425 protein-coding genes, 1 tRNA gene and 10 pseudogenes (2 of these 436 only partly in view) are annotated in these 448453 nt (G+C 62.3%); 197 read left to right on the forward strand and 239 right to left on the reverse strand.

Annotation, left to right across the window (positions count from 1 at the left end):
• Positions 1-122, forward strand: partial view of a DMT family transporter gene (locus tag ABCR88_RS12365; protein WP_225368796.1) — the final stretch only. The gene continues 304 nt to the left of window position 1, outside the view; only the last 122 of its 426 coding nucleotides appear in the window; its start codon lies beyond the left edge, outside the window; it ends in the stop codon at positions 120-122.
• 2 nt (positions 123-124) lie between these two features.
• Positions 125-577, forward strand: coding sequence for a DMT family transporter (locus ABCR88_RS12370; RefSeq protein ID WP_011060563.1), 453 nt, complete (start codon positions 125-127; stop codon positions 575-577).
• 7 nt (positions 578-584) lie between these two features.
• Here ABCR88_RS12370 and ABCR88_RS12375 read toward each other — a convergent pair whose 3' ends face one another.
• Genes ABCR88_RS12375 through glcD form a run of 4 tightly spaced genes read right to left on the reverse strand, consistent with a single transcriptional unit; the run spans position 585 to position 4800 of the window.
• Entirely contained in the window at positions 585-992 is a 408-nt protein-coding gene (locus ABCR88_RS12375; protein ID WP_011060564.1) for a heme-binding protein, read from the reverse strand.
• A gap of 23 nt (positions 993-1015) precedes the next feature.
• Complete coding sequence (glcF, locus tag ABCR88_RS12380; protein WP_350404657.1) at positions 1016-2233, reverse strand: glycolate oxidase subunit GlcF; 1218 nt, start codon at positions 2231-2233, stop codon at positions 1016-1018.
• A 3-nt stretch (positions 2234-2236) separates the two neighbouring features.
• Complete coding sequence (gene glcE / locus ABCR88_RS12385) at positions 2237-3301, reverse strand: glycolate oxidase subunit GlcE (protein WP_350023912.1); 1065 nt, start codon at positions 3299-3301, stop codon at positions 2237-2239.
• Positions 3301-4800 (reverse strand): glycolate oxidase subunit GlcD, encoded by a 1500-nt coding sequence (gene glcD / locus ABCR88_RS12390; protein WP_276494917.1) that lies wholly within the window; start codon positions 4798-4800, stop codon positions 3301-3303. The genes glcE and glcD overlap by 1 nt, the downstream gene beginning before the upstream one ends.
• A 231-nt stretch (positions 4801-5031) precedes the next feature.
• Here glcD and glcC point away from each other — a divergent pair, with 231 nt between their 5' ends.
• Positions 5032-5799 (forward strand): transcriptional regulator GlcC, encoded by a 768-nt coding sequence (gene glcC / locus ABCR88_RS12395; protein ID WP_011060568.1) that lies wholly within the window; start codon positions 5032-5034, stop codon positions 5797-5799.
• A gap of 132 nt (positions 5800-5931) precedes the next feature.
• Entirely contained in the window at positions 5932-6102 is a 171-nt protein-coding gene (locus tag ABCR88_RS12400) for a metallothionein (RefSeq protein ID WP_053157581.1), read from the forward strand.
• Between the two features lie 49 nt (positions 6103-6151).
• Here the strand turns inward: ABCR88_RS12400 and ABCR88_RS12405 are convergent, their stop codons facing one another.
• Positions 6152-6379: a DUF6555 family protein gene (locus tag ABCR88_RS12405; protein WP_011060569.1), complete on the reverse strand. Its 228-nt coding sequence runs from the start codon at positions 6377-6379 to the stop codon at positions 6152-6154.
• A gap of 224 nt (positions 6380-6603) precedes the next feature.
• Between ABCR88_RS12405 and ABCR88_RS12410 the strand changes: the two genes are divergently transcribed.
• From ABCR88_RS12410 to ABCR88_RS12420, 3 genes are all read left to right on the forward strand, one after another.
• Positions 6604-7377: a helix-turn-helix transcriptional regulator gene (locus tag ABCR88_RS12410; RefSeq protein ID WP_041117284.1), complete on the forward strand. Its 774-nt coding sequence runs from the start codon at positions 6604-6606 to the stop codon at positions 7375-7377.
• 229 nt (positions 7378-7606) lie between these two features.
• Entirely contained in the window at positions 7607-7780 is a 174-nt protein-coding gene (locus ABCR88_RS12415) for a DUF1427 family protein (RefSeq protein ID WP_015635062.1), read from the forward strand.
• 41 nt (positions 7781-7821) lie between these two features.
• Positions 7822-8778, forward strand: coding sequence for a zinc-binding alcohol dehydrogenase family protein (locus ABCR88_RS12420; RefSeq protein ID WP_053157584.1), 957 nt, complete (start codon positions 7822-7824; stop codon positions 8776-8778).
• Between the two features lie 105 nt (positions 8779-8883).
• Here the strand turns inward: ABCR88_RS12420 and ABCR88_RS12425 are convergent, their stop codons facing one another.
• Both ABCR88_RS12425 and ABCR88_RS12430 read right to left on the reverse strand, forming a co-directional pair.
• Positions 8884-9912: a purine nucleoside permease gene (locus ABCR88_RS12425; protein WP_350404658.1), complete on the reverse strand. Its 1029-nt coding sequence runs from the start codon at positions 9910-9912 to the stop codon at positions 8884-8886.
• A gap of 87 nt (positions 9913-9999) precedes the next feature.
• Positions 10000-10956 carry a nucleoside-specific channel-forming protein Tsx gene (locus ABCR88_RS12430; protein WP_350023915.1) on the reverse strand — a complete coding sequence of 319 codons (957 nt, stop codon included), beginning with the start codon at positions 10954-10956 and terminating at the stop codon, positions 10000-10002.
• A 298-nt stretch (positions 10957-11254) separates the two neighbouring features.
• Between ABCR88_RS12430 and ABCR88_RS12435 the strand changes: the two genes are divergently transcribed.
• The 3 genes from ABCR88_RS12435 to mnmH are packed head-to-tail and all read left to right on the forward strand — an operon-like array spanning position 11255 to position 13798.
• Positions 11255-11620, forward strand: a complete 366-nt coding sequence (locus tag ABCR88_RS12435; protein WP_350404659.1) for a nuclear transport factor 2 family protein — start codon at positions 11255-11257, stop codon at positions 11618-11620.
• Positions 11621-11663: 43 nt separating this feature from the next.
• Positions 11664-12698 (forward strand): selenide, water dikinase SelD, encoded by a 1035-nt coding sequence (gene selD / locus ABCR88_RS12440; RefSeq protein WP_350023917.1) that lies wholly within the window; start codon positions 11664-11666, stop codon positions 12696-12698.
• The gene (gene mnmH, locus ABCR88_RS12445) at positions 12698-13798 is read left to right on the forward strand and encodes a tRNA 2-selenouridine(34) synthase MnmH (protein WP_350023918.1); all 1101 of its coding nucleotides are present in this window, start codon (positions 12698-12700) and stop codon (positions 13796-13798) included. The genes selD and mnmH overlap by 1 nt, the downstream gene beginning before the upstream one ends.
• Before the next feature lie 52 nt (positions 13799-13850).
• Here the strand turns inward: mnmH and ABCR88_RS12450 are convergent, their stop codons facing one another.
• From ABCR88_RS12450 to ABCR88_RS12470, 5 genes are all read right to left on the reverse strand, one after another.
• The gene (locus tag ABCR88_RS12450) at positions 13851-14192 is read right to left on the reverse strand and encodes a hypothetical protein (RefSeq protein ID WP_350023919.1); all 342 of its coding nucleotides are present in this window, start codon (positions 14190-14192) and stop codon (positions 13851-13853) included.
• 460 nt (positions 14193-14652) lie between these two features.
• Positions 14653-14994, reverse strand: coding sequence for a type II toxin-antitoxin system HicB family antitoxin (locus ABCR88_RS12455; protein ID WP_350404660.1), 342 nt, complete (start codon positions 14992-14994; stop codon positions 14653-14655).
• A complete protein-coding gene (locus ABCR88_RS12460; protein WP_019094202.1) occupies positions 14991-15242 on the reverse strand; it encodes a type II toxin-antitoxin system HicA family toxin in 252 nt (83 codons plus the stop codon). Before ABCR88_RS12460 ends, ABCR88_RS12455 begins: the two co-directional genes overlap by 4 nt.
• A gap of 87 nt (positions 15243-15329) precedes the next feature.
• Positions 15330-16385: a permease gene (locus ABCR88_RS12465; protein ID WP_350023921.1), complete on the reverse strand. Its 1056-nt coding sequence runs from the start codon at positions 16383-16385 to the stop codon at positions 15330-15332.
• Between the two features lie 107 nt (positions 16386-16492).
• The gene (locus tag ABCR88_RS12470) at positions 16493-17269 is read right to left on the reverse strand and encodes an IclR family transcriptional regulator (RefSeq protein WP_350023922.1); all 777 of its coding nucleotides are present in this window, start codon (positions 17267-17269) and stop codon (positions 16493-16495) included.
• A 171-nt stretch (positions 17270-17440) separates the two neighbouring features.
• Between ABCR88_RS12470 and ABCR88_RS12475 the strand changes: the two genes are divergently transcribed.
• The 4 genes from ABCR88_RS12475 to ABCR88_RS12490 are packed head-to-tail and all read left to right on the forward strand — an operon-like array spanning position 17441 to position 20957.
• Positions 17441-18211 (forward strand): ABC transporter substrate-binding protein, encoded by a 771-nt coding sequence (locus tag ABCR88_RS12475; RefSeq protein ID WP_337153463.1) that lies wholly within the window; start codon positions 17441-17443, stop codon positions 18209-18211.
• 60 nt (positions 18212-18271) lie between these two features.
• Complete coding sequence (locus tag ABCR88_RS12480) at positions 18272-18928, forward strand: amino acid ABC transporter permease (protein WP_011060581.1); 657 nt, start codon at positions 18272-18274, stop codon at positions 18926-18928.
• Complete coding sequence (locus tag ABCR88_RS12485) at positions 18925-19671, forward strand: amino acid ABC transporter ATP-binding protein (protein ID WP_011060582.1); 747 nt, start codon at positions 18925-18927, stop codon at positions 19669-19671. Before ABCR88_RS12480 ends, ABCR88_RS12485 begins: the two co-directional genes overlap by 4 nt.
• Positions 19668-20957, forward strand: a complete 1290-nt coding sequence (locus tag ABCR88_RS12490; RefSeq protein WP_350404661.1) for an FAD-binding oxidoreductase — start codon at positions 19668-19670, stop codon at positions 20955-20957. Before ABCR88_RS12485 ends, ABCR88_RS12490 begins: the two co-directional genes overlap by 4 nt.
• Here the strand turns inward: ABCR88_RS12490 and ABCR88_RS12495 are convergent, their stop codons facing one another.
• The gene (locus ABCR88_RS12495; protein ID WP_169894142.1) at positions 20958-21632 is read right to left on the reverse strand and encodes a histidine phosphatase family protein; all 675 of its coding nucleotides are present in this window, start codon (positions 21630-21632) and stop codon (positions 20958-20960) included.
• 227 nt (positions 21633-21859) lie between these two features.
• On the opposite strand from ABCR88_RS12495, the gene ABCR88_RS12500 reads away from it, so the two are divergent.
• From ABCR88_RS12500 to ABCR88_RS12530, 7 genes are all read left to right on the forward strand, one after another.
• The gene (locus tag ABCR88_RS12500) at positions 21860-22564 is read left to right on the forward strand and encodes a glutathione binding-like protein (protein WP_011060585.1); all 705 of its coding nucleotides are present in this window, start codon (positions 21860-21862) and stop codon (positions 22562-22564) included.
• Positions 22565-22781: 217 nt separating this feature from the next.
• Positions 22782-23684 (forward strand): PhzF family phenazine biosynthesis protein, encoded by a 903-nt coding sequence (locus ABCR88_RS12505; protein ID WP_350404663.1) that lies wholly within the window; start codon positions 22782-22784, stop codon positions 23682-23684.
• Complete coding sequence (locus ABCR88_RS12510; protein WP_325985846.1) at positions 23681-24277, forward strand: hypothetical protein; 597 nt, start codon at positions 23681-23683, stop codon at positions 24275-24277. Before ABCR88_RS12505 ends, ABCR88_RS12510 begins: the two co-directional genes overlap by 4 nt.
• Positions 24278-24563: 286 nt before the next feature.
• Entirely contained in the window at positions 24564-25538 is a 975-nt protein-coding gene (hemB, locus tag ABCR88_RS12515; RefSeq protein ID WP_015635078.1) for a porphobilinogen synthase, read from the forward strand.
• Between the two features lie 110 nt (positions 25539-25648).
• Positions 25649-26170 carry a sigma-70 family RNA polymerase sigma factor gene (locus ABCR88_RS12520; RefSeq protein ID WP_015635079.1) on the forward strand — a complete coding sequence of 174 codons (522 nt, stop codon included), beginning with the start codon at positions 25649-25651 and terminating at the stop codon, positions 26168-26170.
• On the forward strand, positions 26167-27138 hold the full coding sequence (locus ABCR88_RS12525) for a FecR family protein (protein WP_350023927.1): 972 nt from the start codon (positions 26167-26169) through the stop codon (positions 27136-27138). The genes ABCR88_RS12520 and ABCR88_RS12525 overlap by 4 nt, the downstream gene beginning before the upstream one ends.
• Before the next feature lie 102 nt (positions 27139-27240).
• The gene (locus tag ABCR88_RS12530; protein ID WP_350404665.1) at positions 27241-29715 is read left to right on the forward strand and encodes a TonB-dependent siderophore receptor; all 2475 of its coding nucleotides are present in this window, start codon (positions 27241-27243) and stop codon (positions 29713-29715) included.
• A 39-nt stretch (positions 29716-29754) separates the two neighbouring features.
• Here the strand turns inward: ABCR88_RS12530 and ABCR88_RS12535 are convergent, their stop codons facing one another.
• Positions 29755-30660, reverse strand: coding sequence for a LysR family transcriptional regulator (locus tag ABCR88_RS12535; RefSeq protein WP_350404666.1), 906 nt, complete (start codon positions 30658-30660; stop codon positions 29755-29757).
• Positions 30661-30821: 161 nt separating this feature from the next.
• On the opposite strand from ABCR88_RS12535, the gene ABCR88_RS12540 reads away from it, so the two are divergent.
• Entirely contained in the window at positions 30822-31679 is an 858-nt protein-coding gene (locus tag ABCR88_RS12540) for an SDR family NAD(P)-dependent oxidoreductase (protein WP_015635082.1), read from the forward strand.
• Here ABCR88_RS12540 and ABCR88_RS12545 read toward each other — a convergent pair.
• Complete coding sequence (locus ABCR88_RS12545) at positions 31666-33216, reverse strand: FAD-dependent oxidoreductase (protein ID WP_169894140.1); 1551 nt, start codon at positions 33214-33216, stop codon at positions 31666-31668. The genes ABCR88_RS12540 and ABCR88_RS12545 overlap by 14 nt on opposite strands.
• 51 nt (positions 33217-33267) lie before the next feature.
• Positions 33268-33882, reverse strand: coding sequence for a LysE family translocator (locus ABCR88_RS12550; protein ID WP_011060595.1), 615 nt, complete (start codon positions 33880-33882; stop codon positions 33268-33270).
• Between the two features lie 332 nt (positions 33883-34214).
• Here ABCR88_RS12550 and ABCR88_RS12555 point away from each other — a divergent pair, with 332 nt between their 5' ends.
• Entirely contained in the window at positions 34215-35306 is a 1092-nt protein-coding gene (locus ABCR88_RS12555) for a DUF1615 domain-containing protein (RefSeq protein WP_041117316.1), read from the forward strand.
• Positions 35307-35722: 416 nt separating this feature from the next.
• Positions 35723-36265: an ATP phosphoribosyltransferase regulatory subunit gene (locus ABCR88_RS12560; protein ID WP_041117318.1), complete on the forward strand. Its 543-nt coding sequence runs from the start codon at positions 35723-35725 to the stop codon at positions 36263-36265.
• Positions 36266-36368: 103 nt separating this feature from the next.
• Here ABCR88_RS12560 and ABCR88_RS12565 read toward each other — a convergent pair whose 3' ends face one another.
• Positions 36369-37166, reverse strand: a complete 798-nt coding sequence (locus ABCR88_RS12565; RefSeq protein ID WP_169894150.1) for a DUF4349 domain-containing protein — start codon at positions 37164-37166, stop codon at positions 36369-36371.
• Between the two features lie 197 nt (positions 37167-37363).
• On the opposite strand from ABCR88_RS12565, the gene ABCR88_RS12570 reads away from it, so the two are divergent.
• Positions 37364-37783, forward strand: a complete 420-nt coding sequence (locus ABCR88_RS12570) for a PaaI family thioesterase (protein WP_262213408.1) — start codon at positions 37364-37366, stop codon at positions 37781-37783.
• 116 nt (positions 37784-37899) lie between these two features.
• Here ABCR88_RS12570 and rtcR read toward each other — a convergent pair whose 3' ends face one another.
• On the reverse strand, positions 37900-39492 hold the full coding sequence (rtcR, locus tag ABCR88_RS12575) for an RNA repair transcriptional activator RtcR (RefSeq protein ID WP_350404667.1): 1593 nt from the start codon (positions 39490-39492) through the stop codon (positions 37900-37902).
• A gap of 204 nt (positions 39493-39696) precedes the next feature.
• On the opposite strand from rtcR, the gene ABCR88_RS12580 reads away from it, so the two are divergent.
• From ABCR88_RS12580 to ABCR88_RS12625, 10 genes are all read left to right on the forward strand, one after another.
• Positions 39697-41241 (forward strand): RNA-binding protein, encoded by a 1545-nt coding sequence (locus tag ABCR88_RS12580; protein WP_053157624.1) that lies wholly within the window; start codon positions 39697-39699, stop codon positions 41239-41241.
• A gap of 772 nt (positions 41242-42013) precedes the next feature.
• Entirely contained in the window at positions 42014-43240 is a 1227-nt protein-coding gene (locus tag ABCR88_RS12585) for an RtcB family protein (protein WP_350023932.1), read from the forward strand.
• 4 nt (positions 43241-43244) lie between these two features.
• Positions 43245-44588: a hypothetical protein gene (locus ABCR88_RS12590; RefSeq protein WP_015635089.1), complete on the forward strand. Its 1344-nt coding sequence runs from the start codon at positions 43245-43247 to the stop codon at positions 44586-44588.
• Positions 44589-44604: 16 nt separating this feature from the next.
• On the forward strand, positions 44605-45234 hold the full coding sequence (locus ABCR88_RS12595; RefSeq protein ID WP_350023933.1) for a hypothetical protein: 630 nt from the start codon (positions 44605-44607) through the stop codon (positions 45232-45234).
• 15 nt (positions 45235-45249) lie between these two features.
• Positions 45250-46038 carry a nucleotidyltransferase domain-containing protein gene (locus ABCR88_RS12600; protein WP_350023934.1) on the forward strand — a complete coding sequence of 263 codons (789 nt, stop codon included), beginning with the start codon at positions 45250-45252 and terminating at the stop codon, positions 46036-46038.
• An 8-nt stretch (positions 46039-46046) separates the two neighbouring features.
• On the forward strand, positions 46047-47075 hold the full coding sequence (gene rtcA, locus ABCR88_RS12605) for an RNA 3'-terminal phosphate cyclase (protein WP_350404668.1): 1029 nt from the start codon (positions 46047-46049) through the stop codon (positions 47073-47075).
• Between the two features lie 151 nt (positions 47076-47226).
• Positions 47227-48339: a site-2 protease family protein gene (locus tag ABCR88_RS12610; protein ID WP_350404669.1), complete on the forward strand. Its 1113-nt coding sequence runs from the start codon at positions 47227-47229 to the stop codon at positions 48337-48339.
• Between the two features lie 212 nt (positions 48340-48551).
• On the forward strand, positions 48552-48845 hold the full coding sequence (locus tag ABCR88_RS12615) for a DUF3144 domain-containing protein (protein WP_047285710.1): 294 nt from the start codon (positions 48552-48554) through the stop codon (positions 48843-48845).
• Positions 48846-49169: 324 nt separating this feature from the next.
• Complete coding sequence (locus ABCR88_RS12620) at positions 49170-49586, forward strand: hypothetical protein (RefSeq protein ID WP_346636367.1); 417 nt, start codon at positions 49170-49172, stop codon at positions 49584-49586.
• Between the two features lie 255 nt (positions 49587-49841).
• Complete coding sequence (locus ABCR88_RS12625; protein WP_350404670.1) at positions 49842-51884, forward strand: methyl-accepting chemotaxis protein; 2043 nt, start codon at positions 49842-49844, stop codon at positions 51882-51884.
• A 72-nt stretch (positions 51885-51956) separates the two neighbouring features.
• Here the strand turns inward: ABCR88_RS12625 and ABCR88_RS12630 are convergent, their stop codons facing one another.
• Together ABCR88_RS12630 and ABCR88_RS12635 are read right to left on the reverse strand one after the other, a co-directional pair.
• The gene (locus ABCR88_RS12630; RefSeq protein WP_041117341.1) at positions 51957-52406 is read right to left on the reverse strand and encodes a hypothetical protein; all 450 of its coding nucleotides are present in this window, start codon (positions 52404-52406) and stop codon (positions 51957-51959) included.
• Positions 52407-52433: 27 nt separating this feature from the next.
• Positions 52434-53351 (reverse strand): LysR family transcriptional regulator, encoded by a 918-nt coding sequence (locus ABCR88_RS12635; RefSeq protein WP_350404671.1) that lies wholly within the window; start codon positions 53349-53351, stop codon positions 52434-52436.
• A 127-nt stretch (positions 53352-53478) separates the two neighbouring features.
• Between ABCR88_RS12635 and ABCR88_RS12640 the strand changes: the two genes are divergently transcribed.
• Positions 53479-54912, forward strand: a complete 1434-nt coding sequence (locus ABCR88_RS12640) for an MFS transporter (RefSeq protein ID WP_350023938.1) — start codon at positions 53479-53481, stop codon at positions 54910-54912.
• A gap of 36 nt (positions 54913-54948) precedes the next feature.
• Positions 54949-55152 (forward strand): hypothetical protein, encoded by a 204-nt coding sequence (locus tag ABCR88_RS12645; RefSeq protein WP_081002099.1) that lies wholly within the window; start codon positions 54949-54951, stop codon positions 55150-55152.
• 15 nt (positions 55153-55167) lie between these two features.
• On the opposite strand, the gene lysA is transcribed toward ABCR88_RS12645, so the two are convergent.
• Entirely contained in the window at positions 55168-56400 is a 1233-nt protein-coding gene (gene lysA, locus ABCR88_RS12650) for a diaminopimelate decarboxylase (RefSeq protein ID WP_350023939.1), read from the reverse strand.
• Positions 56401-56529: 129 nt separating this feature from the next.
• Here lysA and ABCR88_RS12655 point away from each other — a divergent pair, with 129 nt between their 5' ends.
• Together ABCR88_RS12655 and ABCR88_RS12660 are read left to right on the forward strand one after the other, a co-directional pair.
• Positions 56530-57474, forward strand: a complete 945-nt coding sequence (locus ABCR88_RS12655; RefSeq protein WP_015635101.1) for a LysR family transcriptional regulator — start codon at positions 56530-56532, stop codon at positions 57472-57474.
• Positions 57475-57667: 193 nt separating this feature from the next.
• Complete coding sequence (locus ABCR88_RS12660; protein WP_015635102.1) at positions 57668-57970, forward strand: hypothetical protein; 303 nt, start codon at positions 57668-57670, stop codon at positions 57968-57970.
• Positions 57971-58150: 180 nt separating this feature from the next.
• Here ABCR88_RS12660 and ABCR88_RS12665 read toward each other — a convergent pair whose 3' ends face one another.
• Genes ABCR88_RS12665 through ABCR88_RS12675 form a run of 3 tightly spaced genes read right to left on the reverse strand, consistent with a single transcriptional unit; the run spans position 58151 to position 60735 of the window.
• Positions 58151-59329 (reverse strand): acetyl-CoA C-acetyltransferase, encoded by a 1179-nt coding sequence (locus tag ABCR88_RS12665; protein WP_350023940.1) that lies wholly within the window; start codon positions 59327-59329, stop codon positions 58151-58153.
• 11 nt (positions 59330-59340) lie between these two features.
• Complete coding sequence (locus ABCR88_RS12670) at positions 59341-60000, reverse strand: 3-oxoacid CoA-transferase subunit B (RefSeq protein ID WP_011060620.1); 660 nt, start codon at positions 59998-60000, stop codon at positions 59341-59343.
• A gap of 36 nt (positions 60001-60036) precedes the next feature.
• The gene (locus tag ABCR88_RS12675) at positions 60037-60735 is read right to left on the reverse strand and encodes a CoA transferase subunit A (protein ID WP_011060621.1); all 699 of its coding nucleotides are present in this window, start codon (positions 60733-60735) and stop codon (positions 60037-60039) included.
• Between the two features lie 152 nt (positions 60736-60887).
• On the opposite strand from ABCR88_RS12675, the gene ABCR88_RS12680 reads away from it, so the two are divergent.
• On the forward strand, positions 60888-61790 hold the full coding sequence (locus tag ABCR88_RS12680; RefSeq protein ID WP_015635104.1) for a LysR family transcriptional regulator: 903 nt from the start codon (positions 60888-60890) through the stop codon (positions 61788-61790).
• A gap of 3 nt (positions 61791-61793) precedes the next feature.
• Here the strand turns inward: ABCR88_RS12680 and ABCR88_RS12685 are convergent, their stop codons facing one another.
• Both ABCR88_RS12685 and ABCR88_RS12690 read right to left on the reverse strand, forming a co-directional pair.
• Entirely contained in the window at positions 61794-62636 is an 843-nt protein-coding gene (locus ABCR88_RS12685; protein ID WP_152686107.1) for an NAD-dependent protein deacetylase, read from the reverse strand.
• 83 nt (positions 62637-62719) lie between these two features.
• On the reverse strand, positions 62720-63685 hold the full coding sequence (locus tag ABCR88_RS12690; RefSeq protein ID WP_350404673.1) for an AraC family transcriptional regulator: 966 nt from the start codon (positions 63683-63685) through the stop codon (positions 62720-62722).
• A 159-nt stretch (positions 63686-63844) separates the two neighbouring features.
• Here ABCR88_RS12690 and ABCR88_RS12695 point away from each other — a divergent pair, with 159 nt between their 5' ends.
• A complete protein-coding gene (locus tag ABCR88_RS12695; protein WP_350404674.1) occupies positions 63845-65056 on the forward strand; it encodes an MFS transporter in 1212 nt (403 codons plus the stop codon).
• On the opposite strand, the gene ABCR88_RS12700 is transcribed toward ABCR88_RS12695, so the two are convergent.
• The 3 genes from ABCR88_RS12700 to ABCR88_RS12710 form a co-directional block, all read right to left on the reverse strand.
• Complete coding sequence (locus ABCR88_RS12700; protein WP_350023943.1) at positions 65046-66677, reverse strand: methyl-accepting chemotaxis protein; 1632 nt, start codon at positions 66675-66677, stop codon at positions 65046-65048. The two genes, ABCR88_RS12695 and ABCR88_RS12700, sit on opposite strands and share 11 nt — an antisense overlap.
• Before the next feature lie 212 nt (positions 66678-66889).
• A complete protein-coding gene (locus ABCR88_RS12705) occupies positions 66890-69115 on the reverse strand; it encodes an LTA synthase family protein (RefSeq protein WP_350404675.1) in 2226 nt (741 codons plus the stop codon).
• A gap of 277 nt (positions 69116-69392) precedes the next feature.
• Positions 69393-70463 carry an AbrB family transcriptional regulator gene (locus ABCR88_RS12710; protein ID WP_041117358.1) on the reverse strand — a complete coding sequence of 357 codons (1071 nt, stop codon included), beginning with the start codon at positions 70461-70463 and terminating at the stop codon, positions 69393-69395.
• Positions 70464-70597: 134 nt separating this feature from the next.
• Between ABCR88_RS12710 and ABCR88_RS12715 the strand changes: the two genes are divergently transcribed.
• A complete protein-coding gene (locus tag ABCR88_RS12715) occupies positions 70598-71509 on the forward strand; it encodes a LysR family transcriptional regulator (RefSeq protein ID WP_011060629.1) in 912 nt (303 codons plus the stop codon).
• 24 nt (positions 71510-71533) lie between these two features.
• On the opposite strand, the gene ABCR88_RS12720 is transcribed toward ABCR88_RS12715, so the two are convergent.
• The 8 genes from ABCR88_RS12720 to ABCR88_RS12755 form a co-directional block, all read right to left on the reverse strand.
• On the reverse strand, positions 71534-71974 hold the full coding sequence (locus ABCR88_RS12720) for a CBS domain-containing protein (RefSeq protein WP_011060630.1): 441 nt from the start codon (positions 71972-71974) through the stop codon (positions 71534-71536).
• 169 nt (positions 71975-72143) lie between these two features.
• Positions 72144-73313 (reverse strand): N-methyl-L-tryptophan oxidase, encoded by a 1170-nt coding sequence (gene solA / locus ABCR88_RS12725; RefSeq protein WP_350023945.1) that lies wholly within the window; start codon positions 73311-73313, stop codon positions 72144-72146.
• A gap of 24 nt (positions 73314-73337) precedes the next feature.
• Positions 73338-73862 (reverse strand): DUF2867 domain-containing protein, encoded by a 525-nt coding sequence (locus ABCR88_RS12730; protein WP_169893625.1) that lies wholly within the window; start codon positions 73860-73862, stop codon positions 73338-73340.
• A gap of 348 nt (positions 73863-74210) precedes the next feature.
• On the reverse strand, positions 74211-75308 hold the full coding sequence (locus ABCR88_RS12735) for a polyamine ABC transporter substrate-binding protein (protein WP_350023946.1): 1098 nt from the start codon (positions 75306-75308) through the stop codon (positions 74211-74213).
• Between the two features lie 139 nt (positions 75309-75447).
• On the reverse strand, positions 75448-76344 hold the full coding sequence (locus tag ABCR88_RS12740; protein ID WP_350023947.1) for an ABC transporter permease subunit: 897 nt from the start codon (positions 76342-76344) through the stop codon (positions 75448-75450).
• Entirely contained in the window at positions 76341-77222 is an 882-nt protein-coding gene (locus ABCR88_RS12745; protein WP_162865010.1) for an ABC transporter permease subunit, read from the reverse strand. Before ABCR88_RS12745 ends, ABCR88_RS12740 begins: the two co-directional genes overlap by 4 nt.
• Before the next feature lie 44 nt (positions 77223-77266).
• Positions 77267-78409 (reverse strand): polyamine ABC transporter ATP-binding protein, encoded by a 1143-nt coding sequence (gene potA, locus ABCR88_RS12750; RefSeq protein ID WP_123473159.1) that lies wholly within the window; start codon positions 78407-78409, stop codon positions 77267-77269.
• Between the two features lie 232 nt (positions 78410-78641).
• Entirely contained in the window at positions 78642-79397 is a 756-nt protein-coding gene (locus ABCR88_RS12755) for a gamma-glutamyl-gamma-aminobutyrate hydrolase family protein (protein WP_236186936.1), read from the reverse strand.
• Between the two features lie 266 nt (positions 79398-79663).
• On the opposite strand from ABCR88_RS12755, the gene ABCR88_RS12760 reads away from it, so the two are divergent.
• From ABCR88_RS12760 to ABCR88_RS12780, 5 genes are all read left to right on the forward strand, one after another.
• Positions 79664-81040, forward strand: coding sequence for a glutamine synthetase family protein (locus tag ABCR88_RS12760; protein WP_011060639.1), 1377 nt, complete (start codon positions 79664-79666; stop codon positions 81038-81040).
• 33 nt (positions 81041-81073) lie between these two features.
• Positions 81074-82564, forward strand: coding sequence for an aldehyde dehydrogenase (locus tag ABCR88_RS12765; protein WP_236186935.1), 1491 nt, complete (start codon positions 81074-81076; stop codon positions 82562-82564).
• Positions 82565-82619: 55 nt separating this feature from the next.
• The gene (locus tag ABCR88_RS12770; RefSeq protein WP_065363688.1) at positions 82620-83900 is read left to right on the forward strand and encodes an FAD-binding oxidoreductase; all 1281 of its coding nucleotides are present in this window, start codon (positions 82620-82622) and stop codon (positions 83898-83900) included.
• 269 nt (positions 83901-84169) lie between these two features.
• Positions 84170-84718 carry a cupin domain-containing protein gene (locus ABCR88_RS12775; protein WP_011060642.1) on the forward strand — a complete coding sequence of 183 codons (549 nt, stop codon included), beginning with the start codon at positions 84170-84172 and terminating at the stop codon, positions 84716-84718.
• 139 nt (positions 84719-84857) lie between these two features.
• The gene (locus tag ABCR88_RS12780; RefSeq protein ID WP_041117377.1) at positions 84858-85517 is read left to right on the forward strand and encodes a carbonic anhydrase; all 660 of its coding nucleotides are present in this window, start codon (positions 84858-84860) and stop codon (positions 85515-85517) included.
• A gap of 95 nt (positions 85518-85612) precedes the next feature.
• On the opposite strand, the gene ABCR88_RS12785 is transcribed toward ABCR88_RS12780, so the two are convergent.
• On the reverse strand, positions 85613-87133 hold the full coding sequence (locus ABCR88_RS12785; RefSeq protein WP_350404677.1) for a 2OG-Fe(II) oxygenase: 1521 nt from the start codon (positions 87131-87133) through the stop codon (positions 85613-85615).
• Positions 87134-87238: 105 nt separating this feature from the next.
• Here ABCR88_RS12785 and ABCR88_RS12790 point away from each other — a divergent pair, with 105 nt between their 5' ends.
• From ABCR88_RS12790 to ABCR88_RS12805, 4 genes are all read left to right on the forward strand, one after another.
• The gene (locus ABCR88_RS12790) at positions 87239-87847 is read left to right on the forward strand and encodes a TetR family transcriptional regulator (protein ID WP_041117381.1); all 609 of its coding nucleotides are present in this window, start codon (positions 87239-87241) and stop codon (positions 87845-87847) included.
• Complete coding sequence (locus ABCR88_RS12795; protein ID WP_350404678.1) at positions 87844-88530, forward strand: hypothetical protein; 687 nt, start codon at positions 87844-87846, stop codon at positions 88528-88530. Before ABCR88_RS12790 ends, ABCR88_RS12795 begins: the two co-directional genes overlap by 4 nt.
• A gap of 110 nt (positions 88531-88640) precedes the next feature.
• On the forward strand, positions 88641-89051 hold the full coding sequence (locus tag ABCR88_RS12800) for a VOC family protein (RefSeq protein WP_350402793.1): 411 nt from the start codon (positions 88641-88643) through the stop codon (positions 89049-89051).
• An 87-nt stretch (positions 89052-89138) separates the two neighbouring features.
• Positions 89139-90512, forward strand: coding sequence for an IS1182 family transposase (locus ABCR88_RS12805; protein ID WP_350402792.1), 1374 nt, complete (start codon positions 89139-89141; stop codon positions 90510-90512).
• A 331-nt stretch (positions 90513-90843) separates the two neighbouring features.
• On the opposite strand, the gene ABCR88_RS12810 is transcribed toward ABCR88_RS12805, so the two are convergent.
• Positions 90844-91773: a LysR family transcriptional regulator gene (locus ABCR88_RS12810; RefSeq protein ID WP_015635927.1), complete on the reverse strand. Its 930-nt coding sequence runs from the start codon at positions 91771-91773 to the stop codon at positions 90844-90846.
• Between the two features lie 278 nt (positions 91774-92051).
• Between ABCR88_RS12810 and ABCR88_RS12815 the strand changes: the two genes are divergently transcribed.
• The 3 genes from ABCR88_RS12815 to ABCR88_RS12825 all read left to right on the forward strand — a co-directional run bounded on the left by ABCR88_RS12815 (position 92052) and on the right by ABCR88_RS12825 (position 94956).
• On the forward strand, positions 92052-93488 hold the full coding sequence (locus ABCR88_RS12815; protein WP_325984825.1) for a cytosine permease: 1437 nt from the start codon (positions 92052-92054) through the stop codon (positions 93486-93488).
• A 39-nt stretch (positions 93489-93527) separates the two neighbouring features.
• Positions 93528-94505 (forward strand): carbon-nitrogen hydrolase family protein, encoded by a 978-nt coding sequence (locus ABCR88_RS12820; protein WP_325984824.1) that lies wholly within the window; start codon positions 93528-93530, stop codon positions 94503-94505.
• Positions 94506-94572: 67 nt separating this feature from the next.
• Entirely contained in the window at positions 94573-94956 is a 384-nt protein-coding gene (locus ABCR88_RS12825) for a hypothetical protein (RefSeq protein ID WP_011061741.1), read from the forward strand.
• A 145-nt stretch (positions 94957-95101) separates the two neighbouring features.
• On the opposite strand, the gene ABCR88_RS12830 is transcribed toward ABCR88_RS12825, so the two are convergent.
• Entirely contained in the window at positions 95102-96064 is a 963-nt protein-coding gene (locus ABCR88_RS12830) for a GNAT family N-acetyltransferase (protein WP_350404679.1), read from the reverse strand.
• 289 nt (positions 96065-96353) lie between these two features.
• Positions 96354-96836: a hypothetical protein gene (locus ABCR88_RS12835; protein WP_325984822.1), complete on the reverse strand. Its 483-nt coding sequence runs from the start codon at positions 96834-96836 to the stop codon at positions 96354-96356.
• 289 nt (positions 96837-97125) lie between these two features.
• Here ABCR88_RS12835 and ABCR88_RS12840 point away from each other — a divergent pair, with 289 nt between their 5' ends.
• Positions 97126-97485, forward strand: a complete 360-nt coding sequence (locus ABCR88_RS12840) for a hypothetical protein (protein WP_041118633.1) — start codon at positions 97126-97128, stop codon at positions 97483-97485.
• 217 nt (positions 97486-97702) lie between these two features.
• Here ABCR88_RS12840 and ABCR88_RS12845 read toward each other — a convergent pair whose 3' ends face one another.
• Entirely contained in the window at positions 97703-98083 is a 381-nt protein-coding gene (locus tag ABCR88_RS12845) for a hypothetical protein (RefSeq protein WP_041118632.1), read from the reverse strand.
• A 154-nt stretch (positions 98084-98237) separates the two neighbouring features.
• Positions 98238-99284: a hypothetical protein gene (locus ABCR88_RS12850; protein ID WP_041118631.1), complete on the reverse strand. Its 1047-nt coding sequence runs from the start codon at positions 99282-99284 to the stop codon at positions 98238-98240.
• Positions 99285-99499: 215 nt separating this feature from the next.
• Between ABCR88_RS12850 and ABCR88_RS12855 the strand changes: the two are divergent.
• Positions 99500-99886, forward strand: a pseudogene (locus ABCR88_RS12855) (DUF1214 domain-containing protein); the annotation flags it as partial.
• A gap of 260 nt (positions 99887-100146) precedes the next feature.
• Here ABCR88_RS12855 and ABCR88_RS12860 read toward each other — a convergent pair.
• The 6 genes from ABCR88_RS12860 to ABCR88_RS12885 all read right to left on the reverse strand — a co-directional run bounded on the left by ABCR88_RS12860 (position 100147) and on the right by ABCR88_RS12885 (position 104594).
• Positions 100147-101196 carry a hypothetical protein gene (locus ABCR88_RS12860; RefSeq protein WP_041118629.1) on the reverse strand — a complete coding sequence of 350 codons (1050 nt, stop codon included), beginning with the start codon at positions 101194-101196 and terminating at the stop codon, positions 100147-100149.
• A gap of 7 nt (positions 101197-101203) precedes the next feature.
• Positions 101204-101890, reverse strand: coding sequence for a class I SAM-dependent methyltransferase (locus ABCR88_RS12865; protein WP_011061728.1), 687 nt, complete (start codon positions 101888-101890; stop codon positions 101204-101206).
• Between the two features lie 520 nt (positions 101891-102410).
• Entirely contained in the window at positions 102411-102806 is a 396-nt protein-coding gene (locus ABCR88_RS12870; protein ID WP_011061727.1) for a hypothetical protein, read from the reverse strand.
• A 25-nt stretch (positions 102807-102831) separates the two neighbouring features.
• Entirely contained in the window at positions 102832-103395 is a 564-nt protein-coding gene (locus tag ABCR88_RS12875; protein ID WP_011061726.1) for a hypothetical protein, read from the reverse strand.
• Between the two features lie 443 nt (positions 103396-103838).
• Positions 103839-104000 carry a DUF2986 domain-containing protein gene (locus tag ABCR88_RS12880; protein ID WP_070100297.1) on the reverse strand — a complete coding sequence of 54 codons (162 nt, stop codon included), beginning with the start codon at positions 103998-104000 and terminating at the stop codon, positions 103839-103841.
• Between the two features lie 120 nt (positions 104001-104120).
• Positions 104121-104594 carry a hypothetical protein gene (locus ABCR88_RS12885; RefSeq protein WP_015635918.1) on the reverse strand — a complete coding sequence of 158 codons (474 nt, stop codon included), beginning with the start codon at positions 104592-104594 and terminating at the stop codon, positions 104121-104123.
• 291 nt (positions 104595-104885) lie between these two features.
• Between ABCR88_RS12885 and ABCR88_RS12890 the strand changes: the two genes are divergently transcribed.
• Both ABCR88_RS12890 and ABCR88_RS12895 read left to right on the forward strand, forming a co-directional pair.
• On the forward strand, positions 104886-105026 hold the full coding sequence (locus ABCR88_RS12890) for a hypothetical protein (protein WP_155494418.1): 141 nt from the start codon (positions 104886-104888) through the stop codon (positions 105024-105026).
• Between the two features lie 61 nt (positions 105027-105087).
• Positions 105088-105225, forward strand: a complete 138-nt coding sequence (locus ABCR88_RS12895) for a hypothetical protein (RefSeq protein WP_011061723.1) — start codon at positions 105088-105090, stop codon at positions 105223-105225.
• Between the two features lie 90 nt (positions 105226-105315).
• Here the strand turns inward: ABCR88_RS12895 and ABCR88_RS12900 are convergent, their stop codons facing one another.
• Positions 105316-105789: a hypothetical protein gene (locus ABCR88_RS12900; RefSeq protein WP_041118628.1), complete on the reverse strand. Its 474-nt coding sequence runs from the start codon at positions 105787-105789 to the stop codon at positions 105316-105318.
• Positions 105790-106016: 227 nt separating this feature from the next.
• Between ABCR88_RS12900 and ABCR88_RS12905 the strand changes: the two genes are divergently transcribed.
• Positions 106017-106985 carry a pyridoxal-phosphate dependent enzyme gene (locus tag ABCR88_RS12905; RefSeq protein ID WP_041118627.1) on the forward strand — a complete coding sequence of 323 codons (969 nt, stop codon included), beginning with the start codon at positions 106017-106019 and terminating at the stop codon, positions 106983-106985.
• Between the two features lie 133 nt (positions 106986-107118).
• On the opposite strand, the gene ABCR88_RS12910 is transcribed toward ABCR88_RS12905, so the two are convergent.
• The gene (locus ABCR88_RS12910; protein ID WP_015635915.1) at positions 107119-107760 is read right to left on the reverse strand and encodes a hypothetical protein; all 642 of its coding nucleotides are present in this window, start codon (positions 107758-107760) and stop codon (positions 107119-107121) included.
• A 105-nt stretch (positions 107761-107865) separates the two neighbouring features.
• Positions 107866-108111, reverse strand: a complete 246-nt coding sequence (locus tag ABCR88_RS12915) for a hypothetical protein (RefSeq protein WP_041118626.1) — start codon at positions 108109-108111, stop codon at positions 107866-107868.
• A gap of 196 nt (positions 108112-108307) precedes the next feature.
• Between ABCR88_RS12915 and ABCR88_RS12920 the strand changes: the two genes are divergently transcribed.
• The 3 genes from ABCR88_RS12920 (at position 108308) to ABCR88_RS12930 (ending at position 109714) form a co-directional block, all read left to right on the forward strand.
• Entirely contained in the window at positions 108308-108811 is a 504-nt protein-coding gene (locus ABCR88_RS12920) for a hypothetical protein (RefSeq protein ID WP_041120670.1), read from the forward strand.
• 69 nt (positions 108812-108880) lie between these two features.
• A complete protein-coding gene (locus ABCR88_RS12925; protein WP_041118625.1) occupies positions 108881-109114 on the forward strand; it encodes a YceK/YidQ family lipoprotein in 234 nt (77 codons plus the stop codon).
• A 132-nt stretch (positions 109115-109246) separates the two neighbouring features.
• Positions 109247-109714 carry an anti-virulence regulator CigR family protein gene (locus ABCR88_RS12930; RefSeq protein WP_093403564.1) on the forward strand — a complete coding sequence of 156 codons (468 nt, stop codon included), beginning with the start codon at positions 109247-109249 and terminating at the stop codon, positions 109712-109714.
• A 64-nt stretch (positions 109715-109778) separates the two neighbouring features.
• On the opposite strand, the gene fabF is transcribed toward ABCR88_RS12930, so the two are convergent.
• Positions 109779-111047, reverse strand: a complete 1269-nt coding sequence (gene fabF, locus ABCR88_RS12935; RefSeq protein ID WP_325984821.1) for a beta-ketoacyl-ACP synthase II — start codon at positions 111045-111047, stop codon at positions 109779-109781.
• 116 nt (positions 111048-111163) lie between these two features.
• Between fabF and ABCR88_RS12940 the strand changes: the two genes are divergently transcribed.
• The gene (locus tag ABCR88_RS12940; RefSeq protein WP_123473498.1) at positions 111164-111649 is read left to right on the forward strand and encodes a helix-turn-helix domain-containing protein; all 486 of its coding nucleotides are present in this window, start codon (positions 111164-111166) and stop codon (positions 111647-111649) included.
• Positions 111650-111774: 125 nt separating this feature from the next.
• Here ABCR88_RS12940 and ABCR88_RS12945 read toward each other — a convergent pair whose 3' ends face one another.
• From ABCR88_RS12945 to ABCR88_RS12955, 3 genes are all read right to left on the reverse strand, one after another.
• Positions 111775-112509 carry an HAD family hydrolase gene (locus tag ABCR88_RS12945; RefSeq protein WP_325984820.1) on the reverse strand — a complete coding sequence of 245 codons (735 nt, stop codon included), beginning with the start codon at positions 112507-112509 and terminating at the stop codon, positions 111775-111777.
• Between the two features lie 95 nt (positions 112510-112604).
• On the reverse strand, positions 112605-113141 hold the full coding sequence (locus ABCR88_RS12950; protein ID WP_325984819.1) for a hypothetical protein: 537 nt from the start codon (positions 113139-113141) through the stop codon (positions 112605-112607).
• Between the two features lie 54 nt (positions 113142-113195).
• Positions 113196-113837, reverse strand: a complete 642-nt coding sequence (locus ABCR88_RS12955; RefSeq protein WP_350404681.1) for a TetR/AcrR family transcriptional regulator — start codon at positions 113835-113837, stop codon at positions 113196-113198.
• A gap of 93 nt (positions 113838-113930) precedes the next feature.
• Here ABCR88_RS12955 and ABCR88_RS12960 point away from each other — a divergent pair, with 93 nt between their 5' ends.
• Entirely contained in the window at positions 113931-114539 is a 609-nt protein-coding gene (locus ABCR88_RS12960; RefSeq protein WP_232643179.1) for an NAD(P)H-dependent oxidoreductase, read from the forward strand.
• Between the two features lie 608 nt (positions 114540-115147).
• On the opposite strand, the gene ABCR88_RS12965 is transcribed toward ABCR88_RS12960, so the two are convergent.
• Complete coding sequence (locus ABCR88_RS12965; RefSeq protein WP_325984816.1) at positions 115148-115636, reverse strand: ATP-binding protein; 489 nt, start codon at positions 115634-115636, stop codon at positions 115148-115150.
• A 352-nt stretch (positions 115637-115988) separates the two neighbouring features.
• Between ABCR88_RS12965 and ABCR88_RS12970 the strand changes: the two genes are divergently transcribed.
• The 3 genes from ABCR88_RS12970 to ABCR88_RS12980 all read left to right on the forward strand — a co-directional run bounded on the left by ABCR88_RS12970 (position 115989) and on the right by ABCR88_RS12980 (position 117163).
• Positions 115989-116252 carry a DUF1652 domain-containing protein gene (locus ABCR88_RS12970; protein WP_015635907.1) on the forward strand — a complete coding sequence of 88 codons (264 nt, stop codon included), beginning with the start codon at positions 115989-115991 and terminating at the stop codon, positions 116250-116252.
• 267 nt (positions 116253-116519) lie between these two features.
• Positions 116520-116720: a hypothetical protein gene (locus ABCR88_RS12975; protein ID WP_325984815.1), complete on the forward strand. Its 201-nt coding sequence runs from the start codon at positions 116520-116522 to the stop codon at positions 116718-116720.
• Between the two features lie 356 nt (positions 116721-117076).
• Positions 117077-117163 (forward strand) — tRNA-Leu (locus ABCR88_RS12980).
• A 79-nt stretch (positions 117164-117242) separates the two neighbouring features.
• Here the strand turns inward: ABCR88_RS12980 and ABCR88_RS12985 are convergent.
• Positions 117243-117473, reverse strand: a pseudogene (locus ABCR88_RS12985) (integrase); the annotation flags it as partial.
• 480 nt (positions 117474-117953) lie between these two features.
• Here ABCR88_RS12985 and ABCR88_RS12990 point away from each other — a divergent pair.
• The 3 genes and pseudogenes from ABCR88_RS12990 to ABCR88_RS13000 all read left to right on the forward strand — a co-directional run.
• Positions 117954-118209 (forward strand): annotated as a pseudogene (locus ABCR88_RS12990) (hypothetical protein); the annotation flags it as partial.
• Between the two features lie 54 nt (positions 118210-118263).
• Positions 118264-118584, forward strand: coding sequence for a hypothetical protein (locus ABCR88_RS12995; RefSeq protein WP_041118554.1), 321 nt, complete (start codon positions 118264-118266; stop codon positions 118582-118584).
• A gap of 497 nt (positions 118585-119081) precedes the next feature.
• Positions 119082-119465 carry a cytochrome c gene (locus ABCR88_RS13000; RefSeq protein ID WP_080774197.1) on the forward strand — a complete coding sequence of 128 codons (384 nt, stop codon included), beginning with the start codon at positions 119082-119084 and terminating at the stop codon, positions 119463-119465.
• An 84-nt stretch (positions 119466-119549) separates the two neighbouring features.
• On the opposite strand, the gene ABCR88_RS13005 is transcribed toward ABCR88_RS13000, so the two are convergent.
• Positions 119550-120485, reverse strand: a complete 936-nt coding sequence (locus tag ABCR88_RS13005; protein WP_232512049.1) for a hypothetical protein — start codon at positions 120483-120485, stop codon at positions 119550-119552.
• Positions 120486-120702: 217 nt separating this feature from the next.
• Between ABCR88_RS13005 and ABCR88_RS13010 the strand changes: the two genes are divergently transcribed.
• Positions 120703-121302 carry a GNAT family N-acetyltransferase gene (locus ABCR88_RS13010; protein WP_041118553.1) on the forward strand — a complete coding sequence of 200 codons (600 nt, stop codon included), beginning with the start codon at positions 120703-120705 and terminating at the stop codon, positions 121300-121302.
• A gap of 59 nt (positions 121303-121361) precedes the next feature.
• On the opposite strand, the pseudogene ABCR88_RS13015 reads toward ABCR88_RS13010, so the two are convergent.
• Positions 121362-121532 (reverse strand): annotated as a pseudogene (locus ABCR88_RS13015) (polysaccharide lyase family 7 protein); the annotation flags it as partial.
• Between the two features lie 272 nt (positions 121533-121804).
• Between ABCR88_RS13015 and ABCR88_RS13020 the strand changes: the two are divergent.
• Positions 121805-122191, forward strand: coding sequence for an MliC family protein (locus ABCR88_RS13020; RefSeq protein WP_019094152.1), 387 nt, complete (start codon positions 121805-121807; stop codon positions 122189-122191).
• Between the two features lie 194 nt (positions 122192-122385).
• On the opposite strand, the gene ABCR88_RS13025 is transcribed toward ABCR88_RS13020, so the two are convergent.
• Positions 122386-122670, reverse strand: coding sequence for a hypothetical protein (locus ABCR88_RS13025; protein WP_015635899.1), 285 nt, complete (start codon positions 122668-122670; stop codon positions 122386-122388).
• Positions 122671-122849: 179 nt separating this feature from the next.
• Between ABCR88_RS13025 and ABCR88_RS13030 the strand changes: the two genes are divergently transcribed.
• Positions 122850-123008, forward strand: coding sequence for a hypothetical protein (locus ABCR88_RS13030; RefSeq protein ID WP_011061701.1), 159 nt, complete (start codon positions 122850-122852; stop codon positions 123006-123008).
• 123 nt (positions 123009-123131) lie between these two features.
• Positions 123132-123452 carry a YbjQ family protein gene (locus ABCR88_RS13035; protein WP_011061700.1) on the forward strand — a complete coding sequence of 107 codons (321 nt, stop codon included), beginning with the start codon at positions 123132-123134 and terminating at the stop codon, positions 123450-123452.
• Between the two features lie 20 nt (positions 123453-123472).
• Here ABCR88_RS13035 and ABCR88_RS13040 read toward each other — a convergent pair whose 3' ends face one another.
• The 7 genes from ABCR88_RS13040 to ABCR88_RS13070 form a co-directional block, all read right to left on the reverse strand.
• Positions 123473-123865, reverse strand: a complete 393-nt coding sequence (locus ABCR88_RS13040; protein WP_011061699.1) for a VOC family protein — start codon at positions 123863-123865, stop codon at positions 123473-123475.
• 88 nt (positions 123866-123953) lie between these two features.
• Complete coding sequence (locus ABCR88_RS13045) at positions 123954-125594, reverse strand: ATP-binding cassette domain-containing protein (RefSeq protein WP_337152918.1); 1641 nt, start codon at positions 125592-125594, stop codon at positions 123954-123956.
• Positions 125595-125772: 178 nt separating this feature from the next.
• Positions 125773-126810, reverse strand: coding sequence for a DNA topoisomerase IB (locus ABCR88_RS13050; protein WP_015635896.1), 1038 nt, complete (start codon positions 126808-126810; stop codon positions 125773-125775).
• 80 nt (positions 126811-126890) lie between these two features.
• Positions 126891-127973: a molybdenum ABC transporter ATP-binding protein gene (gene modC, locus ABCR88_RS13055; RefSeq protein WP_041118550.1), complete on the reverse strand. Its 1083-nt coding sequence runs from the start codon at positions 127971-127973 to the stop codon at positions 126891-126893.
• Positions 127974-127977: 4 nt separating this feature from the next.
• The gene (modB, locus tag ABCR88_RS13060; protein ID WP_015635894.1) at positions 127978-128658 is read right to left on the reverse strand and encodes a molybdate ABC transporter permease subunit; all 681 of its coding nucleotides are present in this window, start codon (positions 128656-128658) and stop codon (positions 127978-127980) included.
• Positions 128659-129426 (reverse strand): molybdate ABC transporter substrate-binding protein, encoded by a 768-nt coding sequence (modA, locus tag ABCR88_RS13065; RefSeq protein ID WP_236187233.1) that lies wholly within the window; start codon positions 129424-129426, stop codon positions 128659-128661.
• 173 nt (positions 129427-129599) lie between these two features.
• The gene (locus ABCR88_RS13070; protein ID WP_325984812.1) at positions 129600-130664 is read right to left on the reverse strand and encodes a nitronate monooxygenase family protein; all 1065 of its coding nucleotides are present in this window, start codon (positions 130662-130664) and stop codon (positions 129600-129602) included.
• A 214-nt stretch (positions 130665-130878) separates the two neighbouring features.
• Here ABCR88_RS13070 and ABCR88_RS13075 point away from each other — a divergent pair, with 214 nt between their 5' ends.
• Positions 130879-131367 (forward strand): GyrI-like domain-containing protein, encoded by a 489-nt coding sequence (locus ABCR88_RS13075; RefSeq protein WP_011061692.1) that lies wholly within the window; start codon positions 130879-130881, stop codon positions 131365-131367.
• Here ABCR88_RS13075 and ada read toward each other — a convergent pair.
• From ada to ABCR88_RS13100, 5 genes are all read right to left on the reverse strand, one after another.
• A complete protein-coding gene (gene ada / locus ABCR88_RS13080) occupies positions 131319-132404 on the reverse strand; it encodes a bifunctional DNA-binding transcriptional regulator/O6-methylguanine-DNA methyltransferase Ada (protein WP_350404682.1) in 1086 nt (361 codons plus the stop codon). The two genes, ABCR88_RS13075 and ada, sit on opposite strands and share 49 nt — an antisense overlap.
• An 85-nt stretch (positions 132405-132489) precedes the next feature.
• A complete protein-coding gene (alkB, locus tag ABCR88_RS13085) occupies positions 132490-133170 on the reverse strand; it encodes a DNA oxidative demethylase AlkB (protein ID WP_350404683.1) in 681 nt (226 codons plus the stop codon).
• A complete protein-coding gene (locus ABCR88_RS13090; protein ID WP_350022801.1) occupies positions 133160-133876 on the reverse strand; it encodes a 2OG-Fe(II) oxygenase in 717 nt (238 codons plus the stop codon). Before ABCR88_RS13090 ends, alkB begins: the two co-directional genes overlap by 11 nt.
• Before the next feature lie 103 nt (positions 133877-133979).
• Positions 133980-134150, reverse strand: a complete 171-nt coding sequence (locus ABCR88_RS13095; protein ID WP_350022800.1) for a hypothetical protein — start codon at positions 134148-134150, stop codon at positions 133980-133982.
• A gap of 29 nt (positions 134151-134179) precedes the next feature.
• On the reverse strand, positions 134180-134482 hold the full coding sequence (locus ABCR88_RS13100) for a DUF1883 domain-containing protein (RefSeq protein ID WP_011061687.1): 303 nt from the start codon (positions 134480-134482) through the stop codon (positions 134180-134182).
• Positions 134483-134693: 211 nt separating this feature from the next.
• On the opposite strand from ABCR88_RS13100, the gene ABCR88_RS13105 reads away from it, so the two are divergent.
• The 4 genes from ABCR88_RS13105 (at position 134694) to ABCR88_RS13120 (ending at position 137210) form a co-directional block, all read left to right on the forward strand.
• Positions 134694-135044 (forward strand): hypothetical protein, encoded by a 351-nt coding sequence (locus ABCR88_RS13105; protein WP_041118543.1) that lies wholly within the window; start codon positions 134694-134696, stop codon positions 135042-135044.
• 298 nt (positions 135045-135342) lie between these two features.
• Complete coding sequence (locus ABCR88_RS13110; protein WP_041118542.1) at positions 135343-135993, forward strand: c-type cytochrome; 651 nt, start codon at positions 135343-135345, stop codon at positions 135991-135993.
• Positions 135990-136910: a c-type cytochrome gene (locus tag ABCR88_RS13115; protein WP_350404685.1), complete on the forward strand. Its 921-nt coding sequence runs from the start codon at positions 135990-135992 to the stop codon at positions 136908-136910. The genes ABCR88_RS13110 and ABCR88_RS13115 overlap by 4 nt, the downstream gene beginning before the upstream one ends.
• A gap of 69 nt (positions 136911-136979) precedes the next feature.
• The gene (locus ABCR88_RS13120) at positions 136980-137210 is read left to right on the forward strand and encodes a hypothetical protein (protein WP_011061683.1); all 231 of its coding nucleotides are present in this window, start codon (positions 136980-136982) and stop codon (positions 137208-137210) included.
• A 14-nt stretch (positions 137211-137224) separates the two neighbouring features.
• On the opposite strand, the gene ABCR88_RS13125 is transcribed toward ABCR88_RS13120, so the two are convergent.
• Positions 137225-137506: a hypothetical protein gene (locus ABCR88_RS13125; protein ID WP_011061682.1), complete on the reverse strand. Its 282-nt coding sequence runs from the start codon at positions 137504-137506 to the stop codon at positions 137225-137227.
• 464 nt (positions 137507-137970) lie between these two features.
• Between ABCR88_RS13125 and galU the strand changes: the two genes are divergently transcribed.
• Positions 137971-138810 (forward strand): UTP--glucose-1-phosphate uridylyltransferase GalU, encoded by an 840-nt coding sequence (gene galU / locus ABCR88_RS13130; protein ID WP_011061681.1) that lies wholly within the window; start codon positions 137971-137973, stop codon positions 138808-138810.
• A 130-nt stretch (positions 138811-138940) separates the two neighbouring features.
• Entirely contained in the window at positions 138941-140299 is a 1359-nt protein-coding gene (gene gorA, locus ABCR88_RS13135) for a glutathione-disulfide reductase (RefSeq protein WP_041118540.1), read from the forward strand.
• Here the strand turns inward: gorA and ABCR88_RS13140 are convergent, their stop codons facing one another.
• On the reverse strand, positions 140300-141307 hold the full coding sequence (locus ABCR88_RS13140) for a DNA-binding protein (protein WP_011061679.1): 1008 nt from the start codon (positions 141305-141307) through the stop codon (positions 140300-140302).
• 180 nt (positions 141308-141487) lie between these two features.
• Between ABCR88_RS13140 and ABCR88_RS13145 the strand changes: the two genes are divergently transcribed.
• From ABCR88_RS13145 to ahpF, 3 genes are all read left to right on the forward strand, one after another.
• Positions 141488-142426: a site-specific integrase gene (locus ABCR88_RS13145; RefSeq protein WP_011061678.1), complete on the forward strand. Its 939-nt coding sequence runs from the start codon at positions 141488-141490 to the stop codon at positions 142424-142426.
• A gap of 151 nt (positions 142427-142577) precedes the next feature.
• Complete coding sequence (ahpC, locus tag ABCR88_RS13150; RefSeq protein ID WP_011061677.1) at positions 142578-143141, forward strand: alkyl hydroperoxide reductase subunit C; 564 nt, start codon at positions 142578-142580, stop codon at positions 143139-143141.
• A gap of 124 nt (positions 143142-143265) precedes the next feature.
• The gene (ahpF, locus tag ABCR88_RS13155; RefSeq protein ID WP_350404686.1) at positions 143266-144831 is read left to right on the forward strand and encodes an alkyl hydroperoxide reductase subunit F; all 1566 of its coding nucleotides are present in this window, start codon (positions 143266-143268) and stop codon (positions 144829-144831) included.
• Between the two features lie 172 nt (positions 144832-145003).
• Here ahpF and gloA read toward each other — a convergent pair whose 3' ends face one another.
• Complete coding sequence (gene gloA / locus ABCR88_RS13160) at positions 145004-145525, reverse strand: lactoylglutathione lyase (protein ID WP_011061675.1); 522 nt, start codon at positions 145523-145525, stop codon at positions 145004-145006.
• Positions 145526-145723: 198 nt separating this feature from the next.
• Here gloA and ABCR88_RS13165 point away from each other — a divergent pair, with 198 nt between their 5' ends.
• On the forward strand, positions 145724-146251 hold the full coding sequence (locus ABCR88_RS13165; RefSeq protein ID WP_350404687.1) for a DUF4946 domain-containing protein: 528 nt from the start codon (positions 145724-145726) through the stop codon (positions 146249-146251).
• Between the two features lie 228 nt (positions 146252-146479).
• Here ABCR88_RS13165 and ABCR88_RS13170 read toward each other — a convergent pair whose 3' ends face one another.
• The 3 genes from ABCR88_RS13170 to ABCR88_RS13180 all read right to left on the reverse strand — a co-directional run bounded on the left by ABCR88_RS13170 (position 146480) and on the right by ABCR88_RS13180 (position 149590).
• Positions 146480-146845, reverse strand: a complete 366-nt coding sequence (locus ABCR88_RS13170; protein ID WP_015635884.1) for a histone-like nucleoid-structuring protein, MvaT/MvaU family — start codon at positions 146843-146845, stop codon at positions 146480-146482.
• Between the two features lie 243 nt (positions 146846-147088).
• Positions 147089-148627 carry an EAL domain-containing protein gene (locus ABCR88_RS13175; protein WP_015635883.1) on the reverse strand — a complete coding sequence of 513 codons (1539 nt, stop codon included), beginning with the start codon at positions 148625-148627 and terminating at the stop codon, positions 147089-147091.
• 90 nt (positions 148628-148717) lie between these two features.
• Positions 148718-149590 (reverse strand): LysR family transcriptional regulator, encoded by an 873-nt coding sequence (locus ABCR88_RS13180; RefSeq protein WP_041118536.1) that lies wholly within the window; start codon positions 149588-149590, stop codon positions 148718-148720.
• 85 nt (positions 149591-149675) lie between these two features.
• Between ABCR88_RS13180 and ABCR88_RS13185 the strand changes: the two genes are divergently transcribed.
• The 3 genes from ABCR88_RS13185 to hpaR all read left to right on the forward strand — a co-directional run bounded on the left by ABCR88_RS13185 (position 149676) and on the right by hpaR (position 152511).
• Positions 149676-150632 (forward strand): EamA family transporter, encoded by a 957-nt coding sequence (locus tag ABCR88_RS13185; protein WP_337152938.1) that lies wholly within the window; start codon positions 149676-149678, stop codon positions 150630-150632.
• Between the two features lie 251 nt (positions 150633-150883).
• Entirely contained in the window at positions 150884-151960 is a 1077-nt protein-coding gene (hppD, locus tag ABCR88_RS13190) for a 4-hydroxyphenylpyruvate dioxygenase (RefSeq protein WP_011061669.1), read from the forward strand.
• Positions 151961-152088: 128 nt separating this feature from the next.
• Positions 152089-152511 (forward strand): homoprotocatechuate degradation operon regulator HpaR, encoded by a 423-nt coding sequence (gene hpaR, locus ABCR88_RS13195; RefSeq protein WP_232643152.1) that lies wholly within the window; start codon positions 152089-152091, stop codon positions 152509-152511.
• Positions 152512-152559: 48 nt separating this feature from the next.
• Here hpaR and rarD read toward each other — a convergent pair whose 3' ends face one another.
• From rarD to ABCR88_RS13210, 3 genes are all read right to left on the reverse strand, one after another.
• On the reverse strand, positions 152560-153441 hold the full coding sequence (gene rarD, locus ABCR88_RS13200) for an EamA family transporter RarD (RefSeq protein WP_015635880.1): 882 nt from the start codon (positions 153439-153441) through the stop codon (positions 152560-152562).
• A 204-nt stretch (positions 153442-153645) separates the two neighbouring features.
• The gene (locus ABCR88_RS13205) at positions 153646-154659 is read right to left on the reverse strand and encodes an aldo/keto reductase (RefSeq protein ID WP_315869217.1); all 1014 of its coding nucleotides are present in this window, start codon (positions 154657-154659) and stop codon (positions 153646-153648) included.
• Between the two features lie 227 nt (positions 154660-154886).
• Entirely contained in the window at positions 154887-155786 is a 900-nt protein-coding gene (locus ABCR88_RS13210) for a LysR family transcriptional regulator (protein ID WP_350404689.1), read from the reverse strand.
• A 100-nt stretch (positions 155787-155886) separates the two neighbouring features.
• Between ABCR88_RS13210 and ABCR88_RS13215 the strand changes: the two genes are divergently transcribed.
• Together ABCR88_RS13215 and ABCR88_RS13220 are read left to right on the forward strand one after the other, a co-directional pair.
• Entirely contained in the window at positions 155887-156618 is a 732-nt protein-coding gene (locus tag ABCR88_RS13215; protein ID WP_041118532.1) for an SDR family oxidoreductase, read from the forward strand.
• Positions 156615-157025, forward strand: a complete 411-nt coding sequence (locus ABCR88_RS13220; RefSeq protein WP_041118531.1) for a hypothetical protein — start codon at positions 156615-156617, stop codon at positions 157023-157025. Before ABCR88_RS13215 ends, ABCR88_RS13220 begins: the two co-directional genes overlap by 4 nt.
• A 78-nt stretch (positions 157026-157103) precedes the next feature.
• Here ABCR88_RS13220 and ABCR88_RS13225 read toward each other — a convergent pair whose 3' ends face one another.
• A complete protein-coding gene (locus ABCR88_RS13225) occupies positions 157104-158414 on the reverse strand; it encodes an MFS transporter (protein WP_337152941.1) in 1311 nt (436 codons plus the stop codon).
• 191 nt (positions 158415-158605) lie between these two features.
• Here ABCR88_RS13225 and ABCR88_RS13230 point away from each other — a divergent pair, with 191 nt between their 5' ends.
• Together ABCR88_RS13230 and ABCR88_RS13235 are read left to right on the forward strand one after the other, a co-directional pair.
• Positions 158606-159736 carry a sugar diacid recognition domain-containing protein gene (locus ABCR88_RS13230; protein ID WP_041118530.1) on the forward strand — a complete coding sequence of 377 codons (1131 nt, stop codon included), beginning with the start codon at positions 158606-158608 and terminating at the stop codon, positions 159734-159736.
• Between the two features lie 256 nt (positions 159737-159992).
• The gene (locus tag ABCR88_RS13235; RefSeq protein ID WP_350404691.1) at positions 159993-161132 is read left to right on the forward strand and encodes a glycerate kinase; all 1140 of its coding nucleotides are present in this window, start codon (positions 159993-159995) and stop codon (positions 161130-161132) included.
• Between the two features lie 99 nt (positions 161133-161231).
• On the opposite strand, the gene hpaI is transcribed toward ABCR88_RS13235, so the two are convergent.
• The 8 genes from hpaI to ABCR88_RS13275 all read right to left on the reverse strand — a co-directional run bounded on the left by hpaI (position 161232) and on the right by ABCR88_RS13275 (position 168590).
• Entirely contained in the window at positions 161232-162032 is an 801-nt protein-coding gene (gene hpaI / locus ABCR88_RS13240; protein WP_041118528.1) for a 4-hydroxy-2-oxoheptanedioate aldolase, read from the reverse strand.
• A 10-nt stretch (positions 162033-162042) separates the two neighbouring features.
• Positions 162043-162846: a 2-oxo-hept-4-ene-1,7-dioate hydratase gene (gene hpaH / locus ABCR88_RS13245; protein ID WP_015635875.1), complete on the reverse strand. Its 804-nt coding sequence runs from the start codon at positions 162844-162846 to the stop codon at positions 162043-162045.
• Positions 162847-162848: 2 nt separating this feature from the next.
• On the reverse strand, positions 162849-164156 hold the full coding sequence (locus ABCR88_RS13250; protein WP_350404692.1) for an MFS transporter: 1308 nt from the start codon (positions 164154-164156) through the stop codon (positions 162849-162851).
• A 136-nt stretch (positions 164157-164292) separates the two neighbouring features.
• Entirely contained in the window at positions 164293-164682 is a 390-nt protein-coding gene (locus ABCR88_RS13255) for a 5-carboxymethyl-2-hydroxymuconate Delta-isomerase (protein WP_011061656.1), read from the reverse strand.
• Between the two features lie 65 nt (positions 164683-164747).
• Positions 164748-165605: a 3,4-dihydroxyphenylacetate 2,3-dioxygenase gene (gene hpaD / locus ABCR88_RS13260; RefSeq protein ID WP_350404693.1), complete on the reverse strand. Its 858-nt coding sequence runs from the start codon at positions 165603-165605 to the stop codon at positions 164748-164750.
• A gap of 54 nt (positions 165606-165659) precedes the next feature.
• A complete protein-coding gene (gene hpaE, locus ABCR88_RS13265) occupies positions 165660-167120 on the reverse strand; it encodes a 5-carboxymethyl-2-hydroxymuconate semialdehyde dehydrogenase (protein ID WP_350404694.1) in 1461 nt (486 codons plus the stop codon).
• On the reverse strand, positions 167121-167921 hold the full coding sequence (locus tag ABCR88_RS13270) for a fumarylacetoacetate hydrolase family protein (RefSeq protein ID WP_350404695.1): 801 nt from the start codon (positions 167919-167921) through the stop codon (positions 167121-167123).
• A gap of 9 nt (positions 167922-167930) precedes the next feature.
• On the reverse strand, positions 167931-168590 hold the full coding sequence (locus tag ABCR88_RS13275) for a fumarylacetoacetate hydrolase family protein (protein WP_350404696.1): 660 nt from the start codon (positions 168588-168590) through the stop codon (positions 167931-167933).
• Between the two features lie 198 nt (positions 168591-168788).
• Here ABCR88_RS13275 and hpaA point away from each other — a divergent pair, with 198 nt between their 5' ends.
• Positions 168789-169718: a 4-hydroxyphenylacetate catabolism regulatory protein HpaA gene (gene hpaA / locus ABCR88_RS13280; protein WP_011061651.1), complete on the forward strand. Its 930-nt coding sequence runs from the start codon at positions 168789-168791 to the stop codon at positions 169716-169718.
• A gap of 114 nt (positions 169719-169832) precedes the next feature.
• Positions 169833-170924, forward strand: a complete 1092-nt coding sequence (locus tag ABCR88_RS13285; RefSeq protein ID WP_350404697.1) for a DUF1176 domain-containing protein — start codon at positions 169833-169835, stop codon at positions 170922-170924.
• Between the two features lie 9 nt (positions 170925-170933).
• Here ABCR88_RS13285 and ABCR88_RS13290 read toward each other — a convergent pair whose 3' ends face one another.
• From ABCR88_RS13290 to ABCR88_RS13310, 5 genes are read right to left on the reverse strand one after another with little or no spacing between them, the layout of a single operon-like run.
• Complete coding sequence (locus ABCR88_RS13290) at positions 170934-172595, reverse strand: GMC family oxidoreductase N-terminal domain-containing protein (protein WP_350022791.1); 1662 nt, start codon at positions 172593-172595, stop codon at positions 170934-170936.
• A 35-nt stretch (positions 172596-172630) separates the two neighbouring features.
• A complete protein-coding gene (locus ABCR88_RS13295; RefSeq protein WP_232643138.1) occupies positions 172631-173932 on the reverse strand; it encodes a carbohydrate porin in 1302 nt (433 codons plus the stop codon).
• A gap of 56 nt (positions 173933-173988) precedes the next feature.
• Positions 173989-175053 carry a 2,3-butanediol dehydrogenase gene (locus tag ABCR88_RS13300; RefSeq protein ID WP_350024137.1) on the reverse strand — a complete coding sequence of 355 codons (1065 nt, stop codon included), beginning with the start codon at positions 175051-175053 and terminating at the stop codon, positions 173989-173991.
• A complete protein-coding gene (locus tag ABCR88_RS13305) occupies positions 175053-176333 on the reverse strand; it encodes an MFS transporter (RefSeq protein ID WP_350022790.1) in 1281 nt (426 codons plus the stop codon). The genes ABCR88_RS13300 and ABCR88_RS13305 overlap by 1 nt, the downstream gene beginning before the upstream one ends.
• Positions 176334-176367: 34 nt before the next feature.
• Positions 176368-176901, reverse strand: coding sequence for a 2,4'-dihydroxyacetophenone dioxygenase family protein (locus tag ABCR88_RS13310; protein WP_019095476.1), 534 nt, complete (start codon positions 176899-176901; stop codon positions 176368-176370).
• Between the two features lie 326 nt (positions 176902-177227).
• On the opposite strand from ABCR88_RS13310, the gene ABCR88_RS13315 reads away from it, so the two are divergent.
• The gene (locus ABCR88_RS13315) at positions 177228-178274 is read left to right on the forward strand and encodes a helix-turn-helix domain-containing protein (protein WP_350022789.1); all 1047 of its coding nucleotides are present in this window, start codon (positions 177228-177230) and stop codon (positions 178272-178274) included.
• 168 nt (positions 178275-178442) lie between these two features.
• Here ABCR88_RS13315 and ABCR88_RS13320 read toward each other — a convergent pair whose 3' ends face one another.
• From ABCR88_RS13320 to hpaB, 6 genes are all read right to left on the reverse strand, one after another.
• Positions 178443-179564 carry a class II histone deacetylase gene (locus ABCR88_RS13320; protein WP_026020252.1) on the reverse strand — a complete coding sequence of 374 codons (1122 nt, stop codon included), beginning with the start codon at positions 179562-179564 and terminating at the stop codon, positions 178443-178445.
• 89 nt (positions 179565-179653) lie between these two features.
• Complete coding sequence (locus ABCR88_RS13325) at positions 179654-180817, reverse strand: MFS transporter (RefSeq protein WP_350022788.1); 1164 nt, start codon at positions 180815-180817, stop codon at positions 179654-179656.
• 24 nt (positions 180818-180841) lie between these two features.
• The gene (locus ABCR88_RS13330) at positions 180842-181714 is read right to left on the reverse strand and encodes a transporter (RefSeq protein WP_350022787.1); all 873 of its coding nucleotides are present in this window, start codon (positions 181712-181714) and stop codon (positions 180842-180844) included.
• A 135-nt stretch (positions 181715-181849) separates the two neighbouring features.
• Positions 181850-182827: a helix-turn-helix transcriptional regulator gene (locus ABCR88_RS13335; RefSeq protein WP_350022786.1), complete on the reverse strand. Its 978-nt coding sequence runs from the start codon at positions 182825-182827 to the stop codon at positions 181850-181852.
• Between the two features lie 203 nt (positions 182828-183030).
• Positions 183031-183543, reverse strand: coding sequence for a 4-hydroxyphenylacetate 3-monooxygenase, reductase component (gene hpaC / locus ABCR88_RS13340; protein ID WP_011061639.1), 513 nt, complete (start codon positions 183541-183543; stop codon positions 183031-183033).
• Positions 183544-183730: 187 nt separating this feature from the next.
• Positions 183731-185293: a 4-hydroxyphenylacetate 3-monooxygenase, oxygenase component gene (hpaB, locus tag ABCR88_RS13345; RefSeq protein ID WP_015635861.1), complete on the reverse strand. Its 1563-nt coding sequence runs from the start codon at positions 185291-185293 to the stop codon at positions 183731-183733.
• A 380-nt stretch (positions 185294-185673) separates the two neighbouring features.
• Between hpaB and ABCR88_RS13350 the strand changes: the two genes are divergently transcribed.
• Positions 185674-187299 (forward strand): methyl-accepting chemotaxis protein, encoded by a 1626-nt coding sequence (locus ABCR88_RS13350; RefSeq protein ID WP_053158907.1) that lies wholly within the window; start codon positions 185674-185676, stop codon positions 187297-187299.
• Between the two features lie 84 nt (positions 187300-187383).
• Positions 187384-188562 carry an aminotransferase class I/II-fold pyridoxal phosphate-dependent enzyme gene (locus tag ABCR88_RS13355; protein ID WP_350022785.1) on the forward strand — a complete coding sequence of 393 codons (1179 nt, stop codon included), beginning with the start codon at positions 187384-187386 and terminating at the stop codon, positions 188560-188562.
• A gap of 323 nt (positions 188563-188885) precedes the next feature.
• Here the strand turns inward: ABCR88_RS13355 and ABCR88_RS13360 are convergent, their stop codons facing one another.
• The 7 genes from ABCR88_RS13360 to ABCR88_RS13390 form a co-directional block, all read right to left on the reverse strand.
• Positions 188886-189671, reverse strand: a complete 786-nt coding sequence (locus ABCR88_RS13360; protein WP_350404701.1) for a hypothetical protein — start codon at positions 189669-189671, stop codon at positions 188886-188888.
• Positions 189672-189747: 76 nt separating this feature from the next.
• The gene (locus ABCR88_RS13365) at positions 189748-190098 is read right to left on the reverse strand and encodes a DUF2493 domain-containing protein (RefSeq protein ID WP_232643132.1); all 351 of its coding nucleotides are present in this window, start codon (positions 190096-190098) and stop codon (positions 189748-189750) included.
• The gene (locus tag ABCR88_RS13370) at positions 190086-191789 is read right to left on the reverse strand and encodes a Na/Pi cotransporter family protein (RefSeq protein ID WP_350404702.1); all 1704 of its coding nucleotides are present in this window, start codon (positions 191787-191789) and stop codon (positions 190086-190088) included. Before ABCR88_RS13370 ends, ABCR88_RS13365 begins: the two co-directional genes overlap by 13 nt.
• 28 nt (positions 191790-191817) lie before the next feature.
• Positions 191818-192018, reverse strand: a complete 201-nt coding sequence (locus tag ABCR88_RS13375) for a hypothetical protein (protein ID WP_019095481.1) — start codon at positions 192016-192018, stop codon at positions 191818-191820.
• A gap of 124 nt (positions 192019-192142) precedes the next feature.
• Positions 192143-194854 carry a magnesium-translocating P-type ATPase gene (gene mgtA, locus ABCR88_RS13380; protein ID WP_325984784.1) on the reverse strand — a complete coding sequence of 904 codons (2712 nt, stop codon included), beginning with the start codon at positions 194852-194854 and terminating at the stop codon, positions 192143-192145.
• 283 nt (positions 194855-195137) lie between these two features.
• Positions 195138-195428 (reverse strand): hypothetical protein, encoded by a 291-nt coding sequence (locus ABCR88_RS13385; protein ID WP_011061630.1) that lies wholly within the window; start codon positions 195426-195428, stop codon positions 195138-195140.
• Positions 195429-195838: 410 nt separating this feature from the next.
• On the reverse strand, positions 195839-196189 hold the full coding sequence (locus tag ABCR88_RS13390) for a hypothetical protein (protein ID WP_011061629.1): 351 nt from the start codon (positions 196187-196189) through the stop codon (positions 195839-195841).
• 546 nt (positions 196190-196735) lie between these two features.
• On the opposite strand from ABCR88_RS13390, the gene ltnD reads away from it, so the two are divergent.
• The 6 genes from ltnD to ABCR88_RS13420 all read left to right on the forward strand — a co-directional run bounded on the left by ltnD (position 196736) and on the right by ABCR88_RS13420 (position 203161).
• A complete protein-coding gene (ltnD, locus tag ABCR88_RS13395; RefSeq protein ID WP_011061628.1) occupies positions 196736-197641 on the forward strand; it encodes an L-threonate dehydrogenase in 906 nt (301 codons plus the stop codon).
• A gap of 10 nt (positions 197642-197651) precedes the next feature.
• Complete coding sequence (gene otnK / locus ABCR88_RS13400) at positions 197652-198944, forward strand: 3-oxo-tetronate kinase (protein ID WP_350404703.1); 1293 nt, start codon at positions 197652-197654, stop codon at positions 198942-198944.
• Positions 198941-199579: an aldolase gene (locus tag ABCR88_RS13405; protein ID WP_123473477.1), complete on the forward strand. Its 639-nt coding sequence runs from the start codon at positions 198941-198943 to the stop codon at positions 199577-199579. Before otnK ends, ABCR88_RS13405 begins: the two co-directional genes overlap by 4 nt.
• Positions 199580-199757: 178 nt before the next feature.
• Entirely contained in the window at positions 199758-201221 is a 1464-nt protein-coding gene (locus ABCR88_RS13410; RefSeq protein ID WP_011061625.1) for a GntP family transporter, read from the forward strand.
• A 21-nt stretch (positions 201222-201242) separates the two neighbouring features.
• Positions 201243-202025, forward strand: coding sequence for a 2-oxo-tetronate isomerase (otnI, locus tag ABCR88_RS13415; protein ID WP_350404704.1), 783 nt, complete (start codon positions 201243-201245; stop codon positions 202023-202025).
• Between the two features lie 68 nt (positions 202026-202093).
• On the forward strand, positions 202094-203161 hold the full coding sequence (locus ABCR88_RS13420) for an alpha/beta fold hydrolase (protein ID WP_350022780.1): 1068 nt from the start codon (positions 202094-202096) through the stop codon (positions 203159-203161).
• Positions 203162-203237: 76 nt separating this feature from the next.
• Here the strand turns inward: ABCR88_RS13420 and ABCR88_RS13425 are convergent, their stop codons facing one another.
• The 4 genes from ABCR88_RS13425 to ABCR88_RS13440 form a co-directional block, all read right to left on the reverse strand.
• Positions 203238-204050, reverse strand: coding sequence for a DeoR/GlpR family DNA-binding transcription regulator (locus ABCR88_RS13425; protein ID WP_015635853.1), 813 nt, complete (start codon positions 204048-204050; stop codon positions 203238-203240).
• A 116-nt stretch (positions 204051-204166) separates the two neighbouring features.
• Entirely contained in the window at positions 204167-204436 is a 270-nt protein-coding gene (locus ABCR88_RS13430; RefSeq protein WP_011061621.1) for a hypothetical protein, read from the reverse strand.
• A 23-nt stretch (positions 204437-204459) separates the two neighbouring features.
• The gene (locus ABCR88_RS13435) at positions 204460-205053 is read right to left on the reverse strand and encodes a hypothetical protein (protein WP_236187206.1); all 594 of its coding nucleotides are present in this window, start codon (positions 205051-205053) and stop codon (positions 204460-204462) included.
• 7 nt (positions 205054-205060) lie between these two features.
• Entirely contained in the window at positions 205061-205798 is a 738-nt protein-coding gene (locus ABCR88_RS13440) for a transporter substrate-binding domain-containing protein (RefSeq protein ID WP_350404706.1), read from the reverse strand.
• 186 nt (positions 205799-205984) lie between these two features.
• On the opposite strand from ABCR88_RS13440, the gene ABCR88_RS13445 reads away from it, so the two are divergent.
• The 7 genes from ABCR88_RS13445 (at position 205985) to ABCR88_RS13475 (ending at position 214443) form a co-directional block, all read left to right on the forward strand.
• Positions 205985-207016: a lysozyme inhibitor LprI family protein gene (locus tag ABCR88_RS13445; RefSeq protein ID WP_350404707.1), complete on the forward strand. Its 1032-nt coding sequence runs from the start codon at positions 205985-205987 to the stop codon at positions 207014-207016.
• Positions 207017-207292: 276 nt separating this feature from the next.
• Positions 207293-208489 carry an enoyl-ACP reductase FabV gene (fabV, locus tag ABCR88_RS13450; protein ID WP_232643122.1) on the forward strand — a complete coding sequence of 399 codons (1197 nt, stop codon included), beginning with the start codon at positions 207293-207295 and terminating at the stop codon, positions 208487-208489.
• Positions 208490-208666: 177 nt separating this feature from the next.
• Positions 208667-209365, forward strand: coding sequence for an AzlC family ABC transporter permease (locus ABCR88_RS13455; protein ID WP_011061616.1), 699 nt, complete (start codon positions 208667-208669; stop codon positions 209363-209365).
• Positions 209365-209676, forward strand: a complete 312-nt coding sequence (locus ABCR88_RS13460; protein ID WP_011061615.1) for an AzlD domain-containing protein — start codon at positions 209365-209367, stop codon at positions 209674-209676. Before ABCR88_RS13455 ends, ABCR88_RS13460 begins: the two co-directional genes overlap by 1 nt.
• 67 nt (positions 209677-209743) lie before the next feature.
• The gene (locus tag ABCR88_RS13465) at positions 209744-210733 is read left to right on the forward strand and encodes an SMI1/KNR4 family protein (RefSeq protein WP_350404708.1); all 990 of its coding nucleotides are present in this window, start codon (positions 209744-209746) and stop codon (positions 210731-210733) included.
• Positions 210730-211683 carry a GDP-mannose pyrophosphatase NudK gene (gene nudK / locus ABCR88_RS13470; RefSeq protein WP_236184819.1) on the forward strand — a complete coding sequence of 318 codons (954 nt, stop codon included), beginning with the start codon at positions 210730-210732 and terminating at the stop codon, positions 211681-211683. Before ABCR88_RS13465 ends, nudK begins: the two co-directional genes overlap by 4 nt.
• Before the next feature lie 192 nt (positions 211684-211875).
• Positions 211876-214443 carry an EAL domain-containing protein gene (locus ABCR88_RS13475; protein WP_350404709.1) on the forward strand — a complete coding sequence of 856 codons (2568 nt, stop codon included), beginning with the start codon at positions 211876-211878 and terminating at the stop codon, positions 214441-214443.
• 9 nt (positions 214444-214452) lie between these two features.
• On the opposite strand, the gene ABCR88_RS13480 is transcribed toward ABCR88_RS13475, so the two are convergent.
• The 5 genes from ABCR88_RS13480 to ABCR88_RS13500 are packed head-to-tail and all read right to left on the reverse strand — an operon-like array spanning position 214453 to position 222040.
• Entirely contained in the window at positions 214453-215865 is a 1413-nt protein-coding gene (locus ABCR88_RS13480; RefSeq protein WP_011061611.1) for a DUF2252 domain-containing protein, read from the reverse strand.
• A 44-nt stretch (positions 215866-215909) separates the two neighbouring features.
• A complete protein-coding gene (locus ABCR88_RS13485) occupies positions 215910-217328 on the reverse strand; it encodes an ATP-binding protein (protein ID WP_350404710.1) in 1419 nt (472 codons plus the stop codon).
• Positions 217328-219133: a DAHL domain-containing protein gene (locus tag ABCR88_RS13490; protein ID WP_350404711.1), complete on the reverse strand. Its 1806-nt coding sequence runs from the start codon at positions 219131-219133 to the stop codon at positions 217328-217330. The genes ABCR88_RS13485 and ABCR88_RS13490 overlap by 1 nt, the downstream gene beginning before the upstream one ends.
• Positions 219130-220125 carry a cytochrome c peroxidase gene (locus ABCR88_RS13495; RefSeq protein ID WP_350404712.1) on the reverse strand — a complete coding sequence of 332 codons (996 nt, stop codon included), beginning with the start codon at positions 220123-220125 and terminating at the stop codon, positions 219130-219132. The genes ABCR88_RS13490 and ABCR88_RS13495 overlap by 4 nt, the downstream gene beginning before the upstream one ends.
• A complete protein-coding gene (locus tag ABCR88_RS13500; RefSeq protein WP_350404713.1) occupies positions 220115-222040 on the reverse strand; it encodes an EAL domain-containing protein in 1926 nt (641 codons plus the stop codon). Before ABCR88_RS13500 ends, ABCR88_RS13495 begins: the two co-directional genes overlap by 11 nt.
• 201 nt (positions 222041-222241) lie before the next feature.
• Here ABCR88_RS13500 and ABCR88_RS13505 point away from each other — a divergent pair, with 201 nt between their 5' ends.
• The 3 genes from ABCR88_RS13505 (at position 222242) to ABCR88_RS13515 (ending at position 224853) form a co-directional block, all read left to right on the forward strand.
• Complete coding sequence (locus tag ABCR88_RS13505) at positions 222242-223573, forward strand: HD domain-containing phosphohydrolase (RefSeq protein ID WP_232643114.1); 1332 nt, start codon at positions 222242-222244, stop codon at positions 223571-223573.
• A gap of 314 nt (positions 223574-223887) precedes the next feature.
• Complete coding sequence (locus tag ABCR88_RS13510) at positions 223888-224025, forward strand: hypothetical protein (RefSeq protein WP_232643113.1); 138 nt, start codon at positions 223888-223890, stop codon at positions 224023-224025.
• Between the two features lie 171 nt (positions 224026-224196).
• On the forward strand, positions 224197-224853 hold the full coding sequence (locus ABCR88_RS13515) for a ribonuclease T2 (RefSeq protein WP_232643112.1): 657 nt from the start codon (positions 224197-224199) through the stop codon (positions 224851-224853).
• 114 nt (positions 224854-224967) lie between these two features.
• On the opposite strand, the gene dapA is transcribed toward ABCR88_RS13515, so the two are convergent.
• Complete coding sequence (dapA, locus tag ABCR88_RS13520; protein ID WP_011061603.1) at positions 224968-225816, reverse strand: 4-hydroxy-tetrahydrodipicolinate synthase; 849 nt, start codon at positions 225814-225816, stop codon at positions 224968-224970.
• 343 nt (positions 225817-226159) lie between these two features.
• On the reverse strand, positions 226160-226699 hold the full coding sequence (locus ABCR88_RS13525) for a GNAT family N-acetyltransferase (protein ID WP_053151926.1): 540 nt from the start codon (positions 226697-226699) through the stop codon (positions 226160-226162).
• Positions 226700-227047: 348 nt separating this feature from the next.
• On the opposite strand from ABCR88_RS13525, the gene ABCR88_RS13530 reads away from it, so the two are divergent.
• Both ABCR88_RS13530 and ABCR88_RS13535 read left to right on the forward strand, forming a co-directional pair.
• Positions 227048-228613 carry a methyl-accepting chemotaxis protein gene (locus ABCR88_RS13530; RefSeq protein ID WP_015635835.1) on the forward strand — a complete coding sequence of 522 codons (1566 nt, stop codon included), beginning with the start codon at positions 227048-227050 and terminating at the stop codon, positions 228611-228613.
• Between the two features lie 143 nt (positions 228614-228756).
• Positions 228757-229341, forward strand: coding sequence for a LysE family translocator (locus tag ABCR88_RS13535; protein WP_015635834.1), 585 nt, complete (start codon positions 228757-228759; stop codon positions 229339-229341).
• 13 nt (positions 229342-229354) lie between these two features.
• Here ABCR88_RS13535 and ABCR88_RS13540 read toward each other — a convergent pair whose 3' ends face one another.
• From ABCR88_RS13540 to ABCR88_RS13560, 5 genes are all read right to left on the reverse strand, one after another.
• Positions 229355-230233 (reverse strand): AraC family transcriptional regulator, encoded by an 879-nt coding sequence (locus ABCR88_RS13540; RefSeq protein WP_015635833.1) that lies wholly within the window; start codon positions 230231-230233, stop codon positions 229355-229357.
• Positions 230234-230258: 25 nt separating this feature from the next.
• Positions 230259-230762 carry a VOC family protein gene (locus ABCR88_RS13545; RefSeq protein ID WP_015635832.1) on the reverse strand — a complete coding sequence of 168 codons (504 nt, stop codon included), beginning with the start codon at positions 230760-230762 and terminating at the stop codon, positions 230259-230261.
• 85 nt (positions 230763-230847) lie between these two features.
• Positions 230848-233322, reverse strand: coding sequence for a TonB-dependent siderophore receptor (locus ABCR88_RS13550; protein WP_350404715.1), 2475 nt, complete (start codon positions 233320-233322; stop codon positions 230848-230850).
• A gap of 99 nt (positions 233323-233421) precedes the next feature.
• Positions 233422-234399, reverse strand: coding sequence for a FecR domain-containing protein (locus ABCR88_RS13555; protein ID WP_350404716.1), 978 nt, complete (start codon positions 234397-234399; stop codon positions 233422-233424).
• 3 nt (positions 234400-234402) lie between these two features.
• Positions 234403-234936 carry a sigma-70 family RNA polymerase sigma factor gene (locus tag ABCR88_RS13560; protein WP_011061595.1) on the reverse strand — a complete coding sequence of 178 codons (534 nt, stop codon included), beginning with the start codon at positions 234934-234936 and terminating at the stop codon, positions 234403-234405.
• Positions 234937-235260: 324 nt separating this feature from the next.
• On the opposite strand from ABCR88_RS13560, the gene ABCR88_RS13565 reads away from it, so the two are divergent.
• Positions 235261-237348, forward strand: coding sequence for an EAL domain-containing protein (locus tag ABCR88_RS13565; RefSeq protein WP_350404717.1), 2088 nt, complete (start codon positions 235261-235263; stop codon positions 237346-237348).
• A 10-nt stretch (positions 237349-237358) separates the two neighbouring features.
• Here ABCR88_RS13565 and ABCR88_RS13570 read toward each other — a convergent pair whose 3' ends face one another.
• Entirely contained in the window at positions 237359-239803 is a 2445-nt protein-coding gene (locus ABCR88_RS13570; protein ID WP_350404718.1) for a hypothetical protein, read from the reverse strand.
• Positions 239804-240138: 335 nt separating this feature from the next.
• Here ABCR88_RS13570 and ABCR88_RS13575 point away from each other — a divergent pair, with 335 nt between their 5' ends.
• From ABCR88_RS13575 to ABCR88_RS13585, 3 genes are all read left to right on the forward strand, one after another.
• The gene (locus tag ABCR88_RS13575) at positions 240139-240396 is read left to right on the forward strand and encodes a hypothetical protein (protein WP_041118491.1); all 258 of its coding nucleotides are present in this window, start codon (positions 240139-240141) and stop codon (positions 240394-240396) included.
• A complete protein-coding gene (locus ABCR88_RS13580) occupies positions 240383-241555 on the forward strand; it encodes an NnrS family protein (RefSeq protein ID WP_350404719.1) in 1173 nt (390 codons plus the stop codon). Before ABCR88_RS13575 ends, ABCR88_RS13580 begins: the two co-directional genes overlap by 14 nt.
• Positions 241556-241653: 98 nt before the next feature.
• Positions 241654-242622 (forward strand): sensor domain-containing diguanylate cyclase, encoded by a 969-nt coding sequence (locus ABCR88_RS13585; RefSeq protein ID WP_125062371.1) that lies wholly within the window; start codon positions 241654-241656, stop codon positions 242620-242622.
• A gap of 63 nt (positions 242623-242685) precedes the next feature.
• Here ABCR88_RS13585 and ABCR88_RS13590 read toward each other — a convergent pair whose 3' ends face one another.
• From ABCR88_RS13590 to gloB, 9 genes are all read right to left on the reverse strand, one after another.
• The gene (locus ABCR88_RS13590; RefSeq protein ID WP_350404720.1) at positions 242686-243561 is read right to left on the reverse strand and encodes a hypothetical protein; all 876 of its coding nucleotides are present in this window, start codon (positions 243559-243561) and stop codon (positions 242686-242688) included.
• A gap of 70 nt (positions 243562-243631) precedes the next feature.
• Positions 243632-244426, reverse strand: coding sequence for an enoyl-ACP reductase FabI (gene fabI / locus ABCR88_RS13595; RefSeq protein WP_015635823.1), 795 nt, complete (start codon positions 244424-244426; stop codon positions 243632-243634).
• Positions 244427-244448: 22 nt separating this feature from the next.
• Entirely contained in the window at positions 244449-246059 is a 1611-nt protein-coding gene (locus tag ABCR88_RS13600) for an ABC transporter ATP-binding protein (RefSeq protein WP_011061587.1), read from the reverse strand.
• Position 246060: 1 nt separating this feature from the next.
• On the reverse strand, positions 246061-247080 hold the full coding sequence (locus tag ABCR88_RS13605; RefSeq protein WP_011061586.1) for an ABC transporter permease: 1020 nt from the start codon (positions 247078-247080) through the stop codon (positions 246061-246063).
• Between the two features lies 1 nt (position 247081).
• Entirely contained in the window at positions 247082-248155 is a 1074-nt protein-coding gene (locus ABCR88_RS13610; protein ID WP_011061585.1) for a microcin C ABC transporter permease YejB, read from the reverse strand.
• A gap of 2 nt (positions 248156-248157) precedes the next feature.
• On the reverse strand, positions 248158-250011 hold the full coding sequence (locus ABCR88_RS13615) for an extracellular solute-binding protein (RefSeq protein ID WP_077934212.1): 1854 nt from the start codon (positions 250009-250011) through the stop codon (positions 248158-248160).
• Entirely contained in the window at positions 250008-251837 is a 1830-nt protein-coding gene (locus tag ABCR88_RS13620; protein ID WP_350404721.1) for an extracellular solute-binding protein, read from the reverse strand. Before ABCR88_RS13620 ends, ABCR88_RS13615 begins: the two co-directional genes overlap by 4 nt.
• A 171-nt stretch (positions 251838-252008) precedes the next feature.
• Positions 252009-253436 carry a LysM peptidoglycan-binding domain-containing protein gene (locus ABCR88_RS13625; RefSeq protein ID WP_015635820.1) on the reverse strand — a complete coding sequence of 476 codons (1428 nt, stop codon included), beginning with the start codon at positions 253434-253436 and terminating at the stop codon, positions 252009-252011.
• 99 nt (positions 253437-253535) lie between these two features.
• On the reverse strand, positions 253536-254303 hold the full coding sequence (gloB, locus tag ABCR88_RS13630) for a hydroxyacylglutathione hydrolase (RefSeq protein ID WP_041120658.1): 768 nt from the start codon (positions 254301-254303) through the stop codon (positions 253536-253538).
• Between the two features lie 65 nt (positions 254304-254368).
• Between gloB and ABCR88_RS13635 the strand changes: the two genes are divergently transcribed.
• On the forward strand, positions 254369-255127 hold the full coding sequence (locus tag ABCR88_RS13635) for a methyltransferase domain-containing protein (RefSeq protein ID WP_011061580.1): 759 nt from the start codon (positions 254369-254371) through the stop codon (positions 255125-255127).
• 109 nt (positions 255128-255236) lie between these two features.
• A complete protein-coding gene (rnhA, locus tag ABCR88_RS13640) occupies positions 255237-255689 on the forward strand; it encodes a ribonuclease HI (RefSeq protein WP_011061579.1) in 453 nt (150 codons plus the stop codon).
• A 16-nt stretch (positions 255690-255705) separates the two neighbouring features.
• Here rnhA and ABCR88_RS13645 read toward each other — a convergent pair whose 3' ends face one another.
• Positions 255706-256656, reverse strand: coding sequence for a glycerophosphodiester phosphodiesterase family protein (locus ABCR88_RS13645; RefSeq protein WP_236184781.1), 951 nt, complete (start codon positions 256654-256656; stop codon positions 255706-255708).
• A gap of 146 nt (positions 256657-256802) precedes the next feature.
• Positions 256803-257126 carry a DUF2388 domain-containing protein gene (locus tag ABCR88_RS13650; RefSeq protein ID WP_350404723.1) on the reverse strand — a complete coding sequence of 108 codons (324 nt, stop codon included), beginning with the start codon at positions 257124-257126 and terminating at the stop codon, positions 256803-256805.
• Positions 257127-257322: 196 nt separating this feature from the next.
• Here ABCR88_RS13650 and dnaQ point away from each other — a divergent pair, with 196 nt between their 5' ends.
• From dnaQ to ABCR88_RS13665, 3 genes are all read left to right on the forward strand, one after another.
• Entirely contained in the window at positions 257323-258072 is a 750-nt protein-coding gene (gene dnaQ / locus ABCR88_RS13655) for a DNA polymerase III subunit epsilon (protein WP_350022767.1), read from the forward strand.
• Positions 258073-258333: 261 nt separating this feature from the next.
• Positions 258334-260589, forward strand: a complete 2256-nt coding sequence (locus tag ABCR88_RS13660; protein WP_041118482.1) for an arginine/lysine/ornithine decarboxylase — start codon at positions 258334-258336, stop codon at positions 260587-260589.
• A 14-nt stretch (positions 260590-260603) separates the two neighbouring features.
• The gene (locus tag ABCR88_RS13665; RefSeq protein WP_325984745.1) at positions 260604-261191 is read left to right on the forward strand and encodes a GNAT family N-acetyltransferase; all 588 of its coding nucleotides are present in this window, start codon (positions 260604-260606) and stop codon (positions 261189-261191) included.
• Here the strand turns inward: ABCR88_RS13665 and ABCR88_RS13670 are convergent.
• Complete coding sequence (locus ABCR88_RS13670) at positions 261188-262081, reverse strand: LysR family transcriptional regulator (protein WP_011061573.1); 894 nt, start codon at positions 262079-262081, stop codon at positions 261188-261190. The two genes, ABCR88_RS13665 and ABCR88_RS13670, sit on opposite strands and share 4 nt — an antisense overlap.
• 93 nt (positions 262082-262174) lie before the next feature.
• The gene (locus tag ABCR88_RS13675) at positions 262175-262411 is read right to left on the reverse strand and encodes a hypothetical protein (RefSeq protein ID WP_011061572.1); all 237 of its coding nucleotides are present in this window, start codon (positions 262409-262411) and stop codon (positions 262175-262177) included.
• A gap of 228 nt (positions 262412-262639) precedes the next feature.
• Between ABCR88_RS13675 and ABCR88_RS13680 the strand changes: the two genes are divergently transcribed.
• Both ABCR88_RS13680 and ABCR88_RS13685 read left to right on the forward strand, forming a co-directional pair.
• Positions 262640-263197: an NAD(P)H-dependent oxidoreductase gene (locus ABCR88_RS13680; RefSeq protein ID WP_041118477.1), complete on the forward strand. Its 558-nt coding sequence runs from the start codon at positions 262640-262642 to the stop codon at positions 263195-263197.
• Between the two features lie 113 nt (positions 263198-263310).
• The gene (locus ABCR88_RS13685; RefSeq protein ID WP_350022766.1) at positions 263311-264597 is read left to right on the forward strand and encodes an arsenic transporter; all 1287 of its coding nucleotides are present in this window, start codon (positions 263311-263313) and stop codon (positions 264595-264597) included.
• 87 nt (positions 264598-264684) lie between these two features.
• On the opposite strand, the gene ABCR88_RS13690 is transcribed toward ABCR88_RS13685, so the two are convergent.
• Positions 264685-265638 carry a DUF1853 family protein gene (locus ABCR88_RS13690; protein WP_350022765.1) on the reverse strand — a complete coding sequence of 318 codons (954 nt, stop codon included), beginning with the start codon at positions 265636-265638 and terminating at the stop codon, positions 264685-264687.
• Between the two features lie 162 nt (positions 265639-265800).
• Between ABCR88_RS13690 and ABCR88_RS13695 the strand changes: the two genes are divergently transcribed.
• The 12 genes from ABCR88_RS13695 to ABCR88_RS13750 all read left to right on the forward strand — a co-directional run bounded on the left by ABCR88_RS13695 (position 265801) and on the right by ABCR88_RS13750 (position 279682).
• A complete protein-coding gene (locus ABCR88_RS13695) occupies positions 265801-266691 on the forward strand; it encodes an NAD(+) kinase (RefSeq protein ID WP_007920913.1) in 891 nt (296 codons plus the stop codon).
• Positions 266688-267662 (forward strand): metallophosphoesterase, encoded by a 975-nt coding sequence (locus ABCR88_RS13700; RefSeq protein ID WP_169891843.1) that lies wholly within the window; start codon positions 266688-266690, stop codon positions 267660-267662. Before ABCR88_RS13695 ends, ABCR88_RS13700 begins: the two co-directional genes overlap by 4 nt.
• On the forward strand, positions 267659-268525 hold the full coding sequence (locus ABCR88_RS13705; protein WP_350404727.1) for a rhomboid family intramembrane serine protease: 867 nt from the start codon (positions 267659-267661) through the stop codon (positions 268523-268525). The genes ABCR88_RS13700 and ABCR88_RS13705 overlap by 4 nt, the downstream gene beginning before the upstream one ends.
• Positions 268526-268540: 15 nt before the next feature.
• Complete coding sequence (locus ABCR88_RS13710) at positions 268541-268801, forward strand: DUF1315 family protein (protein ID WP_011061566.1); 261 nt, start codon at positions 268541-268543, stop codon at positions 268799-268801.
• Positions 268798-269628, forward strand: a complete 831-nt coding sequence (locus ABCR88_RS13715; RefSeq protein ID WP_019092921.1) for a DUF2797 domain-containing protein — start codon at positions 268798-268800, stop codon at positions 269626-269628. The genes ABCR88_RS13710 and ABCR88_RS13715 overlap by 4 nt, the downstream gene beginning before the upstream one ends.
• Positions 269629-269640: 12 nt before the next feature.
• Positions 269641-272298 (forward strand): aminopeptidase N, encoded by a 2658-nt coding sequence (pepN, locus tag ABCR88_RS13720; RefSeq protein WP_236184768.1) that lies wholly within the window; start codon positions 269641-269643, stop codon positions 272296-272298.
• Positions 272299-272478: 180 nt separating this feature from the next.
• Positions 272479-273933 (forward strand): DUF2971 domain-containing protein, encoded by a 1455-nt coding sequence (locus tag ABCR88_RS13725; protein ID WP_041118461.1) that lies wholly within the window; start codon positions 272479-272481, stop codon positions 273931-273933.
• Between the two features lie 283 nt (positions 273934-274216).
• Complete coding sequence (locus ABCR88_RS13730; RefSeq protein WP_041118459.1) at positions 274217-275266, forward strand: YCF48-related protein; 1050 nt, start codon at positions 274217-274219, stop codon at positions 275264-275266.
• A gap of 32 nt (positions 275267-275298) precedes the next feature.
• Positions 275299-277674, forward strand: coding sequence for an RND family transporter (locus ABCR88_RS13735; protein ID WP_041118457.1), 2376 nt, complete (start codon positions 275299-275301; stop codon positions 277672-277674).
• 214 nt (positions 277675-277888) lie between these two features.
• Complete coding sequence (locus ABCR88_RS13740) at positions 277889-278182, forward strand: DUF5629 family protein (protein WP_015635805.1); 294 nt, start codon at positions 277889-277891, stop codon at positions 278180-278182.
• Positions 278169-279347: a lactonase family protein gene (locus tag ABCR88_RS13745; protein WP_019094608.1), complete on the forward strand. Its 1179-nt coding sequence runs from the start codon at positions 278169-278171 to the stop codon at positions 279345-279347. The genes ABCR88_RS13740 and ABCR88_RS13745 overlap by 14 nt, the downstream gene beginning before the upstream one ends.
• A 155-nt stretch (positions 279348-279502) precedes the next feature.
• Positions 279503-279682, forward strand: coding sequence for a hypothetical protein (locus ABCR88_RS13750; protein ID WP_320334933.1), 180 nt, complete (start codon positions 279503-279505; stop codon positions 279680-279682).
• A gap of 184 nt (positions 279683-279866) precedes the next feature.
• On the opposite strand, the pseudogene ABCR88_RS13755 reads toward ABCR88_RS13750, so the two are convergent.
• Together ABCR88_RS13755 and ABCR88_RS13760 are read right to left on the reverse strand one after the other, a co-directional pair.
• Positions 279867-280405, reverse strand: a pseudogene (locus ABCR88_RS13755) (AAA family ATPase).
• Between the two features lie 115 nt (positions 280406-280520).
• Positions 280521-281429 (reverse strand): LysR family transcriptional regulator, encoded by a 909-nt coding sequence (locus ABCR88_RS13760; protein ID WP_236184759.1) that lies wholly within the window; start codon positions 281427-281429, stop codon positions 280521-280523.
• Positions 281430-281553: 124 nt separating this feature from the next.
• On the opposite strand from ABCR88_RS13760, the gene ABCR88_RS13765 reads away from it, so the two are divergent.
• Together ABCR88_RS13765 and ABCR88_RS13770 are read left to right on the forward strand one after the other, a co-directional pair.
• Positions 281554-281991, forward strand: coding sequence for a DUF6196 family protein (locus tag ABCR88_RS13765; protein WP_350404728.1), 438 nt, complete (start codon positions 281554-281556; stop codon positions 281989-281991).
• 282 nt (positions 281992-282273) lie between these two features.
• Positions 282274-282399: a hypothetical protein gene (locus ABCR88_RS13770; RefSeq protein WP_258230278.1), complete on the forward strand. Its 126-nt coding sequence runs from the start codon at positions 282274-282276 to the stop codon at positions 282397-282399.
• A gap of 68 nt (positions 282400-282467) precedes the next feature.
• On the opposite strand, the gene ABCR88_RS13775 is transcribed toward ABCR88_RS13770, so the two are convergent.
• Together ABCR88_RS13775 and ABCR88_RS13780 are read right to left on the reverse strand one after the other, a co-directional pair.
• Positions 282468-285566, reverse strand: a complete 3099-nt coding sequence (locus tag ABCR88_RS13775; protein ID WP_232644646.1) for an efflux RND transporter permease subunit — start codon at positions 285564-285566, stop codon at positions 282468-282470.
• Between the two features lie 9 nt (positions 285567-285575).
• Positions 285576-286730 carry an efflux RND transporter periplasmic adaptor subunit gene (locus ABCR88_RS13780; RefSeq protein WP_011061553.1) on the reverse strand — a complete coding sequence of 385 codons (1155 nt, stop codon included), beginning with the start codon at positions 286728-286730 and terminating at the stop codon, positions 285576-285578.
• A gap of 202 nt (positions 286731-286932) precedes the next feature.
• On the opposite strand from ABCR88_RS13780, the gene ABCR88_RS13785 reads away from it, so the two are divergent.
• From ABCR88_RS13785 to nudC, 5 genes are all read left to right on the forward strand, one after another.
• Complete coding sequence (locus tag ABCR88_RS13785; RefSeq protein WP_011061552.1) at positions 286933-287634, forward strand: response regulator transcription factor; 702 nt, start codon at positions 286933-286935, stop codon at positions 287632-287634.
• Positions 287635-287638: 4 nt separating this feature from the next.
• Positions 287639-288943, forward strand: coding sequence for an ATP-binding protein (locus ABCR88_RS13790; RefSeq protein ID WP_011061551.1), 1305 nt, complete (start codon positions 287639-287641; stop codon positions 288941-288943).
• Positions 288944-289133: 190 nt separating this feature from the next.
• Positions 289134-289910 (forward strand): class I SAM-dependent methyltransferase, encoded by a 777-nt coding sequence (locus ABCR88_RS13795; RefSeq protein ID WP_015635798.1) that lies wholly within the window; start codon positions 289134-289136, stop codon positions 289908-289910.
• Between the two features lie 215 nt (positions 289911-290125).
• Positions 290126-290938: a crotonase/enoyl-CoA hydratase family protein gene (locus ABCR88_RS13800; RefSeq protein WP_015635797.1), complete on the forward strand. Its 813-nt coding sequence runs from the start codon at positions 290126-290128 to the stop codon at positions 290936-290938.
• 6 nt (positions 290939-290944) lie between these two features.
• A complete protein-coding gene (nudC, locus tag ABCR88_RS13805; protein ID WP_011061549.1) occupies positions 290945-291775 on the forward strand; it encodes an NAD(+) diphosphatase in 831 nt (276 codons plus the stop codon).
• Here the strand turns inward: nudC and ABCR88_RS13810 are convergent.
• Together ABCR88_RS13810 and ABCR88_RS13815 are read right to left on the reverse strand one after the other, a co-directional pair.
• Positions 291743-292522, reverse strand: a complete 780-nt coding sequence (locus tag ABCR88_RS13810) for a TSUP family transporter (RefSeq protein WP_011061548.1) — start codon at positions 292520-292522, stop codon at positions 291743-291745. The two genes, nudC and ABCR88_RS13810, sit on opposite strands and share 33 nt — an antisense overlap.
• A gap of 288 nt (positions 292523-292810) precedes the next feature.
• Complete coding sequence (locus tag ABCR88_RS13815) at positions 292811-294046, reverse strand: acyl-CoA dehydrogenase family protein (RefSeq protein ID WP_041118451.1); 1236 nt, start codon at positions 294044-294046, stop codon at positions 292811-292813.
• Positions 294047-294380: 334 nt separating this feature from the next.
• Between ABCR88_RS13815 and sfnG the strand changes: the two genes are divergently transcribed.
• Positions 294381-295475, forward strand: coding sequence for a dimethylsulfone monooxygenase SfnG (gene sfnG, locus ABCR88_RS13820; RefSeq protein ID WP_041118449.1), 1095 nt, complete (start codon positions 294381-294383; stop codon positions 295473-295475).
• Positions 295476-295680: 205 nt separating this feature from the next.
• Here sfnG and ABCR88_RS13825 read toward each other — a convergent pair whose 3' ends face one another.
• Together ABCR88_RS13825 and ABCR88_RS13830 are read right to left on the reverse strand one after the other, a co-directional pair.
• Entirely contained in the window at positions 295681-296160 is a 480-nt protein-coding gene (locus ABCR88_RS13825; RefSeq protein WP_011061545.1) for a nuclear transport factor 2 family protein, read from the reverse strand.
• A 58-nt stretch (positions 296161-296218) separates the two neighbouring features.
• Complete coding sequence (locus ABCR88_RS13830) at positions 296219-296782, reverse strand: TetR/AcrR family transcriptional regulator (RefSeq protein ID WP_041118446.1); 564 nt, start codon at positions 296780-296782, stop codon at positions 296219-296221.
• Positions 296783-297057: 275 nt separating this feature from the next.
• Between ABCR88_RS13830 and pssA the strand changes: the two genes are divergently transcribed.
• Positions 297058-298401, forward strand: coding sequence for a CDP-diacylglycerol--serine O-phosphatidyltransferase (gene pssA / locus ABCR88_RS13835; protein WP_350404730.1), 1344 nt, complete (start codon positions 297058-297060; stop codon positions 298399-298401).
• Positions 298402-298613: 212 nt separating this feature from the next.
• Here the strand turns inward: pssA and ABCR88_RS13840 are convergent, their stop codons facing one another.
• From ABCR88_RS13840 to ABCR88_RS13875, 8 genes are all read right to left on the reverse strand, one after another.
• Positions 298614-299819, reverse strand: a complete 1206-nt coding sequence (locus tag ABCR88_RS13840) for an MFS transporter (protein ID WP_011061542.1) — start codon at positions 299817-299819, stop codon at positions 298614-298616.
• Between the two features lie 184 nt (positions 299820-300003).
• Complete coding sequence (efeO, locus tag ABCR88_RS13845; RefSeq protein WP_011061541.1) at positions 300004-300828, reverse strand: iron uptake system protein EfeO; 825 nt, start codon at positions 300826-300828, stop codon at positions 300004-300006.
• 35 nt (positions 300829-300863) lie between these two features.
• Entirely contained in the window at positions 300864-302174 is a 1311-nt protein-coding gene (efeB, locus tag ABCR88_RS13850) for an iron uptake transporter deferrochelatase/peroxidase subunit (protein WP_350404732.1), read from the reverse strand.
• A gap of 15 nt (positions 302175-302189) precedes the next feature.
• Entirely contained in the window at positions 302190-303389 is a 1200-nt protein-coding gene (gene efeO, locus ABCR88_RS13855; RefSeq protein WP_350022758.1) for an iron uptake system protein EfeO, read from the reverse strand.
• A gap of 8 nt (positions 303390-303397) precedes the next feature.
• Positions 303398-304246 carry an iron uptake transporter permease EfeU gene (gene efeU, locus ABCR88_RS13860; protein WP_053151868.1) on the reverse strand — a complete coding sequence of 283 codons (849 nt, stop codon included), beginning with the start codon at positions 304244-304246 and terminating at the stop codon, positions 303398-303400.
• A 390-nt stretch (positions 304247-304636) separates the two neighbouring features.
• Positions 304637-305542 carry an AraC family transcriptional regulator gene (locus ABCR88_RS13865; protein WP_041118438.1) on the reverse strand — a complete coding sequence of 302 codons (906 nt, stop codon included), beginning with the start codon at positions 305540-305542 and terminating at the stop codon, positions 304637-304639.
• Between the two features lie 149 nt (positions 305543-305691).
• Positions 305692-306990, reverse strand: coding sequence for a glycosyltransferase (locus tag ABCR88_RS13870; protein ID WP_350404733.1), 1299 nt, complete (start codon positions 306988-306990; stop codon positions 305692-305694).
• Between the two features lie 83 nt (positions 306991-307073).
• On the reverse strand, positions 307074-307433 hold the full coding sequence (locus tag ABCR88_RS13875; RefSeq protein WP_232644658.1) for a response regulator: 360 nt from the start codon (positions 307431-307433) through the stop codon (positions 307074-307076).
• A 256-nt stretch (positions 307434-307689) separates the two neighbouring features.
• On the opposite strand from ABCR88_RS13875, the gene ABCR88_RS13880 reads away from it, so the two are divergent.
• From ABCR88_RS13880 to ABCR88_RS13900, 5 genes are all read left to right on the forward strand, one after another.
• Positions 307690-311184, forward strand: a complete 3495-nt coding sequence (locus ABCR88_RS13880; RefSeq protein ID WP_350404734.1) for a response regulator — start codon at positions 307690-307692, stop codon at positions 311182-311184.
• Positions 311184-311999, forward strand: coding sequence for a protein-glutamate O-methyltransferase CheR (locus tag ABCR88_RS13885; protein ID WP_041118432.1), 816 nt, complete (start codon positions 311184-311186; stop codon positions 311997-311999). Before ABCR88_RS13880 ends, ABCR88_RS13885 begins: the two co-directional genes overlap by 1 nt.
• Positions 311996-312604: a chemotaxis protein CheB gene (locus ABCR88_RS13890; RefSeq protein WP_011061532.1), complete on the forward strand. Its 609-nt coding sequence runs from the start codon at positions 311996-311998 to the stop codon at positions 312602-312604. The genes ABCR88_RS13885 and ABCR88_RS13890 overlap by 4 nt, the downstream gene beginning before the upstream one ends.
• On the forward strand, positions 312594-313775 hold the full coding sequence (locus tag ABCR88_RS13895; RefSeq protein ID WP_041118430.1) for a hybrid sensor histidine kinase/response regulator: 1182 nt from the start codon (positions 312594-312596) through the stop codon (positions 313773-313775). Before ABCR88_RS13890 ends, ABCR88_RS13895 begins: the two co-directional genes overlap by 11 nt.
• Positions 313776-313875: 100 nt before the next feature.
• The gene (locus tag ABCR88_RS13900; protein WP_011061530.1) at positions 313876-314253 is read left to right on the forward strand and encodes a response regulator; all 378 of its coding nucleotides are present in this window, start codon (positions 313876-313878) and stop codon (positions 314251-314253) included.
• 10 nt (positions 314254-314263) lie between these two features.
• Here ABCR88_RS13900 and ABCR88_RS13905 read toward each other — a convergent pair whose 3' ends face one another.
• The 11 genes from ABCR88_RS13905 to fdnG all read right to left on the reverse strand — a co-directional run bounded on the left by ABCR88_RS13905 (position 314264) and on the right by fdnG (position 331724).
• Positions 314264-315934 (reverse strand): ATP-binding protein, encoded by a 1671-nt coding sequence (locus ABCR88_RS13905; protein ID WP_236184730.1) that lies wholly within the window; start codon positions 315932-315934, stop codon positions 314264-314266.
• Entirely contained in the window at positions 315931-317433 is a 1503-nt protein-coding gene (locus tag ABCR88_RS13910; protein WP_041118426.1) for an ATPase domain-containing protein, read from the reverse strand. The genes ABCR88_RS13905 and ABCR88_RS13910 overlap by 4 nt, the downstream gene beginning before the upstream one ends.
• 197 nt (positions 317434-317630) lie before the next feature.
• Entirely contained in the window at positions 317631-318686 is a 1056-nt protein-coding gene (locus ABCR88_RS13915) for a tetratricopeptide repeat protein (RefSeq protein ID WP_350022755.1), read from the reverse strand.
• Positions 318687-318760: 74 nt separating this feature from the next.
• On the reverse strand, positions 318761-319660 hold the full coding sequence (locus tag ABCR88_RS13920; protein WP_350022754.1) for a bestrophin family protein: 900 nt from the start codon (positions 319658-319660) through the stop codon (positions 318761-318763).
• 323 nt (positions 319661-319983) lie between these two features.
• The gene (locus tag ABCR88_RS13925) at positions 319984-321405 is read right to left on the reverse strand and encodes a TolC family protein (RefSeq protein ID WP_053158765.1); all 1422 of its coding nucleotides are present in this window, start codon (positions 321403-321405) and stop codon (positions 319984-319986) included.
• On the reverse strand, positions 321402-324581 hold the full coding sequence (locus ABCR88_RS13930; RefSeq protein ID WP_011061524.1) for an efflux RND transporter permease subunit: 3180 nt from the start codon (positions 324579-324581) through the stop codon (positions 321402-321404). Before ABCR88_RS13930 ends, ABCR88_RS13925 begins: the two co-directional genes overlap by 4 nt.
• A gap of 15 nt (positions 324582-324596) precedes the next feature.
• Positions 324597-325844: a multidrug efflux RND transporter periplasmic adaptor subunit MexE gene (mexE, locus tag ABCR88_RS13935; protein ID WP_011061523.1), complete on the reverse strand. Its 1248-nt coding sequence runs from the start codon at positions 325842-325844 to the stop codon at positions 324597-324599.
• Positions 325845-326235: 391 nt separating this feature from the next.
• Positions 326236-327150, reverse strand: coding sequence for a formate dehydrogenase accessory protein FdhE (fdhE, locus tag ABCR88_RS13940; protein WP_350404736.1), 915 nt, complete (start codon positions 327148-327150; stop codon positions 326236-326238).
• On the reverse strand, positions 327147-327779 hold the full coding sequence (locus ABCR88_RS13945) for a formate dehydrogenase subunit gamma (RefSeq protein WP_015635778.1): 633 nt from the start codon (positions 327777-327779) through the stop codon (positions 327147-327149). The genes fdhE and ABCR88_RS13945 overlap by 4 nt, the downstream gene beginning before the upstream one ends.
• On the reverse strand, positions 327779-328654 hold the full coding sequence (fdxH, locus tag ABCR88_RS13950; protein ID WP_269472982.1) for a formate dehydrogenase subunit beta: 876 nt from the start codon (positions 328652-328654) through the stop codon (positions 327779-327781). Before fdxH ends, ABCR88_RS13945 begins: the two co-directional genes overlap by 1 nt.
• Positions 328655-328673: 19 nt before the next feature.
• The gene (gene fdnG / locus ABCR88_RS13955; RefSeq protein WP_350404738.1) at positions 328674-331724 is read right to left on the reverse strand and encodes a formate dehydrogenase-N subunit alpha; all 3051 of its coding nucleotides are present in this window, start codon (positions 331722-331724) and stop codon (positions 328674-328676) included.
• 850 nt (positions 331725-332574) lie between these two features.
• Here fdnG and ABCR88_RS13960 point away from each other — a divergent pair.
• From ABCR88_RS13960 to ABCR88_RS13975, 4 genes are all read left to right on the forward strand, one after another.
• Positions 332575-332715 carry a DUF4113 domain-containing protein gene (locus ABCR88_RS13960; protein WP_236188322.1) on the forward strand — a complete coding sequence of 47 codons (141 nt, stop codon included), beginning with the start codon at positions 332575-332577 and terminating at the stop codon, positions 332713-332715.
• A gap of 99 nt (positions 332716-332814) precedes the next feature.
• Complete coding sequence (locus ABCR88_RS13965; RefSeq protein WP_096134201.1) at positions 332815-334137, forward strand: hypothetical protein; 1323 nt, start codon at positions 332815-332817, stop codon at positions 334135-334137.
• Positions 334138-334782: 645 nt separating this feature from the next.
• The gene (locus ABCR88_RS13970; RefSeq protein ID WP_236188321.1) at positions 334783-337722 is read left to right on the forward strand and encodes a DEAD/DEAH box helicase family protein; all 2940 of its coding nucleotides are present in this window, start codon (positions 334783-334785) and stop codon (positions 337720-337722) included.
• Between the two features lie 117 nt (positions 337723-337839).
• Complete coding sequence (locus tag ABCR88_RS13975) at positions 337840-338964, forward strand: DUF4062 domain-containing protein (RefSeq protein WP_236188320.1); 1125 nt, start codon at positions 337840-337842, stop codon at positions 338962-338964.
• A 796-nt stretch (positions 338965-339760) separates the two neighbouring features.
• Here the strand turns inward: ABCR88_RS13975 and ABCR88_RS13980 are convergent.
• The 7 genes and pseudogenes from ABCR88_RS13980 to mobH form a co-directional block, all read right to left on the reverse strand.
• A complete protein-coding gene (locus ABCR88_RS13980; protein WP_350404741.1) occupies positions 339761-342568 on the reverse strand; it encodes a DEAD/DEAH box helicase in 2808 nt (935 codons plus the stop codon).
• Positions 342565-343335, reverse strand: coding sequence for a hypothetical protein (locus tag ABCR88_RS13985; RefSeq protein ID WP_192874387.1), 771 nt, complete (start codon positions 343333-343335; stop codon positions 342565-342567). The genes ABCR88_RS13980 and ABCR88_RS13985 overlap by 4 nt, the downstream gene beginning before the upstream one ends.
• A gap of 199 nt (positions 343336-343534) precedes the next feature.
• Positions 343535-343651 (reverse strand): annotated as a pseudogene (locus tag ABCR88_RS13990) (integrase); the annotation flags it as partial.
• A 23-nt stretch (positions 343652-343674) separates the two neighbouring features.
• Positions 343675-344886 carry a phospholipase D family protein gene (locus ABCR88_RS13995; RefSeq protein WP_096134206.1) on the reverse strand — a complete coding sequence of 404 codons (1212 nt, stop codon included), beginning with the start codon at positions 344884-344886 and terminating at the stop codon, positions 343675-343677.
• Between the two features lie 55 nt (positions 344887-344941).
• A complete protein-coding gene (locus ABCR88_RS14000) occupies positions 344942-348118 on the reverse strand; it encodes a UvrD-helicase domain-containing protein (protein WP_236188319.1) in 3177 nt (1058 codons plus the stop codon).
• Entirely contained in the window at positions 348115-350733 is a 2619-nt protein-coding gene (locus ABCR88_RS14005; protein WP_236188312.1) for a PD-(D/E)XK nuclease family protein, read from the reverse strand. Before ABCR88_RS14005 ends, ABCR88_RS14000 begins: the two co-directional genes overlap by 4 nt.
• A 602-nt stretch (positions 350734-351335) precedes the next feature.
• Entirely contained in the window at positions 351336-353063 is a 1728-nt protein-coding gene (mobH, locus tag ABCR88_RS14010; protein WP_236188311.1) for a MobH family relaxase, read from the reverse strand.
• Positions 353064-353285: 222 nt separating this feature from the next.
• Between mobH and ABCR88_RS14015 the strand changes: the two genes are divergently transcribed.
• Positions 353286-353483 carry a hypothetical protein gene (locus ABCR88_RS14015; RefSeq protein WP_007901093.1) on the forward strand — a complete coding sequence of 66 codons (198 nt, stop codon included), beginning with the start codon at positions 353286-353288 and terminating at the stop codon, positions 353481-353483.
• A gap of 131 nt (positions 353484-353614) precedes the next feature.
• Here the strand turns inward: ABCR88_RS14015 and ABCR88_RS14020 are convergent, their stop codons facing one another.
• The gene (locus tag ABCR88_RS14020) at positions 353615-354574 is read right to left on the reverse strand and encodes a zincin-like metallopeptidase domain-containing protein (protein WP_236184624.1); all 960 of its coding nucleotides are present in this window, start codon (positions 354572-354574) and stop codon (positions 353615-353617) included.
• 132 nt (positions 354575-354706) lie between these two features.
• Positions 354707-355036, reverse strand: coding sequence for a hypothetical protein (locus ABCR88_RS14025; protein ID WP_236184622.1), 330 nt, complete (start codon positions 355034-355036; stop codon positions 354707-354709).
• A gap of 440 nt (positions 355037-355476) precedes the next feature.
• Between ABCR88_RS14025 and ABCR88_RS14030 the strand changes: the two genes are divergently transcribed.
• From ABCR88_RS14030 to ABCR88_RS14040, 3 genes are all read left to right on the forward strand, one after another.
• On the forward strand, positions 355477-356208 hold the full coding sequence (locus ABCR88_RS14030) for a hypothetical protein (protein WP_236184620.1): 732 nt from the start codon (positions 355477-355479) through the stop codon (positions 356206-356208).
• Positions 356208-356798 (forward strand): hypothetical protein, encoded by a 591-nt coding sequence (locus ABCR88_RS14035; RefSeq protein WP_126589252.1) that lies wholly within the window; start codon positions 356208-356210, stop codon positions 356796-356798. The genes ABCR88_RS14030 and ABCR88_RS14035 overlap by 1 nt, the downstream gene beginning before the upstream one ends.
• Positions 356799-356977: 179 nt before the next feature.
• The gene (locus tag ABCR88_RS14040) at positions 356978-357361 is read left to right on the forward strand and encodes a DUF3742 family protein (RefSeq protein WP_126589253.1); all 384 of its coding nucleotides are present in this window, start codon (positions 356978-356980) and stop codon (positions 357359-357361) included.
• A gap of 9 nt (positions 357362-357370) precedes the next feature.
• Here ABCR88_RS14040 and ABCR88_RS14045 read toward each other — a convergent pair whose 3' ends face one another.
• The 5 genes from ABCR88_RS14045 to ABCR88_RS14065 all read right to left on the reverse strand — a co-directional run bounded on the left by ABCR88_RS14045 (position 357371) and on the right by ABCR88_RS14065 (position 361945).
• Positions 357371-358915 (reverse strand): conjugal transfer protein TraG N-terminal domain-containing protein, encoded by a 1545-nt coding sequence (locus ABCR88_RS14045; protein ID WP_236188309.1) that lies wholly within the window; start codon positions 358913-358915, stop codon positions 357371-357373.
• A 10-nt stretch (positions 358916-358925) separates the two neighbouring features.
• A complete protein-coding gene (locus ABCR88_RS14050; protein ID WP_236188308.1) occupies positions 358926-359234 on the reverse strand; it encodes a hypothetical protein in 309 nt (102 codons plus the stop codon).
• A 3-nt stretch (positions 359235-359237) separates the two neighbouring features.
• On the reverse strand, positions 359238-360620 hold the full coding sequence (locus ABCR88_RS14055) for an integrating conjugative element protein (RefSeq protein WP_236188307.1): 1383 nt from the start codon (positions 360618-360620) through the stop codon (positions 359238-359240).
• Positions 360617-361573, reverse strand: coding sequence for a TIGR03756 family integrating conjugative element protein (locus ABCR88_RS14060; RefSeq protein WP_236188306.1), 957 nt, complete (start codon positions 361571-361573; stop codon positions 360617-360619). Before ABCR88_RS14060 ends, ABCR88_RS14055 begins: the two co-directional genes overlap by 4 nt.
• A gap of 117 nt (positions 361574-361690) precedes the next feature.
• The gene (locus tag ABCR88_RS14065; RefSeq protein ID WP_236188305.1) at positions 361691-361945 is read right to left on the reverse strand and encodes a helix-turn-helix transcriptional regulator; all 255 of its coding nucleotides are present in this window, start codon (positions 361943-361945) and stop codon (positions 361691-361693) included.
• A gap of 169 nt (positions 361946-362114) precedes the next feature.
• Here ABCR88_RS14065 and ABCR88_RS14070 point away from each other — a divergent pair, with 169 nt between their 5' ends.
• Entirely contained in the window at positions 362115-362372 is a 258-nt protein-coding gene (locus ABCR88_RS14070) for a LasR-specific antiactivator QslA (protein ID WP_069551349.1), read from the forward strand.
• 41 nt (positions 362373-362413) lie between these two features.
• Here the strand turns inward: ABCR88_RS14070 and ABCR88_RS14075 are convergent, their stop codons facing one another.
• From ABCR88_RS14075 to ABCR88_RS14115, 9 genes are read right to left on the reverse strand one after another with little or no spacing between them, the layout of a single operon-like run.
• Positions 362414-365167: a conjugative transfer ATPase gene (locus ABCR88_RS14075; RefSeq protein WP_236188303.1), complete on the reverse strand. Its 2754-nt coding sequence runs from the start codon at positions 365165-365167 to the stop codon at positions 362414-362416.
• Positions 365167-365583, reverse strand: coding sequence for a TIGR03751 family conjugal transfer lipoprotein (locus ABCR88_RS14080; protein WP_122513570.1), 417 nt, complete (start codon positions 365581-365583; stop codon positions 365167-365169). The genes ABCR88_RS14075 and ABCR88_RS14080 overlap by 1 nt, the downstream gene beginning before the upstream one ends.
• A complete protein-coding gene (locus ABCR88_RS14085) occupies positions 365546-367063 on the reverse strand; it encodes a TIGR03752 family integrating conjugative element protein (RefSeq protein WP_236188300.1) in 1518 nt (505 codons plus the stop codon). The genes ABCR88_RS14080 and ABCR88_RS14085 overlap by 38 nt, the downstream gene beginning before the upstream one ends.
• Positions 367053-367865, reverse strand: coding sequence for a TIGR03749 family integrating conjugative element protein (locus ABCR88_RS14090; RefSeq protein WP_236188299.1), 813 nt, complete (start codon positions 367863-367865; stop codon positions 367053-367055). The genes ABCR88_RS14085 and ABCR88_RS14090 overlap by 11 nt, the downstream gene beginning before the upstream one ends.
• Entirely contained in the window at positions 367862-368503 is a 642-nt protein-coding gene (locus tag ABCR88_RS14095; RefSeq protein WP_236188298.1) for a PFL_4703 family integrating conjugative element protein, read from the reverse strand. Before ABCR88_RS14095 ends, ABCR88_RS14090 begins: the two co-directional genes overlap by 4 nt.
• The gene (locus ABCR88_RS14100; protein ID WP_236188296.1) at positions 368500-368913 is read right to left on the reverse strand and encodes a TIGR03750 family conjugal transfer protein; all 414 of its coding nucleotides are present in this window, start codon (positions 368911-368913) and stop codon (positions 368500-368502) included. The genes ABCR88_RS14095 and ABCR88_RS14100 overlap by 4 nt, the downstream gene beginning before the upstream one ends.
• A gap of 7 nt (positions 368914-368920) precedes the next feature.
• On the reverse strand, positions 368921-369292 hold the full coding sequence (locus tag ABCR88_RS14105) for a TIGR03745 family integrating conjugative element membrane protein (protein ID WP_003174125.1): 372 nt from the start codon (positions 369290-369292) through the stop codon (positions 368921-368923).
• 17 nt (positions 369293-369309) lie between these two features.
• Complete coding sequence (locus ABCR88_RS14110) at positions 369310-369543, reverse strand: TIGR03758 family integrating conjugative element protein (protein WP_003174124.1); 234 nt, start codon at positions 369541-369543, stop codon at positions 369310-369312.
• On the reverse strand, positions 369540-369875 hold the full coding sequence (locus ABCR88_RS14115) for an RAQPRD family integrative conjugative element protein (protein WP_236184596.1): 336 nt from the start codon (positions 369873-369875) through the stop codon (positions 369540-369542). Before ABCR88_RS14115 ends, ABCR88_RS14110 begins: the two co-directional genes overlap by 4 nt.
• A gap of 303 nt (positions 369876-370178) precedes the next feature.
• On the opposite strand from ABCR88_RS14115, the gene ABCR88_RS14120 reads away from it, so the two are divergent.
• Positions 370179-370547, forward strand: a complete 369-nt coding sequence (locus tag ABCR88_RS14120) for a histone-like nucleoid-structuring protein, MvaT/MvaU family (RefSeq protein ID WP_236184594.1) — start codon at positions 370179-370181, stop codon at positions 370545-370547.
• 270 nt (positions 370548-370817) lie between these two features.
• On the opposite strand, the gene ABCR88_RS14125 is transcribed toward ABCR88_RS14120, so the two are convergent.
• The 11 genes from ABCR88_RS14125 to ABCR88_RS14175 form a co-directional block, all read right to left on the reverse strand.
• The gene (locus ABCR88_RS14125; protein ID WP_236188289.1) at positions 370818-371549 is read right to left on the reverse strand and encodes a TIGR03747 family integrating conjugative element membrane protein; all 732 of its coding nucleotides are present in this window, start codon (positions 371547-371549) and stop codon (positions 370818-370820) included.
• Positions 371550-371639: 90 nt separating this feature from the next.
• A complete protein-coding gene (gene traD, locus ABCR88_RS14130; RefSeq protein WP_236188287.1) occupies positions 371640-373745 on the reverse strand; it encodes a type IV conjugative transfer system coupling protein TraD in 2106 nt (701 codons plus the stop codon).
• A gap of 9 nt (positions 373746-373754) precedes the next feature.
• The gene (locus ABCR88_RS14135) at positions 373755-374270 is read right to left on the reverse strand and encodes an integrating conjugative element protein (protein WP_236188281.1); all 516 of its coding nucleotides are present in this window, start codon (positions 374268-374270) and stop codon (positions 373755-373757) included.
• Complete coding sequence (locus tag ABCR88_RS14140; protein WP_236188280.1) at positions 374267-374815, reverse strand: lytic transglycosylase; 549 nt, start codon at positions 374813-374815, stop codon at positions 374267-374269. Before ABCR88_RS14140 ends, ABCR88_RS14135 begins: the two co-directional genes overlap by 4 nt.
• On the reverse strand, positions 374797-375516 hold the full coding sequence (locus ABCR88_RS14145; protein ID WP_236188279.1) for a TIGR03759 family integrating conjugative element protein: 720 nt from the start codon (positions 375514-375516) through the stop codon (positions 374797-374799). Before ABCR88_RS14145 ends, ABCR88_RS14140 begins: the two co-directional genes overlap by 19 nt.
• A gap of 9 nt (positions 375517-375525) precedes the next feature.
• A complete protein-coding gene (locus ABCR88_RS14150) occupies positions 375526-376197 on the reverse strand; it encodes a tropomyosin (protein ID WP_236184578.1) in 672 nt (223 codons plus the stop codon).
• Entirely contained in the window at positions 376194-376736 is a 543-nt protein-coding gene (locus ABCR88_RS14155; RefSeq protein WP_236184576.1) for a PilL N-terminal domain-containing protein, read from the reverse strand. The genes ABCR88_RS14150 and ABCR88_RS14155 overlap by 4 nt, the downstream gene beginning before the upstream one ends.
• An 88-nt stretch (positions 376737-376824) precedes the next feature.
• Positions 376825-377589 carry an ABC transporter substrate-binding protein gene (locus ABCR88_RS14160; RefSeq protein ID WP_236188278.1) on the reverse strand — a complete coding sequence of 255 codons (765 nt, stop codon included), beginning with the start codon at positions 377587-377589 and terminating at the stop codon, positions 376825-376827.
• A gap of 52 nt (positions 377590-377641) precedes the next feature.
• Positions 377642-378136 carry a DNA repair protein RadC gene (radC, locus tag ABCR88_RS14165; RefSeq protein ID WP_236188277.1) on the reverse strand — a complete coding sequence of 165 codons (495 nt, stop codon included), beginning with the start codon at positions 378134-378136 and terminating at the stop codon, positions 377642-377644.
• A gap of 97 nt (positions 378137-378233) precedes the next feature.
• Positions 378234-378491, reverse strand: coding sequence for a hypothetical protein (locus tag ABCR88_RS14170; protein ID WP_236188270.1), 258 nt, complete (start codon positions 378489-378491; stop codon positions 378234-378236).
• Positions 378492-378561: 70 nt separating this feature from the next.
• A complete protein-coding gene (locus tag ABCR88_RS14175) occupies positions 378562-379143 on the reverse strand; it encodes an STY4534 family ICE replication protein (protein ID WP_305415657.1) in 582 nt (193 codons plus the stop codon).
• Between the two features lie 709 nt (positions 379144-379852).
• On the opposite strand from ABCR88_RS14175, the pseudogene ABCR88_RS14180 reads away from it, so the two are divergent.
• Positions 379853-380118 (forward strand): annotated as a pseudogene (locus tag ABCR88_RS14180) (DUF3363 domain-containing protein); the annotation flags it as partial.
• On the opposite strand, the gene ABCR88_RS14185 reads toward ABCR88_RS14180, so the two are convergent.
• A complete protein-coding gene (locus ABCR88_RS14185; RefSeq protein WP_236184566.1) occupies positions 380108-381070 on the reverse strand; it encodes a LysR substrate-binding domain-containing protein in 963 nt (320 codons plus the stop codon). The pseudogene ABCR88_RS14180 and the gene ABCR88_RS14185 overlap by 11 nt on opposite strands.
• 98 nt (positions 381071-381168) lie before the next feature.
• Between ABCR88_RS14185 and ABCR88_RS14190 the strand changes: the two genes are divergently transcribed.
• Genes ABCR88_RS14190 through ABCR88_RS14200 form a run of 3 tightly spaced genes read left to right on the forward strand, consistent with a single transcriptional unit; the run spans position 381169 to position 382906 of the window.
• Entirely contained in the window at positions 381169-381726 is a 558-nt protein-coding gene (locus ABCR88_RS14190) for a sugar ABC transporter (RefSeq protein ID WP_236188268.1), read from the forward strand.
• Entirely contained in the window at positions 381719-382045 is a 327-nt protein-coding gene (locus ABCR88_RS14195; RefSeq protein WP_236188267.1) for a hypothetical protein, read from the forward strand. Before ABCR88_RS14190 ends, ABCR88_RS14195 begins: the two co-directional genes overlap by 8 nt.
• Before the next feature lie 21 nt (positions 382046-382066).
• On the forward strand, positions 382067-382906 hold the full coding sequence (locus ABCR88_RS14200) for an MBL fold metallo-hydrolase (protein WP_236188266.1): 840 nt from the start codon (positions 382067-382069) through the stop codon (positions 382904-382906).
• Between the two features lie 45 nt (positions 382907-382951).
• Here the strand turns inward: ABCR88_RS14200 and ABCR88_RS14205 are convergent, their stop codons facing one another.
• Positions 382952-383860 (reverse strand): LysR family transcriptional regulator, encoded by a 909-nt coding sequence (locus tag ABCR88_RS14205; protein ID WP_236188265.1) that lies wholly within the window; start codon positions 383858-383860, stop codon positions 382952-382954.
• A 154-nt stretch (positions 383861-384014) separates the two neighbouring features.
• Between ABCR88_RS14205 and ABCR88_RS14210 the strand changes: the two genes are divergently transcribed.
• From ABCR88_RS14210 to ABCR88_RS14230, 5 genes and pseudogenes are all read left to right on the forward strand, one after another.
• Positions 384015-384719 carry a type 1 glutamine amidotransferase domain-containing protein gene (locus ABCR88_RS14210; protein WP_236188263.1) on the forward strand — a complete coding sequence of 235 codons (705 nt, stop codon included), beginning with the start codon at positions 384015-384017 and terminating at the stop codon, positions 384717-384719.
• 15 nt (positions 384720-384734) lie between these two features.
• Positions 384735-385916, forward strand: a complete 1182-nt coding sequence (locus ABCR88_RS14215; RefSeq protein WP_350404746.1) for an MFS transporter — start codon at positions 384735-384737, stop codon at positions 385914-385916.
• Positions 385917-385923: 7 nt separating this feature from the next.
• Positions 385924-386379: pseudogene (locus tag ABCR88_RS14220) on the forward strand (LysR family transcriptional regulator); the annotation flags it as partial.
• A gap of 1 nt (position 386380) precedes the next feature.
• Positions 386381-386788 (forward strand): annotated as a pseudogene (locus tag ABCR88_RS14225) (TrbI/VirB10 family protein); the annotation flags it as partial.
• Positions 386785-386904, forward strand: a pseudogene (locus ABCR88_RS14230) (DUF2274 domain-containing protein); the annotation flags it as partial. The pseudogenes ABCR88_RS14225 and ABCR88_RS14230, both read left to right, overlap by 4 nt.
• A gap of 821 nt (positions 386905-387725) precedes the next feature.
• Here the strand turns inward: ABCR88_RS14230 and ABCR88_RS14235 are convergent.
• Positions 387726-388067 (reverse strand): helix-turn-helix transcriptional regulator, encoded by a 342-nt coding sequence (locus tag ABCR88_RS14235; protein ID WP_027912505.1) that lies wholly within the window; start codon positions 388065-388067, stop codon positions 387726-387728.
• A 208-nt stretch (positions 388068-388275) separates the two neighbouring features.
• Between ABCR88_RS14235 and ABCR88_RS14240 the strand changes: the two genes are divergently transcribed.
• Entirely contained in the window at positions 388276-388533 is a 258-nt protein-coding gene (locus tag ABCR88_RS14240) for a hypothetical protein (protein WP_236184551.1), read from the forward strand.
• Between the two features lie 38 nt (positions 388534-388571).
• On the opposite strand, the gene ABCR88_RS14245 is transcribed toward ABCR88_RS14240, so the two are convergent.
• From ABCR88_RS14245 to ABCR88_RS14305, 13 genes are all read right to left on the reverse strand, one after another.
• Positions 388572-390539 carry a DNA topoisomerase III gene (locus ABCR88_RS14245; protein WP_236188261.1) on the reverse strand — a complete coding sequence of 656 codons (1968 nt, stop codon included), beginning with the start codon at positions 390537-390539 and terminating at the stop codon, positions 388572-388574.
• Between the two features lie 221 nt (positions 390540-390760).
• Positions 390761-391231, reverse strand: a complete 471-nt coding sequence (locus tag ABCR88_RS14250; protein ID WP_236188259.1) for a single-stranded DNA-binding protein — start codon at positions 391229-391231, stop codon at positions 390761-390763.
• A complete protein-coding gene (locus ABCR88_RS14255; protein WP_236188258.1) occupies positions 391228-391746 on the reverse strand; it encodes a DUF3158 family protein in 519 nt (172 codons plus the stop codon). Before ABCR88_RS14255 ends, ABCR88_RS14250 begins: the two co-directional genes overlap by 4 nt.
• On the reverse strand, positions 391734-392498 hold the full coding sequence (locus ABCR88_RS14260; RefSeq protein WP_236188254.1) for a PFL_4669 family integrating conjugative element protein: 765 nt from the start codon (positions 392496-392498) through the stop codon (positions 391734-391736). Before ABCR88_RS14260 ends, ABCR88_RS14255 begins: the two co-directional genes overlap by 13 nt.
• Positions 392499-392642: 144 nt before the next feature.
• Positions 392643-393830, reverse strand: coding sequence for an STY4528 family pathogenicity island replication protein (locus ABCR88_RS14265; RefSeq protein ID WP_236188249.1), 1188 nt, complete (start codon positions 393828-393830; stop codon positions 392643-392645).
• Positions 393827-394375 carry a DUF2857 domain-containing protein gene (locus ABCR88_RS14270; protein ID WP_108538419.1) on the reverse strand — a complete coding sequence of 183 codons (549 nt, stop codon included), beginning with the start codon at positions 394373-394375 and terminating at the stop codon, positions 393827-393829. Before ABCR88_RS14270 ends, ABCR88_RS14265 begins: the two co-directional genes overlap by 4 nt.
• Positions 394372-395955 carry a ParB family protein gene (locus ABCR88_RS14275; protein ID WP_236188242.1) on the reverse strand — a complete coding sequence of 528 codons (1584 nt, stop codon included), beginning with the start codon at positions 395953-395955 and terminating at the stop codon, positions 394372-394374. The genes ABCR88_RS14270 and ABCR88_RS14275 overlap by 4 nt, the downstream gene beginning before the upstream one ends.
• Before the next feature lie 14 nt (positions 395956-395969).
• Entirely contained in the window at positions 395970-396179 is a 210-nt protein-coding gene (locus tag ABCR88_RS14280) for a hypothetical protein (RefSeq protein WP_236184527.1), read from the reverse strand.
• An 80-nt stretch (positions 396180-396259) separates the two neighbouring features.
• Entirely contained in the window at positions 396260-397105 is an 846-nt protein-coding gene (locus ABCR88_RS14285) for a ParA family protein (protein WP_236188241.1), read from the reverse strand.
• A gap of 5 nt (positions 397106-397110) precedes the next feature.
• Entirely contained in the window at positions 397111-397335 is a 225-nt protein-coding gene (locus ABCR88_RS14290) for an AlpA family phage regulatory protein (RefSeq protein ID WP_108538423.1), read from the reverse strand.
• A 115-nt stretch (positions 397336-397450) separates the two neighbouring features.
• The gene (locus ABCR88_RS14295) at positions 397451-398200 is read right to left on the reverse strand and encodes a hypothetical protein (RefSeq protein WP_350404751.1); all 750 of its coding nucleotides are present in this window, start codon (positions 398198-398200) and stop codon (positions 397451-397453) included.
• A 185-nt stretch (positions 398201-398385) separates the two neighbouring features.
• Entirely contained in the window at positions 398386-399159 is a 774-nt protein-coding gene (locus ABCR88_RS14300; RefSeq protein WP_236178619.1) for an SDR family oxidoreductase, read from the reverse strand.
• Between the two features lie 60 nt (positions 399160-399219).
• Positions 399220-400101 carry an alpha/beta fold hydrolase gene (locus tag ABCR88_RS14305; RefSeq protein ID WP_350404753.1) on the reverse strand — a complete coding sequence of 294 codons (882 nt, stop codon included), beginning with the start codon at positions 400099-400101 and terminating at the stop codon, positions 399220-399222.
• An 82-nt stretch (positions 400102-400183) separates the two neighbouring features.
• Between ABCR88_RS14305 and ABCR88_RS14310 the strand changes: the two genes are divergently transcribed.
• Positions 400184-400807 carry a TetR/AcrR family transcriptional regulator gene (locus ABCR88_RS14310; RefSeq protein WP_236178621.1) on the forward strand — a complete coding sequence of 208 codons (624 nt, stop codon included), beginning with the start codon at positions 400184-400186 and terminating at the stop codon, positions 400805-400807.
• 25 nt (positions 400808-400832) lie between these two features.
• Here ABCR88_RS14310 and ABCR88_RS14315 read toward each other — a convergent pair whose 3' ends face one another.
• Positions 400833-400985 (reverse strand): helix-turn-helix domain-containing protein, encoded by a 153-nt coding sequence (locus ABCR88_RS14315; protein ID WP_236178622.1) that lies wholly within the window; start codon positions 400983-400985, stop codon positions 400833-400835.
• Positions 400986-401149: 164 nt separating this feature from the next.
• Here ABCR88_RS14315 and ABCR88_RS14320 point away from each other — a divergent pair, with 164 nt between their 5' ends.
• Positions 401150-401770, forward strand: coding sequence for a hypothetical protein (locus ABCR88_RS14320; protein ID WP_236188239.1), 621 nt, complete (start codon positions 401150-401152; stop codon positions 401768-401770).
• Positions 401771-402324: 554 nt separating this feature from the next.
• Here ABCR88_RS14320 and ABCR88_RS14325 read toward each other — a convergent pair.
• The 4 genes from ABCR88_RS14325 to ABCR88_RS14340 form a co-directional block, all read right to left on the reverse strand.
• Positions 402325-402849, reverse strand: a complete 525-nt coding sequence (locus ABCR88_RS14325) for an AraC family transcriptional regulator (protein ID WP_236178624.1) — start codon at positions 402847-402849, stop codon at positions 402325-402327.
• A gap of 59 nt (positions 402850-402908) precedes the next feature.
• A complete protein-coding gene (locus tag ABCR88_RS14330; RefSeq protein ID WP_236188238.1) occupies positions 402909-403883 on the reverse strand; it encodes a LysR family transcriptional regulator in 975 nt (324 codons plus the stop codon).
• 90 nt (positions 403884-403973) lie between these two features.
• Positions 403974-405233 carry a Zn-dependent hydrolase gene (locus ABCR88_RS14335; RefSeq protein ID WP_236188237.1) on the reverse strand — a complete coding sequence of 420 codons (1260 nt, stop codon included), beginning with the start codon at positions 405231-405233 and terminating at the stop codon, positions 403974-403976.
• 1 nt (position 405234) lies between these two features.
• Complete coding sequence (locus tag ABCR88_RS14340) at positions 405235-406605, reverse strand: amidohydrolase family protein (RefSeq protein ID WP_236188235.1); 1371 nt, start codon at positions 406603-406605, stop codon at positions 405235-405237.
• Positions 406606-406802: 197 nt separating this feature from the next.
• Here ABCR88_RS14340 and ABCR88_RS14345 point away from each other — a divergent pair, with 197 nt between their 5' ends.
• From ABCR88_RS14345 to ABCR88_RS14385, 9 genes are all read left to right on the forward strand, one after another.
• Positions 406803-408494, forward strand: coding sequence for a urocanate hydratase (locus ABCR88_RS14345; RefSeq protein ID WP_236188232.1), 1692 nt, complete (start codon positions 406803-406805; stop codon positions 408492-408494).
• A gap of 11 nt (positions 408495-408505) precedes the next feature.
• A complete protein-coding gene (locus tag ABCR88_RS14350; protein WP_236188229.1) occupies positions 408506-410020 on the forward strand; it encodes an amidohydrolase family protein in 1515 nt (504 codons plus the stop codon).
• 45 nt (positions 410021-410065) lie between these two features.
• Complete coding sequence (hutH, locus tag ABCR88_RS14355) at positions 410066-411592, forward strand: histidine ammonia-lyase (protein ID WP_236188226.1); 1527 nt, start codon at positions 410066-410068, stop codon at positions 411590-411592.
• Between the two features lie 100 nt (positions 411593-411692).
• The gene (locus tag ABCR88_RS14360) at positions 411693-412466 is read left to right on the forward strand and encodes an ABC transporter substrate-binding protein (protein ID WP_069787705.1); all 774 of its coding nucleotides are present in this window, start codon (positions 411693-411695) and stop codon (positions 412464-412466) included.
• 91 nt (positions 412467-412557) lie between these two features.
• Complete coding sequence (locus ABCR88_RS14365) at positions 412558-413247, forward strand: ABC transporter permease subunit (RefSeq protein WP_069787704.1); 690 nt, start codon at positions 412558-412560, stop codon at positions 413245-413247.
• A complete protein-coding gene (gene hisM, locus ABCR88_RS14370; protein ID WP_152746380.1) occupies positions 413244-414008 on the forward strand; it encodes a histidine ABC transporter permease HisM in 765 nt (254 codons plus the stop codon). Before ABCR88_RS14365 ends, hisM begins: the two co-directional genes overlap by 4 nt.
• Positions 414005-414763, forward strand: coding sequence for an ATP-binding cassette domain-containing protein (locus tag ABCR88_RS14375; RefSeq protein ID WP_152746381.1), 759 nt, complete (start codon positions 414005-414007; stop codon positions 414761-414763). The genes hisM and ABCR88_RS14375 overlap by 4 nt, the downstream gene beginning before the upstream one ends.
• 28 nt (positions 414764-414791) lie before the next feature.
• Positions 414792-415991 carry a M20 aminoacylase family protein gene (locus ABCR88_RS14380; protein WP_152746382.1) on the forward strand — a complete coding sequence of 400 codons (1200 nt, stop codon included), beginning with the start codon at positions 414792-414794 and terminating at the stop codon, positions 415989-415991.
• 69 nt (positions 415992-416060) lie between these two features.
• A complete protein-coding gene (locus ABCR88_RS14385) occupies positions 416061-416453 on the forward strand; it encodes an ACT domain-containing protein (RefSeq protein WP_236184493.1) in 393 nt (130 codons plus the stop codon).
• A 215-nt stretch (positions 416454-416668) separates the two neighbouring features.
• Here ABCR88_RS14385 and ABCR88_RS14390 read toward each other — a convergent pair whose 3' ends face one another.
• From ABCR88_RS14390 to ABCR88_RS14400, 3 genes are all read right to left on the reverse strand, one after another.
• Entirely contained in the window at positions 416669-417490 is an 822-nt protein-coding gene (locus ABCR88_RS14390) for an AraC family transcriptional regulator (protein ID WP_236188225.1), read from the reverse strand.
• On the reverse strand, positions 417490-418038 hold the full coding sequence (locus tag ABCR88_RS14395; RefSeq protein WP_236188223.1) for a YbhB/YbcL family Raf kinase inhibitor-like protein: 549 nt from the start codon (positions 418036-418038) through the stop codon (positions 417490-417492). Before ABCR88_RS14395 ends, ABCR88_RS14390 begins: the two co-directional genes overlap by 1 nt.
• An 89-nt stretch (positions 418039-418127) precedes the next feature.
• Entirely contained in the window at positions 418128-418823 is a 696-nt protein-coding gene (locus tag ABCR88_RS14400; protein ID WP_236188216.1) for an FCD domain-containing protein, read from the reverse strand.
• Positions 418824-418996: 173 nt separating this feature from the next.
• Here ABCR88_RS14400 and ABCR88_RS14405 point away from each other — a divergent pair, with 173 nt between their 5' ends.
• Positions 418997-419842, forward strand: coding sequence for a fumarylacetoacetate hydrolase family protein (locus ABCR88_RS14405; RefSeq protein WP_236188211.1), 846 nt, complete (start codon positions 418997-418999; stop codon positions 419840-419842).
• Positions 419843-419898: 56 nt separating this feature from the next.
• On the opposite strand, the gene ABCR88_RS14410 is transcribed toward ABCR88_RS14405, so the two are convergent.
• From ABCR88_RS14410 to ABCR88_RS14430, 5 genes are all read right to left on the reverse strand, one after another.
• Positions 419899-421527, reverse strand: coding sequence for a methyl-accepting chemotaxis protein (locus tag ABCR88_RS14410; protein ID WP_236188210.1), 1629 nt, complete (start codon positions 421525-421527; stop codon positions 419899-419901).
• A 240-nt stretch (positions 421528-421767) separates the two neighbouring features.
• Positions 421768-422499, reverse strand: a complete 732-nt coding sequence (locus ABCR88_RS14415) for an SDR family oxidoreductase (protein ID WP_236184476.1) — start codon at positions 422497-422499, stop codon at positions 421768-421770.
• 45 nt (positions 422500-422544) lie between these two features.
• A complete protein-coding gene (locus ABCR88_RS14420; protein ID WP_236188208.1) occupies positions 422545-423813 on the reverse strand; it encodes a carbohydrate porin in 1269 nt (422 codons plus the stop codon).
• A gap of 61 nt (positions 423814-423874) precedes the next feature.
• Entirely contained in the window at positions 423875-425116 is a 1242-nt protein-coding gene (locus tag ABCR88_RS14425) for an MFS transporter (protein WP_236188199.1), read from the reverse strand.
• 23 nt (positions 425117-425139) lie between these two features.
• Positions 425140-425673, reverse strand: coding sequence for a 2,4'-dihydroxyacetophenone dioxygenase family protein (locus tag ABCR88_RS14430; RefSeq protein WP_154973797.1), 534 nt, complete (start codon positions 425671-425673; stop codon positions 425140-425142).
• Positions 425674-425917: 244 nt separating this feature from the next.
• Between ABCR88_RS14430 and ABCR88_RS14435 the strand changes: the two genes are divergently transcribed.
• A complete protein-coding gene (locus ABCR88_RS14435; RefSeq protein ID WP_236188426.1) occupies positions 425918-426889 on the forward strand; it encodes an AraC family transcriptional regulator in 972 nt (323 codons plus the stop codon).
• 17 nt (positions 426890-426906) lie between these two features.
• On the opposite strand, the gene ABCR88_RS14440 is transcribed toward ABCR88_RS14435, so the two are convergent.
• Entirely contained in the window at positions 426907-427548 is a 642-nt protein-coding gene (locus ABCR88_RS14440; RefSeq protein ID WP_236188196.1) for a response regulator transcription factor, read from the reverse strand.
• 30 nt (positions 427549-427578) lie between these two features.
• Positions 427579-428946, reverse strand: coding sequence for a cache domain-containing protein (locus ABCR88_RS14445; RefSeq protein WP_236188194.1), 1368 nt, complete (start codon positions 428944-428946; stop codon positions 427579-427581).
• 157 nt (positions 428947-429103) lie between these two features.
• Between ABCR88_RS14445 and ABCR88_RS14450 the strand changes: the two genes are divergently transcribed.
• The 8 genes from ABCR88_RS14450 to ABCR88_RS14485 all read left to right on the forward strand — a co-directional run bounded on the left by ABCR88_RS14450 (position 429104) and on the right by ABCR88_RS14485 (position 435459).
• Positions 429104-431161: a carbon starvation CstA family protein gene (locus ABCR88_RS14450; protein WP_236188187.1), complete on the forward strand. Its 2058-nt coding sequence runs from the start codon at positions 429104-429106 to the stop codon at positions 431159-431161.
• A gap of 12 nt (positions 431162-431173) precedes the next feature.
• Positions 431174-431374, forward strand: a complete 201-nt coding sequence (locus ABCR88_RS14455) for a YbdD/YjiX family protein (protein WP_069787685.1) — start codon at positions 431174-431176, stop codon at positions 431372-431374.
• 120 nt (positions 431375-431494) lie between these two features.
• Complete coding sequence (locus tag ABCR88_RS14460) at positions 431495-432070, forward strand: TetR/AcrR family transcriptional regulator (protein WP_069787684.1); 576 nt, start codon at positions 431495-431497, stop codon at positions 432068-432070.
• Positions 432071-432250: 180 nt separating this feature from the next.
• Positions 432251-432805: an OsmC family protein gene (locus ABCR88_RS14465; protein WP_069787683.1), complete on the forward strand. Its 555-nt coding sequence runs from the start codon at positions 432251-432253 to the stop codon at positions 432803-432805.
• 94 nt (positions 432806-432899) lie between these two features.
• Positions 432900-433673, forward strand: coding sequence for an SDR family oxidoreductase (locus ABCR88_RS14470; protein WP_236184469.1), 774 nt, complete (start codon positions 432900-432902; stop codon positions 433671-433673).
• Between the two features lie 101 nt (positions 433674-433774).
• On the forward strand, positions 433775-434353 hold the full coding sequence (locus tag ABCR88_RS14475) for a TetR/AcrR family transcriptional regulator (protein WP_236188185.1): 579 nt from the start codon (positions 433775-433777) through the stop codon (positions 434351-434353).
• A 14-nt stretch (positions 434354-434367) separates the two neighbouring features.
• On the forward strand, positions 434368-435066 hold the full coding sequence (locus tag ABCR88_RS14480) for a DsbA family oxidoreductase (protein WP_236188181.1): 699 nt from the start codon (positions 434368-434370) through the stop codon (positions 435064-435066).
• A 63-nt stretch (positions 435067-435129) separates the two neighbouring features.
• Positions 435130-435459: a thioredoxin family protein gene (locus tag ABCR88_RS14485; RefSeq protein ID WP_179028428.1), complete on the forward strand. Its 330-nt coding sequence runs from the start codon at positions 435130-435132 to the stop codon at positions 435457-435459.
• Between the two features lie 18 nt (positions 435460-435477).
• On the opposite strand, the gene kefC is transcribed toward ABCR88_RS14485, so the two are convergent.
• From kefC to metC, 6 genes are all read right to left on the reverse strand, one after another.
• On the reverse strand, positions 435478-437319 hold the full coding sequence (kefC, locus tag ABCR88_RS14490; protein WP_236188179.1) for a glutathione-regulated potassium-efflux system protein KefC: 1842 nt from the start codon (positions 437317-437319) through the stop codon (positions 435478-435480).
• A gap of 1 nt (position 437320) precedes the next feature.
• Positions 437321-437842, reverse strand: coding sequence for a glutathione-regulated potassium-efflux system oxidoreductase KefF (gene kefF, locus ABCR88_RS14495; RefSeq protein ID WP_069787677.1), 522 nt, complete (start codon positions 437840-437842; stop codon positions 437321-437323).
• A 109-nt stretch (positions 437843-437951) separates the two neighbouring features.
• The gene (locus tag ABCR88_RS14500) at positions 437952-438170 is read right to left on the reverse strand and encodes a 4-oxalocrotonate tautomerase family protein (protein WP_069787676.1); all 219 of its coding nucleotides are present in this window, start codon (positions 438168-438170) and stop codon (positions 437952-437954) included.
• A 48-nt stretch (positions 438171-438218) separates the two neighbouring features.
• Positions 438219-439325 carry an alkene reductase gene (locus ABCR88_RS14505; protein ID WP_069787675.1) on the reverse strand — a complete coding sequence of 369 codons (1107 nt, stop codon included), beginning with the start codon at positions 439323-439325 and terminating at the stop codon, positions 438219-438221.
• 42 nt (positions 439326-439367) lie between these two features.
• Positions 439368-439700, reverse strand: a complete 333-nt coding sequence (locus ABCR88_RS14510; RefSeq protein WP_236188176.1) for a carboxymuconolactone decarboxylase family protein — start codon at positions 439698-439700, stop codon at positions 439368-439370.
• A gap of 1011 nt (positions 439701-440711) precedes the next feature.
• A complete protein-coding gene (gene metC / locus ABCR88_RS14515; protein ID WP_236188175.1) occupies positions 440712-441881 on the reverse strand; it encodes a cystathionine beta-lyase in 1170 nt (389 codons plus the stop codon).
• Between the two features lie 371 nt (positions 441882-442252).
• On the opposite strand from metC, the gene ABCR88_RS14520 reads away from it, so the two are divergent.
• The 4 genes from ABCR88_RS14520 to ABCR88_RS14535 all read left to right on the forward strand — a co-directional run bounded on the left by ABCR88_RS14520 (position 442253) and on the right by ABCR88_RS14535 (position 446651).
• The gene (locus tag ABCR88_RS14520; protein ID WP_236184450.1) at positions 442253-443734 is read left to right on the forward strand and encodes an amino acid permease; all 1482 of its coding nucleotides are present in this window, start codon (positions 442253-442255) and stop codon (positions 443732-443734) included.
• Between the two features lie 108 nt (positions 443735-443842).
• The gene (locus ABCR88_RS14525) at positions 443843-444415 is read left to right on the forward strand and encodes a TetR/AcrR family transcriptional regulator (protein WP_236188173.1); all 573 of its coding nucleotides are present in this window, start codon (positions 443843-443845) and stop codon (positions 444413-444415) included.
• A 590-nt stretch (positions 444416-445005) separates the two neighbouring features.
• Positions 445006-445671: a c-type cytochrome gene (locus tag ABCR88_RS14530; RefSeq protein ID WP_236188171.1), complete on the forward strand. Its 666-nt coding sequence runs from the start codon at positions 445006-445008 to the stop codon at positions 445669-445671.
• Complete coding sequence (locus tag ABCR88_RS14535; protein ID WP_236188169.1) at positions 445668-446651, forward strand: c-type cytochrome; 984 nt, start codon at positions 445668-445670, stop codon at positions 446649-446651. The genes ABCR88_RS14530 and ABCR88_RS14535 overlap by 4 nt, the downstream gene beginning before the upstream one ends.
• 351 nt (positions 446652-447002) lie before the next feature.
• On the opposite strand, the gene ABCR88_RS14540 is transcribed toward ABCR88_RS14535, so the two are convergent.
• A protein-coding gene (locus ABCR88_RS14540) for a c-type cytochrome (RefSeq protein WP_236188167.1) crosses the window boundary here: on the reverse strand, positions 447003-448453 show its 3' portion. Its footprint extends 574 nt past the window's final position; the window shows 1451 of its 2025 coding nt (coding positions 575-2025); its start codon lies off the right edge, out of view; the stop codon is at positions 447003-447005.

A 448453-nucleotide genomic window follows, 5' to 3' on the forward strand; every position in this document is an offset into this window, starting at 1 on the left:
GCAAAAGCGTGCTGATCGACCATTTCGGCTGGTTCGGCAGCGCCCGCAAGCCGGTCAATGCCGAACGCTGGCTGGCCCTGGCGCTGATTGTGCTGGCCCTAATTCTGATTGCCCGAGGTTGAAGATGAATCTGTTTCTATTGCTGGTTGTGGTGGTGGCCGCCGGTGCGGTGCTGAGTGTGCAGGCGGCGATCAATGGCCGCCTGGGGGAAAGCGTCGGTGTGTTGCGCAGCAGCCTGCTGACCTTTGCCGTGGGTGCCCTGATCACCGGGCTGCTGATCGTGTTTTTCCAGCCGCCCCAGGCCATGAGCCTGCTGCAGGCGCCGAAATGGCAACTGACCGGCGCGTTGTTCGGCGTGGTCTACATGCTGGTGATGGTGGGGGCCGTGCCCCGGGTCGGCACTGCGGTGGCCACGGTGGCGGTGATTCTCGGGCAGTTGGGCATGGGCATGCTGATCGACAACTTCGGCTGGTTCGGCAACCCGGCCATCGAGCTGTCGCCCAGCCGCCTGCTGGCGATGCTGTGCCTGGCCCTGGCCCTGTTGTTCATGTACCGCAGCAGCGTGCGCCGCGCCTGAATCCGCTTCAATCGCCCTCCAGGCACGCGGCGCCAGCCAGTGCCACCTGGGCGTCTTCACCGGACTTGACCCCGGAAACCCCCACCGCGCCGACCACCTGGCCGCCGACGCGGATCGGCACGCCGCCTTCCAGGGAGGTGAGCAGCGGCGCCGAGAGAAAGGCGCTGCGCCCGCCATTGACCATGTCCTCGTAGGCCTTGGTTTCGCGCCGGCCGAGGGCCGCGGTGCGGGCCTTTTCGGTGGCGATATAGGCACTGATCGGCGCGCAGCCGTCGAGGCGCTCCAGAGCCAGGGGATGGCCGCCGTCGTCGACCACGGCGATGCTCACCGCCCACCGGTGGCGTTGGGCCTCGGCGCGGGCGGCGGCGAGGATGCGGCGGGCTTCGTCTTGACCCAGTACGGCTTTGTGCTGCATGGCGAGCTCCAGGGGCGTGAGGTTCAGGGCAGGGCGGCTTCCAGCACTTCGATCCAGTGCCGTACCGGGGTCCGGCCGGCGCTGTCGAGGTGGCTCTGGCAGCCGATATTGGCGGTGGCAATGAGGTCCGGCTGGCCGCTTTCCAGGGCCCGCAGCTTGTCGTCCCGCAGTTGCCGCGCCAGCGCCGGCTGGGTCAGCGAATAGGTGCCCGCCGAACCGCAGCACAGGTGGCTGTCGGGCACCGCGGTGAGGTGAAAACCCAGGCGTTGCAGCAGGCTTTCCACGGCGCCGCCGAGCTTCTGCGCGTGCTGCAGGGTGCAGGGGCAGTGGAAGGCCAGGCGCTGGTCGCTGTGGGCGCCGAGCTGTTCCAGGGGTTCGTCCCGCAGCACTTCCACCAGGTCCCGGGCCAGGGCACTGACGCGCTGGGCCTTGCTGCGGTAGGCCGGGTCATGGGCCAGCAGGTGCTGGTAATCCTTGATGAAGGCGCCGCAGCCGCTGGCGGTCTGGACGATGGCTTCGGCCCCCAGTTGCAGGTGCGGCCACCAGGCGTCGATATTGCGCCGGGCGCGCTGCAGACCGGCTTGCTGGGCATCCAGGTGATAGTCCACTGCGCCGCAGCAGCCGGCCTCGCTGACCGGTTGCACGCTGATGCCCAGGCGATCCAGGACCCGCGCTGCGGCGGCGTTGGTATTGGGTGACAGCCCCGGCTGCACGCAGCCTTCGAGCAGCAGCACGCGCCGTGCATGGCGCAGGGGCGGACGCGGTTTGGCGGTGGGCACCTGGCGCGGTAGCTTGTCCTGCAGGGCCTGGGGCAGCAGCGGGCGCAGGCGGCTACCGCCATGGATCAGGGCCTTGAACAGCTGCGGGTTGGCGCTCAGCGCCCGCAGGCCGCGGCGCAACAATTGCTGGCCGGCGGGCCGGGGCAGGGCGGCATCCACCGCGGCGCGGCCGATGTCCAGCAGGTTGTGGTAGTCGACCCCGGAAGGGCAGGTGCTTTCGCAGTTGCGGCACGACAGGCAGCGGTCCAGGTGCTGCTGCGTCTGGGCGGTGGCCGGGGCGCCTTCGAGCACCTGCTTGATCAGGTAGATGCGCCCCCGCGGGCCGTCCAGCTCATCGCCCTGCAACTGGTAGGTGGGGCAGGTGGCGTTGCAGAAGCCGCAATGCACGCAACTGCGCAGGATGCGCTCGGCTTCGGCGGCCCGGGGCAGTTGCCGGGCCTCGGGGCTGAGGGTGGTCTGCATGGTCTAGAGCTCCGCGTAGAGTCGGCCGGGGTTGAAGATCCCTTGCGGGTCCAGCTTGGCCTTGAGGCGCTGGTGGTAGTGCAGCAGGGGCGGCGCCAGGGGCTGGAACGGGCTGTCCAGCAGGCCGTGGCTGTAGCAGCTGGCGTGGCCGCCAACGGCGCTGACAACGGCGCGGATGTCGGCGGCCGTGGCATCGGTCTTCAGCCAGCGCTGGGCGCCGCCCCAGTCCAGCAGTTGTTCGCCGGGCAGGGGCAGCAGCGGCGTGTTGTGCGGCACCGACAGGCGCCACAGCGGCAGGCCGGGGTTGAAAAAATCCAGTTGCTGCTCGTTGAGCTGGCTCCAGTAGCCCGGGTCCAGGGGCTCGCCGCCGAGCCGGTCATGGGCCGCCGCCACCGAGCCTTCACCGCCCTCCAGGCGCAGGTGCAGGCGTTCGCCGTCATGGCAGGCGGCGCTGATGGGCAAGGGCTGCTGGCCCCATTCGGCAAGCTGGGCGAGGGCCCGCTGGCGGTCCATTTCCAGGCTCAGGCTCAGGCATTGCCGGGGCTTGGGCAGGACCTTCAGCGAGACCTCGGTGACCAGCCCCAGGCAGCCGTAGCTGCCGGCCATCAGCCGCGACAGGTCATAGCCGGCGACGTTCTTCATCACCTCGCCGCCAAACCGCAGGTGCTGGCCGCTGCCGCTGATGACCCGGGTGCCGAGGACGAAATCGCGCACCGCCCCGGCCCAGGGCCGGCGCGGCCCGGACAGGCCGCTGGCGAGCATGCCGCCCAGGGTCGCGCCCGCGCCGAAGGACGGCGGTTCGCAGGGCAGCATCTGCCCGGCGGCGTCCAGGGTGGCGTGCAGCTCGGCGAGCGGCGTACCGGCCCGGGCGCTGATCACCAGCTCCGTGGGGTCGTAGCTGACGATGCCGCGATGGCTGCGGGTATCGAGTATTTCCCCGGCACTCTCGCGGCCGAGAAAGGCCTTGCTGTTGGAACCCTGGATGCGCAGCGCGGTGTTGCTCGCCAAGGCATCGCGCACTTGTTCCAGCAAGGTCTCGGCGGCGTCGAAATCGCTGGCCACGTTCATCAGAATCGCTCCAGTTCGGGGAAGGGCAGTTGCCCGTGGTGGATGTGCATGGCGCCAAATTCGGCGCAGCGGTGCAGGGTCGGGATGTTCTTCCCCGGGTTGAGCAGGCCGCTGGGGTCGAAGGCCGCCTTGATGGCGTGGAACAGGGTCAGCTCGTGGTGGTTGAACTGGGCGCACATCTGGTTGATTTTCTCCCGGCCCACCCCGTGTTCGCCGGTGATGCTGCCGCCCACTGCCACGCACAGTTCGAGGATCTTGCCCCCCAGGGCCTCGGCCCGCTCAAGCTCGCCGGGCTGGTTGGCGTCGAACAGGATCAAGGGGTGCATGTTGCCGTCGCCGGCATGGAACACGTTGGCCACCCGCAGCTGGTGTTCGTCGGCCAGGCGGGCGATGCCCCGCAGCACCCCCGGCAGCTCGCGGCGGGGAATGGTGCCGTCCATGCAGTAGTAGTCCGGGGACAAGCGCCCCACCGCCGGGAAGGCGTTCTTGCGCCCGGCCCAGAAACGCACGCGCTCGGCCTCGTCCCGGGCCAGGCGCACCTCGCTGGCGCCGGCCTGTTCCAGCACCTGGCGCACCCGCTCGCAATCGTCGTGGACATCGGCTTCCACGCCGTCCAGCTCGCACAGCAGGATGGCCTCGGCGTCCACCGGGTAGCCGGCATGGATGAAGTCCTCGGCGGCGCGGATCGCCAGGTTGTCCATCATCTCCAGGCCGCCGGGGATGATGCCCGCGGCAATGATGTCGGCCACGGCGCGGCCGGCGGCTTCCACCGAGTCGAAGGCCGCCAGCAGCACCTTGGCGATCTGCGGCTTGGGCAGCAGCTTGACCGTGACTTCGGTGATCACCCCCAGCAGGCCTTCGGAGCCGGTGAACAGCGCCAGCAGGTCGAAGCCCGGCGCGTCCAGGGCCTCGCTGCCCAGGGTCAGGGGCTGGCCTTCGACGCTGAGCATCTGGACCTTGAGCAGGTTGTGCACGGTCAGGCCGTATTTCAGACAATGCACGCCGCCGGCGTTTTCCGCGACATTGCCGCCAATCGAACAGGCGATCTGCGAAGAGGGGTCGGGGGCGTAGTACAGGCCCCAAGGCGCGGCGGCCTGGGAGATCGCCAGGTTGCGCACCCCGGGCTGGAGCCGGGCGCAACGGGCGGCGGGGTCGATCTGGAGGATTTCCTTGAAGCGCGCCATCACCAGCAGCAGGCCCTTTTCCAGGGGCAGGGCGCCACCGGACAGGCCCGTGCCGGCGCCCCGGGCCACCACCGGCACCCGATGGGCGTGGCAGATCTGCAGGATGCGCTGCACCTGGTCCAGGTGCCGGGGCAGGGCCACCAGCATCGGCGTGCTGCGGTAGGCGCTCAGGCCATCGCATTCGTAGGGTTTGAGCTGTTGCTCCTGGTCCAGCAGCTCCAGCTCCGGTAGCTGCTGGCGCAGGGCCTGGATCAGGGCCTGGCGGTCGACGTCGGGCAGGGCGCCATCGAGGCGTTCGTCGTAGAGAATCGTCATGGCGGCTAAGGACCTTGTGTGGTTTTTATCAGGTCGCGAATGCTGTACGGCTGCCTTGCATGATTGGCCCGGCGGGCTTTAGTGTCCATGTGCGTTGGCAGTGGTCGAACCACTTTGTTTTCCAGGGCAGGCCGGGCTTTTTCCAAAAAATCAGTTTTTTCAAACGCTTGGCGGGCACGCAGGAATAGCCGGACAAATGGCACAGGGCTGGTCATACCAGTGGGAGGAAGCATGCAGGACACGCAAGCGGGGCGTCGGCCCCAGGTGGCGGACCTGGTCTGCGCACGGATCGAGCGGCTGATCGTCGACGGGGTATTCAAGACCGGCCAGTTGCTGCCCTCGGAACGGCGCCTGACGGCCAAACTCGGGGTTTCGCGCACGGCCCTGCGCGAGGGCCTGAAACTGCTGCGGGCGCGGGGCATCATCGACACTCGACAGGGCCGCGGCTCCCAGGTGGCGCAACTGTCGGCTCCGGCGGCGCAGTCGCCGCTGATGCATCTGTTCAGCTCCCAGCCCCGCACCCTCTACGACCTGCTGGAAGTGCGCAGCCTGCTTGAAGGCGAGTCGGCGCGGCTGGCGGCCCTGCGCGGCACCGAAGCGGATTTCGTGCTGATCGAGCGCGCCTACCAGGCCCTGCTGCAGGCCCATGAACAGGCCCTGGAGCCCGCCGCCCTGGCGCGCCTGGACCACGCCTTTCACCTGGCGATCTGCGAGGCCTCGCACAACCCGGTGCTGGTACAGACCCTGGGCTCGCTCACCGACCTGCTGCTGAATTCGGTGTTCGCCTCGGTCAACAACCTCTATCACCGCCCGGCGCCCAAGCGCCAGATCGACCGCCAGCATGCGCGGCTGTACAACGCAGTCACCGGGCGCCTGCCGGAACAGGCGCGCAAGGCGGCGGTGGCGCATATCCAGGGCATTGCCCGCAACCTCAGGGACATCGAGGACGAAGAACAGCGGCTGGTGCGCGCTACCTTGCGTTTGCAGGGCTGGGAGTGAGGGGCCGACCATCAGTCGCGTGCGCCCTGGCCGGGCGGTGCCTTGGCCTAACCTGTGGGGACTCGGCCCGAGCGGGGCGCTCGGTGAAGCACCCGCCCAAAGGCCCGAGCCTTGAACCCTAGGAGCCATGCCATGTCCACGCAAACCTGTGCCTGCCCGGCCTGCACCTGCAAGCTGGGCGCCCATGCCATCGTCCGTCACGGCAAGCACTACTGCTGCCAGGCGTGCGCCGACCATCACGCCCACGGCGAGCCTTGCGCTTGCACCGAAGGCTGCAAATGCGCCAAGGGCGCCCACGGCTGAGAGGGGATCGGCGGGTGGGGCCGTGCGGCTCCACCCGCGTTGCTGCGTCCTAGACCGAAGGGCGCCAGGTGACGTTTTCGATACCGAACTTTTCGGCCATGGGCTTGCTGGTCTTCTTCACCCGTTCGCGGCCGAAACGTCCTATCCGACCCACTCCAGCGTCGCAACTGGCCCAGTGCCAGGCCTCGGCGTTGTCCATCTTTTCCTGGCGGATGATGAAGGACTTGGGGGCGCCGTGGAGGGTGTATTCGATGACGAAAAGTTTTGCGTTGTTCATAAAGCCTTTGTTCCTCCCTGTGATCTTTTAGTGATCCTGGCGCGGCGGAAAAATTCACTCTGATTGTCCGCCCGGGCTACCGACGGTCATGGGCCGCCAGCCGCTCTATCCGAATGGATTCCCGAGCGGCGCCCAGGCCTTCATCCGGATGGGCACGGCAGCGGTTGGCGGCGCCCCGGGCGGCTGGTTACCATGGGCGCCCGCCGACCTGCCGCGACCTTGCCATGGCCCTAGCCGCACCCCCCGACCTCAGCGACCCCGCGATCCCGGTGCAACCCCTGGCCCGCACCTATCCGCGGGGCTTGTTCATCGAGCCCCATGAACACGATTGGGGCCAGTTGCTCTACGCCATGAGCGGGGTGATGTGGGTCGAGACGCCCCATGAAGCCCTGGTGGTGCCGCCCCAGCGCGCGGTGTGGTTGCCGCCGGGGGTGAGCCACGGGATTCGCGTGGTCAGCGACCTGCAGATGCGCAACATCTACCTGCGCCCGTCCCTGGCGGCGACCCTGGACCCCAGCGTCCAGGTGCTGCAGGTGGACAACTTGCTGCGCGAATTGATCGTGCGCCTGGTGGAACTCGACCCGCCGCAGCCGGAGTACTACGAGGCGCTGGTGGGGCTGGCCCTGCTGGAACTGCGCCGGGCTCGCCGCTCGCAATTGAAGATAGCCCTGCCGGACGCCTCCGACCGGCGCCTGGGCAGCCTGTGCCAGGCGGTGATGGCGGCGCCGTCCCTGGCCATCTCCTTTGAACAGCACGCCGATGCGGCGGGGGCCAGCGTGCGCACCCTGGCGCGGCTGTTCAAGGAGCAGTTGGGCGTGGGCTTTGCCGAATGGCGGCGCCAGGTGCAACTGGCCACCGCTGCCGCGGAGCTGATCCAGGGTGTACCGGTGAGCCGCATTGCCCGAGAGCTGGGTTATTCCCCCAGCAGCTTCAGCGACATGTTCCGCCGGGAACTGGGGGTCGCGCCTTCCCAGTACGCCAGCGCCAGCCAGGTGTAGCCGCTGCCACAGGCTCGGGCCGCGTTCGGACGAACGGCTCCGCAGGAGACGTGAAGATCCGGAGAGCGCCGGATGTGCATCAGGCGGACGCCAGCCAAGCGACCGCCAGGGTTTCGGCCTTGGCCGAAATCCTGAAGCACTTGGCCGATGCCGCGGGACCGTGCCACCTAGACTGTGCCGCACACGCCACTTCACCCCGGCATGAGCCGCACGGCCTCTGGAGCGCAGCATGAACTACCTGATTTCCCTGGCCGCCGGCCTGTTGGTCGGCCTGCTTTACGGCGCCTTGCAGGTGCGTTCTCCGGCGCCGCCGGCAATTGCCCTGGTTGGCCTCTTGGGCATGCTCGGCGGTGAGCAGTTGTGGCCCCTGGGGCGCCAGTTGCTCGGCAGCTGGCTGTCCTGAACACGCATTTTTCCTTTCTCCCCCGACTCATGGAACCGACGATGAAAGCACTGCAATTTTCCGCCACCGGCGACCTCGCGGCCCTGCACGTAGTGGACCTGCCCACCCCGGTACCGGGTGCTGGCCAGGTGCTGGTGCGCATCAAGGCCGCGGGCCTCAACCCCAGTGATGTGAAGAACGTCCTCGGGCGCTTTCCCTACACCACACTGCCGCGGGTGCCCGGGCGGGACTTTGCCGGGGTGGTGGAGCAGGGGCCGGCGCAACTGCTGGGCCAGGAAGTCTGGGGCACCGGCAAGGAGCTGGGCTTCTTCGCCGACGGCAGCCATGCCCAGTACGTGGTGCTGTCCGCCCAGGGCGTGGCCCGCAAGCCACGGCACCTGAGCTTTGCCCAGGCCGCAAGCCTCGGGGTGCCCTACACCACAGCCTGGGATGCCCTGGAGCGCAGTGGCGTAGCCCGTGGCACCCGGCTGCTGGTTATCGGCGGCGGCGCGGTGGCCTCGGCGGCCCTGGCCCTGGCCAAGGTGCGCGGGGCCCGGGTGCTGGCGGCGGCGCGCCGGGTGGAGCAGGTCCAGGCGCTTGAAGCCCAGGGCTACCCGACCTTGCACCTGCAACAGCCGGAAACCCTGGCGGCCCAGGTGGCCGAAGTCTATGCCGGCGGTGCCGAGGTGATCTTCGACACCACCGGCTTCTGGCTGCCGGCCTCGGTGCCGGCCCTGGCCACCTTTGGCCGCATCGCCATCATCGCCGCCCCGGTGGACGGCCATGTGCAACTGCCGGCCCTGGCGCTGTACCGCAAGGGTGGCTCGGTGGTGGGGATCAACTCGCTGTTGTATGGCGTAGAGGCGTGCGCGGCGATGCTGGAGCAGTTCGGTCGCTATTTCGATGAAGGCCTGCTGCCGCTGCCGGAAGGCCTGGTGGAATCGCCGCTGGAGCGGGGGCTGGAGCGTTATGCCGAAGTGAACCAGGGGCGCGGCGAAAAAATCATCCTCATCCCCTGAGCGCAGCGGCCATCCCTGCGTAGGAGCCCGCTTGCTGGCGAAGAGGGCCTTGAGACCTCCATCGCCGGCAAGCGGTACGCCGCCTGGCCGCTCCCGGGAGAGAAATCAGGTCTCGGGCACGCCCTTTTCCCAGGCCGACCAGTTGCCGAGGATGTCCTGCACCAGGGGGTTGCCCGCCCGGTAGAGGTTTTCCAGGGCCGGGACAAAGCCGCCCTGGTCGGCGTACTTGAGCAGGTTGTCCACTTCGCTGGCCCCCGGGGCCGGGCGGTCGAAGTCGGAACCGGCGCGCACCACCGCCAGGCGCTGGATGTCCAGTAGGCCCTCGCGGCTGGCCCGCAGCAAGGCTTCGTAGGTGGAGTTGTCTTCCTGCTGGGTGGTGCAATAGGTGCCTTTGTTGTCGGTCAGCAAGCGGGTCCAGACTTCAGCCCGTTCGCTCAGGCGGGTGCCGGAAAACCAGGTATTGCCCGCCAGGGTGTCGCAACGGGTCACCACCGGTGGCTGGTTGGCCGGGGCCTTGGGGTATTTCAGGCGCCAGGCCGCCGACTCCTTGCTCTCGCTCAGGGCCACGTTGCGGCTCAGGGCGAAGGCCTTGGCCTGGAGCTTGGGGTTCAGCTCGAAGACTTCGGTCTTGTAGTCCAGGGGCGGTTTTTCGTTCGGCCCCTTGGTGTTGATCCCCAGGTAGCCGTTGGGCCAGCCCTCGGGCGCATCCCGGGAGTCGATTTCCCACTGGGTGCCGAACTCCACCAGGTAATGGGCCCAGGCGGCGGTGCCGATGGTGCCGTGCTGGGGGCTGATGCCGGCGATCCCGGCAATCAGGAAATAGCTCTTGCGCAGGTCGAATTTGGGCGACAGGGCCAGGGCCAGGGTCGACGCCGCGGCATTGGTCTGGCCCATGCCCGTGGTCAACAGGCACACCTCCCGGTCGTTGCAGCGAATCACCGGATACTCCGCCGCCAGCCCCGGCACGCGGATCTCGCGCTTGAGCTCCAGGCGCTCGATCCAGTGCTGCGCTTCCGGCGCGAACATGCTGATCAGCACCACCTTGGGCTTGATCGGTGCCTCACTGGCCCAGGCGCCGCTAGCCACCAGTGCACTCAAGCCCATTGCCCACGAAACCTTTTGAATCCCACGCATACAACCTCCATGACTGCCGTTAATTGGCGCTTATCCTGCCTGATCCAGGTTGCAACTCAGCGCAACCTGTTCCGTCTTGGCACTGCTCTAGAACTGATAGCCCACCCCCGCGTAATAGCCCCAGCCATTGGAGCGGGCGCGAAATTCGCCGTCGCCGAAATTCAGCACGCTGCCGTCTTCCCAGTTGCCGCCGTTGTGGAAGTAGCGGCCCACCAGAGTGAAGCGCAGGTGGGTGAAGGAATAGAGCAGCACGTTGGTGGCCACCGTGGCGTTGGCGGTGCGGGCCGGGTTGTCCTTGTGCAGGTCGGAGCCGAAATCGAAGTTGGTGAAGCCGATGTAGGTCAGCGAGGCACCGTTGCTGAAGCTGTCGATGGGCACGATGTATTTCAGCTGGGCGCGGTAGCCGTCCCAGGAGTATTCGTTGCTGGCGCCGTAGTTTTCCCACTGGTAGCGGCCGTAGAAGTTGGCCGAGAGGTTGACCCGCGAATGGGTGTCGATGTCGGTGCCCAGGCCGCTGTAGAGGGTGTTGGCGCGGTTGGCGGTGCGGCTGCCGTGGTCGTAGATCCAGTCGAAGGCCACATACCACTCCTTGAACGGGCCGATGGCCAGGCTGCGGCCGGCCAGATAGTCGATGGAGATTCGCGGCTCGTGCTCCATGAACAGCGGCGAGCCGTGGTCCCAGATGCCCTTGTCGTGGCTGTTGCCGATGTCGAGGATCTTCGGCAGGTCGATGTAGCCGTACAGCTCGAAGGGGCCCTTGCGCCCGAAGTATTCGTATTCCAGGTAGATGTCGTCTGCCGGGCGCGGGCCGAAACTGATGTCCTTGCTGCCGATGAGCATCAGGTCCTGGTTGTACCAGTCGGAGAGGTAGGCGCCCTGTTTGGCCGGTTGCACATCGGTGCTCAGGCTTTCGCCCTGGGCCGAGTCGTCCGCCGGGGCGGCGGGGGGCTGGGCGAAGGCGCTGGGTAGACCCGTAACGCCGGCCAGCCACAACGAAACAGCCAGGGTACGGCAGGACGCATGGCGTCGCAGAGGGTTGAGCATGGAAAGTCCCTGTTCTTGCAGTGTGAAGTCCCTTGTGCTCGACACTTCGAAAGAAGGCGGCGAACACCCACAAAATTACAACTCGCAAACGTTTGCATATGGCGTACCAACTTGAAACAGCGGCTTGCGACAAAGGCGTGAATGGCCGCTGGATTGGCGCTTGGGACGGGGTGCGTGCCGATGGCGGGGAGGGCCGGGCGCTGCATGCCTGTGCAATGCCCGGCCCCCAGGCCCGGCGCTGGTGCAGGCGCGCAATGCTAGAGTGCGCCACTTACCCGCCACCACCTCGGGAGTGACCATGGAGCTGTCCGACCATCTGCTGATGCTTGAACGCCAGTTGCAACAGGCCGAAGTGCGTGCCGATCGCCAGGCGCTGGAGGCCTTGCTGGCCGATAACTTTCTTGAGTTCGGCGCCAGCGGTGGGCGCTGGGACAAGGCTCAGGTGCTGGCCAGCCTGCCGCAGCAGGTGTTCATCGAACGGCGCATCAGCGAGTTCGCCGTGCAGTGCCTGGGGGCCGACCTGGCCCAGGTCACCTACCTGTGCCATAACGCCGCAGTGCCCGGGCGGGCGGCCAGCAGTGCCTGGCGCAGCTCGCTATGGCGCTGCCAGGAGGGGCGCTGGCAGATGCTGTTCCATCAGGGCACGCCGCGGCCAAGTGCCTGAGGGCTCTGCTAGAATCCCGGTCCCAGACTTGACGAGGTGCCCCATGAGCGAGCCGATTCGCCTGACCCAGTACAGCCACGGAGCCGGTTGCGGCTGCAAGATTTCCCCCCAGGTACTGGAGGTGATCCTGGCCGGCAGCGGGGCGCAGAACCTCGACCCCAAGCTCTGGGTCGGCAATGCCTCGCGCGATGACGCGGCGGTGTACGCCATCGATGAAGAGCGCGGCGTGGTCTCCACCACCGACTTCTTCATGCCCATCGTCGACGACCCCTTCGACTTCGGCCGCATCGCCGCCACCAACGCCATCAGCGACATCTACGCCATGGGCGGCGACCCGCTGATGGCCATCGCCATTCTTGGCTGGCCGGTGAACGTGCTGGCCCCGGAAATCGCCCGGGAAGTGATCCGCGGCGGCCGCGCGGTGTGCGACGCGGCGGGCATTCCCCTGGCGGGCGGCCATTCCATCGACGCACCGGAGCCGATCTTCGGCCTGGCGGTCACCGGGCTGGTGGAAAAGCGCTTCATGAAACGCAACGACACCGCCACCGCCGGTTGCCTGCTGTACCTGACCAAGCCCCTGGGGATCGGCGTGCTCACCACCGCCGAGAAAAAGGGCAAGCTGCGCAGCGAGGACATCGGCCTGGCCCGCGACTGGATGTGCACCCTGAACAAGCCCGGCAGCCTTTTCGGCAAGCTCGAAGGGGTGACCGCGATGACCGACGTCACCGGTTTCGGCCTGCTCGGGCACCTGGTGGAAATGGCCGATGGCAGTGGCCTGACCGCGCGCATTCACTACGACCGCGTACCGCGCCTGCCGGGGGTCGAGTACTACCTGGACCAGGGCTGCGTGCCCGGTGGCACCTTGCGCAACTACAGCAGCTACGCCGACAAGGTCGGGCGGGTGCAGGAACTGCACAAGCGCGTGCTTTGCGACCCGCAGACCAGTGGCGGGCTGCTGGTGGCGGTGACCCCGCAAGGCAATGCCGAGTTCCTCGCCCTGGCGGCGGAGCTGGGCCTGGAACTGGCGCCCATCGGTGAACTGGTGGAGCGACAGAGCCACGCGGTCGAGGTGTTCTGATGTCTCTGGACTGCACCGACTACCGCGAGATCTTCCTCAATGACCGGCCGATGATGGACACCCGAGCGCCGATCGAATTCACCAAGGGCGCCTTTCCCGGGGTGCTCAACTTGCCCCTGATGACCGACCAGGAGCGCCAACGGGTCGGCACCTGCTACAAGCAGCAAGGGCAGCAGGCGGCGATTGTCCTGGGGCATCAGTTGGTGTCTGGCGCGATCAAGGAACAGCGCATCCAGGCCTGGGCGGATTTTGCCCGGGCCCATCCCGACGGCCTGCTGTACTGCTTTCGCGGTGGGCTGCGCTCGCAGATCGTCCAGCAGTGGCTCAGGGAAGCGGGTATTGACTACCCGCGGGTTGGTGGCGGTTACAAGGCCATGCGTAGCTTCCTTCTGGACACCACCGAACAGGCCCTGCAGCAGTGCGATTTTGTCCTGTTGGGGGGCATGACCGGCACCGGCAAGACCCAAGTGCTGGGCCAGCTGGACAACGCCCTGGACCTGGAAGGCCACGCCAACCACCGCGGCTCCAGCTTCGGCCGCCGCGCCACCGGGCAGCCAAGCAACATCGACTTCGAAAACCGCCTGGCGGTGGACCTGCTGAAAAAGCGTGAGCGCGGCGTGCAGAGCTTTGTCCTGGAAGACGAAAACCGCATGATCGGCAGCTGCGCCTTGCCGCTGCCGCTGTACCAGAGCATGCAGGGCCTGCCTATGGTCTGGCTGGAAGACCGCCTCGACAGCCGGGTACAGCGCATCCTTGACGATTACGTGGTCAACCTCAGCGCTGAGTTCGTGGCCGTGCATGGCGAAGAAGGGTTTGCCCTGTTTGCCGAACGCCTGCTGGAAAGCCTGAACAAGATCCACAAGCGCCTCGGTGGCGAGCGTCACCAGCGCCTGTTCCTGCTGATGGAAGCCGCGCTGGCGGAACAGGCCCGCAGCGGCGACGTGGAACGGCACCGGGCCTGGATCGAAGGCCTGCTCGGCGAATACTACGACCCGATGTACGCCTTCCAGCGCGAGAGCAAGGGCGCGCGGATCGAGTTCAGCGGCGACCACGGCGCAGTGCTCGATTACCTGCGCCAGCGCCAGTCGCCCTCGCGCTAGCGCTCAATGATCCGCGCGCTCGCAGCACCTGAGCGCGCGGTGTGCGCGGGCGTCAGCCGGCAGGGCGTGGACGGTCGAGCAAGGCCTCGACCACGGCCCGGGCCATTTCCACGGAATGCACCATGGACCAGATCAGGCCGCGTTCGATGCCGCTGGCGCGCTCGGTGATTTCATCGGACACCTCCTCGGCGCACTTGAGCAGCAGGGCGACGTGCCTCAAGGCCTGTTCGGCGTTGACCCCGGCTTGCACGCTGAACAGGGTATTGCCCAGGGCATCGCGCAGGCCGAACGGGCGTGCCTGGGTAGGTTTCAGTGCGCTGAGCAGGTTGGCGTTGGCGCGATCCAGTTCGGGGTCGCGCAGTGTGCGGGGTGGATCGGGGACGAGCTTTTTCATTGGGGTACCTACGACTCTAAGGTTAAGTAGAGCCGCCGGTCTCGCTTCCACACGAGAGGGTGGCAGCCGTGCGTGGGTGTGGAAGACCGGGGAGTCTTTTGGTACCCAAAACCCGGCGCACCCGAAGGTGCCCCACGCATGGCCGCCATAACACGTATCCGCAGGCGCAAAGCGTCGGCAGGCGCGTTGAAGCGTTGGACCTATGACCCTTCCGGACTTCCACATCCGAGTCGCTGATTGTGCAGCGACCGGGGGAGACTGCCTGACGAACACCAAGGGCACAAGCCGCTCAAAGGCGTTGGCGATTCTCTCGGACAAGCCTTACAAAACAAAGCGAAAACTCTGGTTTTGGGAGCGGCATTCCCTGACCAATGTGTATTAAGACGATGCGGCGGGGCGTGTGGAAATTTTCATTGGAGGCCAGCATTCAACGAGCGCCTTGGCTTCCACGAGACACCAATCAGCCGTGATGTTGCAGGTATTCGTTCAGGGCCTGACGAGTCAGATCGTTCAACGATACATTCTGCCGGGTGGCGGCCACGGCAGCCGCTAGATGAAGGTCGTGGCCTACCCGAACGTTGAACGAGCCTTTGCAAGGGATTTCGGGCGCTGTGCCCGATTGCTTACAGGTATCCAGATAGTCGTCTACTGCCTCTTTGAAGGCCGCTTCGAGTTCAGCCACGGTCTGCCCTTCATAGCTAACCAAGGCCCTTATGAACTGAAGTTTGCCAAAGAGGCAATTGTCCTCAGTACTGACCTCGATAGAGCCGTAATAGCCCCTGTGCTGCAGTAGGTTGTTCACGGTATGAGACCTCCCGATTTCAGTTGCTCGATCACTTGGCGGCGTATGTAGGCCTTCAGCTCATTACCGGGGTGCGGTTTGTGCAGGTTGATCATTGCGCCTGGATCGCCATTGTCGAATTTTACCCGGCTGCCCGAGCCCTCCAACGGTGTGTAGCCCAGGCGCTTTAGCAGAGTGACCAGTTCCTGCCAGGAAAAGGTCCCCCGGTCGTTGAGTAACTTGGCGAGAAGCTTATCGTTCTTGGACACGGCATCCTCTTTTTTTTGCGACTAAATTTAGTTGCATAATTCAAGGGTGTCAATGTGAGTCACTTATAAGCTTCGACCACCAGGGCTCTACAACAACACCGCACCAATCAACCCGCAGACAATCCCCACCAGCATGGTCAGCACGGCCACGGTCACCAGTACCCGGGCATCGAAATCCTTACGCAGCATCAGCAGCGACGGCAGGCTGATGCTCGGCAGGGTCATCAGCAGGGCCACCGCCGGCCCGGTGCCCAGGCCCAGGGTCATCATGGTCTGGACGATGGGAATCTCCGCTGCTGTGGGGATCACGAACAGGGTCCCGGCAATCGCCAGCGGCACCAGCCACCACAGGCTGTCACCCATGGCACCGTCGATATGCGGAAACAGCCAGACCCGCGCCGCGCCCAGCACCAGTACCGCCAGTACGTAGATCGGAATGGTGCTCCAGAACAGTTGCCACAGGGTCTTGCCCCAGCGGCTGAGGAACGGCTGGTCGTTCACCGTGCTGGCTTCCACCACCGCATCCACCGCGGCTTCGGGCAGTTGCTCGGGGCCGGCGACCCGCTGCGCCACCAGGGACACGCCCAGCACCAGGACAATGCCCGCCACCAGGCGCAGGGCGGAAAAGCCCCAGCCCAGGACAAAGCCCATGAACACCAGGGTCGCCGGGTTGAGCACCGGGTTGGCGATCCAGAACGCCAGGGCCGCACCCACCGAAACCTTCTGCCGGCGCAGGCCAGCAGCCACCGGCGCGGCGCAGCAGGAACACATCATGCCCGGAAGGGCGAACAGCCCGCCGCGCAGGGTCGAGCCGAAGCCGGCGCGGCCGAACAGGCGCAGCAGCCAATCCCGGGGAATCAGCACCTGCAGCAGGGAACCCAGGATCACCGCCAGCACCGCAGCCTTCCAGATGGCCAGGAAGTACACCTGGGAATAGGCCAGGGCGGCGCTCCAGGGCGAGCTCTGCTGATCGTTGAGGATCGAGGCGCCGATGCTGTGGCTGTCGGCGGCGACAAAGGCCTTGAGGTAGTAGGGCGACCACTTCACGTAATACAGGCCGATGGCGGCGATCAGCAGGAACAGCAAGGGTTTCCACCAGAGCGCCCAGCCTTGGGCCGGGCGGGTGGGGGTGAGGTTGGACATGAAGGGAATTCCACACAAAGACAATAGGCGCGAATTGTAGCCGCTGGCGCCTCCCTAAGCTGCAAGTCTCAAGCGGCAAGCCTCAAGCCTCACCGCACGCTTGCCGCTTAGAGCGTGCGAATCGAGGTGCGGATGGCCCGGGCACATTCGATCACCGAGGGGGCGAGCTTGCGTTCGGCTTCTTCCAGGGTCCAGCGGCTGCTGGGCACCACCACGTGCACCGCGGCCACCGGCAAGCCCTTGCCGTCGAGGATGGGCGCGGCTATCGCCATGTCGCCCAGGAACAGTTCTTCCGGGTTCAGGGCATAGCCGCGGCGCTGGGTGGCGTCGATCTCGCGCTGGATCTCGTCCAGATCGGTGCGGGTGTGCCGGGTATGAGCCTTGCGCTCGCTGGCTTCGAGGATCTGCAAGGCCTCGGCGGCGGGCAGGGCGCTGAGGTAGGCGCGGCCCGAGCCGGTGCAGTACATCGGGATACGACTGCCGATGGGCATGTGGATGGGGATGAACTTGGGCGCCACGAATCGCGCTACATAGACCATGTCCAGGCCATCGGGCTCGGTGAGGTTGGTGGTTTCCCCGGTGACCTGGGCCAGCTCGGCGAGGAAGGGGTTGGCCACGTCCACCAGGGTGTCGGCGGCCAGGTAGTTGTAGCCGATCTCCATCACCCGCGGGGTCAGCTGGAAGCGCTTGGTCTGCGGGTGCTTACGCACGTAGCCCAGCTGTTCCAGGGTGTGGATCATGCGCTGCGCCGAGCTTTTGTTGATGTCGGCGGCCGTGGCGATTTCCGCCAGGTTCATGGTCCGTTGCGCGGCGTTGAAGGCCCGCAGCACCGCCAGGCCCTTCTCCAGTGACTGGTTGAAAAGGGAGTTGTTGTTATCGCTCATGACCAGTCCTTTCAGGTTATTTTGCGTTTTGAATATCGATATTCGATATTTATAAATCTCTTTACGATTTTTGTAAATTGTTTATAGTCGGTCTCATGCCTCCTGCCTTCCACAACAGAGGCTATCCATCACGGACTTCAAACAATAAAACCGTCCAATGGGAGATTCGCCATGCACACCCGCACTCGCGTCCTTGCACCCGCTGTTTTCGCATTCTGTTGCGCCCTTGGCCTGGGCCTTTCGGCGTCGGCCCAGGCCGAGCCGCTGTACAAGGTCGGGGCCACCGCCACCGGCATTCCCTTCACCTTCCTTGACGTCAAGAGCCAGAGCATCGAGGGCATGATGATCGATGCCGCCCGGGCCGTGGGCAAGGCCGGCGGTTTCGCCGTGGACATCCAGCAGACCACCTTCGCCGCACTGATCCCCTCACTGACCTCGAACAAGATCGACATCATTTCCGCTGCCATGCTGCGCACGCCGGTGCGCGAGAAAGTGGTGCAGTACTCCGACCCGGTGTTCAGCTACGGCGAGGGCCTGATCGTCAAGGCCGACGACGCCAACGACTACCGCCGCATGGAGGACCTGGCCGGGGAAACCGTCGGCGCCCAGGTCGGCACGGTGTTTATCGACGAGTTGAACAAGCGCGGGATCTTCAAGGAAGTGCGCGGCTACGACTCGATTCCCGATCTGATGCGCGACCTGGCCCTGGGGCGGATCAAGGCCGGTTTCGCCGACCGGCCGATCCTCGCCTACCAACTGGCCCAGGGCACCCAGAACAAGGTGCGGCTGGTCAAGGGCTACCAGCCGGTGGTCATGGGCGATGTCTGCCTGATCGTGCGCAAGGGCGATGCCCAGACCCTGGCCGAGGTCAATCGCGGGATCGCCGCGATCAAGGCCGACGGCACCCTGGAGCGCATCATCGAGCACTGGAAGCTCAACTGATCCAGTCGCGGCCCGGCGCCTGGCCCGGGTCCCTTTCCTGCTGATTAAACGGGTCTCTCCATGTTTCTCCAGAACGCTCTGGACTTCCTGCCCATTCTGTTGAAAGGCGCAGTGGTCACCCTGCAGGTCACCGTTGGCTCCTTCGTGCTCAGCTCGCTGATCGGCCTGGTCTTCGCCTTGATGATGGTGTCCAAGGTGCGCTCGGTGGCGTTGTTCGCCATCGGCGTGGTCAACGTCATTCGCGGGCTGCCGATCATCGTCCAGCTGTTTTACATCTACTTCGTGCTGCCGGATTTCGGCATCCAGCTCACCGCCATGCAGGCCGGGGTGATCGGCCTGGGCATCGCCTACTCGGCGTACCAGGCGGAAAACTTCCGCGCCGGTATCCAGGCCATCCACCAGGGGCAGATCGAGGCCGCCGAATCCATCGGCATGCGCGGGCCGATGATCATGCGCCGGGTGGTGCTGCCCCAGGCCCTGCGCATCGCCTTGCCGCCCTATGGCAACACCCTGGTGATGATGCTCAAGGACTCGTCCCTGGTGTCCACCATCACCGTGGCCGAGATGACCCGGGCCGGGCAGCTGATCGCTTCCTCGACCTTCGAGAACATGACCGTCTACACCCTGGTGGCCTTGCTCTACCTGGCCCTGAGCCTGCCGCTGTCCTTTGCCCTGCGCCGCCTGGAAGCGCGCATCAGCACCCGGAGAAAGCCATGATCCAGATCAAGGGCGTACACAAGAGCTTTGGCAACGTGGCGGTGCTCGAAGGCATCGACCTACAGGTGCACAGCGGTGAAGTGGTGTGCCTGATCGGGCCCTCGGGGTCCGGCAAGTCGACCCTGCTGCGCTGCATCAACGGCCTGGAAAGCTACGAGCAGGGCGACATCCTGGTGAGCGGGGCGCGGGTCGACCGGCAGGCCAAGAGCATCCATGAACTGCGTACCCGGGTGGCCATGGTGTTCCAGCGCTTCAACCTGTTTCCCCATCGCACGGCCTTGCAGAACGTCACCGAGGGGCCGATCTACGTCAAGAAACAGGACCCCCGGCAAGCACGCCTGCGGGCCGAGGCGCTGCTGGAAAAGGTCGGCCTGGCCCATCGCATGCACGCCTACCCGGACGAGCTCTCCGGCGGCCAGCAGCAACGGGTGGCCATTGCCCGGGCACTGGCCATGGACCCGGAGGCGATTCTCTTCGACGAACCGACTTCGGCGCTGGACCCGGAACTGGTGGGCGAGGTGCTGGCGGTGATGCGCAAGCTGGCCGACGAGGGCATGACCATGATCGTGGTCACCCATGAAATGGGCTTTGCCCAGGACGTGGCAGACCAGGTGTGCTTCCTCCACAGCGGGCGCATCGTCGAGGCCGGCCCGGCCCGAACCGTGCTCAGTACCCCGAGCCACCCGCGCACCCAGGACTTCCTGCGGCGCTTGCTCAACCAGGGCGCGGAGGTGCAGGCATGAGCGCATCCGAGCCCCTGCGCATGCCGCCCTCGCTGTGGGCGGCCACGGCCATGCCGGCCGAGCACACCCCGGCACTGGCCGAGGACCGGGAGGTCGATGTGGCGATTGTCGGCGCCGGCTACACCGGGTTGGTGAGCGCCCTGCGCCTGGCCCAGAGCGGTGCCAGCGTCTGTGTGCTGGATGCCGGCGAGCCCGGCTGGGGCGCCTCCGGGCGCAACGGTGGGCAGGTGATCCCCGGGCTCAAGTTCGACCCCGAGCAACTGCTGGCCAAGTTCGGCCCGGTACAGGGCGAGGCGCTGGTCGATGCCGTGGGTGGCGCGGCCGATGAAGTGTTCGAGCTGATCAAGGAACACGGCATTCGCTGCGACGCCACCCGCAAGGGCTGGATCCAGCCGGCGTTTTCCGGCGCGGCGATGCACACCCTGGAGCAGCGCGCCGAGCAGTGGCGCCAGCGCGGCGTAGCCGTGGAGTTGCTGGACAAGGCAGCGGTGAGCCAGCGCATCGGCAGCCCGCAGTACCTGGGCGGCTGGGTCGACCCGCGGGCCGGCAGCCTGCACCCGCTGAACTACGCCCGGGGCCTGGCCCGGGTGGCGATGGGGCTGGGGGCGAGCATTCACGGCCAGAGCCGGGTCCGGCAGCTGCAGCGCGATGGCGGGCGCTGGACCCTGGAAACCGACTGTGGTGCGCGGGTACGCGCCCCGAAGGTACTGCTGGCCACCAATGGCTACACCGACGACTTGTGGCCGGGGTTGCGCCAAACGGTGATCGCCGCCAACAGTTTCATCATCGCCACCCGGCCGCTGCCTGCCGAGCTGCGCCAAAGCATCCTGCCGGGCGGCGAGGTGTGTTCCGATGCCCGGCGCCTGCTGCTGTATTTCAAGCAGGACGCCCAGGGGCGCCTGCTGCTGGGTGGGCGCGGGCCGTTTTCCGAGCCGCGCCGGGATGCCGACTGGAACCACCTGGAGCGTTCGTTGCTGAACCTGTTTCCGCAATTGGCGGGGGTCCCCATCGAGTATCGCTGGAGCGGGCGCGTGGCCCTGACCCCGAGTTTTCTGCCGCAGTTGCACGAGCCGGCGCCGGGGCTGTCGATCCTGCTGGGCTACAACGGGCGCGGCATTGCCTTGTCGACCCTGCTGGGCAGGCACCTGGCGGCGCGGCTGACGGGAGCGGGGCAGGGTTTTCCTTTCCCGGTCACGCCGTTGCGGCCGATTCCGCTGCACGGCCTGCAACGCCTCTACCTGGGGGCGGGGATTGCCTGGTACCGGTTGCTCGACGCCCTGGGCTGATCAGCTCGGGCAATCCTGCTCGCCGCCGTCCAGGCCCTGTTTGTAGCTCTGGCTGTGCAGGCTGGCCTTGCCGTTGCGCCAGGTCAGGGTCAGCACGTACAGCGAGTCGAAGTCGCTGGAGGCCCAGTCTTCGGTGATCGGCTGCCGTTCGCCCACGGCTTCTTCGGCGACCTTGTTGATCAGCTCCGGCAGGTAGCCGTGGGACCAGGCGGTGTAGATGATCGAGTTGTGGTAGCGGTCATGCAGCAGCTCGTCCGCCAGGTCGCTGGTGTCATTGGCGGCAAAATCGATGTTCACCGGCAGGCCGAGCTTGATGGCGCTGGGGCTGATGGTCATCAGCGGGCGGATGTAGCTGTAGGAGTTGTCCAGCTCGCCTTCCTCGACGTTGCGCGTGGGGTCGGCGGCGAACACGTACTGCGCCTTGCCGAATTTCTCCGGCAGCAGCGAGGCCAGGTCGATGGCCCGGTTCAGGCCCTGGCAGTTGAGCTGCCCGAGGCCGCCGGCGGGCTTTTCCGCGTGGCGCAGGAACACCAGGGTCTGGGTGCCGTCCACCGGTTGCGCGCGGCTGGCGCTGGATTCCAGGGACAGGCACAGGGCGCCGCCCAGCAACAGGGCCGGCAACGGCAGGTAGCGGCGGTGCTTGAAGTGGCGGGCAAGGCGGCGGGGCAGGTTCATGGTGCGGTCATTCTTCAAGTGCGATGCGTGAGGCTGACAAACCCGTGTTCCCTGTCGTTGCTCATGGCCTGATCAGGCCGCTGCTTATGAGTCCCTGAACGGCTTTTGGTTCGATTGCAGGCAGCTTAAGCGCTGCATGTTGCCGATTTAAGAAAACCCGGCGGATAATTCCCCGCCGTTGCCCATCCGTGGCGCCGCCCCCCTTTGATTGAGACTGGAAGCCTGTCATGAGCGATCTTTCCGCCTTTGCCGTCACCCAGAAATGGCCTGCGCAATTCCCTGAGTGGATTCAGTTGTATTCCTTGCCGACCCCCAACGGGGTCAAGGTCTCGATCATGCTCGAAGAGATCGGCCTGCCCTATGAGGCGCACCGGGTCAGCTTCGAGACCCAGGACCAGATGACCCCGGAGTTCCTCAGTGTCAGCCCGAACAACAAGATCCCGGCGATTCTCGACCCCCACGGCCCGGGGGACCAGCCGCTGGCGCTGTTCGAGTCGGGGGCGATCCTGATCTACCTGGCGGACAAGAGCGGGCAACTGCTGGCCCAGGAGTCGGCGGCGCGTTATGAAACCATCCAGTGGCTGATGTTCCAGATGGGCGGCATCGGCCCGATGTTCGGGCAGGTGGGGTTCTTCAACAAGTTTGCCGGCAGGGAGTACGAGGACAAGCGGCCGCTGGAGCGCTATGTGAATGAGGCCAAGCGTCTGCTGGGGGTGCTGGACAAGCACCTGGGAGGGCGCGAGTGGATCATGGGCGAGCGCTATACCATTGCCGATATCGCGACCTTTCCGTGGATTCGCAATCTGATCGGGTTCTATGAGGCGGGTGAATTGGTGGGCATCGACAACTTCCCCGAGGTCAAGCGAGTGCTGGCCAAATTCGTGGCGCGCCCGGCGGTGATCCGCGGGTTGGAGATTCCCAAGGTTTCTTGACGCACGCACGCCCTGTAGCCGCTGCCGCAGGCTGCGCACGAGCGCGCAGCGGTGGCGGCGATCCCAAGAATGCCAGGGGTGTGTCTGGGGGCGCCCAGTCAGGGCCTGGGTACCGAACGCAGCCCGCTCTTTCGCAGCCTCGCCCTGGCTCGGCAGCGGCTACAGCCAACGTTGTGCCTCATAACGCTGGGCCTTATTAAGAAACAGGAATTTTTGCATGCCCCCCTTAAGTTTCAAGCAAGTCGATGTCTTCAGCTCGACTCCCCTCAAAGGCAACCCCTTGGCCGTGGTATTCAACGCCGACGAGCTCAGCACCGAGCGCATGGCCACCTTCGCCAACTGGACCAACCTCAGCGAAACCACCTTTCTGCTCCAGCCCCGCGATCCCCGGGCCGACTACCGCCTGCGGATCTTCACCACCACCCAGGAATTGCCCTTCGCCGGTCACCCGACCCTGGGCAGTTGCCACGCCTGGCTCGAAGCCGGCGGCGTGCCCCGGGGCGAGGAGATCATCCAGGAGTGCGAAGTGGGCCTGGTGCGCATCCGCCGCCAGGGCGATCAGTTGGCCTTTCTCGCGCCGCCGCTGCTCAAGGCCGGCCCGGTGGATCCCCAGGTGCTGGAGCAGGTGTGCCGTGGCCTGAACCTTACGCCCGGGGACATCGTGCAGGCGCAGTGGGTCGACAACGGCGCCGGCTGGCTGGCGGTGATGCTCGGCGAACGCCAGCAGGTGCTGGACCTGCAACCGGACTACCCGGCGCTGATCGGTCTGGCGGTCGGGGTGATCGCGCCCTGTGACCCCGAGCGTGATGACAGCGACGCGCAGTTCGAGGTACGGGCCTTTATCGCCGGTGATGGCATGCCCGAAGACCCGGCCACCGGCAGCCTCAATGCCGGCATCGCCCAGTGGTTGCTGGGCGCCGGGCTGGCACCGGCGCGCTACCGCGTCAGCCAGGGCCTGAGCATGGGCCGGGCAGGGCGGATTGACGTGGAACAGATCGGCGATGAAATCTGGATCGGCGGCACGGTGCGCACCTGCATTGATGGACACCTGCGGCTTCTCCAAGCCAGTGAGCAAACGTGCGGGAATACACCTTCGCCCACTGGACCGAGGCATCCATGAGCGCGCTGGCACCTGGCGATTTTGCAGGCACCGCCACGCACAGGCCGGCACGGCGCTTGTGCGCCTGGGCCCAGGTTGTGTCCTGGAAGGGCTGGATGCTGCGGGCAGGCCTGCTGGGTTTGCTGGCGCTTGATCCACTGCTTTGCATTGCACAAACCACGGCGGTCAAACAACCGCCCGGCCCGGCAACCTTGCCTGGTAATACACCGGGGAGCGAATCCGCGGCATCCGCCAGCGTGGCGCCCACGCCAGGGGGCAAGGGCGTGGCGGTGAATGCCACGTGCAACCTGCCGGTCAAGCCATCGGCCGGCAAAGTCGTGGAGATATATTGGACCCAGGGCCCGGAAAATCGTCGCGTTGTGGGCCGCGAGGCTGACCATTACGTCGATCTCAATCTGATCGTTCGAACTGTGGGTTACCGGCCTGGCGAGTGCATCGAAGCGACGATTCAGTCCGAAAACGCTGCCGATGAAATTGCCGACAGGATCAAGAAAATCGTGCTCAGGGGAAAGGTTGACGATACCGGCATGGCCTACTTCAAAACGCCTCTGAAGGACTACACCCTCAATTTGCAGGGCAGTGAGCCGCCGTAGTGTGCACACCCGTGCGGGAGCCAGGAGCTGCTGCAAGCGGCCAACCGCCGGATTTGTCGCACGCAGGTTTTTCAATGGCGGCTGCCGCTGTTGCGTCAGATGGTCGCAGGCTGGCCGCGTCGAGTGGCCGATACCCCCTGGATCGCGGGGCCTTAAGGGCATTGTTACGGCTTGGGCAAGACTCTCTTGAGCTGTGCGGGTTTGTACCGGGGCGGCGGTGGGCATAAGCTTTCAGCCTTTTTTCGCCATAGCTCGTGTTGTTTCGCGCTCAGCCTTAGGAAAAATCATGTCCAGCCAGTTCCCAGAAGCCCGTCCGCGTCGCCTGCGTCGCTCCGAACAACTGCGCAGCCTGTTCCAGGAAACCGAATTCACCCTCAACGACCTGGTGCTGCCGATATTCGTCGAGGAGGAAATCGACGATTTCGTGCCGATCAAGAGCATGCCCGGGGTGATGCGCATTCCCGAATCCAGGCTGGCCGGCGAGATCGAGCGTTACGCCCGCGCCGGGATCAAGTCGGTGATGACCTTCGGCGTCTCCCACCACCTGGACTGCGACGGCAGCGACACCTGGAAGGAAAACGGCCTGGTGTCGCGCATGTCGCGCATCGCCAAGGATGCGGTGCCGGAGATGATCGTGATGTCCGACACCTGCTTCTGCGAATACACCGATCACGGCCACTGTGGCGTGATGCATGGCCATGAAGTGGACAACGACCAGACCCTGCTCAACCTCGGCAAGCAGGCGGTGGCTGCGGCCCGTGCCGGCGCCGATGTGATCGCGCCGTCGGCGGCCATGGACGGTCAGGTCCAGGCCATCCGCCGCGCCCTGGATGCCGCCGGCTTCACCCAGACGCCGATCATGGCCTATTCCACCAAGTTCGCCTCGGCGCTCTATGGCCCGTTCCGTGAAGCCGGCGGCAGCGCGCTCAAGGGCGATCGCAAGAGCTACCAGATGAACCCGATGAACCGCCGCGAAGCGGTGCGCGAGTCCTTGCTGGACGAGCAGGAAGGCGCCGACTCGCTGATGGTCAAGCCCGCCGGGGCCTACCTGGACATCATCCGCGACATCCGCGAGGCCTCGCGCCTGCCGGTGGCGGCGTACCAGGTCAGCGGCGAGTACGCGATGATCAAGTTCGGCGCCCAGGCCGGCGCCATCGACGAGCAGCGAGTGGTGCGCGAAACCCTGGGTTCGATCAAGCGCGCCGGCGCCGATCTGATCTTCACCTACTTCGCCATGGACCTGGCCCTGGCCGGGATCTGATCAGGCCCCGCAGTACTGCCACGAACGTCGCCCGGCGTTCGTGGCTATTGCCAAGACTTCCGCCTCTACATGACAATGCGATTCATTATCAAATATGAATCCTTACTGTCATGCCCGCCGACGACTTATCCCTGCGCTGTGCCGTCACCGACCTCTACACCCATCACCATGGCTGGCTGCAGGGCTGGTTGCGCCAGCGCCTGGGCAACGCCTTCGATGCCGCCGACCTGGCCCAGGACACCTTCGTGCGGGTGCTCAAGGCGCGCAACGCAGTGGAGATCCGTGAGCCGCGGCCCTACCTGTCGCGCATTGCCCGGGGCCTGCTGATCGATCTGTTTCGCCGGCGTTCCCTGGAGCAGGCCTACCTCGAAGCCCTGGCCCTGGTGCCCGAAGGCGAGCACCCGTCGCCGGAGGAGCAGAGCGTGCTGTTCCAGGCGCTGATGGAAATCGACCGGCTGCTGGATGGCCTGGGGCCCAAGGTGAAACAGGCTTTCCTGCTGTCCCAGTGCGACGGCCTGACCTACGAGCAGATCGCCGAGCGCCTGCAGATTTCCGTGCGCAGCGTGAGCAACTACATGGCCAAGGCCATGGAGCATTGCTGCCTGATGCAGATGCGGATGCAGCTGTCATGAGTTTCGCCGGCCTGCAACTGAGCGTCGGCGAGCGCCAGGCCATCAGCGGCGCGGCACGCTGGTACGCGCAATTGCGCTCCGGCAGCGCCAGCGAGCAGGAGCAGGCCGCCTGGCGCGAATGGCTGGCCGCCGACCCCTTGCACCGCCAGGCGTGGGAGCGCATGCAGCAACTGGGCGAACAGATGTCGGCGCTGCCCGGCGGCCTGGCCGGTTCCACCTTGCGCGGGGCAGGGCGCTCGCGCCGCGAGCTGATGCGCAACCTGGTGGTGCTGGCCTCGGCCGGTTCCCTGGGCTGGCTGGGCTGGCGCAGCGACAGTGCCCAGCAACTGCTGGCCGATTATCGGACCCAGATCGGCGAGCGCCGGCAAGTGCGCCTGGCGGACGGCACTTCGCTGCTGCTCAACACCAACACCTCGATCAACGTGCAGTTCGACAGCCAGCAACGCAAGGTGCAGCTGTTGTGGGGCGAGATGCTGGTCAGCACCGCTGCCGATCCCTTGCAGCGGCCGTTCCGGGTCTTCACCCGGGACGCCGAGGTGCTGGCCCTGGGCACTCGCTTCGTGCTGCGCAGCGATGAGCGCGAGGAGCAGGTGGCGGTGCTGGAGCACGCGGTTCAGGTCAGCCTGGGCGCAGGCCTTGCGCCGCGTCGGGTCGAGGCCGGCCAGCAACTGGCGTTCAGCGCCGGGGGCTTTGCCGCGCTGCGGCCCAACGATGCCGCTATGGGTGCCTGGCGCCAGGGCAGCATCATCGCCATCGACCGGCCCCTGGGGGAATTGCTGGCCGACCTGTCGCGCTACCGCCGCGGGGTTGTGCAGTGCGATCCGCAGATTGCCGGGCTGAAGATCTCCGGGGCCTTCCCCATCGATGACACCGACCGCGCCCTGGCGGCGCTGGAAAGCGGTTTCTCCCTGCAGATCAAGCGCTACACCCGTTACTGGGTACGGGTTTCCGATAGCCGCGTGGGTTGAATCCGCGGGGCGAAAAAAAATTCAAGGGTCTTTGCATGTTTGCCCCTTCTGGTCCGGCTTATCCCCCAGTGGATTCATTTTCGTTAGCGGGGAAGGCAAAGCATGTCTGATGTTCACAAGTCGAAGTTGGCCCAGGCGATCAAGATCGGGCTTTGGGGCGCACTGGCGGTCTACGGTGCGGCACTGCTGCCGTTGACCGCAGTGGCGGCCAGCGAACAGACCGCGGTGCGCCGCTTCGATATTGCCGCCGGTGACCTGACCGAGGTGCTCAGCCGTTACGCCAGCGCTGCCGGCGCGGCAATTTCCTTCGATGCCCGGCAGACCGCCGGCCTGCGTTCGGCGGGGCTCAAGGGTGAATACGGGGTACAGGAAGGCTTTGCGCGGATTCTCGCCGGCAGCGGCTGGCAGGCCGAGCCCCAGAGCAACGGCAGCTTCGTGCTGCGCCCCGTGCCCCAGGGCAGCGGCGCTCTGGAGCTGGGCACCACCCAGGTGCAGGGGCAGGAGCTGGGGGCCACCACCGAGTACTCCGGTTCCTACACCACCGGCGCGGTCACCATCGGCAAGGGCCAGCACTCGCTCAAGGAAACCCCGCAGTCGGTGACCGTGATCACCCGCAAGATGCTCGATGACCAGAACCTCAACACCATTGACCAGGTGATGGAGAAGACCCCGGGCATCACCCTTTACGACTCGCCCATGGGCGGCAAGTATTTCTACTCCCGGGGCTTTCGCATGACCGGCCAGTACCAGTACGACGGCGTGCCCCTGGACATGGGTAGCAGCTACGTGCAGGCCGACAGCTTCAGCAGCGACATGGCCTTCTACGACCGGGTGGAGATCCTGCGCGGCGCTGCCGGCATGCTCAAGGGCGCGGGCGGCACTGCCGGCTCGGTGAACTTCGTGCGCAAGCGCGGCCAGGCCACGCCGCACACCGAACTGACGATGTCCGCCGGCAGCTGGGACAACTACCGGGCCCAGGTGGACACCGGCGGGCCATTGAACGATGCCGGTACCGTCCGCGGCCGGGCGGTGGTGACCCAGCAGACCCGGCAGTACTTCTACGACCTGGGCGAGCGCAAGGACCAGGTCTACTACGGCGCCCTGGATTTCGACCTCAGCGACGCCACCACCCTGGGCCTGGGCATGGCCTATGAAGACGTCGACTCGCGCCCGTGCTGGGGCGGCCTGCCGCGCTACAGCGACGGCAGCGACCTCAAGCTGGGCCGTTCCACCTGCCTGAACACCGCCTGGAACAACTCGCGCAGCAAGCGCGCGACCTATTTCGCCGACCTGCGCCAGCAACTCAACGACGACTGGGCGCTGAAGGTGGCCGGGGTCTACACCCGCAATACCCAGGATATCGAGTACGCCTTCCCCAGCGGTTCGGTGCCGGTGGGGGCCAGCCGTTCCAGCACCCTGATGCTGGGCAGCATCTACGACTACGACCAGGTGGACTACGGCTTCGATGCCTATGTCGACGGGCACTTCCAGGCCTTTGGCCAGGAGCACGAGCTGACCTTCGGCGCCAACGCCAGCCGCTCGATCAAGGACGACTTCTACGCCGTGGCCGGCTTGCCCCAGCGGCAGAATGTGCTGGACCCCGATCACCACCTGCCCAAGCCCGATGACAGCTACTACCAAAGCAACTCCACCCGGGGCGGCCCCACTGATCTGCGAATCCAGCAGCAAGGGTTGTATTCCACTGTGCGCCTGAAGCTGGCCGACCCGCTGACCCTGGTCATGGGCAGCCGGGTCAGTTGGTACAAGTCGCAGAACGATTCGGTGGCCTACTGGCGCGATACGCGCACGCCCAGCAGTGCCCGATCCAAGGAAACCGGCGAGGTCACGCCGTTCGCCGGGGTGCTGTACGACCTCAATGACAACCTCACGGCCTACGCCAGCTACTCCAGCATCTTCACCCCCCAGGGCAGCTATCGGACCCTGGACGGCGCCTCCCTCAAGCCGCTGGTGGGCAAGAGCTACGAGCTGGGGATCAAGGGTGAGTGGTTCGATGGCCGCCTCAACAGCGCCTTCAGCCTGTTCCGCACCATCCAGCAGGACGCGCAGCAGGACGACCCGGCCTGCCCGGACAGCACCTGCTCGCTGAACTCGGGCAAGGTCCGCGCCCAGGGCTTTGAAGCGGAACTCAGCGGTGAGGTGATCGAGCGCCTGCAACTGCTGGCCGGCTACACCTACACCCAGACCAAGACCCTGGAGGACGCCAACAGCGCCAACAACGGCTTGCCGTTCACCACCTATGTGCCGCGCCACCTGCTGCGGGTCTGGGGCGACTACCAGCTGGGCGGTGCCCTGGAGCGCTTCACCGTGGGGGCCGGGGTTAACGCCCAGAGTGACAACTACCGAGTCTCGCCCACCAGCGGCAACCACATCCGCCAGGCCGGCTATGCGATCTGGAACGGCCGCATCGGTTACCGCATCGACGACACCTGGTCCCTGGCGCTGAACGGCAACAACCTGCTGGACAAGCGCTACTACACCACCATCGGCACCGAAGGCTTCGGCAATTTCTACGGTGACCCGCGCAACCTCACCCTGTCGGTCAAGGCCGACTTCTAAGGCCCGGTGGCGGCCGCGCAGGCCTTCTGCACGGCCGCTTCAGGCCCCGGGCCCGGCGTCGAGCAAGACCATAAAACGCTGCAGCTGTGGCGAAGGGTTGTCCCGGTGCCAGTTCATGTACAGCCCGATGCTTGGCCCGGGCTGCGTGCCCATGGCCCGCAGCGGGCGGTAGGCGACGCTGCCCTGCAGCACCGCATCGGCCATCGAGCGGGGCACCAGGGCCACGCCGAAACCGCAGCCCACCAGGCCCAGCTGGGTCTGGACCCGGGCCACTTCCTGGACCACCTTCGGGGTGAACCCGGCCGCGCTGCACAGCGCCATCAACTGGTTGTGGTAGCCGCTGCCCAGGGCCTGGGGCGTGAACACGAAGTCGTCGTTGGCCAGCTCCCGCAGGTCCACCTCTGGCGCCTGGGCCTGGGGGTGGTCGTGGGGCAGGGCGATGACGATCGGCTCATCGAGGATCAGGCGCGAGGCTATCTGCCCTTCGGGCAGCGGCAGCTCACGCATGAACGCCAGGTCGATGTCGCCGCCGAGCAAGCCCTTGAGCTGCTCGGCCGAAGGCAGTTCCCGCAGTTCCAGGCGCACCTCGGGCAAGGCCTGGCGAAAGCCCCGCAGGCTGGCGAGCAAGCTCGGGTAGCCGGCCAGTGACAGGCTACTGACGCGCAGGCTGCCGGCCAGGCCCTGGGCAATATGGCGCGCCTGCTCGATGCCCTGTTCCAGGGTAGCCAGGGTGCGCCGGGCGCTGTGCAGGAAATCCACCCCGGCCGGGGTCAGGGCCACGCCTCGACGATTGCGCCGCAGCAGGCTGAAACCGAGTTTTTCCTCCAGGCGGGCGATGGCCTGGCTCAGGGGCGGCTGGGCCATGTGCAGGCGCGTGGCGGCCTTGTGAAAGTGCAGTTCTTCGGCGACGGCGATGAACTGGCGCAACAGGCGCGTTTCGATCATGGCGATGCTTCCTGGCTGGGGGCTTTGGGACTGTAAACCCCAAGGCTCATGGTTTCACAGCGAATTCATTGATATCAAAAACCTCTCACAGAACCTGGAATTTAGTATTAAGTCGCTGATTTTCATGCTGTTACCCTGGGATTCACACAGGAGGGAAGAGCATGGATTTCAGCGGCAGAACGGCGATTGTCACCGGCGCCGGGCGCGGCCTGGGCTTGAGTTATGCACGGGCTCTGGCCCGTCGTGGTGCCCAGGTGGTGATCAGCGATTGCGGAAGTGACGGCAGCGGCAGTGGGGCGGATGACAGTGTCGCCCATGATGCGGTGCGGGCCTTGCGGGCCAGCGGTGCCAGGGCGCTGGCCGACACCGCCGACCTGGGCACCGAGGCCGGTTGCCAGGGGCTGGTGCAGCGCACCCTGGAGGCCTTTGGCAGCCTGGATATCCTGATTCACAACGCCGGCTGGGTTGGCTACCAGGCACTGGAGCAGACCGACGCCGGGTTTCTCGAGCGCATGCTGGGGATCAACCTGTATGCGCCCATCTGGCTGGCCAGGCATGCCTGGCCCCATCTGCGGCAGTCCGCCGCACCGCGGCTGCTGTTGACCACCTCCGACCGTGCGCTGTACCCGGAATATGCCCAGCCGGGGCTGCTGGCCTACTGCGCGGGCAAGATGGCCCAGGTCGGGATCATGAATGCCCTGGGCCAGGAAGGGGCGGAGCACGGGATCCGGGTCAACGCGGTGTCGCCGGTGGCCAAGACCCGCATGTGGGGCGTCAGCGAGGAGCCGCCGGAACTCAAGCCGGACTGGGTGACGCCGGGGGTGCTTTTTCTGGTCAGCGAGCAGTGCCAGGACAGCGGCTACATCCTGCGGGCCAGCAATGGCCAGTTCAGTGCCTGGCGCCCCCAGGAGGCCCCCGGTGTGGATTACCCCCGGGACCTGAAGCGGATCGCGGCGGCCACGCCGGAGCAGTTCGCCCGGCGCTGGGGGCAGATCAAGCAGCCTTTCATCGGGGCTTGAGGGAGGGGGCGGCGCTCTGCGGGGAGATCTCCCGTTCGCGGAAGTAGCGCTCCAGCACGCGCGGGTCGGCCGAGCGCTCGGCCAGGGCCACGTAGGTGTCCGGGCGCAGCAGGTAGAAGGCGTTGCGCGCCAGCCCCGCGGCGGCATGGGCCGGGCGCCAGTCGAAGGTGCGCAACGGCACCTGGTGCGCGGTGCACCAGTCGCGTAGGGCGTCACTGGTGACGCCGTAGACATGCACCTGCCAGCCCAGGTACTCCAGGCTGTCGAAGTTGTCGTGTTCACCATCGCGCACCCAGGGCAGGCGGTCGCCGCCGTGCACCTGGCCGACGCCGCCGGCGCTCAGGGGCATGCCGCGGTAGTTCAGGGTGATCTGCGACACGGTACGGAAGAGAAACTCCCGGGCGCTGTCGAAGGCGGCGATCTTCGGCAGCAGCAGGGGCGCCAGGCGGGTGCGCGCCAGGTAGGCCACCGGGCCGTCGGCGGTGGCGAAGCTGAACACCCGGTCGGTGGTGGCCACCAGGCGCCGGGCGAACTCCATGCGTTCGGTGGCGTAGGTTTCCAGCAGGCGCTCGGCACTCTTGCCGCTCAGTACCGCTGCCAGTTTCCAGGCCAGGTTGATGGCGTCGCCGATCCCGGTGTTCATGCCCTGGCCGCCGGCCGGGCTGTGCACGTGGGCGGCGTCCCCGAGGAGGAACACCCGGCCGGTGCGAAACTGCTCGGCCACCCGGTGATGCACCTTGTAGGTGGAGAACCAGTTGACCTGGGCCACCTCGACCTTGAGCTGGCGCATGGCGCGCTGGCTGACATCCTCGAAGCGCAGGTTCTCCGGGTGCTCGGCACGCTCGTCGCGCACCGTGCCGATCAGCCGTGCGCGGCCGCTCTGGGCCAGGGGGAACACCGCGAGAAAGTCGGCGTCGTCCAGGTCCACGTGTAACTGGCCGTCGATGCTCGGGCCGCTGGCCTGCACATCCGCGACGTAGAACACCTGCTGGTAGGTGCCGCCAGGAAAGCTGGTGCCCAGGGTCTTGCGCACCGTGGAGCGGGCGCCGTCGCAGCCGGCCAGGTAGAAGGCCTGGCAGTGTTCTTCGCGCCCGTCGGGGCCGCGCAGGCGGGCGTTGATCAGGTGGCCGTGGTCGGTGAAGGCCAGCAGCTCGGTGTTGCGTTCGACCTCCACCCCCTGCAGCGCCAGGCGTTCGATCAGCAGTTGCTCGTGTTCGTCCTGAGGAAAGATCTGCAGGAAGGGGTAGGGCGTCAGGTCTTCGCCGATGGCGTTGAACGGCAGGTGGGCGGCGCGCTCGCCCTTGACCCAGAGGTTCACCGCCGGCACATGGTGGCCGCGCTCGACAATGGCCCGGGTCAGGTCCAGCTGGCGGTACAGCTCAAGGGTTCGCGCCTGCACCGCCAGGGCCCGGGAGGTAGTGCCCGGGCCCGGGGTCTTGTCGATGATCCGCACCTTGACCCCCTGCCGGCGCAGCCAGAGCGCCAGGACCAGGCCGGTGGGGCCGGCGCCGATGATCAGTACGTCGCTGCAATTCATGGGCTTGCCCTCGGTAGACGATCAAGGTCATGCAGGCGGCTGCCGCCGGGCTCAGCGCTGGGCGAAGGCCAGGTTCAGGCCGAGCCCGGCGAAGCTTGCGGCAAAGCTGCGGCGCAGCCAGTTCTGCACCTGGGGCGATTCGATCACCGCGGTGCGGAACAGGTTGGCCAGCAGACCATAGAGCACGAACACGAAGAAGGTCATGGCCATGAACACGCCGCTCAGGAGCAGCATCTGCGGGATCGGGTCGCTGCCGTCATGGGCGATGAACTGGGGCAGGAAGGCCAGGAAGAAGAGGGTCAGCTTGGGGTTGAGGATATTCAGCAGGCAGGCCTTGAGCATCAGCGCGCCGGGGCCATGGCTGACGGCGTTGCTGTCCACGGCGAAGGCCGAGCGGTCGCGCCAGGTGGCGTAGGCCAGGTACAGCAGGTAGGCGACGCCGGCGAACTTCAGGCCCTGGAAGGCCAGGGCGCTGGAGTGCAGGATGGCCGACAGGCCGAGGATCGAGGCCAGCAGGTGCGGGACAATCCCGGCGGTGCAGCCGATGGCGGTGAACAGGCTGGCGCGCTTGCCGGCCACCAGGGCGGTGGAAATGGTCAGGATCACGCCGCTGCCGGGAATCAGCACGACGATCAGGCTGGTGATCAGGAAATCCAGGGTCAACATCCGGGCATCACTCCATTGAGGGCAGGCGCAGGTTCAGGGCTGGGCGCCACACCTAAGTCGGGGGTCATCAAAATACACCCAGCCACACCGCCAATAGAAGGATTCTAGCCTGTAGCCGCTGCTGAGCCCGCGAAGCTGCGCAAAGGTCCGCAGGACCTTGCCTGGCAATCTCCCGCCGATCCCGCAGAGGCCTCAGGATCGCAGCGTCTGCTGCGCAGCCTGCGGCAGCGGCTACAAGGGCCGCGGCGGGAACAGCGCTCGCATTCCTTGGTCGAACGCCCCAGCCGCTGCTTTACTTGCACGGCCCTCGCCCAGCCATCTCGCGGAGCCCCATGATTTCCTCTCGTCTTCTCAGTTGCTTCCTGGGCCTGTCGCTGCTGGCCGGTTGCGCCAGCCAGCGCGGCCCCCAGGCACCAACACTGACCCCCGAACAGACCCAGGCCCGGATCCTGCGCCTGCTACCGGCCCAGGTGGCGGACCGCCCGGGCTGGGCCCGGGACATCCAGGTGGCCTTCAGCGCCCAGGGCCTTGAACCGAGCCAGAGCAACCTGTGCGCGGTGCTGGCGGTGACCGAGCAGGAATCCACCTTCCAGGTCGACCCGACGGTGCCGGGCCTGGGGCGCATTGCCCGGCAAGAGATCGACCGCCGCGCGGCCAAGGTGCATGTGCCGGCGCTGCTGGTCAGTGCCGCCCTGCAAGTGCGCGGCCCGGACGGCCAGTCCTACAGCCAGCGCCTGGCCAGTGCCCGCAGCGAGAAGGAATTGAGTGCGATCTTCGATGACTTCATCGGCATGGTGCCCCTGGGCAAGACCCTGTTCGGCGGCTTCAACCCGGTGCACACCGGTGGGCCGATGCAGGTCAGCATCGAGTTCGCCCAGCAGCATGCCCAGGGCTATCCCTACCCGGTGCAGGACTCCATCCGTCATGAGGTCTTCAGCCGCCGCGGCGGCCTGTATTTCGGCATCGCCCACCTGTTGGGCTACCCGGTGGACTACCCGCAGCCGTTGTACCGTTTCGCCGATTTCAACGCCGGCTGGTACGCCAGCCGCAACGCGGCGTTCCAGAGCGCGGTGAGCCGTGCCAGCGGGATCAGGCTGGCGCTGGATGGCGACCTGATCCGCTACGGCTCGGTCATGCCCGGCAGCACCGAACTGGCGGTGCGCACCCTGGGCAAGCAGCTGGGGCTGCGTAACCCGCAGATCCGCGCCCAGCTGGAGAAGGGCGACCGCCAGGACTTCGAAGAAACCGAGCTGTACCGTCAGGTGTTCGCCCTGGCCGATCGCATGGCGGGCAAGCCCGTACCGCGCCAGCAACTGCCCGGCATCGAACTCAAGAGCCCGAAGATCACCCGCCAACTGACCACTGCCTGGTTCGCCAAACGGGTGGACGAACGCTACCAGCGCTGCCTGCAACGCCCGCTGTAGAGGAGCTGGCTTGCCAGCGAAGGCGGCCGCCAGGGCGATGCAGGGCCTCTTCGCCGGCAAGCCGGCTTCCACAGGGGGCACTGTTGTGCGGGGAGCAGGTGCTTGCTTGTCAGGCCCGGGGGCGGCGTGGCAGGATGCGCCATGAATTTTTTCCAGCTCGTCTCCCGCCCTCATCACCATCGACCTCATCTCCGGGGCCGTGGTCGCTTGTGCGCGTCGAGCCGTCAGTCATCGAGCAATCGCGATCACTGACCTTCGATGAAAAAAAACCAAGGCGCCCCACAAGGCGCCTTTTTTATTGCCTGTCAAAAAACCAGAGGAATGACCCATGACCATGTTACGTGGCACTCGAATGATCACCGGCGAACAAGCCGCCACCCTGCGCACCCTGGAAGGACGCTTCCGGAGCTGGCTTCATCGAAGCGGGCGCTGAAGAAGTCATTGTCCCGGCGCTGTGGGGCCAGGACACCTTTATCGAGAAGGCCGGAGGCAGCGAAGTCATCGGCCAGATGTGGGCCTTCAACGACAAGGCCGGGCGGCCTTGCTGCCTGATCCCGGAAGCCACCGCGCTGTTCCAGGAAACCGCCGGCGAGCTGCTGGCGGGGCGCGAGCAGGCGGCCTTCTTCTACGTTGCCCGCTGCTATCGCTACGAGCGCCCGCAAGCCGGGCGGTATCGAGAGTTCACCCAGTTGGGCCTGGAGATTCTCGGCCCCGATCCGCAGCGCGCCCTGGAGCAGGCGCGGGCGCTGTGCGTGGGCTTTCTCGACGCCTTGGGCCTGGAATACCAGCTCAACCTCGGGGTCAAGCGCGGCCTGACCTACTACCTCAATGGCGAGGGTTTCGAAGTGCGCTGCCCGCGCCTGGGGGCGCAGCAGCAAGTGGTGGGGGCAGGCGCCTATCGCCAGGGTGCCGGCTTCGGCATTGGCCTGGAGCGCCTGCAACTGGCGCTGCAAGCCTGACCGCCTGCGTGCGGTAGGAGCTGGCTTGCCAGCGAAGGCGTTCGCCAGGGCGGTGCAAGGCTTGCGGGCCTCTTCGCCGGCAAGGCGGCTCCTACGGGTGGGGTCAGGGGCGCCGGCGTACGAATTTGCGCCACAGCCAGACCCACAGCAGCACCAGGGGGAAGGCCAGGATCACGAAGGGCAGCACATAGCTGCCTTTCTCCAGGGCCTCGGCGGTGCCGTCGGCCAGGTTATCCAGCAGGTTGCTGAAGGCGCGCTTGAGGCTGGATTCGCGCTGGACGCCGTCGCTGGGCAGGAACTTCAGGGTCAGGAGGTTGGTGTCCAGGCGGCGTTGCTGGCCGGCGGCGGTCTGGGCCAGGGCCTGCAGGTCGTTCTCGATGCCGGCCTGTTCCCGGCTCAGGGCAATCAGGTCGCTGACGCTGATGTCCTTGCGCGCCGCCAGTTCGTCCAGGCGCTGCTGCTGGGCCTTGAGCCGCTGCTGCTGGCGCTGCACATCAGCCACGGCATCGGCCAGGTCTTCGGCGCTGGTGATGCGCTCGCCCAGTTCCGCGCCCTGGGAGGCCTGCTGGACGATGGGCTCCACACCGTCCGGAACTATTCGCAGCGTCACCTGGGCGCGGTACTTGCCCTGTTCCAGGCGCAGGATATTGCACGGGCCGAACTGGGCCTTCTCGCAGGCTTCGCGGGTTTGCGCCAGGCGCGGACCGATCTGCGCGGCTGGCAGCGACAGGCTCAGTTCATGCTCATAGGCCAATTGCGCGCCGGCCTTGCCCTGGGCCCCGCCCAAGGCCACGGCGCTGCTGTTGCGGTCGCCGGGAGAGCAGGCGCCGAGGGCCAGGGCGCCGAACAGGGCCAGGGCCAGTCGACGGAATTTTGCAGGGTGATCGTCCTGATGCTGCATGGGGGCTCCTTGAGGGATGAATCGGCGACAGGGTCGCAGGTGCGCATCTTACCGTCGTTCGGGGAAAGACCACGATCCCGGCTTGGCTTATCGGCGACAATTTTCCTGGCTGATGCTGATAGGCGCGGCGCGGGTTCAGGACTACACCTGTGGCAGCCCGGGACGACGGTGTTTCGGCGCAGATCAAGGAGTGCGTCATGCGCGAGTCGGATATCCCGCCAGGCTTTGCCCCTTTGCCCCGCAGCAGCCCGTTGCTGGAACTGGTCGGCCCGGTCTACGGCTGCGGCAGTGGCAGCGAACTGCGCGTCGGCCTGCGGGCCGATGCCCGGCACGCCAACGGCCGGGGCACGGTGCATGGCGGCATCATCGCCACCCTGGCAGACATCGGCATGGGCTACGCCATGGCGTTTTCCAGCGATCCGCCCTTGCCGTTGATCACCGCCAGCATGACCCTCGACTACCTGGGGGCGGTGCAGGTCGGGGAATGGATCGAGGTGCACCTGGAGCATGCCAAGCGTGGCCGGCAGATGGCCTTTGCCACCGTGGTGCTGCGGGTCGGCGAACGGGAAGTGGCCCGGGCCAGCGGCGTCTTCGCCGTCCCAGCCGCAGCCCTGTAGCCGCTGCTGAGCCCGCGAAGCTGCGCAAAGGTCCGCAGGACCTTGCCTGGCGATCTCCCGCCGATCGCGCAGAGGCCCCAGGATCGCGGCGTCTGCTGCACAGCCTGCGGCAGCGGCTACAGCTGTTTCCAATCCAGGCCGAAACGCGCCAGGTATTTGCGCAGGCGGTCGGCGTCGTTGGGGTTGGCCTTGCCCAGGCGTGACACGCCGAACAGCCGGCGCCCCGCCTCCGACAGGCTGTCGGCGCGGCGGCACTCGGCAATCACAGCCTTGAGTTGCAGGCGGTCGAACAGGTCCAGCTGCACATCGTCGCCCAGCAGTTTCTGCAGTTCGTCCTCTTGGTTCTCCTGCCCCCAGGCGTGGCGCAGGCGCTGGATCTCTTCCTCGGCCTGGGCCTGGTCGATGCGCCCGCTGTCGGCCAGGGTGGCCATGCGGGTGATGGACGCCGAAAGCTCGCGGAAGTTTCCCAGCCACGCCGCTTCGCTGGAGCTGGCAAAGGCCAGGTAGCGTCGCCGCGCTTCAAGGTTGAAGCGCACCAGCTGCCCTTGTTCCCGGGCGTGACGCTCCAGCTCGAAATCGATGTTCGGTTCGATGTCTTCGCGGCGCCCCGCCAGCCCCGGCAGGTTGAAGGTCCAGAGGTTGATCCGCGCATACAGGTCTTCGCGGAACAGGCCCTGGGCCACCCGGCCACGCAGGTCGCGGTGGGTGCCGGCGATGATCAGGAAATCGCTCTGCACCTCCTGGTCCGAACCCATGGGAAAGAAGCGCTTCTCCTCGATGGCCTTGAGTAGCATGGCCTGTTCGTCTAGCCCCAGTTCACCGATCTCGTCGAGAAACAGCATGCCGCCATCCGCCGCCCGCAGCAGGCCTTCGCGGGCATTCTGGGCGCCGGTGAAGGCTCCCTTGATATGGCCGAACAGTGCCGACATGGCACCGTCGCCGCGCAGGGTGGCGCAGTTGACCTCGACAAAACGCCCCTGCACCTGATGCCGTCCGCGCTTGAGTTCATAGATGCGCCGGGCCAGGAACGACTTGCCGGCACCGGTTGGGCCGATCAGCAGCATCGGCGCCTTGGAGCGCACCGCGACCCGCTCGATCTGCTCGATGGAGCGGTTGAATGCCGGGTTGCGGGTGGCGATCCCGGACTTGAGGAAGGCCAGGCCTTCCAGGCGCTTGTGGGCGAAGCGTGAGGCGATGCGGTCATAGCGCGACAGGTCGAGGTCGATCAGTGCATGGGTGCCAGTGGCGTGTTCGTCGGGGTCGCGACGCCGGGCCGGCGAGGTCTGGATCAGCCGGGCAGGGAGGTAGCGCGCCTCGGTCAGCAGGAACCAGCAGATCTGCGCCACGTGGGTGCCGGTGGTGATGTGCACCAGGTAGTCCTCGCGCTCGGTGTCGAACGGGTAGGCGCTGGTTAAGTCGTGCAGGGCGCCGTACACCTCCTCGAAATCCCAGGGATTGTTCAGGCCCATGGGGTGCAGGCGCACCTCGGTTTCCGGCGACACCTGGCGCACGTCGTTGGCCACCCGTTCGGCCAGGCTGACATCCCGCGCGTCCAGGCCATGGATCAGTTCCAGGCGGTTGATCAGCACATCCTGCTGCTGGCACAGACCGACCGTGGGCCGCCAATGGCTCCAGCGGTTGGCACCCTTGCCGACACGATCGAGGGTGGAACCGACAAAACCTATGGCGACCGTGGGCTTGTTCGACATGTTTATACCTGGAGATAAAAAACGATAAGTAAAGATATAAAATTATCGAGGTGTTTGTCTTGCCGGATACGTGATGAAAAAGTGATAAAAAATAAAAACGTTATAAATCAATGAGTTGAAAAATAATTTGGTGGAAAATCAAAACCTGGCACAGCGGCTGCAATATCTCTGGCAACGAACAAGACAACAGAGCGAGACGCCAAGATGGCCAACTTCCAGCTGTTCAACACCCAACAGGCAAAAGCGCCAGCGAGCACCACCCTGAACGCTTCCAAGGCCGGGGCCTATGCCTACAACGCCAAGCATCGCCTGGCCCAGCTGGCGGTTACCGGTTGCTTGAACTCGACCTTCTACACCTCGCCTGAAGGCCAGCTGGAAGCGGTGCTGCAACTGGTGAGCGAGCTGGACAGCCGCTTCGTCGCCCAGGCCGCCCGTTACGCTCGCCAGCAAGGCCATATGAAGGACATGCCGGCGCTGCTGCTGGCGGCGCTGACCGCGCAACGTTCGGCCCTGGTGCCGGAGCTGTTCGCCCAGGTGGTGGACAACGGCAAGATGCTGCGCAACTTCGTGCAGATCCTGCGCAGCGGCGTGACCGGGCGCAAATCCCTGGGTTCGCAGCCCAAGCGCCTGGTGCAGAACTGGTTGAACAGCGCCACCGAGCGCCAGCTGTTGCAGGCCTCGATCGGCAACCAGCCGTCCCTGGCGGACGTGGTGAAGATGGTTCACCCCAAGCCAGGCGAGGCCTGGCGTGAAGCCTTCTTTGCCTGGTTGATCGGCAAGCCGGTGGATGTGCAGGCGCTGCCTGAGCTGACCCGGGACCTGCTGGCGTTTCGCAGCGGAGCGACCCGGGAAGTGCCCCAGGTGCCGTTCCAGTTGCTCGGCAACGAGACACTGAGCGCCGAACAATGGGCCGGGCAGGCCCGCAACATGGGCTGGCAGGGGCTGCGCATGAACCTCAATACCCTGGCGCGCCACGGCGCGTTCCAGGTGCCGGGTTGCACCGAGTACGTGGCGGCGCGGCTGGCGGATGCGGGGGAGGTGGCCAAGGCCCGGGTCTATCCGTACCAGTTGCTGGCGGCCTACCGCATGGCCGGTGACGAGGTGCCGCAGGCGGTCCGCGAGGCGCTGCAGGATGCCCTGGAGCTGTCCCTGGCCAACGTGCCGGCGCTGGCGGGCAACGTGGTGGTCTGCCCGGATGTCTCGGGCTCGATGCACAGCCCGGTCACTGGCTATCGACAGGGCGCCACCACCGCGGTGCGCTGCATCGATGTGGCGGCACTGGTGGCGGCCGCGGTGTTGCGCAAGCAGCCGGCGGCGCGGGTCATGCCGTTCGAGCGTGGAGTGGTGAACATCCACCTCAACCCGCGGGACAGCGTGATGAGCAATGCGCAGAAGCTGGCAAACATCGGCGGAGGGGGGACCAACTGCTCGGCGCCCCTGGCGCAGCTGGCCAACGCCAAGAGCCGCGTGGACACGCTGATCCTGGTCTCGGACAACGAGTCGTGGATCGATGCGCGGCGCCACGGCGCCACGGAAACGATGCGCCAGTGGGAGCGGATCCGGGCCATCAACCCGCAGGCGAAGCTGGTGTGCATCGACATGCAGCCCGGGGCCACGACCCAGGCACCGGACCGCGAGGACATCCTCAACGTCGGCGGCTTCAGTGACGCGGTGTTCGATGTGATCGAGCAGTTCACTGCGGGCAATTACGGTGCGCAGCACTGGGTAAAGGCGATCGAGGCGATGTAACGCTGATCGGTAGAGGATGAAACACACCGTGCGCCGGCCAGCCGGCGCACACCACAGATTTTTTGCTCATTGGCCCTGAATGCCGCTGTGACTACATCCAAAGGCGTCTCAGCAACTCTTGTCAGGGCCGGTGACGGCACGAATGCCAGTGGCTGTACATATTGGTTAAGCCGGTTCGAATCCGGCGATCAGTCACTTCTTTTGTCGTGCCACCTTTTTTGCAGTTTTTGCGACGAATGCTGATGGAACTACATCCAAGGTTCGAGATGCGGGTTCGATTCCCGCCGGTGCCGGAAAACGGCGCCGTGGTTCAATGGTCAGAACGCGAGTGCACCGTTTCATCGACTCCTTGTCGTCGCATCTTTTCCCCCCGCCTCGGCGGGATGGCAGCGAATGCCACGGGTACTACATCGTGTCGCGGGTTCGAACCCCGCCAGCCGAAAGGCTGTAGCTCAGTAGGTAGAGCAAATGTGCCTGTTCCCTTGTCGCTGCCCGCAGGCCCGGCCTGCACCGATTGACCCGGCGAATGCCGGTGGAACTACAGGACAGCGAGGTCGCGGGTTCGAGTCCCGTTCACCGCAAGGTGCTAGCTCAGAGGCAGAGCGCGCTGCATGTTCCACCTCCACTTGTCGCCGTCTGCACCGAACACCGCAACTCCGTAGGAGCTGGCTTGCCAGCGAAGAGACCCCCGAGATGGTCTTCTGCGCCCCGGCTCCTGCGCACCCTATTGAACAAGGCCGAATCACCGGCCACAGGAAAAAGAGTCAACGACATGGAACAAAAGACCTACCAACTGCTGGAAGTCGCCAACGGCAAGCCGATCAAGATGTGGACCCAGGGCGTGCCGGTGGAAAACGAAGCCCGCCAGCAATTGATGAACACCGCGAAGATGCCGTTCATCTTCAAGCACCTGGCGGTGATGCCCGACGTGCACCTGGGTAAGGGTTCGACCATCGGTAGCGTGATCCCCACGGTGGGCGCGATCATCCCGGCTGCGGTCGGGGTGGATATCGGCTGCGGAATGATCGCCGCCCGTACTTCGCTGACCGCCTCCGACCTGCCGGATAACCTGGCCGGGCTGCGCAGCGCCATCGAGGCGGCGGTGCCTCACGGTCGTACCTCGCCCCGTAGCGGTCGCGATAAGGGCGCCTGGGGCGACGTGCCACAGCAGACCGATCAAGCCTGGGCTGCGCTGCATCCGCGCTTCAAGGCGATCACCGATAAGTACCCGGCCCTGGCCAACAGTAACAACCGCCAGCACCTGGGAACCCTCGGCGGGGGTAACCACTTCATCGAGGTCTGCCTGGATGAGGCCAACCGGGTCTGGTTCATGCTCCACAGCGGTTCCCGTGGCGTAGGTAACGCCATCGGCAACCTGTTCATTCACCTGGCCCAGGCCGATATGCGCCAGCACATCGCCAACCTGCCGGACCGCGACCTGGCCTATTTCGAGGAAGGCAGCCAGCACTTCAAGGATTACGTGGAGGCGGTGGCCTGGGCCCAGGATTTCGCCCGGCAGAACCGTGAGCTGATGATGCAACTGGTGATCCAGGCCACCCGCAAGGTGATCAGCAAGCCCTTCGAGGTGGCGCTGGAGGCAGTCAACTGCCACCACAACTACGTGCAGAAGGAGCGCCACTTCGGTGAAGAGGTGCTGGTGACCCGCAAGGGGGCGGTGTCGGCGAAGAAGGGCGAGCTGGGGATCATTCCGGGTTCGATGGGAGCCAAGAGCTTCATTGTCCGCGGATTGGGTAACGAGGAGGCGTTCTGCTCCTGCAGCCACGGCGCGGGGCGTACCATGAGTCGCACCAAGGCCAAGAACACCTTCACCCTGGCCGACCAGATCCGCGCGACCGCCCATGTGGAGTGCCGTAAGGACGAAGCGGTGATCGATGAAATCCCGATGGCCTACAAGGACATCGACCAAGTGATGCACGCCCAGCGCGAGCTGGTGGAAGTGCTGCACACCCTGCGTCAGGTGGTGTGCGTTAAGGGGTAGAACAATGGACGACATGGATGCATTGATAGCAACCCCGCCCGGCTGGCAGTACCAGCTGAGCGACTACGAAGCCCGCCGCGTGCGGGAGGTGATGGACGAGTTGGACAGGCACAGCGCCTGGCTGGAGCTGAGCCGCTTTGGCAACGGTTTCGTGCGTCAGGCTGCGGTGCGCGGGCTGGCCGCGCAGCCTTCGGCAGAGGCCCTGGTGGCTTTGCTGGAGCGCCTCAACGACTGGGTGCCCCAGGTTCGCCAGGAGGCCGCCGCGGCGGTCGAGGCCTATTGGGTGCCGGAGCATGCCGGGCTGCTGTTGCAGACCCTGGCACCGCTGCTGGCCCTGGCCGGCAAGCAGCGCGCCGACCACGGCGCGACCCTGGAGCGGGCCAGCGCCGTGTTGCAACTGGCCCAGGTGCGCGACCAGGTGCAAGGGGCCTTTGGCACTTGCCGGGGCAAGGCTGCGCGCTTTGTCTTCGAGCTGTTGCTCAAGGGCGTCGAGGACCGCCCGGCACTGCTGGCCATGGCGCTGCGCCACCCGGAGGTCAGCGTGCGGCAGATGGCGGTGGACGCCTGCGCCGAACTGCCCGATGAGCAGGCGCTGCCCTTGCTGGAAGAGGTGATGCGCAGCTGCGGCGCCAGTGTGCGGGTCAAGGCCCTGCGGCTGCTGCTGTCGCGCCTGGCCGATTGTCGCGAGTATCTGGCGCAGGCCCTGCTCGACCCTTCGGGGGCCTTGCGTTGCCTGGCCCACTGGGCCGCGCCGCGCCATGGGCTGGACCCGCGGGCAGTGCTGCTGGCCCGCTTGCAGCAGCCGGCCCCGGGCAACAAGCGCCAGTGGCTGGGGCTACTGGGGTTGGTCAGGGAGCTGCAGGAGCCACAGGCCGATGCCATGGTGCGCCAGGCCCTGGCTTCGCCGGCGCTGAGCGTGCGCCTGCAGGCCCTGCAAACCCTGGGCGAACGTGGCATGGCCGAGCAACTGGCGGCCCTGGACGATGCCTCGGACAAGGTCTTCGACTGCGCCCTGGGCCTGTTGCGCCAGCAGCCTTGGGCGGTATTCGACGAAGCCCTGGAGCAGCGTCTGGACCAGCATTGGCACGATCTGCCCAAGGCGCGACGCTGGGCCATGCTGGCCCTCAAACCGGGCTGGCGTCAGTTGGAGTACCTGCTGTGGCGCCTGGGGCAGGGCGGCAGTGACGCCGCCTATTGGCGCGAGGCCCTGGCGCGCTGGTGCGACAGCCGCTACGGGATGTTCGACCCGGTGACCCCCAAGCCCCTGCGCGAGGCCATGGTGCAACGCTTGCAGGCGATGGAAGCCGCCGGGGAATTACCCGCCGGTTCGGTCCAGCGGCTGTTGTGAGGAAAGGAGAACCGCCATGTTGACCCCGGTTGAAGATGAGCACAGCCAGGCGCTGCGCCAACAGCTGGAAGCGGCGTTTTGCGTGTTCGATTTTGTGCGGCTGGCGGTGGAGCCGGGTGTCGAGGTGAATCAGGCCTTGCATCGCCAGGGCTTGCAGCACCTGTATCAGCACCTGATGGCCAGGCGCCGTGAGGCCTGGAAAAAGCTGCGCCAGGACCCGCGCTACGCCGACGTGGGTGAACCGCAGATGCGCTGGGAACCGGAGCGGGCACTGCCTGAGCGGCTCAGCCCGCAGCAGGTCCGGCAACTGGTTTGCGAAGACCCGGAGCAGCAGGACTGGGCCTTGTACCGGGCGTTTTGCCAGCCACCGTACGGGCTGCGTTTCCCGGGTGGGGCCGAGCAGGCCCGGCAGGTGTACGGCCAATGGCTGGACCTGCTGGGGCTCAATCTCCAGCAGCAGCCCCAGGTGATCAACTGGGTGGGCGACCTGGAGCTGGATTGTCAGGCCCCGGCCATGGGCCCGCATCTGCTGCCCTGGAGTGAGTATTTCGACGAAGGCCTGGAATGGTGGGGCGTCTGGTGCCTGACGGTGTGGAACCCCGAGCGCCGGACCCTGAGTGTGCTGGCCGCCAGCGCCACGGATTGAACAAGGAAAAGGATCATGGAACATCTGGAGCGCCATCCCCTGAGCAGCGCCATGCGCGAACGGGTATTGGCCGAGCTGGCGCGGATCGAGCGCGAGCGCAATGTGCAGGTGCTGTACGCCTGCGAATCCGGCAGTCGGGCCTGGGGCTTTGCCTCTACCGACAGCGATTACGATGTGCGTTTCGTCTATGTGGAAAAGCCCGAATGGTTCATCCAGGTGGATGCCGGGCGCGACGTGATCGAGCGGCCCCTGGACGACGAGCTGGACATCAGCGGCTGGGAACTGCGCAAGACCCTGGGGCTGTTGCGCAAGTCCAACCCGACCCTGCTGGAATGGCTGGATTCGCCCCTGGTGTACCGCAGCGAACCGACCGCCGCCGAGCGCCTGCGGGAGCTGGCCGAGGCGTTCTACAGCCCGCCGGCGGCGCGCAACCATTATCTGTCGATGGCCAGGAAGAACTTTCGCGGTTACCTGCAAGGCGAAAGCGTGCGTTTCAAGAAGTACTTCTACGTCCTGCGGCCATTGCTGGCGGTGCGCTGGATCGACCAGGGGCGCGGCCGACCGCCGATGACCTTCGCCGACCTGCTGACCACCGTCGACCATCAGCCACTGCTGGACGAGGTGGCCGAGCTGCTGGTTTTGAAACGCTGCGCCGACGAGTCCGCCTACGGACCGCGACGCCCGGCACTGCACGCCTTTATCGCCGCCGAGCTGGAACGCCCGGTGCCGAAACTGGTGCGTACCCATGAAGACAACGCGTTGCTGGACGCTTACCTGCGGGAAACGGTCCGGCACTACGCCTGAGGAATGTGATGAAACAGGATGTAATCGAACTGGACGGCGCCATCGGCGGCGGCCAGGTACTGCGCAGCGCCCTGAGCCTGTCGATGCTCACCGGCAAGACCCTGCGTATCCATAATATTCGCGCCCGGCGCAGCCGCCCGGGGCTGTTGCGCCAGCACCTGACCGCGGTGCTGGCGGCGGCCCAGGTATGTGGCGCCAGAACCACTGGGGCCGAGCTTGGCTCCCAGGTCCTGAGCTTCGAGCCGGGGCCGATCCGCGGCGGCGACTACCGCTTCGCCATCGGCACCGCCGGCAGTTGCACCCTGGTGCTGCAGACCCTGCTGCCGGCCTTGCTGCGGGCGCCGCAGCCGAGCCGCGTGAGCATCAGCGGCGGCACCCACAACCCCCTGGCGCCGCCGGTGGATTTCCTCCAGCAGGCCTGGCTGCCGCAACTGCGGCGCATGGGCGGGCGGGTGGAACTGCAGCTGCTGCGCCATGGTTTTGTCCCGGCCGGCGGTGGCGAGCTGGAGGCCTTTATCCAGCCTTCGGAGCTGCAACCCTTGCATCTTCAAGAGCGCGGAGCATTGCTCGGCAGTCGAGCCTGGGCCTTGAGCGCGGGCCTGCCGGAGCATGTGGCGGAACGCGAGTTGCGCCGGGTGCACGATCGCCTGCAACTGCCTCGCGAGCAGCTCACCCCGGTGCTGCTGGATGAAGAGTACGGCCCGGGCAATGTGCTGCTGCTGGAGTTCGCCTTCGAGCACCTGACCGAGCTGTTTTGCGGTTTCGGCCAGAACAGCCTGCGGGCGGAGAAGGTCGCCGACGGCGCCATCGATCAGGCCCGGGACTGGCTGGACTCCGGTGCCGCAGTGGCGGAACACCTGGCCGATCAACTGTTGCTGCCCATGGCCCTGGCCGGTGGCGGCAGCTTCACCACGCCGTGCATGACCGAGCATCTGGAGAGCAACATGCGGGTGATCGAAGCGTTCCTGCCGGTACGTATCGAATCGCGTTTGCTGAGCGAGCAACGGCTGCGCGTGGAGTGTCACGCTCTGGTTTGACCTGTGTAGAGTGCTGCGGCCATCCGGACGTTCTCGCCCTGCTGCAGCGCAGGCGGCTCTGAGGATGATGCAGGGCTCAAGGACCTCTTCGCCGGCAAGCCGGCTCCTACAGTTTGTGCAACGGTTGGTTTGACTCTCAGGGAAGTACGCAATGGATGGCAACGCCTGGCTCAAGGCCTTGAACAAACTGCTGACGATGGTGCAGCGCGTGGTGTTGCTCAGTGGCTGGTTTCTCGCCGCTCTGGTGCTGGGGCTCACCATCAAGTCCGGGTTGCAGCCCTTTCTGGCCATGTTCCTGGCCTCGTTGCTGGTGATCATCAGCGTGCTGGTGCATGAAAGCGGGCATTACCTGGGCGCCCGCTGGTGTGGGATGCCGGTGTTGCAGGTACGGATTGCTGCCGTGGAGCTGCAGGTGCTGCGCCGCGGCTGGCGCCTACGGTGGTCGCCGCAGCTCAAGCGCAATCGCCTGGGGGGCTACGTGATGGCCGCAAGCAATCCGCAACGGCCGTTGCGTGGTCAGTGGATGGTGGTGGCGCTGAGCGGGCCGCTGCTGAACCTGTTGGTGGGCGGTGCGGCCCTGGGGCTGGGGTTGCACTGGCAAGGGGTGCCCGGCGCCATTGCCCTGGCCTTTGCCGTCATCAATCTGGTGATGGGGGTGGGCAACCTGCTGCCGGCCTGGCGGGTATCACCCAGCGACGGCATGCTCTTGCTGAGTTGGTATGTGCATCGCGACGATCAACGTCCGGAACTGGCCCAGGCGCGCCTGCTGGCCTTGACCGTGTCTGGTGTCCCCAGCGCGCAGCTGCCGGCCCAGGACCTTGAACGTCTGGCCCGGGGCGCCATGCCAGAACCCCTGGTCGCTTTCGGCTACCGGCTCAACGCAAGGCAGGACCAGGGCGACTGGCCCGGGGTGCTGCAAATGGAGCAGGAGCTGGATGAGCTGCTTGAAGCCCGGGCCGGGGAGCTCACGGGGATGAGCGTTGTGATCGAGTTGTTGCGCGGCGAACTGGTCTTCAGCCGTGCCTATCTGCAGCGCGACGCCAGCGTCCTGAAGAACGCACCGATGGGAGCCGATGTCGACTGGTATGCGCCTTGGCTGCGGCCGCGCTGCCTGGCTTTGCAGGCGATCCTTGAGGGTGATCGACAACAGGGCGAGGCGTATATGCAGCAAGCACTGCAGGCGGCGCAGAACTGCGTGGTGCTCTCTCAAGGCCAGAGCGAAGCCCTGCTGGCCGAGCACCTGCGGGCCCTGCCGAAGCCATAGCCCGGCCGTTGCGCCGGCTGTTCGTGAGAGTCAGGGGAGCCCCGGGCTTGCCAGCGAAGGCGTCCCTGAGGAGGGCGCCGGGCTGACCGGCCTCTTCGCCGGCGGGCCGGTTTCTGCCGGGGTGATGCAGTGGGCGAAAGTGATCGGTATGCGCACGCAAAACTCTTATACTCCGGCGCTTTATTTTCCCTACCCAGCAAGAGGAACACCCCGTGGCCAACGAACCGGATCAGGATTTCTTCAACCGCGCCGACGCCATCATCGAGTTGACCAATTCTCACATTGCCGACAGCAGCCGGGGCAAGGCCAGCGCTTCGCTGATGTACGCCAACGCGCGTTTCAGCGCCTGGGTCAGCGCCTGCGGTTGCCGCAATGCCGAGGAACTGGCGGCGTCCAAGCAGCAGGCGGTGGACTATTTCCTTGAGGAGTTCCGTCTGATGCTGGAGGAGAACCTCACCGATTACGTTGAGAACTACTCGCGCTACATGAACGCCAATCCGGATTGAAAACAGTCGCCGCGGTCTTGCCCAGGCCGCTTTCGTGAGTCGGTCGGGCAGTCGCTTGCTGCCCCGTTGCAACCCGGGCACTTATCGCCTCGGGTTGTCTGCCGCGCACCTTGCATAGCCCTTTGATCTGAGCGTTCCAGGACCGTGGCAACCGTTGGTCCTGTTGTCTTGCGGCCATCCCGAGCGCCGCCAGGGGCTCAACTACACTGCGCCTGCGGCAAGCCTTGCCGGTCGTCATACCTCCTTCTCAGGGAGGCCGACGGCCCGGTGGTTTCAGGCCCCGCGACCCACAGGAACACACCTAATCAGCAAGGAGTGCCAACCATGATCGTCATTCCACAACGTGTCATTGAAAACGGTAGTGTCATCTCGCTGCGCGGCGACTCGGGCAACTATATGTCGCGGATGGGCGCGACCGGGCTTGAGCTTTCCAAGGGCTCCATCGACCAATACTGCAAGTTCCGGGTGGTGCTGGTGCAAATCGGCACCGACAAGAAACTCGCGCTGCAGGGCGACACAGGCAAGTTCATGTCGCGCATGGGGGCGACGGGGCTGGAGTTGTCCAAGGACAGCATCGATCAGTATTGCCAATTCGCCTATGCCATCGATACCGCCAGCGGGCAGATTTCCCTGCGCGGCGACAACGGCAAGTGGATGTCGCGGATGGGCGAGACAGGGCTCGAGTTGTCCAAGGACGGGATCGACCGGTTCAGCCAGTTCATGCTGGTCCTGGAAGGTTGATGCCCGGGTGATCGAGTAGCTCCCAGGCGCCGGCCGGGGCAAGACGGTGACGGTCTTTCGCAGGTGCGAGCATTCGTCCACCGATTGAACCCGTGGTGCAGGGCCGGACACGCTCTGTCGAGCGTCAGTGCTGTCATCAGCGCCGTTGTCGAGCCGGTCGCGGGTATTCACACACACACACATACTGGTCACAGAAAACGTGACCGGCGTCACTCTTTTCTCAAGTGATCCATGACCCTGGTCGATAAGCTCTGAATGCCTATTGATATGGAGTTCGTCATGGCCTTGCTACCGGTTCGTCTGTCTCATCGTTTGACCCTCGGCAGTGTGCTGCTGTTGCTGTTCACGGCGTTGGCGGTATTTGCCGTGATGACCCTGCGGGGGCAGCCCAGAGTGGTGGAGGCGAGCTCGGCGTTGATCGAACAGACCGGCAGTGCCATCGTCCGGCAACTGGCCTTGCAGTTGGCCGGGATCGAAGGGGTGACCGCCAGCATGGCCCATCTGGTGGAGGGGCTGCCCAAGGAGCAGGCGCTGGTCATGGCCACCTTGCCCAAGGTGATCGACCACGAAGGCGACAAGGCGATTGCCGGTGGCGGTATCTGGCCGCAACCCAATGCCTTCGAGGCGGGCGTCGAGCGCCGCAGTTTCTTCTGGGCCCGCAGCGATGCCGGGCCCCTGGCGTTTTCCGATGACTACAACGCTGCCGGCAGCGCCGGCTATCACCACGAAGCCTGGTACACCGGCGCGCGCAACAGTGCGCCGGGGCGTTGCCTGTGGTCCGAGGCCTATCAGGACCCGGTGACCCAGGTGCCGATGACCACCTGCAGCGTGCCCTATCGTCAGGACGGCAGCTTCGCCGGGGTCGCCACCATCGACCTGCGCCTGGATGACCTGGCGCGCTTCCTCAAGGAGCAGGGCTCGGTCACCGGTGGCTATGCCTTTGCCCTGGATCAGGCCGGCAATGTCCTGTATTTCCCCGATGCCCAGGCCAGCGCTGGCGGGCAGATGCTCAGCTTCGAGGCCTTGAGCAAACAGCAACCCTGGCTGGGTCCGGTGGCTGAGGCCTTGAGCAAGACGGCGGGCAGTCCCGGTCAGGTGCGCAGCCTGGATCTGGCGGAAGATGGCCGGCTGCAGGAAGCGGCGCGGGTCAGCCTGTTCAGCATGCCCGGCAGTGGCTGGACCATTGGCCTGGTGACCCCGGAGCAGAAGGTCACCGGCCTGGCCCGGGCCATGACCACCGAGATCCTGGTGTTTCTCTTGCCGTTGCTGGCCCTGCTGCTGTTCTTCGCCTGGCTGGGCGGGCACAAGCTGATTGCCCAGTTGGAAGAAACCACCCAGCAGATCGACGCCCTGGGGCGTGGCCAGGCCACTGACAACGCCGAGCTGCACGTAGCCCGGGCCGACGAGATCGGCGCCTTGCGCGCCGCGGTGAACCGCTATGCCGGGCAGTTGCGGCAAATGCTGCAGAAGATCGCCAGCGAAGCCCGGCAGTTGCAGAACGAAGCCGCGCGCCTGGGTCAACTCAGCAGCACCCTGGCCCAGCGTGCCGAGCAGCAGCGCCAGGAGAACACCCAGTTGGCCACGGCCATCACCGAGATGTCCTCCAGTGCCCTGGAAGTGGCGCAGAACACCAACAACTGCGCCGACACCGCGCGCCAGTCCCTGGTGGTGGTGCAGGAGGGCCAGCACAAGGTTGATGCCAACAGCCAGTCGATCCAGCAGTTGTCCGCGGAAATGGCCGAGGCGGCGGCAGTGATCCAGCGCCTGGAGCAGGACAGCCAGCAGGTCGGCGCGGTGCTGGATGTGATCAAGGCGATCTCCGAGCAGACCAACCTGCTGGCGCTGAACGCCGCCATCGAAGCGGCCCGGGCCGGGGAGCAGGGCCGGGGCTTTGCCGTGGTGGCGGACGAAGTGCGGACCCTGGCCGGCCGCACCCAGACCTCGGCCAACGAGATCAGCGGCATGATCAACGACTTGCAGCAGGCCTCGCGTCAGGCGGTGCAGGCGATCCAGGCCGGCGAAACACGAACCCGCCAGGCGGTGGGCGAGGCGTCCGGTGCATCGGATGCGCTGTCCAGCACGGTGACCAGCTTCGACGATATTTCCCAGCGGGCGCAGCAGATTGCCGTAGCGGCCCAGCAGCAGAGCCACGTGACCCAGGAGATCAACGAACTGGCGGTGCGCATCCACGGCATCAGCGAGGACAACGCCCGGGACGCCCAGGCCCTGGACAAGGTCAGCGAGGCCATGCAGGCCCTGTCCGGGCGCTTGTCGAACCTCAGCCAGGGCCACCACTGAGGCATTGCCTGCCCGGGCCGTCGGTGGCCCGGGCGGGTTTCAGTCCCCCCGGGCCGCATTCGCCGGCCCGTTTCAGACCTGGCTGTACATCATCAGCTTGAAGTTCAGCAACAGCCCCAACGACACCCAGCCGAGCCCCAGCAGGCCATTGATCAACGGCTTGCCGGGAGCCACGCGCGTGGCCAGGAAGCGGGCGATGGCGGCGCCGATCAGCGCGCCGGGAAAGTCGAACAGATAGAACAGCCAGCCCAAGGCGCCTTCCGGGGAACTGATCCACAGGCAGAACAGTTGCAGGTGCGCGGCCAGGGCCAGGGCCACGCCGGTGAACAGCGCCGGCGTGGGCCGGGTGCACAGCAGCAGGCCGAGAATCAGCCCCTGGGGCAGCCAGTAGGCGGCGAAGTTCTCCCAGAAATAATCTATCGGTTGCCAGGCCCGGACGATTGCCAGGGACAGCCCCCAGAGCAACGCGGCGGCAGCGGGCAGGTGATTCAGGGAGAGCAGGCGCAGGGAGCTGGAAGACATGCAGGATCTCGCTAATGAAGTTGTGGATCAGCCGGGCTGATGGCCGGGGAGGGCGCTCTGGCTGCACAGCTCATGCACCACCTGGCGCAACCAGCGATGGGCCGGGTCGGCCTCCATGCGCGGGTGCCAGAGCAGGGAGATGGTCATCTCCGGCAGGGGCACCGGCAGGCTGAAACCGTGCAGGCCGTGCCGCAGGTTGCTGGTGTGGCGCTCGGGCACCATGGCGATCAGGTCCGAACCCCGGGCCAGGGCCAGGGCGGCGGAAAAACCGCTGACCAGGGTGACGATCTGTCGTTCCAGGCCCAGGGCTTTCAGGGCCTCGTCCATGCGCCCATGAGCATGGCCCTGGTGGGCGGCGAGGATATGTTCGCCAGCCACGTAGGCATCCAGGCTTACCGGCCCCCGGCTCAAGGGGTGGCCGGCGCGGACCACGCCGATAAAGCGATCGCGAAACAGCGCCCGGGTGCGCAACTCGGGGCTGGTGTCGGCGTCGATCACCGCGGTTTCCAGGTCGACGCTGGCATCGCGCAGGGGCTGGCTGTCGCGGTCCAGCTTGGGTACGAAATGCACCCGCACCCCGGGCGCTTCAGCCCGCAGGCGACTGACCAGCGCCGGGCCGAAATTCTCGACGAAACCATCACGGCTGCGCAGCGTGAAGGTGCGCTGCAGGCGGCCAAGGTCGATCTGCTCGGCCGGGCGCAGAGCGGCCTGGGCGTCTGCCACCAGTTGGCCGATGCGCTGGCGCAGCTCCAGGGCCCGAGGGGTGGGCACCAGGCCGCGCCCGGCGCGCACCAGCAGCGGGTCGCCGGTGGCCTGGCGCAGGCGGGCCAGCGCCCGGCTCATGGCCGAGGGGCTCAGATGCAGGCGCTGGGCAGCCCGCGCCACGCTGCCTTCGGCCAGCAGTACGTCCAGGGTCAGCAGCAGGTTCAGATCGGGAGTCGACATCGGCGCAATTTAGCACGCAGGCAGCTGGCATGGCGTTGAATGCATCAATTAACTGCAAAGGCTGCGCCTTCCGCCTGGTCACGGCTGGCCCTAGGCTGGCGGGCATCACCTTGCCGGAGCCTGTGCGATGCCCATTCCCGAGTCCGAAGCCGCCCCCCAGGAAGCCCTGGCGCCCCGTGCGCGCTGGGCCCTGGCCAGCCTGTCGCTGGCGATGCTGATGCCGTCCCTGGACACCAGCATCGCCAATGCCGCGCTGCCGAGCCTGGCCCAGACCCTTGAGGCGTCGTTCCAGCAGGTGCAATGGATTGTCCTGGCCTACCTGCTGGCCATTACCACCCTGATCGCCAGCGTCGGGCGCCTGGGGGACCAGTGGGGCCGGCGCCGGGCGCTGCTGGCGGGGATCGCCCTGTTCACCCTGGCCTCGCTGTGCTGCGGCCTGGCCCCTGGCCTGGGCTGGCTGCTGGCGGCCCGCACGCTGCAAGGCCTGGGGGCGGCGGTAATGCTGGCCCTGAGCATGGCCCTGGTGGGTGACGCGCTGCCCAAGGCCCGCACCGGGGCCGCGATGGGCTGGCTGGGCAGTATGTCGGCCCTGGGCACCACCCTGGGCCCGGCCCTCGGCGGCCTGTTACTGGCCAGCGTCGGCTGGCGCTGGATGTTCCTGGTCAATGTGCCCCTGGGGTTGGTGGCGCTGTTACTGGCCTGGCGTTGCCTGCCACCGGACCGGCCTGTGGCATCGGCCAGTGCCTTCGATGTGCCGGGCAGCCTGCTGCTGGCCTTGAGCCTGGGCGCCTATGCCCTGGCCCTGACCCTGGGGCACAACTTGCTGGCGCCGTTGAACCTGGGCCTGCTGGTGGCCAGCGTGGTCGGGGTCGCGCTCTTGGTGCGTGTCGAGCGCCGGGCCGCCGCGCCGCTGTTCCAGCCGGCCCTGCTGCGCCGCCCACAACTGCGCAGCAGCCTGTGGCTGAGTCTGCTGGTGTCGACAGTGATCATGACCACCCTGGTGGTGGGGCCGTTCTACCTGGCCCGAGGGCTGGGGTTGGGGAGCCTGGCAGTGGGCCTGAGCCTGTCCCTGGGGCCGCTGGTGGCGACCCTGTGCGGCGCCCCCGCCGGGCGTCTGGTGGACCGTTATGGTGCCCGGCCGCTGTCCCGGCTCGGCCTGCTGGGGTTGTGTGGCGGCCTGGGCCTGCTGGCGCTGCTGCCCCGGAGCCTGGGGCTGGCAGGCTACCTGCTGCCGCTGGCCCTGGCCACCGCCAGCTACGCGCTGTTCCAGACGGCCAACAACAGCCTGGTGATGCGTGATGTGGCGCCGCAGCAGCGTGGGCTGACGGCGGGGTTGCTGAGCCTGTCGCGCAACCTCGGGCTGATCAGTGGCGCGGCGGCCATGGGCGCACTGTTCGCCTGGGGCTCGGGGCCGCAGGCCGGCGTCGAGGCAGTGTCCCGCGGCATGCACTGGACCTTTGGCGTGGCGGCGCTGCTGATGCTGCTGGCCTTGCTCAGCGCCGGGCGCAACCGGCTGTCCGAGGAGGCCGGCGCGGCTTGTCGGCCGGCTTGCCCCGACTAAGCTTGGCTGGCACACCCCACCAAGGAGCTGGTAACCGTGAGCACACTTCGCACCCCGTCCCTGGGCCCGATCGTCGGGCATACCACCGATACCTCCTGCCGCTTGTGGATTGCCGCCTCGGATGCCCTGGACGAGAAGGGCGTGGCCGAGGACATCCGCACCATCGCGAGCAATCGAGCATCGACCGGCTGCTCTTGCAGGGGATCACCTCGCTTCACTGACGGGCATTACTCTGGGTAGGTACTACATGCCCAATTACAGCCCCAGTTCCAGCGCCAGCAGGTCCGCCAGTGGCTGGCGGCGGCGGATCAGTTTCGGCTGGCCGTGCTCGAACAGCACCTCCGGCAGCAGCGGGCGGCTGTTGTAGTTGGAGGACATGCTGGCGCCATAGGCGCCGGTGTCGTGCAGTACCAGCAGGTCGCCGACCCGGGCCTGGGGCAGGGGGCGCGGGGTCAGGCATTCGTCGTCCTGGGTGAAGATGTCGCCGGACTCGCACAGCGGGCCGCCGACCACGGTCAGCTGTTGCGGGCGCTCCACCGGGTGGCCGGCGGCGTCCAGCAGGCTCATGCCGTGGTAGGCGCCGTACATGGCCGGGCGCATCAGGTCGTTGAACCCGGTGTCCACCAGTACGAAGTGATGCTGGCCGGCGGTCTTCACCACCCGCACTTCGCTGACCAGGCAGCCGGCCTCGGCCACCAGGAAGCGCCCCGGTTCGATCTCCATGCGCACGCCGTGGCCCAGGTAGGCCTCGATCTCCTGGCGCGCCACTTTCCAGGCATTGGCGTAACGCTGCACGTCCACCGGGGTGTCGCCCTCGCGGTAGGGGGTGGACAGGCCGCCGCCGATGGAGAAGGCCTCGAGGTCGTGGTCCAGGGATTTCACCGCCGCCACCATGGCTGCGCCCACCTGTTCCAGGTGGTCGTAGTCGACCCCGGAACCGATGTGCATGTGCAGGCCCACCAGGTGCAGGCCATGCTGGCGGATCACCGCCAGGGCTTCGCTCATCTGGTCGTGCCAGATGCCGTGCTTGCTGTTTTCGCCACCGGTGTTGGTCTTGCGGCTGTGGCCGTGGCCGAAGCCCGGGTTGATCCGCAGCCAGACCCGGTGCCCCGGGGATTTCTCCCCCAACTGGCGGAGCATGTCGATGGAGCCGGCGTTGACTTCCACTTGCAGTTCCACCACCCGGGCCAGGGTGGCCTCGTCGAACAGGTCGCAGGTGAAGACGATGCCGGCATCCACCGGGCTGAAGCCGGCCAGCAGGGCGCGTTCGATTTCCCCCAGGGACACCGCATCGACCCGTACCCCGGCTTCGCGGATCAGGCGCAGCAGGTGCAGGTTGGACGCGGCCTTCTGGGCGTAGCGCACCACGTCGAACGCCTGCAACTGGGCGATGCGCGCCTGGATGGTGGCGGCGTCATAGCACCACAGTGGAGTGCCGTACTGGCGGGCGGCGGCGACAAGTTGAGCGGGGGAAAATGGAATGGCCATGGCGAATGCAATCTGTGATCAGTGGGAATGGAGGCAGCATGCCCGTTGGCGGCTATTCAAGAAAATATCTATTCTTTGCCAAGATATTCATATCTGATATGAGGTGGTTGATTAAGCGAGTTTCCCGCCATGGACATCTCCCTGCGGCACATCGAAGTGTTCCGCGCCATCATGCAGGCCGGCAGCGTCACCGGCGCTGCGCGCCTGCTGTTTACTTCGCAGCCCACCGTGAGTCGCGAGCTGGCCCGCCTGGAAACGCTTTCCGGCTTGCGCCTGTTCGATCGTGAAGGCGGGCGCCTGCTGCCCACGGCCCAGGCCCTGCTGTTGCTGGAGGAAGTCGAGCGGGCCTATGTGGGGCTGGAGCGGATCAACAGCGTGGCCCAGTCGATCCGCCGTTTCGAGCACGGCCAGTTGAGCCTGAGCTGCCTGCCGCTGTTCTCCCAGACCCTGCTGCCGCCGGTGTGCAAGCAGTTCCAGGCGCAGCACCCGGGCATCGGCCTGAGCATCACCGCCCAGGAATCGCCGCTGTTGGAAGAGGCCCTCAGTGCCCAGCGCCATGACCTGGGCCTGACCGAAAGCGAGCACCTGCCCCGGGGCACCCAGGGCGAACTGCTGTTCTGCGCCGACATGGTCTGCATCCTCGCGGACGACCATCCGCTGCTGGCCAGGCCACGGCTGGCGCTTGCGGATTTTCGCGGCCAGGACTTCATCAACCTCTCGGGCCTGGATATCTACCGCCAGACCCTGGATGAGCATTTTCGCCAGGCCGGGGTGGATCGCCGGATAGTGGTGGAAACCACCAACGCGGCTTCGGTGTGCGCCATGGTGCGCCAGCGGCTCGGGGTGGCGATCATCAATCCCTTGAGTGCCATGGAAGAGGCCGGGCGCGGCCTGGCGATCCGTCCGTTGCAGCTGTCGGTGCCCTATCGGGTGATGCTGATCCGCCCGGATTACCGGCCCTCGTCGAGTTTTGTCGAGGGTTTCAGTGAAGCCCTGCGCACCCAGGCCAAGGCACTGCAAGAGCAGGTCGGGCGGATAGTGCAGGGAGGGCAAGGGGTGAATCGCTCAGGCTGATGGGGGGCGTGGCCCAGTGTTCAGCTGGTTGGTGAAGAGGGCGCGTTGGCGTTTCAGGGAAACATGTCCCTCTCGTATGGCGGCAGACAGTTACCGAGGATAGCCCTGCGGTCGGCTGATCTTGTGGCCAGCCTCCGGTGCAGGCCCGGACCGTAGCGACTCAATCCCCTGACCAGTTCTGGAGTCAAATAAAATGCCTATTGCCATTCATGCACGCAACAACACCGCCGCTGCGCAGCAAGTCGCCATCAGGAATACCGCCCAGGGCAACAACCTGGCCAACGTCAACATACCTGCCCAAGGCAACGTGGTTCTTTATGTCCTGCAAGCGGATGCCAGTGCCGACCTGTATCTGATCTGCAATGCCAATGCTGCCCAGGCTGCCCAGTTGAGCGTCGTCTACCAGGGCCATAGCAGTGTGGTTCAAGACAGCGACTGGGCCCGCCAATGGACGGTCGATGGTGCCGTGGATGGCGTACAGCTGGACCTGGCGTAGCGGGAAAAACTCGCTGGCAAAGACCCTCCTGCGCACGTCTTGCCCGTAGGAGCCAGCTTGCTGGCGAAGGCGATCCTGCGCACGCCTTGCCTGTAGGAGCCAGCTTGCTGGCGAAGGCGCTCTCACGGGCGCCTTCGCTGGCAAGCCAGCTCCTACAAGGAGGGCGGTTTTGCGCGGAGGTTAGCGCTCGATCGCCAGGGCCACGCCCTGGCCGCCGCCGATGCACAGGGTCGCCAGGCCCTTTTTGGCATCACGCTTGATCATTTCATGCAGCAGGGTCACCAGCACCCGGCAGCCCGATGCACCAATCGGGTGGCCGATGGCGATCGCACCGCCGTTGACGTTGACCTTGCTGGCGTCCCATTCCAGCTCCTTGGTCACCGACAGCGACTGCGCGGCGAAGGCTTCGTTGGCTTCGATCAGGTCCAGTTGGTCCAGGGTCCAGCCGGCCTTGTCCAGGCAGCGGCGGGTGGCCGAGACCGGGCCGATACCCATGATCGCCGGGTCGACGCCGGCGTTGGCGTAGGCGGCAATTTTTGCCAGCACCGGCAGGCCCAGGGCCCGGGCCTTGCTGGCGCTCATCAGCATCACCGCGGCAGCGCCGTCGTTCAGCGCCGAGGCGTTGCCGGCGGTGACGCTGCCGTCTTTCTTGAACGCCGGCTTGAGCTTGGCCAGGGCTTCGGCGGTGGTGCCGGGGCGTGGCTGCTCGTCGGTGGCGAAGGTCAGCGGCTCGCCCTTGCGCTGGGGAATCTGGATCGGGGTGATCTCGTCGACAAAGCGCCCGGCCTCGATGGCTGCTGCGGCTTTGTGCTGGGAGGCGGCGGCGAAGGCGTCCTGGGCTTCACGGCTGATGCCGTATTTCTCCACCAGGTTCTCGGCGGTGATGCCCATGTGGTAGTCGTTGAAAGCGTCCCACAGGCCGTCGCTGATCATGGAGTCGACCATCTGGCTGTGGCCCATGCGCAGGCCGGTGCGGGCGCCGGGCAGCACGTAGTTGGACAGGCTCATGTTTTCCTGGCCGCCGGCGATGATCACCTCGGCATCGCCGCAGCGGATGGCCTGGGCGCCCAGGTGCAGGGCCTTGAGGCCCGAGCCGCAGACCTTGTTCAGGGTCATGGCGGGTACGGCATGGGGCAGGCCGGCCTTGATCGCGGCCTGGCGGGCGGGGTTCTGCCCGGCGCCGGCGGTGAGTACCTGGCCCATGATCACTTCGTCGACCTGGGCCGGGTCGATGCCGGTCTGGGCCAGCAATTGGCGGATGACCGCGGCGCCCAGGTCAACGGCGGGAATGCCCGCCAGGGAGCCCTGGAAACTGCCCACGGCGGTGCGGGTGGCGGCAACGATTACGACGTCTTGCATGATGGGGCTCCTCAGGCGAACTGCATTTCAGGCACGTGGTCCGGCACGATCAGCTTGCCGGCGGTCTTGCTGACGATTTCCTCGACGCTGACCCCGGGGGCGCGCTCCTTGAGGATGAAGGCGCCGTTCTCGATCTCCAGGTAGGCCAGATCGGTGAGCACGCGCTTGATGCACTGGGCGCCGGTCAGCGGCAGGCTGCAGCGGCTGAGCAGTTTGGATTCGCCGTCTTTGGAGGCGTGGGTCATGGTGACGATGATGTTCTCGGCACCGGCCACCAGGTCCATGGCGCCGCCCATGCCCTTGACCAGCTTGCCGGGGATCATCCAGGAGGCGATGTTGCCTTGCACGTCCACTTCGAAGGCGCCGAGCACGGTGAGGTCGATATGGCCGCCGCGGATCATCGCGAAGGATTCGGCGGACGAGAAGATCGAGGCACCGATGCGCGCGGTCACCGTCTGTTTGCCGGCGTTGATCATGTCGGCGTCGACTTCGTCCTCGGTGGGGAAGGCGCCCATGCCCAGGAGGCCGTTTTCCGACTGCAGCATGACTTCCATGCCGTCGGGGATGTAGTTGGCCACCAGGGTCGGGATGCCGATGCCGAGGTTGACGTAGAAGCCGTCCTGCAGTTCGCGGGCGACGCGCTGAGCCATTTGTTCGCGGGTAAGAGCCATGTTTGTTGTCCTTTTAGTCGGGCTGGGGAAGGGCGATCACTTGCGCACGGTGCGCTGTTCGATGCGCTTCTCGAAGGTGCCGCAGATGACCCGGTCGACGTAGATGCCGGGGGTGTGGATCTGCGTTGGGTCCAGCTCGCCCGGTTCGACGATTTCTTCCACTTCGACCACGGTGATCTTGCCGGCGGTGGCCGCCAGGGGATTGAAGTTCTGCGCGGTGTGGCGGTAGACCACGTTGCCGAAGTGGTCGGCCTTCCAGCCCTTGACGATGGCGAAGTCACCGGTGATGGACTCTTCCATCAGGTAGGTGCGGCCCTTGAATTCGCGGGTCTCCTTGCCGTCGGCGACCGGGGTGCCGACGCCGGTGGCGGTGAAGAAGGCCGGGATCCCGGCGCCGCCGGCGCGCATTTTTTCCGCCAGGGTGCCCTGGGGGGTCAGTACCACTTCGATCTCGCCGCTGAGCAACTGCTTCTCGAACAGAGCGTTTTCACCCACGTAGGAAGCGATCACCTTGCTGATCTGACGGTCTTCCAGGAGCACGCCCAGGCCGAAACCGTCGACCCCGCAGTTGTTGGACACCACGGTCAGGTCGCGGGTACCGCGGCGCTTGATCTCGGCGATCAGGTTTTCGGGGATACCGCACAGGCCGAAGCCGCCGGCGATCACGGTCATGCCGTCTTGCAGACCTTCCAGGGCTTCCTCGTAGGACGCCACGCGCTTGTCGAAACCTGCCATTTGCACCTTCCTCTTTCTTGTTCGTTGGCGGCTGGCCAGCCGTTTGCGGGCCAGTGTTGCGCTGCGGGATTGATTTGTTAAGTTGATTTTTAAGGTTGATTGATTGAAAAAGCAGCATAATCCAGGGAGGCTTACACCCAAGAGAATGGCAGATGACGGTTAAACAGATACGGGCATTTCTGGCCGTGGCCCACAGTTTGAGCTTTGCCCTGGCCTGCGAACGGCTGCACCTGTCGCAGTCGGCCCTGAGCCTGACGATCAAGGCGCTGGAGGAAGGCCTGGGGGGGCGCCTGTTCACGCGCAATACGCGCAATGTGGCCCTGACCCCGGAAGGCGAGGCCCTGCTGCCCCTGGCGCGGCGTCTGATCGCCGACTGGGACAACGCCGAGGACGAACTGCGCCAGCGTTTCACCCTGCAGCGAGGCCGGGTGACCCTGGCGGCGATGCCGTCCTTTGCCGGCAACCTGCTGCCGCCGATCCTCAAGCACTTTCGGGCCCGCTATCCCCAGGTCAACGTCACGGTCAACGACGTGGTCAATGAGCAGGTGCTGGAGATGGTCCGTGATCGCGAGGTGGAGCTGGGGGTGGCGTTCGAGCCCCAGGACAGCACCTCGCTGGTGTTCACCCCGCTGTACATCGACCGCTTTGTCGCCGTGGTGCCCCGGGATTCGCCCCTGGCCCGGCGCAGCGAGATCGACTGGCAGGCGCTGTTGCAGGAGCCCTTCATCACCTTGCAGCGGCCGTCCACGGTGCGGGTGATGCTTGAAGATCACCTGCGGGCACGGGGCGTGCAACTGCCGGTGGAGTTTGAAAGCCACCAGTTGGCGACCGTGGGGCGCATGGTCGCCAGCGGCCTGGGGGTGAGTGCGGTGCCGGCGCTGTGCGCCCAGCAGATGCGCGAGCTGGGCGGGCACTGCCTGACCCTGCACGATCCGGTGGTGGAGCGGGCCATTGGTGTACTGACCAAGCCGGGGGACGAGCTGTCCACCGCGGCCCAGGCGCTGTTCGACATCCTGCGCGAGGAAAACCTCGGCCAGCGCCTGGCGCTACTCTGAGGCTCAACGCAGCAGGCGTTCGGCCAACTGGGGCAGCAACAGGTCACAGGGCTCGCTGAGCTTGAGGTCCAGCAGCTCGTCGGCGCGGGTCCTGCCGAAGTTGATGGCCAGCAGCGGCTTGCCTTGCTCGGCCACGGCGCGGCACAGGCGGAACGCCGAATAGGCCATCAGCGACGAACCCACCACCAGCAGGCCTGCGGCTTCGTGCACGGCGCTCAAGGCCCGGGCCGCGGTGGCCGCGGCCACGTTCTCGCCGAAGAACACCACATCGGGTTTCAATCGCGAGCCATTGCAGTAGGGGCAATGGGGCACCTGGAAGCGTTCCTCGAAGGCCGGGTCCAGCAGGGTGTCGCCGTCCGGCGCCTGCACCGCGTCAACGCCGGCCAGGTAAGGATTGTGCGCCTCCAGTTGCTGCTGGATGGCCTCCCGCTGGCTGCGCTGGCCGCAGTCCAGGCACAAGACCCGCTGCAGGCTGCCGTGGAGCTCGATGACCTCCAAGCTGCCGGCCTCGTCGTGCAGGGCATCGACATTCTGAGTGATCACCCCGGCGATCCGGCCTGCGGCCTGCAATTGCGTCAACGCCTGGTGCGCGGCATTCGGCCGGGCCTGGCGAATGCGCGGCCAGCCGAGCATGGCCCGGGCCCAGTAGCGGCGACGGGCTTCGGGCTGGGCGAGGAATTCCTGGTACATCATCGGCTGGCGGCCACGGCGCATGCCCTCGCTGTCGCGGTAGTCGGGGATCCCCGACGGGGTGCTGATACCAGCGCCGGTGAGGACCATGAACGGCTTGCCGTGCATGGCGGCGGCGAGTTGTTCGAGCAGCGGGGCAGTGGGGCGATCGATCATGGGCTGCGCTCGTTTCCAGTGGCCAGGGACGCTTACCAGAAATAGACGCAAAGCCCTCGCGGCGCCAGTGTTTTACCCAAGATTCAGCGCCGGGGGCTGAACACCGACTTGGGTGATTTGCCAAAGAACCGGGTAAAGGCCGCGCTGAAGTTGCCGGGAAAGCGGTAGCCCACCTGATACGCCGCCTGGGCCACCTGACACCCGCCTTCCAGCAGGCGGTGGGCATGGCCCATGCGGATTTCCAGGAGCATGCGCTGCGGCGTGGTGTGGTAGTGCTCGCGCAGGCCCTGCTTGAGCTTGAACTCGTTGAGACCCACAGCGGCGCACAGGTAGGCCACGGTCAAGGGCTGGTGCATCTGTTCGAACATCAGGTCGCGCACCCGCTGCAGCCGTTCAAGATCGGCGGCCTTCAGGCGCCGGCCCGGGACGGCAGGGGCGGGTGCCAGGGCCTGCAATTGCAAGGACAGCAGGCTCAGGGCGTGGATATGCAGCTCCAGCGTCGGTGGCTGTTGCAGGCGCCAGGCTTGGGCCAGTGCACTGAGATGGCCGGCACTGGCCCGGGAAGTGGGCCCGCAGGCCAGCAGTTGCAAGGCGTCCTGGCCCAGCAACTGGCGAGCTCGGGCGGCGCCCAGGTACTGCTGGAGCAGGGCTTCGCCCACCAGCAGGCGCAGTTGCTCTACCGTTTCATTGGCGCCGTAACGGCGTTCGCCTCGGCTGGCCTGGAAGGCGGTGACGGTGGTGTGTCCGGCGCGAAACGCCAGGCTCGAACCCTGGGTATCCAGGTAGCCCGAGGTGCCTTGCAGGGCACAGGTGATCACCAGCAAACGGCCTGCGTGGCAACTGCTGGCCTCCTCGATCAAGGGGCGATTGGGGTGATAGCGCGAGTGCACCAGGGTCAGGCCCTGAGCCAAGGGCAGGCTCTCGAAATGGCAATCGCCCAGGGCCTGGGGCAACTGCTGGCGTGACCCGCCGCCCGGGGCCTGGCTGTGCTCGCGTGGTGCGTGGCACGGCAAGCGATAGGACTGGGAAGAACCGGGTGCAACGGCCATGTTCGCGCTCCTGCAATGGATGTTCTGCGTTTGCCATGGGAATGGATCCGTTTCCCATATGAACACGCATGATAAGCATTCTCGCTAAAAAGTAAGCTGTTTCCCAAGCAGGGGCGAGCCTCGCAATCTTGCGGCGCCCCACCTGTAAAGGAGCAAGCAATGAACCCGCAGAACTTGAAATCCGCCGGTCCCCGGGGGCTCTGGCTGCGCACGGTGCTGGTGTGTGCCATGGGCCTGCCGATGCTGATCTTCTACGCCATCGGCACCCTCGGGCCCTTGCTGATCGCTGATCTTGGGGTGGCGCCCCACTGGCTGGGCTGGCTGGTGATGAGCGCTTTTGGCCTGGCGGCATTGCTGTCTTTGTGGGCGGGGCCGCTGGTGAACCGGCTCGGCACTCGACGGGCCCTGGCCTTGCTGTTCTGGGCGACCCTGGCGGGGTATGGCCTGCTGGTCAGCCTGCCGGGATTTGCCGGGGTGCTGCTGGCCCTGGCGATCTGCGGAGTGGCCCAGGCCTTGGCCAACCCGGTGACCAATCTGCTGGTGTCCGAGTGTGTCGAGGCTCGTAGCAAGGCCGCGGTGGTGGGGCTGAAACAGTCTGGGGTGCAGCTGTCCGCGCTGATCGCCGGCCTGTTGCTGCCGCCTCTGGCCGGGTCTCTGGGTTGGCGCGCGGCTCTGGCCAGCCTGCTCCTGCCGACCTTGCTGCTGGCCCTGTGGGGGCCAAAGGTGGCGCCGGGCAGCGCAGCGGGCAAGACCATGAGCCTGAAGATTCCCCGGCCGAATTCACGGCTGGCGCTGCTGCTGAGCGTGCAGTTGTGTGTCGGCCTGGTGCTTTCGTCCTTCGTGACCTTTCTTGGGGTATTCGCGGCTCGCCAAGGGGTGGCGGTCGGCGAGACCGGAGCCATGGTCGCTGGGTTCGGGGTCATGGGCATCCTGGCCCGGACCTTGTTGACGCCACTGGCGGCACGTATGACCGAGGATTCCTGGTTGCTGCTGACGTTATTGCTCCTGGCCAGCCTGGCCCTGGCGGTGACTGCCCAGGCCACGCCCCAGGCGCACTGGCCCTTGTGGTTCGGCGCCCTGGGCATGGGCTTGACCGCCGTGGCCACCAATGCCATCGCTATGAGCATGCTGCTGCGCGATCCGGCCTTTGGCAGCCCAGCCTCGGCCTCGGGCCTACTTTCGGCGGGCTTCTTCGCCGGGTTCGCCCTCGGGCCGGTACTGTTCGGTACCGTGCAACAGGGCGCGGCGGGTTTTGCCAGCGCCTGGCTGATGCTGATTGCGGTCCTGCTGCTGGGGGCGGGGCTGAGCCTGATGCTGGTGCGTGCCCGAGCCCGAGCCCGAGCCCTTCAGCCGGCCAGCCCTACAGCCTGAACACGTTCACCTGCTGTTCCAGGTTCTGCGCCAGTTGCTGCAGGGAACGAGCGGTCTCGGTGGTTTCCTCCACGGCCTGGCTGTTCTGCTGGGACATCTGGGCAATGCGCTCGACGTTGCGCGCCACATCCTGGCTGGCGGCGGTCTGTTCCCGCAGGGCCAGGGAGATCTGGTCCACCACCCGCACCACATTGCCGGAGGAGGTGCGGATATTGACGATGGCCTCGCCGGCCTGCTGGGCCTGTTCGACGCCGCTTTTCACCTGATTGACTCCGACGTCCATGCTGCTCACCGCTTCCCGGGTGCCCAGCTGGATCTTGTCGACCATCTCGGTGATCTCCTGGGTCGAATTGGCCGTGCGCTGGGCCAGCAGGCGCACTTCATCGGCGACCACGGCAAAGCCACGGCCTTGCTCGCCGGCCCGGGCGGCCTCGATGGCCGCATTGAGGGCCAGCAGGTTGGTCTGCTCGGCAATGCCCTTGATCACACTGACAATGCTGGAGATCTGTTCGGCATGCTGGCCCAGTTCACCGATCTGGGTGGCCGAAGCCTGCACGGTCTCGGCGATCAGGCGCATGCTGCCCAGGGTGTCCTGGATCACGCTGCCGCCTTCCTCGGACTGGCGCCCGGATTCGCTGGACAGGGCATGAGCGTCCCCGGCGTTGTCCGCCACATGGTTGATGCTCACCGTCAGTTCTTCCACCGTGGCGGCCATGGATGAGGCCGAGTGGGACTGTTCCTGGGCCGATGCCGAGAGCTGCAGCGAGGCACTGGAAATGCTCTGGGAGGCGCTCACCAGTTGCTCGGCTCCCAGCTTGATCTGGCTGATCATCGACCGCAGGCGCTCCTGCATGGCGGCGAAAGCCTGCTGCAGCTCGCTGACTTCATCGCGCCCCTGGGTGCTGATGCGGTTGTCCAGGTGGCCGGCGGCGATGGCCTCGGCCACTTCCACGGACTGGCGGATGCGTCCCACCAGGTTGCTCGACAGCGACCAGGCAACGAGCATGGCCAGCAGTGCCGCCAGCATGCCGCCGCCGAGCAGGATCGCCAGGGCCGAAGCCTTGGCGTTGTCCATGGCCTGGCTGCGGGCGTCCTGCAGGCTTTTTTCCGCTTCGCGCAACTCGCTGTTGAGCTGGCGCATGGCGTCCATCTTGGCCTTGTCGCGGCCGGCGCTGATCTGCTCGGCCATGGCGGTGGCCGGCTGAGTCCCGGCATTGATCGCCCGGCGCAGGGCCAGGTTGCCCTGGATGTCCTCGCGCAGCCACTGGTCGTGCAGGGCCTTGAGTCGCTCCAGGCGCGCCTGCTGCTCGGGGTTGTCGGCGGTGCTGCTCTTGATCCGGGCGTAGTAGTCGGTAAAGGCTTTTTCGCCTTGTTCCAGAGGTTCGAGGAAGCTGTCGCGACCGGTCAGGGCATAACCGCGCATGCCGGTCTCGATATTGATCAGGCTGCGCAAGAGGGCGTCGGACTGGTTCAGCACTTCATGGCTGTGGATGGTGCTTTTGACGCTGCTGCTGACTTGATCGAAGCCGCGCAGGGCCGCCAGCACCAGCAGCAGGAGGATCAGCAGGACGACGCCGAAACCGGCATAGAGCTTTTGCGAAATGCTCAGATTGGAAAACATAGGAAGGACCGCTCCTAAACCGTTGACTGAATGCTTCACAGGGGCGTGCCTTGATGAGGCAGCGTGATAGCTCAATGATGTTTAAATGACATCAACGGTCCGACTTTTCCTGTACAAAAAAAGTTTCATGTACAGGAAAATATTTTTGCGGGGCATGCAGAAGGGCGCGCCGAGCATCGCCCCAAGGGGGGCGGCTCGGCGTGCGGCAGGGGTCAGCTGGAGTGGGCGTTGCTGTCTTCTTCGGGGTCGACGCTTTCGGTCTGCCCCGGCAACTCGGTGATCACGCTGAAGTCGCTGACTTCCACCGCCCCCAGGCCATAGCCCAGCAGGTGGAAGGAGAAGGCCTTGCGGGTTTCCGGGTTGTCGAAGCTGAAGTCCATCTGCAACGGCTGGTCGGGTGTGACCAGCATTTCTTCCGGCAGGCCCAGGGGCACGTCCTGTTCCAGCTCCTTGCCCTTGAGCAGGATGTAGGCGTTTTGCTGCGGGTCGGCGGAGCGCACGGTGAAGCGCACCCGGGTCTGGGAGCCCTTGGGCATTTCCAGGTACTGGGCGCCGATCAGGTTGTCGGCCCAGTCGTCCTTGATCTGTGCCTGCAGCGGGATGATCGCCGGGCTGCCGAACTGGTAGTGCTGGTTCAGCGGCGACTGCAGCAGGCTGCGGTCCAGGTTCGCCGCACGCGCGCTGATCTGCCGGGCCCGCAGGCCGCCGTACTGGCCTTGCAGGCTGGCGCTGTCGGCGATGAAACCGGGGCTGGCGTAGTAGCGGCAGCGCTGTTGGAAGTCGCACTCGGTGAAGGTGCCCTGGCCATCGTGGTAGCGCAGCTTGCCGTTGGTGTAGGACATGATTTCCCGGCCTTGGGCATAGTCGCGCAACAGCGAGCGGCCGCTGAGGCTGGCGGGCACCGGCAGGCCGAAGTAGTCCAGCACCGAGGCGCTGAGGTCGACGTGGCCGTAGGTGCCGGACTTGAGATGGGGCAGCAGGTCCTGGTCCGGGGCGAGCATCAGGTTGAAGCCCCAGGACGAAGCCAGGCGCACGCCGTCGATGCCGTGGGACTCATCGGAGGTAATGATCACCAGGGTGTCCTTGAGCACGCCCTTGCGCTCCAGGCCCGTGAGGAACTGGTCGATGGCGTCGTCCAGGTAGCCCACGGCGGCCTGCTTCGGCGTCTCATAGCGCTCCAGGTAGTCCTCGGGCGCCGAGTAGGGCTGGTGGGTGCCGACGGTCAGCAGGGTGAGCATCCACGGCTTCTTGTTCTTCTTCAGCTGGTCGACATAGCCCAGGGCGCCTTCGAAGAAGGCCTTGTCGTCCTTGCCCCAGGGGAACTCCAGGTAGTTGTCGTTCTTGAACCACTCCAGGCCGTGGGTCGAATCGAAGCCGATGTGCGGCATGATCTTGTCCTTGGCCATGAAGCGCAGGCCGGCGCCCTGCAGGTAGTGGGTGTTGAAGCCGAACTTGTGCATCTGCGCCGGCAGGCAGGCCTGGTTGCGCTGGCTCTGGGTGAGCATCTCGACGCCCTTGGGGGTGCCGTTGTCGAGCTTGTCGTAGTCGCCGCAGAGCATGGCGTACAGGCCGCGGATGGTCTGGTGGCTGTGCAGCACGTAGTCCGGGGTGTTCATGCCACGCTCGGCCCAGGCGCTGAGCTTGGGCATCAGGTCTTCCTGGTAGCGGCTGTTCAGGGCTTCGCGGTTGGTGCGGATATAGGCACCGGGAATGCCTTCGAGGGTGATCAGCAGCACGTTGCGCGCGCGGCCAGCGCTGGGCAACAGCGGCTGGCCTTCCAGGTCCAGGCGGGTGAGCCCGGCCATGGGCGGTGGGACATCGGCGACGTCGCCTTGCAGCCAGGCCTCCACCTGCATCTGCGCCTGGCCGGTGGCGGTGGCCAGGGCCTGGTGGGGCAGATTGAACAGTTGCCACTGGTCGGCTTCGCTGGGCTTGAGGTACTGGATGCCGCCGTGGGCCACCAGCAACAGCACCGGCAGGCTCCAGCTATGGCGTGGCAGGGCCGGGGGGCGCACCCCGCGGTGGGCGCGCTGGACCACCAGCCACAGCACCAGCCCCAGCAACAGCGCCAGGCCCAGGTCCGGGTGGGTCAGGCCGCCGCCGGTGGAGTTGCCGACAAACTGCGGGTCCACCAAGTAGTGCAGGTCGGCGAGGTTGGGCATGCGCCCCACGGCGCTTACCAGCTCGGCGCTGACCAGGGTCAGCAGGGCCCAGACCAGCAGCACCGGCAGCGCCAGCCACCAGGGCCGGCGGTACAGGAGTACGGTCAGCAGGCTGGCGCTGGCCAGGTCCGACAGATAGCCCAGCGGGTTGGACCAGCCCAGGGCCAGGCGCGCGCCCATGGGCAGCAGCAACAGCAGGCCGAACAGGGCGCACAGGGGTGCAAGAGGGTGTTGTAGGCAACGACGGATCAACTTCACAAATAACCTGCCTGTCATCAAATCTTCACGCAAATGTGCGCGATCTTAACAAGAGCTGACGGCAAGACGTTTCTTAATCGTCAAGGAAAGACCTGGGGGCGGGCTTTGCGAATCGCCCTCACGAGACTGTGGAAACCGTGCAAAGCCCCAGCTTATAAGGCTGGCGGCGAGCAGGGGCAGGTTTCAAACCGCTTGGATTTACTATTTCAGGTTGTTAAAAAATGCGCCTTGGGTGCTGATGCCGATCAATCAAGGGCAAGCGCTGTAGGTGGGGCAGGGGAGCTTGCTCCGGCACCTATCGCGACCACTTGATGATCAGCCGGGCGAAAAACGCGCCGCTGACAATCACCGCGAACAGGCGCAGGGTCTGCATCGCCAGCACCAGGCCGACATCCGAATGGGTGTCCACCGCGATGATCGCCATGGCGTCCAGGCCGCCGGGGCTGGTGGCCAGGTAGACCGAGAGAAAGTCCTTGCCCATCCACAGGGCCAGCCCCCAGGCAGAGAGGGCACAGAGGGCGATCAGCAGCAGGGCGCCGCCGATCATCGCCGGCAGGTGGCCGAACACATAGCTCAGGGTCGGGCGGTCGAAGCGCAGGCCGATATAGCCGCCGATGGCGCCGTAGGCGCAGGCCAGCAGCCAGGACGGCAGGCTGATCTGCAACAGCCCGCTGACTTGCAGCGCGCCGCCCAGCAGCAGCGGCACCAGCAGGGCCCCGGCAGGCACCCGTGAACCCAGGAGCACACCGCAGACGATCGCCACGATGCTCAGGCCAACATTCGGCAGGCTCATGCCGTGCAGGGCCATCTGGCTGGCGTGGGCCTCGCTGCCGCTGGCCGGAGCGCCGATCCAGTGGCTGACGAGGGCCCCGACCATCACCACGCACACCACCCGCACGTACTGCATGGTGGCCACCACCCGTGAGTCGGCGCCGAACTCGTCGGCCATCGACACCATGGCCGAGGCCGCACCGGGCGCCGTGCCCCAGGCCGCGGTGCTGGCGGCAATCCCACCGAAGCGCACCAGCACCAGGCCCACCAGGGCGCTGAGGCTGACGGTGAGCAGGGTGGCCACCAGCATCACGTGCCAGGACTGGAGCATGGCCGTGAGCACGGCGAGGGTCATGGAGTGGGCGGCGAGCATGCCCACCGAGCCCTGGCCCAGGCGAAACGCCAGGCGCGGCACGCGGATGCTGGCACCGCACACGCCAAACAGGATCGCCGTGAGCATCGGCCCGAGAAACTGCCCGGCGGGAATCTCCAGGTACTTGAGCAACTGGCCGCTGATGCCGGCCAGCAACAGCCAGGCCGGCCATTGCAGCGCCTGGGGCCAGGTATTCAGGGATAGACGAAGCGATGGCGACAAGGGACGACTCTCCAAGACGCTGGCCACTCCTGTTGCGGGAGCGGTAAAACCTGCGCCGGAGCAAATTATTGATAGCGCGATTGATCAAGTCCAGTTTCTAATTGTGATCAACTAATAACTATTGTTGATCGATCATGGACCTGCGCGACCTGACCTATTTCGACACCATCGCCGAGCTCGGCCACCTGGGCCGGGCGGCGCAGAAGCTCAACCGCAGCCAGCCGGCGCTGACCAAGAGCATCCAGCGCCTGGAGGAATCCTTCGGCACCAAGCTGTTCGAGCGTGAAGGCCGCGGTATCAAGCTCACCGCCGTGGGTGAGTTGCTGCAGCGGCGCAGCCGGCAACTGCAGCAGAACATCGCCGAGACCCATCGCGAGGTGCGGGACTTCGCCAGCGGCGTGCTCGGCAACATCCGCCTGGGCTGTGCCGCCAGCATGGCCGAACACCTGCTGCCGCAGATGACCGCCACCTTGCTGGAGCGGGCTCCGGACATCACCTTGAACCTGGTGATCGGCCAGGACGACCTGTTGCGCGAGTCCCTGCGCTCCGGGCGCCTGGACATGGTCATCTGCCCGATGTTCGAAGGCGACCCGCACCTGAGCCACCACACCCTGTTCGAAGACCGGGCGGTGGTGGTGGCCAGCCGCGACCACCCGATATTCGCCACGCCCATGCGCCTGCGCGACTTGTGCGCCTACCGCTGGGTGCTACCGGGCACCCGGGTGTCGGCGCGACGCTGGATCGACAACGTGTTCCAGAGCCATGAATTGCCGCTGCCCTCGGTGCAGATAGAGACCAACACCATCTCCCTGTTGCCGCGGCTGATCGCCAAGACCGGGCTGCTGAGTTTTCTAGCCCGGGAAACCCTGGACGACTTCAAGGGCATCGCCCACCTGCGGGAAGTGCCCCTGGCGCAAACCTGCATGCGCCGCAGCATCGTGGTGCTGGTACGCGCCGAAGGCTACCTGTCGCCCGCAGCCCAGGCCCTGCTGGATCTGCTCAAGAGCGATGGGCGGCAATTCTTCACGGCGGGTGACGCCCTGTGAGCCAGGGCGGCGCAGGGCCTGGGGTCATTCGCCGCGGATGTACTGCTCCAGCTGGCGGATCAGGTCGGCCTGTTCGGCGATTGCTTCCTTGACCAGGTCGCCGATGGACAGCAGGCCCAGCAACTGGCCGTTTTCCACCACCGGCAGGTGGCGCAGGTGGCTGTCGGTCATGATGTTCATGCAGGTGTCCACGCTCTGGTGCGAGTCCACGGTGATTACCGGCGAGCTCATGATCGCGCTGACCGGGGTGCCCACCGAGGAGCGCCCGTGGAGCACCAGCTTGCGCGCGTAGTCGCGCTCGCTGATGACCCCGACCACCACGCCATTCTCCAGCACCGGCAAGGCGCCGACGTTTTTCTCGGCCATCACCATCAGCGCCTCCAGGACCATCTGGTGCGGGGCGATGGTGTGCACTTGCTGGTTGTGCTTGGCCTTGAGTTTCAGCAGTTCTGCGACGCTCTTCATGGGGCGCTCCGGTTGTTCTACGTGGGGCGGCGATGCGCCGCCCTGAGGGGTTTCTAAAGAATCGTAGAGACTCGGCCAACCAGCAAGGCTGAAAACGGCAGATAAACGGCGAAAAACGTCACCCCGAGGATTTTTTTTCACCACGGCCCCGATAAAGGGGCCGTTGCCTTCAGTTGAAGCGGTGCAGAGAAAAACTGCTCAGGTCGATTTCGCTGCAACCGTCCACGTGCTGCTGGGCCAGGGCTTCGCCAATCGCCGCCGAATGCTTGAAGCCATGGCCGGAACAGGCGCTGACCACGGTGACATTGGCCAGGCGCGGGTGGCGGTCGATGATGAACCCCGAATCCGGGGTCACGGTGTAGGCACAGACGCTGGCCTTCACCAACTCGGGGGCCAGCCCGGCGATATGGGGGGCGATCAGTTTGTGGAACAGGCGCTGGGCGTCGGCGCTGCTGGGCTGGCGGTCGAGGCTGTCCGGCTGGCTGCTGGCGCTGTACTGCTCGGTGGCGATCTTCACGCTGCCTTCGCCGGGAATCGGCGGGAAGCCGTAGCAGGCGTCCACGTCATCGGCGCTGTGGAGAATGAAGCTCGGGGAGCGGGCCGGGTAGCGCTCGGGCTCATCCAGGCGGAACCAGTACAGCTGCTGGCGGCACACCTGCAACAGCGAATCGAAGGGCGCCCCCAGCAACTGCGCCGACCACATGCCGGCGCTGACGATGACCTGTCGGGCAAACAGCCGCGAGCCGTCGCTGATGATGTGCACCCCGTCATCCTGGGCGTCCAGCTCCAGCACTGTCTGGCCGGTGATCAGGGTTGCCCCCAGTTGCCGGGCCCGGGTCAGTTGCGCATCGATGCAGCGTTCCGGGCGGACAAAGCCGCCGCCGGGTTCGAAGTAGCCCCGGGCGCTGTCATCCAGCGGGGCGAACTGCGGGAAGCGCCGGCGGATCTCGGCGGCGTCCAGCTCCTGGTGCTCGATGCCATAGCGCCGGGCCAGCTCGATGCTGTTGTCGGTGAAGTCCCGGGCCTCTGCCGGGCGCTGTGGGTCGGTGCTGGCGGTCATCACCAGCACCCCGCATTGCTCGAACAACTGCACATCCAGCTCCGCCTCCAGTTCGCGCCAGATCTGCTGCGAGCGGATCGCCAGGGGTACGTAGGCCGCGCCTTCGCCCACCGCCTGGCGGGTGATGCGGGTGTCGCCGTGGCTGGAACCCAGGTCGTGGGGCGGGGCGAAGCGGTCGATGCCCGCCACCTTCACCCCGCGCTTGGCCAGTTGATAGAGAGTGGCGGCGCCCATGGCGCCCAGGCCTACGACTACAATATCGAAATCCGGTGTGTGCACGGCAAGATCCTTGGGATGGAAGGCTCAGCAGTTATTGATAGTGGCCAGGGTCATGGGCGCGATGATCCGGTGGAACGGCGCCACCGGCAGCATGTACAGGCGCCCCAGGCGGTTGTGCGGGTGGACCACGGTGGACAGCACCACCGGGCGCCGGCCCTCGGCGTCCAGCGGCTGGCGGTTGAGCGACAGGTGCACGTCCAAGTGCTTGTCGCGGTCCACCACCAGCACCTCGTCGGGGCTCTGGGAAATCAGGGTGAAGATACCCACCCGGTCGCCGGGCTGGTAATCCTCGTCGGGGCGCGACAGGTCGATGCGGGTCAGGCGCCCCAGGTCCTTGAGGCCGAACAGCTGCACCACGCGGTTGCGCAGGCCCATCAGGCGGTCGATCCAGGCCGGGGTCTGGCTCATCAGGCACAGCAGATGACGCATGGCGCTGCGCTCGGGGTCCTCGGCCAGGGTGCGGCGGCAGTCGATGAAGGTGGCACCGGGGGCCAGGGCCGCGATGCTGGAGTCATGGGGCAACGGGCAAGGGTGTACGGCAGACTTCATCGGTGCAGCTCCCTGAAAGTTGGCGGCCTTGGCTTCATGCCGATCAGTCACGCCAGAAGTCGCAAAAAATACCACTTCCTGAGGCGAGGAACAGCCTGTGGCAGCGACAGGGGCCGCGGGCCCCTCTGCTGTCTTCAGGATCGCTGCGTTTGCTGCATCGGTATGCCGCCCAAACCATTCGCGCCTGCGCCAGCGGCTGCAGGGAACGCAAAAAAGGCGCCCGAAGGCGCCAAGGATTCACCTCAACCGAGGGAGCCGGGTGAAGCCGTTCGCAGGAGTGTCGCGGTGGTAAGGCGCGACGTGAACGGAAAAAGGCGAGCGGTGCCCGCCAGCGGCGGGCAGCTTGAGTCATTTGCCCAGCTTGATCCTTGTCCAGCCGCGGTTCATCACGCGCTGGATGGCGATCGGCTGGTCCGGTACTGCGTAGAGGGTGGCCAGTACGGCCTGGGGCGGGTAGGACGCCGGGTCGTTGCGGATCGCTTCGTCCACCAGCGGCGTGGCCGCCGCGTTGGCGTTGCTGTAGCCCAGGCTGTTGGTGACCTCGGCGATGATGTCCGCGCGCATCAGGAAATTCATGAACAGGTAGGCGTTGTCGACGTTGGTGGCGTCCTTGGGGATGGCCATCATGTCGTAGAAGCTGCCGGCGCCTTCCTTGGGAATGCTGAACGCGACCTTCTCCTTGTTGCCGGCCTCTTCGGCGCGGGAACGGGCCTGCAGCACGTCGCCGGAGTAACCCACGGCCACGCAGATGTTGCCGTTGGCCAGGTCCGAGATGTACTTGGAGGAGTGGAAGTAGGTCACTGAAGGACGGATCTTCATGAACAGGGCTTCGGCTTCGAGGATCTGTGCCTTGTCCTTGCTGGTTACCGGGTAGCCCAGATAGTGCAGGGCGGCGGGGAGCATCTCGGTGGGCGAGTCGAGGAAGCTGATGCCGCAGGCCTTGAGCTTCTCGCCGTTCTCCGGCTTGAACAGCAGGTCCCAGGAGTTGGTCGGGGCATCGCTGCCCAGGGCCGCCTTGACCTTGTCCGGGTTGTAGCCGATGCCGATCGAACCCCACATGTAGGGGAAGGCATGGGCGTTGTCCGGGTCGCTGGCGGAGGCGTTTTTCAGCAGCACCGGGTTGAGGTTCTTCCAGTTGGGCAAGCGGGACTTGTCCAGTTCCTGGTAGACCCCGGCCTTGATCTGCTTGGCCAGGAAGCTGTTGGACGGCACCACGATGTCGTAGCCGGACTTGCCGGTGAGCAGGCGCGCTTCCAGGGTTTCGTTGCTGTCGAAGACGTCGTAGGTGACGTGGATGCCGGTCTCGGCCTCGAACTTCTTCAGGGTGTCCGGGGCGATGTAGTCCGACCAGTTGTAGACGCGCAGCACTTTGTCGTTGGCTTGAGCGCCGGTAACCATTGCGCCCATCAAGGACAGTGAGAGCAGAGTCCTGCCAAGCATTTTCATCACTACAACTCCATTTCTTATTGTGCAGATTGCTGCGTGTGTAACTCGGGGGTTCGGGGTGAGCCTTTTTCGCCAGCAAGCTGGCTCCTACAGGTGTGGGTTATCCGTAGGAGCCAGCTTGCTGGCGAAGAGACGATGGCTAGGCCGTCACCGGTGCTCGTACCACAGGTTTTTTTGCCGCCGGTGGCTGCCAGGATTCGTTGGCGGTGTATTCCATGGCCTCCTGGATCGCCCGCTTGCGGGCGGCTTCGGCGCGACGGCCGAAGTACCAGACCAGGAAGGTCACCAGGGACACCGCCAGCAGGATCAGGCTGGCCACGGCGTTGATCTCCGGTTTGACCCCCAGGCGCACCGCCGAGAACACTTCCATCGGCAAGGTGGTGGAGCCCGGGCCGGAAACGAAGCTGGCCAGCACCAGGTCATCCAGGGACAGGGCAAAGGACATCATGCCGCCGGCCGCCAGTGACGGCGCGATCATCGGGATGGTGATCAGGAAGAACACCTTGAACGGTCGCGCTCCCAGGTCCATGGCCGCTTCTTCGATGGACAGGTCCAGCTCCCGCAGGCGCGCGGAGACTACCACGGCTACATAGGCTGCGCAGAATGTGGTGTGGGCGATCCAGATGGTGACGATGCCGCGCTCCATGGGCCAGCCGATCAATTGCGCCATGGCCACGAACAGCAGCAGCAAGGACAGGCCGGTGATCACTTCCGGCATCACCAGCGGCGCGGTGACCAGGCCGCCGAACAGGGTGCGGCCCTTGAAACGGGTGACCCGGGTCAGCACGAAGGCCGCCAGGGTGCCCAGGGCCACCGCGGCAATGGCGGTGTAGCAGGCGATCTCCAGGGAGCGCATTACCGAGCCCATCAGTTGCTGGTTGTCCAGCAGGCCGACGTACCACTTGATCGACCAGCCGCCCCACACCGTCACCAGCTTGGAGGCGTTGAACGAGTAGATCACCAGGATCAGCATCGGCAGGTAGATGAACAGCAGGCCCAGCACCAGCATCAGTTTGGAAAATTCGAAGCGTTTCATGCCCGTGCCTCCATCTCTTTGGCCTGGCTGCGGTTGAACAGCAAGATCGGGATAATCAGGATCGCCAGCATCACCACCGCCAGGGCGGAGGCCACCGGCCAGTCACGGTTGTTGAAGAATTCCTGCCACAGCACGCGGCCGATCATCAGGGTTTCCGGGCCGCCCAGCAGTTCCGGAATCACGAACTCACCCACCACCGGGATGAACACCAGCATGCAGCCGGCAATGATGCCGTTCTTGGCCAGGGGCACGGTGATTTTCCAGAAGTTGTTGAAGTTGCTCGAACCCAGGTCCGACGCGGCTTCCAGCAGGCTCTGGTCATGCTTGACCAGGTTGGCGTACAGCGGCAGCACCATGAACGGCAGGTAGGCGTAGACCACGCCTATATAGACGGCGGTGTTGGTGTTGAGGATTTCCAGGGGCTGGCTGATCAGCCCGGTCCACATCAGGAAGCTGTTGAGCAGGCCGTTGTTGCTGAGGATGCCCATCCAGGCGTAGACGCGGATCAGGATCGCGGTCCAGGTCGGCATCATGATCAGCAGCAGCAAGACGTTCTGCGCCTCCTTGCTGGCCTTGGAGATGGCATAGGCCATGGGGAAACCCACCACCAGGCACATCAGGGTGCTCAGCAGGGCTACCTTCAGCGAACCCAGGTAGGCCGAGAAATACAGCTCGTCGCCGGCCAGCATGGCGTAGTTGCCGAGGTTCAGCAGCAGCTGGAATTTCTGTTCGGCGTAGCTGTAGATCTCCGAGTAGGGCGGAATCGCCAGGGCCGCTTCCGAGAAGCTGATCTTCATCACCAGGAAGAACGGCAGCATGAAGAACAGGAACAGCCAGAGGAAAGGAATGCCGATCACCAGCTTGCGACCGCTGGGCAGCATACGGAACAGCTTCTGATTGAAAGTGCTCATGGTCGATGTACTCATGCTCGCAGTACCACGCCGCTGTCGTCTTCCCACCAGACGTAGACTTCGTCATCCCAGGTCGGCCGCGAGCCACGGCGCTCGGCGTTGGCCATGAACGACTGGACGATCTTGCCGCCAGGCAGCTCGACGTAGAACACCGAGTGACCGCCCAGGTAGGCGATGTCATGCACCTTGCCCTTGGACCAGTTGTAGCGGGCGTCGGGCTTGAGGGTGGTGACCAGCATCTTTTCCGGGCGGATGGCGTAGGTCACCGACTTGTCCTGCACCGAGGTGCTGACCCCGTGGCCGACGTAGATCTGCTGCGCAAGGTCCGCGCAGTCGATGATGGCGTAGCCTTCCAGGTCTTCGGTAACGGTGCCGTCGAAGGCGTTGACGTTGCCGATGAATTCGCACACCAGGCGGCTCACCGGCGCTTCGTAGATGTCCACCGGGCTGCCGGTCTGGGCGATCCAGCCCAGGTGCATGATGGCGATGCGCTGGGCCATGGTCATGGCCTCTTCCTGGTCGTGGGTCACCATCACGCAGGTCACGCCCACGCGCTCGATGATCTCCACCAGTTCCAGTTGCATCTGCGAGCGCAGCTTCTTGTCCAGGGCGCCCATGGGTTCGTCCAGCAAGAGCAGCTTGGGGCGCTTGGCCAGGGAGCGGGCCAGGGCCACGCGCTGGCGCTGGCCACCGGAGAGCTGGTGCGGCTTGCGCTTGGCGTACTGGGTCATGTGCACCAGCTTGAGCATTTCCTCGACCCGGGCGTCGATCTCGCTGGCCGGCAGGCGGTCCTGCTTGAGGCCGAAGGCGATGTTCTGGGCCACGGTCATGTGGGGGAACAGGGCGTAGGACTGGAACATCATGTTGATCGGCCGCTCGTAGGGCGGCATGTCGGTGATGTCCACGCCATCCAGCAGGATGCGGCCTTCGGTGGGGCGTTCGAAGCCGGCGAGCATGCGCAGCAGGGTGGATTTGCCGGAGCCGGAACCGCCCAGCAGGGCAAAGATCTCGCCTTGGTGGATCTCCAGGGACACATCGTCCACGGCCACGGTTTCATCGAACTTCTTGGTCACGCGGTCGATCTTGACCAGGACCTTCTGCGGGCTCGGAGTGCCTTCGAGGGCCTTGCGGTAAGTGCTGGAGGCGTTTGCCATGTGAAACTCCCAACAGGTGTCAGCAGCCCGATCAATTCGGCCGGGCCTAAAGGTTGATTGCCAGCCCGCAGTGAGTGCGGGCTGATTCGGCGCTGCCTCCCTGGCGGCCTGACGCTATTTGTTGTTGTGGTCTTGCCGTGTGTTGCTCACGCTGGACGACGGGCGCGCACAGGCGCGCTCGCCGCGGGGCAGGGCGTGATGAATCGTCTGGGTTGTGGCCGCGGCCGGTGGTTCAGCGCCGTTGTGCGGCCCGTTGCCGGCAGGCGTCGCCAAAGGCCTGGAAGATCCGCAGGTAGGCCGGGTTCGACAGCACCTGCCATTCCGGGTGCCACTGCACGCCGAAGGCGAAGGCCTTGCTGTGTTCCACCGACACCGCCTCGATCAGGCCGTCCGGGGCCACGGCCTCGACCCGCAGGCCGGGGGCCAGGCGGTCGACGCCCTGGCTGTGGATCGAGTTGACCTGGATTTCGCCGGTAAGGCCCATGGCCTCGAACACACCGCCGGGCTGGATCGCCACCGGGTGCGCCGGGGCGTACTGCACTTCGATGCGCGGATCGTCGGCTTCGCGGTGGTCCATGTAGCCCGGCAGTTCATGCACCTTCTGGTGCAGGCTGCCGCCGAAGGCCACGTTCATTTCCTGGAAACCGCGGCAGATGCCGAGCACCGGCACGCCGGCGGCAATCGCCGCACGCAGTAGGGGCAGGGTGGTGGCATCACGCTGCGGGTCGTGGGCGGTGCCCGGCTCGCTGGGAGTGCCTTGGTAATGGAAGGGTTCGACATTGGATGGCGAGCCGGTAAACAGCAGCCCATCCACTTGCCGCAGCAGATCGTCGATGTCGATCAGATCCGCCAGGGAAGGAATGATCAGGGGCAGGCCCTCGGCCGCGACGCTGACAGCACGCAAGTACTTGTCGCCGCTGACGTGGTAGGGGTGCAGGCCGATCTCTTTGACGCACGCAGTAACGCCGATCAATGGCTTGAATGCCATTTTTATCACCTCGAAATTCACGCTGGAACGAGTTTTTCCAGAGCTTATCCTCGTTGATTTTAATTAACAACTTTCATGTAAAAAATTCTAAACATTATCTGCTTGAAACCCGCAGGCGGCGCGGATTGCGCGGCGTACCGGCCTTTAGTGAGGCAAAATAATTGACGAATGGTGGCTGTTGTTCGCTATTGACTCCGGTTTTTCTTTCGGGTTGACTGCTGGCGTGTCACAGCAGTGAACATAATAATTAACACAATAGGTGCATCATGTCGGTCCCCCCGCGTGCCATTCAACTCAATGAAGCCAATGCCTTCCTGAAAAAACACCCCGAGGTTCTCTACGTCGATCTGCTGATTGCAGACATGAACGGTGTGGTGCGTGGCAAGCGCATCGAGCGCACCGCGCTGCACAAGGTCTACGAGAAGGGCATCAACCTGCCGGCCTCGCTGTTTGCCCTGGATATCAACGGCTCCACGGTGGAAAGCACCGGCCTGGGCCTGGACATCGGCGATGCCGACCGCATCTGCTACCCGATCCCCGGCACCCTGAGCGTCGAGCCCTGGCAGAAGCGCCCCACCGCGCAACTGCTGATGACCATGCACGAGATCGAAGGCCAGCCGTTCTTCGCCGACCCCCGCGAAGTGCTGCGCCAGGTGGTGAGCAAGTTCGATGAGATGGGCCTGACCATCTGCGCGGCCTTTGAACTGGAGTTCTACCTGATCGACCAGGACAACGTGAACGGCCGTCCGCAGTCGCCCCGTTCGCCGATCTCCGGCAAGCGTCCGCATTCCACCCAGGTCTACCTGATCGACGACCTCGACGAGTACGTCGACTGCCTGCAAGACATCCTCGAAGGCGCGAAAGAGCAGGGCATTCCGGCCGACGCCATCGTCAAAGAAAGCGCCCCGGCGCAGTTCGAAGTCAACCTGCACCACGTCAGCGACCCGATCAAGGCCTGTGACTACGCAGTACTGCTCAAGCGCCTGGTAAAGAACATCGCCTACGACCATGAAATGGACACCACCTTCATGGCCAAGCCTTATCCGGGCCAGGCGGGCAACGGCCTGCATGTGCACATCTCGATCCTCGACAAACAGGGCAACAACATCTTCGCCAGCGAAGACCCAGAGACCAACGAAGCCCTGCGCCATGCCATCGGCGGCGTGCTCGACACCCTGCCGCAGCAGATGGCCTTCCTGTGCCCCAACGTCAACTCCTATCGCCGTTTCGGTGCGCAGTTCTACGTGCCGAACTCGCCGACCTGGGGCATCGACAACCGCACCGTGGCCGTGCGCGTACCCACCGGTTCTGCCGATGCGGTGCGCATCGAGCACCGGGTGGCTGGCGCCGACGCCAACCCTTACCTGCTGATGGCTTCGGTGCTGGCGGGCATTCACCACGGCCTGACCAACAAGATCGACCCGGGCGCGCCGGTTGAAGGCAACTCCTACGAGCAGAACGAACAAAGCCTGCCCACCAACCTACGGGACGCCCTGCGCGTACTGGACGACAGCGAAGTGATGGCCAAGTACATCGACCCGATGTACATCGACGTGTTCGTGGCCTGTAAGGAAAGCGAGCTGGCGGAGTTCGAAAACTCCATCTCCGACCTGGAATACAACTGGTACCTGCACACGGTCTGATGACCGTGTCACTGCCTGCGTTGAGTATTTGCCATGACTAAATCCCGCAGCGACTGGGAGCAGCACTTCCAGTCCCTCAGCCTCGAAGGCCGTGCCTTTATCGACGGCCAGTACTGCGCCGCCGCCAGCGGTGCCACCTTTGAATGCCTGAGCCCGGTGGACGGACGCTTTTTGGCCAACGTTGCCAGCACCGATCAGGCCGATGCCGATCGTGCGGTGGCGGTGGCGCGCCAGGCGTTCAACAGTGGCGTCTGGTCGGGCAAGGCCCCGGCCGAGCGCAAGCGCATCCTGATTCGCTTTGCCGAACTGATCCTTGAGCACCAGGAAGAACTGGCGCTCCTGGAAACCCTGGACATGGGCAAGCCGATTGGCGACTCCATGGCTATCGACATTCCGGCCACGGCCAACGCCATCCGCTGGAACGCCGAAGCCATCGACAAGCTCTACGACGAAGTGGCGGCCACCCCTCACGACCAGCTGGGCCTGGTGACCCGGGAACCGGCGGGCGTGGTAGCGGCCATCGTGCCGTGGAATTTCCCGCTGATCATGGCCAGCTGGAAATTCGCCCCGGCCCTGGCGGCGGGCAACTCGTTCATTCTCAAACCGTCGGAAAAGTCGCCGCTGACCGCGATCCGCATTGCCCAGCTGGCCCTGGACGCCGGCATCCCCAAAGGCGTGTTCAACGTCCTGCCGGGCTACGGCCACACCGTCGGCAAGGCCCTGGCCCTGCACATGGATGTGGACGTGCTGGCCTTCACCGGCTCCACCGCCGTGGGCAAGCAACTGCTGGTGTATGCCGGCGAGAGCAACATGAAGCGGGTGTGGCTGGAAGCCGGTGGCAAGAGCCCCAACGTGGTGTTTGCCGATGCCCCAGACCTGCGCGCAGCGGCTGAAGCGGCTGCTGCGGCCATCGCCTTCAACCAGGGCGAAGTCTGCACCGCCGGCTCGCGCCTGCTGGTGCAGCGCTCGATCCGCGAGCAGTTCATCCCGCTGCTGGTGGAGGCCCTCAAGGGTTGGAAGCCGGGCCATGCCCTCGATCCCGAAACCCGGGTCGGCGCGGTAGTGGACCAGCGTCAACTGGAGAACGTGCTGCGCTACATCGAGATCGGCAAGGAGCAGGGCGGGCAACTGCTGGCCGGCGGTGTCCGCACCCTGGAAAGCACTGGCGGCCTGTATGTCGAGCCGACGATCTTCGACGGCGTGACCAACGCTATGACCATCGCCCGGGAAGAAATCTTCGGCCCGGTGCTGTCGGTCATCAGTTTCGATACCGAAGAAGAAGCGCTGCAGATCGCCAACGACAGCATCTTCGGCCTGGCGGCCGGGGTCTGGACCGCCAACCTCAGTCGCGCCCACCGTTTTGCCCGCGGCCTGCGGGCCGGCAGTGTGTGGGTCAACCAGTACGACGGCGGCGACATGACCGCGCCGTTCGGCGGCTTCAAACAGTCCGGCAATGGCCGCGACAAGTCGTTGCACGCCTTCGACAAATACACCGAGCTCAAAGCGACCTGGATCAAGCTCTAACTCTTATAACAACAGCGGCGGCGGGCCTGGGCCCGTACCCGCTGGGGAATTTCTCATGCAAACCTACGTGAACAGCTACTACGCGGCGACCCGCAATCAGACCACCGACTACCCGCAACTCGACGAGTTGGTGGAGTGCGACGTCTGCGTGATCGGCGCCGGCTACACCGGCCTGTCCTCGGCCTTGTTCCTGGCGGAAGCGGGCTATAGCGTCACCGTGCTGGAAGCGGCCAAGGTCGGCTTCGGCGCCAGCGGGCGCAACGGCGGGCAACTGGTCAACTCCTACAGCCGCGACGTGGACGTGATCGAAGAACGCTACGGCGAAAAAAGCGCCGAAGTGCTCGGCAGCATGATCTTCGAAGGCGCCGACATCATTCGCCAGCGCATCCAGCATTACGACATCCAGTGCGACTACCGCCCCGGTGGCATCTTCGCCGCCCTGAACAACAAGCAGCTCAAGGGCCTGGCGGAACAGAAACGCAACTGGGAGCGCCTGGGCAATAACAACCTGAAGATGCTCGACAAGGCGCAGATCGACCGCGAAGTCGGCACCAAGAACTACATCGGCGGCCTGCTGGACATGCAGGGCGGCCACATCCACCCGCTGAACCTGGCCCTGGGCGAAGCCAGCGCCATCATCGGCCTGGGGGGCAAGATCTTCGAACAATCGGCGGCGGTGGAAATCACCTACGGCGAACCCAACGTGGTGCGTACCGCCAAAGGCGTGGTGCGGGCCAAGTACCTGCTGATCGCCGGCAACGCCTACCTGCAGCAAGACCTCGACCCCCGCGTGACCCGCAAGAGCATGCCCTGCGGTTCGCAGATCGTGGTTACCGAGCAGTTGCCGGAACAACTGGCCCGCAGCCTGATCGCCAACAACTACTGTGTGGAAGACTGCAACTACCTGCTGGACTACTTCCGCCTGACCGGCGACAACCGCCTGCTGTACGGCGGCGGCGTGGTCTACGGCGCCCGGGAGCCGGACGACATCGAGCAACTGATCCGGCCGAAGATCCTCAAGACCTTCCCCCAGCTCAAGGACGTGAAGATCGACTACCGCTGGACCGGCAATTTCCTGCTGACCATGTCGCGCATGCCGCAATTCGGCCGTATCGAAAAGAACGCCTACTACATGCAGGGCTACAGCGGCCACGGCGTCACCTGTTCGCACCTGGCGGGCAAGCTGATTGCCGAAATGATCCGCGGCGACGCCGAACGCTTCAACGCCTTCGCCTCCCTGCCGCACATGCCGATGATCGGCGGGCGCACCTTCCAGGCCCCGTTGACCGCCATGGGCGCCGCGTACTACGCCCTGCGCGACCGCTTCGGCATCTGACGCCACCTCGCTCCTACAGCCTCCCACTCCTGTAGGAGCGAGCTTGCTCGCGAAGCTCCGGCCCTTGACCCGCCCCGGAAAAAGCCTCGCAAAGCCCCGGAAAACCGACACCCCATCACCCAGCCTTCACGCCCATCGCCAGTCTTTACAGCTTGCCTGTCAAACATGTTTAAATAGCCGCCTTTTCAGGCTCCAGGGCAGCCAAATCGCGACGTTCGCGACCCAACCGCCGCAAAAATACCCTTAAGTACTTCTCACATAAGGCTGTTATGGACACGGGCACCCGACTCAAACTCGTTCGCGAAAGCTACAAACTCTCCCAGCGCGAGCTGGCCCGTCGTAGCGGCGTCACCAATGCCACCATCTCCCTGATCGAACAGAACCGCGTCAGCCCCTCCGTCAGCTCCCTGAAAAAGCTGCTGGAAGGCATCCCCATGTCCCTGGCCGACTTCTTCACCTTCGACCAACCGCCCCGTGAGCACCAATACGTGTTCCGCGCCAACGAACAGCCGGACCTGGGCCGCGACGGCCTGCGCCTGTTGATGATCGGCGCCCCGGTGGCCAACCGGCAGATGCGCTTTCTGCGCGAGCAATACGCCCCCGGCGCCAGCTCCGGCGAAGAAGCCATCGTGCATGCCGAAGGCGAGGAGTGCGGCCTGGTGACCCGCGGCACCGTGGAGTTGACCGTGGACGGGCAAGTCAGCGTGCTCAACCCGGGGGATGGCTATTACTTCCCCACCACCTTGCCCCATAGCTTTCGCAACATTGGCCAGGATGAGGCGGAAATCATCAGCGCCAACACCCCGGCGAACTTCTAATGCGAGGATTTCGGCTCGATGTTCATCATTGATCGAATAGAGCGAATGCGCGCGACGTTTGCAATAATGGGGACCACTGCGGCGCGATGGCATAACGAGTGCTCGTGCCAACATCCGGCATGCGGGTTTGGAGGAATTAATGCGTGACATCATTGACGGCTTTCTGCGCTTTCAGCGCGAGGTCTATCCGCAACGCGTCGAGCTTTTCAAGCAGCTCGCGACAGAACAAAACCCGAAGGCGTTGTTCGTTACGTGCTCGGACAGTCGTGTTGTGCCCGAGCTTCTGACGCAGCGCGAACCGGGCGAACTATTCGTAATTCGCAACGCGGGCAACATTGTGCCGTCGTATGGCCCTGAGCCGGGCGGCGTTTCCGCCACCGTCGAATATGCAGTCGCCGTGCTCGGTGTACAGGACATTGTCATCTGCGGCCACTCGGATTGCGGAGCGATGGGCGCGATTTCGCGCTGTACGTGCCTGGATCATCTTCCGGCGGTTGCCAACTGGCTACGCCACGCAGATGCGGCGAAAGCGATTAACGCGGCGCATGAGTTCGACACGCCTCGCGCGAAGCTCGACGGCCTCGTGCGCGAAAATGTGATCGCACAGCTGGCGAATCTGCGTACGCATCCATCGGTGGCACTCGCGCTCGAGCAGGGGCGCATGAATTTGCACGGTTGGGTCTATGACATCGAGGCGGGCTGCATCGATGCGCTGGATGGCGCGACACGACATTTCGTGCCACTTGCCGACTCGCCGAGCACTGTTGCGATTGCTGCGCGAAACGGCAGACAGATGTAAGGGCGACAAACACGTCAAGGTGACGAGGCTGTTTGCCGAATGCGTTCGCCTCAACGAGTAAGGTCCGCGACGTGGCCTGGCCGCTGTTGCCCTCCTCAGCGCTGGATCGGGTCGCCATGCACCCTTATCTGGCCGTCATACCCACAGCTGATCCAGCGACCGGCGCGGGCGGGGAGCACATCGGTTGCAAAGTTGTCGTGTGACCCGATGATCGCCCCCTGGTGTGATGCCAGATTCCACCGGCTAACGTGTCCATCCTCGCCGCATGTCAGCAGCCCCTGTCGCGCCTCGAAGCGCACGCGCCGCACAGGCCCGTCATGGGCGGCAAGGCAATCCAGAAGCGCCAGCATCGGGTCGACGGCTAGCAGGTGCACGGTGCCGTCAAAATCACCCGCAGCCAAGATGACGCTGCCATCGGCGTCGATCCAGCTCGCCAGCGTCCTCAGGGGGCGGCCCAGATCGAGCACTTGTACGCAGTCCCGCTCCTCGGGTTGCCACAGCCTGACGGTTCCGTCCTCTGATGCGCTGGCGAAACCGCCGTTGCCCATAGGCGCGATCGCCCAGACCCAGCAGGCGTGGGCCTGACGCCTGTCCGTAGCACCTGTCGCCAGGTTCCAGACTGTCACGCGACCGTCAGCAGCCCCGGTTGCGAAGCGGCCAGCGCCTAACCTTGCCGAGGACAGGACGGCCGAATCCGATGTGCCGACCAACCTTGACTTGCCGGTCGCCAAGGACCAATGGCGGATCGTACGGTCCCGCGAGTGAGAAACAAGCTCGCCAGGCGCCACGTCCACCAGACCCAGAATGGACTGTGTATGTCCGTCAAGCTGGCCCAGGCACCGGCCCTCGCGATCCCACAGCCGAATGGTTGCGTCACGCCCGGCGCTTGCAAAGCCCCTGTCGCCAAGGTCGGCAAGCGCCCATACGTACCCGCGGTGGCCCGGCTGGAAGGGGCCGTCGACTTGCAAGGATTGCTGTGGCTCGTACATCAGGTCACTGCGCATGACGTACTTTTGGCCAGCGTCCACTAAGGCGCCGGCGTGCCAGAGTGTGTGGTCGAATACGATCAGGCTGCCCTTTCGCGGGCGCAGCCTGAGCGTGGAATCCCGGTTCGACATGGCTGCGGACCGTCCCTCGAAGAACACGGTCTCTCCGCCGCTGAATGCATCGTCGTTAAGATAAATCATGAAGGTCAGGCGTGACTGTTGGCGCTGGCGATGGTGTACACCATCCTGATGGGCGCGGAACTGGGTGCCGGGCCGGTAGCGGCAGAAGCGCAGCCGCTCATTGATGCCAGCCAGATGCCAGCCGTCCTCATCGATCACCGTCCCGAGCCTCGGCATCCGCCAGGCGCAGTGTTTCAAGCGTTCGAATAGCCGCCCGGCCAGAGCGGGGTCGTCTGCCACGATCCGGTCATTATCGCGGTAGGAGGACGGATAGTCAGACCCTGCGCTGGCGAACCCGCACTGCTCCGTGGCTTCTATCAACGCTTCGCACTCGCTGGCCGAAAGAAACTCGTGGACCAGGACACAACGCACCTTGTCACCCAGCGGTAGCTCGACCGAGGCCGACGGAGCAGTGGCCCCCGCCATCAGTTTTTCAGCGAAGGAATTCATCGTGATCTCCAAAATTGGTCTGATAACCAATATTTGGAAAGCTAGGGTGTGGCGGAGTCGATGTCAATGCTAAGCTGGTCGTGCAACCAATATTGGAAAGGTGACATGGCACGGCGCTCGAACACTGATGAAAGACGCGGCCAGATCGTGGCGGCACTCCAGGCCGTCATGGCCAAGGCCGGCTACGCAGGCGCAACCGTAGCGGCCATCGCCCGGCACGCGGAACTAGCGCCTGGCCTCGTGCATTACCACTTCAAGGACAAGCGCGAGATCTTGGTGGCACTGGTCGACTCACTGGCCGGCTACGCCCTTCAGCGCTACGAGTCCCGGGCCGCTGAGGCCCAGACGGCGGAGCAAAGGCTTCAGGCCTACATAGCAGCACACCTGGCCTACGGTTCGGACGCACAGCCCGATGCGGTGGCGGCCTGGGTGATGATCGGCGAGCAGTCGGCCCACGACCCCGATGTGCGCGAGGTCTATCAGGCTGTGCTAGCGGCGCAGATGAAGCTTCTCAAGGGCCTGCTCCGACAGCGGTTCGCTGAACGCGGACGCCGCGCCCGAGGGCTCGATGCGCTGGTGGCGGGCATTACCTGCTTTATCCAGGGGGCGTTCACGCTGTCCACCACGGCGCGGCCATTGCTGCCGACGGCCTTCGCCGCACCGACGTTGAGCGCCTGGGTCGAGCGTTACATTGATGGGGAGGAGGAGCGATGAGGGGAACACCTGAAGGGCGCAGCCTCTTCCCGGTCGGCGCGCACAGCGCCCCCGAGGTGCCTGACGGTGTGGATTTCGCCGCCTGGGCGCGCGTCTGGGCGGAGCTTGGCGTCGGATGCCCGGCGCGAGCAACCTATGAAGAGCTCCTTCGACGCTACCGCGAGCCCCATCGGGCATATCACAACTGCCAGCATTTGCAGGAATGTCTCCAGGTGCGCCGGCTCATCAACGCTGCTTGCCACGCCCCCGCTGAAGTCGACCTCGCACTCTGGTTTCATGACGCCATATATGACCCCCTTCGCAGCGACAACGAGCTGCGCAGTGCGCAATGGCTGGACGACGTGGCACGCGATAGCGGCCTGGGGGATGAAATCCGGCGCAGGCTTTACGGCCTGATCATGGTGACGCGACACGACGGCGCTTCTGCGTCGGCAGACGAGGCCGTGTTGGTGGACACGGATCTGGCGATTCTTGGGGCATCGGCCGCGCGGTTTGAGGAGTACGACCGCCAAGTCCGTCGCGAGTACCGATATGTGCCGCTGTTTGTCTACCGCCGAAAGCGGCGCCAGGTCCTGGAGGGCTTCCTGGCACGCGGACGCATCTATACGACCGGCCCATTCTTCGATGCATTCGAACAGCAAGCGCGCGCTAATCTTGTACGCGCCATCAACCGCCTTGACTGAGGAGCGCTCCCAGGTTGCCTTGGTGAGCGGCGGCAATCGGCCGATTGTGTTGAAAAAATCGACGTTGGTATGCTCACCCCCTCTCATCGACTTGTTTTGGATAGGTGCTCATGTTGACTGGCTTGAATCACCTTACGTTGGCGACTGCGAACCTTCCTCGCAGTATCGAATTTTATGTGGGGCTACTCGGTTTTAGGCTGGCTGCTCGCTGGGAAACGGGGGCCTATCTTACCCTTGGCTATCTCTGGCTTTGTTTGTCTTTCGATGAGAACTATGCATCGGAAAAACACCCTGATTACACTCACTATGCGTTTTCGGTGGGGCAGGACGATTTTGAAGGAGTAACTGTTTGCTTGCGGTTACGGAACGTTATCGAGTGGAAAACCAATTCGAGCGAGGGTGACTCGTTTTATTTCTCAGACCCCGACGGGCACCGACTGGAAGTGCATGTCGGCAGTCTGGCTTCGCGGCTTGAGCAATGTCGGCGCCATCCATACGCAGGTATGGAGTTCTTTGACTGACAGTTTTCGATCGATTTATTGAGCAAGTAGCTCTCCTACCGGGCTTGCGGCAAAATATACACATCGGCCAGCGGGAGCGTACGCAGCATGATGGGACAGTTATCGAGTGGGCAGGATCGACTGTTTTACTCGTTCAACCTTGAAGATCACATCCCAGCAAATCATCTTCTGCGCAGCATTGATCGGTGTCTCTATCTGGGCGACCTGCGCCATTATCTCACCGATTTCTATAGCCCGATTGGGCGCCCTTCAATTGATCCTGAACTGATGATTCGCATGCTGGTCGTGGGTTACTGCTATGGCATTCGCTCCGAGCGGCGGTTGTGCGAAGAGGCCCATTTGAACCTGGCGTATCGCTGGTTCTGCCGGTTGAGCCTTGAGGATGAAGTCCCCAATCACTCGACGTTTTCCAAGAATCGACACGGCCGTTTCCGGGACAGCGGTTTGTTTCGGTGGCTGTTTAATGAGGTGCTGCGTCGCTGCATGGACGCAGGTCTGGTCAAGGGCGAAGGCTTTGCAGTGGACGCCAGCATCATCAAGGCGGACGCGAGTCGGCAGCGTGGTGTACCAGGCGATGGAGAGGTCAACTGGAGCGATCCAACGCTCAGTACGCGTGCCGTACGTGAATACCTCGAAGCACTTGATGAAGAGGCGCTGGCTGAAGCACCTCCCAAGCGCTTATCGCTGACTGATCCTCTAGCCCGATGGACGGCTGCTCCGGGTGGCCCCGCCTTCTTTGCATACTCCACGAACTACATGATCGACACTGAGCATGGCGTGATCATGGATGTGGAACCAACACCTGCCAATCGAACGGCCGAGGTCGAAAGTACCAAGACGATGATTGATCGGGTCGAAGAACAATTCGACATTAAGCCAGATCGCCTCATCGGCGACACTGCTTACGGTACGGCGCCGATGCTGGCCTGGATGGTGGAGGAAAAAGACATCGAGCCGCATGTGCCGGTGTGGGACAAAACCGAGCGCAAGAACGACAGTTTTTCGAGCACCGATTTCCACTGGAATGAAGAGGCTGAGGAATACCGCTGCCCGGCCGGCAACCCATTGCGCAGCGAATGGCGAGCCTTCAAAAATGAGCGTTCACACGTCACCAAAGCCAACACCATCATCTTCCGATCCAGACAGACCGACTGCGCTACGTGTCCGATGAAAGCCAAGTGCTGCCCGAACACTGCGTTTCGCAAGATCGCCCGCAGCGTCCATGAAGCTGCTCGCGATGTGGCTCGGCGCATTGCAGCAACACCGGCGTATCAGCGCTCTCGCCACGAACGTAAAAAGGTCGAAATGTTGTTTGCCCACCTCAAGCGCATCCTGAAATTGGATCGCTTGCGACTACGTGGCATGAGTGGCGCGACGGATGAATTCACGCTGGCCGCTGCGGTGCAGAACCTGCGACGGCTGGCCAAATTTTCATCTCAAGGGCCACCAGTCACGGGATAGGTGCGCCTGCACCAAGCAAAAAACCTCAAAATAACCCAATAACAGAGCAGCAAAGGTCACCGAAGGTCCGAAAAACCACTCAATGTGGTGAGTAGGTTCTCCAGTGGTGGTCGAGCCTGAATTCAGGCGATCTGAAAATCCGACTTTTTCAACAGAATCGGCTAAAAGCAGCCGATCACAACGTACCGCTTTGCGGGGACTTTTTACTATTCTGTAGTCCTCCACTTAAGTGGAGGAAATAATCATGAGCGGATGAAGGGCGCTGTATTCGACAGCCATTTGCCTAGGGTATGGAAAAGTGCTTTCGACGGACGGGTTTGTTTGTCATTTTTCAAACTTGCGTGCTCGACTTCAATGTCACCGAGTGCTTTGCGGCCTGCAATGCTTGCATCAGCTTGGCCAGTGACTCTGTCGGGACTTGCCCTTGTCGGGTGATGCTATGAAATGCTGCGTTATACCTCAGCCGCTGCGGTGCAATTACACGCAACATGCCACGTGCTACCCAGATATCGGCGTAGTGGGTCGGTAGGTAGCCGATGCAGGTGCCGGAAGCAATCAGTGTGGCAATGGCTTCCATGGAGAAAGCGCTTACCGAGTTGCCGAAGCGCAATTTGTGCGGCCGGCGGCTTTCGAGCATGTAGCCACGGTCTACGTAATCTGCGGCACCGATCTCCTCGTCCGTAAAATGCTCGTCGGGACGTGCAAAGAAAGGATGACCACGCCCGCAATACAGGTTTTGTTCTTCCTCGAACAACGCTTGGTAATGCAGGCCTGAGAGCTGGTGGTTAAAACAACCGATGGCGAGGTGCAGACGCCCTTCGAGCACAGCTTGCTCAAGCTCGTCAGCACGCATTACTTGCAGGTCGATGCGGGTACTGGGCGAAACCAGGCGAAAGGAAGCGAGGGCCTGCGGCAGCGGTGCCTGGTCGAGTGAAAGCAGGTTATCGACGCTGCCTATCTGCAAGAACTCTGGATACTTTTCGTTAAGCATGACTACCCGCCGATGAAAGCGGTCGATATCAGCATACAGTTCCTGCGCCGCCGCATAAGTTTGGGCGCCTTGTTCGGAAAGTTGAAAGCCGCTCTTGCCACGACGGCAGAGGGAGTAGCCGAGGCGAATTTCCAGATCTCGCACCAATGTGCTCAAGCGAGGCAGGCTGGTATTTAAGCGTACCTGCGCGGCAGTGAAGCCTCCAGCCTCGACGATGGTGCAAAAGATGCGCAGTTTGCGCAGATCCACGTCTGAGAGATTAGTGAGCATCAAAACCTCCGATGCAGAGACACAAACGCTATAGGGACAGCCCTTATACCAGCAAATTTACCTTGCGAATCAATGCGATTGAACCGCACCGAAAGAGGCCGTTTTTTAGTTGCGATTTCGAGTAAGTCAGGTTCCGTACTGCAGGATTTACCAGCCATTTTTTTCTTCCGATACTCGCGGTGCTGCTGGTCGGCAGTGTTGCGGCGAGGGGAGCCACTGCCGCGGCCCACACAAGCAAAACTTCACCCAGAACAAAAATAACGATTACGGAGTGCGGTATGGCAACTCAACGAAGTAGCGGATCGAGCAGGCCCGCCATTGAAGCTCGCTCAATCGATTATGTGCCTCGTGCAGAGCGGCACGGTAAGGTCTGGCACCAAGGCCCGTTCTGGTTTACCGGCAACTTTGTGTTTCTCACCATGATGGTCGGTTTTGTTGGGCCAAGCATGGGGCTCAGCATAATGTGGAGTGTACTGGCGATTGCAATAGGTGCTGGCTTTGGCACCGTGTTCATGGCCTTGCACGCCAACCAGGGCCCGAAGATGGGCTTGCCGCAGATGATTCAGTCTCGTGCGCAATTCGGTAGCCGGGGTGCCATTGTGCCGTTTGCGGCGACCATCTTTGTTTACATCGGTTTTATAGTATTCGGCGTCATTTTGGTCACTCAGGCCATACAGCTGGTTCTGCCGGGCTCGACGTGGTTTTGGTACCCCACGTTAATTGCGATCAGCATCGTGATTGCACTGGTGGGATATGACCTGCTGCACTTTGTGCAACGTTGGCTCACGTATCTGCTAATTGCCGTGTTTGGCATCGTGACATTGATGGCTGTTACTGCACTGCCAGCGGCAGCTCCAATACCGGTGAGCTCGGGTTGGAACACCACTGCGTTTCTCGTGCAGTTGTCACTTGCTGCGGGGTACAACATCAGCTATTCGGTGTATGTCTCCGATTATTCGCGCTACCTGCCTCAAGACTCGTCCAGCCCCAGGCTGATCTTCTGGACGTACTTGGGCGCGACTGCTTCGGCGATATGGCTGATGTCGCTGGGGGCGGTGTTGTCCAGCTATATACCGGGCGCCGATGGCATCGTTTCGCTGGTGCAAACCGGTAATTATTTCTTCCCTGGCTTTGGCATATTCGTCGCGTTAGTGGGGGCCGTCGCGCAGTTGTCGGTCACCGGCATAAATAGCTATGGCGCCATGCTAACTGGAATCAGCGCGGTGGACGGCTTCCGGCCAGTACGCCCCGGTGTCCGCGTGAGAGTGATCGGCCTGAGTGTAGTGGGCCTGCTGTCACTGGTGATCGCTTTGGCGCTACCGGATGCCTATATGGCCAGCTTCAATGGCTTTGTACTGCTCATGCTGTACTTCCTCATCCCATGGACGGCGGTCAATCTCGTCGACTTTTATGCGATTCGCAAAGGCGAATACGCCATCGCCGAAATATTCAATCCGCACGGCGTATATGGCCGCTGGGCCTGGCGGGGTGTACTGGCCTATCTGGTTGGTTTTGTTGCAATGGTGCCGTTCTTCTCTCTTCCGTTTTTCGTTGGCCCGGTAGCTGCGGCACTGGGCGGTGCGGATATCGCATTCATCCCCGGCTTGTTGATTTCCGGCGGCCTGTATTTCGGGTTGGCGCGCAACCTCGAACGCTCATCGGAGATCGCAGCGCAACGCCAAAGTCAGCTCGTGCTTGAAGGTATTGCCGGCTGAACACTCACCGATAAACGACCATCAGAAAAAGGTTTTTAGATGATCAGCAAATGCGAAAAAACAGTCGCTATTGTGCAAATGCCTGCGGCTCTTCTTGATCGAGCCGAATCGATGCGCCTGGCAGCCGAACATATCAAGAGTGCTGCGCTCAAGGAGGCGCAACTCGTGGTATTCCCGGAAACGTGGTTGAGCTGTTACCCCGCATGGATATTTGGAATGGCGGGCTGGGACGATGCGCAAGCCAAGTTCTGGTACGCCAAGCTACTGGCGGACAGCCCGGTTATTGGCCAGCCTGACGACATGGACGATGACCTTGCGGTGCTTCGCGAGGCTGCGCGTGTTAACGCAGTCACCGTGGTGATGGGTATGAACGAGCGCTCTCGGCGCCACGGCGGCTCGCTCTACAACTCTCTAGTCACTATTGGCCCGGAGGGGACCATTTTAAATGTGCACCGCAAACTGACGCCCACCCATACCGAACGCACGGTATGGGCCAACGGTGATGCCGCAGGTCTACGGGTGGTCGATACCGCGGTTGGTCGCGTGGGAGGGCTGGTGTGCTGGGAGCACTGGCACCCGCTGGCGCGCCAGGCCCTGCATGCACAAGACGAACAGATTCATGTGGCGGCATGGCCGGACATGACGGAAATGCACCATGTTGCTGCCCGTTCCTATGCGTTCGAAGGGCGCTGTTTTGTGCTTTGCGCTGGCCAGTACCTGAACGTTGCTGATGTGCCAGCCGAGTTACTGACGGCTTACCGCCTTGGGGTTGGCGGCAACGGACTGGAGGAGCGTTTACTGTTCAATGGTGGATCTGGTGTGATCGCTCCAGATGGTTCCTGGGTGACGGCACCGCTCTTTGGGGAACCTGGAATTGTCCTGGCAACCATCGACCTTGCGCAGATCGATGCCCAGCACCATGACCTCGATGTGGCAGGTCATTACTTGCGCCCGGATGTCTTCGAGCTCTTGATTGATCGACGCGTACGTACCGGTTTAACGCTGCGCGACGACTGAGTATCTCCTCAACCCTATATTCCGGGTGGCCGTGCATAGGCCGGCCCGGAATCATTAAGGCTAACTCATGGTTCATGTACTTTTGGCTACAGCGCTCTTATCCATCATGTTGGGTGCACTCTCCGGCTTTGCCGTTCTGGCTTCCGTCGACTACCCAGCCAAGCTCCGTGCCCTAGGTGTGGTCAACCCGATGCGCGTGCGGCAGGCGCATCTGGACTGGATCATCATGGGGACGGTGATGGCGGTCACCGCGCTTGCCAATCCTCAGCTTCCCGACTGGGTCGTTGCGTTGGTGATGTTTGGTGGCGTGGTCAATCCGCTAACGTTTGTGCCCATGGCGTTCTCCACTACGGTGGAGACCACCAAGGCATTTCAATGGGTGTCTTTTGTGTCGTTTGTTTCGTTGAGTGTGGGACTGATCGCGGCGGCGGCTTATTTTATCTTTGGTTGAGTCATCAACATCGATAGCCGGCTAGACCTGTTCTACCGCCTCCTGCTTTTGACCAAAGCAACGGGCCGCTCAGGCACGAAAAGCGCGGCACTCTCCTTTGGGGAGTCCTCGCGCTTGATGGTCGAACGCCAAGCAAAGGGCGCACTTACAGGTGGAAATCCCCCGCAGCCTCCGGCTGGTAAAGCACTTTCCTGATTTCAATCCGGCGGGTGCGATCAGAGATTCGCCAGTCGATGGTGTCCCCCTCCTGATAGCCAAGGATGGCGGCGCCTATATCGGAATACACCGAATGCTTCCCTGCGGTGCTGTCCGCGTCTTCAGGGTAGACCAAGGCCACTTCGATCTCTTCGTCGTCCAGTTGCAGCAAGGCCCTGGAGTTCATCGTGATGACGTTGCGCGCCACCTGCTGCGGCTTGACGACAATGGCTCGCTCAAGCTCATGTTCGAGTTCAACAATCGTCGGGCCTTGCTCGAACACGATCAGGCTCTCGAGCCTGGCCTTGTCGATTTCAGTGATGTAGATCTCAGTGGAGTCGACAACGGTACCTTCGCGCAAGAACTGGAGATAGCGCTCGGCCGTCATGGAAAATGATTTCAATGTCGGCGTTTCGCTTTCAAGCACAAAGCCGCTGCGCTGAAAGGCTTTCAGCGAGCGCGTGTTGTCCGGGTGGATCTTGGCGATGAGCTTCTCGGCCCGCATGTCGAGGAAGGCCAGTTTCATGCCTTCGCGAATGGTGCGTGCGCCCAGGTTCCGGCCCCATTTGTCGCTGTCTCCGATGACCAGGACTATCTCGCAATTGGAGCCGGTCTTGACCAGACGGACAAAGCCCACCGGAGCGTCATGCCGGTCATAGGCCATGAAGAACCGGCCGTCCCGGTTGAATAGATGGGTCAGGATCGGCAATTGAGTCCGATCGATGACTTGCTCGATGGAGCGGGAGACGTGACGCGAATCGCTCAAATAGCAGGTAACGCGCTCATCCTCCAACCAATCCATCAATGTCAGCGCGTGCGCCCGAGTAATTTCAGGGCACAGTGTAATGAAAGGCTTGTTCATCTTGACCACACTTGTCTGTAAAGAATGGAAGCCTTTCATGGCTATGGTCATGACGGTTCTTCGGCAACCGCGCATTTTAAGATATACCGCGAGGAATGGCGAACATCCCGGCGTGTTCGAGGAAACCATCGTTCTGCCCCAGCATCCGGTCCAGAGGTTCGCCGCAGGCTGCTCCATCAAATGTATGTGGATGTCGTGGCATGACCGGGCGTAACAGTTTCAGTGCTTTGGATCATGTGGCCGAACCCGCCTTTGGGGAGGTTTCGAGAGTTTCGGCCCGCCAGGGCCCGTCTGGCGGCGTTTCAGCGCAGTGAATCTAAAGATGCCTGGCCGGGCCAATCTATTCGTGAAGCGTGTATTTCCCGTTGGCTGCAATAAAACCTTGAAAACTTCTAATAAAGGCTTTTCTTGTGCCAGGTAGTATTTTTTTTAGAGTCAGAAAATAAAGATAGATAGGCGTCGCGTCCCCAGTACCTTCCTCTATCCAGCACTCTTCTGTTGCAAAGCAAAAAAGTACACAGCGTATGAGGTTCGCAAAGTCTTCATCTGATTTACGGTGCTGTTGCTCTACCGTCCAGAGTTCTAGTACAAGCCTTCTCCGGAGATCCCCATCGCTTTCTATAGGTTCTCGCTGGATGCTTTTTTCGATATATGGAATCAGCACTTTCAACTTAGGGGTGGAAATGCTAGCAAGTACACCGCCGTCGATCAGACTGAGCAAATAGCGTGCGTACTGACGTGTTATTTCACTGAAAGGCACGCTCGCTTCAAGTAACGCCTGTTCAAGGTAATCGAACTCTTGAACCTCCAGGCTATCAATCATCATACAGCTCCATCTTTTACTCTTATCGTGCAGCAGCAATCGGCCGAAAGCGGTCAGTGCAGATTCAGGTAGGGGTTCGAGGTCCTATTCTCCCTACCCTGGTTGCATTTGGCGAGCTGGGTGTTATGGGGGGGCGAGGCCCTGGGCTGGTAAGCAGATAGCTAAGAACAACTACTCATCACAGATGGCAATGACCCGCAGATGGCCGCCCCTGCGCATCGTGCAGCTCGGGCGCCGTCGATGTTGGTTAGAATGGCGTGTTGAAGTCTATCGCTCGCAAGGAAACCCAATGAGCACTGAAAAGCCAGAGCCTTTGCTCATCCTTCAAAGGTTTTTAGATAATGTTTATGTGAAGGCTTCGAAAAGCCAGAATGTTTTACTCAAAAGAAACCATGGTCACTACACATACGCGAATGGAATACTCTTCGTCTACGTGACGATCTTCCCTAAAGAGGTTGAGCTTGTTTTTGAAAGCAAGCAGGTAGGTAACGGGGTTTTTAGTATTGTTTTGGATATGTGCATGTCCAGTGGAGAAGTACTGGCTGGCAACCTGCTGTCTCTGAATGGGAGATGCGAGGAGATTAGCACGGCATTGACCTCGCAAGAAGACTGGGTGTTGGCCCTATTGTTAAAGTGCTTGGGCAACTGAGTCTTTTTCCAGAGCGTAGACACCGCAGGCGTTCCGGTTTGCCGGTTCGCGTGCGCCGAGTTTATGCGGTGACCGCTTCTGGCGGTGGATTCAACCGGTCGATGCAACAGATTGGCTAAATCGTTCGACGGGTGTTTCGTAGTCTAGTGTTTTCCGAGGGCAGCTATTTAGCTGCCTTGCAACTTCGTAAGTCGATACCTCGCAACCCCACGGCTCATTATCTGGGCGAGAAGATCACCTTGACCGGATTGTCGTGTTTGTAGGTTGCCGATGATGGCCCGTAGTCGACGTTGAAGCCTGGCAGCCAGGCCCTGAGTTCAGTATCTGAAATCCATTCGAGCTGGAGCTGGCTTGCGGCCGCATTGGCGTCGAACTGAGCCAAGGCTTGCTCCGCAGATTGGCAGGCTGCCGATACGCCGGATTCCAGTACCGAGACCTGGAGCTTCTCGCTCCATGTGATGGATCCGCTTTGAGGGCACTGGCGTACTTGCACGTGATATTTCCCGCTGGGTGAAGGCAGGTCGTAGACAATTTTGTTGGGGCCGCATGCGGCCAGCAAGGCGGACAAGAAAATCAGGGCGGGGACACGTCTATTCATCGCAGTATTCCAATTGCCAGGAGGGGCAAGTGGGCAGTCGGCTCCATCGGCGTGGCAGGGCCTGCACCGGGGGCGTGCCGAATTCAGGCAAACAGGCCCCCGAGCGCATGCTCAACACGGTATTCGATGAGACGGCCATACCCTCGGACTTGTCTTACTTGGCCAGTGACAACGGCACGCCCCAGATGGGATCTTCCATGCCTTGCTTGCCCAGCGGCGTGATTTGCATGGGCTGGAGCCTGGACAGCAACTGCCGGTGCTTCTCGCTCAGGTTGCGCTGCTCGATGAGATTCTGCGTAAAGCTCATGGGCGCCGGCCAGGTGTAGACGGTCAGGTTGTCGAGAGGGCACTCGATTTTCTTCGGGTCGATCGCCCGGCACTTCGACTGCTGGTACTTGTAGCCAGGGGTCTTCAGGTGCATGCGTGGGGCCAGCAGCAATTGGCCGCCCTGGATGGTGAAACTGGCAAGCGCCTTGTCGACCGGCAGGCGCGCCTGGACCTTGATCGCGGGAACGTCGCGAGAATCGGTCTGCTGGTAATAGCCGCCCGGGGAGCCCGCCGTCGTCTGGGTATATTGCTGTTCACCCCAGCTCACGCAGGCACCCGAAGCCCTGAGCACGGCGGTACAGACAGTTTCGGTCTTGGTCTCGCTGCCATAGGTAGCGTCCTTCCAAACCTCTTCCCTGTAGTACTCGCGATACAGCTCGGGGGACAGGTAGGCAGTCCCGTTGGCGCCATGGCCCGAACCGGGTGGGCCGCTGCGGGCGCCGACCTGGTCGAGCAAGCCGTGGATCTGGTAGTCGTCGCCGCCGGTCAGCAAGTATTTGCCCGGTGGCAGGATGTGCACCTCGAAGGCCTTGAACAGATAGGTTTCGCCAGGCGGCCTCTGCAGCGCGTTGGTCTGGAACTTGCGGCCGAAGGTCACCTTCGGATCCTTCTCGTATTCCCAGATCACCGTCGGCGTCCATTGAGTCATGGTCAGCGCATCGCTCAGCGACTTGTGCGGCATCACGTCCGCCACCAGTACCACCGCCATGTTCGCCTTGAGTGCTGCGTCCACCTGATCCAACAGCTGCGCGTAGCGCGGATCGTCCATGCTGCCGTAGGCACCCGAATCGAGATCGGAGACGCAACCGGAGGAGAGGGAAAGAGCGAGGAGCAACGCGACGGGTAGGGCAGAGCGCTGCCGGAACAGTTTCATGTATCAATCCTTGATGGGCGTTGGCAGGGGATGTTGAACAGCAATATTAATGGTTTGAGGGTAGAGCGCAATATTTAGGAAGGCCGGTCCGATGGCATGCGCAAAGAGCAAGAATACGCTGTGATTCACCTCACATATCGAACTCTGAACGCTGTGCGAATTCGACTTCGCAGGCCCATAACGACCTGCGCAGGTAGAGGCAGGGAGGGGACGACATGAACATGGTCGGTGCCGGTGCCAAGTATCCCGCGACCACCCGTGATGCCGACGGCAAGTTCCTCGACGGTGCCCAGACCTACAAGCTCAACCTGCCGGCAAATGTACCCGCGGCGTTGTTCTGGTCGGTGACCGCCTACGACAACCTGACCGCCTCGGGCCTGGACAACGGCCAGCCGTTGCCGTCTCTCAGTCAGATGGATAAGCCGGTGCAGAACAGCGACGGCTCTACCGACATCTACTTTGGCCCGAAATCTCCGGGTGAGGGCAAGAACTGGATCAAGACCGTACCGGACAAGGGCTTCCTAGTGATCGTGCGGCTTTACGGGCCCAAGCAGGCATTCTTTGACCAGAGCTGGAAACCGAGTGATTTGCTCAAGCAGTGATGAGTGTGCTCGTGTCGTGCCCCATAAGACGGCCAATGCGAACAACGCTTTTCGAATGATAGCCGGTGAGCAGTACGTTGAACCCTCTGCGCGATAGCGTTGAGCATTCATTAATAGCCGTCAGGTATGTCTGAATCAGGCTAAATGGTGCCCACTTCAATAGGTGGACACCATTGCCCTGAGCGTTGGGATCAGGTCGGACGATTACAGCCATAGTGACTGTCGACCCGTGGATGATTTGCACAGAGCGGGGAGTTCGCTCACAGCCCCTTTATATTGATTGTCACCTGTAATCCCAGTGGGCCAGGCCTATCGCAGATCAATGTCATTCTTTCGATGGGATGACGCTCCAGCAATTTAAGCAGTTGCGTCGGGCGCAGACCTACTCGCACATGTGCCAGCAACTCGCGAGTGTGCTGAGACAGCGCTTGTAGCAGGGTGGCGGGATCATCAACCTGCAGATGCAGCCATTTGCGCGGCGCCGCGATATCCGGCAAATCGAAGCCGTCGACGCCTGTCTGGAACAGCTCCCCACCCTCGCTGTGAACGGAGGACGCAGCAGGTGAAATACCCAGGCCCTGCAGTAGCAATTTAAGCCTGGCAGCCTCGCCGGCAATGTCTGCGGCATTCATGGCAGAGAATGCGTAATTGACGCGCTTGCTCGGGGACTGCAATACGGCTTGCTCAAGAAAGGCCGTACGCTTGGGTGCGATCTCCCAAACCAGGGTGTTTTCAGTTTCGCAAGGCTGCATGGACTGCCTTTGAGCGGCAGCCTGATAAAACGGATGCTCACTCAGGGGCTGCATGACCTCGGACAGCCGAGTGGCCAACCCGGTATCAAGAAAGCTCAGATACGCCTCGAAGGTCTGGTTGGACTTCGCGTCAGGCCAGCACCCGCAAAAAGCCCTGAGTGCGTCACGGGCTGCCGAGTCGAATGTCTGCGGCAGGATCATCGTCCCCAGATCCCGGGATCGCCCGCTGTCGCTCAACAGCGCGGCGTAGTCCATCAGCAACTCGCCCTGGTCGACCCATTGAATACCGTGGTCACGGCCACGGCGTTGCCACAGACTGCGTTGCTGCTCATCGTGAGAAAACAGCAGGGCCGTCGTCTGTCCCGGAATGCATTGCGCCAGGAAGTCTTCAGTGGTCATCAGTTGAATGCCATCAACGGCATCAATCAGTACCTTGTCGTGCACCAACGCCACCGGTTCCCAAGGGAAGTCCCGATCCTGCAACGCGCGCTTGAAGGGCACTGATCGCGGCGTACTGTAATCCCAACCGATAAAGTAGAGTTTCTTGCGAACAGTCATGCCGGGCTCACTGTGGTTTCTGGAAGTAAAAAGTTTGCGTATCGCCGATACGGCCTGCGGTCAAAGCACCGCTATGGGGGCTGTAGTAATTGCCCGAGACCACCTTTCCGCTACTTGGATTGACCAACGTGCAGTCGGCCCCCAGCCAGGTCATCAGGGTCAGGCCATGCCGTTCGCCCAAGCTCAGGAACTCTTCCACGGTGTAGTGCTTGTAGTGCCACGCGTAGGGGTTTTTGCTCAGGTCCACAACCTGTGAGTTGGGTGCGGAGATAATCAATCGGCCGCCGGGCTTCAATGCATGGACCATCAGCCCAAAGAACGCTTCGCCCTGCTCGACGTGCTCAATGGACTCGATCGACACAATGAAATCAAAGTGGTTGGCTGGCAGTGAAAACGGAAAAAATTTCTGGCTGAACAGTACGTTCAAATCGACATAATTGCGGTTAGCCAGGTCAATGGACTCGGCCGAGCCGTCGATGCCGTGCATGAAGCAGGGCAGGGATTGCGCCAGCAGATGAGTGCCATAGCCATTGCCACAAAAGATATCGGCGCCCAGCAGCGGCCCCGGCAGGTCGGCGAGGACCTCGCGTGCGAATTCATAGCGAGCGATGGCATCGGGCGGGAGTGCATCCGGGTGCAATGCGGTGAGTCGTTCACCACTGTCCAACCTAAAATCTCTATCAAGCAATCCCATAAATACCTCGGCACTAAATGCCCGGACTCCAGGCACCGTGAATAAATGATTAGTACGTGAACACCCTGGGGCCTAGGGGGCTCAACTTGTCATAAAAACTGTTGCCAGGTAACTGTCGCCCACGTACAGCTCCCAACAATCATTTGCAGTGTTCGCCCGCTACCGTGCCGGGCAAGGCGACACTGGCCAAGCCAACCTTGGGTCTTGCGAGCCTCCCCTGCGCTGTCCGGGGGTGACTGCAGATTGATCAGCCGGTAGCCCGCCATTTGAACCTGCGGGAGTAGCTCGTGGCAGCGTAATTCGCCGCCCTGCCATCGAGCACGACCCCTACACGTTTTTCGGCAGGCGGATAGTGCTGTAGCAGTGGCGACAGGTCAAATTTGGAATGGTTGTTCGATGCCACGCGAGCTATACCGCCTAGTAGATCGGCTGGTGCCGCCGCTATGGAGGTTGGCCATGGGCTAGGAGCAGACCCCTGGCCCCGCGTGGCTCTGGCCACCCGGGTCGAGGTCGTGGAGGGTCAGGCTTCTGGCTTGAGCTTTATGCCGGCACATCGGCCTCGAGTCAGCAGGTAGTCCACTTGCCTGGCGCGGTTGATGGCGACGCGGATTTCGCAGCTGGCTGAGTTGGTCACGTCGCCCCAGTATTCAGCGTGTACCAGTTGGCCGTTCTGTGGGCCGGTGTAGGTGCCGAGCGCTTCGCGTGAGGTGTACGAGGTGTCGCGTTTATAGATCAGTACCACCCAGTCCTTTTCGGGGGCGGTGGCGACTTGGTTGGGGACGCCAAAGTGCTCGATCGCCTCGCCAACCGGGCGGTTCTTCCAGTAGTTGCGGGCCTGGGCTTCGGGCAGGGTCGGAATGGCCGAGCATCCGCTGAGCAGGATGGCGGCTATTCCCAGTGCGAGCAGTCTTTTCATCGCACGTTCTCCATAAATAGTGCGTTCATTTGGCGGGCATCTGATCGAATGCCTGGTCGACGATCTTCAGGATGGCCGTCTTGGTGTGCTCGTGATTCATTAACTGGAACAGCCCCGGAGCGGCCGAAATCATCTGCGAGGTAGGCATCTTGCCGAGCGGATACATCTGCTTCGCCTGGCGCTGCTCCGGATGACAGAGGAAGTCCCGGGTCTGAGCTATCCAGGGCTCGGGCTGCTTTTGCCATTGAGTGGAAACCTTCTTCGGGCGCAAGTCGTTGAAGAACTTGCTGTAGTTCTGCGCGCCGTTCAGGCGCACCCGGTTCTTCGCGCAGTCGACTTCGACGTCATACGCGGTCATCGTTGGCTTGCCGCCTTCTTCGTAGAGCTGATAGACGCCCAGCGAACGGACACCGCCCTTGCGCAGGAAGATGTTGGAAGGTTCACCGTCGACGATGAAGGCTTCGTTCTTGTTGAGGCTGCCCTGGTGATGAATCATCCAGAAGTCGCCGGCCGGGGCACTTTCCGCTTGTGCAGCCAGCGGGCTGCACAGCAGCAAGGCGGGCAGCCAGGGTCTGAGGGAGGTGAGCATAGGGCAACAATCCTTTGCTGTTGTGGGCACCTGGAGGCGGTGCTTGCGGGTGAAGAAAAATCAACTCAGTCCGTTGGCAAGACGGTGAGTGGCCAAGCTCAGGGGCTGTATCGGGCGATGGGCAGGGCGGACTCTGGTGAGTGGCTGCCATGACCAGAGGGCGCTCCTCGAGTTTTTTTGTTCGTGGCAGCAGGTGGGCCGCTCAAGGGTAGAAATATAGGTGCGCCGGGCGTCGTGGGTCGATTAGGGCAAATGTGCTAATGGCGTATTGCTGCTATCGAGCAGGGCCGCGGAAACTACGGCGGGCAGCTATCCCAGGGCAGGCCGCAGGAGGTCGATGGAGCGCTCAGGCCCGAGGGGGCAGGGTGAATTCAGGTAAAGACCAGGGCCGCTAAGGGAGGGGGCAGTGTGCTACGGCGGCCAAGGCTGTTGAGGGGGCTGGATCAGCTTTCGGGTGCGATGACCGGGTCTTGAACGGCTTCAGCCGCCAGCTTCAAGCGATCGGCCTTGCTGATGTAGGTGCACTTCTTCTTCGGTGCCAGTTTGGCGCTGGCCTTCCTGGCGTTGGCCTTCAGCAGTTGGTTGATTTTCTTGCGGCGATTCATGTGTGCGACTCGGCGGGTAAGTTGCCGAATGATATCAGCTAAGGGGTGCGGGCCGGCCACCCGGGGTGAACCCTGGTTGCACAAGAGTGGGTGGCGGCCCTGTTTAGCTGGATCACCCGATCACTTCTTGCTGTTGCAGTCGATTACGCTGGCATCGGTGATGATGTTCTGGCTATCGGTGTACAGGGTGATGCTGCAGAAGTAATCGAGCACTGTCCGGTTTTCCTCATACCCGGTCTTGCGATAGACCGCTTCGCTCCCCACCGGCATCATACCGCCGACTCCGCCTCCGCCAATGCCTACCCAGGTCTCCTTCTGGCCGACGTACTCAACGCCGGTCTGCACGAAGACCTTCTCTGGCGTGGTATGGGTCTGCACCCGGTTCCACAGGTAGAAACCTCCACTGCCGTAGGAAGAAGGCCCCATGCCCTGGTCGGGCCTGCCGAACAGTTGAAACGCATTCTTGGCCGGCTGCCCCACCAGTTTCTGGGCGGCGATCTCGACGTCGTTGGGTTCGGTCTTGGCTGTTGGGATGGCACAGGCGCTGATGGTCAGAACCGTGAGGGCAAGGCATACGAGCTTGAGTGAAGGCATGACACAGATTCCTTGTGTTCCTGGATTTTCGGCAAAAGATAATCTGAAAAATATCGGCATGGCCAGCGCAAGATTGTGCTGAAGAGCCGCCGTGCGCTGATTTGCGCCGGCCATACAGGCGCGACAACACGCCACACTGGCGCAATCGCCGGCAGTGGTCTTTGCTGTCTCGGGCCCGGCGGCAGGGCGCGCGGACTGAGCCTGCGTCATGCCATACAGGGGGCCTGTGTCCGCCTCTGGTGACGGAGCAGGGCACAGAACACTATCGAGGTCTCGACCAAGGAGGTCAGGTTGAAAAGGAAAATGCTGGCGGCTTCGCTGCTGCTGTGGATGTTTTCGCTGACGGTGCAAGCCGACTGCGCGGTGCTGGGGCCGGGAGAGGATCCGTGCGCTGGCCCGGTGCTCGGGCCTACGGTCTGCGAATGCCCTTGATGAATGTCCGTGCCCTCGTCAGGGGGCATGGGTGACTGGATGACTGACCAGGAGGTCGCAAATGAAAAAAGTGATGTTGGCGGTATTGCTGCTGTGGGGCTTCACCCTGACGGCCCAGGCTTCTTGCCCGGTGTTCGGCCCGTCCGAAGATCCGTGCAGCGGCCCGGTATTCGGTCCGTCCACCTGCGAATGCCCTTGAGCTAGTTGCCAATGGCAGGCCCGGCCCAGGTCGGGCCTGCTTCTGCCTTGGGCCTGATCGGCAGGTGCCGAAGCGCCTGTGGCCGGTTCTTCAAAGATGGGCAATCAGCTGCTGCCGATAGCCGTTTTCATCGGCTGGGGCGGGGTATCGGGTTTCATCGATCAGCGCGCGCAACTGCTGTGAATGGCTGGACTGCCTGAAGGCGACCTGGCACTCGGCAGCATCAAAAAAGCCTCGCAGATGAGGCAGGGCCAAGGGCAGCAGCAGAGGTTCTATCTTCAACGAAATACTGACGATATCCAGTTGGTCGGTGGGGTCTCGGTAGAGATCGATGACCAGCAGGCTTGCACTTTCGGTACCCGGATAAATGTGGACGTCGCCAGCGCCAACCGGGGTTTCGTCGAAGTAGCTGGTGTACAGCTTGCGAATGTCGAGAGCGATTCCCAAGGTGTTCAATGCCGCTGCCAGATCGGCGTTGGGAACAGGCTCGTCCTGCGCCCAGGAGACGAAGTCAGGCATGGAAACACAGATGTCGAACTCGTTGGCGCAGATGATGGGCGTCACAGGGAAGGCTTCCTGGTGGTGGAGGGCCGGTAGCCTACCATTGGGCGACGCTGTTTTTGCAGCGATGATCCATGAGCTGCTCCAGGTTGCTCATCGGCTGTCCGTATCTCTTGAATAGGTGGCGCATTCCCCGGTTTGTCCTGTAGCGTTCATCGCGGCTGGCGAAGCTGGCCAGGCACGGACGTTGGGAGTCCTGCACACATTCAGACCAAGGATATTGGCCCCAGATGACTCAGCTGATTGATTTCAAATCCATCGTTGCAGCAGCGCAGCGGATAGATGGATCGGTAGTTCGTACGCCGACGGTGGAAAGCTCAATGCTGGCAGGCATGGTTGAACGACCTGTCTTTCTCAAGCTTGAAAACCTGCAGGCCGGTGGTTCATTCAAGGCCCGCGGGGTACTCAACAAGTTCTCGGCGTTGCAGGAGGGGCTGGGCGATAGCCACTTCGTCGCCGTCAGTGGGGGTAACTTCGGCATTGCCATCGGCGAGGCGGCCAAGCGCTTCGGCGCCAGGGTGACGGTGATCATGCCCCAGAGCGCGCCGTCTTCGTCGGTCGAACGCATTCGCGCCTCCGGCAGTACGGTCATTGTCGAGCCGGATGTGCACGCCGCCTTTGCCCGGGCAAAGGCCCTGGAGGCAGAGGGCTATGTGGTGATCGACGATTGCGCCGACACGCTGATTGCCGAGGGGCATGGAACACTGGCCCTTGAGTTCATTGCCGACTGCCCGTCCCTGACCGACGTGTTTGTCGCGGTCGGCGGCGGGGCGATGCTGGCGGGGGTGGCCACGGCCTTGAAGGCAATCAAGCCCGGGATCCGGGTTTGGGGCGTAGAGACCGCCGGCGCACACTCCATGAGCCAGGCCTTGCAGGCGGGCAGGCCGGTGGATATCGACGTCAGTTCGATCGTCTCCACCCTTGGCGTTCCGATCATCGACGAGCTGATGTTTGCCCACGCTCGCCACTATGTCGAAGACATGGTTGTGGTCCCTGACGAAGAGGCGATCAAGGGCATGCTGTCCTTTGCGCAAGGGGCAAGGCAATGGGTTGAGCTGGCTTCTGGCGCGCTTGTGCCCGCGGTCATTGCCACCGCGCCCAGGCTGCCTGCCGACGCGGTTATTGGCCTTGTCGTCTGTGGTGGGAACATATCCCTTCAAGACATGACGAAATGGGCTTCCTACGCGGGAATTTCCTGAACATTCCCAGGGTGATGTCTGTAACAGGTCGCTCGCTATCGAAAGCGAGTGCTGGCTGACGTACGCGCTCCGGCGCTGAGAGGGGGGAGCAGCCCTCTCAGCGCACCAGGTTGGCCAGCCAGCCGTGCAGGTCCTACTTCACATCGCCATTGTAGAAAACGTGCTGTACGTCTTCTTTCTTGACGATCAGCTTGTTGCCATCGGCCAGGCTTTCGACCAGCTCCGAGCAGTTGTTGATTTCCATCTTGCCGGTCACCGATTCCGAGGCACTGTCAAAGGTGAAGGCGTAGGTGGTGGCGGGGCAGCTGGCGCCACCTTCTCCGGTGGAGACCACCAGCAGATACTTGCCACCGAAGGCATAGGCTTTCTCGACGGCGACGTATCCTGTGAGGTCCGGGTCTTCAACCACGTAGTCCATCACGTTGACGACACCGGCGCGGGATACATAGTTGATGGCCGAACCGCCCATTTCGCGGGTGCTGGTGGTGAATACGCCACCGATGTCGTCGCCGCTGATGATCAGCGGTACGTAGCTGACCCGGGGCGCTTCGGGGGCCGGTTGGGTGGCGACTGTCGGGGCGGGGCGCTCGCCGAGGGCAGGAGCCGCCTGTGGCGATACACACTTGCCGGTCTCGCAGATCCGATCACCCTTGCAATCGGTGTCCTTGAAGCACTGGGCGGCAGCGCCTGCCTGGCCGGTTGCCACCGGCTCGGGTTTCTTGTCGCATCCAACCAGGGCCAGCGCTGCAAGTGAGAGGGCGTAAACAAGCTTCATGTTGATCTGTCCTTAATCAAGAGGGGGGGGCCGGCGGGCAATGTAAAGGGTTTGCTCAGGCGTTGCCAGGAAACCTCAGCCCGGCCATCCCCTGTTGGCGGCTTGTCAGCAAAGGCTGTCGGCCGCACTGAGCATGGGGAGGACCGGGAGGCTCATATCGCGGATGGCCGATTCAAGCTTGTCCTGGTAGATGCTCAGGATGGAGTAATCCAGTTTCTGGGTGATGTTCGCGCCGCTTGCGCAATTTTGCAGCAGTTCTTCCAGTGCGCCGGCAACCAGGTCCGCGGTGACCTGCAAGACGTTCAAGCCGAAGCGGCTATCGACAATGACCAGATTCGTTAAGTCGTACATACAGCCCCTGCGGTCACTGTGATGAAGAGTAATGGCTATGAGCCACTAGCAGTTTAACTAAACCGTCGGTGGGCTGTCACGGGGAGAAAAGGGGGGAGTTGCGCCGGCGAGCGGGTTTTTTATACAGCGATTTTCCAGCGCTCAGGGGCCGCTCTGTGTACCATTCTGGTCCGCCTAGAAACCAGATTTGATCTGCATGCTGATTTTGACAAAGGGTGAGCACCAGGGCTTGAGGATAGGGCCACGCTGGCCGTCTTCAGAGGTCTCGATAGATGCCCGGGTCTTCGCCCAACTGCTTGAGGTCCAGTCGAGACTGCCTCGCTCCGTGCAACTGCTGGTAACCCGGGGTTACGAACCCAAGAGCAGTTGCCTGGGGTTTTTCAGAACCCTGTCGCGCTGGCTGGGCATCCGGCTTTTCTGCCTGTGTTACCCGCGGCGAAAGCAGGAGCTGGAGGATATTTTCGGCTCCAATGGCCATGACGTGGACGGCACTCATGTCGACGTGTCCATCGTCCTCGATGGCAAGCGCTTGCGCTTTCTGCCCTTGGGTGTGTTTACCTCGCCGGCCCGCCAGGAACAGCGCAAGGCGCGTTACTCGGCGGTAGTGGAGGAGGTCAAGGCCACCCTGGGGCAGTGCGGTTTTCAGATTCATCGCAACCCTACCGAAAGCCTGCAGATCCATTGCGACTACAAGGCTTGATCTCGATCTCTGAAGCGTTGGTCATGCAGCACCCATGGTGCTTGCCGATGCAAGTAATAAGGACGTTACGTGTTGCGAAGTCTGTTGTGGCTGGTGCTGACCCTGGGGCTGAGCGGGTGCACGGCATTGATGACCCGAACCACTCCCTACACCTGTCCCTATATCGGCGTGCGCATGGACTGGGCCCTGGCAAAGGAAAACAACGGCGTGCTCTGGCCGTTTCTGGCGCTGGATGCGCCGTTTTCCGGGGTGGTGGATACGCTGATGTTCCCCTTTGAATACCAGTACAGTTGCAGCCTTTGATTCTCGAGGTTCAGCTGGGCTGAACGGGCAGGTGAGTGGGCGGGCCGATCCGTGCTCAGGCGCGGGGGCGACCCCAGGATAGAAAGGCCGTCTAGAGTTGATTCTGGCAATCGCTGCCTGAGGAGAACCACCATGCACACATCGCGTCCGCTTGTTACCGTTCTTGCCTGCCTGTTCCTGGCTGCGGCTTCCCCCCTGGTACTGGCCGATCCGGGCGGGGGCAAGGGGCAAGGCCATTCCAAGCAGGGTGCCCAGGATGATCGTGGCCAGGGCAACCGGGAGGGCCACGGCAAGGGCAAGAAACCTGCTGCTGACGATTGGAGCCATGGCCCGAGCATCGATCGTGGCAACGTGCTCGGCATCTTGGGTGGGCACCGTGATTACTGGAGCCCGGGACCGGCGTTACCTCCCGGTATCCAGAAGAATCTGGCCCGTGGCAAGCCCCTTCCACCAGGCATCGCCAAGAAGCTGGACAGTCGGCTGCTCGGACAACTGCCACGCTATGAGGGGTATGAGTGGCGGCAGGCCGGTACGGACCTGATCCTGGTGGCCATTGCCAGCGGGGTCATCTACGAAGTGCTGAATGACGTGTTGAACTGATGGGGCTGCCGGGGTTTCAGCCAATCGCAACTCAAACCCCGGCAGGGAGCCCTGGCCCGAAGGGCTATTCCCAGCGCTTGAACAGCACGCTGGCATTCACCCCGCCAAAGCCGAAGCCATTGGACAGTGCGTATTGCATGGCCAGTTGGCGAGCCTGCCCCCTGACCAGGTCCAGCCCTGCGGCGGCGCTGTCCGGGTTTTCCAGGTTGAGGGTGGCCGGGGCGATCTGATCGCGCAGGGCGAGGATGGTGAAGATCGCCTCGATTCCTCCAGCCGCACCCAGCAGGTGGCCAGTGGCGGATTTGGTGGCGCTGATGGCCAGCCCACTGTCGGTGCCGAACACCGTTCTGATAGCAGCCAGCTCGCCTTTGTCACCCACGGGGGTGGAGGTGGCGTGGGCATTGAGGTGCTGCACCTGGGATGCCTGGATACCGGCCTGTCGCAGGGCCTGCTGCATGGCGCGACGGGCGCCGTCGCCGTCTTCCGGGCCGGCCGTCATGTGGTAGGCGTCGGCGCTGGTGCCGTAGCCCACCAGCTCGGCGATGGGCCGGGCGCCGCGGGCCAGAGCATGTTCCAGTTCCTCGATGACCAGCAGGCCGGCGCCTTCACCCATGACAAAACCATCCCGAGCCTGGTCGAACGGACGGGAAGCGCGTTCCGGGGTGTCGTTGAATTCGCTGGACAAGGCGCGGGCTGCGGCGAAGCCGCCCAGGCTGACCCGGTGGATGGCCGCCTCTGCACCGCCACACACAGCGATGTCGATTTCCCCGGCGCGGATCATCCGCGCGGCATCGCCAATCGCCTGGACCCCGGCGGCACAGGCGGTCACCGGCGCGCCCAGGGGGCCCTTGAGACCATGGCGGATCGACACGTGCCCGGCGGCCATGTTGCTCAGGAACGAGGGAATGGTGAACGGCGACAGGCGTCGCGGGCCCTTGCTGTCGGTGGTGCGTACCGCTTCGGCGATGGCCGGGAAGCCGCCCACCCCGGAGGCGATGATGGTGGCCGTGCGCTCCTGGGCCTCTGCGGTATCCGGCTTCCAGCCGGCCTGGGTCAGGGCTTCTTCGGCCGCGGCCAGGGCGAAGAGGATGAAGCGATCCATCTTGCGCTGTTCCTTGGGGGCCAGCAGTTGGTCCGGGTCGAAGCCGGCCTCCGGGTCCTGGAGCGAGTCGGGCACCTGGCCGCCGATGGTGGTCGACAGCTCGCCGATGAGTTCTTCCGGTAACGAGCGGATGCCGGACTGGCCTGCCAGCAGGCGCCGCCATACCTGTTCGACTCCACACCCCAGTGGCGTGATTGCGCCCATGCCGGTGACTACGATGCGTTTGCTCATGCGGATCCTGCTCCTTCAGCGTACGTGATTGGGGAACAACGAAACGTGGACGATACTATCATCATGAAAGTAACATCCGAATCCATAATTACCGAGGTGCAGTGCAGGAGCCAGCCATGCAACGAAAGAGTCTGATTGACGCCGAGTGTCCGATTGCCCGAGGCCTGGAGCGGGTGGGGGAGTGGTGGAGCATCTTGATAATGCGCGATGCCTTGCATGGCTTGCGGCGCTTCGACGAGTTTGCCCGCAGCCTGGAGATCGCCCCGAACATGCTGACCCGGCGTCTCAATTCCCTGGTGGAGGATGGGTTGCTCGTGCGTGAGGCCTACAGCCAGCGCCCTCTGCGCTATCAATATGTGCCCACGGCCAAGGGCGAGGACTTTCGCGTGGTGCTCATGGCTTTCGTGGCCTGGGGCAATCGTCACTACGCTCCCGAAGGTGAGAGCGTGCAACTTGTCGAGCGTGAAACCGGGCTTGCGGTACAGCCAGTGATGGCGGAGGTCGCCAGCGGCCGGTTGGTGGCATTGCAGGCGTGCACGGTGCAAGCGGGGCCCGCGGCCAGTGCCAGCATGCGCCAGCGCCTGGGGGCTACGGCTGACTGAGCCCTGGCGCCTGGTTCGATGCTGCGGGTGCGGCGGGTTGCTGTGCGGCGGCCAGGTTCTGGGGTATCCAGCAGATTCTGGCTGGTGGCTGCCAGGGCGTTATCGTCCGCAGGCTGGCCGGCGTCTCAGCGTGCTCGCTGCCCGCGCCGCCAGGAAGGGTGAAAGTGCCGCCAGTGGGCGTCCTGGGCTGCAGCCAGCAGCTCACGGTCGCCGCGGGTATCGCCCCAGGCCCGGAGCCGATACTGGCTCAGCGGACCGTAGACGCTTTCCAGGCGCAGGACCTTGTTCTGGCAACGGCAATTGTTGCCGGTGATACGCCCGCTCAGTATGCCGTCGACCACCTCCAGTTCGGTGCCGATCAAGCTGATCCCCAGGCGTGTGGCGAAAGGTTGCAGGACCAGGGCCGGGGAGGCAGAGCACAGGGTTACCAGGGCGCCTGAGCGCAGCTCCTGGGCCACCGCCTGCAGGCCCGCCGGGCGCATCAGTCGGTTCCAGGCCTGCTGGCAGAAAGCTTCTGCCCGCTGCTGGAGCCAGGCGGCCTCGACGCCTGTGAGGAAGGTGCTGATCAGTTGCGCCTTGAGCTGGTCGCGATCGACCCGGCGCACCAGGAACCTCAGGCTGGGCAGGGCCAGGCCGAGTATCCGCCGGTTGAACTGGCGGTGGCCGAAGGCAAACCTGAGAAAGGGTACGAAGCTGTCATGGCGGGTCAGGGTGCCGTCGAAATCGAACACCGAGAGCACCTGGCTGGCATCGGGGTTGATCCCGATGGTGTCCGGGGCAAGCGCCTGGGCTACGGATTGTGGGGCCTGGGATGGCAAGCCCGTGGGGGCGAGGGGGCCGGTTGGCGGGTGGGGCGGCATGGGTGTTCTCATTGATGGCGGCCGTGGATACGCGGCCGGTTTTGCCTGGGATCGCTGCAGTCTACGCGTTCCGAGTGGAGGCTTCTGCTACAGGTCTACAGACGCAGCATGGGAAGGGGGTTCCAGGGACGGGTCAACAGCCGTCTGGCGGACAATTGAACCAGGCGCAGATGAAAGCCGGCATCGGGAAATGCGGCAAACACTCGACGCCGATCCTGGCGCGATAGACCGAAGCTCAGCATGCCCAGGGAGACATCAATCCAGTCGGCGCGGCGGAAGCCTTCCACCAGGCTACCCGGCAGCGCGGCAGTAGGGGTGATCTTGTGGTGCAGTTCAATCATTGGCAGCACCTCGGCTGCCCATTCCGGCCTGCCGATTTCCTCCAGATAGGCTTCGGCCAGGTCTAACGAGGGTGGCAGGTAGTCGAAGGTCCCGGCGGTCCAGATCCCCAGATCATGAAAGGCTCCGGCAATGGAGAGTTTCTGCAACTGCAGGGCATCAGTGCCTGTAAGCAGGTGGCAGAAGTTGATGACCCGGTACACATGGTTGCGATAGCCGGTGAAATCCTTGCCCAGCTCTCCGCGATAGCGTTGCAGCAGTTCGTCCAGCAGTTCCAGTTGGGCCAATAGCATTGCAGCGTCCTTGCGGTACCCCTTCGGGGGGTGTTTTCAAGAGTCGGTTCACAATTAACGGGAAGCGCCGGATGCCGGCGTGCGTTGCCTGGCGCGGGCTCTTTCGACCATGGCTACGATGGTGTCGCAGAGCTCTTCCTGGGCTTGGCCGAAGCTGATCTCTCCCAGTGTGGCGGCATGGGACAGCGCTTTAGCGGCGCCGAGCATGGCCCGCAGGCCCGCGGTGCCTATCACGGCGCCGTTCGCGAAGGGCTCAAGGGCACCTCGACAGGTTTCCAGGAAGGTGGCCTCGTATTCACGCTTGGTCTGTTCCAGCTCCGGCGAGCTGGCCAGGGCGGCGATCACCCCAGGGATTTCGCGGCCCTGGCGTTGCACACAATCCATATAGGACGCGGCAATCTCATCGGCGCGAGCCGCCAGCGTGGGGCTGGCAGTCTCCAGCGCCTGCTCCATGAGTGCGGTCTGACGCTGATCGTAGTCCTGGTAGAGGGCCGCCAGGAGTACCGCCCGAGTGTCGAAATGATCGTAGACCACGGGTTTGGTGACACCGGCCTGTTCTGCCAGGTGCCCCAGTGTCAGGGCCTCGGTGCCTTGTTTGCGAACTATCTGCCAGGCCACGCCCATCAACTGCTGCAGGCGCTGTTCCCGTGTCAGGCGACGGCGCGGTGAGGCATCGGTGTTCTGGCGGCTTGACATGCTTATATACCAAAGGTAGGTTATTGGCCGTAACTTACTAAAAGTATATAAATCCTCTGCAATCAGCGCAATGCGCTTGTGGGAGTAGTCGCCATGCACGCACTTCTTGTCTTTGCCCATCACGACCCCAGGTCCCTGACCCACAGCCTTGCCCGGCAGATTGCCGAAGGCCTGGCCGAGTCTGCGGAGCACTCCTTCGAGCTTGCCGATCTCTGGAGCGAAGGCTTCGAGCCGCGCTTCGGCGCTGCAGATATTGCGGTACACAGAACCCAGGTCACCCCTCCTGTGGACGTTCTCGCCGAGCAGGCCCGGATCGATCGCGCTGATGCTCTGGTACTGGTCTATCCGGTCTACTGGTGGTCCATGCCAGCGCTGCTCAAGGGGTGGATCGACCGGGTGTTCAGCAATGGCTGGGCGTTTGATTTCCAGGCCGATGCCAGGTTGGTGAAAAAGCTGGGGCGCCTTCGGGTGCATCTGGTAGGGGTGGCTGGGGCTGATGCCGGTACCTATGAGCGTCACCGCTACCTCGAAGCGATGCAGGCTCAGATTGATCACGGGATCTTCGATTACTGCGGGGCCAGTGTGCTGACGTCGCAGTTGCTGTACGAGTCGGAGTCCGGCGCCCAAGCCGCCAATCTGCAAAGGGCCCGGGCTATCGGACAGGCCTTGTTCAGCGCCCACAGGCCCGCCGAGCCGGCGTAAGGCTTTGCCAGGCATATCCAGAGGGGCAGGGGGGAAGGGGGGGCGGGCGGTGGTCGCGGACGGAGGTCGGGCTGGCTCTAGCCCCAGCAGCACCAGGCGAAGGTCGTCAGGCAGAGCAGCAAGGGCAGGGCATCAAGAAATTCATTCATACCGGAACATTCCATTCGGAAGGGTGCCGGCAATTTAAGGTGGCTGCTGTTATCTGTCTGTTGCGATTCTGTGAATTTTCAACGCTATTTTGTTGAATGCTTCACGAAGCATTGCAGGTGCGTGGCTGGCACCTTTTTTTCGCGGCTCCGACACTGATAGAGGCCTTCCAGAAACCTGTCCTGAAATCCAAAGACTCAAAAAAAGTGTGGATATTTAATGACTTAGGTGATTTTATTTGTGGTTTTTTTCTCAAAATATGTTGTTACAGAATGTACGATTCCGTTACTATAGCCCTGCGTTCACCTACCACGGTTTATGCATTTTTAGCCCCAAGTGTCCATCAGCTACTTGGGCTTTTTTTTGCCTGGAATTTGTCACGGGCCGCTTTTTCCCATGAGCTGGATGCACAGGATTCACGATCGGGCACCTGGCTCACCCGACCGTGACTGCCGATACACCTAGTGCCGGACGATGTGCAGCCCTTCCTCCTCCTGAGGCGGCACGAAGTAGCGGCTAATCCGTTCGAACTGCTCGTCGCTGGCGGCAAACGGGTGATCGCCCAGACGATTGCGCTCGCGCAGCCTTACCTTGCACTGGGCTTCATCCACATCCAGTACATGCAATTGATGAGGGGTGCCGGCCTGGTCCGCCAGCGCTCGCAGCCAGGTTCGCTGGGCGACGGTATTGGCGGGAAAGTCCAGGACGACACAGGTTCCAGCGCGCAACATGGCGATCACCAGCGGTTCCAGCACACTTGCCAGGCGCTGGGCGTGGAGCAGGTAGTCGGCAATCGAATGAATCTGCTCCGGATACAGGCCTGCCAGCCACTGGTCTTCAGAGATCAGGACGCTGCTGTGCGCCTCTACCAGCTGCCTGGCCAGGGTGGACTTGCCCGAGGCGATCTTGCCGCACAGTAAATGCAGTACGGCGGGTGATGAGTGCTTCATGGTTTTCTCCTGGGGTAGTTGCCTCAGAAGAGTGGTGGTCAACCCCGCCTCCGAGGCGGGTTTTTGACAGCCTGGACGGCCGCTAGCCCACCTTGCTGATGAAGGGGGTAATAATCGCTGCGAGGCCAGGCCGGGGGATCGGGTTCATGTTGTGGAAACTACAGAGTCGCCACGAAAAAAAACAGCCCGGCCATGCACAAGCCTTCATCATTTCGAAGCGCTGAGGCATTGCGCAGGCATTCGATAACTGCGGGGGAGTTAACATTTCTCTGTGTTTTTTCTGATACACAAAAGCGTATACAGGCCTATCCTGAACGGGCGAACCTCACCTCCCCCATACAGGCGAGAAGCCATGCTCTCTACCAGCGAGCTTTGCCACATATTGGAGTCCGGCTTTCTCCCGCTGTCCTGCGCCTGCGCCCTGAACCCCAACGGCTCCCTGACCATCAAGATCTACGATGCAGAGTCGGGCCGGGTGGACTTGCTGCTCACCGGTGTCTCCACTGCCGAACTCACCAGCGTGCGCGACATCTCCAATCTGATTGGCGAGCTGCGTACCGAATTGCGGGCAGGGCGCCGAGCCTTTGCCGGGGCCTTCACCCACTACGCCGGCTGAGGGGCGGGGAGGTGCGTATTGCTGACAGTTGAACATGTCATTGCGAGGGCATAGCGTTACAGCGTTCGCCCAGTATCTATGACTCTTTACCGGTTCATGGATGGCGAGGTCATCTGTACTGGGCGAACTCCACAGGCGCTTGAGGTACGTCTTTCTGGTTATAGCTGTTAACCTCCCTCGCCATTTTCACCCAAGGGTGCGCAACTCGGGCGGTACCCGAGGCTTTCTGCACCTGGCTTGGTCTTTACCCATTCAAGGAAGGTCTTCATGAACATCGGCAATACGCCTCCCGCCAACTACAGCTACGCCCAACTCTCGAAAGTACTGGAACACAATCGCTCGGTTGCTCAAGTCAAAGGTCCCGAGGCGCCTGTGGAGCAGGAGTTCGCGGCGCATCTGGAGGCCGAGCAGGCGGTCGCCAAGGACGACGCGCTTAAGCTCTCCTTGAGTTTTTCCGCGCTAGCTTGAGGGCTGCCCGGGGAGGAAGCTCTTCCTGGACATTGCTGGCAGGAGCTTCGTCCGAGGCTGTCACTTCAGGATAAGTCTTTAAAAATCAGTTGGTTGGCTTATGGCGCCATGTTAGTCTTGCCGCCGCTGAGGGAATTGGCGAGAGGCCGTGCGGCCCCTGGTTGAACCTCGGGATGACGCTGTAGATCTCTGATTTACCGTGTTTTTTTACCCTCGACAGCGAGTCGGGAACCGGGCTTTTTTGCCGGCTTCGACCTTGCTTCACAAGGACTGGATGTATATATTCCACTCCCTGCTTCAAGCACTGGACGGCCTGATGCCGATTGAATGTTCCAGTGCCGCGTTATCGCGCTACCGCCCGAATGGCGAAACTGGTAGACGCATGGGACTTAAAATCCCCCGCTCGTAAGGGCGTGCCGGTTCGATTCCGGCTTCGGGCACCATCTATTTCAAGGGCTTGCACGGTTTTATGAGTGAGCCTAACTCTGAATCAATTCGTAACTTCAAATACTGCTCCGCAGTTTACTTTGTGGGTGAGACCTTCTTGCCTTTACGGGTGCGCGCGTACTGTTCGGGTCATCACTACGGTGGTATCTCCAAGTTGATCTTTGGCTTGCATGATATTGTCGCTCGATTCAGCGTTGTCTTTGCCAGCCTTGGCGCGCAAAACGCGCATCTTGAGTAGGCTTTTTCAACTCCAGTGGCCGTTCTGGCCATATGAAACCTCCTGCGTAACATCGCCTCCGTCATCGGGGGGCATCTTCTGCCACGATCAGTTTCGATACGCACTTGGAAGTGGCACCGGGCGTATGCGCAGTTGTGGCTCGTGGTGATCTTCCATGCAGGTGCAGCCTCTTGTGCTGGCGGCAAACTAATGGGTCGTTTAGAAGGGTGAAGGTGTTCTGGTACGTTCACTTCCAAAACGGGAGGACTAAATGAGCTGGAAGCGTTTTAAGGTGGCGATCCTGTATGTCGGTGCTGCCCTCATGGTCGTGCAGGCCGGGCGACATTTGGCCGATGGTGCTACAAAGCTCGATAACGTGGGGCCCGCAATCATTGCCTTGGGGATCGCCTACTACTTGATCAGGCGAGCAAGAGCGTGTGCCGGATAGCATGGCGGCAACTTGATCTTGATTGATAGATCACACTGTCACTCGTTGTCGAGTAGGCGGGTAATTCAACTCAGCGCTCGAATACTTGGCATGCTCTTGCGGCAGAGAAGGGCTTGCGCCCCTCACGGTCACCCGTCGCGCTCGTAAGACCGCCGAAGTGCAGGTGCCATTTAGCGAAACCATTTGTATCTGCCCTTACGTGCTCGCCAGTTATGACCGCGATGGCCATTTTAGTGTCGTGTGCGAGGCACAAGGAGTTCGTCTATCGATTGGCCGAGGGCGCTTCTCTGGAAGGCATGGAGTTTCATAGGGTGCTGATTGTTCAAACTGCTCCTCAGGTCGCCAAATTCTGCAATTCGGTAGGGCCGGGATCGTGACGGGGTTGCTGAATTTAGGTAACTTGGCGTTTTCCATTCATGGATGACGGATTCATGCCAATCACCAAGCGTATTGCAAAAATCTCTCTGAGCATCTCCCTGCTGGGCCTCGTAGGCGCTAGCCCATTTTCCCTGGCGGACGACACCACTCCGGTCAGCGAGTTGCTGCGTAGCGGCTATGAAGTCAAGGCGGCCTACCAGGCGCCAGCACGGGTCGGCCTGGTGCACTTTCTGATCTTGCAAAAAGGTTCGTCGGCGTTCCAGTGCGTGACCTATGGCGCCGAAATAAAACCACGTTTCCATGACTACTCCAACACCTACTCTTGCGCTCAAGTTCAGGACCTGATTCCCACCCAGCCTAACCTCCGACAGTAATCCTCCAACGCGTTCACGGTTCCATTGCCCCTCCAGTCCTTATGACTGGGGCTGGTGGAGTCTGCTGCTGGGGAGTACCGGCTCGAAGGTGCCGAGATCAAGGTTCGCGGAGCGGTTTAAGCCTATGGAGGAGCACCTTCGAGAAGTCCCCAGTAGTACTTAACGGATGTATTCGTCTGTTGGACGCTACAAGCCAGGCATCGATTGCTCCAGGCCGCGTGTGCGATGCGGAGGCTGTTCTTCCTGGCGCGGGTCTGGGTCTTTCTGTGCAGGAGAGATAGAGCGCCGCACAGATAGCGCTGATTGCATACACAGTTTTTTGGGGGGTATTTTCCCACTCCGCGGGTGCATAGGAAATGCGGAACTGCGTTTGAGCTGAAGTTCACCTCTGGCAAACACACGCCTGTTGCTGACCAACACTCTCGGTTCAGATGTGACCCAGAGCGTTGCTGCGCCGCCTCCGGGATCTGATTTCTACAACAAGGCCAGATGCAAAAATGAAAATAAAAGCATTGCTCATCGCTTCGCTGGGGGGGCTCTTGCTGATTCAAGCAACGCTTTCCTTTGCGGACAACACCAATGGCAAGAGTCTCTATGTGCAACGATGTGCCATGTGTCACGGCGCCGATATCAAGGGAACTGGGCCACTGGCCAATAAGAGCAATCCTCCTACACCTGATCTGACGACCCCTGCTTTCAAAAAACGACTCAATGAGTATCCGGGTGTGATTGTGTCGTCGGTAATACTGCGTCCCAATGGAGACTTGATTCCCAGAACTTTGCGGGAGAACGGTGTGAAGGTGCCCCCGCATGCTTGGAGCGTTAAGGATTTTCGCGATTTGAATCAATACATGAGTGACGTGATTTCAAAGACTCGATGAGTTCTTTATAGACGTTGGCATAGCGTTCCAAGAGCCACTTGCTCCGAGACGGTGGCCAATCAATCTTGGTTTTAGTCTTGAGGCTCATCGCTGCCCCGGGTCGGGCTGCACCAGGTGCTGCCAGGGAAATACCTGCCGGGCGAAATTCTTCACGTAACCGCCAGTGGCGGCCTGGATCACCATGATCGGCAGTTTGGGTCGCTGGCGCTGCAGGGCTTCGAGTTGTTCCAGGCTCAGGCAGGTATTGCGCAAGCGCAGCGCCCGCAATGGGTCGCACGCGTGGCTGGCAAACAATCTTTCATAGCTGGCAAAAGACGTGATGGCGTGCTCCTCGCGGTCTTCTGCCCAGCTTTGCTGAAGTGCGCTGGACTCACTGAAATCCAGGCTGCTCAACCGCGGCAGGTTGCTGGAGCCTGCGAGGTTGTCGATAAAACCCTGGGTGTCGAAATGGGCGCCGATACGCAGTTGCGCAAGGTGTGGCAGGTCGACCTGGAAGAAGTCCGCGTTGGGGGCATTGGGCAGGGTCAGTTCGCTGAGGTACGGGGTCTTTGCTACCCAGCGGGCGATTTCACCGGCTTCTTCCATGATGGTGCCGGCCTTCTGGATCAACGAAGCGTTATGGTCCTGAGGTTCGGTGGGGCGAATCGTCAATGACCTGAGGCGGGGAAATTGCACCGCACTGTCCAGCAAGGGGCTGAACTCCCACTCGCGGGTACCGTTCGCGCCTTCATCGGCACCGGAAAACAGCAGCGAGCTGAGGGTGTCCGCCACGCTCTGCTCTGCCAGGCATTCCAGGGTCCAGGCAAAGGGCTCGTCCCATAGCTCGCCGTAGTACTCCAGATGCAGGCCGTCACGCATCGGCGCCAGGGCCAGGTAGTTGTAGTCGCTGGCCCACAATGGGCCGGCCGGGTCTTCGCCAGTGTCGTCGTGCTCGGCGGCCTGCTCCCGAGTGAACTCATGGATGCGTTGCTGCAGGGCCAGCAGCCGCTGGTAGCCAGGGGAAGACAAGGGATTGGACATGGGGTGGATTCCGCGGGTAACGCAGGCACGGGCCTGCTGGATAAACGCTGGGCGTGGTGAGGGTCGATCATAACAAAGCGGCGAGGGCGGCCCGCTGTGAAGCGAGCGCCGGGCGGAACACATTTTTCCAACAAATAAACTCTGTCGTCAGGGCCTGGTCGGGCGCTAGGATCCGTCGCCGACCTGCCGGCCTAGCGTCTTCTAAGGGCTCCACAGCATGCAATCAAAGTTACTGCCGTCATCAGCAACCGGGCTCGCACCCAGGGAAATCACCCTGGATGACGCAGCGCTGTTGCAGCGTTTCTTTGTCGAGAACCCGGAGTATTTCCATATCGTCCACGGTGCAGCGCCGCAGCCGGACGAGGCGCGCGACGAGATCGATGATGCACTGCCAGCGGGCTGGTCCTACACCCACAAGTGGAAAATCGGTTACTTCGACAGTGAAGGGCGCCTGCTGGCGTTCGTCAGCATTGTCAGCGACCTGTTGGCACAAGGGGTCTGGCACATAGGCCTGTTCATGCTGGCTACCCCCTGTCACGGCAGCTCCCTTGCCCGGCAGTTGCACGCTGAGCTGGAGGCCTGGGCTGCGGGCGAGGGCGCACGCTGGTTGCGCTTGAGCGTGGTCCAGGACAATGCCCGGGCACAGGGTTTCTGGAATGCCTGCGGTTATGCCCAGGTGCGTACCCGTGACGGGATCGAGCTGGGGCGCTTGCAGCACCAGGTGCGGATCATGATCAAGCCCCTGGCCGGGGATGCGCTGGCCGACTACCTGACCCTGATGCCACGTGATCGCAGCGAGGAGCAGGTACCTTCCTGACAAGGTGCCAGGAGCACCCGGACGGTGTGACTACCGCAAGGCACCCCCCCAGCCAGGTGCTAGGCGTGGCTGAGCGACAGCTGGCTGATGATGCAGGCCGAGCCATCCTCCGCCGGGGTGCTGGGGGTGAAATCGATCTGGTTGTAGATCCCGCCATGAAAGTCGAATACCTGGCCATTCCAGGCCGAGTCCAGGGCGTGCGGGGGAGAGCTGGCTTGCTGGCCATTGCAGTTGCCGTTGAGCCCCAGTGCCAGCGGGTTGCTGGCCGAGATGGGCAGTGGGGGGGGGCGATGTCGAGTGTGCTGATGTCTACCGGCATGTGGAGGTGTCCTTGTCGGGGCTGCTGGACCGCGGTGCCGATGTGACTGTCGACCCCGTTCCTCACCGACCCGCAGTTCTCTCTCGAGCTTTGCCGCACCATGGTCCGAGGGGCTTGATCAGCCTGAACTAAAAACGCCCCTGCCAGTCCCATTGGGCATCTTTGAACGACTGGGGGAACACCATGAAAACTCATCCTGCAATGCTCTGCGCCGCGGTTCTGGCTTCAAGCCAGGCGCTGTTGGCACAGGCTGCCCAGACCACTACCGCCGAGCCGGCCTACCAGAGCCAGGTAGCACGCTACCAGTGTGAAGGGCAGGTGCGCATCGACGCCGCCTACCTGAACATCGACAACGGCTCCTCGTTTGCCACGCTGTATTACAAGGACCAGTTGATCCCCATGCACATCGCGCGTTCCGCTTCCGGCGCCCTGTATGTGGCGGACGACGAGCAGAACAGCTTCCGCTGGCACACCAAGGGCAAGATGGGGGTGCTCTCGTTCCTGGAGGCGGACCACACCGCCACGGAGCAAACCCTGCTCAAGGACTGCAAGGAACTCGAGCAGGACTGAAAAAACGCCAACGCACTTTCCCGCGGGCAAAAAAAAGCCCGCGGGGAGTGCGGGCGAACGTAGTTGCTTGAATGAGCGAGGCGACTATACACAGCGCTTTTTCGATGCTGGGTGAAAGAAGTTTCATCTTGCGCCTCAGGGGCGCACACCTTGCCCAGTCCCGTACTCGGCCGGCACGCTGGCGTGCTTCGGTTTCAGACGAAGGGCTGGCCGTGAAAGCCCCGTGGCAGACGCTGCAGGCCCGGCAGGGCGGTCAGGCGTTCGGTCCAGGCGTTACGCCAGAGTTGGCCGCCATGGCTGGCCTTGGCCTTGCGTGCAGCCCGACGAGCGGCATTGCGCTGGTTGCGTCGGGCCTCCTTGTAGACCTCGGTGTTTCGGCAACTGCGGCATTTGACCCGGTTCAGCTCGCCGGTGGAGGCCAGTTGGGTGCCGTGATGACCGCAGGCCAGGTGCCCGGCGACCTTGAAGTGAGTAACCATCGCGTTTCTCCTTCGGAGTGAGTACGGAGCACGCGCCGTGTGTTCGATGCGTCTCCATACTTTTACGACCGCAGGGCACTGGTGACGTTCGTTGTTTTGTCGGCAAACCCCGAGCCACCGGCAGATCTGTTCTAACCTGCTAAAGCAAGTGAAAAATCCCTTCAGGAAGAGAGGTGGGCATGGCAACGCAACAGCAACGCCCTTACGAGCAGGAACGCAGCGATGAGACGGCACCCTACGAGGTTGAACACAAGGAGCCGCCTCCGCAGACCTGGAAGCATCCGGATGATGGCAAAAGCCTGTCGGAACTGGATGAAGAACGTCCCTTGAAACCGTGACCCACAGCCCCGCTCCAGAGCGGGGCTGTCGTTTGTGGCAAAGCCTTGGGCGGGCTCTGTTACCATCCCCGGTTTTGCCGCCCCGAAGCGCCGGGGCGAGTGGTCCGTTCAAGGGAGAAACACATGATTGTCACCACCACCGCCCATATCGAAGGCCGGGAAATTGCCAGCTACCTGGACATCGTCAGCGCTGAATCGGTCCACGGCATCAACGTGGTCCGTGACCTGTTCGCCGGCATGCGCGACTTTTTCGGCGGCCGCTCCCAGACCTTGGAACGCGCCCTGAAGGAAGCGCGGATACAGGCCACCAATGAAATCAAGGAGCGCGCCCGGCAATGCAACGCCGATGCGGTGGTCGGCGTGGATTTCGAGATCAGCATGCCGGCAGGGCGCGGCGGCATGGTAGTGGTCTTCGCCACCGGCACCGCCGTCAGGCTCAAGTAGCGTTCAACGCCTCCGGGCGTTCAGGGCGCGACCGGGGTGCACAGCTCCACTAAAGTGCCGTCCGGGCAGCGCACATAGGACACCGTCTGCCCCCAGGGCTTGCTTGTGGGGGGCGCCAGTTCCCGGGCACCGTGCTCCAGGGCCCGGGCATGGGCCGCCTGCACGTCTGCGGTGACCAGCCCCAGTTCCATGCCCAGGGGCTTGGGCGAGGAGTGAGCCGCCACATGGCCGGCCGGGAAATTCATTTCTGCCAGGTCATGGTCGGCGAAGGCCAGGGTAGTGCTGCCGGTTTCCAGCTCGCCATAGGTGCCGGATTCGTGGAGAAACCGCCGCTTGAAACCAAAGGCCTGCTCGAAAAAGCGCAAGGAACCTTCGACTTCGGGTACGTAGATGATGGTGTATCCGAACTGCATGGCGTGACGCTCCTGTCCATGGATTGTGAGGCGGCGAATCTAGCACGGGCCTGCGGCTGCGCAGGGCCCGTCGTTGTAAGCCGCTGTTTCATGGCTGCTGCTCCCTGAGGTGCCAGCCCAGGGCCGAGCATTGCAGCTCATGGGTCGGCGCCAGGGCCTGGAGAAAGGCCTGATCGTGGGAGGCCACCACCAGGGCCCCGGGAAAGTCCCGCAGGGCGCATTCGAAGGCCTGCACCGATTCCAGGTCCAGGTGGTTGGTGGGTTCGTCGAGCAACAGCAGTTGGGCTGGGTTGCCGCCCCACAGGGCCAGGGCCAGGGCGGCTTTCAGGCGCTCGCCGCCGCTCAGTTGCGCGCAGGGTTGCAGCACCCGCCGGGCATCCAGTTGCAGGCGTGCCAGGCGGGTACGCAAGGTGCTTTCCTCCAGGGGCGTGGCGGCGTTGCCCAGTTGTTCGAGCAGTGAGTGTGCGGGATCGAGTTGCGCCAGATGCTGATCCAGATAGGCACTGGCTACCGCCACTCGGCATTCGCCGCTCAGTGGCTGCAACTGGCCGGCCAGCAGTTTCAGCAAGGTGGACTTGCCGCAGCCATTGGGGCCGACCAGGGCGATGCGTGCCGGGCCGACGACGTTGCAGGTGAGGCGGCTGGCCGAGGCTTGCGGGTCCAGCCAGGGCAGTTGCGCCTGCAGTAGACTGAATACCGGCTGGCCGGCCTGCAAGGTGGTGGTAGGCAGAGTGAGCAAGGTCGGTGACTGCGCGCCGACCCGGGCAAAGGCGTCGCGCACCTGCTCGTCGAGCTCGCTCTTGTGCCCCTGATGGGCGTGGCGTACCTGGCCCATGATGTCCCGCGCGGCGCCGAGCAGCTTGGCCCGTTCGAAGCCTGAGACGTTGGCGGTCTTGGCGTGCCGGCGCGAAGCCGCGGCGTGGCGCTGGATGGTGTCGTGTTCCCGTTGCAGGCGCTTGTGCTCGCGGCTGCGCTGGGTTCGCGCATGGTCCAGCGCCGCCTGCGCCGCCTCGCTGTGGGCCTGGCGCTGCGCCTGGTACAGCGCATAGTTGCCGCCATAGACCTGGGCGCCCTGGGGGCCGAGTTCGACGATGCGTTGCACCTGCATGAGCAAATGGCGGTCATGGCTGACCAGGATCAGCCCGCCACGCCAGCCTTGCAGTTGTTCCGTCAGCCAGCGCCGGCCGTGGCGGTCCAGGTGATTGCTGGGCTCGTCGAGCAGCAGCAGGTCGGCGTTGCCCAGCAGGGCTCCGATCAGCACCACTCGGGCCAGTTGGCCGCCGCTGAGGACGTCCGCCGGGCCCTGCGGTTCCACGTGCTCCAGGCCGGCTTCATCCAGGGCCAGGCGCAGGCGCTGGGCCAGGTCCCAGCGATCATCCACCAGGTGCAGGTCTTCCAGGCTGGCGCTGCCGTTGGCCAGGCGCTCCAGGGCGCCCAGCGTCTCGGCGAGGCCGGCGACCTGGGCCACGCTCTGCCTCGGCTGTACCTGCGGATCCTGGGGCACATAGGCCACGCTGGCAGTGTGGCTGATGCTCCCGGAGGAGGGTTGCAGCTCGCCGGCGATCAGGCGCAGCAGCAGGGACTTGCCCACGCCATTGCGCCCGACGATGGCCGTGGGCAGGCGATCGAAACTCAGGTTCAGGGCATCAAGCAGGGTTTCGCCATTGGCGAATTGATAGGTCAGCTGGTTCAGGGAAACCAGTGCGGGCAGCCGGGTGACGTGAGTCATCAGCACCTCCGGAAAATGTGGCAACAGGCCAATGAGCGCTAGCAGTGCTCATCGCGGATACATTTTTGGAAGGCTTAGTTGTTCACGTCGGCAATCGTCCTTGGACGGGAAGGAAGGTGCGTAGCCTAACCTCAGAATTCTCTGACTGACAAGTACGCAAATTCGAAGGTGGCCGTCGTCAGGCCGGTTGGGCCTCCTTCGCGAGGCGCCGCAGAAAGTTCGCCAGGCCCGCTTCCTCGGCCTTCAGGCCCTGGCGGGCGCGGGCCTTGGGCAACTGCGCCAACTCACCGAGGACGAAGCGCTCCAGCAGCGCCGGATGGATGTAGCACTTGCGGCACACCGCCGGAGTGTTACCCAGTTCCCGGGCCACTTCCTTGACCGTTGCCACTATGTGTTTCTTCGCCTCGGCCTGGGGCTCCCAAGGCTGCTGGCGCAACCGCTCCAGGGCCAGGACGCTGCCGGCCCAGGTGCGGTAGTCCTTGGCGGTGAAGTCGGCTCCGGTCAGTTGCTGCAGGCAGGCGTTGATGTCCGATGAGCTGACGTGGTGCCGTTGACCGTCTTCGTCCAGGTACTGGAACAGCTGCTGCCCAGGCAACTCCAGGCAGCGCTTGACCACCCGTGCCAGGCGCGGGTCCTTGACGGTGATCTGGTGCTCGACCCCGCTCTTGCCACGGAACTGGAAGTGGATGGCGCTGCCGCTGACCTGTACATGGCGGTTGCGCAACGTGGTCAGGCCGTAGGAGCGATTGTCCCGGGCATACTGGCTGTTGCCGACGCGGATCAGGGTTTCATCCAGCAGCAGGATCAAGGTGGCCATGACCTTTTCCCGGCTGAAGCCGGGCACCGCCAATTGCGCCTGCAACTGCCGGCGCAGCTTGGGCAAGGCGTTGCCGAACGCCAGCAGGCGAGCGTACTTGTCACCGTCGCGCACTTCGCGCCAACGCGGGTGGTAGCGGTACTGCTTGCGGCCCCTTGCGTCGCGGCCGGTGGCCTGCAGATGGCCTTTGGGGTCGGGGCAGATCCACACCTCTGCGTAGGCCGGGGGAATCGCCAGGGCGTTGATCCGCTGTACCTCGGCGGCCTGGGTAAGGCGCTGGCCCTGGGCGTCGTAGTAGACGAACTTGCCCCGCAGCTTGCGCCGCCGGATGCCCGGCTGGCGGTCGTCGGTGTAGTGCAGGTCGGCGGGCAGGGCGGGAGTATCGCAAGCGTCGGGCATGGCGGCAGGTCCTGGGCAAAGTGCGGGCCGGTAGACCATGGACCGCGGCCTCGGCCAAGGGTGCCGATTTTCTCTGCGGTTTACGCCAGGACGGCCACTGCCTTGATCTGTGCCCAGAGTTGCTGCCCGGGGTGCAGGCTCAACTGGTCCCGGGAGAAGCGGGTGATGCGCGCCAGCAACGGGCTGCCCGCCACGTCCAGACGCACCAGCACATGGGCGGCGTTGTCCGCGGGGATTTCGTCGCGCACCGTTACCGGCAGGCGGTTGAGGATGCTGCTGTGCTCGCTGTCCTGCAGGCTCAGGCTGACGTCCCGGGCCTGGACCTTGAACCGCAAGGCCTTGCCCAGTGCCAGAGGCTCGTGGGCCACGCGGATCGTCAGCTGGCTGCCGGGCAGTTGCAGGGTCAGCAACTGGTAGTCCGGGTCGTAATGGCTGACCCGGCCTTCCACCACCACGCCCGCGTCGTCACCCAGGGCCAGGGGCAGGTCCAGGCGCGCCAGGGTCTCGCCCACGGGGCCGCTGGCCAGGGCCCGGCCATCGCTGAGCAGGACGATATGGTCGGCCAGGCGCGCCACTTCATCCTGGGAGTGGCTGACGTACAGCACCGGGATATCCAGCTCGTCGTGCAAGCGTTCCAGGTAGGGCAGGATCTCGCTTTTGCGTTTTGAATCCAGGGCCGCCAGGGGCTCGTCCATCAGCAGCAGCCGCGGGCTGGTGAGCAGCGCCCGGGCAATGCCGATGCGCTGGCGCTCGCCGCCGGAAAGGTGCTGCGGGTGGCGCTGCAGCAGGTGGCCGATGCCCAGCAGTTCAGTGGCCTGGGCCATGTCCACCCGGCGTTGGGCCTTGGCAATGCGCCGCAGGCCGAATTCCAGGTTGGCTTGCACGGACAGGTGGGCGAACAGGCTGGCCTCCTGGAACACATAGCCCAGGGAGCGCTTGTGGGGCGGGACGAACAGCTTGCGCTGGCTGTCCTGCCAGACTTCGTCATTGATCTGGATGCGCCCGCGGCCGGCTTTTTCCAGGCCGGCGATGCAGCGCAGGCAGGTGGTCTTGCCCGAGCCCGAATGTCCATACAAGGCTGTTACCCCGCGCCCTGGCAGTTGCAGGTCGAGATCCAGGGCGAAGTCGTGGTAGCCCAGGTGCAGCTTGACGTGAATGCTCATCGGCTCAGCTCCAGCCGGCTTTGGTCTTGCGGCTGGAGTACAGCGCCAGCAGCACCAGGAACGAGAACACCAGCATGGCCCCGGCTAGCCAATGGGCCTGGGCGTATTCCATGGCCTCGACGTGATCGTAGATCTGCACTGAGACCACCCGGGTCTTGTTGGGGATGTTGCCGCCGATCATCAGCACCACGCCGAACTCGCCGACGGTGTGGGCAAAGCCGAGAATCGAGGCTGTGATGAAGCCTGGCCGCGCCAGGGGCAGGATCACCGTGAAAAAGGTGTCCCAGGGGTTGGCGCGCAGGGTTGCGGCCACTTCCAGGGGACGGCTGCCAATGGCAGAAAAGGCATTTTGCAACGGCTGTACCACGAAGGGCATGGAGTAGATCACCGAGCCCAGCACCAGGCCGGCAAAACTGAACGTCAGGGTGCCCAGCCCCAGGGACTGGGTGAACTGGCCGAAGAAACCGTTAGGCCCCAGAGCCAGCAACAGGTAGAAACCTATCACCGTGGGTGGCAGCACCAGGGGCAGTGCCACCACGGCGCCGATCGGCCCCCGCAGCCAGGAGCGGGTGCGCGACAGCCACAGGGCTATCGGAGTGCCGACCACCAGCAGGATCAGCGTGGTCAGGGACGCCAGCTTGAGGGTCAGCCAAATGGCGGAAAAATCGGCACTCGACAGGCTCATTTACAGTTGGTAGCCGTAGGACTTGATCACCGCGGCGGCTTTTGGCCCCTTGAGGTAGTCCACCAGTGCCTTGGCGGCCGGGTTGTCCTTGCCCTTGTTGAGGATGACCGCGTCCTGCTTGATCGGGTCGTGCATCTGGGCCGGGACGATCCAGGCCGAACCGCTGGTGACCTTGCCGTCCTTGTAGATCTGCGACAGGGCGACGAAGCCCAGCTCGGCATTGCCGGTGGAAACGAACTGATAGGCCTGGGTGATGTTCTGGCCTTCGACGATCTTGTCCTTGACCTTGTCGGTCAGGCCCAGCTTGGCCAGTACCTGGGTTGCGGCCAGGCCGTAAGGCGCGGCTTTCGGGTTGGCAATGGACAGATGCTGGTACTGGTTGTCCTTGAGCACCTGGCCCTTGGCGTCGACGTAGCCGTCCTTGGCCGACCACAGGGCCAGGGTGCCAATGGCGTAGGTGAAGCGCGAGCCCTTGACGATGTCGCCTTCGCTTTCGAGCTTTTGCGGGGTGCTGTCGTCGGCGGAGAGGAAGACTTCAAAAGGCGCGCCGTTCTTGATCTGGGTATAGAACTGCCCGGTAGCGCCGTAGGCGGCCACCAGTTTGTGCCCGGTATCTTTCTCGAAGTCGGCGGCAATCGCCTGGATCGGTGCGGTGAAGTTGGCGGCCACCGCGACCTGGACTTCATCGGCCTGGGCCGAACCCAGGGCGAAGATAGCGAGCAGGGCGGCGAGGCAAGTCGGGGCAAAACCTGAGGCGCGAAGGTTCATCAAACAGCTCCATTGGGGGACGGATGCGTTGGGCAGTGAGTTATTGGAAGGGGCCTGCACCAAGGCGAGGTAGAGTCGCTATATAGTGGAATATATAGCGATTTGTCGATGAACGGAACTCTGTTGCCAGTGCTTGTTGCCCGGGCCGCGATGTGGATCGCGGCTCTAGTGAATCAGCGTCTGCGCAGTTGTGCCAGGGTTTGTTCGGCCAGGCGCAGGGTCAGTTCGTAGGCGGGCAGTTCCACCCCCAGGCGCAGGGCCTGGCCGGACCAGAGGTTGGCGAAGTCCGCCTCGTCCTTGGCACGCAGCGGCATCAAGGCGCCGCCGGCCCGGGGGAAGGCCGGCGCCAACGGGCTGATGGGGCCGATTTCGCGCATGACGCGGTTGACGATGCCCCGGGCCGGGCGCCCGGTGAACAGGTTGGTCAACGCGGTTTCGCTTTCCTTGGCGTGGCGCAGGGCATAGTGGTGGGTGGCGCTGACCTTGGCTTCCGGGGTGAACAGGTAGGCAGTGCCCAGTTGCACCGCCGAGGCTCCCAGGGCCAGCGCCGCGACGATGCCCCGGGCATCGCCGATGCCGCCGGCGGCAATCACCGGCAGTTGCACCGCGTCGACGATCTGCGGCACCAGGGCCATGGTGCCGACCTGGCTGTTGAGATCGTCGCCGAGGAAGATTGCCCGGTGGCCGCCGGCTTCGTAGCCCATGGCGATGATCGCGTCGCAGCCGCGCTCCTCCAGCCAGAGCGCTTCATCGACGGTGCTGGCCGAGGACAGCACCTTGGCTCCGGTGGCCTTGACCCGGGCCAGCAACGAAGGCTCTGGAAGGCCGAAGTGGAAACTCACGACTTCAGGGCGCAACTCTTCCACCAGTTGGCAGGTGCTCTCATCGAAGGGCGCGCGGTTGCTGACCGGGGTCGGCGCATCGAAGTCGGCGCCCAGTTCGCGATAGTAGGGCTCCAGGGCGTTCTTCCAGCGTTGCTCGTGTTCGGCATCGACGGGCTGCACCTGGTGGCAGAAGAAGTTCAGGTTCAACGGGTTCTGCGTGGCTGAGCGAATCACCTGTACTTCCTGGCGGATCTGCCCGGCGTCGAGCATGGCGCAGGGCAGGGAGCCCAGAGCACCGGCCCGGGAGGCGCCGATCACCATGGCGGAGCCGGAGGGGCCGGCCATGGGCGCTTGGATGATGGGCAGGGCGATACCCAGCAGGTCTAAGAGGCGGCGATCAGTCCATTGGCTCATTTGCGGGAATTCTCCGTCGGCAGGTTTAGACGATGCAGCCCGTGGTTTTTATCAGGAGATGGCGCCCCGAGGCCAGCTGACTTTTCCACGGGGCTCGATTCCAGGCCTTTGCAACCGGTACAGCGGCCGCTGCCGACGGCTGTCGGCAGCGTCGATCCGGCGCTAGACTGCGGCGGATATTTTTCCTCATCGCACCCCTCAAGGAAGGCTGACCATGGATGTAAAACTGCGTGAAGTACTGCCGTTCAGCGTTGCAGGCCTGCAAGTAAGGACCCTCAACGCCGCCGAGCAACAGGCCGACAGCGCCCGGATCGGGCCGATGTGGCAGCGCTTCTATGTCGAGGGGCTGTTCGACAAGATCAGCCCTCGCCAGGCTGATTCGTTCGTCTATGGCGTCTATTCCAACTACGAGTCCGATGCCAGCGGGCACTTCGACGTGACCGCCGGAGTGGCGCTGGAAGGTGCCTGCGCCGACTACCCGAGCGTGGCTGTCCAGGGCGGGGACTACCTGGTGTTCAGTGCCAAGGGCGCGATGCCCGATTGCGTGATCCAGACCTGGGGGCTGATCTGGGCCTACTTCCAGGACAACCCCCAGGTCCGACGCGCCTTCGCCACGGATTTCGAGGTCTACACCAGTGCCGATTCGGTGGCGATCTACATCGGCATCGAGGCCTCGCAGGCCGCTTCGCGCTCCAGCAACTGACGCTTGCGTTCCACACCCCAGCGGTAGCCTGAAAGGCCGCCGTCGCTGCGTACCACCCGGTGGCAGGGAATGGCCACCGCCAGGCTGTTGGCCGCGCAGGCCTGGGCCACGGCGCGCATGGACTTGGGCGCGCCAATGCGCTGGGCAATTTCGGCGTAGCTGGCGGTGCTGCCCAGAGGAATGCTCCTCAGGGCCTGCCATACCCGCTCCTGGAACACCGTGCCCTGCAGATCCAGGGGTAGGTCCAGGCCAATGGCCGGGGCTTCGATAAACCCCACTACCTGGGCGACCAGGCGCTCGAAATCGCGGTCGGCACCGATCAGGTTGGCCCGGGGGAACTTGTCCTGCAGTTGCTCCAGCAGCGGGCCGGGTTCATCCCCCAGGAGAATCGCACACACACCGCGCGCGCTTTGCGCCACCAGTATTGCCCCCAGGGAACACTGGCCGAGGGCGAAGCGGATATCGGTGTTGGGGCCGCCGGCGCGGTAGTCGCTGGGCGTCATGCCCAGCAACTGGTCGGCCGCTTCGTAGAAACGGCTGTTGGAGTTGAAGCCGGCGTCATACAGGGCTTCGGTGATCGACTGGCCGCGTTCCAGGTGGGAGCGCACCTTGCGTGAGCGTTGCGCGTTGGCATAGGCCCGTGGGGTCAGCCCGGTGGCGGCCTTGAACACTCGGTGAAAGTGATAGCTGCTCATGCCGGCCTGCTGCGCCAGCTGGCCCAGGCTGGGCGGTATTTCGGCGCCCTCGATCTGCCGGCAGGCCAGCGCCACCAGCGAGGCATGGTGCGCCGCGACCTGGGTCTGGTCACTGGCCAGGCGTTTGCTCGGGCGGTAGCCGGCGGCTTCGGCTTGCTCGGCACTGTCGAAGAATTCGACATTCTCGGCCTTGGGCAAGCGCGACAGGCTGCTGGGGCGGCAATAGACGCCGGTGGTGCGCACGGCGTAGACAAAGCTGGCGTCGGCGCTGGCATCGCGCTTGAGCACGGCTTGCCAGCGGGGGTCCTGTTCGATGCGGTGCTTGCGCGACAAGGCGGTCATGGTCGGTACTCGGTTAGCGGTGGCGGCCAGATTAACCAAGGCGGGGCCGTTCGGCACTCCGGGGCTTGCGCTTGAATTCTCAACCTCAGCCGGCCCGGCGCAAGGTCAGGTTGATCCGTTGCTGGCCCAACAGCGGGTGGTGGCCATCCTTGAGGGCCAGCACTCCGTGATAGCGCAGGCGGTCGACGCCGCCCCAGACCACCACATCGCCATGCAGCAGCGCGACCCGCTGGCTCTTGTCGCTGCGCTGCCGGCCGCCGAAGAGAAAAATCGCCGGCAGGCCCAGGGACAGGGACACGATAGGGGCCGAGTAGTCGCGCTCGTTCTTGTCCTGATGCAGTGACATCTTTGCCCCCGGCCGGTAGCAGTTGATCAGGCATGAGTCCGGGGCGAACCCGGGAAAGCCGGCCGCCTCGGCTGCGGCTTCGGCCAGCTCCTGGAGCACCTTGGGCAGTGCTGGCCAGGGGCGCTGGCTTTGCGGGTCGATGGGGCTATAGCGGTAGCCGCTGCGGTCGGTGGTCCAGCCCAGTTGCCCGCAACTGCTGAGGCTCACCGACATGGTGAAGCCGCCGGGCGTCTGCATCTGGCGAAAGGGCGCAGCGGCGAGCACGGCATCGAGTTGCGGCAGCAGCGTTTTGACCCAGGGCAGGGCGAAGCCACGCAAGACCCGGGACTCTGGGCCCAGGACCTCGACGCGGGCAGGCTGCTGCAGGTCGCTGTCACTGAACAGCCCGAGGGTGGCTGGGCCGTCATCATTACAGTGCATCGTGAAAAATCACTCCAAGGGTATGGCGCTGGCCACTGTGAACGCGGCTGACACCGTGGCGCAAGGTCACCCGATAGTGCCCGCGCGCTCCGGCTACCGGGCGATGATGCACGGCGAAAACCAGCCCATCACCCTGCTTCAGACCAATGACCTGCGGCCGCGATTGCATGCGTGGGCGCTGTTCGGTGAGCACCAGTTCACCGCCGCTGAAGTCGCTTCCCGGCTGCGACAACAGGAAGGCCACTTGCAAGGGGAATACGTGCTCGCCGTACAGGTCCTGGTGTAGGCAGTTGTAGTCCCCGGGGCCGTATTGCAGCAGCAAGGGCGTCGGGCGCAACTGCCCGGCCTTGTGGCAGCGCTGGATGAAGGCGGCGTGTTGCGCCGGGTATTGGACGTCGATATTCATCAGGCGGTTCCAGCGGTTGGCCTGGTCCACCAGGCGCGGGTAGAGCAACTGGCGCAATTGCGCCACGGGCTCCGGCAGCGGATAGCCAAAATACTGGTACTGGCCACGGCCAAAGCCATGGCGGGCCATGATCACTTTCGAGCGAAACAACTCGGGGCTCTGGTAAAGCCGGCTCAGGGCCTGGCATTGCGCTGGAGTCAACAGGCCTTCGAGGCGGGCGCAGCCGTCCTGGTCGAGGGCCTGCTCGATGCGGGCCCAATCCAGTTGTTGCAGGCGATCATGTAGCGAGGGGGCAGGCATGGCGGGAGTGTCCTGGGCGGTAGGGAACCCGGCCAGTCTGCGGCACGGGTGGCCGCGGAACACTCCGTTGCTTGCGCTTGAATCGGTGGTGCGCAGCGGCGCTCTACAAGGCCTTGCTGACGCTGACGTCGCTGATGACATCGTCGGACTGGCCATGCAGCGCCTCGAGGGCGGCCCGGGCTTCTTCCTCGGAGCCGGCCTGCAACTGGGCGAATTCGAAGCGGCGCTCACCGTTGAGCTTGTATTTGATGACGTACTTGGTGGTCTGGGGCACGGGGCTACCTGTTGTCGCGAGGGGAGGGCTTAGCGCAGTTTCGAGCTGGAGCGGCGAATGATGCGGATCGAATGCGTCAGGTTCGGCTTGCGGGTCACGCTGATGGGCCGGCGGTTGACGGTGTCGATGGTGATGTTCCAGAAACCGGTGCTGGGGGCGGTGATCTTTGCCGGGAACTTGTCGAAGGCGCCGCCGTGATAGGTATGACGGCCGCCGTTCTTGAAGCTGCGGAAGTTGGCGTCGCTCATCAGGCGAATGTTGCAGACCTGGGAGCATTCGATGACGACGATATCGTCTTCGTTCAGGTGCTCGCGCTGGTGGATGAATTTCATGGGCGCCTCCAGAAGGGCTATAGCTACAAAAGCAAAAAACGTTTGCGTGGGCGGTGGCGCAGTTTATCAGGCCCAAAGGAGTATTATTCGGCCCCGGCGTCGAGCTTTGACAATTTAAAACAGTTATTTGGATTTTTATCGGCGATAAAGCCGTGCCTCCGGAGAAAAACAGCGCCTTTGCTGTCGGAGGGACTTTATTGGAGATTTTTATATGAAGCGCTGGGTGTGGGTTCTGGTCTTGGCCATCGGCGGTTGCGCAAGCGTCTCGGACATCAACCAGACACCGCCAACCCTGAGCGTGATTTCCGGCAAGAAGCCTCAGGAATACGCCAAGTGCCTGGCTGACAAGCTCTCCGGCAGCCGCGGCGCGCTGCAGGTCGAGCCACACAAGGACGGCTTTCGGGTACTAGTGCCCCAGAGCCTGTCGCCGGCCCCGGCTGCGGTGTTCTACATTGAGGCGCGTTCCGGTGGCAGCAGCATCAAGCTGCACGAACAGTTGAGCAACAACCCGTTGCGCCCTCAGGATGTGCGCAAGGCCGGTGAAGACTGTATCTCCGGCTAAGCCGTTGCTCCATGCGGGTGACAGGCCCCGGTTACCCGCTTGCATCCCTTCTCCAGACTTTGCCCCACGCCCCGGGTAGCGCCACCAAGCGCGGCCCGGGGCTGCTTTTGCGTGGGTAGAAGCCTTGTTGCACTGCGGCGATTAGCCGCTTTTTTTCGCCTGGTAAAACCTTGTGTTGCTGTTCGGTATTCGATAGGCGTGGGGGCAATTTCGCGTTGTCCCGGTGGATCAATTGACCTACTATTTGTGTGCTTATGCCATGCAGGTCTAAGCATATAACTAGAATAATGGAGTCCATATGATCCCACTGGATCGAATGCTATTGAGTGGCCTGATGCTGCTGTTGGTTCAAACTGCCCATGCCGTGGAGGGGCAGAAAGTCTTTACCCAGGGAGGCGCCCAGCCGGGGGCGACGGCTTGCCTGGCCTGCCATGGCGCCGATGGCATGGGCCTGGCTCCGGCCGGGTTTCCACGTCTTGCAGGGTTGCCGGCGGGCTATCTGGGCAAGCAGTTGCACGACTTTCGCAGCGGCGCCCGCACCAGCCCTGTGATGCAACCCCTGGCCAAGGCCTTGAGTGAAGAGGAAATCACCGCGGTCACCACGACCCTGGCCGCCATGCCTGCGCCCAAGCTGGTTCCTGTCAGCCGTAGCCAGGTGGCCACCGGTGTCGGTGAGCGTCTGGCCCTGCGTGGTGCCTGGGAACGGCAAGTGCCCGAGTGCGTCAGTTGCCACGGACCGGGTGGCGTGGGCGTCGGTACCGCCTTCCCACCCCTGGCCGGGCAGCCTGCCAGCTACCTCGTGGCACAGCTCAACGCCTGGCGTGAAGGTACTCGCCACAACGACCCCAATGACCTGATGGGGCACATCGCCAAATCCCTGAGCGCCGAAGAAGTGGCTGCCGTGGCGGACTACTTTGCAACCTTGAACTCCCAGGAGGCGCGCCCATGAAACTATTGATTCCAGGGGCGCTGCTGAGCCTGCTCGCGATCCAGGTCCAGGCGGCCACCATCGCCATGGAGGACCAGTCGCAGATCCCGGCGCCGAGCGCTTCCACCCATGTCGAGTACTTCAAGCCGCCGGCTGAAAGCGAGCTGCCGGACAATGCCTACGGCAAGCTGGTACGCGAAGGCTACGCCCTGTTCGTCGATACCAAGCGCCTGGCGCCGCAGTTCGTTGGCAACGGCCTCAATTGCAGCAATTGCCACCTTGATCAGGGGCGCCTGGCCAACTCGGCGCCACTGTGGGGCGCGTACCCGATGTACCCGGCCTATCGCAAGAAGAACGACAAGGTGAATACCTTTGCCGAGCGCCTGCAAGGCTGTTTTCAGTTCAGCATGAACGGTGGCAAGCCGCCGGCGGCGGACAGTCCGCAGATTACCGCGCTGTCGGTGTATGCCTACTGGCTGGCGAGCAAGGCGCCGCTGGGCGTCGAGCTGCCTGGGCGCGGGTATCCCGACGTGGCGCAGCCCGCCAAAGGCTACGACCTCAAGCAGGGTGCGGCGGTGTATCAGGCGCAGTGTGCGGTTTGCCACGGTGACAACGGCCAGGGCCAGAAGGCCGGTGCGGATTACGTGATGCCGCCACTCTGGGGCAAGGATTCCTACAACTGGGGTGCAGGAATGCACCGGATCAATACTGCGGCGTCCTTCATCAAGCACAACATGCCTCTGGGCAAGGGCGGCATCCTGAGCGATCAGCAGGCCTGGGACGTGGCGGCGTTCGTCAACAGCCACGAGCGGCCGCAGGACCCGCGCCTGGTAGAGGGTTCCATCGAGAAGACCCGGGTCAAGTTCCACGCCAATGACGGGGTGAATTTGTACGGTCAGACGGTAGAAGGCGTGCTGATAGGCCAGGGCATCCGATAAACTAGCGCCCATTGTTTCCGGTGCCGCCCGGGCTCACGCCTGGGCGGCATCGATTTTTTGGGAGAAAGCATGAAGCGGGAAGATGTCAGGGCAAAGCATGCAGAGGGCTTGATCTCTGCCACCCACGTGATCCAGAACCCCGCCAATTCAGGGGAATGGATTGTGTTTTTCAAGAAGAGCGCCGGGCGCAGCTATTTTCTGGTGGACGATAGCGACGAGGTGGAATCTTTCTGCCGTCTCGACGACCTGATCGAAACCATTCGTGGCCTGGGCATCAAGTTCGCCGAAATTCATATGTAGAGGGCGTGCGCCTTCTACTTGCAGACCACCACTACGCTGCGGCTTTTATAGTTGCCCACATCGACCCCTAGGGTCTTGTCGCTTTCCTTGGTGGCGGGCGTGCCGACAGTGCTGACGATCCGATAGCCGGTGCCGGCGCAGGAGGCCTCGGCTTTCTCGTAACAGCTGGCCCAGGAGCTGGCCTCGCCAGAGCAATCGATGCTCAGGCCTTGTTCGCCATTGGCCAGGTAGGTATTGGAGGCGGTGGCACATCCACTCAGGGCCAGTACTGCGGTGACAGTGAAAAGTCTGTTCATGGGGGATTTCGTCATCTGAGGGGGAGGGGGTGAAGTGGCCGTGCATGCCAGTGGCGATGCTATAGCTAATGGCCATTTCGGTACAGCACGTCACCTTAGTCCTGCGCGGGCCTGCAAAAGTGCCGCAGCCCCTCTGGGTGAGGGAGTTGTGGTGCCTGCGGGTGAACACGCCAGGGTGAAAAGGGTGCCATCATGGAGTCCGGATGGCCCGCCTTGGCCGTTGAGTCGAGGGTGTGCCTGGTCGATGCCTGGGGCATTCCGGCAACCCTGTGCAGGTGCCGGTTTACAAGCGCTGCGCGGTGATGGAGGTTTACCTGGCAGGCTATCTGGAGGATGCTGCGGAACTATCCGGCACTTTATTTCTCTATGATGGCAGCGGTTAGCCAGCGCGGGGCATTGTAAGGCGCTCGCGCCCTCATTAGACTGCGCCGAAACTCGTACACACAGCCTTTTTAAGGACTCATATGATCAAGAAATGCTTGTTCCCAGCAGCCGGTTACGGTACTCGCTTCCTGCCAGCGACTAAAGCCATGCCTAAAGAAATGCTGCCGGTGGTGAACAAGCCACTGATCCAGTACGGCGTTGAAGAAGCGCTGGATGCCGGATTGAATGAAATCTCCATCGTGACCGGCCGCGGCAAGCGCGCCCTCGAGGACCACTTCGACATCAGTTACGAGCTGGAAAACCAGATCAAGGGCACCGACAAGGAGAAATACCTGGTTGGTATCCGCAAGCTGCTGGACGAGTGCTCGTTCTCCTACACTCGCCAGACCGAAATGAAAGGCCTGGGCCACGCCATTCTGACTGGCCGCCCGCTGATCGGTGACGAACCCTTCGCCGTGGTACTGGCGGACGACCTGTGCGTCAACCTCGAAGGCGACGGTGTACTGACCCAGATGGTCAAGCTGTACAAGCAGTTCCGCTGCTCGATCGTGGCCATCCAGGAAGTCGATCCGCAGGAAACCAACAAGTACGGCGTGATTGCTGGCGAGATGATCCGTGACGACATCTACCGCGTTCACAGCATGGTCGAGAAGCCAAAGCCGGAAGACGCACCGTCGAACCTGGCGATCATCGGTCGTTACATCCTGACTCCGGACATCTTTGACCTGATCGAGCAGACCGAGCCGGGCAAGGGTGGCGAGATCCAGATCACCGACGCCCTGATGAAGCAGGCGCAGAACGGCTGCGTGATGGCCTACAAGTTCAAGGGCAAGCGTTTCGACTGCGGTGGTGCCGAAGGCTACATCGACGCAACCAACTTCTGCTTCGAGAACTTCTACAAGACCGGCAAGGCTTACTGATAGCCGCTGCACTGGTTTTTCGGAAAAGCCACCTTCGGGTGGCTTTTTCATTTGTCGCCCTTATGTAGACCTCTGCGCTGACCCGATCGCCATCTGCGGTTATGCTTGTCAGCCTGCCTGGGAGAGTGAAATGGCCTACGATTTTGATCTTTATGTAATTGGTGCCGGTTCCGGCGGTGTGCGCTGCGCGCGATTCGCGGCGGGTTTTGGCGCGAAGGTCGCGGTCGCTGAAAGCCGCTATCTGGGCGGTACCTGTGTCAACGTCGGCTGCGTGCCGAAAAAGCTGCTGGTGTACGGCGCGCACTTCGCCGAAGACTTCGAGCAGGCCTCGGGTTTCGGCTGGTCCCTGGGTGAGGCGAATTTCGATTGGGCGACCCTGATCGCCAACAAGGATCGCGAAATCAATCGCCTCAACGGCATCTACCGCAATCTGCTGGTCAACAGCGGCGTGACCCTGCATGAAGGCCACGCCAAGCTGATCGATCCGCACCAGGTAGAGGTCAACGGCCAGCGCTACAGCGCCAAGCACATCCTCATTGCCACCGGCGGCTGGCCACAGATCCCGGATATCCCGGGGCGTGAGCATGCCATCAGTTCCAACGAAGCCTTCTTCCTCAAGGAGCTGCCCAAGCGCGTGCTGGTGGTGGGCGGCGGCTACATCGCGGTGGAGTTTGCCGGGATCTTCCATGGCCTGGGTGCCGATACCCAGCTGTTGTATCGCGGTGAGCTATTCCTGCGCGGTTTCGACGGTGCAGTGCGCAAGCACTTGCAGGAGGAGCTGACCAAGCGTGGTTTGGGCCTGCAGTTCAATGCCGACATCGAGCGCATCGACAAGCAGGCCGACGGCAGTCTTGAGGTCACCCTCAAGGATGGTCGCAAGCTGGCCGCCGATTGTGTGTTCTATGCCACCGGGCGCCGGCCGATGCTGGACAACCTGGGGCTGGAGAATACCGGCGTGAAGCTCGACAAGCGCGGTTTCATCGAAGTGGACGAGCAGTATCAGAGCAGTGAGCCGTCGATCCTGGCGATTGGCGATGTCATCGGCCGCGTGCAACTGACGCCGGTGGCCCTGGCCGAGGGTATGGCCGTGGCTCGGCGCCTGTTCAAGCCCGAGCAGTACCGTCCCGTGGATTACCAGATGATTCCTACGGCGGTGTTCAGCCTGCCGAACATCGGTACCGTCGGCCTCACCGAAGAGCAGGCGCGAGAAGCGGGGCACAAGGTGCAGATCTTCGAGAGCCGCTTCCGGCCGATGAAACTGACCCTGACCGACTGCCAGGAACGCACCCTGATGAAGCTGGTGGTGGACGCCGACAGCGACAAGGTCCTGGGGTGCCACATGGTCGGCCCGGATGCCGGTGAAATCGTTCAGGGCCTGGCAATTGCCCTGAAGGCGGGGGCGACCAAGCGCGACTTCGACGAAACCATCGGCGTGCACCCGACGGCCGCCGAAGAGTTCGTCACCATGCGTACGCCTGTCGCGGGCTGATCAAGCCTTCGCAGGTGCGTCTGGCTGGGCCTTGGTGGCAGCAGCCAGGCGCAACGCCTCCAGGCCGGCCTCGGCCTTGGTGGCGCGCAACTCCATCTCCTTGCTCGATCGAGCCTGTTTCCTGGTTTGTTCCTTGAGTGCCTGAACTTCTTCCTGGGCAACGCGCAGGCGCTCCTGGAGCAGGGTGCTTTCGCTGTCCTGGCGGGCGACCTGTTCGCTCAGGCGGGCCTGTAGCGCCGAGTTCTTGCTGGCGGCATCCTGGGCTTGCTTGAGCTCTTTGTGGATGGCGCGCTGTTCGCTGAGCAGGCGCTCGTTATCGCGATGCAGTTGGGTGATCTCGTCCTGGCGTACCAGCGCGCTCTGTTGGGCCTGGCGCAGCTCCATCTGGATCTGTTGCAACTGCCCTTCGTGGCGGCGCTGCTCCTGTTCGCGCTGTTCCTTGCTGGCCGCGCGGTAGTGCTCCAGGGCGTCCCGGGCATGCAGGTGCTTTTCCTCCAGGGAGTGGATCTGCTGCTCCTTGTCCTCCAGCCGCAGCTCAAGGCCCTTGAGTGCCTGGTTGAGTTCGGCGTTGCGGGTCTGTTCGCTCTGCAGCATGGAGCGAGTGTCTTGCAGGGCGGCGCTTTCCCCGGCCAGGGCGCTGGCCTGAATCTGCAACTGCTGTTGCAACTGCTCCTGAAGCTGGTGGGCTTCGTTCAACTGGTGTTCCAGCACCTGCTTCTGTTCTTCGAAGTGGGCGAGGGCTTGCTCCAGGGGTTCCTGGGCCTGCTCCTGCAGACGTTGCGCCAGGCGCCCCACCAGTTCGCCCAGCTCTTGGTCCAGGGGCGCAGGGCCGCTGTCACGCCGGCTGGCGCCGTCATCCAGCTCCTTGAGATAGCGGTGGATGGTGGTTTTCGAGCCGGTATTGCCCATTTCGATGCGTACTGCGTCGATGCTGGGGTGTTCGCCGCGGGCAAGAATCGCCTGACGCGCTTTCTTCACCACCGCCTTGTTTATACCTCCGCGAGCCATGCATCCTCCGACGATTTAGTACTGTGTTACGTGGTATGTAATTACATTGAATTGTACAGCAGATGGGAAATTATCAAAAGCCTGAAACTGACATGGGATATTATGGTATTACCCCGTGTGATGGGCGCTGAGGGCGGTTTTCGCCAGCCATCGCCGTACATTTGCCTGAGTTGAGCTGCCATGAGCGAGCTGGATCGTTATCTGCAAGCCGCCACCCGCGACAACACCCGTCGCAGCTATCGGGCGGCCATCGAGCATTTCGAAGTGCAGTGGGGCGGTTTCCTTCCGGCTACGGCCGAAAGCGTGGCCCGCTACCTGGCCGCCTATGCCGGTGAGCTGTCGATCAATACCCTGCGGTTGCGCCTGTCGGCCCTGGCCCAGTGGCACAGCAGCCAGGGCTTTGCCGACCCGACCAAGGCACCGGTGGTGCGCCAGGTGTTCAAGGGCATCCGTGCGCTGCACCCGGTACAGGAAAAACAGGCGCAACCCTTGGAGCTGCAGCACCTGGAACAGGTCGTCGCCTGGCTAGATGAGGAGGTGGCGAGTGCCGCAGCTGAACAGCGCCAGGGGGATCTGTTACGTGCCCGGCGTGATCGGGCGCTGATCTTGCTGGGCTTCTGGCGCGGCTTTCGCAGTGATGAGCTGTGCCGCTTGCAGATCGAGCATGTGCAAGCGGTGGCCGGGTCGGGCATCAGCCTCTACCTGCCCCGCAGCAAGAGTGACCGTGACAACCTTGGGCGGACCTTTCACACCCCGGCCTTGCTGCGCCTGTGCCCGGTGCAGGCCTATATCGAGTGGATCAACAGCGCGGCGCTGGTGCGCGGGCCGGTGTTTCGCGGCATCAACCGCTGGGGGCGCCTGAGCGAGCAGGGGTTGCATGCCAATAGCGTGATCGCGTTGCTGCGCCAAGCCCTGGAGCGTGCCGGTATCGCTGGCGAACACTACACCAGCCATTCCCTGCGCCGGGGCTTCGCCACCTGGGCGCACCGCAGCGGTTGGGATCTGAAATCACTGATGAGCTATGTCGGCTGGAAGGACATGCAGTCCGCCATGCGCTACGTCGAGGCCAACCCGTTCATGGGCATGGCGCGCATCGGCGAGAAGCCGGTACAGCAGTAGATTAAGGTTTCTTCTATTAATACTGTTGGCTGATAGTCAAAACCAATCGACAGCATCAGGTTTGCCAATGAGCCAAGGGGCGATTCATTGGTTAGGATTCTCCCCATCAAGTTTTCACCCAATGTTCTCAACCACTGATGGAGAGTCAACGATGCCTATCATCAACAGCCAAGTTAAACCCTTCAAAGCTACCGCATTCAAAAACGGCGCATTCGTCGAAGTGTCGGACGCCGATCTGAAAGGCAAATGGTCTGTCGTGTTCTTCTACCCGGCTGACTTCACCTTCGTGTGCCCAACCGAGCTGGAAGACCTGGCCGACAACTACGCCGAATTCCAGAAGCTGGGCGTCGAGATCTACAGCGTTTCTACCGACACCCACTTCGCCCACGCTGCCTGGCACAACACTTCGCCAGCCATCGGCAAGATCCAGTACACCATGATCGGCGACCCGACCCTGGCCATCTCCCGCAACTTCGATGTGCTGATCGAAGAAGCCGGTCTGGCTGACCGCGGCACCTTCGTGATCAACCCTGAAGGGCAGATCAAGATCGTTGAAATCAACGACGGCGGTGTAGGCCGTGACGCTTCCGAGCTGCTGCGCAAGATCAAGGCCGCTCAGTACGTCGCTGCTCACCCAGGCGAAGTCTGCCCAGCCAAGTGGAAAGAAGGCGAGGCCACCCTGGCTCCGTCCCTGGACCTGGTCGGCAAGATCTAAGCCCATGCATTACCCAAGGGCGGTGATCCGCACTTAAGTCAGCTGCACCGCCCTCAAACAACGCCCGGGCGAGATTCGCTCGGGCGTTGTTTTTTCTACCGAATCAAAACAGGAAATCGCCCGTATGTTGGACGCCAATCTTAAAGCTCAGTTGAAGTCTTACCTGGAACGGGTCACCCAGCCGATCGAGATCGTAGCCTCCCTCGACGACGGTGCGAAATCCCAGGAAATGCTCGCGTTACTCAAAGACATTGTCAGTCTTTCCAACCAGATTACCTTGCTCGATAACGGCAGCGACGCGCGCAAGCCTTCGTTCTCGTTGAATCGCCCGGGAAGTGATATCAGCCTGCGTTTCGCCGGTATTCCCATGGGCCACGAATTCACCTCCCTGGTGTTGGCCTTGCTGCAAGTGGGTGGTCATCCATCCAAGGCCAGTGCCGAGGTGATCGAGCAGATCCGCTCGCTCAAGGGCGAGTTCAATTTCGAAACCTACTTCTCGCTGTCCTGCCAGAACTGCCCGGACGTGGTCCAGGCGCTGAACCTGATGGCGGTGCTCAACCCCAACATCCGTCACGTGGCCATCGATGGCGCGCTGTTCCAGGCTGAAGTCGATGAACGCAAGGTCATGGCGGTGCCCAGTGTCTACCTCAATGGCGTGAACTTCGGCCAGGGGCGCATGGGGCTGGAGGAAATCCTCGCCAAGCTCGACACCGGTGCGGTGGAGAAGCAGGCGCAGAAACTCAACGCCAAGGAAGCCTTCGACGTGCTGGTGGTCGGCGGTGGTCCAGCGGGTGCTTCGGCAGCCATCTATGCCGCTCGCAAAGGCATCCGTACCGGTGTGGCTGCCGAGCGTTTCGGTGGCCAGGTGCTGGACACCATGGCGATCGAGAACTTCATCTCGGTGCAGGCAACTGAAGGGCCGAAGCTGGCCGCCGCCCTGGAAGAGCACGTCAAGCAGTACGACGTCGACATCATGAACCTGCAGCGGGCCAGTGCCCTGGTGCCGGCCAAGGAAGTCGGCGGCTTGCACGAGATCCAGTTCGAAAGCGGCGCCAGCCTCAAGGCCAAGTCGTTGATCCTGGCGACCGGTGCCCGCTGGCGCGAGATGGGCGTGCCGGGTGAGCAGGAATACAAGGCCAAGGGCGTGTGCTTCTGCCCACACTGCGACGGCCCGCTGTTCAAGGGCAAGCGTGTGGCGGTGATTGGCGGCGGCAACTCCGGTGTCGAAGCGGCCATCGACCTGGCGGGTATCGTCAGCCACGTGACCCTGCTGGAGTTCGACAGCAAGCTGCGGGCAGATGCGGTGTTGCAGCGCAAGCTCTTCAGCCTGCCCAACGTCAAAGTCATCACCAGCGCCTTGACCAGCGAGGTGAAGGGTGACGGCCAGAAGGTCACCGGCCTGGCCTACAAGGACCGTGATTCGGGCGAGTTCCACACGGTGGACCTGGAAGGCATCTTTGTGCAGATCGGCCTGTTGCCCAACACCGATTGGCTCAAGGGCACCGTCGAGCTGTCGCCTCGTGGCGAGATCATCGTCGATGCCCGCGGCGAGACTTCTCTGCCTGGGGTATTTGCTGCAGGTGACGTCACCACGGTGCCCTACAAGCAGATCGTGATAGCCGTGGGCGAGGGCGCCAAGGCTTCCCTCAGTGCATTCGATCACTTGATCCGTACCTCTGCACCGGCTTGATCGGTCGCTTAGAAAAACAAAACCCCATGAGCCTGGCTCATGGGGTTTTTTATTGCTGTGCCGGCAGGCACCGGCTTGCCACTGAACAGATCGCTGGATCTTGCGCCGCTCTTGAGAACGGGTTCGCTGACAAGCCGGTTTCTACACAGGCCAGCTCTGCACCTGCATTGGCTTAGAGCGGTGCTGGCTGGATGATTTCGACCCAGTAGCCGTCCGGGTCCTTGATGAAGGCCAGGCTTTTCATCCGACCATCGTTCAGGCGCTTCTGGAAATCGCAGCCCAGGGCTTCGAAGCGCTCGCAGGCGGCGACGATGTCCGGCACCGAGATACAGATGTGACCGAAGCCGCGCGGGTCGCTGTTGCCGTTGTGGTAGGCGAAGGCTGGATCGTTCTCGGTGCCGTGGTTGTGGGTCAGTTCGAGAATGCCGGGAATCGACTTCATCCACTCGGTTCGCGCGCCTGCATCAGCCGGGATCTGTGCCTTGTCCACCAGGGCCAGGAAGTACAGGCTGAACTCGGCTTCAGGGAAGTCGCGTTTTTCTACCAGGGAAAAGCCCAGGACCCGGGTGTAGAAGTCCAGGGAGCGAGTGATGTCCTTGACGCGCAACATGGTGTGGTTGAACACGAAACGGGCAGTGGCCGCATCCGGTTGGGCGGTCACGCCGGGAAAGGTGTTGAGTTCGTTGAGGCTCATGGGCCCTCCAGAAGAAAGTGCGGCCAAGACTGCTTGCCGGGGCAAGCAGCCTTGGCTGGCAATGGTTCGGACATCCTTGGGATCGGGCAATGATACGCAAGTGGTTCGGCTGGCGCCAAACCCAAAGCTCCTGATCTATTGCCCATTCCTGGCGCCGGGCTCAGACTTCCAGTCCCCTTTACCTCAGTGTGCAAACGCATGATCGAGTCATTTAAGTTCCGCGCCGCAGCTCTGTTGCTACTGGCGCTGGCCGGTGTTGCAGAGGCCGAGCCGCAAGTGACCTGGCCCCAGGGCTGGACGGTGGAGCCGCTGCCGGCCCAAGAAGGCGAAGAGGCCGCCAAGGTGTCCCGGCAGAGAGCGGTCAAGAGCGATACCGCTGGCAATCCACTCATGGTCATGGAGTTGACCATGACTCAGGTGGACAGTGGGCATGTAGTCAATCTGCAGGGGGTATTGCTGGAGATGCGCAAGTCGGTGCAAAAGGACTTTGCCCAAGGCGGTTATCAGAGTGTCTGTAACAAGATTCATGCCGCGCAGTTGAGTCGTCTCGAGGCGCTGGAGACTACTTGCACCATTACTCAGAATGGCCGGCATGTGCTCTCGCAAACATTGGTGGCGGCACTGAATGGGGATAAGGCTTATGTACTTTCATACGCTGGCCAGGCTGCGGTTTTTGCCGAGAGCCAGGATGAAATACTCGCTGTACGAAACGGCCTTAAACTTTAAGGAAAAATCTGAACCAATCGGTTCGCTTTCTGCGGGTTACCCGTTCGTTGGCGAAAAGGCATTAAGCCTGAAGTTGCTCGGGAATCAGAGGTTATTCCACGATGTATCAGCTAGGGAGAGGGGGGATCTCGCCCGGTTCTTCCCTTAGATGCAAGTCGTAATAAGAATTATCTTATTCAATGTAAAAGGCCCTACATATGCAGGGCCTTTTTCGGGGTGCGGCTTTGTTCAAGCGCGCAGCCAGGAATCCACAGTGGCGGCACCGTACTGTTCTTTCCAGGCCTTGAGACCGCGGTGATTGCCGCCTTTGGTTTCGATCAGTTCGCCGGTGTGCGGGTTCTGGTAGACCTTGACCACGCGGGCACGGCGCTGCTTGGGGGCGTTGGCCTGTGGCAGGCCGGCCTTGCCCTGGTTGGGATCAAGGATGGCGATGATGTCACGCAGGCTCTTGTCGTAGGACTTCATCAGCGCCTGGAGTTTTTCTTCGAACTCGATTTCCTTCTTGAGTCCGGCGTCGTTTTTCAGGGATTCAAGCTGCGCGAGCTGTTCTTGAAGTGCTTTTTCTGCAGCACGAAACTCAGCAAGTCTGGACAATATCTTCACTCCAATAGTCTATTTGGCTGATACAAACCACAAACAAAGCTATAAGCCATGAGCCGATTAAGGCTTGATTAAGTGGCCTACCTGTGAATCTTGTACAGGCGGGAAAAATTGTAGTAGTTAATGCATCAAGAGTAAATCAGGTTGTTCTTGTCAAATGCGAAATTAACCAATTGATTCAAATTGGTGCGAGCCCCGAGTTGTTAGATCCAGCACTTTTTGTTCGGGTATGGCTATTTAATGGCGCGCCAGGGCTGCAACAAATTCGGCACTGGGCATGGGCCGTCCGAATAAATAACCTTGCAGGAAATCCACCCCTTTAGCTGCTAGATAATCCCGTTGTTCTGCAGTTTCAATACCTTCGGCGACAATGCCCAGATCGAGTTTGGCCGAGAGTTCGATAATGCTGTCGAGTATATGCAGGGACAGTGCGTCGGCACCGATCATGGCGACGAAACTCTGATCGATCTTCAAGTAATCCACATTGAACTGGCGCAGATAACCCAGGCTGGAATGCCCGGTACCGAAGTCGTCGATGGCGATCATCACACCCAGTTCGTGCAGGGCGGCAAACAGCTGGTGGGTGGTGGTCGTGGGCTCGATCAGTTCGCGTTCGGTCAACTCCAGCACCAGGATCACCTTGCCTGGGGGGAAGCCGGCGAGGAACTCCCGGCAGTCCTCCAGCAACTGCAGGTCGTGGCAATGGCTGGCGGTGATGTTGATACCTATATGGAAACCGTCGGTAAAGTGCGCGGCATGGGGCGCCAGGGCTTGTTGGGTCTGCTGCATCAGCGAGCGGGTCATGGGCACGATCAGCCCCGAATGCTCGGCGAAGGGGATGAACAGGTCCGGGCGCACCAGCCCCTCTTTCGGATGCTGCCAGCGCATCAGGACTTCGATGCCGGCCCACGCCAGGGTGTCCCCGCGCACCACCGGCTGAAAGTACGGAATGAACTCGTGGGCCCCCAGTGCCCGTTGCAGCTCGTGGGAGGGGGAGGCGGAGCGCTTTTGCAGCCAGTGGGCAAGTACGCCCGCCGCCGCGCCGAAAAACACCAGCAGGCTGAACAGCGCCGGGTACTGGCTCTTCATGTAGTTCCACACGTCGCCCTCGGGAAACCCCGAGCTGACGCTGTAGGGATAGCGCGATGAGCTCAGTTGCTGGCTGGCCACGGCCGCCAGTGGCGGGTTGCCCTCGTGGACACGGCCGTCGCTGGACAGCCAATGCCCGCCAACCTGCAATTGCAGGTCGGCGAAGCGGCTGATCAGGCGCAGGGCATTGGTCAGGTGATAGCCGTCGATGGTGGCCAGGGCGGCGCGATCGCCCTCGCTCCAGCGATAGACCAGCAGGGCCGTGTCGGGGGTGACAGGGTTGCCGCTCATCAGCCAGAGGCGGCCGTCCACGTAGTCCAGGGGGTTGAGCGGGGCTGCGAAACTGCCGAGCAGGGAGCTGCAATAGTTGTTGTTGCGCCACACCAGGTTGGTCGAGCGCACGAACGGCCGGCGGGTGACCTGTTCGCGCAGGGCCAGTTGCCGGACTTCATCACAATCGCGGCCCACCTGGGGCAGCAGCGCCCTGGCGGCGATGTCGGTGTTATCGAGCATCAGGTCGAACTGGCGGATGGCCTCTTCGGCGGTTTCCAGGCTGCTGTGCATCAGTGTTCGTTCGGCCTGGGCGTAGAGGATGAGGGCGCCGAGCCCGATGGGAAGAAGCATGGCCAGCAATGTCCAGAAGGTACGGGTAGAGCGCTTCAATGGACCTTTGGCGGTCAGGGGCATGGATCGGACCTGTGGGCGGGCGAGGGGGAGGATGGCACCGGGGGGGCATGGCCCCTGCGGCTGTCTTGATCATCGCAGGATAGCCGGCTTTTACCGGCGATACAGGCGCTGCGCGTGCTGGATGAAGGCCAGGGCCGCCGGCGACGCCTGGCGTCGGTCGAGCACCGCGATCCCCACTTGGCGGCGCACGGCAGGCTCCAGGGGGCGGCTGGTGTAGCGCGGGTCCGCGGCCTGGGGAAGGGACAACTCGGCAACGATGCTCAAGGCATCGCCGCGGGCCACGGTTTCCAGGGTGCTCAGCAGTTGGGTGCTGCGGTAGCGGATATTGGGCCGTAGGCCGGCACCGATGAACAGGCGTGACACCAGCTCCGCCGAGCCGGCTTCGGTGAGCACGAAGGGGTCATGGCACAGTTGGTCCAGGCGCAGTTGCGCTTCACTGGCCAGGGCGTGGCTGGCTGGAATCAATGCCAGCAACTGGTCCTCGACCACAGGCACGGTGTCGAAGCGCTCCTGGGGCAACACCACGAAGCCCAGGTCCACCCGTCGTTCTTCCAGCCATTGCAGGACCTGGCGATCGGGGCCTTCGTCGATATGCACTTCGATGTCCGGATATTCGCGGCGGTAGTCGTGAAGAATCCGGGGCAGGAGGCGGATCGACGAGGTGGGGCCGAACGAGCCGATGCGCAAGGTGCCGCGCTTCATGCCCCGGGCATCCGCGGCTTCCTGGGCCAGGGTCGCCGCTAGGCCGAGCATGGCCCGGGCGCGCAGCAGCAACTGGGTGCCGATGTCGGTGAGTTCGACCTGGGCCTGGTGCCGGCGAAACAGGTCCACCTGCAGCTCCTGCTCCAGTGACTTGATGGCATGGGACACCGCCGATTGGGTGATGCCCAGGCGCGTGGCGGCGCTGGTAAAGCCCTGGAGTTCGGCCACCAGGGAAAAGATCTCCAGCTGGGTCAAGGTCATGAGTAAAAGCTCATTTTACGATGATCAGGCATTAGACAAAAAATGGTCGTGCAGTACAAATCCATTGCCTCAGAGCGTCTTGACCATGAGTGAAAGCAATATCAGCGGCCCCCTGGCGGGCGAATACCGGGACCTGGCGGTGTATGGCCGCCTGGCGACAGTCACCATGATCTGGGGCGGCACCTTCGTTGCCGGGCGCTACCTGGCCGGCGGGCTCTCGCCCTTGCTGGCCGCCAGCCTGCGGTTCCTGCTGGCCAGCCTGGCCTTGCTCGGCTTCATGGCCGTGGCGCGTATTCCCCTGGTGCGGCCCAGCCTCAGGCAGTTCGGCCAACTGGCACTATTGGGGTTCTTCGGGATCTTCTTCTACAACCTGTGTTTCTTCCTCGGCCTGGAGCAGGTCAAGGCTTCTCGGGCATCGTTGATCGTGGCCCTGAACCCGGCAGTGATTGCCCTGGCGTCCTGGGCGCTATTCAAGGAGCGCCTGGGCCGGCGCAAGCTGTTGGGCATTGCCCTGTGCCTCTGTGGCGCGGCCCTGGTGATCTGCAGCCGTGACCCTTCGGCCCTGGCGGCGCAGGCCGGGAGCTGGCAAGGCGACCTGCTGATTCTTGGCTGCGTGCTGGGCTGGGGCGTGTACTCGCTGTTCTCCAGGGGGCTGAACCACAGCCTGGGCTCATTGCAAACCGTGACCTGCTCGATCCTCCTGGGCACCCTGATGCTCTGCGCCGCCACCCTGATCCGTGGCGAGTTCGACCTGCAGGCGGTGGCTCGCCTGAACCTGGCCCAGGGCTTGAGCCTGCTGTACCTGGGTGTGCTGGGCTCGGCGCTGGCCTACATCTGGTATTACGACGGCTTGCGGCGGATCGGTGCCACCCGTTGCGGTGTATTCATCGCCCTCAATCCGCTGACTGCGGTGATCCTCGGCGCGCTCCTGCTGGAAGAACAGTTGAGCCCGGTGATGGGGTTGGGTGGGGCGCTGATTCTCGGCGGTATCTACCAGTGCAACAAACCCCTTGCGAGCGGGGCAAAAAAGGCGATTTTATAGAGAATGCGGACAAAGGCTTTTACGCTGTGTAGAATCCGGTTACGCATACAATAATAAAGTCTTCTGGCAGCAGAAGCCTCGCCCCCCAGCCTGTAAGACAGGGTCGAAATGAAGATTCTCGGGTTTCAACTGATCTATGGTGACTTCCTCGCCCGCAGCGTGCGCGGTATCTCCTGTGCGCCACCGTCCCTCCTCAGCATTGCTAGCAACTAACGATCCGTTAATTCTAAAAATATGATGAGGCGCCAACCATGGCAGATATCTTCGAAAACCCAATGGGCCTGATGGGCTTTGAATTCATCGAATTCGCATCGCCTACCCCCAACACCCTCGAACCGATCTTCGAGATCATGGGTTTCACTAAAGTCGCGACCCATCGTTCAAAAGACGTGCATCTGTATCGCCAGGGTGCGATCAACCTGATCCTCAACAACGAACCCCATAGCGTCGCTTCCTACTTCGCGGCCGAGCACGGCCCGTCGGTGTGCGGCATGGCGTTCCGGGTCAAGGATTCGCAAAAGGCCTACAACCGCGCCCTGGAACTGGGCGCCCAGCCGATTCACATTGAAACCGGCCCGATGGAACTGAACCTGCCGGCGATCAAGGGCATTGGCGGCGCGCCGCTGTACCTGATCGACCGTTTCGGCGAGGGCAGCTCGATCTACGACATCGACTTCGTGTTCCTCGAAGGCGTGGACCGCAACCCCAAGGGCGCGGGCCTGAAGATCATCGACCACCTGACCCACAACGTGTACCGCGGGCGCATGGCCTACTGGGCCGGCTTCTACGAGAAGCTGTTCAACTTCCGCGAGATCCGCTACTTCGACATCAAGGGCGAGTACACCGGCCTGACTTCCAAGGCCATGACCGCTCCGGATGGCATGATCCGCATCCCGCTGAACGAGGAATCGTCCAAGGGCGCCGGGCAGATCGAGGAGTTCCTGATGCAGTTCAATGGCGAGGGCATCCAGCACGTGGCCTTCCTCACCGACGACCTGGTCAAGACCTGGGACGCCCTGAAGAAGATCGGCATGCGCTTCATGACCGCGCCACCGGACACCTACTACGAAATGCTTGAAGGGCGCCTGCCGAACCACGGCGAGCCGGTCAACGAGCTGCAATCGCGGGGCATCCTGCTGGACGGTTCTTCGGAAGCCGGCGACAAGCGCCTGCTGCTGCAGATCTTCTCGGAAACTCTGATGGGCCCGGTGTTCTTCGAATTCATCCAGCGCAAGGGCGATGATGGCTTCGGCGAGGGCAACTTCAAGGCACTGTTCGAATCGATCGAACGCGACCAAGTGCGTCGTGGCGTACTCGCCACCGAGTAAGCCCCGGCACGCTTGAGTCCAAGGCCCGATCAGGAGGTTTCTGGTCGGGCTTTATTTTGCCTGTCGGTTGGCGATTGTGAATGTGTTAATGTTTCGCCCCCGATTCCCAGCCCCTGACCGATGCCTCGATGAACACACCCAGACCTTCCCTGACCTTGACCCTGCTGCAGGCCCGTGAGGCCGCCATGGCGTTTTTCCGTCCCTCGCTGAACCAGCACGACCTGACCGAACAGCAATGGCGGGTGATCCGCATCCTGCGCCAGAACGGCGAGCTGGAGAGCCATCAGCTGGCGAAGATGGCCTGCATCCTGCCGCCGAGCATGACCGGCGTGCTGACCCGCCTGGAGCGCGACCAGTACGTCAGCCGGCGCAAATCTGCGGAAGACCAGCGCCGCCTGTTCATCACCCTGACCGACAAGGGCCAGGCCTGTTTCGAATCCATGAGCGGCGACATGGAAATCAATTACCAAAAGATCCAGCAGCAGTTCGGCGAAGACAAGATGCAGGCCTTGCTGGCCCTGCTCAATGAACTGAAGCAGATCAAGCCCTGAGCCTGTACCGCAGGCCTTGATGCACGCGAGATACCCGCGCAGCCGGGCTCAGCCCCGGCGCTGGCGCAGCAGATGGCGCACGCCTTCGAGCACCAGGACCAGCACCGCCAGCCAGATCGGCACGTAGGTCAGCCATTCCCCTGCCTTGATGCTTTCCCCCAGCAGCAGCGCCACCAACAGCAGCAGTACCGGTTCCACATAGCTGAGCAGGCCGAACAGGCTGAAGGCCAGCAAGCGGCTGGCAATGATGTAGCACACCAGCGCCGAGGCACTGATCACCCCCAGCACGGGAATCAGCAGGTACAGCCAGGGTTGGGCCGCGACCACGGCAATGCCCTGTTCGCCGCTCTGCACCACCCACAGCGCCACCGGCATCAGCAGGGCCATGTCCACCCACAGGCCGCCCAGGTGGTCGGTGCCCAGGCGCTTGCGCAAGACGAAATACAGCGGGTAGCCCAGGGCCACCACCAGGGTCGCCCAGGAAAAACTGCCCACCTGGTACAGCTCGTTGAGCACGCCGATGCAGGCCAGCACCGCTGCCAGCTTCTGCAGCCGCGACAGACGTTCGCCATAGACGATGCGTCCGGTCAGGACCATGGTCAGCGGCAGCAGGAAATAGCCCTGGGATACATCCAGGCTGTGGCCGTTGAGCGGTGCCCACATGAACAGCCAGAGCTGCACCCCGACCAGCGCCGACGACAGCAGCAGCGCCGGGCCCAGCACGGGCTTGCTGCGTACCCGTCGCAGCACCTCGTCGACCCGATGCCATTCACCGGCCAGGAGCATGAACAGGGTCATGCAGGGCAGGGTCAGCAACATCCGCCAGCCGAAGATCTCCACCCCGGTCAGGGGCGCCAGCAGCGAGGTGTAGAAATACATGACGGCAAACAGCACCGACGCCAGAACCGATAACGCAATACCTTTAGACACGCAGTCCTCGTAGAACCCGAACGCTCGGGATGCACAAAAAGAAGGGGAGAGTGGAGCGAGGGGGAATATAGAGGGTTTGCCCCGGGATTTTTGCTCTGTTTGCGACACCCCGGCGGGAAAATTTCTCGTTTGTGGCGCGGCCCGGCCTTCCAGGGAAAGGCCGGACTGCGATGGCTGCTGGGTTTGCGCGGCCAGGGCCCGTGTTTAGCCCAGGTGCGCAAAACGTCCGGAGACAAAATGGCCGACATCATTGAAACCGGGTGTCGAGGCGTGCCCCGGGGTCACCAGCGCGTCGATGAAGGCTTCGTCCTCAGGGCTGATCTTCACCTCCAAGGCCCGGGTGTAGGCGTCCCACTGGGCTTCAGTGCGCGGGCCGACAATGGCCGAGCTCACCGCCTGGTTGTTCAGTACCCAGGCAATGGCGAACTCGACGATCCCGGCCCCGCGCCCCTGGGCGTACTCCTGGATCTGCTGGGCGATGCGCAGGGATTCGACCCGCCATTCGGTCTCCAGGATGCGCTTGTCCTGGCGCCCGGCGCGGCTGGCGGCGTCCGGGGTGACGTCCGGCGCATACTTGCCGCTGAGCACACCACGGGCCAGGGGGCTGTAGGGCACCACGCCCAGGCCATAGGCGCGGGCGGCGGTGATCTGCTCGCCCTCGGCCTGGCGGTTGACGATGTTGTACAGCGGCTGGCTGATCACCGGGCGGTCCACCCCCAACTGGTCGGCGACTCGAATCGCCTCGGCAATCCGCCAGCCCCGATAATTGGACAGGCCCCAGTAGCGGATCTTGCCCTGGCGCAACAGGTCGCCGATGGCTGAGATGCTCACTTCCAGAGGCGTGTTGTGGTCTTCGCGGTGCAGGTAGTAGATGTCCAGGTAATCGGTGCCCAGGCGGGTCAGGCTGGCCTCGATGCCGTTGAAGATGTGCTTGCGGCTCAGGCCGCTGCGGTTGGGCACGCCGTCCACCGGACCGAAGCCGACCTTGGACGCCAGCACCCACTCATGGCGGTGGCTGGCAATGGCTTCGCCGACGATCTCCTCGGAGCGGCCCTGGGTATAGACGTCGGCGGTATCGATGAAGTTGATCCCCTGGTCCCAGGCCTTGTCGATGATACGCAGCGAGTCTTCGGTACTGGTCTGCTCGCCGAACATCATGGTGCCCAGGGTCAGGCTGGAAACCTTGAGACCGGAATGGCCGAGGATGCGATAGCTCATGGGCGGAATCCTTGTGCTAGAGGGCTGGCCAGGGCATTTCCGGCCATTGGGGCGACCATCAAATACCACAACCCCGGGCCTCTGCAATGCCTGAATGGCGCCTCCTTGCCGGCATAGGTGCCCGTGAGGTCGCCTTCGCTGGCAAGCCAGCTCCTGCAAGGAGGTTCCGTAGGAGCCGGCTTGCCGGCGAACCGCGCAACGGCCAGCCGTCCCGGAGCCGCTGCGGGTCAGGGGCACAGCGCCCGGCAGCGCTGCAACACAAAGCTGTGCAGCAGGCGCACCCGCTGGGAAACCTGTAGGCGATGGGGGCACAGCAAGTTGAAGGGGGCCGGTTCCCCTTGCCAGTCGCCGAGCAGCGGCACCAGGCGCCCGGCGCGGATGTCCTCGGCCACATCCAGCCGGGCCTTGTAGACAATGCCGTGGCCGGCCAGGGCCCAGCGCCGGGCCACCTCACCGTCGTCGCACAGGTAATCGCCACGCACCAGGACTTCGCGGGTTTCGCTGCCGCGGCTGAAACGCCAGCGGTCATAGGGCTGGCCGTTGCGCAGGTACAGCAGGGCGCTGTGCCCGGCCAGCGCCTCGGGGTTTTGCGGCACCCCGCAACGGGCCAGGTAGGCCGGGCTGGCGCAGGCGATGCGTCGGTGCCCGGGGAGAATCGACAAGGCCACCAGGCTGGAATCCTCGGGCACGCCAAAGCGCAGGGCCACATCCACAGCGTCGCGGAACAGGTCGGCGTGGCGATCATCGAGCCGCAGTTGCAGGCGCAGTTGCGGGTGCTCGGCCTTGAATTCATCCAGCCAGGGAAGCAGGGCATTGCGCCCGAAGTCCGAGGGCGCCGACAACTGCAGCACCCCGGCCAGGCCCTGGCTCTGCTGCTTGAGCGCCAGCTCGCCGTCCTCCAGGGTGGCCAGGGCCAGGCGCACGCTTTCCAGGTAGCGGCGGCCTTCCTCGGTGAGCCTCATGCTGCGGGTGGAACGCGCCAGCAGACGGCTGCCGAGGCGGGTTTCCAGGCGCTTGAGGGCGATGCTGGCGGCTGCGGCGGTCAGGCCCAGGGAGCGGGCCGCGGCGGAAATGCTCCCGGCATCGGCGGTGCGTACGAAGATTTCCAGGTCCAGTATCGAGCTCATTAATAAAAATCCTTTAAAGATCTTTGCGTTTTAGCTGGATTTTTCCTCGATTGGCAAGCTGGGAAGATGCAATCACTTTCAATCGCAGCAGGTGATCGCAATGACTCTTTCCAACTCAAGCCTGGCCCGGCAAACCTTGGTGGTGATTGGCGCCGGCAGCGGCATCGGCGCTGCGGTGACGCGCCAGGCCGCGGCCCGAGGTGCTCGGGTGGTACTGGCGGGGCGCAGCCTCGAGGCCTTGCAGCGCCAGCAGGCACAGCTGCCGGAATCGGCCTGCAGCATCACCGTGGACATTACCGATACCGCCAGTCTCCAGGCCTTGTTCGCCAGGGTGGGGGCCTTCGATCACCTGGTGATCAGCGCCGGTCCGGCCATTGCCGCCAAGCCCCTGGCCGACACCGATCTGCTGGATGCCCAGCGGGCTTTTGAGGTGAAGTTCTGGGGCGTGTGGCGCGCGGTCCAGGCGGCGCTGCCGACACTCGCGCCGCAAGGCAGCATCAGCCTGACCTCGGGCCTGCTGTCGCGCAAAATGGTCCCCGGGCAAGTGCTTAAGACCACCCTCAACGCCGCCCTCGAAGCCCTGGGCAAGCACCTGGCCAAGGAGCTGGCGCCACGCCGGGTGAATGTCATCAGCCCCGGGGTCACCGCCACCGAAGCCTATGCCGGGATGCCCGAGGACGCCCGCGAAGCGATGTTCGCCCGCACCGCTGCCAACCTGCCGGTGGGCCGCGTCGGCCAGCCGGATGAAGTGGCGGCGGCCTTTATCCTGGCCATGGAGAACGGCTTTATCAGCGGGAGCCTGATTGATGTCGATGGTGGAGGCCTGTTATGAACTGGCGCTTCGATCACCTGGCGTTCAACTGCGCCGAGGGCGACGTGTTGCAGCAGGCCTTCGCCGATCTGTTGGGCCTGCAAGCGGGCCGGCGGCCGCCGTTTCCCTTTCCCGGGCGCTGGTTGTACCAGGGCGAGGCGGCGCTGGTGCACGTCATCGAACAGGCCCATTGCCCTGAGCCGCAACTGAGCCACATCGCCTTCAGTACCCAGGAGGCAGCCGAAGCCGTGTTGCGCCGGGTGCAGGCCAGTGGCCTGGAGCATCACGTGGCGCAGGTGCCGGAAGACGGCATCTGGCAGATCTTCGTCCGCTTGCCCGGCGGCCTGGTGCTGGAGTTGGATGCTCCGGCGATGGGAGCGTTGAGCATCAGCCACGACTACGCCCGACAAGGTGGGGCACCGGCCTGAGCCCAGCCATGAAAAAGCCCGTTGGAGCCGAGGCTCGAACGGGCTTTTGTCGTGGCCGGGGCCGTGTAGTGCAGCGGCTTAGCGGTTCAGGGTGCGGGTCATGCGCAGCGCCAGCAGGCTGCCGGCAACAATCACCCCGGCCAGCAGGTACAGCGCGGCGTCGGTGGAACCGCTGCTGTCCTTGACCCAGCCGACGATATAGGGGCTGAGGAAACCGGCCATCTGGCCCATGGAGTTGATCAGCGCCAGGCCACCGGCAGCCGCACCGGCGCTGAGCAGGGCAGTGGGCACCGGCCAAAACATCGGCAGGCCGGTGAGGGCACCCATGGTGGCGAGGGTCAGGCCGAGAATGGCGATGGCCGGGTTGGCGGCGAAGTTAACCGCGATCAGCAGGCCCACGGCGCCCATCAGCATCGGCACTACAAGGTGCCAGCGGCGCTCCTTGCGCAGGTCCGCCGAACGCCCCACCAGCAGCATGAACACCGCAGCCAGCAGGTAAGGAATGGCGCTCAGCCAGCCGATCACCAGGTTGTCGGCAAACCCCAGGTTCTTGATGATCGACGGCAGCCAGAAGTTGATCGCGTAGACCCCGCTCTGGATGCAGAAGTAGATCAGGCCGAAGGCCCAGATCGCCGGATTCTTGAACACCGCGGCCAGGGAGTCGCTGGCGGTCTTGGGCTGGTTGGCGAGGTCGCTGGCCTGGTCGGCCTCCAGCACTGCGCGTTCGGTCGGGGTCAGCCACTTGGCATGGGCGAAGCTGTCGCTGAGCAGGAAGAACGCCAGGGCGCCGAGGATCACGGTAGGAATGCCCTGCAGCAGGAACATCCACTGCCAGCCGGCGAGGCCGCCCTGGCCGGCGGCGAAGTGGTTGAGGATCCAGCCGGAAAACGGGCTGCCCAGCAGGCCGGACACCGGGATCGCCGACATGAACAGGGCCATGATCCGGCCACGGCGGAAGGTCGGGAACCACTGCGAGAGGTACAGCACCACGCCGGGGAAGAAGCCGGCTTCGGCGGCCCCGGTGAACAGGCGCAGGGTGTAGAACTGGGTCGGCGTGGTGACGAACAGCAGGCAGGTGGACAAGGTGCCCCAGGTGATCATCATCAGCGCGATCCAGCGCCGCGGGCCGAACCGGTTCAGTGCCAGGTTGCTCGGCACACCGCACAGCACGTAGCCGATGAAGAAAATCCCGGCGCCCAGGCCGTAGACCGTTTCGCTGAATTTCAGGGCATCGAGCATCTGCAACTTGGCGAAGCCAACGTTGACCCGGTCGAGGTAGTTGAACAGGTAGCAGACGAAGATGAAGGGGATCAGGCGCAGGGTGATGCGCTTGTAGACGGCGTTCTTGTCGTCAGCCTGGGCCAGTGGGGCAGCGGCGCTCTGTGACATGGTGTGTCTCTCTTTATTATGATTTTTCGCGGTGCAAGGGTAACGTTGACCGCCCTGAGAGTCTCGGTCACCGGCGCGGGCCTGTCTTTGTGCCGGCGCACAGTGATTGGCCCCGGGCCCTGTGCCACTGAACAACGCCGCGTACCCCGCGGCCCGTCCCCGCAGCTGTAGCCGTCAAGGATCATCCCCCCATGTTCGAACTGGATCATGACCTGGCGCAGGATATCGTCGACCGCACGATGGCGATCCTGCCCTACAACGTCAACGTCATGGACAGCCAGGGCCTGATCCTTGGCAGCGGCGAGCCGGAGCGTATCAACACCCGGCACGAAGGCGCGCAACTGGTGCTGGCCAACGGCCGGGTGGTGGAGATCGACGAACCCACCGCGCGCCAGCTCAAGGGCGTGCAGCCGGGCATCAACCTGCCGTTGCTGCATGACCGGCGGCTGATCGGGGTGCTGGGCATTACCGGCGACCCGGCGCAGTTGCGCACCTATGCCGAACTGGTGCGCATGACCGCCGAGATGCTGGTGGGCCAGCGCCACCAGCAGGCCGAGCAGCAATGGCGGCGCCAGCGCTGCGACGACCTGCTGGCCCTGCTGCTGAGCGACGGCGGCGACTCACCGCGGCTGGTGGATGAAGCCCAGCAGATGGGCCTCAAGCCACAGCTGGCGCGTACGCCCTATCTGTTCGAACTGGCCCAGGAACCGGCCTCGGGGCAGGGCGTGGATAGCCTCAGCAGTTGGTTGCTGAGCCGCTATCCGGACAGCTGGTGCGTCAGCTCGTCGAAGAGTTCCCTGCTCTGGTGCCGCCCGGCGAGCCTGAGCCTGGACAACCCGCGGCTGCTGGAAAAGCTCGACGGCCTGGGCTGGAACATCCTGCGGGTGGCGGTGGGCGGGCAGGCCGAGGGCCTGGCCGGATTGCGCCGCTGCTACCGCCGGGTCGGCGACCTGCTGGCCTACGGGCGGGATATCCTGCCGGACGCGCGATTGCTCACCCTCAACCGCTACCGCCTGCCGGTGATGCTCTGGCGTCACCGCAACGATGACGCCCTGGACGAACTGCTGACGCCGTTGCGCAAGGTCCTGGCCAAGGACAGCAACGGCCAGTTGCTGGCGACCCTGCGCAGCTGGTGCGACCACGACGGCCAGAGCCAGGCCTGCGCCGATGCCCTGGGCATCCACCGCAACAGCCTGCGCTACCGCATGGAGCGGATAGCCGAGCTCAGCGGCGTCGACCCCTTGCGCCTGGACGGCATGCTGGCTCTTTATCTTGGCGTACAGCTGCTGCCCCGCAACACGGCTCAACACAATCCCCTGTAGCCGCTGCCGAGCTTCAGCGAGGCTGCGCAAAGGCCCGCTGGGCCTTGCTTGGCAATCTCCAGCCAAACCTGTATCGCTTTCAAGACCTTCGCGAGCGCTACGCGCCCGTTCGCAGCCTGCGGCAGCGGTTTCAACGCTAGGCGAGGTTGCGCGGTTGTAGCAATGAACAATAAAGCGCCCTCGGACTTGTGCAGTGGCCCGGGGTCAGCGCCTGCGCCAGATGGCAGCATGGCGGCACAAGAACCGGAGAAAACCCATGAAGATCATCATCGCCCCCGACTCGTTCAAGGACAGCCTGAGTGCCGAAGGCGTGGCCCAGGCCATTGCCCAGGGGCTGGCGGATGTGTGGCCCGACGCCGAGCTGAGCCAATGCCCCATGGCCGACGGTGGCGAAGGGACGGTGGAATCGATTCTCGCCGCCTGTGACGGGCAACTGCGCAGCAACCGGGTCCAGGGGCCGCTGGGAGCGATCGTGGAGGCGCGCTGGGGCTGGCTGCCCCAGAGCCACACGGCAATCATCGAAATGGCCGAGGCCAGTGGCCTGCAACTGCTGGCGCTGGAGCAGCGCGATGCTTGCAACAGCAGCACCTTCGGCACCGGGGAGCTGATCCAGGCCGCTCTGGAGGGCGGTGCCCGGCGCATCATCCTGGCCATCGGCGGCAGCGCCACCAACGACGGCGGCGCGGGGGCCCTGCAGGCGCTGGGGGTCAAGCTGCTGGACCGCCAGGGGCGGATACTGCCTCGCGGAGGCCTGGCCCTGGCCGACCTCGACCATATCGAGCTGGATGCCATGGACCCGCGCCTGGCCCAGGTGCGCTTCGACATCGCCGCCGACGTCAACAACCCCCTGTGCGGCGAGCACGGCGCTTCAGCCATCTTCGGCCCGCAGAAAGGCGCCTCGGCGCAGCAGGTGCAGCAACTGGACCAGGCCCTGGGACACTTCGCCGACCTGTGCGCCCAGGTACTGCCCAAGGATGTGCGTGATGAGCCCGGCAGCGGCGCGGCCGGTGGCCTGGGGTTTGCCGCCAAGGCGTTTCTCGGCGCGCAATTTCGTCCCGGGGTGGAAGTGGTGGCGGAACTGGTGGGCCTGGAACAGGCCGTGCGCGGTGCCGATCTGGTGATTACCGGTGAAGGTCGCTTCGACGCCCAGACCTTGCGCGGCAAGACCCCCTTTGGCGTAGCGCGCATTGCCCGGGAGCAGGGCGTTCCGGTGATTGTCATTGCCGGCACCCTGGGCGAGGGCTACCAGCAGATGTACGCCCACGGCGTGGATGCGGCCTTCGCCCTGACCTCAGGCCCCATGAGCCTGGAACAGGCTTGCCGCGAAGCCCCGCGTCTGCTGCGCGAACGCGCCGCCGACATCGCCCGCCTCTGGCGCCTGGCCAGCAACCACTAGGCACCCCGTAGGAGCTGGCTTGCCAGCGAAGAGGCCCTCAAGCCTTGCCGCGCGTAAGAACGCCTTCGCCGGCAAGCCGGCTCCTACGGCAATCGCCCGTCAGTAAACCCCACCTTCGCTGGTGGGGGTGTCCAGGGTCTTGTACTGGCCGGCCAGGCTCTGCAGGCCCTTCATCAGGACGGTGGTATCCACGCCCACCGCGACAAAATTTGCCCCCAACTCGATGCAACGCCGCGCCAGTCGCTGATCGGCACTGAGAATCCCTGCGGCCTTGCCCGCCCGACGAATCCGCACGATGGCGTCTTCAATCGCGGCCACCACGTCCGGGTGCCCGGGGTTGCCTCGCTGGCCCATGGCCGCCGAAAGATCCGCCGGGCCGATAAACACGCCGTCGACCCCGTCCACCGCGAGAATCTCATCCAGGTTGCGCAGGCCTTCGAGGTTCTCGATCTGCACCAGCAGGCACATCTGCTCGTCCGCCTGATCCAGGTAGCCGGCGATGCTGTTCCAGCGCGACGCCCGGGCCAGGGCGCTGCCTACGCCACGAACCCCCAGTGGCGGATAGCGCATGGCGCGCACCAGCTGGCGTGCCTGCTCGGCGCTTTCCACCATGGGGATCAACAGGGTCTGGGCGCCGATGTCCAGCAATTGCTTGATCAGCGCGGTATCGCCAATGGGCGGGCGGATGATGCCTTGGGCTGGGTAAGGGGCAATGGCCTGCAACTGCGCCAGCAGGCTGCGCAGATCGTTGGGCGCGTGTTCGCCGTCCAGCAGCAGCCAGTCGAAACCGGCATTGGCCGCCAGTTCGGCGCAGTAGGCATCCGCCAGGCCCAGCCACAGGCCAATCTGCGGTTCGCGCTGTTGCAGGCGTTGCTTGAACAGGTTCTGCGGCATGTGCATGTGCTTCTCCTCAGACGAAACGGCAGGCGATGCTGCCCAACTGGTCGTAGTCCACGTGGAAGACATCCCCGGGCCGCGCCGCCACCGGCCGGGTGAAAGAACCCCCGAGGATGATCTGCCCGGCCTCCAGACCGACGTCATAGGCCGCGAGCTTGTTGGCCAGCCAGGCCACGCCCTTGGCCGGGTGGTTGAGTACCGCGGCAGAGACCCCGGACTCCTCGATCACGCCATTGCGGTAGAGCACCGCCGGCACCTTGCGCAAATCCACATCCCCTGGACGCACGGCGCGGCCACCCATCACCACCCCGGCGTTGGCGGCATTGTCCGAGATGGTGTCGAAGACCTTGCGGGTGGCCTGGGTCTGCGGGTCCACCTGCTGGATGCGCGCATCGATGATCTCCAGCGCCGGGATCACCCAGTCGGTGGCGTCCAGCACATCGAACAGGGTGCAGTGCGGCCCCTTGAGCGGCTTGCCGAGGATGAACGCCAGTTCCACCTCGACCCGGGGCACGATGAAGCGCTGGAAGGGAATGTCGCTGCCTTCATCGAACAGCATGTCGTCCAGCAGGGCGCCGAAATCCGGCTCGGTGATGTTCGAGGAAACCTGCATGGCCCGTGAGGTCAGGCCAATCTTGTGGCCCACCAGCTTGCGCCCGTCGCGGATTTTCTGTTCCACCCAGCTGCGCTGGATGGCGTAGGCATCTTCGATGCTGATAGCGGGGTATTGCAGGGACAGCTGGCCGATCTGTTCACGGCTGCGCTCGGCGGCGTTGAGGCGCGCGGCGGCTTCCTGGATATCCGAGGGGCTGAGCATGGTTATTTCTCCCGAGGGTTGACGATATGAGCCGGCACCTGGAGCACCAGCCAGGCGCCGCAGGCAATCAGTAGGGCCAGGGCGTAGAGGGCCAGGCTGGCGCTTTGGGTGGCGTCGCGCACCACGCCGATCAGGTAAGGGGCAAGGAACGCGGCGACGCTGCCGAAGGAACTGATCAGGGCGATACCCGCGGCCTGGGTGCTGCTGGCGAGAAAGGCCGGCGGCAGTTGCCAGAACATCGGCAAGGCGGCGCTGGCGCCCATGCCCGCCACCAGCAGGCCGAACATCACCAGCCAGGGGTTGTCCGGGGCCAGCCCGGTGAGGATCAGCCCCAGGCTGGACATCAGCAGCGGCACTCCCAGGTGCCAGCGGCGTTCGCGCAGGCGGTCCGAGGAGCGGCCGACGCCGAGCATGAACAGGCAGCCTGCCAGGTAGGGCAGGGCACTGAGCAGGCCGACATTGCTGTCCCGGGCGATGCCGGCGTGGTGGATCAGCGTCGGCATCCAGAAGGCGATGGTGTTCACCGCCAGCATCACCGCGAAGTAGATGCACACCAGCAGCCAGACGTGGCGATCCCTGAGAATGCCGCTGAAACGGGTGATGGACTTGTGCTGTTCTTCCTGTTGCAGGGCCTGCAGCAGCCAGGTCTTCTGCGCCGGGGTCAGCCAGCCCACCTGTTCGATGCTTTCCGGCAGGGCCTTGAGCACCACCAGGCCCAGCAGCACCACCGGCAGGCCTTCTATGAGGAACATCCACTGCCAGCCGCGCAGGCCGCCGAAGTCGTGGAAGCTTTCCAGGATCCACCCGGAGAGGGGGCCGCCAATGACTCCGGCCATGGGCACGGCGATGGCGAACAGGGCGGTGACCTGGCCGCGGCGGCCGGCCGGGAACCAGCGGTTGAGCAGCACCAGGATTCCGGGGAAGAAGCCGGCCTCGGCGACCCCCAGCAGAAAGCGCAAAACATAGAAGCCCCAGGCGCTGTCCACCAGCATCAGGGCGCTGGACAGCAGGCCCCAGACCAGCATCAGGAAGGCGATCCAGCGCCGTGGGCCGACCCGGTCCAGGGCCAGGTTGCTGGGCACTCCGAACAGCGCGTAGGCGACGAAGAACAGCCCGGCACCCAGGCCATAGACGCTGTCGCTGAAGCCCAGGTCCTGGGTCATCTGCAGCTTGGCGAAACCTATGTTGATGCGGTCCAGGTGAGCAAAGATGTAGCAGACGAACAACAGCGGCATCAGCCGCCAGGTGATCTTGCGATAGCAGTCATCGACCTCGGCGACCGGCGCCGTGGCAAGGGTTGAGTGGGGCATGGCAATGATCTCGTTATTGTTCTTGTGTGTGGGGGCCGGCCTGCAGGAGCCGGCTTGCCGGCGAAGGCGGATCCGGGGCTGGCACAAGGCCTGAGGGCCGCTTCGCTGGCGAGCCGGTTCCTACCGGCGGCTACCCTCAGGCTTGTCCGCGCAGGAACTCGTGCACGTTGTTGTGCTTGAAGTTCAGCTCGGCATCCAGTTCGCTCATTTCGAACGACAGGGCCAAGAGGCGCTGGCCCTGCAGCTCGGCGAAGTGCGCCTTGATGATCTCGAACAGGCCCTCGGCGACCTGGCGTCGTGTGGCCAGGTCGCGGCCGGCTCCCACTTGCAGGCGCATGTGGACGAAGGCGTAGTCGTGCTTGCCGTCGGCCATGCGCCAGGTGTCCAGGCGCACCCCGCGGCTGCGGATGCCGCCCAGGGGGAACACGCCAGTGGCGCCCAGGTAGTCATGGACCTTTTCGAACAGCCCCGGCAGGTCGGCGGCCTGTTCGATGTTGTCGGTGTATTCAGCGATGAAATGCGGCATGGGGAACTCCTTCGCAAGTGGCCGGCGGGAACCCGGCCGCTTGCCAGTCAGGGTGGCAGCTGGGCCTAGACAGGGAAGATGGCGTTGATCTGGCCGGTGCCGGAGCTGCCGAACAGCGGAGTGACGATCTCCGCTGGGCGGTTGTATTCAGGCCCGCCCAACAGCCCCAGGAGCATGGCCGTATCGTGCATTCCGCCCTCGCCATGACAGCTGCTGGCGTAGTCCGGGAGCATGGCGCAGAACTCGCGGAAGCGGCCCTGCTGCCACAGCTCCACCACCCGCTGGTCCACCTGCTTGTCGAACTCCCGGGTCCAGTTGTGGATGTTGGCCTCGGCCTCGCGGTCGTTGGAGAAACGGTGGGAGAGGGAGCCCGACGCCAGCACCAGGACCTTGCGCTCGCTCTTCTCGATGGCCCGGCGCACCGCGGCGCCAAAGGTGAAGCTGTCTTCGAGGCGGTGCCAGGCGCACCAGGCGGCGATGGACACCACCTTCAAGTGCTCGGCAGCGGGTACGTTCATGTGCATGTAGCGCATGGGCACCAGGGTGCCGTACTCCAGTTCCAGGCTGGGGATGTTGTGGGCCAGGGTACGCACGTCGGCAGCATTGGCCTCGGCGGCGATCAGCTCGCCCAGCTCCGGGCAGCCCTGGTAGTCGTAGGTCATGTTCTTGATGAAGTGCGGCAGCTCGTTGCTGGTGTAGGTGCCGTTGAACGCCTCGCCGCAGTTGATGTGGTACCCGCTGTTGACCAGCCAGTGCACATCGAACACCACCGCGGTGTCGGCCCCCAGCTCCCGGGCCCGGCGGGCGATCTCCTTGTGCCCGGCAATGGCCGCCTCACGGCAGCCGTGGTGTTTGCCCGGCAGTTCGGACAGGTACATCGATGGTACGTGGCAGACCTTGGCGGCCATGACGACTTCGCCCATGGTGCTTCTCCTGAAACATCTTCTTGTTGGGGTGATCCGGGACGGTTCTGAACCTTACACGCCCCAGCGCGGTATGTGGTGGCTGCCCATGGAGAGGCAGACGTTCTTGATCTCGGCAAAGACTTCGAAGCTGTATTCGCCGCCTTCGCGACCGGTGCCCGAACCCTTGATGCCGCCGAAGGGCTGGCGCAGGTCGCGCACGTTCTGGCTGTTGATGAACACCATGCCGGCCTCGATGCCACGGGCCAGGCGGTGGGCCTTGCCGATGTCCTGGGTCCAGATGTAAGAGGCCAGGCCGTACTCGGTGTCGTTGGCCAGTTGCAGGGCCTGGGCCTCGTCCTTGAACGGGATCAGGCACACCACCGGGCCGAAGATCTCTTCCTGGGCGATGCGCATCTTGTTGTCCACGTCGGCGAACACCGTGGGCTGGATGAACTGCCCGCGGGCCAGGTGCGCCGGCAGGTTGGCCGGGCGTTCCAGGCCGCCAGCCAGCAGGGTCGCGCCTTCTTCCAGGCCGATGCGGATATAGCCGGTGACCTTGTCGTAGTGGGCCTGGGTGATCATCGAGCCGACCTGGGTCTTGGGGTCCTGCGGGTCACCGACGATCAGGCGCCTGGCCCGGGCGGCGAACTCCTTGACGAACTGCGGGTAGACGCTTTCCTGGATGAAGATCCGGCTGCCGGCGGTGCAGCGCTCGCCGTTCAGGGAAAAGATGGTGAACAGCGCGGCGTCCAGGGCCCGTTCCAGGTCGGCGTCCTCGAAGATCAGCACCGGCGACTTGCCGCCCAGTTCCATGGAGTACTTCTTCAGGCCCGCGGTCTGCATGATCTTCTTGCCGGTGGCGGTGCCGCCGGTGAAGGAAATCGCCCGCACGTCCGGGTGGCGCACCAGGGCATCGCCGGCGGTGGCACCGTAGCCCTGGACGATGTTCAGCACCCCGGCGGGAATCCCGGCTTCCACCGCCAGCCGGCCCAGCTCATTGGCGGTCAGCGGCGACAGTTCGCTCATCTTCAGCACCGCGGTATTGCCCAGGGCCAGGCACGGCGCGGTCTTCCAGGTGGCGGTCATGAACGGCACGTTCCATGGCGACACCAGGGCGCAGACGCCCACCGGCTGGTACAGGGTGTAGTTGAGCATCTGGTCGTCCACCGGATAGCTGTGGCCATCCATGCGGGTGCAGACCTCGGCGAAGAAATCGAAGTTGTGGGAGGCCCGGGGAATCAGCACGTTGCGGGTCTGGTGGATCGGCAGGCCGGTGTCCAGGGTTTCCAGCTCCGCCAGGTGCGGCACGTTCTCTTCGATCAGCGCACCCAGGCGGCGCATCAGCCGGGCGCGCTCTTTGGCCGGGGTATTGGCCCATTTCGGAAAGGCTTCCTTGGCCGCCGCCACCGCCTGGGCGATCTCCTCGGCGCCGCCGCTGGCCACCTCGCCGATGGCTTCACCGGTGGCGGGGTTGTAGTTGGTGAACACTTCACGGCTTTCGACTTCGCGGCCGTTGATCCAGTGTTTGATCATTTATGCGTGCTCCTTGGCCACGGCAGTGGGCTCTGGTTGGGCGTGATGGGTGAAGAATTCGCTTTCGCTGACGATGCGGTTGACCAGCCGGCCGATGCCTTCGATTTCCACCACCACCTCATCGCCGGGTACCACGTCGGACAGGCCTTCGGGGGTGCCGGTGGCGATCATGTCCCCCGGTTGCAGGGTCATGAAGCCGGACAGGTATTCAATCAGGTAAGGGATGTCGAAGATCATGTCGGCGGTGCTGCCTTGCTGACGCAGTTCGCCATTGACCCAGGTGCGCAGGGTCAGCTTGTTGGGCTCCGGTATTTCGGCGGCATCGATGATCCACGGGCCGACTGGCGTGGTGGCGTCGCGGTTCTTCACCCGCAGGTTGGGCCGGTAGTAGTTCTCCAGGTAGTCGCGGATCGCATAGTCGTTGCACAGGGTGTAGCCGGCCAGGTAGTCCAGGGCATCCTCGCGCTTGACGTTGCGCGCGGTCTTGCCGATCACCGCCACCAGCTCGCACTCGTAGTGCATGTAGGCGACGTTGTCCGGGCGCCAGGTCACCTGTTTGTGGCCGGTGTAGGTGCCGGGAGACTTGATGAACACCAGCGGCTCGGTGGGCGGCTTGAAGGCCAGCTCGGCAGCGTGGTCGGCATAGTTCAGGCCCAGGGCGAACATGGTCCCGGTGGCCGGCGGCAGCCACTGCACCTGGTCTTCGGCCAGGACCCGGCCGTCTTCCAGTTGCAGGGTGTTGGGGCCGGTGACCAGGGCCTGGTGGACCTGGCCCTGATAACGAATGCGTGCATGTTTCATGTCGGTTCCTTATTCGGCCACGATGGTGTTGGCGAGGCGGCCCAGGCCGCTGATCTGCACTTCGACCCGATCGCCGGGGCGTACATCGACCCGGCCTTCCGGAGTGCCGGTGATCAGCACGTCACCGGTGTGCAGGGTCATGAACTCGCTGATCTCGGCAATCAGCTGGGGAATGCTGCGCACCAGGTTGGCGGTGCTGTTGTGCTGCACCCGCTCGCCGTTGACCCACAGCTCCAGGCTCAGGGCATGGGGGTCGGCCACCTCGGCGGCCGGTACCAGTTCCGGGCCCAGGGCGCAGAAGCCGTCCCGGCACTTGGCCTTGACCGCGGGGCGGTAGTAGCTGTCTTCCGGCAGGCTGAATTCGTTGACGATGGTGTAGCCGGCCACGTGTTCCAGGGCGTCTTCCAGGCGCACCCGGCTGGCGCGCTTGCCGATCACCACGCCCAGGGCCGGGCCGGGCTGCAGGCGCTCCACACCTTGGGGAAGCACCACCGGCGCCTCATGGCTGTTGCGGGTGTTGGGGGTCTTGATGAACAGCACCGGCTTCACCGGCGGCTTCTGGTAGGGCGGCTGGGTGAAGCTCTGCAGATGGCTCTGCAGCAACCCCTGGTAGTTCAGCGCAACGCCGAACAGGGTGCCGCCGGCGTGATCGTTCAGTGCACGGCTCATCGGGCTCTCCTGGTGTCCGTACCCGTAGCGGCTTGCCGCTGGCGGGTCGATTTCGTTAATGTGTTAACGTTATATTTAATATGTTAACGATCGTCAAGCGATGGACTGCCCGCTTCCATCCCGCAGTGGCGGGCAAGCCGCGAATCACGCAGGATGCGCAGGGTCCGCGTGGATCAAAATAAAAAACAGAAGGGCGCCATGAACCCACGCCAACCGATTCCCAACATCAACATCGGCCAGGTCTACGACCAGCGTTACGCCGATGCCCAGGTGCACTACGACAAGCTCAGCAACCTGGCCGGCTTCTTCGGTCGCAACATGCCGGTGCATCGCCACGACCGTTTCTTCCAGGTGCATTACGTGCAGAGCGGCGCGGTGCGGGTCTACCTCGACGATCAGCAGTATCTGGAGTCGGGGCCGATGTTCTTCCTGACCCCGCCGACCATTCCCCACGCCTTCGTCACCGAGGCCGACAGCGAAGGCCATGTGCTGACCGTGCGCCAGCAACTGGTGTGGGAGTTGATCGGCGCCGACCCGGCACTGGCCCCGGCGCCCCAGGTGCCGCCGGTGTGCGTGGCCCTGGCGCGCCTGGGGCCGCAGTTCGCCGGCGAAGTACGACGCCTGGAGGGCCTGTTCCATGAATTGCAGCGGGAGATTGCCGGGCAGGGCCCGGGGCGCGAGCCGGCGCTGGAAGCCCTGACCCGGCTGCTGATGATCAGCCTGCTGCGGTTGTCGGCCAACTCCCTGACGGCGCGCCCGGCACGCCATGAAGACCTGCAGATCTTCCACCGCTTCAACGAGCTGATCGAGGCCCGCTACCTGGAGCACTGGCCCCTGGGCCGCTACGCCAGCAGCCTGGGAGTGACCGAGGCGCGCCTCAATGATGTCTGCCGGCGCATCGCCGACCTGCCGTCCAAGCGCCTGGTGCATGAACGGGTGATGCAGGAGTCCAAGCGCCTGCTGCTGTTCACCGGCAGCTCGATCAACGAAATCTGCTACCAGCTGGGCTTCAAGGATCCGGCCTATTTCAGCCGGTTTTTCCAGCGTTACGCCAAGACCGCGCCGGGGGAATACCGCTTGCGCCAGGGGCAGGCGCCTGCCCCTGGCGCAAATGCGCCGGGTGCCTGATCGCTGGGGCAGGGCTGATGCCATGGAGCCGCCCCCAGGCAACTGACCCTGGCGGTATTCGCCGCCTGGCGGGCGTGGCAGAATCCGCGCCTTTGCCCGACAAGGAGCGTCGTCATGCTGCGTACCGTTGTGTTGCCCCTGCTGGTGCTTGGCGCCTTGCCGTGCCTGGCCCGGGAGCTGCCGGAGCTGACGCCGCTGTGGTTGCAACAGGAGGGCTGGATCGTCGCGTGCGACAACCGCCGCGACTGCCAACTGCTCTACGCGCCGAACATCGATTTTGCCGAGCGGGTCAACCACCTGACCCTGAAAGTCCGCAGCCAGGCCGGCCCCGAAGGCCTGTTGCAACTGCAACTGGAGCACCAGGGCGCGCCATTGGAGCTCGGTGCATTGCGCCTGGATGGCCAGCCGCTGGAGCCCGGCTTACTGGCGGCGCTGGTCCAGGAAGTGGAAGCCCCCGACAGCACCCGTGAACAACAGTACTACCGGGTTGATGACCAGCCCCTGGCCCGGCAATGGCTGGCGCGGCTGCGGGCCGGACAGGTGCTGGAACTGCCGGGAGAGGAGCCGGCCCAGGTGCTGCTCAAGGGGTTGCCGGACTTGCTGCAACGGGTGGACCAGGTGCAGCAGCGCCAGGGCACGGTCAGCGCCCTGGCGGCGCTCGGCGAACAGCCGGCCAGCGCGGTGCCCGGGTTGCAGCCGGCCGCGGCATTGCGCCCCTATCCCGGGGTGACGCCCCTCGGCGCCCGAGAGCGCACCGGGCTGCTGGCGGCGGTGCGCAAAACCTTGCCGCCGGCAAAGACCGAAGATGCCGACGACTACGTCATGCCACCGAGGATCGAGGTCTATCCCCTGACCGCGCAGCAGGCGCTGGTCTTCGAGTTCTCCGATTGCGGTGCCTACATCTGCCTGTTCGATATCAGCAGCCGCTCGCGCACGGCGCCCTATGCGCTGCAGCCCCTGCAGATGCAGGCGTTGCCGGCCGGCAGCGTCGACCATGCCGGGGGCCTCAACTATTACCCCGAGACCGGCGAGCTCAGCAGTTTCCTCATGGGCCGCGGGATAGGCGACTGCGGTGAAATGGCCAGTTGGCACTTCGATGGCCAGGCCTTCCAGCTCACCGATTATCGGCGCATGCCCACCTGCAGCGGCCTGGGCTACGAAGACTGGCCGGTGCTCTGGAGCGCCGAGGCACCCAAGCGCCCCTGAGCCCCGGCATCAGGTGCAAGCTTCGCCTTGAAGCACGTTGCTCGGTTGCGCCGGTGCCGTGCCCAGCAACAGGTCGGCGGCCTTTTCGCCGACCATGATTGCCGCCGCATTGGTGTTGCCGGTGATCAGGCTCGGCATGATCGAGGCGTCCGCCACCCGCAGCCCCTGGAGGCCGTGGACCCGCAACTGGTCGTCCACCACCGCCTGTTCGTCGTGGCCCATCTTGCAGCTGCCCACCGGGTGAAACACCGTGCCCAGGTGCTGGCGGATCCATTGTTCGATCTGCTCCTGGCTCTGCACCTGCGGGCCGGGTACCAGCTCGCCCTTGAGGCGTTGGGAGAAGGCCCGGGTCGCTGCCAGCTGGCGCACCAGGCGCAAGCCGGCCACCAGCTTGCGCAGGTCTTCGGGGTGGCTGAGGAAGTTGGCGTCGATCAGCGGCTTGTCGTGCGGGTCGGCGGAATTCAGGCGCACCCGGCCGCGGCTCTGCGGGTGCATCACCGCCACATGCAGGCTGATGCCGTGGCCCACGGGGATCAGGCGCTGGGGCTGGTTCTTCAGGGCCGGGGCGACGATCAGCCCCAGTTCCGGCAACGGGTCCTCGGGCGTAAGGCGCAGGAAGGCTCCGGACTCGACGGTGTTGGAGGTCAGCGGGCCCTGGCGCCGGGTCAGGTACTGCCAGGGTGAGCGGGCCAGGGGCAGCAGGCCCTTGGCGGAAATGCCGTAGCCCAGTTCGGGGTCGCTGCGGTACATCAGCACGATGTCCTGGTGATCCTGCAGGTTGAGCCCGACCCCTGGCAGCGGGTGGCGGGAAACGATCCCGTGGCGCGCAAGCTCCTCGGCCGGGCCGATGCCGGACAGCAACAGCAGTTGCGGTGAGTTGATCGCCCCGGCGCACAGGATCACTTCACGGCGTGCCTGCAGTTGCCAGACCCGACCGTCCTGGCTGATTTCCACACCGCTGGCACGAGTGCCTTGCAGCAACACCCGGTGGGTCAGGGTGCTGCTCAATACCGTCAGGTTCTGCCGGTGCAGGATCGGGTGCAGGAAGGCCCGTGCCGCGCTGCAGCGTTCGCCGTTGATCTGGGTGACATGGAAGGGCCCAAAGCCTTCCTGCTCCGGGCCGTTGAAGTCCGGGTTGTAGCTCCAGCCCAGCTCGGTGGCGGCCTGGTAGAACACCTGATTGACCGGGCTCGGACTTCGCTGCTCGGCGACGTTGAGCTCGCCGTGCTGGCCGTGCCAGGGCGAGTCTCCCGGTTCGAAATGCTCCGAGCGCTTGAAGTAGGGCAGCAGTTCGTCATGGCTCCAGCCCTGGTTGCCGGCGGCGGCCCAGCGGTCGAAGTCCAGGCGATGGCCGCGGATATAGATCATGCCGTTGATCGCGCTGGAGCCGCCCCAGACCCGACCCCGGGGGCAGGGGATCGGCACGTCGCCACTGCTTGCCTGTGGGCTGAACTGGTGCATCCAGTTCCAGCGCGGGTTGGCGATCAGGCGGATAATCCCCGCCGGGGTACGCACATAGGCGGCGGGCAGCAGGGTGCGGTCGCTGGGCCCGGCTTCGATCAGGCACACCTGGACCTTGGGATCGGCGGACAGCCGGTTGGCCAGCACGCAACCGGCGGAGCCGGCGCCCACCACTATGTAGTCGAAGATCTGCGTGGTTGATTCACTCATCGAAGGTACCTCGTTGGCAGTCACAGAAATCCATCTCAGAGCCCCAGCAGCGAGCCGACGTCGAGGGTCACTTGCAGGCCGACGACAAAGCCGTTGCCGCTCAGCTCGCGGGCTTCGGGGTTGTAGAAGTTGTCCGGGTTGACCAGGTACTGGACGCTGGGCTCCAGGGCCAGTTGCCGGGTCAGGGCGATATGGGCGTTGGCTTCCAGTGCGTAGACATTGCGTTCACCCAGGCGCGGGTCGCCACCGTTGGCGATGCGGGCCTGCTGCTGGAAGCGCAGCTGGTGGTCGTTGAGGCGCAGGTAGCTGGCCTTGAAGTTGAGCTTGTCCTGGGGCCGATCAAAGGGGGCGAGGTAGGTCAGCCCGGCCTCGGCGAACTGGCTGAAGGGCTGCTTGTCGTCGGCCGCCGCCGACAGCGAACCGAACAGCAGCAGGGCCTGGGGCGCGCTGCCGGTACCGGCGTCGGCACGCCACAGTGCCTGCTGGAACTTGAAGAAGGCACCGCCGGTGCCGAAGTCCATGGCCCCGGTCAGCGGGTCCACCTGCTTGGAGGTGTTGTAGTAGCCATTGAGCTCGTAGTGGGAGCTGTAGGCATCGCGGTTCTGGCTGCCGATGCCCAGCAGCAGGCTGGTGCCGCTGGCGTCGTCGGTACTGAAATCCAGGCCCTTGCGCTCCTTCAGGTAGTCCACCGGGTTGGACTCGAAGGCGCCGCCATGCACGTACCACTGGGGCGTCAGCTGGTATTTCAGGTAGCCGCCCCAGCTGCCGTAGGGCGGCGGCAGGATGCCGGTGGAAGAGTCGATGATCGGGTCGTTGCAGGTCACCGTGCTTTCGCAGTTGTAGATATAGAAGTAGCGCCGGGCGTTGGTCCGCCCCAGGCTCAGGTCGACCCGGCCGTCGAGCCAGGTCTGCTGGTAGGTCAGCAGGCTCAACTGGTTGCTGGTGAGGTCGTTGTGGATCGGCGCGCCGCCGAAGTAGCTGCCGGCGGCGCCCTGCCAGTTGCGCGAGGTGGGCACGCCGGTCTCGTGGTCGAGGATGAACAGCGTCTGCTCGAAGTGCAGGGCCGCGCCGTCGAGGCCGGCGAAGGTCCCCAGATCGATATCGGCGCCGACGAACAGGTCGCCGCTGTTGCCGAAACTGTGGGGCCGGGGGCCCGTGTCCAGGTTCTTCATGGCCAGGCTGAGGAACTGCACATGGGGCGTGATGCCACGGTCGGCCAGGTAGTCCCCCAGGCCGGACAGCGGGCCGGTACGCGGCGTGGGCGGCGTCTGGGCAAGGCAATCAAGGGGCAGCAGCAAGGCGGCCAGCAGCGGGCACAGCGCATAGGTTGCATTCATGTCGGGTACTCGTTTCTTGTTGTTTTTGTCTTGAGTGTCGGTTGCACATCGTTTGTTCAGGCATCGGCCAGGGCCGGGGTCGGGTTGACCAGCACCTTGATCTGGCTCTTGTCTTGCAACAGCGCCTGGAAGCCTTGCTCCACCGCCTGTTCCAGGGCCAGGCAGCGGGTGACCGCCCGGCTCAGGTCCAGGCGCCCGCTGGCCAGCAGCTGGATCAGTTCGGGGTAGACGTGGCGGTAGCCGACGCTGCCGAGCAGGCGCAACTCGTTGTTCACCAGGTGGAAGGCATCGAACTGCACGTCGCCCATCAAGCCCACCAGTACCGCTTCGCCGCCCTTGCGCAGGCAGTGCAGGGCATGGCTCAGGGTCTGCTGGCTACCGGCGGCCTCAAAGGCGCTGTCGATACCACCGGCGCTCAGCTGCCGCAGGCGTGCCTGCAGTTGCGGGTCGGCGCCGTCCAGGGCCTCAGAGGCGCCGAACTCCAGGGCCAGGCGCCGGCGCTCGGGGTCCAGGTCCACGGCGTAGATCCGTTCCACCCCCCGTAACCGTGCCAGTAGCACCAGCAGCAGGCCGATGGGCCCCAGGCCGAACACCGCGCAACTGTCGTCGGCCATCAGGCAGCTCTGGTTCAAGGCGTGGTAGGCCACCGCTGCCGGCTCCAGCACGGCCGCCTGCTTGAAGCTGACGCTGTCCGGCAGCAGGTGCAGCATGTAGGCCGGTACCACCGCCTGTTCGGCAAAGCCGCCGTCGCCCATCAGGCCGATAAAGCCCATGGATTCACAGAGGTTGTACTGGCCCATCTGGCAGTACGAGCACTCGCCGCAGCGGTATTCGGGTTCCACCGCCACCCGCTGGCCCAATAGCCGTGCATCCACGCCCTGGCCCAGGGCTACTACCTGGCCGCAGAACTCGTGGCCCAGGGTCAGCGGCGCCCGGCAACCGGACAGCGGGTGAGCCACCTGCTGAGGTATGGAGTGAGGGCCGTCGGCGTACTCATGCAGGTCGCTGCCGCAGATGCCGCAGTAAGCGACTTGCAGCAGAACCTCGCCGAGGCCGGGCTGGCGCGGTTCCAGCTGCGTCAGGCGCAGGTCGCGGGCGGCATGCCATTGCAGTGCTTTGATCATGGGTTTCCTCCCAGGCTCGGGCTGGGTGCAGGGTGGGGGCCGGGGTGCCGGTGTTGTTGGCGGGCCAGTACCGCGGGGGCGGTTTCCTTGAGGAACAGGGCCAGCACGGCGGCCAGCAATGCGCCGCCGCAGGACATCCACATGACGATCGACAGGCCGAAGCGGTCGGCGGCGAAGCCGGCAATGGTCGGAGCGATGAAGCCGCCCACCAGCTCGCCGATGCCCATGATCATGCCCAGGGCCGTGGCCATGACTTCGCGGGGCACGGTTTCCGCGGGGATGGTGGCCATGAACAGGGTGAAGCAGCCCAGGCCGGTGTAGGTCAGCAGCATCAGCACCCCGAGCATCCAGGGCGACGAGGCGTAGAGCAGGGCGATGGGACAGCAAGCGGCAATCAGCGAGAACAGCACCAGGGTCGGGCGCCGGCCGAGGCGGTCGGAGATTGCCGGCACGCCGAAGCCCCAGAGCACCCAGGCGCCTCCCAGGCAGCTCATCACCGTGCCCATGCTGGCCGGGCTGTAGTCGCGAACCTTGACCAGGAAGGTCGGGGTGAAGGAAATCAGGATGATGAACCAGGTCAGGAACACGCAGCTGATGAGGGTGCAGAGCACGATGTTGCGGCTCTTGAGCAGGGCCAGGCGATGGCTGCCACCCGGGCTGGACGGGGTGTGCGCTCGCGGTTCGTGTCGCGGTGGGTCGGGCTGCACGTAGCGCCAGATCAACAGGGCGATCAGTAGCCCTGGAATCAGCGAAATGATGAAGGCGTGGCGCCAGCCGTAGGCTTCGGCCAGGGCGATCAGCACCGGCGGGCCGATCACCGCGCCCAACAGGCCCGCCGCCGACCCTTGCAGCAGGCCCATGTTCAGGCCCCGGCGATGGGGCGAGGAGGCTTCCACCATCAGCGATTGGGAGAGCGGCAGGATCGGCCCCTCGGCCAGCCCCATGATGGCGCGGAACAGCAAAAGGCTGAGAAAGCCGGTGACCAGCCCGGACAGCGCCGAGCACAGGGAAAACAGGATCACCGCGACGATCAGCAACGGCTTGCGCACGCCCCGGCGGTCCGACCAGGCACCCACCAGGGCCCCGGACACCGCCCAGGCCAGGGCCAGGATCGACGACAGCATGCCCAGGTGGCTGTTGCTCAGTTGCAACTCGTCAGCCATGAAGGGGAACAGGAAGGACAGCGCCAGACGATCGAAAAAGACGAAACCGAAGGTCAGGAACAGCACCCCCAGCAAGGTGTTCTCGTAACCGGCCTTGTTGTTTTTATAAGCCATGGTGGTTCTCCGAATGAGGCGTGGGCAGCGCCGGTCAGCGGAACAGGGTGTCGATATGGGCGGCGCCCAGGCCGATCTTTTCGTAGTGGGCGCGGCACATGGCGATGTAGGAGTGCACGTCGAAGTAGCCGTCGGGCTCGCCCTGTTCGTCGAGCCAGATCAGCGGGCCCTTGACGATGAAGAACACCCGCATCGGCTGCTCATGCTCATAGGCCACCAGGGTGTGGCCTTCGCCCGGGGTCTCGTAGACGAAGTCCCCGGCGGTGGCGGTCCACTCGTGCTCCAGGTAGCCCCATTTGCCGGACAGGGTGTAGGCGAAGACTTCGTGGGGGTGGTAGTGGCGGTTCACCAGCCCGGCGCTGCGGGCCAGGAGAATGTCGCACCAGCGGTTTTCGCTGGGGGAGATCCACAGTGGCCGTGAGGACACGGTCTCGGTGAAGGGCACGTACAGGCGCAGGTCGTCGCTGGCGGCGTCGGGCAGGTAGACCTCCGGCTTGGCGTCGGGCTTGAAGCAGTTGGCGATCGGTTGCAGGTCTTTCCAGAATTCACGGTGGGCGGCTTCGGGCATGGTGGGCCTCGGTTGTTGTTATGGGAGGAGCCTGGGCAGCCGGGCAGGGCGGCCATGGGGGTACGGCGCAGACTTTAGGTCGGGAGCGGGGCAAGGGTTTGCACGGATCGGACTGGTTGTTTGTCTGTTTCGGACGGCTTTTTTCCTACGGCCGATAGAGAGCTGATGACGCTCTCAAAGCGACCGGTTCCCACTGCGTTTCAAGTTGACAGGCTATATAGTTCAGATGTTAATGAATGGTCGCAGCCCGCAGTGCCTGCGGCCCCAGGTGTCCGGACACTGCCTTGCCGTCCGGGGAACATCCCGCCGCCATGAGAAGAACAACAATGTCTCCATGCGCCTTGCTCGAAACCCGGCATGCCAGCACCCAGGCCGTCGACCTGGACCAACGCCTGGCCTTCTGGGAGGACTACAACGCCAGCACCCTGGTGGGGCTCAAGTGCAACTCCTACGCCGAGGGCGGTTTCGCCGCCAGCCAGGACAACCTGCAATTGAGCGCCATGCGCCTGGCCCGCATCGTCGGCAACGAACACGTGGTGGAGCGCGACACCTCGATGATCCGCGGCGTGCCCAAGGAGTCGATCTTCGTGTCCCTGGTCACCGGCAGCGGTTCGTTCTTCTACCAGGATGGCGCCTGCCAGGTGCTGGAGCCGGGGGAGCTGGTGGTCTACCGCACCGACAAGCCCTATCTGTTCGGCTTTTCCGGGGTCATGCGCCAGTTCATCTTCGACATTCCCCAGCAGCAGTTCGCCGAGCGCTGCCTGAAACGCTTCGACCGGCCTTTGCGGATCAGCGTCGAAAGCGGGGTCCAGCGCCTGTTGCTGCGCACCCTGGGCGAACGTACCCGGAGCTTTTTCCAGCAGCCCCTGTGTGCCGAGGCCGAGGCCTATCAGGAGCAGGCCTTCGAGCTTCTGGCCAGCATCATTGCCGGGCATGTGGGGGAGCGGCCAATCAACGCCCTGAGCGCCTCCTACCTGCTGGCGGCCAAGCAGTGCATCCATGAACAGCTGGCCGACCCGACCCTGAGCTGCGAGCGGGTGGCGGCCCAGACCGGCATTTCCACCCGGCACCTGGCCCGGCTGTTCGCCCTGGAGGAAACGCTACCCAGCCGCTTCATCCTGGAAAAACGCCTGCAACAGGCCCGTCAACTGCTGTGCAGCAGCCAGGGAGCGGGCCTGGATATCAGCGAGATCGCCTACCGGCACGGCTTTGCCAGCCAGGCGCATTTTGCCCGGGCCTTCAAGAGCCGCTTCCAGCAAACCCCCACTGAGGCACGCGCCCTGGGGTTAGCCGCAACCCTGGCAAGCCCGGCAGCCGAAAGCGTCGGTCAAGCCTGTGGCGACAACCTTCGGGGCCTGGAGGAAGGCAACTGACCCGCCCGGGCCACACTGTTGCAGCAAGTAGCCTAGGGGGGCGGGGGGAGGATGGCCGGTTGGGCAGAGCGGCGTTCCGCTGGCTGGAGCCCGGGCTCCGGGGAACGCCGTTGGTGGATGCCACCGCTCGGGTGGCGGGGCTTGCCCGTTCCGGCACCAGGGCGGGGTTCAGCGCCCGGCAGCCTCCATGGCTTGGGCTTGAAGGTCGAGCAACTGGCGTTGAAAGGTCACGAATGGCTCCTTGGGCTGTTGCAGGCGTACGAACTCCAGCATCGGGTCGGCGACGGCGGTGCGGATTCCCGACAGCGCCTCCAGGGTGGCCAGCCCGCAAAACGGTACGTAAGCCTCGGAGTAGCCGCCTTCATGCACCAGCACCAGGCGCCCTCGGCACAGGCGCTCGGCAGCATCCTTCAGGCATTGGGTCATCTCGCGGAACGAGTCACTGTGCAGCAGCATCCGCGCCAGGGGGTCCACGGCATTGGCGTCATAGCCACAGGCGACAATGATCAGTTCCGGCTCGAAGCGCTCCAGGGCCGGTATCACGATGCGCTGCATGGCGTACAGGTAGGCGTCGTGGCCACTGCCCGGCAGCAGCGGGATATTGATGTTGCAGCCCAGGCCGGCGCCGCGCCCGCGGTCCTGTTCACCGCCATAGCCCGGGGGGAAGCAACCGTCCTGGTGCAGGGACAGGGTCAGCACGTCGGCCCGCTCCTCGAAGATCGACTGGGTGCCGTTGCCGTGGTGCACGTCCCAGTCGATGACCGCTACCTTGCCCAGTCCATGACGGGCCTTGGCGGCCTCGATGGCGATGGCGATGTTGGCCAGGAAACAGAAGCCCATGGCCTGGTCGCGGGTGCAGTGGTGTCCCGGTGGACGGGACAGGGAATAGGCGTTATCGGCTTCGCCGCTGAGCACGGCGTCCACGGCGGCCATGGCCAGCCCGGCGGACAGCTGGGCGATTTCATAGCTGCCCGGGCCCACCGGCGCCTCGTCGCCGAGGTGACCGCCACCGGCGTCGCTCAAGGCCTTGAAACGCTGCAGGTAGGCAGCACTGTGGACCCGCAGCAGGTCGTCTTCGGTGGCCGCTGCGGCGCTGCGCAGGTGCAACTGTCGGGTCAGGCCGGAGACATCCATCAGGCTTTTCAAACGGCGTTTGGTTTCCGGTGATTCGGCGTGCCCGGCGGCGGCTGGCGGCTGTACCCAGCCACCCACCGGCAGGGTCAGGACGTGGGGGCCGCCGCTGTGCCACAGGCTGAGTTCGTCGAAGAAAAACGCGCTTTTACAGGTCATGGTGATATCCATTTTTCAGGGTGGAATTTACAACGCGACAGCGGCTGGCCCAGGCCCTAGGTGCCAGGGGCACCAGGGCACCGAGAGCGTTAGCGTGCAGGCCGGCAACTGAGTACCAGGGCCATGGACAGCAGGGTGATTGCGGCGCCCGCCAGGAGCAGCCCGCGGAAGCCGCCGCTGCCTTCGATCAGCCGCCCGGCGATGGTCGGGCCTATGGCCAGGCCGGCGCTGATCACCAGGTTGGAGGCGTTCATCAGGCGGCCGCTGCGATCCATTTCGGCCATGCGCGCGAGGATCAGCGGCAGGATGAAGGTCCAGGTGAACTTGAACACCAGCGCCGCCAGGGCAAAGCGCGCCAGTTGCGGCTGGCCCAGAAGCAGCAGCACCGAGCCGGCCATCAGGCCGTAGCCCAGCAGGAGCAGGGCGCTACGGGGCAGGCGATCGCCGAACAGGGTGGCGCACAGGGCGCCGGCAATGCCCATCAGGGTGGCGATGGCCAGCACGTCGCCGCTGGTCTGTGCCGAAAGGCCGGACTGGCTACCGATGGCGCCGATGAAGGTCCAGACCCCGCTGAGGCTGATGTAGAAGGTCAGGATGCCGAGAATCCCCAGGGTGGCCTTGGCCCTGGAAACCGGCGGGGCCTTGGCTTCATGGCTGGCGGCCTTCGCCGCGCCCGCTGGAAAGCTGCGAGCCAGGGGCAGGCACAGCAGCATCAGCAGCGCCATGATCAGGTAGCAGGCACCCAGGCCGAAGCGTTCGAAGAGCATGGGCAGCAGGCTCAGGCCGATGGCCCCCAGCACCAGCTGGCCCATCACCCAGAAGCCGTAGGCGCGACTGGGGTTGGGGCTGCCGGCGGCGCTGGCCAGGCAGATGATCATCAGCGAGCCGCCGGCCAGGGCACTGCACGAGCGTGCGATCAGCAGCAGCGAATAGTCGTTGGCGAGCATCGACAGCAGGTTGGCGAGGATGAACAGCAGGGCGCTGCACAGCGCCGCACGGCGCCAGTCGATGTGTTTCAGCCACCAGATGGCGGGCAGGGTGGCCAGGCTCATGGCCCCCAGCTCGGCGGAAAACAGGTCGCCGATCTGGGAGGGGCTCAGTTGCCACTGGCTGGCCAGTTGCGCGGCAATGGCCGGGGCCGTCAGCAGCACCGCGGGGGTGATGGCGGCGAACAGCACGATGGCTGCCTGGAGCCCGAGGGGCTGGCGGGTGATTGGTGGATTCTGGCTCAAGGCGGGGTTCCGGGTGTTCATGGACAGGCTCCTAAGGCAAGGGGGTCAGAACACATGGACCAGGCGCAGCAGGGCGTCGGTGCCTGCAAAGCCGTTCTGGGTGGCGACGTTCTGCGACAGGCCGAACATCAGCTGGTTCTGCTTGTCCAGCCAGTGGCCGAGCTCGAACCCGACCTGGGTGTAGCGCTTGTGGGTGTCGTCGATGCGCCGGTCGTTGATCCGCAGTTCGCCGCCATCGGCGTGGATCAGGCGCAGGGCACCATAGGTGGCGGGGGTGAAGTCGTAAGAGGCGAAGGCCTGCAGGCGGTAGAGCGGGTCCTGCTTGAGGTCGCTGCCGAAGTAGTCGTCGTTGGTGCCATAGAGCTGGGCTTCCAGGTTGGCCTCCAGCACCCACTTTTCCCCCAGGCCCTGGGTGTAGTTGTAGACAAAGGTCGCGCCCCAGCGGTTGGCCCCGGGGGAGACGTCGGGGTTGCGCCCGTGGTACTCGCCCACGGGCAGCGTGATCAGGGTCAGCAGGCCGCTGTAGGTGCGGGTTTGCGGCTGGTTGATGAAGAACAGCGTGCCACCCACCTGGGGGTCGCCAAAGCCGCTTTCGCCGGTGTGGCGTTCGGCGCCGGGCAGGCGCGCGTCGATATCGGCGAAGGGCACGATGAACTGCGGGGTACAGAGGGTGCCGCACAGGTCGCTGAAGAACACTTGGCGGTAGGCCATGGCATTGACTCGCAGCTCGGCCTTGCCCGTTCTGTCGGCCGGGCCGTGGAAATCACCGGCGCGGGTGGCGGGCAGGTACAGCACGCCCAGGCTGGTGCCCGCTGGGGCGGCGAAGAAGTCCCGGGCATTGAGGTCAGCGGCGTTCAGCGAAAGGCTGGCCAGGGTAGCCGTCAGGGCCAGGGTGATGCGGGGCACGGGCGTGGTCATGGGCGGTGCGTCTCTTGTTGGAGTTGTTGTTCGGCGAAAGGCTCGCCGGCACACGGCAGGGGCTGGAAAAAGGGCAAAGGCTGCCCGTGGCCGTCACATTCGACGGCACTGGTCAAGGGTGGTCAGGGGGCGGAATCAGCCGGGAGGGGCGTGCAGCAACTGGGCGATGCGGGCCTTGTCCTTGACCCCGAGCTTGCTGTAGATGGCCCGAATGTGATGGCGCACGGTGTTGGGCGACATGCCCAGGTCCCGGGCCACTTCCTTGTAGGTCTTGCCATCGCCAAAGCACTGGGCGACGGCATTTTCCCGTGGGCTGAGCCGGGGCAGCAGGTTGCGGCTGCGGGCCGCCAGGAGGCAGAGGTCGCCTACCGCCGAGGACTCCACTTGCAGTGACTTGCCTTCGAAGCCGCCGGGGTCCAGCGCCATGGGCAGTTGTGGGCCGCTCCACTGCGGCCATTCATGCAGCAGCAGGTCGACGAAGCCGCGTTCGGCGCATTGCAGCACGCCGCGCTGGTCGCACACGGCCAGGGCCAGGTTGCGCGGGCCGGTGAGTTTCTCGCGCATGGCCACCAGGGTGCGGATCTGGTTGGCCGACACTGCGGCCACCAGGTGCAGCATCAGGTTGTTCAGCAGGTGGCAGTCGCCCTGGTTGAAGCGCGGCGCTCCCGGGGCGCGGTACAGCGCCAGGTGATTGTTCAGGTGGGTGTGGGGGTCGATGTGCACCACGCACAGCAGTTCGCCGATGTTGTACTGGCGGCCCAGCCAGTTGAGGCCGGGGCCGTTGTCCGGATCGGCCATGTCGACGATCACCGCCCGGCCCGGCACCTCGTGGACCCGGCTTACCGTGACATCGATGTGGCGGATCGATTGCCAGTCCGGCAGGTAGCTCGGTGGCAGGCGGTACAGGTAGCAGCTGTGTTCATCCGGCAGGCCATCCACCAGTGCGGCACGGCCCCACCAGGCGCTGTCGAAGGGCAGGAGCCTGCTGATGCGCGCCAGTGCATGCTGGTGCAGGTTTTCGATGTCCCTGTTCTGCGCCAGTTGCTGCAGTTCAAGGGTCAGTTCGCTAAAGGCCTGCAACAGGCTGGCCGGGGCACGCTCGGGGTGGTTCATGGGTCTGTACCTCTGTGCGACGTTGTTATTGTTTTCGTCACGGAAGGGGTTTGGGACCGGTACGTCAGGGGACGTGGGCAGGGCCTGGTTCGAGTATCGATGGCTTGGAAGAGCCGCGCCATCCTACAGATGCAGGAGGTGGCCCTTGGCCCGGATGCCGGCGGGCATCCAGGCGCGGGAAATGACGGCCAGGAGGGAAGGGTTCAGGCCGCCCGGCAAGGGTGGGCCAGGCGATGGAAGCAACGGCTGAAGTACACCAGTGAGTCGCCGTGCTCCAGCACGCCGATTTCATCCAGTTCCACCAGCATTACCGAGTGCGTGCCGATTTCCTGGACCTCGGTGATGCGCCCCTGCAGGCTGGCCAGGGCGCCCTCCAGCACCGGCAGGGCCTGCAGGCCGTCGCGCCAGGGGTGCAGGCCGAAGCGCTGGTCCATGGCCACGCCGGTCATGCCGGCAAAGTGCCGGGCCACTTCTTCGTGTTCGCCGCTGAGGACGTTGACGCACAACCGCCCGTTGCCCTTGAACACTGGGTTCAGGGCGCTGTTGCGGTTGACGCAGACCATCAGTGTCGGCGGGCTGTCGGTGACCGAGCAGACCGCTGTGGCGGTGATACCGCAGCGGCCGGCGGGGCCGTTGCTGGTGATGACGTTGACCGCTGCGGTCATGTGCGCCATGGCGTTGCGAAAGGCGAGTTGCTTGGGATCGAGTACAGACATGACGAATTCCTCGTGGACGCAGGGCAGCCGGGTGTCTGGCTGCCAACGCGGGGCTGACGGCGGACTTGGCCTGTAGGAGCCGGCTTGCCGGCGAAGCGGGCCTGGAGGCTTGTGGTGCTCTGGCGGGCGTCTTCGCTGGCAAGCCAGCTCCTACACAAGCCAGCTCCTACACACGCTGGCTTCGTGGCTATTGGCGGATGCGGTCCAGCATGTTGATGTCATCCGGGTTGCTCAGGTGCGGCACGGTCCAACCGTCGAGGTCGTAGTCCCCCAGGCACTTGTCCACCAGGTCGGTCATGGCTTTCATCGAGCCGCTGGCCTGGGCGTGGCGCAGGCACTGCATGCGGATCTCGTCCTGGCTGCCGGCGTAGTTGATCTCGTACAACTCGTGGCGGCCGCCGAATTCGGTGCCGATGGCGTCCCACAGCAGCTTGAGGATCTTGATCCGCTCCTCGTGGCCCATGCCCCCGGAGCCCCGGCAGTAGGTGCCGAGGTACTGGTTGAGGACCGGGTCCTTGAGGTCGCGGGAGCCGGAGGGCAGGTAGATCAGGCCGCTGGCCACCACCTGCTCGATGATCTTCTTGATGTCGGTGTAGGCCTGGGGCGCCAGGACCCGGTAAGCCTGCAGCGCCTGGGTACTGGGCAGGTAGACGCCGTTCATCCATTCACTGGCGTTGCCATGCATGGCGTCGGTCAGGGACCAGAACAGGTTGCGCCAGGCCACCACTTCGCCAACCTGCGCCTGGACCCCGCGAAACTCCAGGGAACCGGTGCATTGCAGGGCCTTGACCAGCAGGCCAGTGATGAAATCCAGCTTGACCGCCAGCCGGGTGCAGCCCTGCATCGGGAACAGGCGGCCGAACCCGCCCTGGGGGAACCATTGGCGGCAGCGCTCGAAATCGCGGTAGATCAGCACGTTTTCCCAGGGGATGAACACCTTGTCCATGATCAGGATCGCGTCGTTCTCGTCGAAGCGGCTGGACAACGGGTAGTCGAAGGGCGAGCCGGTCATGCCGGCCTGCAGTTCATAGGAAGGGCGGCAGATCAGCTTCATGCCCCGGGTGTTCATCGGTGCGATGAACATCAGGGCGAAATCGGTGTTGTCCCCCAGCAACTGGGCCGAGCCTTGGCCGACGAAGTTGTAGTGGGTCAGGGCCGAGTTGGTGGCCACCACCTTGGCGCCGCTGACGATGATCCCGCCTTCGACTTCCTCGTCCACCGAGATGAACACGTCCTTGACCTGATCCACCGGTTTGTCGCGGTCGATGGGTGGGTTGACGATGGCGTGGTTGAGGTAGAGGCAGGCTTCCTGGATGCGCTTGTACCAGGTGCGGGCGTTGTCTGCGAAGCGCCCGTAGAACTCCGGGTTGGCCCCCAGGGCGCTGCCGAAGGCGGCCTTGTAGTCGGGGCTGCGGCCCATCCAGCCATAGGTCAGGCGCGACCAGTCGGCGATGGCGTCGCGCTGCTGGCGCAGTTCATCGGGGCTTTTCGCCGAACGGAAGAACTTGTGGGTGTAGCCGCCGTTGCCGGTGTCCGTGTCCCAGCACAGTTGCTCCTTGGTGGCCGGGTCGTGCAGGGCGTCGTACAGGCGGGCCATGGAGGCCGCGGAGTTGCGGAAGGCCGGGTGGGTGGTGACGTCCTTGACCCGGTCGCCATAGATGTAGATTTCACGGTCGTCGCGCAGGCTGGCCAGGTATTCGGCACCGGTCAGCGGGCGGTCGGTTGCGGCACGAAAGTCTTCAGGTTTCATATCCAGTCTCAGCGTTGTTTTTATTGACTGGGGCCATGATGGGCAGGGGCGGGCGCTGAAAAAATGGCTTTTCCGGCGAATGAATTGCACTTTTCATAGGGAGACGGGTGGCCGGAGCGAGGGTCGAAAACGGTGGCTGAGGGGCGATGCTGTAGCGCTTTATCGATTCACTTCGCGTTGTGTTGTATCAGCAGTGATACACCGGTCACATTCAGAAATATTTTTAACAATCAGCCATATGAAAGCTCAAGTTCGGCCGATATCTCTAACAGGCCCGCGGACTTCCAACAGCGCGGCGCCCGACGTCGGCACAGCCCCTGATGCGCCGACGGCTCAACGGCATGGATGCCCGTCGCCCGTTCTCCCTCGAGAGTCGTCCTATGTCCTTGCGTAACCTGAATATCGCCCCTCGTGCTTTCCTCGGTTTTGCCTTCATTGCCTTGCTGGTCGTGGTGCTGGGGGTGTTTGCGGTCAATCGCATGGCGGTGATCCGCGAAGCCTCGGTGGACATGGAAAGCAACCAGCTGCCCAGTGTCGGCTTTCTCGGCAACCTCACCGAGAACGTGTTGCGCCTGCGGATTCTTTCCTTTCGTGTGCTGGTGAACCGCGAGCCGGCAGGCCTGGCCGAAGCCCAGACGCGCATCGGCGTGCTGGTGGACAACGCCAGAAAGGCCCAGGCCAGCTATGCGGCCTTGCCGGCGGGGCCGCAGGAGGCGGCGCTGTACAAGACGTTCGCTACGACCCTGGACAACTACCTGCAGGCGCAGAACGAGATGCTCGAACTGTCGCGCCAGAACAAGCTGGATGAAATGCGCAGCCTGATCAATTCGCGGATCAAGGAAGGCACAGACCAGATGGGCGAGCAGTTGAACCAACTGATCGCGATCAATGCCGCCGATGCCAGGAGCGCTTCCAAGGCTGCCGGCGAGCACTACAGCAGCGCCATCGCCGGGATTGTGGCGGTGGCTGTGCTTGCCGCGCTGCTGACCATTGTTCTGGCGCTGTTGCTCACCCGCAGCATCGTCACCCCCCTGAACAAGGCCCTGAATGCCGCGCAGGTGATCGCCGGCGGCAACCTGCGCCAGGCCATCGAGGTCGATGGCAAGGACGAGCCGGCGCGGCTGCTGCAGGCCCTGGCCGAGATGCAGGCCAGCCTGCGCCGCACCATCGAGCAGATCGCCGGCTCGGCGACCCAGCTGGCCTCGGCCTCGGAAGAACTCAGCGCGGTCACTGAAGAGGCTTCCCGCGGATTGCAGCAGCAGAACAACGAGATTGAACAGGCGGCCACTGCGGTCAACGAAATGACCGCCGCGGTGGAGGAGGTGGCGCGCAACGCGGTGTCCACTTCCGAGGCTTCCCGGCAGTCGACCCAGGCCGCTCGCGAAGGTCGCGACCGGGTGGTGGAAACCGTGGACGCGATCCAGACCATGACCCACGACGTGCAGAGCACCTCGGTGATGATCGAAGGCCTGGCGACCCAGGGCCGGGATATCGGCAAGGTGCTGGACGTGATCCGGGCCATCGCCGAGCAGACCAACCTGCTGGCCCTCAACGCGGCCATCGAAGCGGCCCGTGCCGGCGAGGCCGGGCGCGGCTTTGCGGTGGTGGCCGACGAGGTGCGGGCCCTGGCCCATCGCACCGCCCAGTCGACCCAGGAAATCGAGAAGATGGTGGCTGGCATCCAGAACGGCACGGGCGACGCCGTGGAGTCGATGCAGCAGAGCAACCAGCGTACCCAGAGCACCCTGGAACTGGCCCGCGCCGCGGGCGTGGCCCTGGAGCAGATTGCCGAATCCATCAACCAGATCAACGAGCGCAACCTGGTGATCGCCAGCGCCTCCGAAGAGCAGGCGCAGGTGTCCCGCGAGGTGGACCGCAACCTGGTGAACATCCGCGACCTGGCCACCCAGTCGGCGGCCGGGGCCAACCAGACCAGCGCCGCCAGCCATGAGTTGTCGCGCCTGGCGGTGGACCTGAACGCTCTGGTGGCGCGTTTTGTGATCTAAGCGTCCAACGGCGCTGGCGCTCGCTCGACGAGTGCCGCGCCAGCACCTAGGGTTCTGGCTGAAGCATCTTTCATGGAGAAAGCGATGCGCTATTCAGCCCTGACCCAACGGATTGCCGGAGAAGGTTCCGCCGCCTGGGATATCCATTACCGAGCTTTGGCCTTGCGCGAGCAGGGGCGCGATGTGCTGTTGCTGACCATCGGCGATCCGGATTTCGACACCCCCCGGCCGGTGGTCCAGGCGGCCATCGACAGCCTGCTGGCCGGTGACACCCACTATTCGGACGTGCGCGGCAACCTGGCGTTGCGCAGTTGCATCGCCCGTTGCCACCACCAGCGCACCGGGCAGATCGTCGATGCCGAGCACGTGGTGGTGCTGCCGGGGGCGCAGTGTGCGGTGTTCTCCGTGGCCCAGTGCCTGTTCGACCCGGGGGACGAGGTGCTGGTGGCCGAGCCCATGTACGTCACCTACGAAGGGGTGTTCGGTGCCTGTGGCGCCACCGTGGTGCCGGTGCCGGTACGGGCCGAGCAGGGCTTTCGCCTGGACCCGCAGGAAGTGGCGGCGCGCATCAGCCCGCGGACCCGGGCCATGCTCATCAACAGCCCCAACAACCCCTCCGGGGCCAGCCTGTCCCTGGATGACTGGCAGGTCCTGGCGCGGTTGTGCATGGAGCATGACCTGTGGCTGGTTTCCGACGAGGTCTACGGCGACCTGTTGTATGAAGGCCAGCACCTGAGCCCGGGCGGTCTGCCGCGAATGGGCGGGCGCACCGCCACCATCAACAGCTTGTCCAAGTCCCATGCCATGAGCGGCTGGCGGGTGGGCTGGGTGATCGCTCCGCCGGTGCTGGTCGGGCACCTGAGCAATCTGGCCCTGTGCATGCTCTATGGCCTGCCGGACTTCATCCAGAATGCGGCAGTGGTGGCGCTGACCCGCGAACTGCCGGAACTGCCACGGATGCGCGAGGAGTACCGCCAGCGCCGCGACCTGGTGTGCACGCTGCTCGGGCAGTGCCCGGGCTTGCGGCCAGTGCTGCCCGATGGCGGCATGTTCGTCATGGTCGACGTACGCCGCACCGGGCTGGGCGCCCAGGCGTTCGCCGAGCGACTGCTGGAGGGTTATGGGGTTTCGGTGCTGGCGGGCGAAGCCTTCGGCCCCAGCGTGGTCGGGCACATCCGCATTGCTCTGGTGCTGGACCGCGAACGGCTGGCCGAAGCCTGCCGCCGCATCGCCCAGTGCACCGCGCAACTCCTGGCCCTGTAGGAGCCGGCTCGCCGGCGAAGAGGCCCCAGAGCCTTGCATCGCCCTTGCCAACGCCTTCGCTGGCAAGCCAGCTCCTACGGTGCAACGCAACACCGAGCGTACCTTGCGTAGGAGCCGGCTTGCCGGCGAAGAGGCCCTTGAGTCTTCCATCGCCCTTGCCGATGCCTCCGCTGGCAAGTCAGCTCCTACGGTGCAACGCAACGCCGAGCGTACCTTGCGTAGGAGCCGGCTTGCCGGCGAAGAGGCCCTTGAGTCTTCCATCGCCCTTGCCGATGCCTTCGCTGGCAAGTCAGCTCCTACAGAGGTGGGGGCGCTTTCGGGGGTTAGAAGCGCAGGGTCGCGCCGGTGCTCAGCCAGCGATCGCGGTCTTCGGTCAGGTGCTGGCCAACGATCAGGTCCAGGTCCAGGTGCTGGCCAAGGTGCAGGCGCGGGCCTGCCTGCCAGCCCTGTTCGCCGCCGCGTTGGCCGTAGCGCTCGGCAATCAGGGTCAGGCTCTGGGCCATGTCGTACTCCAGCCCGCTGCCCCAGGCCCAGCGGTGGCTCTGGTCGCCGTCGTCATAGGCGTGGGCCCAGCCGGCATTCAGGTTCAGGCGCAGGCTGGCAACAGGGCTGAAGGTCAGTGGCAGGGCGAGGTCGCCACCGTCGAAGCTGTGGCTGCGGTTCAGGGCCCAGTGGGCGGAGCCGGCCAGGGCCAGTTGCAGGCCCAGATCTTCACGGTCCAGCAGGGCCAGCTTGACCTGGGGGCTGAGCTGGGTCTCGCCCTGGCCGTCGGCGTGCTGGCGCTGCACCGCGGCCCCCAGTTGCACCCAGGGCAGTTGGCTGAAGGTGCAGGCCGGGGCCACCACGCTGGTGTGGCTGGAGCCCTGGTGGCGGGTGCTCTGGTACCAGACATCGACATTGCATTCCCCGGGAGCGTTGATGGCGCCGTCGTCCACCACGTAGGCGCCGCCGGCGGCCTGGGCCTTGGAGCACAGGGCCAGGGTAGCGGTCGCGCTGGCGGTGAGGGCGAGGAATAGCAGGTTGCGCCTGAGCATGCGGCTTTTCGCGGCAGGCAGAGGGTGGCCAAAGGCGCTGGAACGCGAGGGGCGATGTGGGGTGTGCTTGGACATGGCGGATCTCGTTCTGGGTTGGGGCACCGGTGCATCTGGCGTGCGGGCCGGTGCAGAGGGTGGCGGCTTGGGAGGCTTACTGGTCGGCCATCGACAGAACCTGGATCTGCCGGGCCCGGGCCTGGGCCAGCAGTTCTTCGGTGTCTTCCCCACCGGGCAGGGCGAGGACGATGTCGGGGCGGCTGTCGGCCAGCATGAAGGCGTTGCGCAGGCGTTCGGCGTGCTTGCCATGGCGTTGCCAGTTGGGCGGGTAGCGGACGATGTCGGCGCCGATGTCCCGGGCCCAGTCCTCGATATGGGCGCCGAGGAACTGGCTGCCGCCATGAATCACCACGCGGGTTTCACGCAGGCGCTGAAAGGCGTCGAGGACCTGGCGGCACCGGCGGTCGTCGGCGTAGTAGCGGCCGGCGCAGATCAGGACGCGCATGGGCTGTTCTCCTTTACCGGGCTGATGCTGGTCTCTCCGGGCAGCGGTTCGTTGAGGTAAGCGTGCTCGATGTCCCGTTCACCGGCGCGCTCCAGAGCCGGGTAGGCCAGGGCGGCGATGTGGTGGTGAACCCGCCGGTAGTCGCGCAGCAAGCGCTGGAAAATGTCCCCGGACTCGGCCCAGGCGCCACGGTCTTCGCGCAACTTGCGAAAGTGCTCGCGGCTGGCGGCGGCTTCCAGGCGCCGCACGTTTTCCTTGCGCGCCACCAGTTGGTGGGCGGTGGGCAGGTCTTCGCGCAGGAACACGGTGATGGCCAGGCTCAGGCTGTCCAGCAGTTCCTGGTGCAGCGGGTACAGGGTGCTCAGCTCGAACTCGGAAAACGGCTCGCCACGGCGCAAGCGCCGCGCGGCCAGGTGCGCCAGGCTGGTGGCCAGAATGTCCCCGGCGTGTTCCAGGTTGATCACCAGCAGCAGGATTTCCTGGGAGCGGTCGGCATCCTGGTCGCTGATGCCTTCCTTGCCGATATCCGCCAGGTAGGCGCGGATCGCCGCGCTGAGCAGGTCCAGGGACTGATCGATATGGCGCACCTGATCGGCATTGGCCTGGTTGGCGGTGCGAAACAGCTGCAGCACCCGGTCGAGCATGCCCGAGAGCATGTCGGCCATGCGCAAGGCTTCACGGGCGGCGTTGGACAGGCCGATATTGGCCACTTCCAGGCCGGCTTCGTCCAGGTACAGCGGCATGCCCGGGTCGGTCACCGCGCCCGGGGCCGGCAGTAGCCGGGTCAGCAGCTTGGCCATTGGCCCGGTGAAACCGATGAACAGCAGCGCCAGCACCAGGCTGAAGGCGGTGTGCAGGGCCACCACCAGCAGTGCCGGAGGCAGTTGCTCGATGACGTGCCACTGGCCCAGGGTGGCGATCCAGGGCATCAGCAGCGCCGCTCCCGACAGGCGCACCAGCAGGTTGCCCAGGGGCAGGCGCCGGGCCACGTTGCCGCTGGCGCTGAGCAGCGAGGGCAGGGTGCTGCCGAGGTTGACCCCCAGCACCAGGGCCATGCTGGTGGCCGGCGACAGCAGCCCAGTGCCGGCCAGCGAGGCAATCAGCAGCACCACGGCAACGCTGGAGTGACACATCCAGGTCAGCAGCAGCGCCACCAGCAGGGCCAGCAGCAGGTCGCCGTCGAGGCTGGTCATCACCAGTTGGAACACCGGGGTACCTTCCACCGCCCCCAGGGTCGCGCCGAGCATGCCCAGGGCCAGCAGCATCAGGCCCAGGCCGATCAGTGCGCAGCCAATGCTTTCAAAGCGCGAATCGTCCCGCAGGCGAAAGCATAGAAAGCCCGCCAGCAATGCCACAGGTGCCGCCAGCGAGAGGTCGAGGCTGAGCAGCTGGACCACCAGGGTCGAGCCGATATTGGCCCCCAGCATCACCGCCAGCGCCGGGGCCAGGCCCAGGGTGCCGGCGGCGGTGAAGGAGCTGGCCATCAGGCTTACCGCAGTGCTGCTTTGCACCACGCCGGTGATGCCGACGCCGCACAGCAGAGCCAGCCAGCGGTTGTTCAGGTGTTGCCCGAGCCAGTGCCGCAGCGGGCTGCCGAAGCCCCGCAGGAGTGAGCCGCAGATCATCTGCGAGCCCCACAGCAACAGCGCGATGGCGCCGGCCAGGTTGATCAGAAGAGTCGTGCCCGACATGAGTATTCTCCCGGGACTGTGACAGGTTTCAGGCAATCGCCAGGCGCAGCGAGGCGCGGGTGATGGCGGCGCTGAACCCCAGCAGGAAACGCATTTCAACGGCGCTCAGCAGGCCCCGCACATAGAGGCGGATGCTCAGGCGGGCGAGCAGCCTGGCGCAGGCGCACAGGCCGCAGACCAGCAAGGCCTTCAGGCCGCGTTGCAACAGCGAAAAAGGTTTGAAAAACATGGCGATGCTCCTTTCGGGCGAACAGCGTCGCCGTCGACGGGGCGCTGGCCGCGCCGACGGTGGCATCGTTGGTTTGCTGTATCTGGTGCGACCGCCGTGGGGCGGTCGCACCGGGCTCAGGCCCTTAGAACCACTGCTTGAAGCGGCGGATGTACAGGGTCTTCATGGTCTGGGCGACCACGCAGTAGCTGAGCAGGGTACCCACCAGCCAAGGGAAGTATTCCCATGGCAGCGGCACCAGGCCGACCATGCTGCCCAGAGGCGAGAAGGGCACATAGATACCCAGTGCCATCACCAGGCCCGTGGCGAGCATGACCGGCAGTGCCGCGGTGCTCTGGATGAACGGGATCTTGCGGGTGCGCAGCATGTGCACCACCAGGGTCTGGGAGAGCAGGCCTTCGATGAACCAGCCGGACTGGAACAGGGCGGCCATTTCCACGCTGTTGGCGGCGAACACGTACCACATCAGGGCAAAGGTGGTGATGTCGAAGATCGACGAGGTCGGCCCGATCCACAGCATGAAGCGCCCGATGTTCTTGGCGTCCCACTTGCGTGGCTTGCTCAGGTATTCCTTGTCCATCTTGTCCCACGGCAGGGCCAACTGGGAGAAGTCGTACATCAGGTTCTGCAGCAGCAGGTGGATCGCCAGCATTGGCAGGAACGGAATGAAGGCACTGGCCACCAGCACCGAGAACACGTTGCCGAAGTTGGAGCTGGCGGTCATGTTCAGGTACTTCATGATGTTGCCGAAGGTCTCGCGCCCCTTGATCACCCCTTCCTCCAGCACCATCAGGCTCTTTTCCAGGAGGATGATGTCCGCCGATTCCTTGGCGATGTCGGTGCCGCTGTCCACCGAGATGCCGACGTCGGCATCGCGCAGCGCCGGAGCGTCGTTGATGCCGTCGCCGAGAAAACCCACGGTGTGGCCGTTGGCCTGCAATGCCTTGAGCACTCGGGACTTCTGCAGCGGGGTGAGCTTGGCAAATACCGTGCGCTCTTCCACCAGGCGCCCCAGCACTTCGTCGTCCATGCGCTCGATGTCACGACCCAGCAGCGGCTCGCCGACTTCCAGGCCGACCTCGCGGCAGATCTTCGCGGTGACGATGGCGTTGTCACCGGTCAGTACCTTCACGGTGACGCCGTTGTCGCGCAGGGCGGCAATCGCCGGGCCGGCGGTTTCCTTCGGCGGATCGAGGAAGGTCAGGAAGCCTTCGATCACCAGCTCGCGTTCGTCGCTGGCGCTGTACTGGTTCTTGATCTGGTCCCGGGCGATGTCACGGGTGCCCACCAGCAGCACGCGGAAACCGTCGCGGTTGTAGTCTTCGGCCAGTTGCAGCAACTCGGCACGCAGGGCCGCGTCGATGGTCTGGGTGACACCGTTCTTGCGGACCCGAGTGGCGGTTTCCAGCATTTCCTCCACCGCGCCCTTGCACACCAGCAGGTGGTGGCCGCGGGCATCGGCGAGGATGACCGACAGGCGCCGCCGGACGAAGTCGAACGGTAGTTCATCCACCTTGCGCCAGGCGGCAGGCGGGGTGAAGTGCGGGTTCTCCTCGGCGAAGCTGACCACTGCGCGGTCCATCAGGTTCTTCATGCCGCTCTGGTGGTAGCTGTTGAGCCAGGCCAGTTGCAGCACTTCATCGCAGCGGCTGCCGCTGATGTCGACGTGATGTTCGAGGATGATCCGGTCCTGGGTCAGGGTGCCGGTCTTGTCGGTGCAGAGCACGTCCATGGCGCCGAAGTTCTGGATCGCGTTGAGGCGTTTGACCACCACCTTGCGCTTGGCCATGGCCGAGGCGCCCTTGGCCAGGTTGGCGCTGACGATCATCGGCAGCATTTCCGGGGTCAGGCCGACGGCCACTGCCAGGGCGAACATGAAGGCTTCGGCCCAGTCGCCCTTGGCGAATCCGTTGATCAGCAGAACGATGGGCACCATCACCAGCATGAAGCGGATCAGCAGCCAGCTGACGCTGTTGACCCCGCGGTCGAAGGCGGTCTGGGTGCGGGAGCCGACGATGGAGCGGGCCAGGGAACCGAAGTAGGTGCGCGAGCCGGTGGCCACGACCACGGCGGTGGCCGTGCCGCTGACCACGTTGGTGCCCATGAAGCAGATGTTCGGCAGGTCCAGCAGGTCTTGCTGATCGGCGGCCTGGGCGGTGGCGGACTTTTCCTGGACGGCGCCCAGGGTGTCGTACTTTTCAACCGGCAAGGCTTCGCCGGTGAGCACCGCCTGGCTGATGAACAGGTCGCGGGATTCGATCAGGCGGATGTCGGCAGGGATCATGTCACCGGCGGACAGCTGGATGATGTCGCCCACCACCAGGTCGCGCATCGGCACTTCACGCACCCGGGCCTGCATGCCCATCTGCTCGCGACGCAGTACGGCGGCGGTGGTCCGTACCATGGCCTTGAGTGCTTCGGCGGCCTTGGCCGAGCGGTGTTCCTGCCAGAAACGCATCAGGCCGCTGGCCAGCACCATCACCAGGACGATGATGACCCCGGTGAGATCGGTTTCTTCGCCGGCCTGCAGCGGCAGCCAGAAGTCGGTGAAGAAACTGATACCGGTCAGGGTCATCAGCACATAGATGAAGGGGTTGTTGAAAGCCTGGAGCAGCTGCACCAGAGCGTGTGGCGGACGGTCGTGGGCGACCTCGTTGTGGCCGTCCCGTTGCAGGCGGCCTTCGGCATCCAGTTCAGTGAGGCCGGCGGTGGTGGAGTTGACGTTGGCCAGGGTGACGGCCAGGCCGTTCTGGGCTTCGCGGGCGGCACGCATCGATAGCTTGTTGCTGTCACTGGTGGCGCTGGTGTTGCGGGAAGTTGGGTTTTTTACAGTCATGGTCTGTGCTCCTGCCGCCTGCTTGCGGCACGACACAGCAACACTCAACTAATTAAAGGCGAGCGAAAACATGTCGAGCCGCAGGTTAGCGATCGATTTTGATCTTGGCGTTTTTCAGGTTTTAACGTTCGCTGCTCAAACAATGAAGTTGTATGGGCAGCGAACCTACTACTGGCCTCTTCCATAACTTTCTCCAGTAACTTTATTAACTGACAGGCACTAGCACGCCGCCGAACTTAAACTTTTAAAGTTCGTTTGCAAACAACGGAAAGTTACCGCTGGTTCAGGCTGAGCTGCGTGCCCCGAGGTACAGGCCGAAGATCAGTCCGGCCTGCTGCAGGAGCAGGGCAGCGCCCCGACTCTGCGGGTCCTGGCTATCGTCGAAGCTCCAGCGTTGCTGCAACTGCCCGGTCATCGGGCAGACGCGCCAATTGGCTCGCAGGGCGGTCGAGGGGGTGGGGGCGGCACGAGAAAACGGCGAGCGCGCCAGAACCTTGGGCTCACGGCACAGCTTGACCCGCATGGTGGCGGCGAAGGCGCGAACGCCTGGCATTACAGAGGAAGTGAAGTGCATAACATTTGCCTCGCGACCGGACTGGTTCCGGGGGAGGCAAGTTACGTTGGAGCGTCAAGCCCTAGCGCAGCTTACCCGACCGCGGAGTCGAGTCCCGTCATTTTCAGGGTTAAGTGCCTGGCTCTGCGCAGCGGCAGTGACCAGACAGCGTCTAGATACTGTGTCCATTGGCTTCTTTAGTGAGTTAAACAAAGGGCCGTAATTACCGGCCCGCGCAATTTACTCAGGAGGGGTGCTGGAGTCAAGGTTAAATTGCCCTGAATCATTGATCAGTTATGAAGTTTCAGGTGAGGTTCAGCTAAGGGTGGAAATTAACTGATGCGAGAGGCGGATATATATAAGTTTCAGATAAAGAAAGTGCCCATGACAGATGGGGATGTCATGAGCACTGAATATAGCGACGAGGATTATCAGTGCAGCAAGTGCTGGGAGATATCCTTGTAGGTCGCGCTATCGGTGGCCGCCATCAACTGCCGGCCATCCTTGAGGGTGCCGATGAAGGTCACTTCGTTTTCCGTACCCGCCATCAGGTACCCGGCCAGGGCGCCCACCGGGCCCAACAGCATGGCGCCGGCAATGCCGTAGCCCAGGGCGTCCTTGTTGGTGATGGGGCTTTCGCTGGCGATCTCCAGTGTCTTGAAGGCCGATGCCTTGACCTCGACGCCGTTGCTGTTGAATACCGTCTTGAGCCTGAAGGTGCCGTGCCGGTATTCGCCGGCGCCTTGCAGGAAATCACCTGATAAAACCTCAATCTTTGCCATGTTGAATCATCCTTATCCAAGCATAACCAGACAGGCCATTGAGCTCTCCGCCAGGGGGAGCGTCAACGGGGTTGCGATGAAGGGTGCTACCGCCAGTCAGCAGCCCTCGTTCATTCAGCCTCGGCCAGGTCACCCCGGGCCATGCTGATCCAGATCAGGGCTGTGGAGGGTTGTAGCAGCCCACGGGGGACCGGCCGTCGGCTTCCGACCAGTGGCTGGCCGGGGCCGGGCGCTCAAGGTGATGTTAAAAAATGTTAGATTGAAAAACTTCTTCACATAATCCGTTCATTGGTGGATGATCGTTCACAGCCAAAGCTCAACCTGATAACAACAGCAACAGGATGGCCATGATGATCGATTCGCTCCTGCCTCTCTCGGCACCTGCCCACGGTGCCATGCACCTTCCGGGCTTGCCGTCTGGCGCTGCGCCTGTTGCTGCCTGTGTTGCATTTGCCGGACCTGCAATCCGGATTTCCCTGTCCTGCCCGGTTCTTGCCCGGCGCCTGTCTGGCGCGGCACAGTCCTGGTCTATTTCTGGAGTCCCCCATGAATAACAACAATGTCGGTGTCATCGGTCTTGGCGCCATGGGCCTGGGCATCGCCCGGTCGTTGCTGCGCAGCGGTTTCAAGGTGCATGCCTGTGACGTCCGTGCTGCGGTCACCGAGCAGTTCGCCAGCGAAGGCGGCGTGGCTTGCGCCTCGGCGGCGCAACTGGCCGGCGAATGCGATGTGATTGTCACCGTGGTGGTCAATGCCGAGCAGACCGAAAGCGTGCTGTTCGGTGAGGGCGGGGCGGCAGCGGCACTGCGTCCCGGCAGCCTGGTGATCGGCTGCGCCACCGTGGCCCCGACCTACGCCGTGGACCTGGGCCAGCGCCTGGAGGCCCTGGGCCTGCTCTATCTGGATGCACCGATCTCCGGGGGCGCGGCCAAGGCTGCCGCCGGCGAGATGACGATGATGACCTCCGGCCCGGCCACCGCTTACGCCAGGGCCGAGGCGATTCTGGGGGGCATGGCCGGTAAGGTCTACCGCCTGGGTGACGCCCACGGGCTGGGCTCCAAGGTCAAGATCATCAACCAGTTGCTGGCCGGGGTGCACATTGCCGCCTCTGCCGAAGCCATGGCCCTGGGCCTGCGCGAAGGGGTGGATGCCGATGCCTTGTACGAGGTGATCACCCACAGCGCGGGCAACTCCTGGATGTTCGAGAACCGTGTTCCGCATATCCTCAAGGCCGACTACACACCGCTGTCCGCGGTGGATATCTTCGTCAAGGACCTGGGGCTGGTGCTGGATACCGCCCGGGCCAGCAAATTCCCGCTGCCGCTGTCGGCCACCGCGCACCAGATGTTCATGCAGGCCTCCAGCGCCGGTTTTGGCCGCGAGGACGACTCGGCGGTGATCAAGATCTTCCCGGGCATCGACCTGCCCGTGGCCAAGCCCGATGCCGAGTGAGGAACCCGTGATGACGATTTCCAATCCACGCCCGTTGCTGGGCTGCATCGCCGATGACTTCACCGGCGCCACGGATCTGGCCAACATGCTGGTTCGCGGTGGTATGCGTACTGTGCAGAGCATCGGCATTCCCAGCGCCGAAGTGGCTGCCGGGCTGGACGCCGACGCCGTGGTGATCGCGCTGAAGTCGCGCACCACTGCGGCCAGCGAAGCGGTGGCCGAATCCCTGGCCGCCCTGCAATGGCTGCGGGACCAGGGCTGCGAGCAGATCTTCTTCAAATACTGCTCGACCTTCGATTCCACCGCGGCGGGCAACATCGGTCAGGTCAGCGAGGCCTTGCTCGAGGCCCTGGGCAGCGATTTCACCCTGGCCTGCCCGGCGTTCCCGGAGAACGGCCGGACCATTTTCCGTGGCCACTTGTTCGTCCAGGACCAGTTGCTCAGCGAATCAGGCATGCAGCATCACCCGCTGACGCCGATGACCGATGCCAACCTGGTGCGGGTCCTGCAATCCCAGACCCGGCTGCCGGTAGGCCTGCTGCGCTACGACAGCATCGCCCAGGGCGTGGAGGCGGTGCGCAGCAGGATCGCCGAACTGCGCGGGCAGGGTGTTGCCCTGGCGATTGCCGACGCGCTGTCCGATGCCGACCTCTATACCCTCGGCGCCGCCTGCGCCGACCTGCCGCTGCTCACTGGCGGTTCCGGGCTGGCCCTGGGCCTGCCGGAAAACTTCCGCCGCGCCGGCAAGCTGCGCGACCTCGACGCTGCAAGCCTGCCCAAGGTGGCCGGTGGCGAAGTGGTGCTGGCCGGCAGTGCCTCCCTGGCCACCAATGCCCAGGTCGATGCCTGGCTGGAAGCCGAGCGCCCGGCCTGGCGCATCGACCCGCTGGCCCTGGCGGCCGGCGAGGCGGTGGTGGAACAGGCCCTGGCGTTTGCCCGGGAGCAGCAGGGCGCGGTGCTGATCTACGCCACCAGCACGCCGGAAGAGGTCAAGGCGGTGCAGCGTCAGCTCGGTGCCGAACATGCCGGAGCGCTGGTGGAGAATGCCCTGGGCGAGATCGCCCGGGGCCTGCGCGACAGCGGCGTGCGGCGCTTTGTGGTGGCTGGCGGGGAAACCTCCGGAGCGGTGGTCAAGGCCTTGGGAGTACGGCTGTTGCAGATCGGTGCACAGATCGATCCCGGGGTGCCTGCCACGGTCAGCAGTGGCGGCGAGCCCCTGGCCCTGGCGCTGAAGTCCGGCAACTTCGGTGGTCGCGACTTTTTCAGCAAGGCCCTGGGTCAACTGGCGGGAGGTCAGCCATGAGCCGCGAAAACGCTCTGCGCGAAGAAATCTGTGATGTCGGCCGCAGCCTCTATCAGCGCGGCTACACCGTGGGCAGCGCCGGCAACATCAGTGCGCGGCTCGATGATGGCTGGCTGATCACCCCCACCGATATCTGCCTGGGCCGGCTCGACCCTGCAGCCATCGCCAAGGTCAACCTGGCGGGGGAGTGGGTCAGCGGCGACAAACCGTCCAAGACCCTGGCCCTGCATCGCCAGGTGTATGACCGCAATCCCGGGGTGGGCGGGGTGGTGCATACCCATTCCACCCACCTGGTGGCCTTGACCCTGGCCGGGGTCTGGCGTGAGGACGACATCCTGCCGCCGCTGACCCCGTACCAGGTGATGAAGGTCGGGCATATCCCGCTGATCGGCTACCAGCGCCCGGGTTCGCCCAAGGTCGCCGAGCAGGTGGCGCAACTGGCCAACCAGGTGCGTGGGGTGATGCTCGAACGCCTGGGCCCGGTGGTCTGGGAAAGCAGTGTGTCCAAGGCCAGCTACGCCCTGGAAGAGCTGGAGGAAACCGCGCGCCTGTGGCTGATGAGCCAGCCGCGCCCGGCACCTCTGGATCAGGCCGCCCTGGATGAGCTGCGGGACGCTTTCGGCGCCGCCTGGTAATCACTGACAACGCTTCATGGAAAGCGGCCCTCGGGAGCGCCATCGGGCTCTCGCGGGGAGCGGCTTGCCGGTAAAAAACAATAACAACAGGACATCCCGAGATGAATGACTGCATAGGCTTTACGGGTTCCAGCGAGTTCTGCCACACACGCCAGCAACCTTGTGGGGGGCTGTCGCTATGAGCCCGCTGATTCTGATGATCACCGCCGGGGCCGGTATCGCCCTGTTGCTGTTCCTGGTGCTCAAGTACAAGTTCCAGCCCTTTGTCGCGCTGATGCTGGTAAGCATCCTGGTGGCGCTGGTGGCCGGGGTGAAACCGGCGGAGCTGGTGGCCACCATCGAGGGCGGCATGGGCAAGACCCTCGGCCACATCGCCATCATCATCGCCCTGGGCGCGATGATCGGCCGCATCATCGAGCTTTCCGGCGGCGCCGAGGCGCTGGCCAAGACCCTGATCGAGCGCTTCGGCAACCGGCGCACGCCCCTGGCGCTGACCATGGCCGGATTCATCATCGGCGTGCCGGTGTTCTTCGAGGTCGGGGTGATCATCCTCATGCCCCTGGCCTATGGCGTGGCCCGCAGTGCGCGCAAGCCGCTGCTGGTGTTCGCCTTGCCGATGTGCGCCGCGCTGCTCACCGTGCACGCCTTCCTGCCGCCGCACCCTGGAGCGGTGGCCGCGGCCAGCCAGCTGGGCGCGGACCTGGGCCGGGTGCTGATGTTCGGCCTGCCGCTGACCGCGCTGCTGTGCTACGTGGGCTACCGCGTGGCGGGGCGCATGACCCGGCGCAACTACCCGATGACCGATGACATCCGCGCCGAAGTCTACGGCCCGCACGTCACCAATGAAGACCTCGCCGCCTGGAACAACGGTTCCGAGCAGCCTGCCAGCCCCCAGGCGGTGGCCGCTGTGGCGCACATGGGCCTGGAGGAGTCCACCGGCAGCCTGGCGGCGAAACTGCCACCGGCGCCGCCACCGGGGTTCGGCCTGATCGTCAGCCTGATCCTGCTGCCCATCGTGCTGATCCTGCTGGGCACCCTGGCTACCTCCTTGCTGCCCCTGGAATCCACCCTGCGCGGGGTGCTGACCGTACTTGGCGCGCCGCTGGTGGCACTGCTGCTGGACACCTTGCTGTGTGCCTGGCTGCTGGGCTCGCGCCGCGGCTGGAGCCGCAGCCAGGTGTCCGACGTGATCGGCTCGGCGCTGCCCGGGGTGGCCATGGTGATCCTGATCGCCGGGGCCGGCGGGGTGTTCGGCAAGGTGCTGGTGGATACCGGCATCGGCGCGGTGGTCTCCGACCTGCTGCGCACCACCGGCCTGCCGGTGCTGGCCCTGGGTTTTCTGCTGACCATGCTGCTGCGTGCGGTGCAGGGCTCCACCACCGTGGCCCTGGTGACCACCGCCGGGATCATCGCGCCGCTGATCGCCACCCTCAACCTGAGCCCCAACCACATGGCCCTGCTGTGCCTGGCTATGGGCGGTGGCGGGCTGGCCATGTCCCATATCAATGACGCCGGGTACTGGATCTTCACCAAGCTGGCCGGCCTCAACGTGGCGGACGGCCTGCGTACCTGGACCGTGATCACCACCTTGCTCGGCACTTTGGGGTTCTGTATTACCCTGCTGATCTGGCCATTTGTCTGACCCTTTGTCCCAGGAGTTACCATGCCTCGTTTTGCTGCCAACCTCAGCATGCTCTACCCGGAACATGACTTTCTCGAACGTTTCGCCGCCGCGGCGGCCGACGGCTTCACGGCCGTGGAATATCTATTTCCCTACGACTACAGCCCCCAGGAGCTGAAACAGCGCCTGGACGACCACGGCCTGCAACAGGCCCTGTTCAACGCTCCGCCCGGCGACTGGGCAGTGGGTGAGCGGGGCATCGTTTCCCTGCCCGGGCGTGAGCAGGAGTTCCGTCAGGGTTTCGACAAGGCACTGGAATACGCCGCGGTGCTGGGCAACTCGCGGATCCACGTGATGGCCGGCCTGCTGCCGTCCGAGAACGATCGCCCGCGGCACCACGGCGTCTACCTGGAGAACCTGGCCCATGCCACGGCCCAGGCGGCCAAGGTCGGGGTCACGGTGCTGCTGGAGCCGATCAACACCCGGGACATGCCGGGGTTCTTTCTCAACCGCCAGGATCAGGCCCAGGCCATCTGCAAGGAAGTCGGCGCGGCCAACCTCAAGGTGCAGTTCGACTGCTATCACTGCCAGATCGTCGAAGGCGACCTGGCGGTGAAACTGCGCCGCGACCTGGCCGGGATCGGCCACATCCAGATCGCCGGGGTGCCGGATCGTCACGAGCCGGACCAGGGGGAACTGAACTATCCCTACCTGTTCCAGCTGATGGACGACCTTGGCTACGACGGCTGGGTCGGTTGTGAATACCGCCCGCGCGGCAACACCTCTACCGGCCTGCAGTGGCTGCGGGACTGGCAGGCGCGCTAAGCGTTCGCCACCCCTGGCGCCAAGCGCGCCGGGGGCCCTCCGATAACAACAAGCACAGGAGTTTTCCCATGCAGCGTTTTGCCTGCCGGGCCGCGCTCGGCCTGATTTTGTCCCTGGGCGGTATGTCGCTGGCCGCGGCCGCGAGCTTGCCGCCGGCCACCGAGGGGGATTGGGTGGCCCCGCAATTCACCTTCCACAACGGTGAGCAACTGGCCAACCTGAAGCTGCACTACATCACCCTGGGGGACCCCAAGCACCCGGCGATCCTCTATCTGCATGGCACCTACCGGCCGGCCAGCGACCTGTTGAGCAAGGATTTTGGCGGTGAACTGTTCGGCCCCGGGCAACCCCTGGATGCCAGCAAGTACTACATCATCGCCACCGACGGCATCGGCGTCGGCCAGTCGAGCAAGCCTTCGGACGGCCTGCGGGCGCGGTTCCCCCATTACAACTACGAGGACATGGTCCAGGCCCAGTACCGGCTGCTGACCGAAGGGCTGGGGGTCAAGCACCTGCGGCTGATCATCGGCAATTCCATGGGCGGCATGCAGGCCTGGATCTGGGGCCAGAAGTGGCCGCAGATGATGGACGCCCTGGTGCCCATGGCCTCCCAGCCGGGGGAAATGTCCTCGCGCAACTGGATGATGCGCCGCCTGCTGGTGGAGTCGATCAAGCAGGACCCGGCCTGGGAGCAGGGCAACTACCGGCAACAGCCGCCGTCGCTGCGCCTGGCCAACGCGCTGTTCGCCACCGGCACCAGCGGCGGCACCCTGGCCTATCAGGCCCTGGCGCCGACCCGGGCCCAGGCTGACCAGCTGGTGCAGGAGCGCCTCAAGGCCAGCCAGGGCGCCGATGCCAATGATTTCATCTACCAGTGGCAGTCCTCGGCGGACTACAACGCCATGCCGGGGCTGGGCAGGATCCAGGCGCCGGTGCTGGTGATCAACGCCGCGGACGACGAGCGCAACCCGCCGGAAACCGGCACCCTGCAAGCGGCGCTCAAACAGGTGAAAAATGCCCGCCTGCTGCTGATTCCCGCCAGCGCCGAAACCCGTGGCCACGGCACCACCGGCATGGCCCGGTTCTACGCCCGCGAACTGGGGCAGTTCATGGCCGAGACTGAAAAAAACCGCTAGCGGCTACTGCGGTGTCTTCGTGGCCCGGGAGCAAGTCCTGCGCCACGGGCTGCTGTGGACGGGGGCTATCGCTGGCTCAGGATTGTGCCGGCAGCAGCAGTTCCACACCGTGCTTGCGGATCCCGTCCGCCGCCGCAGGGGCCAGTGCGGCGTCGCTGATGATGATGTCGAACTGTTCCAGCCCGGCGATCTTGTACATGCTGAAGGTGCCGTACTTGGAGCTGCTGGCCACCAGCACCACCTGGGTCGCCGACTGCATCGCCACCTGCTTGACCTCGACCTTCAGCGCCGATGGCGTGGTGATGCCCCGGCGCAGGTCCCAGGAACTGGTGGAGATAAAGGCCACGTCGGTCACCACCTGGCGCAGGGTGGCCACCGCCAGCCCGCCGACACAGGAGTGGTTGGAGTGGTCCAATTGCCCGCCGGTATGGATCACCGTGACCTGGGGCGCGTCCATCAGGGCCTGGGCCACGCCGAAATCGTTGGTCACCACGGTCATCCCCGACAGCGCCTTGATGTAGGGCACGATTTCCAGCGTGCTGGTGCCGGCGTCCAGGTACACGGTCATGTCCGCGTGCAGCAGGCTCGCCGCCAGCTTGGCCATGGCCTGCTTCTGCGGCAGCTCCACCACGGCCTTGGACTGATGGCTGGGCTCGCTGTGCAACTGGCTGGCGATGCGCACCCCGCCGGTTACCGAGTGGGCGCGGCCTTCCTGCTCCAGCAGGGCGATATCCCGGCGCACGGTCATGTGCGAGCAGTCGAACATCTCCATCAACTGATGCACGCTGAGCACCTGGTGCTTGCGCAACTGGCGCAGGATCTGCTCACGGCGCTGTTCGGGAATCATCGGTGCGCCGCTGTCACTGGCAAGGTCCTTGGGGGTAGGCATTGAAGCTCCGGTCTGGCGGGTCGGCAAAGGCAGGAATCGGCACGCCATAGTAGCGAAAGTAGCCGCCGCGGACGAGATTTAGTGCCGTGTGCAAGTCAGGAAAACATGGCCATCAGTCAGGGGCAGAAGGGGCAATACAGATTGTCGAGAAAGTCCTGACTGTCGATGTTGGCGTCCAGCACCTGTACCACCACCGGGCCATGGTGCCTGCATTCCAGAATCTGCCCGGCGCCGCTGCGGTTCGGCTGTTGCTCGCTGAATTCATTGCAGCCGCACCAGGGGCATTTGCGCACGGTGGCATCGTTCTGGCCGAGTATTGCCAGGTCCCAGCCGCAGCCGGTGCAATTGAGGCGATACAAAGGGCGGGCAGGGGTAAAGGTCGGCATAGGGGAACTCCAGGTCAGGGGCCTCAGCCCGGGGTCAACAGGCGCTTGAGCGAGCGGGTCAGCGGCTGGCGTGCCTTGCGGCTCTTGAACGGCCCCGGGATGTGCCGCAGGAAACTGCGCCAGGGGTAGCCACCGGGATTGCGCTGCGCGGAACCCAGGTAATCATGCAGGGCCAGGGCCGATTCGCGGTTGAAGGCCCAGAGCATCTGGCCTTTGTAGAGTACGGAAAAATAGGCTTCGCCTGGCCAGTTCAGATGGTGGCGCGCCGCGTAGTGGCAGTGCTCGCAGCGTACCGACCCCAGGTCCAGGCCGTGATCGCGGTACCAGTAGGCTGAACGCTGCCAGTGGCTGGGGCTGTAGCCATCGGGCAACGGACCCAGGCTCTGCATCGGGTCGCCATGCAGGCCGGGAAAGTACAGGGCGTAGTGGTGATAGTGGCCGCAGTTGTCCTGCTCTTTCCAGTACTCCAGCAGCGGGTGGGCCTGGAAGAACGGCACATCGGCCTTGCGTTCGATGGGCCTGGCCACGACGAAGTCGAAGCAGGCCTGGCCTGCGCACTGCGGGCAACTGAGCGCCAACTGATGGGGCATGGGGCTCCAGGGGGCAAGGCTGGTCATGGGTGAATCAATCTACCTGTGGCGGGGCCTGGTCAATATGCCAGAGCTGCTTGAGCTGCTGCAGGCTGCAATCGCGCTTCATGCCGTCCAGGGCCTGCTGCCAGCGGGCCACCTGGGCCGCATTGACCTTGGGCGAAAAGGCGATGTAGGCGTCCTGGTGCATCAGTGGCATCTGGTAGCGCAACTGGTCGAGGGCCAAGCCCTCTTCGGCGGCGAAGGTGCCGACGCTCATGGTGTCGGCCACCACGTATTGCACGCGACCGACCTGCAGCAGGCGCATCATGATTTCCGGGCTGTCGACGCCCCACAGGTTGTCCAGCCCCTGCTGCCTGAGGTAGCTGTAGACCAGCCATTTGCGCGGCACGGCAATCTGGCCCCGGGTCTGGTGCAGGTCGGTGACCGGTGTGCTGTCGCCATTGCGGGTATAGAGGGCGGTTTCGGTGCGCATCAACGGGCCTACCCACTGGTAGCGCGACTCGCGCTCGGCGGTGCGCAGTATGGTGAACACCGCTGTGTCGTCATCGCTTCCGGCATCGCGCAGGGCCCGCAGCATCGGCCGCAGCTGCACGTTCACCGTGTCGCCGCTGCGCTGCGCCAGGGCCTGTACCACATCGACACCAAACCCCACCATCCGCTCGCCCTGCTGGAAGTGCAGCGGCGGGTGGTTGTCGGTCAGCATGCGCAACTCGCCGGCGTGGGCCGCAAGGCTCAATAGCGGCAACAGTGCCTGCAGCATCCATTTCATGCAGTGCCCTTGGAGTTTGAAAACGCAGAGCTTAGTACGACTGGTTGCCGCCTGTCGCGATAAAAGCTCCCGGCTCCGAGCCAGGCTTCAGAGGGGGGGCGGGCGGGGGCTTTTTTCGTCGGGATATCGCTGAAAACACTCCACTGCAGTTATTCTTGCGCCGCCTTTTCAGAATGGAATCGACCCATGTTCGCTCCCCTTGTTCGTCCCTTACGAGCCACTGGCTTGCTGCTCGCGGTCCTGGCCTGTTCCCAGGGCGTGCAGGCCAGCAGTTTCGACTGCGCCAAAGCCGCCAGCAGCAGTGAAAAAGCCCTGTGTGCCGACCCCTATACCGCCTCGCTGGACAGCCAGCTGGGCAAGGTCTGGAAGGCGGCCCTGGCCAAGGCCAAGGACCCCAAGGCGCTGCGCCTGGACCAGCGTGAATGGCTCAAGGAGCGGGATCAGTGCGCAACCGACCTGGGCTGCCTGCGCAGCAAATACCTGAGCCGCCTGGTCGCGTTGCGTTATGTGAATGTGCCGTTCGAGTGGCAGGGCACCTGGCAGCGGGTCTCGGTCAGCCCGTTCTACGCCGGTGATCTGGTGATCCGGCGCACTGGCGAGGATCGCCTGAGCTTCGATCTGTCGGCCATGGGCGGCGCCAACTCCGGCTCGCTCGCGGGCAAGGCGCAGATCAAGGGCGGTGAGGCCAGCTACAGCGTCGAGGGCTGCAACCTGCGCTTCACGCAGCGCAACGGCCTGTTGCAGGTGAGCCAGGAGGGCGACTCCTTTGCCTGCGGCGCCGGTTCAGGGGTGTATTACGACGGGCTCTATGTGGCTTCCAAGCAAGCCCTGGAGAGCCATTACGACCTGCTGTCCACGGCGCTGGTGCGCACCGAGGAAGAAGACCGGCGCGCCCGGAAACTGCTGAACAAGGACTATCAGACCCTGCTCGACAGTGGCTCGTCGTTCTCCGCGGATACCTCGGCCGAACTCAAGGGCGCCGAGGTCACCGATATGTGGCTGCCGGGCCTGGCCACCACCAATGCGGCGATTTTCGTGCGCGGTACCCAGGGCCAGTTGTGGGTCGCGCTGCTGGTGGTGGCAGGGCCCAAGGATGAAGTGCGGGTGCGTTACTACACCACCGAGCCTGAGTGGAAGCACAGCCTGCCGGATGTGGTGCAGAGCTGGTACGAAGCGCGCAGCAAGGACAAGCAGCTGCCGCTGGACATGATGCCCTGAGCCGGTGTGGAGAGCGGCCAGGGGCAGGGTGCGCAAGAGATTTCGCCGTACGGACAGGCGACAGCATCGGCGCACCTGCTAGAGTCTCGCCCCGGGCTGTGCGCAATCGCGCTTGGCGGGCGCGCAACACCACCGTCATGCCCCCTGGAACCGGGGCCTGACGGGCAAATTCCTCAGGTTGGTGACGCGAAGCGAATATGAGCGTCTACGACTAGTGCAAGTGACACTGCCGCCGCCGTCATCGGCGCCTGGCACTTTGAAATTGGGAGAGTATGTATGGTCATCAAACCCCGCGTTCGCGGCTTTATCTGTGTGACGACCCACCCGGTCGGCTGTGAAGCCAACGTCAAGCAACAGATCGATTACGTCACCCAGCAGGGCGCCATCGACGCAGGGCCGAAGAACGTACTGGTACTCGGCGCTTCCACCGGCTACGGCCTGGCAGCGCGGATCACCGCAGCGTTCGGCTGTGGCGCCAACACCCTCGGGGTGTTCTTCGAGCGCGGCAGCGTTGACGGCAAGCTGGGCACCGCCGGCTGGTACAACACCGCGGCGTTCCACAAGTTCGCCGAAGAAAAGGGCCTGTACGCCAAGAGCATCAACGGCGATGCCTTCTCCGATGCGGTCAAGGCCGAGACCATCGAGACCATCAAGCGCGACCTGGGCAAGATCGACCTGGTGGTCTACAGCCTGGCCGCGCCGCGCCGCACCCACCCCAAGACCGGTGAAGTGCTGAGCTCGACCCTCAAGCCCCTGGGCAAGTCCGTGACCCTGCGCGGTGTCGACACCGACAAGGAAATCGTTAAGGAAACCACCCTGCAGCCGGCGACCCAGGAAGAGATCGACGGCACCGTGGCGGTGATGGGCGGCGAAGATTGGCAGATGTGGATCGACGCGCTGCACGAAGCCGGTGTCCTGGCCGAAGGCGCCAAGACCACCGCCTTCACCTACCTGGGCGAGAAGCTGACCCACGACATCTACTGGAACGGTTCCATTGGCGAAGCCAAGAAGGACCTGGACCAGAAAGTCATCGGCATGCGCCAGCAACTGGCCGACCTGGGCGGCGACGCCCGGGTGTCGGTGCTCAAGGCCGTGGTGACCCAGGCCAGCTCGGCGATCCCGATCATGCCGCTGTACCTGTCGCTGCTGTTCAAGGTAATGAAGGAGCAGGGCAGCCACGAAGGTTGCATCGAACAGGTCTACGGCCTGTACAAGGACAGCCTGTACAACAGCGAGCCGGTGATCGACCAGGAAGGCCGCCTGCGTGCCGACTACAAGGAACTGCAACCGGCGGTTCAGGACCGGGTCAAGCAGCTGTGGGACCAGGTGACCAGCGAGAACCTCTACGAGATGACTGATTTCGTCGGTTACAAGCAAGAGTTCCTGCGCCTGTTCGGTTTCGAGATCGAAGGTGTCGACTACGAAGCCGACGTCGATCCGGACGTGAAGATCAGCAACCTGATCCAGCTGTAATCCGCTCGTAGCATTAGCCAGCGCCCCTCCTTCGTGAGGGGCGCTGTTGTTTGCATCCCCCTATTTCCCGTAGGAGCCAGCTCCTGCACGGGGCGGTGGGCAATTGCGCAAGATCGTTCAAGCCAGGGGCGCCGGCAAATGGCACAGTCAGCGTCCGTTACTTGTGTGCAGGGTTTTATGTCCAGCGTTCTTTTACCCCGTGCCGCGTTCATCCGTGGCGCCATCGCCATCATGCCGCTGTCCCTGGCCACCGCGCCCTGGGGGCTGCTGGCCGGTTCCATGGCCATCGAGGCCAATCTCACACCGCTGCAGGGCCAGGGCCTGTCGAGCATCGTTTTCGCCGGGGCCGCGCAACTGGTGGCCATCGGCATGCTCAAGGGCGGGGCGGGGATCTTTTCGATCCTGCTCACCACCTTGCTCCTGACTTCCCAGCACCTGCTCTACGGCATGAGCATGCGCTCGGTGATTTCGCCCCTGCCCGGTCGCTGGCGGGTGGGCCTGGGCTTTCTGCTCACCGACGAGCTGTTCGCCCTGACCAGCGCCCACGACAAGCAGCAGTTCGATCGCTGGTACGCCCTGGGCGTGGGCTTGACCTTCTACGTGGCCTGGAACCTCTTCACCCTGCTGGGCATCGTGCTGGGCAAGAGTATTCCTGGCCTTGAGCACCTGGGCCTGGACTTCTCCATCGCCGCCACCTTCATCGCCCTGATCACGCCACTGGTGCGCAATGTGCCGACGGTGGTCTGCGTTGCCGTATCGCTGTTCTGCTCGGTGCTGTTCAGCTACTGGCACTGGGGATCGGCGCTGGTGCTGTCGGGGCTGGCGGGCATGACTGCAGGTTTTGTCTGCAACAAACTCTATCGGGGGCAAGCGTGATGGTCTGGGCAGTCATCTTCGGCATGGGCCTGTTGGTCTTTCTCAATCGCTATGTGTTTCTTGAACCGCGCCTGCCGCTGCGCCTGAGCAGCAATGCCCGGCAGTTCCTCGGTTTTGCGGTGCCGGGCATGCTCACGGCGATCTGCGGCCCCATCGTGTTCATGCCCGACCACGAGCTGAACCTGCACTGGAGCAACCCCTACCTGCTCAGCTCCCTGGTGGCCATTGCGCTGGTGATCTACACCCGCAACACCCTGCTCAGCATGCTGTTGAGCATGGGGTTCTTTTTCCTCCTGCGTTGGTGGTTCTGAGGGCCGTTTGCGGTAGCCTGTGCAGCTTTCGGCACAGGCCGACCTTCAACCGCAACGGATGCATCGGATGAGCGACTTTCCCCACGATATCGACCTGGACGCGTTCTGGGACCGGGCCACCAGCAGCAAGATCAACCAGCCCCCCGCCAGCCCTGGCGTCATAGCCCAGTTGCAGGCGCAACTGGGCTATCGCCTGCCGCTGTCCTACGTGGCCTTCATGAACCGCTACAACGGCGGGCGCCCGCACCTCAGCTGTTTCCCCACCGAGCAGGGCACCTCCTGGGCCGAGGACCACTGCGCGATCGACAGCTTTCTGAGCATCGGCTGCGATGGCGACTATTCCCTGGGCGGTGGCCTGGGCAGCCGTTTCATGATCGAGGAGTGGGGCTACCCGGACCTGGGGGTGTACATCTGCGATTGCCCCTCCGCCGGCCATGACATGGTTGCCCTGGACTACAGCGAGTGCGGGCCCGAGGGCGAGCCGCGGGTGGTGCATGTGGACCAGGAGGCCGACTACGCGGTGACAGTGCTGGCAGCGGATTTCGAGGCCTTTGTCCGCGGGCTGGTGTCGCCCGAGGTCTACGACACCTCGGAACAGGATTACCTGGATGATCTGGACAAGGTCGCCCACGCGCCGTTCTCGCCCCTGCTGGAGGAACTGCTCGGCCATTTCAGCGCAGTCCCCGACCTGGGGCCGCTGATCCGCCAGATCGCCTTGCGCATCGTCCATGAGAAGCGCTACTTCGCCCTGCATGCCGATCCACTGTCGCAACTGCTCTATGACCTGCAGTTCTGGCTGTACCAGAATCGCTACCCGGTCCCCGACAAAGAGGCGTACCTGCAGGTCTATCAGGACATGATCGCCTTCGCCAGGGGCTTCGGCACCGGCGGCTACGCCCCGGACTTCATCCGCGACTGGTTCCGTAACCGCCTGGCAGGCGGCCAGCTGCAGCAGGCGGCGGGCGGGTTCGCCCTGGCCCCGGCCTACCAGGCGCAATTGCTGGAACAACTGGCCGGGTTTAGACCCGCACCCCTTCAAGCCCAGGAGCAGCCATGAGTGAGGAAACCATCCGCGTCACCGCCGAAAAGACCCTCTCCGACAACTGGTACGTGCTGAAGAAGTACAGCTTCGAGCTGCGCCGCCGCGACGGCAGCTGGCAGGCCCAGGACCGCGAGGTCTACGACCGGGGCAATGGCGCAACCATCCTGCTGTACAACCTGCAACGGCGCACGGTACTGCTGACCCGGCAGTTCCGCATGCCGGCCTTCGTCAACGGCCACAGCGGCTACCTGATCGAGACCGCTGCCGGGCTCCTGGACAACGCCAGCCCCGAGGTGCGCATCCGCCAGGAAGCCCAGGAGGAAACCGGCTACCGGGTCGGCGAGGTGCAGAAGGTCTTCGATGCCTTCATGAGCCCGGGTTCGGTGACCGAGCGTGTGCATTTCTTCATTGGCCATTACCAGGCCGAAGACCGGATCGACGCAGGCGGCGGGCTGGAGCACGAAGGTGAGGACATCGAGGTCCTGGAACTGGATATCGACCAGGCCCTGGGCATGATCAGGAGTGGGGAGATCGCCGACGGCAAGACCATCATGCTCCTGCAATATCTGCAACTGCATGTGCTCAAGCCCCGCAGCCTGATGGTGCTGGTGGCCGGCCCTTATCGCTCTGGTACCGACGATGACCCGGCGCTGCTGGCGCGCAATGTCGAGGCCATGGAGCACTGCGCGGCGCAGGTCCTGGCGGCGGGGCACTTTCCGGTACTGGGGGAATGGGTGGCGTTGCCCATGACCCGGCTGGCGGGTTCCCGGGCGGTGGGCGACGAGATCTACAACCAGCGCTTTCATGCCTACGCCGAGCGCCTGCTGGAACGCTGCGATGCGGTGCTGCGCATCGGCGGGCCGTCGGCGGGCTGCGATGCCATGGTCGAGATCGGCCAGCGCCTGGGCCTGGCCCTCTATCACCGGGTGGAGCAACTGCCGGTGGTGCCCGGCGGCACTGGCTGACGCGCCGCTCCAGGATGCCCCGGCGCCGGCAATCGGCGCCGGGGGAATACCCGCACAGGCCCCGCCAGGGGCTTTTCTTCAGGCCCTGCGGGGAAAAACTGTCTATCGTCAATAGGCAAGCGCGAGCTTCGTCGAAGGCCGCGTGAGGCAGGGTCGCACCGGTCGGTTTGTCGTTATGGCGCCTGGAGCACTATGGAAAACTTCGGTCTTGATCCGTCTCAAGGGCGCAGCACCTCCAATCAGGCGCTGACCCGCGCCACCTTGCTGGGTTGCTCGGGGCTCCTGCTGGCGCTGTTTCTCTTCACCGGTGTGTTGCTGGTATACATCGCCCTCGACCAGAACCTCGAGGCCGAGCAGCACAACCGCCTGGACATCGACAAGGCCCTGCAATCCTTTGCCGGCAATGCCCGCACCACCCTCAAGGACTACGCCCTCTGGGGCGATGCCTACCAGCACCTGCACCTTAAGGTCGACCTGGACTGGGCCTTCAACCGGCAGAATTTCGGCCCCACGCTGTACCGCGACCTGGGCTTTGACGGGGTGTTCGTGATCAACCCGGCCGGCCACACCGTGTACTCCCTGGTGGCCGGCGACCTCAGCGAGATGGATGCCCGCGACTGGCTGGGCGAGGCGTTGCCGCCCCTGGTCAGCGCCGCGCGGGAGGCGGGCGGCAAGGTGGTGGACCGTTACCAGTCGATTGCCGGCACCCCGGCGCTGGTGCTCGCCGCTGTCATAGGCCCGGGCAACGACCCGCAAGTGCGCCCTGATGCCGGGCCGCAGTCGGTGCTGATCTTCGTCGCCCGTTTCGATCCGCCGCGGTTACTGGCCCTGGGCCAAGGCCTGGACATCGAGCATCTGCAGGTGGCCCGTGCCGCCACGGACCAGAGCTTGCCGACCCTGTACTTGCCCGACGGCGCAGGAACCCTGCAATGGCGGCCGGCGCGCCCCGGGCACCAGTTGCTGGTGCTGGTGATGCCGCTGTTGCTGCTGGCTGGCCTGCTGGTGGGCCTGATGGCGGTGTTCCTGTTGCGCCGCGCCGATGCTGCAGCGCAGGTCATGGACCGGCAGGTCCAGGCGCTGCGCGCCAACCGTTGGGCCCTGGCCGCGAGCGAGGAGCGCTTTCGCGATGTGGCTGAAGCTGCGTCCGACTGGATCTGGGAAGTCGACGGGCAGCTGTGCTTTACCTACCTGTCCGAACGTTTCGAGGCGGTCACCGGGTTGACCCGGGAGTCGACCCTGGGGCGGCCGATGACCGAGCTGCTGAGCTGCGAACAGGGTTCGCTGGGCCAGTGGCTGGCGGCCCCGGAGCGGCGTTGCCAGGCGATCCAGCAGTGCCTGTACCGGGATGGCCAGGGGCAGTCGCGAGTCTGTCGCCTGTCGGTGCGGGCCATGGCCGCCGGGGGCTTTCGCGGCACCGCCAGTGATATCACCGAGGAGGTCGCGGCTCGAAGGCGGGTCGAGTACCTGTCCCAGCACGATGCCTTGACCGGCCTTGCCAACCGCACGCGCATGCAGGAGTTTCTCGAAGGCCGGCTGCAGGCCCCGCCGAGCCTGCAGGAACCCCTGCTGATGCTCAGCGTCGACCTGGACCGTTTCAAACCGGTGAACGACCTGCTGGGGCACGCCGCTGGCGACCAGGTGCTGCACGAGGTGTCCCAGCGCCTGGCCCAGTGCCTGCGCGGCGAGGACCTGGTGGCCCGGGTCGGCGGCGACGAGTTTGTCCTGGTGGTCACCGGCCAGGTGGCCGGCCACGAGATCGAAGGCTTGTGCCGGCGGCTGATCGAGCGGATCGAGGAACCGTTCTATATCGCCGGGCACGAGGTATTCATCAGCGCCAGCATCGGCATTGCCCGGGCCCCGGGCGACGCCTCCCAGGCCGAAGAACTGCTGCGCTTTGCCGACATCGCCCTGTACGAGGCGAAAGCGGCGGGGCGCAGCACCTGGCGTTTCTATGCGCCCTACATGAATGTGCGGATCATCGAACGGCGGCGCCTGGAGCGTGACCTGCGCCATGCCATCGAGCAGGACCAGCTGCTCCTGCATTTCCAGCCGCGCTACCGCGTGTTCGATGGCCAGTTGATGGGCGCCGAGGCCCTGGTGCGTTGGCAGCACCCCCAGCATGGCTTGCTGGGGCCGGACGTGTTCGTGCCGATTGCCGAGGACACCGGGTTGATCCTGCCGCTGAGCAACTGGGTACTGCACGCAGCCTGTCGTGCGGCGCGAGCCTGGCCGGAAGGCCGACTGCTGGCGGTCAAGCTGTCGCCGGCGGAATTCCTGCGCGGCCAGCTGGTGGCGCGGATCGCGGCGGTGCTCAAGCAGAGCGGCCTGGAGCCGTCACGCCTGGAGCTGGAAATGACCGACAAGGTGCTGCTGGATGACAGCCGCCACGTGCTCACCATCATGCAGGGGCTCAAGGCGCTGGGGGTGCAGTTGCTGATCGACGATTTCGGCACCGGCTACTCGGCGCTGCAGTACCTGCAGACCTTCCCCCTGGATGGCTTGATGATCGACAGCAGCTTCATCGCCCGACTCAGCCACAACGATGCCGGACGCTCCATTGTCGAGGCGATTGTCGACCTGGGGCATGCATTGTCCTTGCGGGTGGTCGCCGAGGGGGTGCAGGCCGCAGAGCAGTTCGGGGTCTTGCGCGACATTCAGTGCGATGAGGTGCAGGGCCCGCACCTGAGCCCGCCGCTGGACCAGGAGGCCCTGCTGAAGCTCTATGGCGAAGCCGCCCGGGCCTCGCGCCCGATCACCTGAGCCTGTGTTTCAGGGCAGGTGGTCGGCGGCGAAGTCGGCCTCCGAGCGCGCTTGCAGGCGGCCTTTGCGGCAGGCCTGCTGGAAACGCTCGAAATCCCGTTCGTTCTGCGTGGCATAGGCCTGGGCGTAGTGCCACAGGGCTTCGGCCAGGGTTTCGCTCTTGCCGATGTAGCCGCTGATCCGCGCGGCCTGGCCCGAAGCCTTGGCGTGGGCCCGGGCCAAGGCCCGGCCGCAGATCCTGGCATAGGCGGCGAAGGTGTCCTCGTCGAAGGTCTCAAGTTCCGCCGAGACCTTCATGTCGCGCAGTTGGCGCACATAGAAATGACGGCCGTTGGGGCCGGTGGTCCAGCCCAGGAACAGATCGCTGGCGGACTGCATCAGGCGCTGGCCTTCCACCACCCGCTGGCCGTTGTGCCTTGGCTTTGAACGTTCGCGCACATAGTCGGCGAGCACCGAGCGCCGGGCTTCCTTGAATTGCAGGAACAGTGGCCGCTGCTGGGCGTCGGTGAGCAGCGCCACCAGGCAGCGGGTGCCGACGCTGCCAACCCCCACCACCTTGAAGGCCAGGTCGCTGGGCTGGAACCGTGCCAGCAGGTCGCGGCGGTCGGCCTGCAGGGTGCCGCGGTAGTCGCGCATGAAGGTGTCGTACAGCGGCCGCCAGTCTTCCAGGCGCATCCAGTCATCGTCGGGGTCCAGCAGGCTGGTGGTGTTGTGCAGGTGGAAGATTTCCGGCAGGTCGTCGCGAATCAGCAGGCGGCCCCGGGCGTCGCGTTCGCTGATCTTGGGCAGGAGCTCGGCATGGGTGCGCCGGGCGGCCTTGTCGATGGCCCGTTGCACATGCTCCAGGGTGTCGCTGTTGGAGCGCGCCTGGTGCAGCAGGTCTTCGTAGGTCAGGGCGTCGTACCAGATCTCCAGTGCGCTTTGCCCGGCGCAGGTGGCCATGCTGCGCTGATAGGCGCCCACCAGTTCGCGGCACAGGGCCTCTTCGACCCCCGGGCCGTGGCGCAGGTGCCGGGCGGCAATCAGGAAGCTCGCCACCAGGCGCTTGAGGTCCCACTCCCAGGGGCCGGGATGGACCTCGTCGAAGTCGTTGACGCTGAACAGCAGGTTGCGCTCGGGGGTGGCAAAGCCGCCGAAGTTCATCAGGTGGCAGTCTCCACAGATGGTCGAGCGCAGGCCCATGTCCGGGGTGCTGGCCAGGTCGTGGGCCTGGAGCAGGGCGTTGCCACGGTAGAAGGTGAAGGGCGACACCAGCATGCGCCCGTAGCGCAGTGCCACCAGGGACTGGACCCGGCCCTGGCTGGAGGCCTCGATCAACGGCAAGGGGTCGCGCTTGATCTGCCCGGGATCGGAATGGGAGCTGCGGGGGCAGTCCTTGCGGGCTTGCTTGCCGAGCTTGATCGAATCGTCGGGGCGGTTCATGGACAGCTCCTGTGCCAGGCCTTAGCGGTAGGGGGGCGGTTTGGCTAGGGTTGTGCGGGCAACTCCTGACGCGCCTGCCGGATCGGCAGTTCCACGCGAAAGGTGCTGCCGACGCCGGGCTGGCTCTGCACGCTGATCTGCCCGCCGTGCTTCTTGATAATGCCGTAGGACAGCGACAGGCCCAGGCCGGTCCCCTGGCCCACCGGCTTGGTGGTGAAGAAGGGGTCGAAGATCTTGGCCAGGTGCTCCTGGTCGATGCCGCAGCCGCTGTCGCTGACCTCCAGCCAGACCCGCTCGCCGTCCACGCCGTTGCGCAGGGTAATGGTGCCGCGCTCGGGGCCTATGGCCTGCGCCGCGTTGACCACCAGGTTCATCACCACTTGATTGAGTTGGGAGGGCAGGCATTCGATTTCCGGCAACGGCTGGTAGTCGGTGACCAGGTCGGCCTTGTACTTGAGTTCGTTGGCAACGATGTTCAGGGTCGAGTCGATGCCCTGTTGCAGGCTCGCCAGCTGCCATTGCTGGTCGATGTCGACCCGGGAGAAGTTCTTCAGGTCCTTGACGATCTGCGCCACCCGGCCGATGCCTTCCTTGGACTCCCTGATCAGTACCGGAATGTCCTGCTGGAGGAAGTCCAGGTCGATGCTCTCGCGCAGGCTCTGCAGGTGCTTGCGCAGTTCCGGCGCGGCGATGGCTTCTTCGGCCTGGCGATAGGCGCTGAGCATCTGGTCGAGCTGCTGCAGGTAGCCTGCCAGGCTGCCGAGGTTGGAGGACACGAAACCGATGGGGTTGTTGATTTCGTGGGCGACCCCGGCGGCCAGTTGCCCGAGGGAGGCCAGTTTTTCCGATTGCACCAGCTGGTTTTCCAACTGCTTGCGTTCGTCGATCTCCAGTTGCAGCGCCGCCCCGGCCTGCCTCAGGTCTTCGGTGCGCTGCTGCACCAGGTGCTCCAGGTGATGCATTTGCAAAAGCGCACGGGCGGTCATTTCCCACTTGCTGGTCAGGGTGTTGGCCATCTGCTGGACTTCGATGTTGTCAAAGGGCTTCTTCAGGATCAGCAGGCGGTGATGACCCTGCAGGCGCTCCAGCAGCTCTTCCCAGGAATAGTCGGAGTAGGCGGTGCACACCACCACCTGTAGCCGCGGGTCCTGTTGCCAGAGGCGTTCGATGGTCTGCGCGCCGTCCCAGCCTTGGGGCATGCGCATGTCGACAAACGCCAGGGCATAGGGACGCTGCCGCTCCTGGGCCTGGCAGACCATGGCCAGGCCTTCCTCGCCGCCGTAGGCCGAATCCAGTTCGAAAGGCTGTTGCCGGGGCTTGGCCGTGGCGCCGAACAGCTGCGCCTCCAGGTCATCCAGGCCGTTGTCGTCTGCCTCGGGCGGGGTGAGGATCTTGCGAAAGTCCTCGTGGATCGACGGGGTATCGTCGATCAGCAGGATCCGGCGATTGTTCAACTGGTCCATCATGGGTCCTCTGCGCTGATCAGCGGGATGTCCAGAGTGAAGGTGGCGCCCAGGCCGGGGCCATCACTGTGCACATTCAATTGTCCACCCATCTCCATGGCCGCCAGGGCGCAGCTATGCAAGCCGAAGCCATGGCCGTCCTTGCGGGTGGTGAAGCCGTGGGAAAAAATCCGCGTCAGGTTCTGCGCGGGGATGCCTTCGCCTTCATCCTTGACGCTGATGCTCAGGGTCTGGCCGTCCAGCACTCTGGCGCTCAGGGTCAGGGTCCGCGAATGATCATCGAGGTTGGACATGGCGTACTTGGCGTTGCTGATCAGGTTGATCAGGATCAGCAGCATGCGGTGCTTGTCGCCCATCACCGGGGGCAACGGACCATAGTCCTTGACCACCGTGACCTGATGCCGGGCCAGGGCGCCGGAGTTCATGCGCAGGGCGTCTTCGATCAGCTCGGCGACCCGCAAGGGTTCTATCAGCCGAGAGGCTCCGGCATAGGATTGCTGGGTGGCGACGATTTCCTTGATGTGGTCGACGCTGCGGGCCAACTGAGCCAGTTCTTCGCCCATGCCCTGCTGCTCGGTGGCTATGGCTTCCACCAATTGATTGAGGTAGCTGGGGAGCAGCTTGCCTTTGTCGTCTTCGGTGAAAAAACGCCCCAAGTCATCCTGGTGCTGGTTGATCAACTGCATGGCCTTGCCCAGCCCTTGCGCCTTGCTGGAGCGCAGGGTGCGGCTGAGCACTTCGCTGCAGATATTCACGCTGTTGAGCACGTTGCCCACGTTGTGCAGGACGTTGGTCGCAATTTCCGCCATGCCCGCCTGGCGGGCGCTGTCCATGAGTTCGCTCTGGGCTTCCTTGAGCTCCCGGGTGCGTTCCTCGACCCGGTGTTCCAGGTGCTCGTTGGCGCTCTGCAGGGCCGTGTTCACCCGGCGGATGACGGCGTAGCTGCGTACCAGCCTGACGGCCAGGTAGAGAATCAGAATCACCATCAGGCCGGCGAAGAGCAGCAGGTAGTGATGAGCCTTCTGGTCCTGCTGGTCGGCCTGGTACTGATCATCGTTGAGCAGGTGAGTGATGTCGTCCAGGCGCTGGGCGATGGGGATCGAGGTGATGCGCTCCAGCAGGTCGTTGACCACCGGCTGTTCCCGCAGAATCACCGAGACGTGGTTGCTGAGGATCTCCACCGGCTCATGCATGGGTTCGGGCAGGCGCTCCTTGTTGACCGCCAGTTTGTTCAGCCCCACCAGGATGTCTGCGGCCCGGTCGTCGCTGGAAACCTGGGCGAACTCCAGGCTGCTGAGCAGCAGGTCATAGGTATCGATGGCAATGGTCTGCTCTGACAGCCGCGCCTGGTCGTCAAGGCCGGCCAGGCGGCGCTGGATGTCGTCTTCGGCAGTGGGCAGGAACGCCAGGGAGTTGCGCAGCACCGCGTTGTGGGTCTTGAAACGCTCCACCAGGCCGGCCTTTTCCTGGAAGGCCTCGATGAACGCCTGGTGGCCGGCCGTCCAGGCGGCCGGGTCATTGTGGTTCTGTTGTGAAAGCTGATCGAAGCGGTTCCACAGCTGGTTGATCTCTTGCACCGGCATGACCAGTGGATCGTAGTCGTGGGTAATGGCGATCCGAGCCTTGAGCACCTCGGTTTCCCATTGGGCATTCAACTGCTTGATATGGCTGATCAGGTCCCGCGCCAGTATGTAGTTCGAGGGCTGGCCGATCACCGTCTTGAAGTAGAGAAAGGCCAGCCCCAGCACCAGGCTCAGGGTCAGTAGCGACAGCAGCATGATCGGCACGCGTCGGGACAGCTTCATAAGGGCTTGCCCTGCCATTCGCCGGTCAGGGTCTTGAGAAACTTGACGATCAGGCTGATGTCCTGGGTATTGGGCGGGCGCCCCAGCTGATACTTGAACATGACTTCCACAGCCTGCTCCAGGGTCGGCGCCGAACCGTCGTGGAAGTAGGGCGCAGTCACTGCGACATTGCGCAGGCTGGGCACCTTGAACACGTTGCGGTCCTGTTCGTCGCCGGTGACCAGGAAGCGCCCCTGGTCGGCGTCCGTGGGGTTGCCCCGGGCAGCGAAGTAGTCGCCCATCACGCCGAACTTCTGAAACATGTTGCCGCCGATATTGACCCCCTGGTGGCAGGCGATGCAGCCGTAATCCTTGAAGCGCTGGTAACCGTATTTTTCTTCCAGGCTGAGGATGTCGGTATTGCCTTGCAGGTACTGGTCGAACCGCGAGTTGGTGCTGAGCAGGGTCCTTTCATAGCTGGCCAGGGCGTTCTGCACGTTGGCCGCGGTGATGCCGTCCGGGTACAGGGCACCGAAGGACTTCTGGTAGGCGCTGTCATCGCTCAAGGTGCGGATCAGCGCCGGCCAGGTGTTGCCCATCTCGCTGGGGCTTTGCACGACGCTGTCGATCTGCGCTTCCAGGGATTCGACGCGCCCGTCCCAGAACTGCCGGAAGTTCAGCGCGGCATTGAACACGCTGGGGGTGTTGACCCGGGTGGGTTGCCCCTTGAAACCCGGCGATTTTGCCTGGGAGTCGGCCCCGCCCTGGTCCAGCCGGTGGCAGCTGGCACAGGACAGGCTATGGTCCTGGGACAGGCGCGGTTCGTTGAACAGCTGGCGCCCGAGCTCGACCCGCTGCGGGTCGAGTGCCGGCGGTGCGGGCAACGGCTTGAGCGGTTCGTCCAGGGGCGCGGCGAAAGCGCTCGGGCTGCTGGCGCCCAGCCCTGCCCAGAGCAGCAGGAGCAGTACCCGTGCGCGGCGGCGCGGCGGCTGGCGCGGTTGTTCAGTGGTCATGGTCCGTCACCTGGAACTGCGGCCTGTGCTTGCCCAGCAGGCGAGCGAAGTCTTCGGCGGGCAGGGCCTTGCTGAAGTAGTAGCCCTGGGCTTCCTCGCAGCCTTGCTGCTGGAGAAAGGTCAGTTGCTGGTGCGTCTCCACCCCTTCGGCGATGACCTTCAGGTTCAGGCTGCGCCCCAGGTTGATGATGGCGCTGACCAGTACGGCGTCCTTGTGTTCGTGGCTCAGGCCGTGGATGAAGGATTGGTCGATCTTGAGCACATCCACGGGAAACTTGCGCAGGTAGCTCAGGCTCGAATAGCCGGTACCGAAATCATCGACGGCCAGGCGCACGCCCAGGGCCTTGATCGCCAGCAGGGTAGCCAGCGTGACCTCGACGTTCTGCAGCAGTACACCTTCGGTGATTTCCAGTTCCAGCCAGGCCGGGTCCAGGGCGTTGTCGCTGAGCGCGTCGCGCAGTTGCTGGAGCAGTTGCGGCTGCCTGAAGTCAGCCGCCGACAGGTTGATGGACAACGGCACAGGGGGCAGGCCGGCGTTCTGCCAGGCCCGGCACTGGCGAGTGGCTTCCCTCAGGACCCATTGGCTGATGCGGGTGATCAAGCCGCTGTCTTCGGCCACTGGAATGAACAGCTCGGGGCTGATCCAGCCCTGTTGCGGGCGTTGCCAGCGAATCAGCGCTTCAGCGCCTACCACATTGCCCGAGGCCAGGTGGATTTTCGGCTGGTAATGCAGGTGCAACTCCCGGCGCTCCAGGGCCTGGAGAATCCCCGATTCCAGGTATTGCTGCTCCCGGGCCCGGTGCGTCATGTCATCGGTGAAGAAACAGTAGCTGCCCGGTGCCTGTTCCTTGCTGGTGCGCATGGCCATCTCGGCTTTCTTGATCAGCGCCAGGGCATCCTGGCCATCCTCGGGGTACAGGCTGATACCCAGGCTGGCCGTCACCTGCAGGTCGTGCCCGGCGATGTCATCGAACTGGCTCACGGTGGCCAGCAGCTTTTGCGCAAGCGCGCGGATCTGCGCCGGATGCTGTTGGTCATGGAGCACCACCACGAACTCGTCGGAGCCGTAGCGAAACAGCGAGTCCGACTCGCGCATGCCTTGTTCCAGGCGCCGGGCGATTCTCTTGAGCAACTCGTCCCCGGCCGGGTATCCCAGGGCATGGTTGATCCGCTTGAACCGGTCCAGGCCGAAGAACATCACCGCTAGCCGCTGCTCATAACGGCGGGCCCGCGCCATGGCCTGGCCCAGGCGGTCCCCCAGCAAGGTGCTGGAGGGCAGGCCGGTGAGCACGTCGTAGTGCAGCAGATGGGAGACCTTGAGCAGTTCGGCCACCCGTCTTTCGATGGTCTGTTGCAGGTCGTCGAGTTTCTGCCGGGCGTCCTGTGCCATCTGCCACTTCCAGGTCAGCGCGCTGGCCATCTGGCGGATTTCCAGGCTGTCGAAGGGCTTTTTCAGGATCAGCAACTGGTCGCCGAATGCCAGGCGTTGCGCCATGGCTTCCCAGGAATAGTCGGAATAGGCGGTGCACAGGGCGATCTGCAGGTCCGGGTCGGCGTTCCACAAGCGCTCGATGGTTTCCAGGCCATCCCAGCCGGGGGGCATGCGCATGTCGATGAACGCCATGGCATAGGGCAGGCCCAGGGCCAGAGACGCTTCGACCCGGGCCAGGGCCTCTTGGCCCTGGAACGCCGAATCGAGGCAGAAGGGCGCTTGCTGCGCTGGCATCGTGGCGTGGCCGAACAACTGTTGCTCGGCCTGGCTCAGGTCCGGGGCCTGGCGCGGGGCCAGGATCTTGTGGAAGTCCTCATGGATTGCCGGGCTGTCATCGACAATCAGGATCCGTCGGTTGGCCCGCCCTGGGGGCTGGTCCGAGGCGTCTTGTGCCTTTGTCTGTGCGTCACTGCCAGCGTCCATAGACCTTCCCTAGTACCCTGAGCCCGCCTTGCAACGTTGTCAGCATAGTCATTGCGCAGTGCCGCGGCTGACGAATTTATTTCGCGGGGGGCAATGGCGTGAAAATAAAAAACTCATCTAGGATTGTCTGGAAAAAACCACCGCTGCCGAGCCGTCCGTGAGCACGGAGCGGGGCAGCCTATGCCGCACAGGGAGAGCCCCATGGAAGATCCGCAGCCGGTTGAGCCAGGTAGGCGTCCACGTGTGTTGCTGGTGGACGACGAGGAGTCGATTCTCAACAGTCTCAAGCGCCTGCTGCGTCCCGAGCCCTATGAAGTGCTGCTGGCCAACAGCGGCGCCAGAGCGCTGGAGATCCTCGCCGAAGGCCCCGTCGACCTGGTGATGAGCGACGCGCGCATGCCCGGCATGGACGGCGCGACCCTGCTGGCCCGGGTGCGGGAGAAGTACCCGGCGGTGCGGCGAATCCTGCTCACCGGTTATGCCGATCTGAACACCATCATCAAGGCCGTCAACGACGGGCAGATCCACCAGTACCTGAGCAAGCCCTGGAATGACGAAGAGCTGCTGCTGATTCTGCGCCAGACGCTGGAGCACCAGCTCGCCGAGCGTGAGCTCAAGCGTTTGCAGCAGTTGGTTCTGGAGCAGAACCAGCAACTCAAGGCCAGCAACGCCAGCCTGGAACGGCATGTGGCCTCGCGGACCGCGGAGCTGCAGCAGACTGCCGACATGCTCGACCTGGCCTATGAAGAACTCAAGCACAGCTATGTGACCGCCACCGAGGTGTTTTCGCTGCTGGCCAACCTGCGGCTGCCCGCGGACAAGCAAACCAACCGCAAGATCATCGAACTGGTGCGTGCCTGCTGCAAAAGGCACGGCCTGGACGAGGCCAGCAGCCGCGACCTGACCATGGCGGCGGCCCTGTACAACATCGGCAAGTTGAGCTGGAGCGATGCCATGCTGCTGGCGCCGGCGGACTTGTTGCGCCATACCGATCAGGCGCGCTACCGCGCCTACCCCGAGCAGAGCGAATCGGTGCTGATGGCACTGGAACCGATGCAGGATGCCGCGCGGCTGATCCTTCATCATCAGGAGCGCTGGGACGGCAGCGGCTTTCCCCAGCACCTCAAGGGCGAGGCGATTCCCTGGGGCTCGCGGCTGTTGAAGCTGGCGGTGGATTTCATCGAGTTGCAGTGCGGGCTGATTCTGGAGCGGCACATGAACAGCGATGAAGCCCTGCTGTTCATTCGCAAGTACGCGGGCCGCCTGTACGACCCGAATCTGGTGGAAGACTTTGTCCAGGTCTGTGCCGCCTACCAGAGCGATGTCACCGTCGATGATCCGACGGTCAGGGTCCTGGGAACCCGGGAGCTGCAGGCCGGGATGGTCCTGCGGCGCAACCTGAATGCCGACAACGGCATGTTGCTGCTCAATGCCGGCAAGGTGCTCAGCGAACCGTTGGTGCAGAAACTGATCGCCTTCGAAGCCATGGAAGGGGCCCGCTACAGCATCTTCGTCAGCGTTCCTGACGCCTGAGAGGCGTGTGCGGTCCGTCGTGCTTGCCCGGTGCTGCAGTGATCCGTCATATTTTGCCCCCCGCGTGGTGGGCGCCATGAGGTGCTCCGGGCGATTTCGGATCGCGGCGGATGACCCTGGAGCGAACCCATGGATATACCAACCCTGCTGCTGTACATCGTCACCGTCAGCGCGGTGATGATTACCCCCGGCCCCTCGATGTTGCTGGCCTTGAACAAGGGCGCAGTTCGTGCGCCCGGAGCAGCCGGTGGCCGAGCAGTACCTGATCCTGGCCGTGGTCAGCGCCCTGGTGGACTACTTGATGATGAGCCTCTATGCCGTGGGGGGCAGGCGGGCCATGGCGCTTTTCCGCCCGGGTCATGGGCTGGGTCAACCGCAGTTGTGCCGGCCTGCTGGCGGTGCTGGCGCTGGGTGTCGGCCTGTATCGGCGCAGTGAGGGCGCTGCCGCCTAGGGCATTGGCGGGTATTCTCCGGGCCGCTGCCTGACCGGCTTCTGCGGGACACCGGGCAATTGCTGTCATGTTCCGGCAACGCCGGCCTGCCAGAAAGATCAGGTTGTTTTCAATCCGTTCCACCCCGATGGCGGGGCCAGGACGATGCGCTTTCCCAAGGAGAAGGTCACGATGAGAAAGTTTTTTACCCTGATGGCAGCCCTGGTGCTGACCCTGGGGATGGTGGGCATCAGCGACGCACGTCAGCCCAAGCAGCAGCGCGACTCGGTGGCGGGCACCTTCGACTACTACCTGCTGACCCTTTCCTGGTCGCCGACCTTCTGCCTGATGCACCCGGAAAACGAGCAGTGCACCGGCAAGGGCTACGGTTTTGTCCTGCACGGCCTGTGGCCGCAATACGCCAAGGGTGGCTGGCCTGAGTCCTGCCCACCCCTGACCCAGCTCAATGCCCAGGAGCGGGCCAAGGGCCTGACTCTGTTTCCCACCGCCAAGCTGATGAACCATGAATGGAGCAAGCACGGCACCTGTAGCGGCCTGGGGGCCATGGGGTACCTGGATGCTGCGGACAAGGCCCTGGCCAGGGTACAGATTCCCGAGGCGCTGCAGCCTTCGACCTCGGTGCGCTATTTCGAGGCCAGCCAGATTGCCCAGCAGTTTCGCCAGAGCAACCCGGGGATCGCCGAGAACGGCATCGCCATTCTGTGCAGCGGCCCCGAGCTGTCCGAGGTTCGTGTTTGCCTGGCCAAGGACCTGGAGTTCGGCGCCTGCGGCAAAGGCGTGAAGAACCAGTGCCGCGCCGGGCAGATCCGCATTCCGCCCATCCGCTGAAGGCACCTGCAAGAACCCCACCGATGTCGCATCGCTGTAGGAGCTGGCTTGCCCGCGAAAGCCTACCTGGGGCGGGTGCAAGCCGTGGCGGCCTCTTCGCCGGCAAGCCCGCTCCTACAGGGTGCGGAGCAGGGTTTGCAGGGCGGCGCTGCAATCGTGCATCGGTGCTCGCAACTGCGTTCCGATCAACCCCTGGTGGGCCAGCAGTGCCTTGACCGGCGCCGGGTTGGGCTCGGCGAACAGCGCCTTGATCAGCGGCACCAGTTGCATGAAGGTGCTCCGGGCCGCGTCCAGTTGCTGTGCCCGGACCTGTTGCAGCAAGGCGACGAACCGTTGCGGGTGGATATGCGCCGAGGCCGCAATGGCCCCATGGGCGCCCAGGCACAAGGCGTTGAACAGTTGCAGGTCCTCGCCGCACAGCACTTCGATCTGCCCGCAGGCCAGTAGCGCCAGGGTCTTTTCCAGGTTGCCGCCACAGTCCTTGACCGCCGCGATCCGTGGATGGGCCACGATGTTCAGCAAAGTAGCGGTGTCCAGGCTCACCCCGGTGCGGTAGGGAATGTCGTAGACAATCAGCGGCACGCTGGAGGCGTCGGCCACGGTGGCGAAGAAGCTCTCCAGGGCTGCTTGCGACGGCCGGATGTAGTAGGGCGCGGGCACCAGCAAGGCGGCCACCGCACGCTCGAGGATCTGTTCCTGCAGGCTCAGCAGCGACTTCAGGTTATTGCCCGCCAGCCCCATGATCACCTTCCCGGCGGGGGCTCGCTCCAGCACCGCATCGAGCACCGCCAACTGCTCGTCCTTGTCCAGGGCCGCGGCCTCGCCGGTAGTGCCGCAAACCACCAGCCCGGCTACGCCGCTTTCCAGCAGGTGAGTGGTCAAGCGCCCCAGGGCGGCGAAATCGACGGCACCGTCGATGAAAGGGGTGACGATAGGGACCCAGATACCTTGAAACGATGACATGCGTGTTCTCCTGATGGTTGACCGTCGGGTCGTCGTCAGAAGAGTAGAAGGGCGGTAAGCAGGGGGAGGGTGTCCGTAGCGCTTGAGGTCCTGTCAGCTCATCTGACGGGACACAGCGCCCCGGTCACATGAGCGACTGTTTCTTCGATTTAGAGCTGCAGGCCACGCGCGCCTCGACCTTGGCCGACAGGCCAATGGTGCGAAGGATGAAGGGCGTGGCTGGGGACATGGTCGCTGCAGGCTCAAGAATCAGGCGCCCAGTTTTAAAAGCCGGCGACCGCTTTGTCAATCCTCGAATCCGTTGAGTCCGCCGCGCAGGCTGCCAGGGTGCCTGCCCTGAGGGTCAGCCCGGGCCTGGGTTGTCCGGCGCGCTGATGCGGTACAGCAGGCTCGGCGCCTGGCCGGGAAAATCATCCAGTTCGCCGTCCAGGCTCAGCCCCAGGCGCTCCAGGGCGCGCCGCGAGGGCAGGTTGTCGGGGCGCACCAGGCCGGTGACCCGCGGTGCATGCAGTTCGCTGAAGGCCAGGTGCAGGGCGGCCCGGGCCATTTCCGCGGCATAGCCCTGGCCCCAGGCCTCGGGGCGCAAGCGAAAGTACAGGTTCAGCCCCGGCTCGTGGCCGAAGAAGCCCTGCATGATCCCGCCGAAGCCGATCAGCCGTTGCGGGTCGCTGCGCAGGGCGATGGCCCAGTAGCCGAAACCGTGCTGCTGCCAGTGTTCGATCCAGCCGTGCAGCTTGTCGGCGCAGGCGGCAGCGTTGATCGGGCCGTTGGGGTTGAAGCGGTTGGTCTGCGGGTCGCCATGGATGGCACAGGCCTGGGGCAGGTCGTCCAGGGTCGGGGCGCGCAGTAGCAGGCGGGCAGTTTCTTGGCAGGAGGCAGGCATTGGCGCGGCTCTATGGCTTAGGGGCCTGGAGAAGGTAGGTGATGGGCCATCGGTTCTCAACCAGGGGCGGCCGGGGCATTGCTTGCCAGGCTAAGTATTGATCCAGGTCAAGCGTGTTGAATCTAGTTCCGTTGCCAGGGAAGTTATTTCCCTGGAGGCAATAGCGCGATTAAAAGTGCTATCTAAACTCGATTCGGTCGGGCGCTGGGCAGTTGTTGTAGTGGATTGCTCATCAGGCTCGGGAAAGTTCTGCAGGTACGCAGAAGAAGTCTTCGGGTAATCGCAGGATGCGCCAGTTGCTGTTTGATCATGACGAGCAATTACCAGACTTCCTGCGAGGTTTTTCAAATGAAAAACAATCTCCCGGTGACTCAGCGTGAGCGGGTGTTTCCTGCCGAACAACGGCTTATTTCCGCCACCGATACCCATGGCAAGATCACTTACTGCAATGACGAGTTCGTTGCGGTCAGCGGTTTCAGCCGCGAACAGCTGATTGGCAGCCCGCACAACATCGTGCGCCATCCGGACATGCCCGAAGCGGTGTTCGGCCATATGTGGTCCTACCTCAAGGACGGCAAGAGCTGGATGGGTATCGTCAAGAACCGTTGCCAGAACGGTGATCATTACTGGGTCAACGCCTATGTCACACCGATATTCAGCCAGGGCGTGATTGCCGGCTACGAATCGGTGCGGGTCAAGCCCGAGCGCCAGCAGGTGGAGCGCGCCGCCGCCCTGTACTCGCACCTGCGCAGCACCCGCCTGGCCACGCCCTGGCGCCATCGGCTGCTGGGCGCCGGGGTGTTTGTGCTGCCGCCGCTGCTGGCGGTACTGGCCAGCGCCATGGCCGGCTGGCTGGCCGGGCCCTGGGCCGGGCTGGGAGTGGCGCTGCTCGGGCTCTTTGCCGTGCAGGCCCACGGCGCCTACCGCACCGGGCAGTTGCTGGGGCGCATCAGCGCGGTGTCCCTGGGCAGTTTCGACAGCGAGCTGATTGCCCGCACCTATACCGATGAGCGAGGCCCGGTGGCACGCCTGCAGATGATCCTGATCAGCGAGGCGGCGAAGATCCGTACCGCCCTCAGCCGCCTGGGGGACTACGCCAACCAGGCGGCGTCACTGGCTTCCACCAGCCAGAACCTGTCGCGCCAGGCCGAGTCGGCCCTGGGCAAGCAGCGCGACGAAGCCGACATGGCGGCCACGGCGATGAACCAGATGGCTTCGTCGATCGCCGAGGTTTCAGTGCACATCCATGACACCGCCGCCGCGGCCGACCAGGTCAACGAGCTGACCCAGGTGGGCTCCCAGGAGGCGCGCCGTTCCCGGGTGGTGATCGAGAAACTGGCGGATACGGTGGATGCGATTAGCCAGTCGGTGGAAGGCCTGGCGCAGGAAACCCAGTCGATCCAGGTGGCGGCGAACATGATCCATTCGATCGCTGAGCAGACCAACCTGCTGGCCTTGAACGCAGCCATCGAGGCGGCGAGGGCCGGCGAGCAGGGCCGGGGGTTCGCCGTGGTCGCCGATGAGGTGCGGGCCCTGGCGTCGAAGACCCGGGAATCGACCCAGAGCATCCAGCGCATCATCCAGAGCCTGCAGCAGGTGGCGGGCCAGGCCGTGGAAGTGGCGCGCCAGGGCAGCGTGGAGGCGCGCTCCGGGGTGACCCAGGTAGTCAGCACCCAGCAGGCGCTGGACGGCATCAACTCGGCGGTGGAGCGCATTCACCAGATGAGCCAGCAGATGGCCGCGGCGTCGGAGCAGCAGGCCCATGTGGCCGAGGAAATCTCCGAGCAGATCAGCAATATCGCCCGGGTCTCGGACCAGAATGCCGATATTGCCGTGCACTCCTGCAGCATTGGTGGCGACCTTGAGTCCACCGCCCATGAACTCAATGCACTGGTGACCCGATTCAATAGTTGATTGCCGGGCGCGATCCACAAGTTCGTCGCGGCCTGCGCGGTGTCACGACAGCCCGTCACCGGCAGGGTAGTTTTGTTCAATACCGCCTCACCCCGGCCTCGTAGTCTGTGCGGCTCCAACCCACAGAGACAAAGAGGCAAGTGATGAGCGTAGTGTTTTCCATGGCGGCCTTTGCCCTGGCGGCCTCCATTACCCCGGGGCCGGTGAACATCGTCGCCCTGGGCAGCGGTGCGCGGTTCGGCTTCCGGGCCAGCCTGCGCCATGTGGCCGGGGCCACCCTGGGGTTTGTCCTGTTGCTGGTGCTGGTCGGCCTGGGGCTGCACGAACTGCTGCGCCAGTGGCCGGCCCTGACCCAGGGCATCCGCCTGTCCGGCGTGGCCTTCCTGCTGTACATGGCCTGGAAGCTGGCCCGGGACGATGGCCGGCTGGATACCGAGGGCCAGCCTCGGGCGCCGTCGGCCTGGTATGGCGCCCTGATGCAGTGGCTCAACCCCAAGGCCTGGCTGGCTTGCGTGGCCGGCATGGGGGCCTTCGCCGCCGATGGCGAGGCGCGGCTGGTGTGGCTGTTCGCGGCGGTGTACCTGGTCATCTGCTACCTGTCGGTGGCCTGTTGGGCCTATGCCGGCAGTTTTTTGCGCCATTACCTGGGCAACCCGGCGGGCATGCGCCTGTTCAACCGGGCCATGGCCGCCTTGCTGGCAATCAGCGCGGCCTGCCTGCTGCTTTGAATGCAACTGGGCGTCAGTGGGCCTGGGGTTCGCCGCGCCTGGCCCGTCGCGGCCCCTGGTACTGGCCCGGGGTGGCCCCCAGATGCTGCTTGAACGCGCGCTGCAAGTGCGCCTGATCGGCGAAGCCCGCGGCCTGCGCCACCTCGGCGATCGGCACGCCCTGGCGTAGGCGGGCCTGGGCGAACTGCACCCGCCGGTTGACCAGGTAGGCATGGGGCGCCATGCCGTACTGCTGCTTGAAGGCGCGGATCAGGTAGGAGGCCGAAAGCTGCGCAGCCTGGCAGATCTGTTCCAGGTCCAGGGGCTCGGTACAGTGCTGGCGGATGAACTGCGCGGCCCGCTCAAGCTTGTGGTTGTTCTCCCGGGGCGGGGTCTTGGCTGGGTTCAGGCGCTGTTGCAGCTCGCTGAAGAACGCCACCACGCAGCTGTGCTTGTGCAGCGTCTCGGCCTGTGGGTCCACGAGGGCGTGGTACAGCTGCTCGAGGTCGGCGAAGAGTTGCGGGTCGTCGCTGCTGGTTTCTTCGAAGGGCTGGAACTGCAACTCGGGGCTCACGCCCAGTTCACGTTGCAGGCGGGTCAGCCAGGGCGTGTCGACGTACAGCATGCGGTACGACCAGGGCTGGTCGTCGATGGGGTTGCAGGCGTGGACCACCCCGGGGTTCATCAGCACCACGGTGCCGGCGCCCACCTGCCTTTGCGTCTGCTCGCTGACGTAGGTACTGACACCTGCGGTGATGCAGCCGATGGAGAACTGCTCATGGGCATGAGCGCAATAGCAGACCTTGCGCCCGTCGGCGATGGAGCGGGCCTCGATGAAGGGCAGGGCCGCATCGCGCCAGAAGAGGGGGGCGTCTGCAGAGGGCGGGGCGGTTTTCGTCAAGGCCATATCCATCGCTCAAGGACCGGCCACGAGTGTATTAGCTTCGCGCGTCGAAGGCGCGTTGCAGCGTCGCGATATCGAGTTTTTTCATCCCCAGCAGGGCCTGCATCACTCGCTCGGAACGGGCCGGGTCGGGGTCGCACATCATCTGCGCGAGCGTCTGCGGCACGATCTGCCAGGACAGCCCGAAGCGGTCCTTGAGCCAGCCGCATTGCTGGGCCTGTTTCGGGCCGCCAAACCCCAGGGCATTCCAGTAGTGGTCGAGTTCGGCCTGGGTGCGGCAGTGCACTTGCAGCGACACCGCTTCGTTGAAGGTGAACGCCGGGCCGCCGTTGAGGGCACTGAAGCCCTGGCCGTCAAGCTCGAACGCCACGTTCATCACCGAGCCTTCGGCGCGGCCATGGAACTCGAAGCCGGCCTTGCCGTAGTGGCTGACGTGGGTGATGCGCGAGTGCTCGAAGATCGAGCAGTAGAACTGTGCGGCCTCGTGGGCCTGATGGTCGAACCACAGGCACGGGGTGATGGTCTGGATGCGTTGCATGGGGGCGCTCCTCTGCGGGTTGAGCACGCTCGCACAAGCGTAGTCAACCCGCAGCCGGAGCGGGCTACCGTGGATCGGCGCGGGGCTAGAAGTCCCAGCGGGTGGCCAGTTGCAGGCTGCGCGGCTCGCCGTAGAAGCCGGTGCTGAAGTTGCCGATACCGGTGTAGTACTTCTTGTCGAAGAGGTTCTTCACGTTCAGGGTCGAGCTCAGGTGCTGGCTGAACTGGTAGCGGGCCATGGCATCCACCAGGAAGTAGCCGTCCTGGGTGATGCGCGAGTCATGCCCGCCATTGACCGTATCGCTCGGGTCGGGCTGGTACACCTTGCCGAAGAACTGGCTCTGCCAGTTGACCCCGCCGCCCACCGTCAGGCGGTCCCAGGCGCCGGGCAGGCGGTAGGTGCTGAACAGCCGCGCCACCTGCTGCGGTTCGGTGCTCTGCAGCACCGAGCCGTAGACGTAGTCGTGATTGGCGTCGCGGGTGTGGTTGTAGCTGTAGCCGGCCGACAGGTTCCAGCCTTCGCTAAGCTCGCCAGCCACCTCGACCTCGAAACCCTTGGTGGTCGCGCCTTTGGTCGGGCGGTAGATGGCGTCGATGCCCCAGCCGTCCACCAGTTGCGCGACGTTGTCCTGCTCGGTGTGGAACACCGCGAAGCTGGCGTTGACCCGGCCATCCAGGTACTCGGCCTTGATCCCGGCTTCGTAGCTGTCGCCCTGCACCGGGTCGAGGATCTTGCCGTCGACGTCCTTGCTCATCTGCGGCTGGTAGATGCTGGTGTAGCTGGTGTACAGCGAGTAGCTGTCGTTGAGGTCGTAGACCAGCCCGGCATAGGGGGTGACCACGCCGGTCTGCTGGTAGCGCTGGCGTGCGTCGGGGCTGTTGGGGTCGAGGTAGCGGGTGTTGTCGATGCCCTTGAAGTCGCTGACCCGGGTGCCGAGGATCACCGCCAGGTCGTCGGTGGGCTTGAGGCGGGTGGCCAGGTAGGCGCCGGTCTGGCGCTGGAGGATGTCGTTGTCGCCGATCTTCGGGATGTCCGGCTTGGCGAACTCGCCGCGCCAGTCGTAGATGCTGCCGCCCACTGGCGGGTACACCGAACCGTGGACCGGGATGTCCTGTCTGGCGTTCATCAGCATGAAGCCGGCGATCAGCTCGTGCTCGCGGCCGAACAGGCTGAAGGGGCCGTGCAGGTTGATGTCGAGGTTGTCCTGGCGCTGGTCGCCCTTGAACTTGCCCATGTACATGAACATGCCGTCGCCGCTGGCCTGGTCCGGGTTGCCGCCGCTGGCCGAGCCCAGCAGGGTGTCGTGCTGGCGGCGCAGGTGGTCGTAGCTGACCTTCAGGGTCCAGTCATTGGCCAGTTGCTGTTCCAGGGAGGTGAACAGGGTCTGGTTCTTGAAGTCGCGGCGGCTCCAGTCGGTGGCCGGGTTGAACGAGCGGGAGAAGTGGGTCCGCGAGCCGTTGCTGAAGTACATCGGGAAACCGGTCCAGGTGGCGCCCCGGGAGCGGGTGTTCTGCTGGTCCAGGCCGAGGGTCAGCAGAGTGTCGGGGGTCAGGTCGGCCTCCAGCACGCCGTAGGCGATGTCCTTGGTGTTCTGGTAGTGGTCGAGGTAGGAGCTGCGGTCCTGGTAGACCCCGACAAAGCGCCCGCGCAGGTTGCCGGTTTCGGTCAGCGGGCCGGAAATGTCCCCTTCGCTGCGGTAGTTGTCCCAGGAACCGACGGTGCCGGTGACCGAGGCCTTGAACTCCTTGGTCGGCCGCTTGCGGATCAGGTTGACGGTGGCCGACGGGTCACCGGAGCCGGTCATCAGGCCGGTGGCGCCCTTGATGATTTCCACCCGGTCGAAGGTCGCCATGTCGGTGCTGGTGGTGCCGTAGTCGTAGACCCCGTCGTAGGTGGCGTTGACCCCGTCGTACTGGAAGTTGGTGATGGGCAAGCCGCGGCTGGAGAACTCCCAGCGCTCGCTGTCGTAGTTCTGCACGCTGACCCCGGGGGCCCGGCGCAGGGTGTCGGCGATGCTGGTGGCGCCCTGGTCGTCCATCTGTTGGCGGGTGATCACCGTCACCGTTTGCGGGGTTTCGCGCAGCGACAGGTTGAGGCCGGTGGCCGAGGCGCTGGCCCCGGTGGTGTAGCTCTGGCTGCCTTCGGTGACGCTGCCCAGGCCCTGGGCGGAAATCTGCGTGGTGCCCAGTTGCAGCGGGCCGCTGGTGGCGGGAAGTGCCTTGAGCACATAGCCGCCGCTGACCGCCTGGGCTTGCAGCCCGGAGTTCGCCAGCAGCAGTTGCAGGGCCTCTGGGACGCTGTAGCGGCCGTTCAGGCCGGGGCTCTGCTTGCCGGCGGCCAAGTCGTTGTGCCCGGCAATGAACACCGCGCTCTGCTCGGCGAAGCGGTTGAGCACCGTGACCAGCGGCCCGGGGCCGATGCTGTAGCTGCGCCGTTCAGCCTGGGGCTGGTTCTGGCCCGCATCGGCAGCGGCGTGGGCCCAGGGAGCGGCGCCGCACAGTAGTGCGGTGCACAGAGGCAGGGTATGAAAGGGCAGGCGCGAACGACGGGGTGATGGCATGGGGTTCCCTTGTGGGTCGGCAATGTGAGGACTGTTACCGGGTTAACCGAAGGGCGTCGGAAAAAGGGAACCTGCCAGGTGAAAAAAAGTTTTCCGGCTTCAGGTACGTGGCTCCAGGGTCACCCACCAGGACGCCAGGCGCTTGACCCGCACCGGCAACGCCGCTTCCAGCAGGGCTAGGGCCTGGTCGGAGTCGTGCAAGGGGAAAGAGCCCATCACCGGCAGTTGGGCGATGGCCGGGTCGCAACCCAGGTGGCCGTTGCGATAGCGCCCCAGTTCCTCCAGCAGTTGCTCCAGGGGCAGGTTGTCGGCCAGCAACAGGCCGTGGCTCCAGGCTTCGCGGGCGGCACTGGCGGCTTGCAGCGGCCCCAGAGTGCGGCCATCGAAGCGCAGCTGCTGGCCGGCATTCACCACCTGCACCTGCAAGCCACTGGCGCTGCGTACCTCCACCGCGCCGGCGTAGACGTTGAGCAGGCTGTCGCTGGCGCCGCAGCGCACGCTGAAGCGCGTGCCCAGGGCGCGCAGGCGGCCGTGATCGGTCTGCACCAGGAATGGCCGCTGCGGGTCCTTGGCGGTGTCGATGAGGATCTCCCCCAGGTGCAACGCCAGCAGCCGCTGCTCGGTGCTGTAGCGCACATCCACCGCGCTCAGGGCATTGAGCCACAGGCGCGTACCGTCGCTGAGCAGCGTGTCGCGGACTTCCCCGGTGCCGGTGGCGTAGTCGGCACGCCAGCGGCTCAGGGCCTGGGGCAGCGGGCTGTTGCGCCAGGTGCCCCAGCCCAGGCCAGCCAGCAGCAGTGCACCGAGCACCTGGCGCCGTGCCAGGGCCGGACGTCGGGCGGCGCTCAGGGCGCGGCTGGCGGATGGGCGGGTGTTGGCCTCCTGCAATGGCAGCAGGCGCTGGCTGACCCGCTCGACATAGCTCCAGGCCTGGCGGTGTTCCGCGCTCTGCTCGAACCAGTCCCGCCACTGGCGACGCTGTTCGTCGCTGCTGCCCTGGTCCTGCAGTTGCACGTACCAGTGCGCGGCCTGTTGCAGGCAGGCGTGGCTGAGCCGGCCGCCGGGTCGAGGGTCCATGGTTCAGTCCACCAGCAGGCCGTCGAGTTCGGCCTCCAGCAGTGCGCAATGCAGCAGGGCCTGGGCCAGGTACTTCTTCACCATGCGCTCCGATACCCCCAGCTCATCGGCGATGGCCTGGTAGGGCCGGCCGTGCAGTTGAGCGAGGATGAAGGCCGAGCGCACCTTGGCCGGCAGGCGGCTGAGCATGGCGTCCACTTCGTACAGGGTCTCGACAATGATTGCCTGCTGCTCCGCCGAGGGTTGCACCGCCTGCGGGCGTGCAGCCAGCGCCTGCAGCCAGGCCTGCTCCAGTTGCCGGCGCCGCCAGTGGTCGATGCACAGGCCCCGGGCCACGGTGGCCAGGTAGGAACGCTGGTGGACCTCGTCACGCAGCACCGGCGGGCGCTTGAGCACCCGGACAAAGATGTCGTGGGCCAGGTCGGCAGCGTCCCAGGCGTGATTCAGGCGCCGGCGCAACAACTCGTAGAGCCAGCGGTGATGGGCATCGTAGAGGCTGTGGACCGAGTCCGGGCTGGCGAGAGGCGTGGAGGGCAAGGAGGCGTGTCCGCTGGCGATCTGGTTGTAAATGGGAATTGATCGCGATTAAAGCAAAAGCCATCGACCCCTGCAAACGATATCGCCGCGCCCTGGCGCAATCGACCGTGCTTGAGCGGGTGGCCGCGCAGGCAGTCAAGCCTGGCGGGAACAGGACGATAAAAGACTGGGATCGGGGCCATTCAGTGCTTGCTGAATGGGGTTTCTTCAGTGGTATCTTCGCCGGTATTCGCTTGTCATGGCCTGGCGCTGCATTGCGTATCCATGGGGCGGGCGGCAACGTCCGGGGGGTATCGGACGCGCAGCGGCAAAGGGGCGGGGCTTATGCGAAACGTGGGGTTCAAGCTGTTTTTCACCCATCGTCTGGCACTCCTGGCGGGTGCCGAGTCATTACGCTCGATCCGCGAAGGCCTGTTGTGGCTGCTGCCGTGCCTGCTGGTCTCGGCGCTGCTGCTGATCCTCGGCCAGTGCGCCCAGGCGTTGGGTGCGCCGCCAGCATTGGTGGAGCTGCTGACCGGCCTGCACAACCGCATCAGTTCGATCATTCCCCTGCTGGTGGCGGCGTCCATCGGCTACATGCTGGCGATCAAATACCGCCTGCCCCAACTGCCGGTGGCCTTCCTCTGCCTGTCCCATGTGGTGATCGCCATCTACCTGCTGCGCGACTATCCGCGGGCGGCGGCGACCTTCGTGCTGTTCATCGCCATTGCCTCGCCCCTGGTCAATGTGCCGCTGATGGCCCGGCTGCACCGCCAGCGCTGGACCCGGCTGGTGGACGAGGGGCTGGTGGGGCACAACCTCAAGGGCACCATCAACATGGTGCTGCCGGGGATGGTGACCTCTTTGGTGCTGGTCTGCGTGTTGCAACTGCTGCTGCAGTTCCATGATTTTGCCTACGTCGAGCGGCCGATCGATATCGACGACCTGGACAACCCCTACCTCAACGCGATCTTCCTGACCTCGACCAATTCGCTGCTGTGGTTCTTCGGCATTCATGGCGCCCATGCCATGCAGCCGCTGATGGATGTGATGGACCAGGCCGTGACGCTCAACGCCGCGGATCAGGCCGCTGGCCGGCCATTGCGCTATGCCTTGAACAGCGGCCTGCTGGGCTGCTTTGCCTTCATTGGCGGCTCTGGCGGTTCCCTGGCGCTGGTGCTGGCGATCCTCGGTTTCTCGCGCAACCGCTCCATGCGTCTGCTGGCCTTGGCGAGCCTGGCGCTGTCGCTGTTCAACGTCAACGAACTGCTGCTGTTCGGTGTGCCGATCATCCTCAACCCGCGCCTGCTGGTACCGTTCATGCTGGTGCCGATGGTCAATGCCTGCCTGGCGCTGCTGGTGGTGCAACTGGGGTGGGTGAGCCCGGCGCTGGTGAGCCTGCCCTTTACCTCGCCGGTGCTGCTCAATGCCTACCTCAGCACCCAGGGCGACTGGGGCGCGGTGCTGCTGCAAGGGCTGCTGCTGGGGGTCGGCATCCTGATCTACATGCCCTATGTGCGCAGTATCCAGCGCCAGGGCGAGCAAAGTGCCCAGGTCTACCTGAAAACCTTCGACACCACCTTCCATGGCCTGGAGGAGCGGGGCCGGCTGTTCGAGCTGGATCCGATGGTGGCGTCCTACCAGCAGGCCGCCCAGCAGTCATTGCAGCTGGCCCGTATCCAGCAGTTGAGCGACTACGACTTCCACTTGGAGTATCAGCCCCAGGTGATCAAGGACAGCGGCTTGTGCAGCGGTTGCGAAGCGCTGATCCGCGCCCGTGACCTTGAGGGCAAGGTGCAGTCGCCCTGGGAACTGCTGCAGTGGCTGAGCCAGGCCAAGCTGATGCCCGAGGTGGATTTCTGGGTGGCGTCCCAGGCGGTGCGCCAGCACCTGGCGTGGCGCAAGGTCGGCTTCGAGCTGCCCATCACCATCAATATCTCCAGCGCCACCCTGGCCTCCCGAGAACATGGCCAGCGCCTGCTGGAGATTCTGGCCCGGGCCCAGGGCCAGGTGTCGGTGGAGATTACCGAGGATGCCCTGGTGGGCGATGCGCTGCTGACTCAGCAATGGATCGTCAAGCTCCATGCGCTAGGCGCCCGGGTCTATATCGATGACTTCGGCACCGGCTTTTCCGCCCTGAGCTACCTGCACCAGTTCCCGGTGGACGGGATCAAGATCGACCGCAGCTTTGTCCTCGCCCAGCGTGAGCCCAAGGGCGCCCAGGTGTTGAACGGCCTGCTGCGTTTTTGCGAAACCCTCAAGCTCAAAGTGGTGGTGGAAGGGGTGGAAACCCGCGAGCAGCTGGATTTCCTGCAATCGAGTGCCGAGCTGACCATCCAGGGCTGGTACTACAGCAAATCCCTGCCCGGGGAGCAGATCCCCGGTTTCGTCAGCCAGCGCGCGCGGGACGCCCAGGCACTGAAGGCCGATTGACCCCCGGAGCTCAAGCCCCGGCGCGCAAGGCCGGGTGCGCCGGGCGGCGCAGCGCCTGCCACGCCCGGGCCTGGGGCCAGTCGGCGGCGCTCAGCCACAGCCCCTGATATTCACGCAAAGGTTCGGCGGGCAGGCGCAACAGGTCCTCCAGTGCCCACTCCAGGCTGTGGCCCGGATCGGGATCGTCCGCCGCCTGCCAATCCCGCTCGAACAGCTGCAGCGCCAGGCCCCGGGCATCGAAGTGCTGGAACAGCGGGCGGTGGCGCAGCCAGTCGGGGGCGATGCGCAGGCTGCGTTCCTGGACATCGAGCAGCAGCAACTGCCAGGCGCGGTAGCCCTGCTGCGGGTCGCCGGCGCCGAGCCGGAGCCGGGTCAAGGCCAGGTAGCGGGCGTCGGTGGACCAGATCAGCGACGGGGCCAGATCGCCTACTGCACAGCCGGAGGCGGTGAGCAGGTGGCCGCCGAGCCGCGGGCTGGTTTCCCGCAGCCAGCTGTCGGCGTACTCGGTTTCGCTGCCAAACAGCCACGCGGCGTCGCGGCCATCGGGGGCAGGCTGGATAAAGTCACCCTCGGCGACCGCGGCCTGAGGCCGATCCACCAGGCGCCAGGGCGCCACGGGTTGCAATTGGTCATCGATCACCTGCCAGTCCTGGCGCTCATAACAGGGCTGCGAGGCCGGGCCTTCTGTGCAGAACGCCGCGGCGTGTTCAGGTGCGGGCGCCGGCCGGTTGAAGCGTTGCAGCGGGCTGCTGGCGTGGTCCGGGTCGAGGCGCCCGACCAGCACGGCCAGGCTCAGGCGGCCCTGGCGAAAGTCCAGCAGGCGCGCCGCCAGCAGTGCCGGGCTGTAGATCAGGCGCTGCTGTTGCAGGTCCGCCACCACCACCTGGGGGGCCAGCTCCAGGGTCTCGCTCCAGGGCAGCAGGGCCAGGTAGCGCTGGCAATCGGAAACCCGATGGTCCAGCAACCAGCATCCGGGCAGTTGCCAGGTGCCGATCTGGCATCGGTAGGCGCCCAGACCCCGGGGGTTGTCCGTCAGCCAGCTGAACAGCGCGCGCTGCTCGCCCAGCAGGGGCTGAGACTGGATCCGGCTTTCGCCCCGGGCCCCGCTGCCGTCCAGGGGCTGCAGCAACTGGGTGCGGGTCAGCGGCAGCGGCGCCACTTGCAGGCAGCCTTGCCGGTCGTGGCCGACGCCGGTTTCGCTGTCGCTGTGGGTACTGTGCAAGCGATAGCCGTAGCGCCCGTGGTCCGCCTCGGCCAGGTCCAGGTATGCGCTGTAGCCCAGCCAGTGGCGGTCCAGGCTGAGCAGCGGGCCAGGGTAGAAGGATGGTTCTGCATGGCTGGCGACCCAGGGTGCGGGCAATGCCCGCCAGCCCTTGTCGGCCTGCCACAGCCAGCAGCACGCGGCCTCAGGCTGCGCCTGCTCGTGGGCGATGCAGGCCAGGGCCTGGCCGTCGTCGCGCCAGATGCGGGGTGCGTCCGCCCGCAGCAGCAAGCCGCTGGGCTGGCCGTCGATGCTTATGCGATAGGGCGGCGTGCGCAGGGGGGCCAGGGGTTGCTCCAGGGCCCTGAGGCTGGCCGGCAGCGCCAGGCTGGCGTGCAACCGGTGGCTGCCGTGGGGTGCGCTTTCTTCGAAATCCTGGCGAGCCAGGGCCTCCAGCCACTGGCCCGGCTCCAGCCAGAGATCGGCTACCGCCACCAGTTCGACGCATTCGGCCTCCTGCAGCAGGCTGTTCAGGCTGGCCTGGTGCTGGCCATTGTCCACCAGCGGGCTGTGGCGGCCGCTGAGGGTGTCGGCGCTGAAGGCATCCAGCTCCCAGAACTGCTCCCGGTTGCAGCGGTACAGGCGGCGCTGTTCACGGTCGAGGATGGCCAGCCCCCAGTGTTGCCTGGAAGGCAGCGGCGCGGCGAAGTAGCGCCCGTCACTGGAAAACCTTGCCGAGGACCCCAGCCCTTGCAGCAGCACCCCATCGGGGAACAGGTAGTCGCAATAGGTGGGCCCGCCCATGGCGATCTCGCCGTGGTTGAACACCCGGATCGGCAGGCCCTCCGGGGTCTGTTGCGGTTCGTTGCCGCCCCAGGCGCTGATCGGTGTGGGGCTCGGCTGCACCAGCCCCAGGCGGCGTTCCAGGTGGCTGACCGCTGCCAGCCCGGCAAAGATGCTGGTGAAGGCGGCGGCGATATCCCAGTAGGCCGGCAGGGACCGTCCCAGGCTGAAGCCCAGGCCGAACGCGGCGCTGATCATCAGCCGCGCCAGGCCGCGGGCGGTTTTAGGCCAGCCCAGGCGCGCCGCCAGGGTCATCGCCGCTGCGCAGCCGAGCAACACCCCCAGGGCCGCCGGGGGCGGCAGCAGGGTGACGAAGAAGATTGGGATGAGCAGGGCGGCCAACTGCCAGAGCAACTCCAGCAACAGGCGTGACAGGCTCTTTTCGGATGCGGGGGAGGAAGCTTCGGGCATCGGCGACATCCTTGTATGGGAGCGAGCGAGCTCGCGATGGGCGTCAACGATAACGCGGGTGTACAGGAAGTGCGCGGCGTTTTCCGATGCATCGCGAGCAAGCTTGCTCCTGCAGAGAGGGGATTGGCTCAAGGGGAGCAATCTACTTTTGCCGGCGAAAAAGGGCAGCGGGGAAAAATGCAGTCATATTGACTGCATTGGCGGTCTTTATGACTTCTTCTTTATCTGGTCATAAAGACTCTTGAGGTGGCAGGGGCCCGGTTTCACGGGCTCTGCGCACTGGCATGAAACGTGAAGGGCCAGTCATGCCATTGTGTGTTCGAGGAGTTGTCGAAATGAGCCGTTACTTCGATTCGCCGCTGCATGTACTGCACCTGTCCAATGCGTTGCTGTGGTCGGGCAGCCTGTTGCTGGGCCTGGGGGTGTACGCCGCCTATGTCCATTCCGGCCATTTGCCTATCGCCACCCTGGTGCTGATGCACAGCCTGGTGATTATCGGGCCGACCCTGTTGAAGATCGGTTATGTCATGCGCCTGCTGGCCCAGCGGCGCATGGCCCAGTGCCAGGGGAGGGCTGCCTGTGTCTTTGCCTGAAGCCTGGCACCGCTGGACCGGCCAGCCCCTCTGGAGCCTGGGGTTCCGTCCGTTCTTCCTCGCCGGCGCCGGCTTTGCCTGCCTTGCCCTGTTGGGGTGGGGCCTGTGGCTGCACGGTGCGCTGGCGGGCCTGCAACCGGTGGCCGGGATGCTGGCCTGGCACCGTCACGAAATGCTCTTCGGCTTTGCCGTGGCGATCGTTGCCGGCTTCCTGCTGACGGCGGTGGCCAACTGGACCGGCCGCCCGGGCCTGAGCCGTACGCCGTTGCTGTTGCTGTGGCTGCTGTGGCTGGCGGGGCGCCTGGCCTGGTGGCTGCCGCTGCCGGGCGCGCTGTTCGTTGTGGTGCAACTGGCGTTCATGCCGTTGCTGGCGGCGGTGATCGGGCGCGAGCTGTGGTGCGCCGGCAAGCGCGAGAACTACCCCATGGTCCTGGTACTGGGGCTGTTGGCGCTGTTTCAGGGGCTGACCCTGTGGGGCCTGTTGGAACACCAGGACAGCTGGCAGCGGCGCGGCGAACTGGGCGCCTTGTGGCTGGTGGCGACCCTGATGACGGTGATCGGCGGCCGGGTGATTCCCTTCTTCATCCAGCGCGGGCTGCAACTGCCCCCCCAGGCGCCGACATCGCCCTGGCCGACCCGGGTGTTGCTGGTGGGCAGCCTGCTGGCCGCTTTGTCCATGGCCCTGGGCGGCGGTGACGCTCCCCGCGGGTGGCTGGCGCCGCTGTTCGCCCTGCTGGCGGGGCTGCAAGGCTGGCGCTTGTGGCGCTGGCACCGGCCGGGGGTGTGGCGGGTGCCGCTGCTCTGGTCGCTGTACCTGGCCTACGGGTGGCTGGCCCTGGCAACCCTGGGCATGGCCCTCTGGCACCTGGGCTGGTCGATACCCCAGAGCCTGGTGACCCATGCCCTGGCGGTGGGTGGCCTGGGCGGGCTGGTGCTGGGCATGGTGGCGCGGGTCAGCCTCGGCCACAGTGGCCGGCCCCTGCAGGCTTCGCGGGCCATGGCCGGTGGCTTTGCGCTGCTGTTCCTGGCGGCCCTGTGCCGGGTCCTGCTGGTGCCGTTCAGCAGCCTGGGGCTGGGCCTTTCAGCGCTGCTGGCAGGCCTGGCGTTTGCCGTGTTCGTGGCTGGCTACGGGAGGATTCTGTTGACCCCCCGGTTGTGAGGGCCACCTGCCCACTGGCTCCTGCCGCGCCGCTTTAGATGATAAGCCGTCGTTATTCTGGACTACGCTTGGAATCTTAGCCGCGAATGGAGTCAGCGATGTTGTATCCCAGCAAACCCAACAATGAGGCCTTGAGAATCCAGACCCTGCGGGAGCTGAATGTGCTCGACACCTCACCGGAGGAGCGTTTCGACCGCCTGACCCGGCTGGCCAAGCGTCTGTTCAACGTGCCCATTGCCCTGGTCAGCCTGGTGGATGCCGACCGGCAATGGTTCAAGTCCTGCGTGGGGCTCGACGTCAGCGAAACCTCGCGGGACATTTCCTTCTGTGGCCACGCGATCCTCGGCGACCAGATCCTCACCGTGCCCGACGCCGGCCTGGACGAACGCTTCCACGACAACCCGCTGGTGGTAGGGGCCCCGGGCATCCGCTTCTATGCCGGTTGCCCGCTGACGGTGACCAATGGCAGCAAGCTCGGCACTCTGTGCCTGATCGACATCAAGCCCCGCGACCTGGACGACGAGGATAGGGCACTGCTACGGGACCTGGCGCGCATGGCCGAGCAGGAACTGGCGGCAGTGCAGATGGCCAGCATGGACGAGCTGACCCTGCTGTCCAATCGCCGCGGCTTCGAGGCCCTGGCCCGGCATGCCCTGGGGGTGTGCAAGCGCCTGGAAAAACCGGCGACCCTGCTGTTCTTCGACCTCAACGACTTCAAGCAGATCAATGACACCTACGGCCATGCCGAAGGCGACGGCGCCCTGAAGACCTTCGCCGACGTGCTGCGCATCGCCTTTCGCGAGAGCGACGTGATCGGCCGCCTGGGGGGCGATGAATTCGTGGCCCTGCTGACCGCTGCCGACCATGTCGAGACTTCGGCGATCATGGCGCGCCTGCGGGAGATTCTCGACGAGCGCAATGCCACCTTGAAGCGGGGTTATGACATCCGCTTCAGCGTCGGCCAGATCGAATACGACGCCGGACGCCATCCCGACATCGAGGCGTTGCTGGCGGACGCCGACAAGGCCATGTACCTGCACAAGCAGGCGAGCAAGCGGGCTCGCTGAGGGTTGCTGCCGCCAAGCCCTGCCCGGTGACGCGGGGCAGGGAAGGGCGTCAGTGGCAGGGCGCTATTGGCCGCGCTCCATCAGCGGTGGGCTATAGCTTTCCTCGATGTCGACCCCGGCCGCCCTGGCCCGGCTTTCAACTTCTGAGCGACGTTGCAGCCGTTCTTTCAAATGCGCAGGGAACAGGGTTCTCCATTGGGCTCTTTGTGCCTCTGCAAAGTCGCGGGTCCAGAACGTGTCCAGGGACATCAGGTTCAGGCTTATCAGGTAGACAGCGCTTTGCAGGGGGGCGCTTTTCGAGTCGTAGCGCAGGGCTCGGACATGCGCAATGTAGTTGCCGTGATAGAGATACCAGTCATAGAACATGTTGTTGCCCAGCCACTGCTCAAGGCTCATCTCATGGTTGGCATCGAACAGCGGGTGGCTGAGTGGCTGGGTACCCAGGAGGCTTTCCTTCCAGTCCAGCTTGTGCAACTCGCCAGCGGCTATTCGGGGGTCGGAAGGGAAGTAGTATTTTTGCCATCCAGCGTTCTTCAACGTCCTGAGAAGGTTATAGACAAGCGCCTTGTTGGCCTTGTGAGTGCTGTTGTCCGGCAGCCCGCGAAGGTCGATGTTCAATGCCTGGATGGTGTTTGAGGTCTTGCCATCAACGGCAATCAGCAGCCCGGCCACCTGATCCAGTTCAAGCGTGCCCTCGGGCTGGGCCAGGCTCAGGTCAAGGAGTGCTCCCTGACGATCCGCCTCATACCAACATAGGTTGACCGCATCCAGGCAGTCGGCGGTAAAGCTCACCGGGCTCTTTTCCAGGAACTCGGCAACCGGTGTGCCCAAGGGGATGTGCAGGCGTGCGACGCTGCTCCGGGCTTTATTCGAGGCGGTATCTTGGGTGTTGTCGCAGCCGGCTAGAAACAGCACGAGCAACAGATAGCACAGCTTCATGTTTGGCCTTTCCAATGAGCAGGAAGGGGCAGGGTGGCGAGGGCGCAAGCCCCCTCGCCACCGCCGCAGATCACTCGTCGAGGTTACCCATGGCGGTGGTGTTGAAACCGCCGTCCACGTACATGATCTCGCCGCTGATACCCGAGGCCAGGTCCGAGCAGAGGAAGGCGCCGGCGTTGCCGACTTCTTCGATGGTGACGTTGCGCCGCAGCGGGGTTTGCGCCTCGTTGGCCGCCAGCATCTTGCGGAAGTTCTTGATCCCCGAGGCGGCCAGGGTGCGGATCGGGCCGGCGGAAACGGCGTTGACCCGGGTGCCCTCCGGGCCCAGGGAACCGGCCAGGTAGCGCACGCCGGCTTCCAGGGAGGCCTTGGCCATGCCCATCACGTTGTAGTTGGGCATGGTGCGTTCGGCGCCCAGGTAGGACAGGGTCAGCAGGCTGCCGTTGCGGCCCTTCATCATTTCCCGACCGGCCTTGGCCAGGGCCACGAAGCTGTAGGCGCTGATGTCGTGGGCAATGCGAAAGCCCTCGCGGGTGGTGGCATCGGTGAAGTCGCCTTCGAGCTGGTCGCCAGGGGCGAAGCCCACGGAGTGGACGATGCAGTCCAGGCCGTCCCATTTTTTACCCAGCGCGGTGAAGACCTGGGCGATCTGCTCGTCACTGGCCACATCGCAAGGGAAGCACAGCTCGGCGCTGGAGCCCCAGCCTGCGGCGAACTCCTCGACCCGGCCCTTGAGTTTTTCGTTCTGATAAGTGAAGGCCAGCTCGGCGCCTTCACGATGCATGGCGGCAGCGATGCCGGAGGCGATCGACAGCTTGCTGGCGACACCAACGATCAGGACACGCTTCCCAGCGAGAAAACCCATATGTTGCTACTCCTGTTTCAGGTTATTCGGCGCTTGCCGGAGCCAGGAAGGCGGCTTCCAGCAATTGCCGTGTGTAAGGGTGTTGCGGGGCGTCGAAGATGCCCCCGGCGTCCCCCTGTTCCACCACCTGGCCGTGCTTGATCACCATCAACTGGTGGCTCAGGGCCTTGACCACCGCCAGGTCGTGGCTGATGAACAGGTAGGTCAGGTTGTACTTGCTTTGCAGTGTGCGCAGCAGTTCCACCACCTGGCGCTGCACCGTGCGGTCCAGGGCCGAAGTCGGTTCGTCCAGCAGGATCAGCCGCGGCTTGAGCACCAGGGCCCGGGCGATGGCGATGCGCTGGCGTTGGCCGCCGGAAAACTCATGGGGGTAGCGGTGCCGGGTGTCCGGGTCCAGGCCGACTTCCTTGAGGGCTTCGATGATGGCCTGTTCCTGCTCCTGTTCACTGCCTATCTTGTGGATGCGCAGGCCCTCGCCGACGATCTGGCTCACGCTCATGCGCGGGCTGAGGCTGCCGAAGGGGTCCTGGAACACCACCTGCATTTCCCGCCGCAGCGGCCGAACCTGTTGCTGGGTCAGGCTGTCCAGTTGCTGGCCCTCGAAGCGAATGCCGCCCTGGCTGGCAATCAGGCGCAGGATCGCCAGGCCCAAGGTCGACTTGCCCGAGCCGCTTTCCCCAACGATGCCCAGGGTCTGGCCCTGGGGCAGGCTGAAGTGGATGCCGTCCACTGCCTTGACGTGATCCACGGTGCTGCGCAGCAGGCCTTTCTTGATCGGGAACCAGACCTTGAGGTTGTTAACCTCCAGCAGCGGCGGGCCAATCTCGTTGGCCGCCGGCAGGCCGCTGGGTTCTGCGGCCAGCAGTTCCCGGGTGTAGGGATGCTGCGGCGCGCGGAACAGATCTTCGCAGGATGCCTGTTCGACGATGCAGCCCTTCTGCATGACACAGACCCGGTGGGCAATGCGCCGCACCAGGTTCAGGTCGTGGCTGATCAGCAGCAGCGCCATGCCCAGGCGCGCCTGCAGTTCCTTGAGCAGCTCGAGGATCTTCAGCTGCACGGTGACATCCAGGGCTGTGGTGGGCTCGTCGGCGATCAGCAGTTCCGGCTCGTTGGCCAGGGCCATGGCGATCATCACCCGTTGCCGCTGGCCGCCAGACAGCTCGTGGGGCAGGGCCTTGAGACGCTTGTGCGGTTCGGGGATGCCCACCAGCTCCAGCAGTTCCAGGGTGCGCCGGGTGGCGACCTTGCCGGTCAGGCCCTTGTGGATGCCCAGCACTTCGTTGATCTGCTTCTCGATGCTGTGCAGCGGGTTCAGCGAGGTCATGGGCTCCTGGAAGATCATCGCGATGCGGTTGCCGCGGATATGGCGGATGGTCTTCTCTTTCAGGGTCAGCAGGTCGTGCCCGGCATACTGGATGGTGCCGCTGGGGTGGTGCGCCAGAGGGTAGGGCAGCAGCCGCAGGATGGAGTGGGCGGTGACCGATTTGCCCGAGCCGCTTTCGCCCACCAGGGCCAGGGTCTCGCCGCGCTTGATGTCGAAGCTGACGCCTTGCACCACCCGCTGGCGGTGCTCGCCGGTGACGAACTCCACCGCCAGGTCGCGGACTTCGATCAGGTTGTCCTGGGTCATGTCATTTCCTCGGGTCGAAGGCATCGCGGGCGGATTCGCCGATGAACACCAGCAGGCTGAGCATGATCGCCAGCACGGCGAAGGCGCTCATGCCCAGCCAGGGCGCCTGCAGGTTGGACTTGCCCTGGGCCACCAGCTCGCCGAGGGATGGCGCCCCCGGCGGCAGGCCGAAACCGAGGAAGTCCAGGGCGGTGAGGGTGCCGATGGCGCCGGTGAGGATAAAGGGCATGAAGGTCATGGTGGAGACCATGGCGTTGGGCAGGATGTGGCGGAACATGATGGCGCCGTTCTGCATGCCCAGGGCCCGGGCCGCGCGCACGTACTCCAGGTTGCGCCCGCGCAGGAACTCGGCCCGCACCACGTCCACCAGGCTCATCCAGGAGAACAGCAGCATGATCCCCAGCAGCCACCAGAAATTGGGCTGCACGAAGCTGGCGAGGATGATCAGCAGGTAGAGCACCGGCAGGCCGGACCAGATCTCCAGGAAGCGCTGGCCCACCAGGTCCACCCAGCCGCCGTAGAAGCCCTGCAGGGCGCCGGCGATGACGCCGATGATGGAGCTGAGAATGGTCAGGGTCAGGGCGAACAGCACCGACACCCGGAACCCGTAGATGACCCGGGCCAGCACGTCGCGGCCCTGGTCGTCGGTGCCCAGCAGGTTGTCCGCCGAAGGCGGCGCCGGGGCCGGCACCCGCAGGTCGTAGTTGATGCTCTGGTAGCTGAAGGGGATCGGTGCCCAGAGTACCCAGGCATCCTTCTGCGCCAGCAGTTCGCGGATGTAGGGGCTCTTGTAGTTGGCTTCCAGGGGGAATTCGCCGCCGAAGGTGGTTTCCGGGTAGCGCTTGAGGGCCGGGAAGTACCAGCCGCCTTCGTAGTGCACCACCAGCGGCTTGTCGTTGGCGATCAGCTCGGCGCCCAGGCTGAGGACGAACAGCACCAGGAACAGCCACAGCGACCACCAGCCGCGCTTGTTGGCCTTGAAGCGCTCGAAGCGCCGGCGATTGAGGGGGGACAGGTTCATCTCAATGCTCCCGGCTGTCGAAGTCGATGCGAGGGTCGACCAGGGTGTAGGTCAGGTCGCCGATCAGTTTCACCACCAGCCCCAGCAGGGTGAAGATGAACAGGGTGCCGAACACCACCGGGTAGTCGCGGTTGATCGCTGCCTCGAAGCTCATCAGGCCCAGGCCGTCGAGGGAGAAGATCACCTCCACCAGCAGGGAGCCGGTGAAGAAGATGCCGATGAAGGCCGAGGGGAAGCCGGCGATCACCAGCAGCATGGCGTTGCGGAACACATGGCCGTAGAGCACCCGGCGCTGGGTCAGGCCCTTGGCCTTGGCGGTGACCACGTACTGCTTGTTGATCTCGTCGAGGAAGCTGTTCTTGGTCAGCAGGGTCATGGTGGCGAAGTGGCCGATCACCAGGGCGGTGACCGGCAGCGCCAGGTGCCAGAAGTAGTCGAGGATCTTGCCGCCCCAGCTCAGCTGGTCGAAGTCGTTGGAGGTCAGGCCGCGCAGGGGGAACCAGTTGAAATAGCTGCCGCCTGCGAACACCACGATCAGCAGGATGGCGAACAGGAAGGCCGGGATCGCGTAGCCGACGATGATCGCCGAGCTGGTCCAGACATCGAAGTGGCTGCCGTGGCGGGTGGCCTTGGCGATCCCCAGGGGGATCGACACCAGGTACATGATCAGGGTGCTCCACAACCCGAGGGAGATGGACACCGGCATCTTCTCCTTGATCAGGTCCACCACCTTGGCGTCACGGAAGAAGCTGTTGCCGAAATCCAGGGTGGCGTAGTTCTTGATCATGATCCACAGGCGTTCCGGCGCCGACTTGTCGAAGCCGTACATGTGCTCGATTTCCTTGATCAGCGCCGGGTCCAGGCCCTGGGCGCCGCGGTAGCTGGAACCGGCCACCGAGACTTCGGCGCCGCCGCCGGCGATGCGGCTGGTGGCGCCGTCGAAGCCTTCGAGCTTGGCGATCATCTGCTCCACCGGGCCGCCGGGTGCGGCCTGGATGATCACGAAGTTGATCAGCAGGATGCCCAGGAGCGTGGGGATGATCAGCAGCAGGCGGCGAAAGATATAGGCCAGCATGGTCAGTACACCGCTTCGGCCGGGGCCGCCTGGTTGTCCGGGGTCGGTTCAACGGCCGGCTTGGCGCCGGGCTTGATCCACCAGGTGTTGACGCCGATGTCGTACTTGGGCGCGACCTTGGGGTGGCCGATATGGTCCCAGTAGGCCACGCGCCAGGTCTTGATGTGCCAGTTGGGAATCACGTAGTAGCCCCATTGCAGGACCCGGTCCAGGGCCTTGGCGTGGGCCACCAGGCTGGCGCGGGAATCGGCGTTGATCAGGTTTTCCACCAGGCTGTCGATGGCCGGGTCCTTGAGGCCGATGTAGTTGCGGCTGCCGGGCTTGTCGGCACTGGAGGACATCCAGAACTCGCGTTGCTCGTTACCCGGGGAGTTGGACTGGGGGAAGCTGCCGACGATCATGTCGAAGTCCCGCGAGCGCACCCGGGTGATGTACTGGGACACGTCGACCCGGCGGATCACCAGGTCGATGCCCAGGTCGCTGAGGTTGCGCTTGAACGGCAGCAGCACGCGCTCGAACTCGGTCTGGGCCAGCAGGAACTCGATCACCACCGGCTTGCCCTGGGCGTCGACCATCTTGTCGTCGACGATGCGCCAGCCGGCTTCCTGCAACAGCTGGTAGGCCTGGCGCTGCTGGGCGCGGATCATCCCGCTGCCGTCGCACACCGAAGGGGAGAAGGCCTGGTCGAATACCTGCGGGGGGATCTTGCCCCGCAGCGGTTCGAGGATGGCCAGTTCCTCGGGCCCCGGCAGGCCGGTGGCGGCCATTTCCGAGTTCTCGAAGTAGCTGCGGGTGCGGGTGTAGGCACCGTTGAACAGCTGCTTGTTGCTCCACTCGAAGTCCAGCAGCAGGCTCAGCGCGTGACGCACCCGCACGTCCTGGAACATCGGCCGGCGGGTGTTGAAGACAAAACCCTGCATGCCGGTGGGGTTGCCGTTGGCGATCTGCTCCTTGATCAGGCGGCCCTGGGCCACGGCCGGAATGTTGTAGGCGTTGGCCCAGTTCTTCGCGCTCATTTCCAGCCAGTAGTCGAACTGGCCGGCCTTGAGCGCTTCCAGGGCCACGGTGTTGTCGCGGTAGTAGTCGCTGGTGATCACGTCGAAATTGTAGAAGCCGCGGTTGACCGGCAGGTCCTTGGCCCAATAGTCCTTGACCCGCTCGTAGCGGATCGAGCGCCCGGCCTTGACCTCGGTGACCTTGTAAGGGCCGCTGCCCAGGGGAATCTCCAGGTTGCTCTTGGCAAAGTCGCGGCTTTGCCACCAGTGCTTGGGCAGGATCGTCAGCTGGCCGAGGATCAGCGGCAGCTCGCGGTTGTTGGTGTGCTTGAACTTGAACAGCACCCGCTGCGGGTCTTCGGCGATCACCTGGTCGACGTCAGCGTAGTAGCCGCGGTACAGCGGCGAGCCGGCGCTCATCAGGGTCTGGAAGCTGAACACCACGTCTTCGGCGTGGATCGGCTGGCCGTCGTTGAAGCGCGCCTCGGGGCGCAGATAGAAGCGCACCCAGCTGTTGTCCGGGGCCTTCTCGATCTTGCTGGCCACCAGGCCGTACTCGGTGAACGGCTCATCCAGGCTCTGGGCCATCAGGGTGTCGTAGACCAGGCCGATGTTCAGCTCCGGCACGCCCTTGCTGATGAATGGGTTGAGGCTGTCGAAGCTGCCGAAGCCGGCCATGCGGAAGGTGCCGCCCTTGGGCGCGTCGGGATTGACGAAGTCGAAGTGCTGGAAGTTCGCCGGGTATTTCGGCGCTTCGTTGTACAGGGTCACGGCGTGTTGCGGCGCAGCCTGGGCATAGCAGGCGATGGCGCTGAACAACAGGCCGCTGGTGCGCAGGAGCAGGGCACGCAGGGGCATCATTGGGCGTTCTCCATGGACTTCAGCCACCAGGCGCCGAGGCCCAGGGTATAGGGCGGCGTGGTGACGAAGGCGAACCGGTTACGGTAGGCCAGGCGGTGATAGTTGAGGTACCAGTTGGGAATCATGTAGTGCTGCCACAGCAGCACCCGGTCCAGGGCCCTGCCCGCGGCCAGTTGGTCGTCGCGGGTCTGGGCGGCCAGCAGCTGTTCCAGCAGGTGATCGACCACCGGGTTGTTGATGCCTGCGTAGTTCTTGCTGCCCTTGACCGAGACCTGGCTGGAGTGGAAGTACTGCCATTGCTCCAGGCCCGGGCTCAGGGTCTGGTTGAGGGTCATGAGGATCATGTCGTAGTCGAACTGGTCCAGGCGCTGCTTGTATTGCGCCCGGTCCACGGTGCGCAGGCGGGCGTCGATGCCGATGCTCGCGAGGTTCTCCACGTAGGGCTGGAGAATCCGTTCCAGGTTGGGATTGACCAGCATCAGCTCGAAGCGCAGCGGCTGCCCGGCACTGTTCTGCAGGCGCTGGCCATTGAGCTTCCAGCCCGCCTCGCCGAGCAGCCCCAGGGCCTTGCGCAGGGTGTCCCGCGGGATGCCGCGGCCGTCGGTGCGCGGCAGGCTGAAGGCCTGGCTGAACAGGCTGGCGGGCAGTTGCTCGCGGTAGGGCGAGAGCAGCAGCCATTCATGGCCCTGCGGTACCCCGGTGGCGGAGAACTCGCTGTTGGGGTAGTAGCTCAGGGCGCGCTGGTAGGCGCCGCTGAACAGGGTGCGGTTGGTCCACTCGAAGTCGAACATCATGCCCAGCGCCTCGCGCACCCGCACGTCGGCGAAAGTGGCGCGGCGGGTGTTCATGAACAGGCCCTGGGTCTGGGTCGGGATCTGGTGCGCCACCTGGGCCTTGATCACCTCACCGCGGTTGACCGCCGGGAAGTTGTAGCCGTTGGCCCAGTTCTTGGCCTGGTGCTCGATATAGATGTCGAACTCGCCGGCCTTGAAGGCTTCGAAGGCCACGTCGCTGTCGCGGTAGAACTCCACTTCGACCCGGTCGAAGTTGTTGAAACCGCGGTTGACTGGCAGGTCCTTGCCCCAGTAGTCCTTGACCCGTTCGATCACCAGCTGGCGCCCGGGCTGTACCTGGGTGATGCGGTACGGGCCGCTGCCCAGGGGCGGGGTGAAGGTGGTGGCCTTGAAGTCGCGATCCTTCCAGTAATGCTGGGGCAGCACCGGCAGTTCGCCCAGGCGCAGGATCAGCAAGGGGTTGCCGGCACGCTTGAACACGAAGCGGATGCGCTGCGGGCCGAGGATATCCACCCGCTGCACTTCCTGCAGGTTGGTGCGGTATTGCGGGTGGCCTTCCTTGAGCAACAGGCGATAGGAGAACGCCACATCGTAGGCGGTGATCGGCTTGCCATCGTGAAAGCGCGCTTCGGGGCGCAGGTTGAAGACCACCCAACTGCGGTCCTCGGCGTATTCCACCGAGCGGGCGATCAGGCCGTAGCTGGAAGTCGGCTCATCACCGGACGGCGCATACAGGCCGGTGCCCACCATCAAGGGTTCGTTGAGCTCGTTGACCCCGTATTGCAGGAAATTCGGCGTGGCGACCGGGCTGGTGCCCTTGAAGGTGTAGGGATTGAGGGTGTCGAAGGTGCCAAAGGCCATGACTCGCAAGGTGCCGCCTTTGGGCGCAGCGGGGTTGACCCAATCGAAATGGGTGAACTTTGCCGGGTATTTGAGCGTGCCAAACTGCGCGTAACCGTGACTTTCGGTGATCGTCGCGCTTGCGGGAAAGCTCAAGGCCAGGCTGATGAAGAGCAGGAGCAGGGGACGCATCGAGACAGAGATCCGATCCAGGCGGCTTGGGCTTTGTGCTCCGTACAGTAACAGCTTGTATCAGCAGGAAAAAGCTCGCTGGCGCGCGCTTCGTGCAATTGAAATTTCCTGTAGGAGCCGGCTTGCCGGCGAAGGCTGTTCGCCGGCAAGCCGGCTCCTACAGGGGAGATTTCAGTGCGGCAGGTACACCGTCAGCATCTGGCCGGGCTTGAGGGCCTGGGCCGCGCGGGGGTTCCAGCGCTTGAGGTGCTGCATCTCGACATTGAAGCGCTTGGCCACCATGTACAGCGAGTCGCCCTGCTTGACCTTGTACTGAGTCGACTTCTTCTTGTTGCTGGCCAGGCTGGTTTTCTTGCTGGCCACCTTGCGGGTGTCCTGCATCACCAGCGTCTGGCCGACCTTGAGGTTCTTGCCGCTGAGCTTGTTCCAGCGCTGCAGGTCCTGGACGTTGACCTTGTTGGCCTTGGCAATGAGGGTCAGGTTGTCGCCATTCTTGACCCGGTAGATGCGCTTGGCCCGCAGCGAATCACGCCCTTCGTCGCGGTCGAAGACCGGTTTGAGGGAGCGCTTGCTGATCAGTTCTTCGGGTTTCATGGTGGACAGGCTGGTGGTCAGCAACTGTGCCTTGGAAGTTGGCACCAGCAGGTGCTGGGGGCCGTCGATGGTGGTGCGCTGCTTGAACGCCGGGTTGAGCTGGAACAGCTCGTCCTCGTCGATGTTGGCCACCGCCGCGACCTTGGACAGGTCCATGCGCTGGTTGATCTCCACCACCTGGAAGTAGGGTTCGTTGGCGATCGGGTTGAGGTTCACGCCGTAGGCCTGTGGGGCCAGCACCACCTGGGACAGGGCCAGCAGCTTGGGCACATAGGCCTGAGTCTCGGCCGGCAGCGGCAGGTTCCAGTAGTCGGTGGGCAGGCCGAGCTTTTCATTACGCTCGATGGCCCGGCTCACCGTGCCTTCACCGGCGTTGTAGGCGGCCAGTGCCAGCAGCCAGTCGCCGTTGAACATGTCGTGCAGGCGGCTCAGGTAGTCCATGGCCGCGGTGGTGGACGCGGTGATGTCGCGGCGGCCATCGTAGAAGCGGGTCTGGCGCAGGTTGAAGTAGCGCCCGGTGGCCGGGACGAACTGCCACAGCCCCACCGCATCGGCCCGGGAATAGGCCAGGGGGTTGTAGGCGCTTTCGATGACCGGCAGCAAGGCCAGTTCCAGCGGCATGTTGCGCTCTTCGAGACGCTCGACGATGTAGTGGATATAAAGGCTGCCGCGCTCGCCGGCATTTTCCAGGAAGGAAGGGTTGCTGGCGAACCACAGGCGCTGCTGTTCAATACGCGGGTTGACGCCCAGGCCTTCTTGCAATTGGAACCCCTGGCGCATGCGTTCCCAGACGTCCTGGGGGACTTGCGGGCTGGGCTGGTTGCTCAGCCAGATGGGTTTCTGCTTGATGCGGGCGTTGAAATTCTGTGTGTGTGTCGCGTCGCTCTGCGGGGCATGGCCGGTGCTTTGGCAGCCCGCAAGAGTCGCTGACACAGCTACCGCGATGGCCTGGGCCAAGCGCGTCAATGCGTCTGAACTGATGGAATAACGAATAGATGACGACATTGGCTGGAAGTAAGTTCCGGGCAAAAATGTCGGGCGATTCTAGAAAGCACCCGGGGTGCGGTCAACCATTCAGAATTTTTGTACCAATCGATAGCCTGCTTAGAACTTATCTTTCCAAGCCCTCAGAGCCGCAAAGACCGCACTCTGCGACTGGTTATCCTGGCCATTCCGTTCGTCCGCTTTTTGTTTAACGGATGTTTCACCGGTACGCAGGAACGGGTTGGTCAATTTCTCCAGGGCCAGGGTCGAGGGCAGGGTCATGCGCCCTTGCTCACGCATCTGCGTGACCTTCGCCAGGCGTTCGGCGATGTCCTGGTTGGCCGGTTCCACCGCCTGGGCGAAGCGCAGGTTGCTCAGGGTGTATTCGTGGGTGCAGTAGATCAGGGTGTCGTCCGGCAGCGCGGCGAGGCGGCCGAGGGAGTGATGCATCTGCTCCGGAGTGCCCTCGAACAGCCGGCCACAACCGGCCGCGAACAGGGTATCGCCACAGAACAGCAGGCCATGGTGGTAGTAGGCGATATGCCCCAGGGTGTGGCCGGGCACGGCGAACACCTCGAACTCCCAGCCGAGGATGCTAACCCGCTGGTTGTCTTCGAGGCCGATGTCGCGGGCCGGGATCTTTTCCCGGGCCGGGCCATAGACCGTGGCCGCGCTGTGCTGCTTGAGGCGTTCGACGCCGCCGACGTGATCGTGGTGATGGTGGGTGATCAGGATGTCGCTGAGCACCCAGCCCGGGTGCTGTTCCAGCCAGGCCAGTACCGGCGCTGCATCCCCCGGATCGACGACTGCGCAGCGCTGGCTGCGATGATCTTGTAACAACCAGATGTAGTTATCGGTGAAGGCGGGCAGGGCACTGATCTGTATCATCTTCGGATTCGCCAAGCGGAAAACAATGGCGCATCTTAGAGCTTCTTGGCGTGTTGGAGAATGCAATGACCGATAAAGCCTTCGCTCAGGCAGATCCCGACTGGCTGGCCCTGATCAGTGCGGCCCGGGAGTGGCTGTCCGGCCCCCTGGGGCAATTTCTGCTGGATGAAGAGCGGCGCATGCTCGAAGAGGAACTGGGACGTTTCTTCGGTGGCTACCTGGTGCACTACGGGCCCTCGGCGCAAACCCCGCCGGCGGCGCCCCAGGTGCAACGCAACGTGCGTCTCGGCGCGCCCTTGCCCGGGGTGGAGATCGTCTGCGAGGAGCAGGCCTGGCCCCTGAGCGAGCACGCCGCCGATGTGGTGGTGCTGCAGCACGGCCTGGATTTCTGCCTGTCGCCCCATGGCCTGCTGCGCGAGGCGGCCAGCAGCGTGCGCCCTGGGGGGCATCTGCTGATTGTCGGCATCAACCCCTGGAGCACCTGGGGCCTGCGCCATGTGTTCGCCCATGATGCGTTGCGCCTGGCCCGCTGCATCTCCCCGTCGCGGGTCGGCGACTGGCTCAACCTGCTGGGCTTCGCGCTGGAGAAACGCCGCTTCGGGTGCTATCGTCCGCCGCTTGCTTCAACGGCATGGCAGGCGCGGCTGGCCGGCTGGGAGCGCAGGGCCGGGCACTGGCAGCTGTCCGGCGGCGGCTTCTACCTGTTGGTGGCGCGCAAGATCGCCGTGGGCCTGCGCCCGGTGCGCCAGGTGCGGCGCGAGCCGATGGGCAAGCTGGTACCGCTGCCCATGGCCAAGGTCAACCGCCGCAACGCCGAGCCTTGATGAACTGTTGAAACCCTCTTTTTATACACTCCCGGCCGGCGTAGCCCGGCCCTGGGCCCGGTCGATCGCGGTCGGCGGGCCAATGGCAATTTTCTGATGGAAGGCGTGGATGAGCGATAGCGTAGAAATCTTTACCGACGGTGCCTGCAAGGGCAATCCCGGCCCCGGTGGCTGGGGCGCGCTGCTGGTGTGCAAGGGCGTCGAAAAGGAGCTCTGGGGCGGCGAAGCCAACACCACCAACAACCGTATGGAGCTGATGGCGGCGATCCGCGGCCTGGAAGAGCTCAAGCGCCAGTGCGATGTGCAACTGGTCACCGACTCGCAGTATGTGATGAAGGGCATCAACGAGTGGATGGCCAACTGGAAGAAGCGCGGCTGGAAGACCGCCGCCAAGGAGCCGGTGAAGAATGCCGACCTGTGGCAGCAGCTCGACGAACAGGTCAACCGCCACAACGTCACCTGGAAATGGGTGCGCGGCCACACCGGCCATCACGGCAACGAGCGGGCCGACCAGTTGGCCAACCGCGGTGTCGACGAGGTCCGCGGCTACAAGCAGCCCTGATGCCCTGAGTGGCCAATCAGCGACAAGGCAGCGGCCGTTCGAGCCGCTGCTTCATTTCCCCCGTCGCACGGGGCGAATCCACCAGCACCGCATCCATCTTCAGGCAAGTGGCCGCCTGGTAGTCCTCGGCCGTATTGATGCCGATCGCCAGCATCCGCACCTTGCCCCGTGACTGAAAGCAATCCACCGCAGCGGGCGTCCACAGCCGGGCATCGACCTGGGAGCGCGCCTCGCCCAGGGTAAAGGTCTCGACCAGTTGCACCGGGCGCCGGTACTCGAAAGCCACCCAACTGCCGGGTGCAGGTGGTGCGTTGCAGTGGTGGGCGAGGGCGACGCTGGCCAGCCGGTCCCGGGTACTGTCCCTGGATTCGAACAGCCGGGCCTGGGGATAGGGCGCGAAAGCCTGCTGGTAGCCGGCATCGGTGGAGTAGATCAGCACCCGGTTCCAGGCGTGCAGCTGTTCCAGCAAGCGGGCGACGGCCTGGGCCTGGGGGGCAGCCGGCAGGGCCTTCATGTCGAGAATCACCGGCACCGACTCAGGGATCGCCATCATCGCCTGACGCAACGACGGCAGGCTTACCGGCTGGGCGCGATAGGGAAAGCTCACCTGGCCATCGGCTGCTGTCTGCTTGAAATTCCACCCGGCATTGAGTGCCTGCAACTGCGCCAGGGTGTGCTGGTTGACTGCGCCTGTGGCCTGGGTATTGGCGCTCAGGTCGGCCGGTCGGTACAGCACCGGTACGCCATCGCGGCTGAGTTGCACCGTCAGCCAGAGCATGTCGACGTTATTGCGCAGGGCGTTGTCGATGGCCAGCAGGGTGTTCTCGGGAAAGTCCGCGGCGCCGCCGCGATGGGCAACGATCAGCGGCCGTTGTCGGCTGTCGCTGTCGGTGTGCGCAAGGGAAGAGCAGCCACTGATGCAGGCCAAGGCCAGCAGCAGTGGGAGCATCTGTCGAGTCTTGAGCATGGGAGGGCGGTTCCTGTGGGGTGAGTGCAACGCCGGGTATCAGCACCCGCGCGCCTGGGTGAGGCCGCACGGTAACGCAATAGCCTTGTTCGCATAAAGAAACGGCTGGGGCGCGCGATGAATTAGCTGCGGATGCGCCTGGGGGCTTAGAGCGCAAGCATGGCGCTGGCCAGTTGCAGGTCGCTACAGGGCGGGGCGCCGAGCACCTGGCGAATGTGCATCAGGGCGGCTTCCAACCGGGCGCCACGGATCTCGCCGGCGGTGGCCACGAAGGCCGCGGCATCGCTCTGGGCGGCGAGCACAAGTTTGTCGTCCTTGAATGAGCTGCTGGCTTTGGAGCTGCCCTCGGTTGAGCTCAGGGTCAGGCTCATGCTGATGTCGGTGCTGATCACCAGGGCGCTGGCCTGGACGAGGTCGGCGCACAGGCAGGCGCAGAGCGCGCAGGCCAGTCGGGTTTTGCTGGGGGGCATGGCAGGGCTGGGTCCGGCGGAAAATATCGTCGGGCACCCTAGCGCTTTGCGTTGCAGCGAACTGCAGCAGCTTTGCTAAGGATTGTTAAAAACTGCGCAGGCTGGGGGCTGATGAATCCGCCATGGGTGTCCTGCCGCCAGAGCGTGCTAAAATCCCGCGCTTTGAAACACTTCCACCGTTGAGAACTGACCCCTGATGGCCAACAGATCTGTTGTACTCGATACCGAAACCACCGGCATGCCGGTGACCGACGGCCACCGGATCATTGAAATCGGTTGCGTCGAGTTGATCGGTCGGCGCCTGACCGGCCGGCACTTCCACGTTTACCTGCAACCGGATCGCGAGAGCGATGAGGGCGCCATCGGCGTCCACGGCATCACCAACGAATTCCTGGTGGGCAAGCCGCGTTTCGCCGAAGTCGCCGACGAGTTCTTCGACTTCATCCAGGGCGCGCAGCTGATCATCCACAACGCGGCGTTCGACGTTGGCTTCATCAACAACGAATTCGCCTTGATGGGCCAGCACGAACGGGCCGACATCACCCAGCACTGCACCATCCTCGACACCCTGATGATGGCCCGCGAGCGGCACCCGGGGCAGCGCAACAGCCTCGACGCCCTGTGCAAACGCTACGGCGTCGACAACTCCGGCCGTGAACTGCACGGCGCCTTGCTCGACTCGGAGATCCTGGCCGACGTCTACCTGACCATGACCGGTGGCCAGACCAGCCTGTCCCTGGCGGGTAATGCCTCGGACGGCAACGGCTCTGGCGAGGGGGCCGGCCAGGCTTCGGAAATCCGCCGCTTGCCGGCCGATCGCCCGCGCGGGCGGATCATCCAGGCCAGCGAGGCCGAACTGGCCGAGCATCAGGGGCGCCTGGAAATCATCGCCAAGTCCGCCGGCGCCCCGGCCCTCTGGACCCAGTTGCTCGAAACCCAGCAGTAAGCCTTTGCTGTGGCCGCTGCCGCAGGCGGCTAACGGCGCCGTAGGAGGCGCCGCGATATTGAGGGCCTTGCCTGGCGGGAGATCGCCAGGCTCAGCAGCGGCTACAGGCGTGGTTGGGGCGTGGCTCGGAATGGACCGGCAATTGTTCCAGAGCGACGTTTTGTTACACCCAGCCCATGCCTGGGGTGACACGAAGCGTGCGCAGCTTCTACCCTGAGTTGATTGGCGGGGCCTGCCCGCCGTTTCAGGACACTGAGCCCCATGTATAAAGACCTGCAGTTTCCGATCCTGATCGTGCATCGCGACATCAAGGCCGATACGGTCGCGGGGGACCGGGTCAGGGGGATCGCCCGGGAACTGGAAAAGGACGGGTTCAGCATCTTTTCCGCGGTGGACTATGCCGAAGGGCGGCTGGTGGCTTCGACCCATCACGGCCTGGCCTGCATGTTGATCGCCGCCGAAGGGGCCGGGGAAAACAAGCACCTGTTGCAGAACATGGTGGAACTGATCCGCCTGGCGCGGGTACGTGCGCCGCTGCTGCCGATCTTTGCCCTGGGCGAGCAGGTGACCCTGGAAAACGCCCCCGCCGACGCCATGAGCGAACTCAACCAGCTGCGGGGCATTCTCTACCTGTTCGAGGACACGGTGCCGTTCCTGGCCCGGCAAGTGGCCCGGGCCGCGCGGGGCTACCTGGATGGCTTGCTGCCACCGTTCTTCAAGGCCCTGGTACAGCACACCGCCGACTCCAACTATTCCTGGCACACCCCGGGGCACGGCGGTGGCGTGGCCTATCGCAAGAGCCCGGTGGGGCAGGCGTTTCACCAGTTCTTTGGCGAGAACACCTTGCGTTCGGACCTGTCGGTGTCGGTCCCGGAGCTGGGGTCGCTGCTGGATCACACCGGCCCGCTGGCGGAAGCCGAGGCCCGTGCCGCGCGCAACTTTGGCGCCGATCACACCTTTTTCGTGATCAATGGCACCTCCACCGCCAACAAGATCGTCTGGCATTCCATGGTCGGTCGCGATGACCTGGTGCTGGTGGACCGCAACTGCCACAAGTCGGTGCTGCACTCGATCATCATGACCGGGGCCATTCCCCTGTACCTGTGCCCGGAGCGCAACGAACTGGGGATCATCGGGCCGATTCCCCTGAGCGAGTTCAGCGCCGAGTCGATCCAGGCCAAGATCGATGCCAGCCCGCTGACCCGCGGCCGGCCGCCCAGGGTCAAGCTGGCGGTGGTCACCAACTCCACTTATGACGGCCTGTGCTACAACGCCGAGCTGATCAAGCAGAGCCTGGGCAACAGTGTCGAGGTGCTGCACTTCGACGAAGCCTGGTACGCCTATGCGGCCTTTCATGAGTTCTTCGCCGGGCGTTACGGCATGGGCACGTCCCGCAGCGCCGACAGCCCGCTGGTGTTCACCACCCATTCCACCCACAAGCTGCTGGCGGCCTTCAGCCAGGCCTCGATGATTCACGTGCAGGATGGCGGCGCCCGGCAACTGGACCGCGACCGCTTCAACGAAGCCTTCATGATGCATATCTCCACCTCGCCGCAGTACAGCATCATCGCCTCACTGGACGTGGCTTCGGCGATGATGGAAGGGCCGGCGGGGCGCTCGCTGCTGCAGGAAATGTTCGATGAGGCCCTGAGCTTTCGCCGGGCCCTGGCCAACCTGCGGCAGAACATCGCCGCCGATGACTGGTGGTTCTCGGTGTGGCAACCGGAGCGGGTCGAGGGCATCGACCAGGTGCGCACCGAGGACTGGCTGCTGGAACCTGAAGGCGAGTGGCACGGCTTTGCCGGGGTCACCGATGACTATGTGCTGCTGGACCCGATCAAGGTGACCCTGGTCATGCCCGGCCTGACCGCGGGCGGCGCCCTGAGCGAGCACGGGATCCCGGCGGCGGTGGTCAGCAAGTTTCTCTGGGAGCGCGGGCTGGTGGTGGAAAAGACCGGGCTCTATTCGTTCCTGGTGCTGTTCTCCATGGGCATCACCAAGGGCAAGTGGAGCACGCTGCTCACCGAACTGCTGGAGTTCAAGCGCAGCTACGACGCCAATGTCAGCCTGGCCAGCTGCCTGCCCAGCGTGGCCGGGCAGGACCCGCAGCGCTACCAGGGCATGGGCCTGCAGGACCTGTGCGACCAGTTGCACGCCTGCTACCGCAGCAACGCCACGGCCAAGCACCTCAAGCGCATGTACACGGTGCTGCCGGAGGTGGCCATGAAGCCTGCCGATGCCTATGACCATCTGGTGCGGGGCGAGGTCGAGGCGGTTTCCATCGATCAGTTGCAGGGGCGTATCGCTGCGGTGATGCTGGTGCCCTATCCGCCGGGCATTCCGCTGATCATGCCGGGCGAGCGTTTCACCGATTCCACCCGTTCGATCATCGATTACCTGGCCTTTGCCCGGGCCTTTGACAGCAGCTTCCCGGGGTTTGTCGCCGATGTGCACGGGCTGCAGCATGACGATCTGGGCGACGGGCGCCAGTACACCGTCGATTGCATCAAGGCATGAGGAGTTTCCCGGCCATGCAACCTGTTGTGAATCCCCGTTATCCGGGCCTGGCGGTGCGAGTCGCCGATGAGGGCTTTGCCGCTTATATCTGGGGCAGCGACTTCAGCTTCGAGGTCAGCGCCTATGCCGTGGCCGAACGCGAAGTGCCGGTGGCGGACTGGGCCCTGCGACGGATCGTGCCCTATCGCAAATGCTATGGCATCGACCCGGAGGAGTTCAGCAGCTACCGCAATGCCGCGGACAGCGAGATCTTCATGGCCTATCTGGACGACCAGCCGGTGGGCCATGTGGTGGTCAGCACCAACTGGAACGGTTACGCCCATATCGATGAGCTGGCGGTGCATGCGCCTGCGCGGCGCCACGGGGTAGCCAGGGCGCTGCTGGATGTGGCGCAGTTCTGGAGCCGCAGGAAAAAACTGCCGGGGATGATGCTGGAAACCCAGAACAACAACCTGGGGGCCTGCCGTCTCTACGAGCAATGCGGCTATGTGGTAGGGGGCGTGGACCACCTGCGTTACCGCGGTATCGACCCGCACACCGCCGAGGTGGCGATCTTCTGGTACCGGCTGTTCGCCAATGAGCTGGAGGGGCCGGCGCTTTAACCTGCCAGAAGGGCCTCGGCCTGTTCCGTGAGCAGCTCCAGCAGGGCAGTGGTCAGTGGCGAGCTGTCGCTGCCGTGGCGCCGCAAGGCGTACAGCGTGACGCTGATGGGGGGCGACAGCGGGCACACATCGAGCCCGGCGCTGCGGGCGCCGACGGCGGTGAAGGGGTCGACGATGGCCAGACCTTCGCCGGCTTCCACCAGGCTGCGCATCATTTGATAGGTCTGCACCCGGGTCTGGATCACCGGGCTGGGGCGCAGGTTCTGCAGTTTGCTGGCAAGCATCACGCTCAGCGGGTCCTGGCCCTCCAGGCCGACCATGGCCTGGCCGGCCAGATCCTGCAGGGCGACGTATTTCTGCTTGGGTTGCAGCCAGCCGTGGGGCGCCAGGAGAAACAGCTTGCCCTGGGCCAGGGCCTGGCTGTGGATGTCCGGGTGCTGCGGGTCATGCAGGCTCAGGCCCAGATCGCAGTCACGCAGCAGCAGGCTGTGGACCATGTCCCGGGTGCTTTGGCCGAGCAGGCTGCAAGGGGTGTCGGCGAAGCGCCGGCGCAGGGCGGCGATGCACTGGGGTAGCAGTTGCTGAACCAGCGGCGGGGTGCCGACGAGGCGCAGCGGTGGCGCCTGGTGGAACCTCAGGCTGTCGGCCAGGCGCTGCACGGGCTCGAAAGCGTCATACACCCGGGTGATGGCTCCCTGCAGCTCCCGAGCTTCACGGGTGGCCTGCAAACGGCCGCGAACACTGGCGAACAGCATGAAGCCCAATTGGCTCTCGGCGTCGCGCAGCAGGGCCTCGACCTCGGCCACCGAAAGTTGCAGCAGTTCGGCGGCAGTGCCCAGGTGAGCGGTTTGCAGGAGCGCCTGAATCACTTCGATATGACGTAAACGCATGCTTGAAGTCCATCTCCAGCCGTCGAGGGGTCAAGCAACGAATCCTAACCCAAGTGTGGCGACACAACAGCTGGCGATGATGCTCGCGCAGAATCACTGAGCTACATAGGTCTCGGGCTCGCGCACGATGGTTACATCCGACTGCACCAGCAGGAACTGGTTGTCATCGAGTTTCTTGACCCGGTCGCCGATGGCCAGGCGGTAGGTGGTCACGGGCTCCGATCCGGCCGCGCCGTCCTCCGGGGGCATGGATTCCTGGAATTCGTGCACTGAGTACACCCGTCCCTCGGCATCTCTTGCATGGAATTGTCCGACAAGTACTGCTGCCATTCTTTAGAGCCTCTGGAGATAAAACACGCAAATTCGGTGGTGTAGACCCGGTGTCCCCAGGGGAAGTTTTACCCCGGGAAAAAAATAATCCGCTACCGGTGCCAGCCTCGTTATCGCGGGCTCTCTGGCAACAGGCCATGGCTTGGGAATTATCGGGGTGGGGTAGCAGATATCACCTCGGGTCATCTATAACTAACACCTTCTTTACGCCAACGGTTGGAAACTCCCATGAGCAATGTCTACAAGGTCGCAGTACTGGTCGGCAGCCTGAGAAAGCAGTCCCTGAACCGCAAGGTCGCCCTGGCCCTGGCCGAGCTGGCGCCTGCCAGCCTCCAGCTGAACATCGTCGAGATCGGTGACCTGCCGCTCTACAACGAAGACATCGATGCCACGCCACCGGCGGCCTACACCCGTTTTCGAGAACAGATCAGCGGCGCCGACGCGGTGCTGTTCGTTACCCCGGAATACAACCGCTCGGTACCGGCGGCGCTGAAAAATGCCATCGACGTCGGCTCGCGGCCCTACGGTAAAAGTGCCTGGAGCGGCAAGCCGGGGGCGGTGATCAGCGTTTCTCCGGGGGCCATTGGCGGTTTTGGCGCCAACCACCACCTGCGCCAGTCCCTGGTGTTCCTCAATGTGCCCTGCATGCAGCAGCCCGAGGCCTACCTGGGTGGCGCTGGCTCGGCATTCGACGAGGCCGGCAAACTGTCCGAAGCAACCCGGCCGTTCCTGCAGGGCTTCATCAACGCCTACGGGCAGTGGGTCGAGCAGCAACGCAAGGCCTGATTCCCCACCATTCCCTGCTGTCGCAGGAGCCGGCTTGCCGGCGAAGAGGCCCTTGAGTCCCGTGGGGCGCCTTCGCCGGCAAGCCGGCTCCTGCATACTCAAGACCCACTCTCATGTTGATTGCCGTATCGATTTTCCTGCTGACCATTACCTTGGTGATCTGGCAGCCCAAGGGGCTGGGCGTTGGCTGGAGCGCCGTGTTCGGCGCAACCCTGGCGCTGTTGTTCGGGGTGGTGCAATGGGCGGATATCCCGGTGGTCTGGCAGATCATCTGGAATGCCACCGGTACCTTTGTCGCGCTGATCATCATCAGCCTGCTGCTGGACGAGGCCGGGTTCTTTGCCTGGGCCGCGCTGCATGTGGCGCGCTGGGGGCGAGGGCGGGGCAGGCGGCTGTTTGCCTTCATGGTATTGCTGGGGGCGCTGGTCTCGGCGCTGTTCGCCAATGACGGCGCCGCGCTGATCCTGACCCCCATCGTCATTTCCATGCTCCTGGCCTTGCGCTTTTCACCGGCCACGACCCTGGCCTTCGTCATGGGCGCGGGGTTCATTGCCGACACCGCGAGCCTGCCGCTGGTGGTTTCGAACCTGGTGAACATCGTCTCCGCGGACTTCTTCAAGATTGGCTTCAACCGTTATGCGCTGGTGATGCTGCCGGTCAATCTGGTGAGCGTGGCCGCCACCCTGGTGGTGCTGCTGTGGTTCTTCCGCCGCGATATCCCGCTGGATTACGACCCCCGACAACTGGCCGAGCCCGCCAGCGCCATCCATGACCGGGCAACCTTCATGGCCGGCTGGTGGGTGTTGCTGATCCTGCTGCTGGGCTGTTTTGCCCTGGAGCCGCTGGGCATTCCCATCAGCGCGATTTCCGCGGTGTGCGCGGCGCTGCTGCTGGCGATTGCCGCCCGCGGGCACCGGATCTCCACGCGCAAGGTGCTCAGGGAAGCGCCCTGGCAGATCGTGATTTTTTCCCTGGGCATGTATCTGGTGGTGTACGGCCTGCGCAATGCCGGGCTCACGGCGTACCTGGCCGGCTGGCTGGATGCCTTTGCCGGCGGCGGGATCTGGGGCGCGGCCCTGGGCACCGGGTTGCTCACGGCGGGCTTGTCATCGCTGATGAACAATCTGCCGACAGTGCTGATCGGCGCCTTGTCCATCGATGCCAGCCAAGCCACGGGGGTGGTCAAGGACGCGATGATCTACGCCAACGTCATCGGCAGCGACCTGGGGCCGAAGATCACCCCCATCGGCAGCCTGGCGACCCTGCTCTGGCTGCATGTACTGGAGCGCAAGGGTATTCACATTGGCTGGGGGTACTACTTCCGGGTCGGTATCGTGCTGACGCTGCCGGTGTTGCTGGCGACCCTGGCGGCCCTGGGGCTGCGCCTGTCTCTGATGTAGGCACCGGCTTGCCGGCGAACAGGCCCTTGAGTCCTGGGGTGCCCTTAGGGGCGTCTTCGCCGGCACGTCCGCTGCTGCGGCAGATTGTCAGGAGGGCTGCGGGGGGACGTGGGGCCAGAGATCGGCCACCAGGAACAGGCGTTCGGCTTCTTCCCAGCCGCCTTCAGGGGTTTGCTCCAGGCGTACCAGCAACTGCGCCGGGGCCTGGGGGGCAAGTTCTGCCAGCCATTGCTGCAGTTGTGTGGCGGTCCAGGCCTGCTCGGCCGGGTAGTGGGCCGGCGACAGCCAGGCGTGGCGGGGCAGGGGCTGCCAGCGCCCCGGGGCGCTCTGGGCGAAAAATGCCGGCCAGTCGCGCTGATGCAGCCAGCGCCCGCACAGGTGTTGCGGGTGGGCGCCCTGGGGCGGTTCGGCGCGACCCGGCCAGGGGTACAGCAGGTAGCCCCCCAGCCACAGGTGCGCGCTGAACTGGTGGATATCCAGTGCCGCCAGGGCTTCGCGGCTTTCGTCCCGGGCGGAAATCGGCAGTTGGTGCCCATCCAGGTGCGCCAGCTTGCGGTCCAGGCGGTCATGGCAGCCGGGGCCCAGCCATTGGGCGTTGTCCTGGCCATTGCCGGCCTGGGGGCCCAGGTACAGCTTGATCGCCAGTTCCAGGTGGTGCACGCCGTCACGGTCGCGCAGCAACATGTCCAGTTCGCCCAGGGTGTGGCCGCCGCGGCGGATCGGCAGGTTGGCCGCCAGCAGCTCGACCCCGGGGGCGTGGCGGACGGCAAATTGCCAGAGGCGTTCGTAATACAGGCCCAGGCGCCGGGTCGGGCCCTCGGCCAGCCACTGGCGCAGGGCGCGGCTGTCCAGGTCCTGGCAGCGCAGCCAGTGGGCCAGCAGTTGCGGCGCCTGGACCCAGTCGCTGCCGGCGAGCGGGTGGCGCTGTGGCCAGGGCGTGTGGCTGAGCATCGGCGGCGCGAGGATGACCCAGGCGAGGTCGCGGACTTCAGGTTGACGCAACTGGCGGGGAAGGCCGAGCAGATCAGGGAACAGGAGCATCTTGCGAGCATAGACGCAAACCCGGGCCGATCGCGATAAATGCGTGCCACTCGCAGTTGCGGCAGGGCTGGCTAAGCCCGTGTGGCTGAAAGGATTTTGTCTAACGCCGGGTTTCGCCCATAATCGTCCGTTTCGCCCGTACCCGAACCCCGCAGGAGCCCCATGGAGCAATTTCGCAATATCGGCATTATCGGTCGCCTGGGCAGTTCCCAGGTGCTGGACACAGTTCGCCGACTGAAAAAGTTTCTGCTGGCGCGGCACCTGCACGTGATCCTTGAGGACACCATCGCCGAAGTGCTGCCCGGCCACGGCCTGCAGACTTCCTCGCGCAAGTTGCTGGGCGAGGTCTGCGACATGGTCATCGTGGTCGGTGGCGACGGCAGCCTGCTGGGCGCCGCCCGGGCCCTGGCGCGGCACAACATCCCGGTGCTGGGGATCAACCGCGGCAGCCTGGGCTTTCTCACCGACATCCGCCCCGACGAGCTGGAGGTCAAGGTCGCCGAGGTGCTGGACGGCCACTACCTGGTGGAAAACCGCTTCCTGCTGCAGGCCGAGGTGCGCCGCCATGCCGAGGCCATCGGCCAGGGCGATGCGCTGAACGATGTGGTGCTGCACCCGGGCAAGTCGACGCGGATGATCGAGTTCGAGATCTACATCGACGGCCAGTTCGTCTGCAGCCAGAAGGCCGACGGCCTGATCGTCGCCACGCCCACCGGTTCCACGGCCTACGCCCTGTCCGCCGGCGGGCCGATCATGCATCCCAAGCTGGATGCCATTGTGATTGTGCCGATGTACCCCCATACCTTGTCGGGAAGACCGATCGTGGTCGATGGCAACAGCGAGCTGAAAATCGTCGTGTCCAAAGATATGCAGATCTATCCGCAAGTTTCCTGTGACGGGCAGAACCATTTCACCTGTGCCCCGGGCGACACCATCACGGTCAGCAAGAAGGCGCAAAAACTGCGCCTGATCCACCCGCTGGACCACAACTACTACGAGGTCTGCCGGACCAAACTCGGCTGGGGCAGCCGGCTGGGCGGTGGAGGCGACTGATGCTCGATCCCGCGCGTAGCTACGACCTGATCGGTGACGTGCACGGTTGCGCCCTGACCCTGGAGCACTTGCTGGATCGGCTCGGTTATCACAAGCAGGCCGGCGTCTGGCGGCACCCGTCGCGCATGGCAGTGTTCCTCGGCGATATCATCGACCGCGGCCCGCGTATCCGTGAGTCCCTGCATATCGTCCACGACATGGTCGAAGCCGGTCAGGCCCTGTGCATCATGGGCAACCATGAGTTCAATGCCCTGGGCTGGAGCACTCCGGCGGCCGAAGGCAGCGGCAAGCAGTTCGTGCGCGAGCACACCCCGCGCCATGCCCGGCTGATCCACGAGACCCTGACCCAGTTCGAACAGCACCCGGGTGACTGGCACGATTTCCTGCAGTGGTTCTATGAATTGCCGCTGTTCGTCGACGCCGGCCGTTTCCGTGTGGTGCACGCCTGCTGGGATGCCGGCCTGATCGCGCCGCTGCGCCAGCAGTACCCCAACGGCTGCATCGACCGCGAGTTCCTGCAGTCCGCGGCCGTTCCCGACAGCTTTGCCTGTACCGCCTTCGACCGCCTGCTGCGGGGCACCGATATGCGCCTGCCCCATGGCCTGACCATGACCAGCGGCGACGGCCTGACCCGCGCCTTCTTCCGTACCAAGTTCTGGGAAGACGACCCGCAGACCTACGGCGACATCGTGTTCCAGCCCGACGCCTTGCCCGAGCCTGTGGCCCGCACGCCGTTGTCCCCGGCCGAGAAGAACAGCCTGCTGCGTTATGGCGCCGAGGAGCCGATGCTGTTCGTCGGGCACTACTGGCGCAGCGGCAAGCCGGCGCCGATCCGTCCCAACCTGGCGTGCCTGGACTACAGCGCGGTGCTCTACGGCAAGCTCGCCGCGTATCGGCTGGACCAGGAAACCCGCCTGGATCCGAATAAATTTGTCTGGGTCGACGTTGAACGGCCCGAGGTAGTGCGATGAGTGCGGTAGCGGTATTGCGCCTGCCCCTGGCGACGGACCTGAGCGGCTTCGTCAAGCTGCTGCAACGCATGCAGGTGCCTCACCGGGTCAGCGAGGAGGCGGGGGAGCAGGTGCTCTGGGTGCCGGAATCCATCAGCGAGGACGTGCGTGGCCTGTACCAGCGCTTTCCCCAGGGCGACCCCGATCAGCAACTGGACATTCCCCAGGCCAGTGCCCCGGCGCGCCCCGGCTTCGTCCAGCAACTGCGCAGCAGCCCGGTCACCGCGCTGATCCTGCTCTTGAGCCTGGCGGTATGCGGTATCACCTTGCTCGGCGACAACCTGCAGACCCTGAGCTGGTTCACCTTCCTCGAGTTCCGCGTGGTTGGCGACTACATCCAGTTCAGCTCCCTGGCCGACAGCCTGGCAGCGGGGCAGTGGTGGCGCCTGGTGACGCCGATGCTGATCCACTTCGGCTTCCTGCATATCGCCATGAACGGCATGTGGTACTGGGAGCTGGGGCGGCGCATCGAAATGCGCCAGGGCGGCATCAACCTGCTGGGCCTGACCCTGCTGTTCAGCCTGGTGTCGAATTACGCGCAGTACTACTTCAGCGGGCCGACCCTGTTCGGCGGCCTGTCCGGGGTGCTCTACGGCCTGCTCGGGCATTGCTGGATCTATCAATTGCTGGCCCCCAGCCCCATCTACCGCCTGCCCCGGGGCGTGCTGGTGATGATGTTGGTGTGGCTGCTGCTGTGCCTGTCCGGGCTGGTCTCGATGATCGGTTTCGGTGAAATCGCCAACGCCGCCCACGTTGGCGGGTTGCTTATCGGATGCCTCACCGGCCTGTTGGGCGGCTTGTACAGCCGCCGACGGGCCCTTTAAACGCTGGAGTCTTGTATGTCGTCCTTTGTTGAAATGATCGAAAACATCACCCCCGAGATCTACCAGAGCCTGAAACTGGCGGTAGAGATCGGCAAATGGTCCGATGGCCGCAAGCTCACCGCCGAACAGCGTGAACTGTCCCTGCAGGCGATGATCGCCTGGGAAATGCAAAATCTGCCCGAGGATCAACGTACCGGCTACATGGGCCCGCAGGAATGCGCCTCGAAGTCGGCGCCGGTGCCGAACATCCTGTTCAAGTCGGATGCCATCCATTGATCGAGATTGGCCGCGGTTCCATCAGTAAAATGTCGGCGCGCCTTGACGGGTCGAACGTTGAATACGCTTTTCGCCTGGGCGACAGCGAGGTACCGGTCAACCCCTTGATCGGCACCACAGTGCGCCTGGAATACCTGGGTGCGATCCATTGCAGCCATTGCGGGCGCAAGACCAAGACCAGCTTCAGCCAGGGCTACTGCTACCCGTGCATGACCAAGCTGGCCCAGTGCGATATCTGCATCATGAGCCCGGAACGCTGCCACTACGACGCCGGTACTTGCCGCGATCCGTCATGGGGCGAGCAGTTCTGCATGACCGACCACGTGGTCTACCTGGCCAACTCGTCGGGGATCAAGGTCGGCATCACCCGCGCCACCCAACTGCCGACCCGCTGGCTCGACCAGGGGGCCAGCCAGGCGCTGCCGATCATGCGCGTGGCGACCCGCCAGCAATCGGGCTTCGTCGAAGACCTGTTCCGTTCCCAGGTGGCCGACAAGACCAACTGGCGCGCCTTGCTCAAGGGTGATGCCCAGGCAGTGGACCTGGTGGCAGTGCGCGAGCAGCTGTTCGCCGCCTGCGCCGAGGGCCTGTTGGCCCTGCAGGAGCGTTTCGGCTTGCAGGCGATCCAGCCGGTGACCGACATCGAGCCTCTGGAAATCCGCTATCCGGTCGTGGAGTACCCGACCAAGATCGTCAGCTTCAATCTGGACAAGAATCCGATCGCCGAAGGCACGTTGCTGGGGATCAAGGGCCAGTACCTGATCTTCGACACCGGCGTGATCAACATTCGCAAATACACGGCGTACCAGCTCGCCGTGCATCAGTAGAAGGAATTCGCCATGCGCACCGACCAACCGAAGATGATCTACCTGAAGGACTATCAGGCCCCCGAGTACCTGATCGACGAGACCCACCTGACCTTCGAGTTGTTCGAGGACCACAGCCTGGTCCATGCGCAGCTGGTGATGCGTCGCAACCCGGCCCGGGGCGCCGGCCTGCCGCCCCTGGTGCTGGACGGCCAGCAACTGGAGTTGCTGTCGGTGAGCCTGTCCGATCAGGCCCTGAGTGCCAGCGACTACCAGCTGGATGACAGCCACCTGACCTTGCACCCGACCAGCGCCAGTTTCACCCTGGACACCAGCGTGCGCATCCACCCGGAAAGCAACACCGCGCTGGAAGGCCTGTACAAGTCCAGCGGCATGTTCTGCACCCAGTGCGAGGCCGAGGGCTTTCGCAAGATCACCTATTACCTCGACCGCCCGGACGTGATGAGCAAGTTCACCACCACCGTGGTCGCCGAGCAGCACAGCTACCCGGTGCTGCTGTCCAACGGTAACCCGATCGCCAGCGGCCCGGGAGAAGACGGCCGGCACTGGGCGACCTGGGAAGACCCGTTCATGAAACCGGCCTACCTGTTCGCCCTGGTGGCCGGTGACCTGTGGTGCGTGGAAGACAGCTTCCGCACCCAGAGCGGTCGCGACGTGGCGCTGCGCATCTATGTCGAGCCGGAAAACATCGACAAGTGCCAGCACGCGATGAACAGCCTCAAGAAGTCCATGCGCTGGGACGAAGAGACCTATGGCCGCGAGTACGACCTGGACATCTTCATGATCGTCGCGGTCAACGACTTCAACATGGGCGCCATGGAAAACAAGGGCCTGAACATCTTCAACTCCAGCGCCGTGCTGGCCCGTGCCGAAACCGCCACCGACGCCGCGCACCAGCGGGTCGAGGCCATCGTTGCCCACGAATACTTCCATAACTGGTCGGGCAACCGGGTGACCTGCCGCGACTGGTTCCAGCTGTCGCTCAAGGAAGGCTTCACAGTGTTCCGCGACGCCGGTTTCTCCGCGGACATGAACTCGGCCACGGTCAAGCGTATCCAGGATGTGGCGTACCTGCGGACCCACCAGTTCGCCGAAGACGCCGGCCCCATGGCCCACGCCGTGCGTCCGGAAAGCTTTATCGAGATCTCCAACTTCTACACCCTGACCGTGTACGAAAAGGGTTCGGAAGTTGTCGGCATGATCCACACCTTGCTCGGCGCCGAAGGCTTCCGCAAGGGCAGCGACCTGTACTTCGAACGCCATGACGGCCAGGCCGTGACCTGCGACGACTTCGTCAAGGCCATGGAAGACGCCAACGGCGTCGATCTGACCCAGTTCAAGCGCTGGTACAGCCAGGCCGGTACGCCGCGGCTGGCGGTCAGCGAGTCCTACGACGCAGCGGCGAAAACCTACAGCCTGACCTTCCGCCAGAGCTGCCCGCAAACCCCGGACAAGGTCGAGAAACTGCCGTTCGTGATTCCGGTGGCCCTGGGCCTGCTCGATAGCACCGGTGCCGACATGGCCTTGCGCCTGGCTGGTGAAGCCGCCGCCCAGGGCTCGTCCCGCGTGTTGTCGGTGACCGAGGCCGAGCAGACCTTTACCTTCGTCGACATCGCCGAACAGCCGCTGCCCTCGCTGCTGCGGGGTTTCTCGGCTCCGGTGAAGCTGAGCTTCCCCTACAACCGTGACCAGCTGATGTTCCTCATGCAGCACGACAGCGACGGTTTCAACCGCTGGGACGCCGGCCAGCAATTGTCGGTGCAGGTGTTGCAGGAACTGATCGCCCAGCACCAACAGGGCCGGGCGCTGGTGATGGACGAACGTCTGGTGGCTGCCCTGGGCACTGTGCTCGCCGATGACAGCCTGGATCAGGCCATGGTCGCCGAAATGCTGTCCCTGCCGGGCGAGGCCTACCTCACCGAGATCAGCGAAGTGGCGGATGTCGAGGCGATCCACGCGGCTCGCGAGTTTGCCCGTCAGCAACTGGCTGACAGTCTGTTCGATGCCCTGTGGAAGCGCTATCAGGCCAATCGGCAGGTGTCCAAGGCCACCGCCTACGTGGCCGAGTCCGAGCATTTTGCCCGTCGCGCGCTGCAGAACATCGCCCTGTCGTACCTGATGCTGACCCACAAGCCCGAGGTACTGGCTGCGGCCATCGAACAGTTCGACAGCGCCGACAACATGACCGAGCGCCTGACCGCCCTGGCAGTGCTGGTCAACTCGCCGTTCGAGGCCGAGAAGGCCAAGGCCCTAGAAGTATTCGCCGAGAACTTCAAGGACAACGCCCTGGTCATGGACCAATGGTTCAGCGTGCAGGCCGGCAGCCCGTTGCCCGGTGGCCTGGAGCGGGTCAAGGCACTGATGCAGCACCCGGCGTTCAACATCAAGAACCCGAACAAGGTGCGGGCGCTGGTGGGGGCGTTTGCCGGGCAGAACCTGATCAACTTCCACGCCGCCGATGGTTCGGGCTATCGCTTCCTGGCGGACCTGGTGATCCAGCTCAACGGCTTCAACCCGCAGATTGCCTCGCGGCAACTGGCGCCGCTGACCCGCTGGCGCAAATACGACAGTGCCCGCCAGGCACTGATGAAAGGCGAACTGGAGCGCATCCGCGCCTCCGGCGAGCTGTCCAGCGATGTGTTCGAGGTGGTGAGCAAAAGCCTGGCCTAAAGGCCCCCGACCCGGGTCGTCATTTCCGGCCCGGGTCTTCAGTGGTTCGAACCTAATGGTTTCGAACGTTCAGGACGGTATTTCCTGTGCGGTTGACTGCGTTGGCGGTTATCTCCGGCTCTCTGGGCCGGGGTCTACCGTTTTGCACGACAAAAGCCCGGGACGGCGGAAAGTTTTTACATGGATAAGTTTTTATACCGGTTCAGGCCTGCCGCAAGGCTGCTGGGCGGCAAGGACGCGCAGGGCATCGAACAACCGGGTGAGTTGGAAAACCTGGAAATATATTTTGCTGCCCCCGATCAGTTGAATGACCCTCTGGAAGGGTATCGGGAGGTCTTCTGGTCGGGCGATAGCCTCCTCTGGAAGAATCTGTTCAAGCATTATCTGTTGCTGCTGGCCCTGAAAAGCTGGGAAGTCATGATGCTGGGCGCCGGCGAAAAATACTCCAATGCCGTGCAGGTGCGTGCGCGTGTCACCAGCCTGACGCCGGCTTATGCGCCATGCTTTGCCACTATGCTCGAGACGTTGTTCGCCGATAGCGTTATCCAGTCTTATATCGCTGCGCTGAGCAAAGACAAAAGACGCTGTTACCAGCCCGAACTCATTCATCATCTTGTCTGGCTGCATCCCATCTTCCTGGCCGTGGTTTTCCAGGTGAACAAAGATACTTGGATCGGCAGCCTGCCTTATGAATCGTCGGTTGAAGGGACGGAGGAAAAAAACGCTCGCTATTCGGTCGAGCTTTCTCGGATTGCCCAGCCGGACACTGACGAAAAACGCTTTGGCTACTATCGCGAGACGGCCCTGGACAAGACGATGCTCGACATCATGATGGGCAACGTTAAGCACTCCACGAAGCTCGATGGCGAGAAGGCCATTGGCCTGAACTCCTTGATCCGCGAGTTTCCTCATGTGTTCGTCAAGGCGCTGGACGAACTGATGTACCCCAGATGGTATGTGGCCTGTTTCATGGAGGAGTGCAGGAACTCATCGATATGGGGCACCTATGGCGGGAACCACAAGGCGATATGCCTGAAATTCAAGGTCGACGACCATCAGGCAGGGCACAGCCTGAAGCTGAAGGTGCCCAAGGAAAGCCTCGACGACAGTCTCGTTTACGATTTCAAGAACATGCCTTTCCAGGCGGTTTCCTATAGTCGCGAATTTTCCCATGTGGATTTTTTCCGCACGATGGGCAATACCTCGCCCGAGGCGTTGCTGCAGGACTGGCATTCCGATGGCGAACTGTCGTTCAGCTCCAGTTGTGAGTGGCTGTTTTCAGAAGACAAGCAGGCGACTGCCCGACACTTCGAGAAATTCAACGCCACCCTGACCTCGAAACTCAGCCACTGGGAATCGGAGAAGGAGTTCCGGATCGTGCTCAGGTCCAATATGGATCTGCGCGAGGGAGCGAAAAGAAAGCTGCGGTACAAATTCAAAAGCCTGGACGGCTTGATTTTTGGCATAGCGACTTCTATCGCCGACAAGATCAGGGCCATCGAGGTCATCAAGGCCTTGTGCGATAAGCACAAGAGAAAGACCTTCAATTTTTACCAGGCCTATTACGATCCAGCCTCGAAAGCCATTCGTTATGATTTGCTCGAGGTTCCGGGATTTCCCCGTAAGCCCACCTAGCGCGTCCTTCATGCGGATGCCAAGTTCCCAAGTGGCCTTTATTAATCATGGTGCCGAATACCTAGCCATTCAGTGCTGGCCGCCAGGCCCTCGGGTTAACAAAAGATAACGTGGTGTCGATTGTCAGATGTTTCTAAAGCCCGATAGGATAGGCCAGCTTCCGAAGGGGCTCTAGATTGCAGGTTTCAGGACCATGTCCGGGGATCCGCAGTCGATTGGCACGCCTCGAACGGCGCCCTGTAAAGGTTGAACGACCTAACAATAATAAATGGGGGAAAGGTCTATGAGTGAGCCTGTCATGGGCGTGGTTGTTGGCCGCCCGCCGGCGCTGCGCACGTTCGCACTGCTGGCTACAGCGCTCTCGCTGTTGGGCGTCGTGACGCTGTCGACGCCAGTCCTGGCCGCTGCCACTGCAGCAGATTCTGTCTATTCCATCGAATCGCCCAAGGCGGCGAAAAGCCTGATGCTCGATGTGGTCCACGCCGGCAAGCGCCTGGTGGCGGTGGGCGATCGCGGGCACATTCTCTATTCCGACGACCAGGGCCAGACCTGGGTCCAGGCCAAGGTGCCGACCCGGCAACTGCTGACGGCGGTGTACTTCGTCGATGATAAGCGCGGCTGGGCGGTGGGCCACGATGCCCAGGTCCTGGCCAGCAGCGACGGCGGTGCCACCTGGACCCGGCAGTTCCAGGACCTCAAGCGCGAGGCACCCTTGCTCGATGTATGGTTCAAGGACACCCAGACCGGCTACGCCGTGGGCGCCTACGGGGCCCTGCTGGAAACCAGCGATGGCGGCCAGCATTGGGAGGACGTCAGCGACCGCCTCGACAACGAGGACCAGTTCCACCTCAACGCCATTGCCCAGGTCAAGGATTCCGGGCTGTTCATTGTCGGCGAGCAGGGCAGCATGTTCCGCTCCGCCGATGACGGGCAGACCTGGGAGCGCCTCGAAGGCCCCTATGAAGGCTCGTTGTTCGGCGTGATCGGCACCGGCCAGCCGGCCACTCTGCTGGTCTATGGCCTGCGCGGCAATCTCTACCGCTCCACGGATTTCGGCAGCACCTGGGAACAGGTGGAATTGAACGCCGCCCGTGGCGCCCTGGAGTTCGGCCTGTCGGGGGCGACCCTGCTGGACGATGGCTCGCTGGTGATCGTCGGCAACGGCGGCAGCGTGATCCTCAGCACCGACCACGGCCAGACCTTCAGCGTATTCAACCGTGCGGACCGCATCTCGCTTTCGGCGGTCACCGCTGCCGGCAACGGCGACCTGATCCTGGCCGGGCAGGGCGGTGTACGGGTTTCTGCAGCTACGGGCGCTGAACTCGGCCAATAAGTCGGGCACATAATAAGAAGGTGGGGAATTCCATGAGCAGTCATCACCAGGACAAGGCGAACTTTCTTGAGCGCCTGATTTTCAATAACCGCCCGGCAGTGATCTTCATCTGCTTGCTGGTCAGCGCTTTCCTGTTCTGGCAGGCGACCCTGATCCGGCCGTCCACCAGCTTCGAGAAGATGATCCCGCTCAAGCACCCGTTCATCGAGCGGATGATGGAGCACCGCAACGACCTGGCGAACCTGGGCAACACCGTGCGCATCTCGGTGGAGGCCCGTGACGGCGACATCTTCACCAAGGACTACATGGAAACCCTGCGGCAGATCAACGACGAGGTGTTCTACATCTCCGGCGTCGATCGCTCCGGGCTCAAGTCGCTGTGGAGCCCCAGCGTGCGCTGGACCGAAGTGACCGAAGAGGGCTTCGCCGGCGGCGAGGTGATTCCCCAGAGCTACAACGGTTCGGCCGATAGCCTCGAACAGCTGCGCAACAACGTGCTCAAGTCCGGCCAGGTCGGGCGCCTGGTGGCCAACGACTTCAAGTCCAGCATCGTTGATATCCCGCTGCTGGAGTCCTATCCGGACCCGCAGGACCAGGGCAAGCTGCTGGCCCTGGACTACCAGAAATTCTCCCACCAGCTGGAAGAGAAGATCCGCGACAAGTTCGAGGCGCAGAACCCCAATGTGAAGATCCACATCGTCGGCTTCGCCAAGAAGGTCGGCGACCTGATCGACGGCCTGATCATGGTGGTGATGTTCTTCGGCGTGGCCTTCATCATCACCCTGGTGCTGCTGTACTGGTTCACCTGGTGCATCCGCAGCACCATCGCGGTGTTGATCACCACCCTGGTGGCGGTGGTCTGGCAACTGGGCCTGATGCACGCCTTCGGCTTCGGCCTGGACCCGTATTCGATGCTGGTGCCGTTCCTGATCTTTGCCATCGGCATTTCCCACGGGGTGCAGAAGATCAACGGCATCGCCTTGCAGTCCAGTGATGCCGACAATGCCCTGACCGCGGCGCGGCGCACCTTCCGCCAGCTGTTCCTGCCGGGGATGATCGCGATCCTCGCCGACGCCGTGGGCTTCATCACCTTGTTGATCATCGATATCGGGGTGATCCGCGAGCTGGCCATCGGTGCCTCCATCGGTGTGGCGGTGATCGTGTTCACCAACCTGATCCTGCTGCCGGTGGCGATTTCCTACGTCGGCATCAGCAAGCGCGCCATCGAACGCAGCAAGAAGGACGCTTCCCGCGAGCATCCGTTCTGGCGCCTGCTGTCCAATTTCGCCAGCCCCAAAGTGGCACCGATCTCCATCGCCCTGGCCCTGGTGGCCTTTGCCGGCGGCCTCTGGTACAGCCAGAACCTGAAGATTGGCGACCTCGACCAGGGCGCCCCGGAGCTGCGTCCCGACTCGCGCTACAACAAGGACAACAACTTCATCATCAGCAATTACTCCACCAGCTCCGACGTGCTGGTGGTGATGGTCAAGACCGCGTCCGAAGGCTGCTCGCGCTATGAGGCCATGGCGCCCATCGACGAGTTGATGTGGAAGATGCAGAACACCGAGGGCGTGCAGTCGGCGATTTCCCTGGTGACCGTCTCCAAGCAGATGATCAAGGGCATGAACGAGGGCAACCTGAAGTGGGAAACCCTGTCGCGCAACCCTGACGTACTGAACAACTCCATTGCCCGGGCCGACGGCCTGTACAACAACAACTGCTCCCTGGCGCCGGTGCTGGTGTTCCTCAACGACCACAAGGCCGCGACCCTGGATCGCGCGGTGCATGCGGTGCAGGAGTTCGCCACGCAGCACAACAAGGACGGCCTGGAGTTCATTCTCGCTGCCGGCAACGCCGGGATCGAGGCCGCGACCAACGAGGTGATCAAGGAGTCCGAGCTGACCATCCTGATCCTGGTCTACATCTGCGTGGCCGGCATGTGCATGATCACCTTCCGCTCCTGGGCGGCGACCCTGTGCATCGTCCTGCCACTGGTGCTGACGTCGGTGCTGGGCAACGCGCTGATGGCCTTCATGGGCATCGGGGTCAAGGTGGCGACCCTGCCGGTGGTGGCGCTGGGGGTGGGCATCGGCGTGGACTACGGCATCTATATCTACAGCCGCCTGGAAAGCTTCCTGCGGGCCGGCCTGCCGCTGCAGGAGGCCTACTACCAGACCCTGCGCTCTACCGGCAAGGCCGTGCTGTTCACCGGCCTGTGCCTGGCCATCGGCGTGTGCACCTGGATCTTCTCGGCCATCAAGTTCCAGGCCGACATGGGCCTGATGCTGACCTTCATGCTGCTGTGGAACATGTTCGGTGCCCTGTGGCTGCTGCCGGCCCTGGCGCGGTTCCTGATCAAGCCGGAGAAGCTGGCGGGGCAGAAGGGCAACTCGCTGTTCGCCCACTGATCCCGTTGCATGAGTACTCAGCCGCACCCTCGGGTGCGGCTTTTTCATGCCCGGTGTTCCGAGGGGAAAGCAGGTGGTGCTGAAGAACCGGGCAGCCCCGGCAGTGCCTGTCGGAGGATGTATCCGGGGCAGTCGCTTGCGCGGCGCAATGCTGGCCCAACCCGGCAGCGCCAATCAGCTATCATTGCGCCTTTCCATCTGATGACTGATCGCTATGACCGCTGCTACCGACACCTTGCTCTGCGCCCTTGAAGCCTGCGACATGCTGGAAATCGACGGCCTGCACGCTTTCGATTTCACCCTCGACGAGCAGCGCCTGCTGATCGAGTGCATGGACGGCCGCGCGGCCAAGCGCTGGAGCTTTACCCTGGCCCAGGTCCAGGCCGCGACCTTCGACCAGGACTTGCAGAGCTGGACCCTGGCAGGCGACTCCGGTGAGCACCGCCTGGTGTGCATGAGCGCGTTCAGTGCCCGCGACGAAGAGGAAGGTGAACATGAAGATGCGTAATTTCTGGCCCCTGCTGATGGCCGGCAGTGTCGGTGCCATGGCGGTCCAGGCCGCGCCGGCCACCGAAACCCATGAGCTGCTGGTGGGGTCCTATACCCAGGGCCAGAGCCAGGGTCTGTACCGCCTGCAATTCAATGAGCGCACCGGGCAGATCGACCCCAAGCCGCTGCAGGTGGTGAAGAGCTCCAACCCGTCCTGGCTGACCTTGTCCAAGGACCTCAAGTTCGTCTTCGCGGTGAATGAGAACAGCCCGGGGCAGGCCGACCCCATCGGTCGTGTCAGCAGCTACAGCCTGGCGCCGAAAACCCATCAACTGAGCCTGATCAACCAGGTGCAGAGCCAGGGTAACGAGCCCACCCATTCCAGCCTGAGTGCCGACGGCAACTACCTGTTCGTCAGCAACTATTCGGTGGATGTGGATCCGGGCGGCAGCCTGGCGGTGGTGCCGGTCAGCGATGACGGTCATCTGTCGCCGGTGGTGCAGCTCACCAGTCATCCGGCCAGCCGGGTCGACCCCGAGCGCCAGCAGTCGGCCCACGTGCATTCGTCGGTGCCGTCCCCGGACGGCAAGTTCCTCTTCGCCAACGACCTGGGTGCGGACAAGATCTTCGTCTATCGCTATGACCCCAAGGCCAATGCGGAACACCCGCTGAGCCCGGCCGACCCGGCCTTCGTCCAGCTGCCGCCGGGCAGCGGCCCGCGGCACCTGCTGTTCAGCGCCGATGGCAAGCATGCCTATCTGACCATGGAAATGAGCGCTCAACTGGCGGTGTTCGACTACCAGGACGGCAAGCTGACTCAGCGTCAGATGCTCGACCTGGCGGCCAACGGCTCCAAGGAGAAAAAGGCCGCCGCGGCTTTGCACGCTTCCAAGGACGGCCAGTACCTGTATGTCAGCAACCGGGGCACCGCCAACCAGTTGCTGGTGTTTGCCATCGACCCGGCCAATGGCCAGCTCAAGGAAATCCAGCGGCGTTCGGTGGAAGGCGATCACCCACGGGAGTTCAGCCTCGACCCGAGCAACCGCTATGTGCTGATCGGCAACCAGAAAAGCAACGAGATCGTGGTGATCGAGCGCGACGCCAAGACCGGTTTCCTGGGCAAGACCGTGCAGAAACTGCCGTTCGATTCCCCCAGCGATATCAAATTCCTGGTGCGTCAATAGACCGCAGGCCCCGGCGTCCGGGGCCTGACTCCTTCTATTAACGACGCTGATAATGGCTACTGCCGCAAAGAATTTTTTCCCGCCAACCCTCGGGAGTAAGTTTGCTTCACGGCCCACACGGGCAAGCAAGCCAACTGAATACGAGGGTTACCGCCATGAACTTCAATCTCTTCTCCGTGATCGCAGCCTCCGCCATTTCCGCCACCGTGGCACTGCCTGCCAGCGCCAGCGTGGAAATCAGCCAGAAGAAATCCAGCACCAACACCTACACCCAGAAGTACCTGCAACAAAGCGCCAACTTCTACGCCGCCCTGGATCACAAGAGCCACGGCTGATCGGGTCGCTTCACGCCTATGCGGGCGAGCCGGCTGGCAGGTCCAGCGTGCCCCGTAGCCACTGAGTACCTCATAGCCTTTGCGTCCAAGCCTGACTGGGTGCCCGACCTTATGAGCGACAGGGTCTGCTCCAGGTCATAGGGGAGGGCGCAACCGGCAGTTCCCGCAGTCGGTCAGCCGTCGATCAATCTCGCGGAGCCTTGGCAGTCGAACGTCCAATACGAGCGAGAAAAATGCCGATATCCCGATTGGACCGCAGACAAACCACGCAGCAAGCCGATGGCGCTGTTGCCACAAGTTGCTGCATCTTTTCTCGCGCCGATTTTTTCGTCCGCCACATGAATCTAAAAAACGCCGGCAGGTTCGCCAGCAGTTCGGGGCAGTTTTCCGGCAAGTCGGGCCGAGACTGACCGCGTTACAGCAGCGTTCTGCGCAGTACGCGCAAGAATCGAAGCGTCGCCGAACGATCAATCCATATCAAAAGATCTGCACGGGCCACCCGGTTGTGCCAGGTGACCGAATGGCCACCTTCGAAAATCCAGCGATCTTGAGCCTCGACATCGAGACAAAGCGCGTCTTCTCGTCCGGGCGGCGTTCGATCCACCCTGGCTGCCAGTGGATGGTGTCGATGTGCACGACCGGCAAGCCCGTGCGCCGACCCAGCTCACGCGCCAAGGTGCTTTTGCCTGACCCAGGTTGACCAATAATCATCACCCGTTGCATCGAAGCTCCTTCTCGCTATGCACGCTGTTTTTTTTGGCGGGCGATTTTACGTCAATGCTGACCTCGGTCAACCACGGACGGCCAGCACGACCGGCTGCAAGCGGCCCTTGCTCTATCAGGCCTGCGGTGCACCCAAGGCTTCGACGACTTCGTCTACGAAGTGCCTGAGCTTGGCGCAGGGGCGACGGTCGAAGGGGTAGATCAGATTGACGGGATACGTGGGCCCTTCGAACTCCTCGAAGAGTACGACCAGTTCACCCCGTTGCACGTAGGGCATCAGGACATCCTCGACGCAGAGCGTGATGCCGAAATCCGACAGTGCGGCGTTCACCTTGGCCTGGGTGTTATTGACTTTCAGTCGACTCGTGATGGGGATGGTGAACGTCTGCCTGTTTTTGGTGAATCGCCAGAGTTTGTCCGTCATTCGATCAGAGAAGAGATAGCCCAGACAATCATGGTCCACGAGTTGCTCGGGATGGAGCGGGGTCCCTTTGCGCGACAGATAAGCGGGGGATGCGCAAGCAAACATCCTGAAAGGTCTCAAGCCGCGTTGAACCAAGGTCGCGCTGTCGGCCAGCAGGGGTTTGCCCAGCCGGAACACGACTTCGTATCCCTCTTCCACGATGTTCACGAACCTGTCCGTCAACTCCAGCTCGATTTCCGTTTCCGGGTAACGCGTCAGGTATTGGGTCAGGAACGGGATGAGTCTGTGGGAACCATAATTGTAGGGCGCGCTGATTCTGATTTTGCCGCGGGGAGTCGAGTTTGCTGACTGCGCCAGTTCATCGGCGTCTTCAACGTCACTGAGGATAGCCTTGCAGCGCGAGTAATATTCCCTGCCCACGGCGGTCAAGCTTTGGCGGCGGGTGGTTCGGGTGATCAGTTTGATTCCTAGCTGAGATTCCAGATTGCCGACCTGCTTGGCTATCAGCTGTGGAGTGACGCCTAGCACCGCAGCCGCTGCCGAGAAGGTGTCTGCCTCCGCTGCTGCAACGAACGCCGCCATGCTTTTCAGCTTATCCATATCTACAACCTTTGGTTGTTAATGTTATTTGATATTGAACATTTATCTTCAAGATCTTCATGCTTAGCATTTCGTGGGTCAATAAAAAGAAGCGCAGCGCGCTTTACGCAACGGAGGGTATGCAATGGTGAACATTTCCCACGAAACGGCAGAGGATACGCAGCGCAGACTGTTGCACGTAATGACCGAGGCGCGTGTCCGGTTCTTCCCCGGCACTTACGCGTTTCTGGAGTTTCCTTTGTCGTCGTTTCCTGGTGCCGCACGCCCTGATGCACTGGCGCTCGTAAGAGATGACAAGGTATGGAGTCAGCTAGTCCCCTGTGCGGACGTCGAGCAAGAGCTGTTCGCGGTCTTCCGGTTCCATTTTCCCGACGGCGCCGACAACAGCGGGTTCGTTGGCTGGTTGGCAATGCGCCTGAAGCAGAGGTTTGGGACCGGCATTTTTGTGACCTGTGGCCAGCATCGAGAGGAGGGCGGGATCTTTGATTATTGGGGCGTCCCGGCGAGCCTGGGTCTACATGTCTTCGCAGAGATCCAGGCCTTGGTGGATGGCCAAGTGTAGGGTGAGGAGGGCGTTTCCCTGTAGCGGCTCCGTTAGTCAGAGCCAGAGCCGGGGGCGACGACCTTTCGCTCGGGGCCTTCTCCCCTAGGGGGCTTGTTGGGCGGGGTTCCACTTGCCGGCAGACAGGCCCCCGAGGCATGTGGCGCCAGTGATGACGCAAATGGGTGGTGCGTTTGCGACGCAATCTGCATGCGTGGCAAATTTTGCTTGGTAGTATCACATAGCCATATGTTTAAATTTGACGCTGAATTATTGACTCTTTCCCGAGCAAGGATCGATAGCATGGTAATGCGTCTGGCTGTGGTGCTGCTGTTGCTCTATTCCACTCCCATCCTGTCTTCTGCGCAGCCTGTCGAAGGTGAGCCGGAAACTTCCCGCGAGCGCCTGGCCAGCCTGTTGCAGGACTGAAGCGCTTTTTAGCAGGGGCTCTCAGGGTAGAAGGTGCGGGCCCCGTGATGGGGCCCGCCGAGAGGGCCTCAGCCCTTGGTCGAGCCGCGCTTGACCAGCTTCATCACCACCACGAAGAACACCGGCACGAAGATCACTGCCAGGGTCGCGGTGATCATGCCGCCGATCACCCCGGTACCGATCGCCTGCTGGCTGGCGGAGCTGGCGCCGGTGGCGATGGCCAGGGGCACCACGCCGAGGATGAACGCCAGTGAGGTCATGACGATGGGGCGCAGGCGCAGGCGTGCAGCCTGCACCGTGGCATCGATCAGATCATGGCCTTCGTCGTACAGGCTCTTGGCGAACTCGATGATCAGGATCGCGTTCTTCGCCGACAGGCCGATGATGGTGATCAGGCCGACCTTGAAGAAAACGTCGTTGGGCATGCCGCGCAGGCTCACCGCCAGCACTGCGCCCAGTACCCCCAGGGGCACCACCAGCAGCACCGAGGTGGGAATCGACCAGCTCTCGTAGAGCGCCGCCAGGCACAGGAACACGATCAGCAGCGACAGGCCCAGCAGCATCGGCGCCTGGCTGCCGGACAGCCGTTCCTGGAGTGACAGGCCGGTCCATTCCAGGCCCAGCCCGGTGGGCAACTGCGCCACCAGCCGTTCGATTTCCTGCATGGCTTCACCGGTACTGTGGCCAGGGGCCGGCTCGCCGGAGACGGCAATGGCCGGGTAGCCGTTGTAGCGGGTCAGTTGCGCCGGGCCCAGGCTCCAGCTGGCGCGGACGAAGGCCGACAGCGGCACCATCTTGCCGGCGCTGTTGCGCACGTTCAGGCGCAGCAGGTCTTCGACCTGGCTGCGCTGGTCGCCTTCGGCCTGGATCACCACCCGCTGCATCCGCCCCTGGTTGGGGAAGTCGTTGACGTAGGACGACCCCAGGGCGGTGGACAGCAGGCTGCCGATATCGGCAAAGGACACGCCCAGGGCGTTGGCCTGCTTGCGGTCGACCTCCAGTTGCACCTGCGGCGCTTCGGCCAGGGCACTTTCCCGGACGTTGGCCAGGATCGGGCTCTTTTCCGTGGCCTTGAGCAGCTCGTCCCGGGCCTGCATCAGGGCCGCGTGGCCGACGCCGCCACGGTCCTGCAGGCGGAACTCGAAGCCGCTGGAGGTACCCAGGCCATCGATCGGCGGCGGCAGCACGGCGTACACCACGGCATCCTTGATCGCGCCGAGGGCGGCGTTGGCGCGGTCAGCGATGGACATCGCCGAATCCTCGCTGCCCCGTTGCGACCAGTCCTTGAGCGTGGTGAAGGCCAGCGCGGCGTTCTGCCCGTTACCCGAGAAGCTGAAGCCGAGAATGATGGTGCTGTCGCCGACTCCCGGTTCGCTGGCGTTGTGCGCTTCGATCTGCTCCACCACCTTGATCGTGCGGTTCTGGCTGGCACCAGGTGGCAGCTGGATGTCGGTGATGGTGTAGCCCTGGTCCTCCACTGGCAGGAAGGAGGAGGGCAGGCGGCTGAACAGCAGCGCCATGATCGCCAGCAGCGCCAGGTAGATCAGCAGGTAGCGGCCGGTACGCTTGAGGGCATAGGTCACGCCGCCCTGATAGCTGTCGCTCAGGCGTTCGAAGCGCCGGTTGAACCAGCCGAAGAACCCCGTGCGTTCATGGTGTTCGCCCGCCGCGATGGGCTTGAGCAGGGTGGCGCACAGGGCCGGGGTCAGGGTCAGGGCGAGGAACGCCGAGAACAGGATCGAGGTGGCCATGGACAGCGAGAACTGCTGGTAGATCACCCCCACCGAGCCGGGCATGAAGGCCATGGGGATGAACACCGCCACCAGCACCAGGGTGATGCCGATGATGGCCCCGGTGATCTGCTGCATCGCCTTGCGCGTGGCTTCCTTGGGCGACAGGCCTTCGGAGGCCATGATCCGCTCGACGTTCTCCACCACCACGATGGCATCGTCCACCAGGATGCCGATGGCCAGCACCATGCCGAACATGGTCAGCACGTTGATCGAGAACCCCAGGGCCAGCATGGTGGCGAAGGTGCCCATCAGGGCCACGGGCACCACCAGGGTGGGGATCAGGGTGTAGCGGATGTTCTGCAGGAACAGGAACATCACCAGGAACACCAGCACCATGGCTTCGGCCAGGGTGTAGAGCACCTTGGTGATCGAGACCTTGACAAAGGGCGAGGTGTCGTAGGGGATCTTGTATTCCACGCCGGCCGGGAAATAGCGCGACAGCTCGTCCATCTTGGCGCGGATCAGGGTCGCGGTATTCAACGCGTTGGCCCCGGGGGACAACTGCACGCCCACCGCGGTGGACGGCTTGCCGTTCAGGCGGGTGCCGTACTGGTATTCCTGGCTGCCGACTTCTACCCGAGCCACATCGCCGATGCGTACCGTGGAGCCGTCGGGGTTGGCCCGCAGGACGATATCGGCAAACTCTTCAGGGCTGGACAGCTGGCCCTTGACCAGGATGGTCGCGGTGATTTCCTGGCTGGCGGGGTTGGGCAGGTCGCCGATGCTGCCGGCCGGAACCTGGGCGTTCTGCGCCGCCACCGCGGCGTTGACGTCGGCCGGGGTCAGGTTGAAACCGATCAGTTTCTGCGGGTCGAGCCAGATCCGCATGGCCCGCTCGGCACCGTACAACTGGGCCTTGCCGACGCCGTCGAGGCGGCGGATCTCGTTCATCACGTTGCGCGCCAGGTAGTCGCTGAGGGCGACATCGTTCAGGCGGCCGTCACTGGAGGTCAGGGTGATCAGCAAGAGGAAGCCGGCGGAGACTTTCTCCACCTGCAGGCCCTGCTGGGTCACCGCCTGGGGCAGGCGCGGTTCCACCGCCTTGAGACGGTTCTGCACGTCCACCTGGGCCAGTTCCGGGTTGGTGCCCGGCTGGAAGGTGGCGGTGATGGTGGCGCTGCCGAGGCTGCTCTGGGACGAGAAGTACAGCAGGTGGTCGGCGCCGTTGAGCTCCTGCTCGATCAGGCTGACCACCGATTCGTCCAGGGTCTGCGCCGAGGCTCCCGGGTAGGCGGCGTAGATCTCGATCTGCGGCGGGGCCACGGTGGGGTATTGCGCCACCGGCAGTTGGGGGATCGCCAGGGCGCCGGCCAACAGGATGAAGAAGGCGACCACCCAGGCGAATACCGGGCGGTCAATAAAGAATTGCGGCATGTGTACTACCTACTGGCCAGGGTTCTGGACGTGCGCAAGGGGGCTGGCGTCGATTTCCACCGGCTCGCCGGGGCGGGCGTGTTGCAGGCCTTCGACAATCACCCGGTCACCGGGCTTGAGGCCCTCGGTGACGATCCAGCGATCGTTCTGCACTCCACCCAGTTGCACCGGGTGCTGCACCACGTTGTTTTGCGCATCCACCAGCAGCACCTGGGCGATGCCGGCGCTGTCGCGCTGGATGGCTCGCTGCGGCACGCTGATGCCTTGCTGGTTGACCGCCTGTTCCAGGCGCACGCGCACGAAACTGCCGGGCAGCAGGTCGAGGTCCGGGTTGGGGAACTCGCTGCGCAGGATGATCTGCCCGGTACTCGGGTCAACGCTGATATCGGCGAACAACAGCTTGCCCGGCAGCGGGTAGAGGCTGCCGTCGTCCTGGATCAGGGTCGCCTTGGCCTGGTCCTTGCCCACCTGCTGCAACTGACCGGCGCGGAAGGCCCGGCGCAGGTCGTTGAGTTCACGGGTGGACTGGGTCAGGTCGGCGTGGATCGGGTCCAGTTGCTGGATCAGCGCCAGCGGCGTGGTCTCGTTCTGGCCCACCAGGGCGCCTTCGGTGACCAGGGCGCGGCCGACCCGGCCGGAAATCGGCGCAGTGACGGTGGCATAGCCGAGGTTGAGCTTGGCCCGCTGCACCGCGGCCTGGTTGGCGGCGACGTCGGCGCTGGCCTGGCGTGCCGCAGCCCGGGCATTGTCGTATTCCTGGCCGCTGATGGCCTGGTCGGCGACCAGCTTGGAATAGCGCTGCTCCTGCAACTGCGCCTGGAAGGCGGTGGCCTCGGCCTTGCGCAGGCTGGCCTGGGCGCTGTCCAGGTCAGCCTTGAACGGGGCCGGGTCGATGCGGAACAAGACCTCGCCCTGCTTGACGTCGGAGCCTTCGCGGAAGGTCCGTTGCAGCACCACCCCGGCTACCCGGGCGCGGACTTCGGCGATCCGTGGCGCGGCGATGCGCCCGCTCAGTTCGCTGGTGATGGACAGGGCCTGGCTCTGTACGGTTTCGATCCGTACCTTGGCCGGTGGCGGCGTCTGCTCGCCTTCGGTCTTGCCACACGCGCTCAGCGCCGCTGCCAGAACGACCAGGCAGAATGGCGCAAAGAGTTTATTCGACATGCTGATACCCCAATAATGACCTCGGCATGCTAAGGGCATGGGTCAAGGCCCGCTGTGAAGCTGTGTAGGTGCTGTGTGAAAAAGTGTGAAGCCTGCGCACCGGTGCGGCCAGGGTTGTATATCCTTGGCGCCTTGCTGGTTTTGCCCGGTGCCTTATAAAGAACGCCGGTATTCTGTATTTCTTCAATAAAGATCGCTCTCCATGCCCAATATTCTTCTTGTCGAAGACGACACCGCGCTGTCCGAACTGATCGCCAGCTACCTGGAACGCAATGGCTATCAGGTCAGCGTGATCAGCCGTGGTGACCAGGTGCGGGAGCGGGCCAAGGCCAGCCCGCCGGACCTGGTGATCCTCGACCTGATGCTGCCGGGCCTGGATGGCCTGCAAGTCTGCCGCCTGTTGCGCGCCGACTCGGCGACCCTGCCGATCCTGATGCTGACCGCGCGGGATGATAGCCATGATCAGGTGCTGGGTCTGGAAATGGGCGCCGACGACTATGTGACAAAACCTTGCGAACCGCGAGTGCTACTGGCCCGGGTCCGTACCCTGTTGCGCCGCAGCAGCCTCAGCGAGCCGCAGAGCGCCAGCGACCAGATCCTCATGGGCAACCTGTGCATCGACCTGTCGGAGCGCACCGTGACCTGGCGCGAGCAGTTGGTGGAGCTGTCCAGCGGCGAGTACAACCTGCTGGTGGTGCTGGCCCGGCACGCCGGTGAAGTACTGAGCCGCGACCAGATCCTGCAGCGCCTGCGGGGCATCGAATTCAACGGCACCGATCGTTCGGTGGACGTGGCGATCTCCAAGCTGCGGCGCAAGTTCGACGATCACGCCGGCGAGGCGCGCAAGATCAAGACCGTGTGGGGCAAGGGTTACCTGTTCAGCCGTTCCGAGTGGGAATGCTGATTCCATGCTGCGCATCCTGGTCCGTCTGTACCTGATCACCATCATTGCCTTCAGCGCCGCGATCTACCTGATCCCGGACCTGGTGATCAAGGTTTTCCACGAGCGTTTCCTGGACTACAACCTGGACCAGTCCCGGGGCCTGCAGAGCCTGATCGTCAAGCAGTTCCGCGCCTTGCCGGCGCAGCAGTGGCCGACCCTGGTCAAGGAGATGGACGAGGAGTTCCACCCGTTGCAGGTGGCCCTGGTGCGCATCGATGACCCGGATTTCAGCGATTACGAGCGCGAGCGCCTGCAACGCGGCGAGAAAGTGGTGCGCCTGGGCGATTGGGGCTGGCGCACCCTGGCGGTGTCGCCGCTGGATGAGCAACTGGCGGTGAAGCTGGTGGTGCCGCCGGACCCGCTGGACGTCAACCTGCTGTACTGGAGCATCAATGTCCTGATCGTCGCCGTGCTGCTGGCCTGCCTGCTGCTCTGGGTGCGCCCGCACTGGCGTGACCTGGAGCGCCTCAAGCGCACCGCCGAACGCTTCGGCAAGGGCCATCTGGGCGAGCGCACCCAACTGCCCGCCAGTTCCAACATCGGCAGCCTGGCCAATGTCTTCGACACCATGGCCGGGGATATCGAAAAACTCCTGAACCAGCAGCGTGACCTGCTCAACGCGGTGTCCCACGAACTGCGCACGCCCCTGACCCGGCTGGATTTCGGCCTGGCCCTGGCGCTCTCCGACGATTTGCCGGCGGCCAGCCGCGAGCGCCTGCAAGGGCTGGTGGCGCACATTCGCGAACTGGATGAACTGGTCCTGGAGCTGCTGTCCTACAGCCGCCTGCAGAACCCGGCGTGCCTACCGGAGCAGATCGAGGTGTCCCTGGACGAGTTCATCGACAGCATCCTGGGCAGTGTCGACGATGAGCTGGAGTCGGATATCGTCATCGACGTCCTGCTGCACGGTGCCCTGGAACGTTTCACTCTGGACCCGCGGCTGACCGCCCGGGCCTTGCAGAACCTGCTGCGCAATGCCACCCGTTATTGCGAGAAGCGCATCCAGGTGGGGGTGCTGGTCAGCGACGACGGCTGCGAGATCTGGGTCGACGATGACGGCATCGGCATTCCCGACGACGAGCGCGAGCGGGTGTTCGAGCCGTTCTACCGCCTGGACCGCAGCCGCGACCGCGCCACCGGCGGCTTCGGCCTGGGCCTGGCGATCAGCCGCCGGGCCCTGGAAGCCCAGGACGGCACCCTGACCGTGGAAGCCTCGCCCCTGGGCGGCGCGCGTTTTCGCCTGAGCCTGCCGCCCCCGCCCAGGGCCTGAATCCGTAGGAGCCGGCTTGCCGGCGAAGAGGCCCCTGAGCCGAGCGCCCCTGCGGGTAACGCCTTCGCTGGCAAGCCAGCTCCTACAGCCCGCTCCTGCGGCGGGGGTGCAACTGACAGGAGTTTCATGCTGTCTGTTGTCGGGCACGGTTTATCCTGTTCGTACTCACCCGCAATGAGGAGGTTCATCCATGAACGATCAGGCGATTCATCATGCTGCGGCCGACGGCTACCAACAGGCCGCCGATACCTATGTGCGGGGCCGGCCGGACTATCCGCCAGCCCTTGAGCCCTGGCTGCGGGAGACGCTGGGCCTCGGGCCGGGCAGGGTGGTGGTGGACCTGGGCGCCGGCACCGGCAAGTTCACCGGCCGCTTGCTGGCCACGGGGGCCCAGGTGATCGCGGTGGAGCCGGTCGAGCAAATGCGCGCCAGGCTGGCGGCGGCCCAGCCCGAGGCCCAGGTACTGGAGGGCAGCGCCGAGGCGCTGCCGCTCAAGGATGCCTCGGTGGATGTGCTGGTCTGTGCCCAGGCCTTTCACTGGTTTGCCCACCGCGCGGCACTTGAGGAAATCCATCGCGTGCTCAAGCCCGGCGGCAAGCTGGCCCTGGTGTGGAACCTGCGGGATGCCCGGGTGCCCTGGGTGGCGCGCCTGGACGCCATCGTCAATGCCTTGCAGGCCGATACCCCGCGCTATTACACCGGTGCCTGGCGCCAGGCCTTTCCCCACCCGGGTTTCGGGCCCCTGCAGGAACAGCATTTCACCCAGGGCCACAGCGGCACGCCGGAGGACGTGATCTTCAACCGTGTGCGCTCCACCAGCTTCATCGCCGCCTTGCCCCAGGCCGAACGCGAGGCCGTGGACCGGCAGATCGCCGCCCTGATCGACAGCGAGCCGCAGCTGCGGGGCAAGGCCCAGGTCACCGTGCCTTACACGACCGCCGCCTTCTATTGCACCCGGCAAGGCTGAGCTCATCCCCCCCACATCGCCCCCATGTAGGCGCTGGCTTGCCAGCGAAGGCGTTATCCGGACGGGGCCCCGGCTCAGGGGCCTCTTCGCCGGCAAGCCGGCGCCTGCAGGGGCGGTGGTCAGTCCCGCTTTTGGCCGATGCGCTGCCTTACGGCCCGCCGCCGGCCCTTGCTATAGTTCGGCCCTCATTTTCTGCCCAGTAAAGGATCACTGCCATGTCCGAATACCAAGCCTTTCGCGTCGAACTCGCTGACAACATCGCCCATGTGCAGATCAACCGCCCGGAAAAGATCAACGCCATGAACGCCGCGTTCTGGAGCGAGATCGTCGAGATCTTCCGCTGGATCGACGACACCGACGCAGTGCGCGTGGTGGTGCTCAGCGGTGCCGGCAAGCATTTTTCTTCGGGCATCGACCTGATGATGCTGGCCGGGGTGGCCAACGAACTGGGCAAGGATGTGGGCCGCAACGCGCGCCTGCTGCGGCGCAAGATCTTCCAGCTGCAAGCCTCGTTCAACGCCGTGGACAATTGCCGCAAGCCGGTGCTGGCGGCGATCCAGGGCTATTGCCTGGGGGGCGCCATCGACCTGATCAGCGCCTGCGACATGCGTTACGCCGCGGACGATGCGCAATTCTCGATCAAGGAAATCGATATCGGCATGGCTGCGGATGTCGGCACACTGCAACGTTTGCCACGTATCATCGGCGACGGCATCCTGCGCGAGCTGGCCTACACTGGGCGCACCTTCGGTGCCGAGGAAGCACGCAGCATTGGCCTGGTCAACCGGACCTACAGCGATGCCGCAAGCCTGCTGGACGGGGTCATGGGAATTGCCCGGGAGATCGCCGCCAAGTCGCCGATCGCGGTCAGCGGCACCAAGGAAATGCTCAGCTACATGCGTGACCACCGTATTGATGACGGCCTGGAATATGTCGCCACCTGGAACGCTGCCATGTTGCAGTCCAACGACTTGCGCGTGGCCATCGCCGCCCATATGAGCAAACAGAAACCCGAATTTCTGGATTGATTGACGATGATTGAACGCTGGACCACCGCAGTACTCGACACCGACCTTCCCGGCGGCTGGGCCGTGGCCCGCGGCCCGGACGGCTTTCTCTACGACGACAACGGCGCGCTGTTCCCCCGGCACTGGCTCAAGGGCCAGGACCTGCCGCTGCTGGCGGAACACGGCATCGGCCATCTCGATGGCGAGCCGGTGTACCTGCTGGAACTGAGCGCCCGCGCCGAAGTGCCGGGCTGCGGCTGGAAAGGCCTGCGGGCCTTCATGCTGGAGGGCGATCACACCCTGTACAAGGTCCTGGGCTATGCCGCGCAGATCGGCACCTGGGCCCGGGAGCACCGGTACTGCGGCAGTTGCGGGCGGCCCATGGCCCAGGTGCCGGGGGAGCGGGCGATGTATTGCCAGCCTTGCGACCTGCGCAGCTACCCGCGCATTTCACCGAGCATGATCGTGCTGATCACCCGCGGTGACGAAATCCTCCTGGCTCGTTCGCCGCGCTTCGTCACCGGGGTCTACAGCACCCTGGCAGGCTTTGCCGAGCCGGGCGAGTCGGCGGAGGACTGCCTGATTCGCGAGGTACGCGAAGAGGTGAGCATCGAAGTCAGGAACATCCAGTACGTGGGCAGCCAATGCTGGCCGTTCCCCCATTCGATGATGCTGGGCTTTCACGCCGAATACGCCGGCGGCGAGATCATTCCCCAGGAAGACGAGATCGAGGACGCCCAGTGGTTCAGCGTCCATGCGCTACCGCCGTTGCCGGCCTCGCGCTCGATTGCCCGCTACCTGATCGATCTCTATGTGGCGCGCCGCCTAGGCCACGCTGAACCAGTGCTGCCAGGCTAGGCGCACGGTCAGCCCAAGGACCACGGTGATGAACACCGGGCGAATGAACTTGGCACCACCGCTGATGGCGGTGCGTGCGCCGAAGAAGGCCCCGACCATCACCGACAGGCCCATGCACAGGCCGATGATCCAGTCCACCTGCCCGGAAAACACGAACACCGACAGCGCCGCGATGTTGCTGACGAAGTTCATGCTGCGGGCCACGCCGCTGGCCTTGACCAGGTCGATGGGGTAGAGCAGCAGGCTGCTCACGGTCCAGAACGCCCCGGTGCCGGGGCCGGCCACGCCGTCATAGAAGCCCAGGCTGAAGCCCTGGCTCGATTGCCACTTCTTCTTGATCGGTGCGTCGCTGTCCAGTGGCGCCTTGGGCGTGCCGCCGAACAGCAGGTACAGGCCGCAGGCGAAGACGATCACCGGCAGCATCTTGTTCAGCCATTCCGCCGGCAGGTAGTGAGCGACGATGGCCCCGGTCAGGGCGCCCACCAGGGTGCCGACAATGGCGTGGGTCCACTGCCTGGGGTGGAACAGCTTGCGCCGATAGAAGGTGAAACTGGCGGTGGCCGAGCCGAAGGTCGAGCTGAGTTTGTTGGTGCCCAGCACCAGGTGCGGCGGCAGGCCGGCGGTGAGCAGGGCCGGGGTGGTGAGCAGGCCGCCGCCGCCGGCAATGGCGTCGATGAAACCGGCGATGAAGGCCACGAGGGCGAGAATGGCGAGGGTGGTCAGGTCTACGCTGAGTTCGAAGGGCATGGGGTCGGCTTATTTCGGCGAGAAGCGCAAAGGGGGCTGCGCGAAAGTCCGCCATATTACCTGCAACCCAGCCCGCCGCGCGACCGCCTCGACCTTGGTCGGATGCCTCTCCCTGAACCGAGCGCCCGCCTGGATGACGCCTTCGCTGGCAAGCCAGCTCCTACGGGGCGGTGCGCCGAGATTTCGCTGCAGGAGCCGGCTTGGCGGCGAAGAGGCCGCTGGGCCGAGCGCTCGCCTGCATGTCGCCTTCGCTGGCAAGCCAGCTCCTACGGGGGGCGGTGCCTGAGGTCAGCGCTGGGGGCCGTTGCCAATCTGCCAGACAAAGGGTGGCTCGCTGCCGTTGATCTTCCAGTCGCCGACGATCCGCGCCTTGTAGATCACCGGGTTGTGCGAAGACACGGTGCGCGCATTGCGCCAGTGCCGGTCCAGGGCCTTGCCCTGGCGAATGTCCGAAGCCCCCAGGGCATTGAACAGCTCGCTGGTGGCGCGCTGGACCAGTTCGGTGACCACCACCTGGGCCGTGGCCGATTCGATTTCCGCCGCCACATTGGCCGCGCGCTCCTGGGCCGGATCCCCGGCAAAGCGCGCCAGGTAGGCCTGTTGCGCAGGGGCTGCAGCACGCAGGGCGGCGGCTTCGGCGGCATACACCAGGGCCACGATCTCGCCCACCACCTGCTGCACCTGGGCATCGGCGCTGGCCTGGGGCGCGTTGCCGTGGCTGTAGATGCGCTTGCGCACCCGCACTTCGTGGGCCACATCACGTAGCGCCGCGCGGCCGATGCCGGCCAGGGTCGCCAGCAGCACCAGCTGGTAGAAAGCGGTCTGGTATTTGAAGCGGGTTGCGAAGTCGATGATGTTCTCGGCGTCCACTTCAGCGTCCTGGAAGCGCGAGGTGCCGCTGCCGGTGGTGCGCTGGCCGAAGCCGTCCCAATCGTCGCTCTGCTCGATGCCCGGCTGGCGGGTGCGCACCGCGGCAATCACGTCGCCACCGGTGTCCGTGCGCTGGGCATAGACATCGATCCAGTCGGAGAAAATGCTTCCGGTGCTGTAGAACTTTTCGCCGTTGAGGCGCCATTTTTCGCCATCCGGAGAGACTTTGGTGATGACCTGGCCGATGTCCACGGCGCCGATTTCGGTCCAGGCGCAGCCGACGATATCGCCTTCGACAAAGCGCTTGAACCACAGGTCCCGGCCCGGCCCGGGCGTGGCATTGAGCCGATCCTCGACAAAGGCAAAGTGCCCGCGCAGGGCCTGGGGCACGTTGGCGTCGGCCTCGGCCAGCTCGATCAGCAGCTGGAAAAGCTGGGGCAGGGAAGCGCCGCCACCGCCATATTCCAGCGGCACCCGTACCGCGCCGAATCCGGATTCCTTGAGCCACTGGATGGGCTCGTAGGGCAGTTTGCGTTGCTGTTCCCGTTCCACCGCGCCACTGGCGATGCGCTGGAAGATCGGGCGAAAGCCTGCGGCCAGGGTCTCGTAGTCGACCCCCACGGACAGCGGATTGATTACCTGGTGTTCAGTCATGGTGTAGCTCCTGGGTTCGGCAGAAAAAAGCGCTGCAGGGTCCAGGCCGATTGCACACACCATGCCGAAGCCGCAAACGCCGGTTTGCCGGGGCAAGGGCTCCGGCAGAGCGCCTGCAACTGTTGCTCCGCCAACAGTTCATCAACAAAACAGCCCGTTTCCAGGGTTGGCCGGCCCCGCGCCGCCGCAGGCAGCGAGCCTCAGCCATTGCCCGGGAGAAGGCGTGCTTGAGGCTCCACACGGCGTCTGGCGGCCTACGCGCCGAGGGCTTCCAGGCCCTGGCACGCTTGCTGCTCTGCTCCGAGGTACTTTCCCAAGTCCCGAGGACCGAACCATGAGTCAGCAAGCCGTGAAATTTGCCTACTGGGTGCCCAACGTCAGCGGTGGGCTGGTGGTCAGCAAGATCGAGCAACGCACCCATTGGGGCATCGACTACAACCGCAAGCTGGCGCAGATCGCCGAGCAGGCCGGCTTCGAATACGCCCTGACCCAGATCCGCTTCACCGCCGGCTATGGCGCCGAGTACCAGCACGAGTCGGTGGCTTTCAGCCACGCACTGCTGGCGGCTACCGACAAGCTCAAGGTGATTGCGGCGATCCTGCCCGGGCCCTGGCAGCCGGCCCTGGCGGCCAAGCAACTGGCGACCATCGACCAACTGACCAATGGCCGTATTGCGGTGAACATCGTCAGCGGTTGGTTCAAGGGTGAGTTCCAGGCCATTGGCGAGCATTGGCTGGAGCACGACGAGCGCTATCGCCGGTCCGAGGAATTCATTCGCTGCCTGCGCGGGGTCTGGAGCCAGGATGCCTTCACCTTCAGGGGCGATTTCTATCGCTTCGACCACTACAGCCTCAAGCCCAAGCCCCTGGGCCAGCCGGAGATCTTCCAGGGCGGCAGCTCGCGGGCTGCCCGGGACATGGCGGCCCGGGTTTCGGACTGGTACTTCACCAACGGCAACAGTGTCGAGGGGATCAAGGCCCAGGTCGATGACATCCGCGCCAAGGCCGCGGCCAACCAGCACTCGGTGAAGATCGGAGTGAACGCCTTCGTGATCGCCCGGGACACCGAAGAGGAGGCGCGGGCGGTGTTGCAGCAAATCATCGATCAGGCCGACCCGGAGGCGGTGAATGCCTTCGGTAACGCCGCCCGGCAGGCTGGCAAGGCGTCCCCCGAAGGCGAGGGCAACTGGGCCAGGTCGAGTTTCGAGGACCTGGTGCAGTACAACGACGGGTTCAAGACCAACCTGATCGGCACGCCACAGCAGATTGCCCAGCGCATCGTGGAGTTGAAGGCGGTGGGCGTGGACCTGGTACTGGCCGGGTTCCTGCATTTCCAGGAAGAGGTGGAGTATTTCGGCCAGCGCGTGCTGCCCCTGGTACGCGAGCTGGAGGCCCGGGCGCGGTCCAAGGAACAGGAAGCCGCCGCCTGAAGCCGCCTCTTGCCGGCGAATGGGCCTCGGAGCCTTGTGCCGGGCTTGAGGGCGCTTTCGCTGGCAAGCCAGCTCCTACGGGGGCAGAGGAGGTGTGTTTTTCGTAGGAGCCGGCCTGCCGGCGAACGGGCCCCGGAGCCTTGTGCCGGGCTTGAGGGCGCTTTCGCTGGCAAGCCAGCTCCGACAAGGGCAGAGGCGGTGGTGATTACAGGCCCAGTTCGCTCAGGCCCGGGTGATCGTCGGGCCGGCGGCCCAGGGGCCAGTGGAACTTGCGCTCCTGGGCCTTGATCGGCATGTCGTTGATGCAGGCGAAGCGCCGGGCCATCAAACCCTGTTCGTCAAACTCCCAGTTTTCGTTGCCGTAGGAACGGAACCAGTTGCCCGAGTCGTCGTGCCATTCGTAGGCGTAGCGCACGGCAATACGGTTGTCGGTAAAGGCCCACAGTTCCTTGATCAGGCGGTAATCCAGTTCCTTGGCCCATTTGCGGGTCAGGAACGCCTTGGCCTCTTCGCGGTTGTGGGCGAACTCGGCGCGGTTGCGCCATTGGGTATCCAGGGTATAGGCCAGGGATACCCGCTCCGGGTCCCGGGAGTTCCAGCCATCTTCGGCCAGGCGGATCTTTTCAATCGCCGACTCGCGAGTGAAAGGCGGAAGGGGCGGGCGCACTTGAGCGTTAGACGACATGATCTGCCTCCAATGAAAGTTGCTGTTCAAACAAAGAAGCTGCTCTTGTTTAAAACAATCAAAGGTCCAATAACTTTCGCGCCATGCATTGCGCATTATCAGCAGCACTGTGATTGCCCATCACAAGGGCAACGGTAATGGCACCATCGATCAGGATCAGCAGTTGCGCTGCCAGTTCCTCAGGATGTTGCGCGCCATGTTCCTGGCAAAGCTCGGTCACGTAGTCGAGCAGGTTCTGCTTGTGCCGTTTTGCTACTTGGCGCACCGGGTCTTGCGGGTCGCCGGTTTCGCCACTGGTGTTGATAAAGGCGCAGCCGCGAAAACCGGGGGTTGCGAACCAGTCCTTGAGCACGTCGAACAGCGCCAGCAGGCGCAGGGCCGGGGTAGCGGCCTGGTTCACCGCGCTGCAGAACCAGTGCATCCAGCGCTGATCGCGACGCTCCAGGGCGGCCACCACCAACTCGTCCTTGTTGGTGAAATAGCGGTAGACGCTCTTGCGCGAGACGCCGGCGGTCTTCACCAGAAGATCCATGCCAGTGGCGGCAATGCCGTTCTGGTAGATCAGTTTCTCGGTGACATCGAGGATGATGTCTCGGGTTTCAGAGTGCATGATTTCGTTCATGTGGCGAACAGTAGAACGATCGTTCTCCTTGGTCAATTACATTTTTTGTTTTTCTTCGAAACTGGCCATTACCCTTTGTAGGAGCTGGCTTGCCAGCGAAGGCGTCATTGCGCCTTGCACAGGGCTTGGGGGCCCATTCGCCGGCAAGCCGGCTCCTGCGCACAGCGGGCGGGTGCTTTGCTGAGGGAGGGCGTTATACATGCCAGGCAGGGGACTCCGGCCGGTCCATGGTGTAAGCTCTTGCGCTCTTTGGATTTGAGCCACTGCGAGCCCTAATGCCGTCGCTTTTCAAACGTTCCCTGCTGCCCAAGCTGCGCAGCTTCCCACTGGCCGCCGAGGCTTTCACCACGCTGACCGGCGCTGCGCAGTTTCGCCGCACGCTGCTGGAGCAGATTGCCCAGGCCCGTCGGCGCATCTATATCGTCGCGCTGTACCTGCAACAGGATGAAGCCGGCCAGGAAATCCTCGATGCCCTGCACGCCGTCAAGGCCGCCCGTCCCGAGCTGGAAGTGGTGGTCGTGGTGGACTGGCTGCGGGCCCAGCGCGGCCTGATCGGTGCCGGCAAGCAGCCGGGCAACTCGGCCTGGTACCAGCAGATGACCCGCACTCACGCCAGCGAGGTGCCGATCTACGGCGTGCCGGTACAGACCCGCGAGCTGTTCGGGGTGCTGCACCTCAAGGGTTTCGTCATCGATGACTGCGTGCTCTACAGCGGCGCCAGCCTGAACAATGTTTACCTGCACAAGTTCGACAAGTACCGCTTCGACCGTTACCACCTGCTGCACAACCAGGCGCTGGCCGACTCCATGCACCACTTGGTGCAGCACGGCCTGGTGGAGTCGCGGGCAGTGCACCGCCTGGACCTGCCGAACCTGCCCACCACCCGCAGCCTGCGCAACGACATCGGCGATCTGCGCAGCCGCCTCAAGCACGCCACCTACGACACCACTGCCGGTGGCCTGGACAAGAGCGGGCTGTCGGTCAGCCCGTTGCTCGGGGTGGGCAAGGGCAACCCGTTGAACCGGGTGATCTGCGAGCTGATTGCCGGCGCCCAGCGCCAGTTGACCATCTGCACCCCGTATTTCAACCTGCCGCTGCCGGTGACCCGGGAGATCAACCGGGCCCTGGAGCGCGGGGTGAAGATCGACATCATCGTCGGCGACAAGACCGCCAACGACTTCTATATCCCGCCCAGCGAGCCGTTCAAGGTGATCGCGGCGCTGCCTTATCTGTATGAGATCAGCCTGCGGCGTTTTGCCAAGCGGCATCAGAAAGTGATCGACAACGGCCAGTTGAACCTGCACCTGTGGCGTGACGGCGACAACACCTACCACCTCAAGGGCATGTGGGTCGATGAGCGCTATACCTTGCTCACCGGCAACAACCTCAACCCGCGGGCCTTCCGCCTGGACCTGGAAAACGCCCTGTTGCTGGACGACCCCAAGGGCGAGTTGCTGCAGGCGCGCAACGCCGAACAGGCCGAGATCTATCGCCACACCCGCCGCATCGAGCACTTTCAGTACCTGGACAGCCTGGTGGACTACCCCGAGGCCGTGGGCAAGTTCCTGCGCCGGGTCAGCCGCGTGCGCATCGAGCGCTTGCTCTACCGCATGCTTTAACCCGTAGCCGCTGCCGAGGTCCACAGGACCTTCACCAATCTCAAGAGCGGCGTCTGCTTCGCAGCCGTTCGCAGCCTGCGGCAGCGGCTACAAAAGCAGCGCAGTACCTGTAGCCGCTGCCGAGCCTGCGAGGCTGCGCAAAGGTCCGCAGGGCCTTCAGCAACCTTAAGAGCGGCGTCTGATTTGCAGCCGTTCGCAGCCTGCTGCAGCGGCTACAGGTCTTTGGGCTGCGGGGCGGGCCAGATCGCGATCAGTACCAGCAGCACCGCCGCCAGCAGGTAGGGCAGGCGCGGTTCGATGGCGTAGATCAGGCTGCCGGCCATGGGCCCGATGACCACGCCCAGGCCCTGGGCGGCGCCGATGCTGCCGGCAGTCGCGCCCTGTTCCGAGGCCTCTACGGCATTCGCCGCCAGGGCCGAGAACGACGGAAACACCCCACCCATGCCTGCCGCCGATACAAAGAACGCCAGCCACAAGCCCCAGGCGCTGTCCACCAGCATGCTGCCGGCATAACCCAGCGCGGACAGCAGGGCGCCGTAGCGGATCATCCGCAGCGGCGGCCATTCCAGCTTGCGCACCACCAACTGCGCGCAGATCAGCGCCACGCCGACCATGGCCAGGGCCACCCCGGCCGTCTGGGCGGCATCGGCGGGGCTCATGTGCAGCCGGTCCAGGGCATAGAAGCTGACGGTGATCTGGGCCACCGACACACAGAGCATGGCGACAAAGGCCACCACCATGGGCCGGCGCAGTCGCGGGTCGCCCAGGCGTACCCGGGTCGGCGCCTGGGCCAGGTGCAGTTCCTGGCGCGGCAGTTGGTAGCGCAGCACCAGGAATGCCAGCAACGGCAGCACCGCCATGGCGTAGAACGGCAGGCTCAGGCTGTAGCGCGCCAGCAGCGCGGCCACCGCCGGGCCCAGCACCAGGCCCACGGCGTTGGCGGCGCCCAGGGTGGCCATGGCACGGGCGCGGTGCTGAGGTTCGACGTTATCGGCGATCAGGGCGAAGCCGCCCACCGGGATCGCCGCGTAGAAGGCGCCGATCAAGCCGCGGCCGAGCATCAGGCCGAGAAAGGCCATGGCGACGCTGGGCAGCGACTGTAGCGACAGGTCGATGAACAGGCACAAGGCCCAGTAGGCGAGGGTGAAGCCGGCGGTGCCCAGCAGCAGCACCCGGCGCCGGCCGAAGCGGTCGCTGGCCTGGCCCCAGGGGCGTGCCAGGAGCATCCAGATCACCCCGGAAACGGTGACGGCCGCGCCGGCGTGCCAGGTTTCCAGGTGCAGGGCCCGGGAGATCGGGCCGATCAGCGAGACGAAGGCCATCATCGACATGGTGCAGGCCATATAGGCGGCCATCAGTGGAACCAGCGAGAAGGGTCTGACGGTCAGCGGCGCGCTGGCGGCTGTGGAGCGAGGCATGAAGGGTCTTCCATGAAAGTCGATGGGCCGTGAACGTTAACGGGATAACGTGTCACAGCCCAGGCTTATCTGCATTCGTGATGATGTTGCCGGCGAAGAGGGCCTTGAGTCGGGGGTTGTACCCAGGGCCGCTTTCGCTGGCAAGCCAGCTCCTACAGGGAGGATGGCGTGTTGGGTTCCGGGCTCAGTTCAGGCCCAGTTTGCCGCGCAGGGTGGAGAGGTCTTCGGCCAGGGTATTGACCGGGCCTACCAGGGCCTTGCGGTCGTTTTCCTTGACCTTGTCGTAGGTCATGAAGCCGCCGTCGGGGGTTTTGTACTTGGCCAGGATCTTGTTCACCGTGGCGAAGTTCTTGTCCACCTTGGCGACAAAGGCCTTGTCCTGCTTCTCGATCTGCGGACGGAACAGGTCGACGATTTTCTTCGCCCCGTCGATGTTGCCCTGGAAGTCGTAGAGGTCGGTATGGCTGTAGCGGTCTTCTTCACCGGAGATCTTGGTTGCGGCCACTTCTTCCAGCAGCGCGGCGGCGCCACCCACGACTTTTTCCGGCGGGAAGGTCAGGCCGGCGACGCGGGTCTGCAGGTCCTTGACGTCCTTGTTCAGGCCGTCGGCCAGCTCGCCCAGGCCTTCGGTGCTGTTTTCTGAGAACAGCGAGTATTCCAGGCGGTGGAAGCCGGTGAAGTCTTCGGCCTTGACGCCTTTCTCGTGGTCGTCGACCCGGGAGTCGATGGACGCGTCCAGGTCACTGAAGAGCTCGGCGATCGGTTCGATCGACTCGTAGTAGACCCGGGTCGGCGCGTAGAGCTTCTTGGCGGCGGCCAGGTCGCCCTTTTTCACCGCATCGGTGAACTGCTGGGTGTGGCTGGCCAGTTCGTCGAGCTGCTCGGTGACGTAGATCTTGTAGTCGGAGATCGGCCCCACCAGCTCCAGGGGCGCAGTTGCGGCGAACGCCGAAAGCGGCGCGTGGAGCAAGCCAAGGGTCAGCAACACAGCGAGAGGCGACTTTTTCATGGGACTTTTCCGTGGGGGTTGTTGTGTTAGGGGTGTCAGGCAGTGCTTTTAGGTCCGGTGGCATCGAGCAGCGAACGCCCGATGAAATCCTCTTCGCCGGTGACCCCCGGCAAGGTGAAGAAGTAACCGCCACCAGTGGGCTTGAGGTACTCCTCCAGGGGTTCGCCGTTCAGACGGGTCTGTACGGCGATGAAGCCTTTCTCCAGGTCGGCCTGGTAGCAGATGAACAGCAGGCCCATGTCCAGCTGGCCGTTCTTGTTGACCCCGTTGGAGTAGTTGAACGGCCGGCGCAGGATCAGGTTCTGCTGGCTCTGGGCAGTGCGCGGGTTGGCCAGGCGGATGTGGGCGTCGAGCTTGGTGACCTTGCCATGGGGGTCCCGGGCGTAGTCGGGCACCTGGCTTTCCTTCTGGCCGTCCATGGGCGCGCCACTGGTCTTGATCCGGCCGATGATGCTTTCCTGCTCCTGCAGCGGGGTGCGGTCCCAGCGTTCGACGAAGTTGCGGATGATCCGCACTGCCTGGTAGCTGCCATGGGCTGCCCAGGCCGGTTCGTCACTGCCGGGCTGGACCCAGACGATCTGCTGCATGGCCTTCGGGTCGTTGGAGTCGGGGTTGGCCGAGCCATCGCGAAAGCCCAGGAAATTGCGCGCACTCTGCGCCGGCTCACCGGGCTTGGCCGGGGCCTGGGGCGGTACGCTGCCTTCCTGTTTCCAGCGCACCAGCAGCAGGTCGGGCAGGTTCTTCACGATGTCGCGCAGGGCGTGGATGTTGGTGTCGGCGGTGTTGGAGCAGAACTGCAGGCTCAGGTCGCCGTGGCAGCAGGCGGGCTCCAGGGCATCGTTGGGGAAGCCCACCATGCGGATCAGGCGCTTGGGCTTGGCCGCCTCCAGGCCGAAGCGCTCGTCGAACAGCGATTCGCCCACCGAGACGGTGATGGTCAGGTTGTCCGGGGTCACTACCGGGCCGAGGATGCCGGAATCCACGGGCGGCAGCTTCGGGTCCACCTGGGCTACCGGGCCACCGCGCATGAGAAAGGCAATGCGTTGGTCGAGGGTGCGAAACAGCCGTTCCAGGTCGTCGCGGTCGCTGGCCAGCACATCGAAGGACACCAGCATGCCCGCGGCCGGGCGCGGGGTGACGATGCCGCTCTGATGCTGGCCATGGAAGTCGTGGCGGTCCTGGGTCTTGTCGCTGCTGGGGGCTTCGGTGACCTGGGTGGGCGCGGCGGCCATGGCCGGGCAACTCAGGCTGCTGCCGGCCAGGGCCACGCCGGCGGCGCCCATGCCCAGCAGCACGCGCCGACGCTGGGCGGAAAAAGACGGATTGGACTGATCTGAATCGTTCATTGAAAACTCGTCTCGTTACAGGCCGGAAAGGCCAAGTGCGGGATCAATAGCGTCGAGGGCGTCGGCCAGGGCCTTGGCTTTGTCGGCGATCTCTTTGCGCTGCCGGGCGTCGACCTGGTCGTAGGCCACATAGCCGAAGCCGTCGCGCAGACTGGCCAGGCGAGTGGCCAGGGCATCGGCGGCGCTGTCCACCTGGGGCAGCAATTGGGCCGCGGACTTGGCCAGCAGCGGCCGTAGCAGGTCGATGACCTTGCGCGTGGTTTCCAGGTTGGCGGCAAAGCCGTTGAGGTCGCTGTGGCTGTAGCGTTCTTCTTCACCGCTGCTGGCCCGCAGGTCGGCCAGGCTGCGCATGTTGCGCGCGACGATACTCACCAATTGCTCCGGTGGCAGGGTCTGGGCCAGCAACTGTTCCTTGAGGCTGACCACGTTGCTGGACAGGCGCTGAGCTACGGGAGCCAGGCCTGCCAGGTCATTTTTCTGGAACAGGCCGTATTCCAGGCGGTGGAAACCGCTGAAGCCCGGATCCTGTTCGCGCTGTTCGAAATAATCGGCGCGGGCATTGATGGTGTTGTCCAGCTCGGCCAGGCGCTGGGCCGCCGGGGCCAGGCGCTGATAGGCTGCGCGGGCCGGCAGGTACAGCGCCTGGGCCTGTTTCAGGTCGCCGGCATCTATGGCCTGCTGCAAGGCGTTCACTGCCTTGACCAGGGCACTGCCCTGGGTGCTGAGGTAGACCCGGAACTCCGACAGCGGGCCGATAAAGGCCACCATCGACGGCCGCGCCTTGGCCTGGGCGTCGGACTCGGCGGTCGGGGTCACGTGCAGGGTGCCGCGGGGGTTGCTCAAAAGCCCGCAGGTGATGGCGTAGTCCCCTGGCTGCAGGTTGGCGTTGATCACCTGGCTCAGGCCCGGGGCGATGTTTTCCCGTTCCTCCACCACCAGCACGCCGTCGAGAATTTCCCATTCCACGGCGCGATCCGAACGGTTGACGATGCGGAAGCTGGCGCGCCCGGCCGGGACTGTCAGCGCGTTGGGTTCACAAGTCTTGGGGTGGATGGTCACGGTGATCTCGCCCTGGTGGGCCTGGCGCTTGCTGGCGGCCAGTTGCGAGGCGTAGTAGAACAGCCCGCCGGCGGCGATCATGACGATCACCGAACCGGCAACCGCCCAGCGCAGAGCGCGGGGAGGCGAGGCCTGGGGAGAGGCTTGCTGGGTCATGGGGAGCCTTACTGACTGGAAACGGAAGACGTTGAGCCGGGCGCCTTGGCTGGGGCGCCACCGGGCAGGAAGAACAGCACCAGGGTCACGGCCAGGTACAGCGCATAGGCGCCGAGGGTGCTGATGGTGGGGGCGTCCTGGTAGCCGAACATGCCGGCCAGTACCGAACCCACCGGGCCATCCATGGGCAGGCTGGCGCTGAAGTCGAAGAGTACGGTCTGCAGGTGGTTCCAGACCCCGGCTTCATGCAGGGCCTGCACCGAATTGGCGAGGATGCCGGCGGCCACCACCAGGATGAACAGCCCGGTCCAGCGAAAGAAGGCGCCAAGGTTCAGGCGCATGCTGCCGGTGTAGATCAGGAAGCCGACGATGATCGCGCAGATCAGGCCCAGCAGGGCGCCTATGGGCGCGCCCGGGCCTTCGCTCTGCTGGAACACCGCCAGCAGGAAGAACACGGTTTCCAGGCCTTCGCGGGCCACGGCGAAGAACACCATGGCGATCAGCGCCGTGACCTGATGCTTGGAGCCGGCCAGGGCGTGGTCCAGGGAGACATGCAGGGAATGCTTGATCGAGCGCGCGACCTTGCGCATCCAGAACACCATGGAACTGAGGATGCCCACGGCCACCAGGCCGACGATGCCTTCGAAGAGTTCCTGCTGCTTCTGCGGGAATTCGGCGCTCATCAGTTCCAGGCCGCCGCCCACCAGCAGGGCCAGGGCCGCGGCGAGGAAAACCCCGATCCACACGGCGGGCATCCACTGGCCACGGCCAGTCTGTTTCAGGTAGCTGGCGATGATGCCAACGATAAGCGCGGCTTCAATCCCTTCGCGCAACATGATCAGAAATGGAACGAGCATTCAGCACCGGTCGGCAAATAGGCTAGGGGGTAATTTGTAACATAATGATACTCATTGCTAAATGAAGATTATTGACAACTGCTGAACGGAAGCTGAACGGGTCTCGTTTACCAAGCCTGGACCGGTTTGTCGGCTCTTGCGGGCGATTGTTCCTGGCGCCGGGCGTGGGGGCGCCTTCGCTGGCAAGCCAGCTCCTACAGCTGGGGTGATATTGGGGGTGCCCTTGTAGGAGCCGGCTTGCCGGCGAAGAGGCCCTTGAGACCTGCGCCGGGCGTGGGGGCGCTTTCGCTGGCAAGCCAGCTCCTACAGCTGGTGTGATATTGGGGGGGGCCTTGTAGGAGCCGGCTTGCCGGCGAAGAGGCCCTTGAGCCCAGCGCCGGGCGTGGGTCCTCAGCCGAGGTTCTGTTCGGTCAGGCGTTGCACCGCCAGGCGGCGGTAGTGGGAGGGGGTCATGCCCTTAAGCTGCTGGAAGCGCCGGTTGAAGTTGGAAATGTTGTTGAAGCCCGACTCGAAGCACACGTCGGTCACCGGTTTGTCGCCGTCGGCCAGCAGTTCACAGGACTTGCTGATGCGCAGCCGGTTGACGAACTCGACGAAGCAGCGTCCGGTGGCCTGCTTGAACACCCGGGAAAAATAGCTGGGCTTCATGCCCAGGTAGTCGGCCACTTCCTCCAGGGGCAACTCCCGGGCGTAGTGGGCAAAGATGTAGTCCACCGCGCGGTTGGTGCGGTCGACGCTGTGTTCGTCCGCCAGTTGCACACGGGTGGCGCCGGACAGCAACTGGTAGTCGTCGCAGGCCGCCAGCAGCTCCATGAGGATGAGGAAGTGGCCAAGGCGGGTGATGCCGCTGGAGTCGGCGATGCGCTGCATCAGTGGCAGGGCCTGGGCGATGGTGTGCGGGCAGCGGAACTCGATGCCGTACTGCGCCCGCTCCAGCAGCGGGCTGAGGTTCTTCAGCTCGGCAAACACCTGGCTGCCACTGTCGAACAGCTCATCGGTGAAGTTCACCAGCATGTCGCGCTTGGCCACCACTTCGTCCTCGGCCACCTGGCTGATCCAGTTGTGGGGCAGGTTGGGGCCAGTGAGAAACAGCGTCTGCGGGTAGAAGTTGCCGATGTAGTCGCCGATGAACACCTTGCCGGAGCTGGCGACGATCAGGTGCAGCTCGTATTCCTTGTGGAAATGCCAGCGCACCAGAGGGCAGGGGAAGCCGTGCTGGCGATAGATGATGGACAGGCCGTTGTGGTCGTCCATCAACTCATAGGAGGGGTCGGTGATCTTGCCGGGTCGGCTCATGGCGCGGGCCTGTTCTTGTTGTAGGCCCGGCTGATAATGCCTCGTGGCCCGCTCGCGCACCAGAGAAGGCGTTCTCAGGGTTGGCGCCCTGTTCGCCGACAAGCCGGCTCCTGCAAGCACACCGCCGATATCACGCCAGCGAAGAAAGGTCAGGAGGCCGGGCGGTTTTTCGCTTCGATCCACTGCGCCATGTACTGGGTGCTCTTGTGATGGTGGTGACGCAGCATGGCGCCAGTGAAGTTGTCCCGGCGCAGTTGCTCCAGGTGCTGGCGGCAGTGTTGCAGGCGCTGGATCAGCGCCGGGCCGTGTACTTGCTGGCGGTAGCGCGCTTCGAGCAACTGCCGGCCATCCGCCTGGGCCTGCTCCCACAGCTGCCGGTCCTGATAGAGGCGCACCGAGGCCGCCGCCAGGCCACTGGCGGATTCAGCCACCGCCCCCGGCCATGGCAGGCCGTCCTGGGACATGGATTCGCTGCCCACCGGGGTGGTGACGCTGGGCGTGCCGCAAAGCATGGCATCGAGCAGCTTACCCTTGATCCCGGCGCCGAAACGCAGGGGCGCCAGGCAGATCCGCGCTGCACTCATCACCTGCAGCGCATCCTCGGCCCAGTTCATGATGTGAAAGCCCTGGGCCGGGTTGTGCAGCGCCGCGGCCTTGGGCGGTGTGTAGGCGCCGTACAGGTGCAATTGCGCGCCGGGCAATTGCTGGCGTATCAGCGGCCATACGCGGTTCTTCATCCACAGCACGGCGTCCCAGTTCGGCGCGTGGCGAAAGTTGCCGATGCTCAGCAAGTGCGCCCGCTGCTCGAAGGGAGCAAAGCCCTGCGGCAGTTGCTCGAGCATCAGCGGGCACCAGTGCAGCAGGGCCGGCGGCAAGTGGAACTGCTGCACCAGCAGCTCGATTTCCACCTCGGAGATCATCAGGCTCAGGTCGCAGCGATAGATGGCGGCGATCTCGCGCTTGGCCAGGTCGGTGACGGCCATGTGCTGGAATTCCTGCTCCGGCGCCTGGGCGAACAGCGGGCTGAAGTCGTCTTGCTCGGTGCTTTCCTTGAGAACATCCTTGAGGCGCTGGTGCCGGGCATGACGCAGGCATTGCAGGTCGGAGGTCTCCAGCACCCGCAGGGCATTCGGGCAATGCTGCTCCACTCGCCAGCCGAACTGTTCCTCCATCATGAACTGGTCGAACAGCACGATATCCGGTGCCAGCTCGGCGACGAAACGGTCAAAGCTGGCGTTGTTGAGTTCGATCGGGCATTCACGAATGCCCAGGGCCGTCAGGTCTTCCTTGTGTTCGCCCTCGTTGGCCGGGCTGCTGAAGATCAGCTCCCAGCCCTGGTCGAGGAAGCTCTGGAGGATCTGCATCATGTGCCCGCCGGCGGCGGAGGAGCGGGGTTCGGGCCAGACGTAACCAATGATCAGGACTTTGGTTGCGGCAGTGGGGCTCATGAGCGGGCATTCCTGGCAGGCGGGGGGTAAAAAAGGCCGCCATTAAACCACAGCGCGTCAGCGCCCGAGCAGGCTGCCTGGCCTCAGCCGAGAATGCTGCGCACCTTGTCGCGCAGTTGGTCGATGGAGAACGGCTTGCCGATGACCGACATGCCGGCCGGCACCTCGATGGACTCGGCGTAACCACTGGCGAACAGCACCGGCAAACGCGGCCGCAGGGTGCGGGCACGCTCCGCCAGCTCGCGGCCGTTCATCCCGGGCAGGCCGACATCGGTCATCAGCAGGTCGATAGGTTGCCCGGCGTCCTCCAGCAGGCTCAGGGCCGCTTCGCTGCCGTCGGCCTCCAGCACGCTGAACTCCAGTTCTTCAAGGACATCGACAATCAGCATGCGCACGATGGCATCGTCTTCGACGACTAGGATGGTGGAGGCGCTGGCGGGCATAGGGACACTCTCAAGAAATGAATTCGGCGGGGCAGTGCGGCAGGCAGCCCTGTGCATCAGTAAGTGCCGGCTTGCCACAAGTTCCCGAAGCTGTACAAAAAAATCCCCTTGTACAAGCGCCAGCAAGAATAACCGCTTCCTTTGTCCCACGGCAGGACAAATCGCAAGCGAGCGCTACCTTGGTTATAAAAAATAGCTGTCCTGGCTGAATGTGGGGCAAACTTCGTTTTTTTTCACCAGCGCCAAGGTCCATCAAATGATTCGTCCGTCTTCGGTTGATGAGCAGAGTTTCCGCAAGCTGCTGATCCGCAACATCAGCCTGCCGCTGGGTGTCGGTGTACTCAGCGCGGTTTTTTTCGTGTCACTGATCACCTACCTGCTCTCGGTCATCCAGTGGGTGCAGCACACTGACCGAGTGATCAACAACCTCAACGAGTCGGCGCGCCTGACCATCGACCTGGAAACCGGCATGCGCGGCTTCCTGATCACTGGCGACGAGCACTTTCTGGACCCCTACGAAGTGGCCAAGCCGCGCATCGTCAGCGAACTGCGCAGCTTGCAGGAGCTGGTGGCGGACAACCCGCAGCAGGTGGACCGGCTCAAGCGCCTGGAAGCCCTGCAGGTGGAGTGGAACAACTTTGCCCAGGGCATGATCGACCTGCGCCGCCAGAGCGGTGATTACCGCGGGGCGGTGCAGGCCGGGCGTGGCAAGCGCCTGACTGACGAGATCCGCAAGGAATACGACGACGCGGTGGCCATGGAGCAGCAGTTGCGCCTGGAGCGTAACGAGAACGTTACCCGCACCACCATTTTCAGCGTGGTGCTGTACCTGCTGTTCGTGGTGGGCATCAGCGCGCTGCTGGCCTACATCGGCCGTCGTGACCTGCTGGCACTGTCCAAGAGCTACAGCGACAACCTCGAAGCCCAGGAAAAGAGCGCCCAGCGCCTGGAGCAGCAGGCCTGGCTGCGCAACGGCCAGACCGAACTGGCCGAGCAGATGCTCGGCCAGCTGAGCCTGAACCTGCTGGGGCGCAACATCCTCCAATTTTGCGCCCAGTACCTGGGCACACCGGTGGCGGCGCTCTATGTGCGCGAGGAGCACGGTGGCCTCAGGCGCGTGGCGTCCTATGGCTTCTCCCGGGAACAGGAAGCCCAGGAACAGTCGCTGTACAGTGATGAAGGGCTGGTGGGGCAGGCCGCGCAGCACAAGCGCCTGATCCGTCTGGACGAGGTGCCCGCCGATTACTTCAAGGTCAGCTCCGGCCTGGGCGATGGTTCGCCGCGCAGCGTGCTGGTGGTGCCGACCCTTGACGACGATCGGGTCAACGGGGTGATCGAGCTGGGCTTCCTGCGGGCCTTGAGCGAGCGCGACGTCGAGCTGCTGGAACTGATTGCCGGCAATATCGGCACCTCCATCGAGGCCGCGCGTTATCGCCAGCGCCTGCAGGAAGTGCTGGCCGAGACCCAGCAGCTCAACGAAGAGCTGCAAGTGCAGCAAGAAGAGCTCAAGACCGCCAACGAGGAGCTGGAAGAGCAGTCGCGGATCCTCAAGGAATCCCAGGTGCACCTGGAAACCCAGCAGGTGGAGCTGGAGCAGACCAACGAGCAACTGGCGGAGCAGGCGCAGATCCTGGCCGATCAGCGCGACGCCATGGACCGCAAGAACAACGAGCTCAACGAGGCCCAGACCCAGCTCGAGGAGCGCGCCGAAGAGTTGCAGCGCTCCAGCAAGTACAAGTCCGAGTTCCTTGCCAACATGTCCCACGAGCTGCGCACGCCGCTCAACAGCTCGCTGATCCTGGCCAAGCTGCTGGCGGAAAACCCCCAGGAAAACCTCAGCCCCGAGCAGGTCAAGTTCGCCGAGTCGATCTATTCCGCGGGCAATGACCTGCTGAACCTGATCAACGACATCCTCGACATCTCCAAGGTCGAGGCCGGCAAGCTCGAAGTGCGCCCGGAGAACGCCAGCGTGCCGCGCCTGGTGGACGGGCTGCGCAGCCTGTTCCAGCCGCTGACCCAGGACAAGGGCCTGGAGTTCAAGGTGGAGCTGCAACCGGGAGCGCCGCAGATGCTGTTCACCGACCGCCAGCGGGTCGAGCAGATTCTCAAGAACCTGCTGTCCAATGCGGTCAAGTTCACCGAGAAGGGCCAGGTGAGCCTCACGGTGTCCGCTCAGCCGGGGGCCGGTATCGCCTTTGCCGTGCAGGATTCGGGGATCGGCATTGCCCAGGATCAGCAGGAAAGCATCTTTGAGGCCTTCCGCCAGGCCGATGGCACCACCAACCGGCGTTATGGCGGCACCGGCCTGGGGCTGTCGATCTCCCGGGATCTGGCGACCCTGCTCGGTGGCTCCATCAGCGTCAGCAGCGAACCCGGCCGCGGCAGTATCTTCACCCTGGTGCTGCCGGAGCAGTACCAGGAGGCCGCCGAGCCGCTGGTGGCGCCGCCGGCCCCAGTCGCGCCCGTGGCCGCGCCTGAGCCTGCCAGCCTGCCGCAGCCGGTGGCCGAGGCCCCGGGGGTGGACATTCCGCGCTTCGCCGATGACCGCGACAAGGCGCCGTTCAGCAGTCGTTGCATCCTGGTGGTGGAAGACGAGGCGAACTTTGCCCACATCCTCTTCGACCTGGCCCACGAGCTGGGTTACCACTGCCTGGTGGCCCACGGCGCCGACGAGGGCTACAGCCTGGCTGCCCAGTTCATCCCGGACGCCATCCTGCTGGACATGCGCCTGCCGGACCACTCCGGCCTGACCGTGTTGCAGCGCCTCAAGGAGAACGCCCAGACCCGGCACATCCCGGTGCACGTGATTTCGGTGGAAGACCGGGTGGAAGCGGCCATGCACATGGGCGCCGTGGGTTATGCGGTGAAACCCACCACCCGCGAGGAGCTCAAGGATGTCTTCGCCCGCCTGGAAGCCAAGCTGACGCAGAAGGTCAAGCGCGTGCTGCTGGTGGAGGACGACGACTTGCAACGCGACAGCATTGCCCGGTTGATCGGCGACGATGACATCGAGATCACCGCCGTGGGCCTGGCCCAGGATGCCCTGGACCTGCTGCGCGAGAACGTCTACGACTGCATGGTCATCGACCTCAAGCTGCCGGACATGCTCGGCAACGACCTGCTCAAGCGCATGTCCACCGAGGATATCTGCTCCTTCCCGCCGGTGATCGTCTACACCGGGCGCAACCTGACCCGGGATGAAGAGGCCGAGCTGCGCAAGTACTCGCGTTCGATCATCATCAAGGGCGCGCGCTCGCCGGAGCGCCTACTGGATGAAGTGACGCTTTTTCTGCACAAAGTCGAATCCCAGCTGTCCCATGAACGGCAGAAGATGCTCAAGACCGCCCGCAGCCGCGACAAGGTCTTCGAGGGCCGCAAGATCCTCCTGGTGGATGATGACGTGCGCAACATCTTTGCCCTGACCAGCGCCCTAGAACACAAGGGCGCGGTAGTGGTGATCGGCCGTAACGGCCATGAAGCCATTGCCAGGCTCAATGAGGTCGAGGATATCGACCTGGTGCTGATGGACGTGATGATGCCGGAGATGGACGGTTTCGAAGCCACGGTGCAGATCCGCAAGGACCCGCGCTGGCGCAAGCTGCCGATCATCGCGGTCACCGCCAAGGCCATGAAGGATGACCAGGAGCGCTGCCTGCAGGCCGGCTCCAACGATTACCTGGCCAAGCCCATTGACCTGGACCGGCTGTTTTCCCTTATCCGTGTGTGGCTACCCAAGATGGAAAGAATTTAGTGGAGCGTAATACCGAGATCGAACTGCGTTTGCTGATCGAAGCTATTTACCTCAAGTACAGCTACGATTTCCGCGATTACTCAGGTGCCTCGATCAAGCGCCGGGTCAACCACGCTTTGCGCCAGTTCGAATGCAAAACCATCTCTGCGTTGCAGGAGCGGGTGCTGCACGACCCGGCCGCGTTCATGCAGTTGCTGCAGTTCCTGACCATCCCGGTCAGCGAGATGTTTCGCGACCCGTCGCACTTTCTGGCGATCCGCCAGGAAGTGGTGCCGCTGCTCAAGACCTATCCTTCGATCAAGATCTGGATCGCCGGCTGCAGCACCGGGGAGGAGGTCTACTCGATGGCCATCCTGCTGCGCGAAGAGGGGCTGCTGGAGCGCACCATCATCTATGCCACCGACATCAACCCCAGCTCCCTGGAGAAGGCCAAGCAAGGCATCTTTTCCCTGGAGAACGTGCGGGCCTACACCCACAACTACCAGCAGGCCGGCGGCCAGCGTTCCTTTGCCGACTACTACACCGCGGCCTACGACTACGCGATCTTCGACAAGAGCCTGCGCGAGAACGTGACCTTCGCCGATCACAGCCTGGCGACCGACAGCGTATTCTCCGAAACTCAATTGATTTCTTGTCGTAACGTATTGATTTATTTCAATAAAAAATTGCAGGATCGTGCCTTCGGACTGTTTCACGAGTCCCTCTGCCATCGTGGTTTCCTGGTGCTGGGCAGCAAGGAAACCCTGGACTTCTCCGCCTATGGCAAGCACTTCGAGCCCTTGGTCAAACAAGAACGGATCTATCGCAAGACATGAGCCAGGAGATTGTCAGCCAGGGTTTCTGGCCGCAGATCGAGGCGATCGTGGTGGGGGCCTCTGCGGGTGGGGTCGAAGCCTTGCTGAAGCTGTTCAGCGGTTTCGCCCAGGGTTTCCGCCTGCCGGTGATCGTGGTCCTGCACCTGCCCGACGAGCGCCGCAGCCAGCTGGCCGAAGTCTTCGACCGGCGTCTGGCGCTGGCGGTGAAGGAAGCCGACGACAAGGAGCAGATCGTGCCTGGCACCCTGTACTTCGCCGCGCCCGGCTATCACCTGTCGGTGGAGCAGGACCGCAGCCTGTCCCTGAGCCAGGAAGAGCGCCTGCACCACTCACGCCCGGCCATCGACTACCTGTTCGAGTCCGCCGCCGATGCCTATGGCCGGAACCTGGCCGCGGTGCTCCTGACCGGGGCCAACCAGGATGGCGCCCGCGGCCTGGCCGAGGTCAAGCGCCAGGGTGGCCTGACCATCGTCCAGGACCCCAATGAGGCCCATGTCTCGACCATGCCGGACGCCGCCCTGGCCCTGCATCAACCGGACTACATTCTCCCTTTGCGCGGCATCAGCCGTCTGCTTGCCGAGCTGGAAGGAACCCATGTTAAGTAATATTCAAGCCAAGCTGCTGATCGTCGACGATCTGCCGGAGAACCTGCTGGCCCTGGAGGCGCTGATCAAGCGCGAGGACCGTATGGTGTACAAGGCGCTGTCGGCCGACGAAGCCTTGTCGCTGCTGCTCCAGCATGAGTTCGCCATGGCTATCCTCGATGTGCAGATGCCCGGCATGAACGGCTTTGAGCTGGCGGAGCTGATGCGCGGCACCGAGAAGACCAAGAACATTCCCATCGTCTTCGTCAGCGCCGCCGGGCGCGAGCTCAACTACGCCTTCAAGGGCTACGAGAGCGGGGCGGTGGACTTTCTGCACAAGCCCCTGGACATCCACGCGGTGAAGAGCAAGGTCAACGTATTCGTCGACCTGTACCGCCAGAGCAAGGCCATGAAGCAGCAGGTCGAGGCCCTGGAGCAGAGCCGGCGCGAGCAGGAAGCGCTGCTCCAGAAGCTCCAGGCCACTCAGAACGAGCTGGAGCAGGCGGTGCGCATGCGCGATGACTTCATGTCCATCGTCGCCCACGAAGTGCGCACGCCGCTCAATGGCCTGATTCTCGAGACCCAGCTGCGCAAGATGCACCTGGCCCGGGAGAACGCCGCGGCCTTCAGCCTGGACAAGATGCACGCCATGGTCGACCGCGACGAGCGCCAGATCAAAAGCCTGATCCGCCTGATCGAGGATATGCTGGACATCTCGCGCATCCGTACCGGCAAGCTGTCGATCCGCCCCTCGCGGTTCGATCTGGCGCAGCTGGTGCGCGGGCTGGTGGAAAACTTCGCGCCTCAGGTGGAAGCGGCGCAGTCGTCCCTGAGCCTGCAGGCCGAGCAGCCCCTGGAGGGCAACTGGGACGAGTTCCGCATTGAGCAGGTGGTTTCCAACCTGCTGACCAACGCCCTGCGCTACGGGGCCAAGAGCCCGATCGAGGTGCGGGTCTATGCCCAGGACGGCGAGGCTCGGGTCGAGGTGCGTGACCACGGCATCGGTATCAGCGAAGACAACCAGAAGCGCATTTTTCAGCAGTTCGAACGGGTCAGCGCCAACCACGTGGCGGCGGGGCTGGGCCTGGGGCTGTTCATTTCCGAGCAGATCGTCACCGCCCATGGCGGCGCCATCAGTGTCGAGAGCCGGATCGGCGAGGGTGCGCTGTTTCGCGTCAGCCTGCCCCTGTAGAGGCCCGCTGGCCGGTGAATCATTAAAAGCGTAACGCGCACGCAACCTCTGCGTGACCCAATGGTCGTAACAGCAGCAATTGACCGAGCAAAGGTTTTCCATGAGTGAAGATGCACAAGACGTCGTACTGATCGTCGAAGATGAACCAGTGATCCTGATGCTTCTGGCCGACTACCTGTCGGGCCTGGGATACCGGGTGCTGCAGGCCGAGAATGGCGAGCAGGCGTTCGAGATTCTCGCCAGCAAGCCGCACCTGGACGTGATGATCACCGATTACCGCCTGCCGGGCGGGATCACCGGGGTGATGATCGCCGAGCCCGCCGTGAAGCTGCGTCCGGATCTGAAGGTGATTTTCATCAGCGGCTACCCCAACGAAATCCTCGAATGCGGCAGCCCCATCACCCGCAAGGCGCCGATCCTGGCCAAGCCCTTCGACCTCAACAGCCTGCAGGAACAGATCCAGCAATTGCTGGCCTGAAGCCCGGCTATCAGTCGCGGATCATTTCCCGCACCTTGGCGGTCAGCAGGTCGAAGGTGAACGGCTTGGTGATCAGTTGCATGCCGGGTTCGAGAAAGCCACCACGGGTCGCCGCGTGCTCGGCGTAGCCGGTGATGAACAGGACTTTGAGCTCCGGGCGGATCTGCCGCCCGATCTCCGCCAGTTGCCGGCCATTCATGCCCGGCAGCCCGACATCGCTGATCAGCAGGTCGATGCGCTGCGCCGAGTCGAGGATCGGCATGGCGCTACGGGCATCGCCGGCTTCGACAAAGGCGTAGCCCAGTTCGCTGAGCACCGCACAGACCAGCACCCGCACCGCCGGGTCGTCCTCGACGATCAGCACGGTTTCACCGTTCTGCGCATTGGGCGGTTGTTGCACCAGAGGGTGTTCGGCCTGCTCCAGGTCGCCGACAAAACGCGGCAGGTACAGGCTGACCTCGGTACCCCGGCCCAGGGTGCTGTTGAGGGTCACATGGCCGCGGGACTGCTTGCTGAAGCCGTAGATCATCGACAGCCCCAGCCCTGTGCCTTGGCCGATGGGCTTGGTGGTGAAGAATGGATCGAACACGCGGTTGATGATCGCCTCGGGCATGCCGCAGCCGTTGTCGCTGACTCGCAGCAGCACGTAGTCCCCCGACTTGAGGTTGTCGTGGGCCTGGGCGAAGTCCGGGGCCAGGCGCTGGTTCAGGGTTTCCACCAGCAGCCGGCCGCCGTTGGGCATGGCGTCCCGGGCGTTGAGCACCAGGTTGAGCAGGGCGCTTTCCAGTTGGTTGGGGTCGGCTTCGGCCACCCATAGCTGCGGGTCCAGGCGCATGTCCAGCTCGATGCTTTCGCTGAGGCTGCGTTGCAGCAGCTCGCCCATGGAGGTCACCAAGGCGTTCATCTCCACCGGCTTGGAGTCCAGCGACTGGCGCCTGGAGAAGGCCAGCAGGCGGTGGGTCAGGCCGGCGGCGCGGTTGGCCGAGGTCACCCCCAGGTCGATCAGGCTGTCCAGGTCCTCGGTGCGGCCCCGGGCCAGGCGCCGGCGCAACAGCTCCAGGCTGCCGATGATGCCGGTGAGCATGTTGTTGAAGTCGTGGGCGATGCCGCCGGTGAGTTGTCCCACGGCTTCCATCTTCTGTGACTGGCGCAGGGCTTCTTCGTTGTGCCGCAGTTGTGCGGTGCGTTCTTCCACCTGCTGTTCCAGGGTCTCCAGGGTGCGTTGCAGGCGCAGTTCGCTCTGGCTCAGGTCGATCAGTCGGTCGCGGGCGTCGTACTGCCGGCGCCTGCCCCGCAGGGCGGCGCTGACCAGGCTGATCAGGGTCGCCGGGTGGAAGGGCCGTTCCAGAAAGCTGACGTTGCCCAGGGGGGCGCTGAAGCGCGATGCCGGGTTCTGCTCGGGGCCGCCGTGCTGGGTCAGCAGCACGATGGGCAGGTCCGACCACGCCGGTTGCTGTTCCAGGTGGCGCAGCAGGGGCTCCAGGTCGACCCCGCGCAGGGCCTCGGCGGCGATGATCGCCAGCCCGGCGCCGTGCTCCAGCTGCTCGCACAGGGCAGGCAGGTGCGGGGTGATCAGGCTGCTGAAGCCGGCCTCCTTGAGCATCATTTGCGCCAGTTGGCTGTCACGCCCGTGGGGCGTGAGCACCAGAACTCGTTCGGAAAAGTCCAGGTCGGGGCTCATTGGCCCTCATCCCTGAGCAGCGGTTTGCTCTCGCCCAGGTAAGTGGGTACGCCCCGCAGCACGCCCTGGAAGGCTTCCAGGGGCTCGCCTATGGTCAGGCCACGAGCGCTGATGCGGTATTCGCGAATGGTCGACTCGTGGCTGCCGGTGCGTTTCTTGATGATGGAAATGGCCCGGCGCACCTTGCCCAGGGCCTCGAAGTAACGCAGCAGGATCACGGTGTCGGCCAGGTAGGTGATGTCCACCGGGGCCTGCATGTCGCCCACCAGGCCATGCTGGGCCACGGTCATGAAGGTGGCGGCGCCCTGGCGGTTGAGGTACAGCAGCAATTCGTGCATGTGCAGCACCAGGGCATTTTCCTCGGGCATCGCTGCCTGGTAGCCGTTGATGCTGTCGATCACCACGGTCTTGATCCGCTCCTGGTCGACGCAGCGTCGCACCCGGTGGGACAGTTCCCCCGGCGAGAGCTCGGCGGCGTCCACCTGTTCGATGATCAGGTTGCCGCTGGCCTGCAGCGCCTTGAGGTCGATGCCCATGTTGCGCATGCGTTCGAACAGCAGCCCCAGTTCCTCGTCGAAGATGAACAGCGCGGCTTTCTCTCCCCTGGCTACGGCGGCCGCGGCGAAGATCATCGAGATCAGCGATTTGCCGGTGCCGGCGGGGCCGAGGATCAGGGTGCTGGAGCCGGTCTCGATGCCGCCCCCCAGCAGCGCGTCCATCTCGGTGATGCCGCTGGTCAGGGTCAGGCGCTGGTATTGACCGCGGTGCTCGGCGGCCACCAGGCGGGGAAACACCTGGACCCCGTCGCCCATGATGGTGAAGTCATGGAAGCCGCCGCGGTACTTCTGGCCCCGGTATTTCACCACCCGGATGCGCCGGCGTTCGGCGCCGTAGCTGGGGGTCAGTTCTTCCAGGCGGATCACCCCGTGGGCCACGCTGTGCACGGTCTTGTCCAGGGATTCGGTGGTCAGGTCGTCCAGCAGCAGGACCGTGGCGTCATAGCGCACGAAGTAGTGCTTGATCGCCAGGATCTGCCGCCGGTAGCGCAGGGAGCTTTGCGCCAGCAGGCGGATTTCCGAAAGGCTGTCGAGCACCACCCGGGTCGGCTTGAATCGCTCCACCACTTCGAAGATCTGCCGCGTGGCTTCCCCCAGCTCCAGGTCCGAGGAATACAGCAGGCTTTGCTGGTGCTCGGCGTTGAGCAGGCTTTCCGGCGGGATCAGCTCGAAGATGTGGATGTTCTCATCCAGTTGCCAGCCGTGGGATTGCGCGCCCTGGCGCAACTCGCGCTCGGTTTCCGAGAGGGTGATGTACAGGCAGCGCTCGCCGGCGGCGGCGCCGGCCCGCAGAAAATGCAAGGCCACGGTGGTCTTGCCGGTACCGGGTTCGCCTTCCAGCAGGAACACATGGCTACGTGACAATCCGCCGGAGAGAATATCGTCCAGGCCTTCGATGCCGGTGGCGGCTTTTTCGCTGAGCAACGCAGATGAGGTCGACAAACAATGCCCTCGCAAATAGGTCCAAGTGATCGGCGACGGCGTCGAGCACCTTGATATCGCTGATAAATCACTTGACCGCCTGCCGCAGGCACGGTTCAACCTTTTGTCGCCGTGGAGCCGCTGCTGAGCGCAGCAGGCGCGGGGGGCAAAGGTGCCAAAGGTTCGGCTGGGGATTGCCAGGCAAGGCCCGGGGGAGGCTACAGGCCCTGCTGCAGGGCCGGGTCGTCGGGGTTCTGCTGTTCCAGCTGGGCCAGCAGGACCTGGACGTTCTGCAACTGGCCGCTTTCCTTCCAGTAGCTGATCAGCAGCACACGCGCCTTGCGGTTGTAGGGCTGGCGCTGGACGATTTCCTCCAGTTGCTTCTGCGCCGCTTCCAGCTCCTGTTCGCTGTGCAGGGTGGTGGCCAGGTCGTAGCGGTAGGCGGCGTTGTTAGGCTCCAGTTCCACCGCTCGGGACAAGCCGAGCAGGGCGAACTCACCCTGACCATGGTGCAGCAGCCAGAGCCCCAGGGCATGTTGCAGGTAGGCCGAATCCTGCTGTGCCTGCAACTGCTTGGCCAGCAATTGGCGGGCGGCATCGCTCTGGCCCTGCTTGTCCAGCACTTCGATCTGCAGCACCACTGCCTGCAGGTTATCCGGGGCCAGGCGCAGGGCCTGTTCCAGGGTCTGCTGGGCCTTGATCAGGTCGGCATTGTGCAGGTACAGGCGAGCCAGCTGGTACTGGGCATCGACGTTGTCGCCGCGGGTCTTGAGCACTTGGGTGTATTCGTCGATCACCTGCTGCAACGGGCCGAAGTACAGGCCCTGGTCGTCGGGGCTCAGGCCCAGCAGGGCGTCCACCGCGGCGAAGCGCACGCTCTGTTCGTGATCGTCCAGCAATGGCCCCAGCAGCAGGCTGCGCTGGCCGCTGGGCACCAGGCCGAGCACGCTCTTGATCGCCGCTTTGCGCACCTCGGCAGAAGGGTGATAGAGGTCGGCGTCCGCCAGTTTCAATGCCTGGGGGCTGGGGTAGTTGGCCAGCACTGCCAGCAAGCGGATGCGCTGCTGGTCGTCGAGGTCGGGCCGGCCCAACTGCTGGTAGAGCACGCGCGCCGCGCCAGGCTGGCCGTTGCGGGCTTTTTCCAGTGCCGCGCTGTAGCCATGCTTGATGGCCTCGGGAACCTGCGGCGGGCTGCTGCGCAGAAAGCTCCAGGCCAGGGCCAGGACGACGACGGTAAGCAGGCTGATCAGCAGGTAGCGGCGGGGCTGGGACATGCAGGAATCCGGAAGCTGGCGACTTTTGGAAGGCGCAAGCTTCGGTCAGGAACCGGCTTGAGTCAAACCCTGGTTCAGGTCAGCACGTACTCCTGCGGTTCCAGCAGCGGCGGCAGCTCGGTTTGCCCCAGTGCCGCCAGGACTTCGCGCTCCAGGCCGCGCAATAGAGCGCTGCACGGCAGGTCGTTGTCGTCATAGCCGAAAGGGTTTTCGAGGTCGTCGCCGATCTCGTCCAGGCCCAGGAAGGTGTAGCTGACAATGGCGGTGAAGATCGGCGTCAGCCAGCCCAGGGGCTCGGCCATGGCGAACGGCAGGAGGATGCAGAACAGGTAGATGGTGCGGTGCAGCAGCAGGGTGTAGGGGAAGGGCAGCGGGGTGTTCTGGATCCGCTCGCAGGCGGCCTGCACCAGGCTCAGGCTGACCAGCCGGGTTTCCAGTTGGGTGTAGCGCCATTCGCTGATGAGCCCCTGCTGGGCCCACTGCGAGCAGCGCTGGCCGATGCGTTGCAACTGCGCGTCGGTGAGGTTCGGGTGGCCGGGGTCGAGGCTGGCCTGGGCCCAGGGGCGCAGGGCGGCGGCCTCGTCTTCATGGCGCAGGCGGGCGATCAGGCTGTGGGCAAAGCCGCACAGGTCGCGCAGCATGCCCTCGCGCTCGGGGTGGCCGTCGATGATCAGGCTTTCACGGATCAGCGAACGCACCTCGATGATCAACTGCCCCAATTGCTTGCGGCCTTCCCACCAGCGGTCGTAGCAGGCGTTGTTGCGAAAGCTCATGAAGATCGACAGCGACAGCCCCAGCAGGGTGAAGGGCGTGGCGTTGACCTTGGAGAAATAGCTCGGTTGCAGGGTTTCCACCAGCACGATCACCGAGGCCAGCAGTGTGACCAGTACGCAGCGCAGGGCAATGCGTTTGGCAATCGAGCCCTTGAGGGCGAAGAGGATGCCGATCAGGTTCGGCTTGGGGCGGACAATCATGGGGGCGGAGGCCAGGGCGATTACGCGGCGAGTGAAGAGTAGGAGCGCGCTGTGGGGCTGTCCAATCGCAATGGCCAACCGCATGATCGACGGCCTCTATCAACGGGCTTGGGGTGGGCGGTGTTCTGGCGGGCGCCTTCGCTGGCAAGCCAGCTCCTACCGGGGCCATGCGTTTGGGGCCATGCGTTGCGCGTGCTCTTGTAGGAGCCGGCTTGCCGGCGAAGGGGCCCTTGAGCCGGACAAAAAAAAGCCCCGCGACCGAATGATCCACGGGGCCAAACATTGGTTGGTTGCGGCCAACCAAAGGAGCTCGTTGCAAATTCTTACTGGCTGGCCAGCGTCTCTGGCTGCCAGCCACCACCCAGGGCCTTGTAGATGGCGACGATGCCACGGTACAGGTCGACTTCGGCCTGGGCCTGGGAATCCTCGGCCGCCAGGCGTTCACGCTGGGCGTCCAGCAGCACCAGGAAGTCCACGGTGCCTTCGCGGTAGCGGATCTCGGCCAGGTCCGCGGCGGCGCGGCTGGATTCGCTCTGGCGAATCAGGGAGATCAGCCGTTGCTGGCGCTTGCCGTAGTCGCTGAAGGCGTTTTCCGATTCCTCCAGGGCCAGCAGCACCTGCTGCTCGTAGCTGGCCAGGGCGCCGTCGGCATTGGCGTCGGCGCCGCGCAGGCGGGCTCGCACACTGCCCAGGTCGAAGGCCGCCCAGGTGATGCTCGGGCCCAGGGCCCAGGCATTGGCCGCCGAGGAGCCGATCTGCGAACCGCGCCCGGCAGTGAAGCCGAGGAAGCCGCTGAGGCTGACCCGTGGGAACAGGTCGGCCTTGGCCACGCCGATGCGCGCGGTGGCCGCTGCCAGCTTGCGTTCGGCGCTGAGAATGTCCGGCCGGCGTTGCAGCAGCTCGCCCGGGTCGCCAATCGGCAGGGCCTTGGCAATGGCCGGCAGCTGCGCCGGCGACAGGTCGACGCTGAGCTTGTCCGGGCGTTCACCCAGCAGGGTAGCGATGCGGTTGCGCTGGCGGGTCTGCTCGGCCTGCAGCTGCGGCACGCTGGCTTCCACCGAAGCCAGGCGGGCGTCGGCGCGGACCACATCGAGCTGGTCGCCGACCCCGGCGTCGCGCAGGCTTTCGGTGATCTTGCGCGAGGCCTGCTGGTTGTCCAGGTTGGCCAGGGCGATCTTTTCCCGCAGCTGTGCGCCGCGCAACTGGCCGTAGGCGTCCACCAGCTCGGCGATCATGGTCACCTGCAGTTGGTAGAGGTCGGCCTCGGCGGCCTGCTGGTCGGCGTCGGTGGCTTCCAGGTTGCGCTGGATGCGGCCGAACAGGTCCAGCTCCCAGGCCATGTCCAGGCCCAGGTCGTAGCGCTCGCTGTTCACTCGCTTGGTGGTCTGGCCGGGGATCTGCCCCTTGGCCAGGTCGCTGCTGGCGCGGCTGGTGATGGTGGGCATGGCGTCATTGCTGGCGTCATCGCGAATCGCCCGGGCGGCCCGCAGGCGGGCGAAGGCCACCCGCAGTTCACGGTTGCCCTGCAACGATTTGCTCACCAGCTGGTTGAGAGTCGGGTCATCGAACTGCTGCCACCAGATGCCTTCGAAGCGTGCGCGGTCGAAGTTCTTCTGGCCCGCAGCGCCATCGGTGGCGGCGCTGATGTGCGCCGCCTCGGTGGTTGGAGTCTGGTAGTCCGGACCGACGGCGCAGGCACTCAGGGCCAGCACCAGCAGGCTCGGCAGGAAGACTTTGGAACTCATTGTTGCGCCTCCAGTTGCAGAGCACGGGCGGCTTTGCGCGCCTCGCTGCGCTCCACGTAGTTGCGGATCAGTACATAGAACACCGGAGTCAGCAGCAGGCCGAAGAAGGTCACCCCGAGCATCCCGGAGAACACCGCGACACCCATGGCATGACGCATTTCCGCACCGGCGCCGCTGGAGATCACCAGGGGCACCACGCCCATGATGAAGGCGAAGGAGGTCATCAGGATCGGCCGCAGACGCAGGCGGCAGGCTTCCAGCACCGCGGCCAGCGGGTCGAGGCCTTCCTCTTGCTTGTCCTTGGCGAACTCGACGATCAGGATCGCGTTCTTGCAGGCCAGGCCCACCAGAACGATCAGGCCGATCTGGGTGAAGATGTTGTTGTCGCCCCCGGAGACGATCACCCCGGTAATGGCCGACAGCAGGGTCATGGGCACGATCAGGATCACCGCCAGTGGCAGGCTCCAGCTTTCGTACTGAGCGGCCAGCACCAGGAAGGCCAGCAGCACGCAGAGCGGGAAGACGAACAGCGCGGTGTTACCGGCCAGGATCTGCTGGTAGGTCAGCTCGGTCCATTCGTAGGTCATGCCGTTGGGCAGTTCTTCCTTGAGCAGTTTCTCGATCGCCGCTTCCGCTTGCCCGGAGCTGTAGCCCGGGGCCGCTGCGCCGTTGATTTCCGCAGTGACGAAGCCGTTGTAGTGCATCACGCGGTCGGGACCTGCGGTGTCGCTGACCTTGATGAAGGTGGCCAGGGGGATCATCTCGCCCTTGTTGTTGCGCACTTTCAGCTGGCCGATCTGCTCGGGCTCGAGACGGAACTGCTGCTCGGCCTGGACGTTGACCTGGTAGGTGCGGCCAAAGCGGTTGAAGTCGTTGGCATACAGCGAACCCAGGTAGATCTGCAGGGTGTCGAAGATGTCGGAGATCGCCACGCCGTGGGTCTTGGCCTTTTCCCGGTCGATGGCAGCATCCACCTGGGGCACGTTGACCTGGTAGCTGGTGAACAGCCCGGCCAGTTCCGGCACGCTGCGGCTCTTGGTGATGACGTTCTGCACTTCCTTGTACAGCTCGTCGTAGCCCAGGCCGCTGCGGTCCTCCACCTGCAGGCGGAAGCCGCCGATGGTTCCCAGGCCCTGTACCGGCGGCGGTGGGAAGATCGCCATGTAGGCGTCCTGGATATCCGCGTACTTGCCGTTCAGGGCACCGGCGATGGCACCGGCGGACATGCTCGGGTCCTTGCGCTCATCGAAGGGCTTCAAGGTGACGAAGACGATGCCGTTGTTCGGGCTGTTGGTGAAGCCGTTGATCGAAAGGCCAGGGAAGGCCACCGCACTTTCCACGCCGGGCTGCTTGAGGGCGATGTCGGACATGCGCTTGATCACGTCTTCGGTGCGGTCCAGGCTGGCGGCGTCCGGCAGTTGGGCGAAGGCCACCAGGTATTGCTTGTCCTGGGCCGGAACGAAACCGGTCGGGGTGTGGGCGAAGCCGAACCAGGTCAGCACCATCAGGCCTGCATAAAGGAACAGGGCGATGCCGCTGCCACGGATGACCCGGCGCACAGTGCCGACATAACCGTGGCTGGCCCGGTCGAAGAAACGGTTGAACGGCTTGAACAGCCAGCCCCCCAGCAACTTGTCGAGGATCTTCGAGAAGCGGTCCTTGGGCGCATGGTGTTCCTTGAGCAATACCGCGGCCAGGGCCGGCGACAGGGTCAGGGAGTTGAAGGCCGAGATCACCGTGGAGATGGCGATGGTCAGGGCGAACTGCTTGTAGAACTGTCCGGTCAGGCCACTGATGAAGGCTGCCGGTACGAACACCGCGCACAGCACCAGGGCGGTGGCGATGATCGGGCCGGTCACTTCACGCATGGCGCGCTTGGTGGCCTCCACCGGGTTCAGGCCCAGGCCGATGTTACGTTCGACGTTCTCCACCACCACGATGGCGTCGTCCACCACGATGCCGATGGCCAGCACCAGGCCGAACAGCGACAGGGCGTTGAGCGAGAAGCCGAACAGGTGCATGACCGCGAAGGTACCGATCAGCGACACCGGTACGGCCACCAGCGGGATGATCGAGGCACGCCAGGTCTGCAGGAACAGGATCACCACCAGCACTACCAGGATCAGGGCTTCGAACAGGGTGTGCACTACGGCCTCGATGGAGCCGCGGACGAAGATGGTCGGGTCGTAGACGATGCTGAAGTCCATGCCCTGCGGGAAGCTCTGCTTGAGTTCGGCCATCTTGGCCCGCACTTCATTGGAGATCTCGATGGCGTTGGAGCCCGGGCGCTGGAAGATCGGGATCGCCACCGCCGGCTGGTTGTTGAGCAGGGAACGCAAAGCGTACTGGCTCGACCCCAGCTCGATGCGGGCGATGTCCTTCAGGCGGGTGATCTCACCGTCCTCACCGGAGCGGATGATGATGTTCTCGAACTCTTCCTCGGTGACCAGGCGGCCCTGGGTGTTGACCGACAGCTGGAAGCTGGTGGCGGTGGGCGCAGGCGGCGCGCCCAGGGCACCGGCGGCGACCTGGCGGTTCTGTTCACGGATGGCTGTGACCACGTCGGTGGCGGTCAGGTTGCGCGAAGCGGTCTTGTTCGGATCCAGCCAGACCCGCAACGAGTAGTCGCCCATGCCGAACAGCTGCACGTCCCCCACGCCGCCCAGGCGCGCCAGCTCATCCTTGATGTTGAGCAGGGCGTAGTTGGACAGGTAGAGCATGTCGTAGCGTTTGTCCGGCGAGGTCAGGTGGACCACCATGGTCAGGTCCGGAGAGGCCTTGTCCACGGTAATACCGATGCGCGTCACTTCTTCCGGCAGCTTGGGCTGGGTGCGGGTCACGCGGTTCTGTACCTGCACCTGGGCGTTGTCCAGGTCGGTGCCCAGGGCGAAGGTGATGGTCAGGGTGATCTTGCCGTCAGCGGTGGATTGCGAGGACATGTAGAGCATGTTCTCGACCCCGGTGATCGCCTGTTCCAGGGGCGCGGCCACGGTTTCACCGATGACTTTCGGGTTGGCCCCCGGGAAGTTGGCGCGCACCACCACGGTGGGCGGCACCACTTCCGGGTATTCGCTGATGGGCAACTGGAACAGCGAGATGGCGCCGGCGATCAGGATCAGCAGCGACAGCACCGCGGCGAAGATCGGCCTTGAAATGAAGAACTGGGAAAAATTCATCTTGAGAGTCGTCCCTTAACCGCGCGGTGTCGCAGCGGCGAGTTTCACAGCCGGAGCCGCCTTGGCAGGGGTGACCTGCGGCAGGTTGCTGGCTTCCAGTGCTTGGCGTTGTTGGGCCAGGGCGGCGAGGGTTTCCTTGCTGGCCATGGGGATCACTTCAGGCGTGACCGGTGCGCCGGGACGTGCCCGCTGCAAGCCCTTGACGATGATGGTGTCGTCCTTGCTCAGACCGTTGCGCACGATGCGCAGGCCTTCGATCTTCGGCCCCAGTTCCACGGCGCGGTAGGCCGGCTTGTTGTCGGCGTCCATCACCAGCACGAACTTCTTGCCCAGGTCGGTGCCCACGGCTTCGTCGTTGATCAGCATCGCCGAGTAGGTGCCACTGCCCACCAGTTTCAGGCGCGCATAGAGGCCCGGGGTGTAGCTGCCGTCGCTGTTGTCGAACACCGCACGGCCACGGATGGTGCCGGTCTTGGGGTTGACCTGGTTGTCGACGAAGTTCATCTGCCCCAGGTGCGGGTGGCCTTCTTCATTGGACAGGCCCAGGTACACCGGGGTGGTCTGGCCGCGCTGGCCCTGGCGGGCGAGCTGGGTGTACTTGAGGTACACGCGCTCGTCGGCGTCGAAGTAGGCGTAGACCTTGTCGGTGGAGACCAGGCTGGTGAGCGGGGTGACATCGGCGGTCACCAGGTTGCCGGCGGTGATCTGCGCGCGGCTGACCCGGCCGCTGATGGGCGCCACCACCCGGGTGAAACTCAGGTTGAGCTTGGCCACGTCCAACTGGGCCTGGATCGCATCGACCCCGGCCCGGGCTTCCTGGGCGGCGCTGGTGCGGGTGTCGGCCAGCTCGGCGGAAATTGCGTTGCTGGTCAGCAGGCGCTGGCCGCGCTGGGCTTCGTTGGCACTGCGGGTCGCGGTGGCCCGAGCCTGTTGCAGCTGCGCTTCGAGGCGGCGTACTTCAGCCTGGAAAGGCCGTGGGTCGATCTGGAACAGCAGGTCGCCTTTCTTCACCAGGGCGCCTTCGGTGAAGGCTACCTGATCGATCTGGCCCGAGACCCGAGGCCGGATCTCGACGGTTTCCGGGGCTTCCAGGCGCCCGGTGAATTCATCCCATTCGTTGACCGGCTGTTCCAGCACCTTGGCCACGCTGACTTTGGCAGCGGGCGGGGCGGAGGCGGTCTCAGGGGCTTTGCCGCATGCGCTCATCACCAGCACGGCGAGAACGGCGAGTGGAAAACGTAGGAGTTTGACTGACTGGTCCATGGTGCATCCGCCACTGTATTTGAGATGGGCGGATGATGCTCGGCAGGGTTGTATCTCACGAATCGAATGAAGCGAAGGTAACTATCATTCGGAATGATATAAGCGCCAAGCAAGCCCTCTAGCATGCACCTTTCGTTAGGCTGCTATCAATTCCCTGGCGTGCAATTAGTTATTGCGGCTGACGCAATATTGGCCGGTGCTACCGGAGTCGACTGGCCCGCGAAAAGGGCCTTTCGACGCCCGGGTGCTTTCGTTGGCAAGCCCATTTCTACGAGGCTTTTGGGTGCTGGGATCACCGATTCCTCCGATATCAGTTGCTGTCCAGCCTGGGGCTGGGGCAGCGCAGACCTTCGAGCTAGCCGCTTCGGTGGATTTCTCGGGCCGCCAGACGTCATGCCTGGCCGGGAAACAGGAACGGGTTGATGCTGCTGCGCGCGAAGCCTTCAGCCTCAAGCCCGGCATCCAGGGCCAAGGACGCGAGATCGTCGGCCACCGGCTCCAGCGTCTGATCGTGTGGGTAATAGAACACCTTCAGGTAGCTCTGGCAGTCTCCACAGCTCTCGGCCTTGACCGCGCTGTCCTGGTGCTCCAGCGACCAGTAGTGCAGTTGGCCGGTGCCTTCGCAGTTGCTGCATTTTGCTCGCACCATGTGCCAGCGGCTCTCGCATAATCCGCAGTGCAGGTAACGCAGGCCGGCGCGCTTGCCGCTGAGGATCACGCTGGCCACCGGCGCGCTGCAGCACACCGGGCAATGCTGGCGCTGTTCTCCCACCTGGGCCTGGGCAGTCACCGGCAGGGCGCTGGCCAGTTGGCTGAAATACAGGCTCAGGGCCGCCCAGAAAAACAGCGCCTGGCCGCTGTCTACCTGAAGGTAATGCCCCAGCAGCAACTGCTCGGCACAGGCTTCACGCTGCTCGGCGGGCATGCCGCCGATGGCGTCCAGGGCCTTGGTCAGCGGGGCGCTGGCGTCCCTGCGCAGGTGCTCGATCAGTTGCTCAAGGGCCGCTTGCCAATAGGCCGAGCGCGGCAGGCGCTGCACATCCAGCGGCGCGCCATCACCGATCCGCGCCACCAGCGCCTGCAACTCCTCGGCCGCCACCGGCGAATGCTCGAATATCGCCTGTTGCGCCTCGGCCACCCGCGCGGCAAACCGCAGGTAGTCGGCCTGCTCGTGACCTTCGGCCAGTTGGCGCAGGCGCGCTGCGCGCCGGCTGAAGTGCTGGCGCAGGTCCGGCAGCAACAAGGCGCTGATTTCTTCCACGCCGCCACTGGTGGGCTCCAGTGGGGTTAGCTTGATGCTGCTCATTTCTTCTCACTCTTGGAAATCTGCTGGTACCAGCGGTCATGGTGCGAGCGGGCCCAACTGCGCGATACGTAGCCGGTGACCATGCCGCGGATCGAACCCTTGACCCAGAACGCCAGGTAGGCGTGACCGATGATCAGCAGCATCAGCGAGATCCCGGCCAGGGCATGGGTGAGCAGGGCGATGCGAATCAGGGGAATGCTGAAGTACTGGGCGAACCACGGCCGCCAGATCACCACGCCGCTGAGCAGCAACAGGCTGATCAGGCCCATGATTCCCCAGAACAGGATCTTCTGCCCGGCGTTGTACTTGCCAATCTGCAGCGGTTGGCTGTGGTCCCCCGAGAGCACCGTCTTGAGGTTGCGAAACCAGATCGCGTCCTGGCGTTCCGGCAGGTTGTGCTTCACAAAACGCACGAACAGGAACATCAGCAGCAGGAACACCACCGTTCCCAGAAACGGGTGCAGGATGCGCGCCAGCTGCGGTGTGCCGAACACGCCGTTGAGCCAGTTCAGCGACGGGAAGAACCACGACAGCCCCGACAACGCCACCATGAAGAAGCAGATGACCATGAACCAGTGGCTGGCGCGCTCGATAAAGCGGGTACGCAGGATCAGCTTGTTCTTGTTCATCACGGGTTCTCCTTGAGGTCTTCTTCGACTTCGTTCGGGCCGACGCCGATGTAGTGGAATACCGTACCGGCCAAGGTGGCGAAGAAAGCCACGGCGGCCGCCGGCTTGAGCCAGCCTTTCCAGCCTTCGATCGCGCTGCTGATGCGCGGGTCAGGGTTGAGCTTGTGGTACAGCTGCGGCTGGTCGGCGTGTTGCAGCACGTAGAACACATGGGTTCCGCCCACCGCTTGCGGGTCGTAGATCCCCGCGCCGGCAAAGCCGCGGCCCTGCAGTTCGGTGACCCGTTCTGCGGCCTGCACCAGCATGTCGGCCTTGCTGCCGAAGTTGATCGCCCCGGTGGGGCAGGTCTTCACGCAAGCCGGCTCCTGGCCCACCGTGACCCGGTCAACGCACAGGGTGCACTTGTAAGCCTTGTTGTCCTTCTTGCTGATGCGCGGCACGTCGAACGGGCAGCCGGCGACGCAGTAGCCGCAACCTATGCAGTGCTCGGACTGGAAGTCGACGATGCCGTTGGCGTACTGGATGATCGCTCCCGGTTGCGGGCAGGCTTTCAGGCAGCCAGGGTCGGCACAGTGCATGCAGCCGTCCTTGCGGATCAGCCATTCGAGCTTGCCGGCTTCGTTCTCGTGCTCGTCGAAACGCATCAGGGTCCAGGTGTCGGCGCTGAGGTCGGCGGGGTTGTCGTAGACCCCGACGTTGTGGCCGACTTCGTCGCGCAGGTCGTTCCATTCGTTGCACGCCACCTGGCACGCCTTGCAGCCGATGCAGATGCTGACGTCGATCAGCTTGGCCACTTCGGCCTGGTGATCGCGGGCCCGCGGCGCCGGGGTGAAGGCGTTGGTGGCCGAACGGCGGATGATGTCTTGGGATTGCATGGACATGTCAGTTGCTCCGTCAGGCCTTTTCCACGTTCACCAGGAACGCTTTGTATTCCGGGGTGTTGGTGTTGGAATCGCCGACGCCCGGGGTCAGGGTATTGGCCAGGAAGCCCTTGCGGGTTGCACCTTCGTAGCCCCAGTGGCAAGGAATGCCGATGGTATCGACCGGCTGGCCGTCGATCTGCAGGCGGCGGATGCGTTTGGTCACCACCGCCTTGGCCTTGATGTAGCCGCGCTTGGTGCTGACGCGCACCAGGTCGCCCTGGACGATGCCTTTTTCCTGGGCCAGCACTTCGCCAATCTCGATGAACTGTTCCGGCTGGATAATCGCGTTGAGCCGGGAGTGCTTGGTCCAGTGGCGGAACAGTTCAGTGATCGAATAGGTAGTGGCCACGTAGGGGAATTCCTCGCGGCTGCCCATGCGCGTTCGGTCACTGTCGTACAGCCGCGCCGTGGGGCTCTTGCTGACGTTGGGGTGCAGCGGGTTGTGCGCCAGCGGGCTTTCGGTGGGCTCGTAGTGCTCGGGAAACGGGCCGTCGTTCATGGCGCCCACCGAGAACAGCCGGCCCAGGCCCTCGGGGAGCATGATGAACGGGTTGGCCTGGGTGCCCGGCGCCAGGTTGACCGGGAAGTCCGGCACATCGATGCCGCTCCAGCGACTGCCGTCCCAGCCGATGATCTTGCGTTGCGCATCCCAGGGGTTGCCTTGCGGGTCGGCCGATGCGCGGTTGTAGAGAATCCGCCGGTTCTGCGGCCAGGCCCAGGCCCAGCCCGGGGTGCAGCCCAGGCCGCTGTCGGCGTTGTCGCGACGGGCCATCTGGTTGCCGGCCTCGGTCCAGGAACCGGCGAATATCCAGTTGAAGCAGGCGGTGCTGCCGTCGTCGCGCAGTTGGCCGAAGTTGTCCAGCAACTGGCCCTTGCGCAGGATCAGGTTGCCCTGGTCATCACGCACGTCGGCCAGGGCGTAGCCGTTGGATTGCTTGGCCACTTCCTCGGGAGCGGGGTCGTAGGGGGCGCGGTAGTCCCAGGCCATATTCAGCACCTGCTCGGGGCAGGCGCCGCCTTCGCTGCGGTACAGCTCGCGTAGTTTCATGAACAGGTGGCCGAGGATCTTGCCGTCGTGCCAGGCCTCGCCGGGTGGCGCAGCGCCGGCCCAGTGCCACTGCAGCCAGCGCCCGGAGTTGACGATCGAGCCGTTTTCCTCGGCAAAGCAGCTCGAGGGCAGGCGGAACACTTCGGTCTGGATCTGCGCCGGGTCGACATCGTTGGACTCGCCGTGGTTCTGCCAGAAGCTCGAAGTCTCGGTGGCCAGCGGGTCGATGATCACCAGGAACTTGAGCTTGGCCAGCGCCGCGGCGGCCTTGTTCTTGTCCGGGAAGGCGGCAATCGGGTTGAAGCCCTGGGCGATGTAGCCGTTGACCTTGCCTTCATACATGCGGTTGGAGAAGTTCAGTACGTCGTAGCTCTCGTCCCACTTGGGCAGCCAGTCGAAGCCCCATTGATTGTCACGGGTGGCCTTGTCGCCGTACAGGCTCTTCATCAGGCTGATAAAGAACTTGGGGGTGTTCTGGTAGTAGTTGACCTGGCCGGGCAGTTGGGCGTTTGGGGTCGTTTCCTTGAGGTAGGTCGCCAGGCTGGCCTGGTTGTCGGACGGCAGGTTCATGTAGCCCGGCAGGCGCTGCGAGAGCAGGCCAAGGTCGGTGTAGCCCTGGATATTGGAGTGCCCGCGCAGAGCATTGACGCCGCCGCCAGCCATGCCGATGTTGCCCAGCAGCAGCTGGATCATGCCCGAGCCGCGGATCATCTGGGCGCCGGTGGTGTGGTGTGTCCAGCCCAGGGCATAGAGGAAGGTCGCGGTCTTGTCCGGCACGCTGGTGCTGGCCATGATCTCGCAAATCTCCAGGAAGTCGGCCTGGGGCGTACCGCAGATCTGGCTGACCCGCTCCGGGGTGTAGCGGCTGACATGCTGCTTGAGCAGGTTGAGCACGCAGCGCGGGTGGCTCAGGCTCAGGTCGCGGCGGGCGTGACCTTGTTCGTCCAGCTCGTAGGCCCAGGAGCTGCGGTCGTAGCGCCGAGCCTTGGCGTCGTAGCCGCTGAACAGGCCGTCATCGAAGCGGTAGTCGCTGCGCACGATCAACGAGGCGTTGGTGTAGGCGCGCACGTATTCATGCTGGATGCGATCGTTGCTGAGCAGGTAGTTGACCATGCCCATGAGGAAGGTCACGTCGGAACCGGCGCGCACCGGCGAGTAGATATCCGCCACCGCGGCGCTGCGGTTGAAGCGCGGATCCACCACGATGACCTTGGCGCCATTGCGGATCTTGGCCTCGATCACCCACTTGAACCCCACCGGATGCGCCTCGGCCGGGTTGCCGCCCATGATCAGCACCACGTTGGCGTTCTTGATGTCGACCCAGTTGTTGGTCATGGCGCCACGGCCGAAGGTCGGGGCCAGCGCCGAGACCGTCGGCGCGTGGCAGACCCGGGCCTGGCTGTCGGTGCCGAGGATGCCCAGGGCGCGGGTGAAGCGCTGGTCGAGCGAGCCGGTCTCGCTGCTGGCGGCCGACGAGCAGAGCATGCCGGTGGACAGCCAGCGATTGACCGTGACGCCCTTGGCGTTTTTCTCGATGAAGTTGGCGTCGCGGTCGTCCTTCATCAACCGCGCGATGCGTTCGATGGCGTAATCCCAGCTGACCCGCTGCCATTGGTCCGAGCCCGGGGCGCGGTACTCGGGGTACAGCAAGCGTTGCTCACTGTGGATGTAGTCGACCAGGCCGGCGCCTTTGGGGCACAGCGAGCCGCGGCTCACCGGGTGGTCAGGGTCGCCTTCGATATGGAAGATCCGCGCCTTGGCGTTCTTTGCGCCATCGCCCAGGCTGTACATCAGGATGCCGCAACCGACCGAGCAGTAGGTGCAGTTGTTGCGGGTTTCCCTGGCGCGCAGCAGTTTGTACTGGCGCGACTGGCTGGCATTGGCCGTGGTGGGCGCGAAGCCCAGGGATACGGCGGTGGTGGCCACGGCACCGGCTGTACAAAGTTTAAAGAACTGTCTTCTGCCAAGTGTCATGACGCATTCCTTATGCAGGCATTTTTCAATCACGGGTGATCAGGCAAGGTGGCAAGGGCCACTCTTTTAATGGGGGGCACAACGCGTGTGGAATAGAACGGCAAGTCTTGTGCTGATTCTGCTGTGTGCCGGCGATTTTATGGCCCGCTTGCGTAGGCGGCTAATAGGCTGGGTCGATGGTCTGATAGGTCTTGTCGATGAAGGTGCTGAACGCTTCGAATAACCCGTCGAAGTATTGATCTGGATCAAAAAATGGCCGCCAAAACAGACTGTTGGCGTTACGCAATACGACCAAAGTCACTGCCGGGCACGACTAAAGTTTTCTCGGGGCGGGTGGTGAAAGGGCTCAAGGCGTGGGGGTGGCCGTCTGCAGACTCCTTGAGGGGCAGGGCAGGTGCGCGACCCTGCTGGGCAGGACAGGGCAGAGCATCTGTCCAAGGGTGTCCTACGTGGTACAGGGCCGCGGAGTCTGGGGGCGTTTCGGTAGATCAGTGAGCCGTTGGGGAAGGCTCAGAGGCTGTCGGGGTCGCCGAAAAACATTTTGACATGGCTCTAGGACGGTTATTTCAGATCGAAAAAAAAGAGTTGTGCCCCCATTTGTGCCCCCACTTGCATCGGCTGTGCTAGCGATCGTGAATGGCGATTCCTGATAAACACCAGTGTGGCTTTGGCTAGCTTTCAGTGTACGCCCTGAAGTCAGTATTTAATGTTCTTGTGACAGTCCTCATCCTGCTTCGGCGTTGCGTTGCAGTATTTTTATGCTGCAATGCGTCGGCAGCAGCCCGGCGAGTTCACAGGAGACCTATTCGCTCAGACTCAGCCCGGACGTAACGGTAACGCGATACGGACGATGGATGCCATCAACGCACGCTGTGGGAGAGGCACGGTGCGCTCTGGAATCGTACCTGCCGAGCCTGGTCGTGGAATGAGCCGTGAGTTGATGAGCAGGAATTTCACCTTGCACCTGGATCAACTGTGGAGCGTCAATTGAAGGTGACGGCGTCTCGGACTTCCTTATACTACTCAGCCCCAAGGCTGCCATGGCGACTCGTGGGCGGCCGTTCAAAAGGCGTTACACAAGGACATTGAAATGCACGAGGAAGCCGCCGAAGTAAAAGCAAAACTGCTCGTAGAAATAGAGAAGGATCGTAGCTCTATCAACGAGCAGATTGGACGGATAAAGGCCGAGCTCGACGCTCCGGCTGTTCCTGAGGACGACGATAGTCGTACTCAAGAGCAGCGATATCGCAAACGTGCGTTGGAGTACTTTCTCCAGAAGAACGAGGCTGCGGCGGCCGAAATTGACGAGTACATCAAGGTTCAACTCGAGAACGCTTCGCTCAGTCTCGCGATTCAATGGAGACCTGAGGGAGAGAAGATGTTTGGCCTCGGGTCACTCATGGGCTTGAGGCCGCCGAGTCTCGATGATGCCCTCACCTATAGCTATCGGTTCCGTAATCGGAAAACCCGAAACTTCGATCCCGATCTCCTGGAGGAAATGGATTTTCGCTTCCTGTCGCTACCTGTACCTACGTACTACGAAAACATCGACCAAATCCGGGCGTACTACAAGGACCGGGAGGTGAGCGATGACTACTACCAGGTAGCCGATTGGTACATCGAGGACAGCATCATTCCGAGGTTCTTGGAGGCTGGCCGTAACGACATTCATGTTGCTGGCAAGGGCGATCTCGTAGAGCACATCGTCGAGCGCTTCAAGGAACGTGATTACATTTCGTTGTCGTTCATCCTGCCGCCGTTTATCGAGGGGACCATTCACGGCATCTGCCAGACGCTTGGCTTGAAGGAGTCGATGAGTGAGAGAGCTGCTCTCAATCAACTGCTCAAGACGATTCAGAAGCACACCGATCTAATCGGCATGGAGTACCTCCTCTTCATCATGCCAATTCGTCGCAATCGCATTGCCCATGGTCGGGATCTGTACGCCAGCTATCGGGAGGTCGCAGTGAGCTTCATGCTTGATCTTGACCTGCTTCTGGTGCTTGCCAAGCGAAGTGATCTTCCGCTGAATGGTCTTCTGGATGTGTTGCGGCAGCCGACAATAAAGAAGGTCAAAAAGATCTTCACCATGGGAATCGAACAGCATCACGCCCGGCTCGAGTCCGAATGCAGGGCGTTGGGCCAGTGGATCAACACGGATGAGTTCTGGAGCCAACTGGATAAGCAACTCACACAAACGGATGTCGAGTCCAAGGAAACCCAGCGCTTTGTGAGCAAGCTCGAATATCATTCGGTTTTGTTTGGCGATGATGATGTCGCTTCGCAGATCAAGGCGCGTGGTAAGGAGTTTCTGCGTACCTTGCCCGCTGCACGCCAGCGTCTGCTGGAAGATTCAGAAAAGAGAGCGCGCATGCTCGAGTCGCTCAAAGCCAGGCTTGATCGTCACGATTGAACCTCGCCCTCATTGCGCTTTGGTTTTCTCGATCTCTTGCAGGCGGTCACGCACGGTATTGCCTTCGTAGGCTCCTCGAGCGCCCGCCGCACGAGCACCGTGGCGCTGGAAGATCATCTTCGGTGAGTTGGAGGTGCGTGTCTCACTCGTCAGTCGTGGAGATGGGGCAGGCTTTCTCCGTTCGCAATCCAGTACTTTTGAGATGTTTGAGCATGCATTTGAGGCGGTGCTATGGGCGGAGTCAAGAGAATGATGGAAGAGGACATGGAGCGAGGTTTCTCGCGAGTCGAGGACAGTTTTGTGTGCTTACGCTGCGTCGAAGATGACGGCCTCAAAGCTTTCATCAAGGATAATTCGGTGAGAGGGACCTGCAGCTATTGCAATGGAAACCGACGCGTCGCTGACATGAATGACGTGATTGAGCTATCGCGAATGACGTTTTCTGACGGAGACCAGGGTGGATTGGGGGGGCATTTTACCTCCATCTCAGATTTGCGTGTTTCGCATCGATCGTCGGTTGGTGAAGGCAGAGAGAGTGGTGGGTATGACCGCAAATTTTCAGGGTACACCTGAACTGATGTTCACTGATAGCATGTGGCCATTGAATAATCAGCGCTGATTTTCACATTCAATTTGGTGAACGCAATGGTCGATGCTACAGGGAAGTACTTAGACGTATATCAAAGCTGGCAGCAACACCTCTTCAACTTCAACCTGGCAGTCCGGGATACGAATACGCCGGGCTTGCGTAAGCCTCAGCTTGCCGCCCTATACGCTTCACTGGGCCACCTGGTAATGTCTCCGGCCACGACGGCAACGATCGTGATGCCAACGGGTACCGGCAAGACCGATACCATGCTTGGTCTGCTTATCGCAGGGCGGTTGGCAAGGACATTGGTGCTCGTCCCGTCAGATGCCTTGCGTTCCCAGCTTGTCGAAAAATGCCTCGGGCTGAAAAAACTTCGGGAGATCGGTGCTGTTTCTGCCACAGCACTTAACCCTGTGGTTAGGGCGATCGGCTCAGGAGTGTCGGCTGAAAATGTCCAACAGTTTGCCGAGGCGAATGTAATTGTCGCTACTCCGCAAGCATTGCAGCGATTCGACACAGAGTCGCTCCAAGCCTTGGCTGAGCTCTGCAGCCACCTGATCATCGACGAAACCCATCATGTGGCTGCCATGACATGGGGGCGGGTGAAAACCGCGTTTAAAGAGAAGCCATGCCTGCAGTTCACTGCTACGCCTTTCAGGGAGGACAATCAGCCCCTCGAAGGCAAGATTATCTACAACTACCCGTTGAAGGATGCGCAGATCGATGGCTACTTCAAGTCGATCGAATTTCACCCAGTGCGCGAATACAACCTTGAGTTGGCTGACCAAGTGGTTGCTGATAAGGCGGTAGAGTTGTTGCGAGGTGATCGAGAGCAAGGCTTTAACCACCTACTGATGGTACGCGCACGATCGCAAAAACGTGCTGAAGCCCTGTTTGAGCTCTACAAAAAGCATGAAGACCTCTCACCCATTCTCATCCACAGCAAGGTGCCGAATCGGGTCAAGCTGCTGGGTGAAATTGTCGAGAAGAAATACAAGATCATCGTATGCGTGGACATGCTGGGCGAAGGCTTCGACCTGCCAGAGCTGAAAATCGCGGCTATTCACGACCAGCATCGCAGTCCGGCCGTCACGCTACAGTTCATCGGTCGGCTTACCCGGGTTGATGACACGCTCGGCGATGCCAAATTCGTCTCAAACATTGCCAACCAGAAAGTCGATTACCAGATGGCAGTGCTTTACAAGGAAAGTGCCGACTGGAGCGCCGTGATTCGAGATGTGAGCCAAGACAAGATCGCCCGCGAAATAGAAAAAGAGACATTCACTGAACAGTTCCCGGATGATGCCGACTCCGAGGAGATCTTCGGGTTGAACCCAAACCCCAAGATCAGTGCGATCGCCTACCATGTGGAGCGCGGTCATTGGCGGCCAGAGAAAGCGAATCACTTCTCCCAGAAAAAAGAACCGCTGCAGTTCCTTTCTATCAACGACGATTCAGACACCATCATCATGGTGACCCGGCGAGAAACACCCGTCGGATGGGCTCAGACCTCGGCGATTGTGGATACGAACTGGATTCTGTACCTGGCGTACTACCACGCGCCCGACGAGACGCTCTTCATTCACTCCTCTGGTGATGAGTCGCAAGCGACGCGTTTTTTGAATTTGATTGCAAAGGATGCCAGGCGAATCAACGGCGAGCCTACCTTCCGAACCCTGCACGACATCAAGCTCATGAAGTTGCAGAACGTCGGGCTGTCCAGGACACGCAAGGATCTGAGGTTCACGATGCACGTCGGGCGGGACATCAATACCGTCATCAGTGAAATCGAGAACGGCACGGCGAAAAAGTCCAACATCTTCGCAACGGGCTATGAAGATGGACAGCGCACCACCGTTGGCTGCTCTCACAAAGGGAAGATCTGGGAGATGAACTCTTCCAGCATCATTTACTGGATTGAGTGGTGCAAGCGCGCCTCACAGAAACTCAACAATGCCACGATCAATCCTTCTGAAGTGCTCAAGGATGTGATTCGCTCGGAGAAGATTGAGGGAGCTTGGCCAACTGGACTCTTCTATGCTGATTGGCCTGAGTCCATTGCGATCGAAAACGAGCAGAAAATCTCGCTGGCGTTCAATGGTGAGATCTTCAACCTGCTTGATGTCGAGCTTGGCAAGCCTCGGAGAACTGACGATCTGACACTAGAAGTGCCCGTCATCGCCATAGCAGCAGATGGCACGGAGTGTCAGCTTCCTGACATCGCGATACGGTTACTGAACGACAGCTACAAAGTCTCCTGCCCTGGGGTGAAGATCATTTTCGCTGAAGAGAGCTCGTTAGAGCAGTACCTGGATGCGAACCCCTTGGTCCTGCTAGCAGTGGACGGTTCGATGGTCGAGGGCAATTATCGGTTTTACACACCCAATAGTTTGGACTTGAAGCTTCCGATAGCGCTGATTGAAGCTTGGGACTGGGGGACCACTCAGATCCACAGCGAATCCATGAGAGCAGCTCGTAACATGGACACCGTCCAAGGGTTCACCTACAGCCGAATCGAGGACGACTATGCATTCATTTTCAACGATGATGGCTCAGGTGAGATTGCGGATTTGGTAGCAATCAAAGAGAGCAAGGACGCAATCTTTGTTGACCTTTACCATTGCAAGTATTGCCCCCAAAAAGATGGCGAGGCTCGACCTGGCGCTCGTGTGAACGATGTCTACGAGGTCTGCGGCCAGGCCTCACGATCGGTGAAGTGGCTGCACACCGAGGAAAAATTCTTCAATCGATTGATGGGTCGGTACCAGCAATCGCTGCCGAGAGGATTCGACAGAATCCTCAAGGGTGACCCAATGGATTTGGAGCTGCTTCGCAACAAGTGCCACGACCACGAGATGATTTTCAGATTTGTGATCGTACAGCCTGCCATTTCAGCAGCGAAAATCTCCGTTGATCAGCTTGCTGTCCTCGGCACCAGTTATTCCTACATTAAGAATGTATCTGGTTCAGATGTCCGGGTCGTAACCAGTGCATAACAGAAAGGTGGGGCATCACGTTGCCTCCGGCTTCTTGGCCGGGTGAGTTTGGAGATAAGGCGGGAAGGTATTCATCGATAAGAATTTTGAGGCCTCGGAATTGGGGCAGGAGCAGGGATGGCCCAGTCAAAGAGAATCAAAGTAATGTTGTCAAGTCGTTGTAACGACCACTTTCCCGCGGACAGCGATCAAACGCTCAGCAATATCCGAGAGCAACTCAAGCGGGAGATAGAAGGCACGAAGCTGTTTGGCAAGCAGGTGTTTGAAGTCTGGATTAACGAAGATGCACCTCCCGCGGATGGCATGCAAGATAGTTGGGATGCCTGTTTGCAGGCGGTCAGGGATTGCGATGTGCTGCTGGTGCTGTCCAATGGCAATGCCGGTTGGGCTAGTAGTGACGGCGACATCGGTATCTGCCACGCGGAGTATATGGAGGGACTCGCCACCGCTCGAGGGAAGGTGCGCTTCATCGCTATGCCAAATATCCCGGCATGCGATGGCCGGGTAGCTGAGGCTGCACGTAATCAGCGCTTCCAGGCTTTTATTGCACAACAGACACCCTTCAGGGGGGGAATGGTCTCAACCGCTGAGCAGTTACGTACCCGTGTTCAGGAAGCGCTTCTGGATGCGTTGGTTGTTCTGACCCAGCGTGGAGTAACCGCTGCAGCTTCGAGTCGATTCGATATGGGCCAGGCGCTCGATTGGACACGGATGGACTTTCGTCAGCGCAAACGAGCGATGGAAACGGTGTTACTGCAGGCGCTCAATGGTGGCAAAGTCCCTGCTAGCGAAGCGTTCGCCTTTGTTCCAATTGCAGGAGTGAATATCGCTGTGCTTGTCCATGCAATCCCGGCTGCATTCACGGTCGCTGCTGCGCGTGAGCTGGTGGGTAAGCCTTTTCTGCGTGACCATGAGCATGCTGATCTATTGAAAGGTGCAGAAGGACCGTTGCATTTGATCGCCTGTCACCGTGGAGCGACGGAGACTCAGGCCACTGCGTTGTTAGGCTTTCCTGATGCTACGGTTGTCAGCGGTTCCTTCGGTATTTTTGTCGCTGATGATGTACAGAAAGTACAGTTTGCCTTCCTGGCCAACTGTCGCGATGCGTCGCAAACGCGCCATGCGCTCCAGCGTTTTAGGGAATGGTTGGATCAAACAGGTGAAGCGAAAATTCTGGCCAAGAGAGCCGCTTCACGCGCCAAGATTGTCAAAGTTATTGCCGCCGAACTTGAAGGGAGATAACAGGGATTGTTATTGCCAGCGCAAGATTGACCCAGTTACCGACATTTCACTGACCCAGGCTCCTACCTTGTGAACCATTACCAATGTTGGATTTTTGCCGATTGGTGTTGGGTCAGCGTGGCACCGGCCAGTGGGTTAATTCGTCGTTAGCGCCAACATCATACCGGGCATTTGCCAAAAGCTGCCGTGGCGACAGGCAGCAGACGGCCGATTCTGTTGAAAAAGTCGGCCTTGGTTCCCACGGCAGAAAAGTACGCGTCTGAGATTGAAATCCTTACTTTTGGCTGAGGCTTCCGGACTCAGATTTCACGTAGCAACGTGCAAAAGTTGCATTTTCCCCGGTCAATATCCGGGCAGTGTGAGCGGAGCGACTTTTTCAAAACAATCGGCCAAGAGCAGACATTCGGATAGATGCGCCTAGAGGCTGAGCATTCGCTGAGCCCATTCATACGGGTAGTCACCAATGACTGTCATATTGCATCAAACCGTCAAGGTGAATGTCGTAGGCGCGGCGAAGCAGCGAAGACATTCGGCACGCTGGGCCGAAGTGGACCACTATCTCATCCAATGCAGGCTTCGGTGACGGAGTGCTGGGTACAAATACGGTCCAATAAAGCTGAGGAGCTACATACTGGCGATCGACTGCGAGGCGTTAGCCGCTAGGCCACCGGTATGACCCTGGGCAAAGCCACTGATCAACTGCGGCATCGCCTCCAGGTCCAAGTGGGATAATGATGGTGGATAACATCTCTCCTGCGCGCTGCGCATTCAGAAATGCCCACTAGATGATGCAACGTCACTCAACCGGCAAGAATGGGTCATCAAACTCAATCTCATCTCCTCTTGATCGCAAGACATTTTCAATCTCTCTGGCCATTTGGGTCCAGATCATCCCAGCCGCCTCTTCGCTTCCAAACACCGAGAGCTTTTCGAGCCCTCTCAGAAGCCACGGAAGAAAGCTACCCAAAACACTATTAATAAACGAAACAAAGTCCTCAAAATATGTCTCAACAGATTCTGGGCTAGCTTTAGAGGTCTTTTTGCGCAGACTTTCAAATACCTGCCGCAAGTCCATATTCGAGAGTAAGTTACCGAGCATGTCCTCTACATTATCCTCCGTGACGACATTGCGATGCTTAACACCGGAGTAAATCTTTTTTAACACCTCGTTAGATTGCTCGGGTATATTATGAAATTCTCGCAATAAATCGCTATAAAGTGCTGCACCCACACCAGGCTTTAGTTGCTCCAAGTACTCTACCATCAGTCGACAAGTATCAGGCGAAAACCCGCTAAGGTTGGCTGCTTTTCCAAACTCCGTAAGCCTGATAGGGCTGTTCTTCACAGCCATAGCACCACCAGCCTGTTGATTATCAAGAATCTGATCGACAGCCTCAGAAAGGATCCGACGCACGTTATCCCCACCGTCGGTATGTCCAGCGTATGTGGACTCGGCGAGATCCGAAACAATATCATCCGCCTCCGGGTTTTCACTTATGCATGCGAGCAGCTGTGAACTGAGCGTTGCCTCAAGCATTTGTTTCCCTTGGATAGGCAGTTTATCCCACTCGCCACCCAGCGTTGATTCGATAGGATTGGAAGAAAACATCACTTCCTCCATCCGCCTAGTGTTCCTTTGACCTGGCCTTAAAGAGGGAGGCCCCATCAGGTTTTCAAAAAGAATTGTGTCGCCTTCAGCAAATGCTCCAGCTCTTCCACATCGGCCGGCGATATTGCGAAAGGTCATTGACTTCATAGCAGTGCCATCCTCACGCATGCTGCTGAGCCAATGACCTACGATTGTCCAGCGAAAAGGGAGATCAGCACCCTCGGCGAGCGTAGTTGTGGCGCAAACAACTGATAGAAGACGCGCGCGGACTAACATTTCTATCTTGCGTCGCACATCAAAAGGAAGAGAAGCATTATGGTAAGCAACACCATGACGCAAGCAATCTGCGAGATGAATAAGGTAGGGGTAATTCAGTACGATGCTATCTGCAATTTTTGAAACCTCAACGTCCTCAATGGGGTTCCGGTCTGCAGCTAGCTGATATGCAAGCAATCTCGTGTCTATTTTTCGTGCGCATACTATTAGCCCTGGCGAGCCTAGGCGGATTAAAAGGTCTTTCGCGATTGATCCAAGATTTGCTGCAGCGCTTTTTTCGTTTGCATTGGGGAATCTCGCAGGCTGAATAGCTCCAGGTAGTTTTATTTTTATCGGTTTAGAGAGTTCGTAAGTGGGGTCTTCATCGGATGGACGCAGCGCATCGTAACCATGAATCCAGTACATATCCCCATTTGCCAGGCACATAGCCAGCCGCCGTGCCGTTGGCCTCCACGCAATTTGATGTAAGTCACGCTGCTTTACCCTAAGCCAGCTGCACATCTTCATTGGCTCAGTTAAGACTGCAGAGAGCCCAATAATGCGGATCTTTGGATAGCTTTGTTGCAGCAGCAGTAATCGCGAAATGAGTCCTTCAACCCGAGCACCTCGAACCCCGTTCTCAAGTATATGGATTTCGTCAAAAATGACCGTACGTAATCGCTCGATATCTTTACCTAGGCGCAACCAACCATCAAATCGTTCAGGAGTAGCAACGACAGCCTCACTCCCGCAGGCACCTTTCAGTTTATCTGATCGAAAGCCGCCAAACATCGATACGAAAGGAACATTGTCCCCAAGCCTATTTTGAAGCGAGTCCTTCACCTGCTCGCCGACAGCAACGTAGGGAGCAACATACACACAGAGCCCACTATCTTCAAAATTTGCAGCCATACAAGCTTCAGCAACGAACGTCTTCCCTGTGCTTGTCGGCAGCGTTAACAGGGTATTTTGCCGATGGTTGGCAATCCGTCTCTTTACCAAAAGCACATGTTGCGGGGGCAGCAGGGTTACGGTGCCAGATTTTATAGAGTTTCGGACAAACCAGTCTGGAATTTCGGGAGCATCTTCCAATAGATTGATCGTTGCTAACCGCATCGCTTGATGAGCTGCCACGCGTCCACCCATTAAGAGCGCCCCTTCGGCCATGCTGCCTTGCATCGCAGCTTTTGAAAAACGCCTGAGTGCAGCTTCAAACCATTTCACGCGACGACTTTTACTGCGACTACGGAGCGCCCTGAACCAAGCATATCGAAACGCTTCAAAACGCCCCCTCCCCACGAAGCGAAGTGTCCTACTGGCGGGATTACAAAAAGCTGCGACCATCCGAAAAACAACACTTCTTCTCAGAAAGCCTGTTGATACGTCCGTCAACGCAGCGCGGGCGCTGGGGAAGTTGCCATACATGGCATAAGCAAGTGCGGCATGAAACGACAGATCATCAAGGTCCGCGTCAGCCGGAGGATCGTTCATGCGCCGAAGATGTTGGGCAGTCGATTGTAAAATACGGGCCGCAGCGGTCAGAGGTCGAGCGGTGGTTTCATCATCTAATGATTCTAGTGCATCGAGGTCTACACGCACTTGGAACGCGGTTATGCATTTCAACGCAGTCGCCACGTCATGTGGGTCCGTAGTGGGCAGAGCTGGCTTAGCCCCCCTTGCTTTAGCTGCGGATGATGCTGCGCTCTCCAGAAACGTTACCGATGCGGGGAGATTGCTCATGGCATGCTACTTTCATTGTTTGAGAGATGTATGAAGCATTTCGTAAGGCCATTAATCGCGATGCTCCACGGCTCAATGGTTTTTAAACCCCAACCCTGCTTTTGGATCTTAATGGCTACATCCCCCAATGCCTCGGATGCAGCCACATCTCCTGCAAGTCGGTCATGCACGAGAGTAGGCACCAGCTTGATGCGATCACAGTCCTTGGGATCAGGCATGAAAAGCCTACCGACTCTCTCAAGCGCCAGAACATCAAACTCATGTACCTCTTTCAGATAGCCTACAAGCCAGTTCAGCCTTTGACCAAGTGACCCGGCTACAGTTGTTTTTCCGAGGAGCTTTTCGTAGTCGTCGATTAACGCGGTGGCGTAGGTCAATTTCATCGACCCGGTAGTCTTAATCTCCATGATGTAGAGGCAATCCTTACTCTCATTTCCTGCTGGATCGAGGTGAACAATCGTGACATCCAGCCCTGGTGGAGCCCCGTCTTGTAGTGGTGTCAAAGCCCCCACAAGCGCTACGGTGTACCCGTTTTTCTTTCCGTAAAGGCCACTTTCACGCGCTACTTTGAAAGACAGGAACTCTCCGAGATTACCTTTCCTACCAGTCTCGAGCTTCGTGATTTTTGGCGGCCACGCTTTAGTCACTTCTGTCAGTTGGCCATGTATCCATTCATAAAAAGCTGCGCAGTCAGGGTTACCTCGAACAAACTGAATTTGGTAACCACTCGACGATTTTTTTTGCACGCGGGTAAAGGCCATCGGCATCAGACTTCCTGTTTAAATGCTTAGCCATTGCTGCGTGAGCAAGGCCTCCATTTTGCCATCATAGCGCGACCGCCAGAGGGTGTGGTTAGGTATTCCAGATGACTGGCCTTCTGTGACGCCAGACCACGATTGGGACCGATGGCTGCTTTGGGTCGGTTCGCGACAGCTTGGTTTCGACCGTCGCTAGACCTATTTATAGTCAAACCTCAGTCTGTTCCGCCATCTCCAGGGCGTCATCGACCTCAATTCCCAGATATCGAACGGTGCTCTTCAGCTTCGTATGGCCGAGCAGCAGTTGAACCGCCCACAGCGTCCGCAGGAAGTCGAAGAGCTGTATGCTCAACGGGGCGTGTAGTAGATTGCGTCCAGAAGCGCTGCGCGTCCCAACCAGATTTCGGCGTCAGCCGCATTGCTCGGCTGCGGATGTCTCCACCACGGATCACCGTGCATCGGCTCAATGATGCGCTGCCAGTAGTTCTCCAGGTTCGTTGTGCTCGGGCTGACACCGAAGTTTTCGCACAAGTCCTTTCGGTTGGCCGAATCGATGCACACGAATGCGTCAGGCCGCTTCATCGCCAAGAGCCTAGTCGCGGTCGGTAGTCCGCCGACTCGCCCGTCCTGATCGAAGGCTGCTCTGAACGCTTTGCAGTAGCGGTCGTAGTCGTCCTGCGTGACCGCGCCCATCAACGGGATGAAATCGAGGGCGTGGGAGAGACCTGTGGGCGCTTCGATGACCAGGTTCGCGAACGTCCCACTTGCGCCCATGCTCCCGAAAAGCCCGTAGTCCACGCCTGGCTGCTGAGACTTCTTGCGCCCGAGAGTGCCGGCGACCAGCTTGCGGTCGTCCTTGTTCCACTTCGCGTAGGGTATGCCAGTCGCGAAAAGGGCGCGAGCCTTTGTCAGAACGCCCAAGCGCTCCTTAAACAGGTGCGCAGACGGGTGTGATGAGCTTCGGACCTGCACGAGGTAGTCCGCCCAGCTCATGTCATGTGGCGCTCGCTTGGTATTCGGCTTAGAAGGTGGCCGAACGTCAGCGAACTTGATCAGTTCCTGTCGCGCAGCCGTCTTAGCTGCGTACTGGTGACGGTACCGAAAGAGGAACTCGTGAGAGATGTCCTCCGCCCCTTTCCACGCTTCTGCGACGAAGCGACTGAGGTCTACTAGCGCTGCATCGTCGAGCGAGCCATCAAGCAGCACGCTCGCCTCGACGTTTCGGCTCATCGCCGCCTTCGTGAGATTCGGGCTCCCGACCACGCAGCGTATGCGTTGCCCGTTACGAAACAGGTAGACCTTCGGGTGGAACAGATCGCCCGTAGGAGGAACGACGGCTGCGGCCGCTAGTGCTGCAGCCCGCTCAAGCACCTCGGGTTGCGTCTGGAACATATGAGTGCCGACAACGAAGTGCTCGAACTTCGAGCTGTCTTTCATCGCTGCCTCGAAGACCGCGTTCTCGGTAGCCCAGGCTACTGCCCATTGCATCGACTCGCAGTTCTCAACCAGCGCTATGAGTGTCGACTGCGTCCGCGAAGCCGACAGGAACTTCACATCCATCTCTGCTTTTCCTCGTGCTTCTATTGAACTAAGTCTGGTGCGCTTCTGGGAAACGTCAGGAGAGGCGGACTGCTCGTGCAGCGACCGGCATGTAGAGCCATCGCTCGCTCACGGGCTTGCCGGTTGCGTTGAGAAGGGCATGACCGTAGGACTCGAGCTGGGGGCCGTGCTCGGCCACCAGGTCCTCGTCTCTGGCTGAGCCTCCGGGGTTCGACTTGTGGTCCAGGAGAATCCAGCCGTCTGGCAACTCCACCAGCAAATCGATGCGGCCCCTGATACGAGTGCCGTTCGGGCCATCTGCTTCGATGGGTACCTCGACGTAAACGGGACAGTCGGGCCAGCGCTTGGCTATCCAAGCTTGGAACGCTGAGGTCTGAGTGCACACGGCATCCTTATCTACAGAACCAGCCACGGCCCAGGTCTTCAGAATGCCCTCGACGTCAGGGGGAGAAATACCGCCAAGCACGCCGGCGCGTGCGATACACAGGTGAAGCGCCGTGCCCAGCGATGCCATGTCGGGCTTGCCTGCCAGGCTTAGCCGAACTCCGACGGCGTCGGTCTCGACAACCGTGAATGCACCGCCCGAAGCAGAACTCGGTCGGTGCCACAAAGGTTCGGCCTGCACGCGCGGACGAGTTGCAAACCAGTGGCAAGCCTCGGAGGCTTTGGCAGGTGGTTCCGTTGAGCACTCATCCTTGTTCCAGGACTTAGATAGCCTGGAAAGCTGCTTGCCTTCGGAAGTCGTTATTATTTCTGAGTCACCGAACAACAGCTCGGCTGCACCTTTAATCTCGCCGACCCAGGCGCGGCCCGGCCCTGACCTGCGTACGAAAGATAGTGCGACGTTCATGTCACGTGCGCGGGTCAGGCCCACATATAGCAGACGCTTGTTCTCCGCCAAGGCCTCTGCCTGCATGGCTTGGCCAGTTACGCTGGCTTCGGCATTGAGTGCGGCTTGGGGCTGGGACCGCTTGCCCCAGGTCTTCAGCCAGCAGTGTACAAAGCGGTTGGCGAGCGGCTGCTGCGGATCGAAGCCCCCAACTGTCCTCGCGCGCACGCCCCAAAGTGAACTGCGTGCTGTCGCATCGAGGCTTGTCAGCACAACGATTGGCCACTCCAGCCCCTTGGCCCCGTGATAGGTGAGGACTGAGACCGAGTTGTCTTCTGAAATGGCCCGGTTATCGTCCTCTGCGCTGGCGAGTTCGTCTAGCCAACGAAGCATGCCGCTGACGGTCGCCGGTCGCTTCGCGGCGACACACTCGTCCTCGAAAGTCTTTCCGAGCTCGACCAGTGCCTCGACATTGGACAGCCTATTGCGGCTCTCGTGAGGGGAGGTGGACCATTCGCCGACCCGCCGCACTACTTGGGACTCGGCAGCAGCAAGTCGCAGTACTTCCTGTGGCGTCAAAGCCATTAGCGTTGGACGCAGCTCTTCCAATCGGGCCAGTAGCGGATGGGCGCTCTCACCCTTCGTCAGCCACTCGTGTGACCTCACCCCATCGGTGGCTAGGTATTGCAGCCTGTCTGCAAGCCAGGTCTCGATCGGAGTGCCATCGGCCAGGGTTAGTACCAGCGCCGTGGCGACGGTGTCGGTTGGGTCGTTCATGCGCCTCACACAGGCCATGACATAGATGGCTTCGGCAGTTCCCAATAAACCGGAGCGTGGGCTGGCTGACGGGATGCCCCAGCGGGTGAGCGACGTAACGGAATATTCGACCTGGTCGTTGTAGCGACAAAGCACTCCGATATCGCCGGCCTGAATCGGACGGAGCTCCTCGGTGTCCTTGTCTTCGACCTTGACCCCGGACTCCAGCAGCTCGCGGATGGCCTGGCCAAGACATAGGTAATCCGAGTCGTTTCGGCTGCTCTCGAAGTTCCAGTTCAACAGCGCGGGCTGGTCCGGAATGTCCTTGCGCAGTGGCTGCAACCGAACCTGTTCGGGCGTCAGCTCAGGCTCGAACGCAGAGATGAATAGACCATTAGTGAGCGAGACCAGGCTTTCGTTGGAGCGCCTGGAGGTGTCCAGGGCCTTCCCTACGATTCCGCCCCAGCCCTTGATGGCGTTGAGAACGCCGGAAATGAGGCTTGCGTCAGTTCCGCGAAAGCCATAGATAGCCTGCTTGGGGTCGCCGACCCACACCGACTTCTTAGCCAGCTTGGCCAGCTCGATGAAAAGCGCTAGCTGGAGAGGGCTGGTGTCCTGGAACTCATCAACCATGATGAGATCCAGTTCTGCCGCCAAGACTTCCCGGACAGATGGCTTTGTTCTCAACGCACGTAGCAGCAACACCTCTTGGTCGCTGAAGTCGACGGCACCCAGCGCCTTCTTAGCCTGCTCGTAGGCATTGAGAACGTCGGCGGCGAGGTTGAATATCTGGTCAAGGTACTGGCGGACTTCGGCATGAAAGGCCGGGTGAGACTCGTGGACCTGCGCAGCGGATTTGACTGGCGCCACGATATCTCTGACCTTGGCGCCAGCGTCAAATCCGGCTGCGCCGATCCAGTCGGGCCAGCACCAGCGGCCTTCACGGAAGAGTCGATCTAGCTTCTGGAGTCCCTCTAGGCCTTTTAATAGGTTGTCTGCAACTTTGGCATCGACAGCTTGCTGCTGTTCTACGTATGCCGCTACCCCCTTGTGTGCTTCGGCCAGCGCAGTCGCCAATGCTTCGGTTGGGTCCAGCCCCGTAGCCGGAGCAGGCCAATTCGTGAGCATCGCGTCCGCGTTCTGGGAACCCATCACTCGAAGCTCCTCCGGTCCAATATCGTTGTCGAGTGCGGCCTTAACGACAGCCTCAACAGTCTTGGACCAGTCCGCCTGCTCGATGCCGAACCGCTCTGTGAGCCGAACAAGCTCCGTTTGAGCGTCGGCTTCCATCGACTCGGCAAGTGTAGCTTTGAGCAGTCTCTTGGATTGACCTTCGCCCAGGACAGTCTGGTCGGGAGACAGGCCCAGCTCAAAGCAGAACCGCTTGAGCATCTGGCCGCAAACGCTATTGACGGTGCCCAAGCGGGCCTGGCCGATAGCTGTGGCCAGGTCGATACGTCCATTTTCAAGCAGCCAGGAGCGGGCACGTTCGCGCAGTTCGGTAGCGGCCTTCACGGTGAAGGTCGTGGCCAATATGGCGTGAGGGCGCGCTGTGCCCGATTCGAGAGCTTGAGCGAGTGTTTCGGTCAGCTTGTAGGTCTTGCCACTGCCGGCGCCTGCACTGATGAATTCGATGTTGTTCATCATTTCCAGCCTCCCAGCAAGATAAGGTGATCTCGGTCCCATTTGTTTGGACCGTTGACCGGAAGGGTCCCCTCAGGGCCTTGGAACTCGTCACTCGGATCTTCCGGAACGACTTCGATGGTCCCCGCATCCAACTGCTGCTTGCGCCACTCCCACGTGGTGCGGGTACGGTCTAGTAGGTTGGAGACGGTTACGCCGTCGGGCGGTCTTCTGACTTGCGCTTTTGGGAAAATGTCGGCAGCGGTGATGTACAGTCCCCCGCTTTCCAGGATGAAATAGCCAAGCGCGGCGGGTGCGACACCGCTTGTTTGCTCTATGAGGCTGGAATAGAGCGCCAACTGTAGGTGCTCACCAGAGCGAAGCAGCCCGGCGTAGTAGGTATCGCCTCTCCACTTTATGTCCACGGCGACAGTTCGCTTGTCACCAAGCGTGACCAAGAGATCAATTTTGCCGATCAGCGGAACTGCTCCCAAGGTTCCTCTGAACTCCACCTCAGTCTGAACCTGAATGGCACCTGCGAGCCTGAGGTGATCGAGGAGACTACCTATGGCTCGTTCGCAAACCTTCCGGAAGTGTTGCTGCGTTACCCCCGCGCCCTGCATGAGTAGTACAGCGCCTTCAGTCAGCAAGAGCGAGTCGGCTTCGGCGCGGAACCAGGCAACGGCATCGGCGTTTGACCAACTCAGGGCATCGTTGTGCGCGAAGAGTTTCTCGAGCACCCGATGAGCGAGGATGCCCAGCAGGCGGTTGCCCTCATCCACCCCCAGGACTGAAGTAGGATCTAGCTTCGCCACTCGTTTCAAAACGAATAGGGCCGCGTCATTGAAGAGCTCGTTGAGCGTAGTAAACGACTGTGAGGCGTCGCCGAGCTGCACGGGATGAGGGAGTTGGATGTGTCGTGGAATAGCGGGCAGCGACTGACGTGCAAGCACCTCGGCAGTTACCCCGAGAAGTGTGGAGTTGAGTGCAATGTCCAGGTCAAGCGAAGCGGACTCGATATCCGGTACGAGCTTCTTAAGAAGCTGGCGAATCGGATGTACTTCTGAACCGGGGGGAGGGTAGACGATGATGAATCTTTTTCTCGCAGCAAGTAGTGGCCGCAGCCACTTCAGTGCTAACGATACAAGCTCACGCGCCGGGTCTCGCAACTGCACACCTAATTGAGTCAGAGCATTCACCTCGGCAGGAGACCAAGGCAGAGGTGAGGGCAGGGCAGGCGTAGATGGCATCCACCAGATCACTTCATCAGCGGCTTCGATGCACGCGGCTGCCGTGCTGGTCGAGCGCATGCAGCCGACATGGGAAACCGCAGCGGGGTTGGTTGCCCCGGCGGGCGTGGCGTGGGCGACCAACTGCTCGACTTGCCGAGGCAGCACCGTGGCCAACCCTTGCCGAGCCAGCTCGATCAATGCTTCATGGACGGCCGCACATTGGCTATGCGCTGCCGTGAAGCTCGCCGCATCAGCGGATTCACCTGAAAGGCGAAGCCGCATAGCCTCCTTCATCCGGGCGACGCGAGCAATCAGTGCATCGACCGGCACTCCATCGGTGCGTGACCAGCGCTCTGACTCCAGCCAGAAGTTAATTTCATCTGCTACTTCCTGGGCATCGTTACCCGCTGCGATCTTGGCCTTAGCCGCCGTCCAGGCGTCGCTCCCAATTCCAGGCTGCTTGGCGACAGCACGAGCGAGCCTGCCTCTCGCAGGACGGCTGAATGGGCCAACTGGGTGCGTCAGGAAATCCAGCAGTCGGTTCATGTCTATTGGTTCCCAGCACATTTCCAAGGCAAGGATTAGTGCCTGTAGGGCTGGGCGGAGCTGACTAGGGCGTTCGAACCCGCAGTTGACCCCGCCGGTCGCGGACAGCGACACGTCTAGCGAGTCGCCGGCCTCCTCTGCCAGGATCAGCCGGTCACCGGGCTGGTGCGAGTGCTGTGCGCTCAACCAGTGTTCGGCGGTCGTGGCCGCGAGAGCGTGCACTAGCAAGACGCTCCCGTCGGTCTGCACGGTCAGATTGCCCGCGGAGCCTCCAGCCAGAACGGTTAGGGCTTGCTCTTGCAACGCACGAAGTTGGCCTTCTCCCTGTGGCTCGGGAAGTCGGACTTCGACCGCTGGCAGGCGCTCGAGCACCTGCCGCCAGAGAAGCGGGAAGTCCTCGGGCGGGTCAACCAGGTGAACTGACTTGATGGGGCCGGGGCCGGACGCACTCAGAGCCTGCATCACCAGGTGCAAGCGCTCGGCCTCTCCGGGCGGCAGCGTTTCGAGAGCTGCCTTTTCAATGGAAGCAAGCTCCTGGATTCGCGAAGGATGCTCTGGATTCGCGCTGCCGTCCCAACCGCCAAGCCGCCACTCGTCACGCCAGGCCAGGAGGCGCGCGGCCGTACCGATACTGTCGGCCTTCAGGGACTCACTGTAGAAGCGCGAGTTGTTGTCATGGACACGCAGCAGGCCAGAGTAGATGGCCACGCGTCTGGCCTTGGACGCTTCTGGCGCGCTTAGACCAAGGTAGGTCTCCAGCAGGGACAGAAATCCGAGGCGGCCGACTATCGGGGTGTTGAAGAAGTTCGTCGGGGACGGACCCTGACGGGAGTCCAAGAAAAGGCCAAAAGTGATGTGCATGCTGCAGTTGACTCCCTGAAGGCAATCGAATGCAGGCGTCCTATTGCATCTTGTTCCCCTGCTCCTAGTCGACAAGACTAACCGAAAGCAACCATTCACGTACGACGGAAAATTGATGAGAACGGCTGTCAGACCACGACTGCCTGTGTGTCAGATATCGCAGCAAGGCAGACACGGGGCCGCGCCTACGGAATTTCCGCTCTTTACCGTTAGCAGCCTTTCTCCAGCTACCCATCGCGTAACGCTCTCTAGCGCTAGGCGACCCGAGGTGGTGATTGAGCCGTTCCTACCTGCCCCTGAAGAGGGAGCGCGATTGCAGAGGCTCATCACAGCCGCTCTCCGGGTTGGACAAGTGGTCGAGGTGGATGGCCGCAGTGTCGATTCGCTTCACCCTGGGGCATGAGCGGTTACTGTGCTTGACAACTTGGGGGATGTGATAGTTCGAAAGCAGGTGTAGTTGTGGCTAAAGCATCGAGTTGAAAAAATATGAGGCCGCAAAGACGGTTATTGATCTAGAAAGGAATGAGCGCCGAGGATGAATGCTGGCGAGTACTCGCGATACAGAACGTCGTAGGGATCCATTAGCCTGCCATGGAAATTTACTATTTTTCGAGTTTAAGAAAGGGGTTATCGGCAGGCATGGACCCAGCTTCGAAAAATAGTGCTGGGTTTTCTAGAAGATAGCCTTTGAGTTTTGCCTTCTTCCTGGGGCCTTCGACCTGACAGAGCCAGATATTCAAACCATCGTCGCGCTTTTTGTGGGTCTTCAGCCTCTCGAACTGTTTCTGCACCCATCGCCATTCTTCACCTTCGTAATAGGCACCCATTGATATGCCCGGAAACTCCTGAACATAGCGCTGAAAAATGCCAGGAGTGACCAGAAATACGCGGCCACTCACCGTGTGCACCTTGGCCTTGCTGTCGTTGATGATCAGCTTGTGACTCTGGATACCTTCCTTGACCCAACTCAGGAAAACCTGGCCAGAGTTATCCGAAGCAGGATCTGAGATTTCGTGAGCACTTTCTAAAGGTGAACGATTGGTCTCGGGTTCTGTTATTTCGAACATGTCCAGCAACGTTCCTAAATAGTCGTCATCTTCCATAGCTAGTGAATCAGGTTGCGATTGGCTTCGAGTTGATCGTGTATTGACTGCCGTGGGAGGTGAGGGGGATGGCGGACCGTCAGGTTGCTGGTCATTGGTTGCAACGCTCACTGTTCCGCTGAACGCCTCAGGCCGGTCTTCATCACCCCAAATCAGTGCCGGCTGAAGGCGCAGAAAGGTGAAAGTCTGCTGCCAATTTCCCTGTGTCACAAGCGCAGTCCAGATGGCTTTGCCATCCGGCGTGGACTCAACCAATCCATGTGACTGCAGCTCGTCGAATACCGCGAGGTTGGACGAGGGAATGCCTTCAATCGATTGCGACAGCAGATAGGCTCGTAGCTTGTCCGTGACCGTCTTGCTGACGAGCCAGAGTGCGTCCTGGGTCAGCCATCCCGTGGCACCCGGCTGGTTGAGTTTCAGCTCGTGCTGAACCAGATGACGCAGTCCGCTAATCAAGTGATATTGCAACGAATGAGTGTGCGCTTGTAATGCCTTGCTTGGGTTACCGCCGATGTTCTGCGCGGTGGAGACGCGGTCGGCTTGAATCACCAACTCCCCCAGCACGCCGGCACGTTCGTACTGACCCGCCAGGACATACAGTAGACCGGCCCACAGTGACGGAAATCCACTGAGCCAATCGAGGATGGGGCTATCGAGAATCTGGTTGTAGAGCAAGCCCGCGGCGGCGCCGTGCAGGTGGTAGTCGCGACCCTTGATGTAACGAAAACGGTAGGGCTGATCCAGTGAGCCCTGCCAGGGATGCCAAAGACGGCCATCTTGGCGTTCGACCAACAGGTCCACGGCGATCTTGCCTATGTCATGGAGAAGCGCGCCATAGGCGATGCCTGCGGACCAGGCGTCAGTCTGGGCAGCTTGGTCTTCAGGCGCGGCACCGGTGGGAAGTAGATATAACTGACGCAGTTTCAAACTGCAGGCGACCAGCTCCAGCCCATGGTCAAGCATGCCACCAAGATACGCATGGTGGTGTGTTTCGCTGGCCGGGAGTTGCTGGACCTGTTCGGCGTAACGATGTATAGGATTTAAATAGAGCTGGCTGAACTGCGCGTGGGAGAGGGCGGTGTACTGCCAAATCCGATCAAGCAACTGACAGCGGTGGTCCGCCGCTAACAGGCTGTGGGCCGACTCAACGGGTAGGTAGCCTTCGGCGACGTTGACGGTCGGTGGCGGAGGTGGCTTCTGCTTTTTGTGGCGAAACAGACTGAGCATCGTGACCCCCGGGAGGTGGCTGGGTCAGTGGCCTTTTAGCCTTTTCGGATAGAGCTCTTACCCTTGAGTCCCCATTCCCTTCCAACCCTTACCCGTCCTTTTTGGCTCGTGTCCCTTTGCGCGGCAATCGGGATATCGATACTGCTACACATCGTTTTGTTGGGGCTGGTACGAAAAAGAAAAGAGTCGGTACACTACGGTGCCTATTTTTTGGGTCTTGCCATGAACCTCACTGACGCCACGCTTGTGCTGTTGCTCGCGGCACGTATCCATGGGACCGACGAAGCCGTCAGGGCCTCGGCGAAGAGCGTGGTCAAGAAGTTGCCGCGCAGCAAACGCGATCTGATCTACAAAGTGATCGATAGTCGAAGTCCGCTTGAGCTGGTGGATTTTCTGGCGCAGAACCTGGATGCGGAATGACAGGCTGCGGGTGTGTGCGCTCTCTGATTCTTTGCATCAGTGCCCCGTGGCATGGGGCTTTTTCCGGGCGCAGAAAAAAGGGCTCAACTCGCGTTGGGCCCTGTGAAGCGATTGGAACGGTGAGGTAACGATTAAGCTCCATCGTTCATGCATAGCGAGTCATCCAAGACTACTTGCCCCAATTGCTGCTTCAGGTTTAGTACATACTCCGAGGCGCTTCGGGCGTGGCCACTGGCACGAAAGATTGCGCGCTTGTCAGCCTTGAGCAGGCTGAGCCAGGAGTCGATGTAGCCCTCGTGCCTCAGCTCTCCCTGTATACCGGCGTAGGCACATAAAAACGCCGCGCCCATTTCGGCGATCAACTCCTCAAATGCGTAGCCTGGCGAGCCGAACGGACAGGCTGACGTCACGCCTTCGCGTTGCAACCGAGCGTGATGCCCGGTCCAGTGCGTCAGCTCGTGAAGTGCGGTGGCGTAGTACCCACCTTCATCGTGGAATTGCGCTTTTGTCGGCAGTTGGATGAGATCCCTGATCGGGTGGTAAAAGGCTTCGTCGGCAGGCCGATGAACGATGCGTGCACCTGAACTTAACAGCAGATTTTCCGCGGCGCTGTTGGGCTGGAAGGGATCGCTCTGTTCCGTCTCGAGCAGGGTGTCATTGAGCATTTCGAGCCCCTCCGTTTGCTCGATGTTGAACAGAAAATGTATCCTGAGAATGCAGAAGTGAGCGACCTTGGGCTGACCGTTTTCATCGAGTACGGGTTGGCCTGACTCGGTCTGTTCCTCGCGCTCCATCGGCTTGTAGAGCACCGCCAGAGTGCTGTGCTCACCCTTACGAATGTGCCCACCGGTCTTTTTGGCTTGGTTGAAGGTCAGCCAACGATCTTGAGTGAAGCCCTGCAACCTGGCCTCGGCCCAGAGCAGCGGTAAATTGATGCCCGAATACGGACGTCGCGTGATGGCGTTGATGGGGTAGGGTTGATGACCGATGTAAGCGGAGCCACTTGAGGACCAGGGTTTGATCCAGGGAACAACGCCTTGGTCTAACGCGGTAACGATCTTGTCTGTCACGTCTTGGTAGATATCGCGCATGGCAATTTCCTCGAGAGCAAAACGGAGGAACGCCTTGCCCGTCGGGGGAGGGTTCCCCGGTTGGGTGATGGGTTGGATTGATGCAGGTCCTGCATACCGTCCGAATGTGGAGGTGGGCGCCGCCCATTGCACTTAGCGTTGGTGTTCTGCTGCAAGCGCTATCAGCAAGGCGGCAGGCTGACCCGGTTCTTGGAGTAGGCTCAGACTCAATTGCAGCAACGGGTCTTGGTCTAAGCGATCGGTTGGTTCAATGTGGATTACCTCGAACAGCACGTAAGGCTTGTGTGGAAAGGCCAGGTGGGCTTCGAAGGCTGCGCGCAATACGTGGCTCAACCGATCGACCTGCAGCTTCTCAGCGTGATCGGATTGCTCTAGCAGTACTGCGCGTTGCCACGCGCCAGGGGTGAACACGATGGGCAACCGAAGGGTGTTCAGTGGTTCCGGTGTAAGTGAATCGGGCATGGTATGTCTCCGTTGAAAACGCGAAGAAACCTGTCCTGTGCGGGGAAAGATTTCCCCGCAGTGGGTTGAAGAAAATCAAGAGGGCTTATCTCACGAGCAGCGCTCGAAAGGTGCTCAGGAGAGCAGTAGGCGTTCATCACCGTAGCAACGGTCACCGTGCGAGCCACCGAACGCTAATCGCACTTGGGGAGAACCATCACCGAAGTGACGTAGCCTTGAAGGTTCTGGCTACCTGGGAAAGTGCTGCCGATAACAGCGATCCGTACCTCGGGTTTAGCCGAGCTGTTCGCGAATAGCAACGAGATAAACCAACACGTTAGACGAACTGAGTCTACTGAAAGCCAGCCTTGTTTTTTCGACCGGATTGACTGACAAACGGTTAGGCTTGGAGCGGTACCGGCAAGCTTCTAAAGGGTGTGATACTAGGGTGATGATGTTCAATGAAGTTGTATGAAAATGTGGTTATCGGAAATTTTCTCTACGGGCTGGGGTTCGCTCTTGGTTCACAGCTGAGATCCGGTCAGTTACCAAGCATGGTGAACTTGCTTCAACAAACGCCAGACGATAAACGATTGGGGGATTTGCTGATGGCATTCCCCGGCACAGTACGTTTGATCGAGTTTAAGACTGAGGCTAACAAGTCAAAAAAAGAGGCTGGTCGTCACCAGTTTCTATCTCGAATTTTTTCCGAAAAATTGGACGAATTGCCTGATCTACCAGGTACTTCGCGGCGGGTGCATTGGTACATCGAAACGGCGCCTCTTCCCAGCGCTGCACTGTCGGCACGCATTGAACCCTACCTCGATGCGTTTGGCGACGGCGCCAGGCAACGGCCTAAGTCAACCGAGAGGTTCCAAAATTTTATCGAGGAGCTGGCTGTTGGCATTCTGCAACGCAGATCGGCTGAGATCACAAGGGCTGAGCGCGACTACATCGATCTGGTGCGGCTTGCTCAAGGGCCAGAGGAGACCGGAACAGGCGGATTGGTGCTTGTGGCCGGCAGCGGTGGAAGTCTGCATTTCGCCGCCTTACAGGATTTGATGGATTTGAACCTATCCCACAAACAATGGATCGAGTACAGCCAGGAGCGATATCTTTCCCTTCAGAGAGAGATGAAGCAACCAGGTCATGAGATGCCCGATCTAAAAGGTCCAACTTTAGGAAGATATTGATGGCCGGAACAAGTCAAGAGCAAGCGCACGATCGAAATTTTCAGGCCCTCTTTGGCGCGGCTCGCAAAGTTCTCGAAGCTGTAGAGATCGATGAGAGCAAGTCTCGACGGGCTACTGATGCGTTGCGTGAGCTGCAGGATAGCGTCGAAAAGAAGCTGGTTCGACTGGAGGCTGGCGTCAAGCAGAGTATCGAGAGTTCTGCACAGTCAACTGCGAATCAAGCTGCTGAGCTGTTGAGCAAGAGATTCACGGAGGCAGATGCTGCCGCTCAGCGGGCTGCTGAACTGTACAACATGGCAGCAAAAAAATTGAATAGCAGGCGTTGGCTCTACTTCCTGTCGGCGCAGGCTACGATCCTTGCATTGGTAGTAGTGTCTCTTTATTTGTGGGTGCCGTCATTAGACGAAATAAAAGCGCGTCGAGTTGAAGTTGCGAGACTGGGCGAATTAGCTAGTCGGGTTGAGTGGTCGAAATGCAATGTTGGGAACGGTCAGACGCGCGATTGCATACGCACGGACGAATCGGAGCATACGGACATTTTCGGAGACCGCACAAAGGGCAAGACCTATCGCATACCAAAAGGTTACTAACCGTTTACTGGTCCTATGCCTGACGGAATGCGATATGGGTGCGGCGCTCAACGCGACGCCCATATCAAAGCTCGCGGTGCCGTCTGAGCAAACTGATAAATGGTCACGCACGGGCCGTCTTCAGTAGTAAGCTATTACTTTTGTCTCAACCATGAAAACGCTCAGAAGAGGGCGAGACCATGCCGACTCAGCAACCTGTTCAGAGTTCACGTGCCCACCGCTGGGCGTATGCCTGTGGTCTGTCGGTGAAGTGTGGTTACCGTAGGTTGAAAACGTTTGAATCCCGCGTGGTTGAGCGTGCGGAGACGGCAGGAATGCCCGCAGGTAAATTACTTGTTCGCGGGAGTTTTCTAGTCATCAAGTTGGCAGTAGCTGCCGGACTCCTTCTCGTTAGCTTATGGTTTACAGTGTCGGTGATGATCCTTATTGCCTTGTGTTGGGCCATCGCCAATGGAACGTCTATCAAACCTAAGGATGCTCTCCGGTACAAGGCATATGGCGACCCATATGGTGAGTATGAGTATGGGCGCGCACCCGGTCAGCCTGATTTAAAAGACCTGTAGTCGAGTTCTTCACCCCTTCCTTAAGGTCTTTCCAGCAGACATCAGAGCTCCAGCGCCCCTTGCACCCGCATCCTGAGCTTGAGCTGCTCCTTTGCTAAGCATGCCGTCGGCAATTGAGCCAACGCTATATCCTGCCCAGCTCATTGCAGCCAAAAACAACATTGGAAGCACGACGAACATTGCCCCCATCACATACTCGATCACCTGCGCCGTGACCGTTCCATCCATAAATCCAGATGTGGGCAGCGATAACAGCACCTGATTGGACGCCGAAACCTGGTTGTACAAGGTATCGAGCATGCTGGAGTCGACCCAGCGGGCCAGTTCCCACCAGAAGCCCAGCATGTGCAGCGTGAACAGCGCGAACGTCACCGTCATGACGGTCTTTAGCTGGTAGGTACTGACCAGCAGGATCAGCGGCAAGCTGATGATGACGCCCATGATCAGGAAAGCCTGCACCATCGGCAGAGCGGCGCGTAGCGCGTTCATCGCCGGGAAATTGCTGAAGGAGCCGAGAGCCAGCCCAGTGTTGGTGGCCAGGTTATTAAGTCCCTGATTGATCGAGCCGCCACGAGCGCTGGAACCATAGTCCTGGTACACCTGTCCGGGCGACATGGACATCGATTGCTGGCGCGGACTGACCAGTTCGCGCAGGGTGGCATCCTCAATCTCGTTGTTCGAGCGGCCAGTCAGCCAACCTTTCAGCTGAGTCAGCAGAGAGGGATCAACCTGCTGGATCAACCGCTCGCGCAAGCCAACACCGCTGTCGCTCCACCACTGCTTGCAAGTGGGGTAGCCCGCGCCATTCTCCAGCCGCGGCAAGGAAACATCGCGGCTTTCGTCATACGGCCAACTGATTCGCGGTGTACGTGAACGATCCGTGTCGTAGTAGCCGGGCGTGTCGAGAAAATAGCTTGAACCGATCCAGGACGCATCGTGACTTTGTACCTTGTCCAACTGCGGGCGATTGGTAAACAACCGAGAACGGGAATAGCCATAACAGTCGCGGGTGAAGTCGGCGACTTCCTGCAGTAGTACCTGGCTGTCGATGCGCGAGCTGTCGATCTCCATGCGCATCTGCCGGATATCCGGTGCGCAGGGGATGGAGGCGGTGGCTGCGGCGGTTACCCCTTTGCTCAAGGCATGCACTAGAAACCACCAGATCGGTACGTTGGCGGAGCGTTCGCCGATGGTATTGAAGGTCGTCCCCCAGGCGGTTTCCGCCGGTTTAGCCACGCTGACACCGCAGCGCTGGCTCGCTGCATCATCGAACGCCATTGAGGCGAGGCTCAACGGAAAGACCGGCGCGCAGCCGAACAATACGACGATGTAGGCCAGCCACAACCGGTTCTCGATCCGCGGCACCGAGAGCAATCCCTTGTTACCTTCATCCGCGCCTTGCTGACGGGCCGACAGCCATTCCTGGAGGATGATCGCGCCGAAGGGCGCGGCGAACAGCCCGGTGTCGGACAGGACACTCCAGAGGCCGTTGTTGATGATCCAGGCCAGCAGAGAGAGGTAAAATTCCAGGTAGCTGTTGGTGCTCATGAGCATGGTGGTGACCTCACAGTCGGGTGAGTTCGATGACGGTCAAGAGCACGAGCCCTAATGCCCCGATGCGCCACACGCGCAGTCGATCCTGTGGTCGGCGTCGGTAGCGCCGAAGCAGATCCCACCAGAGCGCAAAAAGGGCGACATAGAGCAGGGCGCGCCACCACCGCAGATAAGGTCGTGCGGATTCGAATGCCTGCTGCCAGACCTCGAAACTACCGAGCGCAGTTCGGCCGATCCAGGCGACCAGTGCGGCGGTCAGGATCGTCACCGCGGCAATCCCCAGACCTGAAAGCAGAGTGAATAGCGGTGAGCGTTTCATGGCTCACTTGCGCCTGGCGTCAGCATCATTGAGTCGACCGGGCTCGGGGTCGCTTTGCTCGACGGTACGCGATGCGTCGGCACCACCGGCATGCCGGTCGAGCACCAGGCTGGCGGTGTTGGTGGCGAGCATCTGCCGGACCTGTAGCTCGGTTTGTAGCAGGCGGATTTCGCGTTCGAGAGCATCGATGTTTTTCGTCAAGGCGGTCTGTGCGGGCTCGGCGGAAGCGATGTTCGGTTCATGACTGCCCGCCAGCAGCGTGCGCAGTAGCAGGAGCGCTTTGTCGAGCACGCTGGACAGGGCCGTCTCACTGGCCAGGCGCCGCGCCAGGAGTTCCTGATCAGGATCGTCGCGCAGCGCTTCGATCACGCCACGGGTCACCGGCAGCATTGAACTGGAGGCTTTAGCCAGGTTGTCAGAAGTAAGCGGCAGAGAGTCGGACAGCAACCCTTGCAAGGCCTTGAGGCGTTCGCTGTAGGCCTCTTGGATCAGCGGCGTCAATCCGCTGCCAGCGGTCGCACGCAGGGTTTCGCAGGTGTCGCAGGTCGCGACTTCGCTCTCGCCCAGCACGCGAACTGCCCATTCGGACTCCTCCTGGGGTGAGGCCCATGTCTGGCAAATGGCCCCACCCAAACAGTCGCTGCTACTGATCGACGCACTGTCATCCACCGTCCGGTTATGCAGCAGGTTATAGCCTGCGCGGACCACGTCGGCGGTCACCCGAATGGGCGTCTGTCCGTTACCTCCGGCCTTCGAACCGCCGACCCAGGACACCCCATTGTTGCCGTTATGGGCCTCGGTGTTTTTCACCGCTGCCACCGCATCACCGCCGGTTTGCTCCAGATTGCCCTGCATCTCCTGGTTTTTGGCCAGCGCGCCCCAACCGGCTTGACCGACCTTATCCGCCATCTTTTCGGCCATGGCCTGGCAGGTTAGCTTGGAGCGGTCGAAGTCGATCCGACCTTGCATCACCCCGTTACTGAGTAACTCATAGAGACCGGGGTTGGCGCGCTGGATGATCAATGCTGGCAGCGACATCACCGCTTGGGTCGCGTTCTGCACGATGCTGCCCATGATCTGCTGGAAACCTTCGGTGACGCCGTTCAGCTGGTTTTGCAGGGTATTGGTGAGGCTCATGTTTCCGCACATCATGTTCGCTCGCCAGGAGCCGCCGACGCCGAGACCGCTGGGTCGGTAGAGCGAGCTCGGTGAGCCGACTGCCGAGCCGCCACCAACGGTGTACATCACCCGGTCGTCGAGTACTTCGCCTTGGGTACCCAGGCGGTAATCGCCCTCGGCGGCGTGGGCATGCGTGGCTATGGCGAGCAGTCCACAGAGCAGCAGGCTCTTCACGGCACGCCATGGTCGCGCGCACAACCGGCTCATGATGCATCGCCTTCGAAGTCGATGCTGAACAGGAAGGTCTGCCCCTCACGTTTGCAGCAGCTATAGGGGCGCCACAGCGACCAGGCGTAGCCGCCATCCGCGCTCTGTACTGGATCGCTGGGGAAGATGGCGCACGTGGGCTGAACCTGAGGGTAGAGCAATTGCCATTTGTGGGTCGAAGCGTCGTTTTCAATGATCGGGCCAGGCGGCCAGTAGCCGTCGCGTTTTGCTGGCGTGAGCGGTAAATACACATGCGGCTGTCCGTTACGGGTAATCACATCGCCGGCCCGTTGTGCCATGACTGCGGCCGCCTTGAAATCGTCGGGCTGAACCAGAAAACCCTGCCGTGGATAAACGTTGCCCCACATGTTTCCTGAGGCCTGACTACCGACTTCACGGATCCCCGGCATGAGCGACTCGGGATAGAAGCTTTCCGGGATGCCATGACGCCAGGCCAGTGAGTCCAGGGTGCTCAAGTAGTAGGGCATGAACGCGGTTGCGCCGCTGGTGCAGGCATAGCCGGATTGCGAGGCCAGTTGTGTGGCGGCCCAGCCCCCGGGGTGACCAATGCCATCGACGTTCTTGAAGCGGGGCAGATTGTCGCGCTGGGTGTTCGGCGTAATCAGGTTACCGCCACCTTCCGCACCGCTGATGGAAGAGGAGAGGGTGGCCATCTCGGTCCATGGGTTACTGCCCGTGGTGGAATAGCTCGAAACCACCAGTTCAGGAATGAAATGACGAACCTTGGTCGAGGTTTTGACTGTGCATCCGAAGGGCGTGCAAAGGAGCCAGAAACAAATGCCGACGACCCTGTAGGCGAGGCAATTTGGCGACAACACCGAGGATGTGATGCTGCCGGTGTCCAGCGCTACGCTTGGCCCGCACACCAGCAGGATGCTCAGCGTCAAAGGTCGTAGCTTCTGGGGCGCGATTGATGGGCATACGACAGGCATGGTCCAGGCTCTTTGGGCTAATGGCCTGGACACGTTCGATGATTGAACGTACACCGTCAGTGATAAAGCTGAAGCTGGCGTTGTCGGTTTACAAGGATTTGCAGGGCGACGAGGTAGCTATTCGATGCTCAACGCACGGCGAAGGGTGTCTGACTCAGTGAGGAGCTGATCCGTCGTGATTTCGAGAATATTGGCGAGTTTGCACAGGACCATCAGCGACGGATTGCCCGTGCATCGTTCGATTTGACTGACGTAGGTACGATCGACCTCGGCCATGAGCGCCAACTGCTCTTGGGTAAGGTTCTTTAACCGTCGCATCAAGCGGATGTTTTCCGCCAGCTGCAGACGAAGCTGTTCGTAGTCTTGAGTCATGCGCGCAAATTGCGCCTTGAGGGACTCTCAATCCACGGGATATAGTCTACATTGGTATTGATCTAGGCCATTTGATGCACATACCTGTTATCCAGCGTTCATTTGGTTACGTTATGATTTCGAGGCTAGGTCCAGCGTCTAACAATAAAATCAGAACCCTAGGGTGTGTATGGACGAAAACTACATTTCAATTCCTGCGGCGGATGGTTGCCCAAGTCTTCTGACGCCTTGGGGCAACGAGTTTGCCTCGATGATCGAACGTGGCGTGCAATGTGCTCAGGCTTGGCTTGATACGCCCGGCGAGATTCCCCTGTGGTGGGAGCTGGCGCAAACCCGCAAGACCTTTCCTGTCGGTGACTGCCAGGATGCCTTCGAAGCCGGATTCTTGTTGAGGATTCAGCAGCGGCTCCGGGGCGTACCGCAATAAGCGGTCACTCGCTTTAGAGCGAGAGGCCTGAATAGATTCCCCTATGCGGGCTCTATTCCTCGCGCTCTATCGATCCGTTCAGCTACCCGATACGCCGCTTCCAGTTCTGAGCAGCCGTTCTCCTGCATCAGTGTCCAGCGCTCGGCTTTTTCCTCGGGCTCCGTCATGGCCAGGGCGAGATAAAGACTGGGCGGCACGGCCCGAAACAGCGTTTCGAGCTTCTTCGATAACACGACCCCCTCAGTGTATTTACCCGGTTCCTTACTGGCGGAGAGCAGCAGGTTTTTTTGCGCTGGTGTGAGCTTCTTGAAGCGGGCTATCTCTTCGATTTCCGCCGGCGGCATGTTCAAACAAATCCACCATTCGATCATATTGAGCATGGTCTGTGCGACAGTCGGAAAATCAGCAAGGTTTTGCGTCGCCATCCAGAACCAAGCGCCGAGCTTGCGCCACATCTTCGTCCCCTTGACCACGAATGGTGCCAGCAGCGGGTTTTTGGTGATGATATGGCCCTCGTCGGTGACCATGATGATCGGTCGGCCCAGGTACTGGTCGCGTTCGGCTAGGTTGTTCACGGTGTTCATCAGGCTGATGTAGCTGATGGACATCTGCGCCTCGTAGCCTTCGCGAGCGTAAGTGGCGAGATCGACAACGGTCACATCGCTCTCGGGCCAAGGCGTGCCCTCGCGATCAAACAGTTCACCCTCGAAACCCTGGCAGAACAGGTCGATGGACTCGCCCATTTCCTGGGCACGCTCGCGACGCTTTTCCGGCAAGTGCGGGTCAGCGGCGACGCGCAGCAAGGCGTCGCGCACGTCTCGGGTCAGTACCTGCCGACCCACCGCGACACACGTCTGTGCCGCATCCAGAATGCACTCGCGGATCAGACTGCGATCGGCTCGACTCAAGCGGGCTTCTTCCTTGGCCTCGCCGCCGGTGATCATCAACCGGGCGGTGATTTCCAGTTCGCCGAGCACGTCGCGCTGGTCCTCGTGACTGGCTACCGCTTCATCGTCCCACTCATCAACGGAAAGACTCGCCACCTGATCTGGCTGCTCGACTAGACGGTAGGAATCGGCAAAGGGGGCGAGACTGACCGAGGCGCCAGGCTTCAATTGGACCTTGTTGACCGACAAGCCCTGTGTCGCGAAGTAGTCGCCCTGCAAACCGAATGAGTTGCCGGCCTCGACGATAAACAGGCGAGGGCGGTACACCGCCATTACCTGCATCAGCAGGGTGACCAGGGTGGCCGACTTGCCGGCACCGGTAGGGCCGAACAACAGCAGATGGCCGTTCATGGCCCTGTCCAGGCGTGACAAGGGATCGAAGCTCAACGGCGAGCCACCACGATTAAACAGGGTGATACCGGGGTGGCCGGTGCCCGTGCTGCGGCCCCAGACCGGAACCAGGTTCGCCAGGTGCTGGGCGAACATCAGGCGTGTGTACCAGTTGCGCGTGTCGCGGGCCGGGTTGTAAGCCATCGGTAACCAACGCAGGTAACTGTTGCACGCGGCGACTTCATCGCCTTCGCGTACCGGTTGCAGCCCCGCACCCAGCAGCGCGTTGGCCAGGCTGACCGAGCGCTGGTGCAATTGCTGCTCATCGTGACCGCGCACGTAGAACGCCAGGGTGCCGCGATACAGCTTGTGCTGGCGACCGATGATCGCACGAGCCTCTTCAACATCTTGGCGGGTCTGGGTCGAGGCTAGGTTTTCACCGATGGCTTTGCGGGCAAGGCGGTTCAACTGATCCTCAAGTACATCCTGAGGTTTGACCACCAAGGTCAGACTCATCACCGTGCCTTCGGGTAACTGGTCGAACAGGGCATTCACCGCGTCGCCCTTGCGGGTTTCTCCGGTGAGTTGACCAATCAAGGGCGCCCGGCGAAGCTTGTCCACCACCATGACCCGGTGGGGCTGATCGTCAAAAAACCAGAGTCCGTGCTGCACATCCGAACGCGGTTCGTTGAAGAACAGCCGCTCGGCAAAGTCATGATCGAAGGGCAGTTCCAGCGACTCGCCCTCGGCAGACTCCGGATAGGCAACGCGCTGGTAGAACTCCTCGGGCGCTTCATTGGTTAGCGTGGGCGCAGGATTGAACCAGGGCACTAACCAGGCATAAAGACCTCGGCCATCGACTCGTGTCGATTGCACCCCGCACGCCTGCAACGAAGCCGCGATACGTTCGCAAGCCTGTTGCAGGGATTGCACTGGAGTGAGTCCCGTCTCCTCAGCGTCAGACTCAAGCCAGCGATAGATCACCAGGCGCACCCGTCGGTTATTGCCACGCCAGGATAGGCGCGTAACCACCTTATCCTCAAACAGACCACCGGGCTTGGTGATGGCCTTCAGATGACGACGGCTGAGCTCCAAATATGCCTGGGTGAAGACCGTGCCTCGCGCGCTGTCCCGGATATAGTCGGTGAGTCGGGTCAGATAGGGGGTGAAATCGTTGTCGTCCTGGCAGAAAAACTGCGCTATCCAAGGCGCTTGATCCAACTCGTCAAAGCTATCCTGCAGGGCATCCTCGAGGGCATCGCGGGCCGCCATCAGCCAATCGGGTTCGCGCCCTTCGGTGCCGATGGGCAGCAACTCGAACACCGCGCCCACCGAACGATTGTCATCGAGCAGAAAACACTGCTCAGTGTCGAGGTACTCGACCCAAGGCAGGTGATCGGTGAAGCTGGGGTTGTGCGCATACAGTGCGGTTTCATCGGCTAAGGTCACGCGAGGGCGCGACGGGTTGCGCCAAGCTTTCCACGCGGGAGTGCGGTTGCCCGAATCTCCGGTACGCACTACAAGTCTTCCTGACGTTCACCAGGTAATGCGTACTGCACTCGTTGGTAGAACGGAAAGACGGTTGAGTAACCCGGGACCGGTGCTTGCTCGGTACCGCTCAGGTGCGGATACACGTACAGCACCAGATCGGGATTGGGCAGGCGAGGGAACAGGTTGCGGATCTCGTTCGCCGCTGTGCGCGTGTACGGTTCCTGTAGAGAAGAGGAGAAATCTGCCTGAGCCAGCGGGCGGCGTAACTGTTGCCGAGCCTCCAGCAGTTGCTGCTGAGTGCCTTGTGAACCGGCGCCGTTCCAGATGTCCAGCATGGTTTGCTCGCCATGGGGCAGAAGCGTTTCCTTGTCGGTGGAACACCCCGTCAGGACCCAGCAGAGCAAGCTAATCCAGGTCAGGCAGAGAAGCATGGTCTTTTTCATGGCGAACGCTCCGGCCCTTGGGCTCGTAGTCGATGGTGATCTCATGGTCGAGGTGCAGTGCGACCTGTGCTGCAGGTGGTACGTACACGGCAGCAAAGGCTTCGCCATACAGTTTGTTCACCCACTCGCGGATGTCGCTGACCCCACCACTGAGAATTGAATTCAGTGCGCTATTGCCACTGCTGCTGGTGACTCCGAGCGTACTGCCGCCCGAACTGATCACACTGCTGTTGTTCCGCTCATCCCCGAGCAGCGCTGCGACACCGGCACCGGCGGCAGTGATCAGGCTCTGGCTGCCGAGGTATTGCTGGGCGTTCGAGCGGCGCTCGCCAGCGATGCAAGGAATGCCATACGGATCGGACAGGTAACCGAGCCCGCCACGGATCTTGTCGGTGTTCGAGCTCTGGGTGGTGGAGGCAGTGCGGCTGGCTATCGCCTTCGGCTGAGGCACCGTGCGGATGGTGCCATCGGTAAACACAAAGGTAATTGACTCGACCTGTCCGCGTACGCAGGATAGGGTCCAGTCACCGGACGCCGTGCCGCTCATCACGGCCCCCGCGACGTCCGGCAGGTCGATGCCGTTGGCGGTCAGGTTCTCCGGACCGACCAGCACCTTGAAGGGATAGGGGTCATTCACGGTGCCGTCCACCGGGACTCGGCCGATCAGCGCGGTCATGGCGACCGAGCCCATCAGCGTGGCGTTTTCGGGGATCGTGTAGACCGGCTTCGCGCCTTCGGTACGATCAACGGATCGCGTCAGGTCGCGCTCACCCTTGGTAGCTGCACGTAGCTGTTTCTGGCTGCGATCAATCGCGTTGTCTTTCAAGCCTTCCAGAGAGTTGAAAGCGGTAGGCAGGCTCAGTGCGGAGGAAGTCGTGGTTTTGCCTCTGGCGTCGGTGAACGGAGCATCCGAGGGTTCAATCCACTGCAGTGCATCATTGGTAGAGTGTCGCTCTTCGAACTGAGCGCCGTCGCCGGGCTCAAGCCCCAATCCGATCGGCATGTCCTTGCTTTTGCCAGCCAGCCCCGACAACTGTTCCTGCAATTGCGTCAGCAGGCCGCGAGCCTGACGACTGTCTTGTTCCGCTTTGAGTCGGGCCTCGTTGGCTTGGCGGCGGCCTTCGTCGACCTGCTGGGTCACACTGCCAAGCGCGGTCTGGATACGCGAATCGACACTGTTTTCCCGCTCGCGTAGGCGGTTGTTTTCCGTCTGCAGTGAGTCATTGTGTTTCTTCAAACCGAGCATGTCGCTGCGCATGGCCTTCACCTGGCCGACCAGGGTGGCGACCGTGTCGCGTGGGGTATCGCCCGCAATGCCGAGCGACTTGGCTTGCTCGGCGGATAACTGAATATTGCCCTGATCAACTGGGTGCTCTGGAGAGGAAGTGTTACTACCCGCGACCCAGGTTTTCAGGATGATTACCACCACGCCCAGCAGCGCAGCCGGTACCAGCCATTTGAGCAAGGCGTTAGCTTTCATCGTCAGCACCTCGCGCAACGGGCGGGAGCAGCACGGCTTGCTCGAGGCCGGCACCGCGGGTCACAAGGTAGGCGATCGTGGTGTCTTCAGCGCTGCCGACAGGCCCGAGGAAAGCATGCTGGAAAGCCGCGGCGAACAGCTTGGCCTGAAGTCGACGTGGATCGAGTTGCACCGTCTCTGAACCACGATTGCGCAATTTCACCGCCGTCACCCAATAATCACCGAGTCGCCAGACGGCGATGGGTGTGCTGGACACGTTTTCCGTCGGCAGCAGGGTTGGCAGTTCGGTGCGCAGCTTGAGCGGGACGCGGCGTACACCGGGCAGGGACTCCACGGTGCGCAGCGGCGCGTACAGGCTTTGCGCGGCGTAGCGCGTCAAAGCGACCGGGGTCGGTGTGCGTTCTGGAATAGGGACGGCGCTAGATTCAGCCTCGGTAGCTTGCCCCTGAGCATTCTTGAGAATACGTACGGGCTCCAGCGGTTGATCGCCGGAAGTGGCCGCGATATCCAGGAGGATAATCTCGCCCGTCGTGACCGATTGCAGTTGCAGTCGGGTCGGGGCAATGGCTTCTGACGCGCGCAGGTACAGCGTGCCGCCAGTTGATTGCACACGCAGTTTGCCTGTCAGGGTTGAGGGCACGCCGACCCGAACATCCTCATTGATAAAGACCACTCGTTCCTGATTGATCACCAGCGGGACCGCGAGGGGGAGGCGTTCCCAGTGCATCAGCTCGACGGCCTGCGCTGCAGCTCCCCATAGCATCAGTGCGACGGTGAGTCCCAGGGTAGAAATCCGCTTCATGGCTCACCTCCAGGCAGGGAGATTTTTTGCGGAGTGCCCTGATAACAATCCAGTGCCAGCCCCCACTTATTGCGCTCGGGGTCCAGATCAAAACGCACCACGCGCAATGGATAACGCACCACCACCCGTTTCACCGGTTCGGCGGCGTAATATTCATCGGCATTGAGATCGAGCTTGACCAGCCAGCTGTCGCGGTCGAGTTTCTTGACCCTGAGTTCCGGATCTTCGCTGTAGCCTCGGCCCAGAATTTCGTAGACGCCACGCACCCGCTGGCGCAGCTCGCCGGCGGCCTTACGATACTCATAATCACCGTCGAGGAAGGCCTTGCAGGCGGGTGTCAGGTAGGACTGCAAGCCATAGATGGCGCGGCGGTAATCCTGCTCGCCATCCGAAGGCCAGCGGTTGAGTTGGCCAAAGATGTACAGGGCAAAGGCATAGACATTCTCTGGGGGGACATCCCACCACTTACGAGTGCTGCCCGAGCGCAGATCCGGGGGGACATGCACCGTCAGATCGGTCGGTGCCGAGCGCCAGCCATACCAAAGTCCGGCACAGACCAGGGCCAGAATCACTACCGCCAGACGCAGGCTGAAGATGTGGGCCTGTTGGGCATCCACCTTGTTCCGAAATCGGCTCATGGCTGCCACCGGGACAGGGCAGGGCGCAGTCGACGCGAACGGCGAACCGTCCAGGCGCCGGAGTGCAGGATCAGACTTCCGCGACCCAGGCGCGAACGGCTGGCCAGTACCCATTCGAGTTTGCGGTACAACCAGGTCTCGGGGCGAGCCCGTTTGGCCCGACGCAGTAGTGTGCCACCGGCAAATAGCACCACCGCCATGCCTGCGATCATGCTGGTTGGCGCCACGGCAATGGAGACGGTTGCGATCGCCAGAGGTACACCCAGCACCAGGCCGACAAGTGCGCCGGCACCGAGCGCCACCCACATCTCATCATTGGTCAAACCACGCAATACGGCAGGATCACGATTGAGTCGCTCTGGTAGAAAAACCAAGGTGCCGTCGGCAAGGCGTTCGATAGCGTCGTTCATGCCAACCTCACAGAATCGCGGCAGCCTTGGTCAGGAACCAGATGATGATCACCACCAACAGAGCACCGATACCGACCACCGCACCCAAGTCCTTCCAGGTCTTACGCTGGTTTTGCACGTCGGCGTACACGGTCAACGAATGCCAGGCCACCCCCAAGAAAGCGAGCAGGGCAATCAGCAGACCGAGCAGGATGCCGCCGTCGTAGGCGTAGTTTTTGATCGTCTCGATCAACCCGGAACCTTCACCACGTGAAGGAGCTTCCATAGTCGGTAGTTCGGCAAAAGCCAGGCTTGGACCGAGTACCAACAGCAGACCGATCAAGCGCTGGCTAGCGCGATCACGCAGATTGTTTTTCAGGGGGACAAGGCACTTGAGCATGACGGCGATCTCCTGGATTAGGAAAGGGTGAAGAACATCAGGACCAACAATGCGAGCAGCACGCGCATGGCGCTGCCACCGAAGGCTCCAAAGCGCACACTGCCGGCGGCCCATCCTCGGTAAGCCGTCCACATCACCCAGGCACACCAGAGCAAAGCCAGGACGAGAACCAGGGACAGCCAGAGCGTCGAACTGCTCTGCGGTGAGAAACCGGAGGCGTTTTGGAACGCCGAGGTCTGAGCTTCAGTCATGGCGACGGCTCCGCTGACGGAGTGTCGAGGCGGTATTCGCCGACCAATTCAGCGGGATCGCGGGGTTGCGCACGGGAAGGAAACAGGTATCCCAGCACACCATGGCGGATGCGTTGGATGTCTTGAGTCAGTTGGGGATAGTCGAAGCGATAGCGTTCGTTTGGTTCAGAGGTACTGGCTACCTCAGCTTGCGTCGCAAGGCGTTCGATAATGTCGAGTTGTTGCGGGACCAGGCTGAGCTGTTCCTGCTCATGAGCAGATGCGGCATAGCTGCTGCCTTGAACAATGGTCAGTGAAAGGAGCAAAAAGTTGCGATAGATGGTAATCGACATGATGCTGGCCCATGTGGAGATGGAGTCAGAATCAAGTTAGCGCTTGAATTATTCAGTATTAAACGCGAGGTGGGATGTATCGCTTTTTTAGCGGAAAGCGGAAGAAGACACTCACACTACATGAGCAATCGATTGGACCATAAAGAAAGCTCAGACAGCACTCTTACCCATTAATAATGTGTTGTTCATGCAGCAATGAGTGGATTTGCTCGTGCTTGAAGGCAGCATGGGTGACGAAGAGCTAATCATCGCTTAACATTGGAATGTTCATTTTTCATTTCCCTAAACTGAAGGAAGTTTCACATGTCTCGGTTGGTTGAATTTCGTAAGCTTGAGCAACAACTGGCCGAACAGCTCGCAGAGCTTGAGTCGATGAAAAGTGATTCCGGCCTAAAAAAAGAAATGGAATTTGAGAGCAAATTGCGGGCGTTGCTTGGCGAGTACGGCTTCAGCTTGAAGAACATCATTAGCATCCTAGATCCAGAGGCTGGCCGTCGTACCTCGACACTAATAGCTCCTGTGAAGGCCGCGCGTAAAGCTCGCGATGTGAAAATTTACAAAAATCCGAACTCTGGTGAGCTGATCGAAACCAAGGGAGGTAACCATCGGCAGTTGAAAGAATGGAAAATCGAGTTTGGTGCAGACGTTGTCGAGTCGTGGCGTACGCAGTAAGAACGGTTTGATTGCAAGGGCTCTGCATGCGTCCTTGTTTGTCGGTGAGGGTGATGAGTCCTGAATGCGAATCTTGGTCCCACTCCTGCACCAATCGTGAGGCACACTCCCAAATTTTGGGAGTCTGCCTTTCACTCAACACTCCGCTCGAAGTGGGGAATCTCGGTCGAATTCTGGCGGGTGAACTCGTGCGGTGTATCAGTTCTGCAGACGCTGGATAACTATCCTGATACCAGGGGGATATACGACGGAAAATATAATTTTTCCGAGTCAGAGATATTTCTTAAATGTAGTTGCCGTGATTGCCATTGCGATACCAAGCATTACAGCACAAGGCAAAAATACGGCCATAGGGTTGAGCGAAAAGGGTAGAGATAGGTAAATGATCCAGGGCACGATCAGCAGTGGTATCACTGCGCGCTTGGCGCGGTGATAGACAAAACTGCTCTCACGGCCCGCGCCAAATTTGCGCAGGTCACGGCGCATCAAGCCATCCACAAAACCAGTGAACATGGCCAACAGAAATAAGGGTGTGGCTAGGACTAGAATGGTCAGGCGCACCACGAAGGTAAAGGTCACATACACTGCAGCCAGCACAAAATCCTCAATGCTCAGGTATAGCTGATTGGTCCAACTCCAGAAGCTGTTGCCCTGACTCGACACCCGCGCCTGCCGGGCAAAATCCGCAAAGCCAGTCTTGACCAGCAGCCACTGATTGAGAAAATCCAGTACTTGAACGATTGTTTGCCCGGGTTGTTGGAGGATGAGTGAAGCTTTGAAGTGCTCGCTGAGCCATCCCAATTCGCTATTCAACATGGCCTGGCTGTGTCGCCAACCCTGATCGCCCCAGAACAATAGCAGGCCGGCGAACTCTATGAGGATCGAGAACAGTAACGAGGCGATCAGCAATCCGACGATGCGCAGGACCAGGCTGATTGCCGAGATGATCAACCCCGGGCGCTGGACCGGTTGTGGCGGCGTGTTCTGGACGGAAGTCGCCATCGTTCACTCCATTGCGCGCTGCAGCGTTGATGTCTTCACGACGCCTTCTGGACAGTTTTCTGCTGAATCAAAACCTGTAGCGGGGGCGGGCTACCCCACCTGATCCAGATCGAAGTTTGTTGTTGGGCCGCCCCCGCTGGCAGTCCACCACTGTCCCGCCTGCTCGTTGTAGGTGGCCCGCATCCGCTGAGTGAGTTCCTGCAGATCCTTGGGCATGGCATCGTCGTTGGAGGGTTTAGGTAAAGGCATGCGGACTTTCCAGAGCTGCCCACCGGCCTGAAAGGAGAACATTTGCCCCTTGGGCAAACTGACGATATGAGCAGGCTCGATCAGCGGCACACTGGTGCTGCTGACACGATCCTGGGAGGACGAAGTGAAGTCGGTATTGGCTTCAGGATCGGAGGTGTCAGTCGCACCCGACACCAAGGTTCTAGTTAGCACGTTGACCTTGGGCAACTGCTGGGTGAGCAGCTCCGCAGTTGCGGTCTCGCGTACGCGGAGCATCTGCAAGGTGTTGAAGTTGCCGATGACCTGGCCGGCCTTGGCCCGGTTGCCGATTCGCGCCTCGATATCGCTGAGGGTCTGGGTGTAGGCCGTCACCTGGATGCCGGCACCGCCACCCTTGTTGATCAGCGGGATGAATTCATCACCCATCAATTCGTTGAACTCATCGGCGTGTAGGTTGATCGGCAACTTGTCACTGTTGTTACCCGATTGGGGCAGGCCATGGTCGATGCCGTGTTTGTAGATGTGTCCGGCGACCGACACCAAGTCGGCGAACATGGAGTTGCCCACCGCGGCGGCCACCTCGGCGTCGGTCAGTGCATCCAGACCGACGTAGACGATGCCGCGTTTTCGGATGATCTGCATCCAGTCGAAAATTGGCCGCGGGTCATCTAAATCGGTGTAGTTGGGGGCCAGTAACTGGGCGGTCTTGCCGGTGGTGAGTTTCTCCAGCAGCGGCAGTAGCGAGGCAACGATTTTGTCGAAGTAAGTACGGTCATATCGGACCGCCGAACGCAGTCCGTCCATGACCGGATCAAATACCCGCTTCAGCGCCAGGTACTGCTCGATGGCCACCACACGCTTTTCGCGCCCCACCATATGCCGGGGAATGTTCTTCTCGGTGAGCTTGCCTTCAAGCTGGACGATTACTTCCCATGCTTTCGGATCGGTTTTGGCGAAAAACTGCTGGGCGTATTCGATGAACAGTGCGTCGATGTTGACCACATGTCGCTGGATCTGCAGGTAGTCTGGACGTCGGCCCAGCTCGATCAAAGCACGGGCGATGATGTTGACGAATCGCCAGGCAAACTCGCGAAAGGCCGCAGAGTTGCCTTCACCGCTGAGCTGTCCAGCGATACGCGATGCAACCTCCGAGATGCGCCCGAAACGTCCCACGGCGTTGTAGCGTGCGGAGATCTCCGGCCAGCCCAGATGGAACACATAAAACTCTTTCTCCCGACCGGCGCGTTTGGCTTCGACGTACATCCGTTTGAGCAAGTCGGCGTCGCCCTTCGGATCGAAGACGATGACCACCTCATGCTCGATGCGATGAATATCCTGGGTGATGTACACCTCGGCGAGCCGGGTCTTGCCGACACGGGTAGTGCCGAGCACCAGGGTGTGTCCGACCCGTTCGCCCAGCGGCAGACTGACTTCCGTTTCATCGGGCTCGACCCCATGCAATAGTGGCGAGCCACCTACCGGGGGCAAAGGCCGCATCGGATTGAAGGCACTGTCCCAGGCCGTGACACGGGCCAGTATCGAGAGTGGAAACGGTGCATGCTCCAGGCGCCGCTCGAGTCCACGGGCCAGGCGGTAGCGGGTCGGTTGGTCGATATAGTGGGCGACCGCCGGATCCTGGGCCTCGACCAAGCGCTGGGTGTGCAGGCGGGTCCAGCGAAATCCTCGGCCCATGAACAGACGCTTGCGGCTGACCGGAATCTGCCGACTGGTCAGCTCGTAGCGGGGCAGCCGACGGATATTGCGCCGATAACGCAGCACCTCCCAGGCTTGTCGCAGCCGGATAAGGCCGAACAGGGCATAGGCCAGCGCTGCAACCAGACCGATCTCGGGTGACAGGGCCACAGCCCAGGGCGAGTACACGCACAACACCGCGGCCGCGATGCAGATCGCTACGGTGTACAGCTCCACCGCTGGCCGGAGCTTGGACTCCATCGCATGCTCGGCCATGACCTGGACTCACTGTTCCAGTGAGGTGGCAGTGATCAAGACGGGGTAGTGCTCAATCTGCAGGCGGGTGGCGATGTCGTTGCCGTTGACCGGCAGGATGGTGATGCCCGGAGCGGCTGCTCGAATCCGGCCCAGGGCTTCAGTATCGGCCACTTCCACGGCGAGGCCAGCCGCGCCCATTTCCTGCAGTTCAGCCGCGCGTTGACGCAACCAAGCCAGTGATTGGGGATCCTCACCGATCAGGAAGAAAGGCCGTAAGCCCGGCATGTTCAGGGCGCGAGGCGTGATCTGGCCTGGGCTCAAGTGGGAGCTGCGGATGGGCAGTATCCAGGCTTCATCGGCAAACGTGGACAGGTCCGCAGGCATGGCCCGATCAGGGTGGATCTTGTTGTTTATTGACGGCCTGGCAACTTGAAAAGGGGGGCGGGTGAAGTCGCTAGGCTGATCCGCGGCAACGGTCAGTTCCGGCTGGGCAAAAGGTGCCAAGAGCAGGATGCAATAACAGACAATGGGGATTCGCTTCATGGTGGTGTGCCCTGTTCAAAGGAAGTCAGCAACTGTTCGAGTCTCTGGGAAAAGCCAGCACGGTAGCGTGCTGCCGGCGTTCCGCCTGCCGGACGGTGATAGCGCCCGGCAGCTAAGACCCAATCACCGGTGGCAGCGTGATGCTCCTGCAGCAGCGCGGCGGTCACGGCGAGATTTCGGTAGGGATCAAGGGCTTCGCAAGGGCTGGAAAAACGTTGGCCGTGGTAACCCAGGTTGGTTTGCCCGAGACCGGCATCGACCCGCTTGGCGTCATGTCGGGCGAGTGCCTGAAGCAAGGCGTGACAGGCGGTCTGGCGAGTGGCGAAGCGGTAGGGTGTTCCGGCGATGTTCAGGGTCCAAGGCCAGGGCAGCAGTCGACCACGGACGCGGGCACCACTCTCCTGCAGGGCAATCGCGAACAGCACCGTAGAAGGGATGTCGGCGTCATGCGCTGCCAGTTGGTAGGCAGGAGGCGGAAGTTCGTCAGCCTGGACGGCGAGCATCGTCAGCATGAGCGAAATACCACTCAGTCGAAGCGTTGCCATTGTCCATTCACCTGTTGGAACGTGGCGGGCAACGGCCCCGGGGCACCCAGGCTGAACCAGCGACCACGGTCATGGTTCAAGGTGATCTGCTGGCGTTGGACCTTGACCGGATCGATGTCGGCTTGCCGAGCCCAGCTACGGACGCGTTCATCCTGGCCTTGGCTGCCCACCAGGTAGATATCGAACGCCGTGTCGCTGATTTGCAGACGCTGCGCTTCGTCGGTGCACGCTGGGCAGTGGTCCTCCACAAACAGGGCCTGGCGCGGCACGACCGATGAGCTGGCAGGGGGCGGGGAGGCCATGCCCTGGATCGGCAGCAGCCCGGGAAACAGCTTGGCCCAGGCTGCAGTGTAAGCGTTTTGGTAGGCCAACTCGCGCTCGGCGCGTTTGGCTTCCAGCGCTACCTGTAATTCGGCATAGTGCTGGCGCTCTTGGTCGGTCTGGGCCTCGACCCCGAGTGCGGTCAACGGATCGAGGTTCGGGCTCCAGAAACCGCGTGGGCCGGCTTGGATCTGTTCGAAGCGCGTCCACTCCTGCTCCGTCAGACCCCAGCTCGCAGCCTGTTCAGAGTGAGATCGTCCCAGCGGAGCGGACTGCGTGTCCTGGATCTGTGACTGTGCCGTGATGGGGTTACCCATCGCAGCACTCGTGATCAGTAACGAAATCAGACAGACGACGGGGAGTAGTGGCGCTCTGTTCATGATCGCTTCTCAAGGGAGGTGCACGGTCTGGTCTGGCTGAGCGGCCACCGCGAAGATGGCTGAGTTCGGCTCCAGTATTTTCAGGCGCCAAGCCCCTTGCTGCTCACCGCTATGTAGCAGCCGGACATCCGTGAGCGAGCGGCTGTCATGAGGTGCGACCGCCAGAAAGCGCTCACCACCGCGGGACTCGACACTCAATATTGAAAACGGTGGCGAGAGCGGGGTGGGTTTGGGGCGAGCGGTCTTTTTCGGTTTGGTCGCAGAAGGCGTCGGCGGTGGAGGGAATGGCTTTGTCCTGAGGTCCAGGAGCTGCTGCTCGACCTGTTCAAGGCGTGCGCGCAGCGCTGTCAGGTCTGCCTGGGTGGCGCGGGCTGCGAGACCATCGCGCAGTTCCTGTATCTCTTGCGCCCACTGATCCAACATCGGATCGAGGGTATTGGCCTGTTGCTCACCAGTATCGACCATCTGCTTCAGGTCTTTCAGCGCGTACTGCAGCTTCTCCTGGGCGTCCTGGAGGGCGCTTGAATCATGTTGCAGGGTGTCCAGGGTTTGTAGGTGTTGGGTGTTCGTGCTCTGCAGTTCGGCCACGCGTTGATACTGGTTATACAAACCACCGCTCAGGCCGGCGACCGCCAAGCAAAGCAGCCCAATGATGAGGGTTTGAAACGTCGAGGCTCTCATGGGCGTGCCTCCAACAGATGGGGCAAGACGGGTGTGATCAGCGCGACGCCAGCCTCCGTTTTCTGCTGTTCGAAGCAGACTGAACGGCTGACTTCGTCGGTCGTGAGTTGCCAGGCGGGGCCAGCGAGCACCTGCAGCGCGCGGCGCAAAGAGATCGGGCCGAGCCGGTAATGGGCCGCGGGCAGGGGCCGAGTAAACAGCACCCTCACCGACGCGGTAACGGGGCAGAGCGCATAGCCCGAGCGCTGCAATACGTACAGCAATGCATCCTGCACTGAAGGGTTCAGGCTGGACGGGATGCTCACGTCAATGATTTGGGCAAGAAGATCGCGTTGTTCCGTGGTGGGCTCGGTGCTGACCAGCGTGTAGCGGCCATAACGAAGCTCTGCCGGATGGCTTTCTTCGGCTATGCCCCTCGAGTGCTGGGCCCGATTGGAGCCACTGTCGATCTCTGGATGGGTCGGCAAAGGGTTGGGGATTTGCGCGGTGCAGGCGCTCAACAAACCCAGCAGGCAGACAGGCGTGAAAAAACGCTCCATGGAAAAAACCTCATGTCAGATTCAGTGCAGAACCTGACATGAGGTGAAGGAGCGATTCAGTGAGAAAGTTGATTCATGGTGGGTCGTGTTAACGCTGAACGCGTTGCCATTCATCAAAAATGGCGAGCCCATCCAAGACGGCAGCGTCGGGGTCGAAGATCAACAATCGCACATCCGCCAATGCCGCCAGATACAGTACGTTGACCAAGGCTTCCGGTGTGCCTGCGTCGAGTTGTTCTTGTCTCAAGCTCGAATAACGATTGCCCTCAATGTTCAGCAAGTTCTCGTCCGTCCATGGCGTGCCGATCAGTTTGCAACCGATACCGCAGCAATCTGGCAGCGTAAAAAGCTCGAACAAGAGGCCGGTTTGCCGCAGAGCGAAGTTACTGACCCACTCCTCCAGATAAAGCATCGATTCTTCGGGAAGGTGCGCGGTACTGATTTCCCAGGCTCGACTGTAGTGTCCCGTTTCGAAGCTCAAGCGATGGACCATGGCTTGTGCCTCTTCCAGGTAGTACAGGTCACCGAGGTGATGCCGCTCGTTGAGCACTTCGCCCATCACGGCGTAGATCACTTGGCGTACCAGCCCGCTGGACTGACAGCGTTCATCCAAATCATCCGGAATGGATTGGCCTTCGCTGATAACGGCGAAATCGTCATTGAACAGGCAGGGGAACAGTTGCAGTTCGTCGTCGGGCAGATGGGCTTGTGCGTCGTGCACGGGTCGAAAGCAGGGAGGGCAGTCGTCTTTGTAGGTGATCAGTAGCAGCCGTTCGATATGAAGGTTTTCGTAACCGCGAGCAAATGGGTTTGAGGCCGTCAGCAGGGCTGCAGCTTGGTGTGTGGGGTTCATGAAGGTTCTCCAGAATGAAAATGAACAAGGCGCCCGAAGACGCCTGTGAGGGTTAAAGCCAGCCATGTTCGGCAAGAGAGAGAGGACGACCTTCACCCACGATGAAGTGATCCAGTACGCGCACTTCGATCAAGGCCAAGGCCTCTTTCAACCGTGCGGTCAAGACGCGATCCGCCTGGCTGGGTTCGGTACACCCTGAGGGGTGGTTGTGAACAAAAATGGCGGCCGCAGCGTTATTCGCGAGGGAGCGCTTAACGACTTGGCGGGGGTAAACGCTGGCGCCATCAATGCTGCCGTGAAAGAGCACTTCGAACGCCAACACGCGGTGCTTGGCATCGAGAAAAATCACACCGAAGACTTCATGCTCTTGTTGTGCAAGATGCAGTTTTAGGTATGAGGTCACGGCGTCAGGTGACGTCAGATTAGGGCCTCGGGCGAACAACCGACGATCCAGAATACGCAGCGCTTCGTCGATCAGCTGGTTTTCTTGGACGATACGATTAGCCTCGAAATCCGAGGTTTCAATCAGTGTGAGTTGAGTGCTCATGGTGCCTCCAAAGGGAACAATCAGGGGTACACGCCCGAGAGGAGTGGTGTCCCCGAGGTGGAAATAGAGTCGCGAGCATTAGTCGATGGCGCGCTGTTTACAGCCGAGTGAATCGGTGGCGTTGACCGTGTAGGTGTGAACCGCAGCCGTCGCAGGGTAATGGGGAAAAGGCTCTCATTCCCCAGCCGGCTTCGGGATTGAAGTCGGCACTGATGGGCATTAACCGAACCAGTCCACGATGGATGTCGGCGATGCGTTTTTCGATTTCATTCGCCGTGTAGTAGAGCGACAACGTGCTGTAGTCCTCGTAAGCCGCAGCGAACAGGCACTCGTCGCAAAGCCAGAAGGATTCCATAAGGTTCTCCTGTGCTGATTGAAGAAAAGGCGCTCGACAGAGCGCCTTGATGAGGAACATCGTGGATTGTTCAGGCGGACTGAACGGTATGGGTGGCATCACGGTGGGCCATGCGTGGAGCGGGTAGAGATTCAGGTTCAACCCGAGCCTCTGTTGGGTTTTCGGTTTCCTCAGCTTCGGCATCAACCGACGTTGGAGAGGGTTCATTGATCGGCGCTTGCTCAGCAGGTGCTGTTGCTTCCTGCCTGGCGGGCGCTTTGTATTCGAACGTGCCGTTGACCTTGATCCAGTCGATGAACAGCAGACGACCTTTCAGGCTGGCGCCCGGTTGGCCTTTTTTTTCGCCTTTCTCGTAGAGAAACGGATCGATCCACAGGTCGCCGATACGGAACGACAGCAAGACCTTTTTCTCGGTGTTGACGGCGTCCATAAAGAGACGAATCAAGCGTTCAGCTTCGCCCCCAGCGACTTTGCAGTCGAAGCGGGTGTACTCCACGGCATCGGTGGCACCGTGCAGGGCGGCGATATCGCAGGCCATGAATGGCTGGCCGCGGCGGACTTGTACTTCACGAACACGGTTGAGGTAGCCGATACCGACGGTGTGCAGGTTGAAGTAGGTGGTCGCTTCTTGGGAATGGTTGGCGTGGGCCATGGTGGTTCTCCTGTTTCAATGGAAAACGGTGACGCACAGTCCCTGACGGGGAAGTGAGTCCCCGTCAGGGTAGGTAAGGTGAAGTCGAGCAATGAACGACTCGCCACCGGCAAGCCGATGACGATCAGAACGATGCGTCTGGGGGAATAGCGGTGCAGCAGAGAAACGTCTGCGGTGGTGATTCGCAGGCATGAGGTAGTGGGCATTCATTACCGCTGAAGCGGTAACCGCGCGAGCTTCCGAACGCTGATCGCACTTGGGTAAGCCACCACGAACGTGGCGTAGCCTTGAAGGTTTTGGCTACCTGGGCTGGGCTGTCAACGACAGCGAACCACGCCCTTTGTATAAGCTTGTCATAGGGGAGCGTCAAGACGCTGCCACCCGATTTTTTATGGCCGGAATACAATGGCAGTCACTGGATTGAAGAAAGTGAAGAGTGGGCCTGGCGGGGTGCCAGGCGAGGAACAGAAAAGCCACCTTTGGCGGTCTTACGCAGTCGACGAGCTCCTCGCAAAACTTGGTTTGACTGCGCAATGATTCGCCAACCTACCCTTGTCGTGGCCTGGGTCGGAAACTACTGGCACGCACCCGCCACCGTGATCAGGTCGAGCACAAGAGAGAAATGAAATTCCGCAGACGAGACGGCTCCGAACTCTAAGAGTTCAACCGAGCTGCCCGGACCGAATCGGCTTTGGGTCGCCGTTGGCGGTTAACCGCCGACACTGGCGTGGAGCATCGCCCCCGTCACAGACGAGCAGCGCGTGGCCGGCATCTACCGGCGTTCCGTCATGCTCACCAGCGGGCGCTACGCGATGCTGGATGACGCATGGGATTTAGTCTGGTGCCTTGGCAGCCAGCGACAGAGAAGAAGCTTGGGTAGCAGATGGCCGCGGCGGTGATGTGTCGTGGGAGATCAGGCGCAACGTAGCGCCTCTTTCTGATAACAATGGAGGAAAGACATATCCTACGATTTAACCGCTGCCCCCTTCTTCGCTTCGTCGAGCAACCATTGAGCAAAAGCTTGTATTGGCTTTCTGCCCAATCCGATGGGCTCAGGGAGGATGAGGCAGAAGGTTTTGGAGATGGTTTTTCCCTCCGGCCACGGGGCGACCAGGCTTCCTGACGCAAGTTCGGTTTCAACGTACAGGCGGGGTACTAGCGCAACGCCGAGGCCGGCCAATGCGGCTTCTATCAACATTCCATGGAGATCAAAGCGTGCGCCAATTGCAGGATTGGTCAGCGGAGTTCCCGTCTCCTCGGAGTAGTGTTGCCAAGCTTCAGGGTTCTGTCGTCGGTGCAGGCGCGGTAATTCGTCCAGCGCGGCTGTTCGATTGCGTCCTGTCAGAAGTCCGGGATGGCAAACCGGAACCAGCACTTCATGCAACAAGGGGGATGTCCGCATGCCCGCCCACGCCGGGTGCTCGAAATGGATGGCAGCATCAAATCCGCTCCCGGCCAGGACGAAGGGTTCCATGCGCTCGGCCAAATGCACAGTAATGTTCGGATGCTTCTGCTGGAATCGTCCCAAGCGAGGAATGAGCCATCGCATCGCGAACGTCGGGATAGTGGCAATGTCCAGGCTTGCGCCATCGTTCGGCTGCCCCATTAAGTACTGACTGTCCCGATCCAAGCGGTCAAGCGATTCGCGAACTTGGACAGCGTAACGCTCTCCGTTAGGAAGGAGTCGGACCCGATTGCCGACCCGCTCGAACAGCGTGACCCCGAGAAAGGCTTCCAACCGGCCAATCTGGCGACTGATAGCTCCTTCAGTCAAAGACAGTTCCTCTGCTGCGCGCGCGAAACTGCCGTGGCGGGCGGCGGCTTCAAATGCTGTCAGTGCCGTGCTGCTGGGGATCTTCCTTCGCATGAGCGTTCCCGTTCTGAAGATGGCGATCCAGCTTAGCTTGATCTTTTGTAACTGAAGCATACCGAATAATCGTTTTATGCGCTGAGATCAAGGTCATACCATGACGAGACATCAACAAAGAGGGCCGGACGCACAAGAAGTCCGGTAGCGAGTGATCCATGATCTACACCGTCGAGTGCAGCTTTGCCGACCCAGCCAGCGAAGCAGAGTGGAATGATTTTTATACCTTGGAAAAGCTACCCGCGCTTATTTCCGTGAGCGGGTTCCATACTTCGCAGCGCTTCAAGGCGTTTAGCGCTGGTTGCCCTGTGTACCTGGCCATGCACTCGATCGACAGTCTGGCTGTGCTTGAGGGCGATGAATATCGCCAAAAGGGCGGGGGCAACTTCGCACGCTGGCAGCAGCACATCACCGATTGGCACCGCAATCTTTACGGCGGCCTTGAGCGTGCGCCTGCCATCGGTGAAGGGGAGCATCTGATCGTGAGCGCAGTCGGTCCCGAGCCGTTCATCGAGATGGGGCTCACGCCTGAGCAGATGTGGGCCGTGGCATTGGAGAAGTGTCCTGAAAACAGGTGGCTGGCGAAGCTGGGTAGCTCCACCAGTCTCGGCTTGGATGCGCTTCCCAAGGGCGTGCATCTCTATACCCCGATGACCGCGCAATTGACGAGTCACGATGGCACAGTGCCGCAGACCCAGGCGGACAACCATGCCTAACCTGACGATCTTCATCCAGGCGGAAAAGATGCCGCCCGAAGCGTATCTGTCGGAACTCACTGAAGAATGCACTCGACTTTGCACGGACGGCCTCCGGGCTGCGTTGGACAACGTGCATGTCATCTATGTCGCTGCCCGCCACGGGCGCGGGCATCCTGCTTACGCGCAAATCAAGTACCGCCTCGAACCGTTTAGAACGCCATCGGTCATGGACGATTTCATGGCGCGACTGGATGAGGCAATAAAACGCCATGCGGGGCTAACGGCGCGCATCCGTTGCTTTGGCTATCCAGCCGATACCATCTACGCGCGGAACTGATGATCCGCAAGGAGTGCCGCAATGAACCACGTGAAATTTCCGGGCCAGCAGATCGGCGAGTTTACTATTACGGCCATCAGTGACGGATACCTTTGCGCAAGTCTAGATCTTCTCTCCAATATCGATCCTACGGAGGCGTCCAAATTGCAGCAGGACGCAGGCGTGAGCGATCCATCCTCGATCCACATCAACTGTTACCTGGTGCGTGGAATGGGCCGCACGATCCTCATCGATGCGGGGGCTGGTGGTTTCAAGCAGTGGGGCGGCAAGCTAAAGGCGAATCTCGTGCTTGCTGGCGTGCAACCCGCTGACATTGACACCATTCTTCTGACCCATGCACATCCCGACCATGTTGGGGGGCTGCTTGACTCTTCAGGGGAAGCAGCCTTTCCCGATGCAGAGCTAGTCGTCCACCAGCGTGAGGTTTCTTTCTGGGAGGACGATGGCAATCTCAGTCGAGCGAGTGAGCGTGCTCGTGGCAACTTTCTGTTTGCTCGGAAGGTGTTCGATCAGTATCGGGAGAAGACGCGCCTGTTTACTGATAGCGAAGTTCTCCCTGGCATTAGTGCGATGCCCCTTCTGGGGCATACCGCAGGACATTCCGGTTATCGTCTCGATTCCAATGGTCGTAGTCTGCTGGTTTGGGGGGATATCGTTCACTTCCCCCAAATCCAGATTGCTCGTCCCGACGTATCCATTGCGTTCGACCAAGATCCGCTTCTTTCCGCCGAAACACGATCCAAACTATTGAATGTTGTTAGCTCGGATAAGATTCTTATCGCTGGTATGCACCTTGGCGAACTCGGATTTGCACATGTCGAGCGGCTAGGCAAGAACTACAAAATTTCCTACGAAACTTAGCGGCTGTTCGAGATGCCTACGATGCGTCGGCTACGGCGAATGAGCTCATTGATCCCACGGCGCCTCCTGCCAGCGGTCGAACAGAAAATCGCTGAACGCCGTCAGCCGGCGCGGCACGGGTTCGCGCCGTGCCCGCACGATGCTGATCTTCGAGGGCGTGGCTTCCCATTCGGGCAACACGCGCACCAGCCTCCCGTCGCGCAGTTCCTCGTGAATATCCCAGGTCTCGCGCAGCGAGATACCCAACCCGGCCAGGCACCACGCATGTAGCACGTCGCCGTTGTCGCTGCACAGCGTACCGCTGACCGCGACAGGCTTCTCCCGGTGGCCCTTGCGCAGCGGCCAGGTGCTTTGCAGCAGGCCCGGATAGGCGAACACCAGGCAGTTGTGCCGTTCCAGTTCTTCCGGCTGCGCGGGACTGCCATGCGCTTTCAGATAGGCGGGAGACGCCGCCAGGATGCGCCGGTTGTCGGCCACACGCCGCGCCACCAAACGCGAATCGGCCAACTCGCCCATGCGGATCGCCAGGTCGAGGTCGCCGCTATACAGATCCTGCACTTGATCGGACAGGCGCAGGTCGAAACCGACCCTGGGATGCAGGCGGCAGAAATCGTGGATAGCCGGGGCCACGAACTTGCGCCCGAACGGCGTGGGCGCGGTCAAGCGGATGGTGCCGCTCAGTTCCTGGCTGCCGCCAGTCGCCAGTTCTTGCACTTCTTCCAGCACCGCCAAGGCAACCCGTGCGCGCTCGGCGATGGCGCGGCCTTCGCTGGTGATGCGCAAGTTACGGGTGTTGCGCTCGAACAGTGTGGTGCCCAACGCCTGTTCCAGCCGGGCGATCTGCTTGCTGACCGTCTTAGGCGCGAGGTGCAGGTCGCGTGCGGCGGCGGAAAAGCTATGGCGCTCCACAACATGCACGAACACCGCTAGGTCATCAAGATTGCGCAGGGCCATTTGGGTCGTTCCGGGGAAAGTGTTTGTAGATTTTGGTCGTTTAAAGGATATACCGAATTCACCAGAATGAGGATCCCAACTTCCCACATTGCAACGCGCATGCCTCCGTTGGAGGTGTCCGGCGGTGTGCTCGATTCGCTTGCAGGAGCTTCTGATGACCCAACGTGTTCTTTTCGTCCTGACCAGCCACGACCGCAAGGGACCGGCCGGCGCCGCCGATGCCGCGCCCAGCGGTTTCTATCTGTCCGAGGTCACGCATCCGCATCGGGTGCTGGCAGACGCCGGTCATGCGGTCGATTTCGTCAGCCCCAAGGGCGGCAAGACGCACGTCGATGGACTCGATCTGGACGATCCGATCAATGTCGCGTTCTGGAACGATGCGACGCTAAGAAGCGCCATCGAGAACACCATGGCACCCACGCAGGTCGGTCCCGATGCCTACGCCGCGATCTTCTACGCCGGCGGCCACGCGACGATGTGGGACTTCCCGGACAACGCCGAACTGGCGGCCATTGCGGCGTTCATCTACGAGCGTGGCGGCGTGGTCGCGGCGGTGTGCCACGGGCCGGCCGGGCTGGTAAACCTCAAGTTGTCCGATGGCGGCTATCTGGTAACGGGTAAGGACGTGTCGGCCTTCACCAACGAGGAGGAGCGTGCGGTCGGCCTGTACGACACGGTGCCCTTCCTGCTGGCCGATGCTTTGCAGGAGCGTGGCGCCCGGCATGTGCCTGCGGCGAATTTCCAGGTGCAGGTAGTGGCGAGCGAGCGCCTGGTGACGGGGCAGAACCCGGCCTCGGCCAAGGGCGTCGCGGAAGCGATGCTGCCCCTATTAGCGGTGATAGCCGAGAAGCGAGGCTGAACCATGAATCCACGTATGCCTTTCGTCATCTACGTCTTCGCGCTTTGCGCGTTCGCCCTGGGCTTTACCGAGTTCGTCACCATCGGCCTGGTGTCCACTATTTCCGCTGATCTGCATGTCAGCGTCAGCCAGGTTGGCGCGGCGGTTACGGCCTACGCGCTGGGTGCGGTGATTGGTGCGCCAGGCCTGACCGCGCTGGCAACCCGCTGGCCGCGCAAGCGGCTGCTGCTGGTGGCGATGGGTCTGTTCACGTTGGGCAACGCTGTAGTCAGTCTGTCCGATGCACTGACACCCATGTTGGTGGCCCGCTTCGCCTCCGGCCTGGGACATGGGGTATTTCTCGCCGTAGCATCCAGCGTGGCAACCCAATTGGCGGGCCGACATCGCGCCGGTGCGGCGGTGGCCGTGGTGTTCGGCGGCCTGACGCTGGCACTGGCGCTGGGCGTACCGCTCGGCACCTACCTGGGCAGCGTGTTGAGCTGGCAGGTCATCTTCATGGCAGTGGCCGCAAGTGGTGCCATTGGATTCGTCGGCCTGCTAGCCCTGATGCCGACAGATCTCAACGATGCCTCGGCGCAGGCCAATGCGATGGATGGCCTGAAAGCCATGTTCAATCCGCGTCTGCTGGCCGGAGCCGGTATCACCGTGTTGGCGTATGCGGGATCTTTCGCGCTCTACACCTACATTTCGCCGATCCTGCTGCAAGTGACGGACGTGAGTGAAAGCATGGCGAGCCTTTTGATGCTGGGCTACGGCGTGATGGCCGCCATTGGCAATGTGTGGGGCGGGCGGCTCACCGACCGCAAGGGTGCCGACTTTGCGGTGATGACTGTGCTCGTCGGCCTGGCCGTCGTGCTGTTGGCGATATGGGAATCGGCACCATCGTTGCCGTTGATGGTGTTGCTGACGGGCCTGCTGGGTGCGCTGACCTATGCGGCGGTGCCAGCCTTGCAGGCGCGGGTGATCGGGTTGTCGCACATCCACGCGCCGCAGGCGCCAGCGGTGGCGGCTGGGCTGAACATCGCCGGCTTCAATGGCGGCATCGCGTTGGGTTCGCTGCTAGGCGGGGCCAGCCTGGAAGCGATGGGTCTGACCAGCACGGCCTGGGTCGGTGCGGTTGCCGTGGGCCTGGGGATCGTCTGGATGCTCTGGCAGATGCGGCGTCCCACGTTCCTGGGCGCAAGAACTCATAGATAGGTGAACGATGGATCTTCGGCATCTTCGCTGCTTCCTGGCCGGAGCCGAAGAATTCCACTTCGCCCGTGCGGCGGAGCAACTGCACATTGAGCAATCGCCGCTGTCTCGGGCCATCAAAGAGCTCTAAGAAGAACTGGGCGTGGTGCTGTTCGCACGCACAACACGCAGCACACGCCTGACGCGTGCGGGCAAGCTTTTTATTGAGCATGTGCCGCGTGTCTTCTCTGTCTTGCAGCAAGCCAGTGACAGCGTGAAGGCCTCAGCCAACGGCTTCCATAGTCGATCGCGCATTGCCCTGTCCGACGGCATCACGCCCTCGCGACTTCCGGCTTTGCTGGCGCTTTGTCGGCAGGAAGAACCCGAGGTCGAAATCCGCTTCTTCGAGGTGCCGCTGTCGCAGCAGATCAAAGGGCTGCACGGCGACCTGTACGATGCGGGCTTTGCACGTGCCGATGAAGTCGGCAAGCCGCGTGCAGGTCGTGTGGAACCGCATCATCCTGCCGGACACGTCTTCACTCACGCGGGACAAACTAGCCGGTTCCGATCCGGCCGGCTATGCCGGCCTGGAGGATGGCGTCGATTGGCACTGGGGACGCATCCTAGCGGGTGCCGCGCTGTCCACCATATTGGGCGTAGGCTCCGAGCTGGCAGTCTCGAAACAAGGCAATGTCAATGGCAATACCGTCATCGCGTTCTGGGATAGCGCGCAGGACACGGCCAATCAGGTTGGCCAGGAGTTCGCACGCCGCAACCTCAACATCCAGCCGACGCTGACCGAGCGGTCCGGCCTGCCGGTAAGCATCATCGTCAATCGGGATCTGGTGATTCGACCGTATCAGCCGTTGTTCTTCTACCGTGTGACTTCACAATGAGCACGCCCAAGAAGCTGCGGCTGGGGCCATTGCCGAAAACCGAGAACATCAAGCTTACGTTCGGATGTCCGGTCACGCTCAAGGCCGACCTCGACCGCTATGCCGCGCTGCACGCGTAGACCTACGGCGAAGCGGTCGATGCCACGGTGGCCAGCTCCGAAACCGCGCTGACGAAGCCTGTTACTACTATCGGTCACCGCATGGCGAACGCGCGGCTCAAGGGCTGCGCGTTTAATTTCTGCGGCAAGGAGAGGATGAGATAATCCTTGAACGGTTGCCTTATCGCTCGCCATGGCGTGATGAGGCTTGCTGCCGCGATGCTCTTATGGACTCCTAGGCCATAGAGTTGGAAGTCCTGAAAAAAACCTCAATCCGGTCTAACCGTTGCCCTGTATAGGCTTCTGATGCGATCTGCATTCAATCAGAACGCTTCATACAGGCCATATTTTAATGGCCGGAATACGGTGGCAGTCAGTGGAATTAAGAAATGAAAAAATGAAGAGGGGGCCTGGTGGGGCGCCAGGCGAGGAAGAGAAAAGCCACCTTAGGCGGTCTGACGCAGTCGACAAGCTCCTCGCAAAACTTGATTTAACTGCGCCCTGATTCGCCAACCAACCCTTGTCGTGGCCTGGGTCGGAACATGCTGGCACGCATCCGCGCACAAAGGGTGCCCAGTGTTTCCCCGGTGGGCTCCGGGACTGAATATGATCGCCGTGGCGGATGACCGCTGTTGCCTGGCAGAGGCGACAGTGGTCATCCGCCACCACTATCAGGTCGAGCACAAAGCGGGAATGGAATTCCGCAGAAGAGAAGGCTCCGAACTCAGGGAGTCCGACCGAACTACCCGGAGCGAATCGGTCTTGGGTCGCCGTAAGCGATGATCCTGACGTACTACAGCAGAGCGGGTGTGACGAAGTCAAGCCAGTGGGTAAAGAGGTTATTTGCTACTGAGATGAGCGGCCAACTGTTCGACGGTCGTCAGGATAAAGGCACGGTCGCTTTCTTGAAGGCCGCTCAGCAGACCCGCGATCATCTGGCCCTGGTCGTTGGGGCGACTGCTCGACTCCGTTAGCAGTTCATCCATCCGGCAGTCGAAGATGTCCGCCAGTTGCATCAGTTTGACCACGGAAAGCTCAACCACGCCCCGCTCAAGGCGCGAAATGGCTTCGCTGCCGATCCCCAGCCGTTCAGCCACCTCTTCCTGGGTCAGATTACGCTGAGTGCGGTGTTTCGCGATCATGCGCCCGATTTGGGCTTGGGTTGGATGTTTATGTGCCAAGTGATCAGTTCTCCAATTCAACCCGAATGGTTGAGCAAAGACCCGTTGACATGAACATCCTTAGAGGTTGAGTATCGACTTATATGGTTGCTATATTGACTGAAATAGCTGTTTGTCGCGACGTGACGTCTGTTCCTCCAGGAACAGAGCCCGTAGTGACCAGTGAGACTGAGCGGTTCGATAGGACCAAATGGAGGAAAGGTTGAGCATGGATGAGCAGCGCGAGAACGTCATGGACCTGATCTGGGATCGAACACTGGAGCTGTTCATCAAAATCCATGACTGCCCTGATAACCCCGAACACCGCAACAGCCTTGTTCATTGGCTTAACGAAGATCCTGCTCACCTGAAAGCGTTCAACGAACTGGGGCAGATATGGATAGCGACAGGCATCGCCTTGGCCCGTGAAATCGGACGACCGCTAAGCGACTTGGAGAAGGATCAGCCGCCATTGATGATGCACTGACTCATCACCCCAAGATTCATGTGGACACCAATGGCGCCTCATGGACGAGGCGTCCCTTTGCTGATTGGCACGGTGCCTTTGCAGTCGGGGTAGTGGGAGCATGACCAGAACGGCCCTGATTTTCCCTTTCGCCTGAGCGTTGAGGCATTGCAATTGGGGCAAGCCGGCCCGGCTTCGACCGGTACCGACAAGGTGAGCGCTCCGCAGTTTGCGATCAGCTGCGTAATCCAATGCGCCTGCTTGGCAACGAATGCATCCAAGCTCAGACGTCCTGCTTCGATTTCATCCAGAGCTTGCTCCCAGATCGCTGTCATACCCGGATCGGCGACTGCCGCGGGTACCGCTTCGATCAGGGTATGGGCCGCTGCGGAGGCCGTTAATGCACGTTTTTTCTTCAGCAAGTAACCGCGATCAATCAACCCTTTGATGATGCCAGCTCGTGTGGCTTCGGTGCCGATACCGGTGGTGTCCCGAAGTTTCTGTTTAAGGCGCGGATCGTTGACCAACTTGGCGACGTTTTTCATCGCCTTGACTAGATCGCCCTCGGTGAGCGGTTTGGGCGCAGCGGTGCGCATGGACTTGAGTTCGACGTCGTCCACTTCGCATTGCATACCCTGTTGTAGGGCGGGCAACCTCTGGGATTTTCGACTGGGTTCATCGTCTTCGGCGTTGTCGGAGAGTAAACCTTTCCAGCCATGGACGATGATCTGTTTGCCAACAGCAGTCAAACGCTCGGCGCCGCACTCCAGTTCGACCTCGGTTCGATCAAACTCGTGATGCGGTAGGAATTGCGCGAGGTAGTGACTACGAATCAGTTCGTAGACTTGGCGTTCTTGTTCGGACATCCGCGCCAGGTTCGCCGGCTCGGTGGTGGGGATGATGGCGTGGTGCGCGGTGACCTTGGAATCGTTCCACACGCGGGAGTGCAGTGATCGATCGAGTCTTCCGAATGTGGGCTGCAGCGCCGGATCCGTTTTGAGCAGGGCATCGAATACCGCGGGAACCTCGTTGAACAGACTATCCGGCAAATAGCGGCAATCACTGCGCGGATAGGTGGTGGCTTTGTAGGTTTCATACAGGGCTTGGGCGATGTTCAGGGTTTCCTGAGCGCCGAGTCCCAGTTTGCGCGAGCAGACTTCTTGCAGTGTGCTTAGGTCGAAGGGCAGGGGCGGAGGTTCTCGGAAACGCTCAGTCTGCAGCGAGAGCACTGTGGCGGTCATACTGCTAGAAATCTCTTGGGCCGCCTGAGTGACCAGCGCTTGTTGCAGGCAACGACCTGCCTCGTCCTGCCCTGAGCTGGGTGGTAACCACGACGTGATGAATGGTTGCCCCATTGAGGACAGGTGCACCTCCACTTCCCAGTAGGGCACCGAGACGAAGCTGGCAATCGCACGATCCCGATCGACTACCAAACGTAAAGTGGGTGTCTGGACGCGTCCAACCGACAATACACCGTCGTAGCCCGCCCGCCGACCAAGAAGGGTAAACAAACGACTCAGGTTCATGCCGATCAGCCAGTCGGCTCGGCTGCGGGCGAGGGCTGAGTGGTAAAGCAGGAAGGTCTCCTGACCAGACTTTAGTGAGGAAAGTGCGTTGCGAATCGACGCCTCATTGAGTGCGGACAACCAAAGACGTTGAACGGGACCTCGATACTTGCAGAGTTCTAGTAGCTCGCGGGCAATCATTTCACCTTCACGATCGGCGTCGGTCGCGATGACGACAGCAGAGGCTTCACTGAGCAGGCGCTTGATGACTTTGAACTGTGCCGCAGTCTTGGGTTTGACCTCGACCATCCACTGCGCGGGAATGATCGGTAGATGATCCAACGACCAACTCTTGAATTGCTCGCCATAGGCTTCAGGCGATGCTATCTCCAGCAGGTGGCCGATACACCACGTTACGGTTGTCTCTGTGCCAATCAGGCAACCATCACCACGCCGAGTGGCCCCGAGTACCTTGGCGATGTCCCGACCCTGGGAAGGTTTTTCGCAGAGGAAGAGGCGCATAGAACTGCTCCGTATTGAGGTCGGAGCAGCGTTGTCGGAAACATCAGTGGCGAGATATGAGAAACCTGAATGGCAGGTTCCTCATATTAGTCGGTGAGGGCAGTCTTGAATGGGGCGTGGCTACTACCATGTAGTCACGTGGACGACAGTGCTTCATGAGCAGCGAGTAATGACAGACCAGGAACTTCGCGCAAAGGCGCAATTTTTGTGCCTCAAGTCAGTCATGCCGATGGTGGCTGCCCTCTGCGCTTTTTGGACTTCGACGCAGGCGAGCTGGCCAGGTCTGTAGCCTGCCCGACGGGAGCCGCAGACGAAGCTGATTCACCTGAGCGCTCCCGCATGACCACGTTCTGCACGCGATGAGGCAGAATGCCGACACGACGCGCCTCGATCTTGAAGGTGACCCGCGCATTGTCTTCACTGTCCTCCCACTCGTCGCGTACGGTGCGGCCCTCTACCAACACGCGCATGCCTTTCTGGTACAGCGTGCTCCAGTGTTCGGCGTCGCGGTGCCAGAGCTCGACCGGCGCCCAATAGCCGCCTCGATCTTCGTAGCTGCCATCGCGTGGCACGGGGTTGTCGAAGTACACATTCAGGCGCAGCAGACGCCGTGGCTCGTCATTGCCTGACGGGAATTCCTGGAACTCTGGCGCACTGCCGATGTTGCCTTCGCCGACGAAAAAAGTACTCATCGTGATATCTCCGCTGCTGGTGTGGACTGGCGCAGCAGCCGTTCGGCGCTGGCCATTTTGATCGCGCAGGTTGAAGCCTGACGGTAGAGCGAATGCACCACGCTCATCTGCAAGTTCAGTGCAATGCGTTCGCATTCGAAACGGTGCAATCCCTCGCGTACGGTTGGCGGCAAGGCCTTGCTGGAGACCTGGCGTTCCCAGACCGCAACGCCCATACGGGCAAAATCGCGGGTGCGCCATCGCAAAAAGGTGCTCCGCGCACTGGTGTTCTGCAGCACCAATCGAATATCCAGCAACGAGTAAGGCGGTTGCCCGGCCTGCTGCGCCACAGCCTCCATCAGAAGACGTAACTGCGCCTCAGTTGCCCTCGCCACCTGCGCCAGGTATTCCAGTTCCCCCTTACCCTTAAAAGGTTTCAAAAGGCCTTTTAGGGAAGCAGCGTGTTCGAGCTGTCGATAGGCATCCGGTGTTAGTGTTTCGAGGGGCATTGGTTGAGTCGCGATCAGGGGGGGCATACTTCGTCCTCTCGATCATCCACTGCCGCAGACGGCTCTAACGCGTCCTCTGCCAACGCGTCGGCGTCATCCACTGCCACAGCGCCCCGACGAATGATGGGTGGCGCGAACTGAGAGCGGCGATGCCCTTCAAGGATGTCCATAGGGGGGAGTCCAAACTTCTCCATAGCCGCCAGAGCACGGGCGTTGTTCGCAGCCATGTCATCACGGGTGATGCCAGCATGCCGATAGCGCTGCGCCTGACCGAACAAACTGCGCAGCAGGTGGGCGCCGTCGTCGATCCAGGCTTCCATGTCTCGGCGACCGATCAGGGCGGTGTGATGTGCCAACAGTGTATGCCGCACCAGCGTGTCGTAGTCAGTCAGCAGGTAGACGGCGAGAAATCCCAGTTGGCTGCCGATGTACAAGGGTAAGGTGACGGGGTGGATATTGAGGTTATCGCTCATGTCGATCTGCGTCGGCAGCTCCTGTCTGATCCGGTCCAACTGCTGGGTCAGTTCCAGCATCCCAGCCTTGGCCTGCATCAATTTTTCTTCGAGCTGCACGATCGCCCAGTCGGCATAAGGATCGTCCTGCGCTGCGGCTTGTTTGATCAGGTTTGTGACGCTGATGTAGCCCGCCATACCCATAATCGGGTGGACTCCTTTGCGTGCGGTCCGGCCCTGCCAGATCCGGGCGGCGTGGTGCGTGTGCAGCGTCAGCGTGATGCTACTGCGCAATGAACCCAGGTTGAGCTGATAGTGATCGGCCACGTTGTAGTCCTCGCATAGGCTTGCACGGAGACGTTGCGATATATGAAGGTCAAGGACAGCTGAAAAGCTGAATGCGGTGTGTTCGGTTTGGTTTGAGATGGTTGAATTTCGAGACGCTCGTCAGTGATGCCAGTGGCATCAAATCTACTGACGTCCAGGGGGTTTGCTACGCAGCTGGCGTAGTTCATCCAGGCACGCTTGGGCGAGGGCAGAGGCGGGTTCGCCCTTTTTCCTAAGTTGGCGCGGGGGAGAGGGGGGCGGCTCTGTCATGGGTAACGATTCAGCCTGACCTGCCCAAGGGCGGAAATCGCCTTTCAGCGCCCGCTGGATCAGGCCCATCAGATACGCCGCGGGTTTGCGGACGCTTCCTGCCGCACATCGCGCGCCCGCTTCGTTGAGCACCGCCTGCCGATCTGCTGGTTTCAGCTTGTTCAGCGTCACGGTGACGGCCTGCCGCTCGCTCGGACTTAGGTGCAGCGGATCAGGCCAGTGCAGGTTATCCACCGCCGGGGTCGCGCGCGGTATCGTACAAATACTTTCTTTTAATACAGTACAGGCGGCATTCGCATTCCGAACGCTGCCGGAAACATGGGCGTTCAGACCCGGTTCGGATTCCGAACTAGGCCCTGCACGATTCCGAACGCGGTGGGCGCCACCCAGTTCGGAATCGTGTAACGCTTCATCGGGTGCGAGATCCAATCCTTGCTGTGTCCACTGGTCGCTCCAACTGTCGAGCCGGGAGGGGAGTCGATCCAAATCGATATCGGTGTCCTGATGAATTTCTTCCAAAACATGCCGAGCGACAATTCGCACCGCCTTGGTCGCGTGAGAGAGGGCATGTCCGACCAGCTCCAGATAATCCTGATCCAGCTCCATGGCTTCGGCGGGCGTTAACGGTTCATCGTGCAGGACGTACAGAGAACCTTGTAAGCGCCCGCTGAGATGATCGCGGCCACGACTCACCAAACTGAGCCAGCGGGTCAGCCTGAGCATCGTCAAGACGCGAGCGATGGTTTCACGGGAGGCTGACGCACCGTAGGGTACGCTCGACAGGTAAGGTTGCAGATCTTCATAGCGCGGTGTGACCACACCCTGGCCTTGCAGCATGAGTCTAAATACTTGCCATGCATTACGCTCCAATGGCGTCAGCCGACAATCCAGCAGCAAGCGACGCGGCACGACTTCGTGTGATTGGCCACTGAACAGGAAGCCTGCTTGCAGGGCCTGGTTGGAAGGATGTTCAGTGCTGGGGCGTGCGGGCCAACGTTCACTTAGTTGTTGGGTGCATTGCTGCAGGACACGCTGCCAGCGACTGGAAGGGGCAGTGTTCATGTTCCGTTGCTGTAATGGTCGATCTGCTGCCAAACGATGGTCAAGCTGATCTGTTGCTCCTCCGCCAACATCATCATGGCGTCGAGCTGATTCTCAGCACCGTCTTGATCGCGTAGCTGGCACCAACGCTGCCAGAGCGCATGTTCCTGCGCTTCGCTCAAGTTCTGGGGGCGGCCCTTACGGGTTTCTATTTTGAGCAGACGTCGGCGCAGGGCGGTTTCCGAATGCGCCAAGCCGAAGCACTGATACATGATGGTACTGCTAGCACCGAGCTTTAGCGCTCGGTTGATTAAACGCTCGTTATGTTCGTCGCGTTCGGCCTGGTCGATCAACCGATGCAACACCGGCGAATCAATCTTGACCTCAACCCAGGGGACGGTGGCATGGGCCAGGCGTGACAGGGTGGTCGGCGGTAATGATTGCAACAGGTAGATGTCCTCTTCACCCAGTCCGAGTGCTTTGCAGCGTTGCAGATTACCCAGGCGCAACTCGTGAAGGACCTGGGTTAGCATGGCCTGGTTGAGCACATTGAAGGACAGGTTCATGGCAGCTCCCTTGGTGAATCGTCTTCATGGGTAAGCGTTAAGTCGATCAGGCGCCGGGATAAGCGAATGAGGCGATACAGTTTTATTAGCAGACCGTCCGGCAGTCGCTCCAGCCCTACGTCCACGGCGGGACGATCTGTCAGCGGAAGTTGATAGACCCCCAACAACAGCTGCCCGAACAGAGCTGAGGGCAATTGCTTGCGATCCTCCCAGTTTACTTCGTCTTGGGCACGCAGCAGGGCCAAGAGCAACAGGTGAACGCCGGCCGCACGAGGGGCTGCAAGATCAAGCTGCTCGATGCTGAGGGCGAAACCCAGGCCGTGCTTTTGGTCGATGATGCTCTCGGGATGTCCGGCATAGGCCGCCATTTCCCGAGCCAAGCCGGCAATGGCTAAACGCAGTTGTTCGGGGGTATCCAGTGTTGGTGCGATGATCCAGATGTCGTCGATCGGGCAGATTGCGACGGTTGGTTCTGGTTTGGGGGCAGTGTCGCGTTCAATCTGTTCGCGGATCTGCTGGACACGTGACGGAGAGCTGACTGCTGATACGACATTCGTTACGGGCAGCGTGAGCTGTTCCTCTCGCTCTGTTTCGGTCTGCGTCCAGGTTTGAGCTGATTTGGGATGCGGCCCGGGTGGAGGAGGCTCGGCCGCGGGCTCATCAACGCTCGGCAGAAGGTTGTTCTGCGGGGGCGTGATGACTACGCCCGGCGTCTGCATAACCCGTTGGGTATCGCCCAGCTCCAGGGCCAACATGCGGTAGGACTGTCCGAGTAAGCGACTCATGCGTTCGAGCAGTTCATCTTGGATTTGCTCAAGGTCGAAGGACTCTGGGTCGGCATCGAATTGCCCTAGGGTGTCGAGCCAAAACTCGGGAAAAGCGATGGCGTCGGTTGGATAACGATTCCAGGTTCGTTCAGCCTGGCTACGCAGACCAATTAGGCGTTCAATTTTTGGTTTTCCCAACCCGGCATACAGGGTTTGTGGAATGGCGGGCAGTAAATGTTCAAGGGTGTCCAGCATCCGGCTGATGTGCGACTGCGAAATTGGATAGCCTCCAGCGGCAAGACGTCGTGCCAGCTCACGTTGCGAGAGTGTTGCGCCATCTGATTCAAGCATGGTCTTGAGTTTGGTCACTGCCAGAGCACGCTCGATAAAAGTGAGCTGGCCATGCAGATCGCTTTCAGCAAGATGGCCGAGTAAGGCGCTGATTTCATTGGTCCAGGGTCGGAACAGGCAATTGATGCGGAAGAAACGCTCGTCGCGGGTTTCCTGCCACAGCTCGCCGAGAATCGCCAAGCGCGTATTACCACCGTTGCGGATGATGAAAGAGGTTTCACCCGGGCGGCGGGTAATCGGTGGAGGTTGATCCAGCCCGCGTTCACGGATTGATGCCTTGATATCGTCATAAAGCGGATTACGGATGAAGCGTGGGTTGTGTTCGTAGGGGCGTAACTGTTCCAGAGTGACCAGCATGGGAGTGTCGATAACTGGATCGGACAGGCGCTCCAGTCCTGGACCTCGCGTGAAGGGGCCCCGGTGCAGCTTGTCGGTGATTTCCTCCTGACTGAGCTTCTTCATCTGAACCGCCTCGATTAACGCCGGTTACGCAAATGGTCACCGACCTCGAACTTCACGATTTCGGCAGTTCCTGAACCTTCGAAATGTTGGGAGAGTTCTGCGAGGAACCACACCATGGCCGAGCGCCCCCCTTGCAAACGAAAAACCACAGTGCAGTATTCCTCGCAAGCCGCGTCGTTTGGTCGAATGAAAGGCTGAACAACGATAGGAAACTGATCCGACATTAGAAACTCCTTACCAAGCCTGATGGCTTCAAGGTCGATCAAACAAGAAATTGGTGAAAAAGCTGATTGGGCGATTTGTTTTATCGAAGCTCCGCACACCTCGTTACCGATGAGATCGCTTCGCGCCATTCCGGGAATAATTCGATGGCCAGCGCTTGCATGATTTCTAGCGCTGACTGCGAGCGTCGGCGTTTACTCGACGGGCGTGCATCTACTCGGTGGACCGGTAAGCCGAGGGAGGCGGCATTGAGATACGCCACTCGGTCAGGGATTACGGTGTCTAGAACCGAGATATTGGTAGCCTCTGCGAAAGTCTCGCGCAGGCTCCGGATGATCATCTGGGTGTCCAGTCGATTGAGGTTCACTTGGTTCAGTAAGAGCCGTAAGGGCGGCGGGTCGATACCTAGATGGCGAAACGGTTCGAGCTCACTCAGTAGCTTCAAGGTGCCCCGACGCATTTCGCGGGCAGCGAGCATTTCCGGCGTGATGGGAGAGAGGGCGAGATTGGAGGCCAGGATGGCCATTTCCAGCAGTACACTGCGTGCTCCCTGAGTATCAATCAAAAGCAAGTCATAATTGAGATGCAAATCGTTGAGCAAGTTGTGCAGGCGTAGTCGCCCATCAGGTGCATGCAGCAACAACGTGCTCAGTCGACCTTGATCGTCGTTGGAGAAAATCAGGTCGAGACCGACGACTGCAGTCCTAGAAATTATTCGCTCAGGTATTGTTAGATTGAGTGCAATGAGCTCGTACGCACCTGCCTGCGCTTTCTGGCTCAATGAATAATAACTGGACAGGGTGGGTTGGCTATCCAGATCCAAGAGCAGAACACGCAGGCCAGCATCAGCCAACAGACCACCGAGATTGACCGCTACTGTGGTTTTGCCTACCCCACCCTTGGTGGAAACCACCGAGACTACGTGCATCACCCTCACTCCTGTCGCGAAAGGCGTTCTGCAATCCAACGCTCGATTTCCAGTGAGTCCCAGCCAACTGCGCGCAGCCCTATGCGCTTGGCCTTCGGAAACTTGCCTTCCTTCATCAGGTTGTAAATGTGGGCACGTTTGAAGCCAGTTTTTAGCTCAACTTCATTACGTCGCATGATGTGGCGCGGAAGTGGAGATGTTTCAACGACGGGTTCAGATTGGCTGGACATGCTAGTCACTCCTGGCGCCTATTGGCGCGTGTTGGGAAGTGACATGGATTGAATCGCACCACGGCGGATGAGTCATTGCATTGCAATCAACCCTATTGCAACGCAATTGGTTCGATCAGGTATTTTTTTTGAGGCTACGATTGGCCACGGCAAATTTTTCGTCCAGCGTACGCTTGCTCAGGCCGGGCACATCCTGATGACGGGCGACAATGGCATCAACGATGGCTGCTTGATTCGTGAAAACCGAAAGAGGTTTTCCGGCGGGCGAATGGTCCAAGAGAAGGCTGACCAATGCCCCAATGATGTTGTGATAGGTCAGTTCGCCGCGCTCACTGAGTTGACCATTCGTTTTGGCCAAGGCTTTGAGATCATCTCTCTCAAGTCCAATCGACTGGAGTTCTCCCAAGATTTCTTGAATGCGCTGCTGTTGCGCTTTGAACGCTCTCGATAACTCATCTCGATCTGCTTTCAATGATAGAAAAGTTCCGAGACTGACCTTTGCAGGTGCGTTCTCACCGGCCTCGAATAAAAAGCTAGGTTTGTGGTCGGGGTAATGAGTCTCCATCCAGCGGCGTAAGTCTGAATGGCGGATGGTCAACTGATAGGGCTCTACATAGCTTCCCAAAGGAACAGAAATGCCGAGGCATCCATACGGCAGTTCACCATTGCGTATGGCGTCTAATATCCTTTCGAAAGCGATTTGAAGATTGGGCCATTGGGGGAATAGGATTACAAGGTTATCGGGACGAGACCAATCTGCCTGGAAAATTTTGGCTTCGTAGCGAGTGAGATTGCACCAGCGCAATGCTGCATCTATAGGGCGATAGAAGGTTTTCGTATTCGGATTGAAAACATAAACACTCATTTACGGCGAACCTCCATTCCCCATGGAAGGTCTCTCACCGATTATTTATAAATAAAAACTAGCTATCCGTGCTAGCTATTTCCACAGTTGACCAACTCGGTGAGGTCATTCCATTTCCAGTTAAACGAGTTTTGTGTCGTCGCGAATAAGCCAGGCATCGGCGCATGTACGACAATCGGCCGGAATCAATACCCGCTCAGGTGTTTCATCGCAGCTCGGCGCACGGTGGTAGGCAGCAGCTTATTCATCGCGCGCAGCAGGCGAGGGCGCCAGGTGTCGACTTCCCAATGCACACGTCGCCGATTCTGCACCGCTCGCCATAGCGTCTGGCTGACATCCTCGGCGGTGAGCCGAATGCCAATTGAGTCGACGATTTTTCCATGGGCTTCTTGCATCATCGGTGTTGCGACGAAATTGGGCATGATGTCGCAGACATAAATTCCATGCCGTTCCCATTCAATATTGATCGCTTCGGTGAAGCCTTTTACCCAAAACTTGCTCGCTGAATAGGAGGCTTCGCTGGGCACGCCGTATTCCGAGCTGAGCGAGCACATATTGATCAAGCAGGGACGCGAGCTTTTCTTCAGGTAGGGCAGCGCGTGATAGGCGCCTATTTGCACGCCTTTGACGTTGACTTCGGTGACGGCGAGGTGTTTTGCGAGTGGCACTTTTTCGAAGTCATCGATAAAGGCGATCCCAGCGTTATTGACCAACACATCAATGACACCCTTATTTTCAGTCGCAAAATCGTGGAGTACGGCGGCAAAATCGTCGGCCTGAGTGACGTCCAGCCGGCGATAGAAATGCCCGGGGCCAAGTAGTGCCTTCAATGCTTGCAGGTCATGTTCATTGGCATCCGTCGCGCCTACTCGGTAGCCATGCTTGGCGAACATCAAAGCGGTTTGTGCGCCGATGCCCTTGGCGGCACCTGTCACGAATACGCTGGGTTTAGGGTTCATGGTCATACCTTTCTTTGAATGCGGCGATGAAGGTTCAGGGGCAGGCGAGTGAAAGCGACGTCAGACGCGCCGCTTCAGAAATGAGATTTGCTGCTCAACCACTTGCTCGAAGGCGTCTCCCACATAAATGCCGAAATGCCCAGCTTGATATCGATGAATCTCGGCATCCCTGGCTTTTGTTGCATAACGGAGCGTCGGCGTGGCGGGCGCGACGCTGTCGGCATCGCACACGCAGAACAAGATGGGGCAGCGAAGGGTCGAGGCTTTCTTGCCCGGTCGGTAGAAACCAATCTTCAAGGCAAAGCGCGCGGACACGTAATTCTTGAAGGGGTAATCAGTTGGAACCAGTTTGAGGTATCCGGGCTCGGCATCGGGTGCCGTCATCAGTGCAGCGGAGCCCTTGGGGCCAGCAATTTTCACGCGCACCGGTGCCAGCCCAAAAGCCGCGCTTGCCATGTCCGCAATGCCTAAGGCGGTCAGTTTTAAGGAGGTCAGGATGTCCACCTGCCTCAGCGAAGCAAGGCCGTCGGTGAACGGGCATTGCGCGATGACGGCTGCAATGGCGTTGTCAGCCGCTGCGGTATGCAACACATGCCCACCGCTGAAAGACGACCCCCACAGGATGACTTTTTGCGGATTCAACGCCGGGTGGCTACGAGCATAGGCGACCGCTGATCGCCAGTCCTGCTGCTGGCTCGGGATGTCGAGCAATTGCCGATGCTCGCCTTCGCTTGCGCCGAAGTTGCGGTAGTCGAAGACCAGGCAGGCATAGCCCGCTTCGCAGAATCGTTGCGCGAAGGCATCCAGGCGCATCTCCCGAACGCCGCCCAGGCCGTGCGCCATAACGATCACCGGCGGCGCCGACACGGCGTCGGGCAAATACAGCCACGCCGCGCAACGCGCATTCGCGGACGCAAATGAAACATCCAGACGTTGAGACATGGCGGTGTTCCTTGTTGTTTTTTTGATGCTATTCCAATATTGGACGTACTTACAATATTTATCCTTCATGTAGACTGTCGCCATGACTAAAATCACATCCCCCACGCGTACCCAACGCAAGGCCCAGGCCACGCGGACGGCGATCATAGAGCATGCCGAAAGCTTGATTCTTGAGAGCGGCGCGACGGCGTTGACGCTGGAGATCGTCGCCGAGCGCGCCGATGTTGCCGTCCAAACCATCTACAACCGAGTTGGCGGGCGTTCGGCTTTATTGATGGCTGTCGCAGAAAAAGCCTTTGAAGAAAACAGGGCGTACATGGACGCGGCATATCGAACCCCAGGTACGCCTCTGGAGCGTCTGCAGGTGGCCGCCAACGGTTACTTCCGTTTCGCTATGGAGCGTCCGACGGCGTTTCGCTTGCTGGCTGACCCTCCGAATGATCCTGAAGCGCTCTTGCGGGTGAGCGAACTGGTCAGGCACCAGAACGGCAAAATGGAGGCAGCTATTACCGATGGTATTGCGGATGGTTCGATTGACCCAGGCGTAGACGCCCACATTGCAACCACCTCGTTGTGGGCAGCGGCCAATGGCATCCTGAGCTTGGCGTGGCGCGCGGATTCAGCGCCGGTCGAGGCGCAAATGATGGAACGTCTGTGGGCGCAGTGGATGGCCATTGTGATAAAGGGGCTGTGCCCAAAGTCATAAGGGGCCGGAGTATTTATCTGCTTGATTAGCGCCGATGACCCCGAACCGCCGTGGGTGCAAAGCCGAACCGGTCACGGAAACGCACAGCAAATTGCGAGGGCGTCTGATATCCCACACACAGCGCTATTTGTATGACCGTCTGGGCGGAAGATTGCAGCAGCTGCAGGGCGAAGGTCATGCGTGCATAGATGCTGCAGGTCGCGTGCGCGATCTCTCTGCATATGTCATCGACATCAATGCGACGGTGCTTGCGCCGTCGGCGATGGCTGAATTGTCGAAGCTTGATGCCGCACAGTTATCGCTGGTCGAGGAGGGGTTCGTTATGGCGTCCACGACGCCCAGGTGCGCAAATTCATCGCAATCGGCCTTAATTATCGCGACCATGCCGAAGAGGCCGGCATGTCGAGTCCTGTCGAGCCCATCATCTTTCATAAGGCGATCAGTTGCCTGAACGGCCCTGATTATGACCTCCTGCAACCGCGTGACGCTTCCCATTTCGCGATGTTTCAGCCGACACCTGAAGAGATAGCTGCGGCAACACCGGATGAAAAAACGATGCTCGCCAGCAGCATGAATTTCTGGGACAAGCTGTCGGCGTATGCCAAGCAACAGCAAACACGACCACAAACCATTGGTTATGCGCTGGCTGATTCGCCCGTTGCGCAGGCAACCTGGATCTACCAGATGTTCCAGGATACCAGTGGAACACCAGGCAACGCCGAAGGGTCGTTTACGTTCGACCAAATGTTGGACGACATCATGCTGTATTGTTGCCGAACACCGGCGCGTCGTCGGCGCGGCTGTATGGGGAAATGGTCCAGGCGCGTTGGTCGCCGCCTGCTAGCTTGGCCAAACCGATTACCCTACCGACCGGCTTCACGATCGCTCCCCAGGAGGCGGTGCGCAAATCGAAGCGCTGGACGGAGCGGCGCTAAACAAAACTTGTCCATTTTAATGAGTTAACAAAAGGCGGCCATTTTGTAGCGATGGAGCAGCCGATCGCCTTTGTCGATGAGGTGCGCGCTACTTTCGCCAAGTTGCGTTAGTACGTCGTAAAACGGACCGCCAGACGTTGGGCGTGGTGTCCAACAGCGCTACGAGCGAATCGTCTTTCTTTTGACAGTTGCTGGAAGGTTTTTCCTCAGCCAATACCTGCTCAGGTGTTGTAAGATTGCTGCCTTCAAGCGGGCCGTGGAACGAATCAAATCTCATAGCTCCGAAGTCATCCTTCTTCTGGTCCTTGATACCCTTCAAAAATAAGTCAAGAGTTTAAGTCTTTTCCTGCTCCGGCAAGAAAAGAAACCCCTTAGATTTCAATGGGTCGGACGCCAGATGCGAGTCTCGTTTCCTGCTCAAAATTCAACAAAAACGCCGATCAGAGATGGTCGGCGTTTTTGTTTGTGTGCGATTTGTGCAAGCGGAAAATCCCGCCATTACGGCGTACTACCATCGGTTAAGAAATACAAAGAGCGCAAATAACCTTCGACCGGCATTTCGCTACTTCTCTTTGGCGCAAGCTATAAGAGAAATCCGTATATCTGATGCTGCTCGCGCCGTTCTCGCGGGCTTTGCCCATGCCAGCGTTGAAAGGCGCGGGAAAAGACAGTTTGGTCGCTGTAACCGAGCAGATCAGCCGGTTGCGAGATGCTGATGGAAGAGTCCAACAGGTAGCGACTGGCCAAGGTCTGGCGCGTGTCCGACAACAAGTGCTGGAACCTGGTGTCCTTTTCCTGCAACTGGCGCTGTAGCGTGCGGGTGCTGATATTCAGATAGTCGGCAATTTGCTCTATGGTCGCACGGCCATCAGGCATAAAACTGCGGATCAGTTGTTGCACAAGTTCGGGTAACTGCTGGATGGACATTTGCTTGACGCTGTCGAGGTGTTGCTGGATCAGGCGATGCACTGCCGGATCGGCGGCGTGTAGCGGAGTTTCCAGCAGTGCTGTCTCAAACATGAAGCAGTTGCGTGGCGCATTGAAGCTTGGGGTCAAACCGATCAGGCGCCGATACTGTTCCGGCTCTGCAACCGGGGCATGCTGCATTAACGCCGCCAGCGCTTGCCCATGGAGGAGAATCAGTAGCGACGCTGCCCGAGGTGCTGTTAAAACGCCTTATCCGGTCGCGGATATTCCTCGATCGGCCCAAGAGGACTTCGGGCCGCAGCCTCCTGAAAGGACCTGATAATAGCGTCAAGCATCAGGCTGGCTATTCGACTCGACCCTTGTGGTTCCCGCGCGACGACAAATACCGGCCGTTCCACGATGAACTCCGGCAACGGTATACGAAACAAGGCGTCACGCTCCACCCAGGGTTGAGCGATATGGTCAGGTACGATACCGACAAACCCCCCACTGAGCAGCAGTTGCACCGTGCCTTCTACATGGTGGGCGAGCGCGCTGTTTTTTTGCAGGAAATTCGTCGGCGCGGCGTCCTGCACCAAATAGCCGCGCCGAACGTAATGCGCCTTCTGCTCAATGATCCTACGGGCTTGTTCTTCATCTTTGCCAAACGCCTCATGATGGCGACCACAGTACAAGGCTGAGGCTTCGGAGCCGATCACCTGATAGCTCAGAGACGGCAGGTCGGACTTGCAAATGGTCACGCCGACGCCGGCTTTCTTTTCGGCAACCGCACGTTCCACCGCATCCGGTGGCGCGACCCCAATACTGAGGTTGACCAGCGGATAATCGCGACGAAAATGCTGTAGTGCAGTGGCGATAGGGTTGCTGGGCGTGAAGGCACAATGATCGATCAGCCACAGGCTCAGGTCGCCTTTAACCTCGGCTTTCGAACTGGCCAGGGTGTCGCGAAATTCATCGATCGAATCGAGTAAACGCAGCACCGCGGTGTAGGCGACTTGTCCTTCCTCGGTCAGTTGGAAACCGCTGCGACCTCGATGGCACAGTTGACTGCCGAAGCGACTCTCCAGGTCAGACAATTGCCGGCTGATCGCCGAGATGCCCATTCCCGTCGCTTCTTCAGCTGCCGACAGCCCCCCGCACTCGACAACGGCCTTGAACAGCCGCCAGTGTTTCAAGTCGATGTCGTGTAACGGTGGGACCGATGCAGTGTTCAAAGTGGAGGCTCCAGGTGCGGGGAGTAGAGCGCGCGGGCCGGTCCGGGTCGCGCGCTCAGATTTTGATGTGTTTTACACCAAGTCATTCGATCAGCGAAGATGGCCATCCAAATAAATCAGGGTTTGCGCCAAAACGCGAGTGCCGTCCAGCAACTGCTGCGGCTCCAGCCATTCTTCGGGGCAGTGGCTGCGCCCGTTAAGACAGGGCACGAACACCATGCCCATGGGGCCGGTGGCCCCAACGTAGACTGCATCATGCCCGGCGCCGCTGGGCATGGTCATGTGTGGCAAGCCTAACTGTTTAGCCACCTCGCTGACGGCCTCGATGACAATCGTCGAGCAATCCGTAGGGTCGGCATAGGTCAACGGTACCGAGTCGACAGTCAACCTCAGGTCGGCCAGCACGGGGGTGCAGCGTTCAAGCAGGTGTTCGGGAAAGTCGAGCAGTACTTGTTTGGAGTCGCTGCGCACCTCCAGCACCATTTCGACCTTGCCGGGCACGGCATTGGGCACATTAGGGCTCACATCCAACCGGCCAACGGTCGCCACCACATAGTGTGGGTTGCCGCTCATGTCGGCGGCCATGTTGCGCGCTTCGCGAATCAGCTCCGCCGCGCCGACCAGGGCGTCACGCCGCAGATCCATGGGCGTCGTGCCCGCGTGATCCGGCAAGCCATGCACGGTGATTCCGACTCGGCGAATACCCACGATGTTGGTGACCGACCCAATGGGCAACCCCCGACTTTCCAGAACCGGGCCCTGCTCAATGTGCAGCTCAACGAACGCTGCGGTGCTACCGGGTTCCCGCAGTGCCTGGCCGAGGCGTTCTGGAGCGCCTCCGATGCGGGTCATCGCCTGTGCCAGGCTTTCACCTGCGCGGTTTTTTGATGCGAGCATCTCGGCAGTCAGAAGCCCAGCAAATGCGCGACTGCCGACGCAGGAAATGCCATAGTCACTCGGCTCCTCGGAGAGAAAATCGATCACCTGGAACGGGTGGCGCAAGCGTTGGCCGGCGTCTTTCAACGCGTGGGCGACTTCCAGCGCCGCCAATACTCCGATAATGCCGTCAAACCGACCGCCCCCGACCACCGTGTCACAGTGCGAGCCGCTGATCAGAGTCTTTAAATCAGCCTCACTGCCGTCAAGCTGGCCGATCAGATTGCCACCGGCGTCCAACGTCACGCTCAGGCCCGCCGACTCGAATTCAGCCTTCAGCCACTGCCTGGCCTGCTCAAACTCAGGGGAGAAAGCGCGTCGGGTCCACGGCACGTCCGGCAGCGTAAAGCTCGACAGTGTATTGACCCGGTTCCAAAGACGTTCGATGTTCAGTTCCAATTGAGGTTCGGTCATGTCAATACGTACCTTTCGTCAGTGCGCGCGGGCGCAGGAATTGGCCATAGCCGGCGTTGTTGAGAATCTGCCCCTGGTCGAACACGCACTGGCCACGGCAGTAAGTCGTCTTGACCCGGCCTGTAAAGGGCATGCCTTCAAATGAACTCCACTTCACCGCGCTCAGGCTGGTAGAGGGGTCGTAACGATACTGCTCGTCGGCCAGCACGACGAAGTCAGCGTCCAGGCCGAGTACGAAGTCGCCTTTACGGTTATCGAGCAGAAAATGCCTGGCCGGATTGCGACTCAGCTGTCGAACCACCAGCGATGGCGACAGGCCGCGCGCCATGGCGCCGGTCCAGAATGCTGGCAGTAATGTCTCCAGTCCCGGTCCACCCGACGCGTTGCGAAACACGTTGGGATTGCCTTTACGCTCCAGCCCCCAACTGACGTGATCGGAAGACACAAAAGTGCAGCGCTCCTGGGCGATGTGCGCCCAGAGTTTGTCGGATTCGGCTTTGGGCCTGATCGGTGGATAATGCTTGGTTTTGGCGCCGAAGCGTTGCGTGTGTTCTTCATGGTTGAGCATCAGGTACTGAATGCACGTCTCGATGCTCGCTTGGTGTCCGGCCTGGCGATACATTTCGCACAACTCAAACCCACGGCTGGTTGAGACGTGAACCGGATGGGCGCGTGCGCCGGTCTGTGCACCGATTTCATAAATCAACGCGGTCGCCAGGTCCTCCACCAGCGGTGGATGGGCGCGCAGGAACGCATCCCATCCGGTATCGCCGGCTTCGATCAAGCGGTTGATATTCTTACGCGTCATTTCCTGCATCTGGTTGTGGACGCCGCAAACCAGGCCCGACGGCTTGATCAGGGTGAACAGTTCCGCCAGCAGGTCCTCCTCGATGCGTGGAAAGCGGCCCGGTGCCGCTTCAAAGGTCGAGAACTTGAACGCACAGGCACCGGCTTCGATCAGCCCCGGAATCGCCGCCAGGCCGTGGGTTTCATTGACAGTGGCAAACAGGCCGACATCAACGTGGCAGGTGTCTTCGACTTCCTGGGCTTTACGCAGCAGTTGCTCGGCACAGGCAACCGGTTCCGGGTCGTCGTAAGGCATGTCTACCATCACGGTGATGCCTCCCGCGGCAGCGGCACGGCTGGCCCAACCCAGCCCTTCCTGGTTGGCCTGGCTTCCAGAATGGACCTGGCCGTCGATGACGCCGGGTAAGATCCAGTGTCCGCGTTCATCACGCGTGGTTTTGGCGGCAGGCGGCTCACCGGTACCGCGCGCGGCAATACGTCCTTCACTTATGGCAAGCCAGCCGTTTTCGCGGGTCTGTTCACTGTCGACGATACGTCCCCGCACCACCAGATCGAAATCACTCATTTGTCAGCCTCGTCATCGGGTGAATAAGCATGAAGCGAGTATCTACGGGGTGTATCGAGCCATCCATGCGGAGAATGACAACTTCACTTGCGGTTTTTTGCATGGCTCTCCTCACGGTAGGTTTGAATAATTCGAGCCATACCAACGGAAGCCTCTCCAACAGGCTTTCGCATTTACCTCAGCGAGAGTGGCCTTACATGACTCAGCAAAAAGCCAAACAAATCATGGCTGCGCGTGGCAGCACCTTGCGGTGTAAAGGATGGAAACAGGAAACCATTCTGCGCATGCTCGAAAACAACCTTGAAAACGCTGAGGACGCCTCGCGTCTGACCGTCTACGGCGGTATCGGCAAGGCTGCACGCAACTGGGAAAGCTATGACGCGATCGTCGAGTCGCTGAAAAACCTGGAGAACGATGAAACCCTGGCCATTCAGTCGGGCATGCCGGTGGCCGTATTCAAGACCCATCGACTGGCGCCGCGAGTGGTCATGGCCAACAGCAACGTCATCAAGGCCGACTGGCCGAAGTTTTACGACCTGAGCGCACAAAACCTGACGGCGTTTGCCTCTTACACCGCCGGGCCGTGGCAGTACATTGGGAGCCAGGGTGTGATTGAAGGCACCTTTGAAACACTGGCGCTGGTAGCCGATCGGCATTTTGACGGGGAATTGAAGGGGCGTATTTTCTTCACCGCTGGCCTGGGCGGCATGGGGCGTTCGCAGCCCTTGGCCATGACCATGCACGGCGGCGTGAGTGTGACCGTGGAAGTCCGCCAGCAAAGCGTTGTGGAGCGTCTGGCCAGCGGTTATGCCGACGTTCAGGCGGCGTCCTTGCAGGACGCCATCGACATGGCCGAGAGCGCAAAGCGGGAAGGGCGGGCACTCTCCATCGTGGTGCTGGGCAATATGGTCGACGCGCTGGAGCAGGCGCTTGACTGTGGCTGGAAGCCCGACATTGTCACCGAAATGTGCCCGTGCCATGACCCGTTCGCGCTGATTCCTTCCGGGCTAACGCTGGAGCAAGCCGCAGCATTGCTGGAGACCGACCGCGAGGCCTACATGGCGACGTCGCGCCAGTCGATGATCCGTATCGTGCGCGCGATGACACGCTTGCAAACAAACGGCTCGATCGTGTTCGAATACGGCACCTTCGTGCGCAAGGAGGCGGTGGATGCGGGGATGTCCAAGGAAGAAGCCTTCGCCTATCCAGGCTGTATCGCCGAGTACGTGCGGCCGTTGTTCTTCCTGGGGCGTGGGCCGTTCCGCTGGACCTGCGTGTCCGGCGAAATCGCCGACCAGCAGCGTCTGGATGACCTGGCCCTGGAGATGTTCAAGGATGACAGCCTGGTCACGCGCTGGATCAGCACCGCGCGCTATCGTTTGCCGATAGAGGGGTTGCCTGCGCGCATCTGTTTCCTCGGTTTTGGCCAGCGCCGGGCATTTGGCCTTGCGGTTAACGCGTTGGTACGCTCGGGTGAGCTGGCGGGGCCGGTGGCTTTTTCGCGCGACAACCTGGATACCGGCTCAATCGCCAACCCCGCCTTTGAAACCGAAAACATGCTGGACGGCTCGGACGCGATTTCCGACTGGCCTTACCTGAATGCGCTGCTGAATGTGTCGGCGATGGCGGACTTGGTGGCGATTCAGTCCAACGGCACCATGGGTATCTCGGCGCACACTGGTGTCACGATGATCGCCGACGGTTCGGAGGAGGCCGACTTGCGCCTGGATGCCTGCCTGACCACTGACGCAGGGATTGGTGTGGTACGCCATGCGCAAGCCGGTTACCCAATGGCCAAGACTGTGTCCAGAGGCGAGGGTCCGTTGACCGACAACGCGATTCAAATACCGCTCTGGTGGTCCCCTCACGGCACTCAGCACCGCGCGTAAAGGACATCGTCATGGCCCTTCTTCATTTGATCGAGCAGGTTCGCGTAGTCGGCATGGGCGGTTCGACCGCCCAGGTGATGGATGTGTTGATCGACGGGGATCGCTTTGTCGGCCTGGCGCCGCGAATCGATCTGTCGACGGTCAATCTTGACGAGCGTACCGATGGTCGGGGCAAATTGCTGATACCAGGACTGATCAACGCTCACCATCATTCTCATGATCGTTTCGATAAAGGGCGTTTCTCCGGGATCCCCCTGGAGATCTGGATGGGCCTGTACAACCCACCTTCCTATCGACGTGGCTGGACCGCGCGCGAGGTGTACCTGCGCACCTTGCTCAACGGCATCGAGATGCTGCGCAATGGCATCACCACGGTGGTCGATGACATTCACTTCGGTGGCCTGCTGGAACCGGAGGTGGTGCATGCGGCATTTCAAGCCTATTCAGACCTCGGCATTCGCGCCGACGTCAGTGTGGCGTGGTCCGACAAACCGTTTCAGGAGGGCATTCCCTACCTGGCGGAGCGGTTGCCCGACCCACTTAAAGGCAGTGTCTCAGCCAAGGCTGCGGATCGGATGCTGGAGCATTGGCAGGAACTGGCGCGCAGCTGGAGCGGCCGGGTGCGCTTTGTATTCTCACCATCCGGCCCGCAACGCTGCAGCGCCGATTTTCTGCAGAAAACCTGGGCACTGGCCGAGCAATACGACCGCCCGGTGCTGATCCATCTCCTGGAAACCCGCATTCAGGCGCTCACGGCGGCGAAGTTCTATGGCAAGCCAATGGCCGTGTACATGGACGACCTGGGGCTGTTGACATCTCGTAGCGTGCTCGCGCATGGCGTTTGGTTGTCAGCGGCTGAACTCGATTTGATCGCCGAGCGCGGCGCCAGCGTGGTGCACAATCCCGCCTGTAACCTGAAGTTGGGCAGCGGTGTGGCGCCGATCGCCGAAATGTTACGCCGTCAGGTGAATGTCGGTCTGGGCACCGACAACAATAACGGCAATGACCTGAACTCGATGTTTGACGCCATGCGCCTGGCAGCGCTTTCCAACGCACTGCTCGATCAGGACGAGGCCTGTCCGGTTGATGCACTGCAGGCGTTCAACATGGCCACGCTCGGCGGCGCCAACGCCATCGGGCGCGGTACGCAGACGGGGTCGATCGAGGTTGGAAAGCAAGCCGATTTCTGCTTGCTCGACCTCAAGACCAGCGCCTTTACGCCGCTCAATGATGCCTTGACGCAACTGGTCTTTTGCGAACAGGGCAACGCTGTGCGCGATGTGTACGTCGGCGGTCGCAAGCTGGTGGATCACGGCAGGATCACGCGTATCGATGAAGAGGCGTTGATGCTTGAACTGATGGACTGCATGCCCACTCTGCAAGGGCGGATTCAGGGCGGCCAAAGCGCCAGCGAAACGCTGCGTCCGTATCTGGAGGGCGCCTATAACGATTGCCTGACCGATCCGCAAATGGCGGGTATGCGCCATTCGATCAACCAATTCGACCGATCCAGACGCGGCGCCTGACCCATCTGGTCTGTTTCCACTCATTTACGAACAGCGAGAAAAACCATGAGCACAGTACAGAAAATTGTCCCAGGCGAAACCCGTATCGCCACCTGGCGTGCCATTTACAACGGTGCGCCGGCGCGGCTATGTGACAGCGCCCGGACCGGTATCGAGGCGGCGGCGAAGATGGTCGACACGTTGGTCGATAGCGGGCGCGCGGTGTATGGCCTGAACACTGGGTTCGGCAAACTGGCCAATGTGCGGATCAGCGATGCCGACCTTTGCCAGCTGCAAAAAAACCTGGTGATGTCGCATATGACGGGCTACGGCCCAGCGCTGGATGCCGATGTGGTACGTCTGGTCATGGCCTTGAAAGTTGCCAGCCTCGGACGCGGTGCCTCGGGGGCGCAATACGGCACCGTGGCACTGTTGGAAGAAATGCGCGAGCGCGGTGTCATCCCGTTTATCCCCGCCCAGGGTTCGGTGGGCGCCAGTGGCGATCTGGCGCCGTTGGCGCACATGACCGCCGTGATGATCGGCATGGGCCAGGCGTGGTACGAGGGCGAGTTGCTCGACGGTTCTGAAGCCCTGGCACGCGCTGGCCTCACGCCGATCGTGCTGGCCCCGAAGGAAGGCCTGGCCTTGATGAATGGCACTCAGGTATCGACGGCCCTCGCGCTGGCCGGCCTGTTTGCCCTGGAAAACGCCTTCATGGCGGCCATTGCAATCGGTAGCATGACCACCGAGGCGCTGGCGGGTATTGCCAGTCCGTTCGACCCGCGTATCCAGGCACTGCGTGGTCATCCGGGACAGATCGCCGTAGGCGCTGCGTTCAAGCGGCTGTTGGATGACAGCCCGATGCGTGCCATTTCCCAAGCGTCCGGCAAGGTTCAGGACCCCTACAGCATTCGCTGCCAACCCCAAGTGCTGGGGGCGTGCCTGGACCTGATTCGCAACGCCAGTGTCACGTTGGAGATCGAGAGCAACGCTGCCTCTGACAACCCGCTGATTTTCGTGGAAACCGGTGAAGTCATCTCCGGCGGTAATTTCCATGCTGAGCCGGTCGCCTTTGCGGCTGACATGTTGGCGATCGCCATTACCGAGATCGGCAACCTGTCCGAACGTCGTTGCAACCTGCTGCTGGACCCAGGCTTCTCCGGGCTGCCGCCAATGTTGACGGTCGATGCCGGCTTGCACTCGGGCTACATGACGGCGCACATCTCGGCTGCGGCCATGGCATCGGAAAACAAACAGCGCGCCACCCCGGCCTCCATCGACACCATCCCTACGGCGGGTAACCAGGAGGACCATGTCTCGATGGCCACCCATGGCGCACGCCGTTTGCTGGAAATGACGTGCACGTTACGCGGGATTCTCTCTATCGAGGCGCTGTGTGCGGCCCAGGGTCTGGACCTGCGCGGCGGTAAGTTGTACAGCGCACGCCTGGCGCCAGCGGTCGAGTGCATTCGTGCCAGCGTGCCGGCGATGAATGTGGACCGACCGATCGCGCCGGACATGGCCAGCGTGGCCGAGTTGATCCGCAGTCGTGAGCTGGTCAACGCCTGCCCGGACCTGCTCAGCCTGTTCTAAGTGCTCCACCCAGCGCCGGCTGGTGCTACCACCGGCGTTGGACAATAACAATGACATCGCTAATCCCTGAAATCTGCCAACTACCACATAGAGAATAATCATGAACAAGAATCTCGTTGTAGCTTGCGTAGTATTGCTTCTGAGTTCCACTTGGGCAAAGGCTGCGGATGTACTGCGCATGGGCGTCGACCCGACGTATCCACCACTGGAGTACCGCGACCCGCAGGGCAAAATGATCGGCTTTGATATCGACCTGGGCGACGAAATCTGCAAGCGCATGGCGGTCAAGTGTGAGTATGTTCAAAGCAGCTTTGACGGACTGATCCCGGGTTTGCTCGCACGCAAGTTCGACGGGGTACTGTCGAGCTTGTCCATTACCGAGCAACGCCTGAAGCAGATCGACTTCAGCAGCAAACTCTCTAACCCGTCTACACGATTGGTGGCGCGCGATGGCTCTGGTATCACGCCGACAGCGGCGGGGCTCAAGGGCAAGACCGTGGGGTATCAGCAAGGCACGATTCAAGAGTCTTATGCCCGTACCTACTGGAAAGTGCCAGGCATCAAATTGCAGGCCTATGCGAGTCAAGACCAGGTGTACGCCGACCTGCTGAATGGGCGTATCGACGCCTCCTTGCAGGATGAAGTGCAGGCAACCTATGCCTTTTTGCGCACCGACCAGGGTAAAGGCTACGCGTTTGCCGGCCCGATCATTGTCGACGACAAAGTATTGGGCAGCGGCACTGCGATAGGCGTTCGCAAAGAAGATCAGGCACTCAAGCAGCGCATCGACGATGCCATCGCCGCAATGCTGGCTGACGGCACGTATCAGAAGATCGCCGCCAAGTACTTCGACTTCGACATCTACGGCGGCTGACGGCGAGTTTTGTCCCGGTCATGACCGCGTGTCGCTGTCATGACCGGTACCGCGCGGCTTCTGTACGTCCACCTATTGCGAGTGATGCGCCATGCAATGGCTTGAATATTTACCCTTGATTGCCAAAGGTGCCTTGAGTACGGTCGAACTGGCGTTGGTGGCGCTGTTGCTGGCCTTGTTTCTGGGGCTGATCACCGCGTTGGCCAAGCTGTCGGGAACGCTCTGGCTGACGCTGCCTGCGCAGTGCTACACCACATTGATCCGAGGCATTCCGGACCTGGCATTGATGCTGCTGATCTTCTACACCATCCAGATCGGCGTGAATCAGCTCACCGATAAGCTCTCGCTCGGTCGATTTGAAATTGACCCCTTCGTGGCGGGCGTCATGACGTTGGGTTTTATCTACGGGGCCTACTTCGCCGAAACGTTTCGCGGCGCGTTTCTGGCTATCGATCCGGGGCAAGCGGAAGCCGCCAGAGCCTATGGTCTCTCAGCCCGCAAAACGTTCCAGAAGGTCGTGCTGCCGCAGTTGATCCGATTTGCCTTGCCTGGCATCAGTAACAACTGGCAGGTACTCGTCAAGGCCACTGCGCTGGTGTCGATCATCGGGCTCAGCGATCTGGTCATGGCGGCGCAAGAGGCCGGTCGTAGCACACACAACACCCTGATGTTCATGGTACTGGCCGGCGCGGTTTATTTTTGTCTGTCGGGGTTTTCCAGCCTGCTGTTGTATTGGCTCAAGCACCGTTCGGCAGCTTGGGTACGCGAGGCAGAGCTATGATCGATCTCTTGCAGACCTATTGGCAGAGCTTTCTTTGGACCGATGGGCAGCAGTGGAGCGGGGTAGTCGTCACGCTGTTGCTGTTGATCGTCGCGACGCTGGGCGGCTTTGTGTTGTCGATTCCACTGGCACTGGGGCGCGTATCTTCTTCGCGCTCACTGAGCGCCGTGATCTGGCTGTACACCTACACATTCCGCACGACGCCGCTCTACGTGCAGTTGCTGATTATATACAGCGGTTTGTACAGCCTCTCGTTCATCCAAAACACGGCGTTGCTCAATAGTTTTTTCCGCGATGCTTATTGCTGCACCCTGTTTGCTTTCGTACTCAACGAGTGCGCCTATATGACCGAGATCCTGGTCGGTTCGATTCGTGCCAGCAATCGCGGAGAAGTGGAGGCGGGCAGGGCGTTTGGCTTGAGTGCTACGGTACTCAATCTCAAAGTGATACTGCCCAGCGCACTGCGTCGAGCGCTGCCCGCCTACAGTAACGAAGTAATCTTCATGCTCCACGGCACCACGCTTGCGTTCACCGCCACCGTGCCGGACATCCTCAAAGTGGCTCGCGACGTCAACGCTGAAACCTATGCGACGTTCAGCACCTACGGTCTGGCGTCCTTGCTCTATCTGATGATTTCCTTCTGCATCATCGCCAGCTTCAATCGTGCCGAAAAACGTTGGCTAAGGCACCTGAAGCCACGCGTAGCGAAAAACACCCTTGAGCACCCCGTTCCTACGATAAAAGAAGGCCGCCTGGTATGAATGCCCTTACCGTTGAAAACATCCACAAATCCTATGGCAATCATAAAGTCCTGCACGGGGTTTCCTTGAGCGCCAAGCGCGGCGAAGTGATCAGCATCATCGGCTCCAGCGGCTCGGGTAAAAGTACCTTTTTGCGTTGTATCAATTTTCTCGAACAGCCGGACTGCGGCCGTGTCAGCCTGGACAATCTGACGATCGATCTGGGTGCAGGCAAGCCCTTGCGCCCGGAGCGCCGTGCACTGCAGGCGCTGCGTACACGGCTGGCAATGGTGTTTCAGCACTTTAACCTCTGGGCGCATATGACGGTGCTGGAAAATGTCAGCATGGCGCCCGTGCACGCGCTCAACGTCAGCAAGGAAGAGGCACGAGTCCGCGCGATCGGGTATCTGGAGAAAGTCGGACTGGGTGCGCGTTTCCACGACAGTTACCCGGCCCATCTTTCCGGCGGGCAACAGCAACGTGTTGCGATCGCGCGCGCGCTGGCCGTAGAGCCGGAGGTCATGTTGTTCGACGAGCCGACCTCTGCCCTCGACCCCGAACTGGTGGGCGAAGTGCTGAAAATCATGCAGGAGCTGGCGCAGGAGGGCCGCACGATGATTGTCGTCACCCACGAAATGGGCTTTGCCCGACACGCCTCCACCCAGGTGGTGTTTTTGCATGGCGGCAAGATTGAAGAACAGGGCAAGCCCGAGCAGGTGTTCGATAACCCGCAAAGCGACCGGCTGCGCCAGTTTCTGGCGTTGGACCTCAAGTGATCGCTGATCCAGCGACCGGAGTGGCGCCATGAGCAACACACACTGGATCAACGTACCTGAAGCGATTTACGCCCTGAGGCGTGATATTCATCGGCACCCGGAGTTGGCCTTCGAGGAGCACAGGACTGCCGACCTCATCGCCCGTGCACTTGAGTCGTGGGGGCTGACTGTGCACCGCGGGCTTGCGGGTACGGGCGTGGTGGGTATTTTGCGCTGCGGCACGAGCCCCAAGACTATCGGTTTGCGCGCGGACATGGACGCGCTGCCGGTACAGGAACTCAACCGATTCGAGCATGCTTCCGCCCACCCCGGAAAAATGCACGCCTGCGGCCATGATGGGCATTGCGCAATGTTGTTGGCGGCGGCATACGAACTTGCACGCACCCGCCAACTGGACGGCACGCTGTATTTCATTTTTCAGCCTGCCGAGGAAAGTGACGCCGGGGCCCGGCGCATGATCGAAGACGGCCTTTTCGAACTGTTCCCCATGCAGGCGGTATTCGGAATGCATAATTGGCCCGGGCTGGCGGCCGGACAGTTTGCGGTGCATGCGGGCGCGATGATGGCGTCTGACACTGAGTTTCGTATGAAGCTGATCGGCAAAGGCGGTCACGCTGCGTTGCCACATCAGTGCATTGACCCTTTGCAGCCGTTAATGCACATTGCGCAGGCTTTGCAGAGCATCATTACGCGCAATCTGGATACCCAGGATCCTGCGGTTATTTCAGTGACGCACCTGCAGGCGGGAAGCCAGGAAAGCCTTACCGTGGTTCCCGATGAAGCCTGGCTGGGCGGTACGTTCAGAGCTTTTTCCCGCGAGGCCATGCACTTGATCGAGAGGCGCATGCGGGAGATCGCCGACAGTGTCGGGCAGGCGTTCGGCTGCCGTGTGGAAACCGTGTTGAACTCGGATTATCCGCCCCTGATCAATCACCCCGGTGAGACACAGGTGTGCATCGAGGTATTACGCAAGCTGGTCGGAGAAGGGCATGTCATTACCGACGGCAAGCCGACGATGGCTGCCGAAGACTTCGCCCACATGCTCGAACATACGCCCGGTTGTTATGTGTTCATCGGCAACGGCGAGGGCGCGCATCGCGGTATCGGCCACGGCCCGGGGCCGTGTGTTCTGCACAATGCGAGCTTTGATTTCAACGACACTATTTTACCGGTCGGCGCGACGTATTGGGTTCGCCTGGCTGAAACCTGGTTGCCGGTGGGTCCCTGAAAACCTTGGCGGCGATCAAGCTGCAGCGTCGCCCAAATCAGCACTAAACCTTATCTATCTGGAGATTTTATGAAACTGGTCAAAAGCATTCGCCTGAAAGTCCTGCCCGAGCTTTACTCGATTTCCCGGCTGGACAGCAAAGATCCGATCCCCGCCTGGGCCGACGGTGACGGGTTCGTCAACATCGCGCGCTCCGCCGATGAACTGTCCATCGTCTGCCATCAGAGCCGCGTGCCCGAGGGCGTCAAAATCGACCGTGACTGGAATTGCATGCAGTTTGTCGGCCCCTTCGCGTTTGATGAGACCGGTATTGTGCTGTCAGTCGTGCGTCCTCTCACCGAAGCCGGTTTCGGTGTATTTGTCGTGTCGACGTTTGATGGCGACTTCCTGCTGCTCAAAGCCGACCGATTCGCGCAGGGGCTTGCCGTGCTCAACGAGGCGGGTCATCAAATTCTCGGCTAAACAGGCCGACCGGGCTGGCGAAAGGCTTGATAACGATACGGCCATTCAGCCGGCGGGCGCGTAGCGCTCCAGTTATTGGAGCAGCATGAGCAGATGCTGGATCATCAATAACTCTGGATGTTAGTCGGCTTACAACCCAGCCGGAATATAGTCGATGCGCTGATCTTGGCCGCCGCTGAAAAGGTCTTTAGGGATCGGAGTGTTCATCTGCTCAATTAGCGTCGATGACCCCGAACCGCCGTGGGTGCAAAGCCGAATCGGTCACGGAAGCGCACAGCAAATTGCGAGGGCGTCTGATAGCCCACGCACAGTGCTATTTGCATGACCGTCTGGGCGGAAGATTGCAGCAGCTGCAGGGCGAAGGTCATGCGTGCATCGATCAATAAGCTGCTGAACGTCGTGCCTTCTTCTGCCAGCCTGCGCCGCAGCGTGGCCTCGCTGAGTGCAAACGCTGACGCAACAGCGTGAGCGCTCCAGTCGTTAGCCAGGTCGCTGGCGATGAGCCGTCTTACTTTAATCGCCATTGTTGGCAGCCGTGACTGTTCGAGTCGTCCGCCATTCACGCCAATCCACGCCAACAGTTCGTGTAGTCGGTGCCGGGCGATAAGGCTCGGCAGTGTGCTGTCTTCTATTGCCTCAATCGCACGTTGAAACGCTGCGGAAAAATGCACCGTATCGCGGGTAATGGGCTGGGCGTATTGAATGACCGCCAAATGCGCATCGGCTTCGGCGGTGGCTTCGATCAACGTCTCGTCCCACACCAGCCAGTGGGCTCGGTAGCTGCCGTCCTGCGCCAACCTGTTGGTGATATCCAGGGATTGGCCACCCGCCACCGCAATCGCTTCTCCTGGCTGGATGACGTACTCGCCACCCGCCCACCGCACGCTTTTAGAACCCCGCTCCACGTAGATCAAGAGGGGGTTCTCAATATACAAACGCTTGAACTCCAGGTTTTCCTGCTGAAGTACGATGCCTGCCGTACCGACGCCAGGCCGATGAGTGATGCGCAGCGCGTCGTAAGCGTTTGTCGGTGACATCAGCGGCCGCCTTGTGCCGTGAGCGTGGCTTTGCCAAGCGAACTGCCGGGCAGCATGAAACCCAGCATTGCGGGTGTGACGGCCGGCGGCAATGTCACCTTATCGACGTTCATAGCGTATACGGTGACCACGTAATTGTGCGTCTGCCCTGCTGGAGGGCAGGCGCCGAGATAGCCTGGCATACCACTGTCACCGCGAATCTGCAGTGTACCTGCGGGCAATTTGCCGCCTGCGCTACCCGCGCCTTCCTTCAACTCACTGACCGTTGCAGGTACGTTCGCCAACACCCAGTGCCACCAGCCGGACCCGGTTGGCGCGTCGGGATCGTACATCGTCACGACAAAGCTTTTGGTACCTTGCGGGGCACCGCTCCAGGACAATTGCGGGGAGAGATTCTTGCCGCTGCAGCCGAATACGTTGGCGAATTGGCGTTGTTGAAAATGCCCATCCAGGATGCTGGTGCTTTGTACTGCGAACGTTTGAGCGTGTGCGCCAGTTGCGATCAGCGACAGCGCTAGAACGCCTGCGGCTAACAATGATTTATGCATACCGATTTCCTCTTGGGTTGGAGAGGAGAGTGTGGGGCGCAAGCGGCACTAAGACTGTTTGCTATCGCTCGATTTTCATCGCCATCCAGTCAATTTGACTGAGTCGAACGCCCCGTCATTTCGGGAGTGACGCGCAGGCCTTCAATCAGTAGGGCAGAGGTGGTCTGGATGTGTTGCTTCAGCAGTTCGCTGGCCTTGGAGGCATCTTTGGCCAGAGCCGCCTCGAATAGCGCTTGGTGTTCATGACCGATATCCCTTTGTTCGGCAGCGATGGCGATTGACATTGCGCGGTAGCGCGCCGTCTGCTCGAACAACATCGAGCGAATTCGCAAGAGCCAGGTGTTCGGGCAAGCACCAACCAGGGCCTCATGAAACGCCACATGCGCTGACGTCCAAGCATCAGCGTGATCGCCATCGTGGGGCTCTTCAAGCCGTGAAAGGCGGTGATGAGCCGAGACCAATGTCGCCTCCCAGGCAAGATTGCTGTGTTCCAGAGAATGGCGCAGGCAGCTCGTTTCTATCTCAATGCGGGCCAATGTGAGGTCATTCAGATCGGCCAGCGAAATGGCACAAATGCGAAAGCCTTTTTGTGGCTCTGCCAACACCAAGTCTTCGGCGACCAGTCGTGACAAAGCTTCCCTCACTGCTCCGGCGCTAGCCTGGTAGCGCTCGGCCAAAGCCTTCAGGTTGACTCGGTCTCCGGGGCGCAAAACGCAGGATAAGACATCTTTGCGCAGACGCTCATAGGTGGCCTGGGTGAGGCTTTGAGCGGAGCGTTCAAGCATGGAAGAATTCCTTTAATGAAAATATATTATGTTGCAGGAAATATATTTTATGCCATAGGATAAATTTGTTCAAACGGGCCTGCCTGATCTCTGTCGCGCCGGCTTCCTTAGCCTGAATATCGCCCGCGATTTCGTGGCTTTACCTGAGTTAATAGACAACATTCGAGGTAGGTATGAAGCTGTGTCGTTTTGGGCCGCAGGGGCAGGAGCGCCCTGGTGTGATAGATGCAGCAGGCCGCGTGCGCGATCTTTCTGCACATGTCACCGACATCAATGCGACGGTGCTTGCGCCGTCGGCGCTGGCTGAATTGTCGAAGCTTGATGTCGCACAGTTACCGCTGGTCGAGGAGGGGATTCGTTATGGCGTCCCTGTCGCCCAGGTGCGCAAATTCATCGCAATCGGCCTTAATTATCGCGATCATGCCGAAGAGGCTGGCATGTCGATTCCTGTCGAGCCGATCATCTTTCATAAGGCGATCAGCTGCCTGAACGGCCCTGATGATGACATCCTGCAACCGCGTGACGCTTCCCGAATGGACTGGGAGCTGGAACTGGGCGTGGTGATTGGCAGTGAAGCCAAGTACGTGTCCGAAGCCGAGGCGCTGAACTACGTTGCAGGCTATTGCGTGGTGAACGATGTGTCGGAACGGGCATTTCAGATGCAAAGCTCACAATGGGACAAGGGCAAAGGCTGTGACACGTTCGGCCCGGTCGGGCCTTGGCTGGTGACGCGGGATGAGGTACCTGACCCGCAAAATCTGGACATGTGGCTGGAGGTCAATGGTGAGCGACGCCAGACCGGGAACTCGAAAACCATGATTTTTTCCGTTGCGCAAATCGTGGCGTATTGCAGCCGTTACATGACATTGCAGCCGGGCGATGTGATCTGTACGGGTACGCCACCGGGTGTGGGGATGGGCATGAAGCCGCTGCCGCAATGGCTGTCACCGGGTGATGAAATACACCTGTGGATTGACGGCCTCGGCGAACAACGGCAAAAGGTCGTGTCGGCTGTTTGAACCCGATATTCACGTACGTGGCGTGCACGTCGATGGGACTATCGGCGTGCGGATGCTTAGAGCGTGAACTGCTTGGTTAAATGATTCAGATCGGTAGCCAGCTTCGTCAGCTCAGCGGTGGCAATCGCCGTCTGACTTGATCCTTCCGATGCTTCGCTGGACAAATCCCGAATACTGACGAGGTTGCGATCCACTTCGCGCGCGACTTGGGCCTGTTCCTCTGCCGCGGTGGCAATCATCAGGTTTCGCTCGTTGATTTGACTCAACGAGTCGGTGATCTCGCCGAGCACCTTACCTGCTCTATTGGCCATTTCGAGTGTCTGCCTGGCTTGGAGGCTTGTTTGACTCATCGATGTCACCGCGTTGCCTGTGCCTGCCTGGATTGAATCGACCATGTGCTCAATTTCCTGTGTGGATTTTTGAGTGCGATGGGCCAAGGCTCTGACTTCATCAGCGACGACCGCAAAGCCACGACCGGCTTCGCCGGCACGCGCAGCTTCAATGGCCGCATTCAAGGCCAATAAATTGGTCTGCTCTGCAATCCCTCGGATGACATCCAGCACCTTGCTTATATCGGTTGCCATGGTTGCCAAGGCTTGCACTTCACCTGAGGTGCTTTGGACGTTGGAGACCATGAGGTTGATGGCCGCGACCGTTTCGTTAACCTGGTTACGACCTGCGATAGCGGCTGAGCTCGATTGTGAGGTCAGCTCGGAGGTGGACGCGGCATTGCCTGCTACTTCTTCCACGGCTGCGCTCATTTCAGTGACTGCGGTGGCGGCCATTTCAATTTCATGATTTTGACGTTGAATGGTCCGCGAAGCCCCCTCCGTCACGGCATGCATTTCTTCGGAGGTCGCGGCTAACTGGGTGGAGGAATCCCCTATCAGTGCCAGGGCATCACGTAAGTTTGACTGCATCGCGGCGATTGCTTTTACCAGTTGTGCCGCCTCGTCAGAACCTATCGCATTGAAGACTTGGCTCAGATCATTCGCAGCAATACGGCGGGCAATCACCAAAGATTCATTAATAGGCACCGTCAGACTTCGGGTGTAAAGCCAAGCCAAGAGTAACGAAGCGGCCACCGAAACAACCAAGAAAACGCCTACCATTATTTGGGTTTGCTGATAAATATCATCAGCATCCCGGCCCGCTTTTTTGGCTTTGTTTTCGTTAACGCTGATGAGATTGTTCAGTGATGCTTCGACACGATCGGCGGCATCTTTCATCAGCCCATTTGAGATAGACACGGCTGTTTCCAACTGCTGCGCGGCCACGGCGGCGAGATACTGATCCTGTGCTTTTGAATAGTCACTTTTGGTTTCACGCAGGCGTTCAAACGCTTCGCGACCTTGAGGCGTGACAATCAGTGCTGTTAAAGACTGCAAGTATTGATCGATGACTTGCTGCGATTGTTGGATGTCGCTGAGCGCCTTGGTCTTGCGCTCCTGAGGCTCGATCGGATTGCGCACCCGAGCATTGTTGCCTCTGATGGCTATGAATTCCCGGTCTAGTTGGCCCAGCAGTTTTACGCTGGGCAAGACGTTGGTTTCAACGTACTTTTCGGCGGTCTTCAATAACTCGGCTTGCCTTAAGGCGAGTAATCCCATCGCGATGATTATCAGGCAGAAGAATCCGAAACACAGAGCTGAGCGGGGCGCGAGGTTCAGTTTTCGCAGGAGCATACGATGTCCTTAAGTTGAGAGTGTCCATCCGTGAAGTTAGTATCGACGATAGATAGGAATACTTGAGCTTTGGGGGGGGTTAAAAAGTCTACCGTTCAGTTGGTTGATGATATCGATAGGAGGGTAGGGCATAGGGTGATGTTTAAAACGAAAGTTCGGGAGCGAAAGGTCGTGTCTAATCTTTAAAACACAGAATAAACGCGCCTGACAGAGTAGGCGCGTTTTGACTGGTCGTCAGCTTCAAATCGCCGTGGTGAGATAGCCCCCATCAACGGGCAGAATCACGCCATTTACAAACGACGCCGCATCCGATGCTAAAAACGCAATCACCTTGGCGACCTCTTCGGCACTACCAAATCGCTTCATAGGGGTGCGTGACAGTAGACGGTCAATCCTCGGTTGATCATCGATTTTCGCCAGCAATGGTGTGATGATCCAGCCCGGTGCTACCGCGTTGACGCGAATGTGATCCGGAGCGTACGCCTCGGCCAGCGATTTGGTGATCTGTACGACAGCTCCTTTGGCGGCTGAGTAGGCCACGAGTTTGCCGCCGCCGAAATAAGAGAACATCGATGCAATGTTGATTATCGAACCACCTTGCCTGGCGAGCAACGGATGCGCCAGGTTGATAAGACGGTAGACAGCGTTGAGTTGCACCGACAACACCTGGTTGAAGGCGTCCCACTCCATCTCCTTTTCGCCCAGTGTGCCACCCGCAGCCGGTACCAGAATATCCAGGCGGTCCAGGCTTTGGATCACGCCTTTGAGCGCATCATCGTCGGTGACGTTAACTTCGCGAAGATCGAGCTCAACCCCGTCGGCGACGATTGTCGCGTCGGCGCCCAAGCCGATAGCGACGACCCTGGCGCCATGCCGCGCCAGATACTCGGCGGTCGCTTGGCCAATCCCGGACGTCCCGCCGCTGACGAGCGCGACCTTGCCTTCAAACAGAGTGCTGCTGAACATAGTCATCGTTACCTCATGGAGTCAGTTAAACGTTTTATTCAAGGCACCGGCTTACAGACCCAGTACCGAACCCACATCCAGCACCACCAGCAGGCCAACCACGAAACCGTTGTTGCTCAATTGCGTCGCGCCCGGGTTGTAGAAGTTGTCCGGGTTGATGATGTACTGGATGCTCGGTTCGATCGCCAGGTTGCGGGTCAAGGCAAAATGGCCGTTGGCTTCCACGGCGTAGACATTGCGCTCACCCAATTCAGGATCGCCACCGGCCGCCGTGCGCAGGCGTTGTTGGAACTGCAACTGATGGTCGTTGACTTGCAGGTAGCTGGCTTTGAGATTGAGCTTGTCCTGCGCCCGATCAAAGGGGGCAAGGTAGGTCAGCCCGGCTTCGGCGAAATGGCTGAAGGGTTGTTTATCGTCAGCCGCCGCCGACAGCGAGCCGAATACCTGAACGCCTTGCTGCCCGCCGCGCCATAGCGTCTGGCGGAACTTGAAGAAGCCGCCGGCCGTGCCGTGGTCGCTGGCACCCGTCAATGGGTCGACCTGATTGGACGAGTTGAAGTACGCATTCAGTTCGTACTGGGTGGTGTCATCGCCCGGCTTGCTGCCAATGCCCAGCAGAAAGCTGGTGCCACTCGCGTCGTCAGTGCTGAAGTCCAGGCCTTTGCGCTTTTTCAGGTAATCCACCGGGTTGGATTCGAACGCACCCGCGTGCACGTAAAAACGCGGGTTCACTTGATACTTCAGGTAGCCACCCCAGGCGCCGAAGGGCGGCGGCAACATGCCACTTGAAGCGTCCAGGATCGGGTCGGTGCAGGTGACGCCCGTTTCGCAGTTATAGATGTAGAAGTACCGTCGGCCATTGGTCCGTCCGACGTGCAGGTCGAGCTGACCGTCGAGCCATTTTTGCTCGTAGGTCAACACGCTTAACTGATTGCTGGCGATGTCATTGTGCAAGGGCGCACCGCCAAAATAGCTGCCGACGGCACCTTGCCATTTGTTCCCGGTCGGTTGGCCGGTACCGTTATCGAGGATAAAGACGGTTTGTTCGAAATGCAGGGCTGCGCCGTCCAGGCCACTGAGCGTGGCGAGGTTAACGTCTGCGCCGATGTACAGGTCACCGCTGTTGCCGAAGCTGTAGGGGCGCGGGCCGGTGTCGAGGTTTTTCATCGACAGGCTCGTGAATTGCACATGGGGCTGGATGCCATAGTCGGCCAAATGCTCGCCCAGGCCGGCCAGTGGACCTTCTCGGTCCAGTGCCCAGGCTTGGGGATAGGTAAACACCAGGAACAAAAACGCGCACAAACGAAGAGTAGGGGGCATGGTCGGGGACTCATTTTATTGTTGTTGTGATGAGCAAATGGAGCAGCGTGGCGGTCTTGGATCACGCACGCTGTGTGCAGGCTTGCATTGATCGGCGTTGCAGCACGGAAGGCGCGGTTTCTTTGAGCAGCAGGGACAGCCCTGCTGCCAGCAAGGCGCCGCCGCAGGAGATCCACATCACAATCGACAACCCGAACTGATCGGCGGCGAACCCGGCGACGGTCGGCGCCACGAACCCTCCCACCAGTTCGCCAATGCCCATGATCATGCCCAGTGCCGTAGCCATGACCTCGCGCGGGACGGTTTCGGCCGGAATGGTGGACATGAACAGCGTGAAGCAGCCAAGCCCAGTGAAGGTGAGCACCATCAGCACGCCGAGTATCATCGGCGATGGGGCAAATAGCAGGGCTATCGGGCAGCAGGCAGCAACCAGTGAGAACAGCACCAGCGTCGGACGGCGGCCGAGACGGTCGGAGATGCTGGGCACCACAAACCCCCACACAACCCATGCCGCACCCAGGCAACTCATGATCGTGCCCATGCTCGGCGCGCTGTAACCGCGGACGCTGACCAGAAACGTCGGGGTAAAGGAGATCAGGATCACGAACCAGGTTAAAAACACGCAACTGATCAAGGTGCACAGCACGATGTTGCGGCTTTTAAGCAGTGCCAGCCGATGCCCGGTGAGTTTGACGTTACTCATCGCAGCCTGACGAGGTTCATCCTGACGCACGTAACGCCAGATGAACCATGCAATCAGCAATCCTGGCAGCAGCGACACAATGAACGCATGTCGCCAGCCATAAGCCTCGGCCAGGGCAATCAACACCGGAGGGCCGATCACTGCGCCCAACAGACCCGCTGCCGAGCCTTGCAGCAAGCCCATGTTCAGGCCCCGTCGGTGCGGCGATGATGCTTCGACCATCATCGACTGGGACAACGGCAGTATGGGGCCCTCGGCCAACCCCATGATGGCGCGAAACAGCAACAGGCTGAGGAAGCCCGAGACCAATCCTGAGAGGGCCGAGCACAGGGAAAAGAGGATGACCGCCGCAATCAGCAGCGGCTTGCGCACCCCCCGACGATCTGACCACGCGCCGACCAGCGTGCCGGAAATCGCCCAGGCCAAGGCCAGCACCGAAGACAACATGCCAAGGTGGCTGTTGCTCAGTTGCAGGTCTTTAGCCATGTACGGAAACAGGAAGGACAGGGCCAAACGGTCGAAAAACACAAAACCAAACGTCAGGAACAACACGCAGAGCAGTACATTTTCATAACTGGCTTTATTATTTTTGTGAGCCATGACGGTTCTCCGCAGCACGGGATTTAACGGAATAGACGGTCCACTGCATCAGCGCCCAATCCGACCTTTTCGTAGTGTTCACGGCACAAGGCGATGTAGGAGTGCACGTCGAAGTAGCCGGTGGACTCGCCTTGCTCGTCGAGCCAGATCAGCGGCCCCTTGACGATGAAGAAAACGCGCATGGGTTCTTCGTGCTCATAGGCCACCAAGGTGTGACCCTCGCCGGGCGTCTCATAAACAAAGTCGCCAGCCGTGGCGGTCCACTCATGTTCCAGGTAGCCCCACTTGCCTGAAAGCGTATAGGCGAACACTTCGTGCGGGTGGTAGTGGCGATTGACCAGGCCTGCGCGGCTGGACATCAAGATGTCGCACCAGCGGTTTTCGCTCGGGGAGATCCACAAGGGGCGTGAAGATACGGTCTCGGTGAAGGGCACGTAGAGCCGCAAATCATCACTGGCGGCATTTGGCAGGTAAACCTCAGGCTTGGCGTCGGGCTTGAAGCAGTTCGCGATCGGCTGCAGGTCTTTCCAAAATTCGTTGCGGGCTAATTCGGGCATGTTGGGCCTCTGATTGTTGGAATACAGAGGGCACTCTAGGGTGAAAGGAACTCTACGGTTTGATCGAAACTGACGTCATTGTTGTCTGAATCGGACGGATATTTTCAGTTCATCGGTTACCGGGGTTTTGTATCGGCTACGGATTGACAGCATGTCTGGGTCGGCGGTTAATGGGGCGCTGCAGGCCCCGGAATCCGTCTGGTGAGGGACCGAGCAGTCAATAAAAATGAGAATAACAAAAATGATCCGATCCGCCGCCTTGCTTGATACCCAACGTGCCAGTACCGATGACCTTCCGCTGGATCAGCGCGTGGTATTCTGGGAGCAGTACAACGCATCGACACTGGTTGGTCTGAAGTGTTCGTCCTTCAGTGAAACCGGGTTCAGCGCCCGTGAAGACAACCTGAGCCTTGACCGGCTCCGGGTCGCCCATATTGTCGGTAACCAACACGTTATCGAGCGTGATGGCTCAATGATTCGCACCGTGCCCAAAGAGTCGGTGTTCGTATCGCTGGTCATGGGCAGTGCGTCGTTTTTCTTTCAGAACGGCAACTGCCATCTGCTGGAGCCGGGCGAGATGATGGTGTATCGCACCGACAAGCCCTACCTGTTCGGCTTCTCCGCTTCGATGCACAAGTTTATCTTCGATATCCCCCAGGACGTGTTTGCATCCCGCTGCCTGCGCCGCTTTGATCACGCCGTGAAGATCAGCGCCCACACCGGCACACAGCGTTTACTGTTAAGGACATTGAGTGAGCGCACCGGCGGTTTTTTCGAGCAGCCGCTCAGCCAAGGGGCAGACAGCTATCAAGAGGATGCCCTTGAACTGCTGGGGACTATCATTGCGGGTCAGATGGGCAATCGCCGGATCAACGCACTCAGTGCGTCCTACTTGTTGGTCGCCAAGCAATGCATCCTCGAGCAACTGTCCGATCCTGCATTGAGTTGTGAGCGGGTGGCTCTTCAAACCGGCGTCTCCACACGACACCTGGCCAGGCTATTTGCGCTGGAAGACACACAACCCCATCGTTTTATTCTGGAAAAGCGCTTACAGGGAGCGTTCCGTCTGCTGAGCCAGACGGACAGCCGCGGACTGGACATTGCTGAAGTCGCCTATCGCCAAGGGTTCACCAGCCAGGCGCATTTCGCCAGGGCGTTCAAGGCGCACTATGGACGCACGCCCAGCGACGTGCGCGCATCGTCGGTCGGCGTATAGCGTCTGCGCTTCGGCCGTCACTCTCGATTACGCGAAACGAGGCCGTGATCCAGTGCGTATTTCGCCAGGGCTGCCGGTTTGTCGATGTTGAGTTTGCGACGAATACTGAGCCGATGGGTTTCAACGGTGCGAACGCTGATATCCAGGTCGCGGGCCATCTCTTTGTTGTTCATGCCTTGAACCATCTTGTACAAAACCTCGCTCTCACGAGGTGTCAGTTCTTTGTCGGTGTCCTTGTCGGCGATGAGCTTTTGCGCGATGTCCGCACTGTAAAAGGTGCCGTCACTGGCGATGGCTTCAATGGCCGCGATGATTTCCCTGGACGGGGAGTTTTTCAGTACGTAACCACTGGCACCACTGCGAATGGATTCACTCACGTACTCGAAATTATCGTACATGCTGAGTATCAGGATCTTGAGAAAGGGCGAATGCTGTTTGAGCCGACGGGTCAGTTCAAGGCCGTTCATATCCTTCAAGCCAATATCCACCAGCAACAGATCCGGCTGGAACTGCTCGACCATGTGGAGCGCCTCGTGACCGTTCTCGGCCTCACCGATCACCTCGACGGTATCCACAATGGCCAGCAACGATTTAATGCCGTCGCGAACCAGCGAATGGTCGTCGACCAATCCAATACGTATGCGACCTGGCACCTTCATCGACGTGTTCTTCCTGTTGAGTGGGGGAAATCAAACGGCATCTTTGCCAGGTTTTTCCATCGGTAGCAGTATGTTCAACATGGTCTTGCCTGGCGTTGAGGTCAGTTGCAGATGTCCCTCCAAGTGTTCGGCGCGCTCGCGAATATTACGCAGGCCAATGCCGTTGTGGCGGCGTAGCACTTGGAGAACGTTGAACCCGACGCCGTCATCCACAATCGTCAACCTCAATCCCTTATCCGTCGCGAGTAGCGTGATAGAAACATGCTCTGCGTGAGCGTGGCGCTCAACATTCATCAAGCCTTCCTGCAGGATCCGAAACAACGAATCTGTCGTGCCGCTCGGCATTGGGTAATCGATGCCTTGGCACTGACAACTCACCTTCAGACCGCTGCGTTGTTCAAACTCACTGGCGAGCTGACCGATGGCGGCCGGCAGCCCCAAGGTATCGAGCAGTGACGAGCGCAGGTCATGGGAGATGCTGCGCACTTCGCCAATCGCGCTACCCAGCCGTTGCGTAGCCTCCCTAAGAATCACCAGCCCCTTGCTCGACTCCGGCCCCTCAAGCACATGCCCGGCCAGCTCAAACTGGAATTTGATCGAGACCAGAAGCTGACTGATCCCGTCGTGCAACTCGCGGGAAACGCGGGCACGCTCTTCTTCCTGCAGGCTGACGATACGCCTGTTCAGGCGTTGCAGCTTTTTGTCGGCCAGGCGGTGTTCACTGACGTTGAGTGTCATGCCGCTGGCGAATACCAGCAGCACCGCGACCAACGCTACGGCGGCGATGGCCAGCATGGTTTTGCGGATGCCCAGGGCCACTTCATCGCGAGCTTGCTGAGTGGCGCGCTCGACGTCCTCCAGATAAATGCCGGTGCCGAGCATCCAGCCCCAGCGGTCCAGCATGACCACATAGGCGAGCTTATCGGTGACCTGGCCGGAGGAGGGCTTGTTCCAGGCGTAACGCTGAAAACCTTCGCCGGATCGGGCGCTTTTGAACAGAGCCTGGATGACGGGCAGCCCGTGCGGATCTTTCATCTCCCACAGATACTGCCCCACTAACTCCGACTGACGCGCATGCATCAGGCTGCGGCCTTCGCGGTCGTAAACGAAGAAGTAGCCGTTGATACCAAAGCTCAGCTTGCGCAGCTCTTCGAGTACTTGGCGCTGCGCCTGCTCGTCGCCCTCGCCGTCGTTATACAGCGGTGCGATCAGACTTTGCGCCATGGCGACGTAGTTTTTCAGTTCTGCGCGTTTGCTGGCCAGGATGCTGTCTTCAATCAGGCGCGCTTGTTGGTCACCTAACTGGTTATTCAAGGAAATAACCAGTGCGCATATAACCGCGATGGCCAACACTAACGGCAGTATCCCGAGTGCGACGATTTTATGTTTGAGTTGCATCGCGACTCCCGTGCGTCTCAGTAGAACTACGTAGACGCCTGCGTAGTAGTGCGGATGTATTTGTTATCGGTGTGCGCGGATATTAGCCACCGCCGCATAGCGGACACAATTATAAAAATTATCGTCGCAGCTCAATGGCTGTGACAGGAGACACGCAATGAACCGTCTGGCTAAACATCTCGCCTGGTTTGCCGTGGCTGTCCTGGGTGCGTTTGCGCTGAGTGTCGTGGCCTTGCGCCGCGGCGAAGCGATCAACGCGCTGTGGATCGTCGTCGCGGCAGTCGCTATCTATCTGGTTGCTTATCGTTACTACAGCCTGTTTATCGCCAACAAGGTGATGCAACTCGATCCCGGTCGCGCCACCCCTGCCGTGGTGAACAACGATGGCCTGGACTTCGTGCCGACCAATAAGCACGTACTGTTCGGTCACCACTTTGCAGCAATTGCTGGTGCAGGCCCATTGGTGGGCCCGGTACTGGCGGCACAGATGGGTTATCTGCCCGGCACGCTGTGGCTGATCGCCGGTGTGGTGCTGGCCGGTGCGGTGCAGGACTTTATGGTGTTGTTCATGTCGACACGTCGCAATGGCCGTTCGCTAGGCGACATGGTACGTGAAGAAATGGGCCGTATTCCCGGCACCATCGCCCTGTTCGGCTGTTTCCTGATCATGATCATCATCCTCGCGGTGCTGGCGCTGATCGTGGTCAAAGCCCTGGCCGAGAGCCCTTGGGGCATCTTCACGGTAATGGCGACCATCCCAATTGCGATGTTCATGGGCATCTACATGCGCTATATCCGCCCGGGTCGCATCGGTGAAATCTCTGTCATCGGCGTGGCATTGCTGCTGGGTTCAATCTGGCTGGGCGGGCAGATTGCCGCTGATCCGGTCTGGGCCAAGGCCTTTACCTTCACCGGCATCCAAATTACCTGGATGCTGATAGGTTACGGCTTCGTTGCCGCAGTGCTGCCGGTGTGGTTGATCCTGGCGCCGCGTGACTACCTGTCGACGTTCCTGAAGATCGGCACCATTGTGGCGTTGGCAATCGGCATCTTGGTTACGATGCCTGATTTGAAAATGCCAGCGTTGACGCAGTTTACCGATGGTACTGGCCCAGTTTGGAAGGGCGGCCTGTTCCCGTTCCTGTTTATCACTATCGCGTGTGGTGCGGTCTCCGGTTTTCATGCGCTGATTGCCTCGGGCACCACGCCCAAGTTGCTTGCCAGCGAAGGTCACGCCCGTTACATCGGCTACGGCGCCATGTTGATGGAGTCGTTCGTGGCGATCATGGCGATGGTTGCGGCATCGGTCATCGAGCCTGGCGTTTATTTCGCCATGAACAGTCCGGCCGCCGTCGTGGGTGCTGATGCGGTAACCGTCGCGCAAACCATTAGCAGTTGGGGCTTTGCGATCACGCCGGAAGCATTGCAGGCGGTCGCCCATGACATCGGTGAAACCACGATTCTTGCCAGAGCCGGCGGCGCGCCGACGTTGGCTGTTGGCATCGCGCAGATCCTTCACCAACTGTTGCCGGGTGAAAACACCATGGCGTTCTGGTACCACTTTGCGATCCTGTTCGAAGCACTGTTCATCCTGACCGCCGTCGACGCGGGCACCCGTGCCGGTCGCTTTATGCTGCAAGACCTGCTGGGTTCCTTCGTGCCGGCGCTCAAACGTACCGAGTCCTGGACCGCTAACCTGATCGCAACGGCCGGTTGTGTGGCGATGTGGGGTTACCTGCTGTACCAAGGTGTGATCGACCCACTGGGTGGCATCAACACCTTGTGGCCGCTGTTCGGTATCTCCAACCAAATGCTGGCGGGTATCGCGCTGATGCTGGCGACGGTTGTGCTGATCAAAATGAAGCGCCAACGCTATATCTGGGTGACCATGCTGCCAGCGGTGTGGCTGCTGATCTGCACCACTACGGCGGGCTTCATCAAGTTGTTCGACGCCAACCCCGCGATCGGCTTCCTGGCCCTGGCCAGAAAATACAGCGATGCGGTTGCCAATGGGCAGGTACTGGCACCGGCTAAAAGCCTGGATCAGATGCAGCACGTGATCTACAACGCTTATACCAACGCGACGTTGACCGCGCTGTTCCTGGCGGTGGTGTTCAGTATCCTGTTCTTTGCACTCAAGGTAGGTATTGCTGCATGGGGCACGAAGGAACGCACCGACAGGGAAGCGCCTTATCAGCCAGTGCCGGATGCATGAGGGGAGCGCGCGATGTTCAATGACCTGAGCCGTCTGGGTAAATATCTGGGTCAGGCCGCACGACTGATGGTCGGCATGCCTGATTACGATACTTATGTGGAACACATGCAGACCAAACACCCGCACAAACCGCTGATGGATTACGAGACGTTCTTTCGGGAGCGCCAACAAGCCCGCTACGGCGGCGGTAACGGCCAGCCGCGCTGTTGCTGACAATAGGTAAACCCATAACGCCCGATGCTTGCATCGGGCGTTATGCATGAGGGCTGTGCACTGTCAACTCAGGGATGACTGATTTATGATGGCCGATTGATAAAATCTGGATGCTTCATCATGAGTACACGTTCCGATCTTCTGAGCAGCGCCGAAATCCTGTTGCGTACCAAGGGCTATGCAGCCTTCAGCTACGCCGACCTGGCTGAGGATATCGGCATTAAAAAGGCGAGTATCCATCACCATTTTCCCACCAAGGAAGGCCTTGCGATTGCCATCGTCGAGAGCTATCTGTTTCGCTTCAAAAAACAATTGGAGCAGGTAAATGACGAAAACACGGAAATTGTCGAGCGCCTGAACGCATTTGCCCAGATGTTCGCCCAGAGCAGTGAAAACGGATTGTTACCGTTGTGCGGCGCACTGGCTGCGGAGCTGTTGGCATTACCGGTCAGGCTCAAGGAAATGACCCGAGGCTTTTTCGAGATCCATCTTGAATGGCTTCAAGCCAATGTCGTGCTGGGCCAGGCGAGAGGGGAGATTAAGGCCGAGCTCAATGCAATGCACGTTGCTCGGCTCATCCTCAATACATTGGAAGGGGGCAGTTTTGTTTCCTGGGCAATGAGCGACGCTTATGAGCAGTCCACCGGGTTCGATTTGATTTTGAATGGGCTACGTGCAGACACCATGCGTCATTAAAAACTATTGCATTGCACGCCCGTCACCTCATAAACGCCTCGAATAATCGAGGCGTTTTTTTTGCATTTTTTGAGCGGTTTATGGGGTTTTTATAAAATAGCTTGATTAGCTACCTACTACTTGGTAGAGTTGCTTCTCTTTCGGGCCAAACGCCCGGTCCATCCAGAGAGGATTAAGCAGATGAGCAACAACCTGAACGGTATCGACGTCGCCGCACTCCAGCAGTTTGCACAAGGTGTAGCTGAGGATGCGACCAAGCGCCATGCAAGTTTCAACGTCAAGACTGAGTGGAAAGGCCAGACGCGTTCTGTCGCCAAAGTGAACCGCTACAGCCTGGCAGGTGAGACCCACTCGCGTAATTTTGAAATTGCCGCCGATGAGCCCAACGAATTGCTCGGCCAGAACTCTGCACCAAACCCGCAAGAACTGCTGATGGCTGCTCTCAACGCCTGCATGTCAGTCGGTTACGCCGCCAATGCCGCGATGATGGGCATCAAGATCCATAGCCTGGAAATCGAGACAGACGGCACCCTCGATCTGCGTGGCTTCCTGGGCATCGACGAGAGCGTCAACCCAGGCTACGACGAAGTGAGCGTGGTGGTGCGCCTGCACACCGACGCCTCCCGTGAGCGTGTTGAAGAGTTGCACAAAGTTGTGCTGAAAACCTCGGTCAACTACGCCAACTTCTCGCGAGCCATCCGTATGGTCCCTACTCTGGAAGTGCGTGAGGGCTGATTCGCCCACGGCAAATTGATTCAATCCTTGTGTGCACCAGCGGCCAACTGCCCTGGTGCCGACCCTAAATAGTTCTGGATAACCGGAGTCTGAAATGAACAACTTTTTTAAAGGCAAGAAGCTGTTGGTCGTTGGCGGCACCAGTGGCATGGGCTTGGAAACGGCCCGCATGGTGCTCAAGGCCGGCGGCAGCGTGGTACTCACCGGCAGCAAGCAAGACAAGGCCGATGCCGTCCGCAAAGAGCTGAGCCCGCTTGGCTCTGTGTCGGTGATCGTTGCTAACCTGATGACTGAAGCGGGCATGAACGCAGTTCGCTCGGAAATCAACGCCAACCACACCGATATCAGCCTGATGGTGAACTCAGCCGGGATCTTCATTCCTAAGGCTTTCACCGAGCACGATGAGGCCGAGTACGACATGTACCTGTCGATCAACCGTGCGACCTTTTTCATCACCCAGGCCGTGGTCAAGAACATGCTTGCGGCCAAGCGCGAAGGTGCCATCGTCAACGTCGGCTCCATCGGCGCACAGGCTGCACTGGCAAATTCGCCGGCTTCCGCTTACTCCATGGCCAAGGCGGGTCTGCATGCGATGACACGTAACCTGGCAATTGAATTGGCTCACTCGGGTATCCGCGTGAACGCCGTTTCGCCAGGCATCGTCCACACCTCGATCTACGAAGGGTTCATGGACAAGGACGCGATCCCGGAGGCGATGAAGTCGCTGAACGATTTCCACCCACTGGGCCGCGTCGGTGTTCCCGAAGATGTCGCTAACACGATCCTGTTCCTGCTCTCGGACAAAACGTCCTGGGTGACGGGTGCTATTTGGGACGTGGATGCCGGCATCATGGCCGTTCGTGCCTGACCATAGCGGCAAGCAAAGCGTGTGAAGCTCCCATTGCGGGAGTTTCACGCCTTTACCGATGAACGGTGAAGGCGGCTGAAGGCTGGCTACAGGAGTCTTAAATGTCCATCACGACCAAAGCTGCGCTACTCAATGCCGCAGAAACGCATATGCGTTCCAAAGGCTATTCAGCATTCAGCTACGCCGATCTTGCGATGCAAATTGGCATCAGAAAAGCCAGTATCCATCATCACTTCCCGACCAAGGAGTGCCTGGGCGCGGAGTTGATCAAGGACTATATCGCTCGCTTCAATGAGACTCTGGCATCAATCGAAGCCATACATGCCGATCCGCTGCAGCGCCTGCGTGCGTTCTCCCGGCTTTTCGTTATCAGCGCCAATGACGGGCTGTTACCGCTATGCGGTGCGCTGGCAGCAGAAATGGCGGCGTTGCCATTGTCGCTGCAAGGGCTGACTCGGGACTTCTTTGAATCCCAGCTTGACTGGCTGCAAAGCACGCTCAATGACGCGGCTCAGCAGCACAGCTGGTCGTTGAACAAGCCTGTGCAAGTGTACGCCTTCATGTTGCTGAGCACGTTGGAAGGCGCAAGCCTTATCAACTGGACATTGGGCCGATCAGCCGACCCGTTGGCTGGCTTCGACCATTTGCTTGACACGCTGGCCGGGTCTCAATTTCTTTGAATACAGGATAAATGATGCAAACCCCTTCGAAAAAATATGTAGTCGATATCTGGTCTGATTATGTGTGCCCCTGGTGCTGGATTGCCAAGCGTCGATTCGAGAAAGCGCTTGATCAGTTTGCCGAGAAAGACCAGGTACAGATCAACATCAGAGCGTATCGCCTGGCGGCAAACCACGCGCCAGAGCCGATGATTGCGGCGCTTAAACGCAAGCTTGGTAATCCCAGTTCGGTTGAGGCGATGATCAGCACGGTGAGTCAATATGGTCGGGCCGACGGCTTGGACTACCGCTTTGACACCATGCTGTTTGGCGATACCACGCAGGCCCACGTACTGGTCAAGGCCGTCACAGACGCCGATGTGAAAAAACACCTGGTGGAAGCGCTGTACGAGCAAAGCACCACTCACGGGCAATCACTGTTTGATCAAGGCAGCCTGGAAGCCATTGCTCGGGCAGCCGGTGTATCGGATGAGTCGTTCCGACTGGCGGAGTCATCCGTTGAGCTGCGTGTGGAGATGGAAGAGGACGAGCAAATCGCCGCGCAACTGGGTTCAGGCGTTCCGATGTTTGTCTTCAATAATGCGTTCTCGTTATCGGGGGCTCAGCCTGAGGCCGCGTTTCTCGAGGCGCTGAATAAAATGCAGACAAAGGCCGGAGTCAACGATGACGCGTTCATTGGCCAGGTCTGCGGGATCGATGGTTGCAAAATTTGATTGGCAATGGTCATGCGGCCCTTAAACCGACCGCCTGCCCATCGCCTTAAACACGAGGTCAAAATGAGCCGTATCGTTGAGTTGAGTGCCCCACAATTCGCCCGCTTTGTGGCCAAAGGCAGTAGCGTCGTGCTGTTTTCGGCGTCCTGGTGCAAGCCTTGCCAAGAAATGAAACCAGTCTTCCATGCCTTGGAAGAAAAACTTCATGCGTTGGCTGCGTTTGGCAAGATCGATGTGGCGGTGTCTCCGACCATTGCGCAAATGTACGGTATCCGCGCGGTGCCATCCCTGGCGGTTTTCCATGAGGGTCGATTGTTGCGAGTCATGGCCGGATCCCGGTCGATCGGCGCCATGAAAAAAGCGATTCTCGCAGAGCTGGAAGAGGCGGCCTGACCCGGCTGTCCCTCAGGGCTATGGTTGATCTGCCTTGCGGTCCTGTTCATCGCTTGGGTGTGGATTGGCGCCGATCCAGTTAACGATGGGATGCGCGCGGTCTTCGTTGAAGATTTCCGTCAACAGTGCGTTGGCCCGTTTGTAGGCGTCGTACTTGTATTCGGTATCCTCCACCGGTTGTGCGGCCATGTCCTCAAGCATCTCAAGATTCAGCCGACGGAATCGATCCGCTCGCTCGCGGGCTTCGTATCGCCCAATGCCCAGGTACTCCAGCGCCCTGCGTCCCAAGGACAGCGCACTTTCGAAGGTTTCCCGCTCGACCGCCTCGATGCCCATCTGGCGCAAGGTAATGATGTGGCCCATGTCGCGCGCGCGCACCACCAACCTCAAGTCAGGAAAGTGCTCCTGGGCCAGTTGGGTCAGTCTCAAGTTGTCGGCCTGATCGTCGATGGCGTTGATCAGCACCACCGCCTGGTCAGCACCGGCGGCATGCAATAAATCCAGACGAGTAGCATCCCCGTAAAACACCTTGACGCCGAATTTGCGCAGCGTCTCGATATGGTCGGGGTCGTGATCCAGCACCACTACCTCAAAGCCGCAAGACATCAGCAAGCGACCGGCGACCTGGCCGAATCGCCCGAAGCCGGCGATGATCACCCGCGGATTTTTCTGGTCGATCGTGTCGGCGTCCCCTTCGGCCTGTTTGCCGGAGGATTCCTGGCGGTTAAGCAGCAGAATCAGCAACGGCGTGACACACATGGACAAGGCTACAGCTAGTGTCAGGCTTTTCCCCCACGGGTCGACCAGAATTCCGGCCACCGTTGCAGCGCCAAACACGACGAACGCAAATTCACTGCCCTGGCCGAGAAACACCGCCTGCCAGGAGCGCTGGTCAGCGGGAACATTCAGGAAGCGCCCGAGCAGTTTGATCACCAGCAGCTTGATCATTATAAAGCCCAGGGTCAGGGTCAAGACCAGCAGCGGTGCATTGATCAGCGTGCCGAAGTCGATCGACATACCTACGCCGATAAAGAACAAGCCGAGCAGTAGCCCCTTGAACGGCTCGATGTCGCTTTCCAGGGCGTGCCGGTATTCGGAGCTGGCCAACAGCACGCCGGCAAGAAAGGCGCCCATGGCCATCGACAAACCGGCTTCTTCCAGCAGAAAGCCGAACCCGAACACCAGAAACAGCGCCACGGCGCTGAAGATTTCGCGCAATCCGGAGCGCGCCACGAAGCGCAACACCGGGCGGGAAACGTACTGGCCTAACACGACGACCGCGCCGATCGCCCCGACGATTTTGGCGACCGATATCGCCAGTTCTGCACCCGACGGCGTGCCGCCATGTGCCGCCAGCAGTGGAATCATTGCCACCAGCGGAATGGCCGCGATGTCCTGGAACAGCAGCACGGCAAAACTGCTGCGGCCCACGGCGGTCGAGGTCATGTTGCGTTCGTTCATGGCTTGCATGGCGATTGCGGTCGACGACAGGCTCAGCGTCAAGCCGACCAACAGCGCTGCCGTCCAGTTCAGGCCCAATGCGACGCAAAACACCGCAATCGCCGCGCCACAGACCAGCATTTGCAAGGCGCCGCCGCCGAATACCATTCGGCGCATAGCCCAGAGCCGTTTGGGATCAAGTTCCAGGCCGATGATGAAAAGCATCAGTACGACGCCGATTTCGGCAAACTCCAAAATGGACTTCACATCCGTTACCAGCTTCAGCCCCCATGGGCCGATCAGGCAGCCGGCAATCAGGTAGCCGAGCACAGGGCCCAGCCCCAGTCGCACGGCAATCGGTACTATCAATGCCGCCGCACCCAGGTAAATGAGCATTTCAATCAGGCTGTGAGTTTCCATATCAATCTTCCTTGCCAGCGGTCAGACGTGCGCTGTAGTGCTCGAGGTGTGTGTGCAGGGCAGTTGGGTCCGCGGTATACGCGCCATGGAAAACCACAGGCTCCAGCCAGCGCATATGGCAATAGATAGCCGTAGCTTGCAGTGGCTGAGCCAGTACAGAAAAACCGGGATGGGCACCGATGCCGAAGTGATCCTCGTCGCCGCCGGTCGTAACTGCCCACAACAGAGGTTTGTCTTTAAGCGCATGGGCGTGTTTGCCGTAGGCCCAGCCATGGGTGAATACATTATCGATCCACAATTTCATCAGGGGAGGGTAGCTGTACCAGTACATTGGATGTTGCAGCACTACCAGGTCAGCCTTTTCAACCGCCCGCTGTTCGGCCTCGACGTCGATGTTGAAGTCGGGATAAAGCGCGTAGAGAGAGCGGATGACGACATCAGGATGAGTGGCTGCCTGCTTGAGCATGGCCGCGTTTACCGTGGATTTGTCCGGGTACGGGTGAGCATAAATGATCAGAATCATTGAATATTCCACGATAAATCAGTGTTCATATAGAACGCAAAAACTCCCGGGTCGTTGGGCGTGATAACGCCCAACGACCCGGGAGTCGTTTATTAAGGGATGAGACCCCTTACTGACCTTTTTGCAGTTTCAGTACTTCTTCAGCTGTAATGGGTTTGCCGCCAATGCCCCAATCGCCGCTCTTGACTTCCTCAAAGATGACCCAGGTGATGCCACGCATGCTTTCACCTTCTACGGATACCATGGCGTCCGTCACTTTCTGAATGACTTCAGCTTTTTGCTGGTCGGTAAAAACGCCTTCAATACCTTTGATGGTAACGAGTGGCATGGTCTGCTCCTTAACGGTTGTGGTGAAAAAAAGTGATGCAATGAGCCATCAAGCGTTGGCTGCGGCATACTCAGGGTAGTCCGTGTAGCCTTTGGCTACTTGATCGCCGACAGCGTAGAACGTCGCGCGATCAGGTTCAGCCAATGGCCAGCCGTTTTGCATCCGCTCTACCAGATCCGGGTTAGCAATGTAGGCGGTGCCGAAGGCGATCAGGTCGAGCTCACCCTTGGCCAATTCAGACTCGGCGAGCGTTTGGGTAAAGCCGCCGGCGGCCATTAAGGTACCTTTATACGCTTCACGGAATGCGGCACCGAAACCCGGTGGCGTTTGCGCGGCGACGATGGTCGGCTGGTAGTTCAGGTGAACGAACGCTAGTTCGCGTTCATTCAGCGCGGCCGCCATGCTCATCCAGGTTTCTTCTTCGCCTTCGTAGACGCCGAAGTCGTACAAGCGACCAAACGGGGAGAAACGTACGCCAATTTTCGAGCCGCCAATTTCGGCAGCGATCGCGTCAATGGTTTCCAACAGGAAACGCTGGCGATTGGCAATTGAACCGCCGTACTGGTCGGTACGGGTGTTCAAAGCGCTGCTGAGGAACTGATCGAACAGAAAGCCATTAGCTGCCATGATTTCGATCCCGTCGAAACCGGCATCCATCGCGATACGTGCGGACTTCACAAAGTCAGCGATGACACGTTTCACTTCGTTGGTTTCCAACGCACGCGGCACGCTGGGTTGTACCGGGCCGGTTTGGTCCGGTGTGGACCAGGCGTACACGGTGGTATCGACCGCCGGCTGAGTACCCGAAGAAACCGGAACGATGCCATGTACCGAAATGTGCGACATACGGCCAACGTGCCACAGTTGCGCGAAAATTTTCCCGCCCTTGGCATGCACTGCGTCAGTTACCGGGCGCCAGCCTGCCAGGTGTTCCTCGGTATAAATCCCGGGGGTGTACAGGTAGCCGCGAGCCTCGTCGGAAATCGGCAGGCCTTCTGTGATGAGCAAGCCAGCGGACGCGCGTTGTGCGTAGTACTGCGCGGTGAACGCGTTCGCGATGTTGTTCAGGGTACGGGTACGGGTCATCGGCGCCATGACCACGCGGTTTTTCAGCGCGGTACCGGACAGATCGTAAGGGGTGAACAGCTTAGTCATGATTGATCTCGACAGTGTTAAAGGTTGAAAGTCAGCGTTTACTTACGACTTATCGAACGCGTCCAGCACGTGAGTGCTGTAGACGAGTGCGGCGCCGGCATTCATGTTGATTGCCACGCTCAAGGCTTCGGCCACTTCTTCACTGGTAACGCCAAGCTTCTTGGCTTCGGCAGCGTGAAAAGCGATACAACCGTCGCAACGAGTGGTCACGGCCACGGCCAGAGAGATCAGCTCGCGGGTCTTGGCGTCCAGGTGGTTGGTCTTGCTACCGGCGGCACCGAGTGCAGCCATGCCTTTCATGGTTTCTGGAGACAGAGCGTTGAGTTCTACCAAGCGAGCGTTGATGTCTTTGCGGGTTTGGGTCCAGTCTTTCATAGGATTCTCACAAAAAAAGTAGGGTGGTGGATGGCGGGCTTCTTGGAACGTGGTAACAAGCTACCATCCAGTTGGTAGGCTTGCAACGTTTATTCTGAAGATATTTGCTATCCGTATAATCGAAGGTGCTGAAAACGCGCTGAAAGACAGTGTAGGGCAGTGACATGACCGAAGCGTTAACCGTTTGCCCTGAGCCGTCGAGAGCGTTTTCGGCAGGTTATTGATTTGTTTTAACCCGCAGTTTTTTGAGCGGCCGCTGGCATCACTGCACGTTTAAACCTTGAAACCGCCTACCAGTTTGTTCACGTTTATCGCCAGGCTCGATAGCTCGCTGCAAGCGCTGGCCGCCTGGCTGGCTCCCGCTGCACTTTGGGTCGAAAGCATCGGTGATGCTGACCCGATTGCGGTACACCTTTCTGGCAGGCCTGCGCCACCGCAATCGAGTTTGTCGCCATGTCGGTACTCAGTTGCATCGCACTCACAGTGAGGATCGACTTGCTTTGGATCGCCTTGTCATCGCTGTGGTTTCTTCGGTCGAAAGTTGAGTGCTATGAGCAAGTGCTCTGACTTCAACGGCCGCGACTGCAAATCTGCCCATTGATCAGCCGCCGATCGCTTCTATGGTCGACTGTTTTGGTCGTGGATTTGTGGGGCCGCGCGAACTTGCCAGGCGCAGAGGGCCGGTGTTCATCCAACCAACCAGCCGGCCACTCCTCATCCATTTGGATTTGATCGCATGTTCAGCCTCGCGCAGTGCAGGTCTGGAGCCCTATGCTGAAGGCCGCAGTGATGAGGCTGCGGCCTATCGTCTTGGCCAAGTTTACCTGCATCATCGGCCTGTGCCGTTGATGCTGTTCGCGGGCGGGGATGGCGATCACCCTCATGGGCGGGCTTTCGTTGGGTCCGCTGGTGATGTTCGGGCTGATTCCGGTGCCGTATGACGTGCTGTTCGCAACCTTGCCTGCGCTGGTCAGGCGCAGCCAAAGAAGTGTATGAAAAACCAGCAGCCTGTCAGCTGTTTAACTTGTTGAAGCGCTCAAAGCCTTGTTCCAGGTCGGCGATAAGGTCTTCCGGGTTTTCCAGGCCAATGTGCAGTCGCACAAGATGGCCATCATGCTCCCAGGTTGTCGCGCTTCTGACTGCTTTAGGGTCTGTAAGCATCGCCAGGCTTTCATAGCCGCCCCACGAGTAACCGATTGAAAACAGCGACAAGTTGTCCAGCAGTGCATCGGCCGCTGCTTGGGTCGCGGGCTTGGTCAGAAAAGACAACAGACCGGAGGCGCCCTTGAAATCTCTTTTCCATAGTTCATGCTGAGGGTGGGATTCGAGGGCCGGGTAGTAAACCGCCGTAACGTCGTCATGGCTTTCCAGCCAGCGGGCCACGATCATCGCGTTTTTGTAATGTCGTTCAAGTCTTACATCCAGGGTTCGCATGCCGCGAAGCGCCAGTGACACGTCGTCAGGGCTGACGAACAAGCCCATATTGAAGTGGTATTTTTTCAGGCGGTCCCAGGCTCTCTCTGAGGCCGAGACCGTTCCCAGCACCGCGTCAGAGTGGCCGACGATGTACTTTGTGGCGGCCATGATCGAAAGATCCACACCCAGTTCCAGCGCAGGATGGTAGAGCGGGGTACCCCAGGTGTTGTCTGCGATCACCAATACGTCATGTGCATGGGCGACCTTGGCGATGGCGGGGATGTCCTGTATTTCCAGGGTCAAGGAACCAGGCGACTCGAGGTAAATGGCCTTGGTGTTAGGTTTGATGAGCGCCGCGATGTCGGAGCCGATCGTCGGGTCGTAGAACGATACTTCGATGCCAAGGCGCCGCCCCACGTCATCGGCAAAAGCCCTTATCGGCGAATACACATTGTCGGCAACCAGCAGGTGATCCCCCGTACCGACCACAGACAATATGGCTGTCGTACATGCGTTGAGACCTGAAGGGCAAAGCACAGTGCCTTGCGCACCTTCAAGTTGGGTCAGGGCCTGGGTCAGCGCCTGCGTCGAGGGGTTGTTCCATCGGCCGTAGATATATTTCTGACGGCCTTCACGCATGTCCTCGCAGGTAGGAAATACGACGGTCGAACCTCGATAAACCGGCGTGTTCACGAAACCATGATGCTGGTCGGGCTCGATTGATGCGTGGGCGAGCAGCGTTTGTACGTTTTTATAAGGCTTCATACGACCGTCCAATGTTTGTCCTGGTGGGGGGCTGGTCGCGGCTAAGGCGACGATATCAGAGTAATTCACACGATATTTAAATGTCTACCATTTGGTTGGCAATTCATTTTTTCGCCATAAAAAACAATAACATGCTCGAGCGTGTTAAATATTTATTGCATGGCTATCATGTGGATGGTAGTTTTTTTGTTGTCCGGCGTTTCTAGTGGTTGTTTGGCCAGGCGAGAGTCGGAGTTATACAAGAGGCGTGCGGGAGAGGCATGGCGCCTGACAAAGTGATGATGAGGAACGTTTTATCTGAACTTTTTAAGGTACACAAAAAGTAGGCGTTTCGATAAATAAAAAAAGCACATTAATCGCTCGGGTGGATTATGAAAAAAAATAATACCTTTCCAAAAGACCGTGGTTTCAAAGGCAGGCCCGCGAACCGGGCAGATTGGCTCGACGCCCACGAAAGTGGCTACTCAAAAAATTTGAAAAAACGCCATGTACAGATGATGGCATTGGGCGGTGCTATTGGCACCGGTTTGTTCTTGGGCGCAGGGGCCAGGCTACAAATTGCTGGTCCGTCGCTGGCCGTTGTTTATTTGGTCTGTGGCATCTTTGCGTTCTTCATCTTGCGAGCCTTGGGCGAGTTGGTAATGCACCGCCCGAGTTGTGGCAGTTTTGTCTCATACACGCGAGAGTTCATGGGAGAAGGCGCTTCTTTCGTGGCGGGATGGATGTATTTTCTGGTGTGGGCATTAACGGGCGTCGTTGATATAACCGCCATCGCTATTTACATGAAGTACTGGAGTATATTTTCTGACGTTCCACAGTGGGTGTTTGCATTGAGTGCCCTGGGTGTGGTGACCGTGATGAATATGGTCGGAGTGAAATGGTTCGGCGAAATGGAATTCTGGTTTGCGGTCATAAAGGTTGCGGCGATCAGTGTCTTCCTGGTTATAGGTTCGTTTTTCTTTGCCACCGGCCATGCGGTGGGAGGCACTATCCCAGGCTTGCACTTGATTACCGAGAATGGCGGGATATTCCCCCATGGGCTATTGCCGGCAATTATCATCGTGCAAGGCGTGATATTTGCGTATGCGAGCATCGAACTGGTGGGTACCGCTGCAGGTGAGACGGCTGATGCACGGCGCGTAATTCCTAAGGCGATCAATGGCGTGATCTGGCGTATCGGCCTGTTTTACGTGGGCTCGGTATTTTTGCTGGTGACCGTTTTACCGTGGACTGCCTACAGCGCTAACGTCAGCCCCTTTGTCACCTTTTTCGAGGCGCTCGGCATTCCTGGCATCGGTTCCGTCATGAACATTGTCGTGATGACTGCCGCGCTCTCAAGCCTAAACTCTGGTTTGTATGCAACAGGGCGGGTGTTGCGATCATTGGCCATGGGCGGGTCTGCGCCGAAAATGTTCAAACGCATGAGCACCCAGGGCGTTCCTTATATGGGGATTCTGGTCACCATGGTCATTAACGTCATTGGAGTGGGGTTGAACTTTCTCATGCCTGCTCAACTCTTCGAGTTGTTATTGAACTTGGTGTCGCTGGGGATATTGTCGACGTGGGCGTTTATTGTTTTGTCACAAATAAACTACCGTCGAGCAGTTAAAAGAGGGGAGGTAGAAATGGTGTCTTTTAAAATGCCTGGCGCGCCATTTACGTCATGGCTGACGCTTATTTTCCTCGGTGTGGTGTTGGTGCTGTTGGGACTCGATTATCCAAACGGGACTTATACTGTCTTGTCTATTCCCTTGGTGGCGATCGCGCTGTCGTTGGGATGGTGGAAGGTGGTCCGCTCCAGAACAAACGAATCATTAGATATCAATGCTCATCCTAATCAAGCAGGCGTATAAGAAATGAACGATAAGAGGCCGAAGTCGTGGTGGCCTCTTATCGTGATGAGTTGAACCAGTGCGCCGGCGCAGTGAGTATTATCGCACTAATAAATATAGGTAAGCGCCATGAGCACACGAACTGATCTTTTAGTTACTGCCGAGTTATTGTTACGAACAAAAGGCTATGCAGCATTCAGCTATGCCGATTTAGCCGATGAAATTGGTATTAAAAAAGCCAGTATTCATCATCATTTTCCAACTAAAGAACATTTGGGGGCCGCGGTCATCGAGAGTTATCTTTTTAGGTTTAAAAAAAAGCTGACATTAATTAACGAAGACAGCGCTGATGTGCTGGCGCGCTTGAAAAATTTTTCTGAGTTTTTCATTGACAGCTCCAACAGTGGCGCATTACCGCTGTGTGGCGCACTTGCCGCTGAGCTGTCGGTATTACCGGAGGCCCTTAAACAATTGACCCGACAATTTTTTGAAGTGCACCTTGCTTGGTTAAAAAATAATTTGGCGCTCGGGCAGTCGTTAAACGTCATCAAAGCAGAACTAGATCCCGAGGCGCTGGCAAGGGCGCTATTGAGCGTGCTGGAAGGCGGTAGTTTTGTTGCATGGGCGCTCAGTGAGAAGGTGACGGATCTGGTTGGGTTTAATTTGATTTTGAATAGTAGTGTCGTGCCAGGCCGGACCTGAAGGCCATCGTTAAGCATTCCCGCGATGTAGCCGCCCAGTTGCATCGCAGGGCAACGAGTTGATGAGTAAGCACCGCGTCTAGGTGTTCAACGGGCTTGCGGCTGTCGCTTTCGTTGAGCAGGTTCCGGACCCGCAGCTTTGGCTCGTTGGAGCGGACCGCAGTGAAGACGATCCAGAATCGCGAGCACTCGCTTTGGCGATTGCCCGTCTGAGCGAGTGGAAGATTCGGGCTCGACTCTGCGCGCACTTGTCTCGATGGAATTACGGGTAGTCACAAGCGATCACTGATATAAGCCGCTGCAATAGTGGGAAGCGTATGTTGCCGATATGCACACTGAAGTTCCTCGTACGATTTCAGGTCTGACGGGGGGCGAGCGACGCTTCCAAGTAAGGGGATGGGAGGAGGGGCTCGGCCCTCAAAGTTGTGAGGGAACAAATTGACAATATTTTTTTTTGGCATAAGTATATTCATAAAAATCATTACAGCGCGGTATGTCGCTATCTAGCTCCTTCACCTAGGGCATAAACCTAGGGCATAAATAGTTGGATCGCACTGTGAATGAGCCAATAAAAAAAGGAGTCAAAAAATCGTGAGTCTTTCAACAAGATTCTGTCTCAAGACCAGCATTAGTGCCTGCGTTGTTGTGCTGGCGACCGGAGCAAACGCCGAGTCCCTAGGTCAGAAAATCTACACTCAAGGAGGCGAGTCACCTGCAGCAGTGGCTTGCGCTACCTGCCATTCTACCAATGGGATGGGCAACAGCAGCGCAGGATTTCCCCGTCTTGCGGGCTTGCCGCAGGGTTATTTGGCCAAGCAACTTGAAGATTTTCGCTCTGGAAAAAGGGCCAGTGCCGTGATGCAACCCATCGCATTGGCGCTTAAAAATACTGAAGGTGAGGCTGTTGCTCGCTACTTAAATGCATTAGTTGTCGATGCTCCGAGTGTCGGGTTGAATTCCACAGGTAGTCTGGGCAGTGTCGCTGAAAAACTGGTGAAGCAAGGAGACTGGAGTCGCAATATTCCTGCGTGTGTGGCTTGTCACGGGGTGAGTAACACTGGCGTGGGAGAAAGCTTTCCCCCGCTTGTTGGCCAGTCCAGTGCCTACATCGCGGCGCAGTTAAATGCTTGGCGCAGTGGAACGCGAAAGAATGACCCAAATGAACTAATGAGCCATATCGCACGTTCGTTGAGCGATACCGAAGTTCAAGATTTGTCAGTCTATTTGCCCAGGTTGAGCGGTGAGGTTAAGCAATGAAGTTTCCAGCGAAAATACTGCTCACTATTGCCATAGCTGTGCCACTTCTGGTTGCGAAAACGTTGTACGAAGAACGCGACATGGCTCCGACAATCAAGGGTCCGGTCGGATCTCAACGTGATGCGAATGCTCAAAGCCACGCCATCATGGCGGTTGATACGGTTTCGCCTTCTGTATTTACCCCACCGCAAGAAATGGACCTGCCAGACAATGCCTTCGGGGTGCTGGTAAAGGAGGGCCGTGATATTTTTGTCAATACTCAAAAAAATGCTCCTGAGTATGTTGGCAATGGTCTTAACTGCAGTAATTGTCACCTCGATCAAGGTCGTAAGGCGGATTCTGCCCCTCTGTGGGGAGCTTATGGCATGTACCCCGCCTATCGAAAAAAGAATAACAAAGTGAATACGTTTACCGAACGGATGCAGGGTTGCTTCGAATTCAGCATGAACGGCAAGGCTCCCTCCAGTGATAGTCATGTAATGAAAGCGCTCGGCACCTATGCCTATTGGCTCTCGACCAAGGCACCTGTGGGCGAGAACCTTCCAGGGCGCCTCTATCCTGTTATCCCCGCACCTGAAAAAGGTTTTGATCTGGCTAAAGGGAAACAAATATATGTTGAACAATGTTCCATTTGCCATGGAGTGGAGGGGCAGGGCCAAAAGTCCTTGGGAGCATTCGTATTTCCGCCGCTTTGGGGATGGGAATCTTACAACTGGGGGGCGGGGATGCACCGCATCAATACTGCCGCCGGTTTTATCAAGCAAAATATGCCCCTGGGTAAGGGCGGTTCTCTGACGGATGATGAAGCTTGGCATGTGGCTGCATACATCAATAGCCATGAGCGACCTCAGGATCCTCGTCTGGTCGATGGTTCCATTGAAAAGACCCGAAAAAAGTATCACGAAGGCGACGGCGTAAACTTATACGGAGAGACCGTTAATGGTGTGATGCTGGGACAAGGTATCAACCAACCGGATTAGCGCTAGCCGCGGCGCCGTGTGTAAGCAAATGTGCAATGTAGCCGTCAGCAGCTTCAATTGCATACCGCAGATGGGTGCTTGGAATGGGCTGAAGTAGCCGGAAAATATCCGTCTACTTTAGGCCATCCCTAGCCAAAATAGAGTCGCGATGAACTTTTCCTGCATCATGCAAGTTTACTCATCTTTAAAAACCAGGGTGAGATCAAGTAGCCTCATTCTGCTACTTAATCCGTTGTGAGCCATGGCGCGGTGTGACCCTGTGGGAGTTGTCTGGCGGCCTTAATGGAGTTTATATAAAGTTACCAAGACCGCCGCTCTCTTATTTACATCGCCCGCTTTGGGCGGCTGCGGTTAATACCGCGCATCCACCGGCTTACCACCCTTCGGCCAATCCTTCAGTTTGTCTGCGAAATCCGGCCTTGGCTGCTGGGAGAAGTACGCCGCCACATCCACAGCCTCTTGGTCCGACAACCCACCCTGCCCCAATGGGAATTTCTCGTGGAACCCGATCGGCATGTTGCGTTTAACAAACGCCGCAGCCGTGTATGTGCGCGCCATCCCCGCCCCAATATTGAACGACTGTTCGCCCCACAACGGCGGATACACCCGTTCGCCATCCGCTCGCGTCAGACCTTGGCCATTGTCGCCATGGCACACCGCACATTGCTTGGCATAAACCAGCTTGCCGTTGTCCAGATTAGGCTTGATCGTCGTGTCGATCTTGCCCACCCCGCGCCCTGCCACTCTATATTCCAGCTTAGCGTTGTTTTTCATCCAGTCGAAGTACGCCACCATCGCCTGCATATCTGTCGATTGTGGTGGCAGCGGCTTGCCATTCATGGAGCGGCGAAAGCAGCCGTTGATCCGTTCTTCCAGGGTCACCACTTTGCCCGCACGTGGCGCATAACCTGGGAAAAACGTCGAGACGCCAACAAACGGCGAACCGTCCGCCACAGTGCCCGCGTTGAGATGGCAACTGGTGCAATTGAGCGAGTTGCCGACGTTATTGGGCAGCAGCTCCTTGGTCTGCAGATGCAGGCGCATGCCGCGTACAACTTGTTCGGCGTTGGGGGCTGTCAGTAACTCAGCCAAACGTGGGGTTTCGAAGGCTGAAGAATCAGTGGTGATCGGGTTGAGCTGGTCGCGCATTTTCTTCACTTGGGCTGCGCTGATGGGCGTGCCTTCATTGTTCCAACTGCTGCGCACGAAACTGAGGATTTCGGCGATTTCCTGATCTGCCAGGCGAGCAAACCCGGGCATGGTGTAGACCCGTGGATGGGTTGCCGTCTCAGCCGTTTTCCACCCGGTGAGGGTGATGTGCAGCAGTGAAGCCGGGTCGTTCGAGGCGACACTCGGGTTACCGGCCAACTGTGGAAACAGGCCTTTCACCCCGCCGCCATCGCTACGGTGGCAGTCACTGCAAAACTGCATGTAACCCAGGCCGCCACGGCTGTTGAACAGTTCCTTGGGCGGTGCTGCGGGCTCGTGCGCCACGGCAGGCATCGGCAGGTCATCCTTACCTGGCGGCAGGGATTTCAAATAGGTCGCGATGGCCGTCAAGTCAGTGTCAGTGAAGTGCTGAGTGCTGTGGTGAATCACATCGGCCATGTTGCCCGAGACTGTGGCAAAGCGGTTCTGCCCGGTTTTGAGCAGTTGCACGGTGTCCTCCACCGTCCACAAGTTGCGCAGGCTCAACGCGCGCCAGTGTTCGACGGTCTCGCCGGCCAGGTAATGCTGGCCGCTGCGGTCCGCATCGCTCATGGCTTTTTCCTGGAAGGCGATGCCGCGCGGGGTGTGGCAAG

The sequence above is a fragment of the Pseudomonas sp. W17 genome, assembly GCF_040268305.1.
Lineage (GTDB): Bacteria > Pseudomonadota > Gammaproteobacteria > Pseudomonadales > Pseudomonadaceae > Aquipseudomonas > Aquipseudomonas protegens.

Bases quoted from the DNA above. Each gene is read 5' to 3' on its own strand.
- ABCR88_RS12370 (WP_011060563.1), top strand. From the start codon at position 125: ATGAATCTGTTTCTATTGCTGGTTGTGGTGGTGGCCGCCGGTGCGGTG.
- ABCR88_RS12375 (WP_011060564.1), bottom strand. From the start codon at position 992: ATGCAGCACAAAGCCGTACTGGGTCAAGACGAAGCCCGCCGCATCCTC.
- glcF (WP_350404657.1), bottom strand. From the start codon at position 2,233: ATGCAGACCACCCTCAGCCCCGAGGCCCGGCAACTGCCCCGGGCCGCC.
- glcE (WP_350023912.1), bottom strand. From the start codon at position 3,301: ATGAACGTGGCCAGCGATTTCGACGCCGCCGAGACCTTGCTGGAACAA.
- glcD (WP_276494917.1), bottom strand. From the start codon at position 4,800: ATGACGATTCTCTACGACGAACGCCTCGATGGCGCCCTGCCCGACGTC.
- glcC (WP_011060568.1), top strand. From the start codon at position 5,032: ATGCAGGACACGCAAGCGGGGCGTCGGCCCCAGGTGGCGGACCTGGTC.
- ABCR88_RS12400 (WP_053157581.1), top strand. From the start codon at position 5,932: ATGTCCACGCAAACCTGTGCCTGCCCGGCCTGCACCTGCAAGCTGGGC.
- ABCR88_RS12405 (WP_011060569.1), bottom strand. From the start codon at position 6,379: ATGAACAACGCAAAACTTTTCGTCATCGAATACACCCTCCACGGCGCC.
- ABCR88_RS12410 (WP_041117284.1), top strand. From the start codon at position 6,604: ATGGCCCTAGCCGCACCCCCCGACCTCAGCGACCCCGCGATCCCGGTG.
- ABCR88_RS12415 (WP_015635062.1), top strand. From the start codon at position 7,607: ATGAACTACCTGATTTCCCTGGCCGCCGGCCTGTTGGTCGGCCTGCTT.
- ABCR88_RS12420 (WP_053157584.1), top strand. From the start codon at position 7,822: ATGAAAGCACTGCAATTTTCCGCCACCGGCGACCTCGCGGCCCTGCAC.
- ABCR88_RS12425 (WP_350404658.1), bottom strand. From the start codon at position 9,912: ATGCGTGGGATTCAAAAGGTTTCGTGGGCAATGGGCTTGAGTGCACTG.
- ABCR88_RS12430 (WP_350023915.1), bottom strand. From the start codon at position 10,956: ATGCTCAACCCTCTGCGACGCCATGCGTCCTGCCGTACCCTGGCTGTT.
- ABCR88_RS12435 (WP_350404659.1), top strand. From the start codon at position 11,255: ATGGAGCTGTCCGACCATCTGCTGATGCTTGAACGCCAGTTGCAACAG.
- selD (WP_350023917.1), top strand. From the start codon at position 11,664: ATGAGCGAGCCGATTCGCCTGACCCAGTACAGCCACGGAGCCGGTTGC.
- mnmH (WP_350023918.1), top strand. From the start codon at position 12,698: ATGTCTCTGGACTGCACCGACTACCGCGAGATCTTCCTCAATGACCGG.
- ABCR88_RS12450 (WP_350023919.1), bottom strand. From the start codon at position 14,192: ATGAAAAAGCTCGTCCCCGATCCACCCCGCACACTGCGCGACCCCGAA.
- ABCR88_RS12465 (WP_350023921.1), bottom strand. From the start codon at position 16,385: ATGTCCAACCTCACCCCCACCCGCCCGGCCCAAGGCTGGGCGCTCTGG.
- ABCR88_RS12470 (WP_350023922.1), bottom strand. From the start codon at position 17,269: ATGAGCGATAACAACAACTCCCTTTTCAACCAGTCACTGGAGAAGGGC.
- ABCR88_RS12475 (WP_337153463.1), top strand. From the start codon at position 17,441: ATGCACACCCGCACTCGCGTCCTTGCACCCGCTGTTTTCGCATTCTGT.
- ABCR88_RS12480 (WP_011060581.1), top strand. From the start codon at position 18,272: ATGTTTCTCCAGAACGCTCTGGACTTCCTGCCCATTCTGTTGAAAGGC.
- ABCR88_RS12485 (WP_011060582.1), top strand. From the start codon at position 18,925: ATGATCCAGATCAAGGGCGTACACAAGAGCTTTGGCAACGTGGCGGTG.
- ABCR88_RS12490 (WP_350404661.1), top strand. From the start codon at position 19,668: ATGAGCGCATCCGAGCCCCTGCGCATGCCGCCCTCGCTGTGGGCGGCC.
- ABCR88_RS12495 (WP_169894142.1), bottom strand. From the start codon at position 21,632: ATGAACCTGCCCCGCCGCCTTGCCCGCCACTTCAAGCACCGCCGCTAC.
- ABCR88_RS12500 (WP_011060585.1), top strand. From the start codon at position 21,860: ATGAGCGATCTTTCCGCCTTTGCCGTCACCCAGAAATGGCCTGCGCAA.
- ABCR88_RS12505 (WP_350404663.1), top strand. From the start codon at position 22,782: ATGCCCCCCTTAAGTTTCAAGCAAGTCGATGTCTTCAGCTCGACTCCC.
- ABCR88_RS12510 (WP_325985846.1), top strand. From the start codon at position 23,681: ATGAGCGCGCTGGCACCTGGCGATTTTGCAGGCACCGCCACGCACAGG.
- hemB (WP_015635078.1), top strand. From the start codon at position 24,564: ATGTCCAGCCAGTTCCCAGAAGCCCGTCCGCGTCGCCTGCGTCGCTCC.
- ABCR88_RS12520 (WP_015635079.1), top strand. From the start codon at position 25,649: ATGCCCGCCGACGACTTATCCCTGCGCTGTGCCGTCACCGACCTCTAC.
- ABCR88_RS12525 (WP_350023927.1), top strand. From the start codon at position 26,167: ATGAGTTTCGCCGGCCTGCAACTGAGCGTCGGCGAGCGCCAGGCCATC.
- ABCR88_RS12530 (WP_350404665.1), top strand. From the start codon at position 27,241: ATGTCTGATGTTCACAAGTCGAAGTTGGCCCAGGCGATCAAGATCGGG.
- ABCR88_RS12535 (WP_350404666.1), bottom strand. From the start codon at position 30,660: ATGATCGAAACGCGCCTGTTGCGCCAGTTCATCGCCGTCGCCGAAGAA.
- ABCR88_RS12540 (WP_015635082.1), top strand. From the start codon at position 30,822: ATGGATTTCAGCGGCAGAACGGCGATTGTCACCGGCGCCGGGCGCGGC.
- ABCR88_RS12545 (WP_169894140.1), bottom strand. From the start codon at position 33,216: ATGAATTGCAGCGACGTACTGATCATCGGCGCCGGCCCCACCGGCCTG.
- ABCR88_RS12550 (WP_011060595.1), bottom strand. From the start codon at position 33,882: ATGTTGACCCTGGATTTCCTGATCACCAGCCTGATCGTCGTGCTGATT.
- ABCR88_RS12555 (WP_041117316.1), top strand. From the start codon at position 34,215: ATGATTTCCTCTCGTCTTCTCAGTTGCTTCCTGGGCCTGTCGCTGCTG.
- ABCR88_RS12565 (WP_169894150.1), bottom strand. From the start codon at position 37,166: ATGCAGCATCAGGACGATCACCCTGCAAAATTCCGTCGACTGGCCCTG.
- ABCR88_RS12570 (WP_262213408.1), top strand. From the start codon at position 37,364: ATGCGCGAGTCGGATATCCCGCCAGGCTTTGCCCCTTTGCCCCGCAGC.
- rtcR (WP_350404667.1), bottom strand. From the start codon at position 39,492: ATGTCGAACAAGCCCACGGTCGCCATAGGTTTTGTCGGTTCCACCCTC.
- ABCR88_RS12580 (WP_053157624.1), top strand. From the start codon at position 39,697: ATGGCCAACTTCCAGCTGTTCAACACCCAACAGGCAAAAGCGCCAGCG.
- ABCR88_RS12585 (WP_350023932.1), top strand. From the start codon at position 42,014: ATGGAACAAAAGACCTACCAACTGCTGGAAGTCGCCAACGGCAAGCCG.
- ABCR88_RS12590 (WP_015635089.1), top strand. From the start codon at position 43,245: ATGGACGACATGGATGCATTGATAGCAACCCCGCCCGGCTGGCAGTAC.
- ABCR88_RS12595 (WP_350023933.1), top strand. From the start codon at position 44,605: ATGTTGACCCCGGTTGAAGATGAGCACAGCCAGGCGCTGCGCCAACAG.
- ABCR88_RS12600 (WP_350023934.1), top strand. From the start codon at position 45,250: ATGGAACATCTGGAGCGCCATCCCCTGAGCAGCGCCATGCGCGAACGG.
- rtcA (WP_350404668.1), top strand. From the start codon at position 46,047: ATGAAACAGGATGTAATCGAACTGGACGGCGCCATCGGCGGCGGCCAG.
- ABCR88_RS12610 (WP_350404669.1), top strand. From the start codon at position 47,227: ATGGATGGCAACGCCTGGCTCAAGGCCTTGAACAAACTGCTGACGATG.
- ABCR88_RS12620 (WP_346636367.1), top strand. From the start codon at position 49,170: ATGATCGTCATTCCACAACGTGTCATTGAAAACGGTAGTGTCATCTCG.
- ABCR88_RS12625 (WP_350404670.1), top strand. From the start codon at position 49,842: ATGCCTATTGATATGGAGTTCGTCATGGCCTTGCTACCGGTTCGTCTG.
- ABCR88_RS12630 (WP_041117341.1), bottom strand. From the start codon at position 52,406: ATGTCTTCCAGCTCCCTGCGCCTGCTCTCCCTGAATCACCTGCCCGCT.
- ABCR88_RS12635 (WP_350404671.1), bottom strand. From the start codon at position 53,351: ATGTCGACTCCCGATCTGAACCTGCTGCTGACCCTGGACGTACTGCTG.
- ABCR88_RS12640 (WP_350023938.1), top strand. From the start codon at position 53,479: ATGCCCATTCCCGAGTCCGAAGCCGCCCCCCAGGAAGCCCTGGCGCCC.
- lysA (WP_350023939.1), bottom strand. From the start codon at position 56,400: ATGGCCATTCCATTTTCCCCCGCTCAACTTGTCGCCGCCGCCCGCCAG.
- ABCR88_RS12655 (WP_015635101.1), top strand. From the start codon at position 56,530: ATGGACATCTCCCTGCGGCACATCGAAGTGTTCCGCGCCATCATGCAG.
- ABCR88_RS12660 (WP_015635102.1), top strand. From the start codon at position 57,668: ATGCCTATTGCCATTCATGCACGCAACAACACCGCCGCTGCGCAGCAA.
- ABCR88_RS12665 (WP_350023940.1), bottom strand. From the start codon at position 59,329: ATGCAAGACGTCGTAATCGTTGCCGCCACCCGCACCGCCGTGGGCAGT.
- ABCR88_RS12670 (WP_011060620.1), bottom strand. From the start codon at position 60,000: ATGGCTCTTACCCGCGAACAAATGGCTCAGCGCGTCGCCCGCGAACTG.
- ABCR88_RS12675 (WP_011060621.1), bottom strand. From the start codon at position 60,735: ATGGCAGGTTTCGACAAGCGCGTGGCGTCCTACGAGGAAGCCCTGGAA.
- ABCR88_RS12680 (WP_015635104.1), top strand. From the start codon at position 60,888: ATGACGGTTAAACAGATACGGGCATTTCTGGCCGTGGCCCACAGTTTG.
- ABCR88_RS12685 (WP_152686107.1), bottom strand. From the start codon at position 62,636: ATGATCGATCGCCCCACTGCCCCGCTGCTCGAACAACTCGCCGCCGCC.
- ABCR88_RS12690 (WP_350404673.1), bottom strand. From the start codon at position 63,685: ATGGCCGTTGCACCCGGTTCTTCCCAGTCCTATCGCTTGCCGTGCCAC.
- ABCR88_RS12695 (WP_350404674.1), top strand. From the start codon at position 63,845: ATGAACCCGCAGAACTTGAAATCCGCCGGTCCCCGGGGGCTCTGGCTG.
- ABCR88_RS12700 (WP_350023943.1), bottom strand. From the start codon at position 66,677: ATGTTTTCCAATCTGAGCATTTCGCAAAAGCTCTATGCCGGTTTCGGC.
- ABCR88_RS12705 (WP_350404675.1), bottom strand. From the start codon at position 69,115: ATGACAGGCAGGTTATTTGTGAAGTTGATCCGTCGTTGCCTACAACAC.
- ABCR88_RS12715 (WP_011060629.1), top strand. From the start codon at position 70,598: ATGGACCTGCGCGACCTGACCTATTTCGACACCATCGCCGAGCTCGGC.
- ABCR88_RS12720 (WP_011060630.1), bottom strand. From the start codon at position 71,974: ATGAAGAGCGTCGCAGAACTGCTGAAACTCAAGGCCAAGCACAACCAG.
- ABCR88_RS12730 (WP_169893625.1), bottom strand. From the start codon at position 73,862: ATGAAGTCTGCCGTACACCCTTGCCCGTTGCCCCATGACTCCAGCATC.
- ABCR88_RS12735 (WP_350023946.1), bottom strand. From the start codon at position 75,308: ATGAAAATGCTTGGCAGGACTCTGCTCTCACTGTCCTTGATGGGCGCA.
- ABCR88_RS12740 (WP_350023947.1), bottom strand. From the start codon at position 76,344: ATGAAACGCTTCGAATTTTCCAAACTGATGCTGGTGCTGGGCCTGCTG.
- potA (WP_123473159.1), bottom strand. From the start codon at position 78,409: ATGGCAAACGCCTCCAGCACTTACCGCAAGGCCCTCGAAGGCACTCCG.
- ABCR88_RS12755 (WP_236186936.1), bottom strand. From the start codon at position 79,397: ATGGCATTCAAGCCATTGATCGGCGTTACTGCGTGCGTCAAAGAGATC.
- ABCR88_RS12760 (WP_011060639.1), top strand. From the start codon at position 79,664: ATGTCGGTCCCCCCGCGTGCCATTCAACTCAATGAAGCCAATGCCTTC.
- ABCR88_RS12765 (WP_236186935.1), top strand. From the start codon at position 81,074: ATGACTAAATCCCGCAGCGACTGGGAGCAGCACTTCCAGTCCCTCAGC.
- ABCR88_RS12770 (WP_065363688.1), top strand. From the start codon at position 82,620: ATGCAAACCTACGTGAACAGCTACTACGCGGCGACCCGCAATCAGACC.
- ABCR88_RS12775 (WP_011060642.1), top strand. From the start codon at position 84,170: ATGGACACGGGCACCCGACTCAAACTCGTTCGCGAAAGCTACAAACTC.
- ABCR88_RS12780 (WP_041117377.1), top strand. From the start codon at position 84,858: ATGCGTGACATCATTGACGGCTTTCTGCGCTTTCAGCGCGAGGTCTAT.
- ABCR88_RS12785 (WP_350404677.1), bottom strand. From the start codon at position 87,133: ATGAATTCCTTCGCTGAAAAACTGATGGCGGGGGCCACTGCTCCGTCG.
- ABCR88_RS12790 (WP_041117381.1), top strand. From the start codon at position 87,239: ATGGCACGGCGCTCGAACACTGATGAAAGACGCGGCCAGATCGTGGCG.
- ABCR88_RS12795 (WP_350404678.1), top strand. From the start codon at position 87,844: ATGAGGGGAACACCTGAAGGGCGCAGCCTCTTCCCGGTCGGCGCGCAC.
- ABCR88_RS12800 (WP_350402793.1), top strand. From the start codon at position 88,641: ATGTTGACTGGCTTGAATCACCTTACGTTGGCGACTGCGAACCTTCCT.
- ABCR88_RS12805 (WP_350402792.1), top strand. From the start codon at position 89,139: ATGATGGGACAGTTATCGAGTGGGCAGGATCGACTGTTTTACTCGTTC.
- ABCR88_RS12810 (WP_015635927.1), bottom strand. From the start codon at position 91,773: ATGCTCACTAATCTCTCAGACGTGGATCTGCGCAAACTGCGCATCTTT.
- ABCR88_RS12815 (WP_325984825.1), top strand. From the start codon at position 92,052: ATGGCAACTCAACGAAGTAGCGGATCGAGCAGGCCCGCCATTGAAGCT.
- ABCR88_RS12820 (WP_325984824.1), top strand. From the start codon at position 93,528: ATGATCAGCAAATGCGAAAAAACAGTCGCTATTGTGCAAATGCCTGCG.
- ABCR88_RS12825 (WP_011061741.1), top strand. From the start codon at position 94,573: ATGGTTCATGTACTTTTGGCTACAGCGCTCTTATCCATCATGTTGGGT.
- ABCR88_RS12830 (WP_350404679.1), bottom strand. From the start codon at position 96,064: ATGACCATAGCCATGAAAGGCTTCCATTCTTTACAGACAAGTGTGGTC.
- ABCR88_RS12835 (WP_325984822.1), bottom strand. From the start codon at position 96,836: ATGATTGATAGCCTGGAGGTTCAAGAGTTCGATTACCTTGAACAGGCG.
- ABCR88_RS12840 (WP_041118633.1), top strand. From the start codon at position 97,126: ATGAGCACTGAAAAGCCAGAGCCTTTGCTCATCCTTCAAAGGTTTTTA.
- ABCR88_RS12845 (WP_041118632.1), bottom strand. From the start codon at position 98,083: ATGAATAGACGTGTCCCCGCCCTGATTTTCTTGTCCGCCTTGCTGGCC.
- ABCR88_RS12850 (WP_041118631.1), bottom strand. From the start codon at position 99,284: ATGAAACTGTTCCGGCAGCGCTCTGCCCTACCCGTCGCGTTGCTCCTC.
- ABCR88_RS12860 (WP_041118629.1), bottom strand. From the start codon at position 101,196: ATGACTGTTCGCAAGAAACTCTACTTTATCGGTTGGGATTACAGTACG.
- ABCR88_RS12865 (WP_011061728.1), bottom strand. From the start codon at position 101,890: ATGGGATTGCTTGATAGAGATTTTAGGTTGGACAGTGGTGAACGACTC.
- ABCR88_RS12870 (WP_011061727.1), bottom strand. From the start codon at position 102,806: ATGAAAAGACTGCTCGCACTGGGAATAGCCGCCATCCTGCTCAGCGGA.
- ABCR88_RS12875 (WP_011061726.1), bottom strand. From the start codon at position 103,395: ATGCTCACCTCCCTCAGACCCTGGCTGCCCGCCTTGCTGCTGTGCAGC.
- ABCR88_RS12880 (WP_070100297.1), bottom strand. From the start codon at position 104,000: ATGAATCGCCGCAAGAAAATCAACCAACTGCTGAAGGCCAACGCCAGG.
- ABCR88_RS12885 (WP_015635918.1), bottom strand. From the start codon at position 104,594: ATGCCTTCACTCAAGCTCGTATGCCTTGCCCTCACGGTTCTGACCATC.
- ABCR88_RS12895 (WP_011061723.1), top strand. From the start codon at position 105,088: ATGAAAAAAGTGATGTTGGCGGTATTGCTGCTGTGGGGCTTCACCCTG.
- ABCR88_RS12905 (WP_041118627.1), top strand. From the start codon at position 106,017: ATGACTCAGCTGATTGATTTCAAATCCATCGTTGCAGCAGCGCAGCGG.
- ABCR88_RS12910 (WP_015635915.1), bottom strand. From the start codon at position 107,760: ATGAAGCTTGTTTACGCCCTCTCACTTGCAGCGCTGGCCCTGGTTGGA.
- ABCR88_RS12915 (WP_041118626.1), bottom strand. From the start codon at position 108,111: ATGTACGACTTAACGAATCTGGTCATTGTCGATAGCCGCTTCGGCTTG.
- ABCR88_RS12920 (WP_041120670.1), top strand. From the start codon at position 108,308: ATGCTGATTTTGACAAAGGGTGAGCACCAGGGCTTGAGGATAGGGCCA.
- ABCR88_RS12930 (WP_093403564.1), top strand. From the start codon at position 109,247: ATGCACACATCGCGTCCGCTTGTTACCGTTCTTGCCTGCCTGTTCCTG.
- fabF (WP_325984821.1), bottom strand. From the start codon at position 111,047: ATGAGCAAACGCATCGTAGTCACCGGCATGGGCGCAATCACGCCACTG.
- ABCR88_RS12940 (WP_123473498.1), top strand. From the start codon at position 111,164: ATGCAACGAAAGAGTCTGATTGACGCCGAGTGTCCGATTGCCCGAGGC.
- ABCR88_RS12945 (WP_325984820.1), bottom strand. From the start codon at position 112,509: ATGCCGCCCCACCCGCCAACCGGCCCCCTCGCCCCCACGGGCTTGCCA.
- ABCR88_RS12950 (WP_325984819.1), bottom strand. From the start codon at position 113,141: ATGCTATTGGCCCAACTGGAACTGCTGGACGAACTGCTGCAACGCTAT.
- ABCR88_RS12955 (WP_350404681.1), bottom strand. From the start codon at position 113,837: ATGTCAAGCCGCCAGAACACCGATGCCTCACCGCGCCGTCGCCTGACA.
- ABCR88_RS12960 (WP_232643179.1), top strand. From the start codon at position 113,931: ATGCACGCACTTCTTGTCTTTGCCCATCACGACCCCAGGTCCCTGACC.
- ABCR88_RS12965 (WP_325984816.1), bottom strand. From the start codon at position 115,636: ATGAAGCACTCATCACCCGCCGTACTGCATTTACTGTGCGGCAAGATC.
- ABCR88_RS12970 (WP_015635907.1), top strand. From the start codon at position 115,989: ATGCTCTCTACCAGCGAGCTTTGCCACATATTGGAGTCCGGCTTTCTC.
- ABCR88_RS12975 (WP_325984815.1), top strand. From the start codon at position 116,520: ATGAACATCGGCAATACGCCTCCCGCCAACTACAGCTACGCCCAACTC.
- ABCR88_RS12995 (WP_041118554.1), top strand. From the start codon at position 118,264: ATGCCAATCACCAAGCGTATTGCAAAAATCTCTCTGAGCATCTCCCTG.
- ABCR88_RS13000 (WP_080774197.1), top strand. From the start codon at position 119,082: ATGAAAATAAAAGCATTGCTCATCGCTTCGCTGGGGGGGCTCTTGCTG.
- ABCR88_RS13005 (WP_232512049.1), bottom strand. From the start codon at position 120,485: ATGTCCAATCCCTTGTCTTCCCCTGGCTACCAGCGGCTGCTGGCCCTG.
- ABCR88_RS13010 (WP_041118553.1), top strand. From the start codon at position 120,703: ATGCAATCAAAGTTACTGCCGTCATCAGCAACCGGGCTCGCACCCAGG.
- ABCR88_RS13020 (WP_019094152.1), top strand. From the start codon at position 121,805: ATGAAAACTCATCCTGCAATGCTCTGCGCCGCGGTTCTGGCTTCAAGC.
- ABCR88_RS13025 (WP_015635899.1), bottom strand. From the start codon at position 122,670: ATGGTTACTCACTTCAAGGTCGCCGGGCACCTGGCCTGCGGTCATCAC.
- ABCR88_RS13030 (WP_011061701.1), top strand. From the start codon at position 122,850: ATGGCAACGCAACAGCAACGCCCTTACGAGCAGGAACGCAGCGATGAG.
- ABCR88_RS13035 (WP_011061700.1), top strand. From the start codon at position 123,132: ATGATTGTCACCACCACCGCCCATATCGAAGGCCGGGAAATTGCCAGC.
- ABCR88_RS13040 (WP_011061699.1), bottom strand. From the start codon at position 123,865: ATGCAGTTCGGATACACCATCATCTACGTACCCGAAGTCGAAGGTTCC.
- ABCR88_RS13045 (WP_337152918.1), bottom strand. From the start codon at position 125,594: ATGACTCACGTCACCCGGCTGCCCGCACTGGTTTCCCTGAACCAGCTG.
- ABCR88_RS13050 (WP_015635896.1), bottom strand. From the start codon at position 126,810: ATGCCCGACGCTTGCGATACTCCCGCCCTGCCCGCCGACCTGCACTAC.
- modC (WP_041118550.1), bottom strand. From the start codon at position 127,973: ATGAGCATTCACGTCAAGCTGCACCTGGGCTACCACGACTTCGCCCTG.
- modB (WP_015635894.1), bottom strand. From the start codon at position 128,658: ATGAGCCTGTCGAGTGCCGATTTTTCCGCCATTTGGCTGACCCTCAAG.
- modA (WP_236187233.1), bottom strand. From the start codon at position 129,426: ATGAACCTTCGCGCCTCAGGTTTTGCCCCGACTTGCCTCGCCGCCCTG.
- ABCR88_RS13070 (WP_325984812.1), bottom strand. From the start codon at position 130,664: ATGAGCCAATGGACTGATCGCCGCCTCTTAGACCTGCTGGGTATCGCC.
- ABCR88_RS13075 (WP_011061692.1), top strand. From the start codon at position 130,879: ATGGATGTAAAACTGCGTGAAGTACTGCCGTTCAGCGTTGCAGGCCTG.
- ada (WP_350404682.1), bottom strand. From the start codon at position 132,404: ATGACCGCCTTGTCGCGCAAGCACCGCATCGAACAGGACCCCCGCTGG.
- alkB (WP_350404683.1), bottom strand. From the start codon at position 133,170: ATGCACTGTAATGATGACGGCCCAGCCACCCTCGGGCTGTTCAGTGAC.
- ABCR88_RS13090 (WP_350022801.1), bottom strand. From the start codon at position 133,876: ATGCCTGCCCCCTCGCTACATGATCGCCTGCAACAACTGGATTGGGCC.
- ABCR88_RS13100 (WP_011061687.1), bottom strand. From the start codon at position 134,482: ATGAAATTCATCCACCAGCGCGAGCACCTGAACGAAGACGATATCGTC.
- ABCR88_RS13105 (WP_041118543.1), top strand. From the start codon at position 134,694: ATGAAGCGCTGGGTGTGGGTTCTGGTCTTGGCCATCGGCGGTTGCGCA.
- ABCR88_RS13110 (WP_041118542.1), top strand. From the start codon at position 135,343: ATGATCCCACTGGATCGAATGCTATTGAGTGGCCTGATGCTGCTGTTG.
- ABCR88_RS13115 (WP_350404685.1), top strand. From the start codon at position 135,990: ATGAAACTATTGATTCCAGGGGCGCTGCTGAGCCTGCTCGCGATCCAG.
- ABCR88_RS13120 (WP_011061683.1), top strand. From the start codon at position 136,980: ATGAAGCGGGAAGATGTCAGGGCAAAGCATGCAGAGGGCTTGATCTCT.
- ABCR88_RS13125 (WP_011061682.1), bottom strand. From the start codon at position 137,506: ATGAACAGACTTTTCACTGTCACCGCAGTACTGGCCCTGAGTGGATGT.
- galU (WP_011061681.1), top strand. From the start codon at position 137,971: ATGATCAAGAAATGCTTGTTCCCAGCAGCCGGTTACGGTACTCGCTTC.
- gorA (WP_041118540.1), top strand. From the start codon at position 138,941: ATGGCCTACGATTTTGATCTTTATGTAATTGGTGCCGGTTCCGGCGGT.
- ABCR88_RS13140 (WP_011061679.1), bottom strand. From the start codon at position 141,307: ATGGCTCGCGGAGGTATAAACAAGGCGGTGGTGAAGAAAGCGCGTCAG.
- ABCR88_RS13145 (WP_011061678.1), top strand. From the start codon at position 141,488: ATGAGCGAGCTGGATCGTTATCTGCAAGCCGCCACCCGCGACAACACC.
- ahpC (WP_011061677.1), top strand. From the start codon at position 142,578: ATGCCTATCATCAACAGCCAAGTTAAACCCTTCAAAGCTACCGCATTC.
- ahpF (WP_350404686.1), top strand. From the start codon at position 143,266: ATGTTGGACGCCAATCTTAAAGCTCAGTTGAAGTCTTACCTGGAACGG.
- gloA (WP_011061675.1), bottom strand. From the start codon at position 145,525: ATGAGCCTCAACGAACTCAACACCTTTCCCGGCGTGACCGCCCAACCG.
- ABCR88_RS13165 (WP_350404687.1), top strand. From the start codon at position 145,724: ATGATCGAGTCATTTAAGTTCCGCGCCGCAGCTCTGTTGCTACTGGCG.
- ABCR88_RS13175 (WP_015635883.1), bottom strand. From the start codon at position 148,627: ATGCCCCTGACCGCCAAAGGTCCATTGAAGCGCTCTACCCGTACCTTC.
- ABCR88_RS13180 (WP_041118536.1), bottom strand. From the start codon at position 149,590: ATGACCTTGACCCAGCTGGAGATCTTTTCCCTGGTGGCCGAACTCCAG.
- ABCR88_RS13185 (WP_337152938.1), top strand. From the start codon at position 149,676: ATGAGTGAAAGCAATATCAGCGGCCCCCTGGCGGGCGAATACCGGGAC.
- hppD (WP_011061669.1), top strand. From the start codon at position 150,884: ATGGCAGATATCTTCGAAAACCCAATGGGCCTGATGGGCTTTGAATTC.
- hpaR (WP_232643152.1), top strand. From the start codon at position 152,089: ATGAACACACCCAGACCTTCCCTGACCTTGACCCTGCTGCAGGCCCGT.
- ABCR88_RS13205 (WP_315869217.1), bottom strand. From the start codon at position 154,659: ATGAGCTATCGCATCCTCGGCCATTCCGGTCTCAAGGTTTCCAGCCTG.
- ABCR88_RS13210 (WP_350404689.1), bottom strand. From the start codon at position 155,786: ATGAGCTCGATACTGGACCTGGAAATCTTCGTACGCACCGCCGATGCC.
- ABCR88_RS13215 (WP_041118532.1), top strand. From the start codon at position 155,887: ATGACTCTTTCCAACTCAAGCCTGGCCCGGCAAACCTTGGTGGTGATT.
- ABCR88_RS13220 (WP_041118531.1), top strand. From the start codon at position 156,615: ATGAACTGGCGCTTCGATCACCTGGCGTTCAACTGCGCCGAGGGCGAC.
- ABCR88_RS13225 (WP_337152941.1), bottom strand. From the start codon at position 158,414: ATGTCACAGAGCGCCGCTGCCCCACTGGCCCAGGCTGACGACAAGAAC.
- ABCR88_RS13230 (WP_041118530.1), top strand. From the start codon at position 158,606: ATGTTCGAACTGGATCATGACCTGGCGCAGGATATCGTCGACCGCACG.
- ABCR88_RS13235 (WP_350404691.1), top strand. From the start codon at position 159,993: ATGAAGATCATCATCGCCCCCGACTCGTTCAAGGACAGCCTGAGTGCC.
- hpaI (WP_041118528.1), bottom strand. From the start codon at position 162,032: ATGCACATGCCGCAGAACCTGTTCAAGCAACGCCTGCAACAGCGCGAA.
- hpaH (WP_015635875.1), bottom strand. From the start codon at position 162,846: ATGCTCAGCCCCTCGGATATCCAGGAAGCCGCCGCGCGCCTCAACGCC.
- ABCR88_RS13250 (WP_350404692.1), bottom strand. From the start codon at position 164,156: ATGCCCCACTCAACCCTTGCCACGGCGCCGGTCGCCGAGGTCGATGAC.
- ABCR88_RS13255 (WP_011061656.1), bottom strand. From the start codon at position 164,682: ATGCCGCATTTCATCGCTGAATACACCGACAACATCGAACAGGCCGCC.
- hpaD (WP_350404693.1), bottom strand. From the start codon at position 165,605: ATGGGCGAAGTCGTCATGGCCGCCAAGGTCTGCCACGTACCATCGATG.
- hpaE (WP_350404694.1), bottom strand. From the start codon at position 167,120: ATGATCAAACACTGGATCAACGGCCGCGAAGTCGAAAGCCGTGAAGTG.
- ABCR88_RS13270 (WP_350404695.1), bottom strand. From the start codon at position 167,921: ATGAAACATGCACGCATTCGTTATCAGGGCCAGGTCCACCAGGCCCTG.
- ABCR88_RS13275 (WP_350404696.1), bottom strand. From the start codon at position 168,590: ATGAGCCGTGCACTGAACGATCACGCCGGCGGCACCCTGTTCGGCGTT.
- hpaA (WP_011061651.1), top strand. From the start codon at position 168,789: ATGAACCCACGCCAACCGATTCCCAACATCAACATCGGCCAGGTCTAC.
- ABCR88_RS13285 (WP_350404697.1), top strand. From the start codon at position 169,833: ATGCTGCGTACCGTTGTGTTGCCCCTGCTGGTGCTTGGCGCCTTGCCG.
- ABCR88_RS13290 (WP_350022791.1), bottom strand. From the start codon at position 172,595: ATGAGTGAATCAACCACGCAGATCTTCGACTACATAGTGGTGGGCGCC.
- ABCR88_RS13295 (WP_232643138.1), bottom strand. From the start codon at position 173,932: ATGAATGCAACCTATGCGCTGTGCCCGCTGCTGGCCGCCTTGCTGCTG.
- ABCR88_RS13305 (WP_350022790.1), bottom strand. From the start codon at position 176,333: ATGGCTTATAAAAACAACAAGGCCGGTTACGAGAACACCTTGCTGGGG.
- ABCR88_RS13310 (WP_019095476.1), bottom strand. From the start codon at position 176,901: ATGCCCGAAGCCGCCCACCGTGAATTCTGGAAAGACCTGCAACCGATC.
- ABCR88_RS13315 (WP_350022789.1), top strand. From the start codon at position 177,228: ATGTCTCCATGCGCCTTGCTCGAAACCCGGCATGCCAGCACCCAGGCC.
- ABCR88_RS13320 (WP_026020252.1), bottom strand. From the start codon at position 179,564: ATGACCTGTAAAAGCGCGTTTTTCTTCGACGAACTCAGCCTGTGGCAC.
- ABCR88_RS13325 (WP_350022788.1), bottom strand. From the start codon at position 180,817: ATGAACACCCGGAACCCCGCCTTGAGCCAGAATCCACCAATCACCCGC.
- ABCR88_RS13330 (WP_350022787.1), bottom strand. From the start codon at position 181,714: ATGACCACGCCCGTGCCCCGCATCACCCTGGCCCTGACGGCTACCCTG.
- ABCR88_RS13335 (WP_350022786.1), bottom strand. From the start codon at position 182,827: ATGAACCACCCCGAGCGTGCCCCGGCCAGCCTGTTGCAGGCCTTTAGC.
- hpaC (WP_011061639.1), bottom strand. From the start codon at position 183,543: ATGTCTGTACTCGATCCCAAGCAACTCGCCTTTCGCAACGCCATGGCG.
- hpaB (WP_015635861.1), bottom strand. From the start codon at position 185,293: ATGAAACCTGAAGACTTTCGTGCCGCAACCGACCGCCCGCTGACCGGT.
- ABCR88_RS13350 (WP_053158907.1), top strand. From the start codon at position 185,674: ATGTCCTTGCGTAACCTGAATATCGCCCCTCGTGCTTTCCTCGGTTTT.
- ABCR88_RS13355 (WP_350022785.1), top strand. From the start codon at position 187,384: ATGCGCTATTCAGCCCTGACCCAACGGATTGCCGGAGAAGGTTCCGCC.
- ABCR88_RS13360 (WP_350404701.1), bottom strand. From the start codon at position 189,671: ATGTCCAAGCACACCCCACATCGCCCCTCGCGTTCCAGCGCCTTTGGC.
- ABCR88_RS13365 (WP_232643132.1), bottom strand. From the start codon at position 190,098: ATGCGCGTCCTGATCTGCGCCGGCCGCTACTACGCCGACGACCGCCGG.
- ABCR88_RS13370 (WP_350404702.1), bottom strand. From the start codon at position 191,789: ATGTCGGGCACGACTCTTCTGATCAACCTGGCCGGCGCCATCGCGCTG.
- ABCR88_RS13375 (WP_019095481.1), bottom strand. From the start codon at position 192,018: ATGTTTTTCAAACCTTTTTCGCTGTTGCAACGCGGCCTGAAGGCCTTG.
- mgtA (WP_325984784.1), bottom strand. From the start codon at position 194,854: ATGACTGTAAAAAACCCAACTTCCCGCAACACCAGCGCCACCAGTGAC.
- ABCR88_RS13385 (WP_011061630.1), bottom strand. From the start codon at position 195,428: ATGCACTTCACTTCCTCTGTAATGCCAGGCGTTCGCGCCTTCGCCGCC.
- ABCR88_RS13390 (WP_011061629.1), bottom strand. From the start codon at position 196,189: ATGGCAAAGATTGAGGTTTTATCAGGTGATTTCCTGCAAGGCGCCGGC.
- ltnD (WP_011061628.1), top strand. From the start codon at position 196,736: ATGAATAACAACAATGTCGGTGTCATCGGTCTTGGCGCCATGGGCCTG.
- otnK (WP_350404703.1), top strand. From the start codon at position 197,652: ATGACGATTTCCAATCCACGCCCGTTGCTGGGCTGCATCGCCGATGAC.
- ABCR88_RS13405 (WP_123473477.1), top strand. From the start codon at position 198,941: ATGAGCCGCGAAAACGCTCTGCGCGAAGAAATCTGTGATGTCGGCCGC.
- ABCR88_RS13410 (WP_011061625.1), top strand. From the start codon at position 199,758: ATGAGCCCGCTGATTCTGATGATCACCGCCGGGGCCGGTATCGCCCTG.
- otnI (WP_350404704.1), top strand. From the start codon at position 201,243: ATGCCTCGTTTTGCTGCCAACCTCAGCATGCTCTACCCGGAACATGAC.
- ABCR88_RS13420 (WP_350022780.1), top strand. From the start codon at position 202,094: ATGCAGCGTTTTGCCTGCCGGGCCGCGCTCGGCCTGATTTTGTCCCTG.
- ABCR88_RS13425 (WP_015635853.1), bottom strand. From the start codon at position 204,050: ATGCCTACCCCCAAGGACCTTGCCAGTGACAGCGGCGCACCGATGATT.
- ABCR88_RS13430 (WP_011061621.1), bottom strand. From the start codon at position 204,436: ATGCCGACCTTTACCCCTGCCCGCCCTTTGTATCGCCTCAATTGCACC.
- ABCR88_RS13435 (WP_236187206.1), bottom strand. From the start codon at position 205,053: ATGACCAGCCTTGCCCCCTGGAGCCCCATGCCCCATCAGTTGGCGCTC.
- ABCR88_RS13440 (WP_350404706.1), bottom strand. From the start codon at position 205,798: ATGAAATGGATGCTGCAGGCACTGTTGCCGCTATTGAGCCTTGCGGCC.
- ABCR88_RS13445 (WP_350404707.1), top strand. From the start codon at position 205,985: ATGTTCGCTCCCCTTGTTCGTCCCTTACGAGCCACTGGCTTGCTGCTC.
- fabV (WP_232643122.1), top strand. From the start codon at position 207,293: ATGGTCATCAAACCCCGCGTTCGCGGCTTTATCTGTGTGACGACCCAC.
- ABCR88_RS13455 (WP_011061616.1), top strand. From the start codon at position 208,667: ATGTCCAGCGTTCTTTTACCCCGTGCCGCGTTCATCCGTGGCGCCATC.
- ABCR88_RS13460 (WP_011061615.1), top strand. From the start codon at position 209,365: ATGGTCTGGGCAGTCATCTTCGGCATGGGCCTGTTGGTCTTTCTCAAT.
- ABCR88_RS13465 (WP_350404708.1), top strand. From the start codon at position 209,744: ATGAGCGACTTTCCCCACGATATCGACCTGGACGCGTTCTGGGACCGG.
- nudK (WP_236184819.1), top strand. From the start codon at position 210,730: ATGAGTGAGGAAACCATCCGCGTCACCGCCGAAAAGACCCTCTCCGAC.
- ABCR88_RS13475 (WP_350404709.1), top strand. From the start codon at position 211,876: ATGGAAAACTTCGGTCTTGATCCGTCTCAAGGGCGCAGCACCTCCAAT.
- ABCR88_RS13480 (WP_011061611.1), bottom strand. From the start codon at position 215,865: ATGAACCGCCCCGACGATTCGATCAAGCTCGGCAAGCAAGCCCGCAAG.
- ABCR88_RS13485 (WP_350404710.1), bottom strand. From the start codon at position 217,328: ATGGACCAGTTGAACAATCGCCGGATCCTGCTGATCGACGATACCCCG.
- ABCR88_RS13490 (WP_350404711.1), bottom strand. From the start codon at position 219,133: ATGAAGCTGTCCCGACGCGTGCCGATCATGCTGCTGTCGCTACTGACC.
- ABCR88_RS13495 (WP_350404712.1), bottom strand. From the start codon at position 220,125: ATGACCACTGAACAACCGCGCCAGCCGCCGCGCCGCCGCGCACGGGTA.
- ABCR88_RS13500 (WP_350404713.1), bottom strand. From the start codon at position 222,040: ATGGACGCTGGCAGTGACGCACAGACAAAGGCACAAGACGCCTCGGAC.
- ABCR88_RS13505 (WP_232643114.1), top strand. From the start codon at position 222,242: ATGGAAGATCCGCAGCCGGTTGAGCCAGGTAGGCGTCCACGTGTGTTG.
- ABCR88_RS13510 (WP_232643113.1), top strand. From the start codon at position 223,888: ATGCCGTGGGGGGCAGGCGGGCCATGGCGCTTTTCCGCCCGGGTCATG.
- ABCR88_RS13515 (WP_232643112.1), top strand. From the start codon at position 224,197: ATGAGAAAGTTTTTTACCCTGATGGCAGCCCTGGTGCTGACCCTGGGG.
- dapA (WP_011061603.1), bottom strand. From the start codon at position 225,816: ATGTCATCGTTTCAAGGTATCTGGGTCCCTATCGTCACCCCTTTCATC.
- ABCR88_RS13525 (WP_053151926.1), bottom strand. From the start codon at position 226,699: ATGCCTGCCTCCTGCCAAGAAACTGCCCGCCTGCTACTGCGCGCCCCG.
- ABCR88_RS13530 (WP_015635835.1), top strand. From the start codon at position 227,048: ATGAAAAACAATCTCCCGGTGACTCAGCGTGAGCGGGTGTTTCCTGCC.
- ABCR88_RS13535 (WP_015635834.1), top strand. From the start codon at position 228,757: ATGAGCGTAGTGTTTTCCATGGCGGCCTTTGCCCTGGCGGCCTCCATT.
- ABCR88_RS13540 (WP_015635833.1), bottom strand. From the start codon at position 230,233: ATGGATATGGCCTTGACGAAAACCGCCCCGCCCTCTGCAGACGCCCCC.
- ABCR88_RS13545 (WP_015635832.1), bottom strand. From the start codon at position 230,762: ATGCAACGCATCCAGACCATCACCCCGTGCCTGTGGTTCGACCATCAG.
- ABCR88_RS13550 (WP_350404715.1), bottom strand. From the start codon at position 233,322: ATGCCATCACCCCGTCGTTCGCGCCTGCCCTTTCATACCCTGCCTCTG.
- ABCR88_RS13555 (WP_350404716.1), bottom strand. From the start codon at position 234,399: ATGGACCCTCGACCCGGCGGCCGGCTCAGCCACGCCTGCCTGCAACAG.
- ABCR88_RS13565 (WP_350404717.1), top strand. From the start codon at position 235,261: ATGCGAAACGTGGGGTTCAAGCTGTTTTTCACCCATCGTCTGGCACTC.
- ABCR88_RS13570 (WP_350404718.1), bottom strand. From the start codon at position 239,803: ATGCCCGAAGCTTCCTCCCCCGCATCCGAAAAGAGCCTGTCACGCCTG.
- ABCR88_RS13575 (WP_041118491.1), top strand. From the start codon at position 240,139: ATGAGCCGTTACTTCGATTCGCCGCTGCATGTACTGCACCTGTCCAAT.
- ABCR88_RS13585 (WP_125062371.1), top strand. From the start codon at position 241,654: ATGTTGTATCCCAGCAAACCCAACAATGAGGCCTTGAGAATCCAGACC.
- ABCR88_RS13590 (WP_350404720.1), bottom strand. From the start codon at position 243,561: ATGAAGCTGTGCTATCTGTTGCTCGTGCTGTTTCTAGCCGGCTGCGAC.
- fabI (WP_015635823.1), bottom strand. From the start codon at position 244,426: ATGGGTTTTCTCGCTGGGAAGCGTGTCCTGATCGTTGGTGTCGCCAGC.
- ABCR88_RS13600 (WP_011061587.1), bottom strand. From the start codon at position 246,059: ATGACCCAGGACAACCTGATCGAAGTCCGCGACCTGGCGGTGGAGTTC.
- ABCR88_RS13605 (WP_011061586.1), bottom strand. From the start codon at position 247,080: ATGAACCTGTCCCCCCTCAATCGCCGGCGCTTCGAGCGCTTCAAGGCC.
- ABCR88_RS13610 (WP_011061585.1), bottom strand. From the start codon at position 248,155: ATGCTGGCCTATATCTTTCGCCGCCTGCTGCTGATCATCCCCACGCTC.
- ABCR88_RS13615 (WP_077934212.1), bottom strand. From the start codon at position 250,011: ATGATGCCCCTGCGTGCCCTGCTCCTGCGCACCAGCGGCCTGTTGTTC.
- ABCR88_RS13620 (WP_350404721.1), bottom strand. From the start codon at position 251,837: ATGCGTCCCCTGCTCCTGCTCTTCATCAGCCTGGCCTTGAGCTTTCCC.
- ABCR88_RS13625 (WP_015635820.1), bottom strand. From the start codon at position 253,436: ATGTCGTCATCTATTCGTTATTCCATCAGTTCAGACGCATTGACGCGC.
- gloB (WP_041120658.1), bottom strand. From the start codon at position 254,303: ATGATACAGATCAGTGCCCTGCCCGCCTTCACCGATAACTACATCTGG.
- ABCR88_RS13635 (WP_011061580.1), top strand. From the start codon at position 254,369: ATGACCGATAAAGCCTTCGCTCAGGCAGATCCCGACTGGCTGGCCCTG.
- rnhA (WP_011061579.1), top strand. From the start codon at position 255,237: ATGAGCGATAGCGTAGAAATCTTTACCGACGGTGCCTGCAAGGGCAAT.
- ABCR88_RS13645 (WP_236184781.1), bottom strand. From the start codon at position 256,656: ATGCTCAAGACTCGACAGATGCTCCCACTGCTGCTGGCCTTGGCCTGC.
- ABCR88_RS13650 (WP_350404723.1), bottom strand. From the start codon at position 257,126: ATGCCCCCCAGCAAAACCCGACTGGCCTGCGCGCTCTGCGCCTGCCTG.
- dnaQ (WP_350022767.1), top strand. From the start codon at position 257,323: ATGGCCAACAGATCTGTTGTACTCGATACCGAAACCACCGGCATGCCG.
- ABCR88_RS13660 (WP_041118482.1), top strand. From the start codon at position 258,334: ATGTATAAAGACCTGCAGTTTCCGATCCTGATCGTGCATCGCGACATC.
- ABCR88_RS13665 (WP_325984745.1), top strand. From the start codon at position 260,604: ATGCAACCTGTTGTGAATCCCCGTTATCCGGGCCTGGCGGTGCGAGTC.
- ABCR88_RS13670 (WP_011061573.1), bottom strand. From the start codon at position 262,081: ATGCGTTTACGTCATATCGAAGTGATTCAGGCGCTCCTGCAAACCGCT.
- ABCR88_RS13675 (WP_011061572.1), bottom strand. From the start codon at position 262,411: ATGGCAGCAGTACTTGTCGGACAATTCCATGCAAGAGATGCCGAGGGA.
- ABCR88_RS13680 (WP_041118477.1), top strand. From the start codon at position 262,640: ATGAGCAATGTCTACAAGGTCGCAGTACTGGTCGGCAGCCTGAGAAAG.
- ABCR88_RS13685 (WP_350022766.1), top strand. From the start codon at position 263,311: ATGTTGATTGCCGTATCGATTTTCCTGCTGACCATTACCTTGGTGATC.
- ABCR88_RS13690 (WP_350022765.1), bottom strand. From the start codon at position 265,638: ATGCTCCTGTTCCCTGATCTGCTCGGCCTTCCCCGCCAGTTGCGTCAA.
- ABCR88_RS13695 (WP_007920913.1), top strand. From the start codon at position 265,801: ATGGAGCAATTTCGCAATATCGGCATTATCGGTCGCCTGGGCAGTTCC.
- ABCR88_RS13705 (WP_350404727.1), top strand. From the start codon at position 267,659: ATGAGTGCGGTAGCGGTATTGCGCCTGCCCCTGGCGACGGACCTGAGC.
- ABCR88_RS13710 (WP_011061566.1), top strand. From the start codon at position 268,541: ATGTCGTCCTTTGTTGAAATGATCGAAAACATCACCCCCGAGATCTAC.
- pepN (WP_236184768.1), top strand. From the start codon at position 269,641: ATGCGCACCGACCAACCGAAGATGATCTACCTGAAGGACTATCAGGCC.
- ABCR88_RS13725 (WP_041118461.1), top strand. From the start codon at position 272,479: ATGGATAAGTTTTTATACCGGTTCAGGCCTGCCGCAAGGCTGCTGGGC.
- ABCR88_RS13730 (WP_041118459.1), top strand. From the start codon at position 274,217: ATGAGTGAGCCTGTCATGGGCGTGGTTGTTGGCCGCCCGCCGGCGCTG.
- ABCR88_RS13735 (WP_041118457.1), top strand. From the start codon at position 275,299: ATGAGCAGTCATCACCAGGACAAGGCGAACTTTCTTGAGCGCCTGATT.
- ABCR88_RS13740 (WP_015635805.1), top strand. From the start codon at position 277,889: ATGACCGCTGCTACCGACACCTTGCTCTGCGCCCTTGAAGCCTGCGAC.
- ABCR88_RS13745 (WP_019094608.1), top strand. From the start codon at position 278,169: ATGAAGATGCGTAATTTCTGGCCCCTGCTGATGGCCGGCAGTGTCGGT.
- ABCR88_RS13750 (WP_320334933.1), top strand. From the start codon at position 279,503: ATGAACTTCAATCTCTTCTCCGTGATCGCAGCCTCCGCCATTTCCGCC.
- ABCR88_RS13760 (WP_236184759.1), bottom strand. From the start codon at position 281,429: ATGGATAAGCTGAAAAGCATGGCGGCGTTCGTTGCAGCAGCGGAGGCA.
- ABCR88_RS13765 (WP_350404728.1), top strand. From the start codon at position 281,554: ATGGTGAACATTTCCCACGAAACGGCAGAGGATACGCAGCGCAGACTG.
- ABCR88_RS13770 (WP_258230278.1), top strand. From the start codon at position 282,274: ATGGTAATGCGTCTGGCTGTGGTGCTGCTGTTGCTCTATTCCACTCCC.
- ABCR88_RS13775 (WP_232644646.1), bottom strand. From the start codon at position 285,566: ATGCCGCAATTCTTTATTGACCGCCCGGTATTCGCCTGGGTGGTCGCC.
- ABCR88_RS13780 (WP_011061553.1), bottom strand. From the start codon at position 286,730: ATGTCGAATAAACTCTTTGCGCCATTCTGCCTGGTCGTTCTGGCAGCG.
- ABCR88_RS13785 (WP_011061552.1), top strand. From the start codon at position 286,933: ATGCCCAATATTCTTCTTGTCGAAGACGACACCGCGCTGTCCGAACTG.
- ABCR88_RS13790 (WP_011061551.1), top strand. From the start codon at position 287,639: ATGCTGCGCATCCTGGTCCGTCTGTACCTGATCACCATCATTGCCTTC.
- ABCR88_RS13795 (WP_015635798.1), top strand. From the start codon at position 289,134: ATGAACGATCAGGCGATTCATCATGCTGCGGCCGACGGCTACCAACAG.
- ABCR88_RS13800 (WP_015635797.1), top strand. From the start codon at position 290,126: ATGTCCGAATACCAAGCCTTTCGCGTCGAACTCGCTGACAACATCGCC.
- nudC (WP_011061549.1), top strand. From the start codon at position 290,945: ATGATTGAACGCTGGACCACCGCAGTACTCGACACCGACCTTCCCGGC.
- ABCR88_RS13810 (WP_011061548.1), bottom strand. From the start codon at position 292,522: ATGCCCTTCGAACTCAGCGTAGACCTGACCACCCTCGCCATTCTCGCC.
- ABCR88_RS13815 (WP_041118451.1), bottom strand. From the start codon at position 294,046: ATGACTGAACACCAGGTAATCAATCCGCTGTCCGTGGGGGTCGACTAC.
- sfnG (WP_041118449.1), top strand. From the start codon at position 294,381: ATGAGTCAGCAAGCCGTGAAATTTGCCTACTGGGTGCCCAACGTCAGC.
- ABCR88_RS13825 (WP_011061545.1), bottom strand. From the start codon at position 296,160: ATGTCGTCTAACGCTCAAGTGCGCCCGCCCCTTCCGCCTTTCACTCGC.
- ABCR88_RS13830 (WP_041118446.1), bottom strand. From the start codon at position 296,782: ATGAACGAAATCATGCACTCTGAAACCCGAGACATCATCCTCGATGTC.
- pssA (WP_350404730.1), top strand. From the start codon at position 297,058: ATGCCGTCGCTTTTCAAACGTTCCCTGCTGCCCAAGCTGCGCAGCTTC.
- ABCR88_RS13840 (WP_011061542.1), bottom strand. From the start codon at position 299,819: ATGCCTCGCTCCACAGCCGCCAGCGCGCCGCTGACCGTCAGACCCTTC.
- efeO (WP_011061541.1), bottom strand. From the start codon at position 300,828: ATGAAAAAGTCGCCTCTCGCTGTGTTGCTGACCCTTGGCTTGCTCCAC.
- efeB (WP_350404732.1), bottom strand. From the start codon at position 302,174: ATGAACGATTCAGATCAGTCCAATCCGTCTTTTTCCGCCCAGCGTCGG.
- efeO (WP_350022758.1), bottom strand. From the start codon at position 303,389: ATGACCCAGCAAGCCTCTCCCCAGGCCTCGCCTCCCCGCGCTCTGCGC.
- efeU (WP_053151868.1), bottom strand. From the start codon at position 304,246: ATGCTCGTTCCATTTCTGATCATGTTGCGCGAAGGGATTGAAGCCGCG.
- ABCR88_RS13865 (WP_041118438.1), bottom strand. From the start codon at position 305,542: ATGAGCCGACCCGGCAAGATCACCGACCCCTCCTATGAGTTGATGGAC.
- ABCR88_RS13870 (WP_350404733.1), bottom strand. From the start codon at position 306,990: ATGAGCCCCACTGCCGCAACCAAAGTCCTGATCATTGGTTACGTCTGG.
- ABCR88_RS13875 (WP_232644658.1), bottom strand. From the start codon at position 307,433: ATGCCCGCCAGCGCCTCCACCATCCTAGTCGTCGAAGACGATGCCATC.
- ABCR88_RS13880 (WP_350404734.1), top strand. From the start codon at position 307,690: ATGATTCGTCCGTCTTCGGTTGATGAGCAGAGTTTCCGCAAGCTGCTG.
- ABCR88_RS13890 (WP_011061532.1), top strand. From the start codon at position 311,996: ATGAGCCAGGAGATTGTCAGCCAGGGTTTCTGGCCGCAGATCGAGGCG.
- ABCR88_RS13895 (WP_041118430.1), top strand. From the start codon at position 312,594: ATGTTAAGTAATATTCAAGCCAAGCTGCTGATCGTCGACGATCTGCCG.
- ABCR88_RS13900 (WP_011061530.1), top strand. From the start codon at position 313,876: ATGAGTGAAGATGCACAAGACGTCGTACTGATCGTCGAAGATGAACCA.
- ABCR88_RS13905 (WP_236184730.1), bottom strand. From the start codon at position 315,934: ATGAGCCCCGACCTGGACTTTTCCGAACGAGTTCTGGTGCTCACGCCC.
- ABCR88_RS13915 (WP_350022755.1), bottom strand. From the start codon at position 318,686: ATGTCCCAGCCCCGCCGCTACCTGCTGATCAGCCTGCTTACCGTCGTC.
- ABCR88_RS13920 (WP_350022754.1), bottom strand. From the start codon at position 319,660: ATGATTGTCCGCCCCAAGCCGAACCTGATCGGCATCCTCTTCGCCCTC.
- ABCR88_RS13925 (WP_053158765.1), bottom strand. From the start codon at position 321,405: ATGAGTTCCAAAGTCTTCCTGCCGAGCCTGCTGGTGCTGGCCCTGAGT.
- ABCR88_RS13930 (WP_011061524.1), bottom strand. From the start codon at position 324,581: ATGAATTTTTCCCAGTTCTTCATTTCAAGGCCGATCTTCGCCGCGGTG.
- mexE (WP_011061523.1), bottom strand. From the start codon at position 325,844: ATGGACCAGTCAGTCAAACTCCTACGTTTTCCACTCGCCGTTCTCGCC.
- fdhE (WP_350404736.1), bottom strand. From the start codon at position 327,150: ATGAGCAGCATCAAGCTAACCCCACTGGAGCCCACCAGTGGCGGCGTG.
- ABCR88_RS13945 (WP_015635778.1), bottom strand. From the start codon at position 327,779: ATGAACAAGAACAAGCTGATCCTGCGTACCCGCTTTATCGAGCGCGCC.
- fdxH (WP_269472982.1), bottom strand. From the start codon at position 328,654: ATGCAATCCCAAGACATCATCCGCCGTTCGGCCACCAACGCCTTCACC.
- fdnG (WP_350404738.1), bottom strand. From the start codon at position 331,724: ATGACACTTGGCAGAAGACAGTTCTTTAAACTTTGTACAGCCGGTGCC.
- ABCR88_RS13960 (WP_236188322.1), top strand. From the start codon at position 332,575: ATGGATGCCATCAACGCACGCTGTGGGAGAGGCACGGTGCGCTCTGGA.
- ABCR88_RS13965 (WP_096134201.1), top strand. From the start codon at position 332,815: ATGCACGAGGAAGCCGCCGAAGTAAAAGCAAAACTGCTCGTAGAAATA.
- ABCR88_RS13970 (WP_236188321.1), top strand. From the start codon at position 334,783: ATGGTCGATGCTACAGGGAAGTACTTAGACGTATATCAAAGCTGGCAG.
- ABCR88_RS13975 (WP_236188320.1), top strand. From the start codon at position 337,840: ATGGCCCAGTCAAAGAGAATCAAAGTAATGTTGTCAAGTCGTTGTAAC.
- ABCR88_RS13980 (WP_350404741.1), bottom strand. From the start codon at position 342,568: ATGAGCAATCTCCCCGCATCGGTAACGTTTCTGGAGAGCGCAGCATCA.
- ABCR88_RS13985 (WP_192874387.1), bottom strand. From the start codon at position 343,335: ATGCCGATGGCCTTTACCCGCGTGCAAAAAAAATCGTCGAGTGGTTAC.
- ABCR88_RS13995 (WP_096134206.1), bottom strand. From the start codon at position 344,886: ATGGATGTGAAGTTCCTGTCGGCTTCGCGGACGCAGTCGACACTCATA.
- ABCR88_RS14000 (WP_236188319.1), bottom strand. From the start codon at position 348,118: ATGATGAACAACATCGAATTCATCAGTGCAGGCGCCGGCAGTGGCAAG.
- ABCR88_RS14005 (WP_236188312.1), bottom strand. From the start codon at position 350,733: ATGCACATCACTTTTGGCCTTTTCTTGGACTCCCGTCAGGGTCCGTCC.
- mobH (WP_236188311.1), bottom strand. From the start codon at position 353,063: ATGCTCAGTCTGTTTCGCCACAAAAAGCAGAAGCCACCTCCGCCACCG.
- ABCR88_RS14015 (WP_007901093.1), top strand. From the start codon at position 353,286: ATGAACCTCACTGACGCCACGCTTGTGCTGTTGCTCGCGGCACGTATC.
- ABCR88_RS14020 (WP_236184624.1), bottom strand. From the start codon at position 354,574: ATGCGCGATATCTACCAAGACGTGACAGACAAGATCGTTACCGCGTTA.
- ABCR88_RS14025 (WP_236184622.1), bottom strand. From the start codon at position 355,036: ATGCCCGATTCACTTACACCGGAACCACTGAACACCCTTCGGTTGCCC.
- ABCR88_RS14030 (WP_236184620.1), top strand. From the start codon at position 355,477: ATGAAGTTGTATGAAAATGTGGTTATCGGAAATTTTCTCTACGGGCTG.
- ABCR88_RS14035 (WP_126589252.1), top strand. From the start codon at position 356,208: ATGGCCGGAACAAGTCAAGAGCAAGCGCACGATCGAAATTTTCAGGCC.
- ABCR88_RS14040 (WP_126589253.1), top strand. From the start codon at position 356,978: ATGCCGACTCAGCAACCTGTTCAGAGTTCACGTGCCCACCGCTGGGCG.
- ABCR88_RS14045 (WP_236188309.1), bottom strand. From the start codon at position 358,915: ATGCTCATGAGCACCAACAGCTACCTGGAATTTTACCTCTCTCTGCTG.
- ABCR88_RS14050 (WP_236188308.1), bottom strand. From the start codon at position 359,234: ATGAAACGCTCACCGCTATTCACTCTGCTTTCAGGTCTGGGGATTGCC.
- ABCR88_RS14055 (WP_236188307.1), bottom strand. From the start codon at position 360,620: ATGAGCCGGTTGTGCGCGCGACCATGGCGTGCCGTGAAGAGCCTGCTG.
- ABCR88_RS14060 (WP_236188306.1), bottom strand. From the start codon at position 361,573: ATGCCTGTCGTATGCCCATCAATCGCGCCCCAGAAGCTACGACCTTTG.
- ABCR88_RS14065 (WP_236188305.1), bottom strand. From the start codon at position 361,945: ATGACTCAAGACTACGAACAGCTTCGTCTGCAGCTGGCGGAAAACATC.
- ABCR88_RS14070 (WP_069551349.1), top strand. From the start codon at position 362,115: ATGGACGAAAACTACATTTCAATTCCTGCGGCGGATGGTTGCCCAAGT.
- ABCR88_RS14080 (WP_122513570.1), bottom strand. From the start codon at position 365,583: ATGAAAAAGACCATGCTTCTCTGCCTGACCTGGATTAGCTTGCTCTGC.
- ABCR88_RS14085 (WP_236188300.1), bottom strand. From the start codon at position 367,063: ATGAAAGCTAACGCCTTGCTCAAATGGCTGGTACCGGCTGCGCTGCTG.
- ABCR88_RS14090 (WP_236188299.1), bottom strand. From the start codon at position 367,865: ATGAAGCGGATTTCTACCCTGGGACTCACCGTCGCACTGATGCTATGG.
- ABCR88_RS14095 (WP_236188298.1), bottom strand. From the start codon at position 368,503: ATGAGCCGATTTCGGAACAAGGTGGATGCCCAACAGGCCCACATCTTC.
- ABCR88_RS14100 (WP_236188296.1), bottom strand. From the start codon at position 368,913: ATGAACGACGCTATCGAACGCCTTGCCGACGGCACCTTGGTTTTTCTA.
- ABCR88_RS14105 (WP_003174125.1), bottom strand. From the start codon at position 369,292: ATGCTCAAGTGCCTTGTCCCCCTGAAAAACAATCTGCGTGATCGCGCT.
- ABCR88_RS14110 (WP_003174124.1), bottom strand. From the start codon at position 369,543: ATGACTGAAGCTCAGACCTCGGCGTTCCAAAACGCCTCCGGTTTCTCA.
- ABCR88_RS14115 (WP_236184596.1), bottom strand. From the start codon at position 369,875: ATGTCGATTACCATCTATCGCAACTTTTTGCTCCTTTCACTGACCATT.
- ABCR88_RS14120 (WP_236184594.1), top strand. From the start codon at position 370,179: ATGTCTCGGTTGGTTGAATTTCGTAAGCTTGAGCAACAACTGGCCGAA.
- ABCR88_RS14125 (WP_236188289.1), bottom strand. From the start codon at position 371,549: ATGGCGACTTCCGTCCAGAACACGCCGCCACAACCGGTCCAGCGCCCG.
- traD (WP_236188287.1), bottom strand. From the start codon at position 373,745: ATGGCCGAGCATGCGATGGAGTCCAAGCTCCGGCCAGCGGTGGAGCTG.
- ABCR88_RS14135 (WP_236188281.1), bottom strand. From the start codon at position 374,270: ATGAAGCGAATCCCCATTGTCTGTTATTGCATCCTGCTCTTGGCACCT.
- ABCR88_RS14140 (WP_236188280.1), bottom strand. From the start codon at position 374,815: ATGGCAACGCTTCGACTGAGTGGTATTTCGCTCATGCTGACGATGCTC.
- ABCR88_RS14145 (WP_236188279.1), bottom strand. From the start codon at position 375,516: ATGAACAGAGCGCCACTACTCCCCGTCGTCTGTCTGATTTCGTTACTG.
- ABCR88_RS14150 (WP_236184578.1), bottom strand. From the start codon at position 376,197: ATGAGAGCCTCGACGTTTCAAACCCTCATCATTGGGCTGCTTTGCTTG.
- ABCR88_RS14155 (WP_236184576.1), bottom strand. From the start codon at position 376,736: ATGGAGCGTTTTTTCACGCCTGTCTGCCTGCTGGGTTTGTTGAGCGCC.
- ABCR88_RS14160 (WP_236188278.1), bottom strand. From the start codon at position 377,589: ATGAACCCCACACACCAAGCTGCAGCCCTGCTGACGGCCTCAAACCCA.
- radC (WP_236188277.1), bottom strand. From the start codon at position 378,136: ATGAGCACTCAACTCACACTGATTGAAACCTCGGATTTCGAGGCTAAT.
- ABCR88_RS14170 (WP_236188270.1), bottom strand. From the start codon at position 378,491: ATGGAATCCTTCTGGCTTTGCGACGAGTGCCTGTTCGCTGCGGCTTAC.
- ABCR88_RS14175 (WP_305415657.1), bottom strand. From the start codon at position 379,143: ATGGCCCACGCCAACCATTCCCAAGAAGCGACCACCTACTTCAACCTG.
- ABCR88_RS14185 (WP_236184566.1), bottom strand. From the start codon at position 381,070: ATGCTTCAGTTACAAAAGATCAAGCTAAGCTGGATCGCCATCTTCAGA.
- ABCR88_RS14190 (WP_236188268.1), top strand. From the start codon at position 381,169: ATGATCTACACCGTCGAGTGCAGCTTTGCCGACCCAGCCAGCGAAGCA.
- ABCR88_RS14195 (WP_236188267.1), top strand. From the start codon at position 381,719: ATGCCTAACCTGACGATCTTCATCCAGGCGGAAAAGATGCCGCCCGAA.
- ABCR88_RS14200 (WP_236188266.1), top strand. From the start codon at position 382,067: ATGAACCACGTGAAATTTCCGGGCCAGCAGATCGGCGAGTTTACTATT.
- ABCR88_RS14205 (WP_236188265.1), bottom strand. From the start codon at position 383,860: ATGGCCCTGCGCAATCTTGATGACCTAGCGGTGTTCGTGCATGTTGTG.
- ABCR88_RS14210 (WP_236188263.1), top strand. From the start codon at position 384,015: ATGACCCAACGTGTTCTTTTCGTCCTGACCAGCCACGACCGCAAGGGA.
- ABCR88_RS14215 (WP_350404746.1), top strand. From the start codon at position 384,735: ATGCCTTTCGTCATCTACGTCTTCGCGCTTTGCGCGTTCGCCCTGGGC.
- ABCR88_RS14240 (WP_236184551.1), top strand. From the start codon at position 388,276: ATGGATGAGCAGCGCGAGAACGTCATGGACCTGATCTGGGATCGAACA.
- ABCR88_RS14245 (WP_236188261.1), bottom strand. From the start codon at position 390,539: ATGCGCCTCTTCCTCTGCGAAAAACCTTCCCAGGGTCGGGACATCGCC.
- ABCR88_RS14250 (WP_236188259.1), bottom strand. From the start codon at position 391,231: ATGAGTACTTTTTTCGTCGGCGAAGGCAACATCGGCAGTGCGCCAGAG.
- ABCR88_RS14255 (WP_236188258.1), bottom strand. From the start codon at position 391,746: ATGCCCCCCCTGATCGCGACTCAACCAATGCCCCTCGAAACACTAACA.
- ABCR88_RS14265 (WP_236188249.1), bottom strand. From the start codon at position 393,830: ATGAACACTGCCCCTTCCAGTCGCTGGCAGCGTGTCCTGCAGCAATGC.
- ABCR88_RS14270 (WP_108538419.1), bottom strand. From the start codon at position 394,375: ATGAACCTGTCCTTCAATGTGCTCAACCAGGCCATGCTAACCCAGGTC.
- ABCR88_RS14275 (WP_236188242.1), bottom strand. From the start codon at position 395,955: ATGAAGAAGCTCAGTCAGGAGGAAATCACCGACAAGCTGCACCGGGGC.
- ABCR88_RS14280 (WP_236184527.1), bottom strand. From the start codon at position 396,179: ATGTCGGATCAGTTTCCTATCGTTGTTCAGCCTTTCATTCGACCAAAC.
- ABCR88_RS14285 (WP_236188241.1), bottom strand. From the start codon at position 397,105: ATGCACGTAGTCTCGGTGGTTTCCACCAAGGGTGGGGTAGGCAAAACC.
- ABCR88_RS14290 (WP_108538423.1), bottom strand. From the start codon at position 397,335: ATGTCCAGCCAATCTGAACCCGTCGTTGAAACATCTCCACTTCCGCGC.
- ABCR88_RS14295 (WP_350404751.1), bottom strand. From the start codon at position 398,200: ATGAGTGTTTATGTTTTCAATCCGAATACGAAAACCTTCTATCGCCCT.
- ABCR88_RS14300 (WP_236178619.1), bottom strand. From the start codon at position 399,159: ATGAACCCTAAACCCAGCGTATTCGTGACAGGTGCCGCCAAGGGCATC.
- ABCR88_RS14305 (WP_350404753.1), bottom strand. From the start codon at position 400,101: ATGTCTCAACGTCTGGATGTTTCATTTGCGTCCGCGAATGCGCGTTGC.
- ABCR88_RS14310 (WP_236178621.1), top strand. From the start codon at position 400,184: ATGACTAAAATCACATCCCCCACGCGTACCCAACGCAAGGCCCAGGCC.
- ABCR88_RS14315 (WP_236178622.1), bottom strand. From the start codon at position 400,985: ATGACCTTCGCCCTGCAGCTGCTGCAATCTTCCGCCCAGACGGTCATA.
- ABCR88_RS14325 (WP_236178624.1), bottom strand. From the start codon at position 402,849: ATGCAGCATGCCCCGGTTGCAGAGCCGGAACAGTATCGGCGCCTGATC.
- ABCR88_RS14335 (WP_236188237.1), bottom strand. From the start codon at position 405,233: ATGACCGAACCTCAATTGGAACTGAACATCGAACGTCTTTGGAACCGG.
- ABCR88_RS14340 (WP_236188235.1), bottom strand. From the start codon at position 406,605: ATGAGTGATTTCGATCTGGTGGTGCGGGGACGTATCGTCGACAGTGAA.
- ABCR88_RS14345 (WP_236188232.1), top strand. From the start codon at position 406,803: ATGACTCAGCAAAAAGCCAAACAAATCATGGCTGCGCGTGGCAGCACC.
- ABCR88_RS14350 (WP_236188229.1), top strand. From the start codon at position 408,506: ATGGCCCTTCTTCATTTGATCGAGCAGGTTCGCGTAGTCGGCATGGGC.
- hutH (WP_236188226.1), top strand. From the start codon at position 410,066: ATGAGCACAGTACAGAAAATTGTCCCAGGCGAAACCCGTATCGCCACC.
- ABCR88_RS14360 (WP_069787705.1), top strand. From the start codon at position 411,693: ATGAACAAGAATCTCGTTGTAGCTTGCGTAGTATTGCTTCTGAGTTCC.
- ABCR88_RS14365 (WP_069787704.1), top strand. From the start codon at position 412,558: ATGCAATGGCTTGAATATTTACCCTTGATTGCCAAAGGTGCCTTGAGT.
- hisM (WP_152746380.1), top strand. From the start codon at position 413,244: ATGATCGATCTCTTGCAGACCTATTGGCAGAGCTTTCTTTGGACCGAT.
- ABCR88_RS14375 (WP_152746381.1), top strand. From the start codon at position 414,005: ATGAATGCCCTTACCGTTGAAAACATCCACAAATCCTATGGCAATCAT.
- ABCR88_RS14380 (WP_152746382.1), top strand. From the start codon at position 414,792: ATGAGCAACACACACTGGATCAACGTACCTGAAGCGATTTACGCCCTG.
- ABCR88_RS14385 (WP_236184493.1), top strand. From the start codon at position 416,061: ATGAAACTGGTCAAAAGCATTCGCCTGAAAGTCCTGCCCGAGCTTTAC.
- ABCR88_RS14390 (WP_236188225.1), bottom strand. From the start codon at position 417,490: ATGTCACCGACAAACGCTTACGACGCGCTGCGCATCACTCATCGGCCT.
- ABCR88_RS14395 (WP_236188223.1), bottom strand. From the start codon at position 418,038: ATGCATAAATCATTGTTAGCCGCAGGCGTTCTAGCGCTGTCGCTGATC.
- ABCR88_RS14400 (WP_236188216.1), bottom strand. From the start codon at position 418,823: ATGCTTGAACGCTCCGCTCAAAGCCTCACCCAGGCCACCTATGAGCGT.
- ABCR88_RS14405 (WP_236188211.1), top strand. From the start codon at position 418,997: ATGAAGCTGTGTCGTTTTGGGCCGCAGGGGCAGGAGCGCCCTGGTGTG.
- ABCR88_RS14410 (WP_236188210.1), bottom strand. From the start codon at position 421,527: ATGCTCCTGCGAAAACTGAACCTCGCGCCCCGCTCAGCTCTGTGTTTC.
- ABCR88_RS14415 (WP_236184476.1), bottom strand. From the start codon at position 422,499: ATGACTATGTTCAGCAGCACTCTGTTTGAAGGCAAGGTCGCGCTCGTC.
- ABCR88_RS14420 (WP_236188208.1), bottom strand. From the start codon at position 423,813: ATGCCCCCTACTCTTCGTTTGTGCGCGTTTTTGTTCCTGGTGTTTACC.
- ABCR88_RS14425 (WP_236188199.1), bottom strand. From the start codon at position 425,116: ATGGCTCACAAAAATAATAAAGCCAGTTATGAAAATGTACTGCTCTGC.
- ABCR88_RS14430 (WP_154973797.1), bottom strand. From the start codon at position 425,673: ATGCCCGAATTAGCCCGCAACGAATTTTGGAAAGACCTGCAGCCGATC.
- ABCR88_RS14440 (WP_236188196.1), bottom strand. From the start codon at position 427,548: ATGAAGGTGCCAGGTCGCATACGTATTGGATTGGTCGACGACCATTCG.
- ABCR88_RS14445 (WP_236188194.1), bottom strand. From the start codon at position 428,946: ATGCAACTCAAACATAAAATCGTCGCACTCGGGATACTGCCGTTAGTG.
- ABCR88_RS14450 (WP_236188187.1), top strand. From the start codon at position 429,104: ATGAACCGTCTGGCTAAACATCTCGCCTGGTTTGCCGTGGCTGTCCTG.
- ABCR88_RS14455 (WP_069787685.1), top strand. From the start codon at position 431,174: ATGTTCAATGACCTGAGCCGTCTGGGTAAATATCTGGGTCAGGCCGCA.
- ABCR88_RS14460 (WP_069787684.1), top strand. From the start codon at position 431,495: ATGAGTACACGTTCCGATCTTCTGAGCAGCGCCGAAATCCTGTTGCGT.
- ABCR88_RS14465 (WP_069787683.1), top strand. From the start codon at position 432,251: ATGAGCAACAACCTGAACGGTATCGACGTCGCCGCACTCCAGCAGTTT.
- ABCR88_RS14470 (WP_236184469.1), top strand. From the start codon at position 432,900: ATGAACAACTTTTTTAAAGGCAAGAAGCTGTTGGTCGTTGGCGGCACC.
- ABCR88_RS14475 (WP_236188185.1), top strand. From the start codon at position 433,775: ATGTCCATCACGACCAAAGCTGCGCTACTCAATGCCGCAGAAACGCAT.
- ABCR88_RS14480 (WP_236188181.1), top strand. From the start codon at position 434,368: ATGCAAACCCCTTCGAAAAAATATGTAGTCGATATCTGGTCTGATTAT.
- ABCR88_RS14485 (WP_179028428.1), top strand. From the start codon at position 435,130: ATGAGCCGTATCGTTGAGTTGAGTGCCCCACAATTCGCCCGCTTTGTG.
- kefC (WP_236188179.1), bottom strand. From the start codon at position 437,319: ATGGAAACTCACAGCCTGATTGAAATGCTCATTTACCTGGGTGCGGCG.
- kefF (WP_069787677.1), bottom strand. From the start codon at position 437,842: ATGATTCTGATCATTTATGCTCACCCGTACCCGGACAAATCCACGGTA.
- ABCR88_RS14500 (WP_069787676.1), bottom strand. From the start codon at position 438,170: ATGCCACTCGTTACCATCAAAGGTATTGAAGGCGTTTTTACCGACCAG.
- ABCR88_RS14505 (WP_069787675.1), bottom strand. From the start codon at position 439,325: ATGACTAAGCTGTTCACCCCTTACGATCTGTCCGGTACCGCGCTGAAA.
- ABCR88_RS14510 (WP_236188176.1), bottom strand. From the start codon at position 439,700: ATGAAAGACTGGACCCAAACCCGCAAAGACATCAACGCTCGCTTGGTA.
- metC (WP_236188175.1), bottom strand. From the start codon at position 441,881: ATGAAGCCTTATAAAAACGTACAAACGCTGCTCGCCCACGCATCAATC.
- ABCR88_RS14520 (WP_236184450.1), top strand. From the start codon at position 442,253: ATGAAAAAAAATAATACCTTTCCAAAAGACCGTGGTTTCAAAGGCAGG.
- ABCR88_RS14525 (WP_236188173.1), top strand. From the start codon at position 443,843: ATGAGCACACGAACTGATCTTTTAGTTACTGCCGAGTTATTGTTACGA.
- ABCR88_RS14535 (WP_236188169.1), top strand. From the start codon at position 445,668: ATGAAGTTTCCAGCGAAAATACTGCTCACTATTGCCATAGCTGTGCCA.